405 protein-coding genes, 7 tRNA genes and 2 pseudogenes (1 of these 414 running past the window's edge) are annotated in these 449,544 nt (G+C 66.0%); 226 read left to right on the top strand and 188 right to left on the bottom strand.

The genetic code is table 11. From position 1 onward, the window contains the following. Positions 1-56: 56 nt before the first annotated feature. From N0K08_RS06430 to modA (N0K08_RS06405), 6 genes are all read right to left on the bottom strand, one after another. On the bottom strand, positions 57-998 hold the full coding sequence (locus N0K08_RS06430) for a hypothetical protein (RefSeq protein ID WP_261499258.1): 942 nt from the start codon (positions 996-998) through the stop codon (positions 57-59). A 213-nt stretch (positions 999-1,211) separates the two neighbouring features. Next, entirely contained in the window at positions 1,212-2,132 is a 921-nt protein-coding gene (gene fdhD / locus N0K08_RS06425) for a formate dehydrogenase accessory sulfurtransferase FdhD (RefSeq protein WP_261499257.1), read from the bottom strand. 101 nt (positions 2,133-2,233) lie between these two features. Beyond that, the gene (locus N0K08_RS06420; RefSeq protein ID WP_261499256.1) at positions 2,234-2,965 is read right to left on the bottom strand and encodes a TorF family putative porin; all 732 of its coding nucleotides are present in this window, start codon (positions 2,963-2,965) and stop codon (positions 2,234-2,236) included. 171 nt (positions 2,966-3,136) lie between these two features. Next, positions 3,137-4,228, bottom strand: coding sequence for a molybdenum ABC transporter ATP-binding protein (gene modC / locus N0K08_RS06415; RefSeq protein WP_261499255.1), 1,092 nt, complete (start codon positions 4,226-4,228; stop codon positions 3,137-3,139). Next, positions 4,225-4,902, bottom strand: a complete 678-nt coding sequence (gene modB, locus N0K08_RS06410; protein ID WP_261499253.1) for a molybdate ABC transporter permease subunit — start codon at positions 4,900-4,902, stop codon at positions 4,225-4,227. Before modB ends, modC begins: the two co-directional genes overlap by 4 nt. A gap of 70 nt (positions 4,903-4,972) precedes the next feature. Next, complete coding sequence (modA, locus tag N0K08_RS06405) at positions 4,973-5,746, bottom strand: molybdate ABC transporter substrate-binding protein (protein WP_261499252.1); 774 nt, start codon at positions 5,744-5,746, stop codon at positions 4,973-4,975. A 100-nt stretch (positions 5,747-5,846) separates the two neighbouring features. Between modA (N0K08_RS06405) and N0K08_RS06400 the strand changes: the two genes are divergently transcribed. Next, positions 5,847-6,611, top strand: a complete 765-nt coding sequence (locus N0K08_RS06400) for a TOBE domain-containing protein (protein WP_261499250.1) — start codon at positions 5,847-5,849, stop codon at positions 6,609-6,611. A gap of 129 nt (positions 6,612-6,740) precedes the next feature. On the opposite strand, the gene N0K08_RS06395 is transcribed toward N0K08_RS06400, so the two are convergent. Beyond that, a complete protein-coding gene (locus N0K08_RS06395) occupies positions 6,741-7,907 on the bottom strand; it encodes an MFS transporter (RefSeq protein WP_261499665.1) in 1,167 nt (388 codons plus the stop codon). 439 nt (positions 7,908-8,346) lie between these two features. On the opposite strand from N0K08_RS06395, the gene otnI reads away from it, so the two are divergent. Beyond that, a complete protein-coding gene (gene otnI, locus N0K08_RS06390) occupies positions 8,347-9,156 on the top strand; it encodes a 2-oxo-tetronate isomerase (RefSeq protein ID WP_261499249.1) in 810 nt (269 codons plus the stop codon). Between the two features lie 13 nt (positions 9,157-9,169). Here the strand turns inward: otnI and N0K08_RS06385 are convergent, their stop codons facing one another. Then, positions 9,170-10,090 (bottom strand): LysR family transcriptional regulator, encoded by a 921-nt coding sequence (locus N0K08_RS06385; protein ID WP_261499247.1) that lies wholly within the window; start codon positions 10,088-10,090, stop codon positions 9,170-9,172. A 51-nt stretch (positions 10,091-10,141) separates the two neighbouring features. After that, positions 10,142-11,152, bottom strand: coding sequence for a tripartite tricarboxylate transporter substrate binding protein (locus N0K08_RS06380; protein ID WP_261499246.1), 1,011 nt, complete (start codon positions 11,150-11,152; stop codon positions 10,142-10,144). Positions 11,153-11,250: 98 nt separating this feature from the next. On the opposite strand from N0K08_RS06380, the gene N0K08_RS06375 reads away from it, so the two are divergent. Together N0K08_RS06375 and N0K08_RS06370 are read left to right on the top strand one after the other, a co-directional pair. Then, positions 11,251-13,017: an IlvD/Edd family dehydratase gene (locus N0K08_RS06375; RefSeq protein ID WP_261499245.1), complete on the top strand. Its 1,767-nt coding sequence runs from the start codon at positions 11,251-11,253 to the stop codon at positions 13,015-13,017. Between the two features lie 6 nt (positions 13,018-13,023). After that, complete coding sequence (locus N0K08_RS06370; protein ID WP_261499244.1) at positions 13,024-13,764, top strand: GntR family transcriptional regulator; 741 nt, start codon at positions 13,024-13,026, stop codon at positions 13,762-13,764. Here N0K08_RS06370 and N0K08_RS06365 read toward each other — a convergent pair. The 8 genes from N0K08_RS06365 to N0K08_RS06330 all read right to left on the bottom strand — a co-directional run bounded on the left by N0K08_RS06365 (position 13,714) and on the right by N0K08_RS06330 (position 20,814). Beyond that, entirely contained in the window at positions 13,714-14,526 is an 813-nt protein-coding gene (locus N0K08_RS06365; protein ID WP_261499243.1) for a BKACE family enzyme, read from the bottom strand. The two genes, N0K08_RS06370 and N0K08_RS06365, sit on opposite strands and share 51 nt — an antisense overlap. A gap of 20 nt (positions 14,527-14,546) precedes the next feature. After that, entirely contained in the window at positions 14,547-15,536 is a 990-nt protein-coding gene (locus N0K08_RS06360; RefSeq protein WP_261499242.1) for a 3-hydroxyacyl-CoA dehydrogenase family protein, read from the bottom strand. A gap of 245 nt (positions 15,537-15,781) precedes the next feature. Next, a tRNA-Met gene (locus N0K08_RS06355) sits at positions 15,782-15,858 on the bottom strand. 141 nt (positions 15,859-15,999) lie between these two features. After that, a tRNA-Met gene (locus N0K08_RS06350) sits at positions 16,000-16,076 on the bottom strand. 73 nt (positions 16,077-16,149) lie between these two features. Then, positions 16,150-16,929, bottom strand: coding sequence for an enoyl-CoA hydratase (locus tag N0K08_RS06345; protein ID WP_261499241.1), 780 nt, complete (start codon positions 16,927-16,929; stop codon positions 16,150-16,152). A 38-nt stretch (positions 16,930-16,967) separates the two neighbouring features. Continuing rightward, the gene (locus N0K08_RS06340) at positions 16,968-18,821 is read right to left on the bottom strand and encodes a M61 family metallopeptidase (protein WP_261499240.1); all 1,854 of its coding nucleotides are present in this window, start codon (positions 18,819-18,821) and stop codon (positions 16,968-16,970) included. A 92-nt stretch (positions 18,822-18,913) separates the two neighbouring features. Next, a complete protein-coding gene (locus N0K08_RS06335) occupies positions 18,914-19,621 on the bottom strand; it encodes a DsbC family protein (protein WP_261499239.1) in 708 nt (235 codons plus the stop codon). A 65-nt stretch (positions 19,622-19,686) separates the two neighbouring features. Further along, positions 19,687-20,814 carry an FAD-dependent monooxygenase gene (locus N0K08_RS06330; RefSeq protein ID WP_261499238.1) on the bottom strand — a complete coding sequence of 376 codons (1,128 nt, stop codon included), beginning with the start codon at positions 20,812-20,814 and terminating at the stop codon, positions 19,687-19,689. Between the two features lie 503 nt (positions 20,815-21,317). On the opposite strand from N0K08_RS06330, the gene N0K08_RS06325 reads away from it, so the two are divergent. Beyond that, a complete protein-coding gene (locus N0K08_RS06325; RefSeq protein ID WP_261499237.1) occupies positions 21,318-22,301 on the top strand; it encodes a porin in 984 nt (327 codons plus the stop codon). Between the two features lie 105 nt (positions 22,302-22,406). Further along, a complete protein-coding gene (gene ychF, locus N0K08_RS06320; protein WP_261499235.1) occupies positions 22,407-23,501 on the top strand; it encodes a redox-regulated ATPase YchF in 1,095 nt (364 codons plus the stop codon). Positions 23,502-23,609: 108 nt separating this feature from the next. On the opposite strand, the gene N0K08_RS06315 is transcribed toward ychF, so the two are convergent. Continuing rightward, positions 23,610-25,385, bottom strand: a complete 1,776-nt coding sequence (locus tag N0K08_RS06315; protein ID WP_261499234.1) for a monovalent cation:proton antiporter-2 (CPA2) family protein — start codon at positions 25,383-25,385, stop codon at positions 23,610-23,612. 330 nt (positions 25,386-25,715) lie between these two features. On the opposite strand from N0K08_RS06315, the gene N0K08_RS06310 reads away from it, so the two are divergent. Genes N0K08_RS06310 through N0K08_RS06300 form a run of 3 tightly spaced genes read left to right on the top strand, consistent with a single transcriptional unit; the run spans position 25,716 to position 28,056 of the window. Next, complete coding sequence (locus N0K08_RS06310; protein WP_261499233.1) at positions 25,716-26,267, top strand: YfiR family protein; 552 nt, start codon at positions 25,716-25,718, stop codon at positions 26,265-26,267. Between the two features lie 5 nt (positions 26,268-26,272). Continuing rightward, positions 26,273-27,511 (top strand): diguanylate cyclase domain-containing protein, encoded by a 1,239-nt coding sequence (locus N0K08_RS06305; protein ID WP_261499232.1) that lies wholly within the window; start codon positions 26,273-26,275, stop codon positions 27,509-27,511. A 26-nt stretch (positions 27,512-27,537) separates the two neighbouring features. Beyond that, the gene (locus N0K08_RS06300; RefSeq protein WP_261499231.1) at positions 27,538-28,056 is read left to right on the top strand and encodes an OmpA family protein; all 519 of its coding nucleotides are present in this window, start codon (positions 27,538-27,540) and stop codon (positions 28,054-28,056) included. A gap of 10 nt (positions 28,057-28,066) precedes the next feature. On the opposite strand, the gene N0K08_RS06295 is transcribed toward N0K08_RS06300, so the two are convergent. The 3 genes from N0K08_RS06295 to hglS all read right to left on the bottom strand — a co-directional run bounded on the left by N0K08_RS06295 (position 28,067) and on the right by hglS (position 31,519). Then, a complete protein-coding gene (locus N0K08_RS06295; RefSeq protein ID WP_261499230.1) occupies positions 28,067-28,510 on the bottom strand; it encodes a VOC family protein in 444 nt (147 codons plus the stop codon). 163 nt (positions 28,511-28,673) lie between these two features. Further along, complete coding sequence (locus tag N0K08_RS06290) at positions 28,674-30,110, bottom strand: FAD-binding oxidoreductase (RefSeq protein WP_261499229.1); 1,437 nt, start codon at positions 30,108-30,110, stop codon at positions 28,674-28,676. After that, positions 30,107-31,519, bottom strand: coding sequence for a 2-oxoadipate dioxygenase/decarboxylase HglS (hglS, locus tag N0K08_RS06285; protein WP_261499228.1), 1,413 nt, complete (start codon positions 31,517-31,519; stop codon positions 30,107-30,109). Before hglS ends, N0K08_RS06290 begins: the two co-directional genes overlap by 4 nt. 194 nt (positions 31,520-31,713) lie before the next feature. On the opposite strand from hglS, the gene N0K08_RS06280 reads away from it, so the two are divergent. Further along, on the top strand, positions 31,714-32,634 hold the full coding sequence (locus tag N0K08_RS06280; protein ID WP_261499227.1) for a LysR family transcriptional regulator: 921 nt from the start codon (positions 31,714-31,716) through the stop codon (positions 32,632-32,634). A 92-nt stretch (positions 32,635-32,726) separates the two neighbouring features. Here N0K08_RS06280 and N0K08_RS06275 read toward each other — a convergent pair whose 3' ends face one another. Both N0K08_RS06275 and N0K08_RS06270 read right to left on the bottom strand, forming a co-directional pair. Continuing rightward, complete coding sequence (locus tag N0K08_RS06275; RefSeq protein ID WP_261499226.1) at positions 32,727-33,362, bottom strand: flavin reductase family protein; 636 nt, start codon at positions 33,360-33,362, stop codon at positions 32,727-32,729. 169 nt (positions 33,363-33,531) lie between these two features. Beyond that, positions 33,532-34,713, bottom strand: coding sequence for an MFS transporter (locus tag N0K08_RS06270; RefSeq protein WP_261499224.1), 1,182 nt, complete (start codon positions 34,711-34,713; stop codon positions 33,532-33,534). 82 nt (positions 34,714-34,795) lie between these two features. Here N0K08_RS06270 and N0K08_RS06265 point away from each other — a divergent pair, with 82 nt between their 5' ends. After that, the gene (locus N0K08_RS06265) at positions 34,796-35,599 is read left to right on the top strand and encodes an AraC family transcriptional regulator (RefSeq protein WP_261499223.1); all 804 of its coding nucleotides are present in this window, start codon (positions 34,796-34,798) and stop codon (positions 35,597-35,599) included. 54 nt (positions 35,600-35,653) lie between these two features. Continuing rightward, on the top strand, positions 35,654-36,664 hold the full coding sequence (locus tag N0K08_RS06260; protein WP_261499222.1) for an NADPH:quinone reductase: 1,011 nt from the start codon (positions 35,654-35,656) through the stop codon (positions 36,662-36,664). Between the two features lie 26 nt (positions 36,665-36,690). Here the strand turns inward: N0K08_RS06260 and N0K08_RS06255 are convergent, their stop codons facing one another. Continuing rightward, complete coding sequence (locus N0K08_RS06255) at positions 36,691-37,632, bottom strand: LysR family transcriptional regulator (protein WP_261499221.1); 942 nt, start codon at positions 37,630-37,632, stop codon at positions 36,691-36,693. Between the two features lie 112 nt (positions 37,633-37,744). Here N0K08_RS06255 and mdlC point away from each other — a divergent pair, with 112 nt between their 5' ends. Further along, entirely contained in the window at positions 37,745-39,367 is a 1,623-nt protein-coding gene (gene mdlC / locus N0K08_RS06250) for a benzoylformate decarboxylase (RefSeq protein WP_261499220.1), read from the top strand. Positions 39,368-39,420: 53 nt separating this feature from the next. Beyond that, positions 39,421-40,422 (top strand): Bug family tripartite tricarboxylate transporter substrate binding protein, encoded by a 1,002-nt coding sequence (locus tag N0K08_RS06245; RefSeq protein ID WP_261499219.1) that lies wholly within the window; start codon positions 39,421-39,423, stop codon positions 40,420-40,422. An 82-nt stretch (positions 40,423-40,504) separates the two neighbouring features. Here N0K08_RS06245 and N0K08_RS06240 read toward each other — a convergent pair whose 3' ends face one another. Beyond that, the gene (locus N0K08_RS06240) at positions 40,505-41,098 is read right to left on the bottom strand and encodes a ferritin-like domain-containing protein (protein ID WP_261499218.1); all 594 of its coding nucleotides are present in this window, start codon (positions 41,096-41,098) and stop codon (positions 40,505-40,507) included. 240 nt (positions 41,099-41,338) lie between these two features. Between N0K08_RS06240 and N0K08_RS06235 the strand changes: the two genes are divergently transcribed. Both N0K08_RS06235 and N0K08_RS06230 read left to right on the top strand, forming a co-directional pair. Further along, positions 41,339-41,914, top strand: a complete 576-nt coding sequence (locus N0K08_RS06235) for an RNA polymerase sigma factor (RefSeq protein ID WP_261499217.1) — start codon at positions 41,339-41,341, stop codon at positions 41,912-41,914. Between the two features lie 160 nt (positions 41,915-42,074). Then, positions 42,075-42,881, top strand: coding sequence for an anti-sigma factor (locus tag N0K08_RS06230; RefSeq protein WP_261499216.1), 807 nt, complete (start codon positions 42,075-42,077; stop codon positions 42,879-42,881). Between the two features lie 159 nt (positions 42,882-43,040). Here N0K08_RS06230 and N0K08_RS06225 read toward each other — a convergent pair whose 3' ends face one another. Beyond that, positions 43,041-43,571, bottom strand: coding sequence for a YqaA family protein (locus N0K08_RS06225; RefSeq protein WP_261499215.1), 531 nt, complete (start codon positions 43,569-43,571; stop codon positions 43,041-43,043). An 87-nt stretch (positions 43,572-43,658) separates the two neighbouring features. On the opposite strand from N0K08_RS06225, the gene N0K08_RS06220 reads away from it, so the two are divergent. From N0K08_RS06220 to N0K08_RS06185, 8 genes are all read left to right on the top strand, one after another. Beyond that, positions 43,659-44,213 (top strand): M15 family metallopeptidase domain-containing protein, encoded by a 555-nt coding sequence (locus tag N0K08_RS06220; protein WP_261499214.1) that lies wholly within the window; start codon positions 43,659-43,661, stop codon positions 44,211-44,213. Between the two features lie 106 nt (positions 44,214-44,319). Further along, positions 44,320-45,387, top strand: coding sequence for a tRNA dihydrouridine synthase DusB (gene dusB, locus N0K08_RS06215; protein WP_261499213.1), 1,068 nt, complete (start codon positions 44,320-44,322; stop codon positions 45,385-45,387). Continuing rightward, a complete protein-coding gene (locus tag N0K08_RS06210) occupies positions 45,384-45,626 on the top strand; it encodes a Fis family transcriptional regulator (protein WP_261499212.1) in 243 nt (80 codons plus the stop codon). The genes dusB and N0K08_RS06210 overlap by 4 nt, the downstream gene beginning before the upstream one ends. A gap of 84 nt (positions 45,627-45,710) precedes the next feature. Continuing rightward, positions 45,711-47,303: a bifunctional phosphoribosylaminoimidazolecarboxamide formyltransferase/IMP cyclohydrolase gene (purH, locus tag N0K08_RS06205; protein ID WP_261499211.1), complete on the top strand. Its 1,593-nt coding sequence runs from the start codon at positions 45,711-45,713 to the stop codon at positions 47,301-47,303. 181 nt (positions 47,304-47,484) lie between these two features. After that, positions 47,485-47,856, top strand: coding sequence for a c-type cytochrome (locus N0K08_RS06200; RefSeq protein WP_261499210.1), 372 nt, complete (start codon positions 47,485-47,487; stop codon positions 47,854-47,856). Between the two features lie 100 nt (positions 47,857-47,956). Continuing rightward, positions 47,957-49,441: an amino acid permease gene (locus N0K08_RS06195; RefSeq protein ID WP_261499209.1), complete on the top strand. Its 1,485-nt coding sequence runs from the start codon at positions 47,957-47,959 to the stop codon at positions 49,439-49,441. A 194-nt stretch (positions 49,442-49,635) separates the two neighbouring features. Then, on the top strand, positions 49,636-50,010 hold the full coding sequence (locus tag N0K08_RS06190; RefSeq protein WP_261499208.1) for an antitoxin Xre-like helix-turn-helix domain-containing protein: 375 nt from the start codon (positions 49,636-49,638) through the stop codon (positions 50,008-50,010). Next, positions 50,007-50,726, top strand: a complete 720-nt coding sequence (locus N0K08_RS06185) for an RES family NAD+ phosphorylase (RefSeq protein ID WP_261499207.1) — start codon at positions 50,007-50,009, stop codon at positions 50,724-50,726. Before N0K08_RS06190 ends, N0K08_RS06185 begins: the two co-directional genes overlap by 4 nt. A 79-nt stretch (positions 50,727-50,805) precedes the next feature. Here N0K08_RS06185 and hemL read toward each other — a convergent pair whose 3' ends face one another. Together hemL and thiD are read right to left on the bottom strand one after the other, a co-directional pair. Next, positions 50,806-52,110 carry a glutamate-1-semialdehyde 2,1-aminomutase gene (gene hemL / locus N0K08_RS06180; protein ID WP_261499206.1) on the bottom strand — a complete coding sequence of 435 codons (1,305 nt, stop codon included), beginning with the start codon at positions 52,108-52,110 and terminating at the stop codon, positions 50,806-50,808. Continuing rightward, complete coding sequence (gene thiD, locus N0K08_RS06175) at positions 52,094-53,092, bottom strand: bifunctional hydroxymethylpyrimidine kinase/phosphomethylpyrimidine kinase (protein WP_261499205.1); 999 nt, start codon at positions 53,090-53,092, stop codon at positions 52,094-52,096. The genes hemL and thiD overlap by 17 nt, the downstream gene beginning before the upstream one ends. A gap of 115 nt (positions 53,093-53,207) precedes the next feature. Between thiD and N0K08_RS06170 the strand changes: the two genes are divergently transcribed. Genes N0K08_RS06170 through N0K08_RS06145 form a run of 6 tightly spaced genes read left to right on the top strand, consistent with a single transcriptional unit; the run spans position 53,208 to position 63,082 of the window. Then, entirely contained in the window at positions 53,208-53,360 is a 153-nt protein-coding gene (locus N0K08_RS06170; RefSeq protein ID WP_261499204.1) for a rubredoxin, read from the top strand. Between the two features lie 44 nt (positions 53,361-53,404). Further along, a complete protein-coding gene (locus N0K08_RS06165) occupies positions 53,405-53,806 on the top strand; it encodes a response regulator (RefSeq protein ID WP_261499203.1) in 402 nt (133 codons plus the stop codon). Next, a complete protein-coding gene (locus N0K08_RS06160) occupies positions 53,806-54,171 on the top strand; it encodes a response regulator transcription factor (RefSeq protein ID WP_261499202.1) in 366 nt (121 codons plus the stop codon). Before N0K08_RS06165 ends, N0K08_RS06160 begins: the two co-directional genes overlap by 1 nt. Positions 54,172-54,186: 15 nt before the next feature. Beyond that, positions 54,187-54,714, top strand: a complete 528-nt coding sequence (locus tag N0K08_RS06155) for a chemotaxis protein CheW (protein ID WP_261499201.1) — start codon at positions 54,187-54,189, stop codon at positions 54,712-54,714. A 23-nt stretch (positions 54,715-54,737) separates the two neighbouring features. After that, positions 54,738-56,987 carry a methyl-accepting chemotaxis protein gene (locus tag N0K08_RS06150; protein ID WP_261499199.1) on the top strand — a complete coding sequence of 750 codons (2,250 nt, stop codon included), beginning with the start codon at positions 54,738-54,740 and terminating at the stop codon, positions 56,985-56,987. 44 nt (positions 56,988-57,031) lie between these two features. Beyond that, on the top strand, positions 57,032-63,082 hold the full coding sequence (locus N0K08_RS06145) for an Hpt domain-containing protein (RefSeq protein WP_261499197.1): 6,051 nt from the start codon (positions 57,032-57,034) through the stop codon (positions 63,080-63,082). Here the strand turns inward: N0K08_RS06145 and N0K08_RS06140 are convergent. Then, a complete protein-coding gene (locus N0K08_RS06140; protein ID WP_261499196.1) occupies positions 63,079-64,575 on the bottom strand; it encodes a cryptochrome/photolyase family protein in 1,497 nt (498 codons plus the stop codon). The genes N0K08_RS06145 and N0K08_RS06140 overlap by 4 nt on opposite strands. 22 nt (positions 64,576-64,597) lie before the next feature. On the opposite strand from N0K08_RS06140, the gene N0K08_RS06135 reads away from it, so the two are divergent. From N0K08_RS06135 to N0K08_RS06090, 10 genes are all read left to right on the top strand, one after another. Further along, a complete protein-coding gene (locus N0K08_RS06135; protein ID WP_261499195.1) occupies positions 64,598-65,197 on the top strand; it encodes a YqgE/AlgH family protein in 600 nt (199 codons plus the stop codon). Further along, entirely contained in the window at positions 65,194-65,667 is a 474-nt protein-coding gene (ruvX, locus tag N0K08_RS06130) for a Holliday junction resolvase RuvX (RefSeq protein WP_261499194.1), read from the top strand. Before N0K08_RS06135 ends, ruvX begins: the two co-directional genes overlap by 4 nt. Continuing rightward, positions 65,664-66,182: a bifunctional pyr operon transcriptional regulator/uracil phosphoribosyltransferase PyrR gene (gene pyrR / locus N0K08_RS06125; RefSeq protein ID WP_261499192.1), complete on the top strand. Its 519-nt coding sequence runs from the start codon at positions 65,664-65,666 to the stop codon at positions 66,180-66,182. Before ruvX ends, pyrR begins: the two co-directional genes overlap by 4 nt. Positions 66,183-66,184: 2 nt before the next feature. Further along, complete coding sequence (locus N0K08_RS06120; protein ID WP_261499191.1) at positions 66,185-67,147, top strand: aspartate carbamoyltransferase catalytic subunit; 963 nt, start codon at positions 66,185-66,187, stop codon at positions 67,145-67,147. A 4-nt stretch (positions 67,148-67,151) separates the two neighbouring features. Then, positions 67,152-68,447, top strand: coding sequence for a dihydroorotase (locus tag N0K08_RS06115; protein WP_261499190.1), 1,296 nt, complete (start codon positions 67,152-67,154; stop codon positions 68,445-68,447). Further along, positions 68,440-69,198 carry a lysophospholipid acyltransferase family protein gene (locus tag N0K08_RS06110; RefSeq protein ID WP_261499189.1) on the top strand — a complete coding sequence of 253 codons (759 nt, stop codon included), beginning with the start codon at positions 68,440-68,442 and terminating at the stop codon, positions 69,196-69,198. Before N0K08_RS06115 ends, N0K08_RS06110 begins: the two co-directional genes overlap by 8 nt. Positions 69,199-69,403: 205 nt before the next feature. Next, entirely contained in the window at positions 69,404-70,423 is a 1,020-nt protein-coding gene (locus N0K08_RS06105) for an amino acid ABC transporter substrate-binding protein (RefSeq protein WP_261499188.1), read from the top strand. Continuing rightward, entirely contained in the window at positions 70,420-71,460 is a 1,041-nt protein-coding gene (locus tag N0K08_RS06100; RefSeq protein WP_261499187.1) for an amino acid ABC transporter permease, read from the top strand. Before N0K08_RS06105 ends, N0K08_RS06100 begins: the two co-directional genes overlap by 4 nt. Then, positions 71,457-72,560: an amino acid ABC transporter permease gene (locus tag N0K08_RS06095; protein WP_261499185.1), complete on the top strand. Its 1,104-nt coding sequence runs from the start codon at positions 71,457-71,459 to the stop codon at positions 72,558-72,560. Before N0K08_RS06100 ends, N0K08_RS06095 begins: the two co-directional genes overlap by 4 nt. Positions 72,561-72,572: 12 nt before the next feature. Next, on the top strand, positions 72,573-73,334 hold the full coding sequence (locus N0K08_RS06090; protein ID WP_315967988.1) for an amino acid ABC transporter ATP-binding protein: 762 nt from the start codon (positions 72,573-72,575) through the stop codon (positions 73,332-73,334). Between the two features lie 145 nt (positions 73,335-73,479). On the opposite strand, the gene N0K08_RS06085 is transcribed toward N0K08_RS06090, so the two are convergent. Beyond that, positions 73,480-74,547 (bottom strand): ABC transporter ATP-binding protein, encoded by a 1,068-nt coding sequence (locus N0K08_RS06085; protein WP_261499184.1) that lies wholly within the window; start codon positions 74,545-74,547, stop codon positions 73,480-73,482. 23 nt (positions 74,548-74,570) lie between these two features. Here N0K08_RS06085 and N0K08_RS06080 point away from each other — a divergent pair, with 23 nt between their 5' ends. The 4 genes from N0K08_RS06080 (at position 74,571) to N0K08_RS06065 (ending at position 78,868) form a co-directional block, all read left to right on the top strand. Beyond that, entirely contained in the window at positions 74,571-76,322 is a 1,752-nt protein-coding gene (locus N0K08_RS06080) for an ABC transporter permease (protein WP_408642909.1), read from the top strand. A gap of 21 nt (positions 76,323-76,343) precedes the next feature. Beyond that, the gene (gene arsC / locus N0K08_RS06075) at positions 76,344-76,712 is read left to right on the top strand and encodes an arsenate reductase (glutaredoxin) (RefSeq protein WP_261499182.1); all 369 of its coding nucleotides are present in this window, start codon (positions 76,344-76,346) and stop codon (positions 76,710-76,712) included. After that, on the top strand, positions 76,709-77,392 hold the full coding sequence (locus N0K08_RS06070; RefSeq protein ID WP_261499181.1) for a prephenate dehydratase domain-containing protein: 684 nt from the start codon (positions 76,709-76,711) through the stop codon (positions 77,390-77,392). Before arsC ends, N0K08_RS06070 begins: the two co-directional genes overlap by 4 nt. Positions 77,393-77,461: 69 nt before the next feature. After that, the gene (locus N0K08_RS06065; protein ID WP_261499180.1) at positions 77,462-78,868 is read left to right on the top strand and encodes a phospholipase D-like domain-containing protein; all 1,407 of its coding nucleotides are present in this window, start codon (positions 77,462-77,464) and stop codon (positions 78,866-78,868) included. Between the two features lie 185 nt (positions 78,869-79,053). Here the strand turns inward: N0K08_RS06065 and N0K08_RS06060 are convergent, their stop codons facing one another. Then, positions 79,054-80,157, bottom strand: coding sequence for a YcjF family protein (locus N0K08_RS06060; RefSeq protein ID WP_261499179.1), 1,104 nt, complete (start codon positions 80,155-80,157; stop codon positions 79,054-79,056). Between the two features lie 98 nt (positions 80,158-80,255). Continuing rightward, positions 80,256-80,756 carry an OmpA family protein gene (locus N0K08_RS06055; RefSeq protein WP_261499178.1) on the bottom strand — a complete coding sequence of 167 codons (501 nt, stop codon included), beginning with the start codon at positions 80,754-80,756 and terminating at the stop codon, positions 80,256-80,258. 202 nt (positions 80,757-80,958) lie between these two features. Here N0K08_RS06055 and N0K08_RS06050 point away from each other — a divergent pair, with 202 nt between their 5' ends. Beyond that, positions 80,959-81,567, top strand: a complete 609-nt coding sequence (locus tag N0K08_RS06050) for a hypothetical protein (protein ID WP_261499177.1) — start codon at positions 80,959-80,961, stop codon at positions 81,565-81,567. Positions 81,568-81,710: 143 nt separating this feature from the next. Here N0K08_RS06050 and N0K08_RS06045 read toward each other — a convergent pair whose 3' ends face one another. Then, entirely contained in the window at positions 81,711-82,601 is an 891-nt protein-coding gene (locus N0K08_RS06045; RefSeq protein WP_261499176.1) for an ion transporter, read from the bottom strand. Between the two features lie 64 nt (positions 82,602-82,665). After that, positions 82,666-84,003, bottom strand: coding sequence for an aminotransferase-like domain-containing protein (locus tag N0K08_RS06040; protein ID WP_261499175.1), 1,338 nt, complete (start codon positions 84,001-84,003; stop codon positions 82,666-82,668). 95 nt (positions 84,004-84,098) lie between these two features. Here N0K08_RS06040 and N0K08_RS06035 point away from each other — a divergent pair, with 95 nt between their 5' ends. After that, positions 84,099-84,983: a DMT family transporter gene (locus N0K08_RS06035; RefSeq protein WP_261499174.1), complete on the top strand. Its 885-nt coding sequence runs from the start codon at positions 84,099-84,101 to the stop codon at positions 84,981-84,983. Here N0K08_RS06035 and N0K08_RS06030 read toward each other — a convergent pair whose 3' ends face one another. Both N0K08_RS06030 and N0K08_RS06025 read right to left on the bottom strand, forming a co-directional pair. Further along, positions 84,984-85,229 (bottom strand): hypothetical protein, encoded by a 246-nt coding sequence (locus tag N0K08_RS06030; RefSeq protein WP_261499173.1) that lies wholly within the window; start codon positions 85,227-85,229, stop codon positions 84,984-84,986. It lies immediately after the preceding gene. A gap of 213 nt (positions 85,230-85,442) precedes the next feature. Next, entirely contained in the window at positions 85,443-86,609 is a 1,167-nt protein-coding gene (locus N0K08_RS06025; RefSeq protein ID WP_261499172.1) for a DUF4382 domain-containing protein, read from the bottom strand. Positions 86,610-86,906: 297 nt separating this feature from the next. Between N0K08_RS06025 and N0K08_RS06020 the strand changes: the two genes are divergently transcribed. The 5 genes from N0K08_RS06020 to N0K08_RS06000 all read left to right on the top strand — a co-directional run bounded on the left by N0K08_RS06020 (position 86,907) and on the right by N0K08_RS06000 (position 90,892). Then, positions 86,907-87,536, top strand: coding sequence for a TetR/AcrR family transcriptional regulator (locus N0K08_RS06020; protein WP_261499171.1), 630 nt, complete (start codon positions 86,907-86,909; stop codon positions 87,534-87,536). 12 nt (positions 87,537-87,548) lie between these two features. Then, the gene (locus N0K08_RS06015) at positions 87,549-88,226 is read left to right on the top strand and encodes a type 1 glutamine amidotransferase domain-containing protein (RefSeq protein WP_261499170.1); all 678 of its coding nucleotides are present in this window, start codon (positions 87,549-87,551) and stop codon (positions 88,224-88,226) included. Positions 88,227-88,256: 30 nt separating this feature from the next. Further along, a complete protein-coding gene (locus N0K08_RS06010; RefSeq protein WP_261499169.1) occupies positions 88,257-89,234 on the top strand; it encodes a zinc-binding dehydrogenase in 978 nt (325 codons plus the stop codon). Between the two features lie 77 nt (positions 89,235-89,311). After that, positions 89,312-89,665, top strand: coding sequence for a DUF1304 domain-containing protein (locus tag N0K08_RS06005; protein WP_261499168.1), 354 nt, complete (start codon positions 89,312-89,314; stop codon positions 89,663-89,665). A gap of 228 nt (positions 89,666-89,893) precedes the next feature. Continuing rightward, complete coding sequence (locus tag N0K08_RS06000; protein WP_261499663.1) at positions 89,894-90,892, top strand: PDDEXK nuclease domain-containing protein; 999 nt, start codon at positions 89,894-89,896, stop codon at positions 90,890-90,892. Positions 90,893-91,018: 126 nt separating this feature from the next. Here N0K08_RS06000 and N0K08_RS05995 read toward each other — a convergent pair whose 3' ends face one another. Beyond that, entirely contained in the window at positions 91,019-92,602 is a 1,584-nt protein-coding gene (locus N0K08_RS05995; protein ID WP_261499167.1) for a Na+/H+ antiporter, read from the bottom strand. A gap of 165 nt (positions 92,603-92,767) precedes the next feature. Here N0K08_RS05995 and N0K08_RS05990 point away from each other — a divergent pair, with 165 nt between their 5' ends. Continuing rightward, positions 92,768-93,463, top strand: coding sequence for a pentapeptide repeat-containing protein (locus N0K08_RS05990; protein WP_261499166.1), 696 nt, complete (start codon positions 92,768-92,770; stop codon positions 93,461-93,463). Between the two features lie 14 nt (positions 93,464-93,477). Here the strand turns inward: N0K08_RS05990 and N0K08_RS05985 are convergent, their stop codons facing one another. The 9 genes from N0K08_RS05985 to N0K08_RS05945 form a co-directional block, all read right to left on the bottom strand. Next, positions 93,478-94,179 carry an ABC transporter ATP-binding protein gene (locus tag N0K08_RS05985; protein WP_261499165.1) on the bottom strand — a complete coding sequence of 234 codons (702 nt, stop codon included), beginning with the start codon at positions 94,177-94,179 and terminating at the stop codon, positions 93,478-93,480. Next, positions 94,176-94,928, bottom strand: coding sequence for an ABC transporter ATP-binding protein (locus N0K08_RS05980; protein WP_261499163.1), 753 nt, complete (start codon positions 94,926-94,928; stop codon positions 94,176-94,178). The genes N0K08_RS05985 and N0K08_RS05980 overlap by 4 nt, the downstream gene beginning before the upstream one ends. Further along, entirely contained in the window at positions 94,925-95,917 is a 993-nt protein-coding gene (locus N0K08_RS05975) for a branched-chain amino acid ABC transporter permease (RefSeq protein WP_261499162.1), read from the bottom strand. Before N0K08_RS05975 ends, N0K08_RS05980 begins: the two co-directional genes overlap by 4 nt. Further along, positions 95,914-96,786 (bottom strand): branched-chain amino acid ABC transporter permease, encoded by an 873-nt coding sequence (locus N0K08_RS05970; protein ID WP_261499161.1) that lies wholly within the window; start codon positions 96,784-96,786, stop codon positions 95,914-95,916. Before N0K08_RS05970 ends, N0K08_RS05975 begins: the two co-directional genes overlap by 4 nt. 88 nt (positions 96,787-96,874) lie before the next feature. After that, the gene (locus tag N0K08_RS05965; protein ID WP_261499662.1) at positions 96,875-98,035 is read right to left on the bottom strand and encodes an ABC transporter substrate-binding protein; all 1,161 of its coding nucleotides are present in this window, start codon (positions 98,033-98,035) and stop codon (positions 96,875-96,877) included. Positions 98,036-98,043: 8 nt separating this feature from the next. Further along, positions 98,044-98,835, bottom strand: a complete 792-nt coding sequence (locus N0K08_RS05960; RefSeq protein WP_261499160.1) for an alpha/beta fold hydrolase — start codon at positions 98,833-98,835, stop codon at positions 98,044-98,046. Beyond that, positions 98,832-100,400 carry a benzoate-CoA ligase family protein gene (locus N0K08_RS05955; RefSeq protein ID WP_261499159.1) on the bottom strand — a complete coding sequence of 523 codons (1,569 nt, stop codon included), beginning with the start codon at positions 100,398-100,400 and terminating at the stop codon, positions 98,832-98,834. The genes N0K08_RS05960 and N0K08_RS05955 overlap by 4 nt, the downstream gene beginning before the upstream one ends. 26 nt (positions 100,401-100,426) lie before the next feature. Further along, positions 100,427-101,977 (bottom strand): 3,4-dehydroadipyl-CoA semialdehyde dehydrogenase, encoded by a 1,551-nt coding sequence (locus N0K08_RS05950; RefSeq protein WP_261499158.1) that lies wholly within the window; start codon positions 101,975-101,977, stop codon positions 100,427-100,429. Further along, positions 101,974-102,453, bottom strand: a complete 480-nt coding sequence (locus tag N0K08_RS05945; RefSeq protein WP_261499157.1) for a DUF4863 family protein — start codon at positions 102,451-102,453, stop codon at positions 101,974-101,976. The genes N0K08_RS05950 and N0K08_RS05945 overlap by 4 nt, the downstream gene beginning before the upstream one ends. Positions 102,454-102,632: 179 nt before the next feature. Here N0K08_RS05945 and N0K08_RS05940 point away from each other — a divergent pair, with 179 nt between their 5' ends. The 4 genes from N0K08_RS05940 (at position 102,633) to boxA (ending at position 108,067) form a co-directional block, all read left to right on the top strand. Beyond that, positions 102,633-103,535 (top strand): helix-turn-helix transcriptional regulator, encoded by a 903-nt coding sequence (locus tag N0K08_RS05940; protein WP_261499156.1) that lies wholly within the window; start codon positions 102,633-102,635, stop codon positions 103,533-103,535. A gap of 146 nt (positions 103,536-103,681) precedes the next feature. Beyond that, a complete protein-coding gene (gene boxC, locus N0K08_RS05935) occupies positions 103,682-105,349 on the top strand; it encodes a 2,3-epoxybenzoyl-CoA dihydrolase (protein WP_261499155.1) in 1,668 nt (555 codons plus the stop codon). Positions 105,350-105,361: 12 nt separating this feature from the next. After that, a complete protein-coding gene (boxB, locus tag N0K08_RS05930) occupies positions 105,362-106,789 on the top strand; it encodes a benzoyl-CoA 2,3-epoxidase subunit BoxB (RefSeq protein WP_261499154.1) in 1,428 nt (475 codons plus the stop codon). Positions 106,790-106,825: 36 nt separating this feature from the next. Further along, the gene (boxA, locus tag N0K08_RS05925; protein ID WP_261499153.1) at positions 106,826-108,067 is read left to right on the top strand and encodes a benzoyl-CoA 2,3-epoxidase subunit BoxA; all 1,242 of its coding nucleotides are present in this window, start codon (positions 106,826-106,828) and stop codon (positions 108,065-108,067) included. A gap of 34 nt (positions 108,068-108,101) precedes the next feature. Here the strand turns inward: boxA and N0K08_RS05920 are convergent, their stop codons facing one another. From N0K08_RS05920 to N0K08_RS05880, 9 genes are all read right to left on the bottom strand, one after another. Next, complete coding sequence (locus N0K08_RS05920) at positions 108,102-108,494, bottom strand: RidA family protein (RefSeq protein WP_261499152.1); 393 nt, start codon at positions 108,492-108,494, stop codon at positions 108,102-108,104. A 53-nt stretch (positions 108,495-108,547) separates the two neighbouring features. Next, positions 108,548-108,991 (bottom strand): acyl-CoA thioesterase, encoded by a 444-nt coding sequence (locus N0K08_RS05915; RefSeq protein ID WP_261499151.1) that lies wholly within the window; start codon positions 108,989-108,991, stop codon positions 108,548-108,550. A 22-nt stretch (positions 108,992-109,013) separates the two neighbouring features. Beyond that, positions 109,014-110,633, bottom strand: coding sequence for an AMP-binding protein (locus N0K08_RS05910; RefSeq protein WP_261499150.1), 1,620 nt, complete (start codon positions 110,631-110,633; stop codon positions 109,014-109,016). Positions 110,634-110,694: 61 nt separating this feature from the next. Continuing rightward, positions 110,695-111,867, bottom strand: a complete 1,173-nt coding sequence (locus N0K08_RS05905) for an acyl-CoA dehydrogenase family protein (RefSeq protein ID WP_261499149.1) — start codon at positions 111,865-111,867, stop codon at positions 110,695-110,697. A gap of 25 nt (positions 111,868-111,892) precedes the next feature. Further along, a complete protein-coding gene (locus N0K08_RS05900) occupies positions 111,893-112,744 on the bottom strand; it encodes an enoyl-CoA hydratase family protein (protein WP_261499148.1) in 852 nt (283 codons plus the stop codon). Further along, entirely contained in the window at positions 112,737-113,318 is a 582-nt protein-coding gene (locus N0K08_RS05895; protein ID WP_261499147.1) for a MarR family winged helix-turn-helix transcriptional regulator, read from the bottom strand. Before N0K08_RS05895 ends, N0K08_RS05900 begins: the two co-directional genes overlap by 8 nt. A 1-nt stretch (position 113,319) precedes the next feature. Continuing rightward, positions 113,320-114,093, bottom strand: coding sequence for an SDR family NAD(P)-dependent oxidoreductase (locus N0K08_RS05890; protein ID WP_261499146.1), 774 nt, complete (start codon positions 114,091-114,093; stop codon positions 113,320-113,322). Between the two features lie 2 nt (positions 114,094-114,095). After that, positions 114,096-116,447, bottom strand: a complete 2,352-nt coding sequence (locus tag N0K08_RS05885) for a bifunctional salicylyl-CoA 5-hydroxylase/oxidoreductase (RefSeq protein ID WP_261499145.1) — start codon at positions 116,445-116,447, stop codon at positions 114,096-114,098. Positions 116,448-116,568: 121 nt separating this feature from the next. Beyond that, positions 116,569-116,892 (bottom strand): DUF805 domain-containing protein, encoded by a 324-nt coding sequence (locus tag N0K08_RS05880; RefSeq protein ID WP_261499144.1) that lies wholly within the window; start codon positions 116,890-116,892, stop codon positions 116,569-116,571. A gap of 319 nt (positions 116,893-117,211) precedes the next feature. Here N0K08_RS05880 and N0K08_RS05875 point away from each other — a divergent pair, with 319 nt between their 5' ends. From N0K08_RS05875 to N0K08_RS05830, 10 genes are all read left to right on the top strand, one after another. Beyond that, positions 117,212-118,417 (top strand): tyrosine-type recombinase/integrase, encoded by a 1,206-nt coding sequence (locus N0K08_RS05875; RefSeq protein WP_261499142.1) that lies wholly within the window; start codon positions 117,212-117,214, stop codon positions 118,415-118,417. Between the two features lie 1,585 nt (positions 118,418-120,002). Further along, complete coding sequence (locus N0K08_RS05870; RefSeq protein ID WP_261499141.1) at positions 120,003-121,640, top strand: DUF3696 domain-containing protein; 1,638 nt, start codon at positions 120,003-120,005, stop codon at positions 121,638-121,640. Next, complete coding sequence (locus N0K08_RS05865; RefSeq protein WP_261499140.1) at positions 121,630-122,724, top strand: hypothetical protein; 1,095 nt, start codon at positions 121,630-121,632, stop codon at positions 122,722-122,724. The genes N0K08_RS05870 and N0K08_RS05865 overlap by 11 nt, the downstream gene beginning before the upstream one ends. Positions 122,725-123,940: 1,216 nt before the next feature. Beyond that, entirely contained in the window at positions 123,941-124,147 is a 207-nt protein-coding gene (locus tag N0K08_RS05860; RefSeq protein WP_261499139.1) for a hypothetical protein, read from the top strand. A 3-nt stretch (positions 124,148-124,150) separates the two neighbouring features. Beyond that, positions 124,151-124,591 carry a hypothetical protein gene (locus N0K08_RS05855; RefSeq protein ID WP_261499137.1) on the top strand — a complete coding sequence of 147 codons (441 nt, stop codon included), beginning with the start codon at positions 124,151-124,153 and terminating at the stop codon, positions 124,589-124,591. Next, on the top strand, positions 124,581-124,841 hold the full coding sequence (locus N0K08_RS05850; protein ID WP_261499136.1) for a hypothetical protein: 261 nt from the start codon (positions 124,581-124,583) through the stop codon (positions 124,839-124,841). Before N0K08_RS05855 ends, N0K08_RS05850 begins: the two co-directional genes overlap by 11 nt. A 409-nt stretch (positions 124,842-125,250) precedes the next feature. Beyond that, on the top strand, positions 125,251-125,487 hold the full coding sequence (locus N0K08_RS05845) for a helix-turn-helix transcriptional regulator (protein ID WP_261499134.1): 237 nt from the start codon (positions 125,251-125,253) through the stop codon (positions 125,485-125,487). Further along, on the top strand, positions 125,480-125,992 hold the full coding sequence (locus tag N0K08_RS05840; protein ID WP_261499133.1) for a hypothetical protein: 513 nt from the start codon (positions 125,480-125,482) through the stop codon (positions 125,990-125,992). Before N0K08_RS05845 ends, N0K08_RS05840 begins: the two co-directional genes overlap by 8 nt. Then, positions 125,989-128,973: a DUF927 domain-containing protein gene (locus tag N0K08_RS05835; protein WP_261499132.1), complete on the top strand. Its 2,985-nt coding sequence runs from the start codon at positions 125,989-125,991 to the stop codon at positions 128,971-128,973. Before N0K08_RS05840 ends, N0K08_RS05835 begins: the two co-directional genes overlap by 4 nt. 301 nt (positions 128,974-129,274) lie before the next feature. Next, on the top strand, positions 129,275-129,532 hold the full coding sequence (locus N0K08_RS05830; RefSeq protein WP_261499131.1) for a hypothetical protein: 258 nt from the start codon (positions 129,275-129,277) through the stop codon (positions 129,530-129,532). 342 nt (positions 129,533-129,874) lie between these two features. Here the strand turns inward: N0K08_RS05830 and N0K08_RS05825 are convergent. The 7 genes from N0K08_RS05825 to N0K08_RS05795 form a co-directional block, all read right to left on the bottom strand. Then, positions 129,875-129,949 (bottom strand) — tRNA-Arg (locus tag N0K08_RS05825). A gap of 69 nt (positions 129,950-130,018) precedes the next feature. Beyond that, positions 130,019-134,089 carry a translocation/assembly module TamB domain-containing protein gene (locus tag N0K08_RS05820; RefSeq protein ID WP_408642908.1) on the bottom strand — a complete coding sequence of 1,357 codons (4,071 nt, stop codon included), beginning with the start codon at positions 134,087-134,089 and terminating at the stop codon, positions 130,019-130,021. 3 nt (positions 134,090-134,092) lie between these two features. Further along, a complete protein-coding gene (locus tag N0K08_RS05815) occupies positions 134,093-135,970 on the bottom strand; it encodes an autotransporter assembly complex protein TamA (RefSeq protein ID WP_261499129.1) in 1,878 nt (625 codons plus the stop codon). Positions 135,971-135,974: 4 nt separating this feature from the next. After that, entirely contained in the window at positions 135,975-137,162 is a 1,188-nt protein-coding gene (locus N0K08_RS05810) for a vWA domain-containing protein (protein ID WP_261499128.1), read from the bottom strand. Next, the gene (locus N0K08_RS05805) at positions 137,156-137,797 is read right to left on the bottom strand and encodes a GNAT family N-acetyltransferase (RefSeq protein ID WP_261499127.1); all 642 of its coding nucleotides are present in this window, start codon (positions 137,795-137,797) and stop codon (positions 137,156-137,158) included. The genes N0K08_RS05810 and N0K08_RS05805 overlap by 7 nt, the downstream gene beginning before the upstream one ends. Continuing rightward, positions 137,794-138,024, bottom strand: coding sequence for a hypothetical protein (locus tag N0K08_RS05800; protein WP_261499126.1), 231 nt, complete (start codon positions 138,022-138,024; stop codon positions 137,794-137,796). Before N0K08_RS05800 ends, N0K08_RS05805 begins: the two co-directional genes overlap by 4 nt. 20 nt (positions 138,025-138,044) lie before the next feature. After that, on the bottom strand, positions 138,045-138,887 hold the full coding sequence (locus tag N0K08_RS05795; RefSeq protein ID WP_261499124.1) for an AAA family ATPase: 843 nt from the start codon (positions 138,885-138,887) through the stop codon (positions 138,045-138,047). Positions 138,888-139,000: 113 nt separating this feature from the next. On the opposite strand from N0K08_RS05795, the gene N0K08_RS05790 reads away from it, so the two are divergent. Further along, positions 139,001-139,666, top strand: a complete 666-nt coding sequence (locus N0K08_RS05790) for a c-type cytochrome (protein WP_261499123.1) — start codon at positions 139,001-139,003, stop codon at positions 139,664-139,666. 136 nt (positions 139,667-139,802) lie between these two features. Here N0K08_RS05790 and N0K08_RS05785 read toward each other — a convergent pair whose 3' ends face one another. Further along, complete coding sequence (locus tag N0K08_RS05785) at positions 139,803-140,237, bottom strand: DUF1841 family protein (RefSeq protein WP_261499122.1); 435 nt, start codon at positions 140,235-140,237, stop codon at positions 139,803-139,805. A 132-nt stretch (positions 140,238-140,369) separates the two neighbouring features. On the opposite strand from N0K08_RS05785, the gene N0K08_RS05780 reads away from it, so the two are divergent. Beyond that, positions 140,370-141,005, top strand: coding sequence for a LysE family translocator (locus N0K08_RS05780; protein ID WP_261499121.1), 636 nt, complete (start codon positions 140,370-140,372; stop codon positions 141,003-141,005). 73 nt (positions 141,006-141,078) lie between these two features. Next, positions 141,079-141,543 (top strand): MaoC family dehydratase, encoded by a 465-nt coding sequence (locus tag N0K08_RS05775; protein ID WP_261499120.1) that lies wholly within the window; start codon positions 141,079-141,081, stop codon positions 141,541-141,543. Here N0K08_RS05775 and N0K08_RS05770 read toward each other — a convergent pair. Together N0K08_RS05770 and N0K08_RS05765 are read right to left on the bottom strand one after the other, a co-directional pair. Continuing rightward, entirely contained in the window at positions 141,525-142,028 is a 504-nt protein-coding gene (locus tag N0K08_RS05770) for a tRNA (cytidine(34)-2'-O)-methyltransferase (RefSeq protein WP_261499119.1), read from the bottom strand. The two genes, N0K08_RS05775 and N0K08_RS05770, sit on opposite strands and share 19 nt — an antisense overlap. A 12-nt stretch (positions 142,029-142,040) precedes the next feature. Further along, positions 142,041-142,778, bottom strand: a complete 738-nt coding sequence (locus N0K08_RS05765) for a ComF family protein (RefSeq protein WP_261499118.1) — start codon at positions 142,776-142,778, stop codon at positions 142,041-142,043. Positions 142,779-143,000: 222 nt separating this feature from the next. Here N0K08_RS05765 and N0K08_RS05760 point away from each other — a divergent pair, with 222 nt between their 5' ends. The 7 genes from N0K08_RS05760 (at position 143,001) to N0K08_RS05730 (ending at position 149,401) form a co-directional block, all read left to right on the top strand. Beyond that, complete coding sequence (locus N0K08_RS05760; protein WP_261499117.1) at positions 143,001-143,909, top strand: methyltransferase domain-containing protein; 909 nt, start codon at positions 143,001-143,003, stop codon at positions 143,907-143,909. A 563-nt stretch (positions 143,910-144,472) separates the two neighbouring features. Further along, positions 144,473-145,642: a cytochrome c oxidase subunit II gene (gene coxB, locus N0K08_RS05755; RefSeq protein WP_261499116.1), complete on the top strand. Its 1,170-nt coding sequence runs from the start codon at positions 144,473-144,475 to the stop codon at positions 145,640-145,642. Positions 145,643-145,671: 29 nt separating this feature from the next. Further along, a complete protein-coding gene (ctaD, locus tag N0K08_RS05750; protein WP_261499115.1) occupies positions 145,672-147,315 on the top strand; it encodes a cytochrome c oxidase subunit I in 1,644 nt (547 codons plus the stop codon). A 186-nt stretch (positions 147,316-147,501) separates the two neighbouring features. After that, positions 147,502-147,615 (top strand): cytochrome oxidase small assembly protein, encoded by a 114-nt coding sequence (locus N0K08_RS05745; protein ID WP_261499114.1) that lies wholly within the window; start codon positions 147,502-147,504, stop codon positions 147,613-147,615. Positions 147,616-147,631: 16 nt separating this feature from the next. Continuing rightward, complete coding sequence (locus N0K08_RS05740; RefSeq protein WP_261499113.1) at positions 147,632-148,261, top strand: cytochrome c oxidase assembly protein; 630 nt, start codon at positions 147,632-147,634, stop codon at positions 148,259-148,261. Then, on the top strand, positions 148,258-148,461 hold the full coding sequence (locus N0K08_RS05735; protein WP_261499112.1) for a DUF2970 domain-containing protein: 204 nt from the start codon (positions 148,258-148,260) through the stop codon (positions 148,459-148,461). The genes N0K08_RS05740 and N0K08_RS05735 overlap by 4 nt, the downstream gene beginning before the upstream one ends. Before the next feature lie 58 nt (positions 148,462-148,519). After that, positions 148,520-149,401, top strand: coding sequence for a cytochrome c oxidase subunit 3 (locus N0K08_RS05730; protein ID WP_261499111.1), 882 nt, complete (start codon positions 148,520-148,522; stop codon positions 149,399-149,401). A 204-nt stretch (positions 149,402-149,605) separates the two neighbouring features. Here the strand turns inward: N0K08_RS05730 and N0K08_RS05725 are convergent, their stop codons facing one another. Further along, positions 149,606-149,863: a twin transmembrane helix small protein gene (locus N0K08_RS05725; protein ID WP_261499110.1), complete on the bottom strand. Its 258-nt coding sequence runs from the start codon at positions 149,861-149,863 to the stop codon at positions 149,606-149,608. 84 nt (positions 149,864-149,947) lie between these two features. Here N0K08_RS05725 and N0K08_RS05720 point away from each other — a divergent pair, with 84 nt between their 5' ends. The 4 genes from N0K08_RS05720 to N0K08_RS05705 are packed head-to-tail and all read left to right on the top strand — an operon-like array spanning position 149,948 to position 152,924. Further along, positions 149,948-150,673 (top strand): SURF1 family protein, encoded by a 726-nt coding sequence (locus N0K08_RS05720; protein WP_261499109.1) that lies wholly within the window; start codon positions 149,948-149,950, stop codon positions 150,671-150,673. Then, positions 150,615-151,370: a hypothetical protein gene (locus N0K08_RS05715; RefSeq protein ID WP_261499108.1), complete on the top strand. Its 756-nt coding sequence runs from the start codon at positions 150,615-150,617 to the stop codon at positions 151,368-151,370. The genes N0K08_RS05720 and N0K08_RS05715 overlap by 59 nt, the downstream gene beginning before the upstream one ends. A gap of 36 nt (positions 151,371-151,406) precedes the next feature. Beyond that, positions 151,407-152,303, top strand: a complete 897-nt coding sequence (gene cyoE / locus N0K08_RS05710; protein WP_261499107.1) for a heme o synthase — start codon at positions 151,407-151,409, stop codon at positions 152,301-152,303. A gap of 6 nt (positions 152,304-152,309) precedes the next feature. Beyond that, entirely contained in the window at positions 152,310-152,924 is a 615-nt protein-coding gene (locus N0K08_RS05705) for an SCO family protein (RefSeq protein ID WP_261499106.1), read from the top strand. Between the two features lie 49 nt (positions 152,925-152,973). Here the strand turns inward: N0K08_RS05705 and N0K08_RS05700 are convergent, their stop codons facing one another. Together N0K08_RS05700 and rpoH are read right to left on the bottom strand one after the other, a co-directional pair. After that, positions 152,974-153,963: a Bug family tripartite tricarboxylate transporter substrate binding protein gene (locus N0K08_RS05700; RefSeq protein WP_261499105.1), complete on the bottom strand. Its 990-nt coding sequence runs from the start codon at positions 153,961-153,963 to the stop codon at positions 152,974-152,976. A gap of 102 nt (positions 153,964-154,065) precedes the next feature. Then, positions 154,066-155,010 carry an RNA polymerase sigma factor RpoH gene (rpoH, locus tag N0K08_RS05695; RefSeq protein ID WP_261499104.1) on the bottom strand — a complete coding sequence of 315 codons (945 nt, stop codon included), beginning with the start codon at positions 155,008-155,010 and terminating at the stop codon, positions 154,066-154,068. 272 nt (positions 155,011-155,282) lie between these two features. Here rpoH and N0K08_RS05690 point away from each other — a divergent pair, with 272 nt between their 5' ends. Beyond that, a complete protein-coding gene (locus N0K08_RS05690; RefSeq protein WP_261499102.1) occupies positions 155,283-155,741 on the top strand; it encodes a MarR family winged helix-turn-helix transcriptional regulator in 459 nt (152 codons plus the stop codon). Between the two features lie 72 nt (positions 155,742-155,813). Here N0K08_RS05690 and N0K08_RS05685 read toward each other — a convergent pair whose 3' ends face one another. The 4 genes from N0K08_RS05685 to N0K08_RS05670 form a co-directional block, all read right to left on the bottom strand. Continuing rightward, entirely contained in the window at positions 155,814-157,130 is a 1,317-nt protein-coding gene (locus N0K08_RS05685; protein ID WP_261499101.1) for an MFS transporter, read from the bottom strand. Positions 157,131-157,357: 227 nt separating this feature from the next. Continuing rightward, positions 157,358-160,225, bottom strand: coding sequence for a c-type cytochrome (locus N0K08_RS05680; RefSeq protein WP_261499100.1), 2,868 nt, complete (start codon positions 160,223-160,225; stop codon positions 157,358-157,360). Next, entirely contained in the window at positions 160,222-160,740 is a 519-nt protein-coding gene (locus tag N0K08_RS05675; protein WP_261499099.1) for a (2Fe-2S)-binding protein, read from the bottom strand. Before N0K08_RS05675 ends, N0K08_RS05680 begins: the two co-directional genes overlap by 4 nt. 82 nt (positions 160,741-160,822) lie before the next feature. Beyond that, positions 160,823-161,980, bottom strand: a complete 1,158-nt coding sequence (locus N0K08_RS05670; RefSeq protein WP_261499098.1) for an FAD-dependent monooxygenase — start codon at positions 161,978-161,980, stop codon at positions 160,823-160,825. Between the two features lie 342 nt (positions 161,981-162,322). Here N0K08_RS05670 and N0K08_RS05665 point away from each other — a divergent pair, with 342 nt between their 5' ends. From N0K08_RS05665 to cutA, 6 genes are read left to right on the top strand one after another with little or no spacing between them, the layout of a single operon-like run. Continuing rightward, positions 162,323-163,093 carry a maleate cis-trans isomerase family protein gene (locus tag N0K08_RS05665; RefSeq protein WP_315967987.1) on the top strand — a complete coding sequence of 257 codons (771 nt, stop codon included), beginning with the start codon at positions 162,323-162,325 and terminating at the stop codon, positions 163,091-163,093. 4 nt (positions 163,094-163,097) lie between these two features. Then, positions 163,098-163,928, top strand: a complete 831-nt coding sequence (locus N0K08_RS05660; RefSeq protein WP_261499097.1) for an alpha/beta fold hydrolase — start codon at positions 163,098-163,100, stop codon at positions 163,926-163,928. Positions 163,929-163,960: 32 nt separating this feature from the next. Then, on the top strand, positions 163,961-165,034 hold the full coding sequence (locus N0K08_RS05655) for a M29 family metallopeptidase (RefSeq protein ID WP_261499096.1): 1,074 nt from the start codon (positions 163,961-163,963) through the stop codon (positions 165,032-165,034). After that, positions 165,031-165,690 (top strand): N-carbamoylsarcosine amidohydrolase, encoded by a 660-nt coding sequence (locus N0K08_RS05650; protein WP_261499095.1) that lies wholly within the window; start codon positions 165,031-165,033, stop codon positions 165,688-165,690. The genes N0K08_RS05655 and N0K08_RS05650 overlap by 4 nt, the downstream gene beginning before the upstream one ends. Positions 165,691-165,733: 43 nt before the next feature. After that, positions 165,734-168,001, top strand: coding sequence for a xanthine dehydrogenase family protein molybdopterin-binding subunit (locus N0K08_RS05645; RefSeq protein ID WP_261499094.1), 2,268 nt, complete (start codon positions 165,734-165,736; stop codon positions 167,999-168,001). Positions 168,002-168,060: 59 nt separating this feature from the next. Continuing rightward, on the top strand, positions 168,061-168,393 hold the full coding sequence (cutA, locus tag N0K08_RS05640; protein WP_261499093.1) for a divalent-cation tolerance protein CutA: 333 nt from the start codon (positions 168,061-168,063) through the stop codon (positions 168,391-168,393). 12 nt (positions 168,394-168,405) lie between these two features. Here cutA and N0K08_RS05635 read toward each other — a convergent pair whose 3' ends face one another. Continuing rightward, a complete protein-coding gene (locus N0K08_RS05635) occupies positions 168,406-169,074 on the bottom strand; it encodes a molybdate ABC transporter permease subunit (RefSeq protein ID WP_261499091.1) in 669 nt (222 codons plus the stop codon). A gap of 15 nt (positions 169,075-169,089) precedes the next feature. After that, complete coding sequence (gene modA / locus N0K08_RS05630; RefSeq protein WP_261499089.1) at positions 169,090-169,809, bottom strand: molybdate ABC transporter substrate-binding protein; 720 nt, start codon at positions 169,807-169,809, stop codon at positions 169,090-169,092. Between the two features lie 238 nt (positions 169,810-170,047). Between modA (N0K08_RS05630) and tsaA the strand changes: the two genes are divergently transcribed. Next, entirely contained in the window at positions 170,048-170,548 is a 501-nt protein-coding gene (tsaA, locus tag N0K08_RS05625) for a tRNA (N6-threonylcarbamoyladenosine(37)-N6)-methyltransferase TrmO (protein WP_261499088.1), read from the top strand. Positions 170,549-170,584: 36 nt separating this feature from the next. Here tsaA and ftsY read toward each other — a convergent pair whose 3' ends face one another. Continuing rightward, complete coding sequence (gene ftsY, locus N0K08_RS05620; RefSeq protein WP_261499087.1) at positions 170,585-171,760, bottom strand: signal recognition particle-docking protein FtsY; 1,176 nt, start codon at positions 171,758-171,760, stop codon at positions 170,585-170,587. A 28-nt stretch (positions 171,761-171,788) separates the two neighbouring features. Here ftsY and N0K08_RS05615 point away from each other — a divergent pair, with 28 nt between their 5' ends. From N0K08_RS05615 to coaD, 4 genes are all read left to right on the top strand, one after another. Further along, a complete protein-coding gene (locus N0K08_RS05615; RefSeq protein WP_261499084.1) occupies positions 171,789-173,237 on the top strand; it encodes a M16 family metallopeptidase in 1,449 nt (482 codons plus the stop codon). A 22-nt stretch (positions 173,238-173,259) separates the two neighbouring features. Then, positions 173,260-174,630 carry a M16 family metallopeptidase gene (locus tag N0K08_RS05610; protein WP_261499083.1) on the top strand — a complete coding sequence of 457 codons (1,371 nt, stop codon included), beginning with the start codon at positions 173,260-173,262 and terminating at the stop codon, positions 174,628-174,630. A 32-nt stretch (positions 174,631-174,662) separates the two neighbouring features. Beyond that, positions 174,663-175,370 carry a 16S rRNA (guanine(966)-N(2))-methyltransferase RsmD gene (rsmD, locus tag N0K08_RS05605; protein WP_408642918.1) on the top strand — a complete coding sequence of 236 codons (708 nt, stop codon included), beginning with the start codon at positions 174,663-174,665 and terminating at the stop codon, positions 175,368-175,370. Between the two features lie 125 nt (positions 175,371-175,495). Further along, positions 175,496-175,996 (top strand): pantetheine-phosphate adenylyltransferase, encoded by a 501-nt coding sequence (coaD, locus tag N0K08_RS05600; protein WP_261499080.1) that lies wholly within the window; start codon positions 175,496-175,498, stop codon positions 175,994-175,996. 198 nt (positions 175,997-176,194) lie between these two features. On the opposite strand, the gene N0K08_RS05595 is transcribed toward coaD, so the two are convergent. From N0K08_RS05595 to N0K08_RS05580, 4 genes are all read right to left on the bottom strand, one after another. Further along, positions 176,195-176,512 (bottom strand): BON domain-containing protein, encoded by a 318-nt coding sequence (locus N0K08_RS05595; protein WP_261499078.1) that lies wholly within the window; start codon positions 176,510-176,512, stop codon positions 176,195-176,197. An 89-nt stretch (positions 176,513-176,601) separates the two neighbouring features. Further along, positions 176,602-176,991 (bottom strand): hypothetical protein, encoded by a 390-nt coding sequence (locus N0K08_RS05590; protein ID WP_261499077.1) that lies wholly within the window; start codon positions 176,989-176,991, stop codon positions 176,602-176,604. Between the two features lie 52 nt (positions 176,992-177,043). Further along, a complete protein-coding gene (locus tag N0K08_RS05585; RefSeq protein ID WP_261499075.1) occupies positions 177,044-177,208 on the bottom strand; it encodes a DUF1328 domain-containing protein in 165 nt (54 codons plus the stop codon). Between the two features lie 193 nt (positions 177,209-177,401). Beyond that, entirely contained in the window at positions 177,402-178,751 is a 1,350-nt protein-coding gene (locus N0K08_RS05580) for a CHASE3 domain-containing protein (RefSeq protein WP_261499073.1), read from the bottom strand. 147 nt (positions 178,752-178,898) lie between these two features. Between N0K08_RS05580 and N0K08_RS05575 the strand changes: the two genes are divergently transcribed. Next, complete coding sequence (locus N0K08_RS05575) at positions 178,899-179,531, top strand: response regulator (RefSeq protein WP_261499071.1); 633 nt, start codon at positions 178,899-178,901, stop codon at positions 179,529-179,531. On the opposite strand, the gene N0K08_RS05570 is transcribed toward N0K08_RS05575, so the two are convergent. The 4 genes from N0K08_RS05570 to gpmA form a co-directional block, all read right to left on the bottom strand. Beyond that, positions 179,509-179,919 carry a response regulator gene (locus tag N0K08_RS05570; RefSeq protein WP_261499070.1) on the bottom strand — a complete coding sequence of 137 codons (411 nt, stop codon included), beginning with the start codon at positions 179,917-179,919 and terminating at the stop codon, positions 179,509-179,511. The genes N0K08_RS05575 and N0K08_RS05570 overlap by 23 nt on opposite strands. Positions 179,920-180,051: 132 nt before the next feature. Next, positions 180,052-180,804: a HesA/MoeB/ThiF family protein gene (locus N0K08_RS05565; protein WP_261499069.1), complete on the bottom strand. Its 753-nt coding sequence runs from the start codon at positions 180,802-180,804 to the stop codon at positions 180,052-180,054. A gap of 71 nt (positions 180,805-180,875) precedes the next feature. Beyond that, a complete protein-coding gene (locus tag N0K08_RS05560) occupies positions 180,876-182,315 on the bottom strand; it encodes a S41 family peptidase (RefSeq protein WP_261499068.1) in 1,440 nt (479 codons plus the stop codon). A gap of 159 nt (positions 182,316-182,474) precedes the next feature. Beyond that, positions 182,475-183,218 carry a 2,3-diphosphoglycerate-dependent phosphoglycerate mutase gene (gene gpmA, locus N0K08_RS05555; protein ID WP_261499067.1) on the bottom strand — a complete coding sequence of 248 codons (744 nt, stop codon included), beginning with the start codon at positions 183,216-183,218 and terminating at the stop codon, positions 182,475-182,477. Between the two features lie 89 nt (positions 183,219-183,307). Here gpmA and N0K08_RS05550 point away from each other — a divergent pair, with 89 nt between their 5' ends. From N0K08_RS05550 to N0K08_RS05535, 4 genes are all read left to right on the top strand, one after another. Beyond that, positions 183,308-183,715, top strand: a complete 408-nt coding sequence (locus tag N0K08_RS05550) for a rhodanese-like domain-containing protein (RefSeq protein WP_261499066.1) — start codon at positions 183,308-183,310, stop codon at positions 183,713-183,715. A gap of 48 nt (positions 183,716-183,763) precedes the next feature. Continuing rightward, the gene (gene grxC / locus N0K08_RS05545; RefSeq protein WP_261499065.1) at positions 183,764-184,021 is read left to right on the top strand and encodes a glutaredoxin 3; all 258 of its coding nucleotides are present in this window, start codon (positions 183,764-183,766) and stop codon (positions 184,019-184,021) included. Between the two features lie 130 nt (positions 184,022-184,151). Continuing rightward, on the top strand, positions 184,152-184,616 hold the full coding sequence (secB, locus tag N0K08_RS05540; RefSeq protein ID WP_261499064.1) for a protein-export chaperone SecB: 465 nt from the start codon (positions 184,152-184,154) through the stop codon (positions 184,614-184,616). A 61-nt stretch (positions 184,617-184,677) separates the two neighbouring features. Then, positions 184,678-185,679: an NAD(P)H-dependent glycerol-3-phosphate dehydrogenase gene (locus N0K08_RS05535; protein WP_261499063.1), complete on the top strand. Its 1,002-nt coding sequence runs from the start codon at positions 184,678-184,680 to the stop codon at positions 185,677-185,679. 32 nt (positions 185,680-185,711) lie between these two features. Here the strand turns inward: N0K08_RS05535 and lysA are convergent, their stop codons facing one another. After that, positions 185,712-186,956, bottom strand: coding sequence for a diaminopimelate decarboxylase (gene lysA, locus N0K08_RS05530; RefSeq protein WP_261499062.1), 1,245 nt, complete (start codon positions 186,954-186,956; stop codon positions 185,712-185,714). A 138-nt stretch (positions 186,957-187,094) separates the two neighbouring features. On the opposite strand from lysA, the gene N0K08_RS05525 reads away from it, so the two are divergent. From N0K08_RS05525 to pabB, 4 genes are all read left to right on the top strand, one after another. Next, positions 187,095-188,024: a LysR family transcriptional regulator gene (locus N0K08_RS05525; RefSeq protein WP_261499061.1), complete on the top strand. Its 930-nt coding sequence runs from the start codon at positions 187,095-187,097 to the stop codon at positions 188,022-188,024. An 85-nt stretch (positions 188,025-188,109) separates the two neighbouring features. Continuing rightward, the gene (nadC, locus tag N0K08_RS05520) at positions 188,110-188,988 is read left to right on the top strand and encodes a carboxylating nicotinate-nucleotide diphosphorylase (RefSeq protein ID WP_261499060.1); all 879 of its coding nucleotides are present in this window, start codon (positions 188,110-188,112) and stop codon (positions 188,986-188,988) included. Further along, the gene (gene nadA / locus N0K08_RS05515; RefSeq protein ID WP_261499059.1) at positions 188,985-190,118 is read left to right on the top strand and encodes a quinolinate synthase NadA; all 1,134 of its coding nucleotides are present in this window, start codon (positions 188,985-188,987) and stop codon (positions 190,116-190,118) included. The genes nadC and nadA overlap by 4 nt, the downstream gene beginning before the upstream one ends. Before the next feature lie 56 nt (positions 190,119-190,174). Next, positions 190,175-191,950 (top strand): aminodeoxychorismate synthase component I, encoded by a 1,776-nt coding sequence (gene pabB / locus N0K08_RS05510; RefSeq protein WP_408642907.1) that lies wholly within the window; start codon positions 190,175-190,177, stop codon positions 191,948-191,950. Here pabB and N0K08_RS05505 read toward each other — a convergent pair. The 7 genes from N0K08_RS05505 to N0K08_RS05475 form a co-directional block, all read right to left on the bottom strand. Further along, positions 191,895-193,766, bottom strand: a complete 1,872-nt coding sequence (locus tag N0K08_RS05505; protein WP_261499057.1) for a hypothetical protein — start codon at positions 193,764-193,766, stop codon at positions 191,895-191,897. The two genes, pabB and N0K08_RS05505, sit on opposite strands and share 56 nt — an antisense overlap. A gap of 60 nt (positions 193,767-193,826) precedes the next feature. Beyond that, positions 193,827-194,471, bottom strand: coding sequence for a tRNA-uridine aminocarboxypropyltransferase (locus N0K08_RS05500; protein WP_261499056.1), 645 nt, complete (start codon positions 194,469-194,471; stop codon positions 193,827-193,829). Then, positions 194,468-195,703 (bottom strand): CynX/NimT family MFS transporter, encoded by a 1,236-nt coding sequence (locus N0K08_RS05495; protein WP_261499055.1) that lies wholly within the window; start codon positions 195,701-195,703, stop codon positions 194,468-194,470. The genes N0K08_RS05500 and N0K08_RS05495 overlap by 4 nt, the downstream gene beginning before the upstream one ends. Before the next feature lie 91 nt (positions 195,704-195,794). Then, the gene (locus N0K08_RS05490) at positions 195,795-196,154 is read right to left on the bottom strand and encodes a 5-carboxymethyl-2-hydroxymuconate Delta-isomerase (protein ID WP_261499054.1); all 360 of its coding nucleotides are present in this window, start codon (positions 196,152-196,154) and stop codon (positions 195,795-195,797) included. A gap of 121 nt (positions 196,155-196,275) precedes the next feature. Next, entirely contained in the window at positions 196,276-197,874 is a 1,599-nt protein-coding gene (gene nadB / locus N0K08_RS05485; protein ID WP_261499053.1) for an L-aspartate oxidase, read from the bottom strand. Positions 197,875-197,994: 120 nt separating this feature from the next. Continuing rightward, positions 197,995-198,861 (bottom strand): segregation and condensation protein A, encoded by an 867-nt coding sequence (locus tag N0K08_RS05480; RefSeq protein WP_261499052.1) that lies wholly within the window; start codon positions 198,859-198,861, stop codon positions 197,995-197,997. 34 nt (positions 198,862-198,895) lie between these two features. Continuing rightward, positions 198,896-199,099, bottom strand: coding sequence for a DUF3460 family protein (locus N0K08_RS05475; protein ID WP_261499051.1), 204 nt, complete (start codon positions 199,097-199,099; stop codon positions 198,896-198,898). A 47-nt stretch (positions 199,100-199,146) separates the two neighbouring features. On the opposite strand from N0K08_RS05475, the gene N0K08_RS05470 reads away from it, so the two are divergent. Next, positions 199,147-199,644: an outer membrane protein assembly factor BamE gene (locus N0K08_RS05470; protein ID WP_261499050.1), complete on the top strand. Its 498-nt coding sequence runs from the start codon at positions 199,147-199,149 to the stop codon at positions 199,642-199,644. A gap of 151 nt (positions 199,645-199,795) precedes the next feature. On the opposite strand, the gene N0K08_RS05465 is transcribed toward N0K08_RS05470, so the two are convergent. The 4 genes from N0K08_RS05465 to N0K08_RS05450 all read right to left on the bottom strand — a co-directional run bounded on the left by N0K08_RS05465 (position 199,796) and on the right by N0K08_RS05450 (position 204,292). Beyond that, positions 199,796-200,050 (bottom strand): hypothetical protein, encoded by a 255-nt coding sequence (locus N0K08_RS05465; protein ID WP_261499049.1) that lies wholly within the window; start codon positions 200,048-200,050, stop codon positions 199,796-199,798. After that, positions 200,050-202,119: a methionine--tRNA ligase gene (gene metG, locus N0K08_RS05460; protein ID WP_261499048.1), complete on the bottom strand. Its 2,070-nt coding sequence runs from the start codon at positions 202,117-202,119 to the stop codon at positions 200,050-200,052. The genes N0K08_RS05465 and metG overlap by 1 nt, the downstream gene beginning before the upstream one ends. Positions 202,120-202,151: 32 nt before the next feature. Next, a complete protein-coding gene (locus N0K08_RS05455) occupies positions 202,152-203,510 on the bottom strand; it encodes a patatin-like phospholipase family protein (RefSeq protein ID WP_408642906.1) in 1,359 nt (452 codons plus the stop codon). A gap of 224 nt (positions 203,511-203,734) precedes the next feature. Beyond that, positions 203,735-204,292: a restriction endonuclease gene (locus N0K08_RS05450; protein WP_261499047.1), complete on the bottom strand. Its 558-nt coding sequence runs from the start codon at positions 204,290-204,292 to the stop codon at positions 203,735-203,737. A gap of 127 nt (positions 204,293-204,419) precedes the next feature. Between N0K08_RS05450 and apbC the strand changes: the two genes are divergently transcribed. The 5 genes from apbC (at position 204,420) to N0K08_RS05425 (ending at position 210,394) form a co-directional block, all read left to right on the top strand. Continuing rightward, positions 204,420-205,511 (top strand): iron-sulfur cluster carrier protein ApbC, encoded by a 1,092-nt coding sequence (apbC, locus tag N0K08_RS05445; RefSeq protein WP_261499046.1) that lies wholly within the window; start codon positions 204,420-204,422, stop codon positions 205,509-205,511. 234 nt (positions 205,512-205,745) lie between these two features. Beyond that, the gene (locus N0K08_RS05440; RefSeq protein WP_261499045.1) at positions 205,746-208,268 is read left to right on the top strand and encodes an ABC transporter permease; all 2,523 of its coding nucleotides are present in this window, start codon (positions 205,746-205,748) and stop codon (positions 208,266-208,268) included. A gap of 39 nt (positions 208,269-208,307) precedes the next feature. Further along, a complete protein-coding gene (locus N0K08_RS05435) occupies positions 208,308-208,724 on the top strand; it encodes a group II truncated hemoglobin (RefSeq protein ID WP_261499044.1) in 417 nt (138 codons plus the stop codon). A gap of 74 nt (positions 208,725-208,798) precedes the next feature. Continuing rightward, positions 208,799-209,392 (top strand): LemA family protein, encoded by a 594-nt coding sequence (locus N0K08_RS05430; RefSeq protein WP_261499043.1) that lies wholly within the window; start codon positions 208,799-208,801, stop codon positions 209,390-209,392. Between the two features lie 18 nt (positions 209,393-209,410). Continuing rightward, on the top strand, positions 209,411-210,394 hold the full coding sequence (locus N0K08_RS05425; protein ID WP_261499042.1) for a M48 family metalloprotease: 984 nt from the start codon (positions 209,411-209,413) through the stop codon (positions 210,392-210,394). On the opposite strand, the gene N0K08_RS05420 is transcribed toward N0K08_RS05425, so the two are convergent. Beyond that, positions 210,391-211,038 carry a Smr/MutS family protein gene (locus N0K08_RS05420; RefSeq protein WP_261499041.1) on the bottom strand — a complete coding sequence of 216 codons (648 nt, stop codon included), beginning with the start codon at positions 211,036-211,038 and terminating at the stop codon, positions 210,391-210,393. The two genes, N0K08_RS05425 and N0K08_RS05420, sit on opposite strands and share 4 nt — an antisense overlap. Positions 211,039-211,110: 72 nt before the next feature. Next, entirely contained in the window at positions 211,111-211,800 is a 690-nt protein-coding gene (radC, locus tag N0K08_RS05415) for a RadC family protein (RefSeq protein WP_261499040.1), read from the bottom strand. Positions 211,801-211,922: 122 nt separating this feature from the next. Between radC and N0K08_RS05410 the strand changes: the two genes are divergently transcribed. Then, entirely contained in the window at positions 211,923-212,408 is a 486-nt protein-coding gene (locus N0K08_RS05410; RefSeq protein WP_261499039.1) for an FKBP-type peptidyl-prolyl cis-trans isomerase, read from the top strand. Between the two features lie 3 nt (positions 212,409-212,411). Further along, positions 212,412-213,407, top strand: a complete 996-nt coding sequence (ispH, locus tag N0K08_RS05405; RefSeq protein ID WP_261499038.1) for a 4-hydroxy-3-methylbut-2-enyl diphosphate reductase — start codon at positions 212,412-212,414, stop codon at positions 213,405-213,407. A gap of 159 nt (positions 213,408-213,566) precedes the next feature. Here the strand turns inward: ispH and N0K08_RS05400 are convergent, their stop codons facing one another. Beyond that, positions 213,567-214,232 (bottom strand): CBS domain-containing protein, encoded by a 666-nt coding sequence (locus N0K08_RS05400; RefSeq protein ID WP_261499037.1) that lies wholly within the window; start codon positions 214,230-214,232, stop codon positions 213,567-213,569. Between the two features lie 113 nt (positions 214,233-214,345). On the opposite strand from N0K08_RS05400, the gene serS reads away from it, so the two are divergent. From serS to N0K08_RS05385, 3 genes are all read left to right on the top strand, one after another. After that, entirely contained in the window at positions 214,346-215,662 is a 1,317-nt protein-coding gene (serS, locus tag N0K08_RS05395) for a serine--tRNA ligase (RefSeq protein WP_261499036.1), read from the top strand. Between the two features lie 32 nt (positions 215,663-215,694). Further along, a tRNA-Ser gene (locus N0K08_RS05390) sits at positions 215,695-215,782 on the top strand. 320 nt (positions 215,783-216,102) lie between these two features. After that, on the top strand, positions 216,103-217,383 hold the full coding sequence (locus N0K08_RS05385) for a M16 family metallopeptidase (RefSeq protein WP_261499035.1): 1,281 nt from the start codon (positions 216,103-216,105) through the stop codon (positions 217,381-217,383). 259 nt (positions 217,384-217,642) lie between these two features. Here N0K08_RS05385 and N0K08_RS05380 read toward each other — a convergent pair whose 3' ends face one another. The 5 genes from N0K08_RS05380 to N0K08_RS05360 are packed head-to-tail and all read right to left on the bottom strand — an operon-like array spanning position 217,643 to position 223,248. Next, a complete protein-coding gene (locus tag N0K08_RS05380) occupies positions 217,643-218,518 on the bottom strand; it encodes an HpcH/HpaI aldolase/citrate lyase family protein (RefSeq protein ID WP_261499034.1) in 876 nt (291 codons plus the stop codon). Between the two features lie 8 nt (positions 218,519-218,526). Beyond that, a complete protein-coding gene (locus N0K08_RS05375; protein WP_261499033.1) occupies positions 218,527-219,891 on the bottom strand; it encodes an MmgE/PrpD family protein in 1,365 nt (454 codons plus the stop codon). 25 nt (positions 219,892-219,916) lie between these two features. Further along, positions 219,917-221,107 carry a CaiB/BaiF CoA transferase family protein gene (locus N0K08_RS05370; protein ID WP_261499032.1) on the bottom strand — a complete coding sequence of 397 codons (1,191 nt, stop codon included), beginning with the start codon at positions 221,105-221,107 and terminating at the stop codon, positions 219,917-219,919. A gap of 32 nt (positions 221,108-221,139) precedes the next feature. Beyond that, entirely contained in the window at positions 221,140-222,306 is a 1,167-nt protein-coding gene (locus N0K08_RS05365) for an acyl-CoA dehydrogenase family protein (RefSeq protein ID WP_261499031.1), read from the bottom strand. A 57-nt stretch (positions 222,307-222,363) separates the two neighbouring features. After that, positions 222,364-223,248 (bottom strand): FAS1-like dehydratase domain-containing protein, encoded by an 885-nt coding sequence (locus N0K08_RS05360; RefSeq protein ID WP_261499030.1) that lies wholly within the window; start codon positions 223,246-223,248, stop codon positions 222,364-222,366. 272 nt (positions 223,249-223,520) lie between these two features. Between N0K08_RS05360 and N0K08_RS05355 the strand changes: the two genes are divergently transcribed. The 7 genes from N0K08_RS05355 (at position 223,521) to N0K08_RS05325 (ending at position 231,491) form a co-directional block, all read left to right on the top strand. Continuing rightward, the gene (locus tag N0K08_RS05355) at positions 223,521-224,426 is read left to right on the top strand and encodes an SDR family NAD(P)-dependent oxidoreductase (protein WP_261499658.1); all 906 of its coding nucleotides are present in this window, start codon (positions 223,521-223,523) and stop codon (positions 224,424-224,426) included. A gap of 12 nt (positions 224,427-224,438) precedes the next feature. Next, positions 224,439-225,332: a MaoC family dehydratase gene (locus N0K08_RS05350; protein WP_261499029.1), complete on the top strand. Its 894-nt coding sequence runs from the start codon at positions 224,439-224,441 to the stop codon at positions 225,330-225,332. A gap of 78 nt (positions 225,333-225,410) precedes the next feature. Continuing rightward, entirely contained in the window at positions 225,411-226,208 is a 798-nt protein-coding gene (locus N0K08_RS05345) for an enoyl-CoA hydratase/isomerase family protein (protein ID WP_261499028.1), read from the top strand. Then, positions 226,205-227,488, top strand: coding sequence for an acetyl-CoA hydrolase/transferase family protein (locus N0K08_RS05340; RefSeq protein WP_261499027.1), 1,284 nt, complete (start codon positions 226,205-226,207; stop codon positions 227,486-227,488). The genes N0K08_RS05345 and N0K08_RS05340 overlap by 4 nt, the downstream gene beginning before the upstream one ends. Positions 227,489-227,520: 32 nt before the next feature. Next, the gene (locus N0K08_RS05335; protein WP_261499026.1) at positions 227,521-228,729 is read left to right on the top strand and encodes an acetyl-CoA C-acetyltransferase; all 1,209 of its coding nucleotides are present in this window, start codon (positions 227,521-227,523) and stop codon (positions 228,727-228,729) included. Positions 228,730-228,985: 256 nt separating this feature from the next. After that, a complete protein-coding gene (locus N0K08_RS05330; RefSeq protein ID WP_261499025.1) occupies positions 228,986-229,972 on the top strand; it encodes a Bug family tripartite tricarboxylate transporter substrate binding protein in 987 nt (328 codons plus the stop codon). A 7-nt stretch (positions 229,973-229,979) separates the two neighbouring features. Beyond that, on the top strand, positions 229,980-231,491 hold the full coding sequence (locus N0K08_RS05325; RefSeq protein ID WP_261499024.1) for a class I adenylate-forming enzyme family protein: 1,512 nt from the start codon (positions 229,980-229,982) through the stop codon (positions 231,489-231,491). Between the two features lie 33 nt (positions 231,492-231,524). Here the strand turns inward: N0K08_RS05325 and N0K08_RS05320 are convergent, their stop codons facing one another. From N0K08_RS05320 to N0K08_RS05305, 4 genes are read right to left on the bottom strand one after another with little or no spacing between them, the layout of a single operon-like run. Then, on the bottom strand, positions 231,525-232,979 hold the full coding sequence (locus N0K08_RS05320) for an NAD-dependent succinate-semialdehyde dehydrogenase (protein ID WP_261499023.1): 1,455 nt from the start codon (positions 232,977-232,979) through the stop codon (positions 231,525-231,527). Then, positions 232,979-234,109, bottom strand: coding sequence for a zinc-dependent alcohol dehydrogenase family protein (locus N0K08_RS05315; RefSeq protein ID WP_261499022.1), 1,131 nt, complete (start codon positions 234,107-234,109; stop codon positions 232,979-232,981). Before N0K08_RS05315 ends, N0K08_RS05320 begins: the two co-directional genes overlap by 1 nt. Next, a complete protein-coding gene (locus N0K08_RS05310) occupies positions 234,106-235,332 on the bottom strand; it encodes an ABC transporter substrate-binding protein (protein ID WP_261499021.1) in 1,227 nt (408 codons plus the stop codon). The genes N0K08_RS05315 and N0K08_RS05310 overlap by 4 nt, the downstream gene beginning before the upstream one ends. A 42-nt stretch (positions 235,333-235,374) precedes the next feature. After that, complete coding sequence (locus N0K08_RS05305) at positions 235,375-236,370, bottom strand: tripartite tricarboxylate transporter substrate binding protein (protein WP_261499020.1); 996 nt, start codon at positions 236,368-236,370, stop codon at positions 235,375-235,377. 271 nt (positions 236,371-236,641) lie between these two features. Between N0K08_RS05305 and N0K08_RS05300 the strand changes: the two genes are divergently transcribed. Genes N0K08_RS05300 through N0K08_RS05285 form a run of 4 tightly spaced genes read left to right on the top strand, consistent with a single transcriptional unit; the run spans position 236,642 to position 239,864 of the window. After that, positions 236,642-237,028 (top strand): Zn-ribbon domain-containing OB-fold protein, encoded by a 387-nt coding sequence (locus tag N0K08_RS05300; RefSeq protein WP_261499019.1) that lies wholly within the window; start codon positions 236,642-236,644, stop codon positions 237,026-237,028. Beyond that, a complete protein-coding gene (locus N0K08_RS05295) occupies positions 237,025-238,242 on the top strand; it encodes a thiolase (protein WP_261499018.1) in 1,218 nt (405 codons plus the stop codon). The genes N0K08_RS05300 and N0K08_RS05295 overlap by 4 nt, the downstream gene beginning before the upstream one ends. Positions 238,243-238,263: 21 nt before the next feature. Beyond that, entirely contained in the window at positions 238,264-239,421 is a 1,158-nt protein-coding gene (locus N0K08_RS05290) for an acyl-CoA dehydrogenase family protein (RefSeq protein WP_261499017.1), read from the top strand. Then, positions 239,418-239,864: a PaaI family thioesterase gene (locus N0K08_RS05285; protein WP_261499016.1), complete on the top strand. Its 447-nt coding sequence runs from the start codon at positions 239,418-239,420 to the stop codon at positions 239,862-239,864. Before N0K08_RS05290 ends, N0K08_RS05285 begins: the two co-directional genes overlap by 4 nt. Positions 239,865-239,988: 124 nt before the next feature. Here N0K08_RS05285 and N0K08_RS05280 read toward each other — a convergent pair whose 3' ends face one another. Beyond that, on the bottom strand, positions 239,989-240,903 hold the full coding sequence (locus tag N0K08_RS05280; RefSeq protein ID WP_261499015.1) for a LysR family transcriptional regulator: 915 nt from the start codon (positions 240,901-240,903) through the stop codon (positions 239,989-239,991). 168 nt (positions 240,904-241,071) lie between these two features. On the opposite strand from N0K08_RS05280, the gene N0K08_RS05275 reads away from it, so the two are divergent. Both N0K08_RS05275 and N0K08_RS05270 read left to right on the top strand, forming a co-directional pair. Next, complete coding sequence (locus N0K08_RS05275; RefSeq protein ID WP_261499014.1) at positions 241,072-242,388, top strand: CaiB/BaiF CoA transferase family protein; 1,317 nt, start codon at positions 241,072-241,074, stop codon at positions 242,386-242,388. A 155-nt stretch (positions 242,389-242,543) separates the two neighbouring features. Continuing rightward, positions 242,544-242,620, top strand: a tRNA-Arg gene (locus N0K08_RS05270). Between the two features lie 111 nt (positions 242,621-242,731). Here N0K08_RS05270 and N0K08_RS05265 read toward each other — a convergent pair. From N0K08_RS05265 to N0K08_RS05255, 3 genes are read right to left on the bottom strand one after another with little or no spacing between them, the layout of a single operon-like run. Further along, positions 242,732-243,712, bottom strand: a complete 981-nt coding sequence (locus tag N0K08_RS05265; RefSeq protein WP_261499012.1) for a Bug family tripartite tricarboxylate transporter substrate binding protein — start codon at positions 243,710-243,712, stop codon at positions 242,732-242,734. Position 243,713: 1 nt separating this feature from the next. Beyond that, positions 243,714-244,910, bottom strand: a complete 1,197-nt coding sequence (locus N0K08_RS05260; RefSeq protein WP_261499011.1) for a CaiB/BaiF CoA transferase family protein — start codon at positions 244,908-244,910, stop codon at positions 243,714-243,716. A 28-nt stretch (positions 244,911-244,938) separates the two neighbouring features. Next, positions 244,939-245,898 carry a hydroxymethylglutaryl-CoA lyase gene (locus tag N0K08_RS05255; RefSeq protein WP_261499010.1) on the bottom strand — a complete coding sequence of 320 codons (960 nt, stop codon included), beginning with the start codon at positions 245,896-245,898 and terminating at the stop codon, positions 244,939-244,941. Between the two features lie 174 nt (positions 245,899-246,072). Between N0K08_RS05255 and N0K08_RS05250 the strand changes: the two genes are divergently transcribed. The 3 genes from N0K08_RS05250 (at position 246,073) to greB (ending at position 247,604) form a co-directional block, all read left to right on the top strand. Continuing rightward, positions 246,073-246,810 carry an IclR family transcriptional regulator gene (locus N0K08_RS05250; protein ID WP_261499009.1) on the top strand — a complete coding sequence of 246 codons (738 nt, stop codon included), beginning with the start codon at positions 246,073-246,075 and terminating at the stop codon, positions 246,808-246,810. A gap of 76 nt (positions 246,811-246,886) precedes the next feature. Further along, positions 246,887-246,963, top strand: a tRNA-Arg gene (locus N0K08_RS05245). Between the two features lie 77 nt (positions 246,964-247,040). Then, the gene (gene greB / locus N0K08_RS05240; RefSeq protein ID WP_261499008.1) at positions 247,041-247,604 is read left to right on the top strand and encodes a transcription elongation factor GreB; all 564 of its coding nucleotides are present in this window, start codon (positions 247,041-247,043) and stop codon (positions 247,602-247,604) included. Positions 247,605-247,757: 153 nt separating this feature from the next. Here greB and N0K08_RS05235 read toward each other — a convergent pair whose 3' ends face one another. The 4 genes from N0K08_RS05235 to N0K08_RS05220 form a co-directional block, all read right to left on the bottom strand. Further along, a complete protein-coding gene (locus tag N0K08_RS05235; protein WP_261499007.1) occupies positions 247,758-250,031 on the bottom strand; it encodes a RelA/SpoT family protein in 2,274 nt (757 codons plus the stop codon). Between the two features lie 94 nt (positions 250,032-250,125). Next, the gene (gene rpoZ, locus N0K08_RS05230; protein WP_261499006.1) at positions 250,126-250,329 is read right to left on the bottom strand and encodes a DNA-directed RNA polymerase subunit omega; all 204 of its coding nucleotides are present in this window, start codon (positions 250,327-250,329) and stop codon (positions 250,126-250,128) included. Positions 250,330-250,339: 10 nt separating this feature from the next. After that, complete coding sequence (gene gmk / locus N0K08_RS05225) at positions 250,340-250,960, bottom strand: guanylate kinase (protein WP_261499005.1); 621 nt, start codon at positions 250,958-250,960, stop codon at positions 250,340-250,342. 69 nt (positions 250,961-251,029) lie between these two features. Continuing rightward, complete coding sequence (locus N0K08_RS05220; RefSeq protein WP_315967986.1) at positions 251,030-251,926, bottom strand: YicC/YloC family endoribonuclease; 897 nt, start codon at positions 251,924-251,926, stop codon at positions 251,030-251,032. 89 nt (positions 251,927-252,015) lie between these two features. On the opposite strand from N0K08_RS05220, the gene N0K08_RS05215 reads away from it, so the two are divergent. Genes N0K08_RS05215 through hemW form a run of 4 tightly spaced genes read left to right on the top strand, consistent with a single transcriptional unit; the run spans position 252,016 to position 255,846 of the window. Beyond that, positions 252,016-253,032 carry a serine/threonine protein kinase gene (locus N0K08_RS05215; RefSeq protein WP_261499003.1) on the top strand — a complete coding sequence of 339 codons (1,017 nt, stop codon included), beginning with the start codon at positions 252,016-252,018 and terminating at the stop codon, positions 253,030-253,032. Beyond that, positions 253,029-253,931 (top strand): PP2C family protein-serine/threonine phosphatase, encoded by a 903-nt coding sequence (locus tag N0K08_RS05210; RefSeq protein WP_261499002.1) that lies wholly within the window; start codon positions 253,029-253,031, stop codon positions 253,929-253,931. Before N0K08_RS05215 ends, N0K08_RS05210 begins: the two co-directional genes overlap by 4 nt. Before the next feature lie 53 nt (positions 253,932-253,984). After that, on the top strand, positions 253,985-254,584 hold the full coding sequence (locus N0K08_RS05205) for a non-canonical purine NTP pyrophosphatase (protein ID WP_261499001.1): 600 nt from the start codon (positions 253,985-253,987) through the stop codon (positions 254,582-254,584). A 5-nt stretch (positions 254,585-254,589) separates the two neighbouring features. Further along, entirely contained in the window at positions 254,590-255,846 is a 1,257-nt protein-coding gene (gene hemW / locus N0K08_RS05200) for a radical SAM family heme chaperone HemW (RefSeq protein WP_408642917.1), read from the top strand. Positions 255,847-256,255: 409 nt separating this feature from the next. Here the strand turns inward: hemW and N0K08_RS05195 are convergent, their stop codons facing one another. Both N0K08_RS05195 and N0K08_RS05190 read right to left on the bottom strand, forming a co-directional pair. Further along, on the bottom strand, positions 256,256-256,582 hold the full coding sequence (locus tag N0K08_RS05195) for an I78 family peptidase inhibitor (RefSeq protein ID WP_261498999.1): 327 nt from the start codon (positions 256,580-256,582) through the stop codon (positions 256,256-256,258). A gap of 89 nt (positions 256,583-256,671) precedes the next feature. Beyond that, on the bottom strand, positions 256,672-257,415 hold the full coding sequence (locus N0K08_RS05190; protein WP_261498998.1) for a GntR family transcriptional regulator: 744 nt from the start codon (positions 257,413-257,415) through the stop codon (positions 256,672-256,674). A gap of 239 nt (positions 257,416-257,654) precedes the next feature. Between N0K08_RS05190 and N0K08_RS05185 the strand changes: the two genes are divergently transcribed. The 5 genes from N0K08_RS05185 (at position 257,655) to N0K08_RS05165 (ending at position 265,879) form a co-directional block, all read left to right on the top strand. Beyond that, positions 257,655-259,811 carry a hypothetical protein gene (locus N0K08_RS05185; protein ID WP_261498997.1) on the top strand — a complete coding sequence of 719 codons (2,157 nt, stop codon included), beginning with the start codon at positions 257,655-257,657 and terminating at the stop codon, positions 259,809-259,811. A gap of 361 nt (positions 259,812-260,172) precedes the next feature. After that, a complete protein-coding gene (locus N0K08_RS05180) occupies positions 260,173-260,736 on the top strand; it encodes a sorbitol dehydrogenase family protein (RefSeq protein ID WP_261498996.1) in 564 nt (187 codons plus the stop codon). Between the two features lie 29 nt (positions 260,737-260,765). Further along, positions 260,766-262,415 (top strand): GMC family oxidoreductase, encoded by a 1,650-nt coding sequence (locus N0K08_RS05175; RefSeq protein ID WP_261498995.1) that lies wholly within the window; start codon positions 260,766-260,768, stop codon positions 262,413-262,415. 11 nt (positions 262,416-262,426) lie between these two features. Continuing rightward, positions 262,427-263,839, top strand: a complete 1,413-nt coding sequence (locus tag N0K08_RS05170; RefSeq protein WP_261498994.1) for a cytochrome c — start codon at positions 262,427-262,429, stop codon at positions 263,837-263,839. A 315-nt stretch (positions 263,840-264,154) separates the two neighbouring features. Further along, entirely contained in the window at positions 264,155-265,879 is a 1,725-nt protein-coding gene (locus N0K08_RS05165; protein WP_261498993.1) for a methyl-accepting chemotaxis protein, read from the top strand. A gap of 94 nt (positions 265,880-265,973) precedes the next feature. On the opposite strand, the gene N0K08_RS05160 is transcribed toward N0K08_RS05165, so the two are convergent. Beyond that, a complete protein-coding gene (locus N0K08_RS05160; RefSeq protein ID WP_408642905.1) occupies positions 265,974-267,917 on the bottom strand; it encodes a B12-binding domain-containing radical SAM protein in 1,944 nt (647 codons plus the stop codon). 340 nt (positions 267,918-268,257) lie between these two features. Between N0K08_RS05160 and N0K08_RS05155 the strand changes: the two genes are divergently transcribed. The 10 genes from N0K08_RS05155 to N0K08_RS05110 all read left to right on the top strand — a co-directional run bounded on the left by N0K08_RS05155 (position 268,258) and on the right by N0K08_RS05110 (position 278,392). Beyond that, complete coding sequence (locus N0K08_RS05155; RefSeq protein WP_261498992.1) at positions 268,258-269,889, top strand: acyl-CoA synthetase; 1,632 nt, start codon at positions 268,258-268,260, stop codon at positions 269,887-269,889. Positions 269,890-270,234: 345 nt separating this feature from the next. Continuing rightward, positions 270,235-271,101 (top strand): 3-methyl-2-oxobutanoate hydroxymethyltransferase, encoded by an 867-nt coding sequence (gene panB / locus N0K08_RS05150; protein ID WP_261498991.1) that lies wholly within the window; start codon positions 270,235-270,237, stop codon positions 271,099-271,101. Positions 271,102-271,128: 27 nt separating this feature from the next. Continuing rightward, on the top strand, positions 271,129-271,974 hold the full coding sequence (gene panC, locus N0K08_RS05145) for a pantoate--beta-alanine ligase (protein ID WP_261498990.1): 846 nt from the start codon (positions 271,129-271,131) through the stop codon (positions 271,972-271,974). Positions 271,975-271,979: 5 nt separating this feature from the next. Continuing rightward, positions 271,980-272,366: an aspartate 1-decarboxylase gene (gene panD, locus N0K08_RS05140; RefSeq protein WP_261498989.1), complete on the top strand. Its 387-nt coding sequence runs from the start codon at positions 271,980-271,982 to the stop codon at positions 272,364-272,366. Between the two features lie 635 nt (positions 272,367-273,001). Further along, on the top strand, positions 273,002-273,754 hold the full coding sequence (locus N0K08_RS05135; RefSeq protein ID WP_261498988.1) for an energy-coupling factor ABC transporter ATP-binding protein: 753 nt from the start codon (positions 273,002-273,004) through the stop codon (positions 273,752-273,754). Positions 273,755-273,760: 6 nt separating this feature from the next. Then, a complete protein-coding gene (locus tag N0K08_RS05130) occupies positions 273,761-274,354 on the top strand; it encodes an energy-coupling factor transporter transmembrane component T family protein (protein WP_261498987.1) in 594 nt (197 codons plus the stop codon). 43 nt (positions 274,355-274,397) lie between these two features. Beyond that, positions 274,398-274,982, top strand: a complete 585-nt coding sequence (locus tag N0K08_RS05125; protein WP_261498986.1) for a biotin transporter BioY — start codon at positions 274,398-274,400, stop codon at positions 274,980-274,982. A 7-nt stretch (positions 274,983-274,989) separates the two neighbouring features. Then, the gene (locus N0K08_RS05120; protein ID WP_261498985.1) at positions 274,990-276,519 is read left to right on the top strand and encodes an AMP-binding protein; all 1,530 of its coding nucleotides are present in this window, start codon (positions 274,990-274,992) and stop codon (positions 276,517-276,519) included. Beyond that, complete coding sequence (locus N0K08_RS05115) at positions 276,516-277,679, top strand: thiolase family protein (RefSeq protein ID WP_261499655.1); 1,164 nt, start codon at positions 276,516-276,518, stop codon at positions 277,677-277,679. The genes N0K08_RS05120 and N0K08_RS05115 overlap by 4 nt, the downstream gene beginning before the upstream one ends. A 17-nt stretch (positions 277,680-277,696) precedes the next feature. Further along, a complete protein-coding gene (locus N0K08_RS05110) occupies positions 277,697-278,392 on the top strand; it encodes a nitroreductase (RefSeq protein WP_261498984.1) in 696 nt (231 codons plus the stop codon). A 21-nt stretch (positions 278,393-278,413) separates the two neighbouring features. Here N0K08_RS05110 and N0K08_RS05105 read toward each other — a convergent pair whose 3' ends face one another. Next, positions 278,414-280,003 carry an aldehyde dehydrogenase (NADP(+)) gene (locus tag N0K08_RS05105; RefSeq protein WP_261498983.1) on the bottom strand — a complete coding sequence of 530 codons (1,590 nt, stop codon included), beginning with the start codon at positions 280,001-280,003 and terminating at the stop codon, positions 278,414-278,416. 289 nt (positions 280,004-280,292) lie between these two features. Between N0K08_RS05105 and N0K08_RS05100 the strand changes: the two genes are divergently transcribed. Then, entirely contained in the window at positions 280,293-281,366 is a 1,074-nt protein-coding gene (locus N0K08_RS05100; RefSeq protein WP_261499653.1) for an Ldh family oxidoreductase, read from the top strand. A 136-nt stretch (positions 281,367-281,502) separates the two neighbouring features. After that, entirely contained in the window at positions 281,503-282,210 is a 708-nt protein-coding gene (locus tag N0K08_RS05095; RefSeq protein ID WP_408642904.1) for a GntR family transcriptional regulator, read from the top strand. 196 nt (positions 282,211-282,406) lie between these two features. Here N0K08_RS05095 and N0K08_RS05090 read toward each other — a convergent pair whose 3' ends face one another. The 6 genes from N0K08_RS05090 to N0K08_RS05065 form a co-directional block, all read right to left on the bottom strand. Continuing rightward, entirely contained in the window at positions 282,407-283,399 is a 993-nt protein-coding gene (locus tag N0K08_RS05090; protein ID WP_261498981.1) for a TRAP transporter substrate-binding protein, read from the bottom strand. Between the two features lie 43 nt (positions 283,400-283,442). Further along, the gene (locus N0K08_RS05085; protein ID WP_261498980.1) at positions 283,443-284,708 is read right to left on the bottom strand and encodes a TRAP transporter large permease; all 1,266 of its coding nucleotides are present in this window, start codon (positions 284,706-284,708) and stop codon (positions 283,443-283,445) included. 1 nt (position 284,709) lies between these two features. Beyond that, entirely contained in the window at positions 284,710-285,342 is a 633-nt protein-coding gene (locus N0K08_RS05080) for a TRAP transporter small permease (protein ID WP_261498979.1), read from the bottom strand. A 239-nt stretch (positions 285,343-285,581) separates the two neighbouring features. Beyond that, positions 285,582-286,526, bottom strand: coding sequence for a dihydrodipicolinate synthase family protein (locus N0K08_RS05075; RefSeq protein WP_261498978.1), 945 nt, complete (start codon positions 286,524-286,526; stop codon positions 285,582-285,584). A gap of 456 nt (positions 286,527-286,982) precedes the next feature. Further along, complete coding sequence (locus tag N0K08_RS05070; RefSeq protein WP_261498977.1) at positions 286,983-288,395, bottom strand: heavy metal sensor histidine kinase; 1,413 nt, start codon at positions 288,393-288,395, stop codon at positions 286,983-286,985. After that, a complete protein-coding gene (locus N0K08_RS05065; protein WP_261498976.1) occupies positions 288,392-289,066 on the bottom strand; it encodes a heavy metal response regulator transcription factor in 675 nt (224 codons plus the stop codon). The genes N0K08_RS05070 and N0K08_RS05065 overlap by 4 nt, the downstream gene beginning before the upstream one ends. A gap of 565 nt (positions 289,067-289,631) precedes the next feature. Here N0K08_RS05065 and N0K08_RS05060 point away from each other — a divergent pair. Then, positions 289,632-290,051 (top strand): DUF4148 domain-containing protein, encoded by a 420-nt coding sequence (locus N0K08_RS05060; RefSeq protein WP_261498975.1) that lies wholly within the window; start codon positions 289,632-289,634, stop codon positions 290,049-290,051. A 190-nt stretch (positions 290,052-290,241) separates the two neighbouring features. On the opposite strand, the gene N0K08_RS05055 is transcribed toward N0K08_RS05060, so the two are convergent. The 3 genes from N0K08_RS05055 to N0K08_RS05045 form a co-directional block, all read right to left on the bottom strand. After that, positions 290,242-291,207 carry a tripartite tricarboxylate transporter substrate binding protein BugE gene (locus N0K08_RS05055; protein WP_261498974.1) on the bottom strand — a complete coding sequence of 322 codons (966 nt, stop codon included), beginning with the start codon at positions 291,205-291,207 and terminating at the stop codon, positions 290,242-290,244. A 253-nt stretch (positions 291,208-291,460) separates the two neighbouring features. Further along, the gene (locus N0K08_RS05050) at positions 291,461-292,717 is read right to left on the bottom strand and encodes a CaiB/BaiF CoA transferase family protein (protein ID WP_261498973.1); all 1,257 of its coding nucleotides are present in this window, start codon (positions 292,715-292,717) and stop codon (positions 291,461-291,463) included. Between the two features lie 94 nt (positions 292,718-292,811). Next, a complete protein-coding gene (locus tag N0K08_RS05045) occupies positions 292,812-294,005 on the bottom strand; it encodes an acyl-CoA dehydrogenase (protein ID WP_261498972.1) in 1,194 nt (397 codons plus the stop codon). Between the two features lie 413 nt (positions 294,006-294,418). Here N0K08_RS05045 and N0K08_RS05040 point away from each other — a divergent pair, with 413 nt between their 5' ends. The 5 genes and pseudogenes from N0K08_RS05040 (at position 294,419) to N0K08_RS05020 (ending at position 301,864) form a co-directional block, all read left to right on the top strand. After that, positions 294,419-295,570 (top strand): efflux RND transporter periplasmic adaptor subunit, encoded by a 1,152-nt coding sequence (locus tag N0K08_RS05040; RefSeq protein WP_261498971.1) that lies wholly within the window; start codon positions 294,419-294,421, stop codon positions 295,568-295,570. Next, positions 295,564-297,524 (top strand): annotated as a pseudogene (locus N0K08_RS05035) (ABC transporter permease). Before N0K08_RS05040 ends, N0K08_RS05035 begins: the two are co-directional and overlap by 7 nt. A gap of 166 nt (positions 297,525-297,690) precedes the next feature. Continuing rightward, positions 297,691-298,194 carry a sigma-70 family RNA polymerase sigma factor gene (locus tag N0K08_RS05030; protein ID WP_261498970.1) on the top strand — a complete coding sequence of 168 codons (504 nt, stop codon included), beginning with the start codon at positions 297,691-297,693 and terminating at the stop codon, positions 298,192-298,194. A 15-nt stretch (positions 298,195-298,209) separates the two neighbouring features. Beyond that, positions 298,210-299,187 (top strand): FecR domain-containing protein, encoded by a 978-nt coding sequence (locus tag N0K08_RS05025; RefSeq protein ID WP_261498969.1) that lies wholly within the window; start codon positions 298,210-298,212, stop codon positions 299,185-299,187. A gap of 112 nt (positions 299,188-299,299) precedes the next feature. After that, a complete protein-coding gene (locus tag N0K08_RS05020) occupies positions 299,300-301,864 on the top strand; it encodes a TonB-dependent siderophore receptor (protein WP_261498968.1) in 2,565 nt (854 codons plus the stop codon). A gap of 160 nt (positions 301,865-302,024) precedes the next feature. Here the strand turns inward: N0K08_RS05020 and N0K08_RS05015 are convergent, their stop codons facing one another. Next, a complete protein-coding gene (locus N0K08_RS05015; protein ID WP_261498967.1) occupies positions 302,025-302,744 on the bottom strand; it encodes an ArsR/SmtB family transcription factor in 720 nt (239 codons plus the stop codon). A gap of 133 nt (positions 302,745-302,877) precedes the next feature. On the opposite strand from N0K08_RS05015, the gene N0K08_RS05010 reads away from it, so the two are divergent. Then, positions 302,878-304,200, top strand: coding sequence for an MFS transporter (locus N0K08_RS05010; RefSeq protein WP_261498966.1), 1,323 nt, complete (start codon positions 302,878-302,880; stop codon positions 304,198-304,200). Positions 304,201-304,318: 118 nt separating this feature from the next. Here N0K08_RS05010 and N0K08_RS05005 read toward each other — a convergent pair whose 3' ends face one another. Together N0K08_RS05005 and N0K08_RS05000 are read right to left on the bottom strand one after the other, a co-directional pair. Then, on the bottom strand, positions 304,319-306,598 hold the full coding sequence (locus N0K08_RS05005) for an ATP-dependent DNA helicase (protein ID WP_261498965.1): 2,280 nt from the start codon (positions 306,596-306,598) through the stop codon (positions 304,319-304,321). A 2-nt stretch (positions 306,599-306,600) separates the two neighbouring features. Next, a complete protein-coding gene (locus N0K08_RS05000) occupies positions 306,601-308,268 on the bottom strand; it encodes a VRR-NUC domain-containing protein (protein ID WP_261498964.1) in 1,668 nt (555 codons plus the stop codon). 510 nt (positions 308,269-308,778) lie between these two features. Between N0K08_RS05000 and N0K08_RS04995 the strand changes: the two genes are divergently transcribed. The 6 genes from N0K08_RS04995 to N0K08_RS04970 all read left to right on the top strand — a co-directional run bounded on the left by N0K08_RS04995 (position 308,779) and on the right by N0K08_RS04970 (position 316,473). Further along, the gene (locus tag N0K08_RS04995; protein ID WP_261498963.1) at positions 308,779-310,980 is read left to right on the top strand and encodes a TonB-dependent siderophore receptor; all 2,202 of its coding nucleotides are present in this window, start codon (positions 308,779-308,781) and stop codon (positions 310,978-310,980) included. 86 nt (positions 310,981-311,066) lie between these two features. Then, positions 311,067-311,345, top strand: a complete 279-nt coding sequence (locus tag N0K08_RS04990; RefSeq protein ID WP_261498962.1) for a hypothetical protein — start codon at positions 311,067-311,069, stop codon at positions 311,343-311,345. 1 nt (position 311,346) lies between these two features. After that, positions 311,347-313,011 carry a PepSY-associated TM helix domain-containing protein gene (locus N0K08_RS04985; protein ID WP_261498961.1) on the top strand — a complete coding sequence of 555 codons (1,665 nt, stop codon included), beginning with the start codon at positions 311,347-311,349 and terminating at the stop codon, positions 313,009-313,011. Beyond that, positions 313,008-313,367 carry a DUF3325 domain-containing protein gene (locus N0K08_RS04980; protein WP_261498959.1) on the top strand — a complete coding sequence of 120 codons (360 nt, stop codon included), beginning with the start codon at positions 313,008-313,010 and terminating at the stop codon, positions 313,365-313,367. Before N0K08_RS04985 ends, N0K08_RS04980 begins: the two co-directional genes overlap by 4 nt. Continuing rightward, positions 313,364-314,527 carry an efflux RND transporter periplasmic adaptor subunit gene (locus N0K08_RS04975; protein ID WP_261498958.1) on the top strand — a complete coding sequence of 388 codons (1,164 nt, stop codon included), beginning with the start codon at positions 313,364-313,366 and terminating at the stop codon, positions 314,525-314,527. Before N0K08_RS04980 ends, N0K08_RS04975 begins: the two co-directional genes overlap by 4 nt. Continuing rightward, on the top strand, positions 314,521-316,473 hold the full coding sequence (locus tag N0K08_RS04970) for a MacB family efflux pump subunit (RefSeq protein WP_261498957.1): 1,953 nt from the start codon (positions 314,521-314,523) through the stop codon (positions 316,471-316,473). The genes N0K08_RS04975 and N0K08_RS04970 overlap by 7 nt, the downstream gene beginning before the upstream one ends. A gap of 21 nt (positions 316,474-316,494) precedes the next feature. On the opposite strand, the gene N0K08_RS04965 is transcribed toward N0K08_RS04970, so the two are convergent. Further along, on the bottom strand, positions 316,495-317,400 hold the full coding sequence (locus tag N0K08_RS04965) for a LysR substrate-binding domain-containing protein (protein WP_261498956.1): 906 nt from the start codon (positions 317,398-317,400) through the stop codon (positions 316,495-316,497). A gap of 135 nt (positions 317,401-317,535) precedes the next feature. On the opposite strand from N0K08_RS04965, the gene N0K08_RS04960 reads away from it, so the two are divergent. The 4 genes from N0K08_RS04960 (at position 317,536) to N0K08_RS04945 (ending at position 320,906) form a co-directional block, all read left to right on the top strand. Further along, positions 317,536-318,705, top strand: coding sequence for a muconate cycloisomerase family protein (locus tag N0K08_RS04960; RefSeq protein ID WP_261498955.1), 1,170 nt, complete (start codon positions 317,536-317,538; stop codon positions 318,703-318,705). A gap of 55 nt (positions 318,706-318,760) precedes the next feature. Then, a complete protein-coding gene (gene catC / locus N0K08_RS04955) occupies positions 318,761-319,039 on the top strand; it encodes a muconolactone Delta-isomerase (protein ID WP_261498954.1) in 279 nt (92 codons plus the stop codon). Positions 319,040-319,089: 50 nt separating this feature from the next. Further along, complete coding sequence (locus tag N0K08_RS04950; RefSeq protein WP_261498953.1) at positions 319,090-320,076, top strand: Bug family tripartite tricarboxylate transporter substrate binding protein; 987 nt, start codon at positions 319,090-319,092, stop codon at positions 320,074-320,076. Between the two features lie 68 nt (positions 320,077-320,144). Next, on the top strand, positions 320,145-320,906 hold the full coding sequence (locus N0K08_RS04945; RefSeq protein ID WP_261498952.1) for an alpha/beta fold hydrolase: 762 nt from the start codon (positions 320,145-320,147) through the stop codon (positions 320,904-320,906). Here the strand turns inward: N0K08_RS04945 and N0K08_RS04940 are convergent. The 4 genes from N0K08_RS04940 to N0K08_RS04925 are packed head-to-tail and all read right to left on the bottom strand — an operon-like array spanning position 320,903 to position 325,033. Continuing rightward, on the bottom strand, positions 320,903-322,459 hold the full coding sequence (locus N0K08_RS04940) for an AMP-binding protein (protein ID WP_261498951.1): 1,557 nt from the start codon (positions 322,457-322,459) through the stop codon (positions 320,903-320,905). The two genes, N0K08_RS04945 and N0K08_RS04940, sit on opposite strands and share 4 nt — an antisense overlap. 43 nt (positions 322,460-322,502) lie before the next feature. Beyond that, complete coding sequence (locus N0K08_RS04935) at positions 322,503-323,447, bottom strand: Lrp/AsnC family transcriptional regulator (RefSeq protein ID WP_261498950.1); 945 nt, start codon at positions 323,445-323,447, stop codon at positions 322,503-322,505. 16 nt (positions 323,448-323,463) lie between these two features. Then, positions 323,464-324,615 carry a thiolase family protein gene (locus N0K08_RS04930; RefSeq protein ID WP_261498949.1) on the bottom strand — a complete coding sequence of 384 codons (1,152 nt, stop codon included), beginning with the start codon at positions 324,613-324,615 and terminating at the stop codon, positions 323,464-323,466. Position 324,616: 1 nt separating this feature from the next. Beyond that, a complete protein-coding gene (locus N0K08_RS04925) occupies positions 324,617-325,033 on the bottom strand; it encodes a Zn-ribbon domain-containing OB-fold protein (protein WP_261498947.1) in 417 nt (138 codons plus the stop codon). 333 nt (positions 325,034-325,366) lie between these two features. Here N0K08_RS04925 and N0K08_RS04920 point away from each other — a divergent pair, with 333 nt between their 5' ends. The 4 genes from N0K08_RS04920 (at position 325,367) to N0K08_RS04905 (ending at position 330,591) form a co-directional block, all read left to right on the top strand. Further along, positions 325,367-326,542 (top strand): porin, encoded by a 1,176-nt coding sequence (locus tag N0K08_RS04920; RefSeq protein ID WP_261498946.1) that lies wholly within the window; start codon positions 325,367-325,369, stop codon positions 326,540-326,542. Positions 326,543-326,587: 45 nt separating this feature from the next. After that, positions 326,588-327,886 (top strand): MFS transporter, encoded by a 1,299-nt coding sequence (locus tag N0K08_RS04915; RefSeq protein ID WP_261498945.1) that lies wholly within the window; start codon positions 326,588-326,590, stop codon positions 327,884-327,886. 84 nt (positions 327,887-327,970) lie between these two features. Continuing rightward, the gene (locus N0K08_RS04910) at positions 327,971-329,638 is read left to right on the top strand and encodes an amidohydrolase (RefSeq protein WP_261498944.1); all 1,668 of its coding nucleotides are present in this window, start codon (positions 327,971-327,973) and stop codon (positions 329,636-329,638) included. Continuing rightward, positions 329,635-330,591, top strand: coding sequence for a CobW family GTP-binding protein (locus tag N0K08_RS04905; RefSeq protein ID WP_261498943.1), 957 nt, complete (start codon positions 329,635-329,637; stop codon positions 330,589-330,591). Before N0K08_RS04910 ends, N0K08_RS04905 begins: the two co-directional genes overlap by 4 nt. A 21-nt stretch (positions 330,592-330,612) precedes the next feature. On the opposite strand, the gene N0K08_RS04900 is transcribed toward N0K08_RS04905, so the two are convergent. Together N0K08_RS04900 and N0K08_RS04895 are read right to left on the bottom strand one after the other, a co-directional pair. After that, complete coding sequence (locus tag N0K08_RS04900; protein ID WP_261498942.1) at positions 330,613-332,457, bottom strand: sensor histidine kinase; 1,845 nt, start codon at positions 332,455-332,457, stop codon at positions 330,613-330,615. An 8-nt stretch (positions 332,458-332,465) separates the two neighbouring features. Next, complete coding sequence (locus tag N0K08_RS04895) at positions 332,466-333,203, bottom strand: response regulator transcription factor (protein WP_261498941.1); 738 nt, start codon at positions 333,201-333,203, stop codon at positions 332,466-332,468. Between the two features lie 234 nt (positions 333,204-333,437). Between N0K08_RS04895 and N0K08_RS04890 the strand changes: the two genes are divergently transcribed. Next, complete coding sequence (locus N0K08_RS04890; protein WP_261498940.1) at positions 333,438-335,444, top strand: hypothetical protein; 2,007 nt, start codon at positions 333,438-333,440, stop codon at positions 335,442-335,444. Between the two features lie 112 nt (positions 335,445-335,556). On the opposite strand, the gene N0K08_RS04885 is transcribed toward N0K08_RS04890, so the two are convergent. Further along, positions 335,557-336,468, bottom strand: coding sequence for a LysR substrate-binding domain-containing protein (locus tag N0K08_RS04885; RefSeq protein ID WP_261498939.1), 912 nt, complete (start codon positions 336,466-336,468; stop codon positions 335,557-335,559). Between the two features lie 23 nt (positions 336,469-336,491). Here N0K08_RS04885 and N0K08_RS04880 point away from each other — a divergent pair, with 23 nt between their 5' ends. The 4 genes and pseudogenes from N0K08_RS04880 (at position 336,492) to N0K08_RS04870 (ending at position 339,134) form a co-directional block, all read left to right on the top strand. Beyond that, positions 336,492-336,689, top strand: a complete 198-nt coding sequence (locus tag N0K08_RS04880) for a hypothetical protein (RefSeq protein ID WP_261498938.1) — start codon at positions 336,492-336,494, stop codon at positions 336,687-336,689. Between the two features lie 43 nt (positions 336,690-336,732). Continuing rightward, positions 336,733-338,274: an acetolactate synthase large subunit gene (locus N0K08_RS04875; RefSeq protein ID WP_261498936.1), complete on the top strand. Its 1,542-nt coding sequence runs from the start codon at positions 336,733-336,735 to the stop codon at positions 338,272-338,274. Further along, positions 338,271-338,576: pseudogene (locus N0K08_RS23290) on the top strand (DUF4339 domain-containing protein); the annotation flags it as partial. The gene N0K08_RS04875 and the pseudogene N0K08_RS23290, both read left to right, overlap by 4 nt. Before the next feature lie 27 nt (positions 338,577-338,603). Further along, positions 338,604-339,134, top strand: a complete 531-nt coding sequence (locus tag N0K08_RS04870; RefSeq protein WP_261498935.1) for a hypothetical protein — start codon at positions 338,604-338,606, stop codon at positions 339,132-339,134. 43 nt (positions 339,135-339,177) lie between these two features. Here the strand turns inward: N0K08_RS04870 and N0K08_RS04865 are convergent, their stop codons facing one another. The 5 genes from N0K08_RS04865 to N0K08_RS04845 all read right to left on the bottom strand — a co-directional run bounded on the left by N0K08_RS04865 (position 339,178) and on the right by N0K08_RS04845 (position 345,603). Beyond that, positions 339,178-340,632, bottom strand: coding sequence for an FAD-binding oxidoreductase (locus tag N0K08_RS04865; protein WP_261498933.1), 1,455 nt, complete (start codon positions 340,630-340,632; stop codon positions 339,178-339,180). 2 nt (positions 340,633-340,634) lie between these two features. Beyond that, on the bottom strand, positions 340,635-341,444 hold the full coding sequence (gene hpaI, locus N0K08_RS04860) for a 4-hydroxy-2-oxoheptanedioate aldolase (RefSeq protein WP_261498932.1): 810 nt from the start codon (positions 341,442-341,444) through the stop codon (positions 340,635-340,637). 77 nt (positions 341,445-341,521) lie between these two features. Then, positions 341,522-342,988: an NAD-dependent succinate-semialdehyde dehydrogenase gene (locus N0K08_RS04855; RefSeq protein ID WP_261498931.1), complete on the bottom strand. Its 1,467-nt coding sequence runs from the start codon at positions 342,986-342,988 to the stop codon at positions 341,522-341,524. A gap of 38 nt (positions 342,989-343,026) precedes the next feature. Continuing rightward, complete coding sequence (locus N0K08_RS04850; RefSeq protein ID WP_261498930.1) at positions 343,027-344,550, bottom strand: UxaA family hydrolase; 1,524 nt, start codon at positions 344,548-344,550, stop codon at positions 343,027-343,029. Positions 344,551-344,607: 57 nt separating this feature from the next. Beyond that, positions 344,608-345,603: a tripartite tricarboxylate transporter substrate binding protein gene (locus tag N0K08_RS04845; protein ID WP_261498929.1), complete on the bottom strand. Its 996-nt coding sequence runs from the start codon at positions 345,601-345,603 to the stop codon at positions 344,608-344,610. Positions 345,604-345,734: 131 nt separating this feature from the next. Between N0K08_RS04845 and N0K08_RS04840 the strand changes: the two genes are divergently transcribed. From N0K08_RS04840 to ccmI, 15 genes are all read left to right on the top strand, one after another. After that, complete coding sequence (locus tag N0K08_RS04840; protein WP_261498928.1) at positions 345,735-346,667, top strand: LysR family transcriptional regulator; 933 nt, start codon at positions 345,735-345,737, stop codon at positions 346,665-346,667. 333 nt (positions 346,668-347,000) lie between these two features. Beyond that, a complete protein-coding gene (gene napE / locus N0K08_RS04835; RefSeq protein ID WP_261498927.1) occupies positions 347,001-347,159 on the top strand; it encodes a periplasmic nitrate reductase, NapE protein in 159 nt (52 codons plus the stop codon). After that, on the top strand, positions 347,152-347,460 hold the full coding sequence (locus tag N0K08_RS04830; RefSeq protein WP_261498926.1) for a chaperone NapD: 309 nt from the start codon (positions 347,152-347,154) through the stop codon (positions 347,458-347,460). The genes napE and N0K08_RS04830 overlap by 8 nt, the downstream gene beginning before the upstream one ends. After that, on the top strand, positions 347,441-349,933 hold the full coding sequence (gene napA / locus N0K08_RS04825) for a periplasmic nitrate reductase subunit alpha (RefSeq protein ID WP_261498925.1): 2,493 nt from the start codon (positions 347,441-347,443) through the stop codon (positions 349,931-349,933). Before N0K08_RS04830 ends, napA begins: the two co-directional genes overlap by 20 nt. 17 nt (positions 349,934-349,950) lie before the next feature. Beyond that, positions 349,951-350,451 carry a nitrate reductase cytochrome c-type subunit gene (locus tag N0K08_RS04820; RefSeq protein ID WP_261498924.1) on the top strand — a complete coding sequence of 167 codons (501 nt, stop codon included), beginning with the start codon at positions 349,951-349,953 and terminating at the stop codon, positions 350,449-350,451. A gap of 30 nt (positions 350,452-350,481) precedes the next feature. Beyond that, positions 350,482-351,126, top strand: coding sequence for a cytochrome c3 family protein (locus tag N0K08_RS04815; protein ID WP_261498923.1), 645 nt, complete (start codon positions 350,482-350,484; stop codon positions 351,124-351,126). A gap of 4 nt (positions 351,127-351,130) precedes the next feature. Then, a complete protein-coding gene (ccmA, locus tag N0K08_RS04810; RefSeq protein ID WP_261498922.1) occupies positions 351,131-351,793 on the top strand; it encodes a cytochrome c biogenesis heme-transporting ATPase CcmA in 663 nt (220 codons plus the stop codon). Then, positions 351,787-352,443, top strand: coding sequence for a heme exporter protein CcmB (gene ccmB / locus N0K08_RS04805; protein ID WP_261498921.1), 657 nt, complete (start codon positions 351,787-351,789; stop codon positions 352,441-352,443). The genes ccmA and ccmB overlap by 7 nt, the downstream gene beginning before the upstream one ends. A gap of 1 nt (position 352,444) precedes the next feature. Next, a complete protein-coding gene (gene ccmC / locus N0K08_RS04800; RefSeq protein ID WP_261498919.1) occupies positions 352,445-353,185 on the top strand; it encodes a heme ABC transporter permease CcmC in 741 nt (246 codons plus the stop codon). Beyond that, a complete protein-coding gene (gene ccmD / locus N0K08_RS04795; protein ID WP_261498918.1) occupies positions 353,185-353,316 on the top strand; it encodes a heme exporter protein CcmD in 132 nt (43 codons plus the stop codon). Before ccmC ends, ccmD begins: the two co-directional genes overlap by 1 nt. Beyond that, the gene (gene ccmE, locus N0K08_RS04790) at positions 353,313-353,744 is read left to right on the top strand and encodes a cytochrome c maturation protein CcmE (protein WP_261498916.1); all 432 of its coding nucleotides are present in this window, start codon (positions 353,313-353,315) and stop codon (positions 353,742-353,744) included. The genes ccmD and ccmE overlap by 4 nt, the downstream gene beginning before the upstream one ends. Next, positions 353,741-355,744 (top strand): heme lyase CcmF/NrfE family subunit, encoded by a 2,004-nt coding sequence (locus N0K08_RS04785; protein ID WP_261498915.1) that lies wholly within the window; start codon positions 353,741-353,743, stop codon positions 355,742-355,744. Before ccmE ends, N0K08_RS04785 begins: the two co-directional genes overlap by 4 nt. Beyond that, positions 355,744-356,262 (top strand): DsbE family thiol:disulfide interchange protein, encoded by a 519-nt coding sequence (locus N0K08_RS04780; RefSeq protein ID WP_261498913.1) that lies wholly within the window; start codon positions 355,744-355,746, stop codon positions 356,260-356,262. Before N0K08_RS04785 ends, N0K08_RS04780 begins: the two co-directional genes overlap by 1 nt. Next, positions 356,259-356,708, top strand: coding sequence for a cytochrome c-type biogenesis protein (locus tag N0K08_RS04775; protein WP_408642903.1), 450 nt, complete (start codon positions 356,259-356,261; stop codon positions 356,706-356,708). The genes N0K08_RS04780 and N0K08_RS04775 overlap by 4 nt, the downstream gene beginning before the upstream one ends. Further along, complete coding sequence (gene ccmI, locus N0K08_RS04770; RefSeq protein ID WP_261498912.1) at positions 356,705-357,949, top strand: c-type cytochrome biogenesis protein CcmI; 1,245 nt, start codon at positions 356,705-356,707, stop codon at positions 357,947-357,949. Before N0K08_RS04775 ends, ccmI begins: the two co-directional genes overlap by 4 nt. Positions 357,950-358,003: 54 nt before the next feature. On the opposite strand, the gene N0K08_RS04765 is transcribed toward ccmI, so the two are convergent. The 5 genes from N0K08_RS04765 to N0K08_RS04745 all read right to left on the bottom strand — a co-directional run bounded on the left by N0K08_RS04765 (position 358,004) and on the right by N0K08_RS04745 (position 363,223). Then, the gene (locus N0K08_RS04765) at positions 358,004-359,314 is read right to left on the bottom strand and encodes an amidase (protein ID WP_261498911.1); all 1,311 of its coding nucleotides are present in this window, start codon (positions 359,312-359,314) and stop codon (positions 358,004-358,006) included. Between the two features lie 14 nt (positions 359,315-359,328). Further along, a complete protein-coding gene (locus tag N0K08_RS04760) occupies positions 359,329-360,021 on the bottom strand; it encodes a DUF2848 domain-containing protein (RefSeq protein WP_261498910.1) in 693 nt (230 codons plus the stop codon). 186 nt (positions 360,022-360,207) lie between these two features. Further along, entirely contained in the window at positions 360,208-361,491 is a 1,284-nt protein-coding gene (locus tag N0K08_RS04755) for a TRAP transporter large permease (protein WP_261498909.1), read from the bottom strand. Further along, positions 361,488-362,114 carry a TRAP transporter small permease subunit gene (locus N0K08_RS04750; RefSeq protein ID WP_261498908.1) on the bottom strand — a complete coding sequence of 209 codons (627 nt, stop codon included), beginning with the start codon at positions 362,112-362,114 and terminating at the stop codon, positions 361,488-361,490. The genes N0K08_RS04755 and N0K08_RS04750 overlap by 4 nt, the downstream gene beginning before the upstream one ends. A gap of 65 nt (positions 362,115-362,179) precedes the next feature. Continuing rightward, positions 362,180-363,223, bottom strand: coding sequence for a TRAP transporter substrate-binding protein (locus tag N0K08_RS04745; RefSeq protein WP_261498907.1), 1,044 nt, complete (start codon positions 363,221-363,223; stop codon positions 362,180-362,182). A gap of 287 nt (positions 363,224-363,510) precedes the next feature. Here N0K08_RS04745 and N0K08_RS04740 point away from each other — a divergent pair, with 287 nt between their 5' ends. The 10 genes from N0K08_RS04740 (at position 363,511) to rrtA (ending at position 375,188) form a co-directional block, all read left to right on the top strand. Further along, the gene (locus N0K08_RS04740; RefSeq protein ID WP_261498906.1) at positions 363,511-364,149 is read left to right on the top strand and encodes a GntR family transcriptional regulator; all 639 of its coding nucleotides are present in this window, start codon (positions 363,511-363,513) and stop codon (positions 364,147-364,149) included. Between the two features lie 184 nt (positions 364,150-364,333). After that, entirely contained in the window at positions 364,334-364,852 is a 519-nt protein-coding gene (locus tag N0K08_RS04735; protein WP_261498904.1) for a sigma-70 family RNA polymerase sigma factor, read from the top strand. Continuing rightward, positions 364,849-365,835 carry a FecR domain-containing protein gene (locus N0K08_RS04730; protein ID WP_261498902.1) on the top strand — a complete coding sequence of 329 codons (987 nt, stop codon included), beginning with the start codon at positions 364,849-364,851 and terminating at the stop codon, positions 365,833-365,835. The genes N0K08_RS04735 and N0K08_RS04730 overlap by 4 nt, the downstream gene beginning before the upstream one ends. 128 nt (positions 365,836-365,963) lie before the next feature. Next, the gene (locus N0K08_RS04725; RefSeq protein WP_261498901.1) at positions 365,964-368,561 is read left to right on the top strand and encodes a TonB-dependent receptor; all 2,598 of its coding nucleotides are present in this window, start codon (positions 365,964-365,966) and stop codon (positions 368,559-368,561) included. 62 nt (positions 368,562-368,623) lie between these two features. Beyond that, positions 368,624-370,744 (top strand): choice-of-anchor tandem repeat GloVer-containing protein, encoded by a 2,121-nt coding sequence (locus N0K08_RS04720; RefSeq protein WP_261498900.1) that lies wholly within the window; start codon positions 368,624-368,626, stop codon positions 370,742-370,744. Between the two features lie 48 nt (positions 370,745-370,792). Continuing rightward, positions 370,793-372,667 carry a hypothetical protein gene (locus N0K08_RS04715; RefSeq protein WP_261498898.1) on the top strand — a complete coding sequence of 625 codons (1,875 nt, stop codon included), beginning with the start codon at positions 370,793-370,795 and terminating at the stop codon, positions 372,665-372,667. 24 nt (positions 372,668-372,691) lie between these two features. Further along, on the top strand, positions 372,692-373,291 hold the full coding sequence (locus N0K08_RS04710; protein ID WP_261498897.1) for a biliverdin-producing heme oxygenase: 600 nt from the start codon (positions 372,692-372,694) through the stop codon (positions 373,289-373,291). A 32-nt stretch (positions 373,292-373,323) separates the two neighbouring features. Beyond that, a complete protein-coding gene (gene gspN, locus N0K08_RS04705) occupies positions 373,324-374,166 on the top strand; it encodes a type II secretion system protein N (protein ID WP_261498896.1) in 843 nt (280 codons plus the stop codon). A gap of 3 nt (positions 374,167-374,169) precedes the next feature. Next, complete coding sequence (locus N0K08_RS04700) at positions 374,170-374,595, top strand: YbaN family protein (RefSeq protein ID WP_261498894.1); 426 nt, start codon at positions 374,170-374,172, stop codon at positions 374,593-374,595. After that, positions 374,592-375,188 (top strand): rhombosortase, encoded by a 597-nt coding sequence (rrtA, locus tag N0K08_RS04695; protein WP_261498893.1) that lies wholly within the window; start codon positions 374,592-374,594, stop codon positions 375,186-375,188. The genes N0K08_RS04700 and rrtA overlap by 4 nt, the downstream gene beginning before the upstream one ends. A gap of 4 nt (positions 375,189-375,192) precedes the next feature. Here the strand turns inward: rrtA and N0K08_RS04690 are convergent, their stop codons facing one another. The 4 genes from N0K08_RS04690 to N0K08_RS04675 all read right to left on the bottom strand — a co-directional run bounded on the left by N0K08_RS04690 (position 375,193) and on the right by N0K08_RS04675 (position 379,353). Then, positions 375,193-376,251 (bottom strand): purine-nucleoside phosphorylase, encoded by a 1,059-nt coding sequence (locus N0K08_RS04690; RefSeq protein ID WP_261498891.1) that lies wholly within the window; start codon positions 376,249-376,251, stop codon positions 375,193-375,195. A gap of 162 nt (positions 376,252-376,413) precedes the next feature. Next, complete coding sequence (locus N0K08_RS04685; protein WP_261498890.1) at positions 376,414-377,274, bottom strand: isocitrate lyase/PEP mutase family protein; 861 nt, start codon at positions 377,272-377,274, stop codon at positions 376,414-376,416. A 62-nt stretch (positions 377,275-377,336) separates the two neighbouring features. After that, the gene (locus N0K08_RS04680) at positions 377,337-378,326 is read right to left on the bottom strand and encodes a Bug family tripartite tricarboxylate transporter substrate binding protein (RefSeq protein ID WP_261498889.1); all 990 of its coding nucleotides are present in this window, start codon (positions 378,324-378,326) and stop codon (positions 377,337-377,339) included. Between the two features lie 37 nt (positions 378,327-378,363). Further along, positions 378,364-379,353, bottom strand: a complete 990-nt coding sequence (locus N0K08_RS04675; RefSeq protein WP_261498888.1) for a Bug family tripartite tricarboxylate transporter substrate binding protein — start codon at positions 379,351-379,353, stop codon at positions 378,364-378,366. Between the two features lie 179 nt (positions 379,354-379,532). Here N0K08_RS04675 and prpR point away from each other — a divergent pair, with 179 nt between their 5' ends. Further along, positions 379,533-381,575 (top strand): propionate catabolism operon regulatory protein PrpR, encoded by a 2,043-nt coding sequence (gene prpR / locus N0K08_RS04670; protein ID WP_261498887.1) that lies wholly within the window; start codon positions 379,533-379,535, stop codon positions 381,573-381,575. Between the two features lie 12 nt (positions 381,576-381,587). On the opposite strand, the gene prpF is transcribed toward prpR, so the two are convergent. Beyond that, a complete protein-coding gene (prpF, locus tag N0K08_RS04665) occupies positions 381,588-382,793 on the bottom strand; it encodes a 2-methylaconitate cis-trans isomerase PrpF (RefSeq protein ID WP_261498886.1) in 1,206 nt (401 codons plus the stop codon). 338 nt (positions 382,794-383,131) lie between these two features. Between prpF and N0K08_RS04660 the strand changes: the two genes are divergently transcribed. From N0K08_RS04660 to N0K08_RS04645, 4 genes are read left to right on the top strand one after another with little or no spacing between them, the layout of a single operon-like run. Next, the gene (locus N0K08_RS04660; RefSeq protein WP_315967991.1) at positions 383,132-383,506 is read left to right on the top strand and encodes a PaaI family thioesterase; all 375 of its coding nucleotides are present in this window, start codon (positions 383,132-383,134) and stop codon (positions 383,504-383,506) included. Between the two features lie 53 nt (positions 383,507-383,559). Next, entirely contained in the window at positions 383,560-386,874 is a 3,315-nt protein-coding gene (locus N0K08_RS04655) for an acetyl-CoA carboxylase family protein (RefSeq protein ID WP_261498884.1), read from the top strand. 29 nt (positions 386,875-386,903) lie between these two features. Beyond that, positions 386,904-389,357, top strand: a complete 2,454-nt coding sequence (locus tag N0K08_RS04650) for a CaiB/BaiF CoA-transferase family protein (protein ID WP_261498883.1) — start codon at positions 386,904-386,906, stop codon at positions 389,355-389,357. Positions 389,358-389,412: 55 nt separating this feature from the next. Further along, complete coding sequence (locus N0K08_RS04645) at positions 389,413-390,420, top strand: tripartite tricarboxylate transporter substrate binding protein (protein ID WP_261498881.1); 1,008 nt, start codon at positions 389,413-389,415, stop codon at positions 390,418-390,420. Between the two features lie 11 nt (positions 390,421-390,431). On the opposite strand, the gene N0K08_RS04640 is transcribed toward N0K08_RS04645, so the two are convergent. The 8 genes from N0K08_RS04640 to ureE form a co-directional block, all read right to left on the bottom strand. Beyond that, positions 390,432-391,367, bottom strand: coding sequence for a LysR family transcriptional regulator (locus N0K08_RS04640; RefSeq protein WP_261498880.1), 936 nt, complete (start codon positions 391,365-391,367; stop codon positions 390,432-390,434). A gap of 115 nt (positions 391,368-391,482) precedes the next feature. Further along, positions 391,483-392,508: a formylglycine-generating enzyme family protein gene (locus tag N0K08_RS04635; protein ID WP_408642902.1), complete on the bottom strand. Its 1,026-nt coding sequence runs from the start codon at positions 392,506-392,508 to the stop codon at positions 391,483-391,485. A gap of 118 nt (positions 392,509-392,626) precedes the next feature. Further along, positions 392,627-393,184 (bottom strand): ureidoglycolate lyase, encoded by a 558-nt coding sequence (locus tag N0K08_RS04630; protein WP_261498878.1) that lies wholly within the window; start codon positions 393,182-393,184, stop codon positions 392,627-392,629. Positions 393,185-393,251: 67 nt separating this feature from the next. Beyond that, a tRNA-Ser gene (locus N0K08_RS04625) sits at positions 393,252-393,339 on the bottom strand. A 245-nt stretch (positions 393,340-393,584) separates the two neighbouring features. After that, positions 393,585-394,709 (bottom strand): acyltransferase family protein, encoded by a 1,125-nt coding sequence (locus N0K08_RS04620; RefSeq protein ID WP_261498877.1) that lies wholly within the window; start codon positions 394,707-394,709, stop codon positions 393,585-393,587. 258 nt (positions 394,710-394,967) lie between these two features. Next, a complete protein-coding gene (ureG, locus tag N0K08_RS04615; RefSeq protein ID WP_261498876.1) occupies positions 394,968-395,627 on the bottom strand; it encodes an urease accessory protein UreG in 660 nt (219 codons plus the stop codon). After that, a complete protein-coding gene (locus N0K08_RS04610; protein ID WP_261498875.1) occupies positions 395,624-396,409 on the bottom strand; it encodes an urease accessory protein UreF in 786 nt (261 codons plus the stop codon). The genes ureG and N0K08_RS04610 overlap by 4 nt, the downstream gene beginning before the upstream one ends. 4 nt (positions 396,410-396,413) lie before the next feature. Beyond that, positions 396,414-396,974 carry an urease accessory protein UreE gene (gene ureE / locus N0K08_RS04605; protein ID WP_261498874.1) on the bottom strand — a complete coding sequence of 187 codons (561 nt, stop codon included), beginning with the start codon at positions 396,972-396,974 and terminating at the stop codon, positions 396,414-396,416. Positions 396,975-397,039: 65 nt separating this feature from the next. Between ureE and N0K08_RS04600 the strand changes: the two genes are divergently transcribed. Beyond that, positions 397,040-397,486 (top strand): gamma-glutamylcyclotransferase family protein, encoded by a 447-nt coding sequence (locus N0K08_RS04600; RefSeq protein WP_261498873.1) that lies wholly within the window; start codon positions 397,040-397,042, stop codon positions 397,484-397,486. Positions 397,487-397,507: 21 nt separating this feature from the next. Here N0K08_RS04600 and ureC read toward each other — a convergent pair whose 3' ends face one another. From ureC to N0K08_RS04580, 4 genes are read right to left on the bottom strand one after another with little or no spacing between them, the layout of a single operon-like run. After that, positions 397,508-399,226 (bottom strand): urease subunit alpha, encoded by a 1,719-nt coding sequence (gene ureC, locus N0K08_RS04595; RefSeq protein WP_261498872.1) that lies wholly within the window; start codon positions 399,224-399,226, stop codon positions 397,508-397,510. A 1-nt stretch (position 399,227) separates the two neighbouring features. Beyond that, positions 399,228-399,554, bottom strand: coding sequence for an urease subunit beta (locus tag N0K08_RS04590; protein WP_261498871.1), 327 nt, complete (start codon positions 399,552-399,554; stop codon positions 399,228-399,230). A gap of 12 nt (positions 399,555-399,566) precedes the next feature. Continuing rightward, a complete protein-coding gene (locus N0K08_RS04585; protein WP_261498870.1) occupies positions 399,567-400,175 on the bottom strand; it encodes a HupE/UreJ family protein in 609 nt (202 codons plus the stop codon). A gap of 22 nt (positions 400,176-400,197) precedes the next feature. Continuing rightward, a complete protein-coding gene (locus N0K08_RS04580) occupies positions 400,198-400,500 on the bottom strand; it encodes an urease subunit gamma (RefSeq protein WP_261498869.1) in 303 nt (100 codons plus the stop codon). Between the two features lie 224 nt (positions 400,501-400,724). On the opposite strand from N0K08_RS04580, the gene N0K08_RS04575 reads away from it, so the two are divergent. The 8 genes from N0K08_RS04575 to urtE all read left to right on the top strand — a co-directional run bounded on the left by N0K08_RS04575 (position 400,725) and on the right by urtE (position 411,862). Continuing rightward, on the top strand, positions 400,725-404,279 hold the full coding sequence (locus N0K08_RS04575; RefSeq protein WP_261498868.1) for a hybrid sensor histidine kinase/response regulator: 3,555 nt from the start codon (positions 400,725-400,727) through the stop codon (positions 404,277-404,279). Continuing rightward, positions 404,279-405,247 (top strand): response regulator, encoded by a 969-nt coding sequence (locus N0K08_RS04570; RefSeq protein WP_261498867.1) that lies wholly within the window; start codon positions 404,279-404,281, stop codon positions 405,245-405,247. The genes N0K08_RS04575 and N0K08_RS04570 overlap by 1 nt, the downstream gene beginning before the upstream one ends. Before the next feature lie 71 nt (positions 405,248-405,318). Next, complete coding sequence (locus tag N0K08_RS04565) at positions 405,319-405,852, top strand: ankyrin repeat domain-containing protein (protein ID WP_261498866.1); 534 nt, start codon at positions 405,319-405,321, stop codon at positions 405,850-405,852. Positions 405,853-406,058: 206 nt separating this feature from the next. Beyond that, positions 406,059-407,327 (top strand): urea ABC transporter substrate-binding protein, encoded by a 1,269-nt coding sequence (urtA, locus tag N0K08_RS04560; RefSeq protein ID WP_261498865.1) that lies wholly within the window; start codon positions 406,059-406,061, stop codon positions 407,325-407,327. A 201-nt stretch (positions 407,328-407,528) separates the two neighbouring features. Then, complete coding sequence (urtB, locus tag N0K08_RS04555) at positions 407,529-409,127, top strand: urea ABC transporter permease subunit UrtB (RefSeq protein WP_261498864.1); 1,599 nt, start codon at positions 407,529-407,531, stop codon at positions 409,125-409,127. 1 nt (position 409,128) lies between these two features. Continuing rightward, positions 409,129-410,277: an urea ABC transporter permease subunit UrtC gene (urtC, locus tag N0K08_RS04550; protein ID WP_261498863.1), complete on the top strand. Its 1,149-nt coding sequence runs from the start codon at positions 409,129-409,131 to the stop codon at positions 410,275-410,277. Further along, a complete protein-coding gene (gene urtD, locus N0K08_RS04545; protein WP_261498862.1) occupies positions 410,274-411,152 on the top strand; it encodes an urea ABC transporter ATP-binding protein UrtD in 879 nt (292 codons plus the stop codon). The genes urtC and urtD overlap by 4 nt, the downstream gene beginning before the upstream one ends. A gap of 17 nt (positions 411,153-411,169) precedes the next feature. Further along, a complete protein-coding gene (gene urtE, locus N0K08_RS04540) occupies positions 411,170-411,862 on the top strand; it encodes an urea ABC transporter ATP-binding subunit UrtE (protein WP_261498861.1) in 693 nt (230 codons plus the stop codon). Positions 411,863-411,997: 135 nt separating this feature from the next. Here urtE and N0K08_RS04535 read toward each other — a convergent pair whose 3' ends face one another. After that, on the bottom strand, positions 411,998-413,062 hold the full coding sequence (locus N0K08_RS04535; protein ID WP_261498860.1) for a 6-phosphofructokinase: 1,065 nt from the start codon (positions 413,060-413,062) through the stop codon (positions 411,998-412,000). A gap of 216 nt (positions 413,063-413,278) precedes the next feature. On the opposite strand from N0K08_RS04535, the gene N0K08_RS04530 reads away from it, so the two are divergent. Together N0K08_RS04530 and N0K08_RS04525 are read left to right on the top strand one after the other, a co-directional pair. Next, positions 413,279-413,731: a type III secretion system chaperone gene (locus N0K08_RS04530; protein ID WP_261498858.1), complete on the top strand. Its 453-nt coding sequence runs from the start codon at positions 413,279-413,281 to the stop codon at positions 413,729-413,731. An 11-nt stretch (positions 413,732-413,742) separates the two neighbouring features. Continuing rightward, entirely contained in the window at positions 413,743-414,306 is a 564-nt protein-coding gene (locus N0K08_RS04525) for a hypothetical protein (protein ID WP_261498857.1), read from the top strand. Positions 414,307-414,379: 73 nt separating this feature from the next. Here the strand turns inward: N0K08_RS04525 and N0K08_RS04520 are convergent, their stop codons facing one another. From N0K08_RS04520 to N0K08_RS04495, 6 genes are all read right to left on the bottom strand, one after another. After that, positions 414,380-415,210 carry an urease accessory protein UreD gene (locus N0K08_RS04520; protein WP_261498856.1) on the bottom strand — a complete coding sequence of 277 codons (831 nt, stop codon included), beginning with the start codon at positions 415,208-415,210 and terminating at the stop codon, positions 414,380-414,382. Between the two features lie 71 nt (positions 415,211-415,281). Beyond that, complete coding sequence (locus N0K08_RS04515) at positions 415,282-415,803, bottom strand: nucleoside deaminase (protein WP_261498855.1); 522 nt, start codon at positions 415,801-415,803, stop codon at positions 415,282-415,284. 48 nt (positions 415,804-415,851) lie between these two features. After that, on the bottom strand, positions 415,852-416,622 hold the full coding sequence (locus N0K08_RS04510; protein ID WP_261498854.1) for an ABC transporter permease: 771 nt from the start codon (positions 416,620-416,622) through the stop codon (positions 415,852-415,854). A 22-nt stretch (positions 416,623-416,644) separates the two neighbouring features. Then, positions 416,645-417,475, bottom strand: coding sequence for an ABC transporter ATP-binding protein (locus N0K08_RS04505; protein ID WP_261498853.1), 831 nt, complete (start codon positions 417,473-417,475; stop codon positions 416,645-416,647). A gap of 38 nt (positions 417,476-417,513) precedes the next feature. After that, entirely contained in the window at positions 417,514-418,548 is a 1,035-nt protein-coding gene (locus N0K08_RS04500) for an ABC transporter substrate-binding protein (RefSeq protein ID WP_261498852.1), read from the bottom strand. A gap of 34 nt (positions 418,549-418,582) precedes the next feature. Beyond that, entirely contained in the window at positions 418,583-419,608 is a 1,026-nt protein-coding gene (locus N0K08_RS04495; RefSeq protein WP_261498851.1) for an ABC transporter substrate-binding protein, read from the bottom strand. A gap of 268 nt (positions 419,609-419,876) precedes the next feature. Here N0K08_RS04495 and N0K08_RS04490 point away from each other — a divergent pair, with 268 nt between their 5' ends. Continuing rightward, positions 419,877-420,518, top strand: a complete 642-nt coding sequence (locus N0K08_RS04490) for a flavin reductase family protein (protein ID WP_261498850.1) — start codon at positions 419,877-419,879, stop codon at positions 420,516-420,518. A 69-nt stretch (positions 420,519-420,587) separates the two neighbouring features. Here N0K08_RS04490 and N0K08_RS04485 read toward each other — a convergent pair whose 3' ends face one another. The 6 genes from N0K08_RS04485 to N0K08_RS04460 form a co-directional block, all read right to left on the bottom strand. Then, the gene (locus N0K08_RS04485) at positions 420,588-422,885 is read right to left on the bottom strand and encodes an NADP-dependent malic enzyme (protein ID WP_261498849.1); all 2,298 of its coding nucleotides are present in this window, start codon (positions 422,883-422,885) and stop codon (positions 420,588-420,590) included. A 164-nt stretch (positions 422,886-423,049) separates the two neighbouring features. Continuing rightward, positions 423,050-424,537 (bottom strand): nucleobase:cation symporter-2 family protein, encoded by a 1,488-nt coding sequence (locus N0K08_RS04480; protein WP_261498848.1) that lies wholly within the window; start codon positions 424,535-424,537, stop codon positions 423,050-423,052. 182 nt (positions 424,538-424,719) lie between these two features. Continuing rightward, positions 424,720-425,988, bottom strand: a complete 1,269-nt coding sequence (locus tag N0K08_RS04475; RefSeq protein WP_261498847.1) for a M20 family metallopeptidase — start codon at positions 425,986-425,988, stop codon at positions 424,720-424,722. After that, positions 425,985-427,760 carry a 2-oxo-4-hydroxy-4-carboxy-5-ureidoimidazoline decarboxylase gene (gene uraD, locus N0K08_RS04470; protein ID WP_261498846.1) on the bottom strand — a complete coding sequence of 592 codons (1,776 nt, stop codon included), beginning with the start codon at positions 427,758-427,760 and terminating at the stop codon, positions 425,985-425,987. Before uraD ends, N0K08_RS04475 begins: the two co-directional genes overlap by 4 nt. A 5-nt stretch (positions 427,761-427,765) precedes the next feature. Beyond that, positions 427,766-428,722, bottom strand: a complete 957-nt coding sequence (puuE, locus tag N0K08_RS04465) for an allantoinase PuuE (RefSeq protein ID WP_261498845.1) — start codon at positions 428,720-428,722, stop codon at positions 427,766-427,768. Between the two features lie 8 nt (positions 428,723-428,730). Then, positions 428,731-429,408 (bottom strand): GntR family transcriptional regulator, encoded by a 678-nt coding sequence (locus tag N0K08_RS04460; RefSeq protein WP_261498844.1) that lies wholly within the window; start codon positions 429,406-429,408, stop codon positions 428,731-428,733. A gap of 92 nt (positions 429,409-429,500) precedes the next feature. On the opposite strand from N0K08_RS04460, the gene uraH reads away from it, so the two are divergent. Beyond that, on the top strand, positions 429,501-429,851 hold the full coding sequence (uraH, locus tag N0K08_RS04455; protein WP_261498843.1) for a hydroxyisourate hydrolase: 351 nt from the start codon (positions 429,501-429,503) through the stop codon (positions 429,849-429,851). Here the strand turns inward: uraH and N0K08_RS04450 are convergent. Both N0K08_RS04450 and N0K08_RS04445 read right to left on the bottom strand, forming a co-directional pair. Next, on the bottom strand, positions 429,836-431,053 hold the full coding sequence (locus N0K08_RS04450; protein WP_408642901.1) for an acyl-CoA dehydrogenase family protein: 1,218 nt from the start codon (positions 431,051-431,053) through the stop codon (positions 429,836-429,838). The two genes, uraH and N0K08_RS04450, sit on opposite strands and share 16 nt — an antisense overlap. Before the next feature lie 5 nt (positions 431,054-431,058). Then, positions 431,059-432,018 (bottom strand): tripartite tricarboxylate transporter substrate binding protein, encoded by a 960-nt coding sequence (locus tag N0K08_RS04445; RefSeq protein ID WP_261498841.1) that lies wholly within the window; start codon positions 432,016-432,018, stop codon positions 431,059-431,061. A gap of 208 nt (positions 432,019-432,226) precedes the next feature. On the opposite strand from N0K08_RS04445, the gene N0K08_RS04440 reads away from it, so the two are divergent. From N0K08_RS04440 to N0K08_RS04425, 4 genes are read left to right on the top strand one after another with little or no spacing between them, the layout of a single operon-like run. Continuing rightward, positions 432,227-432,946 carry an SDR family oxidoreductase gene (locus tag N0K08_RS04440; RefSeq protein WP_261498840.1) on the top strand — a complete coding sequence of 240 codons (720 nt, stop codon included), beginning with the start codon at positions 432,227-432,229 and terminating at the stop codon, positions 432,944-432,946. 48 nt (positions 432,947-432,994) lie between these two features. Next, entirely contained in the window at positions 432,995-434,041 is a 1,047-nt protein-coding gene (locus N0K08_RS04435; RefSeq protein WP_261498839.1) for a cyclase family protein, read from the top strand. Between the two features lie 16 nt (positions 434,042-434,057). Next, positions 434,058-435,650, top strand: coding sequence for an AMP-binding protein (locus N0K08_RS04430; RefSeq protein ID WP_261498838.1), 1,593 nt, complete (start codon positions 434,058-434,060; stop codon positions 435,648-435,650). 16 nt (positions 435,651-435,666) lie between these two features. Continuing rightward, the gene (locus N0K08_RS04425) at positions 435,667-436,440 is read left to right on the top strand and encodes a GntR family transcriptional regulator (protein ID WP_261498837.1); all 774 of its coding nucleotides are present in this window, start codon (positions 435,667-435,669) and stop codon (positions 436,438-436,440) included. A 23-nt stretch (positions 436,441-436,463) separates the two neighbouring features. On the opposite strand, the gene N0K08_RS04420 is transcribed toward N0K08_RS04425, so the two are convergent. After that, positions 436,464-436,985: a hypothetical protein gene (locus tag N0K08_RS04420; protein ID WP_261498836.1), complete on the bottom strand. Its 522-nt coding sequence runs from the start codon at positions 436,983-436,985 to the stop codon at positions 436,464-436,466. A 53-nt stretch (positions 436,986-437,038) separates the two neighbouring features. Here N0K08_RS04420 and xdhC point away from each other — a divergent pair, with 53 nt between their 5' ends. After that, entirely contained in the window at positions 437,039-437,938 is a 900-nt protein-coding gene (xdhC, locus tag N0K08_RS04415) for a xanthine dehydrogenase accessory protein XdhC (RefSeq protein ID WP_408642916.1), read from the top strand. 147 nt (positions 437,939-438,085) lie between these two features. Here xdhC and N0K08_RS04410 read toward each other — a convergent pair whose 3' ends face one another. The 5 genes from N0K08_RS04410 to N0K08_RS04390 are packed head-to-tail and all read right to left on the bottom strand — an operon-like array spanning position 438,086 to position 442,289. After that, positions 438,086-439,072, bottom strand: a complete 987-nt coding sequence (locus N0K08_RS04410; protein WP_261498834.1) for a Bug family tripartite tricarboxylate transporter substrate binding protein — start codon at positions 439,070-439,072, stop codon at positions 438,086-438,088. Positions 439,073-439,121: 49 nt separating this feature from the next. Further along, positions 439,122-439,799 (bottom strand): AroM family protein, encoded by a 678-nt coding sequence (locus N0K08_RS04405; RefSeq protein ID WP_261498832.1) that lies wholly within the window; start codon positions 439,797-439,799, stop codon positions 439,122-439,124. A 10-nt stretch (positions 439,800-439,809) separates the two neighbouring features. Continuing rightward, a complete protein-coding gene (locus N0K08_RS04400) occupies positions 439,810-440,736 on the bottom strand; it encodes a DUF1177 domain-containing protein (RefSeq protein WP_261498831.1) in 927 nt (308 codons plus the stop codon). Positions 440,737-440,748: 12 nt separating this feature from the next. After that, complete coding sequence (gene pepE / locus N0K08_RS04395; RefSeq protein ID WP_261498830.1) at positions 440,749-441,465, bottom strand: dipeptidase PepE; 717 nt, start codon at positions 441,463-441,465, stop codon at positions 440,749-440,751. Between the two features lie 11 nt (positions 441,466-441,476). Then, positions 441,477-442,289 carry an IclR family transcriptional regulator gene (locus N0K08_RS04390; protein WP_261498829.1) on the bottom strand — a complete coding sequence of 271 codons (813 nt, stop codon included), beginning with the start codon at positions 442,287-442,289 and terminating at the stop codon, positions 441,477-441,479. 448 nt (positions 442,290-442,737) lie between these two features. On the opposite strand from N0K08_RS04390, the gene N0K08_RS04385 reads away from it, so the two are divergent. The 3 genes from N0K08_RS04385 (at position 442,738) to N0K08_RS04375 (ending at position 447,771) form a co-directional block, all read left to right on the top strand. Beyond that, the gene (locus tag N0K08_RS04385) at positions 442,738-443,985 is read left to right on the top strand and encodes a urate hydroxylase PuuD (RefSeq protein ID WP_261498828.1); all 1,248 of its coding nucleotides are present in this window, start codon (positions 442,738-442,740) and stop codon (positions 443,983-443,985) included. 236 nt (positions 443,986-444,221) lie between these two features. After that, on the top strand, positions 444,222-445,565 hold the full coding sequence (locus N0K08_RS04380; RefSeq protein WP_261498827.1) for a glycerate kinase type-2 family protein: 1,344 nt from the start codon (positions 444,222-444,224) through the stop codon (positions 445,563-445,565). Positions 445,566-445,674: 109 nt separating this feature from the next. Further along, positions 445,675-447,771, top strand: a complete 2,097-nt coding sequence (locus N0K08_RS04375) for a sensor domain-containing diguanylate cyclase (RefSeq protein WP_261498826.1) — start codon at positions 445,675-445,677, stop codon at positions 447,769-447,771. Positions 447,772-448,237: 466 nt separating this feature from the next. On the opposite strand, the gene xdhB is transcribed toward N0K08_RS04375, so the two are convergent. Further along, positions 448,238-449,544, bottom strand: partial view of a xanthine dehydrogenase molybdopterin binding subunit gene (xdhB, locus tag N0K08_RS04370; protein ID WP_261498825.1) — the 3' portion only. Its footprint extends 1,051 nt past the window's final position; the window shows 1,307 of its 2,358 coding nt (coding positions 1,052-2,358); the start codon falls outside the window, past its right edge — the gene reads right to left on this strand; it ends in the stop codon at positions 448,238-448,240.

Below are 449,544 nucleotides of genomic sequence, written 5' to 3'. Positions count from 1 at the left end.
TCGCGGATTTTCCTGCGGGCGTGCCCGTCAACCCGCCATTTTTCGGGCGTTGCTTTTCAAAAAACGAGACTTGTCTCGGTGCCCATGTGGTCGCACTGTCCGAGAAGCTCGACGTGCGCGCCAGCCAAAGGGGCGTTGCCATGTGTGTCGACGGCATTCGGATTGGCGCCAGCTTTTGTCAGTGGGTTGAGAAGCTCATGGTCTTCCGGCCCATGTGCAGGAAAAAGACGGAGGTCCAATTCCTTGTCGATTTTTGAGGAAATCAGCTTGTTGATAGTGAGGTCGTATATGTGATCAAATGCCCCGCGAACCATGTATGAAGGTAATATTTTGAATAGGGATTCCTGGGGCAGTGCATTGATCATTTTTGCGCCATACATCGACATTGCACCAAAAATGCTGAATCTTGTGATGGTGCAGATGTGGCCGCAGTTTTTCTCTTGATAATCAGATGGCGTATGGTTATTCGAACTTGATTCGTCTGCTTGGTCGGCGGAGGCTGGCGGCGCAAGACGAATTTCCGGGTTCAAATAATATTTGATCTGGTAAAGAAGATGTACGGCCTTGTCTACTGTTGGAGAGAACAGTACATGTTCGACGATCTTGTTGTCCGCCCTCAGTGCGACTGTTGGGAATTCGTTGGTGAATACGGATTCAACCATGTTCCCTAGCTTGAACTCGTCGCTGAATTCTTTTCCGAAAACGGATGGAAGAATGGCTTTGAAAATTCCGGAGTGCATGCCTTTGATTGCGCCAGGGACTGTGTGGTATAGGACGCTATAAAAATTGGCATTTGCATGCAGGTTTGCGAATATGCCGGAAATTGCACCTGATAGCGCGCCTCTTGCCGTGCTGCTGGCGATGAGTGCCGATATGTTGGCAGCTGCTTCATAGGTTCCGGCGACATGGCCGGAAGCCGTGATGCTTGCATATTCCACCGATGAATATGAGCGGTATTCCATTGCGCCGGGTTGGTCTGCGTTGCGGTAGGTGGCCATTTTGATGCTGCTCAATGGGTTTCAATCTAAGAGATCCGGCCGGTGTGGGCGCAGTTCCTTGCTCCATCCAGCCCTGCGCGCCGGCGATGGCATGCAAAGCTCGTTAGATTGAGAAACACTATTTTGTCAAAATGTTCCATAGCAATTTGTTAAAAATTGCCGTCTATGGATGACCCAGCATGCCCGCATGGGGCCTTCGCCGCAGCGGGGCGTCTACACGTCGGGCGTCGCTACGTCGGGCGGCGCCACGCCGGGCGTCGCCACGCCGGGCGCGTAGAGCACGGCGCTGGGCGCGCGGCACAAGCCCCAGAAGCGCAGGCCCGTGAGTTCGGCCATGCGCACGCCCATGGCCGTGGGCGCGGAAATCGTCGCGAGCGCGCCTATGCCCAGCTTGGCGCATTTGCGCACCAGCTCATGGCTGCCGCGGCTGGACAGCACGACAAAACCGGGCTCGCCCAGCCGGCCGGTGCGCGCCAGCCGGCCCAGCAGCTTGTCCAGCGCATTGTGTCGGCCTACGTCTTCGACCACATCCTGCAGCGCGCCGTCGGCCAGCGCCCAGCCGGCCGCGTGGATCGCACCGGCTTCGGCATTGAGCAGTTGCTTGTCGCGCAGCGCATCCATCGCGCGCAGCACCTGCGGCAGTCCGATGGCGCCGACCCAGTCGCGCGCGGGCAGGGGCGCGAACGACAGATCCAGCGCCGCAAAGCTCTCGACGCCGCAGACGCCGCAGCCGGTGCGCCCGCTCATGCTGCGCCGGTGGTCCTTGAGGCGCGCAAAGCAGCGCGAGGAGATCTCGATCTGCACTTCCATGCCGTCCATGCCTGCGGGCAGGCCCGCGGCACTGGCCGCGACCGGCGCCACTTCCATGCCAAAGCAGTCGGCCGCGCTGTCGATCAGGCCTTCGCTGAGCGCAAAGCCCAGGGCAAAGTCTTCGAGGTCCTGGGGCGTGGCCAGCATCACCGCATGCGAGATGCCGTTGAAGACCAGGGCGATGGGTACTTCGCTGGCCAGCGTGCGTTCCTGCGCTTGCACCTGCACGGCGGGGTTATCCCCGGTCAGGCGGTGCAGCGCGACCGCGTGCTGGCTCAGGGCATCGATGTGGGGCAGGGCGGTGGGGGTGGCGGCGCAAGACATGGGGGCATTATCGGTCGCGTGGGTGGCGCAGCCCTTATCCCTGCTGCCAGGCGTTGGCGCGGCAGCCCTGTGCAGCGCGAAGCTGGCGGCGTCCGTGGGGTTTACTGATTCCTGGTGAGCGTGACGACGATGCGGGATTTGTTGACCGGGCCGAAGAACGCCTGCTTGTTGGCGCCCACCAGGGCCGCGCTCAGCGACAGGCCGTGAGCCAAGTGATAGACGCCGCCCACGCTGTAGTCCATGAAGTTGGGCGTTCCCGCGTTCCTGATGTCGCTGCTGAAGCGGGTGAAGCCCAGCGATGCCTCCACGGAGACGCTGGGCGCCACTTTCCGTGCGAAGCCGATGTTCAGATAGCCCGTGTTGCGGCCCGTCCGGCCGGAGCCCGATGTGGCGCCGGCAAAGTCGAAATAGTCCCTGGACAGGGTGTGGGAGTACTTGGCGCGGAAGGGGCCGTAGCTGGCCGCGCCATAGACCTCCGTGGTGTGGCCAGCGCTGTTGCCGGGGTAGAGATAGGTGATGGCTCCCATGTCCAGATCGACGCCGCCGGCCTTGAATTGGTAGCCGCCCGACAGATCGATTTCCAGGGAGTTGTGGGACAGCCAGTCCACGCTGGAGTTCCAGTTGCTGAGGTAGAAACCGGTGTTGCCGAAGTTGTAGTCAAAGCCCCCTTGGAGGGCGGGTTTGAGCGCCCGGGTCTTGCTGCTGTCCTGGTCCTGCCCCCGGACTTTGTAGTTGCTGGTCAGACTGATGTTGCTGCTGAGCTGTGCCTGGGCCAGCAGGGGAAGGGCTGCCAGGAGCGCGGTGGCGAGGGTTAGACGGGCTTGAAAATTCATAGGGTGCCACTGCGAAAGTAGAGAACAAGCATAGGACCCCTGCGGATGTAGTGCCTGAAGTGTGCGCGGCCTGGCGTGAATTTTCAATAAAGATCGCCAGGGCCTGCGCTTCGCTCCCTGCACCAAGGAGCTGCGCAGCATGGCGGACTTTCGCAGACGCGCGCCAGAGGGTCAATCGAGCAGCGCCACGCCTTTGACCTGGGCGAAGACTTCGCTGCCCGGGACCAGGTCCAGGTGGCGTGCCGAGCGCTGGGTAATGCGTGCCAGCAGCGGTGTCTCGCCGGCCTGCAGCGCCACCATGACCAGGCCCGGGCCGTCTTCGCGCAGGCCGATCACGCGCGCGGGCAGGCTGTTGAGAATGCTGCTGTCGGCAGGCGCGGCCAGCGCCAGGCTCACGCCGCTGGCCGGCACGCGCAGCCGCACGTCGGTGCCCACGGGGCGGGGCCGGGTCGTGACCAGCTGCAGCTGTCCGCCGGAGAACAGCACCGTGCTCAGGTGGTCGTCCGCGTCATGGCTGGCCACGGTGCCCGAGACCACGGCCGCCGCTGCCTCGCCATGGCTCAGCGGCAGGTCCAGGCGCGACAGCAGGATGTCGGTGGGCCCTTCGGCGCGCACCCGGCCGTCCTGCAGCAGCACCAGATGGTCGGCCAGTTGGGCGACTTCGTCCAGCGCATGGCTGACGTAGAGAATGGGCAGGTCCAGCGCGCGCTGCAGCCGGTCCAGATAAGGCAGGACTTCGGCCTTGCGCTGCGCATCCAGAGCCGCCAGGGGCTCGTCCATCAGCAGCAACTGGGGGCTGGATGCCAGCGCGCGCGCGATGGCCACGCGCTGGCGCTCGCCGCCCGACAGGCCCGACGGCATGCGCTGCATCAGCGGGCCTATGCCCAGCAGTTCCACGGCCTGGGGAATGGCCACGCGCTGGGCGTCCTGGCGCTTGGCGCCATAGGCGATGTTGGCCTGCACCGTGAGGTGGCTGAACAGGCTGGCTTCCTGGAATACATAGCCCAGCGTGCGGCGGTGGGTGGGCAGCCAGTGGCCGTGGGAGTCGTCCTGCCAGAGCTGGCCGTTGACGGCGACCCGGCCCTGGGCCCGCTCCAGCCCGGCGATGGCACGCAGGCAACTGGTCTTGCCGCAGCCCGAAGGCCCGAACAGCGCGGTCACGCCGCGGCCCGGCAGGTCCAGGTCCACATCCAGGGTAAAGGCCTGGCGCTGCCATCGCAGCTGGGCCAGGATGCGCGGTTCGGCGGAAGGGCTGGAGTTCATGCGTGGCGCTCCTTGGGCTGCAGCAGGTTCAGTGCCATCAGCACCAGGAAGGAAAAGATCACCATGCCGCCGGCCAACCAGTGGGCCTGGGTGTACTCCATGGCTTCGACATGGTCGTAAATCTGCACCGAGACCACGCGCGTCACGCCGGGAATATTGCCGCCCAGCATCAGCACCACGCCGAACTCACCCACGGTGTGGGCAAAGGTCAGCACGGCAGCGGTGATGAAGCCCGGGCGCGCCAGCGGCAGGGCCACGGTGAGGAAGCGGTCCAGCGGGCCCGCGCCCAGCGTGGCCGCGGCTTCCATGGGCCGGCGCCCCAGGTTCTCGAACGCGCGCTGCAGCGGCTGCACGGTAAAGGGCAGGGAGTAGACCAGCGAGCCGATCACCAGGCCGGGAAAGCTGAACGGCAGCTGGGGCAGGCCCAGCCAGCGCACGAACTGGCCCACGGCGCCGTGCGGGCCCATGGTGATCAGCAGGTAGAAACCGATCACCGTGGGCGGCAGCACCAGCGGCAGCGCCACCAGCGCGCCCACGGCGCCGCGCCAGCGCGAATGGGTATGGGCCAGCCACCAGGCCAGCGGCGTGCCCAGCAGCATCAGCAGCACGGTGGTCGTGGCGGCCAGCTCCAGCGTCAGGACGATGGCGGCCAGGTCTTCGGAAGAAAGCGGCATGGGCAGGGCAGAAACGTGGAACGGGCCTGGGTGCAGGGAGTGCAGCCAGGCCCTGGGGGTGACGGGAGGCTTAGAAACTGTAGCCGAAGGAGGTCATCACGGCCCGCGCCTTGTCGCCCTTGAGGTATTGCATCAAGGCCGCGGCCGCGGCATTGTCCTTGCCCTTGTTGAGCACCACCGCATCCTGGCGGATGGGGTCGTGCATGCTGGCCGGCACCTGCCAGGCCGAGCCGGCGCGCAGCTTGCCGTTTTCCAGCACCTGGGACAGCGCCACGAAACCGAGCTGGGCATTGCCGCTGGCGATGAACTGGTAGGTCTGGGCGATGTTCTCGCCCGTGACCATGCGCGGCACCACGCGGGCCATCAGGTTCATCTTGTCCAGCGTCTGCATGGCCGCCAGGCCGTAGGGCGCGAGCTTGGGGTTGGCGATGGAAATGTGCTTGAAGTCACCGGTCTTGAGCACGGCGCCCTTGTCGTCCACATAGCCGACCTGGGGGCTCCACAGCACCAACTGGCCGATGGCGTAGGTGAAGCGCGAGGCGGCCACGGCCTGGCCTTCGCCCACCAGCTTCTCGGGCGTGGTGTCATCGGCCGCGAGCAGCACTTCGAACGGTCCGCCGTTGATGATTTGCGCGTAGAACTTGCCCGTGGCGCCGAACGACAGCTGGGCCGTGTGGCCGGTGTCCTTGGCGAAGTCCTGGGCAATCTGCTTCATGGGCGCCGTGAAGTTCGAGGCCACGGCCACGGCGACTTCCCCCGCCTGGGCCGGCAGCCATGCGGCAAGGCAGGCGCCAGCCAATACAGCGAGACGCAGAACGGGACGGGCAATGTGCAAGGTAGTCATGGGATCGCTATTCCTTTGATGAATAACGAAGTGTAACGCGCAGGCCGCTGTCTGGCGAATTTTGCGTCGGGCCATGCTCCGTCCAAGGCATGATGGCGGCATGCAAGACCCGTCTTCCTCTTTGTCCGTGGCCGCCGCGCTGGACCATGGCCCGGCCGACAAACGTATCGCCATCCTGCGCCAGATCGGCGCCGGCGGCTCCATTTCGCAGGCCGCGCGTGCCGTGGGCGTGAGCTACAAGGCCGCCTGGCAGGCGCTGGATACCTTGACCAATCTGGCCGGCGTGCCGCTGGTCGAGCGTGTGGTCGGCGGCACGGGCGGTGGCGGTGCCATGCTCACGCCCGCCGGCCAGGCGCTGCTCGATGCGGCCCAGGCCATGGACGCTGCGCGCGCCGAAGTGCTGGCCCGCCTCAGCGGCCAGGCCCCGGCCGCGGCCCGGCTCGCGCTGCGCACCAGCATGCGCAATCAATGGCCTTGCGTGGTCGAGGCGCTGCAGGTCCAGGGGCCGCTGGTGCGGGTACTGCTGCGCGGCGCCGACGCTTCGGCCCAGACGCTGCGCCTGGCTTCTCGCATCACGCGTGAAAGCGCTGAACTGCTGGGATTGGTGCCGGGACTGCCGGTGCTGGCGCTGGCCAAGGCCACGGCGGTGCAGGTGCAGCGGCCCGGCGCCATCCAGGGCGAGAACTGCTGGCCCGCGCGCGTGACGCGCGTGGCCCGTGGCGAGGCCGGCGACGAGATCGCGGCGCAGCTCGACGCCGGCGTGCACATGGTGGGTTTTGCCGCGGCGGCCAGCGGGCTGCGCGTGCGCTCTCAGGTGCAGCTGAGCCTGCCCGAATCGGCGCTGGCGCTGGCTGTGGTGCATTGAAAGCACCCCCTGAGCCGCTTCGCGGCTTCCCCCTCTCAACCTTCGGTGGAGGGGGACGGCACCATCGCTGCGGGGCGGCCCTTGCTCGGTGCCCCCTTGTTGGGGCGCGCCAGTTTCAAGCCTCGCGACTTATTCGAGTTCCTTGCCCTTGAGCTCGGGAATCAGCCAGGCGGTGGCGATCATGTCCAGGATGTAGATGGCTGCGAGCAGCGCAATCGCCACCTGGAAGGAGTAGGCCATGGCCACGGCGCCGACCACGATGGGGCCCAGGCCGCCGATGGCGCGGCCGATGTTGAACAGTACGTTCTGCGCGGTGGCGCGGGCTTCGGTGGGATAGGCCTCGCTCATCACCGCGCCGTAGCCGCCCATCATGCCGTTGACGAACAGGCCCAGCAGCGCGCCGGCCCAGAGCATGGCCGTGGGGTCGCTCAGCTGCGAATAGGTCAGCAGCATGACCACCGCGCCTACTTGGAAGAGGATGAAGCTGGGCTTGCGGCCTATGCGGTCGGCGAGCTGGCCGAAGACCCAGATGCCGGCCATCATGCCCAGCACCGTCACGGCGGTCCACAGCGAGGACTTGGTGAGGTTGAAGCCCAGCTGTTTGGACAGGAAGCTGGGCATCCAGATCATGATGCCGTAGTAGCCGAAGTTCTGCACCGAGGTCAGCACGATCATGCCGATGCTGACGCGCGTCGTGGCCTTGTCGCGCATCAACAGCTTGAGCGCATGAAAGCGCGGCGCCTTCACCTTCTGCTTGCGCACGAACACTTCGGGCTCGTGCAGCTTGTTGCGGATCACCCAGGCGACCAGGGCCGGAATCACGCCCACCAGGAACATGCCGCGCCAGCCGATCATGGGCAGCAGCAGCGGCGTCAGCAGGGCCGCGGCCAGCACGCCGACCTGCCAGCCCAAGGCCACATACGAGGACACGCGTGCGCGGTGGCGCGCGGGCCAGGCTTCGGCGGCCAGGGCCATGCCGATGCCGAACTCGCCGCCCAGGCCGATGCCGGCAATCGTGCGGTAGACCAGCAGATCCCAGTAGCCCTGCGCGAACGCGCACAGGCCGGTGAAGACCGCGAACAGCACGATGGTCCAGGTCAGCACGCGGATGCGGCCGTAGCGGTCGCTCATGGCGCCGAAGAAGAAGCCGCCGATGACGGCGCCGATCAGCGTCCAGGTCACCAGCGAGCCGGCCTGGCCGGGCGTGAGGTTCAGGTCGGCGGAAATCGCCGACAGCATGAAGCCCAGGATCAGCAGGTCAAAGCCGTCCATGGCATAGCCCACGGCCGAGCCCATCAGGGCTTTCCAGCTGTAGCCATTGATCTCGTCGGGCGCAGCAGTCGCGGCTGCGGCGCCTGGGATGTGAGGGATGGAGGACACGTCGATTCCTTGGTCAAACAAAAGGCCCCGGCGCGCTGCGCCACCAAGGGGCCGCAGCTGCGCCCGCTGCAGGGCAGCAGTCTCCAGGCGCGGCTGCGCCCGGGGGCATGGGGGAGGCAAAAAACGGGGGATTCAGGCCGGTCGCGGATACGAGGGCTTCTGATAAAAGCGAAAGCCCGGCAAATGGGCAATTTGCAGGGCTTTGGACGTGACGCGGAGCGCGCAAGAGCGCTCGCTGAAGAGCTGGTCGCATTGTAGCGGCAAAGGAAAAATCGGGTGCGCCAGTGCGCGTATGCCCGCTGCGCGCGGTCGTCATAATCGGCTCGTCCCTGTTTCGCAACGCCGAGAAAGAGCCATGCCCCGCTTTGCCGCCAACCTGTCCATGCTGTACTGCGAAGTCGATTTTCTCGAGCGCTTTGCTGCGGCCGCCGCCGATGGTTTCGATGCCGTCGAATTCCTGTTTCCTTACGAGCATGCGCCCGAACAACTGGCCGCGCTGCTGCGCCAGCACGGCCTGCAGCAGGTGCTGTTCAACGCGCCCCCCGGCGATTGGGACGCGGGCGAACGCGGACTGGCCTGCATTCCGGGGCGCGAAGCGGAGTTTCATGCCGGCATGGAGCGCGCGCTGCATTACGCGCAGCAGCTCGACTGTCCGCGCATCCATGTGATGGCCGGTCGCGTACCGGCACAAGTGTCACCAGCGAACGCCCACGCCACCTATGTCGCCAACCTGCGCGCGGCCGCCGCGCTGGCCGCGCCGCTGGGCATACAGCTGCAGATCGAGCCCATCAACGGCCGCGACATGCCCGGCTATTTCCTGCAGCGCCAGGACCAGGCCCATGCGCTGCTCGATGCCATCGGCGCGGCCAATGTCCAGGTGCAGATGGACCTCTACCACTGCCAGATCAGCGAAGGCGACCTGGCCATGAAGCTGCGCCAGTACCTGGACGGCGGCCGGGTCGGGCATATGCAGATCGCCGGCGTGCCCGGGCGGCACGAGCCCGACATGGGCGAAATCCACTACCCCTATCTGTTCACGCTGATCGACCAACTGGGCTATGGCGGCTGGATAGGCTGCGAGTACCGGCCGGCACGTGGCGCGGCGGCTCAGGCCACGAGCGCGGGGCTGGGGTGGCTGCGGCCCTGGCTGGATCGCGCACAGTGAAACGGGCGGCTATTTAAACAGTGCCATGGCTTGCCGGCGCGCCAAAGTGCTCGACCAGCAGGGTCCGGAAGGCCTGCGCCGCGGGGCTCAACTGCGGGGATTTGCGGCGCACCAGGCCCAGCGGCCGCTGTATGCCGGGCGCGCTCAGAGGCCGCATGGCCAGGCCCCGGTGGGCAATCAGCTGGTAGGCGATTTCCGGCAGAACGCCCACGCCTAGCCCGGCCGACAGCAAGGCGCCGATGGTGGCAATGTGGTCCACCTCGAAAGCCGGGCAAAAGCGCAGATCCTGGCGCCCCAGGGCCTGGTCGACGTATTGGCGCACGCTGGCCGTGGGCGACATGGAAATATGCGGGTAGCCCAGGGTGGCTTCCAGCGCGATGGGGCCGCTCTCCCGCGCCAAAGGATGGTCGGGCGCGCACAGCAGCACAAAGTGGTCCTGGGTCAAAGGCTCGTAGACCAGGTCTTCCTGCTGGGGGTCGGCGGCGGTGAGGGCGAAGTCGACCTTGCCATCGCGCACCAGGGCAAAAGCATGGGCGGACAAGGTGTCGATGAGGGCCAGCCGGACCTGCGGGTGCGCGGCATGGAATCGGGCCAGCAGCGCGGGCACCAGCGACGCGGCCAGGGAGGGCAGGGCGGCCACCGAGACCTTGCCCTGGCGCAGCGCCATGGTGTCCTGGATGGCCTGGACGGCCTCCTGTGTCTGGCGCAGCAAGGAGGCCGCATGGACGGCAAACGCCTGGCCGGTGTCCGTCAGGGACACCGAGCGGGTGGTGCGGTCGAACAGCCGTGCGCCCAGCTGTTCTTCCAGCCGGGCAATCAGCGCCGACAGGGCCGACTGCGAAGTGTGGAGCTGCAGCGCGGTCTGGCCGAAATTGCGCGTCTGGCTCAAGGCCAGAAAGGCCCGGAGGTCTTTGGTTGAAAGGTTGGGTTCCACCGGCCCGAGTATAGGAGGCCGATCGCCGCCGAGCGGCAGCCTCTCAGCGCATCATTCGACCTGGATGTTGCCTTCCTGGATCACCTTGGCCCACTTGCTGTACTCCTGGGCGACAGCCTTGGAGGCATTGGCGGGCGAGGTATAGGTGGCGATCGCACCTTGGGCCAGCATCGATTCCCTGACTTCCGGCTTGAGCAGAATTTCCTTCAGCGCGGTGTTGAGCTTCTTGATGACCTCTGGCGGCGTGCCGGCCGGTGCTGCCAGGCCGAACATGGAGCTCACCTGGAAGTCGGGCAGTCCGGCTTCGGCCGCGGTGGGCGTGTCAGGCAGCGACGGCACACGTTGGGCCGTGGTCGTTGCCAGGGCGCGCAATTTGCCCGCCTTGATCTGCGCCTGGGCGGCCGGCACGGTATCGATCATGGCCGTCACCTGCCCGCCGAGCAGATCGGAGATGGCCGGGCCGCTGCCCTTGTAGGGCACGTGCATGACTTCGACCTGGGCTTGCCGTTGGAACATCTCGGTGGCCAGATGCTGGGGCGAACCGTTGCCCGCCGAAGCAAAGCTCAATTTGCCCGGCTGGCTTTTGGCCAGGGCGATCAATTCCTTGAGATCCCGTGCCGGCACGTTGGGGTTGACCACGAACACCAGGGGCACGGTGCCGACGATGGAGATGTGGGCAAAGCTCTTGCCGATGTCGAAAGGCACGACCTTGGGCATCAGCGCAGCGCTGATGGTGTGGCTGGTGAATGCGCCCAGCAGCAGGGTGTAGCCGTCAGCGGGCGATTTGGCGACCTGTCCGGCGCCCAGGCTGCCGCCCGCGCCGGCGCGGTTGTCGACGACAAACTGCTGGCCCAGGGCGTCCGACAGGTGCTTGGCCAGGACCCGGCCGATGACGTCGGTGGCGCCGCCGGGCGCATAGGGCACGACCAGCTTGACCGGCTTGTTGGGGTAGGCCGTCTGGGCCTGTGCCCAGACCGGGGCCAGGGCGATGCCGGCAGCCGCCAAGGCCAGGCCCAGGCTGGTGCGGCGTGTGCGTGATGGGGAAGTTGTGGTTTTTTTCATGCTTGTCTCCTAGTGGTTTTTACTGAGTTCTTGCAAATCAATGGCCGTTGAAGCTCTTCTTATGTTGATAATATTATTAATAATCTGAAGGACTGATCATGGTTAACCCCGAACGCTCGCAACCGGACGCCCACGCCATCAACCCCGAAGCCGCACACAGCGGCATCTCCAAAGGCCTGACCAATTACGGCGATCGGGGCTTTTCCCTGTTCTTGCGCAAAGCCTTCATCAAGGGCGCGGGCTACACCGACCAGGCCCTGGAGCGGCCCGTGATCGGCATCGCCAGCACCGGCAGTGCCTACAACCCCTGCCACGGCAACATGCCCCGGCTGCTTGAAGCCGTGAAGCGCGGCGTGCTGATGGCCGGCGGCCTGCCCATGGACTTTCCGACCATCTCCCTGCACGAAAGCTTTTCCCAGCCCACCAGCATGTATTTGCGCAACCTCATGTCCATGGACACCGAGGAGATGCTCAGGGCCCAGCCCATGGATGCCGTGGTGCTGATCGGCGGCTGCGACAAGACCGTGCCGGCCCAGCTCATGGGTGCGGCGTCGGCCGGCCTGCCCGCGGTGCAACTGGTGACCGGCTCCATGCTGACCGGCTCGCACCGCGGCGAGCGCGTGGGTGCCTGCACCGATTGCCGCCGCTACTGGGGGAAATTCCGGGCCGACGAGATCGGCGCCGAGGAAGTCGCGGACGTGAACACCCAGCTGGTGGCCAGCGTGGGCACCTGCTCGGTTGCCGGTACGGCCAGCACCATGGCCTGCATTGCCGAGGCGCTGGGCATGAGCGTGCCCGGCGGCGCGTCGCCGCCGGCCGTGACCGCGGACCGCATCCGCGTGGCCGAGCGCACCGGCACGGTGGCGGTGCAAATGGCCCGCACCGGTCTGACCATAGACAAGATCCTGACGCCCGAAGCTTTCGAGAACGCGGTGCGGGTGCTGCTGGCCATGGGCGGCTCGACCAATGCCATCGTGCACCTGGCGGCCATTGCCGGTCGCCTGGGCTACACGCTGGATCTGAAAGCACTGGATGCCATGAGCCGCGACACGCCGGTGCTGCTGGACCTCAAGCCTTCGGGCGACCACTACATGGAAGATTTCCACGCCGCGGGCGGCATGGCCACCTTGTTGCGCGAACTCAAGCCCTTGCTGCACCTGGACGCACTCACGGTCACCGGGCGCACCCTGGGCGAAGAATTGGAAGCGGCCGGTCCGGGCTTTGCGCAGCATGTGGTGCGCAGCCGCGACAACCCGATTTTTCCGCAGGGCGGCATCGCCGTGCTGTACGGCAACCTGGCCCCTGAAGGCGCCATCATCAAGCAATCGGCGGCGGACCAGCGCTTGATGGAACACGAAGGCCGGGCCGTGGTGTTCGAGAACGCCCAGGATCTGGCCGACCGCATCGATGCGCCCGACCTGGATGTGCAGGCCGACGACATCCTGGTGCTCAAAAACATTGGCCCCAAAGGCGCGGCCATGCCCGAAGCCGGTTATCTTCCCATTCCGAAGAAACTGGCGGCGCAAGGCGTCAAGGACATGGTGCGCATTTCCGACGGCCGCATGAGCGGCACGGCCTTTGGCACCATCGTGCTGCATGTCACGCCCGAAGCCGCCGTGGGCGGCCCGCTGGCCTGGGTGCAGAACGGTGACCGGATCCGCCTGTCGGTGCGCGAGCGCAGCATCGAATGGTTGGTGTCCCCGCAGGAGCTGCAGGCACGCCGCGAAGCCCGACCCGTGCAAGCGCCCACGGCCGCGCGCGGCTACCAGCACCTGTTTCTGAAAACCGTGACCCAGGCGGACAAGGGGGCGGACTTTGATTTTCTGGCTGCCGTTGAAAACAAGGGCAGCGTGCCACGGAGTTGAATAGTGATGCCTGACAAGAAGGCTGGTGCGACCGCCCCTGTGGCGGCGGTCGCCGAGCATATTGCCCATGTGCTGGAAGAAGACATCGTCCTGGGGGGCTTGCACCCCTGCCAGCGGCTGGTGGAAGACGAATTGATGGAGCGCTTTGCGGCGAAACGCCATGCCGTGCGCGACGCCCTGGCCCTGCTGGAGCGCATGGGTCTGGTGGAGCGCAAGCGCAATGTCGGCGCCCTGGTGCGCCATTTCAGCGCCCAGGAAGTCGTGGAACTCTACGAACTGCGCATCCTGCTGGAAGCGGCAGCGGCCCGGCGCATGCCCTTGCCCGCGGGCCGGAAAGCCGTGCAGCTGCTGCGATCCCTGCAGAAGGAGCACGACAAGGCGGTGCAGGCCGAGGACGTGCGCAGCGTTTTTCACAGCAACAAGGCGTTTCATGAAGCGTTCTTTGGCCTGTGCGGTAGCGCGGTGCTGGTCCAGGCGATTGGCGAATACGCGCGGCGCACCCATGCCATCCGTTTTGGCGCACTGTCCACGGCGGAGCAAAGAGAGCGTTCGCGCGCCGAGCACCACGCCATGATCCAGGCCGTGGAGGCGGGCGAGCGGCAGCAGTTGGTGCAGCTGTGTCGCCAGCACTTGCTGCCCTCGCGCAATGCCTACTTGCGCGCGCATGGGCATGCCATTCCTGCAGCGCTGCGCGACTCAGAGGAAGCGTGCGCGGATGTCGTCGGCGCTGGCCAGGCGCTGTCCTAGCACCTGCGCGCCTTGTGCCACCTGGTGGACCAGGGCCGCGTTGTCAGCGGCCACCTGGCCGTCCTTGAGATACAGGTTGTTTTCGAAGCCCACCCGCACATGGCCGCCCAGCGCGGCCGCGGCGATGGCGCAGGCGTTTTCCTGGGGGCCGAAAGCACACATGGCCCAGGGGTAGGCGCCGTCATCGGCGGCCAGGAAAGGCAGCAGATCATTGGGGCTGGAAGTCTGTCCGGCGGAGTAGCGTCCCAGGACAAACAGCACAAACCATGGGGCCTCGGGAATCACGCCGCTGGCGCGCAGCCGCTGCCAATGCGCGACGTCCACCGTGTCGTAGAGGATGACCTGGGTCATCACATCGTTGTCCACCAGCCATTGGAAAAAGCCGTGCAGCTCCTGCTCGGACACGCCGGGCTGCAGCAATTCGCGCAGACCCACCGACACGGCTTCGGGGCGCGCTTCGCGCACCACGGCCATCTGGTGCGGTGGTTGGTAGACCTGGGCCGCTTCGGTCGTGATCTGCACCACCAGCTGCCGGCCCACGGCGCGGCGCACGGCTGCGGTGGCTTGCTGGTAGGCGTGTGCGTCGAGCAGGTGGCGGCCGTCCGGGTGGCGCACATGCATGTGCAGCATGGCGGCGCCCGCATCCAGGCAGGCCTTGGCGGTGTCGGCCAGCGTGTCGGCCGTGATCGGCAGGGCCGGGTGCTGGGCGGGCAATTTGTAGGCCCCATTGGGGGCCACGGTCACGATCAGGGGGGTATCCATGGGCATAAGGCGTCCGGTTTTCAGGAGAGGGCAGCGTCTTGCACGGGGGGCAGCTCGGACGCCAGCAGCGTCAAGCCGGCCAGCAGCATGTTCTGGTAGCGCGTCTTTTCGCTGGCCATGGACTCTGGCGTCCACTGGAAGAAACCTTCGCCGCTCTTCATGCCGAACTTGCCTTGGGCCACCAGATCGGACAGGCATTGCGCCGGCTCCTTGTTGGCGGCCAGGGATGGGTACATGGTGGCGCCTGCCGCGCAGTGGACTTCCAGGCCGGCATGGTCCCGTTGCAGCACCGGGCCGGCGGCCAGGAAGCGGAAGCCGAAGCCAAAGCGCACGGCCGCATCCACATCCTCGGGCGTGGCGATGCCGGCATCGATCAGGGCGAAAGCTTCGCGTGCCAACGCATGCTGCAGCCGGTTGGCCAGAAAACCGGGCAAATCCTTTTTGACCCGCACCGGCACCATGCCGCATTGGCGCATGAAGCTGTAGAGGTTGTCCGCCGCTTCCTGCGCGGTGCCGGCGCCCGAGACGACTTCGACCAGCGGCGTCAGGTGGGCGGGCATGAAGAAGTGCAGGCCCACCATGCGTTCCTGGCTGGGCAGCCCCTGGGCGATGGCGGAAATCGGAAAGCTCGAGCTGTTGCTGCACAGCAGGGCGTCGGCGCGCGCGCACTGGGCCAGTTGCGCAAACAGCGCCTGCTTCCAGTCCAGGCGCTCGGGAATGCATTCGATGACCACGTCGACGTGCGTCCAATCCACGGCTTCCAGGCTGCTGGCGATGACCAGGTGGCGCGACTGTTCTGCGGCGTTCAGCTGGCGCAGGCCTTTTTCAACCTGCTGGCGCAGGGCGTCGTGGCGCGCGCCGGAAGTTTCCACCACCGTGGTCTGGCAGCCCGCGCGGGCCAGGACGACGGCGACATCGGCGCCCATGGTGCCGCCACCGACGACGACGGCCCGTGATTGGCTGGGACGGAAGAAATGGGCCGGGGCGGAAAAAGCGTGGGATTGGTTCATGGCGTTCAAAGCTGCAATACGTGCAATGCGAACGAGTTTGGACCGGCAATACCTATCTGTAAATCGCAATAAATCGATCAATTCATCGATTATTTGGGTCAATCGGCGCAGCCAGGGGGGGCCTGCAGATGCAGGCCAGCGGGAAAGGTGGGTGGGGGCCGGGCCCTGGCTGGCGCAGGTTGTCAGCGAAAGCGGGCGCGGAAAAAGCAAAAGCCCCAAGAGCTTGCGCGCTTGGGGCTTGAATTTGGTGGTCGTGGCGGGACTCGAACCTGCGACATCAGCATTATGAATGCTGCGCTCTAACCGACTGAGCTACACGACCGATAGCCAGATATTGTATAGGAAGAAATTGCCTCGGCAGCCAAGGTGGGAATTTTTGTCCGCAAGCCTAAGCGGCGCTTGAAAATTTCGCTGCGACAAAGAAAAAACCGCAGTGCTTTTACAAGCACTGCGGTTTCCTGTTTGGTGGTCGTAGCGGGACTCGAACCTGCGACATCAGCATTATGAATGCTGCGCTCTAACCAACTGAGCTATACGACCGAAGCCAGCTATTATATGCAAAAAATCGCGGCTTCACACTGTTCAAGGAATTTCTTGCAAAAAATCTTCTGCTTCACTGGTGCGTGAAGTTGGCGCGGCGCTTGTTCACGAACGCATCCATGCCTTCCTTCTGGTCCTGGGTGGCGAACAGCGCGTGGAACAGCCGGCGCTCGAACATCACGCCGTCGCTGAGACTGCTTTCGAAAGCGCGGTTGACCGATTCCTTGGCGGCCATCACGGCGATCTGCGAGAAGTCGCTGATCATCAAGGCCGCGCCCAGGGTTTCGTCCATGAGCTTGTCCAGGGGCACGACGCGGCTGACCAGACCGGAGCGTTCGGCTTCGGTGGCGTCCATCATGCGGCCGGTGAGGGCCATGTCCATGGCCTTGGCCTTGCCGACGGCGCGCGGCAGGCGCTGGGTGCCGCCGGCGCCGGGGATCACGCCCAGCTTGATTTCGGGCTGGCCGAAGCGGGCGTTGTCGGCGGCAATGATGAAGTCGCACATCATGGCCAGCTCACAGCCGCCGCCCAGCGCGAAGCCGGCCACGGCCGCGATCACGGGTTTGCGGATGCTGCGAATGGTTTCCCAGTTGCGCGTGATGTAGTCGCCCTTGTAGGCGTCCACAAAGCTGTAGTTCGCCATGGCACCGATGTCCGCGCCCGCGGCAAAGGATTTTTCGCTGCCGGTGATGATGATGCAGCCGATCTTCTCGTCCGCGTCGAAGGCTTTCAACACCGTGCCCAGCTCGGTCATGAGCTGTTCGTTCAAGGCATTGAGTTGCTTGGGGCGGTTGAGGGTGATGACACCGACTTTGTCTGCTTCGGTGCGAACTTCCAGCGTTTCGTAGGCCAAGGGGATATCTCCGGTCGTTGTTGTAGATGCCTGTGGAACTATACCGAAGCTGACGCGGCGTTGGCCGCGGCAGCCGGTGCCGCCGTGGCTTCGGCCGTCGCGCTGTCCAGCCAGCGCCGCGCGGCGGCGGCGTCGGTGATGGCCAGGCCGATATTGGCCGGGGCGTCGGTGTCGGGTGTTTTCAGGGCCAGCGGCAGGCGCAGCAACTGCTGGTCGCGTGCGATCAGGGCCGTGAGCTGCTCGGCCTGGCCGGCGTACAAGGCCAGGTCGTCGAGCTTGGTCAGGCGCCAGGCGGCGCCGCTGGCCAGTTCAATGCCCAGCCATTCGTCGCCGGCCATCAGGCCCGCGCGCTCGGCCAGGCCGCCGCGCAGCACGGACTTGATCTGCACGCTGTGGTTCTCCTGCACGCGCAGGCCCAGGCGCTGCGCGGGCTGGGGCGGCTCGGCCTGCAGGCGCACGCCGTGGGCGGCCAGCAGCTCGGCCAGCGGCAGGTCCTGCGTGCCGTGCACCCACTGGGCCAGCTCCGTGGCAAAGCTGCGGCCCGAAAGCGTATGCAGCACGGCCAGCACATCCTCCTCGGTCATGGGGCCGGCGGCGCAGCGCTGCCACAGCGCGCGCATCACGGCGTCCAGCGAAGCCGCGCTGTCGCGGCGCAGGGCCAGGTCCAGGCTCAGGGCCACCAGCGCGCCCTTGGTGTAGTAGCTGACGGTGCTGTTGGCGGTGTTCTCGTCCTGGCGGTAGTACTTGACCCAGGCATCGAAGCTGGACTGGGCCACGCTTTGCACGGCGCGGCCCGGCGTCTGCAGCACCTGGTTGATGGTCTTGGTGATGAGCTTGAGGTATCTGGCCTCGTCGATCAGGCCGGCGCGCAGCAGCAGCAAGTCGTCGTAGTAGCTGGTGAAGCCTTCGAAGAACCACAGCAGCTCGGTGTAGTTTTCCTGGTCGTAGTCGTAGCGCGCAAAGGCCGCGGGCCGCAGGCGCTTGACGTTCCAGGTGTGGAAGTACTCATGGCTGATCAGGCCCAGCAAGGTGGTGTAGCCGTCGCTGGTCTTGCTGTCGCCCAGGCGGGGCAGATCGCGGCGGCCGCAGATCAGCGCCGTGGAGTTGCGGTGTTCCAGGCCGCCGTAGTTGTCGTGGACCGCGTTGAGCATGAATACATAGCGGCCATGGGGCGGGAGGCTGGCGTCGTGGCCGTGCCAGAAGCCGATGGCGGCTTCGCAGATCTTGCGGCTGTCTTCCAGCAGCCGGGCGTGGTCGAAGGATTCAGTCGCCCCGGCCACGACGAACTGGTGGCGCACGCCGCCGGCGTCGAAGAAGCCGCTCCAGAAGCGCCCCATCTCGACCGGGCAGTCGACCAGTTCGTCGTAATCGGCGGCGCGGTACAGGCCGAAACCCTGGTCGTTGACATGGACCGGCTCCAGCCCGGTGGCGATGGACCAGTCGGCGGTGGCTGCCGTGGCGGCGACTTCCAGGCTGTGGGGCGCGTCTTCCTGGCCCAGCACGCGCAGGCACAGGCTGGTGCCGTTGAAGAAGCCGCGCTGCGCGTCCAGCCAGGCCGTGCGCACCGAGTTGTCGTAGGCGCAGACCTGGTAGCGCAGGGCCAGCGGCTGGCCGGCCGTGCAGTCGACTTCCCAGCGGTGCTTGTCGAGCTGGCGCAGGCCTACGGACTGGCCGGCCTGCGTGGCCTGCAGGCCTTGCAGGTTCTTGGCGAATTCGCGCACCAGATAGCTGCCCGGAATCCAGACCGGCAGCGCGAGCTGCTGCTGCGCTGCCGGCGCTTGCACGCTGAGCTCGATCTCGAACAAATGGGCGTGCAAGTCCAGCGCGCTGACGCGGTAGTGCACGTGGGCCGCGTCGGCGGGCAGGGAGTCAAAAACGGTGGAAGCAGGCATGGGCGCTCAAGGCAAGAGGCCTGGACGCGTGCAATGCCGTGCCCAGAGGCCGGGGAAAAGGAGTGCGCGCCCAGGGCTGGGCGCGCGCAGGGTCAGCGGGCGGTGGCGAGGTGCTTTTCCACGTCGGCGGCGCTGATGGCGCCGGGAACGCGGGTGTTGTTGGCAAAGATCAGGGTCGGCGTGCCGGTGATCTTGTACTTGCGCCCGAACGCCAGGTTGCGCTGCAGCGCGGCGGTGTCGCAGCTCGCGGGCGGCACGGCCTTGTCGCGCAGCATGAGGTCATGCCAGGCCAGGGCCTTGTCCTTGGCGCACCAGATGTTGCGCGATTTCTCGGTCGAGTCGGGGCTCAGGATGGGGTAGAGGAACAGGTAGACCGTGACGTTGTCGACGTTTTGCATGTCGCGCTCGAAGCGCTTGCAATAGCCGCAGTTCGGGTCTTCGAACACGGCCATCTTGCGCGCGCCGTTGCCGTGCACGATGGTGATGGCGTCCTTGAGCGGCAGGGCGGAGAAGTCCACCGAGGTCAGCTGGTTGATGCGGTCTTCGGTCAGGTTGCGCCTGGCCTTGGTGTCGATGAGCTCGCCCTGGATCAGGTAGTTGCCCTTGGCATCGGTGTAGAACAGGTCGGTGCCGATGCGCACTTCAAACAGGCCGGCCATGGGCGTGGGCCGCACTTCATCGATCTTGGCGAGCTGGGGAATGCGTTCGGACAGGTTCTTGCGCAGGCTGGCATCTTGTGCCTGGGCCGACACGCCGAAGGAGAAGAGTGCTGCAGCCAGCAAAGGGAAAAACAATTTCATGGCAAGAGGGTTCCGTTGTCGTTGAGGTGTCTGGCCGCGGTGCGGCACAGGCGCGTCTGGCGTATTCAAGTGTCCAGTCCCATGGCCTGGCGGGCCATCCAGTCCTTGAGCGGGCCGCTGTGCTCGAAGCCTTTCATGCCCCAGTTGCGCAAGGCCTGCAAAGGCGCTTCACGGCGGGTAAAGAGCTGCTGCAGCCCGTCCATGGCCAGGCCCATCGGGGCCAGCGCGGCCTTGCGTTCACGTTCGTAGCTGCGCAGCAGCCGGCGGTCGCCCGTGCTGCGCCAGGCGTCGCGTTGCTGGAGCACGCGCGCCAGGGCCTGCGCATCGCCCAGGCCCAGATTCAGTCCCTGGCCGGCCAGGGGATGGACGTTGTGGGCGGCGTCGCCGACCAGCGCCCAGCTGCGCGCCGTGGTGCCCGGGAGGGTGCCGCACCAGCGGTCGGCCATGGCCTGCTGCAGCGGCCAGGACAGGCGCTCGCTGGCCAGTTCCAGCCGGCCCAAGGTGCCCTGGCTGATGTCTTCGAGGCGCTGGGTAAAGGCTTCGGGGCTGGTATTCATCCAGGTGCTGGCGTTTTCCTGGGCCACGGACCAGACCACGGCCACGGTGTGGCCCTCGGGGCCGTCCAGCGGCAGCAGGGCCAGAATGCCTTCGGGCGACAGCCATTGGCGCGCGGCTTCGCCATGGGGCTTTTCGCAGCGCAGCCGGGTGGCAATCGCATGCTGGCCGTAAGGCGTGATGGAAAACTCCACGCCGAACTCGGCGCGCGTGCGGCTGGCGCGGCCTTCGCAGACGGCGGTGAGCGGCGCGTCCACGGGCGCATCGACCACTTCCACCAGCGGCTGGTAGCGCACGGCTTCACCCAGGCGGGCTTCGAGCGCCGGCACGTCGACAATCCAGGCCAGTGCATCCACTTGCTGGGCCGAGGCATCGAAATACACGCTGCCGTCGAGGTCGCCATGCACCTGCATTTGTCGCACGGCCGTGGCGTGCTGGGCATCGGGCCAGCTGCGCAGGGATTCGAGCAGTTGGCGCGAGGCCGCGTTCAGGGCGTAGGCCCGCACGTCATGGTGGCCAGCGGGCGGAGTCGGGGCTGCCACCAGCGCGACGCGCAGGCGTTCACGGGCCAGCAACAGGGCCAGGGTGCGGCCGACGATGCCGGCCCCACGAATACAGATATCAAAGGTTTGCGCCATGTTGGGGATTGTAGGAGGCTGTGCATTCCTCGGCGGCCGCGGCAGAATGCGCGCGGCATATGCCTGGAAAAAGCAGTTGCATGCTGGGTATAGACAGGCCTGAGCGCAGAACGTTCCCCTGAACTGCGCGAACGGCCTGGCGGGTTTTTCATCTAGGTGGCGGTGAGGCTGTGCATAGAATGTCCGCTGGCAGACGGCGACCGCTTCGCGGCCGGCATCTGTCTGACCAGGGCTTACGGGGCCTGGAATGGGTTTTGTTCCCATGTCCCTCTCGACGCTGCCGCGCTCGCCACTGTCATGCCCTTCTTGCAAGGCCTGGACAGGGTGAAAGGCAAGGCAGCTTTCTACCGGCTGGCGCTGCGCGCCCGGCCATCACCGAGGCAACTGCCTCGATTCCATTCGCTTTCACACGCCGACCCGGTCCCGGGGAGCGCTAGCTTCCGCCTTTGCAACAGGGGCCAGGACGGCGTCGCGTCAAGCGAAAGACCAAAGGAGAAATCATCATGCGCTGCAACCCACCCCGGCTTCTGGCCTGTGCAGTCCTTGGCACCCTGGCGGCATCCGTGCCCGCCTGGGCGCAATCCTCGGTATCCATCAACGGCCTGCTCGACGCCGGCATTTATCGCGGCTTCGATGGCGTCAATCAGCTGGGGACCATCCAGCGCAGCCATGTGGCGATTTCGGGATTTGAAGACCTGGGCGGCGGCCTCAAGGCGGTGTTCCGCCTGAGCACGCGCCTGGAACTCGATGCCGGCGATACCGAAGGCGCGGGCGTCAAGCCCTTCTGGCATGACGAATCCACCGTGGGTCTGCAAGGCAGCTGGGGCACGGTGCGCGTGGGGCGGGCGTTGACGGCGATGTGGGCGCAGGACTGGAAGTTCGATCCCTGGGCCAATTTCAACCGCATCGCCTCGCCGGCCTGGTACCAGTGGCATGCGCTGACGCCCAGCGATCCCTTCGGCAACAACGGCGGGGCCGAATACGGCCGGCTGAACAACGGCGTTTTCTACGACTCGCCCCGGATTGCCGGTTTCACGCTGCGCCTGAGCGCCTCGCCCGAACGCCAGACCGCGCTCGGTGCCACGGGCCGGCCGTATTCCGCGGTGCTCGAGTATGAACAGCAGGCGGTGGCCGCGATGGCGGCCGTGGAGCGCAACAGCCTGGGCGACAAGAACAGCTTTCTCGCCGGCAAATACCGCTTTGGCAGCGCGGCCGTGATGCTGGCGCATGACTTCAGCCGCAGCGCGGGCAATGTCGGCGAGTCCCGCGCCACCACGCTGGGCGGCACTTACCAGATGGGGTCGACCACGCTCAAGGCCGGCTATGGCCACCAGCGGCTGAACCAGGATACCAACCGCTTTGTCTCGGTCGGCGCCGATTACGCGCTGTCCAAGCGCACCACGCTGTACGCCAGCCTGGGCAACAAGCGCGATGCGCATGTGGCGTCGCGCACGGCTTTCGGCGTGGGAATGTCGCACGCATTCTGAGTGGATGGCCCGGTTGCGGGCGATGCCCAGCAGGCATGGCTGGCAAGGATATGCACCAAGCCCTAAAATGCCGGGTTTGTCCCCAGATTTCCAGAAAGCCCTGCCATGAGCCTGAAATGCGGCATCGTGGGCCTGCCCAATGTGGGCAAGTCCACCCTCTTCAATGCACTGACCAAGGCCGGCATTGCGGCCGAAAACTACCCCTTCTGCACCATCGAGCCGAATACCGGCGTGGTGGAAGTGCCCGATCCGCGTCTGAACCAGCTCGCCGAGATCATCCATCCCGAGCGCATTGTTCCGGCCATCGTCGAGTTCGTCGACATCGCCGGCCTGGTCGCGGGCGCGAGCAAGGGTGAAGGCCTGGGCAACCAGTTCCTGGCCCACATCCGCGAAACCGACGCCATCGTCAACGTCGTGCGTTGCTTCGAGGACGACAACGTGATCCACGTTGCCGGCCGCGTCGACCCGATCTCGGACATCGAAGTCATCCAGACCGAACTGTGCCTGGCCGACATGGCCACGGTCGAAAAGGCGCTCAACCGCCACAGCAAGGCTGCCAAGTCGGGCAACGACAAGGACGCCGCCAAGCTGGTGTCGCTGCTCACGCCCATTCTGGCGGCCTTGAACGAAGGCAAGCCCGCGCGCGTGGTGCCCGTGTCCAAGGAAGACGCGCCGCTGCTCAAGCAGTTCTGCCTGATCACCGCCAAGCCCGCGATGTTCGTCGGCAACGTCAGCGATGACGGCTTCGAGAACAACCCGCTGCTCGATCGCCTGAAGGAATACGCCGCTGCCCAGGGCGCGCCCGTGGTCGCCATCTGCGCCAAGATGGAAGCCGAGATGTCGGAAATGAGCGACGAAGACCGCGACATGTTCCTGGCCGAAATGGGCCAGGACGAGCCCGGCCTGAACCGCCTGATCCGCGCCGGCTTCAGCCTGCTGGGCCTGCAGACCTACTTCACCGCCGGTGTGAAGGAAGTGCGCGCCTGGACCGTTCCCGTCGGTGCCACCGCCCCCCAGGCGGCCGGCGTGATCCACGGCGACTTCGAGCGCGGCTTCATCCGCGCCCAGACCATTGCCTTTGACGACTTCATCGCCTACAAGGGCGAGCAAGGCGCCAAGGACGCGGGCAAGATGCGCGCCGAAGGCAAGGAATACGTGGTCAAGGATGGCGACGTGCTGAACTTCCTGTTCAACGTCTGATCCGGACCGCGGCCCCATGCATTTGCATGGGCTGCCAAGAAGCCCTGCAAGTCATGGATTTGCAGGGTTTTTTGTTGCTCGTTGGTTCCACCGCCCCGCGGGCGTGGCCTAGGGCGTGCTGGGCGGGGCCTGTTCCGCCGGCGCCATGTTGCCCAGCAGCAGCGCCCGGCCGGCGAACGGGCCGCCGGTCATTTCCAGGTCCAGCCGTTCGGCATCGCGCCGTCGCACCATGGCCATGATGTCGTCGGCTTCTTCCTCGCTGGCACCGGTGGCCAGCACGGCCTCCCGGCCGAGCAGCATGGCCGACTCGAACGTCTCGCGCACAAAGACGTCGGCGCCGGCCTTGGCCAGGGCCACCGCGTGCTCGCGGTCGAAGGCCCGCACCAGCAGCTTGGCCTGGGGACAGACGTCCTTGGCGATCTCGGCGATGTGCGTGGCCGCGGCCCTGTCGTTCAGGCAGACCATCACGGTGCAGGCCTCGTGGGCGCCGGCGGCACGCAGCACGTCGGGCCGGCTGCCATCGCCGTAGTAGACCTTGAAGCCGTAGGCCTGGGCGTCGCGGATCATCTGCGTGTCGTTGTCGATGATGGTCAGCGAGGCCCCGCGGGCCAGCACGCCCTGGCTGGCGATCTGGCCCACGCGCCCGAACCCGATGATGAGCACGCTGGCCCGCTGGTCGGCAACCGCTTCCACGCCGCTCATGTCCTGGTCGCTCTTGCGCGCCAGGCGCTTGTGCAGCTGCACGAGCAGCGGGGTCAGCGCCATCGACAGCACGATGATGGCCGTCATGTGGGCGTTGACCCGCGCGTCGATGACGCCGGCCGTCAGCGCGGCGGCAAACAGCACAAAGGCGAACTCGCCGCCCTGGGCCATCAGGACCGCCCGGTCCAGGGCCTCGGCATGCGAGCTGCGCGCCAACCGGGCAACACCGTAGATGCAAACGGCCTTGGTGAGCATCAGCGACACCACGCCGGCGATGATGAACAAGGCGTTGTGCGACACCACCGACAGGTCCAGTGACATGCCCACGCTGAGAAAGAACAGCCCCAGCAGCAGTCCGCGGAAGGGCTCGATGTCGGCTTCGAGCTGATGGCGGAAGGTCGACTCGGACAGCAGCACGCCGGCCAGGAAGGCGCCCAGCGCCATGGACAGGCCGCCCATCTGCATCAGCAAGGCCGAGCCCAGCACGACCAGCAGGGCGGCGGCCGTCATGACTTCGCGCGCCTTGGCACGCGCCAGCACGCCGAACAGCGGGTTCAGCAGCCACAGGCCTACGGCGACCAGCAGGCCCAGGGAGCCGGCGGCCAGCCCGACCACGGCCCAGCGCGTGTTGACGTGTTCCGCGGGGCCGCCGGCCTGCGGCGCAAGCACGGCGACCAGGGCCAGCAGGGGCACGATCAGCAGGTCTTCGAACAACAGGATGGCGACGATGCGTTGTCCGCGCGGAGCGCCCACATCGCCGCGCTCGCCCAGCAATTGCATGACGATGGCCGTGGAGGTCAAGACGAAGCCCATGGCGCTGATGAAAGCCACCGCCCAGGGGAAGCCGAACGCGATTCCCACCAAGGTCAGCAGGGCCCCGCAGACCACGACCTGCAGACTGCCCAGTCCTATGATGGCCTTGCGCAGGCTCCACAGATGCGAGGGCCGCATCTCCAGGCCGACGATGAACAGGAACATCACCACGCCGAGCTCGGCAATGTGCAGGATGGTCCCGGAGTCATTGAACCAGCCCAGCCCGAACGGGCCTATGGCCAGGCCCGCCGCCAGATAACCCAGAACCGAGCCCAGACCCAGGCGCTTGAACAGCGGCACTGCCACCACGGCTGCTCCCAGCAGCAGGACCACGGGCACCAGATCGACGCCACCACTTTCCACTGTCATCCGGGCACTCCTTGACGGATTTCTTGTAATGCGCAGGCGCCTGCCCAGAGGTCTGGTGCGGCCAACCTCCACCTGGGCGAAAGCATACCGCGCATTCCAGCCCCGTCGCCGGTGCTTGCCGGCCACACCTGCAAGCCTTGCCGGTGATTTTTTGTGGCGCGGTTGACTCATGCGGGCGGGGGTGACCGATATCTGCGGGGCCTGCCACCCTTTCTCCAATGGCTCGGCTTAATATCCGGGGGATGCGGTCGAAGGATCTGTGCCTGCACCTTTCCTTTGCGCAAAGTGCCTTTCGTCGCGTGCTGCCGCGGAAACTGGAAATACGTTCAGATGAACCTGCCACTTCATTGCCTGCGTGCGCTCATGCCCCGCTGGCTGACGATGCTGTCCCTTGTGTTGTGTGTCCAGGCGGGCGCCCAGGACATCGTGACCGACGAGCGCTCCCAGGGCGTGGCGCAAGCCGTCTTCGGCATCGTGAGCTATACGCGCTGGCCCGTGGAGCCCGCCACCATCCGCCTGTGCGTGGTCGGCCCCACCGAATACGCCGACGAAGTGCTCAAGGGCGGCCAGTTGCCGGGCGAGCGCAAGGTCATCGTGCGGCGCATCCGGCTCGATGATCCCGGGCTGACCACGGAATGCGAGGGCATCTATGTGGGTCTGCTGACCGACAGCGCCTGGCGGCTGCTGGTGGGCCGCCTGGTCGGGCAGCCTCTGCTGTCGATCAGTGAGCGCCAGGAGCTGTGCCAGATCGGCGGCATGTTCTGCCTGGATGTACGCCCGGCCCAAGTAACGTTTGAAGTGAACCTGGATTCGGTGGCGCGCAGCGGCGTGCGGGTCAATCCGCGCGTGCTGCGCCTGGGGCGGCGCAAGGGAGGCGGATGACAGGCATGCGCGATACGACGGCGCCGTCCACGCTGGGTGGGGTGGTACGCCGCGCATACCGGCGCATGGCGTGGGTTTCGGTGACGGTGGCCGGCACGCTGGTCCTGCTGGCCGGGGCGGTCGCGCTGCGGGTGTACATCGACAACAATCTGCGGCTGGTGGCCCGCTCGCTGGCCTACACGGTCGAGGCGGCCGTGGTGTTCGGCGACCGGGAGAACATCCGCCACACGCTGGACACCATGCTGGCGGGCGAAGGCGTGGCCCATGCGCGCGTGCTCGACTCCCGGGGCAACGTGCTCGCCCAGTGGCGCCATGGCGACCAGGGGCTGGCCGGGGAGGTGGGGGTGTGGCTGGGGCGGCACATGCTGTCCGACCCCGCGGTGGGTGTGATTCGCAACGACGGAGAGCTTGCGGGCCGGGTGGAGCTCAGTGGCGATGGCCGGGGCCTGCTGGAATTCCTGCTCTCCGGGATGGCGGTGCTGCTGGTGTGCATGGCCATCAGCGGCGCCGCCGGCGTGCTGCTGTCGCGGCGCATGCTCAGCGACATCGTGACGCCTTTGCAGTCGCTGGCCGAAGTGGCCCGCGCTGCGCGCCATGAGCGCGATCTGACGCTGCGCGTGCCGCCCGCACGCATCGTCGAGTTGCGTGCCCTGGGGGATGACGTCAACTCCCTGCTCGACGAGCTGCAGCAGCGCCAGGCCCATCTGCAATTGCAGAACACGGCCCTGACCCATCAGGCCAACCACGACAGCCTGACGGGTCTGCCGAATCGGGCGTTCTTTGAGCAGCGCCTGCAGGCCGTATTGCAGAAGGCGCAGCTGGAGGCAGGCATTTTTGCCGTGCTCTTTCTCGACAACGACCATTTCAAGCAGGTCAACGACACCTACGGCCACGAGGTAGGGGATGCCTTGCTGGTGGCCGTGGCCCAGCGCATTCGCAGCCAGTTGCGCGAATCCGACCTGGTGGCACGCCTGGGCGGCGACGAGTTTGCCGTGCTGCTGGCGCCGGTGCGCGGCGCCGACGATGCCACGCGCATTGCCGACAAGATCATTCACGCCATGGCGTCGCCGCTGGTGCTGGCCAGCGGCCTGCAACTGCTGCCTTCGGTCAGCATAGGCGTGGCGGTGTACCCGATCCACGGGCAGGACATGGTGGCGCTGTTGCGTGCGGCCGACGCGGCGATGTATCGTGCAAAAGCCCACTGCCGCGGAACGCGGCATGTGGCATGTGGCCGAGCTTGGTGAAGCGGAGAGCGAAAGCTGAAAAAAATATGAAAAAGATATGGACCTCATGCGTGCGCTGCGCTCCCTTGGCGATGGCCCTGGCCTTGGGGGCCTGCCAGTCGCCACCGCCCGCGGGGCCGGCCCAGGCCGCCGTGTCGTCGCTGTCGCCGCAGCAGGTGGCCGTGCTGCGCGAATATGGTTTCGAGCAGGTCGATGAGGGCTGGGAGCTGCAGATGGCGGGCAAGCTGCTGTTCGACTTCAACGCCGACAAGCTCGCGGCCGACCAGCGCGCCGCGGTGGAGCGCATGGCCCGGTCGCTGTTCAGCGTCGGCATCGAGCGCCTGCGCGTCGAGGGGCATACCGATGATCTTGGCGGCGATGCCTACAACGATCGCCTGTCACTGCGCCGCGCCCAGGCCGTGGCCCAGGTGCTGACGGAGGCGGGCATTCCGCAGGCCCATATCGCCGTGCACGGCTATGGCCGCAGCCGGCCTCTGCCCCCCAGCAGCATTCAGGGCAGCCGCAAGGAAAACCGGCGCGTCGCCATCATCGTGCCGGTGTCGTAGGGGCGCGCGCTCACTCCTGTGTGTTGAGCATCCAGGGCGTGCCGAAACGGTCGGTCACCATGCCAAAGCCCGGTGACCAGAAGGTCGCGGCATAGGGCATGGCCACTGTTCCCCCCTGTGCCAGGGCGTCAAAAATGCGCTGGCCTTCGGCCGCCGACTCGACGCCGATCGACACCCACAGGCCCTGCGGCTTGACGTAGCCGCCCCCGCAGTTTTCAGCCGCTCCCGGCGTCGAGGGCATGGCGTCCGAAGCCATCAGCGCCTGTTCGCCGATCTGCAAATGGGCGTGCATGATGCGGCTCTTGGCGGAGTCCGGCAGCGGGGGCATGTTTTCGCCAGCCGGCATTTCGCCAAAAGTCATCTGGTGCGCGACCTGCCCGCCAAACAGCTTGGCGTAAAACGCCATGGCTTCGGCGCAGTTGCCGTCAAAGTTCAGATAGGGGATGAATTGCATGCGTGTCTCCTGGGTGAGGGAACGGGGTATGTGGGCGCAGGGCCTGAGCGCGGGCCGTAGGCCAGCCGCATCCCGGGCGCCGCACTCTCACCCTGCATTGTGAGGACAGGCGCACTGTCCGCCATTGAAATCCCCCATGGCGGACAGTGTTGTGCAGGCCTGTTCAGGACTGCGGCGCCGAGCCGAAATCCACGCTGCCGCACAGCTGCCGCGGGTCCACCAGGCGCCGCAGGCCTTGCGCCAGCTGGAGCGCCGTCGGCGTGGTGTAGCGGTGGTAGTAGGCGCTGTTGTGCGGACCCACGCCGTGCTCGGCGCTGTAGCTGCCGGCGAATTGCTGCACCACCATGGCGTAGATGCGGTCGCGCAGCGCCTGCACGGCCGCCGCGTCATAGGGCTGGCTGGCGTCGTTGCGCCAGATGACGTTGAAGTGCACGCCGCCGTCGGCGATGTGGCCGAAGTCCACGACATGCAGGAACGGAAACTCGGCGGCCACCACGGCGCGCGCCGCGCGGCAAAACGCCATGATCTGCGAGCGCGGCACCGAGACGTCGAAGGCAATCGGCTTGCCCAGCGCACGCGCGCCTTCGCTGATGCTGTGGCGCAGGTGCCAGAGCTCGTGGCCGTTGCCGATCACCGCGTTCTCGATCGTCTGCTCGAACTGGTCTTGCAGGAAAGCATTCAGCGCTTCCTGCAGATCCAGCCCGGTGTAGGCCTTGCTGCTGGCCGCTTCCAGCTCGATCAGGATGGCGAAGTCCGGTGCGGGCTCGGGTGCGAAGGGGTTGCGCAGATTGGGCACATGGTCGATGGCCGCCTGCATGGCGTTGCCCGACAGGCCTTCGAAGGCGCTCAGATAGTCGCCCAGATCGCGCTCCAGCGCCTGCAGCAATTGCAGCACCGCGTCATCGGAGGTGGGTACGACCAGGGCCGTGGCCGACTGGCTGGGGCGCACATGCACTTCCAGCGTGGCGCGGGTCAGAACGGCGCCGGCGCCCGAGGTGCCGACAAACAGCTGCTTGAGGTCCGGTCCGGTGTTGTCCTTGCGCAGCGCGCGGCCCATGTCCAGCAGCTCGCCCGCGGGCTCCAGCAGCACGGCCTGCAAGGCCAGCAGGTTGTGGCGCACATCACCGTAGCGGATCAGGCGCGTGCCGCCGGTGTTGGCGGCCACCATGCCGCCCACCGTCGGATTGGCGCCCAGATCGATGGGAAACCACAGGCCGTGCGGCTCCAGCTGCTCATTGAGTTCCTGCAGCGTCACGCCGGCATCCACCGTCACGCTGCGGTTGGCCACATCCACTTCGCACAGGCCGCGCAGGCGGCTGGTGGACAGCACGATCTGGGTGCCGCTGGCGTCGGGCGTGCTGGCGCCCACCAGGCCGGTATTCGCGCCCTGGGGCACCAGATGCACGCCATGTTCCACGCACCAGCGCACCACTGCCTGCACTTCCTGCACGTCGGCCGGACGCACCACGCACAGCGCCTGGCCCGCACCATAGCGTGCGCCCTGCTCGTAGGCCGCCATGTCGGCACCCACCAGTAGACCGCGCTCGCCCACCAACGCGCCCAGGGCCTGGATGATGGCTTCGGGAGTCAAACCGCTCATGCCGCCACCTTGGCGGCCTGGTCGCGCAAGGCCGCGCGCAACTGGTCGATGGAGCGCTGCTGCGCGGCGGCGTACAAGGCGATCTCGTCGTGCACGGGCGCGCCCAGATCGGCTTCGAAAGCCTGCTGCGCGGCCTGGGCCTGGTATTGCTTTTGTTCCTCGCTGCCCAGGTTGGACTGGAAGATGCCGGCCGCGCTCACGGGCAGAAAATCTTCGTAGGTAATGGGCTCGGCCTGCACCAGGCCTTGCGCCAGCAGCGTCGCCAGATCGGCCTGGGCCAGCGCGACATCGGCCTCGGCTTCGCCTTGCGCCGTGAGGCTGTAGCGGTAAAAGGCCAGGTCCTGGGCGCGCAGCGCGTCGTGCGTTTCGGGGAATTGCTCGAACACCTGCGCCAGGCGCAGGCCATAGTCGGGCGCGGCGTTGCCGGCGTTGCCCATGTCGCGGACCTGGGCCAGCAACTCGTCGTACAGCGCCCGGCCCTTGCGGGTCAGGGCCACGCCGCGCTGCTCGATCTCGCCAAAGCGGGCGGTGTGCGCGCCCGTGCTGTCGGCCGCGTCATCGGTGAAGCGCACGGCCTCTTTCAGTGCCTTGAAGCTGGTCTGGCGCAGCAGGATGGGGCAGTCGCGTCGGGGCGGGCCTTCCACCACGTCCTTGGCATCCATGCCGCGCTCGGGCATGGCGGCCTGGGCCGCGTCGATGTCCAGCGTGCGTGGCGTCAGGTGGTTGATGTGCGGGCCCTTGAAGCAGACCACGTCGGCGATCAGGCGGTGGGCTTTTTGCAAGGCATCGTGGGTGGCCGCGTCCACGGTGGCTTCCTGGTGCCAGCGGAAGGTTTCCAGTGCTTCGTGCACGAATTCGTCGGCTTCGGCGGTGGTCAGTCCGCCGACGGCTTCGCTGTGGGCGATCAGCTCCAGCGCGCGCGGCGTGAAGATGTTGCGCTGGGCCAGGATGGCCGAGGCCTTGGCGCGCAGGGCTTGATCGGCGATCAGGTCCAGTCGCAGCAAGGAAGTGAACACGCGGAAAGGATTGGCCAGCAAGGCGCTGTCGCTGACCGGGCGGAAAGCCGTGGAATGCACTGGCACGCCAGCCACCGACAGGTCGTAATAGCCCACGGGCTCCATGCCCATGAGGGCGAACAGGCGGCGCAGCATGGCCAGCTCGGCGGCCGTGCCCACGCGGATCGCACCGTGGCGTTCCACACCCAGACGGGCGGCTTCGCCCGTGCGTTCCATCTGCGCGCGCAGCGCAGGCTGGGCCTGGAGCGTGCGGGCATTGATGTCGGTCACCAGTTCGACCAGCGTGCCGTACTGCGGCACTTCCTGGCGGTACATGGTGGACATGGCGCGCGAAAAGCGGCTGCGGATTTCGTCGGAGGAGACAAAGTGGGAGGAGTGGTGCGTATTGCTCATGACAAAGGCGGGCGTGGGGCGGGAAATGTGGGGGCTGGACCGTGGGGTGGCGCTGTCGTCGAGAAGACGTAGAGCCCCCTGCGGGCGGGTTTGCTGCGCATGGTAGGCGTGCGCGAGGAGGTGGGTCAAACGATAATTGCGTCAATAGGTCATTCCGAAATCGAATGACCAATGCCTTGCCCACGGAGCTTTCCATGCTGACCCGCCGATTCCTGCCCCCCATGTCCCTGCTGTGTGCGTTTGAAGCGGCCGCGCGCCACCAAAGCTTCACCGCGGCCGCGGCCGAGCTGCACCTGACGCAAAGCGCCGTCAGCCGACAGATTCGCGCGCTGGAGGAGCGACTGGGGGCGGAATTGTTTGTGCGCGAGCGCCAGACCGTGCGCCTGAGCCCGGCCGGGCAGACCTACGTGCAGGAAATTCGCGGCGCGCTGGTGCGCATCGCCAATGCCACGCTGGGCTTTCATTCCAACCCGCAGGGCGGCAGCCTGAACCTGGCCATCCTGCCCACGTTCGGCACCCGCTGGCTGGCGCCGCGCCTGCCGCAGTTCCTGGCGGCCCATCCGGGCATCACCATCCACCTGACCACGCAGCTGTCGCAGTTCGACTTCCAGCTCGAAAACGTGGACGCGGCCATCCACTTCGGCCTGCCGCACTGGCCCGGGGCGGGACTGGAATTGCTGATGGGCGAGGCCGTGGTGCCCGCCTGCAGCCCCGGCCTGCTGGCGCAGCACGGTTTTGTCCAGCCGCGGGACTTGCTGCGCGCGCCCCTGCTGCATCTGGCCTCGCGGCACGATGCCTGGCAGCGCTGGATGGCACGGCACGATGTTGCCGTGGGGGAGGTGCAGGGCATGGTCCTGGACCAGTTCGCCACGGCCGCCCAGGCCGCCATGGCCGGCGTGGGCGTGGCGCTGCTGCCGCGCTTTCTGATTGCGCGCGAATTGCAACAGGGCGACCTGGTGCCGGCCTTGCCGCAACTGCCCGATATGGAGAGCGCCGAGCGCTACTACCTGGCCTGGCCCACCAGCCGCGCCGACTACCCGCCGCTGCAGGCTCTGCGCACCTGGCTCAAGCAGGCGGCGCAGGAGTTCCTGCAGGGGGGCGAGGGCGCGCCATGAGTGTTCGCGGATGCGCCGCCTGAGGTTGGTGGGGCTGTGGGCCCCCCAGTGCGATCGCGTCGGAGGAATCCAGGGGGTTACCAGTCCATGGATTACCGGGGCCGGCGCATATCGAAATGCGCTTGTGCGTTGATGGTGAAATAGTCCCCAGCGCCGCCTGCGCGCAGCAAGGGGCGCGAGCGTGCGGTCTGGAAGATGCCGTTTTCCAGCAGCGCATGGTCGATATGCACCATCACCACTTCGCCGAGGATGAGCCAGGTCGGCACCTGCGCGCCGTCAGCGCCTTGCAGTTGGACGATTTGCGTGAGCTTGCACTCCATGGAGACCGGGCTTTCCAGCACCCGGGGCGGGGCCACCTGCACCGACGCCAGTGGCGTGAGGCCGGCGATGGCGAATTCATCGACGTCGGATGCCAGCGTGGCGCTGCTCTGGTTCATGGGCTGGGCCAGATCTTCCGTCGCCAGATTCCATACGAACTCACCCGTGGCTTCAATATTGTTCAGCGTGTCCTTGCGGCCCACACTGGAGAAACCAATGATGGGCGGCACGTAATTGAACGCGTTGAAGAAGCTGTAGGGGGCCAGGTTCAGTGTGCCGTCCGCCGCCCGGGTGGAGATCCAGCCGATGGGGCGGGGAGCGATGATGGCATTGAACGGGTCATGGGGCAGGCCATGGCCTTGCCGTGGTGCATACGAATGGATGGTCTGCTGGCGGTGATGCATCGTCATATCAGTTATCAAGGCGGTCAAGATCGAGGGAGTGCGGGGGGCCTGGGCGTTGTCGGCCATGTCGCGGCACGGCGAGCAGCGCTTTGCTGGCGTATGGGTGCTTGGTATTTTCCACCGAGATTGCGCTCGGCAATGTCGCCATGGATCCGCGCGCTGACTCTGCACGCCGTCACTGGGCGAGGGCGCGGTCTCGACCGGCCAGGAACCCCATCACGGCCGCAATCAGCGCCAGGACCGCGCAGATGCCCAGGGGGATGTGCCAACTTCCCTGCGCGTCGTGCAAGGCGCCCATCGCCATGGGCCCGGTGGCTGCCAGCAGGTAGCCGACGCTTTGCGACATGCCGGACAGCGCGGCGGCCTGGTGGGCGTTGTGGGTCCGCAGTCCGATGAAGGAGAGCCCCAGGATGATGCCGGCCCCGGTGCCCATGCCAAAGAGAATCGACCAGACCCACGCCAGTTGCGGCATCAGCATCAGGCCCAGCAGCGCAATCGCCGAGAGCAGGGCCACGGCGGCAGCCGGCAGGCGCTGGTCGCGCATGTGGCTGAGCAAGGGTCCGAGCACCAGGCCGGGCACGGCGGTGGCCAGTTGCAGCAGGCCATGCTGGGAGCCGGCTTGCGCGGGTGCAAAGCCTGCGTCGATCAGAATCGTCGGTAGCCAGCCAATGGCCACGTAGTAGATGGTGGAGTTCAGGCCCAGGAACAGCGTTACCTGCCAGGCCAGCGCCGAGTTCCAGACCTTGGCATCTGGCGCAGGCGTGGTGGCAGCTGCAGCCTGCGGGGCTTGGGCGCTGGCCTGTGTCATCCAGACCGCCAGTGCCGCCAGGGGCAGGATCGCCAAAGCCGCGAGAGCCCAGCGCCATCCCCAGGCATGGGCCATGGGCACGGCAGCGGTGGACGCCAGCGCGGCGGCGATGCCCATGGCCAGCGCGTAGCTGCCGGTCAAGGACGTGACATGGCGGGGGAAGTCGCGCTTGACCAGGCTGGGCAGCAGCACATTGCCCACGGCAATGCCCATGCCGATGATGGCGGTGCCGGCGTACAGGCACCACTCGAGGCCTGCGGAGCGCAGCCCTATGCCCAGCACAATGGCCAGCAAGGCCCCGAACAGGGATTTCTCCAGGCCGTATTGGCGTGCGAACCAGGCGCCGAACGGCGAGACCAGGGCGAACGCCAGAAGCGGCAGCGTGGTCAGCGCGCCAGCGGCCGTGGTGCTCAGGCCAAAATCCGCGCGCAGGGGGGCCAGTACCGGCGCTAAGGCCGTGATCGGTGCGCGCAGGTTGGCGGCGATCAAAAGAATGCCCACCAGAAGGGCTGCCCGACTGGCGGCCCGTGGAGTCTTCAGCGTATTCATTGTGTTCCTTCGGTGAATACCTTGACTCTAGACATCGCCAGCATTGATTAATATAGAAGAAAAGACTGTTAATCGCTAAAACATGACAACTGACGGCTCACTCATCCAGTCGCTGCGGCATTTCGATCCGGATGCGGTGGACCGTCCCGTGGCCGCCTGGCGTGTCGAGGTCCGCAATCACGGCAGCGAGCAGCCCGTCCATAGGCACCACAAGGGCCAGCTGGTGCTGGCCGTGCACGGTGGTGTGACCTGCGAAGTGCCCAAGGCCATGTGGATGGTGCCGCCGCAGCATGCGGTCTGGATTCCTGGCGGCATGCCGCACAGCAACCGCGCCACCGACAACGCCAGGATCTACTTTCTCTTCATAGCGCCCGATGCCGCGCAGATGCCGAGCGAGTGCTGCACCCTGTCCATCAGTCCTTTGCTGCGTGAACTCATACGCTATCTCGCCGACCAGGCGCCGGACTATCCGCGCCAGGGCGCGACGGCGCGTCTGGTGGCCGTGCTGCTGGAGCAGTTGGTGGCGGCACCCGTCGAGCAGCTGCATTTGCCCATTTCGGAGCACCCCAAGATCCGTTGCATCACCGAGGCCTTGTCGCAAGACGCCGCGGATCGCACGACGCTGGCCGACTGGGCGCAGCGCCTGGCCATGAGCGAGAGGTCGCTGGCCCGGCTGGTGAAGAAGGAGACGGGGCTGACTTTCGGCCGCTGGCGTCAGCAACTGCATTTGATCGTGGCCTTGCACCAGCTGGCATCGGGAACGTCGGTGCAGCAGGTGGCAGGCAAGCTGGGCTATGACTCGGTGACGGCGTTCATCACCATGTTCAAGAAAGCCCTGGGCCAGTCGCCGACCCACTATTTCGCCGCGCTGCGGCAGGTGGATTGAGGGCATGCGCAGCCCCAGAATTCGAAAAGCAAACGATGGAACGGAGATAGAGCAATGAAAGCAGTCTGGTACGAACGGCAGGGTCTGGCGCAGGAGGTGCTCATCTACGGTGAGATGGAGACGCCCCTGCCCGGGCCTGGCGAAGTCCGTGTGCGCCTGAGCGCCTCGGCGGTGAATCCGGCCGATGCGAACCGACGGTCCGGGCGCCTGCATGGAATGGAGTACGCGCGAATCATTCCCCACAGCGATGGCGCGGGCGTCGTCGACGCGGTGGGCGAGGGCGTGCGCGCAGAGCGCGTCGGCGAGCGTGTGTGGATTTATTTCGGCCAGCGGGGTCGGGCCTTCGGCACGGCGGCGCAGTACATCTGCCTGCCCGAGGAACTGGCGAGCGAACTGCCGGACCATGTCAGCGAGGTGGAAGGCGCCTGCCTGGGCATTCCCTGCATGACGGCTTGCTGCGCCTTGTTCGACGAGAAGCCCATCGCCGGCAGCGTGGTGCTGGTGACCGGCGGCGCCGGGGCGGTCGGCCACTACGCCGTGCAGCTCGCCAAATGGGGTGGCGCCAAAGTCATCGCCACCGTGAGCGGCCCGGAAAAAGCCGCGCATGCGCGCCGTGCCGGCGCCGATGCCGTTATCGACTACACCCAGGCCGATGCCTGGCAGCAGGTGCAAGGCGCCGCAGGCCCGCAAGGCGTGCAACGCGTCGTCGACGTCGATGCGGTGGCCAACAGCGAGCTGGTGCTCAAGGTGGTCAGCGATGGGGCGACCTGGGTGAGCTATGCGATCGGGCCGCAGGCCATGGCCGCGCTGCCCATGGCGCAGATCATCCGCAAGAACCTGACGCTGCGCGGCCTGTACCTGGCGGGCCTGTCGGCAGCGGTGCGGCGCGACGCGCAACTGGGGGTGCACCGCTGGATCCACGAGACGCCAGGCGCGATCCACAGCGTGGACCGCCGCTTTCCGCTGCACCAGACGGCGCAGGCCCATCTCGCGGTCGAAGCGAAGAACAAGCTCGGCACCGTCGTGGTGTTGTGCGATTCACCTGCCGAACCGAACAGTCCCTAGTCCAGCGGATCGGCCCAGCACCGAGATCAGTGCGGGGCAGAACCGGGCTTGGCGGCCTGGCCGACCGGCGCCTGCCGAAACAGCGCTTCTATGCACTGGCGCAGCCAGACCTTGGGCGGCTCCTGGGCGAAGCGCCGGCTCCAGTGCAACGAGACCGCGAAGCGGTGGTCGGGCAGCTCGGCGTCGAGCAGGGCGTAGCCGCCGTCGCGCGCAAAGCCCGCGGCCAGCTCGTGGGGCATGACCACGGCCAGATCGGTCTGGCTGACGATGGACGGCACGGCCAGGAAGTGGGCGGCCGACAGGCGGATGCGGTCGGTCAGCTCCAGTGCCTGCAGGATGCGCAGTGTTTCCGAGTGCGAGCGCACGGCGACGAATTCCAGCTGCCGCAGCTGGGCCAGCGCCAGTTTCGCGCCCCGACCGGTCTTGAGCAGCGGGTGCTGGCTGCGCAGCATCACGCTGTAATGGTCGTGCAACAGCACGCTGCTCTGGGTGCTGTGCACGCCGGGCAGAAAGCCTATGGCCGCATCCAGCGTGCCCCGGTCCAGGGCGTCGGCGATGTCGGCCAGCGGCAGGGGCAAGGTTTCGATGCGCACGCCTGGCGCCTGGGCATGCAGCGCCGACATCAGCGACGGCAAGAAGCGCGCTTCGCCGATATCGCTCAAGTGCAGGCGAAACACCTGTTGCGCCTGCAGAGGGTTGAAGGACTGGGCTTCACCCAGGCCGACTTCCAGCGCGGCCAGGGCGGCGCGCACTACCACGGCCAGGCGCTCGGCACGGGGCGTGGGGCGCATGCCGCCGTGGACCCGTTCGAACAAGGCATTGCCCAGCAGCAGCCGCAGGCGGGTCACGGCCTGGCTGGCCGCGGGCTGGGACAGGCCCAGTTCTTCGGCCGCGCGGCTGACGCTGCGATGGCGAAAGACGGCGTCGAACACGCGCAGCAGGTTGAGATCCAGAGTATTGATGTCCACGGTATATCCATTAAATGAATATCTCTTAGATGATTTATTCAATTGCTGGAAATTATCACCCCATGCACCATGCAGGCCATGCCATGCGCCGGGAAGGTCCGCGCGCAGACCGATGAGGAGCCCTGTTGTGCAAGAGACCCCCCCTGTGAATACCGCCGCCTATACGGTGCGCCATGCCGTGATCGACCTGTTGCGCCAGCTGGGCATGACCCATGTGTTTGGCAACCCGGGTTCGACCGAGCTGCCGCTGTTTCGCGATTTCCCTGAAGATTTTTCCTATGTGCTGGGCCTGCAGGAGGCGGTGGTGGTCGGCATGGCCGACGGCTACGCCCAGGCCACGCGCCGGGCGAGCTTTGTGAACCTGCATTCGGCCGCGGGCGTGGGCCATGCCATGGCCAACATCTTCACCGCGTTCAAGAACCGCACGCCGATGGTGATCACCGCCGGGCAGCAGGCGCGCTCCATCCTGCAGTTCGACCCTTTCCTGCATTCGAGCCAGGCGGCCGAGCTGCCCAAGCCCTATGTGAAGTGGAGTTGCGAGCCGGCCCGCGCCGAGGACGTGCCCCAGGCGCTGGCCCGGGCCTATTACATCGCCATGCAGGAGCCCCGGGGCCCGGTGCTGGTGTCGATTCCGGCCGACGACTGGGAGCACCCGGCCGAGCCGATCACGGTGCGCGACGTGGGCTTTGAAGCCTGCGCCGACCCGCGCGTGCTGGACATGATCGCCCAGGCCCTGGACGGTGCCCGGGCGCCGGCGCTGGTGGTGGGCGCGGCCGTGGACCGCGGCGCCGCCTGGGATGCGGTGGTGGCCCTGGCCGAACGCCACCAGGCCAGGGTGTATGTGGCGCCGATGTCGGGGCGCTGCAGCTTTCCCGAAGACCATCCGCTGTTCGCCGGTTTCCTGCCGGCGATGCGCGAACGCATCGTGCAGCTGCTCGGCGGCCATGACGTGGTGTTCGCCGTGGGCGCGGCGACGTTCACCTACCATGTGGAAGGCCAGGGGCCGCACATCCCCGCCGGCACGGCGCTGTACCAGCTGATCGAAGACCCGGCCATCGCCGCCTGGGCGCCCGTGGGTACGGCGGCCGTGGGCAATATCCGCCGGGGCGTGCAGGAACTGCTGGCACGGCCCGCGCCGGCAACGCGGGCCGCGCCCGCGCCGCGCCTGCCCGCGCCCCGGGCCCAGCCGCCCGAATCCGGTGAGCGCATGTCGGTGGCCTGGGCCATGCAGACGCTGGCCCAGGTGCGCGATCCACACAGCATCGTGGTCGAGGAAGCGCCGAGTTCGCGCTCCACCATCCAGGCCTATCTGCCGATTTTTCACTCCGGCACTTTCTACACCATGTGCAGCGGCGGCCTGGGGCACAGCATGCCGGCGGCCGTCGGCGTGGCCCTGGCCCAGCCCGAGAAAAAAGTGCTGGCGGTGCTGGGCGACGGTTCGAGCATGTATGCCATCCAGGCGCTGTGGAGCGCGGCCCAGCTGCGCCTGCCCATCACTTTCGTGATCCTGAAGAACCGCCGCTATGCCGCGTTGCAGGAGTTCGCCAAGGTCTTCGGCTACCGCGACGGCGAGAAAGTCGAAGGCACGGAGTTGCCCGACATCGATTTCGTGGGCCTCGCCAAGGCCCAGGGCTGCGACGGCGTGCATGTGGAAGATGCGCGGCAATTGCAGGCCGTGCTGACGGCGGCCCTCGCTTCGCCGCGGCCCATTCTGGTCGAAGTGGAAGTGGCCTGAGCCGGGGCGCGAGGCCCCTGGAAAACAAGACAACTACAAGGAGACAAGCGAACATGAAATCACAAAAGCAAGCCAACGCCGCGCGCCGCCAGGGCCTCAAGGCCTTGTCGGCGCTGGGCCTGTGTGCCATGGCCTGGACCACGCCTGTCATGGCCCAGTCCTGGCCGGAAAAGCCGGTGCGTCTGGTCGTGAATTTCGCGCCCGGCGGCGCGGCCGACGTGCTGGCGCGGGCCATCCTGCCCCAGCTGTCGCAGACCCTGGGCCAGCCGGTGGTGATAGAGAACAAGCCCGGCGCGGGCGGCAACATCGGCATCGCCGAGACCGTGCGGGCGAGCAAGGACGGTTACACGCTGCTGCTGAGTTCGGGCGGCGCGATCACGATCAACCCCATGATCTACGGCAAGCTGCCCTATGACCCGGCGCGCGACCTCACGCCCGTGGCGGCAATGGCGCGGATCCATGTCTACCTGGAGACCCACCCCAGCGTGCCGGCCAAGAACGTTGCCGAGTTCATCCAGTACCTCAAGGCCAATCCGGGCAAGATCAGCTACGGCTCGCCGGGCCAGGGCAGCTCGCCCCATCTGGCCGGCGAAATGTTCAAGCGCATGGCCGGCGTGGATGCCGTGCACGCGCCTTATCGCGGCGCGGCGCCCGCGCTCAACGACGTGGTCAGCGGTCAGTTGCAGTATTGGTTCGATCCGGGCCCGGGCCTCAAGCATGTGGATGCGGGCAAGCTGCGTCTGCTGGCCGTGGGCAGCCCCAAGCGCTCGCCCCAGTACCCGAATGTGCCCACGCTGGCGGAAAGCGGTCTGCCGGGGTTCGATGCCGACACCCTGTTCGGCATTTACGCGCCCACGGGCGTGCCGGATGCGGTGGTGGCCAAGGTGCGTGACGGCATCGCCCGGGCGCTGGAGCAAAAGGCCGTGCTCGACATCATTGCCAGCCTGGGCGCGACGCCGGCCGCAATGACGCGCAAGCAGTTCGTGGACCACCACGCCATCGAGCGCGAGCGCTTTGCCGATCTGGTCGCCAGCATCGGCCTGAAGGCTGAGTGAGCCAGCGGCCCAGGAGGTCGTCCGCTGAAGTTTTCAGACCCGCCCCGCCAGCCCAGCTGGCGGGGTTTTTTCATGCCGCGGCTCAGGCCCCGAACGACAGGGCGCTGGTCGGCAAGGGTTGGCCCAGCACCGAGATCAGCGCGGTGTAGTGCATGGTTTCGTCGGCGGCCAGTCGTCCGGCGACCTTGGCCAGGTCGCGGTTACCGAAGGCGGGAATCACGCCCAGGTAGGCATTGGTGGCACCCAGCTCCAGCCGTGCGGCGAGCATCAGCACGTCGTTCTGGTTCTTGAGGGTGCTGGCCTTGAGCGATTCGGCATAGACCTGCAGCGTGCGTTCCGCCACGGGCTTGCCGCCGAGCTTCTGGATGGTGGCGATCAAGGCGTCGCGGTGGGCTTTGTGTTGGCTCTGGAACAGCACGGCCACATCCAGCACGGGCTTTTGCAGCAGGCCGCTGCCGGCACCCAGCTGGTAGGCGTTGATGGCTTCATGCTCCAGACCCAGGGCGATGTTGAGGATGGAGACATCCTTGGAAGTGTCGCTGCCCATGCCTTGGGCCAAGGAGTCCTTGCCGGCCAGCATGGCCACGGCGACAGCGGACAAGGTACCCGTGGTGCCCAGAAATCCGCGGCGCGAGGCCAAGGGAGTTGAGCTGTCTGCAAAGAAGTTGGTGTTCATGATGGCTCCTGGTTGACGGTGGGGCTTGTCGGCACGGTTGCGTGCCTGACACTGGAAATACGCAGCCCTGGCGCCCCTGGATTCAGGTTCCTGAAAATATTTTCCAAGCCCTGCAGGCGCCAGGGTTGCATCCAATCGCCCGGAACCTGCGTACAGGAAGGTAGGCAAGACAAATTCGCAGGTCTTGGCAGCAATCCAACAGCACCGTTACAAACCGGTGCTTCTCAGCACAATGGCGGCATGAGCGCCAACACACCGGACAGCGAACTGATGGACCTTCTAGACCGCATCGCCGTACAGGACGAGGCTGCACTCAAGCACCTGTACGAGCACGCCGCCTCGCGCCTGTATGGCCTGGCGCTGCGCGTTGTCGGCAACAAGGAGTGGGCCGAGGATGTGCTGCAGGAGAGCTTCCTGGGCATCTGGCGCACGGCGGGGAGTTACCGCGCTTCGCTGAGTCCGCCCATGGCCTGGATGGGACTGGTGGTGCGCAGCCGGGGCCTGGATTTCCTGCGCCGCCGCCGCGTGCAGCGCCTGCATTTGAACGTTGCGTGGGACGACGATGAGTCCTCGCAACCGGCCAGCGAGGCCCAAGGCCCGATGCAGCTGGTCGAAGCCAGCGAGCAGGCCGTGGTGCTCCACCAGTGTCTGCAGCGGCTGGAGCAGCCCCAGCGCCAGGTGGTGAGCCTGGCCTATCTGCGCGACCTGAGCCACAGCGAACTGGCCAGCCAGCTGCAGTTGCCATTGGGCACCGTCAAGACGTGGATGCGCCGAAGCCTGGAGCAGCTGCGCAAATGCATGGCAAGGCATGTATGAGGCACCCCCTGAGCCGCTTCGCGTCTTCCCCCTCTCAACCTTCGGTGGAGGGGGACGGCAGCCTCGCTGCGCGACGGCGCTTGCTCGCTGCCCCTGGGTTGGGGCGCGCCAGTGGCATAGGCCACAGGTCGTGCGAGCGCTTTACTGAGAAGTTGCCATCATGAACCTGACCCAAAACCCCGAACTGCTGGACCGCCTGGCGGCGGCCTATGCGCTGGGCACGCTGCGCGGCGGCGCGCGCCGGCGCTTTGAACAGCTGGCGCGTGAGCAGGCGCAGGTGCGCGCCGCGGCCTTGCTATGGGAAGGCCGCTGGTCTGCCTTTTCAGAAGTGCAATCCCCGGTGCAGCCGGACGCCGCGGTGTGGCTGCGTATCGACAACCTGCTGCAGGCCGAAAAGCTGCGCGCCGCGCAGGCCCACCGTCGCCCGCCAACCGATGTCGCCCGCGTTCCCGCGCGCGCGCTTGCCTGGTGGCGCAACGCCGCCTGGGCCGGGGCCTTTGCCTCCGTGGCGGCCATCGCCGTGGGCCTGTGGTCCCACCAGGGGCTGCGGCAGGCCAGCCAGCAGCAACTGGCCTTGCTGCAAAGCCAGGTGCGGACCGCGCAGGCGGCGTTGCAGGCCACACCGCAAATCCAGTACGTGGCGGTGCTCGCCGACGGCCGGGCGGATCCCTCCATGCTGGTGACTTTCGACGCGCGCAACAACCGGCTGGTGCTGCAGCGCGTAGGCGACTTCCGCGAAGGCCCGAACCAGTCGCTGCAGCTGTGGGCCTTGCCGCCGCAGGGCCGGCCGCAATCCCTGGGCGTGCTGGGCCAGGGCAAGCTCGAGCAGCTCAAGGCGCAGGAAGCCCAGGTGCAGGCCGTGCCCACGCTGGCCATCAGCCTGGAGCCCAAGGGCGGCGTGCCCAGCGCCACCGGGCCCACGGGGCCGGTGCTGTTTACCGGCGCATTGATCCGGCGGGATTTGTAGGCGCCTTAACCCAGTTGTCCGCGACGATCGCAACCCACGCCACTGGCATGGCCCAGCAAGGGGCAGCGAGGAAGGGCCGCCCCGCACCGAGGCTGCCGTCCCCCTCCACCGAAGGATGAGAGGGGGAAGCGGCGTAAGCCGCTCAGGGGGTGCTCGATTTCACCCCGGCCAAACCCACAGCAGCGCGCTGGTCATCAGCAGGTAGCGCAGAAACTTGCCTATGGCCATGTAGAACAGGCAGGGCCAGAACGGCAGGCGCAGCCAGCCGGCGACGGCGCACAGCGGGTCGCCGACCAGCGGCAGCCAGCTGAGCAGGCAGGCTTTGGCGCCGAATCTGCGCAGCCAGGCGCGCGCTTGGAGGTGGTGGCGGGAGGGCTGGCGCTCTTCGGCTTCCCGCGGCAGGGAAGGATCGGCGGCCGCGCGCAGGCGACGGGCCCGGGCTTTTTCCCAGGCCTTTTGCGCGGCGCGGCCCATCCACCAGCTGATGCCGCCGCCCAGCGTGTTGCCGGCCGTGGCCACCAGGATGGCCGGCCAGAACAGGTCGGGGTTGAGCTGCAGCAGGCCGGCCACGGCCGGCTCGGAGCCCAGCGGCAGCAAGGTCGCCGAAATCAGTGCGATGAAGAACAGCGTGCTCAGCCCGAACTGCGGCAGCGACAACCATCCCAGCAACTCATGAATCCAGATTTCCATATCAGCGAAGTGTAGGCGCGGGCTGTCAAGCCTTTGGCCGGTCCGGGGTTATGGTGGAACTTTTACAAAACAAGGGGGAATGGCGCAATGTCCACAGTACAAATCATGGTGAAAGCCTGCCTGGGCGGCCTGGCGCTGGGCCTGGCCGGTTGCGGGGTGCTGCCTTCCTCGGGATCGGCGACGGCCGCGGTGTGGACGCCGGCGCTGGCCCAGGGCGCCTGCCGCGACATGGCGGGCGAGCAGGCGCGCCTGCAGGCGGTGCAGGCCGCGCTGGCCCGCCAGGGGCTGGCGCTGCGCGTGCTCGACTGTCCGCAGCTGACGCAGGCCGCCGGCGCGGGCAGGCAGGCCAGCGCGCAGGTGATCGCCGTGACGGTGATGGTGGTCGACGGCGAGCGCGCGGCCGAAGTGGTGCGCGGGCCGCTGGCCGATGGCGAAGCGGTGGACATGGGCAGTGCCGTGCCCGTGCCGGCGACGACCCCGAAGCAGGCCCAGGCCGTCAGCGCCAATCCTGCGGCCTTGGAGCCGTCTGCCGACGCGCTGTCGCCCGACGTGGTGCACAACCGGGCCTGGCTGCGTGCGGCCATGGCCGCCCAGGGGTTCAAACCCGTGGCCGGCTGCTGGTGGGCTTTTTTACCCAGGTAGTTGATGCGCCTTTGGTGGTTTTATGGCCGCTGCATGCTGCTGAAAAATTAAGCAGATACAATCTTGCCTCTTTTTCCCGTCTTCTTTTTCCCACCCGACCCCATCAATGGCACTGCTGCGCATAGGACACATTCCGCTGGAGAACCGGTTGTTTGTCGCCCCCATGGCGGGAGTGACCGACAGGCCGTTTCGCCAGCTCTGCAAGGCGCTGGGCGCCGGCTACGCCGTCAGCGAAATGGTGACTTCGCGCAAGGACTTGTGGAACAGCCTCAAGACTTCGCGCCGCGCCAACCATGACGGCGAGCCCGGGCCGATTGCCGTGCAGATCGCCGGCACCGACGCCGAGATGATGGCCGATGCCGCGCGCTACAACGTCGATCGCGGCGCGCAGATCATCGACATCAACATGGGCTGCCCGGCCAAGAAGGTCTGCAACAAGTGGGCCGGCTCGGCGCTGATGCAAAACGAGAAACTGGCCGTCGAGATTGCCCAGGCCGTGGTCGAGGCCTGCGCGAGCGCCAACGTACCGGTGACGCTGAAGATGCGCACCGGCTGGAGCGACGACCACAAGAACGCCGAAGCGCTGGCGCGGGCCTTCGAAGGCGTGGGCATTCAAATGCTCACCGTCCATGGCCGCACGCGCGAGCAGGGCTACAAGGGCTTCGCCGAGTACGACACCATTGCGGCCGTCAAGGCCGCGGTGCGGGTGCCGGTGGTGGCCAATGGCGACATCACTTCGCCGGAAAAGGCGCGCGACGTGCTGGCCTATACCGGCGCGGACGCCATCATGGTCGGCCGCGCGGCCCAGGGTCGGCCCTGGATTTTCCGCGAGATCGGCCATTTCCTGGCCACGGGCGAGCACCTGGCGCCACCGCGGGTCGCCGAGCTGCGCCACCTGCTGCTGGACCACCTGCTCGACCATTACCAGCTGTATGGCGAAGGCACGGGCGTGCGCAGCGCGCGCAAGCACATTGCCTGGTACCTGCGCAGCCTGCCCGGGGGAGAAGCATTGCGGCAACACATCAACACAATCGAGGACTGCGGCGTGCAGTGGCAGGCGGTGGCCGACTACCTGGAGCAGCTGGCCACGCAGATGGACCGGCTGCCGGTGGCGGCACCGGACGAAGCCCACGACGCCCAGCCTCAGGAAGAATCCGCAGGACAGACTGCATGAGCAACCCAAACAATCAGAACATCGAGCAATGCGTGCGCGAGAGCCTGGAGAGCTACTTTCGCGACCTGGATGGCGAGTCGCCCAACGGCATGTACGACATGCTGCTGCGACTGGTCGAGAAACCGCTGTTGGAAGTGGTCATGAACCAGGCCGACAACAACCAGTCACGGGCCGCCGAATGGCTGGGCCTGAACCGCAATACGCTGCGCAAGAAGCTGGTCGAGCACCAGATGCTCTGAGCTGCGCGCCCCCTTACAAAAGGCCGTCCTTTGCCTATCCCGCAGATGCGCCTTTCCCCGTTTTCTTTTAATTGAAATCGCACCATGTCCCTCACCGCACTCCTTTCCGTCTCCGACAAGACCGGCATCGTTGAATTCGCCCAGGCGCTGCACGCCATGGGTATTCGCCTGCTCTCGACCGGCGGCACCGCCAAGCTGCTGGCCGACAAGGGCCTGCCCGTGACCGAAGTGGCCGAAGTCACGCAGTTCCCCGAAATGCTCGACGGCCGCGTCAAGACCCTGCACCCCAAGGTGCACGGCGGCCTGCTGGCCCGTCGCGACGTTCCCGCCCACATGGCGGCGCTCAAGGAACACGGCATCGACACCATCGACCTGCTGGTGGTGAACCTCTACCCCTTCGAAGCCACCGTGGCCAAGCCCGGCTGCACGCTGGCCGATGCCATCGAGAACATCGACATCGGCGGCCCGGCCATGGTGCGTTCCGCCGCCAAGAACTGGGCCGACGTGGGCGTGGTGACCGATGCGTCGCAATACCCCGCCGTGCTGGCCGAACTGCAGGCCGCTGGCCGGCTGTCGAACAAGCTGCGCTTCGAGATGTCGGTGGCGGCGTTCAACCGCATCGCCCAGTACGACGGCGCGATCAGCGACTACCTGTCGAGCGTGAGCTTCGAAGAAGAAAAGCTGTCGGAAGAGTACGTGCCCACGCGCGCCACTTTCCCCGGCCAGGCCAACAGCCAGTTCATCAAGGTGCAAGACCTGCGCTACGGCGAAAACAGCCACCAGCAAGCCGCCTGGTACCGCGACCTGGCACCCGCTGCCGGCTCGCTGGCCACGGGCGTGCAGCTGCAAGGCAAGGAACTGTCGTACAACAACATCGCCGACGCCGATGCGGCCTGGGAATGCGTCAAGAGCTTTGAAGCGCCTGCCTGCGTGATCGTCAAGCATGCCAACCCCTGCGGCGTGGCCGTGGCCGGCAACGCCCACGACGCCTATGCCAAGGCTTTCCAGACCGACCCGACCAGCGCGTTCGGCGGCATCATTGCCTTCAACCGCACGGTCGATCTGGCCGCGGCCCAGGCCGTCGCCAAGCAGTTCACCGAAGTGCTGATGGCCCCCGACTTCACGGCCGAAGCGCTGGAAGTGTTCAAGTCCAAGGTCAACGTGCGCCTGATGAAGATCGCGCTGCCTGCCGACTACAACCAGGTGCGCAACGCCATCGAGACCAAGCGCGTGGGTTCGGGCATGCTGCTGCAGACCGCCGACAACCATGAGCTGCAACTGGCCGACCTGAAAGTCGTGACCATCAAGCAGCCCACCCAGGAAGAGCTGCAAGACCTGCTGTTCGCCTGGAAGGTCGCCAAGTACGTCAAGAGCAATGCCATCGTCTTCTGCAAGAACGGCATGACCATGGGCGTGGGCGCGGGCCAGATGAGCCGCCTGGATTCGGCGCGCATCGCCTCGATCAAGGCCGAAGCCGCCAAGCTGTCGTTGCAGCACACCGTGGTTGCCAGCGACGCTTTCTTCCCCTTCCGTGACGGCCTCGACGTGGTGGTGGATGCAGGTGCAACCTGCGTGGCCCAGCCCGGCGGCTCCATGCGCGACCAGGAAGTCATTGACGCCGCCAACGAGCGCGGCGTGGCCATGGTCTTCACCGGCGTGCGCCACTTCCGCCATTGAAATGAGGGGCACCCCCTGAGCCGCTTCGCGTCTTCCCCCTCTCAACCTTTGGTGGAGGGGGACGGCACCCTCGGTGCGGGGCGGCCCTTCCTCGGCGCCCCTGGACTGGAGCGCGCCAGTTTCATGGGCCATTGACTGGATGTTGACACCGTCTTCTTTTCCGTCTCGGCGCTGGCGCCGGATGGGGTTGGTCCTGGCCGCGGCCCTGGTGCTGGTCTTGCTGGTCTGGTTGGGTCAGCAAAGTCTGCGCGCACCGGCTGCGCCCGCCGGCCCGCCGCCCACGCAGCAGGCTGGCTGGACACTGGTGCAAGACCAGTACTGTCTGCGCTGCCACGGCATGGAGTTCACCCATGTCGGTCCTGGCTTTGCGCAGATCGCCCAGCGCTACCGCGGTGACCCGGCCGCGCTGGAGCGGCTTGCGCTCAAGATCCGTGAAGGCAGTGCCGGCGTCTGGGGGCGCAAGCTGATGCCGCGCAACCCCCGCATCAATGCCGAGGACGCCCAGGCCATGGCCGCCTGGGTGCTGAGCCAGCCGGATCCGCCGGCGCAATAGTTTTTGCCCGCTGACAAGCCATCGTCTTGAACGATGGCTTTCACTTTGCCGCGGATTGCCGCGCGAGAATGAACACTGCAGCCGTTCACCAAGGACTCGCATGCAGTGGCTCCAGACCAAATCCATAGAACAGGCGGTGGCCGACTCCGACGAGCCCGGTCGCCAGCTCAAGCGCAGCCTGGGTGTGTTCGACCTGATGATTCTGGGCGTGGCCGTCGCTGTGGGCGCGGGCATTTTCTCGGTGGGCGCGCGCGCCGCGGGCAGCTTTGCCGGCCCGGCCGTGATCTTCTCCTTCGTGCTCGCCGCGGCGACCTGCGCCCTGGCCATCATGTGCTACGCCGAGTTCGCATCCAGCATTCCGGTCACGGGCAGCGCCTACACCTATACCTACCTGACCATGGGCGAGGGCCTGGCCTGGATCATTGGCTGGAATCTGTTGCTGGAAATGGTCGCGGCCGCCGCCGTGGTGGCCAAGTACTGGGGCATCTACCTGAGCACGGTGTTCGGCCAGGCCGGGCTGGATGTGCCCAGTACCGTGCACCTCGGGCCGGTGGCGCTGGACTGGGGGCCGCTGCTGATCGTCGGCCTGTTCACGGCGCTGCTGATCGTCGGCACCCAGGTCTCGGCCCGGGTCAACAACGTCTTCACGCTGATCAAGGTGGCGATCGTGCTGTTCGTGATCGTGGTCGGCTTCAGCTACATGAAAACGGCCAATTTCTCGCCGTTTGTACCGCCTTCGCAGCCGGCGGTGGCGCTCGCCGGCAGTCAGGGGGGCGATGTCTGGGCCCAGTCGCTGCTGTCCTGGCTCAGCGGCGCCAGCCCCAGCCAATATGGCTGGACGGGCGTGGTCTCGGGGGCATCGCTGGTGTTCTTTGCCTTCATCGGCTTTGACGTGGTCGCCACTTCGGCCGAAGAGGTGCGCGATCCGCAGCGCAACCTGCCGCACGGCATTTTCGGCGGCCTGGCCCTGGTGACGCTGCTCTACATCCTGGTGGCCCTGGCGCTGACTGGCATGGTGCCCTATACCGAGCTGGCCAAGGCCGAGCACCCGTCGCTGGCCACGGCCTTCGTGCTGGTGGGCGCGGGCTGGGCGGCGCAGGTGATTGCCATCGGCGTGCTGCTGGGCCTGACCACGGTGGTGATGGTCTTGCTCATGGGCGCGTCGCGCGTGATGCTGGCGCTGTGCCGCGACGGCCTGCTGCCGCGCTCCTGGGGCACGACCTCGGTCCGGCGCAAGACGCCCGTGCGCCTGCAGCTGCTGTGCAGCGCCGTCGTGGCCTTTCTCGCCGGCTTCACCAATGTCGGCCTGCTCGAGGAGATGATCAACATCGGCACGCTGTCGGCCTTTGTGATGGTCAGCCTGGCGGTGCCGGTGCTGCGCGCAAAGCGCCCCGACCTGCAGCAGGTGCACAGCTTTCGCGTGTCTTGGGTGCCCTGGCTGCCGTGGCTGTCGGCCGCGCTGTGCCTGTACCTGATGCTCAACCTTGCCACCTTGACCTGGCTGCGCTTTGGCGTCTGGCTGGTGCTGGGCGTGGCGGTGTACCTGGCCTATGGCGCGCGCCATTCGCGGCTTAGAGGAAGATAAGCCCCCTGAGCCGCCCCGGCTTCCCCGGGGGGGCGGCACCCTTGCTGTGGCGCGGCCCCTGCGCAGTAATGCCCATGGATGTCAATCAATTGCAAGAAAAAAGCAAAATAATTGCATATGATGGAGGTGTCATTCGACATTGGGTATCATCGAACGCACAGAGCCACGCCCTTCAAGCCCGGCAGGAGAACGACATGATTGCAAGCCCTCGCCCCAGCCCCGACCCCGCCGTCGTGTTGACCAAGGCCACGCTGCGGGCCGCCGAACAACTGGGGCTGAGCAATGCCGATCTGGCGGCGGTGATTGGCGTCAGCGAGGCCACGGTTTCCCGCCTCAAGTCCAGCGGTCGGCCCATCGGTCCCAGTACCAAGGAAGGCGAGCTGGCGTTGATGCTGATTCGCGTGTTCCGCTCGCTGGACCCGTTGATCGGCGGTGATGACAACAAGCGCAAGAACTGGATGGGCAGCTACAACAAGGCCCTGCTCGGCAGCCCCAACCAGTTGATCCACAAGGCCGACGGCCTGGTCAGAACCCTTTCCTATCTGGATGGCATGCGCGCGGCATCATGAAGGCGCAGACCTGGGACCTGGCCTGGCTGGAAACGCATTGCGTCGACCTCGGCATGGAGAACGCATGGCGAGGCGTGGAAACGCAATACATCGCGGCTTCCATGAAGCTGGTGGACTCGCTGGAAGAGCAGGCCTTGCTGGAGCAGCTGCTCGAAAGCAGCAAACCGCCCGCCGCGCAAAGCGCCACGGCCCAGCATTACCTGCTGCTGAGCCCCTTTCGCTATTTTCCGCAGCACAGCTCACGCTTCCGACCCGCTCAGCAAAGCGGCCTGTGGTACGGCTCATCCACGCTGTCCGGGGCTTGTTCGGAAATTGCCTATTGGCGCATGCGCTTTATCCAGGATAGCGCGGGGCTGGTGGCGGGTGACGAACTGCTCACGGAACATACGTTCTATCAAGCCTGCGTACGTGGGCGCGCCATCAACTTGATGGCCGCTCCATGGGTGCAGCTGTCGCATTTGTGGAAGCACGCGTCCGACTACAGCGCGACCCATCAACTGGCCGCCGCGGCGACCGCGGCTTCCATCGACTGGATTCAATACGAGTCGGTGCGAGCGCCCAGCTGTGCCTTGGCTGCGGCCCTGACCCCTGATGCCTTGTTCGCCGACGATGCCGCGCTGGAGCAATCCAGGCAGGAGTGGATCTGCAAGGCGACCCGGGACAAGGTGATGATGATCAACAAGCGTGGCACTGAACGCTTTGAATGGGGCGAATAGCGCCGCCAAGGCCCCCGTGGCAAAAAAGCCCCGCAGGCGATGGCCTGCGGGGCTTTTTTGTGTGGACCGGAGCTGGCGCTTACAAGGTCTTGAATACCGCGCGCGCGGCTTCGACCGTGCGGTCGATGTCGTCGTCGGTATGGGCCGCGCTGACAAAGCCGGCTTCGTAGAGCGCGGGCGCGAAGTAGTGGCCGCGGTCCAGCATGCCGTGGTAGAACTTGTTGAAGCGTTGACCGTCGGTGCGCATCACTTCGGCGTAGGTGCTGGGCAGTTCGGGCAGGAAGAAGAAGCCGAACAGGCCGCCTTGCCAGTCGCCGCAGAAAGGCAGGCCGGCAGCGTGCGCGGCTTCGGTCAGGCCGGTGATGAGGCGGCCGGACTGGCGGTGCAGCTGGTCATGGAAGCCTGGCTGGCTGATCAGCTCCAGCGTCTTGAGGCCGCAGGCCGTGGCAATCGGGTTGCCCGACAGCGTGCCGGCCTGGTAGACCGGGCCCAGGGGCGAGAGCTTTTCCATGATCTCGCGGCGGGCACCGAAAGCGGCCATGGGCATGCCGCCGCCGATGACCTTGCCCAGCACCGTGATGTCGGGTGCAAAGTCGGGGATTTGCGCGGCGTAGACGCTCTGGGCACAGCCCAGGGCCACGCGGAAACCGGTCATGACTTCGTCGTAGACCAGCAGGGCGCCGTGCTGGGTGCACAGCTCGCGCAGGCGGCGCGTGAAGGCCACGCTGGCGCGCACGAAGTTCATGTTGCCGGCGATGGGTTCGATCATCACGCAGGCGAGCTGCTCGCCGTGCAGCTGGAAGGCTTCTTCGAGCTGGGCGATGTCGTTGTATTCGAGCACCAGCGTGTCCTGCACGGCTTCGGCCGTCACGCCGGCGCTGGTGGCATTGCCGAAGGTGGCCAGGCCCGAGCCGGCCTTGACCAGCAATGCGTCGGAGTGGCCGTGGTAGCAGCCGTTGAACTTGATGATCTTCTTGCGGCCCGTGAAGCCGCGCGCCAGGCGCATGGCGCTCATCGTGGCTTCGGTGCCCGAGCTGACCAGGCGCACCATTTCCATGGACGGCAGCAGCGCGATGATTTTTTCGGCCAGCGTGACTTCACGCTCGGTCGGCGCGCCGAAGCTGAAGCCGTCGAGCGCGGCTTCTTGCACGGCGGACAGCACTTCGGGGTGGCCGTGGCCCAGAATCATCGGGCCCCAGGAGCCGATGTAGTCGACGAACTGCTGGTCGTTGGCGTCCCAGAAATACGCGCCCAGGGCGCGTTTGACGAAGCGCGGCGTGCCGCCAACGGCATTGAAAGCGCGCACGGGCGAATTCACGCCGCCAGGGATCACGGCCTTGGCGCGTTCGAACAGGGGAAGATTGAGGTCAGTGTTTGGTGTCATGGGGTGGCATCACAAAGCCCTCGAGGGGCAGAGGTTCGTTTACCGAGCGGCTCAGAGGCAGGGAGGGCGCAGGGGCTGCTTCCTCTTCTTCGGTGTCGGCATCCAGTTCGTCGTCCTCGGGCTGGGCCCAGAACATGCGATCCGGCAGAAACTGGCCCATGCCTGGGCGAAAACCGTTGTCCAGGCTGTGGTCCAGATATTCCAGGGCTTCCTGCGTGGCGCTGACCAGGTCGTTGCCGCTGGCCACCAGGGCGGTGAGGGCGGCGGACAAGGTATCGCCCGCGCCGTTGAACGAGCCGTCGAACATTTCGAAGCGGTGGCTGGCCAGCACGGCCTGCGGCGTCGACAGCACGTTGTCGAGAAACTGATCGGGCAGGACCATGCCGGTCACCAGCACATAGGGCACGCCCAGCGCGTCGGCGGCCATGGCCAGGTCGCGGGCGCTGGGGCTGCGGCTCGCATCCCAGTCGGGCAGCAGCCAGCGCCACAGCGTGCTGTGGTTGCCGACCAGCACCGAAGTCTGCGGCAGGACCAGTTCGCGGAACGCGTCCAGGTACTGGTCCAGCAGATCGTCGCGCCACCACGACAGTTCGGGCATGTAGCTGATGATGGGCAGGTCGGGGTAGTCGGAAGAGATTTCGGCGATCACCGCCAGGTTTTCGGGGCTGCCCGCGAAGCCGACCTTGATCGCCCGCACGGGTATGTCCTGCAGCACGGCCCGGGCCTGCTCGTCCACGCAGTCGTCAGGGAAACTGTAATGTTCGAAGATACGACCGGTGTCGCGCGCATAGGCGCCCGTGACCACGCCCAGCGGGTGTCCGCCGACCGAGGCAATGGTGGTGATATCGGCCGTGAGACCGCCGGCGCCGCTGGCGTCGTTGGCATTGAAAACCAGCACGCAGACCGGTTGCGCGACGTCGAAGTCTTCGTCCGCTTCTGCGGCCGCTGCGGTGGGGGGAACGGGTATGGGCGAGGATGCCATGGTAGGCCTTAGTGTGCGCCGATGCGAATGCCAGCGCAGGCCAAGGAAATGACTAGATACAATCGTTGCATTCTATGTGAAGGCCCTTTAAGCTGTGACCAACCCTAAAACTTGGATGTGTTTGATCTGTGGCTGGCTCTATGACGAAGAGGCCGGTTGTCCCGAGCATGGCATTCCCTCGCAAACGCGTTGGGAGGATGTGCCGATGAACTGGACCTGCCCCGAATGCGCGGCCCGCAAGGAAGACTTCGAGATGGTCGAAATTTGAGCGCAGGCTGCACCTGCGCCGGCGTGTGATTGGGAGGCTCTCAAGTGACAACGACAGCGGATGCACCTTTGAAAGTGCTGGTGGTGGACGACAGCAACACCATCCGGCGCAGTGCGGAAATATTCTTGCGCCAGGGCGGGTACGACGTACTGCTGGCCGACGACGGCTATGACGCGCTGGCCAAGGTCAACGACTACCAGCCGCAGCTGATCTTCTGCGACATCCTGATGCCCAAGCTCGACGGCTACCAGACCTGCGCCATCATCAAGCGCAATCCGCTTTATGCGGATACGCCCGTGGTCATGCTCTCGTCCAAGGATGGCGTGTTCGACAAGGCCCGTGGCCGCATGGTCGGCTGCCAGGACTACCTGACCAAACCCTTTACCAAAGACCAACTGCTGCAGGCCGTGCGGCAGTTCGGCAAGATTCCCCTAGGAGCGATGTGATGCCTATTCACAAGGTGCTGGTCGTTGATGACTCCAAGACCGAGCTGATGTTCCTCACCGATTTGCTGCAAAAGCAAGGCATGCAGGTGCGCACGGCGGAAAACGCCGATGAAGCGTTTCGCTGCCTGGCCCAGGAAAAGCCCGATCTGATCCTGATGGACGTGGTGATGCCGGGCCAGAACGGCTTTCAGCTCACGCGCGCCATCACCCGCGATCCCCAATATGCCGACGTGCCCATCATCATGTGCACCAGCAAGAGCCAGGAGACCGACAAGGTCTGGGGCATGCGCCAGGGCGCGCGTGGCTACATCACCAAGCCGGTGGATCCGGCGGAGCTGCAGGCCAAGATTGCCGCGCTGAACTGAGCGACGCGCGCAGCCATGGCCAATCGCGAAGCGCTCAGAGAATTGCATGCGCGGCTTGCCGCGCGACTACAGGCGGCGCGCAGTGAAGGCGTGGCCGCGGCGAGCTGGCTGGCGGTGGAAGCCGGCGGCGGCAAATACCTGATGCCCCTGGCCCAGTCGGGGGAGATCTTTCCCTGGTCGGGCGTACTGCCCGTGCCCTATACCCAGCCCTGGTTCATGGGCGTGGCCAATCTGCGCGGCACCCTGGCCGCGGTGGTCGACTTTCCCGGGCTCATGGGCCACAGGGTGGCACGCACCGAAATGTCCTTGGGCGATGCCAGTCTGCTGGCGTTCAACGCGGCACTGGAAGTGAATGCCGCGCTGCTCGTGGACCGCTTGCTCGGCCTGCGCGGACCGCAGAATTTTGCGGGCATGCAGGATGCGCCTGCCGACGCCCCGGCTTACTGGGGTGCTACCTATTTCGACGAGGCGGGAGAGCCATGGCAGGAGATTCATCTGCAAAACCTCTCGCAAGATCCTGTATTCCTCAGCATCCGTGCCTGAGCTCTCTCCCGTGAGGCTGCGTTATGTCTTTTGCCCAAAAAATTGGAAAACTGTTTCAGCGTCGGTCTGCAAAGACGGGCGATGGCTCCGTCAGCGCGCCTGACGTTGCCGCGCCGCGCGATCCCTATGTGATCGACGCCGCGTCAGACCTGGCCGGCGATGCCGGGGTTTCCTCTTTTCTGGGCGAGGAGGTCGTGGCGGATGAAGAGCTGGTGGCGCTGCCGCTGCTGGGCCGTGCGCCGGCGCCGGTGCAACAGCGCCGCCTGCTGATCATGCTGGCGGTGGGCGTGATCGTGCTGGCCTTGATGGCGGGTTGGGTGCTGCAGCAGGCCGATCGCTCGGCCCAGCAGTTGGCGGCCAACGGCCAGGCGCTGATGCAATCGCAGCGGCTGGCCAAATCGGCGTCGCAGGCCATGACCGGCCAGGCCGCGGCGTTCGACGACGTGAAGGAAAGCGCGGATGTGCTGGCCCGCAGCGTGCGCGCCCTGGCCAGCGGCGATGCCGGCCTGGGCGTGCAGGCGCTGGGCCCGCAGTTTGGTGACGCCATGAAGGACATCGTGCCGCTGATGGAGCGCGCCGAAGCCGGCGCCCAGACCGTGATGTCACAAAAGCAGGTGTTGATGAAGGCTGGTGATGCGCTGCGCACGGTCAACCGCCAGTCTTCCGATCTGCTGGAAATCGCCGAGACGATTGCCTCGCTCAAGCTGCAGCAGGGCGCGACGCCAGCGGAAATCTCGGCCGCCGGTCAGTTGGTGATGCTGACCCAGCGCATCGGCAAGTCGGCCAACGAATTCCAGACCGCCGAAGGCGTGAGCCCGGAAGCGGTGTTCCTGCTGGGCAAGGATTTGAACTCGTTCAAGGAAATTGCCCAAAGCCTGCTCGACGGCAATGCCGAACTGCGCCTGCCCGCGACCCGCGATGCGCAGACGCGCGAACAATTGCAGGCGCTGATTGCGCTGTATGAGAAGACCCGCAGCGAAGCCAGTGCCATTTTGGGCAATCTGCAAGGCCTGGTGGCCGCGCGCGAAGGCCAGACCGCGATCAACACCGACAGCGAGCCGCTGCGCCGCCAGCTCGAAGCGCTGCAAGTGCAGCTGCGGGCCTCTTCCGGCCTGAGCGCAGGGCAGTTCGCCACGCTGGGACTGGTGGGCCTGTTCGTGCTGTTGTGCGGCGTGGGCATCTCCCGCGTGCAGCTGATGGACAGCCGCAACCGCCAGGGCGCGGCCGAGCAGCTGCAGCGCGACGCCAAGCGCCAGGAGCAGGACGCCAAGCGCATCAACGACGCCAACCAGGCGGCGATTTTGCGCCTGATGAACGAGTTGCAGTCGGTGGCCGAAGGCGATCTGACCCAGGAAGCGACGGTGACCGAAGACATCACCGGCGCCATCGCCGACTCGGTGAACTACACGGTGGAAGAACTGCGCGTACTGGTGGGCAGCGTGCAGAACACCGCCACCCGCGTGGCGCAGACCACGGCCGAAGTGGACAACACGTCGACCGAACTGCTGGCGGCATCGACCGAACAGCTGCGCGAGATCCGTGAAACCGGCCGCTCGGTGCTCGACATGGCGACCCGAATCAATGAGGTTTCGGCCCAGGCCCAGGAATCGGCCGCGGTGGCGCGCCAGTCGCTGCAGGCGGCGGATCAGGGCCTGAAAGCGGTGCAGAACACCATCGGCGGCATGAACTCCATCCGCGACCAGATCCAGGACACGTCCAAGCGCATCAAGCGCCTGGGCGAGTCGTCGCAGGAAATTGGTGAAATCACCGAGCTGATTTCCGACATTACCGAACAGACCAACGTGCTGGCGCTGAACGCCGCCATCCAGGCCGCATCGGCCGGCGAGGCGGGCCGGGGCTTCTCGGTGGTGGCCGAAGAAGTGCAGCGCCTGGCCGAGCGTTCGGCCGACGCGACGCGGCAGATCTCGGTGCTGGTAAAAGCCATTCAGACCGACACCCAGGATGCGGTCGCGGCCATGGAGCGCTCGACCCAGGGCGTGGTCGAAGGCGCGCAGCTGTCCGATACCGCCGGTACGGCGCTCAGCGAGATCGACAGCGTGTCGCGTCGCCTGGCCGAGCTGATCGAGCAGATTTCGCAGTCCACCTCGCGCGAAGCCGATCTGGCCAACGGCGTGGCCGACAGCATCCAGCACATTTTCGCGGTGACCGAACAAACCGGTGAAGGCACGCGCAGCACTGCCCAGCAGGTGCGCGAGTTGTCCCACATGGCTGAAGAACTGCGCCAGTCGGTGGCCCGATTCAAGATTGCCTGAAATCCTTTTTTACCCACTGGCCCTCAAACGCCAGGGAGTTCTGCATGTCTTCCACTGATGCCTTCTTTCCCGCTTCCTTTGCCGAAGGGGCGCAGGGCGAACAGGACCTGGGGCCCCTGGCGTGGGTCATTGATGAATTGCGCAAGTCGCTGGACGGCGCAGCCAAGGCCGTAGCCTGGTTTGTGCGCGAATCCGACCTGTCGCCCGAGGCGGACCTGGCGGCGCTCGATACCGCGCCTTTGCGCCAGGCCAAGCTGCTGCTGCACCAGGCGGGCGGAGCGCTGGCCATGGTCAACATGGCCGCGCCGGCGCGCATGTTGCACGCCATGGAAGCGGTCGCGCAGCGCCTGCTGCAGTCTCCCCGGCTGTGCACGCCGCAGGCGGCGGCGACCATGGAAAACGCGAGCTTCGCCCTGCTGGAATATCTGGAGACGGTGCTGGCGGGCAAGGCCGTGCCGGCCGTGGCGCTGTTTCCCCAGTACCGCGACGTGCAGGCCCTGGCGGGCAACGACAAGGTGCATCCGGCCGATCTGTGGCCGGCCGAGCGGCGCATGCGCGAGCCCGAATGGCAGGACGCTACCGCGGCCCTGGCCTACGGCCCGCAGGCGCGGGCCCTGCTGGACGCGGGCGTGCTGGGCATGGTCAAAAGCGGCGATGCCGCGGCCGCGGCCCAGATGCGTGCCGTCTGCCTGGGCTTTGTGGCCGGGCAGACCGAGCCCGGACCGCGCATGTTCTGGAAGATCGCCGCCGGCTTCTTCGACGCTTTCACCCACGGCCTGCTGCACACCGATGTCTACGTCAAGCGCGTGGCTTCGCGCGTGCTGCTGCAGTACGCGGCCATGGCCAAGGGCGACAACACACTGCCCGAACGGCTGACCCAGGATTTGCTGTTTTTCTGCGCGCAGGCGCGGCCGGCGGTGCAGGGCGTGGACGCAGCGGGCGCCGCTGCGTCGGTGCTGCGCGCCGTGCGCCAGTCGTTTGCGCTGGAGCGCCACCTGCCGGTGGACTACGACAAGCCGCGCTTCGGGCGCTTCGATCCGGCGCTGCTGGCGCAGGCGCGCAAGCGCATTGCCGCGGCGACCGAAGGCTGGTCGGCCCTGGCCGGCGGTGACCGCAGCAAGCTCAAGCCGGTGGTCGATCAGTTCAGCCAGGTCGGCGACGCGCTGGCCAAGCTGCACCCGGCCAGCACCGGTCTGGCCCGGGCGCTGATGCGCGTGGTCGAAGCCGTGGCGCGTGCGGGCGAGCCACCGGCTGCCGCCCTGGCCATGGAAGTCGCCACGGCCGTGCTGTATCTGCAGGCAGCCCTGGCTTCGCCGGAACTGGCCGACGAGGCCATGGCCGAGCATGCGGGCCGACTGGCGCAGCGCCTGGATGAGGCCCGCCAAGGCGCGCCCTCCCAGCCGCTTGAGCCCTGGATGGAAGAGCTCTATCGCCACGTCAGCGACAGCCAGACCATGGGCAGCGTGGTGGGCGAGTTGCGCGCGACCATGGGCGAAGCGGAAGCCCTGCTCGATCAGTTCTTCCGCAACCCGCAGCAGGTGGACCAGCTGGCCCAGGTCTCCGGCCATTTGCTGCAAATGCGCGGCGTGCTGTCGGTGCTGGGCCTGGACCAGGCCTGCCTGGCCATGGCGCGCATGCGCGAAACCGTCGAGCAGCTGATGCGGGACGACGTGCCCGCGGCCGAGCTGCCGGCGGTGTTCGAACGCCTGGGCAACAACCTGGGCGCCTTGGGCTTCCTGATCGACATGCTCAGCTACCAGCGCGCGATGGCGCGCAAGCTGTTTGTCTACGATGAGGCCCGCGGCGAGCTGCGCATCATCATGGGCCGCAACCGGGTGCGTGAAGGCGATGCGCCCCAGGTCCTGGAGCAGCGCGCCCAAGCCCCGGCCGAAGTGCAGTCCCACCTGCCGGTGGCGGTGGCGCTGCCGGCCGAGGTGGCGAGCGCGGTGCCAGTGGTCGAGCAGCCGCAGCCCGCTCCGGCCGAAGAGCCGGTGCAGGCAGCAGCGGCCCTGGCCGAACCGGTATTGGAAGTCGCTGCCGAGCCAGCGGTCGAGCCGGTGGCGGCCCCACTGAGTGTGGTCGACGAAGACACGGACGACGAATTGCTGGGCATCTTCCTGGAAGAGGCGCGCGAAGTCGTCGCCCAGGGCCTGGAGACCTTGGCGCAGCTGGACGCGGATGCGGGACAGCTGAGCGGTCAGGCCACGCTGCGCCGGGTGTTCCACACCCTCAAGGGCAGCGCGCGCATGGTCGGACTCGACGAATTTGGCGAAGCCGGCTGGGCCATGGAGCAAATGCTCAATGCCTGGCTGGCCGAGCAAAAGCCCATGCCCGCCGCCTGGCAGTCCCTGGCGCGCGAGGCCTTGCAGGCTTTTGGCGCCTGGGCGCAGGCCATAGAGGAGGGCCGGGCCGGCGACTGGTCGGCGACGCCTTTTTGCGCCGCAGCCGATGCCATGCGGCTCGATGGCCAGCGAGCGCCGGTGGCCTTGCAGCCGTCCGAGCGCCGCAGCCGGCGTGCGCAAGAGCAAGAGCAAGCGCAGGAAGTGCAAAATTTCCCGGCGGTGGACCTGCCCGGCGAAGTCGAGGAGATCGACTTTGCGGCGTTCGAAGCCGTCATGCAGGCCAGCGAGCAATTGCCCGCGCCACTGACCGAACTCGCGCCCGAGGCGGTCGCCGAGCCCGAGCCCGCAGCCGAGGGCGACGCGCTCGACACGCCGGACTGGGCCGATACGCAAATGCAGGCCTGGCCCGACGAGCAGGACAGCGCCCCGGCCGCGCAGCCGCCCCTCGCCGACTGGCACTGGGATGCCGACGCGCCCGCAGTGCCGCAGTCCGAATCTGTCGAGCTGCCGGCGTTCGCGCTGGAGATGCCCGCCGAAGTGCCTGCGCAAGCGCCTGCCGAAACCCCGGCCGAAAGCGCTGTGCCGCAGACGAGTGCCTTCGACCTGGACACCGATTTCCGCGACGACAACGTCAAGGTGATCGACGGTCTGCGCATCCACTTGCCGCTGTACAACGTCTACCTGAACGAAGCCGACGAGTGGTCGCGCTGCCTGGGTGTGGCTTTGCAGGAGTGGGCGCTGGAAATGCACCGTCCGCAGCCCGAAGCGGCCGTGGCCTGGGCCCATTCGCTGGCCGGCAGTTCGGCCACCGTGGGCTTCAAGGACCTGTCCCGCCTGGCCCGCGCGCTGGAGCACGCGCTGATGCATGTCCGGCCCCTGGGCTGCGGCGATGCGCAGCAGCTGGCGGTGTTCCAGGCCGCGTCCGATGACATTCGGCGCCTGTTGCACCAGTTTGCCGCGGGCTTTCTCAAGTCGCCGCAGCCGGCGGTGGAAGACGCACTGCAGCAGGTGCTGGCGGCCGAGATCCACAGCGGCATGGGCGAATTGCAGCAGGGCGTGGGCCTGGACGCTGAAGATGCGCTGTGGGCGCAGGAGCTGGCCCAGAGCGAGGCTGCGGAGGTCGATGCAGCGCTGCCGGATGAGGTGGCCGAAATCGCTGCACCGGCCGAACCGGTGGAGCTGGTCGAACCGGTGGAGCCGGCCGAGCCAGACGCAGCGGTGGCGCTGGTCGATACCGCCGAGCCTGTCGTCTCCGCCGAGGAAACCCGCGCGTCCATGGAAGCGCGCTGGGAAGAGCAGTCGCAGCAGCAAGTCCGCCTGGATGCCGCCATGGCGCAGGCCGTGGGCATGGACAGCGCCATCGATGACGACATCGATGTGCTCGATGCCATCGATCCCGATCTGTTCCCGATTTTCGAGGAAGAGGCCGCGGAGCTGCTGCCGCAACTGGGCACGGCGCTGCGCGACTGGGCAGCCCATCCGCAGCGGCTCGAAGCGCGCGATGCCAGCCTGCGCGCACTGCACACCTTGAAAGGCAGCGCCCGCCTGGCCGGCGCCATGCGCCTGGGTGAAATCGCCCACCGGCTGGAGTCGGCGATCGAGCAGGTCGACGTCGAAGCGCCGCAAGCCGCGCAGATCGAACCGCTGCTGGGCAGCTTCGACACGCTGCACGCCTATTTCGTGGTGCTGCGCACGCTGGGCGAAGACGCCGTGGACGCGTCGCAAGAGGCGCCGGCGGCACTCGCCGAGCCCGCCCCGGTCGCGGCGCTCAGCGATGACGCGCCCGCGGGCCGCCGGGCGCCGATCTTTACGCCCGCAACGCCGCTGGTCGGCGTGCGCGCGGCTTCGCAGCAGTCGGTGCGTGTGCGCGGCCAGCTGCTGGACCGCCTGATCAACCAGTCGGGCGAAGTGCTGATTGCGCGCTCGCGCATCGACGCCCGCCTGGTGCAGGCGCGCAGCTCGCTGCAGGACCTGAGCGGCAACCTCGAGCGCCTGCGCCATCAGTTGCGCGACATCGAAGTCCAGGCCGAAACCCAGATGCAGTCGCGCCTGGCTTTGTCCAAGGACTCGGCGGCCGGCTTCGATCCGCTGGAGTTCGACCGTTTCACGCGGGTGCAGGAGCTCACGCGCATGATGGCCGAGTCGGTGAATGACGTGGCTACGGTGCAGCGCAATCTGCAGCGCGACCTCGCGGCCGCCGAAGACGATCTGGTGGCCCAGGGCCGCCAGGCGCGGGACTTGCAGCGCGATCTGCTGCGCACGCGCATGGTCGAGTTCGACGCCATTTCCGAGCGCCTGTACGCCGTGGCGCGCCAGACGTCCAAGGAGATGGGCAAGCAGGTGCGGCTGAACATCGTGGGCGGCACCATCGAGATGGACCGCGGCGTGCTGGACCGCATGGCGCCGGCTTTCGAACATTTGCTGCGCAATTGCGTGGCCCACGGCATTGAAACCCCGGCCCGGCGCCTGGCCGCGGGCAAGGACGCGACGGGCACGATTGGCGTGACGCTGCAGCATGAAGGCAACGACGTGCTGGTGCGTTTCGAGGACGATGGCGCGGGCCTGGACCTGGAGCGCATCCGCGCGACGGCCGTGGCGCGCGGGCTGATCGCGGCCGATGCCTCGATCACGCCGCAGGAGGCGGGCCAGCTGATCTTCCGGCCCGGCTTCACCACGGCGACCGAAGTGACCGGCGTGTCCGGGCGCGGCATCGGCATGGACGTGGTGCGCGCCGAAGTCAACGCCTTGGGCGGGCGCATCGAAACCCACAGCACGCCGGGGGCGGGCGTGTCCTTCTCCCTGGTGCTGCCGCTGACCACGGCCGTGACGCAGGTGGTCATGCTGCGCGTGGGCAAGCTCGCCGTGGGCGTGCCCGCGAATCTGGTGGAAATCGTGCGCCGCGTGCCCGTGTCCACGCTGGAGCAGGCCTATGCCAGCGGCAGCCTGCACGAGGCGGGCAGCGACGACGCAGTGCCGTTCTTCTGGGCTGGAGCGCTGTGGCAGACGTCCGCGCAAAGCCAGGAAGGCGTGGGCAAGACCCGGGCCGTGGTGATTTTCCGCAGCGCGGCGCAGCGCCTGGCGCTGCATGTGGATGAAGTGCTGGGCAACCAGGAAGTGGTGGTCAAGCATCTGGGGCCGCAGCTGTCGCGCCTGCCGGGACTGACGGGCATGTCGGTGCTGGCTTCGGGGGCGGTGGTGCTGATCTACAACCCGGTGGCGCTGGCCACGGTCTACGGCGAGCAGGTGCGCGAGCAGGTGCGTGAACAGGCGCGCCTGGGAGCGACGGCAGTGTCTTCGCAGCGGGTGGGCGGCGATGGCGTGGCCACTGTCCAGCCCCAGGCCGCGGGTGCGGGCGAAGTGCCGCTGGTGCTGGTGGTGGATGACTCCATCACCGTGCGGCGTGTGACCCAGCGCCTGTTGCAGCGTGAAGGCTACCGCGTGGAAGTCGCGGCCGACGGTCTGCAGGCGCTGGAGCGCTTGCAGGGCGCGCGTCCGGCGGTGGTGCTGTCCGACATCGAAATGCCGCGCATGGACGGCTTCGATCTGGCGCGCCACATCCGTGCCGACAGCCGGCTCAGCGATCTGCCCATCATCATGATCACATCGCGCATCGCGCAAAAGCACCGCGAGCATGCGCGCGAGCTGGGCGTGAACCACTATCTGGGCAAGCCCTACTCCGACGAGGAACTGCTGAGCCTGGTGCAGCACTACGCGACCCAGGCCGCCGAGCAGTCGCTGCCAGAGTCGGCTTAGGCCTTGGCCTTGACCACCGCGTAGCGCGCCAGCGTGCGCTCGCGGGCTTGGGCATGGTCGACGAGCGGGCGCGGGTAGCTCGCTGGCCCCATGGCTTCTCCGGCCCCCACCAGCTCAAGCCCCGCCGCGGCCAGCTCCAGCGGCCCGGCCTTCCAGGGCGCGTGGATCAGCTTGTCCGGCAGAGCGGCCAGCTGCGGCAGGTAGCGGCGGATGAAGCGGCCCGCGGCGTCGAACTTCTCGCTCTGGCTGATGGGATTGAAGATGCGGAAGTAGGGCTGGGCATCGCAGCCCGTGGAGGCCGCCCATTGCCAGCCGCCATTGTTGGCCGCCAGGTCGAAGTCGTTGAGCTGTTCGGCGAAATACTGCTCGCCCCAGCGCCAATCGATTCCCAGGTCCTTGACCAGAAAGCTGGCCACCACCATGCGCAGGCGATTGTGCATATAGCCGGTCTGGTTGAGCTGGGCCATGGCCGCATCGACCAGCGGATAGCCCGTGCGGCCCTGGCACCAGGCGGCGAACAGGCGTTCGGCCTCGGCCCCCGACTCCCAGACGATGGCGTCGTAGGCGGGCTTGAAGCTCTGCCTGACCACATGCGGGTGGTGGGCCAGGATCTGGTGGTAGAAATCGCGCCAGATGAGCTCGCTGAGCCAGGTGGCCGCACCCGGGGAGTCGGGCTGCTGCGCCTGGGCCCAGGCCAGGCGCGCCAGTTCGCGGATGGACACCGTGCCAAAGCGCAGGTGCACGCTCAGATAGCTGGGGCCCTTGACGGCGGGAAAGTCGCGCGCCTGGTCGTATTGCGCCAGGCGCGGCGCAAAGTCGGCCAGCAGCCGGGCCGCGCCCTCGCTGCCCGTGGGCAGGGCCAGCTGGCGCAGGTTGGTGGGCGCGAAGCCGATGTCGGCCAGGCCGGGCGGGGGCCGGCATTCGCTTTCCGGCCGGGGGGCGAGATGCTGGGCGTAGCGCTCGACCGGATAGGCCGACAGATAAAAGGCGTTGAGCTTGCGCAGCCAGGCGTTCTTGTAGGGCGTGAACACGCTGAACGGCGCGCCCGAGAGCGTGAGCACTTCGTCGCGCTCGAAAATCACGTGGTCCTTGAAAGTGTGCAAGGCCACGCCGCCGGCCTGCAGGGCCGCGCGCACGCGGGCATCGCGCGCCAGGGATTGGGGCTCGTCGTCGTGGTTGGCGAACACCGCCGTGGCGCCCAGCTGCTGCGCCAGGCGTGGAATTTCTTCTTCCGCCAGCCCCTGGCGCACGATCAGGCCGGCCTGGGGGTGGCCGGCGAGCGCGCGCAAGGCCGTGTCCAGCGAGGCCAGACTGTCGCAGATGAACTCCACGCGCCGGTCGGCGCGCGGCAGCGGCGCGAGGATGGCCTGGTCGAAAAGAAAGATGCAATGCACCTGGGCGCAGCTGCGCAGGGCATGAAAAAGGGCGGCATGGTCGCAGGCGCGCAGATCGCGCCGCAGCCAGACCAAGCCCACAGGTCCGGAATGTGCCATGGTTCACCGTTAAAATCGAAGAATGCCCGCTGATTCTGCGCCTATCAACTTGACGCACCATTTTCTGATTGCCATGCCCGGCGTCGAAGATGAGTCCTTTTCGCGCAGCGTGGTGTACCTGTGCGAGCATAGTGAGCGTGGCGCTTTGGGCTTGATTATCAACAAGCCCATGTCATTGAGCCTTGAAGGCCTGCTCGACAAGATCGATCTTTCCCTCGGACGCGAAGACTTGCGCTCCGACGTGGTCTACCGGGGAGGCCCGGTGCAGACCGACCGTGGCTTTGTGCTGCACGACGCCTTTGTCGCTGAAGGCATTGCCACCGACGAATCCATTTATGCCTCGACGATGAGCATTCCCGGGGGGCTGGAAATGACCACCTCCAAGGATGTGCTCGAAGCCCTGTCCAACGGCGCCGGTCCGCGCCGGGTGTTTGTGTCGCTGGGTTATTCCTCGTGGGGCGAAGGCCAGCTCGAGTCCGAATTGTCGGAAAACGCCTGGCTCACGGTCGGGGCCGATGTCGCGCTGATCTTTGAAGCGCCCGTGGCCGAACGCTACGACCGCGCCCTGGGCCTGCTGGGCCTGCAGTCCTGGACGCTTTCGCCGGAAGTGGGGCACGCATGAGCACCGAACCGCTCAAGGACACGGCCGCGGCCAACGCGCATGGGGCAGCCGCGCCCGTGCGCGCGCCCGCCGTGGTGCCCGCGCATTTCCAGAGTTTTCTGGCTTTTGACTTCGGTACCAAGCGCACCGGCGTGGCCACCGGCAGCCGCATGATGGGCCTGACCACGCCCCAGCCGACGATCAAGGCCGAAGGCGCCGACGCGCGCATGCTGCAGGTCGCGGCCCGGATCAAGGAGTGGCAGCCCGACGCGCTGGTGATAGGCGTGCCCTACCATCCCGACGGCGCGGCCCACGAAAACACGGCCCGCGCGCTCAAGTTCGGGCGCCAGCTGCGCGGGCGCTTCGGCCTGCAGGTGTTCGAAGTCGACGAGCGCTACAGCACCACCGAAGCCATTGCCAGCGGCGCGCGCGACGCCGACGCTGCTTCGGCCTGCATCATTCTTGAACAGTTTTTGAGGAGTCTTCCATGAACGATCCCGTTGCCGGAGCTGGCAGCCTGGTGCTCGACGCCGAGGCGCTGTACCGTGAACTGCTGCGCGGCGTGCGCAGCCTCATGGGAGCCTCGACGCGCCTGGCAGGCATCACTTCGGGTGGTGCCTGGCTGGTCGAGCGCCTGCACAAGGACTTGAACTTGCCGGGTTCGCCCAGCGTGCTGTCGTCGGTGCTGCACCGCGATGACTTCGCGCAGCGCGGCATGGCCAGCAGCGCCCAGACCAGCATTGATTTCGACGTCAACGGCGCCGACATCCTGGTGCTCGACGACGTGCTCTACACCGGCCGGACCATACGCGCCGTGCTCAACGAGCTGTATGACTACGGCCGTCCGGGCTGCGTGCGCCTGGCCGTGCTGGTCGACCGCGGCGGGCGCGAGCTGCCCATTCAGGCCGACTTCGCGGCCGCCCGCATCGCGCTGCCGCCCACCCAGTCGCTGGCGCTGGCGCGCGACGACAACGGCATCTTCCACTTCCGCATCCAAGAGGCCTGACCGTGCTGTACAAGCGCAATCCCCAACTCAACAAGAACGGTGAGTTGATTCACCTGCTGTCCACCGAAGGCCTGTCCAAGGACATCCTGACGCACATCCTCGACACCGCCGCCAACTTCGTCAGCGTCAACGACCGCGAAGTCAAGAAAGTGCCATTGCTGCGCGGCAAGAGCGTGTTCAACCTGTTCTTCGAGAACAGCACGCGCACGCGCACCACTTTCGAGATCGCGGCCAAGCGCCTGTCGGCCGACGTGTTCAACCTCGACATCGCGCGCAGCTCGGCCAGCAAGGGCGAGTCGCTGCTCGACACCATCGCCAATCTGTCGGCCATGGCCGCGGACATCTTCGTCGTGCGCCACAGCGAGTCGGGCGCGCCCTATCTGGTGGCCCAGCATGTGGCCCCGCATGTGCACGTGGTGAACGCCGGTGACGGCCGCCATGCCCACCCCACCCAGGGGCTGCTGGACATGTACACCATCCGCCACTACAAGAAGGATTTCTCCAACTTGACGGTGGCCATCGTCGGCGACGTGCTGCATTCGCGCGTGGCGCGTTCGGACATCCATGCGCTCACCACCCTGGGTGCGGCCGAAGTGCGCGTGGTCGGCCCGCGCACGCTGGTGCCCACCGACCTGGCGCAAATGGGCGTGCGGGTGTTCCACACGCTGGAAGAAGGCATTCGCGACGCGGACGTGATCATCATGCTGCGCCTGCAGAACGAGCGCATGAATGGTGCGCTGCTGCCCTCCAGTCAGGAGTATTTCAAGGCTTTCGGCCTGACGGCCGAAAAGCTGCGCCTGGCCAAGCCCGACGCCATCGTGATGCACCCCGGGCCTATCAATCGCGGCGTGGAAATCGACTCCGAAGTGGTCGACGGCCCCCAGGCCGTGATCCTGTCGCAGGTCTCGTTCGGCATTGCCGTGCGCATGGCCGTGATGTCCATCGTCGCCGGCAATGAGGCTTGAAACCATGAAACTATTGATCCAGAACGGCCGCGTCATGGACCCGGTCCGGGGCTTTGACCAGATCTGCGACATCGCCGTTGCGGCGGGCTGCATCACCGCCATCGGCCCACAGCCCGTGGACTTCGCGCCCGATCGCGTGATCGACGCCCAGGGCTGCTGGGTGCTGCCCGGCCTGGTCGACCTGTCGGTGCGCCTGCGCGAGCCCGGCCATGAACACGAAGGCATGCTGCAAAGCGAAATGGCGGCCAGCGTGGCTGGTGGCGTGACCAGCCTGGTCTGCCCGCCCGACACCGACCCGGTGCTCGACGAGCAGGGCCTGGTGGAAATGCTCAAGTTCCGCGCCGAAAAGCTGCACCAGGCGCGGCTGTTCCCGCTGGGTGCGCTCACGCGCGGCCTGGCCGGTGAAATCCTCACCGAAATGAACGAGCTGACCGAGTCGGGCTGCGTGGGCTTCGGCCAGGCCGACGTGCCGCTGACCAGCACCCAGACCTTGCAGCGCGCGCTGCAATACGCCGCCACCTATGGCTACACGGTCTGGTTGCGTCCGCAGGAAATGCACCTGGGCAAGGGCGTGGCCGCCAGCGGTCCGCTGGCCACGCGCATGGGCCTGTCCGGCGTGCCCGTGGCGGCCGAAACCATTGCCCTGCACACGATTTTCGAGCTGATCCGCGGCACCGCGGCAAGCGTGCACCTGTGCCGCCTGTCGAGCGCCGCCGGTGTGGAGCTGGTGCGCCGCGCCAAGGCCGAAGGCCTGAGCGTGACGGCCGATGTGAGCATCAACTCGCTGCACCTGACCGACACCGACATCGGCTACTTCGACAGCAGCGCCCGCCTGAGCCCGCCGCTGCGCCAGCAGCGCGACCGCGATGCGCTGTCGGCCGCTCTGGCCGACGGCACCATCGACGCGCTGGTCTCCGACCACACGCCCGTCGATGACGACGCCAAGGTGTTGCCGTTCGCCGAAGCCGAACCCGGCGCCACGGGAGTCGAGCTGCTGCTGTCGCTGGCCGTGAAGTGGTCGCAGGCGCAGCAGGTGCCGCTGCTGCGCGCCATCGAAGTGATCACGTCCGCACCCGCGCGCGTGCTGGGCTCGGCGCTGGGCGAGCTCGAGCAGCAACTGGGCCGCTTGCAGGTAGGCGGTGTGGCCGACCTGTGCATCGTCGATCCCGCGGTCCACTGGAAAGTGGAGCCCACCGCCCTGGCCAGCCAGGGCAAGTGCACGCCGTTCAACGGCTATGAACTGCCGACCCGGGTGCGCTGCACGCTGGTCGCCGGCCATATCGCTTTCGAGCGTGGCTGATCCGCAAGCCGGCGGCGCGTGGGGGCGGGCCGGCTGGCGCCTGGTGCGCCTTGCAGGCCATCTGCTGCATGGCCTCTGGACCATTGTCTGGCGTTTTCCGCGCCTGTCGATGGAGCAGCGCAACGCCCTGGTCCAGGCCTGGGCCAGGGGGCTGCTGCCGCGTCTGGGCGTGCAACTGCAAGTGCAGGGCACGCCGCCGCTCAATGGCCCGGTGCTGCTGGTCGCCAACCATTTGTCGTGGCTCGATATTCCGGTGCTGCACGCCGCGCGCCATTGCCGCTTCATTTCCAAATCCGACGTCGCTTCCTGGCCGGTGGTGGCCATGCTGGCGCGTGCCGCGGGCACGCTGTTCATCGACCGCAACTCGCGCCGCGACACCTTGCGCATGGTGAAGACCATGGCCGATGCCCTGGCGCAGCGCGACGTGCTGGCCGTGTTTCCCGAAGGCACGACCAGTGATGGGGGCGAAATGCTGCCGTTTCGCCCGAATCTGATCGAAGCCGCGATACAGGCCGGAGCGCCGATCCAGCCCCTGGGCCTGCGCTTCATCGATGCGGCCAGCGGTGTGGACAGCACGGCCCCGGTCTATGCGGGGGACACCATGCTGCTGACTTCGGTGTGGCGCACGCTCAGTGCGCCAGCCCTGATCGCGCGCGTGACCTACGGCGCGCCGCAGACCGCGCAGGGCCGCGACCGCCGCACCTGGGCACGGGACTTGCAAGCCGAAGTCGAGCTGCTGCGGCATTCCTAGGGCTTGTTCTTAGTCGTTTTTCGCACATGGAGTGGGCCCCAAACCGCGTTAATCTAGCGGTTTGCGCGCTGGGCCGAATCCGTTCGCCCCGAGCCTGGCGGAGGGTACATGCGTTACCCTGCGCGCAGGCGGCGTACGCGCAGGCGGCATACGCGCAGGCGGCAGATTGCCCCCGGCTTTTCACATCACAGCTACAGGTGGACCCATGAAATTTTCCCGTTTTTCCCTGCTGGCCCTGGCTCTTGCCGCGGTGACTACGGCCCATGCGGGCAAGACGCTGGACACGATCAAGCAGCGTGACCAGATCACGGTGGGCATCAGCAGCGGCGTGCCGGGCTTCTCCGCGGCCGACAGCCAGGGCCAATGGAAGGGCCTGGACGTGGACGTGGGCAAGGCCATTGCCGCCGCGCTGCTGGGCGACGCGAAGAAAGTCAAATGGGTGCCATTGGCCTCGCAGCAGCGCTTCACCGCCCTGCAGTCGGGCGAAGTGGACGTGCTGTCGCGCAATACCTCGGTGACGCTGACGCGCGATGCGTCCATGGGCCTGGCGTTCACGGCCATCGTGTTCTATGACGGCCAGGGCTTCATGGTGCCGGCCAAGACCAAGGTGCAAAGCGCCAAGCAGCTCAAGGGCGCGACGGTGTGCGTGCAGTCGGGCACGACGTCGGAGAAGAACCTCACGGACTTCTCGCGCATCAACCAGCTCAACCTCAAGCCCCTGGTGTTCGACAAGTTCGATGCCGCCAACGCCGCCTACTTTGCGGGCCGCTGCCAGGCCTATACCACCGACGCTTCGGGCCTGGCCTCGGTGCGCGCCAAGGAGGCCAAGGACACCAAGCAGCATGTCATCCTGCCGGATCTGATCTCCAAGGAGCCGCTGGGCCCGCTGGTGCGCCGCGGCGACGACGAGTGGCTGGCCATCGTGCGCTGGGTGGTCTACGGCCTGATCGAAGCCGAGGAAAACGGCATCACCCAGGCCAACGTCGACAAGCTGAAGGCCGAGACCACCGACCCGGTGGTGGGCCGCCTGCTGGGCAAGACCGAAGACACGGGCAAGCTGCTGGGCCTGGACAAGGAATGGCTGGTGCGGGCCATCAAGGCGGTGGGCAACTACGGCGAAATGTACGAGCGCAACGTGGGTGAGAAGACCTCGGTCGATCTGCCGCGCGGCAAGAACAAGCTCTGGAACCAGGGCGGTCTGCTCTACGCCTTGCCGGTGCGATGAGCCTGCAGGCCCCGATTCCCGCGCGGCCCGCGCCGCCCAGGCCCCGGCCGGGCTGGTCCTGGCACCATCCGGCCACGCGTGCCCTGGTCTGGCAAGTGCTGGCCGTGCTGTGCATCGCCGCTGCTCTGGGCTGGCTGGTGCACAACACCCAGGCCAACATGGCCGCGCGCGGCATCCAGAGCGGCTGGGATTTCCTGGGCCAGACCGCGGGTTTCGACATTGGCGAGCAGCCGATTGCGTTTGAGTCCACCGATACCTACTGGCGCGCGTTTCTCGTCGGCCTGCTCAACACGCTGCGCGTGGCAGTGGCGGGCGTGGTGCTCAGCACCTTGCTGGGCGCGCTGGTGGGCCTGGGGCGTTTTTCGCGCAACCTGCCGGTGCGGGCGCTGAGCCGGGCCTATGTGGAGCTGTTCCGCAACGTGCCGCTGCTGGTGCAATTGCTGGTCTGGTATCTGCTGCTGGTGGAGTATCTGCCCGATGCGAGCGAAGCCTGGAACTGGCGGGAGATCGTTTTCCTGAGCAAATCCGGTCTGGTGCTGCCGTTTCCCGAGCATGGCGCGGGCGGCTGGCACTGGAGCGTGCCCGTGCCCGGCGGTTTTGCGATCGAAGGCGGCGCGGCGCTGTCGCCGGAGTTTCTGGCCGTGCTGGCCGGCCTGACCTTCTACACCGCAGCCTTCATTGCCGAAGTGGTGCGCGCCGGCATCGCCGCCGTGCCGCGCGGCCAGATCGAGGCCGCGCAAAGCATAGGCCTGAGCCGGCGCCAGACCCTGTGGCTGGTGATAGGCCCGCAGGCGCTGCGCACCATGGCGCCGCCGCTGACCAACCAGTACCTGAACCTGACCAAGAATTCCTCGCTGGCCGTGGCCGTGGGCTACCCCGATCTGGTGTCCATCGCCAACACCAGCCTGAACCAGACCGGCCGCGCGCTGGAATGCATTGCCATCGTCATGGCGGTCTACCTGTGCCTGTCGCTGATGACCGCCGGGCTGATGGCACTGCTGCATCGCAGTGAACTGGCCAGACGGGAGCCGGCATGAATACGGTGCATGCGCCGATTCCCGCGCGTGCGCCGCCGCAGCGCGCGGGTGGCGTGCGGGCCTGGGTGCGGCGTGAACTGTTTGGCAGCTGGATCAGTGCGCTGACCACGCTGGCCCTGCTGGCCTGGGCGCTGTGGGCATTGCCCGGGGCGCTGGACTGGCTGTTGTGGCGCGCCGTCTGGCATGCCGACGCCGACGCCTGCCAGGCCGCGCGCGGCATGGGCGCCTGCTGGGGCGTGGTGACCGAAAAGCACCGCCTCATTCTGTTCGGCCGCTACCCGCTGGAAGAGCAGTGGCGGCCCATGCTGGCCACGGGCCTGTTGCTGCTGCTGGTCGTGGCCAGCGGCATGCGGCGCTTCTGGAACCGCTGGTTGCTGCTGGCCTGGGTGCTGGTGTGGGCCGTGTTCTTTGCCTTGATGCTGGGCGGCGTGGCCGGCCTGACGCCCGTGCCTACCGAGCGCTGGGGCGGCCTGCCGCTGACGCTGATGCTCACCACCTTGTCCATCGTCCTGGCCTGCCCGCTGGCCGTGCTGCTGGCGCTGGGCCGGCGCTCGCGCATGCCGGCGATCCGCGTGCTCTGCGCGGTGGTGGTGGAGCTGGTGCGTGGCGTGCCCCTGATTTCCGTGTTGTTCATGGCCAGCTTTCTGTTCCCGCTGTTCCTGCCCGTGGGCGCGACGCCCGATGTGCTGCTGCGCGTGCTGCTGGGCATTTCCCTGTTCGCCGCCGCCTACCTGGCCGAGACCGTGCGCGCCGGCCTGCAGTCCGTGCCCCAGGGCCAGCTCGAAGCCGCGAACAGCATAGGCCTTTCGTGGTGGCAGACCCAGCGCCTGGTGGTCCTGCCCCAGGCCCTGGGCGCCGTGGTGCCGGGGCTGATGAACAGCTTCATCTCTATCTTCAAGGACAGCTCGCTGATCACCATCGTGAGCCTGTACGAGCTCACGGGCTCCCTGGGCCTGGCGCTCAGCGGTGACCCGGTCTGGCGTCCTTTCATGGTGGAGGGCTACCTCTTCATCACCGCGATTTATTTTGTGGTCTGTGCGGCCATGTCACGCTACAGCCTGTGGGTAGAGCAGCGGCATGCGCGCAGCCAGGCCCGTTGAAAGAAGACCTGCATGCCAGACACCTCCATGGTTCGCTTCGAACAACTGAACAAATGGTTCGGGCGTGAGTTTCATGTGCTGCGCGACATCGATCTCGACATCGCGCGCGGCGAACGCCTGGTGGTCTGCGGCCCTTCGGGGTCGGGCAAGTCCACGCTGATCCGCTGCATCAATGCGCTAGAGCCATTCCAGCAAGGGCGCCTGACCGTGGGCGACGTGGCCCTGGGCGTCGAAGGCCGCGAGGACGAGCGGGCCGTGCAGCAGGTGCGCCGCAGCGTGGGCATGGTGTTCCAGCAGTTCAATCTGTTTCCGCATCTGAGCGTGCTGGACAACCTGACGCTGGCGCCGCGCAACGTGGGCAAGATGGCGCGCGCCGAAGCCGAAGCCCAGGCCATGGTGCAGCTCGAACGCGTGCACATCGCCGAGCAGGCGCACAAGTTTCCGCTGCAGCTGTCGGGCGGCCAGCAGCAGCGCGTGGCGATCGCGCGCGCGCTGTGCCTGGCGCCGCAAATCATGCTGTTCGACGAGCCCACTTCGGCGCTCGACCCCGAGATGGTGCATGAAGTGCTGGACGTGATGGTCGAACTCGCGGGCCAGGGCATCACCATGGTCTGCGTGACCCACGAAATGGAATTCGCGCGCTCGGTCGCCGACCGCGTGGTGTTCATGGACCAGGGGCAGATCATCGAACAGGCTGCGCCCGAGGCTTTCTTCTCACGGCCTGAGAGTGAGCGGGCGCAGCAGTTTCTGGATAAGTTGCTGGGGCGGAAGTAGGGGCCCTCCGAAACGCGAGCAGAGGGCGCCGGTAGATCTGGCAGGGCGTGCGCTGAGGGAGAACCCCGCCGCCGCCGGGCCGCTCCAAGGCGGCGACGGCCCCCTTGGGGGGCAGCGACCCACACGAAGTGGGGGAGCGTGGGGGCTATTTCCCCCTTGGAAACGTCACCACATGCTCCACCTGCAGCGCCATCCCCACCCACTCGCCGATCTCGTGGTTGTGGTGGCTGGGCACATGGGCCATCACGGTCTGGCCGCTGGCCAGGCGCAGGGTGTAGAGAAACTCCGAGCCGCGGAAGGACTTGCGCACGATCTGCGCCTTGACCGGCGCGCCGTCGACATGGATCACGTCATCGGCGCGCAACAGCACGTCGCATTCGCCGTCGGGGTAGCTCGACGGCAGAGGGCATTCGTCCAGGTCGCTGAGGTCGCCCAGCGGCGTCTGGGCCACCACGCCGTTGTCACGCATCACCAGCTGTGCGGGCAGGAACACGCCGTGGCCGATGAAGTCGGCGACAAAGCGCGTGGCCGGCCGGTGGTAGAGGGTGTAGGCGTTGTCCCATTGGTGCAACCGGCCTTCGTTCATCACGCCGATCACGTCGCCGATGGCAAAGGCTTCGAGCTGATCGTGGGTGACGAACAGCGCCGTTGCGCCGGCAGCCTTGAGGATGCCGCGCACTTCGTGCGCCAGCCGCTCGCGCAGGTCGACGTCGAGGTTGGAAAACGGTTCGTCCAGCAGCATCAGCTGCGGGCGCGGCGCCAGCGCGCGCGCCAGGGCCACGCGCTGCTGCTGGCCGCCCGAGAGTTCGTGCGGATAGCGCTCGGCGCTGCCTTCGAGGCCCACCAACTCCAGCACTTCGGCCACGCGCGCCGCCTGCTCGCTCTTGCGCCATTGGTGTATGCCGAAAGCCACGTTGCCGCCCACGCTCAGGTGGGGGAACAGCGCGTAGTCCTGGAACACCATGCCTATGCGCCGCTGCTCGGGCGGCAAGGCCGTGTTGGCGCTGCTCACCACCTGGTCTTGCAAGCGGATTTCGCCGCTGCTCACGGGCTCCAGCCCGGCCACGGCGCGCAGCAAGGTCGTCTTGCCGCAGCCCGACGGGCCGATGAGCACGCCGATGTCACCGGCGTTCAAATTCAGTGAAACGCCTTGGACGGCGGCCTGTGGGCGGCCGGCATAGCGCACCCCGAGTTGGGAGACCTTGAGAAACATTCCTCGATTGTAGGGCGGTGCAAATGCTTAGAATTCGCATTTGCACGAAAGGCCCTTGTCGTCGCGTCCAAGGATGCGGCCACAGACCTGGGGCCTTCACGGCGTCTTTCTTCCTGCGCTTTCCCCTCCAGCCGAGCTCCATCTTGCGCCGCTTCACATCCGCCTTTCGTGCCTTTCCCCTGGTTTTCCTGGCGCTGGTACTCACTTTGCCCGTGCTTGCCGTCTTCGCCGCCTGGTTGCCCTGGGGCAGCGGGGATGCCGACGCGGGCGCGATCCTGCGCGAAATGGCGTCCACGGTGCTGCCCGGCTATGTCTGGACCACGGTCTGGCTGGGCCTGATGGTGGCTGTGGGCGCGGCGGTGGTCGGCACGGCCGCGGCGGCCACGGTGACGCTGTTCGATTTCCCCGGGCGGCGCACGCTGGAATGGGTGCTGCTGCTGCCGCTGGCCATGCCGGCCTATGTCACGGCCTATGCCTATACCGACTTCCTGCAGTTCAGCGGCCCCTTGCAGGTCTGGCTGCGCGAGACCTATGGACTCGAAGGCCGGCTGCTGCCCGAAGTGCGCAGCCTGGGCGGCGCGGTCTGGGTGTTTGTCTTTTCGCTCTATCCCTATATTTATCTGCTGGCGCGCACGGCCCTGGGCGAGCGCGCGGCCCATCTGATGGAGGCCGCCCGGCTGCTGGGCGCACCCCTGTCCCGGCGCATTGCCGCCGTGGCCCTGCCGCTGGCGCGCCCGGCCGTGGCCGCGGGCGTGGCCCTGGTGCTGATGGAAACCCTGGCTGACTTCGGCGTGGTCAGCTACTTCGGCATCCAGACCTTCACCACCGGCATCTACAAGGCCTGGCTGTCCATGGACAACCGCATCGCCGCGGCCCAGTTGGCCACCTTCTTGCTGGTGCTGGTGGTGCTGCTGCTGCAACTGGAAATCCGCGCCCAGCGCCGCATGCGCTTTGTCACCAACGGCGCGGGCCGCGCGAGTTCCGCCGAGGCCCAGCCTTTGCAGCTGCGCGGCTGGCGCAGCGTGGCGGCCTGGCTGGTCTGCGTGCTGCCGGTGCTGATGGGTTTTGTCGCGCCCGTGCTCTTCATGCTGCGTCCATTGGCGGCCGACTGGTCGGTGCTGCCCTGGTCGCGCTTCCTGGAGTGGGCGCTCAACAGCGTGCGCCTGGGGGGCATCACCGCCGTGCTGGCGGTGGTGATTGCGCTGGCGCTGGCGTTCGCCGTGCGTCGCCGCCCGGATGCGGTCACGCGTGGCGTGGTCCAGCTGGTCAGCCTGGGCTATGCCGTGCCCGGCGCGGTGATCGTCGTCGGCCTGCTGCTGCCCGTGGGCTGGTTGCAGGCGGCAGCGCCCGACTGGGGCCTGGCCTCGCTGATCACGGCCACGGCCGTGGGCATTGTCTGGGCCTATCTGGTGCGCTTCAGCGCCGTGGCGCTGCAGTCGGTGCAAAGCGGCTATGCGCGCATTCCCGTGAGCCTGGACGACTCCGCGCGCATGCTGGGCACGGGCAGCTGGGCGCTGATGTCGCGCGTGCACTGGCCGCTGCTCAAACGCTCGACGGCCGCGGCGGCGCTGCTGGTGTTCGTCGACGTGATGAAGGAGCTGCCCGCGACCATGGTGCTGCGCCCGTTCAACAGCGACACCCTGGCCGTGGTGGCCTACCAGCTGGCGCGCGACGAGCGCCTGGGCGAAGCCGCCTTGCCTTCGCTGGCGCTGGTGGCCGTGGGCCTGGTGCCGGTGATCATGCTCAGCCGCACTTTGCGCTCGCGCTCCCGTTGAGCCTGGGTACACTGCCATGCCATGAGCCAGACCCAATTCCCCGTCACCATTTATCACAACAGCCGCTGCAGCAATTCGCGCGGCGCGCTGGCGTTGATCCGCGAGCGCGGCATAGAGCCGCAGATCGTCGACTACATCGCTGAGCCGCTGGATGCAGCCGCGCTGACTGCGCTGGTCGGCCAGTTGGGCCTGCCGGTGCGCGAGCTGATGCGCAGCAAGGAGGCGGTCTATGCCGAACTGCAGCTGGACAATCCGGCGCTGAGCGATGCCGAACTGATCGCCGCCGTGGCTGCTCACCCCAGCTTGCTCAACCGCCCCATCGTGGTCACGCCGCGGGGCGCGGCCCTGTGTCGCCCGCCCGAGAAAGTGCTGGCGCTGCTGCCGGCATGAGCCTCTCGGCGCCTGGCGTGTATTCGCCCTGGCCCGAGCGGCTGCGCGGTGCCCGCCAGCGCCTGGCCTATCTGGGCCCGCCCGGCACCTGGACCCACCAGGCCTGCCTGCAATGGTTGCAAGCGGCAGGGTTGGAGCCGGGGCCTGAACTGCTGCCCCTGGCCGCGCCCGAAGCGCTGCAGGCCTTGCAGCAGGGCCAGGTCGATGCCGTCTGTCTGCCCGTGAGCACTTCCCTGGTCGGCGCCACGCCGTATCTGCCGCAGGTGTTGGCATTGCTGGCGCAGGGCCGGGACGCGACGCATGCGCTGCAAGTGGTCGGTGAATGCCGGCTGCAGATCGGCTACAGCCTGATGGCGCGCCCGGGCGTGGCGCTGGAGGCATTGCAGGCCGTCTGCGCCCACCCCGTGGCCTTGCAGGAAGCCCAGCCCTGGCTTGCGCAGCATCTGCCTGGCCTGCCGCAGCGGCCCTGCGATTCGGCCGGCGCGGCGGCGCAGCAGGTGGCTGCATCGCAGGATCAAGCCCTGGCCTGCCTGGGGCCGGCGCTGGCGGCTGCGCTGCATGGCTTGGCCGTGCTGCGGGGCGGCATAGAGCAGGGCCCGCACAACGAAACCCGCTGGTGGCTGCTCGCGTACGGCGCGCCGCAGGACTATGCCGACCCGGGGTTTTCGCTGTCGCATTGAGCGGCGCGACAGCGCAAGCCCATGGCGCTATGCTGGGAGCATGAACCTGCTGCCCAGAGAACCCGTTGCATGACCCGGCTTGCACTGCTTTCCGGCCTGGGCCACAGCATTGTGGTGATTGCCAGTCTGCTGGTCTATCTGGTGGCCACGCGCATCGGCCAGCAGCGCCGCCATCCATCCGCGGCCCTGGCCTGGGTGGTGGCGCTGATCGCCTTTCCCTACGGTGCGCTGCCGCTGTTTCTGCTGCTGGGCAGCCGCAAATTCTCGCGTCCTCTGCAGCGGCACGCTGCGAGCTTGCCGCTGCCGGCGCTGAGTGATCAGGGCGCGCCCGAATGGGTGACCCGCCTGCTGCGCGCGCTGGACCTGCCGGAGGCCATGCGCAATGCCAGTGCCGTTTTCCAGTCCAGCGGCCCGGAGTCGCTGGCGGCGCTGATCGCGACCATGGACAGTGCACGCCAGCAACTGGTGCTGAGCACCTACGTGCTGGGCGGCGATGCCACGGGCCAGCAGGTGGCGCAGGCCTTGCATCGCTGTGTGGCGCGCGGCGTGCGCGTGCGCGTGCTGATCGACGCCGTCGGCAGCCTGAAAACGCCGCGCACGCTGCTGCAGGACTTGCGCAGCGTGGGCATCGTCGTGCGCCATTTCATGCCCTTGCTGCACAACCCCTTGTATGGACGCAGCAACCTGCGCAACCACCGCAAGCTGGTGGTCGCCGATGGGCAGCGGCTGTGGAGCGGCGGGCGCAACCTGGCCGACGAGTACTTTGTCGGCAAGGCGGGCCAGCCCGCCTGGGTCGACTTGAGCTTTGTCGTCGAAGGCCCGCTGGCCGCCCAGGCGCTGGCCCAGTTCGATGCCGACTGGCGCGCCGCGCCCGGCAGCATCCGGCGCAGACGACGCCGGCTGGTGGCCTCGCCCGCGGCACTGCCGCCAGGCCCGGACCAGGCCTGGGCGCAATGGATTCCCAGCGGCCCCGACCACGCCGACGATACGGTGCATGCGCTGCTGCTGTCGGCCGCGTTCCAGGCCAGGGAAAGCATCATCGCGGTGACGCCGTACTTTGTGCCCGACGATGCCTTGCTCGCGGCCTGGAGCCTGGCCTGCCGGCGCGGCGTGCGCTTGCGGCTGCTGCTGCCGCGGCGCTCCAACCACCGGCTGGCCGACTGGGCGCGTGAGCGTGCCCTGCGCCAACTGGCCCAGGCCGGCGCCGAAATCCATCTGCTGCCGACCATGCTGCATGCCAAATGCGTGGTGGTCGACGGGGAATGGGCGCTGTGCGGCTCGCTGAACCTCGATGCGCGCAGCCTGTTCCTGAACTACGAGGCCATGACGGCGTTCTACGGCCAGTCCCAGGTGCGGTGGCTGCAGGACTGGCACGCGGCCCAGCTGGCCCTGGCCCAGCCCTATGTCAGCCGCCAGCCCTCCTGGCCGCGTGACATTTTCGAAGGCATGGTGCGCACCGTCGGTTTTCAACTCTAGGAATCGGGGCACCCCCTGAGCCGCTTCGCGCTAGGCGCGCCCCGTCTTCCCCCTGAGGGGGACGACCCCATCGCTGCGGGGCGGCCCTTGCTCGGTGTCCCTTTGCTGGGGTACGCCAGTTTCATGGGCTGTGGGTCGTGCACGCGCTGCAAGGAAATACCACCTGCGGCTTTGCCGCTTCGCCCTCAATCTTCCTTGTCGGCCGGCCCCTTGATCGCCTGCACGGCCGACTGCCACTGGTTGCGGGTGCCGCGTCGCACGGCGTCGGCCGCGTCCAGCGTGCTGTCGGCCGCGGCCAGGCCGGCTTGCTTCACCTGCTGCGCCGCAGAACGTGTGGCCTGGCCCAGGCCCTGGGCAGCGGACTTCACGCTGTCCACGGTGGCCTGGGCGGTCTGCTGCAGGGATTCCTTGATGCGGTTGTGCACGGCCTGGGTGATCTGCGTGCCGCAGTCGCGTGTGATCTGGCCCAGCATGGCCACGGCCTGGCGGGTCGCGCCCTGGCGCACGGCAGCCCGGTCCGGCGCGTGCAGCGGCGCGCAATAGGCTTGCGCCACCAGGCCTACGCGCAGCGTCAGAAAGGCATTTGCCGAGCCCGAGGCCAGGCTGTTGATCAGCAGATGGCCCAGGCCGCCGAGGCCGGGAATGCTGGCCAGCGCCGACGGCGTGGCGGCCTGGACGATGGGCGCGCTGAGTTCGGCAAAGTCCATGTCGTCGAGGCTGGAGGCAATCAGCATGCAGGCCCCGACCTGGCTGTAGAGGTAGCTGATCTGGCCGAGCGAAGGCCGCAGACCGTAGATGCGCGCCACGCGCCAGACCAGCCGGATCTGGCTGGCGAGCACGATCAGACCGTCGAGTCGGCCGTTTTGCAGCAGGGCCGTGCTGGCCAGCACGCTGGCGGCGACGTTGCGCACTTCCGCATCGGCCAGCTGCTTGAGCCGGGCCAGTGCTAGGGCCAGCGCAGCGTCATCGGTCAGGGGCAGGTCGGCCAGCAGCGGGTTGCGCTGCAGACTGGCTTGCAGGCGCTGCTGGTAGCGGGCCAGGACTTGCGGGTCGTCACTGTCGGGGTAGCGCAGTGCCGCGGGCAGTCGCAGCAGTTGCAGCGTGGGCCAGGCAACGAGCCCCGTCACCAGCGCCAGCAGGCTCCAGAACACCCATTGGCCCGCGCCCAGGTACAGCCGATCGGCGGCGTCGGCCAGCTGGGTGAGCATGGCCACGACCGACAGGCCCAGGTAGGCGAGAAACAGCAGGGAAAGGCCCAGCAGCAGGCGGGAAAAGGCGGAAGATGGCATGGCGTTCAGGTATCGAGCGGAAAGGTATTTTCAACCTGCACGGGCATAAAAAAACCGGCTGGCCTTTGCAGACCGCCGGTTATTTTGCGTGGGCTGGATCAGTCGATCAGAACCACTTCAACGCGCCGGGCTTCGGCATTGCTGCCGCTGGCCTGGGAGCTCTCGGGCTTCTTCAGCTCCACCATGTCCTTGTCCACGCCCAGCGCGAACAAGGTGGCCTGCACGGCCAGAGCGCGCTGCTTGGCCAGTTCGATGTTCGCCGCGGCATCGCCCGTGGCGTCATGGAAGCCGGAAATCCGGGCGTGCTTGCCGTTCATCACGCCGCGCACGACGTCGGCCAGGGCTTCATTGCCGCCGATGGCGACATCGGCCTTGCCGGTGGCGAAGAAGAACTTGACCACGCCGTTGTCCACGCGCACCAGGGCTTCGTCGATCACGATCACGCCTTGCACCGGCACTTCGATGATGGTGGCTTCGGGGCTCTTGATGCCGCGCTGGTAGACCACGACGCCGACCACGGTGGAAACCACCAGGGCAATCAAGGCAAACAAGAAACCGAGGGCAAAACGCTGCTGGCTGTCGTCGTCAGAGGTAGACATGTCAAGAACTCCCGTTGGAATGTGAAATGAAGAAAGGGCTGCGCGCCCAGGGCGCGCGATGGCCCGATTGTAGTGGGCCGGCCTGGCGCACTTCCAGTGGCAGCTGCCGGCTTGGCGACAGGGGGGGTGCCTACAGTGGCGTTCTGCCAACTGGATTCACCATGGGTTCTTCTTTTCATTCACCTTCGCAAAGGGAACCGCCATGGCCAAGCAAACGTATGACGAAGTGCAGCTCAAGGACTTGTTGCTGCAAATGCTGGAAACCGAACAGGCCGGAGCGAAGGTCTATCAAAAAGCCATCAACGTCGCCCGCAATCCCGACCTGAAAAAGGAGTGGCAGGAGTACCTGGCGCAAACCCAGAGCCACTACAACGTGCTGTTGACCCTGTGCGAGGACCTGGGGCTGAATTCCAGCGAACGCACGGCGTCCCGGGATGTGGTCCGGCACATCGGCCAGGCGCTGGTCCAGACCATAGAGCTGGCGACGACCGATGGCACGCCGGAAGCCGCCGAACTGGTGGCGTGTGAATGCGTGTTGCACGCCGAGACCAAGGACCATGCCAACTGGGAATTGCTGGGTCAGGTGGCAGCCGCCGCCAGTGGGCGTGAGGCCCAGTTGCTCGAGGAAGCGCACGCACGGGTGGAGCAGGACGAAGACCACCACCTGTACCACAGCAAGGGCTGGTATCGCGAGCTGGCCTTGCAGGGCCTGGGCCTGCCGGCCGTGCTGCCGCCGCCTGAAGAGCAGCGCCAGGTCGATACCGCGATCGGCGCCGCGCGCGCCGAGCAGCAGCGCGACACGATGCTGTAAGGCAGCCCCCCCTGAGCCGCTTTGCCCTAGGCGGGCCCCGTTTTTCCCCTCTCATCCTTCGGTGGAGGGGGGCGCCCGGCTAGGGGCGGCACCGTCGCTGCGGGGCGGCCCTCGCTGGGTGCCCCTGAGCTGGAGCGCGCCAGTTACGTGGATTGCAGCCTCGTGCCGCAGCGGCGGCAAAAACGTGCGTCGTCCTCGTGCCGGTTTTCGCCGCAGGTATCGCACTCCACGCCTTTCATGCGCGCCTTGGTGCCGTTGCGCGAGATTTCCGCGCCCACGATGCCCGTGGGAACGGCCACGATGCCCCAGCCCAACAGCATCATCACCGACGCGAAGAAGCGTCCCATCGGGGTGGCGGGCGTGACGTCGCCATAGCCGACGGTGGTGACGGTGGAGATCGCCCAGTAAATGCCCATGGGCACGCTGGTGAAGCCATGCTCCGGCCCTTCGATCACGAAGATCAGCGTGCCCATCACCAGCACGATCATCGCCACCACGCTGAGAAACACGAAGATCTTGCGGGCGCTGGCCTGCAGCGCGCGGGCCAGCATCAGGTACTCGCTGAGAAAGCCGTGCAGCGCGGGAAAGATGTGGAAGGTGCGCACCAGGCGCAGCGCGCGTATCGCGGCGAGGAATTGGGCGTCCGGAAAGAACACCGCCAGATAGGCCGGAATGATGGACAGCAGGTCGACGATGCCGTAGAAGCTCAGCGCGTAGCGCCAGGGTTTGCGCACCGAAATCAGCCGCAGTCCGTACTCCGCCGTGAAGGCCAGCGTGAAGATCCACTCCAGTCCGCGCAGCAGGTAGCCGCGCCAGCCTTCGGCCGTGCCCGGAATGCTGTGCACGACCACCACGCACAGGCTCAGCAAAATGGCCAGCGTCAGGTAGCGTTCAAACGTCTTGCCCAGCGGCGTGTTCGTTTCGAACACCGTGCGGTAAATGCTTTGCCGCCAGCGTGCCACGGGCACGCCCAGGCGTTCGGCGGACGGGTAGTTGTCGCGGAAAAAAGAGGGGAGAGAGGCAAACAGGCGCATGGAGTTCGGGGCAGGTGGTCACCGGAGGGCGGCTGCCTGCATTGTGCGGCCTCGGCCCCAGGGGCTAACAGTCCGTATGGTCTTCGATGGCCTTGCGCACCTTGGCCAGGGCCTGGCGCAGTGCGTCGGGCGCCACCGAACCCAGGGCCAGGCGGATGGCATGCGGCACATGCGAACCGGTGGCAAAGGGCTCGGCCGTGGAAACGGACACCTGCGCGCGCTCCAGCGCCATCGCCACCTGGTCGGCGCGCACCTCTTCGGCCAGCGGCAGCCAGACGAAATAGGATGCAGGGTGGCCTACGCGCCTGAGCGGCCCCAGCACCTGGGCCGCCAGCTGCTGGCGCTGCTTCGCGTCCCGGCGCTTTTCTTCTTCCAGCCGCGCCACCGTGCCGTCGTCAACCCAGTTGCTGACCAGGGCCGTCATCACGCCGGGTGTGTTCCAGATGGTGGCGCGAATGACGCGTTCCATTTTTCGCACCCAGGGCAGGGGGGCGGCGACAAAGCCCACACGCAGGCCCGCGGCCACGTTCTTGGAGAAGCCAGAAACGTAGACCGTGCACTCCGGCGCGAGCATGGCCAGCGGCGGCGGCGGATCTTCGACGAGAAAAGAATAGGCACCGTCTTCGATGATGACCACGCCATGCTTGCGCGCGATCGCCACGAGCGCCTGCCGGCGCTGCAGATCCATCACCCAGCCCAGCGGGTTGTTCAGCGTGGGCATGGTGTAGATGGCCCGCACATTGCGTTGCTGGCAGAGCTTCTCGAACGCATCGAGATCGGGGCCAGCGCCCGCGGCGGGAATGGGCGCGAGCTCCAGATGCTGGGTCTGCGCGACCAGCCGGAAGCCCGGGTAGGTGAGCGCATCGACGGCCACCACATCGCCGGGCTGCAGCAGCGCCATCAGCGTGGTTGCGAGGCCGTGCTGGGCGCCGTCGACCAGCAGCACCTGCTCGGCCGGCACGCTCAGGCCGCGGCGCAGCAGGTGGCGCGCCACCGTCATGCGGTCGTACATGCGGCCGGCGTGCGGCTGGTAGCGCAGCAAGGCCTCCAGATCGCCCGAAGTCGCCAGCTGGCGCAGGCCGGAGCGGAGCAACTCGGCCTGGCTGGGCAGGGAAGGGTAGTTGAAGCTCAGGTCGACCATGTCCGCGGCCGCGCTGTGCAGATCCAGGCTCTGGCCCGCGTGCAAGGCGGTCTCCTTGACGAACGTGCCCCGGCCCTGCTCGCCGCTGACCAGCCCCATGGCTTCGAGCTCGGCATAGACGCGCGTGGCCGTCACCAGCGCCAGGCCTTCGCGCGCTGCCAGCTGCCGGTGCGGGGGCAGGCGGGTGCCGGGCGGCAGACGGCCTGAGCGTATGTCTTCGGACAGCTGGTCAACCAGCAGCTTGTAGCGGGTGGGGGGCATAGCTCAGTGTATCCATGACAATTATTTGATTGTATTGATGTACCTCCCTAGCATCAACGCTTTCCAACCGGCCTTCCAAAGCGAGAAAGCACATCATGGGTAAAACATCGAGCGGATGGGGCAATGGCTTCATCGGCATGCTGATCTTCAGCGGCTCCATGCCCGCCACGCGCGTGGCGGTGATGGACCTCGACCCCTTGTTCCTCACCGGCGCGCGCGCCGGCATTGCCGGGCTGCTGGCGCTGTGCGCCTTGCTGCTGCTGCGCCAGCAATTCCCCACGCCCAGCCAGTGGCGTTCGCTGGCGGTGGTGGCCGTGGGCGTGGTGCTGGGCTTTCCGCTGCTCACGGCGCTAGCCTTGCAGCAGGTGACTTCGGCGCATTCGATGGTGTTTCTGGGCATGCTGCCGCTGTCCACGGCCATTTTTGGCGTGCTGCGCGACGGTGAACGGCCGCGGCCCTCGTTCTGGTTCTTCTCGCTGCTGGGCAGCGCCCTGGTCATGGGCTTTGCCGCGGCGCAAGGTCTGTCGGCCTCCTGGCGCGGCGATCTGCTGATGCTGCTGGCCATCGCCGTCTGCGGCATGGGTTACGCGGAAGGGGCCAAGCTCTCCCGGGCGCTGGGCGGCTGGCAGGTGATTTCGTGGGCGCTGGTGCTGTCGCTGCCGGCCATGCTGGTGCTCGCGGTGGTGCAATGGCCGGCGAATCTGGCCGCGGTCGGTGCTCCGGCCTGGCTGGGTCTGGCCTATGTCTCGCTGTTCAGCATGTTGATCGGCTTCATGTTCTGGTATCGCGGCCTGGCGCAAGGCGGCATTGCGGCCGTGGGCCAGCTGCAATTGCTGCAGCCTTTCTTCGGCCTGGCGCTGGCCGCCAGCCTGCTCCACGAAGCCGTCAGCCCGGGCATGGTGGGCGTGACGCTGGCCGTGATCCTGTGCGTCATCGGCGCGAAGAAATTCGCCCAGCCGGCGCTGGCGACCGCGCGCTGATCAGGTGATCTTGAATACCCAGCGCACGGGCTTTCCGCCCGACTTGCCTTCGTAGACCGCCCACTGCTTGATGCCTTTGACCAGCACTTTCTGGCTCACATCGCGCACGGTTTTCTTGGCCTTGAGTTGGGCCGTGAGCCAGTCCTGGATGTGGGCGAAGTGCGCGCCTTCCTCGCCCGTAGGGACGAGCAGTTCCTGGCCTGCGACTTTGCCGGCGGATGTTACGGTGATTTCGGTGGCGGGCATGGATGAAAAGAACGAAGAGTAAAGAGGGGGCCGAGCGGCAGCGCGCGGCTCCGATTGTGCCTGCGGAATGAGCGGGCGGCAGCCAGTTGCCTGCGTCGCAGGGGATATGCCGGATCGCTGTTTCGGCCAGTCAATGAAAAGGGGCCGCACATGGCGGCCCCTGGGCGGGAAGGCGCTGGCGCTGCCTTGCCCGTCAGCGCTGTGCGCCCGGCTTCACGGGAAGGTGAAATTCGTCGTGACGGAGCCGCCGGCGGTGAGCTGGGGCAGCGTGGCTTGCTTGTCGGTGAAGCCTGGCAGGCTGGCACGCAACGAGTACTGACCGGTGGCGGGGGCGTAGGGCGAGAACACCAGCGGTGCAGGCGCTGCGGCATAGGCGGCCACCAGCGGGGCGTTGACCGGCAGCGAGAAGGCGTATGCGCCAGTGACGCTGTTCACGTACTGGGCGTTGATCTCCACGGGGCCTGCAACGAGCGGCTGCAGGGCGCGCACCCAGGTGTCCGTCGGAGCCGTGCCCGTGGCGCTTGCGCTCGCCGATGCCGGCAGCAGGATGGGGGTGACAGCGCTGGTCAGCGATGTCACGGTTTCCGTCGCCACGGGGACGCCCGTGACCACGGCGGTGGTGCGCCCAGGGGTGCTCATGACCAGCGTGTAATTGCCGGGAGCCACGGGTTGCAGCAGGAACCGGCCCGTGATGTCAGGCACGGTGGCCTTGACGATCGTGCCATTGAGCTGCAGCGACACCTGGGTGACGCCGGCACCGGCCGAGGGATCGACATAACCTTGAATGCCGGAGATGTAGCGCGGAATGACCGTCACCACCGGCTTGAGCAGGTACTGGCCGGACGCGCCGGCCTGCACCACGGATTTGCAGGCATCGAAGTCCAGCACGAAATCGGCCATCTTGTTGGCGGCGATATCGATGTTGATATTGGTCTTGACGCCCGATTGCTGGCCGCTCGGCGTCTTCAGCGCCACTTCCTTGCCACCGGTGGGCATGACGGCATTGGCGAATGGCTGTCCCGCATCGTTGTCGGCCAGCACCAGACGCATCTGGGTGTACTTGCCCGGGGGCAGGGGGATTTGTCCCAGCTCCAGCAGCACGCCATTGGTCAGGCCCAGCAGATCGACCCTGCGCGCGGGGTTCAGCACGATCTCGGACCATCCGGCATCGGTGTCGCTGGCGCTGCTGCTTTGGTGGACCCGGACCTTGTTGACGGTCACATGGACGGAGTCATAGCCGCAGCTGGGCGCATCGGTCATTGCCAGGCGCAGCGTGCCGCTGTCCGCGGAGCTGCTGCCGCCGCCACCGCCGCCACAGGCAGCCAGGCCGGCCAGCAGGGCCGCGCCCATGGTGAATTTCAGAGGTTTAAGGATTTGCATGATGGATGTCTGTGGGGTAGGCACGCTGCTGGATCACAGCGCGCGGTTCTTGGTTTTTCTCAGCGGGAGGATAAGAGTCGCAAGCTCCCGACCAATGTAGGATGACGCCGATTGCGCGTCAGTTGGTGTAAGAGGCGTTACAGCTCTGCAAGCTCCCAATGCAAGCCCGCAGTGCAAGCCCGCAGTGCAACCCCGCAGTGCAACCCCTTGCGGCGTGCGTGCTGGGATACCCAATCCCTTTCAGGGGCATGGTGATACGCAACTATACGACTGGTCTATTTTGTATAAGATGCAGCCATGAAGTTGACCAAGAAAGCCGAAGCCACCCGCCAGCACATCCTGGATGCGGGCCATGCCCTGGTATTGCGCCAAGGTTTTGTCGGCGTCGGACTGCAAACGCTGCTGACGGCCTGCGGCGTGCCCAAAGGCTCGTTCTATCACTACTTCCCATCGAAGGAAGCCTTTGGCTGCGCGCTGCTGGAGCAGTACGTCGCCGATTACGGCCAGCGGCTCGACGCCTTGCTGGCCGTGGACACGGGCAGCGGCCACGAGCGCCTGATGCGCTACTGGCAGGCCTGGCTGGACGCGCCTGAATCTGGCGGCTGGGCCGAAGACTGCCTGGTCGTCAAGCTGGCCGCCGAAGTGGCCGACCTCTCCGAAGACATGCGCCGCGTCCTGGACGACGGCGTGACCGCGCTGGTGGCGCGCATCGCCGCCAGCGTGCGCGAAGGCCGCGCGGACGGCTCGCTGCCCCCCGGCGCCGAGCCGCAGGCGCTGGCCCAGGTGCTCTACCAGATGTGGTTGGGCGCGGCGTTGCTGGCCAAGCTCGGCCGCGACAAGACACCATTGCACCAGGCCCTGGCGGCGACCCGTCAGCTGCTGGCCTGCAACCCCCAGGCACCCGCCTCTTTGTCCCCCACCCCCTGAAAGGATTCGCTCATGCATGTTCTGATAGTGCTGACTTCACACGATCGCCTGGGTGATACCGGTCACAAGACCGGCTTCTGGCTCGAAGAGTTCGCGGCGCCGTATTACGTCTTCAAGGACGCAGGCGCGCGCATCACGCTGGCTTCGCCTCAAGGCGGCCAGCCGCCGCTCGATCCGAAAAGCGACGCGCCCGACGCCCAGACCGAGGCCACGCAGCGCTTTCGCCAGGACCTGGCGGCGCAGCAGCTTCTGGCCACCACCGTGCCGCTGGCCCAGGTGAATGCCGCCGATTTCGATGCGGTGTTCTATCCCGGCGGCCACGGGCCGTTGTGGGACCTGGCCAACGACGCCGCGTCCATCGCCTTGCTCGAAGCGTTTGCGCGTGCGGACAAGCCCGCAGGCCTGGTCTGCCACGCGCCGGGGGCATTGATCAAGGTGCGCGGCGCCGATGGCCAGCCGTGGATTGCCGGTCGCCGGGTCACGGGCTTTTCCAACAGCGAGGAAGAGGCCGTGGGCTTGACCGCGGTCGTGCCCTTCCTGATCGAAGATGAGTTCCAGCGCCTGGGCGGGCTCTACGAAAAAGGCCCCGACTGGCAGTCGCACGTCGTGACCGACGGCCGCCTGGTCACCGGCCAGAACCCGGGCAGTTCGGCAGCTTGCGCGCAGGCGCTGCTGCAACAGCTGGCCTGATCTCTTGCATTGAATTCCCAAGGAGCCACCATGCGCAGTGCCATCCACACCACTTTCGGCGAACCCGCCGACGTTCTTCACCTGGGCGAGAGCCCTGTGCCGCAGCCGGGCCCCGGCGAAGTGCGGATCAAGACCTTGCTGTCGCCCATCCACAACCACGACCTGTGGACGGTGCGCGGCCAGTACGGCTACAAGCCCACGTTGCCGGCCATAGGCGGCAGCGAAGCGGTGGGCCTGGTCGACGCGTTGGGCGCCGGCGTGCAGGGCGTGGCGCCGGGCCAGCGCGTCACCGTGGCCGGCGTGCACGGCAGCTGGGCCGAGTACTTCACCGCCCCGGCAGCGCTGCTGGTGCCGCTGCCCGCGGCCATCGCCGACGAGGCGGCCGCGCAACTGATCGCCATGCCGCTGAGCGCGCTGATGCTGCTGGAATTCCTGGAAGTGAAAAGCGGCGACTGGATCATCCAGAACACCGCCAACGGCGCCGTCGGCAAGACCCTGGCGATGCTGGCCGCCACACATGGCGTGCACACCGTGAATCTGGTGCGCCGTGACGCGGGCGTGGCGGAGCTGGCCGCCTTGGGCATAGAGCATGCCGTGTCCACGGAGCAGCCGGGCTGGCAGGAGAAAGTCCGCGCCATCGTCGGCAAGGCCAGCCTGCGTGCGGCCGTCGACTCCATCGGCGGCAAGGCCAGCGGTGAGCTGATGGCGCTGCTGGGCGAGGGCGGGCTGCTGGTGTCGTTCGGCTCCATGGCCGGCGAGCCCATGCAGATTGCTTCGGGCGACCTGATCTTCAAGCAGGCCCGGGTCAAGGGCTTCTGGGGCAGCAAGGTCAGTGAAGCCTTGTCGGGCGAGGACAAGCGCCGCCTGATCGGCGAGCTGCTGGGGCTGGTGGCCAGCGGCAAGCTGCAACTGCCGGTGCAGGCCATTTACGACCTGGCCGATGTGTCCCAGGCCGCCGCCGCGAGCCTGCAGCCGGGCCGCAAAGGCAAGGTCTTGCTGCGCCCCTGAAATGCACGCGGAGCGGCAGGGCACCGAGGCCGGTGCCCTGTGCGACATCGAGAAGCTGTCTTCACCGGAGGAAACCCATGATCGCCAACGTTCTCATTGCCCTCGTCGTCGCCATTCATGTCTACATCGTCGTGCTGGAAATGTTCCTCTGGCAAAAGCCGGCCGGCCTGCGCGCCTTCGGTCTGACCCCGGAGTTCGCCAGCCAGACCCGCGCCCTGGCCGCGAACCAGGGCTTGTACAACGGCTTTCTGGCGGCGGGTCTGCTCTGCGGCCTGGCCAGGGGCAGCGAAGGGCTGGACTTTCAGCTGTTCTTCCTGGCCTGCGTGCTGGTCGCGGGCATTTTCGGCGGGCTCACGGCCAGCCGGAAAATCCTGTGGGTGCAGGCGCTGCCTGCGGCGCTGGCGCTGCTGGCGCTGTGGGCGGGGATCTGAGGGCAGGAAAAAGCATGCTGCTGACCGTGGCATTGCCCATGGTTTGATCACCGCCGAAGTCTTGCGAATAATGTCTGGGGCCCATTTTTCGGACCCTTCCATGTTCGACGACATTGCGCCAACCCTCAGTGCCGCGGCTGGCGCTGCCATGGAGCAGCCCTCTGTAGCAAAGGCCCTGGCATGAGCCCCGTCCCATCCTCCCTGCTGCCCTAAGGCTACGGCGACTGGCTGGCACAACTCAAGGGCCAGATCGCCCAGGCCCGCCAACGCGCAGCGCTGGCCGTCAATGCCGAACTGGTGCAGCTGTACGGTCGCATCGGGCGCGAAATCTTGCAGCGCCAGCAGACCAAAGGCTGGGGTGCCAAGGTCGTAGATCGGCTGGCACGCGACCTCAAGGACGCGTTTCCGGACATGCGTGGCTTCTCGACCCGCAACTTGAAATACATGGCCTTTTTCGCCCAGCATTGCCCGGATGGCCTAATTGGGCAGCAGCCTGCTGCCCAATTGCCGTGGTTCCACATCGTGACGCTGCTGACCCAGCTGGGCAGCACTCCGGAGCGCGCCTGGTACGCCGCGCAGGCGGTGCAGCACGGCTGGTCGCGGACCACGCTGGTACAGCAGATCAAGCACCAGCTGCACCTGCGCCAGGGCGCGGCGGTGACGAACTTCGAGGCCCGCCTGCCCGCGCTCGACTCGGCGCTGGCGCGCGACATGCTCAAAGACCCCTACCTGTTCGACTTTCTGGGCCTGGGCGATGAAGCACAGGAGCGCGAGATCGAAAGCGGCCTGATCCGCCACATCACCCGCTTCCTGCTGGAGCTGGGCGCCGGGTTTGCCTTTGTCGGGCGGCAGTACCGGCTGGAAGTGGCGGGCGACGAGTTCTTCATCGATCTGCTTTTCTATCACACGCGTTTGAAGTGCTATGTGGTGGTGGAGTTGAAAGCCACGGCCTTCCAGCCCGAGCACGCGGGCCAGCTCAACTTCTACCTGGCGGCCGTCGATGCCCAGATCAAGGCGCCGGACGACAAGCCGACCATCGGCCTGCTGCTGTGCAAGCAGCAGAACCGGCTGGTGGCCGAGTACGCGCTGTCCGGCATCGACAAGCCCATGGGTGTGGCGGAATATCAGCTGCTGCGCGACCTGCCGGCGCGGCTGGAGCACAGCTTGCCGAGCATTGCGGACATCGAGGCCGAGCTGGCTGGCGAGAGGGGCGTTGAAGGGGTTTGAGGGGCCCGATGAGGGGGCGGGGGCGTGGATTGGGAGAGAGAAACTCGCGCTGGGCCAGAGAGCCTCTGAGTACGGCCAAGCTGGCGCTGTGGGCGGGGTCCGCAGCCTGCTGGCCCATAGGGGCGTTCACGACCGCAGTGCAATGGCGTTGAGCTCTTCCAGGTCCAGGTTTTTCTGCAGCGTCGCCATCATGTGTTCGTCGATGTCGCCCACGCGGTGCAGGCGCCGGAGCTCGGCGCGTGCCGCGCCTATGGCCGCCAGAACCAGATCGAAATGGGCGTGGATGCGGGGCGTCAACGCCTCCTCCTGGCCCGCGTAGTTGCAGTAGGCCGCGGCCTTGCGTGTGTACTGCTCCAGCAGCATGGGGTGGACCAGCTCACCGCTCGCATCGTAGGCCAGGGCCTGAATGACTTTGAGCTGGGCTTGCATCAGCGTGGCTTCGGCCTCGCTCATGCTCAGGCGGGCCTTGTCCGACTCCGGGGGCTGGAGCCCGGTCCAGCGAATCAGCAGGCCCAGGGTCGTTCCCTGGACCAGCACCGTGCACAGGATCACGGCGAAGGCCGTCACCAGGATGAAGTCGCGCGCCGGAAAGTTGGCGGGCAAGCTCAGGGCCAGCGCCAGCGTGACCACGCCGCGCACGCCCACCCAGCCCAGCACCACGGCACTGCGCGCGCCCAGCCGTCGGTAGCGGCGCATGCCCAGGCGTCGGCACAGCCAGATCACGGCGTCCGACAGAAAGATCCAGGCGAAGCGTGCCACCAGCAGCGCCAGCACAACCATCAGCGCCGGTCCGACCATCTGGTGCAGGACGAAGGAAAAGCCCCCCGCGCGGTCCACGACGCCGCGCAGGGACAGCCCGATCAGCATGAAGACGGCGGCTTCCATCAGGAAGATCACCATGGTCCAGAAGGACAGGGCCCGCATGCGTACCGCGGCCGAGAAGATCCGGTGCTGGTAGGTGCCGCAGATCATGCCCGCCGTGACGGTGGCGATCACGCCCGAGAAGTGAAAATGCTCCGCCAGAATGTAGGCCGCCCAGGACACCAGCAGCGTGGCGGCGATGACCAGGTAGTCGTCGTCGAGCCGGCGCGCGACGATCACCCAGCCCGCGCCGACGGCCGCGCCGACCGCGGCACCGCCGATGGCCAGCAGCACAAAGCTCTGCAATGCCTGCTCCGCGCTGAAAGTCCCGGTCACGCTGGCCGCGACGGCAAAACGGAAAAGCACCAGGCCGCTGGCATCGTTGAACAGGCTCTCGCCCTCCAGCAGCATCAGCAGCCGGCGTGGCAGCTTCACGCGCTGCAGCACGGCGCGCGCGGACACCGCGTCCGGTGGCGAGACGATGGCGCCCAGCGCCGCGCAAGCCGCCCAGGGCAGGTCGGGAAACAGCCAATGCGTCACCACCGCCACCACGATGGTGGTGAACAGCACCGCGCCCACGGCCAGCGAAGTGATGCCCAGCATGTGGCGCTGCAGGTGGCGCACCGAGATGTTCCAGGCGCCGTCCATCAGCAGCGGCGGCAGGAAGACCACCAGCATCAACTCCGGATCGGGCGAAAACGCCGGCAACTCCGGCAGGAAGGCCATGACGGCTCCTCCCATCAGCAATGACACGGCCGGAGGCAGCCCGAATCGCTGCGCAAGATAGTGCAGGGCAATGATGACCGGCAGCATGGCGATCATCAACTCAAAAAGATGCGAGGCGTTCATGCGTTTTCTCGGGGAGGAGACCGGTGGCCGATCGTTCGCGTGTCTGGGGTCGGGGTGTGCGCAATATAGCGGTTCCGTGCGCCATGGCGCTTACTGCCGGGCCTGGTCGGGCGCAGGGCGCCATCGACCCCTTTAGACTTCCCCTCTTATCGAGGCCACATTCCCATGGACAACACCGCAATTTCACCCGCCTCCATCGCGGACCAGACGGTTTCGCGCGCGCAAATGCAGGCCTTCCTCCAGTCCGGGACCCCACTGACCTTCGAGCGCTGTGATTTCGAGGGCGTCGACCTTTCCCGGCTCGACATGCGCGATTGCGCATTCAGCGCCTGCTCCTTCATCGAGGCCTCCTTGTACGCGGCCTCCATGACGCGAATGACCTGGCAAGGCTGCCGCGCGCGCCAGGCGGATTTCGAGTCCGCCGACCTGACGGACGCGCGCTTCCAGTCCTGCGACCTCAACAACACCCAATGGCGCCGCGCCAAACTGCCGGCAGCTTCCTTCAAGGGCTGCAAGCTCACGGGCGCCAAGTTCGAAGAAGTGGCGCATCTGGGATGGGTGCTCGAAGACTGCCTGCTGATCAGCGCCGACCTGCGCCGACTGTCGTTTCGCAAGCAGCAGCTGCAGGAGCTCGATTTCTCGGACGCCAACCTGTCGGGCTGCGATTTTCGCGAGGCCGTCTTCATCGGCGGCAGCCTGCGCGATGCCCACCTGACCCAGGCGCGGTTTGACGGCGCCGATCTGCGCGAGGCCGACATTGGCGGCTTGAAGCTGGAGGACGCAAGGCTGTTCCGCGGTGCCACCATTTCCCACCGTCAGGCGGCGGGGCTGCTGCGGGATCTGGGGATCGCGGTGGAGTGAGGGGCGCGGCCCCGCTATACGCCCAGCTTCTCGGTCAGCAAGCGGGTATCGGCCAGCAGCGCGGAAGAAGCCGCCTCCAGGACGATCTGGCCTTTCTCCATGACCAGCGCCTGGTCGGTGTGGGCCAGCACCTTGCGCCAGTCGCGGTCGACGATGAGCGTGGCGATGCCCGTCGTGCGGATTTGGGCGATGACGCGCCAGATCTCGGCGACGATCAGGGGCGCCAGGCCTTCGGTGGCTTCATCCAGGATCAGGAGGCGCGGATTCGTCATCAGCGCCCGCCCTATGGACAGCATCTGCTGCTCGCCGCCCGACAGCTGGTCGCCGCCGTTGCCCAGCCGCTCGGACAGGCGCGGAAAGGTCGCGAGAACGCGGTCGTAAGTCCAGTCATCGCGGCCGTCGGGCCCGCGCCGCGCGGCCATCACCAGGTTCTCGCGCACCGACAGATTGGGGAAGATGCCGCGTCCCTCGGGCACGTAGCCCAGGCCCATGCGGGCCATTTTTTCGGGGGCTAGGCGGGTCACGTCGCGGCCTTCGTATTGCACCCGGCCCTGGGCGGGGGCGACATAGCCCATGAGGCTGCGGATCAGCGTGGTCTTGCCCATGCCGTTGCGCCCCAGCAGCCCGACCGAGGTGGCGGCCGGAATCCGCGCCGAGACACCGCGCAGGATGTGGCTGTCGCCGTAATAGGTGTGCAGTTCCTCGATGTGGATCATGCCAGCTCCTCCTCGCCCAGGTAGGCGCTGCGTACTTGCGGGTCGTGGCGTATGGCGTGCGGGTTGCCGCTGGCGATGACGCTGCCGTTGACCATCACGGTGATGCGCTCGGCGATGCGAAACACCGCGTCCATGTCGTGCTCGACCAGCAGGACGGCATGCCTGGGCTTGAGGCGTTCGAGCAGGGTCAGCATGCGCTCGGTTTCCTCGGCGCCCATGCCGGCCAGCGGCTCGTCCAGCAGCAGCACGCGGGGCTGGGTCGCCAGGCACATCGCGACTTCGAGCTGGCGTTTGGCGCCGTGGCTCAGCGTGCCGGCGACGCGCGCGCTCAAGGCGCTCAGGCCGGTGGCCTCCAGGGCCGCGTCGGCGGCATCACCGCTGCGCTGGCAGGCCTGCGCGGTCTGCCAGAAGGCCCAGGGTCGGGGCGACGCGGCCTGCGCGGCCAGGCGGCAGTTTTCCCGCGCCGTGAACTCCGGGAAGATGGTCGTGCGCTGGTAGCTGCGCCCTATGCCGTCGAGTGCGCGGCGGGCCTGCGGGCGCTGGGTGATGTCGGCGCCCGCCAGCAGGATGCGGCCTTGCGAGGGCGCGATCTCGCCGGACAGCATATTGATCAGCGTCGATTTCCCCGCGCCATTGGTGCCTATCACCGCATGCACTTCACCCACGTTCAGTTCCAGCGAGACGTCGTTCACCGCCACCAGCCCGCCAAAGCGCCGTGTCAGTCCGTGGACTTGCATCAATCCGCTCATTGCTTCTCCTTGCGCCGCTGGGCGAGTCCTATCAGGCCTTTGGGCAGCAGCGCCACGAACAAGATGATGGCCAGGCCCAGCGTCAGCTGCCAGTGGTTGGCCAGCGGCCCGACGAAGGCCTGCGTGGCCAGCACTTCCTTGAGCAGGGTGAAGGCCACGGCCCCGAGCACGGCGCCGCGCAGATGCCCCATGCCGCCCAGGATGACCATCAGCAGGACTTCGCCCGAGATATGCCAGGACAGCATTTCGGGATTGACGAAGCCGTCGCGTGCCGCGACCAGAAAGCCGGCGAGTCCGGCCAGTGCGCCGGCGATGACAAAGGCCGCGAGCTTGTAGCCATAGGTCGAGAATCCGGCCGCGCGCATGCGCTGCTCATTGACGCGTATGCCGGCCAGCGCGGCGCCGAAGCGTGAACGCTGGATCAGGGCCAGCAGCCCATAGGTGAAGGCCAGCGCGGCCAGCACGACGTAATACACCACGCTGCGGTTTTCCATATCCAGCGGGCCGGCCGCGGGCCGCGCGTTCAGGTAGATGCCGTCGCTGCCCCCACCCAGCGATGTGTCGTGGAAGATGAAATAGGCCATTTGCGCAAAGGCCAGCGTGACCATGATGAAGTACACGCCGCGGGTGCGCAGGCTCAAGGCGCCCACGGCCAGGGCGTACAGCGCGGCCGCGCCCATGCTCAGCGCCAGCAGCACGAACAGGTTGCCGCCGGCCTCGCCCGAGGCCAGTACCGTGACATAGGCGCCGACACCGAAATACGCCGCATGGCCCAGGCTGACCAGGCCGGTCATGCCCACGAGCAGCTGCAAGCTCAGCGCAAAGATGGCCAGCACCATGATTTTCACCACCAGGTCGGCCGGGTAGCCTTGCAGCAGGAAGCCGGCCAGGGCCAGCGCCACCAGGACCAGCAGGGGCAGCCAGGCGATTGCGCCCCAGCGGTGCCGCGCGGCGGGTGTGGTTTGCACGGAAAGCGTGGTGGTGTTCATGCGCGTCGCCCCATCAGGCCTTCAGGCCGCCAGATCAGCACCAGGGCCATGAGCACGTAGATGCCCAGGCCCGCGAGGTCCGCAAAAAACACCTTGCCGAAAGTATCGACAAAGCCGACCAGCAGCGATGCCACCAGCGCGCCGGTGATCGAGCCTATGCCGCCGATGACCACGACCACGAAACAGATGATGAGCACACTGGCGCCCATGTTGGGGTAGACCGAGGCCATGGGCGCGGCAATCATGCCGGCCAGCGCCGCCAGTGCCACGCCGGCCGCAAAGACCACGCGGTACAGGCGCCGGATGTCAATGCCCAGGCCGCGCACCATGTCGCGGTTGCTCGCGCCCGCGCGGATCATCATGCCCAGCCGCGTGCGGTTGACCACCACGTACAAGGCCACCGCCAGCACGATGCAGGCCGCCGAGGCAAACAGCCGGTACCAGGGGTACTGCATGATTCCGCCCAGCGAAAAGCTGCCCGACAGCCAGGCGGGAATCGGCACGCCATGCACATCGTTGCCCACGAGCATGGAGCGCAGCTCCTCAAACACCAGAATCAGCCCGTAGGTCATCAACACCTGCTGCAGGTGGTCGCGCTGGTAGAGGTAGCTGAAGAACAGCCATTCGAGCGCATAGCCAAAGACCGCGGCCAGCACCATGCCGGTGAGCAGCATGCTGAGGAAATGGTTGCCGAACAGCGGCGAGAGCGCAAACGCCAGATACGCGCCGAGCATGTAGAAGCTGCCGTGTGCCAGGTTGATCACGCCCATGATCCCGAAGATCAGCGTCAGCCCGGAGGCCAGCAGAAAGAGCAGCAGGCCGTACTGGACGGCGTTGAGGCACTGCACAAGAAAGGTGGCAAGGTCCACGTAGTGGGGCTCCAGCGAGAGGAAAGAGGGCGTGGCGCCAGGCGCCACGCCGCGGACAGCGGACTATCAACGGACGTGTGGGTCGCTCTCAGAGCTTGCAGCCGCGCGCCGGGTCGGACAGCGACTTGGAGGCGATGCCGATTTTCTGGTTTTCCTTGCCCACGACCTTGCGCAGATAGACGTCCTGCACGGGGTTGTGCGCGCGCGACATGGTGAAGCCGCCGCGCGGGCTGTCGAACGTGGACTTTTGCACCGCCGCGGCGAATTCCGCCTTCTTGCTGACATCGCCCTTGACGGCGTCCAGCCCCACTTTCAGGATCTGCCCCGCGTCATAGCCCTGCACGGCATAGACATCCGGCTGCAGCTTGTAGTTGCGCGCATAGGCGGTACGGAACGCCTTGTCCTTGGGCAGCGACAAATCGTCGGCATAGTGCAGCGTGGTCAAGATGCCCTGCGCGGCATCGCCCTGGGCATCGAGCGTGCCGTCGGTCAGAAAGCCCGAGCCGTACAGCGGGATGGATTTGTTCAGCCCCGCGGCGGCGTAGTCCTTGACGAACTTCACGGCGCCGCCGCCCGCAAAGAAGGCAAACACGGCATCGGGCTTGGCGGCCGCGATTTCGGTCAGCAGGGCCTGGAACTCAACGTTGGGGAAGGGCACCGTGAGATGCTTCAGGATCTTGCCGCCGTCCTTCTCGAAGCCTTCCTTGAAGGCCGTGGTCATCTCCTCGCCGGCCGCGTATTTCCAGGTGATGGTCATCGCCGTCTTCTTCTTTTCCTGCTTGGCGGCCACCGTGCCCATGCCGTAGGAAGACTGCCAGTTGGAGAAGGAGCTGCGGAAGATGTTGGTCGCGCACATGGCGCCCGTGACGGCGTCCGCGCCCGCGTTGGGCACGATCAGCAGCGTGTTGCTTTCCTTGGCCGCGCGCGCCATGGCCATGGCCACGCCCGAGTGCACCGTCCCCACGATGACGTCCACCTTGTCGCGCCGGATCAGCTTGTTCACGTTCTCCGTGGCCTTGGCGGGATCGGATTCGTCGTCCACTTTCACGTACTCGATCTCGCGGCCCGCCAGCTTGCCGCCTTGTTCCTGCACGAAGAGCTTGAAGCCGTTTTCAATGGCCACGCCCAGCGCCGTATAGGTGCCGCTGAAAGGCAGCATCAGGCCGACCTTGAGCTTCTCGGTGCCTTGGGCCTGCACGCTGGCGGCCAGGGTCAGGGCGGTCAAGGCCACGGCGGTACGGCGATTCATGGGACGGTTCATACATGTCTCCTGTTGTGGATAAAGGCTTTTGTCGCGGCGATCACCTGCTCGGGCTGGTCGCGGTGGGCCGAGTGGCCGCACTCCGGCAGCTCGAGCAGTTGGGTGGCCGGCAGACGTTCGGCGATGCCGCGGATCTGGGCCAGCGTGCCGTACGCGTCGTCCAGCCCCTGTATCGCCAGCACCGGGCAGCGGATATCGACGAGTTCGTCGGTGATGTTCCAGCGCGCAAACGCAGGCTTGAGCCAGATGTGGTTCCAGCCCCAGAAAGCCAGGTCCGGATCGTCGTGATAGGGCGCAAGCCTGTCGCGCAGCGTGCCACTTTCGTAGCCGTTCTTGGCCTGGCGTATACCCGCGGTGGTGATGTCTTCCACGAAGATATGCGGGGCCAGAAGAATCAGGCCGGCCACGCGCGGCGCGAATCGCCCGGCATGCAGCAGCGCGATCGAGCCGCCATCGCTGTGGCCGAAAAGCCAGACCGGCTGGGCGATGTCCAGCGCGTCCAGCAGTGCGGGCAAGACCTCATAGGCCTGGCGGTGCATGTAGTCCACATCCAGCGGCTCGGCGGCCGCGCGCGCGCTGGAGCGGCCGTAACCGGGGCGCGAGAACACCAGGCCGCGCGCCCCCACGGCGCTGCACAGGCGCGCGGGGAAATCCTTCCACATCGCCAGCGAGCCCAGGCCTTCATGCAGGAACACCATGAGCGGGGCCTTGGGCCCGGCCGCGTTGAGCCAGGCGTACTCCACCTGCACCTGCCGGCCGGCCCAGGGGAGGGTGATGAATTCGCTCATTTGCCGGCTTCCCGTTCGCGCAGGCGAAAGCGCTGGATCTTGCCGGTGGCGGTCTTGGGCAGTTCGGCCAGGAATTCGATCTGGCGCGGGTACTTGTAGGCCGCGAGCCGCTCCTTGACAAAGGCTTTGAGGGACTCGTCGCTGGCTTGCTGCCCGTCCTTGAGCACCACGAACGCCTTGGTCTTGGTCAGCCCCTGGTCATCGGGCGTGCCTATCACCGCGGCCTCCAGCACGGCCGGGTGCTGCATCAGCGTGGATTCGACTTCAAACGGCGAGACGTAGATGCCGCTGACCTTGAGCATGTCGTCGCTGCGGCCCGCATAGGTGTAGTAGCCGTCGGCGTCGCGCTGGTACTTGTCGCCGCTCTTGGTCCAGCCGCCCTGGAAGGTCTCGCGCGACTTCTCGCGGTTGCCCCAGTACATCAAGGCGGCGCTGGGCCCGCGGATGAACAGATCGCCCACTTCGCCGTCCGCCACGGGGGCCCCGAGCTCGTCGCGCAGCTCGATCTCGTAGCCGGGCACGGGCTTGCCGGTCGTGCCGTAGCGCACGTCGTCCGGGCGGTTGGAGATGAAGACATGCAGCATCTCGGTCGAGCCTATGCCGTCGATGATGTCGCAGCCGAAATGCTGCTTGAAACGCTGGGCAATTTCCGCCGGCAGCGCCTCGCCCGCCGACGAGCACATGCGCAGCGCCACGGCGTCGCGCGCGGGCAGCCGGGGCGAGGCCAGCATGCCCGCGAACCCCGTGGGCGCGCCAAAGAACACGGTGGGCCGGCATTGCAGTTCGGTCCAGCGCTTGAACACGGCCTCGGGCGTCGGCCGCTCGGCCATCAACACCACGCAGGCGCCGACGGACAGCGGAAAGGTCAGCGCGTTGCCCAGCCCATAGGCGAAGTACAGCTTGGCGGCGGAGAAGCACACGTCGCGCTCGGTCAGGCCCAGCACCGGCTTGCCGAACAGTTCGGCGGTCCACCAGAGATTGAGCTGGGTGTGCACCGTGCCCTTGGGCTTGCCGGTCGAGCCCGAGGAGTACAGCCAGAAGCCCGGCTCGTCGCCGGCCGTGGCCGCGGGCTGGGGCAGGGGCTTGGCCGCGGCCAGCGCGGCTTCGAATTCGAGATCGCCCTGGGCCAGGGCCGCCACGGGCTGCGACACGATGGTGGCCCGCACTTCGTGGTGCGCGCTTTGCATGGCGGTCTGCAACGTGGGCAGCAGGGCGCCCGAGGCGATGACGATCTGGGCGCGGCTGTGCTCCAGCATGTAGGCGTAGTCGTCGGCGGTGAGCAGGGTGTTGACCGCGACCGGCACGATGCCCGCATAAAGGCAGCCCAGGAAGGTGACGGGCCAGTCGTGCGTGTCCAGCAGCAGCAGCAGCACCCGGTCTTCGCGCCGCACGCCCAGGCCTTGCAAGGCGCTGGCCAGTTGGCGCGCGCGCTGCTCGAGCTGGCCGTAGCTCAGCGGGCCGCGGTCATCGATATAGGCCAGGCGGTCGTCGCGCTGGCGGTGCAGCGCAAACAGATGCTCGGCAAAGTTGAAGGGGCCGGTCGGTGGCGCGGGCAAGGAGCTCATGGCTTTTCCAATCAAAATGCCGCGCTTCACAGGCCCAGGGCCTGGAGCACTTCGGGGCTAGCTTGCACCGCCGCGCGCTGGTGGTAGAAGTCCAGGGCGCGCAGGCCCCCGAGTTCGGCGCCGCCGCCGGCGCGGCCCGGGCCGCCATGCAGCGACATGGGCATCACGTTGCCGTGGCCGGTGTGCACCTGGGCCACGGCGGGCGTGACCACATGCACGCGGCCGTGGCTGCGTGCCAGGGCGCGTGCGCTGTCGGCCAGCATTTGCGCGTCATCGCCATAGAGCGACGCGACCAGCGATCCCTGACCGCGCTCGGCCAGGGCCTGGGCATGCGCCAGGTCGCGGTAGGGCAGCAGCGTGGCCACGGGGCCGAAGATTTCCAGGTCGTGCACGGCCTGTGCGCCATCGGCGTCGCGTGCGCCGAGCAGCACGGGAGCGTGGCAGGCGCTGATCGCGGGATCGGCGTCGATCAGCGGCTGCGCGCGGCCGTCATACAGCACTTGCGTGACCGTGCTCAGTGCCTGCAGGCCTTGCTGCACGGACTGGTACTGCTCCCGGCTGACCAGGGCGCCCATGCGCACAGCCTCGTTGCGCGGGTTGCCGGTGCTGATCTTGGCGAGCTTGGTCGCTATGGCATCGGCGGCGGCTCCGTAAACGGCCTGGGGCACGAAAATGCGCCGGATGGCCGTGCATTTCTGGCCCGATTTGACGCTCATCTCGCGCACCACTTCGCGCACCAGCAGATCGAAGGCGGGCGTGCCCGGCGCGGCGTCCGGCAGCAGCAGCGCGCTGTTGAGGCTGTCGGCCTCGATGTTGGCGCGCACCGACTGGCGCGCAATCGCGGGATGGCTGCGGATCAGGGCCGCGGTGTCGGCCGAGCCCGTGAACGACAGCACGTCGAACGGTTGCAGATTGTCGAGCAGGCCCGCGGCGCTGCCGCAGATGACCGACAGCGCGCCTGGCGGCAGGATGCCGGCATCGACCACGTCCTGCACCATGCGCTGCGTGAGCCAGGCGGTGGCGGTCGCGGGTTTGACGACCACGGCCATGCCCGACAGCAGCGCGGGCGCGGCCTTCTCCCACAGGCCCCAGGCGGGGAAATTGAAGGCATTGATGAACAGTGCCAGGCCGGTGCGCGGCACTTGCAGGTGCTGCGACTGGAACAGGCCGTCCTTGTCCAGCTTGACGGCGTCGCCGTCGCGCAAGGCGCGTGTCTCGCCGAGCGCGGCTCCCCAGCGGGCGTACTGGCCGAGCGTGAAAATCGCGCCATCGATGTCCACGGCCGAGTCGTTCCTGACGGTGCCGGAGTTGGCGGTCGCGATCTCGTAGTAGGCATCGCGGTGCTTTTGCAGGGTCTGCGCGATCTGGACCAGCAGCGCGGCGCGCGCGCCGTAGGTCATGGACTGCAGGGCCGCGCTGCCCTGGCGCCGCGCGAAATCAAAGCCCGCGGGCAGATCCAGCCCCGTGGCATCGACGCGCACCAGGGCCTGGCCCGACACCGGATCGTGCAGTGCGCTGCCCGCGCCAGTGCCGGTCTGCCAGCGGCCGCCGAGGTAGTTGGGAAGCAAAGTGGTCATGGCTGCGCTGCCTTGGTGAATTGGATTTGCCCCTGGGGCAGGAGGTAGAGCACCAGGGCGCGGCCCTGGGCCACGGTGGGTCGGTGCGCGCTGCCGGGCGGATAGACGCACCAGCCCGCGGGCCGGCCGTCGAAGGTCGCGGCATGGCCCGTCAGCGGCATGATCAGGTCGATCTCGCCGTTGGGATGAGAGTGGTGGGGGCCGGCGATATCCTGCATGTCGACGACGTCGACCGAAAAGCCATGCAGCGCCTCTTCTGGCGCAAACACCCGGCCGTAGCGCAGGTTGGGTGCGCCTCGCTCGCACAGCCAGCCCTGCGCCACGCCTTCTTCGCAGTGCGCCTGGAGCGTGCGGTAGCTGTCGCTGTCGGGGCCGTGGTGCTGGTTCAGCCATTGGTCCAGCGCGGCGTCCAAAGGGCGCTGCGCAATGGCTGCCGTCAGCGCGCTGAGATGACGGTGAAAATCATTTTTGCTCATGGTGGTGCGACGTCGGCAGGCCGATCAAAGAGGCCTAAACTCTAGGTTTTTCGAATATGCACTATCGTGCCTTCAGGGTTACGATAGGTGGTGGTGAAATTCGTGTCAAGCAATATAGTGCACGTTAAGTGTTTGTCCTAGTGGGGCATGACGGCATGGCACGTGGAAAGGCAATGGCCATGAACAAAAGAGCAGAAAAAGCGGAACTCCAGGAAGCCGCGCAAGAGCGCAACCCGGTGCTGGCGGCATTGGGGGATCGCGTGCGCAGCCTGCGGGCGCAGCGCGGACTCACGCGCAAGGCCATGGCGCAGGCCGCCCAGGTGTCCGAGCGGCACCTGGCCAATCTCGAATACGGCATAGGCAATGTGTCCATCCTGGTGCTGCAGCAGATGGCTGGCGCGCTGCACTGCTCCATGGCGGAGCTGCTGGGCGACGTCACCACGCGTTCGCCCGAATGGCTGATGATCCGCGAGATGCTCGAGTCCCGCCCGGAAGCCGACCTGCGCCGGGTGCGCATTGCCATCGGCGAGATGCTGGGCACGGGCGCGGCCGATCCGGGGCGCGGGCAGCGCATCGCCCTGATAGGCATGCGCGGCGCGGGCAAGTCGACGCTGGGCCATCTGCTGGCCGAGGCCTTGCAGCTGCCCTTCATCGAGCTGAGCCAGGAGATCGAAAAGCTCGCCGGCTGCAGCGTGCGCGAGATCCATGACCTTTACGGCACGAATGCCTACCGCCGCTACGAGCGCCGTGCGCTGGAAGAAGTGGTGCAGATCTACAGCGAGGCGGTGATCGCCACGCCCGGCGGCATCGTGTCCGACCCGGCGACCTTCAACGAATTGCTCGCCCATTGCACCACCGTCTGGCTGCAGGCCGCGCCCGAAGAGCACATGGGCCGCGTGGTTGCGCAGGGCGACATGCGTCCCATGGCCGCCAGTCGCGAAGCCATGGAAGACCTGCGGCGGATTCTGGATGGGCGCGCGGCGTTCTATTCCAAGGCCGACCTGCGCGTGGACACCAGCGGCAAGACGCTGGAGCAGGCGTTCGCGTCCCTGCGCGCCGCCGTCAGCGAAGCGGCGCCCTGAGGCCGCGTGGGCGCGCTGCGCCCAACAGGCACTCCAGTTCATAAAAACCAATCACGGGGATTGACGCATGCAATATCATGCAGCATGATGCAGGTCATCTTGAAGATCTGCACTATGTTGCAATTACCGCTCTGATTGGAGACTGCATGTCCGAGAAGCCTGAAGCCCCCCGCGTCGATTACCGCACCGCTCCCGACCAGTACCGCCACTGGACGCTCAGCACCGAAGGGGAGACGGCCCGGCTCACCCTGGACATCGCCGAGGACGGCGGCTTGCGCCCGGGCTACAAACTCAAGCTCAACAGCTATGACCTGGGCGTGGACATCGAGCTGTACGACGCCTTGAACCGCGTGCGCTTCGAGCACCCCCAGGTCAAGTCGGTGATCGTCACCAGCGGCAAGGAGCGGATCTTCTGCTCCGGCGCGAATATCTTCATGCTCGGCGTGTCCAGCCATGCCTGGAAAGTGAACTTCTGCAAGTTCACCAACGAGACGCGCAACGGCATCGAGGACTCCTCCAAGCACGAAGGCCTGAAATTCCTCGCCGCCGTCAACGGCGCCTGCGCTGGCGGCGGCTATGAACTGGCGCTGGCCTGCGACGAGATCGTGCTGGTCGATGACCGGTCGTCGGCGGTGTCGCTGCCCGAAGTGCCGCTGCTGGGCGTGCTGCCCGGCACCGGCGGTCTGACGCGCGTCACCGACAAGCGCAAGGTGCGCCATGACCTGGCCGATATCTTCTGCACCAGCGTCGAAGGCGTGCGCGGCCAGCGCGCCGTCGACTGGCGCCTGGTGGACGCCATCGCCAAGCCCGCGCAGTTCGAGGCCCAGGTGCAGGAGCGCGCGCGCCAGCTCGGTGACGCCGGCGGACGCTCGCTGGCCGCGCAAGGCATCGCGCTGACGCCGCTGCAGCGGCAAGATAGTGCCGATGGTTTTGCTTACGAACATGTGAGCGTGGCCATAGACCGTGCGCGGCGCACGGCCACGCTCACCGTCAAGGCCCCCACGACCGCGCAGCCCACGGACACCGCCGGCATGCAGGCCGCGGGCGCGCAATGGTGGCCGCTGGCCATGGGGCGCCAGCTCGATGACGCCATCCTGAATCTGCGCACCAGCGAACTCGAGATCGGCACCTGGCTGCTCAAGACCGAAGGCGATGCCGCCGCGGTGCTGGCCGTGGATGCCAGCCTCATCGCCCACAGCGATTACTGGCTTGTGCGCCAGACGCTGGGGCTGCTGCGGCGCACTTTCGCGCGGCTGGACGTTTCCTCGCGTTCGCTGTTCGCGCTGGTCGAGCCCGGCTCGTGCTTTGCCGGCATGCTGGCCGAACTGGCCTTCGCGGCCGACCGCACCTACATGCTGGCCCTGCCCGACGACGCCGAGCGCGCGCCGCGGCTCACGCTGGACGCGTTCAACTTCGGCCTGCTGCCCATGGTCACCGAACAAAGTCGGCTGCAGCGGCGCTTTTATGAAGAGGCCGGCCCGCTCGAAGCCGCGCGCGGCGCCATGGCACGTGCGCTGGACGCCGACGCGGCCCTGGCGCTGGGCCTGATCACGGCCGCGCCCGACGACATCGACTGGGACGATGAAATCCGCATGGCGCTCGAGGAGCGCGCGGCCATGTCGCCCGATGCACTGACCGGCCTGGAGGCCAACCTGCGCTTCGCGGGCAAGGAAAACATGGTCACGCGCGTGTTCGGCCGGCTGTCGGCCTGGCAGAACTGGATTTTCCAGCGCCCCAATGCCGTGGGCGAAAAGGGCGCGCTCAAGCTCTACGGCAAGGGCGAAAAAGTGGGCTTCGATTTCAACCGCGTTTAAGGAGAGACTCCCGTGAGCACGATCAACTACAGCGAAAAGATCCCGAACAACGTCAACCTGGGTGAAGACCGCACGCTGCAGCGCGCGCTGGAGGGCTGGCAGCCCAACTTCATCAACTGGTGGGACAGCGTCGGCCCCGAAGGCTCGATCAACCACGATGTCTATCTGCGCACCGCGATCAGCGTCGATCCGCAGGGCTGGGCCCAGTTCGGCCATGTGAAGATGCGCGACTACCGCTGGGGCATTTTCCTCAACCCCGGCGACGCCGAGCGCAAGGTCCATTTTGGCGACAACAAGGGTGAGAAAGTCTGGCAGGACGTGCCTGGCGAGTACCGCGCCAACCTGCGCCGCATCATCGTCACGCAGGGCGACACCGAGCCGGCCTCGGTCGAGCAGCAGCGCCACCTGGGCCTGACCGCGCCCAGCATGTACGACCTGCGCAATCTGTTCCAGATCAACGTGGAAGAGGGCCGCCACCTGTGGGCCATGGTCTACCTGCTGCACAAGCATTTCGGGCGCGACGGCCGCGAGGAAGCCGATGCGCTGCTGCAGCGCACTTCGGGCGACCAGGACAACCCGCGCATCCTGGGGGCGTTCAACGAGAAGACGCCGGACTGGCTGGCGTTCTTCATGTTCACCTATTTCACCGACCGAGACGGCAAGTTCCAGCTCGCCGCGCTGGCCGAAAGCGCGTTCGACCCGCTGGCGCGCACCACCAAGTTCATGCTGACCGAGGAAGCCCACCATATGTTCGTGGGCGAGAGCGGCGTGTCGCGCGTGCTGGCGCGCACGGCCGCCGTCATGAACGAGCTCAAGACCGACGATGCCTTGAAAGTGCGCGCGGCCGGCGCCATCGATCTGGGCACCATCCAGCGCTATTTGAACTTCCACTACAGCGTGACCATCGACCTGTTCGGCGCCGACCAGTCGAGCAATGCCGCGATCTTCTACAGCTCGGGTCTCAAGGGCCGCTATGAAGAAGGCAAGCGCGAAGACGACCACCAGCTCAAGGGCCAGACCTACAAGGTGCTGGAGGTCAAGGACGGACAGTTGCAGGAGAAGGAAGTGTCCATGCTCAACGCGCTCAACGAAGTGCTGCGCGATGATTTCATCAAGGACTCGGTGGCCGGCGTGAACCGCTGGAACAAGGTGCTGGAAAAGGCCGGCATCCCCACGCGCCTGACCGTGCCGCACAAGGCGTTCAACCGCCAGATCGGCGCGCTGGCGGGCATCAAGATGTCGCCCGACGGCCGTGTCGTGAACGCCATGGAATGGGAAGCGCGCAAGAGCGAGTGGCTGCCCACCTCCGACGACTTTGCCTTCGTCGCCTCGTTGATGGGCCGCGTGATCGAGCCCGGCAAGTTCGCGGGCTGGATTGCGCCGCCGGTGATGGGCATCAACCGCCAGCCCATTGATTTCGAGTACGTGCGGTTCGGCTGAGCGGCATCCCCAAGCCTTTCAAGAAAGAATGACGCGATGGAAACGGTCGAAGCCTTGGCGGTCATCAGGCAGCACCTGATAGACCCGGAAATCTGCATCCGCTGCAACACCTGCGAGGCGACCTGCCCGGTGGGCGCCATCACCCATGACGACCAGAATTACGTGGTCAAGGCGGAAGTGTGCAACGGCTGCATGGACTGCATTTCCCCCTGTCCTACGGGCTCCATCGACAACTGGCGCACGGTGCCTGTCGCGCGCGCCTATTCCTTGGAGGAGCAGTTCGGTTGGGAAGTGCTGCCGCCCGAGCTGGACGAGGCGGCGGGAGTGCAGGGCGCGGAAACCGCGGGCGTTGTTGCGCCGCCCGCGGCCGCGCCCGAGAGCGCCTCCGCCAGCGTCGGGGCCCAGCTGCCGCCGTGGTCGGCGGCCCATGCCTATACCAATCTCTACTCGGCGAAAAAGCCGCTGACGGCCACGGTGACCGGCAACATCAACTGCACCGAGGCGGGCTTCGACAGCGAGACGCACCACATCGTGCTGGATTTCGGCACGCTGCCGTTTCCCGTGCTGGAAGGGCAGTCCATAGGCATCGTGCCGCCGGGCACGGACGCGCTGGGCAAGACCCACCATGCGCGCCAGTACTCGGTCAGCAGCGCGCGCAACGGCGAGCGGCCGGGCTACAACAACCTGTCGCTGACCGTGAAGCGCGTCACCCAGGACCCGCAAGGCCAGGCGGTGCGGGGGCTGGCGTCCAACTATCTGTGCGAACTCGAGGTGGGCGATACGGTGACCGTGGTCGGCCCGTTCGGCAGCAGCTTCCTCATGCCCAACCACCCCAAGTCCAACATCGTCATGATCTGCACCGGAACGGGCAGTGCCCCGATGCGGGCCATGACCGAATGGCGCCGGCGCCTGCGCAAGAGCGAGAAATTCGAAGGCGGCAAGCTGATGCTGTTCTTCGGCGCGCGCACGCCGCAGGAGCTGCCGTATTTCGGGCCGCTGCAAAGCCTGCCCAAGGATTTCATCGACATCAACCTGGCGTTTTCGCGCAAGCCGGAGCAGCCGCGGCGCTATGTCCAGGACCTGCTGCGCGAGCGCGCGGCCGACCTCGCGCAGATGCTGGGCGACGGCCAGACCTGCTTCTATGTCTGCGGGCTCAAGAGCATGGAAGAGGGGGTGATCCTGGCGCTGCGCGACGTGGCCCAGGAGGCCGGTCTGGACTGGGGAACGCTGGCCGCGCGGCTGAAAAATGAGGGGCGACTGCACCTCGAGACCTACTGAACCCAGAAACCGCCGGGCCTGCCGGCGGCTGGGCTCAATCCGGAATGACGGCCGTGACTTCGATCTCGACTTTCGCTCGGTCCTCGATCAGGCCGGAGACTTCCACCGCGGTCATGGTCGCATTGAAGCTGCCGATGATTTCGCGGAAGGCCTTGCCGATTTCGGGATAGGCCGCCACGTAGGCCTTGCGATCGGTCACATACCAGGTCATGCGCACGATGTGTTCCGGCTTGGCGCCGCCTTCGGTCAGTACGGCCACGACGTTGAGCAGGGCCTGGCGCGCCTGTTCGGCCAGGTCGTCGGTGTGGAACACGCCATCGGCGTCCCAGCCAATCATGCCGGCCACGAACACCATGCGGCCACGCGCGGTCACGCCGTTGGCGTAGCCGCGAGGGCGGGGCCAGCCTGGGGGAAGAAGGGTTTTCATGTGAAGGTCTCCGGTAAAAAAAACGAGGTCAGGCGCCGCGGGCTGTCTTGCATCTAGGCCTGGGGCAGCTGCGCCAGCGCCGCGCGCATATCGTCTGGCAGGGCGCGGGCTTGATGGGTATCGAGATCGGTCGTGACCAGCACCTGGCGCGAGCGCATGCGCTCCTGCGTGCCGGCGCGGCAGTGCAAGGCCAGCGTGAGTGAGCTGCGGCCCACGCGCTCGACCGCCAGGCCCAGCGTCACGTCGTCGCCCATGCGGCTGATGGCGCGGAACTCGCAGTCCAGGCGCACGATGGGCAAGCCTATGCGCCGCGTGGTGAGCAGCTCGCTGTAGTTCACGCCCAGGCCGTCGGTGCACCAGTCTTCCACCAGGCCGTTGAGCATCACCAGATACTGGGGGAAGAAGACGATGCCCGCGGGATCGCAATGGGCAAAACGGATGCGCAGCGGCCGCTCGAACACGATGGGCTGGGTGCAGGCAGCAAAAGGAGTCGTCATGGGTAATTCTCTTTGCCCGGGCTCAGGAGCCGCCGCCCGGAGGCCGCAGGCGAAAGCGCTGCAGCTTGCTGGTTTCCGTGCGCGGCAGGGCCGGCAGGAATTCCACGGCCCGCGGGTATTTGTAGGGCGCCACCGTCTGTTTGACGAAGTCCTGCAGCGCCCGCGCAGTGTCGGGGCCGGCCTCCTGGCCTGGGCGCAGCACCACGAAGGCTTTCACGATCTGGCCGCGCTCCGCGTCGGGCACGCCTATCACCGCGCACTCGGCGACCGCGGGGTGCAGCAGCAAGGCCTCCTCCACTTCGCAGGCGGCGATGTTGTAGCCCGCCGAGATGATCATGTCGTCGGTGCGCGACTGGTAGTGGAAATAGCCGTCGTCGTCCACCAGGTAGGCGTCGCCCGTGAGGTTCCAGCCGTTTTGCACGTATTGCGCCTGGCGCGGATCGTCGAGGTAGCGGCAGCCCGTGGGGCCGCGCACGGCCAGATGGCCCACGGTGTTCGGCGGCAGCGGCCGGCCTTCGGCGTCGACCACGCGCGCCTGGTAGCCGGGCACGGGCTTGCCGGTGGCGCCAGGCCGGGACTGCGCCTCGTCGGCCGAGATGAAGATGTGCAGCATTTCGGTCGAACCTATGCCGTCGATCAGCACGATGCCGGTGGCTTCGTGCCACAGCGCGCGCGTGGCGGCGGGCAGCGCTTCGCCGGCCGAGACGCAGCGGCGCAGCGTGCCGGCGCGGAGGGCTTCGCCCTGCGCGGCCAGGGCGCGGTAGGACGTGGGCGCGGTGAAAAGCACGCTGGCGCCATGGTCGCGAATGCCTTCAAGCAGCTGCGCGGGCGAGGCTTTTTCCAGCAGCACGGTAGACGCGCCGAACTTCATAGGAAACAGCAGCAGGCCGCCGAGCCCGAAAGTGAACGCCATGGGCGGGCTGCCGATGAACACGTCGTCGGGCGAGGGGCGCAGCACATGGGCGGGCCAGCAGGCGCAGATTGCCATCACGTCGCGGTGGAAATGCATGGTGGCCTTGGGCACGCCGGTGGTGCCCGAAGTGAAGGCCAGAATGCAGGTGTCGTCGGCGGCGGTATCGATGTTGTCGAAGCGCGCGGACTGGCGCGCCATCGCGGCCTCCAGTCCGTCGTCGGACGGGTCATTGAAGCAATGCAGCTGGCGCAGCACCGGGCATTTCTGGGCGGCCAGCTGCAGTTCCTCGGCGAGCCGCAGATCGCACAGCGCGTGGCTGATCTGGGCTTTTTCGATGATGACCTGCAGCTCCTTGGCGCGCAGCATGGGCATGGTCGCCACCGCGATGCCGCCGGACTTGATCACCGCGAACCAGCAGGCCGCGAGCATGGGCGTATTGGGCGCGCGCAGCAGCACCCGGTTGCCCGGCACCAGACCCATGTCGTGCACCAGCACGTTGGCGATGCGATTGGCCTGGGCCTGCAGATCGGCATAGGTCCAGCGCAGGCCCGCGCCGCGAATGCACAGCCGGTTGCCCCAGCCGGCCGCGACCGCCTTGTCCAGCAGTTCGGTGGCGCAGTTCAGGCGCGGCGCAAACTGCAGTTCCGGCAGCTCGAAAAGGTAGTCGGGCTGGGCCTCTACCGGGGGCAGGTGGTCTCGGGCAAAAGTGTCTGTGTGTGCGCTGGCCATGCGGCAACCTCTTTTCGATAGAAACGGAAAATTGCTTCAGAAACAAGGCAGGGCCGCGGGGTCAAGCCGGCAGCGGTGCGGGTGTCTTCCATTCGCGCAACAGGTCGCGCGCGATGATCAATTGCTGGACTTCGCTGGCACCTTCGTAGATGCGCAGTGCGCGGATTTCGCGGTACAGGCGTTCGACCGGCTGCTCGCTCACCACGCCCAGTCCGCCCCACATCTGCACCGCTGCATCGATGACCATCTGGGCGTTCTCGGTGGCCGTCAGCTTCGCCATGGCCGCCTCGCGGGTGACGTTCTGGCCCTGGTCGCGCATCCATGCGGCGCGGTAGGTGAGCAGTGCCGCGCTGTCTATGGCCGTGGCCATGTCCGCCAGCTTGGCCTGGGTCAGCTGGAAATCGGCCAGCACGCCGCCGAACATGGGCCGGCTGGTGGCGCGCTGCAGCGCCTCGTCCAGCGCGCGCCGCGCAAAGCCCAGTGCAGCCGCTGCGACCGAGGTGCGAAAGACGTCCAGCGTGCGCATCGCCACCTTGAAACCTTCGCCGGGCGCGCCTATGCGCTGCGCGGCCGGGATGCGGCAGGCGGTGAATTCGAGCCGGGCCAGCGGGTGCGGCGCGATGACGTTGATGCGCTCGGCGATCGTCAAACCGGGCGTGTCGGCATCGACGATGAAGGCGCTGATGCCGCGTGCGCCTGGCGCCTCGCCGGTGCGGGCGAACACGACATAGAAGTCGGCGATGCCCCCATTGGAGATCCAGGTCTTCTGCCCGTCGAGGATGTAGTCATCGCCATCCTGGCGCGCGCTGCAGGCCATGGCGGCCACGTCCGAGCCGGCTTCGGGCTCCGACAGCGCGAAGGCGGCGATGGCCTCGCCACGCGCCACGCGGCCCAGGTAGCGGGCGCGCTGGTCGTCGTTGCCGTCCAGCGAGATGGCGCCCGAGCCCAGCCCCTGCATGGCGAAGGCGAAGTCCGCCAGACCGCAGTGGCGCGCCAGCGTTTCGCGGATCACGCAGATCGCGCGCGTATCGATGGCCTGGCCGGCCTCGGCCGCCACGGCGTGGTGCAGCCAGCCCGCCGCGCCCAGACTGCGCACCAGCGCCCGGCAGGCGGCGTCCACGTCGTGGCCGTGGGCCTGTTGCACATGCTCTGCCGCCCAGGCGTCCAGCGTGCGCGCCAGTTCGCGGTGCCGCGGTTCAAAAAAAGGCCAGTCGAGGTAGCGGGTGTCGCTCATGGAATGCTCCGAATGAAGTGCGGGTTCAGTTGCCTTCGAACACTGGCCGGCGCTTGTCCACGAAGGCGCGGTAGGCGCGTTCGAAATCGCCCGTGAGCATGCACAGCGCCTGGGCCTGGGCTTCGGCTTCGATGGCCTGGTCCACGGTCATCGCCCATTCCTGGTGCAGCATGGACTTGGTGATGCCGTTGGCGAAGGTCGGGCCTTCGGCGATGTCGTGCGCGAGCTTTTGCGCTTCGGCCAGCAGCGCATCGGGCTCGCACAGGCGGTTGAAAAAGCCCCAGCGCTCGGCTTCATCGCCGGGCAGCGAGCGGCCGGTGTAGAGCAGTTCCGAGGCGCGGCCCTGGCCCACGATGCGCGGCAGGATGGCGCAGGCGCCCATGTCGCAGCCCGCGAGGCCGACGCGGTTGAAGAGAAAGGCGGTCTTGCTGCGCGCCGTGCCCAGGCGCAGGTCCGAAGCCATGGCCATGATGGCGCCGGCGCCCGCACAGACACCGTCGATGGCCGCCACGATGGGCTGCGGGCAATGGCGCATCTCCGACACCAGCGCGCCCGTCATGCGGGTGAACATCAGCAGCTCGGGCGCCTTGAGCGCCACCAGCGGCCCGATGATTTCGTGCACGTCGCCGCCCGAGCAGAAATTGCCGCCCGCGCCGTGCAGCACGACCGCATGCACGTCGGTGGCGTGGCGCAGTCGGTGGAACAGGTCGCGCAGCTCGGCATAGGAGTCGAAGGTCAGCGGGTTCTTGCGCTCGGGCCGGTTGAGGGTGAGGGTGCCGACGCCATCCTTCACCTGCCAGAGAAAATGCGTGGCCACGTAATCGGCGGCGCGCAGGCGGTTGCCGGCAACCAGGGCGGGATCAATGCGTTCAGTCATGGGTGGATTTCCTGCGGGGGGATGGGGTGGTGATGGGAGCTGCGGCTTGCAAGGCGGCCTGGTTCTGCGCCAGCTGCACGCGCAGGCGGCCCAGCTGGTCGTAAAGCTGGTCCTTGTCGCCAGGGCCCAGTCCGTCGAACATGCCTGTGAGCCAGGCCTCGTGCTCGGCGGCCATGGCCATGAATTCGCTGTGGCCCTTGGGTGTGAGCGCCACGCGGAAGGAGCGGCGGTCTTCCGGGTCGGGCATGCGCGTCACCAGGCCTTCCTTGGTCAGCTGATCGGTGAGGCCGGTGATGTTGCCGCCCGTCACCATCAGGTAGCGCGACAGCGCGTTCATGCGCAGCCCGTCGGGGTGGCGCTCCAGCTGCGCCAGGTAGTCGAAGCGCGCCAGCGTGGTGGAGAAGCGCGCGCGCAGCAGCTGGTTGATCTGCTGCTGGATCTGCGTGCTGCAGGCCAGCAGGCGCAGCCAGATCTTCAAATCGATGTGGTCGTCGGCCACGGCTCGGGCCTCATGACCGATGCGCTCGTCGTCGAGCATGGGCAGGGGGGGGATCTTGGGGTTCTTTTTGGTCATGTCACATTACTTCGCCGCCGGAGACGGAAATCGATTGGCCGGTGACCGCGCCCGCGCCGTCTGAACACAGCCAGGCGACCGCATCGGCCACTTCGGCCGGCGTCACCAGGCGGCCCTGCGGATTGCCGCGCACGAACTCCGCACGCGCTTCGTCCTCGCTGCGGCCGGTCTTGGCTACGATGCGTGCCACGCTTTCGTGCACGATGTCGGTGTCGGTATAGCCGGGGCACACGGCGTTGACCGTGATGCCCTTGGCCGCCAGTTCGAGCGCCAGCGAGCGGGTCATGCCGATGACGCCATGCTTGGCCGCGGCGTAGGCCGCAACATAGGCATAGCCGCGCAGGCCCGCGGTGCTGGCCACATTGACGATGCGTCCGGCGCCCGCGGCCAGCAAGTCGGGCAGTGCGGCCTGGGTGCAGGTGAAAGTGCCGGTCAGGTTCACGTCGAGCATGCGCTGCCAGTGGGCCGCATCCATGCGGTGGAACGGTGCGCTCTCGGCCTGGCCCGCGTTGTTCACCAGGACGGAAACCGGCCCTGCCGCCGCCCGCGCCGCGGCGAAGGCCTGCGTCACGCTGTCGGCCGAAGTGATGTCGCAGGCCAGGGGCAGCGCCCGGGCGCTGGCCGGCAGTTGCGCGGCCAGCGCCTGCAGCGCCGCGAGATTGCGGCCCAGCAGCGTGAGCACGAAGCCCTCGCCGGCGAGCCGCTGCGCGATGGCCGCGCCTATGCCGCGCGCCGCGCCCGTGATGACCGCATGGCGGTGGTGCATGTCGGTCATGGTCAGTGGCCCTCCTGCGCGCGCTGCAGCGGCGACTGGCTCGCGGCCTGGGCGGCCAGGCCGCGCTCGCGTTCCAGGTTGCGCTCCAGCTGCACCTTGCCTGCGTGGTATTGCCTGGGCCAGGCCACGTCGTAATAGCCTATGCGCGCGGCCTCGTTGAGCGTCCAGGCCGGGTTGGCCAGGTGCGGGCGGGCGACGGCGCACAGGTCGGCCCGGCCCGCCGCGATGATGCTGTTGACGTGGTCGGCCTCGGAGATCGCGCCCACGGCAATGGTGGCAATGCCCGCTTCGTTGCGCACGCGGTCGGAGAACGGCGTCTGGAACATGCGGCCGTAGACCGGCTTTTCCTTCTTGCTGACCTGGCCCGACGAGCAGTCGATCATGTCCGCGCCGGCGGCCTTGAAGGCGCGCGCGATCAGTACGGCGTCGTCGGGCGTGATGCCGCCTTCGACCCAGTCGTGCGCGGAGATGCGCACCGACATAGGCTTGTGGTCGGGCCAGGCGGCGCGCATCGCGGCAAACACTTCCAGCGGATAGCGCAGGCGGTTGTCGAGCGAGCCGCCGTATTCGTCGGTGCGCTGGTTGGTCAGCGGCGAGATGAAGCTGCTGAACAGGTAGCCGTGCGCGCAGTGGAACTCCAGCCAGTCGAAGCCGGCCTCGTCGGCCCAGCGGGTGGCCTGCACGAACTCGTCCCGCACCCGGTCCATGTCGGCGCGCGTCATGGCATGCGACCAGTCGCTCACGCCGTCGAGGTATTGCTGCGGCGAGGCCGACAACAGGCGCCAGGCGCCTTGCTGCAGCGGCTGGTCGATTCCTTCCCAGGCCACCTGCGTGGCGCCCTTGGCGCCGGCATGGCCCAACTGCAAGCCCATCTTGGCGCTGCTTTGCGCATGCGCGAAGTCGACGATGCGCTTCCAGCCGTCGCGCTGCGCCGTGCTCCACAGGCCGGGGCAGCCCGGGGTGATGCGCGCATCGGGCGAAGGGCAGGTCATCTCGGCGAACACCAGGCCCGCGCCGCCCATGGCGCGCGCGCCCAGGTGCATCAGGTGGTAGTCGGCCGGCATGCCGTCGACGCAGGAGTACTGGGCCATGGGCGAGACCACGACGCGGTTCTTCAAGGTCACGCCGCGCAGCGTGAAAGGCGTGAACATCGGCGGCACGGCGCGTTGCTGCGGGCCGCGCTGCACGCCGGCGCGCTGGGCAATCCAGTCCTCGTAGCGCTCCACGTAGTCCTTGTCGCGCAGGCGCAGGTTTTCATGGCTGATGCGCTGGCTGCGCGTGAGCAGCGAATAGGCGAACTGCTCCGGCGGCAGGCCCGCGTAGCGCTCCACATGCTCGAACCATTCGGTGGAATTGCGCGCGGCGTTCTGGATGCGCAGCACTTCCACGCTGCGCACGGCTTCGTAGTCGGCCAGGGCGGCGGCGAGGTCGCCGGGCTGGCGGGCAATGCAGCGGGCCAGCTCGATGGAGTCTTCCAGGGCCAGCTTGGTGCCCGAGCCGATGGAGAAATGCGCCGTGTGGGCGGCATCGCCCATCAGCACCACCGGCGCATGGCCGTTGTGGTGCACCCAGCGTTCGCAGACCACGCGCGGAAAGCGTATCCACTGCGCCGAGCCGCGCAGGTGGCTGGCGTTGGAGATCAGGGCGTGGCCGTCGAGCTGCTTGGCAAACAATTGCTCGCAGAAGGCGATCGCGTCTTCCTTCTCCATGGTCTCCAGTCCTGCGGCACGCCATACGTCCTCGGGCGCTTCCACGATGAAGGTGGAGGTGGTGTCGTCGAAGCGGTAGGCGTGGGCCTGGAACCAGCCGAAGGGGGTTTTCTCGAAGGCAAAAGTGAAGGCGTCGAACAGCTTGTGCGTGCCCAGCCAGACAAAACGGCAGTGCCGCATGTCGATGTCGGGCCGGTAGGTGGCCGCGTACTTGGCGCGTATGCGGCTGTTGAGGCCGTCGGCGGCGATGACCAGATCGGCGTCGGCGTAGTCCTCATCGTTTTGCACGTCGGTTTCGAAGACCAGCTGCACGCCCAGATCCTCGCAGCGCTGCTGCAGGATGTTGAGCAGGCGCTTGCGCCCTATGCCGCAAAAACCGTGGCCGCCCGAGCGTATGGCCTTGCCGGCGATATGCACTTCGATGTCGTCCCAGTGGTTGAAGGCATCGAGGATCTGCGCCGCGGTGACCGGGTCGGCGGCCTGCAGATTGCCCAGGGTCTGATCGGAGAACACCACGCCCCAGCCAAAGGTGTCATAGGGGCGGTTGCGCTCCACCACGCGGATCTCGTGGGCCGGGTTTTGCAGCTTCATGAGCAGCGCGAAATACAGACCCGAAGGGCCGCCGCCGATGCAGACAATCTTCATGGCTCACCGCTTTTTTGAAGTACATACGGTGATTACTTTATTTGTGAATAGTTTAGATGTCAACTAATTTGACGGGCCTGCAGGCGGGCGGCGCACCGCGCAAGGCCCGCGGGAGGCGCGCTCAGGCCTGGGTCCAGGCGCTTTCGCTCTTGCTGTCCTGGGTCAGGAACACGAGCATCACAATCCATCCGATGACGGGTACGAAGTAGATCAACTGCCACCAGCCACTGCGGTTGGTGTCATGGAGCCGGCGCGCGGTGACGGCGATCGAGGGCACCAGCGTCGCCAGGGCAAAAAGTCCGCCGAGAACTTCGTGGACCATCGATGTGCCCAGGCTGGCCAGAAAAACGAACAGAAAGAACCACCAGTACTCGGAACGGCTTGCGCGGCCAGTGAAATCTGCGTACTTGGAAAAGCACACGAGGATGGATTCCTGGAACGTCATGTCTTCCTCCCATTGTTGACAGGCGAAAGGCGATCGCCTGAAAAACCATCGTAGCGTAACTTCTGTATCAGGGGTTGGGCTTGTTTGTAGGGGGGAGCGCATCACCTGCCAACCCGCCAGTCGCGCATGAACAACAAAAAACCCGCTATGCCAGGAAACATGCGGGTTCTGAAAAATTCTGGGGTGATCCAGGGGACCATCAATTGGTCCCTCAGTAGTACTCACATTCAGGCTGGAAACCCGCATGAATGCTTGATGGTCGCGGCGGTGTGTTGAAATATGCCCCCAAATGTGCCCCCAGACCGTCGAGGATACCCCCATGAAGCTCACCGATGCCAAGCTACGAACCCTTGCCAAGCCCGGCAAGCACTTTGACGGCGCGGGCCTGTATCTGGAGCTGACGCAGGCCGGTGGCCGCTACTGGCGGTTGAAGTATCGGATTGCCGGAAAAGAGAAGCGGCTGGCGCTGGGTGTGTATCCGGCCGTGGGCCTCAAGGATGCGCGGGAGCTGGCGGCTCAGGCCCGGCAGTCCATCCAGGCGGGCGACGACCCGGCAGAGCAGCGCAAGGCGGCCAAGGCCAGGGTGGCACACGACGCGGTGAACACCTTTCGGGCCGTGGCCAATGAATGGATGGAGCACCAGACGGCGCGCTGGGAGCCTCTCACCCTGGAGCGGATTCGTGCCTCTCTAGATTCGCACATGCTCAAGGCCCTTGGGGATCGACCGCTGGCCACCATCACACCTCTGGAGGTGATGAACGCGGTCAAGGCTGTCGAAGCGCGTGGCGCTGGCGAGCAGGCCGGGCGCGTGCTGCAGCGGGTGAAAGCAATTTTCCGCTGGGCTGTCATCCATGGACGGCTGGAGAGTAATCCCATGCTGGACCTTGTGCCGTCGGAGATTCTCAAGCCCCGTGAGGTCAAACACAGGGCCGCGCTCGATGCCAAGGACCTGCCCGCGTTCCTTGCCCAACTGGACGCATACGATGGTGACCCTCACACCGTCCATGCTCTGCGCCTGCTGATGCTGACTGCCACCCGCCCCGGCGAGGTGCGCGGCGCGCGCTGGGACGAGGTGGACATGGATGCCGCCCTGTGGACCATTCCAGCCGAGCGCATGAAGATGCGCCAGGAGCACCGCGTGCCCCTGTCCCGCCAGGCCCTGGCGCTGCTGCAGTCCATGCAGTCCCTGAGTGGCGGGCGTGAACTGATCTTCCCCAGCCCGTACTACCCCAGCAAGCCCTTGAGCGAGAACACGTTCAATTCGGCCATGGCCCGCATGGGCTACAAGAACCTGGCCACGGCCCACGGCTTCCGGGCGCTGTTCTCCACGGTGTGCAATGAAACCGGATGGCGCGCCGATGTGATCGAGCGCCAGCTAGCCCACAAGGAGCGCAATGAGGTGCGGGCCGCCTACCACCGCAGCACTTACATGGAAGAGCGCACCAAGTTGCTGCAGTGGTGGGCTGACTACCTGGACAGCCGCAAGACCGGGAAGGTGGTGCACCTGCATCAGCGTAGCGCCTGACTTGATCGGCAAGCCCACCTGCGCCCGCCAGCCGCCCGATGAGGCGGCTTTTTTGTGCCCGCGTGCTCAGTCGCAGGGCGCTGGCGATGCAATAAACCGGCGCAGGACATTGTTTTTCTTGGGAACATGGGAACACGCTGTTTTCTGAAAGCCGTAATGGCCAGAAAGTTTTGATAAATATAGTGTTTCTGCTATCAAATTGTTTGGGAACAAGTTGGGAACATTCTGGGAACAAAGTGGGAACAAATAAAGAATATTTCTTAATATGAAATATGTAGTGTGTTTCTCTCTTTTGTCTTGTTCCTTGTGTTGTTTCAGTGGTCAGGCGGGGGCGGTTGCGGCTCCAGGTGATGGCGGTGGCGGGGCTGGGTGTCTGGGTGCGTGCCGAGCCTTGGCGCTGGGATGGGCGAGCGTGTTGTCGTGCCCTGGCTGGCGCTGCGAAGTGTGGGCCGTGACGCACTGCGCTGGAAAACGGCGCGATGGGCGCTCCCTTGGCGCCCGCATCCTGCGGCCGGTCCGGATGCCTGCGGTGGGTATGCCGATGGGGTTAAGAGGGTGCAGTTGAGAGAGTGCGTTGGTGGGGTGGTCATACGGTGGGCCGACCCAGCAAAGCGCTTGACGGCGAGTGATGCAGTGCCTAGGCCGGCTCATGTTGGCTCAACACCGGGTCAGGGCACGTAGCGGAGGTTGCGATGGCTTCTACGGGTGCCCCATTTTTTGGGCTTGTCGGTGTGGCCGAGAGGCGGTGGTGGCCCAGTCATGCCGGGTAGCGTCAGATGAGCTCGCTCTGAAGTGGGGCCAGTGAAGGCGTACAACGCCAGCGCAATCAACCGGAGATGTGAGGCATGCGTGTGCAATATGTGGCTGGCGTCAGGTCGAGAGGTAAGAGTACTTGCACCGGCAACATTGATCATCTGAATCAAATGCTCGCGATTAGTGCGCCGACAGCATCAAACCAAGGATCTCCACTGTCGTGCTGGGGAGCCTGACGTTCTTGACCACCGAGTCCGGTCATGTGCCACCCACCTGGGTGTTCATTAGCCGCGTCTTGTTCTGCTCTTATCGGCCAGAAGCTGTCGGTCACTGCATCATCTTGGCTTACGGTTTCGGGTTGGTTGTAGCCGTTCGATCTTGGCGATCTGGTGAATGCTGGCGCCGATACTGAGTACAGCTCGGCTTCGCCTTTGGATTGGACTGTAGGGCAGGTCGACATACTCGGTGTAAGACCTGTGTACCTCTGGTCAAGCGCTGTAGTCCTGAACTGCAGTAACTACGCCGTGCACGCCACGCCGCCATGTGTCTGGCCCTGCACAAATGGCTGCAGCTGGAGCAAGCCGTGCAGCCTCCCCCGCGAGACTACTTCACTATGGCTCCGGCCCAAGCGGCGCAGCCAGAGCCACAGCGCGAAGATGTCACAACACCATGTGAACCAGATCGGGTCGGTCTTACTGAATGTGTTGTTCGAAGTTTCGCGCTAGCTTTGATGGGGCGAATTTTTTGAAGTATCAAGTAATTTTTGGAGAATCTTTGGAAGAGTCCGGAAAATAGTTCTTAGATATTTGCTTAGCCCCCTTTGGAGTGTGATATGTTGCGGGTTGAAACAAAATTTGGAGATGGAATGGCTATTCTTAAAAGTCTAGGTCTTAAAAATTTGCGTAGTTTGAAAAATATTGATTCAGCCCCAATATCCCCCATTACTGTCCTCATAGGTAAAAATAGTGTTGGGAAGAGCACATTTGCTAGAGTATTCCCATTAATAAGGCAGAGCGTAGAGAGAAAGAAAAAATCCCCAATTCTATGGTTTGGTGAATATGTTGACTTTGGATCTTTGTCTCAAGCTGTACATAGAGGAGAAAAAGAACTTTCATTTAAATTTAAATTAAATTTTGATGAAAGCGATCATGTAGGTGAAAAAAATGATCGTCCAGACTATTGGCTGAGTGATGGGAGTAGGCTCAACTATATTGTAAATGAAGCGACTGTTGAGCTTAGCCTATGCATTGGAGGTTCTGATAATTCAGCATATCCAAAATCCCTATTTATTGAAATTGAAGACTTCAATTTTAGAGTGATATTTTCAGAATCAAACGATGTTCTAGGTATTGAAAGTGTTTATGTAAATGATAAAAAAATCACTTTGCCTTCCGGGTATAAGGCCTTTCCCTGGCAAGGCGATGTCCTTCCTAATGTTTTCTTCGGGAAGCTGGAGCATAGAAATAATTCAAACGGAGAATCTGAGCCTTTCTATGTTGTGGCCAGAAATCCATGGAAATCTAGCATAGTTGGTAAAGTTAGTCATTGGGTTCATGGAAATGTGAGTAGTAATACAATTCGAAAAATCGCATCGCAAATAAGACTTGGATCTGTTGATAAAATTGCGAAATCAGTGGCAGAGATTGACGGGCCAAATTCATGGCGTGATCTGTCATATTATGGTGATTATAGTAAAGGGCTTTACTGTAAATCTTTTCAGAGTTCCATAATTGAAGGAGTTTTCCCTGAAATTATTGAAAAAATAGATGGCGCATTGAAAAGGTACTTTTCATCTGTTAGGTATATAAAACCATTGCGTGCAACTGCGGAGAGATATTACCGCCGTCAGGACTTGGCTATACATGAAATAGATCCGGAAGGCCGAAATCTTCCAGTATTTTTAGATAGTCTAAGTCATAAAGCACAGCTTAGTTTTCGTGAGTGGATATCAAGAAGCCTAAAAATTGATGTTTTTCCTGAGAGAGAGGGGGAGCAGATAAAGGTGATGGCCAAAGGTGAAAATGATGATAAGCCATTTAATATTACAGATATGGGTGTCGGAATATCCCAGGTTCTTCCTATTGCTGCTCAGCTTTGGGCAATCAATGGCCGCCATAAAGATTTAGGATCTTCATCTGCCGTGGTAATTGAGCAGCCTGAGCTACATCTTCATCCGGAGTATCAAGCTAGATTGGCTGATGTTTTTGTGGCTGCTGTTAAAAACAATAATGGCATTAATGGGAAAACATCTTTAATAATAGAAACGCATAGTCAGCATATAGTTAATAGGCTGGGAAGGCTCGTCGAAGAAAAGATGATCTCACCTGAAGACGTGACTATTCTTCTCTTTGAACCGAGCGAATCTGAGCAGAAGTCTACAAGTGTAAGAATATCGACTTTTGACGAGGAGGGTGTGCTGCAGAACTGGCCATTTGGCTTCTTTGAACCAGGGGAAACCAATGTGGCTTGAAATTGATGAATCCTTGGTTGATTTATATCCGACGGCAACCGCATCACAATGTGCTGCACTGGAAGCAATTGCTTTGTCAGTGTTTCATGGAAAAAATTCTCTCTACGCGAAAAAAAGAACTCTCGAGTGGATATGTGCGCAGCAACTTAGCCAGGCCGCTAAGTCGGTATGTTTGAGAATAAAAAACAGATTGTCTGAGTATGCCTCTTTGAGGGATTTTATAAAAATTAAGATAATTGTTGTCTCTAGTGATCGAGAGTTGTCTTTTAATGATGCTGGATTGTGGGAGCTGCCGCTTTCTGCTTTGGAGAATAATCCAATATCTACCTGTACTTTGTTGGCGGAGAACCTGTCTGATGCGGATATATATTTGATTGCGGCCGAGCATTATAGGCGGCATAATAAAATTAATGGGTTGATTACCAATTTGACGCCTATAGGTGGTGGTGGGAATCAAATATACCCTGCTTTCCTCAGGTTTGTAGATCGCAAGGAGACTTTTTGCTTATCTGTAACAGATACAGATAAGGATTATCCTTCTGCTGAATCTAATGATGCGAGTAAAAGCTGTAAGGCTTTGGCAGGTGAGCGAAGATGGATTGCAGACCATATCGACGTTCCTGCGCGTGAGTTGGAAAATATTCTTCCGGTAAATATTGTTGAAGACGCAATATTTAATGATGATGGATGTGTTGAATTGCATGAGAGATTTTCCAAAGTAAAGGGTGGTACTGAAAATAGTCCAGATGCGCTTCTTTATTGCGATTTGAAAAAAGGCACTAAATTTCTTTGGGCGGGAGATGCTCATGGGAATAAAGATAAGGCTAGATTCTGGACGGATTTCTTGGGGTCGAAAAATCCACCAATAAATGGATGCGGAAATGGCTGTAATGAGAAATGTGAATGCTTTATGATTGAATCTTTAGGCGAAAGAATTGCCGAAAAATTTCTAGAGCATTGCAGGAAAATAAGCGGGCAAAAACAATATGAAAGAATGAAAACGTCTGCAAATGCAGATCAATGGCTAGAGGTTGGGAAAGTAGTCTTCGATTGGGGGGTGGCAATACCTCGATCACGAACTTAGTTGCGTCTGGCGAGGTCGCGTTCTCCATGCCGGTAAGCGCGACTTTTTCTTGGAGGCCTGCAACGTAGTCGCACCCATATAAGAGCGGCTAAAATCACCCGAAAGATCTAAGATTTTCGGTTGAGACTAAGGCGAGCACACAGGCAGTGCGAATAGCATGACAAAGAAAAGCAATGAATGGTATTGGTCGCTCTAAATGATAATCTGCGCCATTTCGCTTTGTTGAGCGTGCTGTGCACGCATAGCCCCGTATTATGATGGGCAGTGTGGGGTATCCGAAAGCGTGGACTGGTCCGCCAATCCTGCGCGGTCACCATATTTGTTTGGCGGCCGTGATGATGGATGGATAATATTTTCCGTAGCCGCCTATCATGGCTATAATCGCCACTGATTCGACCGTGACTGCGCCCCGATCGTTCCATTCATGATGGTACGGTCACCAGTAGGTCACGCAGTTGGTGTGCGGGGCGGACAACACCAACTGGCGCTCCTGCACCCACTCGCTGCCATTATTTTTTTCGCACAATAAGGTTAAACAGCTAAGCCTAGCGACAGCTAGATGGTCGCTGTCGGTAAATACAAAATTGATTCTAGAGGGCAGAAGGCGCGCCACAGCGGTTATAGACAGTGTGATTTTTTAACGCCGCAACTAGTCGATTCCGATAGGCCGGGTTGCCTGGATGGGTAGTCGCGAAGCAATGGAAAGACTGGTCATAAGACCGGAATATGCACGCAGCCGACCTGATCACGATGATCGCTAGCAGTGATCCACTTCGATTGGATGCGTGTTAATTTTTCTGCGGCAAACGCAGACAGGTGGGAATTACCGACAGTGGTGGTCACCTAGCCAAGCCTAGCCTCCCGCTTGAGGTCTTCTGTCAGCCTGCACTTGGTGGAAACGGTGGGTGAGTTGAGGCGCAAAACCTGTCAAAACTTCACATTTGGCCAACTGCCGTGCTACAGTTCTCCCGTCGCGTCAGAAAAAGGCGTGAACGGGATTGGCGTCCCGACGAACCACTGCGAGACAAGCCGCAGTACACCCGCAGTACCTGCGGCTTTTGAATTCGTGCCTTCAGTTTATGGTGGCTCGGATGGGAGAGCGCAAGCTCTGCCGGTTCACGCAAGTGGTTCCCGGTACGCCAACCTATCCGAGCTGCCGCCTTCCATTGGCGTGGGAGGTGGTGGTTTTAGCAAACCGAACCACTTGGAGGCCACTATGGCTGCTACTCCTCGCGCACTTGCGCCCGCATTGCCCACTATGGGCACCCTCGGCCCGATACAACTGCATGCCGATGCGCACAACGCGCTGAATATGGCCTTGTTCTACCTGCGCCAGCCGCAGGCCAACACCGGTGCCGCACGCCGCAAGGCCGTCCAAGCCCTGGCCGCCTTGCGTGGTCTGCCGCTGGCGCAGGAGGGCTGAACCATGGCAATCAAGAAAAACACTGCCCGCGCGGTAGTGCAGGCGAAGCCTTGCCAAAAACAGGCTGGCCCCATTGCTTTGCCCACTTGGCGGCAGACCATGCAGACCGCTTTGGTCTTTGCCCAGGACTCACTGGAGCGACTAGATGGCGCAATCTTCAGTGACCCGGATTGGGGGCAATCCGACGTGGATGTGGATGTGAGCTTTGCCATGGAGCTGACCCTGGAGCGCATCAAGCGCATGCGCGCCAACCTTCCGGCTGAACGGGGTGCATTTGAGATTGAGTGGTACGCGGCCGCTTCAGTGGTCAATCTGAGCGTGCGTGTCTTCAGCCGTCCCGACTCCTACTATTTCCGCTGTCTGGAGTCCGTGCAGAAGTTGTTTGAAGTGCTCGCGCCGGCCGTGGAGTTTGTGGACTTGCAGGAGCGTCGCCATGGCCAATAAAGCGACCTTCTCCAGTGAGCAGCAGGCCGAGCGCCTGGGTGCAGCGTTGCGGTGCACCTATGAGGTTGAGTCCATTGCGATGCACCTGAATGACAACCTGCCGACGGAGCCGGAATACATGTTTCTGCGCTCCCTGGTGCTGCGCATCTTTGATCTGAACAGCGTAGCTATGTCGGCGCTGGACAAGGACCAGACCCGCACCACGGCTGACTTGTGGGGCGTCATCAATCGTGGTGGTGGTTGTGCGTGACCTGTGCAGATTCGTGTTGCCAGAAAAGTCTTATAGACGCTCAAAAAGTCTAGTTTGTTCCCTAGAAACTAGACAGGCTTCTGATGACCATGTGCGTATGCATCCAACGAAGTGCGCAGCAACGGATATGCACTGCAAACAGTCCCATTTCTTCCCTAGAAATGGGACAGCCTTATGCAGAACATGTGCGATTGCATCCAGTGACGTGCGCTGTCGTGCCCGTGCAATCCCAATAGTCCTGTTTCTTCCCTAGAAACAGGACTGCTTCCTGATGACCATGTGTGCATACATCCAAGGAAGTTCGCGGAATGCGCTACGCACGAAAGATCGTCTCAGTTTTCCTGGAAATGAGACAGCGCTTCTTGGATGCTCCTTTTATTTCCACTGAGACACATAGGAGTTCATGCACATGCAAACACGACAAGACCCCCACGGACGTGACCGTTTGATCCGCCTGCCGGAAGTGGAAAGCGCGACCGGCTGCAAAAAATCCACCATCTACAAGCTGTTGAAAGACGGTTCATTTCCGCGACCAGTACGGCTGTCCTCGCGCATGGTTGCATGGTCTGAGGTGGCTGTGCAGAGGTGGGTTCAAGACCGTATTCAGGGTGTCACGCGCGAGGGGGAGGGAAATTGCCATGCATGAGCCTTTGTCCCCGTCTGAAGCGTTGCCTGTAGGCAAAGCGAGGCACGCCGCAGCCGAGGCGGCGCAATCGCGGCTGCGTCGAGCAGCAGAGCATATGCAGGCGCATTGCACCGCGCCCGACGGCGTGATCTTTAGCAAGCGGTGGTGCAGGCCAGGCCAGCCCACCATGAACGTGCTTTTTGCTTGGCCTGGCGTGCTCATGTTGCAGGAGCCGCGAACGGGACGTGTTGTGAAGGAAGCGCGCGCTAGCTACATGGAGCAATCCATGCCGCATGAAACGGCATTCCTGCGGGGCGACCGTAAGGCTGCTTCGCTGTTGGCGCTGAGGTTCGTGCCGCCACAAAGCGCGCCATGCCGTTTGGTGTTCGACGCCTGGGGCGTGCTGACCATTTTTAATTTCAAGACAGGCGAAGTCCTGGCCAAGTCTCAGTCGGGCCGCCCGGCGTTGCTGCAGACGGACTTTTGCCCGTTGAATCGGCGTGACCTGGAGCCTCGTATTCAATGACACAGACCACCATTACCCCCGACCTGTTGCGCAATGCCTTGAGCTTTGTGCCGTCCAATCTGCCCCGTGATGAATGGGCGCGCGTGGGCATGGCCATCAAGAGCGAGTACCCCGACGACACGGGTCTGCAGCTTTTCAGTGACTGGAGTGCGGGCGGTGGTGGCACCTTCGATGCTGGCGCTGCGCGCAGTACCTGGCGCAGCATTCGGGAAGGTGGTGGAGTCGGCGTGTCCACTCTGCTGTATTTGGCGAAGCAGCATGGCTTCAAATTGCCCCGCCAGGGTGGTGCAGCCCATAAGCCTAGTGCGGCAGAGCTGCAACAGCAGGCCCAGCAACGCGCCCAGCGCCAGCAAGCGCAGCAGGTCGAACAGGTGCGTATCCAGGCCGAGCATGAGGCGGCGGCTGACGAAGCGGTGGCCCTTTGGGATAGGGCCAGCGACATGGGCGACTGCCCCTATCTGCACCGCAAGGGCGTGCAGGGGGTTGGCGTGCGTTACACGCCTGATGGCTGGCTACTGGTTCCGGTGCGTGACGGGGGCGGGCGGTTGTGGAACGTGCAGCGCATTGCGCCCGCCGCACCTGCGAGCGGTGGGGCGTCCAAGCTGTTCCTGAAGGGAGGGCGCAAGTCCGGGCTGTGGCATGTGCTGGGCAGCCTGGGTGGCGCTTCCCTGGTGCTGATTGCCGAGGGTTACGCCACGGCCGCCAGCCTGCACATGGCCATGGGTCTGCCGGTGGTTGTGGCCTTTGATGCGGGCAACCTGTTGGGCGTAGCCAAGGCTTTGCGCCAGTCGCTGCCCGCTGCGGTCCTGGTGGTGTGCGGCGATGATGATGCGGCCACGCAAGAGCGTACGGGCCGCAACCCCGGGCGCATCAAGGCCGAGGCTGCTGCGCATGCCGTGCAAGGTGCGGCGGTGTTCCCCTCTGCGCTGCCCGAGGGCTCCAGCGATTTCAATGACATGCACCAAGCCCACGGCCTGGATGCTGTGCGAACGTGCGTGCAGCAGGTCATTGCGGGGCTGCAAGCAGCGCCAGCCGAGGCCCTGCATGCCAAGGGGCCGGCGACGGATGCCGATACCGATGCGAGCAGCCCTGCTGGCGCTGGTGGCCCGCCTGCTGATAGTGCTGGTGGCCAGGGTGGCAGCGGTGACGGCAATGGGGGCGGGGGCCGCAGCAAGGGCAGCGCCAGCGGGCAGGATGACGTACCCGAATGGGATGACCCATTCACGTTGGATGACGGGGGCGTGTGGTTTCATGGCCGCGACCGCGATGGCAACCCGGCACGGCCGATGTGGTTGTGCTCGCCGCTGCAGGTCGAAGCGCTGACGCGCAACCAAGAGGGCGCGGGCTGGGGCTACCTACTGACCTTTGCCGATCCGCTGGGCGTGCCCAAGCAGTGGGCCATGCCGGCGCGCATGTTGAGCGGCGACGGCGGCGAGTACCGCGCCCTGCTGCTGAACATGGGCCTGCGCATTGCCACGGCGCCAGCGGCTCGCAACCGGCTGACCGAGTACATCCAGACGCGCAAGCCGCCTGAGTTTGCCAGTTGCACTGATCGTATTGGCTGGCATGGCAAGGCCTTCGTACTGCCCCATGAAACCATTGGCGACGATGCCGAGCGCATCGTGTTCCAGTCGGACAACCAAATGGAAAACACCTTCCGCATCAAGCGTGATGCGGATGAGTGGAGGGATCGCGTGGGCCGCCTGTGCGTTGGCAATAGCCGCCTGGTGTTCGCTGTAGCCAGCGCCTTTGCTGGGCCGCTGTTGCGGCCTGCAGGCATGGAGAGCGGCGGGTTTCATCTGCGGGGCGATAGTTCGAGCGGTAAGACCACGGCGCTGCGGTTGGCGGCCAGTGTGTACGGTGGTCCCAGCTTTATGCAGCGCTGGCGCACCACGGACAACGCCTTGGAGGCGATTGCGGCCCAGCACTGCGACAGCCTCCTGATTCTGGATGAGCTGGCGCAGGTTGAGGGCAAGGTGGCGGGCGAGTGCGCTTACATGCTCGCTAACGAACAGAGCAAGGCACGCGCTACCCGCAACGGTGCTGCACGGGCACGCCTGTCTTGGCGCTTGCTGTTCCTGAGTGCTGGGGAGCTGGGGCTGGCTGATCACATGGCCGAGGGCGGCAAGCGCACGCGTACCGGGCAAGAGGTGCGGATGGCAGACATCCCCGCCGATGCTGGCGCCGGCATGGGGGCGTTTGAGCGCCTGCATGGCTTGCCTGATGGCGCGGCTTTCTCGACCCATTTGGCGCGTGAGGCACAGCTTTGTCATGGGGCGGTAGGCCGGGCATTTCTGGAATGGGCGACGGCCAATGCCGATGCGCTGGCCAAGCGTGTGCGCAACGCAGTGGGCATTCTGGCCAGCACCTGGGTGCCGAATGGTGCTAGCGGTCAGGTGGCCCGCGTGGCGGCACGTTTTGCGCTGGTGGGCGTGGCCGGTGCGCTGGCGACTGAGGCGGGGCTGACGGGCTGGAATGAGGGCGAGAGTGAAGCAGGGGCTAAAGCCTGCTTTGACGCCTGGCTGGCAGCCCGTGGCGGTGCTGGTAATGGTGAGGTGGCGGCCATGCTGCGCCAGGTGCGCGGCTTCTTTGAGGCCCATGGGGAAGGGCGCTTCACTTGGTGGCACCGTGCAGCCGATGACCACAATGCCAAGACACTGCAGCGGGCCGGCTTCCGGCGCATGGTGGGCGAGGATGGCAAGCCCATCAAAAACGATGCAGAGCACCAGCGGGAGTATGGGGAGCGCATGCCGCCCACCGAAGGTGAGCGCGTGTGTCTGGAGTATTTTTTGCTGCCCGAAGTGTTCCGCACCGAGATATGCCGCGGCTTCGATCACAAGGCCGTTTGCAAAGTGTTGCTGGCCCATGGTTGCCTCAAGCCCAGTAAGGACCGAGAGTACGACGCAAAGCACCGATTACCTGGCCTTGGCCTCTCCTGGTGCTATCACATCACACCCGCCATCATGGAGCTGGATGTGTAGCCAGTCGCCCGATATGTGCCCCCATGGATGGGGGCACATGGGGAGACGCTGGGGGCATATTGCCACCCTCACCAAAGCCCAAGGTGTCAAAGCCCTGGGCTTTTTGCTGTCCGGCGTGTGATGGGGGTCTGTGTGGTCGTGCTTGCTATGGCTTGGCCCTGTCTAGCCCGTACAGCCCGTAGAAGGTTGACGGTGCGCGCCGGGAGGGGCGCGCGGCGGGAATATATTCCGCGCTGGCATAGTTGAGCTGTTTGTGCGCAAACTGTCGTAATGGATCGCAGCACCAAGAAAGCAGGGTGGCATGGCCGGCATTGCACTAGATTGTCTGAAACCTGAGCGTAAATCGACATTGCAGGCTGTTTTGTTCCCAATGTTCCCAAGAGAAAACGACTGTTCCCAAGGCGTTTTGGGAACAAAATTACTCAGTGGTGACAATAAGTTGCATGGCTTTTTGGGGTTTGTTCCCAATGTTTCCAAGAAAAAAGGTCAATACCCGAAAGAAGGTGCGCAGGGTGTCGGGCTGAGCTGGTGTCATGCTATGCCATTCTGGAATGGGTGATGCATGCGAGCACCGGGGTACCCCCCCCATGTCGGGTCCTCCTGAGGGGCCTTGAATGCGGGTAATTCGAGCGGCCTTGCCGCGCTGTTCTGCGGGCTCCCTAAGGGGGTTAAGTGAAGGTGGGCGAGGCAGCAGGGCAGGGGGCAGCGAGGCGAACCGAGGCTGTCCACAAGCCGGTTTTTTGCATGTGCCCCCACTTTTGAAATTTATGCCCCCTAATGTGCCCCCAGATGCCCCCGGATTGCGGCACACTTCAATGCACCTCTGTGGACTATCAAGCGAGCGTTTCAGAGGGGAAAAAGAAAAAGGCCGGAAGCATACGAACGCTTGCGGCCTTGAATATGGTCCCCTCAGCAGGAATCGAACCTGCATCTAGCGCTTAGGAGGCACTCGTTCTATCCATTGAACTATGAGGAGACGCGGCGTTATTGTAAGCGGGTGCAGCGCCGCGAAACCGACACAAGCCGGCATCCGGGCGCTGCGCGCTCAATCCTTGCGCACCGTGTAGATCAAGTCGATGGCGCTTTTCTCTCCCGTCTGGCCGCGCAGCGTGAGGCGGCGCGACAGGTCGTAGAAGATGTACAGCGTGCCCATGGCGCCCGACAGACTTTGTTCGTAGGTGACGTACAAGTCCTTGGACAGGCGCTTGCCCAGCGTCAGCGCGGCGCCTTCGGCGGTGCTGTCGCTGCTGCTCGGGCCCTTGAAGCCGATTTCGTCCAGGCCCACGCGGCCGGCGAAGTTCTCGCTGGAGCCGCCGCCGCTGAGCAGGGCCAGGGCGGCCTGCTGCAGCAGCGCGGCTTCGGCGCCGCCCGCGGACGGGTCGCGGCCCATCACCACCCAGGAGAGCTTTTCGGCGTCGGGCATTTCCGGGTCGGAGTACAGGCGCACGCGCGGGTCGCTGGCCGATCCCGTGACCTGCACGCCGGCGCGCACGGTGATGTTCGGGCGTATGGCCAGAATGTCCAGCGAGGGGTTGTCGTAGCTCCCGTTGAAACGCACGATGCCGGTTTCCACGTCCAGCGACTGGCCCCAGGCGCGGTAGCGGCCCTGCTCGGTGCGCACTTCGCCGGTGATGCGCGGCGGCCCGCCCGGCAGCAGGGGGCCGAGCACGTCGAGCTGGCCGACCAGCCGGGTGGTGATGCCGAAGCCTTGCAGGGCGAAGTCGCGGCCCAGGTCCAGGGTCACGGCGATGTCCGGCGGCTTGGCGGTCTGGGCCTGGGCGCTGGCCTGACGGGCCTGGGCTTCCTGCTGCGCCTTGCGCGATGCGGCCGAGCGCACGACCACGTCGGAGTCTAGTGACGGGGCCGAGTCTTCGGGCAGCAGGATGGCGGCGCGGTCGGTAACCAGCTTGCCGCGCAGCACCCACTGGCCCTGGTCGAGCTTGGCCTGCAGGTTGCCGGACACGCTGAGCTGGCGGTCGGCGCGCACCAGTACCTGCAGCTTGCGGGCTTCGGCGTCGAACTGCATGTGCAGGCCCGAGCCTTCGCCCTGGCCGGCCTTGTCCCAGCGGATGCTGCCCGTGCCCAGCAGTTCGCCGCCGTCGGTCGGAGCGGCCGTGAGGTTGCCGCTATAGCCCAGAATGCGCGCGCTGCTGCCTTGGCCGCCTTCGAATCTGAGCTCGGTGATGTTGAGCTGGTTGCCGCCGAAGCTGCCCTTGAGGTGGCCGTTTTTCAGATCCACGCCATCGAGCAGCGAAGTGATGCCCAGGTGGTTGGCTTGCAGCGTGCCTTGCCAGCGCGGATCGAGGCGGCTGCCCGACAGCGTGGCGTCGGCGTTGAAGTTGCCCGAGGCGCGCCAGCCTGGCGGTGCGAACAGCGACCAGATGCCGACGTCGGGCATCTGGGCCGTGATCTTGCCGGCCAGCGGCGCGTCTTCGGGCCAGGTCCAGCCGTCGTCGCTGCGTGCCATGCGGCTGCTGAGCTGGGCCCGGGCGCTGCCCGCGCGTTCGCTGTCCCAGTCGAGCTGGGCCACGACTTCGTCGCCCTGGGCTTGCAGGCGCAGCTGGGCCTGCTTGATGCGGGCGCGCATGCCGGCGCTGCGCGCGGTCAGGGCGCGGGGGCGAGGGGCGCCGTCGGCCTTGTCGGCCGAAGGGCCGCTGCTGCGCACGATGGTGGTGGTGTTGCCGTCATCGATGGCGATGCGGATGTCGCCGTCGGCGCGTTCCAGCGTGGCGCTGGCCTGCAGCTTGGGGCCGGTGGTGTCCAGGTTCCAGTCGCCGTTGAGCCGCAGGTCGCCGCCTATGCCGGCCTTGGTCAATGGCCCGTCCTGGCCTTTGACGCCCAGGGCATCGACCCAGGCCAGGGGCACGGACAGCAGCTTGCCCTGGGTCTGCAGGCCCCATTGGCCCTTGGGCAGGGCGCGCGCGGTGGTGGCCTGCCATTCGATGCGGGCCTGGCCCTGGTAGGGCGCGGGCGGTGTCACGGTCAAGGCGCTGGCGCCGGCCTGGAACTGCGTGCTGCGCACGGTCTGGCCGGGGCTGCTCTGGCCCAGCGTCAGGGGCGACTGCAGTTGCAGCGCCCAGGGGCCGGGGAATTGCTTGCCCAGTTCGATCTGGGCCTGCAGGCTGGCGATGCGTGCCTGCCAGTCGGTGGCGGCGCCGCTGCGCAGCGTGGACAGGCCGGCCTGCAGGGCGGTGTTCAGCTGCAGGCTTTGCTCGCCTTGCTGGCCCTTGCCCTGGAGCTGGATCTGCGCCTGCTCGGGCGTGCCCTTGAGCTGGAGATTGAGCCCTTGCAGCGACAGGGCGCTGGCCGTGTCGCCCTGGGGCAGATAGCGCAGGGTGGGTACGGTCAGCTGGGCCTGGAGTTGCAGGCCCGAGGCGGCGGCGGGCAATTGCCCCGCGGGCGCCTGCAAGCGCTGCAGCAACCGGCCCCAGCCGCCTTGCCATTGCAGCGCGAGCTGGCCCTGGCCTTCGAGGCTGGCGCCGGGCAGTGGGTCGGCCATGGCGGGCAGGCTGCGCAGCCATTGCAGCAGGGCCGGGGCCGAGGCGATGGACAGATCGGCCTTGCCCGCGCCTTCGTCGCGGCCCAGTCGGCCGTCGACATCGAGCTTGCCGCCAGGCACCTGGGCCTGGGCACGGGCCGTGACCAGCATGGTTTTGGTGTCGACTTCCAGCCGGTTGCTGCGCAGGCTGGCTTGCAGCGCCTGGACATTGAGCTCGCTCAAGCGCAGCCAGGGCGCCTGCCACTCGCCCTTGGCGGCCAGGCTTTGCAGGCCCAGCGGTGCGGGCTTGCCGGCCGTGCGGCGCGCGGCCTGCAGTGCGGCGACAAAAGCCACGCGCTGGTCTTCGCCGGCCGTGGCCTGCAGATGGCCGCTCAGCGGGGCGGCGTCCAGCGTGCTGAACAGGTCGGCCGGGTTGAGCTGTTCCACGTCGGCGCGGCCTTCCACGGTCTGGGTCGCGGGCGTGAAGCGGCCTTGCACGGCCAGATGGCCAGCGCCTACGTCGATGCGGGAGTCGCGCAGTTCCCAGATGCCTTCGGCATAGCGGGCCTGGGCCTGGAGCTTGTCCACGGGCAGGTGCTGCTGGTCCCAGGGGCCGGGCTGGGCGTTTTGCAGCTGGGTTTGCAGGGCCCAGCTGCCGTCGGCTTCGGGGCCGGCCTGCAGGCTGCCGGCGAGCAGGGTGCGAGGTCCTTGGGGCCAGAAGCTGGCCACGTCGAATTGCTGGAACGTGGCCTGGGCCGATTCCAGCGGCTGCGCCAGCCAGGGCCGAACGACGGCCGTGGCATGGGCGCTGGGGGCCTGGGCGGAGCTGTCGCTGGGGGCCTTGGCGTCGGCCGTGATTTCCAGGCGGGCCGCTTCGGTGGCCAGCGTGCCCTTGATCTGGACTTCGGCCTCCACGGTCTGGCGGCGCTCCTGGCCGGGAATGGGTGCTTCCAGGCGGCCGGACAGCTGGGCCTGCAGTGCCATGGGCGCGTCGCCCTGCAGTTGCAGCTTGGCGCGGTAACTGCCGTCGGCCCAGTTCAGGCGGTCCACGTCGAGGTGGTGCTGGCTGCCGTCGTAGCGGTAGCTGCCCTGGAGCTGCTGGATCTCGGCGCGCGGCGTGCCGTTCCAGACCAGTTGGTCGATCTGGAAGGGCAACTGGATGCGCAGCGGCAGACGCAGCTGTTGCAAGGGCTCGGTCGGGGTCTCGTCAGGATTGGGCGTACTGGTGATTTCCAGGCGCTGGGCATGCAGCTCGCCCACCTGCACTTCGCGGCGCAGCAGCGGCTGCAGGCGCCAGGCGATGTCGGTTTTTTCGACTTCCACCGTGAGCGTGGGGCCGCGCCAGCGCAGCCAGCCGATGTGGCCGCCCTGGCGCAGCGTGCCGGACACGTCGCGCGCTTCCAGCGACTGTCCTTCGGGCAGCCAGCGGGCGACGCGGGTGATCAGCGTGGCCAGCGAGTCGGCCTGGCCGGCCCACCACCAGGCGCCGCCCAGTGCGACAACGAGCACCAGCAGCAAGCTGAGCAGCAGGCCGGCCAGCGCGCGCCAGGCGCGCCGCCAGCGGCTGCGTTGGGTCCGGGCCGCAGGAGTAGAGGCAGGCACGGGAGAGGGGGAAGGGGATGCAGTCGGCTCGGCCATGGATCAGAAAGTAAAGCCCAGGCGCAAGTGCAGGCGCAGGCGGTGGGTTTGAACGCCATAGGCGAGATCGGCCTGGACCGGGCCGACGGGGCTGCGCCAGCGAATGCCGGTGCCTACGCCCGCGCGCACGGTCAGCGCGTCGGTGTGGTCGGTGACCGTACCGGCGTCGAGGAACAGCGTGTTTTCCCAGTCGCTGGTGTTGCCGCGCACGGTGATGGGGCGCTGCCATTCGACGCTGCCCGAAGCCATGTAGCGCCCGCCCGTGACCTGGCCGTTGTTGGTGCGCGCACCGATGGATTGGTAGCTGTAGCCGCGCACCGTGGTGTCGCCGCCGGTGAGGAACAGCTGGGTGACGGGAATCTCCACGTCCTGGCGGGCGATCACGGCGCCGCCCGCGGCACGCAGTGCCAGCCGGCCGCGGCGGTGGGTGATGGCGTCGCGCTCGCCCAGCCCGATCAGCGTGAGCCAACGGGCCGAGACCCGGCCGAAGGGCTCGCGCTCCGGCGTCAGCGTCGTGCCGGCGCCGACTTCCCAGGCAAAGCCGAAGCCGGATGTGGGTGTCGTCGGGTTGTCGAAGTAGCGGCCGGTCCAGCCGTAGTTGGCGGTGATGGCCGAGGCCGACGGCGGGGCATCCGTGCCTTGCTGGCGCGCGTAGTCGTACTGCAGGTAGTAGTTGCGGTCGATGTGGTCTTCGCTGCGGATGCGGCCCGTGCGCAGTCGCAGGCTGGTGGTGTCGAAGTCGCCGGTCTGCTCGCGCTCGGCCTTGGCGCCGGCAAACCAGGCCCAGCCGGATTCCGCGGGCAAGGCGGTCCAGTTGGACGACAGCAGCGGGTTCTTGCTGTCGACATGGAGCTTGGTGACCGCGCGCCAGCCGATGCCGGGCAGGCGGTTGTTGATGTGGTCCACGCTCAGGCGAGGGCCGGTGTCGGTGCTCGCGCCCACGCCCAGCACCCATTTTTGCAACTGCGCTTCGCGCACCTGGGCGATCACCGGCGCGGTGATGTGGGTGTCGCCGGACCGGGCGGCGCTGGTGTCCAGCGTGAGGAAGACCGAGTCGTAGTAGCCGCTGCTGGCCAGTCGCTGCTGGGCATCGAGCAAATCCTGCTGGGCGTATTCCCGGCCTTCGGGCAGGCGCGCGATGCGGCTCGTGCCCTGCGTGTCGTAGCGTTTGCCGCCGTCTATGCGCAGCGGGCCGAAGGTATAGGCCGGGCCGGGCGCATAGGTCACCTCCAGCTCGGCGGTCTGCGTGTCGGCGTCGATGTCGGCCTGGCTGTGGGCGATGGCCGCCGTGGGGTAGCGGTGGGCGTGCAGGTTGCGCAGCCCCTGGCTCTTGGCGCTGCCCCAGGCGGCCTGGGTAAAGCGTTGGCCGGGCGCGAGCGGCCACTGCTGCTGTATCTGGGCGCGCTGCGCCGCGCCTGCGGCATCGTCGGCCGTGGGGCCGGAAAACGTCACCTGCGACCGTTCCACGTGGGCCGGCGGGCCGGGATCGACGTGCACGATCACGGTGTAGGGCACTGGCGCGTCTTCGGCAGCGTCCTGAATTTCCAGCGAAATCGTCGGGCTGAAATAGCCCAGGGTGCCGATCAGGTTGCGGATGTTGCCGTCGGCGGCGCCCAGCAGGCGTGACAGCTCGCGGCGCTTGAGGTCGGGCAGCTGGCGAAAGCGCTGCAGCTCCATGTGCTTTTCCAGCAGTTCGCGCACGTCATCGGGCGCCTGGACTTCCAGGGCGAAGCTGGCGACGCCGGAAGCGCTGCTGGCGGCCAGGGCATCCTGGGATTTTTCTTTGGACGGCAGCAGACTGCAACCGGACAGCAACATCGTCGTGGTCAAAAAAAACGCCGACCAGAGGGCCGGCGCTTGTGCGGGTGAGGGCTGGGGCATGGGCCTATTTTGACAGCAGCCGGATGGTGTCTTCCAGGCCTTTGAGTGATAAAGGGTACATGCGGTCGCTCATCAACTGCTGGATCACGCTGATGCTCTGGCGGTATTGCCACACGCCTTGCGGTTCGGGGTTGATCCAGGCGAAGCGCGGAAAGGCGTGGGTCAGGCGCTGCAGCCACTCGGCTCCAGCCTCCTCGTTGTTGTATTCCACGCTGCCGCCGGGCTGCAGGATCTCGTAGGGGCTCATGGTCGCGTCGCCCACGAAGATCAGCTTGTAGTCCTTGTTGTACTTGCGGATGATGTCCCAGGTGTCGAACTTCTCGGCGAAGCGGCGGCGGTTGTTCTTCCACATGTAGTCATAGACGCAGTTGTGGAAGTAGTAGAACTCCAGGTGCTTGAACTCGCTTTTCACGGCCGAGAACAGCTCTTCGACGCGCTTGATGTGCTCGTCCATGGTGCCGCCCACGTCCATCAGCAGCAGCACCTTGACGTTGTTGTGCCGCTCCGGAACCATCTTGATGTCCAGGTAGCCGGCATTGGCGGCGGTGCTGCGGATGGTGTCCGGCAGATCGAGCTCGAGTTCGTTGCCCAGGCGCGCGAACTTGCGCAGGCGGCGCAGCGCCACCTTGATGTTGCGCGTGCCCAGTTCCTGCTGGTCGTCGTAGTCGCGATAGGCGCGCTGCTCCCAGACCTTGACCGCGCTCTTGTTGCGCCCCGGCCCGCCGATGCGCACGCCGGCCGGGTTGTGGCCGCCATGGCCGAAGGGGCTGGTGCCGCCCGTGCCGATCCACTTGCTGCCGCCTTCGTGGCGCTCTTTCTGCTCTTCCAGGCGCTTCTTGAGCGTCTCCATCAGCTCGTCCCAGCCCATGGCTTCGATGGCCGCCTTTTCCTCGGGGCTGAGCTCGCGTTCGAGCAGCTTGCGCAGCCATTCCTGGGGCAGTTCCTTGGTCAGGTCGGCGACCATTTCCACGCCCTTGAAATAGGCGGCGAAGGCGCGGTCGAACTTGTCGTAGTGCTTCTCGTCCTTGACCAGCACGCAGCGGCTCAGGTGGTAGAAGTCGTCCAGGCTCCAGCCGTCCTCGCTTTTGGGCCCGACCACGCCGGCCTGCAAGGCTTCGAGCAGGCTCAGGTATTCCTTGACCGAGACCGGCAGCTTGGCCGCGCGCAAAGTGTAGAAAAAGTCAATCAGCATGGCATGGTTCTCTGGCCTGTGGGGCCGGGGGAGGAGGGCTGCTGCAGCCGTTCAAGCAGGCGGGCGCGCACGGGCGGCCACTCGGCGGCGAGCAGGCTGTACATCACGGTGTCGCGCACGCTGCCGTCGCGGCGCAGGGCATGGCCGCGCAGCACGCCGTCCTTGTGCGCGCCCAGGCGCTCGATGGCGCGCTGGCTGGCAGTGTTGAGATGGTCGGTGCGCCAGCCCACGACCTGGCAGCCCAGGGTGTCGAACGCATGCTGCATCAGCAGCAGCTTGGCGGCGGTGTTCACATGGCTGCGCTGCACGCTGCGCGCATACCAGGTCCAGCCGATCTCCAGGCGCCGCACGGCGGGCAGGATGTCGTGGTAGCTGGTGCAGCCGAGCACGCTGCCGCTGGTTGCGTCGACCACGGCCCAGGGCAGGCGCTCGCCGCGGGCCTGCATCTCCAGCGCATGGGCGATATAGGCCGCGGTGTCTTCGGGGCGAGGCACCGAAGTGATGCGCAGGTTCCACAGCTCGCCGTCGGCCGCGGCCGCGCGCAGCCCGGCTTCATGCTCCATGCCCAGGGGTTCGAGCCGCACGCCATGGGCTTGCAGCACGACGGACGCGGTGAAGGCGGCGGCGCTGGTCATGGTTCGTGTTTTTTGTTGCGCTCGCTGCGCCACAGGCGAGCGGCCTGCAGACCGGCGCCGCCGAGCAGACCGATCAGCACAATGGCGGCGAGCGTGGTCGGCCCGTAGCCGGAAGCGAACAGGTCCAGGCCCAGCAGTTTGCCCAGCCCGAAGCCGAGCAGGGCGCCGGCCACGAAGCCGGCGGCATCGGACAGGCCTTCCACCAGCAGTTGTCGTGCAGTCGCCATGTGTGTCTTTCGTGCCAATGTCAGCGGTTGCGCTGGTTCATGCTGACCAGCTTTTCAAACAGGCTCACGTCCTGTTCGTTCTTGAGCAGGGCGCCCACCAGCGGCGGCACCGAGATCTTGTTGTCGGCGCTTTGCAGCGCATCCAGCGGGATGTCTTCGGCCACCAGCAGCTTGAGCCAGTCGATGAGTTCGCTGGTCGAGGGCTTTTTCTTCAGGCCGGGCAGGTTGCGCACGTCGTAGAAGGTCTTCATGGCCGCGCCCAGCAGTTCGCCATGCAGCGTGGGGAAGTGCACGGCCACGATCTGGCGCATGGTGTCGGCGTCGGGGAACTTGATGTAGTGGAAGAAGCAGCGGCGCAGGAAAGCGTCGGGCAGCTCTTTTTCATTGTTCGACGTAATGAAAACCAGGGGGCGGTGCTTCGCCTTGATCATTTCCCGGGTTTCGTAGCAGTAAAACTCCATCCGGTCGATTTCGCGCAGCAAATCGTTGGGGAATTCAATATCGGCTTTATCGATTTCGTCAATCAGTAATGCCACGGGGTGGTCGGAAGTAAATGCCTGCCACAACACACCCTTAATGATGTAGTTATGAATATCCTTTACCCGTTCATCGCCCAACTGGCTGTCGCGCAGGCGGCTCACGGCGTCGTATTCATACAGGCCTTGCTGGGCCTTGGTGGTGGATTTGATGTGCCACTGCAACAGTGGCAGGTTCAGCGCCTGCGCCACTTCCTCGGCCAGCATGGTCTTGCCGGTGCCGGGCTCGCCCTTGACCAGCAGGGGGCGTTGCAGGGTGGAAGCCGCATTCACCGCCAGCATCAGATCCGGCGTTGCTACGTAATTTTGTGAACCTTGAAATTTCATGGCGGTATATCAGCGTAAGTATTGATGGGGAGGCCAGGTGGTTGCTGCCTATAATCATTTCGCTCCACAAGGCAAAGCACCTGCCGGAACTTCCAAAGGATTGTGCTCGCAAAATGAATCAGACTTTGACCACGATATTCGCCTTGGCTGTCGCCTGTGTGACCGGCACGGCCCAGGCTCAGGCCGTACAGGGTGACGCAAAAGCAGGAGCAGCCAAAGTTGCCATGTGCATTGGTTGCCACGGTATCGAAGGCTACCAGGCCAGTTTTCCCGAAGTGCACAAGGTGCCCAAGATCTCTGGTCAGGGCGCGGCCTATATGGCCGCTGCACTGCAAGCCTACCAAAAAGGCGAGCGCAAGCACCCGACCATGCGCAGCATTTCCGATTCGCTGACGGAGCAGGACATTGCCGATGTCGCGGCTTACTACGCGACCCACGTCAAGACGGGCAGCGCAGCCGCTCCCGCCAAGCCGACGCGCGAGCCCAGCGTGCAAGTGGCCGAGCTGCTCAAGCGTGGTGCCTGCGTCTCCTGCCATGGCGACAATTTCTCCAAGCCCATCGATGCCAGCTACCCCAAGATCGCGGGCCAGCATTCCGACTATCTGTACGTGGCGCTCAAGTCCTACACGATCGACAAGAACCCCCAGGTGGGACGCAGCAACGGCGTGATGGCCGGCATCGCCAAGCAGTTCAACCACCAGGAACTCAAGGCGCTCGCCGGCTACATCGGCAGCCTGGACGGCGAACTGCAGACCGTGCCGCAATCGAAGTTCCGCTGACACCCCCTGAGCCGCTTCGCGCTAGGCGCGCCCCGTCTTCCCCCTCTCAACCGACGGTGGAGGGGGATGGCAGCCTCGGTGCGGGGCGGCCCTTCCTCGCTGCCCCCTTGCTGGGGCGCGCCAGTTTCAAAGAAGCTCAGTCAGTCGTTGCTCTGCGCTGCACGCAGGCGATGTAGCCATCGCCATCGGGCGGGCGCCCGGCGCGCTGGCTTTCCCAGAGCATCTGCCCCAGGCATTCCATGGCCGCGTGGTGGGCCTCGTGCAGCGAGTCAAGGCGGCGGGTGAGCAACTCCACGGCCTGGCGTATGCCGCGCGGCTGGTCGATGCTGCACTGCTCGCTGATCGACAGGTGCATGGACAGGTGCAAGAAGGGATTGGTCTTGTCTGGCGTCTCGTCGTAATTGCGTGCGACGGCCGCGTCGGCATCGGCCAGGTCGGCAAAATACTCGGGGTGCTCGGCAATCCAGAGGCTGGCCAGGGTTTCGATGGCTTCCATGGGTGCCTGCGCGAGCATCTTGGCGCGCACACCGCAGAAAAAGCGCCGGACATCGGCTTGGGACGGGTTGAACATAATGGCGCGCAGCGTATCACGGGCGGCACGACCCGCGTGCGAGCAGGCCCGGCCCGGTTAGGCCCGGCCCGGCACTGGTTGGCGCGCAGACTTTAAAATTACCGATTCTGCGCACTCACACCCCTTTGCCTCATGGATCTGAATACCTGGCTGGCCTTTTTTTTCGCGGCATGGATCATCGCGGTGTCGCCCGGCTCCGGTGCGGTGCTGTCCATGAGCCACGGCCTGCTGTACGGCCTGCGCCAGGCGAGTCCGACCATATGGGGCCTGCAGCTGGGCCTGCTGCTGGTGCTGGTGGTCGCCGGCGTCGGCGTGGGTTCGCTGCTCGCGGCATCTCCGTGGGCGTTCAACGTGGTCAAGGTGGTGGGCGCGGTCTACCTGATCTATCTGGGCTGGTCGCAGTGGCGTTCCAGCACCGGCCCGGTGACCGAAGACAGTGCGCCGGCCACCGCTTTGAGCCTGCGCAGGCGCGTGCTGACCGGCTTTCTGACCAATGCCACCAACCCCAAGGGCATCATCTTCATGGTGGCGGTGCTGCCGCAGTTCATGACGCCCAGCCGCCCGCTGTGGCCGCAGCTGCTGATCCTGGCCGCGACCATGCTGGCCATAGACACCACCGTGATGCACGGCTACGCCGCCAGTGCCAGCGCCTTGCGCCGCCTGATGCGCAGCCCGCGGGCCCTGCGCATCCAGAACCGGGTATTCGGCGGCTTGCTGATGGCCGTGGGCTGCGGCCTGTTCTTCGTGCAGCGCGCTGCGCCCGTATAGCGCGGACTGGGGTCATCCCGAGCCTGTCGCGCGCCAGACAAGCGCGCCGGCCCCGGCCCCCTACAGTGGGCTGATGCGTACTTTTCAATCCTATTCCGAAGTGCTGTCCTGCCTTGGTCAGGAAGTGGCCGTGACCGACTGGCTCACGATCACCCAGCAACAGATCAACCTGTTCGCCGAAGCCACGGGGGACCACCAATGGATCCATGTGGACGAGAAGCGCGCGGCCGAAGGGCCGTTTGGCACGCCTATCGCCCACGGCTTCCTGACGCTGTCCCTGCTGCCGAAGTTCTTTGAAAGCGCTTTCAAGATTGCCGGCACGCGCATGGGCGTGAACTATGGCCTCAACCGGGTGCGCTTCACCGCGCCCGTACCCGTGGGCAGCCGCCTGCGCGCGCACATGACGCTGCAGGAAGCCGAGCGTGTGGAGCCCGACGGTCTGCAGATGACTTGGCTTGTGAGCATTGAGCGCGAAGGCAGCGACCGGCCGGTATGCGTGGCCGAGTCCGTGACCAGGAGTTATGGGGCAGCGCCCTGATCCGTCGGGTTGGTGTCGAGCGCTCCAGCGAAACCTGACTGGCGCCAGGCTTCGAAGACGCTCACGGCCACGGCGTTCGATAGGTTGAGGCTGCGCTGGCCGGGCAACATGGGCAGGCGCAGGCGCTGTGCGGGCGCGAAGCTTTCGCGCAAGGCCAAGGGCAGGCCGCGCGTTTCCGAGCCGAAGACCAGCCAGTCGCCGGGCTGGAATACGTTCGAATGCAAGGGGCTGCTGCCGTGCGACGTCATGGCAAACATGCGGCCGGGGTCCGGCTGCTCGTCGCGCAGGAAAACCGTCCAGCCTGCGTGGCGTTTGACCTGGGTGTACTCGTGATAGTCCAGGCCGGCGCGGCGCATGAGCCGGTCTTCCATGGAAAAGCCCAGCGGCTCTATCAGGTGTAGCGTGCAGCCGGTATTTGCGGCCAGGCGGATGACATTGCCCGTGTTCGGGGGGATCTCGGGTTCGACCAGAACGATGTGAAACATATCTTCCTATTGTCATGGCACGCGCAGCGTGCGCGCGACAACCATGGCGCAGATATGGATGGCGCCGGCCTGGCGCAGGGCTTGGGCAGCGGCATCCAGCGTGGCGCCGGTGGTCAGGATGTCGTCCACCAGTATCACCTTTTGCCCCAGAACTTGCGACCGGCGTTGCGCCGGAACCTCGAAAACCCCGCGCAGATTGCCCAGCCGCTGGGCCCGTTGCAGGCCGCTTTGTGCCGGTGTGTGGCGTGTGCGCTGCAGCAGCTCGGTGGCGCAGGCCGGAGCCCCCTGGTGCCGGGCCAGGGCCCGCGCCAGCAGCGCGGCCTGGTTGAAACCCCTTTCGCGCAGGCGCTCGCGTGACAGTGGAACCGGCACGATCAGCGTGGCCGCGGCCAGCGCCGCTGCCGCGCCGGGCGTGCGGGCCAGCAATTGCGCCAGCGCATGGGCGGCGCCCGGGTCCTGCTGGAACTTGAACTGCATCAGCAGTGCCGACCAGGGATAGCCGTAGTCCACCGCGGCCAGGGCGGCGTCGAAAGCCGGCGGCGCGCGCAGGCAGGCGCCGCATTCGAGCGCATCGCCCGTCAGCGGCAGGGCGCAGTGCCGGCAACGGGCCTGCGCGCCGGCCCAGCGGGCGGCGCAGTCGTGGCAAATGCGCTGGCTGGGCCAGCTGTGGCAGATGCTGCACTGGCTGGGCAAGGCCTGCCGTGCCTGCGCCAAAGTCTGTTCCAGCCAGAAACCAGGGCGGAAAAACATGGCCAGCACTATACGTCGGACTCCGTGCGCCCGGCGCGTTTTTTCGCGCTGTGGCCCAATGTGCGCTGCTTAGAACGTGTTCAAGGTCTTTTCCGGGGTTGCGCATGCAGTCCACGGCGCGTCCTTCTAGGCGCACGCTGCAGCCCATACGTCAGTATGGGCAAAGTGGGCACGTTCTTGCTGGAATGTTCCGTCCTGTTGTTTGCCTTGCTGGCTGTTTGTATGTCCGATCTGCTTCCTCCCACCATCGATCCCGTGGCCGCCGCGCGCTGGCATGCTGCCGCGCCGGCCTTGTCGCCCTGGCTGCACGAAGAGGTCGCGCGGCGCATGGAAGAGCGCCTGGAGTGGATCGTGCAGGCGCCCAAGAACTGGTGCCACTGGGAGCCGGTGCGCGGCGGGCTGCAGGCCCACCGCCTGTTGGCCACGCGCTACCCCCAGGCCGGAGTGCAAGTCCATGAGGACGCGCCGCGGCGTGCTGCCGTGGCCCGGGAACAGCTGGGTCAGCGCTGGTGGCAGCCGGCGCGCTGGATGGGCGGAGCGGTGCAATTCGGCGCGCCCCAGCCCGCCAGCGTCGACATGCTGTGGGCCAATATGGCGCTGCACACGGCGGCCGATCCGCAGCAGCTCATCGGCCAATGGCACCGCGCCCTGGCCGTGGACGGCTATGTGATGTTCTCCTGCCTGGGTCCCGACACCCTGCGCGAGCTGCACGCGGTCTATGCCGATCTGGGCTGGCCGCCCGCAGGCCATGCGTTCACCGACATGCATGACTGGGGCGACATGCTGGTACAGGCGGGATTCTCCGAGCCGGTGATGGACATGGAGCACATCACCTTGACCTTCGCCAGCCCCAAGCGCCTGCTGCAGGAGCTGCGCGAGCTGGGCTGCAACCTGCATCCGGCCCGCTTTGCCGGTCTGCGTGGGCGCGGCTGGCAGCAAAAGCTCGAAGACGCGCTGCAGCAGCGGCTGGCGTCGCCGGCGCACGGCGGCCAGCTGGCGCTGACGTTCGAAATCGTCTATGGCCACGCCTACAAGCCCACGCCCAAGCTGCGTGTGAGCGAAAGCAGCGCCGTGTCCCTGGAAGACATGCGCGCGATGTTGCGCGGCGGGCGCAACCCGGGTTTGCGCTAGTCTGAATGTCGCTTTCTGGTCATTGATTTGGCTCAACGCCGACATACAATTTTTGTACTGAATATAAAGAGCTTTCCCTGCGCACCTCACTTTTCGGCAGGGAAGGCACCCTCGGCCTTGCTGCCGCGATGGGAGACAAAAATTGGTGTTTCGCTTTGCCATGGGGTTGGGCCAGCGGGTTGAATGGCGGCTGGTTCGCGAGTTTGATTTACACCGTCCGATACGGGCTGGCGCCGCTGCCGTCGTTGCGCTGCTTTGGGCCGCGGCATGGAGCCGTTGCTTTTCTTTTCAGGCGATCCGTTCTGGGTCGCCGTTTTTTCTTCCCCTGAGCGTTGCTGCCCCCGATTGGCGGGCGCTGACGCGCCATGCTTTTGAAGCCGGGCGCGCGCTGTTTTCTGTTCCTGCCCTGGCTGCGCGCGGAGGGCGCGCAGTGGGTGCTGGCCGGTCTGCCCTGGCCAGCGGGCGCTGCTGACCGGGTGCGCGCACCCGGGTCGGGCTGGCGTGCTGCCCAGGCGCCGGTCCCGTCGATTGGATAACTTGAGGCTTAGACGTAAGTGAGAACTATGAAAAGCATTTCCTCCAAGCTGGCATCTCTTGTCACCATGGCCGGCGTTTGGGTGGCCACGGCAGCCCATGCCGTTCAGGACCTGCCGGGCGGCCCGGCCGTGAACCAGCTCAATCTGCACCCCGCGGTGACGCGCATCGCGCAGGAACAGCAGTACCTGCACTGGATGATGCTGATCATCTGCACGGTGATCTTTCTCGGCGTGTTCGGGGTGATGTTCTATTCCATCTGGAAGCACCGCAAATCGCGCGGCCACAAGGCGGCGAACTTCCACGAATCGGTCACGGTCGAAGTGCTGTGGACCATCGTCCCCTTCATCATCGTGATCCTGATTGCCCTGCCGGCGACCAAGGTGCTGGTGGCGCAGAAAGACACGACCAACGCCGACCTGACGATCAAGGTCACGGGCTACCAGTGGAAGTGGGGCTATGACTACATCAACGGCGAAGGCGAAGGCATCGGCTTCGTCTCCACGCTCGACAGCAGCCACCGCGCGATGTCGGACAGCGGCAATGTGACCGACGCCCCGGCCGACTACCTGCTCAAGGTCGACCACCCGATGGTGGTGCCGGTCGGCAAGAAAGTGCGCGTGATCACCACCGCCAACGACGTGATCCATTCCTTCATGGTGCCGGCCTTCGGCATCAAGCAGGACGCGATTCCGGGCTTTGTGCGCGACACCTGGTTTCGCGCCGACAAGGCCGGCGACTACTACGGCCAATGCGTGGAGCTGTGCGGCAAGGAGCACGCCTACATGCCCATCCACGTGAAAGTCGTGGAGGCCGCGGAATACAGCAAATGGGTGGACGGGCAGCGCAAGCTGGCCGCTGCCAAGCTCGACGATCCGACCAAGGTCTGGGACCTGGCCGACATCGTCAAGCGCGGTGAAAAAGTCTATGCCGCCAACTGCGCGGCCTGCCACCAGGCCAACGGCAAGGGCGCGGGTCCGATCAAGCCACTGGACGGCTCGGCCGTGGTGCTGAACACCGACCACAGCCAGCAGCTCCACATCCTGCTCGCGGGCGCGGCCGGCGGTGCCATGCCTTCCTGGAAGCAGCTCAGCGATACCGACCTGGCCGCAGTCGCCAGCTACACCAAGAATGCCTGGTCCAACCAGACCGGACAGCTGGTGCAGCCGTCTGAAGTCGTCGCTGAACGCAAGAAGTAAGCCGGCCCCAACGTACCGAGGAATCGAAGATGAGCGCAGTTATTGATACACATGGGCCGGCAGCAGGCCATTCGGACCACGCGGGCCACGACGACCACCACCATGCGCCGCCTACGGGCTGGCGCCGCTGGATGTATGCGACCAACCACAAGGACATCGGCACGCTGTACCTGTTGTTCTCGTTCACCATGCTGATGGTGGGTGGCGTGTTGGCCATGCTGATCCGAGCCGAGCTGTTCCAGCCCGGCCTGCAGCTGGTCAACCCCGAGCTATTCAACCAGCTGACCACCATGCACGGCCTGATCATGGTCTTCGGGGCCATCATGCCGGCCTTCGTGGGCTTTGCGAACTGGATGATTCCGCTGCAGATCGGCGCGTCCGACATGGCCTTCGCGCGCATGAACAACTTCAGCTTCTGGCTGATGGTGCCGGCCGGCATCATGCTGGTGGGCTCGTTCTTCATGCCTGGCGGCGCTCCGGCCGCGGGCTGGACGCTGTATGCGCCGCTCACGCTGCAAATGGGCCCGTCCATGGACACCAGCATCTTCGCGATGCACGTGCTCGGCGCCTCGTCCATCATGGGCTCGATCAACATCATCGTCACCATCCTCAACATGCGCGCACCCGGCATGACCTTGATGAAGATGCCGATGTTCGCCTGGACCTGGCTGATCACGGCCTACCTGCTGATCGCCGTGATGCCCGTGCTTGCCGGCGCCATCACCATGACGCTGACCGACCGCCATTTCGGCACCAGCTTCTTCAACCCCGCTGGCGGCGGCGACCCGGTGATGTACCAGCACATCTTCTGGTTCTTCGGCCACCCCGAGGTCTACATCATGATCTTGCCGGCCTTCGGCATCGTCAGCCAGATCGTGCCGGCGTTTGCGCGCAAGCCGCTGTTCGGCTACGCCTCCATGGTCTACGCCACGGCGTCCATCGCCATCCTGTCCTTCATCGTCTGGGCGCACCACATGTTCACCACCGGCATGCCGGTGACGGGCCAGCTGTTCTTCATGTACGCGACCATGCTGATCTCGGTGCCCACGGCCGTGAAAGTGTTCAACTGGACGGCGACCATGTGGCGCGGCTCCATGACCTTCGAGACGCCCATGCTGTTCTCGGTGGGTTTCATCTTCGTGTTCACCATGGGCGGTTTCACCGGCCTGATCCTGGCCATGGCGCCCATCGACATCCAGCTGCAGGACACCTATTACGTGGTGGCCCACTTCCACTACGTGCTGGTGGCGGGCTCGCTGTTCTCGATGTTTGCCGCCTACTACTACTGGAGCCCGAAGTGGACCGGTGTGATGTATTCCGAAACGCGCGGTCGCATCCACTTCTGGGGCTCGCTGGTGACTTTCAACATCACCTTCTTCCCCATGCACTTCCTGGGCCTGGCCGGCATGCCGCGCCGCTATGCCGACTATCCGATGCAGTTCGCCGACTTCAACATGCTGGCTTCCATCGGTGCTTTCGGCTTCGGTCTGATGCAGGTCTACTTCTTCCTCTTCGTGGTCGTGCCAGCCATGCGCGGCAAGGGTCCCAAGGCGCCCCAGCGCCCATGGGAAGGCGCCCAGGGCCTGGAATGGGAAGTGCCGTCGCCCGCGCCTTTCCACACCTTTGAAACGCCGCCCAAGCTCGATGCCACGGCCACGCGCGTGATCGGCTGAAATGAAGCACCCCCTGAGCCGCTTCGCCGGATGGCCGGCCCCGGCTTCCCCCTCTCAACCTTCGGTGGAGGGGGACGGCACCATCGCTGCGGGGCGGCCCTTGCTCGGCGCCCCTGAGTTGGGTCGCGTCGGTTTCAAGGGCTGTGGACGAGGCAAGGTCATCATGGATAACTGGGGGAATTGGTAATGTCACCTGATCAACGTAAAAGCAACCTGCGCCTGGCACTGATCCTGGCTTCGATTTCCGCCGTTTTCCTGGCGGGTTTCGTGGCCAAGATCCTGTGGCTGGGCTCGCAGTGAACATCGGAGGTTCGCCGTGGGTGTGCGCCAGGAAAATCTGAAGATGGTGGGCAAGCTGGCGGTGATTGCCGTCGGCATGTTCGCGTTCGGCTATGCGCTGATTCCCATCTACAAGCATGTCTGCGAGGCGCTGGGCATCAATATCCTGGCCTTGTCCGAGCGCCAGGTGCCGGGTAACGGCCAGGCCGGCCCGAACGTGCGGCTGCCTGGCAACAGCCAGGTCGACCTGAGTCGCACCATCACCGTGGAGTTCGATGCGAACGCGCGCGGCCCCTGGGACTTCAAGCCTATGCAGCGGTCCGTGCAAGTGCATCCGGGCGAGCTGGCCGTGGTGCAGTACGAGTTCACCAACGTGCAGAACCGGCGCATGGCCGCGCAGGCCATTCCCAGTTATGCCCCGCACCAGGCCGCGGCCCATTTCACCAAGCTCGAATGCTTTTGCTTCACCCAGCACACGCTGGAGCCGGGCGAGAAAAAGGAGTGGCCCGTGGCCTTTGTGATCGACCCGCGGATTTCCAAGGATGTGAAGACCATTACGCTGTCCTACACCTTCTTTGAAGTCGGTGGCAAGACACCGGCGGCCCCGGCCGGCACGGTGGCGCATCAGGCGGCGCCGGCACTGCCAGCAAAGGACGCGGCCTTATGACGGAACCTGAATCGGAAAAAAAGGGCTCGGTGCTGCGCACGGCGCGGGCCTTGCTGTGGGCGCTGCTGGGTGTGCGCAAAGGCAGCGACTACCAAAAAGACGTTGAAAACATCACTCCGCTGCAAGTGGTAGTGGGGGGGCTGGTGGCCATTTTCATACTGGTGGCCGGCCTGATCTTGATCGTGAACTGGATCGTTTGAGCGCCCCGGAGACAGGGCTGCAGACGGACACAAGGACCTAGAGAGTCAGGAGCTGGAAATGAGTGGAACTACCCAAGGCGCAACACCGTACTACTACGTGCCCGGCGAGTCGCGCCATCCCATCATGGGAGCGGCCGGCCTGTTCTTTATGATCCTCGGCGCAGGCTTCTGGATCAATGGCCACGAATGGGGCAAGTGGAGCCTGTGCTTCGGTCTGGCCTGGTGGCTGGTCGTGCTCTACCAATGGTTTCGCGACGCCATCCATGAAAGCGAAAGCGGGCTGTACGGCCGCAAGATCGACCAGTCCTTCCGCTGGAGCATGAGCTGGTTCATCTTTTCGGAAGTGATGCTGTTCGGCGCCTTCTTCACCGCGCTGTGGTGGGGGCGGGTGCACTCGGTGCCGGCCTTGGGCGGACTCGAGAATGCCTTGCTCTGGCCTGACTTCAAGGCGATCTGGCCCAGCGTGGCCGCAGGCATCACGGCCTCGCCCACCAACACTGTGGAGCCGTTCCAGACGGTGGGTCCTTTCTGGCTGCCGACCATCAACACCGCCTTGCTGTTGACCTCGGGCGTGACGCTGACCATTGCCCACCACGCCCTGCGTGAAAACCAGCGCAGCCGCACGATTGGCTTCATGTGGGCCACGGTGGCGCTGGGCTTCACTTTCCTGTGCGTGCAGATCTACGAGTACTACCACCTCTACACGGCCCTGAACCTCAAGCTGTCCTCGGGCATCTTCGGCTCGACCTTCTACATGCTCACGGGCTTTCACGGCTTCCACGTGTTCGTCGGCATGCTGATGCTGTTCTTCATCACGCTGCGCCTGCAAAAAGGCCACTTCACGGCCGACAAGCACTTCGGCTTCGAAGGCGCGGCCTGGTACTGGCACTTTGTGGACGTGGTCTGGCTGGGCTTGTACGTGCTGGTCTATTGGATGTGAACTTAAGGCACCCCCTGAGCCGCTTCGCGTCTTCCCCCTCTCAACCTTCGGTGGAGGGGGACGGCAGCCTCGGTGCGGGGCGGCCCTTCCTCGCTGCCTCCTTGATGGGCTGCGCCGGTTTCAAATGCCGTGACCTGTGCCAAAGGCCGTTCGCCCTTAGCCTGTCGAAGGGGGGATGGCAGGTCGGGGAAAGTGGATAAGCTCTCAGCGTGTAATTGGTAGGCCAGTGGGCTGTATGTAGCCCAGCTTCCAGCTGACGAGCAGGCAGACGAACAGCAGCACCGAGATCAGCACGCGCAGCGCGAGCGCGCGGGCCATCTGGCGGCTGCGGCGGCGGTTGTCTTCGGGGCTGATTTCGCCCGCTTGCTCGGTACTGCCGCTAGGGCGGCGCATCATGAAGAACAAGGCGCTGCCCAGGCTGGCGAGAATTGCCAGGAAGGCCAGGACGATAAGGATTTTCATGGAGACCATTATCTGGTGACTACAGGTACAAGACCAGCGGGTCGACCAGGAGGGTGGCGTTTTTGGCTCATCACCTGCGCAGCCGTGGCAGGCATTGCCGGCACTGCGGCACTGGGCCGTTGGCAGCTCGATCGTGCGGCCCAGAAAGAGGCCCTGGCCGCCGCCATCGAAGCCCGTGGCGCGCAGGCGCCGCTCGCCGGCCCGGCCCTGTTGCAGGCCTTGACGGCTCCCGCGTCCGATCTGGTGCATAGGCCCGTGGTGCTGCAAGGCCGCTGGCTGGCGCAGCACACGCTCTACCTGGACAACCGGCAAATGCACGGGCGTCCCGGATTTTTCGTATTCACGCCGCTGGAGTTGGCGCTGCCGGCCCTGGCGGGCCGCGCGCCGGTGGTGCTGGTGCAGCGCGGCTGGATTCCGCGCAACTTCCAGGACCGCACGGCGCTGTTGCCGGTGGACAGCCCCGCGGGCGTGGTGGAGGTGTCCGGGCGGCTGGCCTTGTCGCCCCCTCGGCTGTATGAATTGGCACCCGGGGCAGACCCTGTTTCACAAACGTCGCGTATCCGACAGAATCTGGACATGGGCCACTTGCGGGCCGAAACCGGCTTGCCGCTGCTCGACGTGAGCGTGGTGCAGACGGGGGCGGACAGCGAAGGCCTGCAGCGCGACTGGCCCCGCGTGGAGGCTGGCGTGGACAAGCACTACGGCTATGCATTTCAATGGTTTGGACTCAGTGTCCTGATGGCGGTTCTCTATGTCTGGTTTCAATTCGTCCGACGCTTCCTTGGCCAGCGCAAGCCGCCCGCCGTCTGAGGGCGCCGCGCCCCAGCCGCTGGGCCTGAGCGTGCACGGTCTTCCGCCCGCGGGCGAAGCCTTGCAGGCCGTGCAGCGCACGCGCTCCGGCCGCTGGCAGATGATGACCTTGCTGCTGGTCTGCGCGGCTCCGGTGATCGCTTCCTACTTCACCTATTACGTGATCCGTCCCGAGGGGCGGCGCAATTTCGGCGAGCTGATACAGCCGCAGAAACCGTTGCCAGAAATTTCGGCGCAAACGCTGGACGGCAAGACCGTGCCCTTGGCGTCGCTCAAGGGCCAGTGGTTGCTGGTCAGCGCGTCCGGCAGCCAATGCGATACCCGCTGTCAGGAGCACCTGTACCTGCAGCGCCAGTTGCGCGAGAGCCTGGGCCGTGAAAAGGACAGGCTGGACTGGGTCTGGCTGGTCACCGATACGGCTGCGCCGCCTGCGGCGCTGGCGTCAGCGCTGGCCCAGGCCCAGGTGCTGCGGGTCGATGCGCAGGCGCTGGCCGCCTGGCTGGAGCCGGCGGCCGGTCAGCGCCTGGAAGACCACCTGTATGTGGTCGATCCCTTGGGTCATTGGATGATGCGCATGCCGGCATCGCTGGACAAGGCCAGCGCCGCCAAGGCCAAGAGCGACCTGGAGCGGCTGCTGCGCGCCTCCGCGTCCTGGGACCAGGCCGGCCGGCCTGACCCCGCCCCGCCGCTGCGCTAGTCCGCTTTTCCAGGTTGTTTTGAACCGAGTCCCCGCATGAGCCTAGCTGTCCCCCTTTCCGCGCCATCGCGCATGGCCCAGTTTTACGCGCTGACCAAGCCGCGCGTGGTGCAACTGATTGTTTTCTGCGCGCTGATCGGCATGGTGCTGGCCGTGCCGGCCTGGCCCTCGATGGCCGAACTGGGGCGCATGGCCGTGGCCTGTGCCGGCATCTGGCTGGTGGCCGGTGCCGCCGCCGCTTTCAACTGCCTGGTCGAGACGGGCATCGATGCCAAGATGAAGCGCACGGCCTGGCGGCCCACGGCCAAGGGTGAGCTGTCGCACGTGCAGGCGCTGGTGTTCTCCGCGCTGCTGTGCGCCGCGGGCTCGGCGCTGCTGTATGTCTGGGTCAATCCGCTGACCATGTGGCTCACGCTGGCCACCTTTGTCGGCTATGCCGTGGTCTATACGGTGATCCTCAAGCCGCTGACGCCGCAGAACATCGTCATCGGTGGAGCGTCAGGGGCCATGCCGCCGGTGCTGGGCTGGGCGGCCATGACCGGTCAGGTTGGGCCCGAAGCGCTGATCCTGTTCTTGATCATCTTCCTCTGGACGCCGCCGCATTTCTGGGCCCTGGCCCTGTACCGGGTGGAAGAATACCGCCAGGCCGGCCTGCCCATGCTGCCCGTGACGCACGGCAATGAATTCACCCGCTTGCAAGTGTTTCTCTATACGCTGGTATTGTTTGCCGGGTGCCTCATGCCGTTCATCTTCGGCATGAGCTCCTGGTTGTATCTGGCCGCGGCCGTGGTGTTGGGTCTGGGTTTTTGCGCCTATGGCTTTCGCCTGTGGCGCAATTACTCGGATGCACTGGCCCGCAAGACCTTTCGCTTTTCCCTGATCCACTTGAGCCTGCTGTTCACGGCCTTGCTCGCGGATCACTATATTTATTGAATGACTATGGACAAACGACGTGTACTGAAGCTGATGCTGGCCACGACCCTGGGCACGGGCGCCGTTGGCTGGCTGGCCGGCTGCTCCCGGGAAGAAAAAGTGAGCTTTCAAGGGGTGGATGTGACCGGCGCCGAATATGCGCGCGACTTCTCTTTGCCCGACGCCAACGGTCAGCTGCGGACCCTCAAGGACTTTGCGGGCAAGGTGGTGGTGGTTTTCTTCGGCTACACCCAGTGCCCCGATGTCTGCCCCACGACGCTGCAGGAGCTGGCCGAAGTCAAGCAACTGCTGGGCGCCGATGGTGAGCGCCTGCAGGCGATCTTCGTCTCGCTCGACCCCGAGCGCGACACGCCGGAGATGCTCAAGGCCTACATGGGCAACTTCGATCCCAGCTTTGTGGCCTTGCGCGGCACGCCCGAGCAGACCGCGGCGATCGCCAAGGACTTCAAGATCTTCTACAAGAAGGTCGAAGGCCAGACGCCGCAAACCTATACCCTGGACCATTCGGCCGGCAGCTACGTGTACGACCCCGCAGGCCGTCTGCGGGTCTATGAACGCTACGGCAGCGGCCCGCAGGTCGTGGTGTCCGACGTGCGCACTTTGCTTTCCGAGAAGAGCTGAGTCCGGATCAGCTGTTACCTCACATGAATGGGCCCTTTGGGGCCCATTTTCATTGGGCGGAGATGTTCTGGCTGCGGATGATGTCGCCCATCACCTTCACATCCGTGCGGATGCGGTTGGCCAGGCCTTCGGACGAGGTGCCGGCGATTTGCCAGCCTTGGGCAAACAGCTTGGCGCGAACGTCGGGGCTGCGCGCGATTTCGCTGAGCAGCGTTTCCAGGCGCCGGACCACGGGCTGGGGCAGCGAGCGCGGCGCCGCCACGGCGTTCCAGATTTCCATCTGGTAGTTGGCAATGCCGGCTTCGGCCAGGCTGGGGTACTCGGGCACCAGCGTGGAACGGCTGGTGGACGTCACGCCGATCACGCGCAGCTTGCCCGCACGCGCCTGGGCCGCGGCCATGGCCGGGGGCAGCAAAGCCATCTGGATTTGCCCGCCAATGATGGCGTTGATCACCTGCGGATTGCCGGGGTAGGGAACGTGCACTGGAGCGATGCCGGCACGCGCCTTGAGCAGCTCCATGCCGATGTGGGCGACGGTGCCTATGCCCGGGCTGCCATAGCTCCACTGGTCGCCGCTGGCGCGCGCGGCCGCGAAGAATTCGGCGGCCGTGTGGCCTGGCGTATGGATGGAGGCGGCCAGCACCAGCGGTGCGGTGGCAATCAGGCTGACCGGCTGCAAGTCCTTGAGCGGGTCGTAGCTGGTTTTGGGATTGATCAGCTTGGCGATGGTCATGTTGCCATTGATCATCAGTCCCAGCGTATGGTCATCGGTGGCACGGGCGACCGCATCGGCGCCGATGTTGCCGCCGGCACCGACCTTGTTTTCGACCACCACGGGCTGGCCCAGCAGCTTGGCCAGCGGCTCGGCCAGAGTGCGCGCGACCAGATCGGGGGACGATCCGCCGGGAAAGCCGACCACCAGCTTGACGGGGCGGCTCGGCCAGGCGGCGGGGCCGGCAGCCTGTGTCGGCATGGCTGCGGCACCTGTCACGGCGGCCGCCCAGGTGAGCACCGTGCGGCGGCTTGGCGTGGAAATCATGGAGAACTCCTCTGGTAACTGATCATGGGGGCGGCCCGGCGATGAAAAAAGCGCACAGCCTGTAAAGGCGGTGCGCTGATTATCCCCGGCGGGCAGGGCAGGTCAGGCGTATTCGGCCAGCGTCTTCTTCATCTTCTTCATGGCGGCCGATTCGATCTGGCGGATGCGCTCGGCGCTGACGCCATAGACCGCGGCGAGTTCGTGCAGTGTCATGCCGCCCGAGCCGTCGTCGTTGACTTTGAGCCAGCGCTCTTCGACGATGCGCCGGCTGCGCTCGTCCAGGCCGTTCAGCGCCAGGCTGATGCCGTCGGTGGCCAGCGCGTCGCGCTCGCGCGACTCGATCATGGCCGTGGGCTCGTGCGCGCCATCGGCCAGGTAGGCGATGGGGCCAAAAGCGTTCTCGCCGTCATCCGAAGGCGACGGATCCAGCAGTACATCGCCACCCGACATGCGGGTTTCCATTTCGATGACTTCTTCGCGCTTGACGTTGAGTTTTTGCGCGACGGTGTCGATCTCGAGGGCGCTGAGCGTGTCGCGGTTCGTGTTTCCATCGAGCGCAGCGGCATCGGCCTTGAGGCCTTGCTTCATCGAGCGCAGGTTGAAAAACAGCTTGCGCTGGGCCTTGGTCGTGGCCAGCTTGACCATGCGCCAGTTCTTGAGGATGTACTCGTGGATCTCGGCCTTGATCCAGTGCATGGCGTAGCTCACCAGGCGCACGCCCTGTTCGGGGTCGAAACGCTTGACGGCTTTCATCAGGCCGACGTTGCCTTCCTGGATCAGGTCGCCGTGGGGCAGGCCATAACCCAGGTATTGGCGGGAAATGGCCACGACCAGACGCAGGTGAGACATCACCAGGCGGCCGGCAGCGTCCAGATCGCTGTTGTTCTTGAGGCGGTGGGCGTAGTCCTGCTCTTCTTCCAGCGTGAGCATGGGAAGGCGGTTGACGGCCGTGATATAGGCGTCAAGGTTGCCCAGCGGGGGTACCAAAGCCCAGGGGTTGGTGGGCGTCAGAGTGGTCGTCGCAATGTTTCCGGATGTGGAGGTCATTGAAGTCCTTTCTTCCATACCTTCATGTTAGCAGTCTATTGGACAGAGTGCTAAGCCAGAAGTTCCTTAACCATGGACAGTCTGTGTCCACCGGGTCCACCCCCCGCCTCGCGGCGCCTGTGGGCCGTGCCATCGGCTTTCTTGCGGTGAGTCCACGGCATGACACTTTGATCTTGGTAAAGAAGGGGGGTGAAAAATGAAATTTTATGAGGCGGTGTGGCGGAATGGAAGTGAGACCATCCAAGCAGGAAAAATATTCATAAAATACAAAAATGAAGAACAGCCCTGAATTCCCGCCGCAAGAATATATTTTTTCAGACCAGATAGGGCATTTTCTGCGCCGTGCCTACCAGCGGCATACTGCGCTTTTCCAGCAATACATTCCAGATTCACAGCTGACGGCCGCCCAGTTCGTGGTGCTGAGTTCCATTCGTACCAATGACGGCAGTTCATTGGCGGATGTGGTCAAGGCGACGGTGATTGACCAGGCCACCATCCGTGGCGTGGTGGATAGATTGAAACAACGGGAGCTGGTCAGCGTGGACCACGATCGCATGGACAGGCGCAAGGTCGTGATCAAGCTGACGCAGGCCGGGCACGATCTGGTGACCGAGATGGAGCCTTTTGCGCAGCAGATCACCGAAAGCACTTATGGCAATCTCAATCCCGCCGAACGGCTGGCCTTGAATTTCCTGCTGCGCAAGATGCTGGAGGGCGGCGACGCCGCTTGATGGGTGCGCCGCACCACAAAAAAGAGCCGCCAGGGCATGCCCTGGCGGCTCTTTTTCAGTCAGTAGCCGGTCTCAATCCAGCACGCGGTTGCGCGATTCCACATCCACGGACCAGATCGCGATCGCACCCGCCACCAGCATGCTCGAGAGCACGGCCAGGGCCAGCGTGAAATGGGTGGCCATGATGGGGGCGATGATGGCGGGAGCGAACAGTCCGCCGAAGCGCGCGGTCGCGCCGGCCATGCCCATGCCGCTGGCACGCAGGTCGGTGGGATAGACCTCGGGCGTGAAGGCGTACAGCGCGCCCCAGGTGCCCAGCAGCGAGAAGCTCATGAGCAGGGTCGAGCCCACCACCACGATCGTCGAAGTGCCCAGGCTGTACAGCATGCAACCCACGGCGCTGAGCAGCAGGAAGCCGATCAGCGTGGGCTTGCGGCCCCAGCGCTCGACACCATAGGCCGACAGGGCAAAGCCCGGCAACTGCACCAGGGCCAGCACCACCAGGAATTCCTGGCCGCGCATGAAGCCGAAGCCGGAGCTGGCGAGCTTGATGGGCAGGTAGACGAACACGCCGTAGTAGGCAATCGAGATCAAGGCCCAGGCCATCAGCAAGCCTATGCTGCGGCGGCGCAGTTCCGAGGAGAACAGGGCAAAGATCGACTTGCGCTCCTGCAGTTCGGGTTGCAGCATGGGAATCTTGACATCCTTGCCGTTGACCTTGGCCACGCGTTCCAGCACCCGGCGCGCTTCTTCCGATTTGCCGTTGCGGTTGAGGAACATCGGCGATTCAGGAATGTAAAAACGCAGCACCACACCGATCAGCGCCGGGATTCCGGTCACAAAGAAGATCAGGCGCCAGGCATCGTCACCCCAGGCGACCGCGATCAGCGACAGCACCGCGAGGCAGATCGTGCCCACGGCCCAGAACGACTCGAGCAGCACCAGCCAGCGGCCACGCTTGTTGCTGGGCAGGAACTCGGCCATCATGGTGTAGTCGACGGGCAGCGTGCCGCCCACGCCGATACCGGTGACGAAGCGCAGGGCCAGCAGCCAGACCAGATCGGGTGCGAAAGCCGACGCGACGCCCGCGCAGGCGTCGATGACCACGGCCATCATCAGCACCGGGCGGCGACCGATGCGGTCCGCCAGCCGGCCGAACGCGAAGGCGCCGATCAGCATGCCGATGAAGAAGAAGGTGCCGGTGCTCAAGGCCTCGGGCATGGTGATGCCGAAAGTCTTGGCGATCGAGGGGGCGCTGAAGCCGATGGACAGCACTTGCATGGCATCCGCCAGCCATACCAGACCGAAAATCACAAAAAGCCGATATTGAAATTTTCCGACACCAGCTGTCTGGATGCCTTTCTCAACCGATATTAATGAAGATGACATGTAATATTTCCTTTGTGGGTCATTGCAATACTGTTGAACCGATATCCTGCAAGGCGGAAATTGAATGGCGTTGGCCTGTATTCGCGCCTTGATTTTTCATGGCGTCCGAATAATCCATTAATCGGATTTATGGAGCGCAGTCGTCAAGAAATGAGTGGTAGTGCGGATTGAATGCGTGGAGCCGATCTCAGAGGGACATATTCCGACTTTCATTCGCGTCACCGAGATCAATGCGGTAGGGCATGTGATGCGGCGCGCAGTTTGCTGATTGCCTTCGTTTCATGGGGCCAAGCGGGTTCCTCCGGTGCAAATCGTTCGCGCAAATAAGTCGTCAAATCCAGGATCTGGTTGTCGTCCAGGCTGTCCCTAAAGCCCGGCATATGGCCCAGCGCGTCATTGGCCGGCGTCTGGATGCCGTTCAGGATGATCTGGACCAGGTTGTCGGGACTGCTCGCATGCAGATTGGTGTTGAGCGCCAGCAGGGGCTTCACGCCAAACAGCGTCGGGCCGCTGCCGGCCTCGTGGCAGACGGCGCAGGCGTTCTGGTAGATGCGCTCGCCGTTGACATGGGGGCTGTAGGCGGGCGGGGCTGCCACGGCGGCGGCCTGCGGCGCTGGCTGGGCCTGTGTCGCGGGGGCGGTCGTCGATCCCGGCAGTTCCAGCAGATAGGTGCTGATGGCGCGCAGATCGCTGTCGGGCAGTGCGCCCAGGCCATGGATCACCGGGGCCATCGGTCCCGCGGCCACGCCGTGGCGCGAGGAGAAACCGGTGCGCAGGTATTGGTAGAGCTCATCGCGACTCCAGGGCAGCTTGCCGCCGGCGAGCTGGTTCAGCGCCGGAGTGCTCCAGCCTTCGGCTTCGCCGCCGGCCAGGTAGTGGATGCCGGTCTTTTCGGCGCCCAGGGCATTGCGCGGCGAATGGCAAGCAGCGCAATGGCCCGCGCCTTCGACCAGATAGGCCCCGCGGTTCCATTCGGGGCTGCGCGCCGGGTCGGCCTTGAAGGGCGTGGCATCGTGGAACAGCGCATTCCAACCGGCCATGGCCGGGCGCAGGTTGTAGGGGAAAGCCAGCTGCGTCTGCGGCGCCTGCGCTTTGACGGGCGTTTGCGACATCAGGTAGCCATAAAGCGCTTGCAGGTCACCATCGCTGAGCTTGGCAAAGGCCGTGTACGGAAACGCCGGATAGAGCTGGCGGCCGTCCTGGTGAATGCCTTGGCGCATCGCGCGCTCGAACGCGGCGAACGACCAGCGGCCGATGCCGGTTTCGTTGTCGGGCGTGATGTTGGTCGAGTAAATGGTGCCGAACGGTGTTTCCAGGCCCAGGCCGCCGGCATTGGCCGCGCCGCCGGGCGCCGTATGGCAGACCACGCAGTCGCCCGCGGCGGCGACGAGGCGGCCGCGCTCCAGCGCCTGCGGCGAGTACAGCGACACATCGGGGCCGGTGGTCAGCGGCAGCGCGGGCTTGAGCGGCCAGGCCATGGCGGCCAGTCCGGCTGCGCCGACCGCGCCCGCGGCCAGCCAGCCCCAGGGGCGTTGCCGCATCGCGCCTGGGCGCTCGGAGCCACTGCCGCCCAAGGCGAGGCGCAGCTGCTCTGCCTGGAACGGCACTTCGCGCAGGCGCACGCCAGTCGCCTGCTGGATGGCGTTGGCAATGGCGGCGGCCGCGGGCAGGGTGGTGACACCATCGAGGTCGAGTCGGCCCTGCCGGATCAGCCTGCCGTCGGGCGATGCAGGGTGGGTCAGTCCGGTCTGGTGTGGCAGCAGGCTGCCGGGCTGCGGGCTGTTCCAGTCGTCGAAGGCGGGTGCGCTGCCCAGCAACTGGCGGGCATCGGCCAGCAGTTGCGGGTCTTGCAGCCGGATTTCCGGGTGCAGCGTGGCGCTTTGCGCCGCATGCAATTGCTGGCTGTCGTGGCCGGCGGCGACGCGCGTGACTTCGATCTGGCCGGTTTGCGGGTGCACGGCGACTTCGGCCACCCAGGCGCTCCAGACCAGGCGGTCGGCGCCATCGGCGTCCAGCGTCTGCACCTGGGCGGTGGCAAAGCCGCGTCCGCGCAGGCGGCCGTCGGCATCTTCCGATGCCGGCCACTGGGCGCGCTCGGCGACCTGTTGGGCGAGATCGCGGCCCGGGCCCGCGGGCAGGTGTTGCAGGCGCCAGGCCAGCGGGTCCTGACCCTGGGCCAGGGCTTGTTCATGCCACAGGCTTTCATGGGCGAAGACCTGGGCGGCGTTCAAATCATGAACGCCTGCATGTTGCGGGCCGCTGCTGCTTTTGAGGCCTTGTACCGTGCCTGCGCCGCGCACGCTGGCATGGGCCGACGCGCGCGCCAGACCGGGCTGGCTCAGCAGGCGTGCGAGGCTGGGGCGCACGGCCCAGGGCGCGTGCGACAGCAGCGTGGCGGATGCCGTCGAGCCCGTGCCGTGGTGCGCCTGAATCTCTGTCGACGGGGAGGGCGATGCCATGGGCATGTGCAGCACCAGCTGGTCGTCGGCGCTGCAGGCCTGGCAGGCCACGCTCACGGGACGGCCCACGGCCTGGGACAGCAAGGCGGCATCGGCGGCGGCATCGAGCAGGTCCAGAAGGTGTAGCGGGGCGGTGTCGGCCAGGGCGGCGGTGCGCAGGTGCAGCGCCGCTTCGGGCAGTTGCAGCAGCGCGGCCAGTTCGCTGCGCACCAGGCGCTGCGTTTCGGGTTCGCAGGGGGGCAGCCAGATGCTGGCGTGGTCATTGAGGCACCAGACCAGGACTTGGGCTGCCGTGGGCACGGGCGTGCGCGGCAGCTGCCAGACAAAGCGCGTCTGCTGTTCGGGGGCGGCCGGCATGTCCGGCGTATCGGGGCTGTGCCAGACGGGCGCCAGGCTGCTGGCGGCCTGCAGGGCATGGATCGGCGCCACGGCGACCACGCCGACGAAATGGCTCAGCTGTACGGCGGCCACGACACCCGCCATGGCGCGCGCCTCGTCCAGCCGGACGCTGACCAGTTCGCTGCCCTGGTAGCGCAGGCCGTTCCAGTGGGCCGCCGGGGGGCGCAGCGCCAGGCCGTACAACAGATCGGCGGGCAGCGCGGGGGTGGCCGCGGAGGCCGGAATGGACAGGTTCATCGCGCCGCCTCGGACGCGCAAGCCGCGCGCAAGTGCACGGCCTGCAGGGCCGCCTGCATGATTTCCACATGCGTGCCGCAGCGGCACAGGTTGTGATGGAGCTCATTGCGCAGCTCCTGCTCACTGGGATGGGGATTGCGGCGCAGCAAGGCCTCGACGGTCATGATCATGCCGTTGAGGCAGTAGCCGCACTGCGCTGCCTGACAGTTGATGAAGGCCTGTTGCGTGGGGCCGGGTTGCTGGCGCGTGCCCAGGCCTTCCAGCGTGGTGACTTCGCGGCCCTGGGCCGAACGCACAGGAATCACGCAGGAACGCGCTGCCACGCCATCGATCAGCACCGTGCAGGCACCGCACTCGCCCAGGCCGCAGCCGTACTTGGGGCCGTTGAGCTCCAGGTCATTGCGCAGCACATGAAGCAGTGCTGTTTCGGGCGCGGCCGCAACCTCGCACGGGCGTGCGTTGACGCACAGGCGCAAGGGAGCGGAGGGGCTGCTGGGATGGCGGGTGGTTTCCATGCAAAAGGGCTGCGGTTCTAAAGGTCGTCTGGGGTCGCCGGACCAGCGGGGTGAGCCGCTGGTCCGGCGCGTGGCGCGGAGATCAGGCCGCGATTTTGACCTTGGGCTCCACCAGTGGCGTGTTGAACACGTCGTAGCCGAAGCACCACGAAGGATCTTCGTTCGTGCGCAGCCAGGTGTTGTCGTGCGAAATGCGCTGGACCTTGGTGGCGCGTTCGCTGCGGTTGGCTTCGTACAGGGCGAAGGCCAGCTCGTGATTGTGTGCGCCGACTTCCTTGAGGCAGCGCGCCAGCATGGCACCGTCTTCGATGGCCATGGCAGCGCCCTGGGCCATATGCGGCTTCATGGGATGGCAGGCATCGCCCAGCAGCACCAGACGGCCGCGGCTCCACAGGGGCAGGGGATCGCGCTCGAGCAGCGACCACTTGGTGACTTCGACGGTGGCATCGATCAGTGCCTGCACCGTGGGGTGCCAGCCGTCGAAGGTGGCGCGCATTTCTTCCTTGCTGCTTTCCAGCCAGCGGTCGTTGAGGTCCCACTTTTCGACGGGAACGCCGGTCACGTAGTAGAGCTCGTCGGCCTTGCCCGTGACGAAGTAAGTCATCATGTGGCGGTCTTCGCTCCACCATTTCACGCAGGCGTCGAAGGGCAGCATGCCGGCCTTGACGGCGGGCGTGGGGAACACCGCGCGGTGGGCCAGGTAGCCCGCGTACTTGGGTGGCTCGACGCCCAGCAGCTCTTCGCGGATGCGCGAGTTCACGCCGTCCGCGCCGATGACGATGTCGGCTTCTTCGGTCGTGCCGTCGGCAAAGTGCATCACCACCACGTCACCGCGGTCCTCGACCCGGGTCAGGCTCTTGTTGTAGGCCATGACATTGTCGGGCAGGGTGTCGACCAGCAGCGCATGGAAGTCACCGCGGTGCACTGTCAGGTAGGAGGCGCCGTAGTTCTTGACGGCGTAGTCGCCCAGCGGGATCTGCGCCATCACGTCGCCGGTCTGCCAGTGGCGGCTGTACCAGTAATCGGGGTGCGAGCCTTGCGCGTTGAGCGCGTCTTCGATGCCGATGCGGCGCAGGATCTTCATCACGTTGGGGCCGACGTGGATACCCGCTCCCAGGCGCGAGAAGCTCGGCGACTGTTCATAAACGCGGACATTGAAGCCCTCCTGAAGCAGCAGCTTTGCGGCGGCAGCGCCGCCGAGGCCGGCGCCGACCACGGCGATACGGGGGGATTGAGACACTTGATAACTCCTTGCGGGAATGTTGAAAGGAAATGGGGCGTTCAAAGGGCCGTTGTTGACCTCTTTGAGCAGCTTTCATGCCAGCTTTTTAAAAGACTGATTTGAATGTGTACGCTCTATTTTTCGTCGCAAGGGTTGATTGAAAACAGAGGACTTCTACCTAGTTCTGTTTCTTCTTTCGCACTTTTCTGGCGTTGAACGTGCATTTGTGGTGCATTCATGCACCAAATTGGAAGAAATTTGACGGTTGAAGCCTTGGAAGTGTGGGCACGGGTTTTGCACTATTGAGCGTGTACGCTTATTTGAGTAGTATTTATCTACCCATTTCCTGAAAGTCTTCACATGACCAAAACATTCCGTATCGGGCAGATCGTTCCCAGCTCCAACACCACCATGGAAACCGAAGTGCCGGCCATGCTGCAGGCGCATTCCGTGGTGCGCCCCAATGACCGTTTCACCTTCCATTCGAGCCGCATGCGCATGAAGAAGGTGGTCAAGGAAGAACTGGCGGCCATGGACGCGGAAAGCGATCGCTGCGCGCTGGAGCTCAGCGATGCGCGCGTCGACGTGCTCGGCTACGCCTGCCTGGTGGCCATCATGGCCATGGGCCACGGCTACCACCGCGTTTCGCAGCAACGCCTGACCGAGCGCACGGTCTCGAATGGCGCGACCGCGCCCGTCATCACCAGCGCGGGCGCGCTGGTCGAGGCGCTCAAGGTCATGAAGGCCAAGAAGATCGCGCTGGTCGCGCCCTACATGATTCCGCTGACCGAACTGGTCAAGGACTACATCGCGGCCGAAGGCTTTGAAGTGGTCGACTGGCGCGCGCTGGAAATTCCCGACAACCTCGACGTGGGTCGCCACGATCCCGCCAAGCTGCCGGCCATCGTCGCCGGCATGAACTACGCCGATGCCGACGTCATCGTGTTGTCGGCCTGCGTGCAAATGCCTTCGCTGCCGGCCGTGGCCCAGGTCGAAGCGATGACCGGCAAGCCGGTGCTGACGGCATCGATCGCCACGACCTACGCCATCCTCAAGGAGCTGGGTCTGGACCCGGTGGTGCCGGGCGCCGGCGCCTTGCTGTCGGGCGCTTTCCCCTATGACAAGGCCTGAGAACATGAGCGCCAGCACTTTCCTCTACGGCGGCAATGTCCATGCCAACGGCATTCGCCAGCACTATCTGCGCTACGGCGGCGTGGAAGGCGCGCGCGCCGAGCGCGATGCCGTCATCCTCATTCCCGGCATCACCAGCCCGGCTGTGACCTGGGGCTTTGTCGCCGAGCACCTGGGCCGCGAATTCGACACCTATGTGCTGGATGTGCGCGGCCGCGGCCTGAGCTCCTCGGGCCCGGGCCTGGACTATGGGCTCGACGCCCAGGCTGCCGACGTGAACGCTTTCGCCCAGGCCCTGGGTCTGACGCGTTTTGCGCTGATGGGGCATTCGATGGGCGGGCGCATTGCCGTGCGCGCGGCACGCAGCCAGCCCGCGGGATTGACGCGGCTGGTCATCGTCGACCCGCCGGTGTCCGGCCCGGGCCGCCGCGCCTATCCGGCGGCGCTGCCCTGGTATGTGGACTCGATCCGCCAGGCCACGCTGGGCATGAGTGCCGAAGACATGCGCGCTTTCTGCCCCACCTGGACCGAGGAGCAGCGCCAGCTGCGCGCCCAGTGGCTGCACACCTGCCACGAGCCGGCCATCGTTCAGAGCTTCGAGGACTTTGGCCGTGACGACATCCATGCCGACCTGCCGCACCTGGCCCAGCCCCTGCTGCTGTTGACGGCCGAGCGCGGCGATGTGGTGCGCGACGCGGATGTGGCCGAATGGCAGGGCCTGGCCGCGCAGACGCTGCATGTGCGCGTGCCGAACGCCGGCCACATGATTCCCTGGGACAACGAAGCCGGTTTCTACGCCGCGCTGGGCGACTTCATCGGCGCCCGCGTAGCCTGAGCCCGTCACTTCCTCCACTCTCGAAAGACAAGATGGCTGTAAGCGATATTGATCTGATCCACGCCTGGAAACAGGTGCTCACGCTGTCCCGGCTGGAAGCCGGCCAGATCGTCACGGTGCTCACCGGCGCCGACACCCACCCCCAGACCCTGCGCTGCGCGATTGCCGCGTCCAGCGAGATGGGCGCGCGTGTCAACCGCCTCGATCTGCCGCCGGTCAACGCCGAGAAATCCCTGAGCCGCGATGCGCTGGCCTACCTCGGCACCACGCCGCTGACGGGCAATGCCGCGGCCATCGCGGCGCTCAAGGCCAGCGACCTGGTGCTCGATCTGATGACGCTGCTGTTCTCTCCCGAACAGCACGACATCCTGCAATCGGGCACCAAGATCCTGCTGGCCATAGAGCCGCCCGAAGTGCTGTGCCGCCTGGTGCCCACAGCGGCCGACCGCACGCGCGTGCAGGCCGCGGCCAAGCGTATCGCTGGCGCGCGCCAGATGCATATCACCTCCAAGGCGGGCACGGATCTGCGCTGCCCGTTGGGCGCCTTCCCGGCGATCAGCGAGTACGGCTTTGTCGACGAACCCGGACGCTGGGACCACTGGCCCAGCGGTTTCGTGCTGACCTGGCCCAACGAGGGCGAGAGCCACGGCCGCGTGGTGCTGGACCGCGGCGACATCCTGCTGCCGATGAAGGACTACGTGACCGAGCCCATCGAGCTGATCATAGAAAAAGGCTTCGTCACGCGCATCAGCGGCGGGCTGCAGGCCGAAATTCTCAAGGACTACATGGCCTCGTACGAGGACCCCGAAGCCTATGCGGTCTCGCATGTGGGCTGGGGTCTGCAGCCGCGCGCCAGCTGGTCCATGCTGGGCCAGTACAACAAGGAAAGCCATATCGGCATGGACGCGCGTGCCTTCGAGGGCAACTTCCTCTGGTCCATGGGGCCGAACAACGAGGCCGGCGGCAGCCGCACCACGGCCTGCCATATCGACATTCCCATGCGCCACTGCAGCGTGGCGCTGGACGGCCAGCCCATGGTCGTGAACGGCGTGGTGCAGGACGAACAAGGACTGGCACGCGCCGCGCGCCGCAAGGACATTGCATGAACACCCAGACCATTTCCACCGCCGGCACCAGCGGCGACATCTCGGCCTACGTCCGCCAGGGCTTTGGCACGTCGCTGCCGCTCAAGGCGCCCTTCGGCCTGCTGCTCATCGACTTCGTCAACGGCTTTGCCGACCCGGCGGTGTTCGGTGGCGGCAACATCCCCGAAGCGATTGCGCAGTCGCGCGCGCTGCTGGCCCATGCGCGGGCCAAGGGTTGGCCCGTGGCGCACAGCCGCATCGTGTTCTCGGATGATGACGCCGACAGCAACATCTTTTGCCTCAAGGTGCCTGGCATGCTCACGCTCAAGGAGGACAGTCCGGCCAGCGCCATCGTGCCCGAGCTGGCCCCGGCGGCCGGTGAGTACGTGGTGCGCAAGAGCACGCCGTCGGCCTTCTTCGGCACCATGCTCGCCCCCTGGCTGGCGCAACGCGGCGTGCAGACCCTGCTGGTCGCGGGCTGCGTGACCAGCGGCTGCGTGCGCGCCAGCGTGGTGGATGCGATGCAGTCGGGCTTTCGCCCGCTGGTGGTCTCCGACTGCTGCGGCGACCGCGCGCTGGGCCCGCACGAAGCCAATCTGTTCGACATGGCGCAGAAATATGCGGCCGTGATGCCCATGGCCCAGGCGATCTCCGATACTGACGCGCTGTTGCGCTGACAGCCTCCGGCATGCATGCCATGCCTTTTTTTCTCCTCGCCCCATGAACCTGCCCCAGCCCGTCGATCTGCACGATCCCTTGCTTGCCCGTCCCGGCACCTTGCTGGTCGTGCGTGCCCCGGTCGCACCGCCCAGGCCCGTGCCCGGCCAGCCTGGCGTGGCCTCGGACTATGTCCAGTCCACGCCCGAGATCTTCGTCGCCGTGCTCGCTGAATCCGGCGGCTGGCGGGCCATGGCCTTCAACGGCCATGTGGACCTGGGCACGGGCATACGCACGGCACTGGCCCAGATCGTCGCCGAAGAACTCGAAGCGCCGCTGGCGCGGCTGGACATGGTGCTGGGCCATACGGCGGCCACGCCCAACCAGGGGCCGACCATCGCCAGTGCCAGCATCCAGATCTCGGCCGTTCCGCTGCGTCGGGCCGCGGCCCAGGCGCGCGAGCAGCTGCTGGCCCTGGCCGCGCAGCAATGGGGTGTGGAGGCCGAGCGGCTGCAGGTGCGCGATGGGGTGGTGGGCTTTGCGCAGGGCGATGACCCGCGCCAGCTCGATTACGGCCAGCTGCTGCAAGGCCGGCAGATCCAGTTGACGCTGGCGCCGCCCGAGCAGCCGGTCAAGCTCAAGCCGGCCCAGGACTACCGTCTTGTGGGCCGCAGCACGGTGCGTGTCGATATTCCCGCCAAGGCCACGGGCGAGTTGAGCTTTGTGCACGATGTGCGCCTGCCCGGCATGCGCCACGGCCGCGTGGTGCGCCCGCCCCATCCGGGGCGCGATGGCGGTGATTTCATAGGCCATTGCCTGATGGCGGTGGACCGTGCGTCCGTCGCCCATCTGCCGGGTCGGGTGCAGGTGGTCGTCGAGGGCGACTTCGTCGGCGTGGTGGCCGACCGCGAGGAACAGGCGATTGCTGCCATGCGCGCGCTGCGCGTGCAGTGGAAGCCGGTGCCGCCCGCGCCCGATCTCAGCGACGTGGCCGCGGCCATCCGCGCCAACCCGTCGCAGCGCCGGGCCCTGGTCGACCAGGGCGACGTGGACGCGAGCTGCGCCAGCGCCGCCATCCATTTGCAGCGCAGCTATGTCTGGCCCTACCAGATGCATGCATCCATAGGCCCGTCCTGCGCCGTGGCCGATTTCCAGGGCGGCCAGCTCACCGTCTGGGCCGGCACGCAGAACCCGCACATGCTGCGCACCGATCTCGACAAGCTGTTCCAGCTGGGCGAGGCCTGCATTGACATCGTGCGCCTCGAAGCCGCGGGTTGCTACGGCCGCAATTGCGCCGACGATGTCTGTGCCGATGCGGCCCTGCTGGCCATGGCCGTGGGCGCGCCGGTGCGCGTGCAGCTCACGCGCGAGCAGGAACACCAGTGGGAGCCCAAGGGCACGGGCCAGCTCATGGATGTGGGCGCGGCCATGGCGGCCGACGGGGAGCTGCTGGCCTACGACTTCGCGGTGCGCTACCCCTCGAACGACGCGCCGCTGCTGGCCGGGCTGCTCATGGGGCGACTGCCGAGCCAGCCGCGTACGCTGGAAATGGGCGATCGCACGGCCGTGCCGCCCTACCGCTACCCGGCCCAGCGCATCGCCAGCCACGACATGGCGCCGCTGGTGCGTTCCTCCTGGTTGCGCGGCGTTTCGGCGCTGCCCAATTCGTTCGCCCACGACTGCATGATCGATGAGCTGGCCCATGCGGCCGGCGCCGATCCCGTGGACTTTCGCCTGCGCCATCTTGAGGATTCGCGGGCGATAGCGCTGCTGCAGGCCACGGCGGCCCACGCCAGCTGGCAGCGCGGCGCCCAGGGCAGCCGCGGACGTCCCGGCGCCGACGGCTGGCTGCAGGGCCGGGGCGTGGCCTATGCGCGCTATGTGCACAGCCGCTTCCCGGGCTTTGGCGCGGCCTGGGCCGCCTGGGTCATCGACCTGCGCGTGGAGCCGCTGAGCGGCCGCATCGAGGTCACGCGCCTGGTGGTCGGGCAGGACACGGGCATGATGGTCAATCCTGACGGCGTGCGCCACCAGATCCATGGCAACGTCATCCAGACACTGAGCCGCAGCCTGCTGGAAAAAGTGGCCTTCAACGCGGCCGGCGTCGCCAGCCGGGAGTGGGGCAGCTACCCCATCATCGGCTTCAAGGCCTTGCCGCCCATCGAGGTCCTGCTGATGCCGCGCCAGGACGAGCCGCCCATGGGCGCCGGCGAATCGGCTTCCGTGCCAGGGCCGGCGGCCATAGCGAATGCGCTGTTCGACGCCACAGGCCGGCGGTTTTACGAAGCGCCTTTCACGCCAGACGTAGTGCGTGCCGTGATGCACGCTTGATGCAGCACTGGGCGACCTTGCAGCGAAAGGGGGGGAGGGCCTTGTTCTAGACTGGCCGCATGTCTTCAGATCAAGCTTGGGTCGCGCTATGCGTCGTGACCACCACGGTACCGAGCGAAGCCATCGCCCGGCAATTGGCCCGCTCCCTGGTGCAGTCCCGACTGGCCGCCTGTGCCCAGACCGAACCCATCAGCTCCCACTACCACTGGCAGGATGCGCTGCACGAGGAGCCGGAATGGCGCGTCGTGTTCAAGACCCTGCCCGATGCCTTGCCGCGGCTGTCCCAGCGCCTGCGCGCCGAGCACCCTTATGCCGTGCCGCAGATGCTGATGCGCACCGAGCAGTGCGCGGCCGACTACGCGCAGTGGGTGCGCGCCGGCGTCGACGACTGAGCGGCGCCTGGCTTACAGCGATCCGAGACGGCGCAGCAGAAGAAACGCCGGGATGGCGAGAAAACACAGCAGCAGCGACAGCTGGTTGGCGCAATCCAGGTTGCCATCGAGCACCTGATTGAAGATGGCCAGCGACAGGGTCTCGGTACGGCCGACGATGTTGCCGCCGAGCATCAGCGACAGCCCGACCTCTCCGAGCGCACGGCCTCCGGCCAGGACCAGTCCGGCGGCCAGTCCGCGTCGGGCCAGCGGCAGGTCTACCCGCCAGAAAGTCTGCCAGGGCGAGTATCCCAGCGTGGCGGAGGCGTCACGCAGGCCCTGGGGCGTGGTCGCGAAGGCGTTCTGCGTGGGTTTGAGCATCAGCGGCAGGCCCGCCACAAAAGCAGCGATCACCAGGCCGGCAGGGGTGAAGATGATGTCCGGCAGCCAGGGCGCAGGCAGCCACTGCGCGACCCAGCCATTGCGTCCCAGCAGCAACAAGATGCCATAGCCCAGCACGATCGGCGGAAAGACCAGGGGCAGGGTGACCAGCGCATCCAGCAGCTGGTAGCCGGGACCGCTACGGTGTGCGAGCAGCCACGCCAGGCAACCGCCTATGGTCAATTGCAGCAGCAAGCTCCAGCCTATGACCTGGGCCGTCAGCCATAGGGGCGCACTGGCGCAAAGAAAAGGCGACTCCACGGGTCTCGCGCCGAATCAGAGTCCGTGGCGCTGCATGACCTGGCGTGCCTGGGGGCTGGCAATGAAGGCCACAAATGCCTGCGTGGCAGCGTTGGGCTCCCGGTCCAGGAGAACGGCCAGGCTCAGCTCTATGGGGTCATGGCAGTCGGCGGCGATTTCCACGCGATCCCCGACCTTGTCCTTCAGCGCCAGTGCTTCCGTGGCGTTGATGAAGCCTGCATCCACTTCTCCGGTGACCAGATAGGTGGTCACCTGCGGTACCGTGGCCACTTCGATCAGTTTGCTGGCCAAGGCCGCGTCCAGGCCGCTGCGCTGGATGCAGGTGAAGGCCGCCTTGCCGTAGACGGCCTTGCTGCGGTCGGGCACGGCAATGCGCTTGAACTGCGGCTGGGCCAGGTCCGCGATGGTTTTCAAGCCATGGGCCTTGGACGCCACCAGCACCAGGCGGCCCGTGCCCAGAGGCTCGAAGCGCTGGGCCAGTTGCATGGGCTGAAGAAAGGCCTTGTCGCCCACCAGCAGGCGGATTTCGGGGTTCTGCCTGGCTTGTACCTCCACCTGTTTCATATTGCCGAAGCTGGCCTCGGCTTTGAACGGGGTGGCACTGGTGAAAGCTTGCAGCAACTCCAGAACCGGCTTGCGATAACCCGCACCGGCCGCGATCAGCAGGCCATCACCGGCCCAGCTGGGGGCGGCGAGCATGACTGCAACGCAGCCCAGGAGAAGAGGTCGAAACATGGCGCTCCATTGCCGGGTGAGGCATTCAATCAAGGAAACAAGGGGAATCGGTGGGGGCGGCAGCCGCACAGGCCTGGCCCAGGATCCGGAAACCCATGGGGCGCGGCAGGCAATAATGCAGCAGCGCTATTCTAAATAGGAATAGCGATGGGCCTGCGACCGGGCCGCATTTTTCCTCTTTGTCCTTCTGCCGCCCGCGGCCAGTGGCCTTCCAGAAGGGCATGACTTCATTTTTGCCATGACCGAGATATCCAACGCCTCCACCCGAATCGAGTTGCAAGCCATTGGTTTCATCCACAGCCCGTTTCATTCGGTCAAGGGCATGCCCATCCAGACCGTGGCGGCCGCGGAGGTCGAAGGACGGCTCCAGGTGCTGCCCCCGTTCCAGCCCGGTCTGCGCGACATCGAAGGCTTCGAATACCTGATTTTCATCACCAGCCTGCACCAGGCCGTCGAAAAGCTGGAGGTGGTGCCCTTCATGGATGACCGCAGCCACGGGGTGTTTGCCACCCGTTCACCGGCACGGCCCAATCGCCTCGGGCTGTCTATCGTGCAACTGATCCGGGTGGGCGATGGCTGTCTGTACTTCAAGGGCAATGACATGCTCGACGGCACGCCGGTGCTGGACATCAAGCCCTATGTGCCCACGCTGGATGTGCGCCACACCGAGCGCATCGGCTGGTTCCAGCAAGGACTGCAGCGGCTGCCGACGGCGCAGTCGGACGAGCGCATGCAGTGATTCAGACGGGCCGCGGGGCGCGGCCCTTGAGCGGCTTCAGTTCAGCAGTGCCTGGGCGAATTCCTGGGCGCTGAAAGTTTCCAGGTCTTCGAGTTTTTCGCCCACGCCGATGAAGTACACCGGGATGGGGCGCTCCTGGGCGATGGCCGCGAGCACGCCGCCCTTGGCCGTGCCGTCGAGCTTGGTCACGATCAGGCCGGTCAGTTGCAGCGCATCGTCGAACGCCCGCACCTGGGCCAGCGCGTTCTGGCCGGTGTTGCCGTCGATCACCAGCAGCACTTCGTGCGGCGCGGTGGCGTCGGCCTTGGTGACCACGCGGCGGATCTTCTTGAGCTCTTCCATCAGGTGCAGCTGCGTAGGCAGGCGCCCGGCGGTGTCGACCAGGACCACATCCTTCTTGCGTGCGCGCCCGGCCGTCACGGCATCGAAGCTGACGGCGGCGGGGTCGCCGCCTTCCTGGCTGACGATGTCCACGGTATTGCGCGTGGCCCATACACCGAGCTGTTCGCGGGCGGCGGCGCGGTAGGTATCGGCCGCGGCCAGCAGCACGCTGGCGCCGGCCTCGGCCAGGTGCTTGGTCAGCTTGCCTATCGACGTGGTCTTGCCGGCGCCATTGACGCCTGCGACCATGATGACGGTGGGGGTGAACTGGCCTATGACCAGCGGCTTTTCCAGTGGGTTGAGCAAATCGGTCAGCGCCTGGATCAGCAATTCCTTGACGGCCGCCGGGTCGGTGGCCTTTTGTTCCTTGACGCGCCGCTTGAGGTCGTCGAGCAGGTGCTGGGTGGCCTTGACGCCGGTATCGGCCATGAGCAGCGCATCTTCGAGCTCTTCGTACAAGGCCTCGTCGATCTTGGTGCCCGTGAATACCGTGGCAATGTTGGAGCTGGTCTTGCGCAGCCCGGCCTTGAGCCGGCCCAGCCAGCTGGCGCGCTCGGCGGATGGGGCGTCTTCAGCGGTGGGCGCCGCAGCGGCCGCAGGCACGGGTGCCGGAGCGGGGGACTCGGCTGGTGCATCAGGCGTTGCCGGTTTGCCGGCACCGAACATCTGGCGCAGGCGACCCATGGCGCCAGGCGCCTGCGGGGCGTCGGGTGCGGGCGCTGTTTCCAGGGGCGCAGGTGCCGAAATGATCGCGGGTGCGGGCGTCTTCACCGGCTCTGGGGCAGGTGGTACGGCGGAGGGTGGTGGGGATTTTTTGAAAAAACTGAACATTGGCAGGTTCTTAGAATATAACCATTCTATGAAACGTGCTCTTACCCTCCTGGGCCTCGTGGCCTGTCTGAGCGCCGGGGCTGAAAATTCGGTCCCTGCCGCCTCCACTTCCTCCGCTGTTTCCCGTGCGCCGATCAGCGTTCCGGTGGCTTCCGGGGTTCAGCAATTTACTTTGGCCAACGGCATGCAGCTGATCATCCAGCCAGACCGGCGCGCGCCTACGGCCGTGCACATGCTCTGGGTGCGCGTGGGCTCCATGGACGAGGTCAGCGGCACCACGGGCGTGGCCCATGTGCTGGAACACATGATGTTCAAGGGCTCCAAAAGCTTGGCGGCCGGTGAATTCTCGCGCCGCGTGGCGGCTCTGGGCGGGCGTGACAATGCGTTCACCAGCCGCGACTACACCGGCTATTACCAGCAGATTCCCTCCCAGCGCCTGGAAGATGTGATGCGGCTGGAGTCCGACCGCTTCGCCAACAACAGCTGGCCTGACGAAGAATTCCGCAAGGAACTGGAAGTGGTCAAGGAAGAGCGGCGCATGCGCACCGATGACCAGCCGCGCGCGGCCCTGTTCGAGCAGCTGTACGCCGCGGCCTATGTCGCGTCGCCTTATCGCCAGCCTGTCGTCGGCTGGATGAGCGATCTCGACTCCCTGGAACCCGGCGACGCGCGCAGCTTCTACCGCAAGTGGTATGTGCCTGCGAACGCGGCCGTGGTCGTTGCCGGCGATGTGGACGTGGCCCAGGTCCGCACCTGGGCCGAAAAATACTATGGCCGCATTCCCGTCAAGGCCACGCCAACCCGCAAGCCGCAGACCGAGCCGTTGCAAAAAGGCCTGCGCCGGATTGCCGTCAAGTTGCCGGCCGAGCAGGCCTATGTGGCGCTGGGCTTCAAGGTGCCCGGCATTTCGCAGCTGGAAACGCTGGGAGCGCAGGACAAGGATGGGCTGGCTTTGCTGGTGCTGTCGGCCGTGCTCAGCGGCTACGACGGCGCGCGCCTGGAGCGGGCCCTGGAGCAAGGTCCGCAGCGCGTGGCCGATGCGGCCGGCAGCTCGGCTTCGGTGCTGGGGCGCGGCCCGAGCATGTTCATGCTGACCGGCGTGCCGGCGGCGGGCAAGACCACCGCCGAGGTGGAAGCCGCCTTGCGCGAGCAGGTGCAGCGTGTGGCTCGTGACGGGGTGGACGCCACGGAACTCGAGCGTGTGAAAACGCAGTGGATTGCCGGCAACATCTATGAGCGCGATTCGGTCTTCAGCCAGGCCCAGGGACTGGGCAGCTACTGGACCATGAAAATGCCGGTGAATGCCGAGGAATTGTTGCTGCAGCACCTGAAACAGGTCACCTCGGCACAGGTCCAGGATGTGGCCGCACGCTATTTTGGCGACGACCAACTGACCATTGCCACGCTGGTGCCGCAGCCGCTGGACCCGAACCAGCCTCGGCGTCCCGCCCCGGCCACCGGTGGGCTTTTGCATTGAATATGCTATTGATTGATTACTGATGAAAAAATTACCAACCAAAGCCGCCAGCCTGGCGCTGGCGCTCGGCGGCGGCCTGTTGGCCGCGCAGCCGGCCTGGGCCTTGCTGCCCATCCAGCATTGGACCCAGCCCAGCGGCGCGCAGGTCTGGCTGGTGGACAGCCCGACGATTCCCATGGTGGACGTGCAGGTGGCGTTCGACGCCGGCAGCCGCCGCGACCCGGCGCCGCAAGCCGGCCTGGCCACGGCCGTGGCGCTGATGGCTTCCAAGGGCATCCTGGCCAGCGGTGGCGCACCGGCCCAGGATGAAAATGCGCTGGGCGAAGCCTGGGCCGATCTGGGCGCGAGCTTTGGCGCGGACGCCGATGACGACAGCTTCAGCTACGCGCTGCGTTCGCTCACCGATCCCGCCTTGCTGGAACGGGCCACGCGCCTGGCTTCGCGCCAGATCGCGGATCCCAGTCTGCCGCAGGACATCTGGCAGCGCGAACGCGCGCGCTGGAGCGCGGCCATCAAGGAAGCGGACACCCGCCCGGGAACCGTCGCCGCCAAGGCTTTTGCCAAGGCCGTCTATGGCAGCCACCCTTACGGCCAGCAGGCCACCGAAGCCACTTTGGCGCGCATTGATGTGAGCGCCATGCAGGCCTTTCACCGGCGCCTGATCAACGCTTGCAGTGCCCGCGTGAGCATCGTGGGGGCGCTCAGCCGCACCCAGGCCGACCAGCTGGTCAGTCAGTTGCTCGCACCGCTGCAGGCCAGCGATGCGGCCCGCCTGGCGCCAGGCGCCTGCCCGCAGGCCCCGGCCGTGCCTGAAGTGGCGCCGTTGACGGCAGCCCAGGTGATCGATGTTCCATTCGCGTCCGCCCAGGCCCATGTGCTGATCGGTCAGCCGGGCATTACCCGGCGCGACCCGGACTTTCTGGCGGTGATGGTGGGCAACCACATCCTGGGCGGCGGAGGTTTCACTTCGCGCCTGATGGAGCAGGTGCGTGAAAAGCGCGGCCTGAGCTACAGCGTCTACAGCTCGTTCTCGCCCGGCCTCAATGCCGGCGCCTTTGTGGTCGGTCTGCAGACCCGCCCCGACCAGGCCGCTGAAGCGGTCAAGGTGTCGGATCAGGTCGTGGCCGACTTCGTCGCCAATGGCCCCACGGCGGCCGAGCTGCGTGCGGCCAAGGACAATCTGGTGGGCGGTTTCGCGCTGCGCATCGACAGCAACCGCAAGCTGCTGTCGAACGTGGCCAATATCGCCTGGAACGGCTTGCCGCTTAATTATCTGGACCAATGGACGCAGCGCGTGGAGGCCTTGACGGCCAGCCAGGTGCGCGATGCCATGGCCCGCATGGTCCATCCTGAACGCATGGTGACCGTGGTTGTTGGAGGGAGCAAGCCATGAGCCGCTCACGTATTCATATCGATGTCCAGTCCATGGCCGTGGCCGACGCCATTGCCGCACTGGAGAAAAAGACCCGCGTACGCACCCGACCCGAGCCTGAGCCCGAGGTGGTGGTGGCCGCCAAACCCGCCAAGAAGGGTGTTGTCGGCAAGTCGGACAAGCCCGCTGGCGGCGCTGGCGAGATTCGCATCATTGGCGGCCAATGGCGGCGCACGCGCCTGCCCGTGGCCAAGCGCCCGGGTCTGCGGCCCACGCCCGACCGGGTGCGCGAAACCCTGTTCAACTGGCTGGGTCAGGACTTGACGGGCTGGCGCTGCATGGATGCCTTTGCTGGCACTGGCGCGCTGGGACTGGAAGCCGCGTCGCGCGGCGCCAAGGACGTCTGGATGATCGAGCAGGACGGGGCCCTGGTGGCGCAGCTGAGCACCCTCAAGCAGCGTCTGTCGGCCCAGGCGGTCAAAGTGCAGCGTGGTGATGCCGTCAACGCGCTGCAGCAGGCGGCGCCCGACAGCCTGGACCTGATCTTTCTCGATCCGCCGTTCACCGAGGACGCACTGTTCCTGTCCTCCCTGCAGGCGGCGCAGCGCGCGGTGACGGCCGATGGCTGGATTTACCTGGAAGCGCCGAGCGAGTGGGACGATGCGACCTTGGCGGAGTCGGGGCTGGTGCGCCAGCGCTACCTCAAGGCCGGGGCGGTGCACGCCCATTTGCTGCGCAAGCTGCCCGCCACGGCGGCCTGAAACCGGCTGCCACTGCCGCGCGCGCCAGGGGCTGGCGCGCGGCGGTGCTCCGGCATAATGCCCGCAAAGTGCGCGCCCGCCCGGGGCCGTCTTGTCATCCACGCTACTTTGGAGAACCCCCCGCCATGGCCGAGAATGTGCTTGCCGTTTATCCCGGCACTTTCGATCCCATCACCCTCGGGCATGAGGACGTGGTGCGCCGTGCGACCCAGTTGTTCGGCCGAGTGATCGTGGCCGTGGCGGCTGGCCACCACAAGAAGACCTTGTTCAGCCTGGAAGAGCGCATCGCGATGGTGCGCCAGGCGGTGGCACCCTATCCCCAGGTGACGGTGGAGAGCTTCTCCGGTCTGCTGCGCGACTTTGTCGTGGCCCGTGGCGGCAAGGCCATGGTGCGTGGCCTGCGCGCGGTCACGGACTTCGATTACGAGTTCCAGCTGGCGGGCATGAACCGCACGCTGATGCCGGACGTGGAGACGGTGTTTCTCACGCCCAGCGACAAATACCAGTTCATCAGCAGCACCTTTGTGCGCGAGATCGCGACTTTGGGCGGCGAAGTCGACAAGTTCGTCTCGGCCGATGTCTATGCACGCCTGCAGCAGAAGGTCGCGGGCCCGGTCGCGGGCTGATTCTTCACACGACCACAGACGAAAAAAGGCCGGAATTTCTTCCGGCCTTTTTCTTGCCATCGTTTACAGACTCTGAAACCGGCGTGCCCCAGCAAGGGGACACCGAGCAAGGGCCGCCCCGCAGCGATGGCGCCGTCCCCCTCCACCGAAGGATGAGAGGGGGAAGCCGCGTCAGCGGCTCAGGGGGTGAGCGTTATTTCACGGCCGAACCACGATGCTGTTGCGCACTTCACGCACATGGTTGGTGGAGCGTGCAATTTGTTCCGCGCGGTTCTTTTCAGTTTGCGACTTGGCAAAGCCGGACAGCTGCACCGTGCCGTTGAGCGTTTCCACGCTGATCGACGTGGCGGAAACCGACTTGTCTTCGGCCATCTTGGCCTTCACGGCCGTCGTGATGCCGGCATCGTCGACATACGAGCCAACCGTCTGTTGGTCACGGAAGACGGAGCAGCCGGTCATGGCCACAAGGGAGGCGCCGGTAACGACAGCGAAAGCGATGGCACGTGTGAATTTCATGGGGATTCCTTTGAACAGTAGCAACGAGCGGTGGCCTTGACGGCACCAACGCCTGGATGGGGATGGCGGCGCAGGCGCCGCCGTATAGATCAGCGGCGCGAGCGTGCGCCCCAGAGCAGGGCGGTAGCGACTGCGGCACCGGCAGCGGCGGCCAGCATCAGCGACTTGCCGGGCTGGTCGACGACGTAGCGTGTCGTGGCTTCGGCCGCGCTCTGGATCTGGCGGCGTGCGCGCTCGGAGTTGTCAGCGCAGAAGTGGATGCTGCGGTTGGCGAGCTCCTGGGCGCGTGCGGCCAGGTCGTCAATCACCGGGTTGATCTGTTTTTCCGCTGCTGCCAGACTTTCCTGGGCTTTTTCCGCAGCGTCGGCAGCGGCTTTGCGGGTGGCGGTCACGCTTTCCTTGGCTGCGTCGGCGGCATGGGTGACCAGGTCCTTGGCGGCATCAGCGGCTTTTTGGGTGTTGTCAGCGGAATTACTCATTGTGTCTTTCTCCGGATAGGGGGACGGGGTTGCGGGGGGCGCCAGGACAGGCCTAGCGTTTCTTCAGCAAACTCATCACAAACGTCACGATGGCCATGATCACGAAGACGAAGAACAGGATCTTGGCGATACCCACGGCTCCGGCAGCGATGCCACCAAAGCCAAAAATGGCAGCGATCAGGGCGATGACCAGAAAAACGACGGCGTAATGCAGCATGCAAATCTCCTCTAAAGCGAGCGTGAGCAAGTCTGAAAATACATACTTGCTGCAAGCGGTGCTGTTACAACCACTTTAGGAGCTTGGCGCTGCCAGTGATGCAGGTGCGCGGCGGGGCGGTCTGTAAGGGTTTTGGTGGATCAGTGGGTGGTCCTGATCCTACGTCGCGCTGCAGCCCGCAGCGCGCGCCAGGTCACGCGGATGCCGGGGTCAGCGGAATCACGGCGGAAATCGTCGTGCCCTTGCCGACTTCAGAAGACACGGTCAACCGCCCGCCTGCGGCCTCGACCCGGTGCCGCATGCCGGCCAGGCCGTGGGAGTTCAAGCGCACCGTGGCGGTGTCGAAACCTTCGCCGTCGTCCTGGATCTGCACGGCAACATAGGTCGGATAGTTGTGCACCGTGACGACAGCATGGCTGGCCTTGGCGTATTTGCCGATGTTGGTCAGCGACTCCTGGACTATCCGGTAGACCGTGAGCTGTGTCGTCTCCGGCAGCTCGACGGGCTCGAGGTTGGCTTCGACTTCCATGTTGCTGCGCTGGGCAAACTCGCGGGTCAGGATTTCCAGCGAAGTGATCAGGCCCAGGTTGGACAGGGACGAAGGGCGCAGGTCTTCGATGATGCGGCGCTTGAGGGCGATACCGCTGTTGAGGGCTTCGACGAGGTGCTGCACGCGCTCGGCAATTTCCGGCGAAGTCATGTCTATGCGCGACTTCAGGCGCGCGACGTCCAGCTTGGCGGCCGTGAGCAGGGCGCCGAGCTCGTCGTGCAGCTCGCGTGCCAGATGACCGCGCTCGTCTTCACGCACCTGCTGCAGGTGGTTGGCGAGTTCGGTCAGCGTGGCCGTGCGTTCGCGCACCAGCTCTTCCAGACGCTTGCGCTCGTCGCGCTGCAATTCCTGCTCGCGTTCATGCGATACCTGCAAGGTGTGGGCCTGGCGCAGGTACATGTAAAACGCCAGCAGGCCGATGACGGTGACCGTGGCGATGCCGATGCGTGAAAGCAACAGTGACTGCTCGATGTCGGACTGGCTTTTGCGGCTGCGCTCGGCGCTGCTTTCCATCAAGGTGCGGCTATAGGCCCGGATGGCATCCATGTTCTCCTTGCCCAGGTCGGTGAACATCACGAAGCGCCAGGCTTCCTCGTTGCCCTGGCGGTACAGGCGCAGGCTCAATTCCATTTCCGAGAGCTTGCGTGCGACCTGGCGCGACAGGGGGGTGACGGTGTCCAGATCCTGCGGCGAACTCATGAAAATATCGCGCAGGCTGTCCATGTTGCCGTTGACAGAAGCTACGGCTTTCTCGTAGGGTTCAAGGTAGCGCTCGTCATTGGTGAGCAGATAGCCGCGCAAACCGGTTTCGGCATCCAGCATGTGTTGCAGCAGCAAGCTGATGGATGTGCGGGCATTGTGGATGTGTGACAAATCATCCAGAGCATCGCGTGAACGCTTGTAGCCAGCTTCGTTGATGCCCACGAGCAGAACGGCAGCCAGGATGGCAAGCGGTAGGCTGATGGCGAGCCTGCGTAATTGGGACCAGCGCATGAAATTCCTCCTGCTGAGGAGTTTCAGCGAGTTATTCTGCATAATCAAGCCATGTTGATAAATTTCAACTATCGGTAGCGTATTATGATTAAGCGTTGGCTTATGGTAACTGAAGGGCAGTCGCCCGCTTAGGGGAGAAAGACTTCAATGATCAAGATAGGCATTGTGGACGACCACGCGATCGTCCGTTCAGGACTGCGTCAGTTCTTGTCGGAACACGTGGATTTGCGCGTTGTGGGGGAGGCGTCGAACGGCCGCGAGGCGATTGACCTGGTGCGCGAGCAGGAAATCGATGTGCTGCTCATGGACTTGTCCATGCCCGGCCAAAGCGGTCTGGATGCGTTGGCCATGCTGCGCGCGAAAGCGCCGGAAATGGGCATTCTGATACTCAGCGGCTACCCGGAAGAGCATTACGCGATCAATCTGATTCGCCAGGGCGCCAGCGGCTACCTCAACAAGGAGTGTGAGCCGCAGGAGATTGCCGAAGCGATTCGCACCATCGCCCTGGGGCGGCGCTATCTGACGCCGGCCGTGGCCGACCTGTTGGCGCAGCAGCTCAACCGCAAGGATGATGCGCCGGCCCACGAGCAGCTGTCGGAGCGTGAGTTCCAGGTGTTTCTCAAGCTCGCGCGCGGCGAGACGGCGGGTGACATCGCCAAATCCTTGTCGCTGAGCGTCAAGACCGTGAGCACCTACCGCACGCGGCTGATGGAAAAAATGGCCTTGTCGTCGAACAGCGACCTGACCTACTACGCGCTCAAGAACCGGCTGATCGATTGAGTTTGGTGCTTTTGCGCTCGGCGCTGAAGTCGATGCAATAGTCCACCAGCGCGTCGATTTCGTTGGACTTGTCAAACACTGCGTCCACCCCGAGTTGTGCACAGCGCGTGCGCACATCGGGCGTGGCGTAGTTGCTCAGCACGACAATCTTCTGGTGCGGCAGGCGCTGGCTGCACGCCGCGAGCACGCCCAGGCCACTGCCTTGGCGCAAAAACAGATCGACGATGGCGATGTCCCATTGCGTTGTGTGACGGGTCAGCCAGTCCGTGCCTTCGAATTCTGTTTCAGCGATCCCTACCGACTCGACTTCGGCGAGTTCCTCGAGGGCCGCAATCAAATTCTCTCTGATCGTGGCATTGTCTTCGACAATATACGTACGCAATTTCACTGTGGTGTCCAAGTTGAGGGCGGCTGGCGCAGCCCCTTGAGAGCATTGCGGCAGACATGGCAGCCCAGTCTTCGCATGGACGCCCACCGGGCATTTTGCCAGCGTCAGTGGCTGGCAAAAGTAGTCGCTTTCCTACATGCCGTTACTGCAGACCGGGCAGCTGCCATTCTTTTCCACCCGCATGCTCGACCAGTCCATGCGGCGGCTGTCGAACATCATCAGCCTTCCCGTGGCCGCCTGGCCGAAGCCGGCGATCAACTTGAGTGCTTCGGCGGCCTGCAGGCTGCCCATGGTGCCGACCAGGGGAGCGAACACGCCCATGGTGGCGCACTGCTCTTCCGCAAACTCGGCATCGGGCGCAAACACACAGGCATAGCAGGGCGCTTGCGCATCTTCGGGGTTGATGACCATGAGTTGCCCGTCGAAGCGCAGCGCAGCCGCGGCCACCAGCGGTTTCCTGTGGCGCACGCAGGCGGCATTGACCAGGTGGCGGGTACGGTAGTTGTCGCAGCAGTCGAGCACGATGCTTGCGGTCGGCAGCAACTGGTCGAGCAGCGCATCGTCGGCGCGCTGCTGCAGTGCCGTGATGCGTACGCCGGGGTTGATGGCATGCACGGCGGCGCGCAGGGAGTCCACCTTGGGGCTGCCCACGCGGTCGGTGGTATGGGCGATCTGGCGCTGGAGGTTGGTGAGGTCCACCGTGTCGTCGTCGATCACGGTGATGTGGCCCACGCCCGCGGCGCCCAGGTACAGGGCGGCGGGTGAGCCCAGACCGCCGGCGCCGATGATCACGGCATGGGCGGCAAGAATGCGTTCCTGGCCTTCGATGCCGATCTCATCGAGCATGATGTGGCGCGAGTAGCGCAGAAGCTGGTCATCGGTCATGGCAGTGGAAGAACGGTTTCAATGAAAAAGGCCGGGCAGGGCCCGGCCGATGAGCAATTGCCTGGGGAGGCTTATTCCTCTTTTTTCTCGGCTTCGCGCTCGGTCAGGGTCTTGCTGACCTGAACGGGTTCGCCCTTGAGCTGGCGCAGTGCCTGCTGCAGGCGGAAGTCTTCGCTCGAGCCGTACTCGGGCATCTTGCGATCCGCGGCGGGCTTCTTGGACTCGATTTCCAGGCGCTTGCGGGCTTCCTCACGGGCTTTTTCGCGTGCGGCTTCGGCGGCCTTTTCATCGCCCTGGCCGCTGCCCAGGTGCTTGTCGAGGTCGGATTCGCGCATGCGCAGGGCGGCGAACAGGTCGCCTTCGGTGGTTTCATCGACCATCACATCGGGAACGATGCCCTTGGCCTGGATGGATTTGCCGCTGGGCGTGTAGTAGCGGGCCGTCGTCAGCTTGATGCCGGTGTCCGGACCCAGGGGGCGCACGGTCTGCACCGAGCCCTTGCCGAAGGTCTGGCTGCCCAGCAGCGTGGCGCGCTTGTGGTCTTGCAGTGCGCCGGCGACGATTTCGCTGGCCGAGGCCGAGCCTTCGTTGACCAGCACCACCACGGGCACCTTCTTCAAGGCGGCAGGCAGGCGCTGCAAGGGGTCACCCTGGCCGCGGCGCAGATAGTACTCTGGCAAGGCCTTGTAGGTGGCCTTGCTTTCGGCCAGTTGACCATTGGTCGAGACCACCGTCGCGCCTTCGGGCAGGAAGGCCGCGGAGATGGCTACGGCGGCATCCAGCAGGCCGCCCGGATCGTTGCGCAGGTCCAGCACCAAGCCCTTGAGCTTGGGGTCCTGGGCGTAGATCTCTTCGACCTTGCGTGCAAAGTCGTCGACCGTGCGTTCCTGGAACTGGCTCAGGCGAATCCAGGCGTAGCCGGGCTCGATCATCTTGCCTTTGACCGACTGGGTCTTGATTTCCTCGCGCGTGATCGTCACCGGGAAGCTGCGGCTTTCGTCCTTGCGCAGAATCGTCAGCATGACCTTGGTGTTGGGCTCGCCACGCATGCGTTTGACGGCATCGTTGAGCGACAGGCCTTTCACGGCCGTGTCGTCGATCTTGGTGATCAAGTCGTTGGTCTTGAGGCCGGCGCGAAAGGCGGGTGAGCCTTCAATGGGCGAGACAATCTTGATCAGGCCGTCTTCCTGCGTGATCTCGATGCCGACGCCAACGAACCGTCCGGAAGTACCTTCCTTGAATTCCTTGAAGGACTTCTGGTCGAAATACTGGGAATGGGGGTCGAGGCTCGCCACCATGCCGGAGATGGCATCGGTGATGAGCTTCTTGTCGTCGACAGGTTCGACGTAGTCGGTCTTGATCAGACCGAATACCGCCGAGAGCTGCTGGATTTCTTCCAGGGGAAGAGGGGCCATGGCGCCACGGGCCATGGTTTGCAGGGATACCGTGGTCAATGCGCCGGCGAGCACGCCCACGGAGACCCATCCAGCAATTTTGAGTTTTTGGCCCATAAAACACCTTTACCGCTTCAATATACACCCCGGTGGGTGCCTGCCCCGCGCGGTTTCACCGGGGCAGCTGGTTCCTGGACACCGGGCGCTCGCGCGCCGGGTGCTCCATTGTGCCGTCATGTGCGACGTCTTGTCAGCCGCCGCGTGCAACGTCCGGTATCAGGCCTTGCCTTGGGAGGCCACTGCAGCCGCCGCGGCGGCCACTGCCTGGGCGTCGCCCAGGTAGTAATGGCGCAGGGGTTTGAGGTTGGCGTCGAGCTCATAGACCAGCGGAATGCCGTTGGGCACATTCACGCCGACGATGTCGTCGTCCGAAATGTTGTCCAGGTACTTGATCAGCGCGCGGATGGAATTGCCGTGGGCGGCGACCAAGACGCGCTTGCCGGCCTTGATGGCTGGCGCCATGGATTCGTTCCAGAATGGCAGAACGCGCGCGACCGTGTCCTTGAGGCACTCGGTCAACGGGATTTGTTCCGGCTGCAGCTTGGCGTAGCGCAGGTCGCCGCGCTCGCTGCGCGGGTCGGTGGGCGCCAGCGCTGGCGGCGGCACGTCGTAGCTGCGGCGCCATTGCAGGACCTGGGCTTCGCCGTACTGCTTGGCCATGTCGGCCTTGTTGAGGCCTTGCAGGTCGCCGTAGTGGCGTTCGTTGAGGCGCCAGCTGTGGACCACGGGCAGCCAGGTGCGGTCCATTTCGTCCAGGGTATGCCACAGAGTGCGGGTGGCGCGCTTGAGCACGCTGGTGTAGGCCAGGTCGAAGTCATAGCCTTCGGCCTTGAGCAGGCGACCGGCGTTCTTGGCCTGTTCCACGCCCGTGGGCGTCAAATCCACATCGGTCCAGCCGGTGAAGCGGTTTTCCAGGTTCCAGGTGGATTCACCGTGGCGGATCAGAACGAGCTTGTACATGGGGTCCCTTAAAACGACAAAGCAGGTGATGACGGGAGGTCAAAGCCTGCCATTCTAAAATTGTCGGGTTTGCCAACCCAAGGAATGACGTGAAATTCATCATCGATAACTGGTATTTAATTTTGCTTGCACTGGTTGCCGGCTCCATGCTGCTGATGCCCCTGGTCAAGGGCGGCATGGGCGGCACGCTGTCGCCCGCAGGCGCGGTGCAGCTGATCAACCGCGAAAAAGCCGTGGTGATCGACGTGTGCGAACCCGAGGAATTTGCCCTGGGCCATGTGAACGGCGCCAAGAATATCCCTCTGGGCCAGTTGGAAGAGCGCTTGCCCAGCGTGGTGAAGAACAAGGCCCTGCCGCTGGTGCTGGTTTGCGCCAAGGGCCCACGCGCCGTGCGCGCCGAAGGCATGGCCAAGAAGCTGGGCTACGACAAGGCCCAGGCCCTGGCGGGCGGCCTCAAGGCCTGGCGCGAAGCCAATCTGCCGGTTGAAAAAGGCTGAACTGCCTTTATCTGACCGTATTGACCGATTTTCAAGAAAGACCGCTCCATGCAAGCCGTGAAGATGTACACCACCGCTTTCTGCCCTTATTGCACCCGTGCCAAGCAGATTTTGAAGTCCAAGGGTGTGGAACAGATCGAGGAAATCCGCATCGACACCGACGCCGCCGCGCGTGACCACATGATGCAGACCACGGGCCGCCGCACGGTGCCCCAGATCTTCGTCGGTGAGACCCATGTGGGCGGTTGCGATGATTTGATGGCGCTTGACGCCAAGGGCGGCCTGCTGCCCTTGCTGGCGGGCTGATCGACCGCGGACACGGCCAGAGGGCCTGTCCGCGGCTGCATAATGCACTCCAAGTGCCCGCTGCGGGAGCGTCTCCCGGGCGGGCTTTGTTTTGATTCCGGTTTGTTTTTTAGTGAGAAAGACTGACGCCATGGCCGACCAAGAAAATCCCGTATTCCAGATCCAGCGCGTTTACCTCAAGGATTTGTCGCTGGAGCAGCCCAATTCGCCCGCCATCCTGCTCGAGCAAGAGCAGCCCAGCGTGGACATCCAATTGGGCGTCGAAGCCACGCCCGTGGCCGAAGGTGTCTACGAAGTCGCCGTGACTGCCACGGTGCAGACCAAGATCAATGACAAGACCGTGTTCCTGGTGGAAGCCAAGCAGGCCGGCATCTTCGAAATCCGCAATCTGCCGGAAGACCAGATGGGCGCCGTGATCGGCATCGCCTGCCCGCAAATCATTTACCCCTACCTGCGCGGCAACGTCGCCGACATCGTGACCCGCGCCGGCTTCCCGCCCGTGCACCTGGCGGAAATCAACTTCCAGGCCATGTACGAGCAGCAGCAGGCCCAGGCCGCCCTGGCCGCCGAAGCCGACACGTCCCTGCCACAGTAAGTGACTTTCAAGGGCGCGCGGCCTCTGGTCGCGCGCCCTTTTGCATGGAGAAAGCGCAGCCATGAAAATTGTTGTGATTGGTGCTGGAGCCTGGGGCACGGCGCTGGCCATGGGCGCGGCCGCTCACCCCGCGGGCCACACGGTGCAGCTGTGGGCGCGCGATGCGGCGCAGGCGCAGGCCATGCGCACGGCGCGCGAAAACACGCGTTATCTGGGCGGAATTGCTTTTCCGCCCCGGCTGGTCGTCATTGACGGCGATGTCATGCCGGCCGTGGCACAGGCCGATCTGGTCATTGTGGCCACGCCCATGGCCGCCTTGCGCGAGTGGCTGCAGCGCCTGGCCCAGAGCACCGCGCCCGTGGCCTGGCTGAGCAAGGGTTTTGAAGCGGCCACCGCACCCGGCCTGCCTGGACTGATGGCCCATGAAGTGTGCGCGGCCGTGGCCCCGCAACTGCGCGCCGGCGTCTTCAGCGGCCCGAGCTTTGCGCTCGAGGTCGCGCGCCAGCAGCCCACGGCGCTGGTCGCGGCGAGCAGCCATGCGGCCGTCAGCGAAGCGCTGGTCGCGGCCTTTCACAGCAGCCATGTGCGCGTCTATGCCAGCTCCGACATCGTCGGCGTGGAAGTCGGCGGCGCCGTGAAGAACGTGCTGGCGATTGCCACCGGCCTGTGCGACGGCCTGCAGCTGGGGCTCAACGCCCGGGCAGCGCTGATCACGCGCGGTCTGGCCGAAATGACGCGGCTGGGCATGGCGCTGGGCGCCCAGGGAAAGACGTTCATGGGCCTGTCGGGCCTGGGTGACCTGGTGCTGACGGCTACTGGTGACCTGTCGCGCAACCGCAAGGTCGGTCTGCTGCTGGCCCAGGGCCAGACGCTGGACCAGGCCGTGCAATCGCTGGGCCATGTGGCCGAAGGCGTGTACAGCGCGCGCACCGTCTGGCAGCGCGCGCAGTTGCTGGGCGTGGAAATGCCCATCAGCGAAACCGTGGTGGCGTTGCTGGATGGGCGGCTGCATGTCAGCGAGGCCGTCCGCCACCTCATGGAGCGGGATCCTAAAGGCGAGTAAAAACGGCCTGAGCTTCGCTCAGACCGCTTGTCTTACAGCCCCAGTTCCAGTGCCAGCAGCTCTTCCACCGTCTGACGGCGGCGGATGAGTTGCATGCGCTCGCCGTCGACCAGCACCTCGGCGGCCAGGGGGCGGGTGTTGTAGTTGCTCGACATGGACGCGCCATAGGCGCCGGTGTCGTGGATCACCAGCAGGTCGCCCACGGTGGCGCCGGCCAGCGGACGCGGCAGCACCACGCCGCCGTCGCCCTGGGTGAACACGTCGCCCGATTCGCACAGCGGGCCGGCGACCACGCTGTCGCGCGTGGGCAAGCTGGTGCCGTCGCGGCGCTCGATGTGCATGGCATGGAAGCTGCCGTACATCGAGGGGCGCATGAGTTCGTTGAAGCCGGTGTCGACCAGAACGAAGTGGTTGTTGCCCGAGTTCTTGGTGGCGCGCACCGTACCCAGCAACACGCCGGATTCGGCGACCAGAAAGCGTCCGGGCTCGATTTCCAGGCCCAGGGCGTGGCCGACGATGGCTTCGGCCTGCTTGCGCGCGGCGTCCCACAGGCCGTGGTAATGCGCGGTGTCGATCACCGGGTCGCCATCACGGTAGGGGATGGACAGGCCGCCGCCGGCCGAAATGGCCTGCAGGTCGTGGCCGGCGTCCTTGGTGGTCTGCACCAGCTGGACCATGGCGCCGCAGACTTCCGACAGATGGCCGTAGTCCACGCCCGAGCCGATGTGCATGTGCAGGCCGGCCAGGTGCAGGCCGCCGCCGCGGATGGCGTCCAGGGCGGCCTGCAGGTCGGTATGCCAGATGCCGTGCTTGCTGTGCTCGCCGCCGGTATTGGTCTTGTTGCTGTGGCCGTGGCCGAAGCCGGGGTTGATGCGCAGCCAGACATGGTGGCCCGGCGAGGCCGCGGCCAGCTGGTGCAGCATGTCGATGGAGCCGGCGTTGACGGGCACCTGGTGCTGGACCACGGTGGCCAGCGTGGCTTCGTCCATCACGTCGGCGGTGAAGACGATTTCGGCGGGCTCGCTGCCGGGACGGTAGCCCGCGGCCAGGGCGCGCTCGATTTCACCGCGCGACACCGCATCGACTTTCACGCCCTGCTCGCGCATCAGCTTGAGGATGTGGATGTTGGAGCAGGCTTTTTGCGCGAAGCGGATGGTCTCGAAACGCGACAGGTCGGCGATGCGCGCACGGATGGTGGCGGCGTCATAGGCCCACAGGGGCGTGCCGTACTGGTCGGCCAAGGACCACAGTTGGGCGGGGGAGAAGGGGCAGGTCATGGCGGGTGGGGCCGGAGGCGTTGGTAGGGATGGCCGGGGCGTGCCGCTCCGGAAAGTGGCAGCCATCATGCGCTGCTCTTGTTATGCCGTCCAATGCTTTGTTTTTCCCATGTCATTCAATTTGGATATGCTTTGGCCATGACTCTGCCTGCTGCACGCATTACCCATCGCCATATCGAAGTCTTTCGCGCGGTCATGACCACGGGCAGCGCCACGGGCGCGGCGACGCTGCTGGCCAGCTCCCAGCCCACGGTGAGCCGGGAGCTCGCGCGCCTGGAGCAACTGCTGGGCTATGCGCTGTTTGCGCGCAGCCAGGGCCGGCTGCGGCCGAATGCGCGCGCGCTGGCGCTGTGGGACGAAGTCCAGCGCTCCTGGCAGGGGCTGGAGCGGGTGGTGGACAAGGCCTTGGCGCTGGGGCGGGCCGAGGAGGCGCAGATCAGCGTGCTGTGCCTGCCGGCGCTGAGCCATGCGCTGCTGCCCGGGGCGGCGGCGCGGCTGCTGACCCAGTACCCCCAGGCGCGGCTGGCGGTCACGCCGCAGGAGTCGCCGCTGCTCGAGGAGTGGATGGCGGCCCAGCGCTTCGACCTGGGCCTGAGCGAACACGATGCCGCGCCCGCGGGCTGCCAGGCGCTGCCGCTGCTGACCATGGACGAAGTCTGCGTGCTGCCGGCCGGCCACCCTCTGGCCGCGCGCTCCGTGCTGCGGGTGGAGGACTTCGCCGACCAGCCGTTTGCGAGCCTGTCGCTGGACGATCCCTACCGGCGCCAGATCGACGCGGTGTTCGCCCAGGCCGGCGTGGCGCGCCAGATGCGCGTGCAAACGCACAATGCGGTGGCCGTCTGCGCCATGGTCCAGCAGGGGCTGGGCCTGGCCATCGTCAACCCGCTGACGGCACTGGCCTGCGCCGGCCCGCAACTGCTGTGGCGGCCGCTGGCGTTTTCCATTCCGTTTCGCGTCCAGGCCTTGCTGCCGCTGCACCGTCCGGCCCTGCCCGAAGTCCAGCCCTTGCTGCAGGCTTTGCGGGATGAAGCCGCAATGCTGGCAGGGCGATTGGCGCGCGCAGCCTGACGCAGCGTTGCGGCCGGCCCACTGGCACGGCGAGAGCGCAAAAATCCTCGGCACGCAGGCCGGGGAGCGTCTAGACTCCGCCCCTATGAATTACTGGACCGAGCATTCTTCCCCACAGGAACAAGAGGCCATTCGCGCACTGGCCCTCCGAGACGTAGCCCTGGCGCTGCAAGAAGACGTAGGCGCAGGCGACCTGACGGCGGGGCTGATCGCTCCGACACGGCGCGCACGGGCCCGCGTCATCGTGCGCGAAAGCGCCGTCATCTGCGGCGCGCCCTGGGTCGAAGCCGCCTTGCGTGCGATGGACCCCGAGGTGCGCATCACCTGGCATGCGCGCGAAGGCCAGCGGCTGGCGGCTGACGCCGTGGTGTTCGAGGCCGAAGGCCAGGCCCGCGCCTTGCTGTCGGCCGAGCGCACGGCCTTGAACTTCATGCAGCTGCTGTCGGGCGTGGCCAGCAAGACGGCGGAGTACGTGGCCGTGGTGCAAGGCACGCGGGCGCAGATCGTGGACACGCGCAAGACCGTGCCCGGCCTGCGACTGGCGCAGAAATACGCGGTGCGCACGGGCGGCGGCACCAACCACCGCATAGGCTTGCACGACGCCGTGCTGATCAAGGAAAATCACATTGCAGCCGCTGGCGGCATCACGGCCGTGCTGCAGGCCGCGGCGGCCGTGGCCAGCACGGCAGCCTTCATCGAAATCGAAGTCGAAACGCTGGCGCAGCTGCATGAAGCGCTGGATGTGGGCGCACGCATGGTGCTGCTGGACAACATGCCCCTGCCCATGCTACGCGAAGCGGTGGCCATCAACGCCGGGCGCGCGGTGCTGGAGATTTCGGGCGGCGTGACGCTGGATGGACTGCGTGCGCTGGCCGAAACCGGCGTGGACCGCATTTCCATCGGCGGCCTGACCAAGGATGTGCGGGCCACCGACTTCTCCATGCGCATGGAGGAATTGCCATGAGCGAGTTTGCAAGCATTCCTGTCGTGAATGTGGACTACGAGCAGCCGCTGAGCGAAGCCGAAGGCGGCCTGTGCGCCACGCGCCACGCCTGGGCACGCGTGCCGGCCGAGCCGACGCCGACCGAGCGCGCGGCCCTCAAGGACCGCATCCGCGCGCTGCTCAAGGAAAAGAACGCCGTCATGGTCTCGCACTTCTACGTGCACCCGGACCTGCAGGACCTGGCCGAGGAGACCGGCGGCCTGGTCAGCGACTCGCTGGAAATGGCGCGCTTTGGCCGCGACCATGCGGCGCAGACGCTGGTGGTGTCGGGCGTGAAGTTCATGGGCGAGACCTCCAAGATCCTGTCGCCGCACAAGACCGTGCTCATGCCCGATCTGGACGCGACCTGCTCGCTGGACCTGGGCTGCCCGGTGGACGAATTCAGCGCTTTCTGCGACCAGCATCCCGACCGCACGGTGGTGGTCTATGCCAACACCAGCGCCGCCGTGAAAGCCCGGGCCGACTGGGTCGTGACTTCGAGCTGCGCCCTGGACATCGTGCGCGCGCTCAAGGCCGACGGCCAGAAGATCCTCTGGGCGCCCGACCGCCACCTGGGCGGCTACATCCAGCGCGAGACCGGCGCCGACATGGTGATGTGGAACGGTGCCTGCATCGTGCACGACGAATTCAAGGCTTTCGAGCTCGAAGCCCTGAAGCGTGAACACCCGCTGGCCAAGGTGCTGGTGCATCCCGAAAGCCCGGCCGATGTGGTGGCCCTGGCCGACGCCGTGGGCTCGACCTCGGGCATCTTGAATGCCGCGCGCGACATGGATGCGAGCGAATTCATCGTCGCCACCGACAACGGCATGCTGCACAAGCTGCGCACGCTGTTCCCGCACAAGCGCTTCATCGAAGCGCCCACGGCGGGCAACAGCGCCACTTGCAAGAGCTGCGCCCACTGCCCCTGGATGGCGATGAACGGCCTGGCCGGTCTGGCCCAGGTGCTGGAAAGCGGCAGCAACGCCATCCACGTCGATCCGGCCTTGATTCCGCGCGCGCGCCAGCCCATAGATCGCATGCTGGCGTTCACGGCAGCGCTGAAAAGCGGCGCGCCGACGGCCGCCTTGGTGCCGCACCTCGGCGCAGCCTGAACCTGCAGTCGCCAGGCACAGCCCTGGCCTGCAGCGGGATGCACCCGGGCGGGATAATGTCGAGCATGGAAACTCGCATTGATTTCACCCAGCCCCAGGGCCTGCCTGGCGAGCGCCTGCGCCGGCGTTTCGGTGCGCCGCGCGAGATTTTCGCGGCCCATGCGCTGAATGAAGTGCGGGCCGTGCTCGAAGCCGTCGAGGCGGCGGCGCGCGCCGGCCAGTGGTGTCTGGGCTTTGTGCGCTACGAGGCCGCGGCGGCTTTCGATCCGGCCCTGCCCACCCATGCCGCCGACGGCCCGCTGGCCTGGTTTGCCGCTTATGACCAGGCCTTGCCCTGGGCGGACGGCGAGGACGCTGCGCAGGAGGCGCCGGCCCATGTCGTCTGGCGCAGCAGCCTCACGCGCGACGCGTTCGATCAGGCCATGGCGCAGATCCACGAGGCCATCGCCAGCGGCGCTTTCTACCAGGTCAACTACACGGCGCCGCTGCGCGGCACGCTGCAGGGCAGCCCCCAGGCCTTGTTCGATGCACTGCTGCGCGCCCAGCCCGGCGGCTACGCGGCCTGCATGGACACGGGCGAGGAGCAGATTCTGTCGGTCTCGCCCGAACTGTTCTTCGACTGGGACGGCAAGCACATCCTGGCCCGGCCGATGAAAGGCACGGCCCCGCGCGGCGCCACGCCCGAGGAAGACGCGGCGCTGGCCCAGGAACTGCGCAGCGCGCCCAAGGAGCGGGCCGAGAACGTGATGATTGTCGATCTGCTGCGCAATGACTTGTCGCGCATTGCCGAACCGTTCAGCGTGAAGGTGCCGCGGCTGTTCCACACCCAGGCCCTGCCCAGCGTCTGGCAGATGACGTCCGACGTGCAGGCCACGACCCGGCCCGGAACGCGCCTGGTGGATGTGTTCGCCGCGCTGTTTCCCTGCGGCTCGATCACGGGCGCGCCCAAGGTGGCGGCCATGCGCATGATCCAGGCGCTCGAACCCAGTCCGCGCGGCGTGTACTGCGGTGCCGTCGGTGTGGTGCGGCCCGGCGCCGATGGCGGCATTCAGGCCACGTTCAATGTGCCGATACGCACGGTGGCGCTGCGTGGCGCGCAGGCCGTCTGCGGCATCGGCAGCGGCATCACCTCGGGCGCCTTGGTCGAGAGCGAATGGCGCGAATGGCAGCACAAGAGCGCTTTCGTCGAGCGCGCCAGCCAGCCTTTTCACCTGTTGGAAACGCTGGCGCTGGAAGACGGCGCATGGCGCCACCTGCCCGAGCACCTGCAGCGCCTGCAGGACGCGGCCGCGCATTTTTCCACCCCCTGGTCGTCGCAGGTGACGCAGTGCCTGGACGCCTTGGCGGCGGAACATGCGACCGGCCTGTGGCGGGTGCGCCTGCTGCTCGATGCCCGGGGCCGGGCCAGTGCCGAGGCCTTTGCCTGCGCGCCCACGGCGCTGCCCGTGCGCCTGCAGCTGGCCGATCAGCCCCTGTCCGACCGCTGGGCGCATGGCGAGTTCGTGCGCTACAAGACCACGCGGCGCGCGCACTATGACGCGTTTGCGCCCACCGACCCCGCTTTTTTCGATACCTTGCTGTTCAATGAGCAGGGCGAGATCACCGAGTGCACGCGTGGCAACATCGCGGCGCTGGTCGACGGCCGCTGGATCACGCCACCGCTGGCCTGCGGCCTGTTGCCCGGCGTGGGCCGGGCCATCGCCTTGCGTGAAGCGCGTGTGAGCGAAGCCGTGCTGCGCCTTGCGGACCTGCCGCGCGTGCAGGCCTGGGCCTTCGTCAACAGCCTGCGTGGCTGGCTGGCGGCGGAGTTGAAGCTGCCGGCGCAGTCCTGAAGACCTGCAGGGTCGTCCCCGCCAGGCGCAGCGTGATGCCAGACCGCGCGCAGACGCTGCGCAGGGCGCCCAGCGCATGGGCGTCGAGATCGGCGGGGCCATAAATCTCGCGGATCACGGATGGTGGCTGTATGCCGTGCTGGCCCAGCTGGGCGATCACGGCCTGGTGCAGCATCTGCAGGTCCTGGTGGGCGTCAAGCAGCTGTTTGCCCAGTAGCGCGTCGGCGCCCTGGAGGAGTTCGTTGCCCAGCTGTTCCAGGGTGAAGACCAGCGCACATGACACGGGCTGGTCCATGGCGGTTCTGAGCGCGAGCAAGGTGGAGCGGTCCCATTGCTGGACGGTCGTGTGCATGCGTTTTTCACGGCTGGCCGTGGGCTGACCGGGGGATGCCAACTGCCGATAAATCCCCGCGGCTTGCTCGCAGCGGTCGGCGGCTTCGGCCAGGCGGTCGAGCGCGGCGGTGAAATCGCGATCGCGCAGGGCTTCGGCGAGCGCGTGCATCGCGCGGGCATAGGGGGTGTCGGCGGCGGCCTGGCGCTGGCGGATGGCGTGTGCCACGCGTTGCGCCGTGCCTTCCATCTTCATGCGTGTCATGGACAGGCCGAGTTCGCGCAAGCTGCGGTTGTCCAAGGCGGCCAGCGGCAGGTGCGTGGGCTGGAGTAGGGTGGCTTCTATCTGTGGGAAGACCGTGTTGAGCATCTCGCTGAGCATGGGGTCCAGGCGCTCGCCACGTGCGCTGAAGTAAGCGCACAACTGGTTGAGTGCGGTTTCGAGGCGCACGACCTGTTCGGTCAGGGCGCTGCCCGTCAAGGCCGGCCTGGCCTGGAGTGCCTGATAGGCCTGGTACAGGCGTTGCTGCATGTCCTGCAGCAATTGTTGAGTGGCTTGCTGCAAGGCCCGCAGGAAGAGCGTAGGCGGCGTGTGCAGGATTTGCCGCGTAATCTGTCCCAGCTGTACCTGCCGCTCGACCGGCAAGGTCTGGAGCAGGGCGCTGAGCTGCTCGTTGGTGATGGCTGCGTTGTGCACGGCCTGGCTGCAAAACGCCTGCACCAGCTCGCGTTGCATCGCGCGACGGTCATCGGGGGCATATTGGGCATAGCCCTGCTGCCGCAGCAGTTCACGGGCCATGCCCCACAGCATGGTGAATGACTGGGCCGCCGCGCCGGGATGCGCGGCTTCGCGGGGCAGTTGGGCCAGGGCTTGCTGCAGCGCGGGCAGCAGGCTTGCGTCAGCGCGGGTCAGCAGGGTCTGCGCATGTGCGGCCAGTGCCCGGCCCACCACATCGCGGACCACGGCCAACTGCTGGATTTCATCTTGCTGGCTGATGTCCGGTGACTGCCTGACGCATGCCAGGCCATCGCGCAGCGTCAGCAACTGGCTGGCCGTCATATGCAAGACATGCACTTCGACCCGGTGGCGCAGCACGCCCGACAGCTGCACGCCCTGGCGGGTCAGGGGCGCCGCGGTGGTGGCGAGCCGATGCAGCAACTTCTTGGTGGCCAGGCCTGCGCTCATGTACCGTGGCGCATCGCAGACCTTGCCCAGCAACTGGGCGACCAGCATGCTGCTGTCGGTGAGCGCTTCCAGGATCCTGGCGTGCTGGCGCGCGTTGGGCGGGCTGAGCATATTGAGCAGGCGTGACCCCAGGGCGCAGCCCGGCACCCGGGGCCTGTCGGTCGCATCCGCGAGGCGAGGTGCTTCCGTCGGCACCGCCTGCACGGACCGTTTTCCGAAATCACCCAGGGGGGCATGGCCAAAATCCGCATTCAGTGGAATGGGAAGCGGGCTGCCGGTGAGCGTGATGGGAAGGTACATGGGCTAGGGTCAAATGGGATATGCAGTAAGTAACGTGGATATCCCCGAGGTTCCCAGCACCTAGGGTGTGTTTGTTGTAGGTCGACACCGCCATTGTGACTGGCGCAGCACCAGTGTGTCCATGGCCTGCAGCAGGCGTTCCAGGTCCTGATTGGCTGGCTCGAGCTGGGCCAGCGCGCAGCAGGTGGCTTCCAGCGTGGAGAGTTGGCCGGCGCGGTGGGCGCGCCGGATGGCATAGCGCGACGCGGGTAGGTCGCGCAGGCCCAGGCGCGGCAACTGCTGCAGCAGCGGGTTCAGGTAGAGCATCTTGCGGCTCTTGCGCCAGGTGCCGTCGATCACCACCAGCCGCAGGGGTTGGGGGCTCTCCAGCCACGCGGGCGGCAGCGGCGGCGCAGGCAGCAGGGGCAGGGCCGGGTCGTGCGCAGACTCGGGGTACAGTAACACGGTGCGCGGCGACATGGCCGGATTGCCGTGCCAGTCCTCGGTCAGCCAGGATTGCAGCACATCGCTGGCAAACTGCTCTCCCACTTCCAGCCGGCTGCGCTGCAGGCACAGGTGCAGCAGCCGCGCCGTGCCTTTGGCCTCGCGCACTTCCAGCGGGTGCTGCAGGATCAGCACTTCGGTCGCATGCCCCACGGCCTGGACCAGATCGCAGATGCAGTTGCGATCTGGTCGCTTGCAGGCCGTGCAGACCTGCCGACTCATGCCGTGCGAGCCTGGGGCTGGACCAGCAGGTTGCGGCCCGCACCCCAGCCGCTCCAGGCCAGGGCGATCGCCAGCACCAGGATCAGCCAGGCGCTCGACGTGAAACTGCCGGTCCACTCGCGCAGCAGACCGGCGAGCAGCGGCCCCCAGGCCGCGAGCAGATAGCCCCAGCCCTGGGCCATGGCCGACAGCTGGGCCGTGACATGGGCATTGCCGCTGCGCAGCACGATCAGGCTCAGCGCCAGCGCAAAAATGCCCCCCTGGCTGAATCCCAGCAGCAGGGCCCAGATCCAGGCGGTGGACAGGGGCGCGAACAGCAGCGCCATCAGCGCGGTAAACATCACGGCCGTCATTCCCACGGCCAGGCCGCGCTGGTCACGGCAACGCGCGGCCACCGTGGGAATGACCAGGCTGGTGGCCAGTTGGGCCAGGGTGGACAGGGCGACGACGTAGCCGGCCATCTCGCTGTCGATGCCGCGCTCGCGCAGTATCGGCGCGAGCCAGCCGATGACGATATAGGCCAGGGCCGACTGCAGGCCCATGAAGCAGGTCACCTGCCAGGCCAGCTTGTCACGCCGGAGGCTGCCCACATGGGCTGCGGGGTCGATGGGCAGGGGGCGGGCACGCAGCGCCTGAGGCAGCCAGAGCATGAACACCAGCAGCGCGGGTGCTCCCCAGACCGCCATCGCATGGGCCCAGGAGCCGTCGAAATAATGGATTTCCAGCGGTACGGTCGATGCCGTGGCAATGGTTGCACCGATGCCGATCGCCAAGGTGTACAGCCCGGTCATCAGTGCGGCGCGGTGGGCGAAATGGCGCTTGACCAGGCCAGGCAGCAGCACATTGCCCATGGCAATGCCGGCTCCGGCCAGGATCGACGAGGCAAACAGCAGCGGCAGGGTGCCGGCGGCGCGCAGCAGCGTGCCGCTGCCTATGAGCAGCAGGGCCAGCAGCAGCACGCGCTCGGCGCCAAAGCGGCGCGACAGCCAGGGCGTGGGCGCGGAAAACAGGCCCAGGCAGAGGATGGGCAGGGTGGTCAGCAGGCTCGCACCGGCAGCGCTCAGGCCGGTGTCGCGCATGATTTCGGGCAGCACCACCGACAGGCTGCCGAACACCGGGCGCAGATTGCTGGCAATGAGGAGCAGGCTCAGGCCCAACAGCCATTGAACGGGACGCTGGGAGGTGTTCGCGTGGGACGCGGGTGAAGAAGACGGGGAAGTGGAAAGCGACATAGGTCGCTCGACTGTAGCGGCAATCGCGCCGCCTGGCAGGGCGCCCGGTGCGAAACCAAAATCGCAGCAGGGCGCCGTGCGGCTCAGCGCTTCAGAGTCGGCCCTTGTAGTAGCTGCCGCGGTCCATGTCGACAACATCCACGCTCAGTTGCACCAGCATGCCCGCGGGCTGGGGCGTGAGGCGGCGCAACACCTCGGCGATGCGGTCCGACAGCTCTTTCTTGACTTCGGGCGTGCGGCCCGACAGCAGGTGCAGATGGGCATGGACGAAGCCATTGAGGCCGGGCGTCGTGCCGATGGCGAACTGCTGCACGGCGGCAATGCGCGACTTGACGTCGAGCGGGTCGACGACGGTGGGGTGGCCGCAGACGGCGGCATTGAGTTCGGTCAGCAGTTGGCGCTCGGGGAACTCTGCCAGGTTGGCGCTGTACTCGACGTAAAGATGGGGCATGGAAGTCTCCTCTGATGAAAAAAATAGGCCCCCACGCTTGCTCGCTGCGCGTAGCCGCTGCCCCCCATGGGGGCGTTTTTGCCTTGGGGCGGCCCGGCGGCAAAAATGGGGCAAGCGGCCCTCAGTGGGCGCGGGGTGCGGGCGGCACCAGGATGGTCGGGGCGCTGGGGGCGGCCAGGGCCGGGTAGTCGCGGCTGAAATGCAGGCCCCGGCTTTCGTGGCGCATCTGCGCCGAACGCACGATGAGCTCGGCCACCTGCACCAGGTTGCGCAGCTCCAGCAGATCGCGCGAAACATGGAAGTGGGCGTAGAACTCGTTGATTTCGGCGGTGAGCAGGGCGATGCGCCGGGCCGCGCGCTCCAGCCGCTTGTTGCTGCGCACGATGCCTACATAGTTCCACATGAAGCGGCGCAGCTCGTCCCAGTTGTGGGCGATCACCACGGCTTCGTCGGCGTCCGTGACCTGGCTGTCGTCCCAGTCGGGCAGGGCGCAAGCGGTCTGGGGCGCGGCTTCGCGGATGGCCCGGGTCGCGCTTTGCGCAAACACCATGCACTCGAGCAGGGAGTTGCTGGCCAGCCGGTTGGCGCCGTGCAGGCCCGTGCAGGCCGTCTCGCCAATCGCCATCAGACCCTGGATGTCGGTGCGTCCGGCCAGGTCGGTGAGCACGCCGCCACAGGTGTAGTGGGCGGCGGGCACGACGGGAATCGGCTCGCGCGTGATGTCTATGCCCAGCTCCAGGCATTTGGCCTGGATGTTGGGGAAGTGGGCTTGCAGGAATTCCGGGCTCTGGTGCGAGATGTCGAGGTAGACGCAGTCCAGGCCGTGCTTCTTCATTTCGAAGTCAATGGCCCGGGCCACGATGTCGCGCGGCGCGAGTTCGGCGCGTTCGTCGTGCGCGTCCATGAAGCGCGCGCCGCCCAGCGCGGCCGGCAGCTTGAGTTGGCCGCCTTCGCCGCGCACGGCTTCGCTGATCAGAAAGGACTTGGCATGCGGGTGGTACAGACAGGTCGGGTGGAACTGGATGAACTCCAGGTTGGCCACGCGGCAGCCCGCGCGCCAGGCCGCGGCAATGCCGTCACCGGTGGCGGTGTCGGGGTTGGTGGTGTAGAGGTAGACCTTGCCGGCGCCGCCCGTGGCCAGGATGGTGTGGGGCGCGCGGAAGGTATCGACCTGGTCGGTGCTGCCGTTGAGTGCATACAGGCCCAGGCAGCGGGGCGCGCCTGGCTGGCCCAGCTTGGTCGACGTGATCACGTCGACCAGGGTGTGGTTTTCCAGCACGGTGATGCCCGGCGTCTTGCGCACGGTGTCTATCAGCTGGCGCTGGACGGCGGCGCCGGTGGCATCGGTGGCGTGCACGATGCGCCGCGCGCTGTGTCCGCCTTCGCGCGTCAGGTGCAACTGGCCGTCCTCTTCGGAAAACGGCACGCCCAGCGACTGCAGCCAGGCGATGGCGGCGGGCGCGTTCTCGACCACCTGGCGCGTGGCCGGCAGATCGCTGAGGCCGGCGCCGGCGATCAGCGTGTCGTTGATATGGGCGTCGAAGCTGTCGTCCTCGGCCAGCACGGCGGCAATGCCGCCCTGGGCCTGGTTGCTCGCGCCGTCGTCCAGTCCGCGCTTGGTCAGTACCGCCACGCGGTGCGTGGCCGCCAGTTGCAGCGCAGCCGTGAGTCCGGCCAGGCCGCTGCCCACTATGAGTACATCGAAATCGTGCAATGCCATGGCAATACCTGAGAGAAAGCTTGCCCGGACCGGCCGGGGCTGGGTAGGACCCCCAGCCGTGCGCACTACCCATGTTCTGCCCATGGCAGCACAGGGTGCGTCAAGGCAGAGGGTGGAAATTTAAAGTGGTGTGTAGGCCAATCTGACGTAGATCGGGGCAAAGGCCTCGGCCTGGGTGATCTCGATCAGCGTCTCCTTGGCCAGCTCCAGCAGGGCGATGAAGGTCACCACCAGCACCGTCGAGCCTTTGGCGGGCTCGAACAGGGTTTCGAAAGTGACGAAGCGCTTGCCCTGCAGCGTCCTGAGAATCTGGCTCATGTACTCGCGCACGCTCAATTCTTCGCGCGTGATGCGGTGGTGCTGGACCAGGGTGGCGCGCTTGAGGATGTCGTTCCAGGCCTGTTGCAGTTCGCCCGGCAGCAGGTCCGGAAAGCGCGGCTGCAGGCTTTGCTCTATGTGCACCTGGGCCTTGAGGAAATCGCGGCCATGCTGGGGCAGTTGGCCCAGCCGGGCGGCCGACAGCTTGATCTGCTCGTATTCCAGCAGCCGGCGCACCAGTTCGGCGCGCGGATCCTCGACTTCCAGGGCATCGGCCGACTTTTTCGGCGGCAGCAGCATGCGCGACTTGATCTCGATCAGCATCGCCGCCATCAGCAGGTACTCGGCGGCCAGCTCCAGATTGCGGCTGCGGATTTCATCCACATAGCGCAGGTACTGGCGCGTCACGCTCAGCATGGGAATGTCGAGGATGTTGAAATTCTGCTTGCGGATCAGGTAGAGCAGCAAGTCCAGCGGGCCTTCGAAAGCTTCGAGGAAGATTTCCAGCGCATCGGGCGGGATGTAGAGGTCGTTGGGCAGGGCGAACAGGGGCTCGCCATACAGGCGTGCCAAAGCCACCCGATCCACGGCGTCGGGCAGGCCGTCGGGGGCCAGGGCCGCTTCCGGGGCGAGCGCCAGCACCAGCGCGTCGTCGATCGGGCTGTTCATGGATTAGCCAACGGCCGCATCCAGGCGGCGCAGCTCAGGCCTTGGTCTGGTAGACGTAGGGCTGCTGGGGGATCTCTGCAGCGTTGTATTCCTGCCAGATCTCGCTGTCCACGTTCTTGTCCCACAGCAGGGCGCGACCGGCAAGCTGCTTGGCTTCGAGGTCGGGCTTTTGCGTGCGCAACTGCTCGATGAACTGGGTGGTGTCGGACTTGTAATCAGGGCGGGCGAAAAATGACATGGACTGTTAACCTCTTTGGATTCCATGATTTTACCGGGACGCCGTCTATGAAACCAGTTACCCGTTGGCTTACGGCTGTTACTGCGGCCTTTGGCCTGCTGAGCTTGGTCGGTTGCGACGAGCAGCGCATCCGTGAATTGGAAGAGGATGTATCGACCGAAGTCGAAGTCCGCGACCGCTTTGGCGTGCCGGAAAACATCTGGCAGGAAGCCGATGGCTCGCACACGCTGGAGTACAACCGCCAGCCCGCTGGCTACCAGAACTACATGATCACCATCGCGCCCAACGGCACGATGAAGGCGCTGCGCCAGGTGGTCGCGCCGCATGTCTTCGAGCAGGTACAGCCGGGCATGGACCAGCAGCAGGTGCGGCGCATGCTGGGCAAGCCGGCCAAGCGCATGACTTATGAGCGCAAGCAGGAAACCGACTGGGACTGGCGCTACATCGATCCGCCGGCCACCGAAATGCTGTTCACCGTCACTTTTGGCGCCGACGGCCGGGTGCTGCGCACGGGGCGCAGCGTGGTGATGCGGGACGGGGGGTGAGCCTACGCACCCCCTGAGCCGCTTCGCGGCTTCCCCCTCTCAATCTTCGGTGGAGGGGGGCGGCAGCCTCGCTGCGCGGCGGCGCTTGCTCGCTGCCCCCTTGCTGGAGCACGCCAGTTGTTAGGCCATGCCCTGTGCCATACAGAGCTGGTCAGGGCGCGGAGGTGATGTTTTCTTTGATGTATATGCCGCTGTTGTCAGCGGGCACATCGTCATCCATCATGGCATCCGCGGCCTTGCCTATGCCTTTGCCGGCAATGCGCACCGTGCCTACGGCGGCATCGGCCGCGAGGCCGACCACGCCGGCCGTGACGCTCACGGCCGCCGAAGTCACCGCGACCACGGCGCAGCCGCTGAGCAGGCTCAGGGCGCTGCCGGCGAGCAGCCAGCGCAGGGTCGCCGTCATCAATGAATCCGCATTCCGGGCTGGGCGCCGGCCACGGGTTCGAGGATGTAGATGCCGGGCTGGGCTTTTTCATCGGCGTGGCTGGCGGCCATGACCATGCCTTCGGAAATGCCGAACTTCATCTTGCGCGGCGCCAGATTGGCCACCAGCACCGTCAGCTTGCCGATCAGGTCGGCGGGCTGGTAGTGGCTGGCGATGCCGCTGAAGACGTTGCGCATGCGGCCTTCGCCGGCATCCAGCGTCAGGCGCAGCAGCTTGGTCGAGCCCTCGACGGCTTCGCAGTTCACGATCTTGGCGATCCGCAGGTCGATCTTGGCGAAATCGTCGATGGTGATGGTATCGGCGATTTCTTCGCCGCCGGGCAGGATTTTTTCAACGACGGGTGCGGCCGGCGGCTCGAACAAGGCGTCGAGCTGCTGGATGTCCACGCGTTGCAGCAGGTGTTCGTACTTGCCGATCACATGGCCGGCACCCAGCAGGGTCTGGGCGTCGGCAAAGGCCAGCGGCTGCACGTTGAGGAAGGTCTCGACCTGTTGCACCACGGCCGGCAGCACGGGCTTGAGGTAGACGGCCAGCAGGCGGAAAGCTTCGATGCAGGTCGAACAGACTTCCTGCAGGCGCGCGTCCATGCCTTCCTGCTTGGCCAGTTCCCAGGGCTTGTTGGCGTCGACGTATGCGTTGACGCGGTCGCACAGCAGCATGGTTTCGCGCACGGCGCGCGCGGTGTCGCGCTTTTCGAAAGCGTCGGCAATGGCCGGTGCCTGGGCGCGCATCTGCGCGAGCAGGGCCTGGCCTTCGGTGCCCAGGGGCGCGAGCTGGCCTGCAAAGCGCTTGGACAGGAAGCCCGCGGCGCGCGAAGCGATGTTGACGAACTTGCCGACCAGGTCGCTGTTGACGCGGGCCATGAAGTCTTCGGCGTTGAAGTCGATGTCTTCATTGCGGCCGTTGAGCTTGGCGGCGAGGTAGTAGCGCAGCCATTCGGGGTTCATGGCCAGGCTCAGGTACTTGAGCGGGTCCAGGCCGGTGCCGCGGCTCTTGCTCATCTTCTCGCCGTTGTTCACGGTGAGGAAGCCGTGCACGAAGATCTGCGTGGGCGTCTTGCGGCCGCTGAACTTCAGCATCGCGGGCCAGAACAGCGTGTGGAACGTGACGATGTCCTTGCCGATGAAGTGGTACTGCTCGAGCTTTTCATCGGCCATGTAGGCCGCATAGTCTTCGCCGCGGCGGTCGAGCAGGTTCTTGAGCGAAGCCAGGTAGCCCACGGGCGCATCGAGCCAGACGTAGAAGTACTTGCCCGGTGCGTCGGGGATTTCAATGCCGAAGTAGGGCGCGTCGCGCGAAATGTCCCAGTCGCCCAGGCCTTCGCTGGTCGTGCCGTCGGCGTTGGTGCGAACGCTGAACCATTCCTTGACCTTGTTGGCCACTTCGGGCTGCACGTGCTTGCCGTTTTGCGTCCATTCCTGCAGGAACTCCACGCAACGCGGGTCCGACAGGCTGAAGAAGAAATGTTCCGAGCTCTTGAGCACGGGCTGGGCGCCGCTCAGTGCCGAGTAGGGCTTGATCAGGTCGGTGGGCGCATAGACGGCGCTGCAGACTTCGCAGTTGTCGCCGTACTGGTCCTTGGCGTGGCACTTGGGGCACTCGCCCTTGATGAAGCGATCAGGCAGGAACATGTTCTTCTCGGGATCGAAGAACTGCTCGATGACCTTGGTGCTGATGAAACCGGCCTTTTTCAGGTCCAGGTAGATCTGCTTGGCGAGAACGTGGTTCTCTTCGCCGTCGGTGTTGTGCCAGTTGTCGAACTGGATGTGAAAGCCGTCGAGGTACTGCTTGCGTCCGGCAGCGATGTTGGCCACGAACTGCTGGGGCGTCACGCCGGCCTTTTCGGCGGCAATCATGATGGGCGCGCCGTGGGCGTCGTCGGCGCCGACGAAGTTCACGTCATGGCCGTGCATTCGCTGAAAACGGACCCAGATGTCGGCCTGGATGTACTCCATGATGTGGCCGATGTGAAAGTTGCCGTTGGCGTAGGGCAGGGCAGTGGTTGCGAAGATCTTGCGTACAGACATCGAAGCGGCTTTCTCTAGGGGAACCCGCGATTTTAGTGGCTGGCGTCGCTTGTGGCTGGCGTGGGGTTGGTGGCGGGGTTTTTACGGCCGTTGCCGCGCGTGCGCCGGGCGGGTGCTGACGCGCGCGTGGACGCGGCGCTGGCGTGCCAGCCAAAGAACTGAATCACTTCCTCGCGTCGGGCAAAAGTGTCGCGCCGCCCCAGCGCCATCAGCGCGCGGGTGTATTCGGGCTCGAACAGCAGGTAGCTGGCCAGGGCCGCGCCGCGGGTGTCGCTGGCGTCGGTGGTCACGCCCAAGGTGCGCAGCAGAGTGCGCATGCTGCGCGGCAGGCCGGCCATATGCCGCGCCGCGATGGCGTCCAGCGGCTGGGACGGGGAGATCACCAGCAGTTCCAGCGTGCGCAGATTGCTGCGCGCGCGGGCTTCGGGCGGGATCAGGGTCAGGGTGGCATTGACGCGCTGGGCGCGCTCGATGTCGAGCGCCAGCGCATCGAGAAAAATATTCGACAGCGTATGGCCGGCGATCTGCGCCAGCGTCGGATAGGTGGCTGGCGCGAGGGGCGCGGCGTTTTCCGCCGGACCCTGCATGCGCCCGGCGCCAATCACCAGCACCCGGTCGGCGCCCAGGTGGATGGCCGGGGCCAGCGGCGCGGTCTGGCGCATGGAGCCGTCGCCGAAATATTCGGTATGGCCATCAATGTCCAGGGGCGAGGCGGGAAAGATGAAGGGAATCGCCGAGGACGCCAGCAGATGGGCATGGCTGATGTGGCCGCTGACCGCGCGCCGCTGGGAGCGCACCCAAGGCTGGAGCTGGGCGTGGGTTTCGTAAAAGCTCACATGCTCGCCCGTGCTGTAGCTCGATGCGGTCACCGACAGCGCACGCAAATGCCCCTGGGCGACCAGCGTGGGCAGGCGCGCCAGCGGCACCAGTTCGCTTTGCAGCAGCGTGGCCAGCGGGGCGTTGTCCAGCAGGGAGCGCGGGTGCACGCTGCGCCAACGGGTCAGGGCCCAGCCCAGTGACAGCATGCTCAGCCAGCGCGCGCCGCTGCGCAGCATGCTCAAGGCATCGGCGTGGTAGACGTTTTCGGCATGCAAATGGCTCCAGACGCGGGCCAATTTCCGCACGGCGTGGTCGAATTGGTCGGCGCCACAGGCCAGGGCCGCGGCGTTGATGGCGCCCGCCGACGTGCCGGTGAGGATGGGAAAGGGGTTGGCTCCATGGCTTTGGCCGCAGTCGCGGCGGATCTGGGCAATGGCTTCGAGCACGCCCACCTGATAAGCGGCGCGGGCCCCGCCGCCGGTGAGCAGCAGGCCCATGGTCGGGGCAATGACGGGCAAAGGCGCGCCGGGCAGGGCGCTGCTGTCGGGCGAGGGCGGGAAAGTGTCGGTCATGGACGCCATCAGTGTGCCGTGGGAGGATAGCGCCGAAACCTGGGCAAACCCGTAATTTTTACTTCTGTCAGTGATCAAGGCGCTCGCGATACCCATAGCCCATGCAACTGGCTTGTCCCAACTCACGGGCGCCGAGCAAGCGCCGTCGCGCAGCGAGGGTGCCGTCCCCCTCCACCGAAGGATGAGAGTGGGAAGCGACGAAGTCGCTCAGGGGGTGCTTCAGTTCAGGCTTTGGCCAGCAGCGTTGCGAGGTCCATGCCGCTGAGCACCACCATTTGCTGGTCGCGTGCATAGAGGGCGGCGTTTTCACCCAGTGGCTGCAGGGCCACATACACGGCCTTGGCGGCCGATTCCCGCGTGCGGACGGCTTCGAGTTCACGCAAGGGCTCGACACCGTGGTGCGCGGCTTTCCAGCGCCGGGCGCTGACCAGCGTGGTCTGGCCGGCGCGTTCCAGGCGGAAATCGACCGGCCCCTGGTTCACGGCCTGTACGGCATAGCCTTCGGCGCGCCAGGCGCTTTCCAGCTGCTGGGCCAGGCTGCGCCAGGGCAGGCCGGCGCATTCGGCCAGTTGGCGCTCGACCTGGGCCGGGCTGAGCGCGCGCAGCTGGCGCCAGGCGGCGATGCAGCCCACAACCCACAGCGGCGTGGCCGAGAGGGCGGCAAACGGAGCAACGTGCGCGGGCAGCGCCAGCACGCACAGCAGCGTCACGACGCTGGCCAGCGCAAAGCTGATCCACCAGCGCGAACGCAGCAGCATTGCAAACAGGGAATTTTGGGCCATCTGGAATTTCACGGGAACCTCGGATCGGTGCAGAGCAGGAAAAAAGCCAAGCCTGCATTGTCCTGCTTCTGGTGCGGACTGCGTACCTTCGATAGACTTCCTGCTCCCCCATAGGAGTGAATCGAGAATGGCAGTCACAGAACAAGAGCTTTTGGCGGCGCTCAGCACCGTGCTGGATCCGCATACCGGCAAGGACTTCGTCAGCGCGCGCGCCGTGCGCAATCTGCAGATCAGCGCGGGGGATGTGGCATTCGATGTCGAGCTCGGTTACCCGGCCAAAAGCCTGGTGCCTCAGCTGCGCAGCCAGTTCGTTGCCGCGGCCAAGACCGTGGCTGGTGTGGACAACGTCTCGGTGGGCATTGCCAGCAAGGTCGTGGCCCATTCGGTGCAGCGCGGCGTGGAGCTGCTGGCCGGCGTGAAGAACATCATTGCCATCTCTTCGGGCAAGGGCGGTGTGGGCAAGAGCACCACGGCCGCCAATCTGGCATTGGCGCTGGCTGCCGAAGGCGCGCGCGTAGGCCTGCTGGATGCCGACATCTACGGCCCCAGCCAGCCCATGATGATGGGCCTCAAGGGCAAGCCCGAGAGCACCGACGGCAAGACCATGGAGCCCCTGGAGAACTACGGCGTGCAGGTCATGTCCATCGGTTTCCTGGTGAACCAGGACGAAGCCATGATCTGGCGCGGCCCCATGGCCACCCAGGCGCTGGAGCAGATGCTGCGCCAGACCAACTGGAAAGACCTTGATTACCTGCTGGTCGACATGCCCCCAGGCACGGGCGACATCCAGCTGACGCTGGCCCAGCGCGTGCCCATGACGGGCGCCATCGTGGTCACCACGCCCCAGGACATCGCGCTGATCGACGCCCGCAAAGGCATCAAGATGTTCGAGAAGGTGGGCGTGCCCATCCTGGGCATCGTCGAGAACATGGCCTCCCATGTCTGCACCCAGTGCGGCCATGTCGAGCACATTTTCGGCGCCGATGGCGGCAGGAAGATGGCCGCTGAATTCGGCATGGACTATCTGGGCGCCTTGCCCCTGTCCTTGCAGATCCGCGAGCAGGCCGACAGCGGCAAGCCCACGGTGGTTGCCGAGCCGGACAGCGAAGCCGCGCAGATCTACAAGCGCGTGGCCCGCGACATGGCCGTGAAGATTGCGCTCAAGGCCAAGGACTTCAGCTCCAAGTTCCCGACCATCACGGTCAGCAAGAATACTTGAAGAACACCCCCTGAGCCGCTTCGCGTCTTCCCCCTCTCATCCTTCGGTGGAGGGGGACGGCAGCCTCGGTGCGGGGCGGCCCTTCCTCGCTGCCCCTTGCTGGGGCACCAGTTGCGTAGGCTGTGGGTCTGTCCTGACCCATAGTTTCGCATCCAGCCGCCACGGTTCGCCCTGGCGGCTTTTTTTCGGGCTTTCCACGGTTGCCGTGCGGTGCGATCCGCTATGGTGGAGCCCATGAATGGATCTTCTGTATGGGCTTTGGGCTGGCGCACTCTGTGGCGCGATCTGCGCGCGGGTGAGTTGCGCCTGCTGATCGTGGCCGTGACGCTGGCGGTGGCGGCGTTGACGGCCGTGGGTTTCTTTGCCGATCGCCTGCAGGGCGGGCTGGAGCGCGACGCGCGCCAGTTGCTCGGCGGCGATGTGGTGGTGGTCAGCGACAACCCGCCGCCGGCCGTGTTCGCCGAGCGCGCGCAGCAATTGGGGCTGCAGAGCGTGGTCACCGCGAGCTTTCCGACCATGGGCCGGGCGCAGGATGCGCAGGGCGGCGCCAGCCGGCTGGTGGCGCTCAAGAGCGTGCCCGTGGGCTACCCCCTGCGCGGCACGCTGCGCGTGGCCAGCGCGCCGGGCGCGGCCGATGCGCCCACGCGCGAGATTCCAGCGTCCGGTGAAGTCTGGGTTGACGCGCCGCTGCTCGAATCCCTGGGCCTGAAGGTGGGCGATTCCCTGCTGCTGGGCGACAGCGCGCTGCGCATAGGCCGCATCCTGGTGCTCGAACCGGACCGCGGCTCGGGCTTCATGAGTTTTGCGCCGCGGGTGATGCTCAATACCACCGACCTGCCGGCGACGGGGCTGGTGCAGCCGGCCAGCCGCCTGACCTACCGCCTGGCCGTAGCCGGCGCCGAAGGCGCGGTGCGGCAATTCCAGAGCTGGGCCGAGAAGGCCGCCACGGCCCGCGAAATGCATGGCGTGCGCATCGAGTCGCTGGAAAGCGGCCGCCCGGAAATGCGCCAGACCCTGGAGCGGGCCGAGAAGTTCCTGAGCCTGGTGGCCCTGCTGGCCGCGCTGCTGTCGGCCGTGGCCGTGGCGCTGGCGGCGCGTGGCTTTGCCAACAACCACCTCGACGCGTCGGCCATGCTGCGCGTGCTGGGCCAGAGCCAGCGGCGCATCGCCGGCGCCTATACCGTGGAATTCGCGCTGGTCGGCCTGTTCGCCAGCGTCCTGGGCGTGGCCATAGGCTATGGCGTGCACCATGTATTCGTGCAACTGCTGGCGGGCCTGGTCGATTCCGCCCTGCCGGCGCCCAGCTTCTGGCCCGTGGTGTTCGGCCTGGGCATGGGCCTGACGCTGTTGTTCACTTTCGGCCTGCCGCCCGTGCTGCAGCTGGCCCAGGTGCCGCCGCTGCGCGTCATGCGCCGCGACCTGGGCGCGATCAAGCCGGCCTCGTGGCTGGTGCTGACGCTGGGCGTGACCGGTTTCGCGGCCCTGCTGCTGGCCGTGGCCCGTGACGTGAAGCTGGGCCTGATCGCCGTGGGCGGCTTTGGCGGCGCGGTGCTGCTGTTCGCCGGCCTGGCCTGGTTGGCCGTCAAGCTGTTGCGGCGCCTGGTCAATGAATCCACGGCGCCGCGCTGGCTGGTGCTGGCCACGCGCCAGATCTCGGCGCGACCGGCATATGCCGTGGTGCAGGTCAGCAGCCTGGCCGTGGGCCTGCTGGCGCTGGTGCTGCTGGTGCTGCTGCGCACCGATCTGATCAGCAGCTGGCGCGCGGCATCCCCGCCGGATGCGCCCAACCGCTTCGTCATCAACATCCAGCCCGACCAGACCCAGGATTTCCAGAAGGTGCTGGGGGACGCGGGCATACAGCGCTACGACTGGTACCCCATGATTCGCGGCCGGCTGGTGCAGGTCAACGGCCAGGATGTCCACCCCGACGACTACAGCGAGGACCGCGCCAAGCGCATGGTGGATCGCGAATTCAATCTGTCCACGGCCGAGCAGGCCCCGGCCCACAACGAGGTGGTCGCCGGCCATTGGACGCCGGGCGAGAAGGGGGCGCTGAGCGTCGAGGAAGGCATTGCCAAGACCCTGGGCCTGAAGCTGGGCGACAAGCTGACGTTCGACATCGCCGGCGTGCAAAACGAAGCCCGTATCACCAGCCTGCGCAAGGTGGACTGGGGCTCCATGCACGCCAACTTCTTCGTGATGTACCCGGTCGACCACCTGGAAGACGTGGCCGTGACCTATCTGGCCGCCTACCGCGCGCCCGAAGCCGCGGGCTTCGACAACGCGCTGGTGCGTCAATTCCCCAACATCACCAATGTCGACATGGGCAGCACCTTGGCGCAGGTGCAGCAGGTGCTGGACCAGGTGATTCGCGCGGTGGAGTTCCTGTTCATCTTCACGCTGGCCGCGGGCCTGGTGGTGCTGTTCGCCGCCGTCACGGCCACGCGCGAAGAGCGCGCCCGTGAATACGCCATCATGCGGGCCGTGGGCGCGCGCGCCAGCCTGCTGCGCCAGGTGCAGCGCGCGGAACTCGCCGGCGTGGGCCTGCTGGCCGGTTTTCTGGCCAGTTGCGTGGCCATGGTCATAGGCTGGGCGCTGGCGCGCTATGCCTTCGACTTTGTCTGGACCGCATCGCTGTGGGTGCCACTGGTCGGCGCGCTGGCTGGCGCCGTGCTGGCCTGGCTGGCGGGCTGGTGGGGTCTGCGCGAAGTGCTGCGCCGGCCGGTGATGACCACTTTGCGGGATGCGGCGCAGTGAGCGCGACAATGCCGCATCTTTTGATTTTTCCGGATTGCCATGCAGATTGAAGAAAAGCCACCGTTTGACACCCCCTTTGAGTGGATTGGCGGCGAAGCCCCCATTCAGCGGATGGTGGACCGCTTTTACGACCTGATGGAGCTCGAGCCGGCCTACACCGAGCTGCGTGCGGCCCATGGGCCTGAGCTGGCGAATGCCCGCCAGAAGCTGTTCTGGTTTCTCTGCGGCTGGATGGGCGGCCCCGACTATTACCAGGAGCGCTTCGGCCATCCGCGGCTGAAGATGCGCCACATGCCATTCGCCATCGGCGTGCGCGAGCGCGACCAGTGGGTGGCCTGCATGGACCAGTCCATGCGCGAGACCGGCGTACCCGAAGTGCTGCGCGAGCGCCTGACCAAGAGCTTCATGGGCACGGCCGACTGGATGAGGAATCAGAACGGCTGCCCAGGCGCTTGACCTGTTTGCGATCCGACGCGGCTTGGTTACCATGACGGTCTAACCACTTGATACAAGTCGTGTGAAAGGTTTTTATGGGCGGATTCGGCTGGGCAGTATTGGCGGTGGCAGTGGGGATCGTGGCCTGGGCGGTCACGGCCTATAACCGTCTGGTGGTGGCGCGCAACCGCATCGCCAATGCGTTTGGGCAAATCGATGTGCAGCTCAAGCGCCGCCACGATCTGGTGCCCAATCTGGTCGAAGTGGCGCGCGGCTATATGGCGCATGAAGCCAATACGCTGGAAGCCGTGATCCAGGCGCGCAACGCGGCCAGCAGCGCGGCCAGCCAGGCCCGGGTCAAGCCCGCCGATGCGGCGGCCATAGGCATGCTGTCGCAGGCCGAGTCGGCGCTGGGCGCGCAGCTGGGGCGGCTGATGGTGCTCAGTGAAGCCTATCCCGAACTCAAGGCCGATGCCCACATGCTGCGGCTGGCCGAGGAAATCACCAGCACCGAGAACCGCATCGGCTTCGCACGCCAGGCCTACAACGACCAGGTGCTGGAGTTCAACAACCTGGCCAGCCAGTTCCCCGACCTGCTGCTGGCGCGCAGCCTGGGATTTCCCGAGGCGGCCATGCTCGCTTCCACCACCAGCGCCGCCGAGCGCGCCGTGCCGCAACTGCGCTTCTGATCGCCGGGTTTTGCCGTCATGAAATTCTGGCGCCATCAGGATGAGGCGCGCAGCGCCACCGGTCGCCTGCTCTGGGGCTTTGCCCTGGCCGTGCTGCTGCTGGTGGCCGCCGTGCATGGCGGTCTGGTACTGGCCTGGTTGAGCCTGTCCTGGCTGCTGGGCGGCGACTGGCCGTTTCCCGCCGGTTTCGCTGCCGTGAACATCGGCATGACCTTGTTTCTGGTGCTGGGCGGCTGGTGGGTGGAAACCGACCAGTTGCGCGCTGGCGGGCTGCGCCTGGCCGAACGCATAGGCGCGCGCGAAGTGCGCACCGAGCGCAACCTGGCCGAGCAGACGTTTGCCAACGTGGTGCAGGAGCTGTCCGTGGCGGCCCAGATGCGCGCGCCCACCGCCATGGTGCTGCCGCGCACCGACGCCATCAACGCCTTTGCCGCCGGCTGGGACGAGGACGATGCCATCGTCGCCGTGACCCAGGGCGCGCTCGACCATTTGAATCGCGAGGAGTTGCAAGGCATGGTGGCCCATGAGCTGAGCCATCTGCACGAAGGCGACACGCGGCTGAAGATGCAGCTCGCCGGCATGGTCTACGGGCTGGAGCTGGTCTACCAGCTGGGCGAGAGCATGTGCGAGCGCGGCGGCCTGATGTGGTGGTTTGGCTGGGTGATCAAGGCCGCGGGCTTCGCGGGCTGGCTGGCCGGTCGCTGGCTCAAGGCGGCGGTGTCGCGCCAGCGCGAATACCTGGCCGACGCGCGTGCCGTGCAGTGGACGCGCAGCAAGGACGGCCTGGGCGGCGTGCTGCGCAAGGTCATGGGCCAGCGCCAGGCCGCGGGCTACGACGTGCGCGGCAGCCAGTACGCGCTGGGCCACCATGCGGTGCAGCACATGCTGCTGGTCGACGTGCAAGGCAGCAGCCACTGGGCCGAGCGCCTGGCCACCCATCCGGCCCTGGCCGACCGGGTACAGCGCATTTACGGCCGGCCCATGCCTCCGCTGAGCCTTTAGCCGGGCTGAGACTCCAGCAGTACCACCAGGGCGCCCGCGCCGCCGTCGGCGGGCCGTGCCTGGACAAAGGCCAGGACTTCCTGTTTCTGCACCAGCCAGCTGTGCAGCCGGCCCTTGAGCACCGGCGTGCGTCCGGGCGAACTCAGGCCTTTGCCATGCACCACGCGCACGCAGCGCGCACCTTCATCCTGGGCGTGGCGGATGAATTGCCCCACGGCGTCGCGTGCTTCGTCGGTGCGCAGACCGTGCAGGTCGAGCTGGCGCTGGATGCGCCAATGCCCGGCCCGCAGCCGGTGCGTGACGTCGCTGCCTATGCCGGGACGGCGGTAGCTGAGCTGGCCGTCACTGTGCAGCAGGCTGCTGGCGGCGTCGAATGCGTCGCTGATGGCTTCGCCTAGCAGCACGGGCTCGTCCAGGGGCTGCGCAATGGGCAGGGGCAGGGCGCTGGTGCGCAAGGGCTCCAGGCGGCCTGCGCCATGGCGCAGCGGCAGCACGGCGCCTACGGCCTGCAGGAACAGTGCGTGGTCCGAAGCCGGGCGCAGCGCCTGGCGGCGCGCTTCCTCGGCGGCGAGCGCCGCCTGTCTGGCCGCATGCGCCAGGGCATTGCGTACAGGTTTGAGGTCTTGGAGGGATTTCACGCGCATGGGGCGTTTTTATCTCAAGATGGGCGGGCTGGAGGCCCGAGCCCTGCATACCCCGCCAATCGCTCTGCGTTTTTACAGCAATCCCTGCTCGGCCATCGACAGGCTGGCGCCGGGCGCGACGATGATGTGGTCCAGCACCCGCACGTCGACCAAGGCCAGGGCGCTGCGCAGCGTCTGGGTCAGCGCCAGGTCGGCCGGGCTGGCCTGGACGGTGCCGCTGGGATGGTTGTGGGCTAGCACCACGGCCGCGGCCTGGTGGCGCAGCGCGTGCAGCACCACTTCACGCGGGTAGACGCTGGTTTGCGTCAGCGTGCCGCGAAACATCTCCTCCATGGTGATCAGCCGGTGCTGGCTGTCCAGAAACAGCACGGCGAAGACTTCATGGCCTTTGGCGGCCAGGTGCAGCTGCAGGTAGTGCTTGACGGCCTGCGGGCTGTCGAACAGATCGCGCTCGCGCAGGCGCTGGGCCAGCGCGCGCTGCGCCAGCTCCAGCACGGCCAGCAATTGCGCGCGCTTGGCCGGCCCCAGGCCTTTGATGCGCGCCAGATCGGCGTTCCGGGCCTGCAGCAGGCCGGCGACGCCGCCAAAGCCACCGTCCGTGGGGGGATCGAGCAGCTCCTGCGCCAGCTGCAGCACGCTTTTGCCGGCGATGCCGGTGCGCAACACAATCGCCAGCAGTTCGGCATCGGCCAGGGCGGCGGGGCCGCGGGCCAGCAGCTTTTCGCGCGGCCGGGCATCGCGCGGCAGGTCTTTGAGGGGCATGGCACACGCTCCTGCCATGCGGGTGGCGGTGGCTTGGGGGTGCGAATTGCAGGCCATCGACAAGCCACTGCGTGGGGACATGGCCGGGTTTCTACAATAGACACCAGTTTACCGAGACTCTCATGACCACTAGCGCACACCCCACTCAGGATTCGCAGGCCACCGTCCCCACGGTGCAGGCGGGATCGTTCTTGACTCTGCACTACCGTCTGGCCGGCCCGGCTGGCACGGTGATCAACACTTTTGATGCCAAACCCGCGACCCTGTCGCTGGGCGCGGGCGAACTGACGCCCGCAGTCGAGCAGCGCCTGATCGGCCTGGAAGAAGGCGTGCGCACCACGTTCGAGCTGCCCGCGGGCGAAGCCTTCGGTGAGCGCAATCCCGAAATGCAGCAGTGGGTGGCACGCAAGCTCATGAACGAGCTGGGCGACCCCTACGAAAAGTACACCGCCGGCGACGTGGTGCAGTTCCCCACGCCCGACGGCCTGGGCAGCTATGCCGGCGCCGTGGTGCAGGTGCGTGAGGACGGCGCGGTGCTGTTCGATTTCAACCACCCGCTGGCCGGCCAGCCTGTCACCTTCGAAGTGCAAATCATCGGAGTGCTGTAAGCCATGTCCAAGCCCCAGGAAATCGTGCTCGCCGAGCCGCGCGGCTTTTGTGCTGGCGTGGACCGGGCCATCGAAATCGTCGAACGCGCCATCACCAAGTTTGGCGCCCCGATTTATGTGCGCCATGAAATCGTGCACAACACCTTCGTGGTCAACGACCTCAAGTCCCGGGGCGCGATCTTCATTGAAGAACTCGACGATGTGCCGCCCGGCGCGACGCTGGTGTTTTCCGCCCACGGCGTGAGCCAGGCCGTGCAGCTGGAGGCCAAGCGCCGGGGTTTTCAGATCTTCGATGCCACCTGCCCGCTGGTGACCAAGGTGCACGTGGAAGTGGCCAAGCTCGCTAAGGAAGGCTACGAATTCATCATGATCGGCCACAAGGGCCATCCTGAAGTCGAAGGCACCATGGGCCAGCTCGACCATGGTATCCACCTGGTCGAAGACGTGGCCGATGTGGCCCGCGTGCAGCCTGCGCAGACCGCGCTGCTGGCCGTGGTCACGCAGACCACGCTGAGCGTGGACGATGCCGCGGCCATCATGAACGCCGTGCGCGAGCGTTTTCCGCAGGTGCGCGAGCCCAAGCAGCAGGACATCTGCTACGCCACGCAAAACCGCCAGGACGCGATCAAGGTGCTGAGCCCACAGGTCGATGTGGTGATCGTGGTCGGCAGCCCGACCAGCTCCAACAGCAACCGGCTGCGCGAGCTGGCCGCGCGCCTGGGCACGCGGGCCTACATGGTGGACAACGCCGGTGAACTTCAGTCGGCCTGGTTCGATGGCGTGGCCCGCGTGGGCCTCACCGCCGGCGCTTCGGCACCCGAAGTGCTGGTGCGTGAAGTCATAGACCGCATCAAGGCCCTGGGCGCGACTTCGGTGCGCAGCATGAACGGCATCGAGGAGACCGTGAAGTTCCCGCTGCCCAAGGGCCTCAAGCTTGATGCTGCCACGGGTCTCGAGATCGAAGTACGCAAGGCACCTGAAACGGGACCCACCCCCTGAGCGGCTGCGCCGCTTCCCCCTCTCATCCTTCGGTGGAGGGGGACGGCAGCCTCGGTGCGGGGCGGCCCTTCCTCGCTGCCCCCTTGCTGGGCCGCGCCAGTTTCATCGGCAGCGGGCGTTGCCAGCGCTCTTCATCACTCAGTCCATAGAGGTTGGTACTCAGCTCCAGAGGTCCAGCGGCGGATCGGCCGCGACGGCGCGCAGGATGTCGGTGCGCGAGACGAAGCCGACCAGGTGGCCCCATTCGTCGGTCACCGGCAGCCCGGGCAGGCCGGTGTCCAGCAGCACGCCGGCCAGCCGGCGCAGCGCGGTATCGGCGGCCACGGCCGGCACGGGGCTGATCATCACTTCGTGCACGGGCCGCTTCGCCAGATCGATCGCGGCCTGCACCGCGCCCGGCGTGGGCAGCAGGTCCAGCGGCGCCATGTCGGCGCGCAGCAACAGTCCTATCACCTGACCCCGGGCATTGAGCACCGGCGCCTGCGCCACGCGGTGCTCGGCCAGGATTTGCCAGGCATCGTTGACGCGCATCTCGGCCGGCACCGTGAGCGCTCCCGTGGTCATCACATCGCGCACCCATTCCAGCGGCTGACGCTCCAGGACCGGGCCTTTTTCCGTGGCGGCATAGGCGTCGAGCGCGTTCTGCGTGGGCAGCGGCAGCGCGGTCGGCTCGGACGAGAGCGGCACGTAGGGCGGCGCGGGCGCATCTTCGCTGCGCGTGCGCAGCGCCTGCGGGCGCTGCACCCGGCGCACGGGAGCGATCTGGCCCAGCGGGGCGGGGCCGCCGCGGTAGATGGGGCCGTCGGGGCCCAGGACATAGAACATGGGTGGGTCTCTCGGGAAAGTTCGTGGGCGCTGCAGCTATCTTGCCATTGCCCTGCATCAGTCTCTGGCTTGCTGGCTGCCATTGTGGCCGCAGGCTACTAGAATTGCGCCCTATGCTAGACATCCTCCTCCTTCGCAAAGACCTCGACACCGCCATCGCGCGGCTGGAAACCCGCAAAAAGCCCCAGGCTTTCCTGAACGTGGAGGTATTCCAGTCCCTCGAGTCCGAACGCAAGGGCTTGCAAACGCGCACCGAGGAGCTGCAATCGCAGCGCAATCAGCTGTCCAAGCAGATCGGCATGCTGATGGGCAAAGGCGAAAAAGACGCGGCCGAAGCGGCCAAGGCCCAGGTTGCGGCCATCAAGACCGAGTTCGAAACTTCGGCAGCACGCCTGGAGCAGATCCAGTCCGAGCTGCAGACCATGCTGCTGGCCGTGCCCAATCTGCCGCACGAAAGCGTGCCCGTGGGCAGCGACGAGTCGGGCAACGTGGAAGTGCGCCGTTGGGGCACGCCCAAGGAACTGGGCTTCGAAGCCAAGGACCATGTCGACGTGGGCACGCCGCTGGGCCTGGACTTCGACATGGGCGTCAAGCTCTCGGGTTCGCGCTTCACCGTGATGAAGGGCCCGATCGCCCGTATGCACCGGGCGCTGGCGCAGTTCATGATTGACCTGCAGACCGAAGAGCACGGCTACACCGAATGCTACGTGCCTTACGCCGTCAATGCCGACTCGCTCAAGGGCACGGGCCAGCTGCCCAAGTTCGAAGGCGATCTGTTCGCCGCGAAGAAGGGCGGCCAGGACGGCGAGCCCGCGCCTGACCATTCGGCCCTGTACCTGATTCCCACGGCCGAAGTGCCGCTGACCAACTTCGTGCGCGACCAGGTCGTGGCCGAAGCCGACCTGCCGATCAAGCTCACGGCCCACAGCCCCTGCTTCCGTTCCGAAGCCGGCAGCTACGGCCGCGACACCCGCGGCATGATCCGCCAGCACCAGTTCGACAAGGTCGAGATGGTGCAGATCGTGCACCCGGAAAAGAGCTACGCAGCGCTGGAAGAAATGACCGGCCACGCCGAAGCCGTGCTGCAAAAGCTGGGCCTGCCTTACCGCGTGATGAGCCTGTGCACGGGCGACATGGGCTTTGGCGCGGCCAAGACCTATGACCTCGAAGTCTGGCTGCCCGGTCAGAGCAACTACCGCGAGATCAGCTCGGTGTCGAACTGCGAAGCTTTCCAGTCCCGCCGTCTGCAGGCGCGTTTCAAGAACGCCCAGGGCAAGAACGAGTTGCTGCACACCTTGAACGGTTCCGGCCTGGCCGTGGGCCGCTGCCTGGTGGCCGTGCTGGAGAACTACCAGAACGCCGACGGCTCGGTGACCGTGCCCGAAGTTCTGCAGCCGTACATGGGCGGTTTGACTTTGCTCAAACCCTGAAAAAATAGTGCTATAATCGATGCTTGATCACAGGAGAGGTGGCAGAGTGGTCGAATGTACCTGACTCGAAATCAGGCGTACCGCAAGGTACCGTGGGTTCGAATCCCACCCTCTCCGCCATAAATGCAAACCCCAGAGCGAGAAATCACTCTGGGGTTTTTGCTTTTTGCAGGTTCTTCAGTTCGCCACATGAACGCGCTACCAGTGAGCAGCGCAGACCTGCGGATTTTCATGCCACGCTTGGCTCCCTACCTGCAACGCAGGGGATGCGGGTTCTCCTGCAGAATTTCCGTCCCGTCTGATCTTCGCCACCTGATTGGCGCGCGCGAGTGCACCAAGGCCTTGTCTGGACTGGCCTGTCTGCCTTTGATGGGGTACTGCGACAATGCCATATGAGTCAAAAACAGCCGTCGACGGCATTCGAAGTTGAGCGCCCAACCATGATCCAGCACACGCTCCCGAATGGTGTGCGTCTGCTGGCCATCCCCATGCCCCACGTGCAAAGCGCCAGCGTGGGCATCTTCCTGCGCGTAGGCTCCCGGGACGAGACGCCGGCCACGAATGGCATCAGCCATGTTCTCGAACACATGGCGTTCAAAGGCACCGACACCCGCACCGTGCAGGCGATCAACCTGGATGCGGAGCGATTGGGAGCGGAGGTCAACGCTTTCACCGGGAAGGACACTACCGGCTACTTCATGACCGGCCTCGGTCGGCACACGCAGCAGTTGCTGCGCATGACGGCCGATATCGTCCTGAACAGCACGTTTCCCGCGCATGAATTGCAGCGGGAACTGGAGGTGATCCGCCAGGAGGCCATCGAGTACGAAGAGGATCCGGAGGACAGCGCCAACGACCTTCTCGACCGCGCCATCTGGGGTGACGACGCCATGGGCATGCCGGTGATTGGCACCGTCGCCAATATCGAGGGATTCACCCGGCAGGACCTGGTCCGCCACGTGCAATGCCACTATGTCGCGGAAAAGACGATCGTGGTCGGGGCGGGCAACTTCGATGTCGATGCCTGGATGACGCTTGCCGCAGAACTGTTTGCAGACATGCGTGCGTCGACCGATCTGCCCGTGGTGCAACAGCCCGCGAAGTACGTCGGTCATGCTCTGGCCCGGCGTTTTACGCAGGTCTCTCAGGTGTTCGTGAACATCGCTTACCCCCTGGGGCCCGTGGAGCAGGAGGAGCTGCCTCAGCGGCGCTGGCGCCTTGCGGCTTCGCTGGCAGCCCATCTGTTCGGGGAAGGGATGTCCTCGCCCCTGGTCGACACCGTGCGCGAGCAGCTTGGCTTGGCCTATACGACCTATGCGACGATGGAAAGTGGGGACGTCTGGGCCAACTTCATCGTGCACGCGGTCACGACCCCGGACAAGCTCGACGCACTGCTGGCCGCCACCGGCCGTTTGCTGCGTGCACAGGCGGCCTGCATTGACCCGGTGCACCTGGAACGGGCCAAGAACCAGCTGACCGTATCCCGGGTTCGTGCTGGAGAGCGACCCTACGCCATGATGGAGCAGGCGGTGGAAGAACTCTTCGCCAGCGACACTCTGACGCCGATGGCTGAAACTTTGGCGATGATCGATGACATTGGGTCGGAAGAGGTTCGGATGGTCTTCGAGCGGATGTTGGCCAACCCTCCGGCGCTGGCCATCACTGGCAAGGGCGCCAGTGCAAAAACCGCGCGGCAACTCGCAGCCCGTCTGGAAGCCTGAGCCGATCCTGCTCGCAGCTCATCGTCCACCATATGGTCGATGCCATTTGCAGGGCCTGAGGGCACAGGGCTGGAGTCATCTCAGCCAGACGCAGGTTTGTGCAACAAGGCCAGTTGGCGTTACAGGCTTTCAAAGCTAAAACTCCTGCGTCCACTTGGACAGTCAGTGCATGAGTCCAAGGGCGGTGCTTCGAGCAATGCTGCGTTTTCCCTCAGTCATTGGCGCTCAATACAGGGCGATGGCATCGCCCTGTGGCGGATCACCCACCGGCAACCCGCCCCTGCGCCCAGGCATGGCGGGCGAGCGTCTGCAAGGCCTGCTGCAGCACGGGCGCATCGACCATGCGGCCGTCGAGCACGCAGACGCCGCCGCCGGCTTCCTCCAAGGCCTGTTGCACGCGGTGGGCCTGGGCCACGGCCGCGGCGTCGGGATCGAAGGCCGCGTGCAGCACCGCCACCTGCGCGGGATGTATGCACAGCTTGCCGCCAAAACCCATGCGCCGGGCGCGGGCCGCGTCGCGGGCCATGCGTTCGGGATTGCGCGTGTCCACGGTCACGCCGTCCACTGGCGCGCTCAAGCCCGCGCGGCGCGAAGCCAGCACCAGGGCCATGCGAATCGGCAGCAGCTCGTCTTCCGTGCCTTCGCTGTCACAGGCCATGCCGGCATCGACCTGAAAATCCAGATGGCCGAAGGCCAGGCGCACCACTTGCGGTGCGTTTGCCAGGGCATTGGCGGCATCGAGTCCGGCCACGCTTTCCACCAAGGGAAGCAACGCCGCCTGCGCGCCCGCGGCCTGGGCCACGGCATGCAGGGTCTGGGCGCGCTCGGCCTTGGAGACCACGGCGCCGGCCACGCCCTGGGACACCAGGGCGGCCAGCGCGGTCAGATCGTCCCCGTGCCAGGGCGTGCCTTCGGCGTTGATGCGCACCAGAATGCGCGCGCGCGCCGGGGCGGGCAGGGCGGCCACGGCCTGGGCCAAGGCGTCGCGGGCAGCGGCCTTGTCGGCCGGCGCCACGGCGTCTTCCCAGTCGGCGATGACCATGTCGCAGCCGCTGTCCAGCGCCTTGGCCAGGCGCTCGGGGCGGGTGGCGGGCACGAACAGAAAGGACGTGGCCTGGCGGGCGAGATCGTGCATGGCGTGCATCACTTCAGCAGTTTTTCTACCTTGGGCCACTGTGCGACCTGCCACAGGTGCTGCACGGACTGCTCGGCTTGCGCGGAGGATACGGCGCCGCCGTAGGCCGCCAGGCGCAGGGCCTTGCCGGTGATCTCTTCGCGGGTCAGCGTGTTGCCGGGGTCGCCCTTGGGGTCGTCGACACGGCCTTGCAGCGTGCGGCCGTCCAGCGTCTGCACGGTGACCTTGCCTATCCAGCGCTGTGGGTAGGCGGTGTCGACTTCGGTGTCCAGCACCATGCTGACTTTTTCGCGCAGGGCGACGGTTTCGGGGGCCAGGAAGTTTTCGTCGAACTCGGTCAAGCCCGCGTGGCCGAAGCGCGCGGCCAGGCCCAGCACCGTGCCCATGGAGAACTTGGACTGGTGCACGGTCGCGGGAGCGACCACGGCGCCCAGCACGTCGATCGCGCCCTGGTGCACATGGCAGGTGACCTGCGCCAGATCCTTGGGCTGCAGCTGGTTCTGCTGCATGACTTGCAGCAGCGCGTCGGCCGCGGGATGGGTGTGGCGGCAGGAGGCATGCCATTTGAAGCTGGTCTCGGCCGTGGCCCAGCGGGTGCCCAGGCCGTCGGTGAGGCGGGAAGGATCGGCGTCCGTCGACATGCCGGCGGCCAGTCCCTGCGCTCCGGTGAAGATGTCCTGCGCGCCGGTGAAGCCGTCCTTGGCCAGGTAGGCGGCCATCAGGCCGGCCGCCGAAGCGTGGGCCGTGTGCAGCTGCTTGCTGTCGGCCGCGGTGCGCAGGAATTCCCACAGGCCGGCCGACTGCGTGCCGGCCGAGCCGAAGGCATGCTGCATTTGCGCGGGCGTGAGTTCCAGCAGGCGGCCCACGGCGGCGGCGGCGGCCAGGGTGCCGGCCGTGGCCGTGGTGTGGAAGATGCGGTAGTGGCTGCGTCCCAGGAATTCGCCGACGCGAATGCCGACTTCATAGCCGGCCACGCAGGCGGCCATGAGTTGCGCGCCAGTGGCGCCAATGGTTTGCGCCACGGCCACGGCGGGGGCGAACACCACGGCGGCGGGGTGGAACACCGAGCCGTTGTGCACGTCGTCCTGCTCGGCGACATGGGAGGCGGCGGCATTGGCCAGCGCTGCCATCATGGGCGAGGTGGTGGCGCTGTGGCCTACGACTTCGCAGGGGCCTGCGGACGGGCCTTGCGAGAGCGCAAAGCGCGTGAGGCTTTGCACGGGGCGCGCGCTCTGGCCGGCCAGCACCGAGCCGAACCAGTCCACCCACAGGTCTTCGGCGCGGCGCTGCACGGCGGGGGGAACGTCCTCCCAGCGCAGCTCGGCGGCGAACAGGGCCAGGGGATGGATGCTGATGGAGTTTTCTTGTTTCATGGGAGGCCTCTGGTGGGGGCAGGAATTACGCTGCCTGCTCACTGTTTTGGGGTTGCAGGGACTGGATTTGCGCGGGCGTCCAGCCCAGTGCGGTCAGGATGGCGCGGTTGTGCTGGCCCACGGCGGGCACGGCGTCCATGCGGTAGTCGAAAGCGCTGTTCACGCCGGGCGGCAGCAGCGCGGGAACGTCGCCCACGGGCGTGGCCACGGTGTGCCAGCGATTGCGGGCCTGCAGTTGCGGGTGGGCCCACAGCTGGGCCATGTCGTTGACCTGGGCGTTGGCAATGCCGGCTTCGTCCAGGCGCTGCACCACCTGCGCGGCAGTCAGGTGACTGAAGATGCGCAGGATTTCCGCTTTCAAGGCCTCGCGGTTTTCGTTGCGCAGCGCATTGCGGTCAAAGCGCGGATCGACGGCGAGTTCGGGCGCGCGCAGCACCAGAGCGCAGAACGCCGTCCATTCACGCTCGTTCTGCAGGCCCAGCATCACGGTGTTGCCATCGCCGGCCGCAAACGGGCCGTAGGGGTAGATGCTGGCGTGCGAGGCGCCGGTGCGCGGCGGCGGCGCAGCGCCTTCGTAGGCGTAGTACAGCGGGTAGTTCATCCACTCGGCCATGGCTTCGAGCATGGACACGTCGATGTGGCTGCCCTGGCCGGTCTTGCCGCGCAGCAGCAGCGCCGACAGGATGTTGGTGTAGGCGTACATTCCGGCCGCGATGTCGGCCACCGAGATGCCGGATTTGCTGGGCGTTTCGGGCGTACCGGTGACGGACAGGAAGCCCGCTTCACTCTGGATCAGCAGGTCGTAGGCCTTCTTGTCACGGTAAGGGCCGTCGGCGCCGTAGCCGCTGATGTCGCAGACGATGAGCTTGGGGTTGTGGGCCTTGAGCGTTTCGTAGGACAGGCCCATGCGCGCCGCTGCGCCGGGCGCGAGGTTTTGCACCAGCACATCGGCGGTTTCCAGCAGCTGCAGCAGCGCGGACAGGGCCTGCGGCTGCTTGACGTCCAGTGCCAGGCTTTCCTTGTTGCGGTTGAGCCAGGTGAAATGCGAGGACTGGCCGTTGACGCGCTGGTCGTAGCCGCGCGCGAAGTCCCCGCTGCCGGGGCGCTCGATCTTGATGACGCGCGCTCCCAGATCGGCCAGCTGGCGGGTGCAGAACGGCGCGGCCACCGCATGTTCCAGCGAGACGACGGTGATGCCATCCAAGGGTCGGGTCATGGGAGTTTCCAGTGGGGTGGGCGGGTTGCGGCTCAGAACGAGCGCGGCAGGCCCAGCACGTGCTCGGCCACGAACGAATAGATCAAGTTGGTGGAGATGGGCGCGACCTGGTACAGGCGCGTTTCACGGAACTTGCGCTCGATGTCGTATTCGCAGGCAAAGCCGAAGCCGCCGTGGAACTGCAGGCAGGCGTTGGCCGCTTCCCAGCTGGCCTTGGCCGCCAGGTACTTGGCCATGTTGGCCTGGGCGCCGCAGGCCTGGTGGGCGTCGAACATCTCGCAGGCTTTCCAGCGCATCAGGTTGGCGGCTTCGACTTCGATGAAGGCGTCGGCGATGGGGAACTGCACGCCCTGGTTCTGGCCGATGGGGCGACCGAAGACCTGGCGGTCCTTGACGTACTGGGTCACGCGGTCGATGAACCAGTAGCCGTCGCCGATGCACTCGGCGGCGATCAGCGTGCGCTCGGCGTTCAGGCCGTCGAGGATGTACTTGAAGCCCTTGCCTTCTTCGCCGATCAGGTTTTCCTCGGGGATTTCCAGGTTCTCGAAGAACAGCTCATTGGTCTCGTGGTTGACCATGTTGAGAATGGGGCGCACGGTCATGCCCTTTTTCTCGGCCTCGCGCAGGTCCACCATGAAGATGGACATGCCTTCGCTCTTCTTGGTCACTTCGGCCAGCGGCGTGGTGCGCGCCAGCAGGATCATGAAGTCGCTGTGCTGCACGCGGCTGATCCAGACTTTCTGGCCGTTGATCACGTAGCGGCCGTCTTTCTTGACGGCGCTGGTCTTGATCTTGGTGGTGTCGGTGCCGGTGGTGGGCTCGGTCACGCCCATGGACTGCAGGCGCCACTCGCCGCTGGCGATGCGCGGCAGGTACTTTTCCTTTTGCGCCTTGGAGCCGTGGCGCAGCAGCGTGTTCATGTTGTACATCTGGCCGTGGCAGGCGCCGGAGTTGCCGCCCGCACGGTTGATTTCTTCCATCACCACGCTGGCTTCGGTCAGGCCCAGGCCCGAGCCGCCGTATTCCTGCGGAATCAGCGCGGCCATCCAGCCGGCCTGGGTCAGCGCGTTGACGAAGGCTTCGGGGTAGCCGCGTTGCTCGTCGATCTTGCGGAAATACTCATCGGGAAACTCGGCGCACAGCGCGCGCACGGCGTCGCGGATGTCGTGGAAATTGTTGGAGCTGGTTTGTTCGATCATGATGGGTCTTGAAGCAATCGGCGGGTATGGGGGGTGAAGCGCGGAGAGCGGCTGGCGTCAGAGAATCTTGGCCGTGGCCTGCATGGTCAGCCAGCCTTCGTGGTCGTGGGCCCACAGCGTGATGGTCTTGCCGTCGGGCGAGGGCTGACCGAGCACGGTGAACGGGTGGAGGTCGTAGGTGGGGCGCACGGCCTTGAAGGCGAAATCCGTCACCACCGCGCCGGGGGCGTTGCGGCGCAGCAGGTCGATGAGCAGCGTGGCGATCAGCGGGCCGTGCACGACCAGGCCGGGATAGCCTTCTTCCTGCGTGGCGTAGCTGCGGTCGTAATGGATGCGGTGGCCGTTGAACGTCAGCGCCGAGTAGCGAAACAGCAGCACTGGATCGGGCGTGATCCGGCGCACCCAGGCGGCGCTTTGCTCGGCCGCCGTGGGAGCGGGCGCGGGCTCGCCGGGCTGCGCCGCGGCGCGGTAGACGATGTCCTGCTCTTCGGTCACCGAGACGCCGCGGGCATTGCCCGATTCATGGCGCAGCTGCACGAACAGCAGCTCACCCGAGCGGCCCTTCTTGTGGTCGACGGACAGGATGCGCGAGACGCGCTGTACGGCTTCGCCCACGCGCAGCGGGTTGTCCTGGTTCCACTGCACGCGGCTGCCGGCCCACATGCGGCGCGGCAGCGGCACGGGCGGTAGAAAGCCGCCGCGCGCCGGGTGGCCGTCGGCGCCCAGCTGGCTTTGCGGCGCCACGGCCACGAAGTTCATCCAGTGCCACAGCGGCGGCAGCGCGTCTCCGGGCTGCGGCTGGGGATCGTCGCGATCGAGCGTGGCGCTGAACGCGCCCACGGCATGGCCCCAGATCTGGTCGCTGAGGGTTTCGATCCTGCCCGTCCAGGACTGCAGGTGAGCGATCTGCTCGGGCGAGAGGGGGAGGTTTTCAGATGGCATGGCTGGATGCTCGCTGGCAATGCCGGCGCACGCAATCTGAGAAATCGAAACGTATCCTTTGGCTTCGGTGAAGGCCTGGCCAGGCTGCCAGGGTTAACCCTGTGAATTCGGGCCGCTGCGCCTGCGCCCCCAGGGGACAGGCGGGGGAACTTCCACGTTCCCAAACACCATCCTTGCGAATCCCGAATTGGCGATCCCGGCCGCTGGCGGCATGCTTGCCAGCAATGACCCGGAATCACCCGGGCACAACCGCAAGGACTGACATGAGCAAGATGCTAGAAGGCAAAGTAGTTGTAGTCACCGGCGCAGGCGGCGGCATTGGCCGCGACATGGCGCTGTCCATGGCCAGCGAAGGCGCCAAGGTCGTGGTCAACGACATCGGTACCTCGACGACGGGCGAAGGCACGGATGTCGGCCCCGCGCAAAAAGTGGTTGAAGAGATCAAGGCCCTGGGCGGCCAGGCCGTGGCCAACACGGACAGCGTGTCCGAAGCCGCCAGCGCCGCGCGCATCATTGCCTGCGCCGTGGACACTTTCGGCCGCATCGACGGCGTGGTGAACAACGCCGGCATCCTGCGTGACCGCTTCTTCCACAAGATGAGCCTGGACGAGTGGGACGCCGTGATCAAGGTCCACCTGTACGGCAGCTACTACATGAGCCGCGCCGCCGCCAACCACTTCAAGGAGCAGGAAAGCGGTGCCATGGTGCACATGACGTCCACTTCGGGTCTGATCGGCAACCTGGGCCAGGCCAATTACAGCGCCGCCAAGCTGGCGCTGGTGGCCCTGTCCAAGTCCATCGCCCTGGACATGCAGAAGTTCAACGTGCGCTCCAATTGCATCGCGCCGTTTGCCTGGAGCCGCATGATCGGCTCCATCCCCACCGACACGCCCGAGCAGCAGGCGCGCGTGGCCAAGATCCAGCAGATGACGCCCAACAAGATCGCACCGCTGGCCGTGTACCTGCTGTCCGACCAGGCCAAGGAAGTCAACGCCCAGGTCTTCGCCGTGCGCAACAACGAGATCTTCCTGATGAGCCAGCCGCGCCCCGTGCGCTCGGTGCACCGCAGCGAAGGCTGGACGGCCCAGGGCATCGCCGAGCACGGCATGCCTGCGCTGCAGCGTTCGTTCGTGCCCATGGAGCGCTCGGGCGACGTGTTCAGCTGGGATCCCATCTAAAGCGCGGCGCCCATGGCCATCTCCTACGAGCACCTCAAGCAGCGCGTCTTCGCGCCCGTGCGCCAGCAGTACAGCGAGCGCGACACCATGCTTTACGCGCTCAGCCTCGGGCTGGGCAACGACCCGCTGGACGACAAGGCCCAGTCTTTCGTCTACGAAGGCGCGCCGGGCGGTCTGCAGGCCTTGCCTTCGCAGGCCGTGGTGCTGGGCTTTCCTGGCTTCTGGGCGCGTGAACCCGACACCGGCATCGACTGGGTCAAGCTGCTGCACGGCGAGCAGCGCATGCGACTGCACCGCCCCCTGCCGGCCGCGGCCGAAGTGGTGGGCTACAACCGCATCACCCACCTGACCGACAAGGGCGAGGGCAAGGGCGCCATCATGGTGACCGAGCGCCGGCTGGAAACCACGGGCGGTGAACTGCTGGCCACGGTGCAGCAGGTGACTTTTCTGCGCGGTGACGGCGGCTACAGCCAGCAAGGCGGCGGCCAGCCCAGCGATGCTCCGCTGCCCGCGCTGCAGCCCACGCCCGCGGAGCGCGCGCCGGATTTGACCGACACCCAGGTCATACGCCCCGAGGCCGCTCTGCTGTACCGCCTGATGGGCGACTACAACCCGCTGCACGCCGATCCGGCCGTGGCACGCAAGGCGGGCTTCGAGCGCCCCATCCTGCACGGCCTGGCCAGCTACGGCCTGGTAGCGCATGCGGTGCTGCGCCAATGCTGCGACCACAATCCCGCGCGCCTCAAGGCGCTGGACATCCGCTTTGCCGCACCGGTCTACCCGGGCGAGACGCTGGTCACCGAGATCTGGCGCACGCCGGGCCAGCCTTTGCAGCTGCAATTGCGCGCCCGCGTGCTGGAGCGCGACAAGGTCGTGCTGAGCCACGGTTTTGCCGAGCTCGCGTAAATCCTCCCTGCACGGGCAGCGCTTCACCATGAAGCGCTGTTCTTGCATGGGGTCCTCAATATTTCAATGGAGTCCGCCATGAGCGCATCCCCCGTGTTGACCTCCGTGCAGGATGGCATCGGTACCATCACCTTGAACCGCCCCGAGGCACGCAATGCGCTGAACCAGGCCATGCGCCCGGCCCTGGCCGCGGCCATCGCGCAGATGCGTGACGACGCCCAGGTCCACACCGTCATCCTCACGGGCGCGGGCGGCGCTTTCTGCTCGGGCGGCGACATCGCGCAGATGCAGGAATCGTCCCAGGCGGGCCTGCCCTGGCGCGAGCGCATTCGCAGCCTGCACCAGTGGTTCCCCGAGCTGGTTAACATGGAAAAACCCGTGATCGCCGCCGTGGACGGCCCGGCCTTCGGCGCGGGCCTGAGCCTGGCGCTGGCGGCCGACTTCGTGCTGGCCACGCGCCGCGCGAAATTTTGCGCCGTGTTCGGCCGCATCGGCCTGATTCCCGATCTGGGCGCCATGCAACTGCTGCCGCGCATCGTGGGCCAGCAAAAAGCCAAGGAACTGGTGTTCACCGCGCGCACGGTGGGGGCCGAGGAAGCCAAGCAGCTGGGCATGGTCTACGAGATCGTCGAAGACGGTGCCGCCCTGCAGGAAGCGGCGCAGGCCCTGGCACGGCGTTTTGGCGAAGCCTCGACGGCCGCCATCGGCATGGCCAAGACCATCATGAACCAGGCGTTCGAGCTGGACGCGCGCGCCATGGCCGAAATGGAAGCCTATGCCCAGACCATGTGCCGGGGCTCGGACTACCACCAGGACGCGGTGCGCCGCTTTGGCGACAAGGAGCCGCTGCGCTTCGACTGGGATCGCAAGGCGTGAGCACGGACAGCCTGGTCCAAGGCCTGCAGGCCCTGCTGCGGCCTGGCGACACCCTCTGGTGGGGTCAGGCCACGGCCGAGCCGCTGACGCTCACGCGCGCCCTGGTCGACAACCGCCATGCCCTGGCCCAGGGCGGGCGGCTGCGCGTGTTCGTGGGCATTGGCGTGTCGGACACGCTGCGCCCCGAACAGGCCGATGTGATCGACTTCTTCGGCTATTCCGCCGGCGGCCCGCACCGCAAGCTGGCCCAGGCGGGCGTGCTGGACATCGTGCCCTGCCATTACTCGCATTTGCCCGGCCTGATTGAAGAAGGCCTGCTGCCGGCCGACGTAGTGCTGCTGCAGGTTTCGCCGCCCGATGCGCAAGGCCGCTACAGCCTGGGCCTGGTGCACGAATACCTGCCGGCCGCGCTGCGCAAGGCGCGCGTGGTGATCGCCGAAGTGAACCCCGAGATTCCCTGGACGCATGGCAGCGTCTACCTGAGCGCCGATGATTTTGCCTTGCTGGTCGATGCCCAGCATCCGCCGCTGAGCCTGGAGCGCAGCGCGCCCGGCCCCGTGGAGCTGGCCATTGCCGGCCATATCGCGGCCCTGGTCGAGGACGGCGCAACCCTGCAGGTGGGCATAGGCAATTTGCCCGAAGCCGTGCTGTCGGCCCTGCACGGCCACCGCGATCTGGGACTGCACAGCGGCGCCGTCGGCGATGGCATTGCCGCGCTGGCCGAGGCCGGCGTGCTGACCAATGCGCGCAAGAGCCTGGATGCCGGCGTGGGCATTGGCGGCATTCTGATGGGCAGCGAGCGCCTGCGGAAATGGGCCCATGGCAACCCCGGCTTTGCGCTGCGCGAGACCGCCTACACCCACGATGCGCAGGTGCTGGCGTGCAGCCACAAGCTGGCCGCGATCAACTCCGCCATCGAAGTCGACCTCACGGGACAGATCAATGCCGAAGTGGTCGGCGGCGTCTATGTGGGCGCGGTCGGTGGTGCGCTGGACTTCCTGCGGGGCGCGGCGCGCAGCCGCGGCGGCCTGCCCATCGTCGCCTTGCCCGCCACGGCCAAGGGAGCCACGCGCATCGTCGCCCAGCTGTCCGGCCCCGTGAGCACGCCGCGCAGCGATGCCGGCCTGATCGTCACCGAATACGGCGTTGCCGATCTGCGCGGCCAGCCCTTGTCGCGCCGCGTGCGCCGTCTGATCGACATTGCCGCCCCCGAACACCGCGCCGAACTGGAGCGCCAGGGCCATGCCCTGCTGCGCCAGTGCGGTGCCAGTTTTCACTGAATTCTTCGAACCTTCCATTGCAGGAGCCAACCATGCGCAGAGCCGCCATCGTCACCCCCCTTAGAACCCCTGTCGGCACTTTCGGCGGCAGCCTGCGGCCCGTCTCTGTCGAGGAACTGGCCGCCACCACCGTGCGTGCCGTGGTCGAGAAAAGCGGCATCGACCCCGCACGCATCGACGATGTGGTGTTTGCCCAGTCCTACGCCAGCAGCGAGACGCCTTGCGTGGGTCGCTGGGCGGCGCTGCAGGCCGGCCTGCCCGTCGAAGTGCCGGGCATGCAGCTGGACCGGCGCTGCGGCGGCGGCCTGCAGGCCGTGGTGACGGCCGCGATGATGGTGCAAAGCGGCGCGGCCGACGTGGTGATCGCCGGTGGCGTCGAGAGCATGAGCAACATCGAGTACTACTCCACCGACATGCGCTGGGGCGCGCGCTCGGGCAATGTGCGCTTTTTTGACCGCCTGGACCGGGGCCGTGAGCGCTCCCAGCCCGTGGAGCGCTTCGGCAAGATCTCGGGAATGATCGAAACCGCCGAGAACCTGGCGCGCGACTACGGCATCACGCGCGATCAGGCCGATGCCTTCGCGCTGCGCAGCCACCAGCGTGCCGCCGCGGCCTGGGCCGCAGGCCGCTTCGATGACGAGACGATTGCGGTGAACGTGCCCCAGCGCAAGGGCGACCCGCTGCGCTTTGCGCGCGATGAAGGCTTTCGCACCGATATCTCTACCGAAAGCCTGGGCAAGCTGCGCACGCTGATCGCGGGCGGCACGGTCACGGCCGGCAACGCCAGTCAGCAAAACGACGCCAGCGCGGCCTGCCTGATCGTGGCCGAGGACAAGCTGGAAGAACTGGGCCTCACGCCCATGGCCACCCTGGTGGGCTGGGCCGCCGCGGGCTGCGAGCCTTCGCATATGGGCATCGGCCCGGTGCCGGCCGTCAAGAAGCTGCTGTCGCGCCTGAACCTCAAGCTCGACCAGATGGATCTGGTGGAACTCAACGAGGCCTTTGCCTGCCAGGTGCTGTCCGTGCTCAAGGGCTGGGACTGGAACGACAGGGATGCGATCGAGCACAAGCTCAATGTCAACGGCTCGGGCATCTCGCTGGGCCACCCCATTGGCGCGACCGGCGTGCGCATTCTGGCCACGCTGCTGCATGAGCTCGAGCGCCGCAAGGGCCGCTACGGCCTGGAAACCATGTGCATCGGCGGCGGCCAGGGCATTGCGGCAGTGTTTGAACGCTACTGACCCGCTGAGCGCTTTGCTGCGCTGATCTCTGCCTGAGCGGATGCGCTCAGTCCGCGCCGGTTGGCGCGGGCCTGGCTGCGCGCTTGCCGCCACCGCTCAGGGCAAACCCTCGCTAAGGGCTGGTGAACACCGGCTTTGCCAAAAGCAGATTCCCACGGCGCAGCGCGCGCCGCACCATGTGTCCCTTGCTCAGCGGCCCACAGGCCTACCCGTCCTGTGCTGTGCCGCGCCTAAAAACACCATTGCAGGAGACAACATGCCCCATTCCCTACGCCGACTGGCCGCCACCCTGATCCTGGCCCCGATCACCCTGGCCACGCTCGCGGCCTTTCCCGCTGCCGCACAGGAGGGCCAACCCATTCGCCTGATGGTGGGCTATTCCGCCGGAGGCCCCGTGGACCAGGGCGCGCGCCTGTTCAGCGTGGCGCTGACCAAGGAACTGGGCACATCGGTCATCGTGGAAAACAAGCCCGGTGCCAATGCCACCCTGGCCGGCAGCGAAGTCGTGCGCGCCAAGACCGACGGCCTGACGCTGTGGTTTGCCGCCAGCCCGACCATCACCATCAGCCCCAACGTGATGAGCAAGATGTCCTTCGATCCGGCCAAGGACCTCACGCCCGTAGCGCCTATCCTGAGCTACTACAACGTGCTGGTGGTCAACACCAAGGAGCCCTTCAAGACCACGCAGGAACTGGTGGCCAACGGCAAGGCCAACCCGCAAAAGCTCAACTACGGCTCGGCCGGCGTGGGTGGCTCCAACCACCTGGGCGCGCTGCTGTTCGCCAAGCGCAGCGGCATAGAGATGAACCACATCCCCTACAAGGGCAACGCGCCCGCGATGACCGATGTGATCGGCGGCCAGCTGAACATGATGCTGGACATCATCAGCACCGCCAGCCCCTACATCCACAGCGGCAAGGTGCGCGCCATCGCCGTCACTTCGCCACAGCGCAACGCCTCCCTGCCCGATGTGCCCACCTTTGCCGAATCGGGCATCGAAGGCCTCAAGGGCTTCGACGTGGGCGGCTGGTACGGCGTCTACGGCCCCAAGGGCATGTCGCCCGAACTGGTGGTGAAGCTGAACAAGGCCATGAACGCGGCCCTGGCCCAGCCGGAGCTGCGCAAGCGCTTCAAGGAGCTGGGCTACGAAGAGTGGACCGGCGCGCCCAAGAAGCTGGCCGAGCGCGGCGCCAAGGAACGCGCCATGTGGGCCACGGTGACCCAGGGCATCGTGGTGGACTGAGTGCGGCATGAGTGAACGCATCCACCACCTGCTAGACCGCTGGCTGCGCGAAGCGCCCCAGCGTCCCTTCATCCATCTGCCGGACGGCCGCAGCCTGAGTTTTGCCGACCTCGGCGCGCTCACCGACACCGCCGAAGCCGAGCTGCGCCGCCTGGATGTGCGCGCCGGCGACCGCGTGCTGGTCGTGGCCGAGAACTGCCCCGAGCATGCGGCGCTGATTCTGGCCTGCAGCCGCGTCGGCGCCTGGTCCTGCGGCGTGAACGCGCGCATGGCGCCCGGCGAAATCGACGCCTTCGCTGCCAAGGCCGATGCGCGCCTGGTGTATTTCACCGCCTCGGGCTCGGACAGCGCGGCTGCCCACGCCCGGCGTTTTGCCGCGCAGGACTCGGCCTTGCCGGGCATGCAGCACAGCCCCGTGCGCCAGGACGCGCTGGCCGAGACCGGCCCGCTGCAAGGTGAAGTCGCGGCGCTGATCTTCACTTCGGGCACCACCGGAACGCCCAAGGGCGTGATGGTCGGCCATGGCGCGCTGGCCCATTTCGCGCGCGTTTCCGCCGCATCGCGCGCGCTGGGCCCCGAGGACCGCAGCTACGCCTTCGTGCCGATGACGCATATCTTCGGCCTGGGCACGGTGCTGCTGGCCTCGCTGCATGCCGGCGCCCAGATGGTGATGCGCCCGCAGTTCGATCCGGCGGAATTGCTCGACGCACTGGCCCACCAGGGCGTGTCGCAGCTGCAGGGCCCGCCCGCGCTGTACGCGCGCCTGCTGTCCTATCTGCAGGAGCAGGGCATTGCGCGCCCCGCGGCCCCGGCGCTGCGCTATGTCTACACCGGAGCCGGTCCGCTGGACCTGACGCTCAAGAAGCGCGTGGAAGAGGCCTTCGGCCAGGCGCTGCACCACGGCTACGGCCTGTCGGAATACGCGGGCTCGGTGCACTTGACGCGCCAGGGCGAGCAGCGCGGCGACACCAGCGCGGGCTATGTGGTCGACGGCGCTGAAGTGCGCGTCACCGACCCCGCCACGGGCCAGGCTATGGCGACAGGCGAGCGCGGCGAGCTGTGGATTCGCGGGCTCGGCCTGATGCCCGGCTACTTCCGCGACAGCGAGGCCACGGCCGGCGTGATGCGCGCAGGTGGCTGGTATGCCAGCGGCGATCTGGGCGAGCTGCATGCCGACGGCGCGCTGTTCGTGGTCGGACGGCTCAAGGAAATGATCATCCGCTCGGGCTTCAACGTCTATCCGGCCGAAGTCGAACTGGCGCTGGGCGAGCTGCCCGGCATACAGCGCAGCGCCGTGGTCGGCCGCCCCGAGAAGGACGGCAACGAGGAAGTGATCGCCTTTGTCGAACTGTGTCCCGGCGCCACGCTGGACCAGTCCGCGGCGCGCGCCCATCTGCGCAGCCGCCTCGCGCCCTACAAGCTGCCCTCGCACATCGTGGTGGTCGCCGAGCTGCCCACCAGCCCCAACGGCAAGGTACTCAAGCGCCTGCTGCAGGAGCAGGCGCTGCAGGCCGGCTGAACTGGAAAGGCCCCGCTTCCGGGGCCTTTTTTCTCAGTCCTCACTGATTAGCTTGATGTCGCAGTAGGCCTGCAGGCCTTCGATGCCGCACTCCGAGCCCCAGCCGCTTTCCTTGACGCCGCCAAAAGGCGCTTCGGACATGGACACGTTGAGGCTGTTGATGCCCAGCATGCCGGTCTGCAATCCGCGCGTCAGCTGCATGCGCGTGGGGCTGTGCTGGGTGAAGGCGTAGCTGGCCAGGCCGTAGGGCAGGCGGTTGGAGCGCTCTATGGCTTCCTCCACGCTGTCCACGCGGTTGATCAGCGCCAGGGGGCCGAACGGCTCCTCGTTCATCAGGCGCGCATGTTCGGGCACATCGGTCAGCACCGTGGGCTGCCAGAAGAAGCCTGGACCCTCCAAGGCCTGGCCGCCGCACTCCACGCGCGCGCCGTGCTGCACGGCATCGTCTATCAGGCTGCGCATGGCCTGCTGCCGGCGCGGGTTGGCCAGCGGCCCCAGGTGGCTGCTCTCCTTGAGTCCGTTGCCGGGCTGGAGCTTGCGCGTGCGCTCGACAAAGGCCTGCACAAAAGCGTCGTAGACCTGGGCATGCACGTAGAAGCGCGTGGGCGCGATGCAGATCTGTCCGGCATTGCGGAACTTGCCCGCGACCAGCATGTCGGCCGCCTGGTTCACATCGGCGTCGGCGCAGATGATGGCCGGCGCATGGCCGCCCAGTTCCATGGTGGCGCGCTTGAGTCCCTTGGCCGCCTGCTGGGCCAGCAGCTTGCCGACGGCGGTGGAGCCGGTGAACGAGAACTTGGCCACCACGGGGCTGTCCAGCAGATAGGAGGAGACTTCGCCGGGCACGCCGAACACGGCATTGAGCACGCCGGGCGGCAGACCCGCATCGTGCAGCGCGCGCACCAGGGCCAGGCCGGAGGCCGGCGTTTCCTCGGCCAGCTTGAGGATCAGCGTGCAGCCCGCGGCCAGCGCGCCGGCGATCTTGCGCGCGGGCGTGACGGCCGGGAAGTTCCAGGGCGTGAAAGCCGCGCACACGCCCACGGGCTCGTGCAGGACGGTGATGCGCTGCGTCAGCGTGCGCCCCGGCACCACGCGGCCGTAGTTGCGCCGGCCTTCCTCGGCATACCAGTCGAAAGTGTCGGCGCTGGCCAGCACTTCCAGCCGCGCTTCGCGCAGCGGCTTGCCCTGCTCCAGCGTCATGCTCAGGGCGATGGTGTCGGCGCGCTCGCGCACCAGCGTGGCGGCGGCGCGCAGTATGCGCGAACGCTCCAGCGGCGCGGCCGCGCGCCAGCCGGCAAAGGCCTGCTGCGCGGCCTGCAGCGCGGCGTCCAGATCGGCGCGCGTGGCATGGGGCAGCTGGGCCAGCACCTGGCCGGTGGCGGGATTGAGCACGTCTTCGGTGCGGCGGTCTTGGGCCTCCAGCCAGCGGCCGGCGATGTACAGCTGCGGCTGGGCGTAGCTCAGGGTGGTGGTGGATTCGTATTGCATCAGGCCTCCATGCGAATGATCTGGCGTATGGCCTCGCCGCGCGCGAGCCGGTCAAAACCTTCGTTGATCTGGTCCAGCGTCAGATGGCCGGTCACCAGCTTGTCCACCGGCAGCTTGCCGGCGGCGTGCAGCGCCAGGTAGCGCCCAATGTCGCGGCGCGGAATGCAGCTGCCCATGTAGCTGCCCTTGAGCGTGCGTTCCTCGGCCACCAGATGCCATACCGGCAGGCTGATGGCCTGGGCATTGGCCGGCAGGCCGGCGGTGATGGTCTGTCCGCCGCGGCGCGTGACGCGGTAGGCCATCTCCAGCGCCTTGGCCGAGCCCACCATCTCGAAAGCGTGGTCCACGCCGCCGCCCGTGAGATCGCGCACCTGCTGCACCGCATCGGCGTCGCCGGCGTTGACGGTGTCGGTGGCGCCGAATTCGCGCGCCATGGCCAGCTTGTCCGCGTTGAGGTCGATGGCCACCACGCGGGCCGCGCCTGCGGCGGCGGCGCCCATCACCGAGGACAGGCCTACGCCGCCCAGTCCCACCACGGCCACGCTCTGGCCGGGGCTGACCTTGGCGGTATTGGCCACGGCGCCCACGCCCGTCATCACGGCGCAGCCGAACAGCGCCGCCAGTTCCAGCGGCACGGACTTGTCTATCTTGTGCACGCCCCGGCGCGACAGCACGGCATGTTCGGCAAAGGCCGAGACGCCCATGAAGTGCGCGATGGGCTGGCCGTCCTGGGACAGGCGTTTGGCGCCCGACAGCAAGGTGCCGGCCACGCCGGCCTGGGCCGCGGGCTCGCACAGCACGGGCCGGCCTTCGGCGCAGGGCATGCAGCTGCCGCAGCCGGGCACGAACAGCAGCACCACGTGGTCGCCGATGGCGAGATCGGTCACGCCTTCGCCCAGGCCCGCGATGATGCCCGCGGCCTCATGGCCGAGCACGATGGGCGTGTCGCGCGGGCGGTCGCCGTTGATGATGGACAGGTCGGAGTGGCAGATGCCGGCGGCGACCACTTTCACCAGGACTTCGCCAGGGCCGGGCGGTGCGAGGTCGACTTCGCGGATTTCCAGCGGACGGCTGTCGGCATAGGGCGCGCTGGCGCCCGTGCGTGTGAGTACGGCGGCGCGTGTCTTCATGATGCCTTCACCAGTTTGCAAGAGCTTTTGGACAGGGGACGGAAAGCCTGGTCCCCGGGAATGGTGCTGAGCACCTTGTAGTAGTCCCAGGGGTACTTGGACTCCTCGGGCTTCTTGATCTGCACCAGGTACATGTCGTGCACCATGCGGCCGTCTTCACGCACCTTCCCGTTTTGCGAGAAGAAGTCCTCGATGGGCACCTGCTTGAGCTGGCGCGCCACGGTGGCGCCGTCGTCGCTCTTGGTGGCCTGCACGGCCTTGAGGTAGTTGGTCACGGCCGAATAGGCGCCGGCGTGGATCATCGACGGCATCTTCTTCATCTTCTCGAAGAAGCGCCGCGACCAGGCGCGCGTGGCGTCGGTGCGGTCCCAGTAAAAGCCCGTGGTCAGCACCATGCCCTGGCCGTGGCGCAGGCCCAGCGCATGGACGTCGTTGATGAACATCAGATTGGGCACCAGCATCTGCTTGGGCGTGATGTTGAATTCGCGCGCGGCCTTGATGGTGTTGACCGTGTCGCTGGTCGCATTGGCCAGGTTGATCACCGAAGCCTTGGAGGCCTGGGCCTGCAGCAGGAAGGACGAGAAATCGCTGGCGTTGAGCGGATGGAAGGTCGTGCCCACCACCTTGCCGCCGCCTTCCTTGAGGAACTCGGTCACGTTGGCCGTCATGGCCTTGCCGAAAGCGTAGTCCACTCCCAGGATGAACCAGTCCTTCTTGCCCTGGGCCAGGATGCCGCGCACCGCGCCATTGGCCATCGCATAGGTGTCGTAGGTGTAGTGGATGGCCGTGGGCGCGCAGTGCTCGTTGGAGAGAATGTCCGAGGCCCCGCCCGTGTTGATCACCATCTTGTTGCGCTCGCGCGCCAGATTGTTCACGGCCACCGCCACGGCGGTGTTGTTGATGTCGATGATCAGGTCCACGCCGTCGCGGTCGAACCAGGTGCGCGCATGGGTGGCGCCCACATCGGCCTTGTTCTGGTGGTCGGCCGAGACCACTTCGATCTTCTTGCCCAGCACCTGGCCACCGAAGTCCGCCACGGCCATCTTCGCGGCCTCCACCGAGCCGCGACCGGCCGTGTCGGCATACAGGCCCGACATGTCGCTGAGCACGCCTATGCGCACCACCTCATCCGAGATCTGCTGCGCCTGTACGGCGGCACTGCACAGCAGGCCCGCGCCCAGGGCGCAGCGAACGGCGCGGTGCCGCTCTAGAAAACGTCGCATGTCATCTCCTTGTAGTTGGACGGGGTGGTGTGGCGGCGGGTCTCAATCGGGCCGGATGCCGGCCGTCTTGACGACCTGGGCCCACTTGCGCAATTCGCTTTGCAGGCGCTCGCGCATTTGCTGCGGCGTGCCCGGATCGGCTTCGGCACCGGCCGTCAGCAGGCGCTGGCGCACGCCGGCATCGCGCAGCGCGGTGTTGAAGTCGGTGTTGATTTTTTCCAGCACGGCGGCCGGCGTGCGGGCCGGCGCGAACAGGGCCGCCCAGGAATAGGCTTCGTAATCGGGCAGGCCCGACTCCGCGATGGTGGGCACTTCGGGCAGCATGGTCGAGCGCTGGCGGCTGGCCACGCCCAGCACCTTGATGCGGCCCGACTTGATGTGCTGCAGCGCACTGGGCGCGTCGGCGAACATCAGTTGCACCTGCCCGCCCAGCAAGTCGTTCATGGCCGGCGCGCTGCCCTTGTAGGGAATGTGCTGCAGGCGGATGCCGGCATGCATGTTGAACAGCTCACCGGCCAGGTGGGTGCCGCCGCCGTTGCCCGAGGAGCCATAGCTCAGGCTGCTGCCGGGCTGCTTGGCCAGCGCGATCAGCTCGCGCACATTGCTGGCCGGCACCGAAGGGTGGGCCACGAGAAACACCGGAAACATCGCGGCAAAGCTCACGGGCACGAAGTCGCGCTCGATGTCATAGCTCAGCTTGGCGTGCAGTGCCGGGTTCACCGAGTGGTGAATCGAGCCCACGAACAGCGTGTAGCCGTCGGCCGGCTCCTTGGCCGCAGCCGCCGCACCGACCATGCCGCCGGCACCGGCGCGGTTGTCGATCACCGTCGGCTGGTGCCAGATGTCGCCCAGCTTCTGGCTGAAGGCGCGCGCCGTGGTGTCCACCGGACCGCCGGGCGGAAAAGGCACGATGAAGCGCACCGGGCGCGAAGGCCAGGCGTCGGCGGCATGGGCCGTGGGAAGCAGGCTGCTGGCGGCCAGGGCGCTGCCGGCGGCCAGCACCTGGCGGCGCCGGGGCGAAAAGGAAAACGGGGGCATCAGGATTCTCCGAAGGTGTCGGCCATATGCGGCCTAACCCATTCTGGTCACGTCACCCGATGGCGTGCTTTGTGAATGCGAAAGGTGCGCTTTCAGCGCTCTCAAGCGGGAAAAACCCTTGCTGATTGCGCTCCACCGCCCGCGTGAAGTCCGCCTTCCAGATTGGCGAATTGAAGCCGCGCCGAGATGCAGGCATGCTGGCGGTACGCCGCTGCGTCTGGCATCGTTTGCCGGGCGCCTCGCCAAGAACCAGACCACGAAAGCCCTGTCCATGCACATGAGCGTACAGACCCACTACCAGGCCGAACTCGATGCCGGCCGCTTTTGCCTGCAGCAATGTCCGCAGTGCCAACGGCATGTCTTCACCCCGCGCGAGCTGTGCCCGCATTGCGGCGCCAGCCCGCTGCGCTGGGTGCGCGCCAGCGGTCTGGGGACCGTCTATTCCACCAGCACCATCTCGCGCAAGCAGGACGCCGGCGGCAACTACAACGTGGCGCTGATCGACCTGGATGAAGGCGTGCGCATGATGAGCCGCGTCGAGGGCCTGGCCCCCGAAGCGGTGCATATCGGCCTGCGCGTGCAGGCCCAAGTGGTCCAGAAGGAAGGACGCGGCCTGGTGTTGTTCCAGCCTGCGCAGGAACAAGGAGCTGCAGCATGAACGCCCGATCGAACATCCCCCGCTCGGCATTCGATGCCGCTGCCGTGAATCGCCCGCTGCGCGGACGCGCGGCCATCGTCGGCGCCGCCACCTATGGCTGCGGCGAGGCGCCCGGCATGGACGACATGACGTTGCTGGTGCGCGCCGCGCACGCCGCTGTGGCCGATGCCGGCCTGACCATGCAGGACATCGACGGCCTGGCCACCTGCAGCGTCAACGCCAGCATGTGGACCATGCCGGTGATCGAGCACCTGGGCATCAACCCGACCTATGTGGACGGCACGATGATTGGCGGCAGCAGCTTCATTGCCCATTTGCTGCCCGCGATCCGCGCCCTCGAAGCCGGCCAGTGCAAGGCCGTGCTCGTGTGCTACGGCAGCGCCCAGCGCTCGGCCACGTTCGGGCGCAAGGAAGGCCAGGCCGCGCGCCGCTTCCTCGACCCCCAGCCTTACGAGTTTCCCTTCGAGCCCGTGCTGCCCGTCACCGCCTATGCGCTGGCGGCCGCGCGCCACATGCATGAATTCGGCACCACGCGCGAGCAACTGGCCGAAGTCGCCGTGGCCGCGCGTGCCTGGGCCCAGCTCAACCCCGAAGCTTTCATGCGCGATCCGCTGAGCATTGCGGACGTGCTGTCGGCGCGCCCCATCGCCAGCCCGCTGGGCGTGCGTGACTGCTGCCTGGTGACGGACGGCGGCGGCGCCATCGTGCTGGTGCGCTCCGATCGCGCCAAGGACCTGTCCCAGCCTCCGGTCTACGTGCTGGGCAATGCCACGGCCATCTGGAACCGTCAGATCTCCTGCATGCCCGACCTGACAACGACGTCGGCGGCGCAGTCCGGCGCCCAGGCCTTTGCGATGGCCGGCCTGACAGCAGCCGACATGGACATGGCCCAGCTCTACGATGCCTTCACCATCAACACCTTGCTGTTCCTGGAAGACCTGGGCTTTTGCGCCAAGGGCGAGGCCGGCGCTTTTGTGCAGGGCGGCGGCATCGCTCCCGGCGGCCGTCTGGCCGTCAACACCAATGGCGGCGGCCTGTCCTGCGTACACCCGGGCATGTACGGCATCTTCGCGCTGATCGAAGCCGTGCGCCAGCTGCGCGGCCAGGCCGGCCAGCGCCAGCTGGGACGCCACCGCACGGCCGTGGTCCATGGCAACGGCGGCACGCTGTCGAGCCAGTCCACTGCCATCCTGGGAACGGCCGAAGCGCTGTAAAAAACAAGAAAGATTGAGACCATGATCCGCGATCAAGAAACCCTGGAAGCCCTGCTCGACAGCGTGCGCCGCTTTGTGCGCGAGCGCCTGGTGCCGGCCGAGAACGAAGTGGCCGAGACCGACGAGATTCCCGAAGCCATCGTGCAGGAGATGCGCGATCTGGGCCTGTTCGGCATGACCATTCCCGAACATTTCGGCGGCCTCGAGCTGACGATGGAAGAGGAAGTGCGCGTGCTGTTCGAGCTGTGCCAGACTTCGCCGGCCTTCCGCTCGGTGATAGGCACGACGGTGGGCATCGGCTCGCAAGGCATTCTGATGGACGGCACGCCCGAGCAGCAGGCGGCCTGGCTGCCCAAGCTGGCGACGGGCGAGATCATGGCCTCGTTCGCGCTGACCGAGCCCGAGGCCGGCTCGGACGCGGCCTCGCTGCGCACCACCGCCACCAAGGACGGCGACCACTACGTGGTCAATGGCAACAAGCGCTTCATCACCAATGCGCCCCATGCCGGCATGTTCACGCTGATGGCCCGCACCGACGCGGCCAACAAGGGCGCGGGCGGCGTTTCGGCCTTCATCGTCGACGCCAAGAGCCCCGGCATCAGCTTCGGCAAGAACGACGTCAAGATGGGCCAGAAGGGGGCCCATACCTGCGACGTGTTCTTCGACAACGTGCGCGTGCCCGCGGCCAACCTGATCGGTCTGAAGGAAGGCCAGGGCTTCAAGACGGCCATGAAGGTGCTGGACAAGGGCCGCATCCACATCGCCGCCGTCAGCGTGGGCGTGGCCCAGCGCATTCTGCGCGACGCGCTGGCCTATGCGCTGGACCGCAAGCAGTTCGGCCAGCCCATCTGCGAGTTCCAGCTGGTGCAGGCCATGCTGGCCGACAGCCAGGCCGAACTGTATGCGGCCGAGTGCATGGTCATCGACGCCGCGCGCCGTCGCGACGCGGGCCAGAACGTCTCGACCGAAGCTTCGTGCTGCAAGATGTTCGCCACCGAAATGGTGGGCCGCGTGGCCGACCGCGCGGTGCAGATTCTGGGCGGCTCGGGCTATCTGTCGGAGTTCGGCATCGAGCGCTTCTACCGCGACGTGCGCCTGTTCCGCCTGTACGAAGGCACGACGCAGATCCAGCAGATCATCATTGCGCGCAACATGATCCGTGAGGCCCGCAACGCATGAGCGCTACGTTGGAGGCCCGCCAGCCGGGCACCGAAGGCCTGCCCGACCGCAGCTCCTTCATGCGCCTCATCGGTGCGGCCCAGGTGCCCGCACCGGCCGGCAAAGTGCATATCCGCCTGCCGCACATGCGCGAGGAGCTGCTCAACCAGCTGCCCGCCGCGCATGGCGGCGTGCTGATGACGCTGCTCGATTCGGTGATGTCGCGTGCCGCGAGCGAACTGCCCGACGCGCCCTCGCAGACAGCCGTGACGGTGGAGATGAGCAGCCGCTTTCACCGCCCCGGCCGCGGCGTGCTGCTGGCCGAAGGCTGGGTGGTGCACGCCAGCCGCAGCCTGTGCAGTTGCGCGGCACAACTGACCGACGAAGACGGTCGCCTGGTGGCCACGGCCCACGGCACGTTCAAGTACTGGCTGGCACCCACGACGTTGAACAGTCCCCCCTGAGCCGCTGCCGCGGCTTCCCCCGAGGGGGACGACACCGTCGCTGCGGGGCGGCCCTTGCTTGGTGTCCCCTTGCTGGGGTATGCCAGTTTTTAGGCTGTGCGTTATGGAAAACTAGCCAGCCCCCTCAATCGAACTTCAGCCGTCCCTGGGCGTCGGCCACCAGCAGCTCCACCAGTTCCTGCGCGAACGAGGGCAGGGCTTCCAGGCTGCGCACGCAGATCTTCATCTCGCGCACCGACCAGGCATCCGACAACGGCACGAGGGCGATCTCCATGGATTGCGCATGGCGGCTGGCCGCGGATTCGGGCAGCACGCCCACGCCCACGCCGGACTCGATCATGCGGCAGGCGGTCTCGAAATTGCCGACCTGGATGCGCTGCTTGATGGGACGGTGCAACTGGTCGCTGGCATGGCGCAGGAACGCGTGGATGGCGGTGGATTCCTGCAGGCCGACATAGTCCAGATCCAGGGTGTCGGCGAAGTCGATCTGCATCTGGCCGTCCAGCGGGTGGCCGCGCGGCACGACCAGCACCAGCCGGTCGCGGCGGTAGGGCAGGGTCTCCAGGTTCTCGGTGCGCACCAGGCCGGCGACGATGCCGATGTCGGTCTGGCCTTCGGTGACGGCGCGCACGATGTCATGCGATGGGCGTTCGCGCAGGTCGATGTTCACGTCCGGATTGCGGCGCAGGTAGTGGCGCAGCACGGGCGGCAGGAACTCGCCCAGAGAGGTGGTGTTGGCAAACACCCGCACATGGCCTTTGACGCCCAGCACATATTCCTGCATGTCACCGCGCAGGTGCTCGATCTGACTTTGCACCATGCGCGCATGGGTCACGAAGGCCTGGCCCGGCGGCGTCAGCGTGACGCCCTGGCTGGTGCGGTACAGCAGCTTGGTGCCTATGCTCTCCTCCAGATTCTTGATGCGCGTGCTGGCCGCGGGCAGGGAAATGAAGGAAAACTCCGCGCCGCGTGTCATGCTGTTGGCATCGGCGATGTGCACCATCAGGCGCAGATCCACAAGATCAAAGTGCATAGTCATGGCAGGCATTTTAGGACGTGTCATCCGTTTTTTCCCTGCCTTTTTTGCCAGCGCCATGAAGCGTCGCGAATGCAGCCTTCCACAAATGCGAAGCCGTGCCCGCAAGGCTGGTCTTAGGATGTTCGGGCACAGCCCGCTGCGGCTTTTCCCTGACATCGGACCATCCACATGAGCGCCCTAGCACCTGATTCCGTCTCTCCCGCAGCCGCCCCGCTCGCGTCCTCCTCCCCCGCCACCCGCCCGGGCGCGCTCGGCCACCTGCGCGTGCTCGACCTCTCGCGCGTGCTGGCCGGACCCTGGTGTACCCAGAACCTGGCTGACCTGGGGGCCGACGTCATCAAGATCGAGAAACCTGGCGAAGGCGACGACACGCGCCACTGGGGTCCTCCCTTCTTTCCCGACGCCGAAGGCGAGCCCACGGCGAACGCCTGCTACTTTGCCGCCTGCAACCGCAACAAGCGTTCGGTCACCGTGGACATGGCCACGCCAGAAGGCCAGCAACTGATCCGCGAGCTGGCCATGCAAAGCGATGTGGTGGTGGAGAACTTCAAGACCGGCGGTCTCAAGCGCTACGGCCTGGACTACGCCAGCCTCAGCGCGCTCAACCCGCGCCTGATCTACTGCTCGGTCACGGGCTTTGGCCAGACAGGTCCATACGCGCCGCGCGCCGGCTACGACCTGCTGGTGCAGGCCATGAGCGGGATGATGAGCATCACGGGCCGCGCCGACAGCGAACCCGGCGGCGGCCCCATGCGCGTGGGCGTGGCCGTGATCGACCTGTTCACCGGCATGTATGCCACCACGGCCATCCTCGCCGCGGTCGAGGCCCGCCACAGCACCGGCCGCGGCCAGCACATAGATATGGCGCTGCTGGACGTGGCCATGGCCGTGCTGGGCAACCAGGGCACGGGCTATCTGAACACCGGCCATGTGCCCGGCCGCCAGGGCAACACCCACCCCAGCGTCGTGCCCTACCAGGACTTTCCCACGCAGGATGGCAGCGTGCTGCTGGCCATTGGCAACGACGGGCAGTTCGCGCGTTTTTGCGAGGCGGTCGGTGTGGACTGGGCGCGCGACGAGCGCTTTGCGGCCAATGCCGGGCGCGTCATCCATCGCGAAGTACTGGTCCCGATGATGGCCGAGCTCACGCGCAGCCGCACCACGGCGGCCTGGGTGGCGCTGCTGGAGGACAAGGCCGTGCCTTGCGGGCCGATCAATCACATCGGCCAGGCTTTCGACGACCCGCAGGTGCTGGCCCGCGGTCTGCGGGTGGAGCAGGAGCGCTATCCCGGTGCCCAGCCGCCCGCGGGGCAGACCATCAACCGCGTGGTCACCACGGCCAGCCCGCTGCGCCTGTCGGACACCCCGACCACGCTGCGCCACGCCCCGCCGGCCCTGGGCCAGCATACCGACGAAGTGCTGGGCGATTACCTGGGCCTCGATGCGGCCGCCCTGCAGGCCTTGCGCGGCAAGAAGGTGGTGTGAACGCCTGGCGCAGCGAAATAATGACCAACTTGATTTGCCGGTCAAATTTCACTGTTATGATTCGCGCTATCGAATTCTTGAGCACAAGCACTTCCGAGTGATTGCTGCAAAAAAGGGTTCCGGTTTGCGGTGGTTTTCCACCGCTTTCCTCCAAAGCGGCTGTAGCTCAGCTGGATAGAGTACTTGGCTACGAACCAAGGGGTCGTGGGTTCGATTCCTGCCAGCCGCACCAAACGTCAAACCCCAGAACAGCAATGTTCTGGGGTTTTTTCGTTTCCGCTCGTATGCGCCGGCCCGGCGGCCGGCGATGCGCCCGTCCAGCGCATCACCCACGGGTCCTGCCTTACTCGATACTGATCTTCGCGTCGGCGATCAGCTTGGCCCATTTGCTCTGCTCGGCCCGGATGTAGGCTTGGGCCTCGGCGGGCGAGCCGCCCAGGGCCTTGCTGCCTTCCTGTGCCAGCAGATCGCTGGTTTCCTTCTTGCCCAGCACGCTGAGCGTGGCCTTGTTGAGCCCGTTGACGATGGCGGCCGGCGTGTTGGCCGGCGCCACGATGACTTTCCAGTCCACGGCTTCAAAGCCCGGGAAGCCGGATTCGGCCACGGTAGGCGTCTCGGGCAGGATGGACAGCCGCTCCTTGGACGTCACGGCCAGCGCCCGCAGGCGCTTGCCCTTGATCATCTCGATGATGGACTGGGGCGTCGACAGCATGAAATCCGTGCTGCCGCCCAGCAGGTCGGTGAGGGCTGGCGCGGCGCCCTTGTAGGGGACGTTGAGGACCTTGAACTGCGCCTGATGGGCCAGCAGCTCTCCGGCCAGATGGCCGACCGTGCCCGTGCCCGCCAAGGCCTGCTTGAGGTCGCCAGGCCTGGACTTCGCGGCCGCGATCACGTCGGCCAGCGTCTTGAACGGCGAATCATGGCGCACCACCATGACCATGGGCAGCGAGGCCACCAGCACCACGGGAATGAAGTCCTTGCGGGCATCAAAGGGCATCTTGGGCATCAGCGCGGGGTTGATGGCCAGGTTGGCCGTCTGTCCCAGGCCGATGAGCAAGCCGTCGGGCTTGGACTTGGCCACGGAATCCATGCCGATGTTGCCGCCCGCGCCGGGGCGGTTCTCTATGACCATGCTCCATTGGGTTTCGTTGGCAATCTTGCTGCCGATGAAACGGGCCACGGCGTCGGTCCCGCCGCCAGGGGTGTAGGGAACGATCAGCTTGATGGGCCTGCCGCCGGGATAGGCGGCCGTGTTGGCGAACGAAGGCAGGGCCATGGCGGCCAGGCTGGCGGCGATGAGGGTTCTGCGGGTGAGGGTGGTCATGTCATGCTCCTTGCGTTATTGATTTACTGATGAGGTCCGCGATCTCGGCGTCGCTGTAGCCCGCCTCGCGCAGCAGCTCGCTGGAGTGCTCGCCGGCCAGGGGCGGCTGCATGCGCAGTCCCAGGCGCGAGCCATCCAGCGTGAACGGCAAGAGAGGGACCAGCGATTCCTTGCCATCGCCCAGGCGAATGGGGGCCAGGCCGCCGGTCTGGAGCAGGTGCGGATCGTTGAAAAGCTCTTCGGGCTTGGTGATCGGGGCGAAGGGCAAGCCTGCGGCCTCGAAGATCCGGGCCAGTTCCTGCGCGGGGTAGTCGGCCAGGAATTCGCGCAGGATGGGCATCAGCCAGCTGCGGGCCGTGACGCGGTCGTTGTTCGTGACCAGGCGCGGGTCCGATGCCAGATGCGTGAGATCGAACGCCTGGCAGAAGATGGCCCATTGCTTGTCGCTCACCACGGCCAGGAAGATCTGCGCGTTGTCCCTGACCGTGAAGACGTCGTAGATGGCCCAGGCGGACACGCGCGCGGGCATGGGGTTGACGCTGCGTCCGGTGACGGCCGACTGCAGCATGTGCTGGCCGACCAGAAAAACGTTGTTCTCGAACAGCGAAGCCTGGACTTCCGAGCCTTCCCCCGTCTGTTCGCGCCTGGCCAGGGCCGCCATGGCTCCGATGGCGCCGAACATGCCGCCCATGATGTCGTTGACGCTGGTGCCGGCGCGCAAGGGGTCGCCGGCGCGGCCGGTCATATAGGCCAGGCCGCCCATCATCTGCACCACTTCATCCAGGGCCGGGCGGTTGTCATAGGGGCCGGGCAGAAAGCCTTTGTGGCTCACATAGATCAGCCGGGGGTGGCTGGCCTTGAGTGATGCGTAGTCCAGGCCCAGCTTTTTCATGACGCCGGATTTGAAGTTCTCGCTGACGATGTCGGCGCTGGCAATGAGCTTTCTGGCAGCCGCTATGCCTTCGGGCGTCTTGAGGTCCAGCACGATGCTTTTCTTGTTCCGATTGAACATCGGAAAAAAGCCGCTGCCCGAGCCCAGCAGCTGGCGCGTGGTGTCGCCGCCCACGGGCTCGACCTTGATGACTTCGGCGCCCAGATCGGCGAGCAGCATGCCGCAGGTCGGGCCCATCACCATGTGGGTGAATTCGATGACGCGAATGCCTGCGTAGGGCAGCGTGCTTTTGGGGGAATCAGGCATGTTCATTCCATGAAGGTGTTGCATGGGCTCAGGCGCTGAGCGCCGCATGCTGTGACTGCCCCTGGACAAAACCCTTGGGCAAGCCGGCTTGGGGCGTCATGCCGTAAATGGGTTCGTGGGGCAGGCCGGCCATCAGCGGCTCGCGCGCCGCCATGATCAAGTCGAGGTGGATGCCCGTGCGAACGCCCATGGCCTCGAACATGAACACCAGGTCTTCGGTCACGACGTTGCCCGAAGCGCCGGGCGCGTAGGGGCAACCGCCCAGGCCGCCCAGCGAGCTGTCAAAAGTGCGCACGCCTTCCTCGAAGGCGGCCAGGCAGTTGGCCAGGCCCAGTCCGCGGGTGTTGTGCATGTGCGCCGCGCCCGCGTGGCTGCCCAGCTCCGCGATCAGCCGCTTGAAGAGGCGCCGGGTCTGTGCGGGATTGGCATAGCCCACGGTATCGGACAGACCGGACTCATCCGCCCCGGCCGCAATGCACTGGACGGCGAGCGCAATGACTTCATCCTCCGGCACCAGGCCTTGCAGGGTGCAGCCGAAGGCCGTGGAAATGCCGGCCTCGAGCTTCACATGGGGCGCGAGTTCGTCCCGCAGCCGGGCGATACCGCGCACTTCTTCGACCATTTCCAGCGGCGTCTTGCGCACGTTGGCCAGGCTGTGGGCGGTGCTTGCCGAGACCGGCAGGGTCAGCTTCTGCACGCCGGCCTTGAGCGCGTTCTCGGCGCCGCGGCGGTTGGGCACCAGGGCCATCACCGTCACGCCTGGGTGGCGCAAGGCGTGCTGCACCACTTCGGCCGCATCGCCCATCTGGGGCAGCAAGGAGCGCGGCACGAACGACGCCACTTCAATTTCGCGCACCCCGGCGGCCACCAGGGCATCGATCCAGCGGCATTTGTCCGCGGTGGACATGATGGATGGGACCGATTGCAGCCCATCGCGCGGGCCGACTTCGCTGATCAGGATCTCTGGTGCCAATGGCTTGGTGTTCATGCTGTGCCTCGTTTATAGTTCTGTCTGACAGAACGTTGTTTCATCTAATAGAATGATTGCAGACGGCGGAGTCTGCTGTCAAGCGACTAAACTGAGGGACGCTGAGCAGGCCCGTTGCGCGCCACCGGGCTCGGCGGCGTCTTTCGCAACCCCACACAGACAGGTATTTGAAGAATGGCCACTAAAGCCAGCGCTGAGGCGGAGTCCGATCACGGCGGCGTCGCTGCCGTGGACAGGGCCTTGGGTTTATTGAAGGCATTCCGCCTGGGTGATGAATCCCTGGGCCTGGCGCAGCTGGCGGAGCGCACGGGCTTGTACAAAAGCACCATCCTGCGATTGCTCGAGTCGCTGGAGCACGCCCACATGGTTGAGCGGCTGGAAGACGGCCGCTATGCCTTGGGCCATGAAGTCGGCCGCTTGCACCTGATTTATCAAGCTTCCTATTCGTTGGAGCGGGTCGTGATGCCCGTGCTCAAGCAACTGGTCAAGGAGACGGGGGAGAGCGCCGCACTCCATGTGCGCCGGGGTGACAGCCGACTGTGCTATTTCCGCGTCGACTCCCCGCATCCGATTCGCGACCACATCCAGGCGGGCGATTTGTTGCCCTTGAACCGCGGAACGGGCGGGCGTGTTCTGACCGCGTATGACCCGGTCGCCGGCAAGGCCGTGGGCCCTGACAAGGTCTTGTATGCCTCCATCCGCGCCAATGGCTTTTACGCGGCCGTCGGCGATCGCCTGGCCGAAGTGGCCGGGGTCTCGGCGCCTGTCTTCGGCCGGGACGGCCGCATCGCGGCTGCCTTGACGCTGACCTGTCCGGCACACCGCTACCAGGAGCAGTTCATCGCGGCGGTGCTTGCCGCCTCGCGACTGCTCACAGGCCAGATCGACGCCTTGAGCGGTTCCCTGGAATGATCGGCAGCGCGGTTGCGTGCAAAAAGTTTGGTATTTACCCTGAAGGGTTAATTTCCTAGCTATAATCGATAGCTTAGCGGCTGTAGCTCAGCTGGATAGAGTACTTGGCTACGAACCAAGGGGTCGTGGGTTCGATTCCTGCCAGCCGCACCAAAACGACAATCCTCAGAACTGAAAGGTTCTGGGGATTTTTCGTTTGCGCCATCACACTTTGGTGTGAAGATCAGGGCATGAGCAAGGCTTTCACCAAAGAATCAGACGCCGGGGACGATGACGACGAACTGGGCGCGCTGCCGCCGATTCCCGCGGGCAGCAAGAACTACATCACCCCCCAGGGCTACCAGCGCCTGCGCGACGAACTGCTCGCGCTGATCGACACCGAGCGGCCGCAAATCGTCGAAATCGTCCACTGGGCCGCGAGCAACGGCGACCGCTCGGAAAATGGCGACTACCTCTACGGCAAGAAGCGTCTGCGTGAAATCGACCGCCGCATCCGCTTTCTGACCAAGCGCCTGGAAATCGCCGAAGTGGTCGATCCACGCGTGCATGCGGGCAGCGACCAGGTGTTCTTTGGCGCCACCGTGACCTATGTCGAGGACGACGGCACGCAGCGCACGGTGACCATCATGGGCATAGACGAAGCCAATAGCGCCCAGGGCGAAGTCAGCTGGATCTCCCCGGTAGCCAGGGCCTTGCTCAAGTCCCGCGTAGGCGATGAAGTCGCATTGCAGACGCCCGGCGGCGTGCGCATGCTGGACGTGCTGGAAGTGCGCTACCCCGACGCACAGTCCTAGCCGTGTTACTCATGGTGCTTGCACGATCTGCAGCCCATGAACCTGGCGCGCCCCAGCAAAGGGGCAGCGAGCAAGCGCCGCCGCGCAGCGAGGCTGCCGCCCCCCTCCACCGAAGGATGAGAGGGGGGAGCCGCGTCAGCGGCTCAGGGGGTGCTAGTCCGCCGAGGGCATGATCCGCGCCGCCTTGATCACCGCCGGCGCGCGGCGCAGATTGCGCAGTGCGGCTTCGACCTGCTGCTGGTCCTTGACCGACACCACGAAACGCAGATCGGTCGTGCCAATGGGTGCTTCGTCGACCATTTCCAGGCGCTGGATGTCGACTTCGGCGTCCGATAGTTCGGACGCCACGCGGGCCAGCACGCCTTTGCCGTTCTTGACCGTGACCACGATGCCGCTGTCGAACAAATGGGTCAGGCCTTCACCCCATTCGACGGAAATGAAGCGGTCCGGGTCTCTGTCCTGCAGGCGTTTGACGACCGCGCAGTGGGCGTGGTGCACCATCAGGCCTTCACCGCGGCCCAGGTAGCCCAGGATGGGGTCGCCGGGCACGGGGCGGCAGCAGGGCGCGTAGCGTATCGAGGCATTGACGCTGCCGTCGAGCGTGACCGTGCCCTGGGAAATATTGTTGTGCGCCGTGTAGCGCTCCTGGGTCAGCAGCAGCGCGTTGGGGCGCTGGCCGTGGTCGCCCAGCAGCACCATGATGCGGGACGCGACCAGGCTGGCAATGCGCCGGCCCATGCCTATGTCGGTCAGCAGTTCGCCGCGGCTGCGGTTGCCTGTGTCCTGCAGCAGCCGGTCCCACAGCGCCTTGTTGGCCTCGTCCAGCGGCGGCAGGCTTTCTATGCCTTCGGAGCGCAGGGCCTGTGTCAGCAGCTTTTCCCCCAGATCCGCGGATTCGCTTTGCGCCGAAGTCTTGAGGTAGTGGCGGATCTTGGAGCGTGCGCGCGCGGTCTTCACAAAGCCCAGCCAAGCCGGATTGGGCGTGGCGTTTTCGGCGGTGATGATTTCGATCACATCGCCGCTCTTGAGCTCGGTGCGCAGCGGCACGTCCTCGTTGTTGATTCTGGCGGCCGTGGTGTGGTTGCCGATCTTGCTGTGGATGGCATAGGCAAAGTCGACGACGGTGGCGCCGCGCGGCATGGCCATGATTTCGCTCTTGGGCGTGAACACATAGACCGCGTCGGGGAACAGGTCGACCTTGACATGGTCCCAGAATTCGGTGGCGTCGCGCGTTTCGTTCTGGATGTCGAGCAGCGACTGCAGCCACTGGGTACTCATCTTCTCGGCATCGCCGGGGCGCTGCTGCGCCTGGTAGAGCCAGTGCGCGGCCACGCCAGCTTCGGCCACGATGTGCATTTCCTCGGTGCGCATCTGGAACTCTATGCTCACGCCCGAAGGGCCGACCAGCGTGGTGTGCAGCGACTGGTAGCCATTGCTCTTGGGAATGGCGATGTGGTCCTTGAACTTGCCCGGCACGGGCTTGTACATCTGGTGCAGCACGCCCAGGGCCGTGTAGCAGTCGGTGACCGTGGGCACGATGACGCGGAAACCGTAGATGTCCGTCACCTTGGCGAAGCTCTGGTGGTTTCTCTCCATTCGCTGGTAGAGCGAATACAGCGTGCTTTCGCGGCCGGCGAGCCGGGCCTTGATGCCCTGGCGCGCGAACTGGGCGTCGACTTCGGTCTGCACGCGCTGCACCAGGTCGCGCCGGCGCGTGCGCGACTTGGCAATCGCCTTGGCCAGGGTGGCGTAGCGCCAGGGGTGCAGGTGGCGAAACGACAGGTCCTGCAGTTCGCGGTAGGTCTGGTTCAGGCCCAGGCGGTGGGCGATGGGCGCATAGATTTCCAGCGTCTCGGAGGCAATGCGGCCCCATTTGCTGCGCGGCATGTCCGACAGCGTGCGCATATTGTGCGTGCGGTCGGCCAGCTTGATGAGGATGACGCGCACATCGCGGGCCATGGCCAGCAGCATCTTGCGAAACGATTCGGCCTGGTTTTCTTCGCGGGTATTGAACTGCAGCTTGTCCAGCTTGGTCAGGCCGTCGACCAGCTCGGCCACCGGCATGCCGAAGCGCTCGGCCAGGTCTTCCTTGGTGACGCCGCAGTCTTCCATGGCATCGTGCATCAGCGCCGCCATCAGCGCGGGCGCATCCAGCTTCCATGACGCGCACAGCGAGGTCACGGCAATCGGATGGGTGATGTAAGGGTCGCCGCTGCTGCGCCACTGGCCCGTGTGGGCCTTGTCGGCGAACAGATAGGCTTGGCGTACCTGTTCAATGCTCTCGCTGTCCAGGTAGCCCAGGTTGTCCAGCAGCGCCGCAAATGCCGCTGCTGAAACGGCGGCTGCGTTCACTTGGCTCGCTGGTACCGAGGGGGCGGCTGGCAGAGAGGCGTCGGGGGCTGGTTGCTGGGGCTGGACCGCTGTCATACCTTTAATGTAGCGCGCAAGCACTCGAGTTTTGCATTGCACAAAAAAAAGCACCGCAAAGCGGTGCCAGTCTTGCCATTTTGGCGTGGTCAGGTCAGCCCGGAACCTTCTTGAGCATCTCCAGGCCGACCTTGCCGGCTGCGATTTCGCGCAGTGCGGTGACGGCTGGCTTGTTCTTGCTTTCAATCTTGGGCGTGTGGCCTTGGCTCAGCATGCGGGCGCGGTAAGTCGCGGCCAGAACGAGCTGGAAGCGGTTGGGGATTTGCTCCAGGCAATCTTCAACGGTGATGCGTGCCATCAGGATACTTTCAGGTGATATTGAGCGACGCAAAAGTATCGGCCCGCGCACTTCGCTGGGCCGCATACTTGAGTCGCTGGGCGTGAATGATCGCTTTCAGGTCAAAAAGCGCAGTCTCGAACAATTCGTTGATTATAACGAAGTCGAATTTTCCCACCTGCGCCATTTCCTCGGAAGCGTTCTTGAGCCGCAGCTCGATCACTTCCGGGCTGTCCTCGCCGCGGTTTTCCAGGCGTGCGCGCAGCTCTTCCCAGCTCGGCGGCAGGATGAAGATCAGCACGGCTTCGGGGAAGGCCTGCTTGACCTGCAACGCGCCCTGGTAGTCGATTTCCAGCAGCACATCGGCGCCGCCGGCCAGGCGATCGGCGAGCGCGCGCTTGGAAGTGCCATAGCGCTTGCCATGGACATTGGCCCATTCGACGAAGGCGTTGTTGGCGACCATGGCGTCGAATTCCTGCTCGGAAGCAAAGAAGTATTCGCGCCCGTGCTTTTCCTGGCCGCGGGGCGCACGCGTAGTGTGCGAGACCGAGGGGGAGACATGGGCGTCCAGCTCGCGCAAGGCCTTGACCAGGCTGGACTTGCCGGCCCCACTGGGGGCGGCCACGACAAAGAGATTTCCGGGATGTTGCATAAGCCAATTGGTGCGCCCGGGTAGGGGCGTCTTGCAAAAAGGGCGCTTGCGCGCCCTGTGAATGATGGTTTATTCGATGTTTTGCACCTGCTCGCGCATCTGCTCGATCAGGACCTTCATGTCGACGCTGATGCGGGTGAGCTCCAGCGCGGCGGACTTGGAGCCAAGTGTATTGGCCTCGCGGTGCAGCTCCTGGATGAGGAAATCCAGGCGCTTGCCGATTTCGCCGCCTTTTTTCAGCAGGCGCTCGATTTCATCGAGGTGCGAATCCATGCGCGTGACTTCCTCGGCCACGTCGATGCGAATCGCAAAGGCCGTGGCTTCGGTCAGCGCGCGGTCCTGGGCGGCTTCGGGCGCGACCGAACCTTCGGCCAGCGCCATGGCTTCTTTCCAGCGTTCGACAAAACGCTGGCGTTGCTGTTCGACGAGCAGGGGAATCAGCGGAGTGGCGGTCTGGGCCAGGGTGCGCAGCTGCTGCAGGCGGTCGTGCAGCATGGTCGCCAGGCGTTCGCCTTCACGGGCCCGGGCCTTGAGCAGCTCGTCCAGGGCTTGCGCGGCCAGCTCGGGCAGCACGGCACTCCAGTCGATGTTGCGGTCGGCGTCGTTGGCGCTGCACAGGCGCAGTGCGTCGGAAACGCTCAGGGGCCGGGCGTCGGGCAGCCAGGCCTGGATGGTGTCCTGGGCCGAGACCAGGCGCTGCAGCAGCAGGGGCGAAGGCTGGGGCAGGGCGTTGCTGTCTTCGGATTCGATGGCGGCGCGTACTTCGACCTTGCCGCGCTTGAGGCGTGCGGTGAGCAGGGCGCGCAGCGCGGGCTCGTGGGCGCGCAATTCGTCGGGCAGTCGGAACGACAGGTCGAGAAAGCGGCTGTTCACCGAGCGGATTTCCAGGCCTAGCCGTCGGTTGCCCACGGGCGCCTCAGCACCCTCGGCAGACGCGCCGTGCTGGGCGCTGGCGTATCCGGTCATGCTGTAAACTGACATTGGACTTTTGATGGTTGCTTGCAATCCGTTGATTATCCGGGTTCCGCCCCATTCACGAGGTTTACCCGTAAAAAATGTCTTCCAAGATCAAGCCTGCCCCCCTTCCTCCCGATAGCGTGATAGGGGGCTACCGCATTTTGCGCCGCTTGTCTGCCGGCGGCTTTGGCGTGGTCTACCTGGCGCTGGACGGCGAGGGCCAGCAGGTGGCGATCAAGGAATACCTGCCGGCTTCGCTGGCCTTGCGCGACCCGGGCGAGCTCCAGCCACGGGTCCTGCCCGAGAAGCTGTCGCTGTACCGGCTGGGCCTCAAGAGCTTTTTCGAAGAGGGCCGTGCGCTGGCCCAGCTGTCCCACCCTTCGGTGGTCAGCGTGCTGAACTTCTTTCGCGAGAACGAGACCGTCTACATGGTCATGAACTACCTGGAGGGGGCCAACCTGCAGGATTTCATTCTCACGGCGCGGGGCATCAAGACCGACAAGGTGTTGCGCGAATCGACCATTCGCTCGCTGTTCGACGAAGTGCTGCGCGGCCTGCGCATCGTGCACCAGCACAAGATGCTGCACCTGGACATCAAGCCGGCGAATATCTTCATCACCGACGACGACAAGGCCGTGCTGATCGATTTCGGTGCCGCGCGCGAAGTGCTGTCCAAGGAAGGCAGTTTCATCCGGCCGATGTACACGCCCGGTTTTGCCGCGCCCGAGATGTACCGCCGTGACGAGTCCATGGGGCCGTGGACGGACATCTACGCCATCGGCGCCTGCATGTATGCCTGCATGCAGGGCTTTCCGCCCTACGCCGCGCCCCAGCGCCTGGAGAAGGACCGCCTGGGCCAGACCCTGTCCAAGCTGCGCGGCGTGTACTCCGACAAGCTGATCGAAGTCGTGGAGTGGTGCATGGCGACCGATCCGCTGTCGCGGCCGCAATCCGTGTTCGCGCTGCAAAAAGAGCTCAATCGCGAAGTCGCGCGCCGCCACACCCGGCTCAGCGTGGCCGAGAAAATGCGCCAGCAAATCGGCGCGCTGGTCAGCGACACGCGCAAGAGCGTGCAGAAAATCAGCGGCCAGACCAGCAAGGGCCCATTGCCATGAAGTTTTCGGTATTCCAGCTCAGCCGCCGCGGCGGGCGCGAGAAGAACGAAGACCGCATGGGTTATTGCTATACGCGCGCCGCCTGCCTGCTGGTGCTGGCCGACGGCATGGGCGGGCACGCCGAAGGTGAAGTGGCGGCGCAGATCGCGCTGCACACCGTCTCGGCGCTGTTTCAGCGCGAAGCCACGCCCTTGCTCGCCGATCCCCAGGTCTTTCTGGCCCAGGCCTTGCTGCAAGCCCACCGCCAGATCCTGCGCTATGCCAGTGAGCGCGGCATGCGCGACACGCCGCGCACCACGCTGGTCGTGGCCTTGTTGCAGCAGGGCCAGGTCCACTGGATTCACTGCGGCGACTCACGCCTGTACCTGGCGCGCCAGGGCGCACTGCTGGCCCGCACACGCGACCACTCCTATAGCGAAATGGGCCAGCGCGTGGATCCGCCGCAGGCCAGCACCAACCGCAATCTGCTGTTCACCTGCCTGGGATCGCCTTCGCGCCCCATCTATGACCTGGCCGGTCCCTACCCGCTGGCCCAGGGCGATCGCCTGCTGCTGTGCTCGGACGGGCTCTGGGACAGTCTGGACGATGCCGAGCTGCTGGGCGCGCTGGCGCGTGAGCCAGTATCCTTGTCCGTTCCACGGCTGGTGGACACGGCGCTGCGCCGTGGGGGCAGCAGCAGCGACAATGTCACTGCGATTGGGCTGGAATGGGAGACGCCGGGTCCCGAGGCCTCGCCCGAAGGCATTTCGACCGACGAGCTGGAAGACGATATGTTCCAGTCGACCATACAGCCAGGCCCGCTGGCGGAGTTCGAAGACGAACTCAGCGATGCGGCCATCGAGCGCTCGATTGCCGAAATCAACGCAGCCATTCGCCGCTCTGCCGAGCGCAAGCGCTGAGAACCTAGTTAGTTAGCCGGATGCGCGCCCAGCGCGACCATCCCATTTGATCCATGAAAATTGTTTTAGCCTCCAACAACCGCGGCAAGCTCGCCGAACTGCAAGCCATGTTTGCCCCGCTGGGCGTGGAACTCGTGCGCCAGGGCGATCTGTTCGACGACGAAGCGCCCGAGCCGCATTGCACTTTTGTGGAAAATGCCTTGAGCAAGGCCCGCTTCGCGGCCGAACGCACGGGCCTGCCGGCGATCGCCGACGATGCCGGCATGTGCGTGGACCACTTTGGCGGCCTGCCAGGGGTGGACACCGCCTATTACTGCACCCAGTTCGGCTACGAGAAAAGCGATGCCAACAATGTGCGCGCGCTGCTCGAGCAGCTGCAGGGCGTGGAAAACCGCCGCGCGGCCATGGTCAGCACGCTGGTCGGCGTGCGCAGCGCCAAGGACCCCGAGCCGCTGATCGCTGTCGGCCGGGTCCAGTGCCAGATCGCGACCGAGTGCCGCGGCAGCAACGGCTTCGGCTTCGACCCCGTGATCTTCCTGCCCGAGCTGGGCCAGACCTTTGCCGAAATGGCCCCTGAGCTCAAGCACGCCCACAGCCACCGCGGCCGCGCCACGCAGCTGATGCTGGCCATGGTGCGCGAACGCTGGATGTGACCATGATCATTCCCATAGAACCGGTGGCTTCGGGCCCGGCCGCGGACAACGGGCCGGCGGTGCAGCGCGACATCCAGCACTACATGCGTCCGGGCACGCTGCAACTGGGCAGCCTGCCGCCGCTGTCGCTGTACATCCACCTGCCCTGGTGCCTGAAGAAGTGCCCTTACTGCGATTTCAATTCGCATGAGTGGCGCAGCGGTGACGCCCAGTCGGGCCTGCCCGAGGAGCGCTATATCGACGCGCTGGTGGCCGACCTCGAAGCGGCGCTGCCGCTGATCTGGGGCCGCACGGTGCACAGCATCTTCATGGGCGGCGGCACGCCCAGCCTGTTTTCGCCTGCCGCCATCGACCGCTTGATCGCCGCCGTGCGCGCGCGTGTGCGGCTGGAAGCGGATTGCGAAATCACGCTCGAAGCCAACCCCGGCACGTTCGAGAAAGACCGTTTCCGCGCCTACCGCGCGGCCGGCGTGACGCGGCTGTCCATCGGCGTGCAAAGCTTTGACGACCGCTTCCTGCGTGCGCTGGGCCGGGTGCATGACGGCGATCAGGCGCGGGCGGCCGTGGCCGAGGCCGCTCAGGCCTTCGAGACGTTCAACCTCGACATCATGTATGCCTTGCCGGGCCAGACGTTGGACGATCTGGACCGCGACCTGCGCACGGCGCTGTCCTTTTCGCCGCCGCACATCTCGATCTACCACCTGACCATCGAGCCCAACACCTATTTCGCCAAGTTCCCGCCGGCCATTCCCGAGGACGACACGGCTTACGCCATGCTCGACCGCATCAGCGAAACCACGGGCTGCGCCGGCATGCAGCGCTACGAGATTTCCGCCTACGCCCAGCCCGGTCATGCGTGCTTCCACAACACCAATTACTGGCAGTTTGGCGACTATCTGGGCATTGGCGCGGGCGCGCACAGCAAGCTGAGCTTTGCCCACCGCGTGGTGCGCCAGGTGCGTTTTCGCGATCCCGCGCGCTACATGGACCAGGCGCTGGCCGGCCATGCACTGGCCCAGGACAACGAAGTGCGCCGCGCCGAGCTGCCGTTCGAGTACATGCTCAACGCGCTGCGCCTGCGCGAAGGTTTTGCGCTGCAGGACTACATGGAGCGCACGGGCCTGCCGCTGAGCACCATCGCCAAGGGCCTGGAGATGGCCGAGCGCAAGGGCTTGATCACGCGCGATCTGGGGCGCGTGGTGCCGACGGAGCTGGGGTTTGATTTCCTCAGCGATCTGCAGGAGCTGTTTCTCGCTGATTGAGGTGTAGGTTCTAAGCGTGAAGGCATTTTTGAATGCCTTCTTGGCAAGATGGATGCCGTTGACGCCTTAAAGAAGCTATCCCGTTCCCCAGCCCTTGTGGATGCTCCTGCCGCGCACAGGGCTCGGGCTGGCCGTAGTGCCGAAGGACACGAAGGCTTCGTGATCTGACTCACCGCGATTGTTCGAGCGGAGCGCCGCAGGCGCGAAGCGAGTTTCGCGGTGCAGCCCGTGACCGAGCACGGCAGGTTGCCCTGAGCGCCAGCGAAGGGACGCAGGAAGCAGGGTCGCCTTTCTTTTGGGTACTTTTCTTTGGCGAAGCAAAGAAAAGTACCTCGGCTGCCGGGCCGAGACCCGGCCCCTGCCCGTGGCAACGGCATGTCGCTAAATCAGAGAAAAAACCGTAAAAACTTCAACCGCAGCGCACGGCGATGATGCGGCCGGTCGCATCCACTTCCAGGTTCAGCCGTTCGGCATTGAATTCGCGCGTCGTGATCTGGCCTGGGTGCAGCACGCGGGCCATGGCCGCGCCCGAGCGCTGGCGTGCCTGTTCGAGGTTCTGGGCGGTGTTGGTGCGGCCGATGAAGGCTTGCGCGGGCTGGGCGTTGCAGATCTGCGGGGCCTGCGGACGCGCAGCGCCGGGACGGCTGCTGCCCCAGGGGGCGTTCATGTTGCCGCAGCCCGCCAAAGTGAGCAGGGCGATGGCGGAAACGGACAAAGAGGCAATGCGCAGTGACATGGAAATTCCTGTGAAAGTGGTAGCTTGCCTGCACCATAGCCCAATCCCGCGAGGGTGAACGTCACAGACGGTAACTCAGCGACCCGCTTTCAGCCGAGCAGGTCCATTTCGATGTGCGCGTACTCGCTCAGAAAGCTCAACTGGGCCCAGTGCACGATCTGGCCCTTGCGGTCTTCGGCCCAGCGCAGCGTCTGCATCAGCGGCGTGCCCAGTGGCACGCCCAGATGGGCCTGGATCAGCTCGTCGGCCGGGGCCACGCTCAGACGCTGGCGTGCCGTGGCCAGGGGGCGCGGCCCACGGGTCAGGGCTTCGACCACGGACATCTGCGGCAGCTGGGGCGCAATCCGCTGGAACAGGCTTTGTTCCACATACATCTGGCTCAAACAAAACGGCTGATCGCCGCAGCAATGCAAACCCAGCAGGCGCTGGTATGCGGGGGCCAGCGTGCCTTGCACCGTGGTCATGCCCGAGGGAATCACCGGCAGGCAATCGGCTTCGCTGGCCAGCGTGCGGTAACCGGTGTTGCTGTGAAAAACCACCAGATCTTTCCAGCTCGACGGCAGCAGGAACGAAGGCGGGCGCTGGGGTGCGGCCATGACCTGGGTGCCGCCGCGCTTGCGCGTCTTGAGCAAGCCCTGGGCCACCAGGCAGCCCAGCGCCATGCGCACGGTGGTGCGTGAAGCGCTGTGCAGCGCTTCGAGCTGTTCCACGGTGGGGATGGAGCTGCCTACGGGCCACTGGCCGGTGACGATCTTGTTGCGAAACAAACCAGCGAGCTGGAGGTAGCGCTTTTCCTGGGGGACGCGGGCGCTGGGGGAGATCTCGGAGGGCATGGCCGGCCTTGGCTATCAATATTGTGCTTATTTTGGGTTTTAACTGGCAAAGCAGCTTTGGGGGAAACCCGTGACCCCAGGGGGCACTCCCAATGAAATGTCAGGGATGGTGACAGAGGGCCGAGAAATCAATGGGCTTTTCATTCCTGCTCTTGTAGGACTTTTACACTCCCTGTTTTTGCGGCCGTTCGCGCGGTCGGTGGCTGATACGGGCGCAATGCCCGGGAAGATGGGATGGGATGCAGCAATACGCATGGCAGTTTTTCCGTGCCGGAGGGGTGGATCAGGTTTCCATTCGCACCGGACAAGACATCGCTCACATCGGTGAGCTGGACCAGAAGCTGTGGGTGGCGCTGGCCTGCCCGACGCGGGGCATAGAGTTCGACAGCGCCACGCTGGACCTGATCGATCTGGACAAGGACGGACGCATTCGCGCGCCCGAGCTGGTGCAGGCCTGCCAATGGGCCGTGGCCCAGGTGGTGGACCCCGAGGTGCTGGCCAGCGGCAGCGATGTGCTGCAGATGGCCAGTCTGCGCAGCGACACCGAAGAGGGCGCGGCGCTGCTGGCCGAGGCCGGCCGCATCCTGCGTCTGGCCGGGCGCGCGGGCGAAACGGCGGTGACGCTGGCGGACGTGCAGCAGCGCCTGGCGTCGCTGCATGCCATGCCTTTCAATGGCGACGGCCTGATCAACCCCTTGACCCTGCCCGACGCGCCCGCGCTGTCGGCCCTGGTCAGCCGCATCATGGCGCTGTACGGCAGCGCCCCAGGCAGCGATGGCCAGCCCGGCATGGGCCGCCCCGCGCTGGATGCGTTCTTTGCCGATGTGCGCGCCATCCAGGCCTGGCACGAGCAGGGCCAGGAGCACCGCTGCGTGCTCACGCAGCGCGAGCAGGCCGTGGCCGCTGCCCAGGCCTTGAATGCCGTGCAGGCAAAGGTCGAGGATTTCTTTGCGCGCACGCGCCTGGCCGCATTCGACGCCAAGGCGCTGGTGCCGCTGAGTCCCAGTGTCGAAGGTTATGCGGCGCTGGGGCAGGGCCTGCTCGGCAGCGACAGTGCTGCGGCGCTGCCGCTGGCGTCGATTGTCGCGGGCGGCGATCTGCCGCTGACGCAAGGCCTGAACCCGGCCTGGACCCAGGCCATGCAGGCGTTTCGCAGCCAGGCCGTGGCCCCGTTGCTGGGCGCGGATACGCACACGCTGAGCGCCGCGCAATGGGACGCGCTGCAGGCCCAGCTCGCGCCTTGCCAGGCCTGGCTCGCGGCCTATCCGGCGTCCCAACTGGGCGACATGCCGCTGGCCGAAGTGCAGGCCTTGCTGGAGAGCGGCGCCGAGGCGCAGCTGCAGCAGCTGATTGCGCACGATGAAGACGAAATACAGCACAGCCTGCATGCCGTGCGCCTGGAAAAGCTGATCCGCTTCCAGCGCGACCTGCTCAAGCTGCTGCACAACTTTGTGTCCTTCTCGGACTTCTACCGCCGCGAAGGCGCGGCCTTTCAGGCCGGCACCCTGTTCCTCGACGGCCGCAGCTGCGAGCTGACGGTGGACGTGGGCGATGCCGCCAGCCACGCCACGCTGGCCGGTCTGGCCAAGGTCTACCTGGCCTATTGCGACTGCCGGCGCAACGGCCAAAAGCGCAGCATCGTCGCGGCCTTCACCGCGGGCGACGTGGATTTCCTGCTGGTGGGGCGCAATGGCGTGTTCTACGACCGCCAGGGCAATGACTGGGACGCGACCATCAGCAAGATCATCGAGAACCCGACCAGCATCGGCCAGGCGTTTTCCGCGCCGTACAAGAAGTTTCTGCGCATGATCGAAGAGCAGGTGGCCAAGCGCGCGGCGGCCCAGGATGCGGGCGTGACGGCGGGTCTGGCCACCCAGGCCCAGACGCTGGTCAACACGCCGGCGGCGGCCGTGGCGGCCGTGCCGGCGCGCAAGACCGATGTCGGCACCGTGGCGGCGATCGGCGTGGCCCTGGGCAGCCTGAGTGCCGTGGCGGTCGGCATCTTCGGCAAGTTCATCGAACTCGGCCCCTGGATTCCGATCGCGCTGCTCGGTCTGGTGCTGGCCATCTCCGGCCCCAGCATGCTGATTGCCTGGCTCAAGCTGCGCCAGCGCAGTCTCGGTCCCATCCTCGACGCCAGCGGCTGGGCCATCAATGGGCGCATGAACATCAATCTGCGCCTGGGGCGCTCGCTGTCGCAAACCGCCAAGGTACCGGCCAAGGCAGCGCGCATGCTCGCCGATCCCTATGCCGACCCGCGCTCGGGGCGCTGGATCGCCGGGGCGCTGGCCCTGGTTCTGCTGCTGGCGCTGGCCTGGCGCCTGCACTGGGTGGATGGCCTGCTGCCCACGGCCTGGCAGCATATGGCCCCGGTTTCCGCCGCCACCGCGCCGTAAATCGGCGACTATCGCGGATTCTGCAAAGTGCTTTTGCGGAATCCGCGATAGTCAAAAGCATGTTGATTTTGTTGAAGTTTTCGTAAAAAGAGAAACCCAGTCCTTGCCCATGGACTCGGGATTTCCCTTATACCCTCAACCTACTCGTACTTTCCTTCTGGCTTCCAAGCTGGGCCGCTGCATTGCGCAGTGTCCCAGGGCCGCAGGAACGCGGGCGACACAGGGCGGTTGAGGGCGGCGTTGTGGTTTTTTCAAAGCAGCGGCGCATGTGCGGCCGCGGTTCGAGAAAAGCCAGCCAGGCCCTTGGCGCGGCCGCATGTCGCGCAGGCCTTGGTACGGGCGCTTTTCTTTCAAACCACATATGCACTCCACACCTTTGTTTCCCGCCTTCGGCCTGAGCCGTCGGCGCATTCTTGGCGGCGCGCTGGTTGCTGGCGCTGCCGGCCTCGTGCCCTGGGCCCTGGCCCAGGCGCCGGCTTCCGCCACGGCTTCCCAGGCGTCGGTCGACGCTTTCATGGGCCTGTCCAAGCACCTCACGGAGCTCGGCGATCTGGACGCCGGCATGGGCGCGCGCCTGCTGGCCGCGCATCTGCAGCTCGACTCCAGCTGGGGCGAGCGCATGCAGGCGCTCTGGGCCTGGGTGCAGGCCGAGAAAGTGGGCCTGGCCCAGCTCAACGAGGCCTTGAAAGCCCAGCCCGCGGACTGGGCCAAGCTGCCCGCGCAGCTGATGCAGGGCTGGTACCTGGGCATCGTCGGCGATGGCAAGAACACCCGCGTGGTGGCCTATGAATTCGCGCTCAACGCGCGCACGGTGTCGGACCAGCTCAAGCCGCCGACCTACGCCTACGGCGGCTACGGCAGCTGGACGGTCAACCCGGCTTCGGTGCGCCTCAAGCCCATGCTGCCCCGGGCGTCCCGCGCCTGAGCCTCCCGACAACATTAAAAAAATACCCCATGGCTGAACAAAATCTCTCCGCCGACTACGTGGTCGTAGGCTCCGGCATCATCGGCGCCATGCTGGCGCGCAAGCTGGCACTCACCGGCGCTTCCGTGCTGATGCTCGAAGCCGGCGACGACGCCAAGCGCGGCGACATCGTTGCGCGCTTTCGCAATTCGCCGCGTCGCAGCGACTGGATGTCGCCCTATCCGTCGCCCGAGTGGGCGCCGCACCCCATCTATCGCCCTGAAGACAACGGCCACCTGGTCCAGGCCGGTCCCTATCCCTACAAGGCCGAGTACATCCGCCAGCTCGGCGGCACCAGCTGGCACTGGGCAGCGCATGCCTGGCGCAACGTGCCCAATGACTTCCACACCAAGTCGCTGTACGGCGTGGGCGTGGACTGGCCTTTCGACTACGACGATCTCGAGCCCTACTACCAGGAAGCCGAGGAGATCATGGGTGTCTGCGGCTCGACCGAAACCGGCTCGCCGCGCAGCAAGCCTTTCCCCATGGACCCCGTGGCCGAACCCTATGCCATGCAGCGCGTGCGCGAACGCCTGGCAGGCGTCTATCCCGTGGTGGCCAACACCGTGGCGCGCAACAGCCGCACTTTCGACGGCCGTCCTCCCTGCTGCGGCAACAACAGCTGCCAGCCGGTCTGCCCCATCGACGCCCAGTACCACGGCGGCATTGCCGTGGCCCAGGCCGTGGCGGCCGGCGTCAAGCTGGTGTTGCGCGCCAATGTGTTCAATCTGGAGCATGACGCCAAGGGGCGCATCCAGTCCGTGCATTACTACGATCCCGAAAAGAACGTGCACAAGGTCACGGCCAAGACCTTCATCGTCGCAGCCAACGGCATCGAGTCGCCGCGCCTGCTGCTGCTGTCCAAGAGCGATACTTTCAAGAACGGCGTGGCCAACGCGCGCGACATGGTCGGCCGCCACCTGATGGACCACCCCAGCACGTCGCTGACGTTCGACGCCGACGAGGACGTCTGGCTGGGCCGCGGCCCGCAAAGCCCGAGCTCTATCAACACCATGCGCGACGGCGCGTTCCGCTCCGAGCACTCGCCTTACCGCCTGGACTTCACCAACATCTCGCGCGTCGACGGCGCCACCACGTCGCTGCTCAAGGAAGGCGTTTACGGCAAGGAATTCGCCGACCGCCTGCGCCATTCGGCCGCGCGTGAAATGAACGTCAAGAGCGTGCTGGAAGTGCTGCCGGTGCTGGAAAACCGCATCACCCTGGCCGATTCCAAGGACGTCATGGGCCTGCCACGTCCTCAGGCGCATTACCAGATCGACGCCTACACCGCCGCCGGCCATCAGCGCGCCAAGCAGGATTTCGCGCGCATTGCCCAGCTCATGGGCGGCACCAATCTGCGCCCCAGCAAGGAAGGCGACTACGCCAACAACCAGCACATCTGCGGCACGCTGAGCATGGGCACGGACCCGAATGTCTCGGTCTGCGACGAGTTCGGTCGCGCCTGGGACCACGAAAACCTGTACTTTGCATCGACCGGCCTGTTGCCGACTTCGTCGACCTGCAATTCCACGCTCAACGGCATTGCCGTGGCCCTGCGCACCGGCGCCCACCTGATCGCCGCCAACGGCGGCCCCGCGATGCTGCCCCGCAGCAACACGCTGGGCAAGAACGCTGTCTGAGGAGGTACGACATGCACAAGACTTCGCTTTCGTTCTCCTTCCTCGCGGCAGCCCTGCTGTCGGCTGTGGCGGCCCTGCCCATGGCCGCCAGCGCTGCAACCGGTGCCGCGCCCGTGGACGCCAATGCTTCCTCGGAAGTCGAGCGCGGCCGCTACCTGGCCACGGCCGGCGACTGCATCGCCTGCCACACGGCTGTCGGTGGCGAGTCCATGGCCGGCGGCCTGGCCATGGCCAGCCCCATGGGCCCTATCTACTCGACCAACATCACGCCGTCCAAGACGCATGGCATAGGCAACTACACGCTGGAGCAGTTCGCGAACGCGCTGCGCCACGGCAAGCGCGCCGACGGTGCCAACCTCTACCCGGCCATGCCTTACACCTCGTACGCCAAGACGACGGACGAGGACATCGCCGCCATGTACGCCTACTTCATGCAAGGCGTGCCGGCGGTGGACAAGGCCGCGCCGGCCACCAGCCTGCCGTTTCCGTTCAATATTCGCCTGAGCATGAGCGTCTGGAACGGCCTGTTCCATGACGCCACGCCATACAAGGCCGATCTGTCGCAGACGCCGGAATGGAACCGCGGCGCCTACCTGTCCGAAGGCCTGGCGCACTGCACCACCTGCCATACGCCGCGCAATGCGATGATGGCCGAAGACCATGCGCGCTCGTTGGGCGGGGCCGAACTGGGTGCCTGGTATGCGCCCAATATCACCTCCGACAAGACCAGTGGCGTCGGCGGATGGACGCAGGCCGAGCTGGTGCAGTACATGCGCGGCGAGCCGGTGGCCGGCAAGGGACCGGCTTCGGGCCCCATGGCCGAAGCCATTGACCACAGCCTCAAGCACCTGAGCAGCGAGGACTTGAACGCCATCGCGGTCTACATCCAGTCGGTGAAGCCCGTGAGCGACAGCCAGGTGAAGAAGTCGGCCGACCAGTTCGGCGCGGCCAGCGACCAGCTCGAGACGCTGCGCGGCACGGAACTGCCCAAGGATTTCAACGCCATGACCGGCGCGCAAATCTATGACGCCAACTGCGCCAGCTGTCACCAGGCACAGGGTCAGGGCAGCGAGGACGGCAAGCTGCCGGCGCTGTTCCACAACACCAGCCTGGGTCACAACAACAGCAACAACATGGTGATGGCCATCCTGCATGGCGTGCACCGTGTGGGCGTGGATTCGGTGATGCCGCCGTTTGCGCACGAGCTCAGCGACCAGCAGGTCACCAGCTTGAGCAACTACCTGCTCACGCAGTACGGCAACCCCGACACCCAGGTGACGCAGGCCCAGGTGGCCATGCTGCGCGATCCGGCGACGGCTGGCGGCAGCGGCCTGGTGCAACTGGCCCGTTGGGCCATGGGCCTGGGCGCGGTCATCGTGCTGGCCTTGATAGGCTGGCTGCTGGCGCGCCGCCGCAAGGCCTGAGGCGGTCATACGCTTTTGCATCGGCGTGACGCCGGTGCCAGCGCCTGAACAGGCCCCGTCCTTTCGCGAGAGAGGCGGGGCTTTTTTGCGTCGACGGGGGAATTTCAGCGCTGTGGATTTCGCGCTTTTTCTCGCCTGTTGCGCGGCACCGAGGTCGACGCCGTTGGGGTTTCTAACGGCATTTGTGTCGTTATGTAAATGCTACCATTCACGAAAAATTACCTCCGCTGCGCGGCGGCAGTGGGCCTTCCCGTTGTTTGCGACAGTCTCGCGGAGGTCCGAAAACCATCACCTCACCCCCTTTGGATATTCTCAATGAAGTTGGATAACGTGCGCCTGACCCCCAAGCTCGGAGGCTCCATCGTGGGCTTGCTCGGCGCCATGCTGCTGGTGTCGGTCTGGGCGCAGCACCGGGTGGCTCAGGTAATGGACCAGTCCATGACCACCATGGCCGCTTACGAGCACCGCATCACGCTCGCCGGGCAATGGAAAGGCGCGACCGAAGCCACCGGTGAAAAAGTGCTGGCCAGCAATGCCACGCCCGACCCGGAGCTGACGACACTGTTCGATGCCCGGGTGAAGGCCGGCATAGGCGTCATCTCGGCGCTCCAGGCCCAGGTGGTCAAGCTCGCCACCAGCCCCGCGGACAAGGCCGCGCTGGAGCGCGTGGCCGCCGAACGCGCCAAGGTGCTGGGCCTGAACAAGCAGGCCCGCGAGATCAAGCTGGGCGGTGACGGCGCCGCCTTCAAAACCTTCATCGAAAGCACTTACCTGCCTGGCATCAGCCACTATGTGGACAGCCTGGAAAGCTTTGTGCAACTGCAGCATAGCCAGCGCGATGTGGCCGCCCAGGAGGCGCAGGTCGCCCGCAACCAGGCGAGCCTGGTGGCCTGGCTGGTCGAGGGCGCGGTGTTCGCCCTGGGGCTGGTACTGGCCTTCCTGCTTGTGCGCTCCATCACGCGCCCGCTGAACCGCGTCGTGGAACTCGCAGATGCGATTGCCGGCGGCAACCTCACGGTGTCGGCGCATGACGACCGCAAGGACGAATTCGGCCACCTGCTGCGCTCGGTCTCGGAGATGGCGGCGCGCCTGCGCGGGCTGGTCTCCGAAGTCCGCGGCGGCGTGGATTCGATGTCCAATGCTTCGGTGGAAATCGCCACGGGCAACCAGGACCTGTCGTCGCGTACCGAGCAGACGGCTGCCAACCTCGAAGAAACCGCGGCCAGCATGGAAGAGCTGACCGCCACGGTCACCCAGTCCGCCGACACGGCGCGGCAGGCCAACCAGTTGGTCGCGACAGCGGCGCAGGCCGCCACGCGCGGTGGCGATGTGGTGGAGCAGGTGGTGCAAAGCATGCAGCACATCACTGACAGCTCGCGCAAGATCGCCGACATCATCGGCGTGATCGACTCCATCGCCTTCCAGACCAATATCCTGGCGCTGAACGCCGCCGTGGAAGCGGCGCGCGCCGGCGAGCAGGGCCGGGGCTTTGCCGTGGTGGCCAGCGAGGTGCGCAGCCTGGCGGGTCGCAGCGCCGAGGCCGCCAAGGAGATCAAGGGCCTGATCAATGCCTCGGTGGAGAGCGTGGAAACCGGCTCCATCCAGGTGGCGCAGGCCGGGGAGTCCATGGGCGAGATCGTCGCCAGCGTGCGCCGGGTGTCCGACCTGATCGGCGAGATCACTGCCTCCTCCACCGAGCAGCGCGACGGCATCGGCCAGGTCAACCAGGCCATCAGCAACCTCGACCAGATGACCCAGCAGAACGCCGCGCTGGTGGAAGAGTCGGCGGCTGCCGCCGCATCGCTGCGCGACCAGGCCCAGCACCTGGCCGAAGTGGTGGCGGTCTTCAATGTGGGGCATAACTATGCCCCGGCACCGCGGGCGGCCGCGCCCAAGGCGGTGGCAGCACCTGCCCGGCCGGTCCGCGTCGCGGCGCCGGTGGCTGCGGCCCGGGTGCTCAAAGCGCCCCAGCCGGCCAAGGCCAAGCCTGCTGTCGAAACCAGCCGCGCCGGCGCGAGCGACGACTGGGAATCCTTCTGAAGCCAGGGCCGGGCAGGAACTGCTCTGGCCCCCGGTTCATTGCCGATCTGAGCCCCGCTTCCTCTTTCGAGGGAGCGGGGCTTTTTCATGGCGGCTAGCCCTTGGCCTTCAGGGCTTTCTCGATCTTGTTGCGTGGCACCGTGGTCTTGGGCACCTTGAAGGGGAACCAGCTGCGCACGTCTTCTTCCACGCCGATACCGTGCATGTAGTTGTAGATGGCTTTCTTGAGCACGGCACCCAGGGCGTCGTGGTCCACGCCGCTGGGGTCGTGAAAGCCGATGTCGTTCTTGGCAAAACTCACGGGCGGCATGGGCGTGAGCGTGATGCCGTATTCCTCGGGGTTGAGGCCCACGGGCGAGTGCACGGTGCAGCTGAAGCGGTGGAAAAATCCGCTTTGTATGCAGCCGTGCTCGAACAGCTGGCGCACGTATTCGAGCGCGTCCACCGTGTCCTGCACGGTCTGCGTGGGAAAGCCGTACATCAGGTAGGCATGGACCAGAATGCCGGCCTCGGAAAAGGCCTTGGTCACGCGCGCCACCTGGTCGACCGAGACGCCTTTTTTCATCAGCGAGAGCAGGCGGTCCGAAGCCACTTCCAGCCCGCCCGAGACGGCGATGCAGCCGCTGTCGGCCAGCAGATTGCACAGCTCGGGGCTGAAAGTCTTCTCGAAGCGGATATTGCCCCACCAGCTGATGTCGCTGCCGCGCGCGAGCAGCTCCTGGGCCAGGGTCTTGAGCGCCTTGGGCGGCGCGGCTTCGTCGACGAAATGAAAGCCGGTCTGGCCGGTTTCGGCGACGATGGCTTCGATGCGGTCGGCCAGCACGGCGGCGCTCGCGCCTTCATAGCGGCCGATGTAGTCCAGGCTCACGTCGCAGAAGCTGCACTTCTTCCAGTAGCAGCCATGGGCCACCGTCAGCTTGTTCCAGCGGCCGTCGCTCCACATCCGGTGCATGGGGTTGAGCATGTCGAGCAGCGACAGGTAGTCGTGCAGCGGCAGGCCGTCCCAGGTGGGCGTGCCGACTTCGGCGAAAGCCACGTCGGCTTCCATCATGTTGACGTAGCGCACCGTGCCGTCGGCATCGCGCACATAGGTGCGCACCAGGCGCGAGGCGCCGCGCTGGCCTTGGACATGTTCCAGCAGGGCCAGCAGCGGGCGCTCGCCCGCGTCCAGCGTGACGAAGTCGAAATAGTCGAAGACGCGCGGCTCGGTGAGTTCGCGCAGTTCGGTGTTGACGAAGCCGCCGCCGAGCACCAGCTTGGTGCCTGGCGCATGGGCCTTGATGGTCTGGGCGATGCGAAAGGCCGCGTAGACCGAGCCCGGGAAGGGCACGGACAGCAGCACCACGTCGGGCTGGTGGCGTTCCAGGGCTTCGAGCGTGAGCTGGTGCAGGGCTTCGTCGACCAGCGTCATGGGCGCGGCCAGGGCCTGGGCCAGCGGCTCGAAGCTGGCCTGGCTGCCGGCCAGCGACTCGGCGTAGCGCACGAATTCAAAGCGCTCGTCGGCCGCGTCGCGCAGCACGTCGGCCACATCGTTGAGATAGAGCGTGGCCAGGTGCTTGGCGCGGTCGTGCTGGCCCAGGGCGCCGAAGGCCCAGCCCAGGGGATCGCCGCTGCCGTCGTCGATGTAGCCTTCGAGCGCGTCAAAGCGCGGGCCTTCGGGCAGGTACTGGCGGCTGACGATGCGGTGCGACAAGGTGCTGTCGCGGCCCTGCAGGAAAGTGATCACGCGCGCGATGGTGGCCAGGTAGCGGTCGCGCTGGCCCATGAAGGATTGCACCGCGGGGCTGAAAGGGCGGTCGGGATTTTCCGCGTGCTGGGCCTCGACCAGATCGACCACCTGCTGCAGGCCGGTGGTCGACAGCAGGCGCAGCACCAGGGCCAGCGCCAGGTCTTCCTGGACGGCCTGCATGCCGCGCGAGCGCAGAAAACCGGTGAGATAGGCCGTGGACGGGTAGGGCGTGTTGAGCTGCGTCATCGGCGGGATGACGGAGAGGATGCGGCAGGAAGGCGCGGTCGGGGCAGTGGGCAAGGCAGGCATGGCGGGCGACACAGGGGCGCGGAAGGTGAAAGGGCGGGGTCCCTGGGCCTGGTCGTCCGGCGTCCGCGCGTCAGGGCCAGCTACAGGCAAAAGCCCGTAAGTATAGAAAGATTGGTGAAAACAGCGGGAGCCAAAGGTCGCTGGCCGGCATGTGCCACTCATATCAAAGCATGTGCGAAGTGTGTGTACTCACTATTTTTCGGGGCTGATAGTTGCATACCGGTTTCCCATCTTCCGTTCAGTCAACCGCCCGGGTAGAGTATTTGCCATGCAGCGCGTAGGACTCAGGAGCCCAGGCGCTGCCGCGCTTGACCATTTGTTGCCTGCAAGGACCCTCGCCGTGACTTCCATTTTCGACAGCAACCTTCCCCGCAACGCCGCCAACTTTGCGTCCATCTCTCCCTTGGGCTTCATTGCGCGCACCGCCGAGGTCTACCCGCAGCGCCTGGCCATCGTGCACGGCGACCTGCGCCAGACCTGGGGCCAGACCTATGCGCGCTGCCGCCAGCTGGCCAGCGGCCTGCAGCGCCTGGGCGTAGGCAAGAACGACACCGTGGCCGTGCTGCTGCCCAATACGCCGCCCATGGTCGAAGCGCATTTCGGCGTGCCCATGGCCGGTGCCGTGCTCAATGCCATGAACACGCGGCTCGACCCGCAGGCGATTGCCTACATGCTCGACCACGGCGAGGCCCGGGTGGTGATCGTCGACCCGGAATTCACCGGCCTGCTGGCCAAGGCCCTGACCCTGCGCCAGTCTTCGGCACCGCTGCAGGTGGTGGAAGTCCAGGACGCGGTCTACGGCCCTGCGAGCCAGTCCTTGGGCGGCATGGACTATGAAGCGCTGCTGGCCAGCGGCGATGCGCAGTTCGACTGGGCGCCGCCGGCCGACGAGTGGGATGCGATTGCGCTGAACTACACCAGCGGCACCACAGGAAACCCCAAGGGCGTGGTCTACCACCACCGCGGCGCGGCCTCGAATGCCATCAGCAATGTGCTCGAGTGGGACATGCCCAAGCATGCGGTCTATCTCTGGACCCTGCCCATGTTCCATTGCAATGGCTGGTGCTTCCCCTGGACCGTGGCGCTGCGCGCGGGCGTCAACGTCTGTCTGCGACGGGTGGACCCGCAAAGCGTGTTCGATGCCATTCGCCAGCATGGCGTGACGCATTACTGCGGCGCGCCCATCGTCCACGGCATGCTGGTCAACGCGCCGGAAGCGATGAAGCAGGGGCTGCCCGCGGGCGTGAAAGCCATGGTCGCAGGCGCCGCGCCGCCGGCCTCGATGATCGAAGGCATGGAGCGCATGGGCTTTGACCTGACCCATGTCTACGGTCTGACCGAGACCTATGGGCCGGCAGCCGTCTGCGCCCAGCATGACGACTGGGCGCAGCTGGACATAGGCGAGCGCGCCCGCCTCAACGCCCGCCAGGGCGTGCGTTTTCACCTGCAGGGCGACGTGCGCGTGCTCGATCCCGAAACCATGCAGCCCGTGCCCCAGGACGGCGAGACCATGGGCGAGATCATGTTCAAGGGCAACATCGCCATGAAAGGCTATCTCAAGAACCCCAAGGCGACGGACGAGGCCTTCGCGGGCGGCTGGTTCCACAGCGGCGACCTGGCCGTGCAGTACCCCGACGGCTACATCAAGATCAAGGACCGCAGCAAGGACATCATCATTTCGGGCGGCGAGAACATCTCGTCCATCGAAGTCGAGGATGTGCTGTACCGCCACCCCGCCGTGCTGGCCGCGGCCGTGGTTGCCAAGCCCGACGCCAAGTGGGGCGAGACGCCATGCGCCTTTGTCGAGCTGAAAGATGGGGCGAGTGTCACGGCCGAGGACATCATTGCCCATTGCCGCCAGCACCTGGCGGGCTTCAAGCTGCCGCGCGCCGTGGTGTTCGGCGAGCTGCCCAAGACCAGCACCGGCAAGATCCAGAAGTTCGAGTTGCGCAAGTTGGCTGCTGAAAGTTAAAGCACCCCCTGAGCGATTTCGCGGCAGGGGCCGTCCCCCGCTTCCCCCTCTCAACCTTCGGTGGAGGGGGGCGCCCGGCCAGGGACGGCACCGTCGCTGCGGGGCTGCCCTTCCTCGCTGCCCCCTTGCTGGGGTGCGCCAGTGGCGTGGGCTGGGGATGCTGCGCTGCAGCATGAGCGCAGCGCTGCGGCGGCGTTGCAGGCGCAACAACCCTTGTTGTGCGAGATGAATGCGGGGAGTGGTGATCGAAACGGCTGTGGTATGGTCGGCGCGCAAAAATAACAACCCCCAGGGGCAGCGCCCAGGTGCTTGCGCGGCCAGGTCCTGGACTCCAGAGACAACCACATGAAATCCACCACCGAATTTCAGAAGTTCAAGCGCGACAAGCGCAAGATCGTCATGGTCACGGCCTATGACTATCCCGGAGCCCGCTATGCCGAAGCGGCCGGAGCCGACACCATTTTGGTGGGCGACTCTCTGGGCATGGTGGTGCTGGGCTATGACTCCACGGTGCCCGTCACCGTGGACGACATGGTGCACCACGCCAAGGCCGTGCGCCGCGGCGCGCCTGGCACCTGCATCGTGCTGGACATGCCGTTCGGCAGCTACCACGCGAGTCTGGAAGTCACGACGCGTTGCGCCGTCGACATGCTGCAGCGCAGCGGTGCCGATGCACTCAAGGTCGAAGGCGCGGGCGAAGTGATCGACGTGATCCGGCGCCTGACGCAGGTCGGCATTCCGGTGGTGGCCCATCTGGGATTGACGCCGCAGTCGGCCGCCGTGCTCGGCGGCTATGTGGTCCAGGGCAAGGATTTCGAAGCCGCGCAGCAGATCCTGCGCGATGCCCAGGCCTGTGAAGCGGCCGGTGCCTGCGCGCTGGTGCTCGAATGCGTGCCCCAGCAGCTCGCGGCCCACATCACGGCGCAGCTGGGCATTCCCACCATAGGCATTGGCGCGGGCCCGGCCACCGACGGCCAGGTGCTGGTCTTTCACGACCTGCTGGGCTACGGCAACCACCGCGTGCCCAAGTTCGTGCAGCAGTTCGCGCAAGTGGGAGAGCAGGTGCAGGGCGGCCTGACGGCCTATGCCCAGGCCGTGCGCAGCGGGAAGTTCCCGGGCGCCGTGCACAGCTTCAATCTCAGCGACAGCGAGCTGGGACGCCTGTACGGCGGCGCGGTGCATACCGGCGCGGCGCCCGCCGCCGCCGAATGAATTCGTGATTTCCGGAGCTTGTTTCCCATGCAACGCCTGACCCGTATTGCCGACCTGCGCGACTGGCTGGCCCAGCAGCGCCGCCTGGGCAAAACCATCGCCCTGGTGCCCACCATGGGCGCGCTGCACGAAGGCCACATGGCCTTGGTCGAAAGCGCGCGCCAGTCCTGTGACCTGGTGGTGATGAGCATCTTCGTGAACCCGCGCCAGTTCGGCCCGAACGAGGATTTCGATGCCTATCCGCGCGACCTGGACGGCGACTGCGCCCTGGCCCAGGCGCATGGCGTGGATGCCGTCTTCGCACCCGCCACCGAAGAGATGTACCCGCACGCCGCAGGCCCGCTGATCCTGGCCGGGCGCCAGGCGAACATGCTGTGCGGCGCCTCGCGCCCCGGCCACTTCGACGGCGTGGTGCAGGTGGTGTGCAAGCTGTTCAACCTGGTGCAGCCCGACCGCGCTTTCTTCGGCCAGAAGGATGCGCAGCAGGTGGCCATCATCCAGACCTTTGTGCGCGACTACAACCTGCCGCTGGAAATCTGCGTGATTCCCGTGGTGCGCGAGGCCGACGGCCTGGCCAAGTCTTCACGCAACGTCTACCTGAGCGCGCAAGAGCGCGTCCAGGCGCCCGCCATCCACCAGGCCTTGCAGCTGTGCCGTGATCGGCTGCAAGCCGGTCAGACGCCCGAAGCAGCGCTGCAGGCCGCGCGCGCACACATCGCCCGCGAGATTCCCGGCAGCCGCATCGACTACCTGGAGCTGCTGGCCTGGCCCGACCTGCTGGCGCTGCAGGACAGCGACCGCAGCTGCATCGCCCTGGCCGCCGTGTACCTGGGCCGTACCCGTTTGATAGACAACATCACTTTCCAGAGGTAAGCCCCATGTTCCGCATGTTGATGAACAGCAAAATCCACCGTGCCCAGGTCACCCAGGCCGATCTCAATTACGTGGGCTCGATCACCATCGACCAGGACTTGATGGACGCCGTGGGCATAGTTGCCAACGAAAAAGTGCACGTGGTCAACAACAACAACGGCGCACGCTTCGAAACCTATGTGATCGCCGGCGAGCGCGCCAGCGGGGTGATCTGCGTCAACGGCGCGGCCGCGCGCCTGGTGCAAAAGGGCGATATCGTGATCATCATTGCCTACGCCTATGTCAATGCCGAGGAACTCGCGGCCCATGTGCCCCGGGTCGCGATCATGGGGCCGGACAACCGGATCTCCCAGCTGCTGGCCCATGAGCCCGCGCTGACGGTAATGAATTGAGCACCCCCTGAGCGGCTTCGCCGCTTCCCCCTCTCAACCTTCGGTGGAGGGGGACGGCAGCCTCGGTGCGGGGCGGCCCTTCCTCGCTGCCCCCTTGCTGGGGCGCGCCAGTTGCATGGGCGGTGAGCGATGCGAGCGCTGAGAAACGCCCCCCTGAACCGCTTTGCGGCATGGGCCGCCCCGGCTTCCCCCTTTCTCCCCCTATTTCCCCGTTTTTCGTCCGTCACGCCTTCCAGGCGCGCTGCCGCATGGGCGTTTGCTGGGCCCTGCAGCCGGCGGGTGGTGCTTCGGTCGGCTTTGGCCGGGGATCGTCGCCCATCTCCGGACCAGGGGGCGGCGAAGCAGCGGTTTTTTGCCGGCAGATGGCCGTCCGTAGACCGGCGAAGCGTGAAAACCCTGCAAACATACGGCAACGGCCCGCTATGTTTCGTCTTTTTTGGCAGAATATGCGGGCGCGAAAATAGCCCCGGAAATTACAAGAAGTTGTAGGAAGAAGACGTTCTTTTGGTGGCAAGATGAGCGAAATTTGATTTTCAAGACGGCTTGCATCCAACGCTTTTGGGCGCTGCGGGCCGGTCGAATGCCACCCTTTATTCCACTGTCCTATGCCTGTCCTTTGCGCACAGACTGAGTCCATGAACTGTCTGAGCACGCCACCCCCCTGTATCGAGCTGTCCCATGTCCGGCTGGTGCGCGGCAATACGCCGGTGCTCGAGGATTTGAGCCTGCAATGGGCCCAGCCCCGCATCGGCCTGATAGGCCACAACGGCGCGGGCAAGACCAGCCTGTTCCGTCTGCTGTGCGGCCTGGATGCACCCGCCGCAGGCCAGGTGCTGTTCGACGGCCACAACCTGCATGAGGCGGGCCGGGAGCGCACGCGCTGGGTGGGCATGATGTTCCAGAACCCGGACGACCAGATCATCTTCCCCACGGTGGAGGAGGAGTTGGCGCTGGGCCTGCAATCCCGCAGTGCTTCCAAGCGCGAGGCCAAGGCGCAGGCGCGGCAGTTTCTCGCCCAGCGCGGCCTGGGGCACTGGGCCGAGCGCGCGATCAGCAGCCTGAGCCAGGGCCAGCGCCAGATGGTGTGCTGGCTGGCGCTGCTGATCACGGCGCCGCGCACGGTGCTGCTGGACGAGCCCTATGCCAGCCTGGATCTGCCAGGCCAGGCGCAATTGGCGGACGACATCGCCGCGGCCCCGCAGCAGGTCATCGTCTCCACCCATGTGCTGTCCCATGTGCGCGACTATGCGCGCGTGGTCTGGCTGGACCAGGGGCAGGTGCGTGGCGACGGCCCGGGCGAGGAAGTCTGCGCGGCCTATGAAGCGGCCGTGGCGACCGAAGTCGCGGCCCGGCGTGCGCGCCGGTCCGTGCTGTCCAGCGGGAGTTGATACGCCATGGGAAGCCTTTACAGCGATATCCCCACCTGGCTGCACCGCTATGGGGCCGGCTTCAAGCTGGTCTGCATGGGGCTGCTGGGGACGCTGCTTTTTCTGATCACCAGCCCCTGGGTGCTGGCCGGCTGCGCCGCTGTCTGCGCCGTCCTGTGGTTCAGTCTGGGGCAGGCCACCCGCGTGGCTCGGCGCTTGATCCTGTCGGTGCTGATCGGCGCCTTGCTGGTCGCAGCCTTTCACGTCTGGATGGGCCGCCCGGCCCTGGCCGCGGTGAGCGCGCTGCGCCTGGCCTGCGCCTGCACGCTGGGCGTGGCGCTGACGGTGACCACCCGCCCCATGGACCTGCTCGAAGTGCTGGACCGCTGGCTGGCGCCGCTGGCGCGCGTGGGCCTGCAGCCCGAGCGCATTTCGCTGCAGCTGGGCTTGATGCTGCGCTTTACCGAACACTTCTTCGTGCAATGGCAAAAGCTCGATGACGCTTACCGCCTGCGCACCGGCCAGGCCGGAGGCCTGCGCCTGATTGCTCCCCTCACCGTGCAGATGCTGCAGGCCGCGCGGCGTGTGGCCGATGCGCTGTATGCCCGCCTGGGCGGTTAGTTCCGCCTTTGATTTCCTGATTGATCCAACCTGAGTCTGAATGATGAAAACTGCTATTACCCGTCGCCAGTCCGAGTCCATGGCCTTGGTAGGCCTGTTTGCCGCCTTGATCGCGGTCATGGGCCTGATCCCCAAGATCGACCTGCCTATCGGCGTGCCGATCACGCTGCAGACGCTGGGCGTGATGATGGCCGGCTGCCTGCTCGGGCCCAAGCGCGGCCTGCAAGCCGTCCTGCTGTTCCTGGTCGCCGTCGCCGCGGGCCTGCCTTTACTCGCTGGTGGGCGTGGTGGCCTGGGCGTGTTCATGTCGCCGACGGCCGGCTATCTGGTCGGCTTTGCCGCTGCGGCCTTTGCCACCGGCCTGCTGATGGCCATGCTGCCCAAGGCCACGCCGCTGCGCGCGGCCTGGAGCGCGCTGATTGCGTCCGTGGTCGGCGGCGTGCTGGTGCTGCACAGCTTCGGCATTGCAGGTCTGGTGCTGGTTGCCAAGCTCTCGCTGGCCCAGGCTTTCTGGGGTGACCTGATGTTCGTGCCCGGCGACCTGATCAAGTGCGTGCTCTGTGCCCTGGTCGTGCACACCGTGGCCAAGGCGCTGCCTGACTGGCGCTTCGGCGGCCGCGACGCCTGAGCGGTCGATGCCGATGCCCTCCGCGTTGTCGCAGGCCGTGCCTCATCTGATCGCGCCTTTGCCCGAGTCGTTCGAGCTGGTGCACGGACCGCTTGCGCATTGGAGCCAGGTGCAGCCCGAGGCTGTCGCGCTGTCCAATGGGCTTGAGCAGTTGAGCTTTGCGCAGCTGCAGGCGCGCGTTGCGTCGCAGGCCGAGGCGCTGCGCGTGCGCGCCGCGCCGGCCACCGTGCTGCTCGACGGCAGCGGTTCGGGCCTGGAGCGGATTGTCGATTTTCTCGCGGTGGTCGCCAGCGGCCGTTGCGCGGCCGTCGCCGACCCCGAATGGCCGGCGGCGGTGCAGGCGCAGATTGCCGCGCAGTTCGCGCAGTTGCCGCCGGCCGAGGTGCCCGCGCCCGGTCCCGAGACGCCTTTCTATATCGGTTTCACTTCGGGCAGCAGCGGCCTGCCCAAGGGTTTTCGCCGCCACCACCGCTCATGGACGGAGAGCTTTCGGGTCTCGGTCCAGGACTTGGGGCCGGATGCCTGCGGGCGCGTTTTTGCGCCCGGTCGCCTGTCGCATTCGCTGTTCCTGTTCGCGGCCCTGTGGGGCCTGTGGAGCGGTGCGGGCGTGGAGATACAGGAGCGGTTTTCCGCGCCCAAGGCGCTGGCCAGTCTGCAGGCGGGCGAATGCCCCTTGTTCGTGGCCGTGCCCAGCCAATTGCAGCTGATGCTGGAGTGGGCGCAACGCCGCCATACGCCGCCTATCCATGGCGTGGCGCTGCTGCTGATCAGCGGCGCGCGCTGGATGCGCGAGCGCACGCCGGCGCTGCAGGCGCTGTTCCCCCAGGCCCGCATCGTGGAGTTCTACGGCGCGTCCGAAGCCAGCTACATCGCCTGGATGGATGCCGACCCCCAAGCCCCGGCCCAGGCCGTGGGCCGTCCGTTCAGCAATGTGGCGCTGCACATCGGCCCCGACCCGCTGGCGCCGGGAGCGGGCGGCAACGCTGGCGATACCGGCCTTGCGCGGCCCGGACTTATCTGGATACGCAGCCCCATGCTGTTCATGGACTATGTGGGCGCGGTCGATGGCTCGGCGGCGCTGCGGCGCGGGCCCTGGCTGTCGGTGCGCGATATGGGCCATATCGATGAGCAGGGGCTGCTGCACCTGCTGGGCCGTGAAAGCCGGATGCTCGTCACCCAGGGCAAGAACCTGTTTCCCGAGGAAGTGGAAGCGCGGCTGCTGGCCCATCCGCAACTGGCCCAGGCTTCGCTGCAAGGCGTGGCGGACAGTCTGCGCGGCAATGTCGTGCATGCGGTGCTGCAGGCCGTGGATGCTGATCTTCCCGATGCCCTGGCCCTGGGCCAGTGGTGCCGCGCGGCGCTGGAGAGTTACAAGGCCCCGCGGCATTGGTGGCAGTGGCAGGGCCCATGGCCTCTGACGGCCAGCGGCAAGACCGACCATGGCGCCATTGCGCGCGCACTGGCGCGGCGCCTGCGGGCGGACAGCAGCGCCGGGGCCGAGCTTGCGGCGGATTGTTTGCAGCCATGGCCGTTATGAACTCGCTGGCGATACCCGTCCTGGCCTGGGCGCGCAGCCCGGTGGCGCCCGTGGGCGGCGCGCTGTCGCAGCTGCAGCCGCATGAACTGGGGGCGCCGCTGGTGCAGGCGCTGCTGGCCCGCGCCGGGCTGCCGGCCCAGGCTGTCGATGCCGTGGTGCTGGGCAATGCCCTGGGCGCGGGCGGCAATCCGGCGCGCATGCTGGCGCTGGCCGCGGGCCTGCGCGAGAGCAGCGCCGCCTATACCGTGGACACGCAATGCTGCGCGGGCCTGGATGCCATCACCCTGGCCTGCGGCTTGCTGGCTGCGGGACAGGCGGGCATCGTGATCGCCGGCGGCGTCGAAGCCTGGAGCCGCGCGCCGATTCGCCAGCACCGGCCTTTGCAGCCGGGCGCCGAAGCCGTGGCCTATGAGCGGCCGGCCTTCGCGCCCTGGCCCGAACGCGACCCCGACATGCTGCAGGCTGCGGCCGACTACGCACAAAGCATCCACTGCCTGCGCGTGGCGCAGGACGCCTATGCGCTGGCCAGCCACGCCAAGGCCCTTGCGGCGCGGCACGCGCTGGCCGCGGAAATCGTCGCGCTGCAAGGCCTGGACCACGATGCCTATCCGCGCGTCCTGCGCGCCGAGCGCGTGGCGCGCATGCCGGTGGCCGCCGCAGCGAGCGGCCCGGATGGGGCGGAGTGTGCCGTCAGCACGGTGGCGATTTCCGCCAAGGCGGACGGCGCGGCCTTGCTGCTGCTGGCCACGCCCGCGGCCTGCCGCCAATGGGGCCTGCAGCCCCAAGCCCTGTGGCGCGGCGGCGTGAGCGTGGGCGGTGCGCCCGAAACACCCATGCTCAGCGCCGCCACCGCCGCGCGCCAGCTGCTGGGCCGGCTGGCGCTGGACCTCCCCGATATCGACGTCTGGGAATTGCACGATGCGTTTGCCGTGCAAGGCCTGGACTTCTGCGCGGCCCTGGGCCTGGCGCCCGAGCGCATCAACGCCCAGGGCGGCGGGCTGGCGCGCGGCCACCCCATAGGCGCTTCGGGCGCCGTGGCGGCCGTGCGCGTGCTGGCCCAATTGCAGGCGCAGGGCCCGGGCGCGCAACTGGGCTTGGCCTGCATCGCCGGCGCCGGCGGCCTGGGCGCGGCCGCTGTTTTTGAAAGCCTGCCGGCCTGACCGCGCGGGACTCCTCCATGCTTTTCTCTTCCTCGGATTCCTTGCCCATGAACTACGCCGACCTGGCCCGCAGCCGCCGCTCCATCCGCGGCTTCCTGCCCGAGCCGGTGCCGCAGGCCCTGCTCGAAGGCCTGCTGGAGACGGCGCGCGAGGCGCCCAGCGGCGCCAACCTCCAGCCCGGGCGCTTCTGGGCGCTGCAGGGCGAGGTGCGCACGCGCCTGAGCGATGCCCTGTGCGAAGCCGTGCGCCAGCAGGTGCCGCCGCGCGAGGAGTACGGCTACTTTCCCCAGCCCATGCCCATGCAGCTGCGCAAGCGCCAGGTGGCCGCGGCCCAGGCGCTGTATCGCAGCCTGGGCGTGGCGCGCGGCGATGCGGCTGCGCGCCAGGTGCAGTTCGAGCGCAACTACCGCTTCTTCGATGCGCCCGTGGCGCTGGTGGTGACGCTGGACCGTGAGTTCGGCAGCGGTGGCTTCATGGATCTGGGCATGTGCCTGCACGGCCTGCTGATGGCCGCCCATGCCCAGGGCTTGGGGGCCTGCGCCATCGGCGCGCTCGCGTCCTATCCGGAGATCGTGCGCCGCGAGCTGGGCCTGCAGGACAGTGAAGTCGTGGTCTGCGGCGTGGCCCTGGGCTGGGCCGATCCGCTGGCGCCCGACAACCAGACGCAGACCGAGCGCGAGCCTCTGGCGCAGTATTTCCAGGTGCTGTCCTAGAACGTTTTGCCGGAGAGCCGCTCAGCCCAGCGTCTGCAGTGCGCCATCGACGACTCTGGGCAGGCGCAGCGGATTGGCTTCCTGCACGGCCGCCGGCAGCAGTTCGTCGGGCAGGTCCTGATAGCACACCGGGCGCAGGAATCGATCGATGGCGGTGGCTCCCACGGAGGTGAACATGGCGTTCGACGTCGAGGGGAAGGGGCCGCCGTGCACCATGGCATGGCATACCTCGACGCCGGTGGGGAAGCCGTTGGCCAGGATGCGACCCGCCTTGCGCTCGAGCACGGGGATGAGGCGTCGCGCGTCGGCATAGTCCGCGGGATCGATCTGCAGCGTCACCGTGAGCTGGCCTTCAAGGTGCTCGGCGAGTTGCAGGACTTCATCGAAGTCCTTGGCGCGGATGACGATGGAGGCCGGGCCGAACATTTCTTCCGCCAATACCGGCGATGACAGCAGGCGTTGCGCGTCCGTGACGTAGAGGGCGGCCTGCGCTGCATTGGGCTGTTCCCCCGCGGCCAGGCCTTGCGCCACTTTCTCGACGCCTTCGACGCCATCGACCTTGGCGGTGCCGGCGCGAAAGGCCTGGTGGATGCCCGGGGTCAGCATGGTCTGGGCCGACTTGGCGGCCAGCGCCTGGCTTGCGGCCGCGATGAAGCGCTGCACGTTGTCGTCGCCGATCGCCACCACCATGCCTGGATTGGTGCAGAACTGTCCCGCGCCCATGGTCAGCGAATCGGCGAAGCCGCTGCCTATGGATTCGGCACGCGCGGCCAGGGCGGCGGGCATCAGGAAGACCGGGTTGATGCTGCTCATCTCCGCGTAGACGGGAATGGGTTCGGCGCGGGCGTTGGCGGTGCGCACCAGCGCCAGACCGCCCTGGCGCGAGCCGGTGAAACCCACGGCCTTGATGGCCGGGTGGGCCACCAGCGCCTCGCCCAGCTTGCGCCCTGCGCCGACCAGCAGCGAGAAGACACCTTCGGGCAGGCCCAGGTCCTTGACCGCTTTCTGGATCGCACGGCCGACCAGCTCGGACGTGCCCAGATGCGCGCTGTGGGCCTTGACGACCACCGGGGCGCCCGCGGCCAGCGCCGAAGCGGTATCGCCGCCCGCCACCGAGAACGCCAGCGGGAAGTTGCTGGCACCGAAGACGGCTACCGGGCCCAAGGGCATCTTGGCCAGGCGCAGGTCGGCGCGCGGCAGCGGTGCGCGTGCGGGCTGGGCCGGGTCTATGGTGGCGCTCAGGAAGCGGCCGTCGCGCACGACCTTGGCGAACAGCCGCAGTTGGCCCACGGTACGGCCGCGCTCTCCCTGCAGGCGTGCCAGCGGCAGGCCGGATTCGGCCTGGGCGCGTTCGATCAGCGTGTCGCCCAGGGCCACGATGTTGTCGGCAATCGCTTCGAGGAACTCGGCGCGCAGGGCGAGCGGCAAGTTGCGATAGGGGTCGAAGGCCGCTGCCGCGAGCTGGGCCGCGCGGTCGACTTCGGCCTGTCCGCCCATGCCGAACGTCGGCGTGGCGATGGGCTGGTCGGTGGCGGGATTGAACGCCTGTTGCTGGCCTTCGGTGCCGCGAACGAAACTCGCGCCTATGAGCATTTCGCCGGTGATTTGCATGGGGCTCTCCTGGTGTGATCGATGGTGGTGAACGGCGGGTCTTCAGGCTGGGGCGTGCGACGCGGATTCCCGGGGCACTGCGCCAGCAGAAGATACTGTAAATATATTGTAGGTATCTTTATTGTCTTCGGGGGCAGTGCTTTCCAGCATGCCAGGCCGAAAACGCAAGACCTCGCAAGTGCTGCATTCCCCACTCGCATGCTATAAGTATGTTGATAATATATTTATTTTGTGTAAGGCGTTCTCCGGTCCGAGAGCGCCTTGGAGAGAGGAGAACACCGTGAACTTCATGACAGACACCGACTTCAAGCGCCTCGGTGACAGTGCCGAAACGGCGACTTCGTCCGATGCCTGCGTGGCGCTGACCCTGGAGGAAGTGCATGCGTTTGCATACCGTGTGCTGACACACCATGGTCTGTCGGCGGCGCAGGCCCAGGCCATCGCCCGCGTCATCACGGCGGGGGAGCGCGACGAGTGCCACTCTCACGGCATTTACCGGCTGCTGTCGTGCACCAAGACGCTGCAGCATGGTGGCGTGGTCCGCGATGCAAGGCCGGTCGTCAGCGACCGCGGGCTCGGCGTCGTCGCCGTGGATGCGCAGTTCGGCTTTTCGCAGCTGGCTTTCGAGGTGGGCAGCCAGTTGCTGCTTGAAAAAGTCCGCAAGACGGGCATTGCCGCGCTGGTCATCAACAACTGCTATCACTTCTCGGCCTTGTGGCCCGAGGTCGAGGCCTTGGTGGCGCATGGTGTGGCCGCGCTGGCCATGACGCCCAGCCATTCCTGGGTCGCGCCCGCTGGCGGCTGCCGGCCCGTGTTCGGCACGAATCCGATCGCATTTGGCTGGCCGCGTGTGGGCGAGCTTCCCTACGTCTTCGACTTTGCGACGAGTGCCGTGGCGCGCGGTGAGATCGAACTCTATCGAAGGAGCGGACGCGCGCTTCCCGAGGGCTGGGGCATGGACGCCGAAGGTGAGCCGAGCTGCGACGCCGCCACCGTGCTGGATCAGGGCGCGATGCTGACTTTCGGCGGCTACAAAGGCTCGGCCTTGGCGACGATGATCGAATTGCTGGCGGGGCCGCTGATCGGCGACATGACCAGCGTCGAATCGCGCATCGTCGACGGCGGCGCGGGCGCCGCGCCTTGCCACGGTGAACTGGTCCTGGCGTTCGACCCCCGGTTCTTCAGCCAGGGCGACTTCCGCGCAGACCGCCTGCGGGCCGAAAAACTCTTCGACGGCATCACGGACCAGGGTGCGCGCCTGCCTTCCCAGCGCCGCTTCAACGCCAGAAGTCGCAGTCTGTCCGCAGGCTGCGTCCAGATTCCCGCGGCCTTGTTGCGGGACCTGCTGCAACTGCTGCGCTGAGCGGCTTGGGACGCAAGGCTTTTGCGCACCGGACTTACAGAGAAAACCCGGTGATGTACCCTCAGTATTTCGTCAATATAATTGAACCAACCATTTTGGCTTTTGCAGCACAAAAGCCGAAAAGAACCTTCATCTGATGTCTACTCCACAAAAATCCACAGCTTCGCGCGTGAAGACCTCCACTGCCAAGGTCAAGGCGGCGCTTCCGGCCAAACGCCGTGCTGCGGATCTTGCCTACGACGCCATCGAAACGATGATGTCGACCATGCAGCTCGAGCCCGGCAGTCCCATTGTGGAAGCCGAGCTTGCCGAGCGCACGGGCATGGGCAGAACACCGGTGCGCGAAGCCTTGCTGCGCATGATCTCCATCGGCCTGATCGTTCAGCAGCCGCGCCGCGGCCTGCTCGTTTCGAACATCGACCTGGCGGAACACCTTGACGTCATCCAGACGCGCAGGGTGCTGGAGAACCTGGTTGCGGCCTGCGCGGCGCGCCGCGCGTCGGCCGCGCAGCGCAAGGAAATTGTCCAATGCGCCGAGAAGATGGTGGCGGCTGCCGAGCGCGGCAATCTGGACGAATACATGCGCTGGGATCATGAGCTGGATGTCGTCATCCACACGGCGAGCCGCAACCGTTCGGCGGTGAAGTGCGTGACGCCGCTGATCGTTCAATGCCGTCGATTCTGGTATGCCTACCAGCACGCCGGCGAGATCTCCGAAGGCGCGCGCGCCCACCTGGAACTGGCCCAGGGAATCGCCACGGGCGATGAAGCGGCGGCGATCACCGGCGCCAACCGCCTCATGGACTACCTCGAAGATTTCGCCAAGCGCATCATCGAAAGCTGAAAGCCCCAGCCCTGACCCCTCCATCGCAGGTCGAGAGGGCAGGGGGCGCTTTTTCAAGGCTAGCAACGCCCACGGCCTACGCAACTGGCGCGCCCCAGCAAGGGGACACCGAGCAAGGGCCGCCCCGCAGCGACGGTGTCGCCCCCCTCCACCGAAGGTTGAGAGGGGGGAGCCGCGTCAGCGGCTCAGGGGGTGTTTAAAGTTTAGCGCCGACGGCCCGCAGTTCCGCGATCTGCGGCGCCTTGGGCAGCCAGATCTTGTCGAATGCGTCGATGGCCGGCTTGTTGTCGAAGTTGGAAAGATCGCGCATGACGATGGATTCCTTCTTGAACTTCTCCAGCAGACCGGCTTCGGTGGTGACGATGTCGTTGATCTGGATGTCCAGGGCCTGGGCCGTGAGCTGGCGAATCAGGTCGCGGTCCTTGCTGTCCAGGGTGTTCCAGACGCGGCCGGAGAACAGCGGGGCAAAAGGCATGAACAGCGCGTTCATCGGCATCATGACCTTGGACACCTTGTCGAAGCGCTGATTCCAGGAGAACTCCACGTCGGCTTCAAGGCCGTCGACCTGGCCGTTGGTCATGGCATCGAACACCGCGGGCGTGGGGATGGGGGTCGGAGCCGCGCCGAAGTATTGGTAGAAGTCGCGGTAGACCGGCGTGGGGTTGATACGGATCTTGAGGCCCTTGAGGTCGTTGGGCGTCTTGATCTCCTTGGTCGCGAACACCACCCGCATGCCGGTGATGCCCCAGCCCAGGCCGATGCAACCAGTCTCGCGCGGCAAGACATCCAGCAGCTTCAGGGCGGCGGGCGTCTTGACCAGCTTCGCCACGGCCGGCGTAGAGCGCACCAGATACGGCGCGTTGATCGAGGCCACGCTAGCGACGCGCGTGCCCAGCTCCGCGGCCTGGATCCAGCCCATGTCGAGGGCGCCGGACTGCAGCTGCTGCATCATGACCGATTCGTTGCCCAGCTGGCCGGAATGGAAAACGGTCACCGTGAGTCGGCCGTTGGTCGCCTTGGCCAGCGCCTCGCCGAACTGCAGCGCGGCGCGGTTCCACGAGTGGCCCGCGGGCGTGATGATGCCCAGACGCAACTCCTTGGCCGCGGCCGCGCGCGAAGGGGTCACGAAAGCCAGCGGAGCGGCGGCAATGGCCGAAGTCTGAAGAAAGTGGCGACGGTTCAGGGTCATGAAAAACTCCTTGGAGAGGGATGGCGGCAGAACAGGGAAGCGGTTATTTCAGCAGGCCCAGCGACAGGCTGGGGAACAGCGAAAGCATGATGAGTGCGATGACGCTGATGATGAAGAAGGGCAGGGTGACGATGAACATGCGCCCTGGCTTGGCCCCCGTGACCGCGGCGGCCACGAAGAAGCTCAGTCCCACCGGCGGTGTCATCAGTCCGAGCACCAGATTGATCACGATCACCACACCAAAATGGCGCGGGTCGATGTGGTAGATCTCGGTGGCGATAGGCAGAAGAATGGGGGCGGTCATGATCAGGCCCGGGATGCCGTCGATCACGGTGCCGATGATCAGCAGGATCACGTTGACCAGCAGCAGGAAGGTGATGGGATCGTGAGCCACGGTCTGGATCCAGGCGGCGACCATCTGGGGAATCTTGCCGTAGATCAGCAGCCACGAGAACACCGAGGCCGCGGCGACCAGGAACAGCACGATGGCCGAATAGATGGCCGAGCGCAGCATGATCGCGCTCAGATCCGAGTACTTGAATTCGCGCGTGACATAGCGGCCCACGAGCACCGCGCTGACCGCGCCCACGGCCGCAGCTTCGGTAGGGTTGGCCAGTCCGGTGAGGATGGAGCCGACGATGACCAGCGGAATCAGCAGCGTGGGGCTGGAGGTCAGCACCGTCATGGCGCGCTCGCGCAGCGTGCGCTTGGCGCTGCGCGGGTAGTTGTAGATCAGGCCCATGCAGGCGATCACGCCGAAGAACAGCAGCGTCAGCAGAATGCCCGGCAGGATGCCGGCGATCAGCATGTCGCCCACGGCCACCTGGGCCAGCACGCTGTAGACCACGAACATCACCGACGGCGGAATGATGGGGCCCAGCATGCCGCCGTAGACCGTGAGGCCGGCGGCGAAGGTCTTGTCGTAGCCCTGCTTTTCCATTTCCGGCACCATTACCTGCGACATGATGGCGACCTGCGCCGTGGCCGAGCCGATGATGGACGAGACCAGCATGTTCGCCAGGATGTTCACGTAGGCCAGCCCGCCCTTGATGGAGCCGACAAACGCCATCGACAGGTCGACCAGCCGGCGGGTGATGCCGCCGCTGTTCATGATTTCACCGATCAGGATGAACAGCGGGATGGCAATCAGGCCATAGCTGTCCACGCCGGCGAACATCTGGGTGGGGAAGGACTGCAGCAGCACCGGGTTGTCGGTGTTGTAGATGTAGAAGATCCCCGAGAGGCAAAGGCACAGGCCGATGGGCACGCCCACCAGCATGATCGCGATGAAGAAGATGGAGGTCAGCATGTCAGTTCACCGCTTCGGGATGGGTTGCCTGGAAGGCAGGGTGTTTGCGTTGGGGTGCGAGCTGCAGGTCTTCCAGCAGGTTGGCCAGTGCATGCAGACTCATGCAGACCGCGAAGATCGGCATGATCAGTTGCAGCACCCACACCGGCCATTCGAGCGTCTGCGTGCGCTCGGTGTAGAGAAAATTGAACGACTCCGCCGCGTATTCCCGGGCGTCGAAGCCCTTGCGGGCGATGCCGACCGGATCCATCCAGATCCAGCACATGGCCAGCAGTGCCAAGGCGAAGATCAGCACGCCTGAGGTGGCCATCACCTTGGCGATCTGCGCCTTGCGTGGGCCCAGCTTTTCGGTGAGCATGGTGACCGCGAAGTCCAGTCGCAGGCGCGTCATGGCCGAGGCGCCGACGAAGGTGAGCCAGACCACGGTGTACACAGAGGCTTCATCCACCCAGTAGAGCGGCATGCCGCCGTAGCGCGTGACCACATTGAGCAGGATCAGCGCCGTCAACAGGCTCATCAGGAAGGTGAGCAGCCAACGCTCCAGGCGCAGCAGGGCGTCCGAGGCGTCGAGCACCCAGCGCACGATAGGCGGTGGTGGTTTGTGGGCAGTGGAGGAGTTGGCGATATCGTCCATGAAGCGTCTTCTGCGTTTTTGAAAATGAATTAAAACAAACTGCCCACAACCCAAACATATGTCAAATATATTAAGCGTCCACGGAGATCGCGCCAATAGGTGTTTGCCTGGGATAGCCGGGCATGGCTGCCGGCAGCGACGTGGAACCCTGTCTTGATAGCAAGAAGAAGGCCAGCTTGAGAAGTCATGCCGCTGTGCATTCAAAAAAGGCTCCCATGGGGGAGCCTTTCAGAGCGTTATCAGCGGCCCAGGTCCTTGGACCAGACGGCGTACCAGTCGCGGAAGAGCTGGTATTGCGCCTCCGTGTAGCGGCGCTGCGAGTCGGTCAGCGCGTCGCTCGCGTTGAAGTGCAAGGCGTATTCCTTCTGACCGTTGAGCACCAGCAGGTACTTGTAGTACAGGACCAGATCGCAGCCTTCATCGAAGGACGACAGCACGCCCAACGCAGACTCCAGCTCCTGCGCATGACGGCGCGCGGCGACATCGCCCTTCGCGGCCTTCTTGCACAGCTCGACCAGGTGCAGGACTTCCTTGGGAAGCGCGTTGCCTATGCCCGTGATGGAGCCCGTGGCGCCGCAGTTCACGAAGCCGTGGAATACCTGGGTGTCGACGCCCACCATCAAGGTGACGGCATCGTCCTTGGAAGTGATGTGCTCCGCGGCATAGCGCAGGTCGGTCGCGCCGCCGAATTCCTTGAAGCCGATCAGGTTCGAGTACTTGGCGCGCAGTTCGAAGAACAGATCGGCCCGCGTCGCGAAGCCGTAGTAGGGGCTGTTGTAGATCACGGCCGGCAGGTTCGGCGCGGCTTCGAGAATGGCGGAGAAATGGGCTTTCTGCGCGGTCGCCGATGCGCCGCGCGACATGACGCGCGGAATCACCATGAGGCCTTGCGCGCCGACTTGCGCGGCGTGGGCTGCGTGGGCCACGGCGGCCTTGGAATTGACGGCGCCGGTACCGACGATCACCGGGATGCCCGCGGCGACCAGGCGGGCCACGCCCTCCTGGCGTTGCGCATCCGTCAGCAGCGGCCAGTCGCCCATGGAGCCGCAGTAGACGACAGCGCTCATGCCGGCGGCGATGAGCTCCTTGCCCTTGGCGACCAGCGCGTCGTAGTCGGGCAGGCGGTCTGGGGTGCACGGCGTCATGAGTGCAGGGATGGTGCCGGTGAAGATGTTCGTGTTCATGAAAACTCCCTTGGTAAAAAAGTCGCGGGTGGGGCTGTCGGCTTTCCCCTGGAAGCTCGCCGGTTGGTTCGACCGGCAGGCTGCAAGAGGAAGGGCTAAGGACTCGGGTTTAAATAGACTGTAAATATATTAGCAATATTCCAGGCACCGAGAATAGTCGATGCTTGCGGCCTGCGCAACTAGGGTTGACGCGCATGTGTTCGATAGGGGCAAAAATTGTTCGGCCCGGGGCCCGCAGCCAGGGTGTGGCCGTGTCGTGCAGGCGTTCCCGGCCTTTCGGCGCGGCTTGCCCCAAAGCGGGGCGGGCGCAGGCTGGTTCAGGTAGGGCGCATGGGCCGCGGCGCGGCGATGCTCTTCATGCGGCCTTGTGGCCGCGGGATGGACCGACGCAGGGGAAGCAATCAGCGCACCCGGGAAGCAGGCGCAGGCCGAGCGCGAGCCTCTGGCGCCGTGCTTTCAGCAGCTGGTGTGGCAGTCCGCGCTGGCTGGCGGCGTCGTCACCGACTCGAGGCCGAAACGCAGAATGAAGCGGGTCTCGTGCGGCTGGCTGTCGACCAGCACCTGGCCTTTGTGCATTTGCATGATGGACTGGACGATGGCCAGTCCCAGGCCGCCCGAGTCGCCCGGTTGCGCGCGCGAGGGGTCGCAGCGGTAGAAGCGGTCGAACAGCCGAGGCAGATGCTGGGCGGCTATGGGTTCGCCCTGGTTGGCCACTTCGATGTCCAGGCCTTGCGCATGCACCCGGCTGCGCAGCGTGACCTCGCTGCCGGCCGAGCCGTAGCGCAAGGCATTGGAGATCAGATTGGCCAAGGCGCGGACCAGCAGGGAGGTGTCGGCGATCAGCCCGCCTTGCGCGAGGTTGCGCATCTGCATCTGGCGCTCCTCGGCCATGCCTTCGAAATACTCGCACAGCCGGTCGCCCAGCTTGGACAGGTCCAGCGGTTTGAGCTGCAGCATGGCTTCGGGCTTTTCCGCCCGTGCCAGGAACAGCATGTTGTCGATCATGCGGGCCATGCGCTCGTATTCCTCCTGGTTGGATACCAGCAGGTTTTCATATTCTTCCGCGCTGCGCGGCTGGTTCAGCGCCAACTGGTTCTGGCCCATGAGGTTGTTGAGCGGGGTGCGCATTTCATGCGCCAGGTCCTCGGAAAAACGCGACAGCCGCGAATAGCCTTCTTCCAGCCGTTCGAGCATGAGGTTCAAGGCGTTGCTCAGGCCTTGCAGTTCCTGCGGTTGCTGGTCAGCGTCCAGCCGCAGCCCCAGTTGCTGGGGGTGAATGGCCGCGGCCTGCAGGCTCAGGCGGCGCAGGGGCAGCAGGCCGCGGCGCACCACTTCCCAGCCCAGGACAAAGGCCAGCAGCACGCCCGCCAACCAGGCCAGCCCCAGATTGGCGCTGAAGGCGGCGAGTATGTGCGCGCGCTCGGACAGCAGCTTGCCGGTGATCACGTCCAGGCTTTCGTTCGCCGTGACCACATGCATCCAGGCCAGCCGTGCGGCTTCGGGGCCGGGGCTGTTAAACAGCATGGGCGAGTTGGGTGCGGGCAGGGGCGGGCGGCGCATGCCTATGGGATTGATTTCAATCAGCACTTCGCCCTTGTCGTTCATGACCCAGAGGACATTTTCCTTGCTGCCCAGGATATTGGCATACAGCTGGGGGTTCTTTCTCAAGGCTTCGACATGCTCCGGGTCTCCGGCGACGATGCGCACGCGCTCAATGCGGGCGAGCAATGATTCGTCGTCGCGCGTGCTGATTTCAGTTTTCAGGGCGCTGTAGACACATATTCCCATGACGCCAAACAAAATCGCGCTCACGGCTGAAAACATCAGCGCCAGGCGCAGGCGCAAACTGATTTGGTGAAGGCGTTTCATGTCGCGCTGGCCTCGATGCGGTAACCCATGCCGCGCACGGTCTGGATGAGCTTGGTGTCGTAGGCATCGTCGATCTTGGCGCGCAGCCGGCGTATGGCCACATCGACCACATTCGTGTCGCTGTCGAAGTTCATGTCCCAGACCTGGGAGGCGATGCGGGTGCGCGACATCACTTCGCCCTGGTGCTGCAGCAGCAACTGCAGCAGGGCGAACTCCTTGTTGGTCAGGTCGATGCGCTGGCCTTGGCGCGTGACGCGTCGGCGCATCACATCCATCTCCAGGTCGGCCAGGCGAAAGATCTCCGGATCACGCACTGGCGTGCGGCGCAGAAGTGTGCGCACACGTGCGAGCAGCTCGGCATAGGAAAACGGTTTGACGAGGTAATCGTCGGCGCCCAGTTCCAGCCCCTTGACCCGGTCTTCAATGGCGTCGCGGGCGGTCAGGAAAAGCACGGGCGTCTGGCGGGTTTCACGAAACTTGCGAATGAAACTCCAGCCATCCATTCCGGGCAGCATCACGTCCAAAATCAACAAATCAAAATCGGAATTCTGGGCCAGATGCAATCCATCCACGCCGTTGTAGGCGACTTCCACTTGATAGCCGGATTCCATCAATCCCTTTTGCAGGTAATCCGCGGATTTCACCTCGTCTTCAATAATTAATATGCGCATGGAATTGACATCAAGTCTCTAGGAAGAAGGGAATGGTAGAGGGAAATACCCGATTGCACATGACAAAAACGTAATGTCTTTGCAATCTTCATGTCAGTGCGCACGCTGCAGAATTGCCTCATTCGCTTCACAGCATCGATGGAAAGGGGATGGAAATGCACTTGCGTACAAGCCAGTCAGCAGCGGGCCCCGTGCCAGCCATGTCGGCCGGTGCATGGGCTTTTTCTTCAGTGTCCCAGACCACGGCCAACGCCCTGGTCGACGCCTTGGTCGAGGCTGCGTCTCGTCCACAGGCCAGGGCCATCGTGGACGGGCTGTTGCGAATGCAAGGCGTTGACTCCCGTGGTCGGGAGGCCACCGAGCCGGTTACCCGGCACGGTGATTCGCCACCTCCCGATTGTCTTGCGAGTTCCTTCCTGCCGCCTGTCTAGCCAAGACGGCAAGGGATGGCTCCCTGAAAAGCTCCTGGCCTGATCGGCGGCAAGGCCACAACGAATGCCGCCATGACTGCGCTGTCGCCGCTCGCCGGCTTGCACAGCCATTTTTGAAAATTGTGAGAAATCTTATGAAATCCATTCGTCAAAGCGCTTCGATTCTGATCTTGTCCCTGACTGCCGCAGTCGCTGGCCATGCCCTGGCCGCCGAACCCACCACGGGTCTGAGCCGTGCCCAGGTCCTGGCCGATCTGGCCGAAGCCCAGCGCACCGGCAACATCGTCGACGGCGAAAGCAGCATGCCGCGCAATGCGCTCCATCCCCAGCAGTACCCAGCCCAGCCCCAAGCACAGGGCAAGACCCGTGCCCAGGTGATCGCTGAACTGGAGCAGGCCCGCGCCAATGGCGAGATGGTGTATCTGGAAGACACCGGCATGCAGATGAAGTCGCTGCCCAACAGCCAAGGCAAGCCGCTGACCCGCGCCGAAGTGGTGGCCGATATGGAGAAGGCCCGCGCGGCAGGTCAGATGCAGCTCGGCGAAGGCAGCTGATACTTCCTGTAGGCGCCTGAACGAAAAAATCCCCGCAATTGCGGGGATTTTTTTCGCCCTCTCGGGGGCAGCGGCGCTAGCCGAGCAAGCGAGGGGGCAACCCCGCTGGCGCCGGGCCGCCCCAAGCCAGCGGACGGCCCCCCTGGGGGGCAGCGCAGCCACACGCAGTGGGCAAGCGTGGGGGCTACATTCACTCCATGGTCAGCTTCTGCTTGACGACCACGTCCTTGTAGACCGCCAGCTCTTCCTTCATCTGCTGGGCGAACTTCTCGGGCGTGCCAGCCTGGATGATGGAGCCGGTTTCCTCGATGCGCTTGCGGATCGCGGGGTCCTGCAGCACCTTGCGCGTGGCGGCGTTGATCTTGTCGACGATGTCCTTGGGCAGGTTCTTGGGACCGATGATGCCGTAGTAGGCCATGCGGTTGACAGGCTCCAGGCCGACTTCCTTGAAGGTCGGCACGTCCGGCATCGCGGCCACGCGTTCGGGGGCGGCGACGGCCAGGGCGACCAGGCGCTTTTCCTTGATGAAGGGCAGGGCCGAAGGCAGGTTGTCGAAAATCAGCGGCACCTGGCCGGCGACGGCGTCATTCAGTGCCGGGCCCGATCCACGGTAGGGCACGTGGATCATGTCCGTGCCGGTGGACAGCTTGAACATTTCCATCATCAAGTGGGTGATGGAGCCCGTGCCTGGCGATGCGTAGGAGTACTTGCCGGGGTGCTTCTTCACTTCGTCAAGGAACTGGGCGTAGTTCTTGCCCGCGAACTTGGGGTTGGCCGCGATCACATTGGGCGTGGCCGCAATGTTGATGATGGGCGTGAAGTCGGTGGCGACGTTGTACGGGATCTTGGGATTGATGGCCGGGTTGGTCGCCGTGGTGGACACGGTGGCAATGCCCAGGTTGTAGCCGTCGGGATGGGCGCGTGCGGTTTCGGCGGCGCCGATGCTGCCGCCGCCACCGCCGCGGTTCTCGACGATCACGGGCTGGCCCAGCTCACGACCCAGGGGGTCGGCGATCACGCGGGCGATCAGGTCGGTGGTGCCGCCGGCGGCAAAAGGCACTAGCAGCTTGATGGGCTTGGTGGGATAAGCGGACTGGGCGGCCGCGCCGCCAAAAAGGGAAAAGATGCCCAACGCGATGAGGCTGAAACGAACCATTGAAATGTCTCCTGTCTGTGCTCTTAATCGATCACTCATGCTAGTGGATAGTTTTTGCTTCTCGCAGCGAAACGCATCGAAATCGGTTCGGTGTTTTCCCTTGGTTTTCAGAGGAGAAATGGCGTGATTTCGCCTGCATAAAATCGCGCGGATTTTTCGCATGTTCAACGCGGAATCCGGGCATTTCTGATGCCTGTTTCCGCAGCCTGGCAGCAGCGGCCGGGTAGGCCGTTACTGCCGTGACGCGCCGCGCCTAAATGGCCTGGGCCGTGCGCAGCGCGGTGATGCGCGCGGCGTCCAGCCCCATCTCCTGCAGCACTTCCTCGGTGTGCTGGCCCAGCGCCGGCGGCGCGCGGTGGTAGACCACGGGCGTGCCCGACAGACGCATGGGGTTGGCCACGCCGGCCACGGGGGGCAGTCGGTCGCCGTCGGTGCGCGGCCATTCAATGCGCAGGCCCCGGGCCTGGACCTGGGGGTCGTCGAAAGCCTGGGCCACGGTGTTGATCGGGCCGCAGGGCACGGCCTTGTCCTCGAACAGTGCGATCCAGGCCGCGGTGCTGCGGGTCTTGAGCAGGGGCTCCATGCGGGCGAGCAGTTCGCCGCGGTGCTGCACGCGCGCCGTATTGCTCGCAAAGCGCGCATCCTGCGCCCATTGCGGCTGGTCAATGGCGGCGCAAAAGCGCGCGAACTGGCCGTCGTTGCCTATCGCCAGCAGCACGTTGCCGTCCAGCGTGACGAAGTCCTGGTAGGGCGCGAGGCTGGGGTGCACATTGCCCGCGCGGCCCGGCGTCTGGCCGGTGGACAGAAAGCCCGCGGCCTGGTTGGCCAGCACGGCCATGCCCACGTCCAGCAGCGCCATGTCGATGTACTGGCCCTGGCCCGTGCTGTGGCGCGCGTTCAGCGCCGCCAGGATGGCATTGCTGGCGTACAGCCCGGTGAACACGTCGATCACAGCCACTCCGGCCTTGAGCGGCCCGCCGCCGGGTTCGCCGTCGGCATGACCGGTGACGCTCATCAGGCCGCACATGGCCTGGACCATGAGGTCGTAGCCCGCGCGCTCGGCGTAGGGGCCGTCCTGGCCGAAGCCGGTGATGGAGCAGTAGACCAGGCGCGGATTGAGGGCGATGAGGCTGTCGTAGTCGAGGCCGTACTGGCGCAGCCCGCCGACCTTGAAGTTCTCCACCACCACGTCGGCTTGCGCGGCCATGCTGCGCAGCAGGGCCTGGCCTTCGGGGTGGGCCATGTCGACGGTGATGGAGCGCTTGTTGCGGTTGCAGGCCGTGAAGTAGGCGGCTTCGCGCGTGTCCTGGCCGGCGTCGTCCTGGCGGAAGGGCGGGCCCCAGTGGCGGGTGTCGTCGCCGGCGACGGGGCGCTCGACCTTGATGACGTCGGCGCCCAGGTCGGCCAGCATCTGGGTGCACCAGGGACCGGCGAGCACGCGCGACAAATCGAGCACCTTGATGCCGGCCAGGGCCGCAGGCTTGGAAGCGGAGGGGGAGTCGTGGTTCATGGCGGTTGGCCGTGAGTGGCCCGGTGAAAACAAAAAAAGGAGCGGCTAGCGCTCCTTCCCTGGGAGCAAAAGCTCCCCAGCCCGTGGGCCGCGATCAGTTGCAGAAAGCAGCGATGCCGGTCTGCGCACGGCCCAGGATCAGGGCGTGCACGTCGTGCGTGCCTTCGTAGGTGTTGACCACTTCCAGGTTCACCAGGTGGCGGGCCACGCCGAATTCGTCGCTGATGCCGTTGCCGCCCAGCATGTCACGCGCCAGGCGTGCAATGTCCAGGGCCTTGCCGCAGTTGTTGCGCTTGATCAGCGACGTGACTTCGACCACGTTCTGGTGCTCGTCCTTCATGCGGCCCACGCGCAGGGCAGCTTGCAGGCCCAGCGTGATTTCGGTCTGCATGTCGGCCAGCTTCTTCTGCACCAGCTGGTTGGCGGCCAGGGGGCGGCCAAACTGTTTGCGGTCCAGCGTGTACTGGCGGGCCGTGTGCCAGCAGGCTTCGGCCGCACCCATGGCGCCCCAGGCGATGCCGAAGCGCGCGCTGTTGAGGCAGGTGAACGGGCCCTTGAGGCCGCGCACTTCAGGGAAAGCGTTTTCTTCGGGGACGAACACGTCTTCCATCACGATTTCACCGGTGATGGAGGCGCGCAGGCCGACCTTGCCGTGGATGGCAGGAGCCGACAGACCCTTCCAGCCCTTTTCCAGGATGAAGCCGCGGATCTGGCCTACGGCGCCGCTTTCCGAGACTTCCTTGGCCCAGACGACGAACACGTCAGCCACGGGGCTGTTGGTGATCCACATCTTGCTGCCCTTGAGCTTGTAGCCGCCGTCGACCTTGTAGGCGCGGGTGGCCATGGAGCCTGGGTCGGAGCCGTGGTCGGGTTCGGTCAGGCCGAAGCAGCCGATGAACTGGCCGCTGGCCAGCTTGGGCAGGTACTTCTGCTTTTGTTCTTCGGAGCCGAATTCGTTGATGGGCACCATCACCAGCGAGCTTTGCACGCTGGCCATGGAGCGGTAGCCCGAGTCCACGCGTTCGATTTCGCGTGCCACCAGGCCGTAGCTTACGTAGTTCAGGCCGGCGCCGCCGTAGGCCGTGGGAATGGTGGGGCCCAACAGGCCCAATTCGCCCATCTCGCGGAAGATGGTCAGGTCGGTCTTCTCATGGCGGAACATGTCCAGCACGCGCGGTGCCAGCTTGTCCTGGCAGTAGTCGCGGGCTGCGTCGCGCACCATGCGCTCGTCTTCCGTCAACTGCTGGTCGAGATGGAAGGGATCGTCCCACTGGAATTGGTTGGCCATGTCGGTCTCCTGGAATACTGTTGGTGGTGGTTTTGCGTCCACCTCACTGCGTTGTGTGCATGGTTGGCAGATGCTGGAGGCCATCGTAGGCAGAGTTCATAGTGGGAGCAAACGATTTGTTCGCATCCAGGTATGAGCTTTATGCATGTTTACGCAGTTCGGGCCACCGAGCCGAGCGCCACGCACCATGTTGCCGCCGCGATCCGATGCAGTGCTCTATCTCGCCAATCGCTGGAACCATTCCTCGCTAGCAGTTACATAGTTTTGAGTAATCGATTTGTTGTTTTCTATTGCTTTTCTGCTGGTTTTGGGCTGCGTGCCCCGGGCGTATGACTTTGTTGTGGAGGGCGGGCGATGAGGTATTGGTTTCTGTTGGCAGCCGGATGGCCCGTGGTGGCGCATCGGGGCCGGTCATGACACGCTGGTCGTCATATGGGATGCGGGCCGGTGCGCTGGTGCTGGCGGCGGCAGGGCTTGCCGCGCTGTGGACGGCGACCGCCACGCGGGTGGTCTATGCCACCCAGCCCGTAGTGCGCGCCGAGCTCATGTCCACGGTCAACGCGATCGGCCAACTGCAGCCGAACACTTATGTCGACGTGGGGGCACAGGTGTCCGGCCAGATCCTGCGCATCAAGGTGGAGGCCGGTGACACCGTGAAAAAAGGCGATCTGCTGGTGGAGATAGAACCCAGTGTGCAGCGCGCCGCGGTGGACGCTGGAAATGCCCAGCTGGCCGCATTGCGCGCCCAGCGGGAGGAGCTGGAAGCCCGGCACCGCCTGGCGGTCCAGCAGCGAGCGCGCCAGGCGGTGCTCGTCGCCCATGGTGCGTCGGCGCAGCAGGAAATGCAGATCGCCGAGTCCGAATGGGCCGCCACGGCGGCGCGCATCCGCCAGGTCATGGCGCAGATCGACCAGATCCAGGCCACGCTCCAGGCGGACAGCGCGCGCCTCGGGTACACGCGCATTTATGCGCCCATGGCCGGCACCGTGGTGGCGGTCGAGGCGCGCGCGGGCCAGACCTTGAATGCGGCCTATCAGACGCCCAATATCCTGCGCATCGCCGATCTGTCGGTCATGACTGTCTGGACCGAAGTGTCGGAAGCCGATGTGCGCCAGATCTCGCCAGGCATGCCGGTGCATTTCACCACCCTCGGCCGTGGCCGGGACCATGCCGTCCGGCGCTGGCAGGGGCGCGTGCGGCAGGTGTTACCGGGGGGCAGTGCCAGCTCGGGCCAGGCCACCAAGGCCGTGACTTACACGGCCCTGTTTGATGTCGACAACGCCGATCGCGAACTGCTGCCGCAGATGACGGCGCAGGTGGTTTTTGTCACCGCCCAGGTCGACAACGCCGTGGTCGTGCCGCTGTCGGCCCTGGCGCCTGACAGTGGGCCGGAGGGTCCGAGCGTGCGTGTGCTGGCGGCGAGCGGCCAGCCCGAAGTGCGCAGCCTGCGCCTGGGCGTGCGCAGTCGCAGCGAGGCCCAGGTGCTCGACGGCCTGCAGGTGGGCGAGGCGCTGATCACCGGCGAGTCGCGCGTCGGCGGCACACCCCGGTGGCTGCAATGGTGAGTGGCCCCCCCGCGTTGCTGGAGCTGAGCGGCATACGCCGGCATTACGCCGGCCCGCCGGGCGAACCCGAGGTCGAAGTGCTGCGCGGCCTGGATCTGCGCATCCACGCCGGCGAGTTCGTCGCCATCGTCGGAGCCTCGGGCTCGGGCAAGTCGACGCTGATGCATCTCCTGGGTTGCCTGGACCAGGCCAGCAGCGGGACCTACCGCTTCAAGGGTCAGGATGTGGCCCAGCTCACGGCCAACGAACGGGCGGTGCTGCGCAGCGCGCACTTCGGCTTTGTGTTCCAGGCTTACCACTTGATCCCGACCGAGTCGGCGAGCGAGAACGTGCAGGTGCCAGCCCTGTATACGGGCCTGGGCCAGGCACAACGCACCGAGCGGGCCATGGCCTTGCTGGGCCGGCTGGGCCTGGGCGACAAGGGGAATTTGCGCCCGCACCAGCTGTCGGGTGGGCAGCAGCAGCGGGTATCGATCGCGCGCGCCTTGATGAACGGTGGGCAGATCCTGCTGGCGGACGAACCCACGGGAGCGCTGGACAGCGAAAGCGGCAAGCAAGTGATGGCGCTGCTGCACGCGCTTTCACAGGCGGGCCAGACCATCGTGCTGATCACGCACGACCGGGCGTTGGCCGCGCAGGCGAGCCGGGTGATAGAAATACAGGACGGGCGCATTGTCGTGGACAGCGGGCGGCCGGCTGCGCAGGTCGCGTCAGCCGTGCCCGCGCTGTCAGATGCCCCGGCGGGCGCCGCCGACCGGCGCGTGGGCTGGAGCGATCTGCGCGAAGCGGTGCGCACCGCGTGGCGCGGCATGCGGGCGAGCCGTACGCGCACGGCACTGACCCTGCTGGGCATCGTGATCGGCGTGGCGGCGGTGATGGTGATGTCGGCCATAGGCGAAGGCACGCGTCGCCAGGTCATGGAGCGCATGGGCAGCATGGGGACGGTCAACCTCTATCTGGCCAGCCAGTCGCCGGACGGCGGCGGTCCTTTCGGTTTGCTGACCGAGCAGGACCTGGACGCGGTGCGCGCCCTGCCGCAGATCCGCCGCGTGAAGCCGATGATCTCGGAGTACGTCACCGTGCGCCACGGCAACGTCAGCAAGCAGGTGGTGGTGGTTGCGACCAGCGCGGAAATGCCGGCAGCGCACCATTGGCCGCTCGAGAAGGGGCGCTATTACACCGGCACCGAAGACCGTGAACTCGCCCCTTGGCGGTGCTGGGCCACAAGGCGCGCAAGCACTATTTTCCCGATACGCCCGATCCTTCGGGCCGCCAGTTGCTGGTGGGCAATGCGCTGTTTGAAGTCATAGGCGTGATGGCCGAGCGCGGCACCCTCACCGGGGTGCAGGATTTCGACGAGATGGTATTCATCCCTTACCAGTCTGGGCGTGCGCGGCTGTACCAGAGCCATGTCCAGCCCCAGTACGTGACCGTGCAGGCGTTGTCGGCGGCTCAGGTACCGCAGGCCTTGGCGGCGCTCAAGGGTTTGCTGCTCGCCAGGCATGGGCGGGAGGATTTCAACATCGTGAACGCCGCTGCCGCCATAGCAACCGAAGCCGCGACCCAGCGCAACCTGTCGCGGATGCTGGGGTTGATCGCGGCGGTCTCGCTGGTCGTGGGCGGCGTCGGCATCATGAATGTGATGCTGATGTCGGTGCAGGAGCGCACCCGGGAAATCGGCATCCGCGTGGCGACGGGCGCGCGCCAGCGTGACATCCTGTGCCAGTTCATGACGGAAGCGGTCTTGCTGACGCTGGTCGGTGGCGTGATCGGCATCCTCGCCGGGCTGGCACTGTGCGCCGCGCTGCTGCTGGCGGGCGAGCCGCTGCTGATCTCGGTGTCGGCCATGGTGGCTGCGTTTGCCTGCGCCGTCGCGACGGGCCTGCTGTTCGGCTACATGCCCGCGAGGACGGCCGCGCGGCTCGATCCGGTGGTGGCGCTGGCCGGCGAGTAAGGCAGGGCCGGGCGCTGACCACGCTGCGCGTGTGCGGCTTTCCACGGCCGACAGACGCGCGAGTGTCCGGTGTCGGCGAAGCCGATAGGCGTTTGGCTACAATTGAATAAGAATGATTCTTGTTTAATTGTGGGCTTTCGTCCCACAGAGGAATCGGGAAACGCCCATGCCTGCCGTTCAGAGACCTGCCCACTGTGAAATCGCCACGCTCTACACCGACCACCACGGCTGGCTGCAGGGCTGGTTGCGCAAGAAGGTGGGCAATGCCTTTGACGCGGCCGACCTGGCGCAAAGCACTTTCCTGAAGCTGCTGTGCAGCCAGGGCGTTGGCACGCTGCAGGAGCCGCGCGCCTACCTGGTGACCGTGGCGCGCAACCTGCTGATCAACCAGGTGCGCCGGCGTGCCATCGAGCAGGCCTATCTGGACGCGCTGGCCGCCTTGCCCGAGCCCGTCACGCCGCCGCCCGAGGCGCGGTTGATGGTGCTGGAGACGCTGATGGAAATCGACCGTCGGCTGGGCTCCCTGCCCGCGCTGGCCAAGCAGGCTTTTCTGCTGGCGCAGCTCGAAGGCCTGGGGCAGGCCCAGATCGCGGCCGAGCTGGGGATTTCGGTGTCGACCGTCAAACGGCATCTGGCCAAGGCGGCGCTGCGCTGCTTTTTCCCCGAGTAGGCCGGTATGGAGGCGATGCCCGAATCGTGCGCTGACGGCGCTGGTGCTGTCGCGCTGGAAGTGGCCCGGCAGGCCGTGGATTGGTGGATGAAGCTGCGCGATGCGCCGGTGGCGGCGCGCCAGCAGGTGCAGGCGGACTTGCAGCGCTGGCGCGCGGCCAATCCCGCGCACGAGGCGGCCTGGCAGCGCATCGAATCCGTGGGCCAGCAGATGGCCGGCATTTCCCTGCCGCTGGCCCGGGCGGCGCTGGCCGGCCCGGATCAGGTGCGCAGGCGTCGCAGCGTGCAGCTGCTGGCGGGCCTGGTCGTGGCCGGCGGCAGCGTCGCGCTGCTGCGGCAATCGCCCGCCTGGCGCGCCTGGTCGGCCGACGCCGTGGCGGGCGTGGGTGAGCAGCGCCGGCTGTCCTTGCCCGACGGCGGCAGCGTGGTGCTCAACACCGCCAGCGCCATCAACATCCGCTACGACGGCGCGCAACGCGTGGTGCAACTGGTGCGCGGCGAGGTGCTGGTGCAGACCGCCGCCGATGCGCGGCAGCGGCCGTTCATCGTGCAGACCGCCCTGGGCGCGGTGCGCGCCATCGGCACGCGCTTCACGGTGCGCGCGCGCGACGCCGAGGTGAAGGTCGAAGTGCTGCAGGGCGCGGTGCTGCTGCAGCCCGACCAGGCGCCCGATGCGCGCCAGCTGTTGCAAGCGGGCGAAGAGGGCCGATTCACGCAGACACAGGCCCAGGTCCAGGGCCCGATCGGCGACGCCGCGGGCGCCTGGGCCGACGGCATGCTGGTGGTTTCGCGCATGCGGCTCGATGCTTTCCTGGCCGAGCTGGGCCGTTACCGGCGCGGGCATCTGGGCTGCGACCCGGTCGTGGCCCATTGGCTGGTGTCCGGCGCCTACCCGCTGGCCGACACCGACCGCGTGCTGGCGGCGCTGACTTCCTCGCTGGCGGTGCAAGTGCATTTCCTGTCGCGCTACTGGGTGACGGTGCGGCCGGCCTAGGCCCGCCGCGCAAATAAATGAACTGTTTTGGCGCGGTGGCTTGTCATCCAGACAAGGGGCGCACTGGCGTGCGCCGACCGCTTCATCACCATCCCCTTTCGCAAGGCTTTTTATGCGCTCCCAGACCGTGCAGCCGATTCCTTTGGCTTTTTCCTCCTATCCTGTGCCTGCGCGCCCCGGTCTTGCGCGACCCGGTCTTGCGCGACCCGGCCCGGTGGCCCTGGCGCTGCGGGTGCTGTGCGTGGGCACGCTGGCCAGCATGGCCGTGGCGGCCGTGCTGGCGCCGAACACGGTCTGGGCCCAGGCCGGCACTGCGCAAACTGCCGCGCAGCGCGCTTGGGCCATCCCGGCCGGCCCGCTGGAAACGGTGCTCAACCGCCTGGGACGTGAGGCGGGTGTGCTGCTGACGTTTGGCTCATCGGTCACCGACGGGCTGCGCAGCGGCGGCGTCAACGGCCAGTACACGGTGGCGCAGGCGCTGGAGCAGGCGCTGCAGGGGACGGAGCTGATGGCCGTGCCATCGGCCGGCGGCGGTTATGCGCTGCGCACCATGCCCACGGCCGCGCCTGCGCCGGGCGGCCCGGCGACCCTGGCTGCGGTGACCGTGACGGCCGCGGCGCACAGCGATGCGCGCACCGACGGCACGGGCACGTACACGGCCGGGCCGTCGGCATCGGCCACGGGGCTGAACCTGGCGCTGCGCGAGACGCCGCAGACGGTCACGGTGGTTTCCCGCCAGCAAATGGACGATCAGGGCAGCACCAGCGTGCGGGACGTGATGCAGCAGGCGGCGGGCATCACGGTGCAGAACTACGACAGCGAGCGCTGGGGCTTCAACGCGCGCGGCTTCGCACTCACCAACTTCCAGTACGACGGCATCACCAAGGACTACGACGGTGTCTACGATTGGGGCGCGACCAACAGCGACATGGCGATTTTCGACCGCGTCGAAATCGTCAAGGGCGCGACCGGACTGATGGGCGGCACGGGCGATCCGTCGGCCACGGTCAATTTCGTGCGCAAGCGGCCCACCGACCATTTCCAGGGCTCGGTCACGGCCAGCGCCGGATCGTGGAACAGCGCGCGCACCGAGCTCGATCTGTCGAGCCCGCTCAACGCCAGCGGCAGCGTGCGCGGCCGCTTCGTGGGCGCCTACCAGGACCGTGAATCCTTTCTCGACCACTACCGGCAAAAGAAGAGCGTGCTGTACGGCGTGGTCGAAGCCGACCTGACGCGCGACACGCGCCTGACCGTGGGCGCGGACTACCAGAACACCGATCCGCGCGGCTCGACCTGGACGGGTTTCCCCATGTTCTTCAGCGACGGCACGCGCACCGACTTCGACCGCTCGTTCAACCCCGCGACCACCTGGAGCCAGCGCAAGCTCGAGTCGCGCAACCTGTTTGCCACGCTGGAACAGCGCCTGGCGAACGACTGGAATTTCAAGCTCACCGCGAACAGCGAAAGCAGCAAGCACCGCTCGCTGCTGGGTTCGGCCAGCGGCGGCAACCCGGATGCGGTCACGGGAGAAGGCATGTTCTTCTTCATGGGCGACTTCCGCGGCAACCGCACGCAGAACACGCTCAACGCCAGCCTGTCCGGCCCTTACGAGCTGCTGGGCCGCAAGCACGAAGCCATGTTGGGCGCGAGCTGGTCGGACACGCAGACCGACGGCCCCTGGTCCGAATCCCTGTACCCCATGCTGCCCGGCAGCATCTTCGGCTGGACGGGCAATTACACCCAGCCGGCCTTTCCCCCGATCGCCGCGTATGACGAGAAGCGCCGCCAATCGGGCGTGTACGGCGCCACGCGCCTGCGGCCCACGGATGCGCTGTCGGTGATCGTGGGCGCGCGCGTCAGCCGCGTCGATGCCAGCGACTCCCGCGTCTACAGCGACGGCGTGACGCCTGCGCTCACCAGCAGCATGCGCTCACGCGGCGAGGTCACGCCCTACGCCGGCGTGGTCTACGACCTCAATGACAGCTATTCGGTCTACGGCAGCTACACCAGCATTTTTTCGCCGCAGACATCGCGCGACGCCAACCGGCAGTTCCTGCCTGAAGTCCAGGGCCGCAGCATCGAGGCCGGCATCAAGGGCGAGTTCCTCGATGGCCGCGTCAACGCCAGTCTGGCCGCTTTCCGCATCCAGCAGGACAACGTCGCCGAGTACGTTGATTTCGTCGACGGCGAATCGATCTACCGGGCCGTCAAGGGCGTGAGCAGCAAGGGCATAGAAGCCGAAGTCAGCGGTGAGCTGGCCGCGGGCTGGAACCTGCAGGCCGGCTATGCCTATGCCCATGTGCGCAACGCCGAGGGCAAAACTGTCTATGGCTCGACCCAGATGATGAGCCAGCCCGCGCACACGCTGCGGCTGTCGACGAGCTATCGCCTGCGCGGCGACTGGAACCCACTGACCGTGGGCGGCGGCGTTGCCTGGCAAAGCGCCACCGACGGCCGGGTCTGGAACCCGGTGGCGGGCGACTACGCGACCATCCGCCAGAAAGGCTACGCACTCGTGAGTCTGATGGCCCGCTACCAGTTCAGCAAGCAGCTGTCGGCAGCCATCCACGTCAAGAACCTGCTCGACACCAAGTACTACTCCGGCCTGGGCCTGTTCGAGACGGGCTTTTATGGCGAGCCGCGCAGCGTGACGCTGACCGCACGCTACACGTTCTGAGAACGCAGGGGGTCTCGGCGCTGACAGGAAACGATGCAGCTCGGGAGCGTAGCCCTTTGCCAGAGGGCTGCGGAACCGACAAGCATTGTTCGAATTTTGTCGTCGATCGGAAACCCCAAAGGCCTGGACGAGCCAGCATGTCTTGAGATGGAAAGTGCTGTCAGGCGATGTCCGTCACGCGATGCCAAACTTCCAGACCCAGGAGATTGCGGAAAGTGGTGGCTCCGACAGCCGAGATCGCCAAGGCCCGGCTTCCGGTCTTTCTGGTCAACCAGCCCTGGTCCAGGCAGTGGGTGCAGATCATCGCGCCGAGCCGGCCTGCAAGATGCGCCTTGCGCTCACTCCAGTCCAGACAGGGGCGGCAGCAAGGACGGCCACGCGTGGGCTGCTGCTGCGCTGCCTCAAGTGGGAGTCCCCAGCGCCCAAGAACCTCTGCGGCCCGGTCCGTGACCAGCCCGGCTTCGCCATCGAACACAATTGCCCGGTCCGCCAACAAGCTTTCGGCAATGGCCAGCCCGAGACGGCCGGCGATGTGGTCATAACAGATGCGGGCCATGCGCATGGTTTCATCTCGCGGGCCGGTCACGACCATGCGCGGGGCAGGCCGTTGCCCTGCGATCTGCATGATGCCTTCCAGCACCTTGGCGACCTCGCCCGATGCCAGCCGGTGGTATCTGTGCCGCCCCCGCTGTTCCACGCACATCAGTCCTGATTCCACCATTTGAGCCAGGTGGCGACTGCCTGTTTGGGGGGACACGTTCCCGGCCCTGGCCAGTTCCGTGGCCGTCAGCATGCGCCCGTCCATCAGCTGCAGCAGCATTGCGGCGCGCGTGGGTTCACCCACCAGGGATGCAATTCGGGCGATGTGGTTGGTATTCATGGGCTTGCCTTTGGTCCTAGGGTACGGCATACGGCCGAGCCAACGCTTCGTCCCACAGCGAAGTATCCAGGCAGGCCAGGCCTATAGCATCGAGCGCATCGCGGCACCCGTCGCCTTCAGAGCCCCTTGCGCCATGCCATCCTTAGTTGCCACGCAATCCTCCCGCTTCTACGGCAACAACGTCATTCGCGCCGCGTTTGTTCTTGCGCTGTTTGGTTGGGGGGTAGGGTTCTACGGCCCTCCGATCTTCCTGCATGCCGTTCTTGCGCGCACGGGGTGGCCGCTGCCACTGGTTTCTGCCGCTGTCACCTTCCACTTCCTGTTCGGTGCCGCTGTCGTTGCCTGCCTTCCCCGGATACACAGGCGCTGTGGAATCCCGGCGACAACCCTGATCGGCGCCATCCTGCTGGCCGCCGGGGTGCTCGGTTGGGCCGCGGCCGTGGAACCGTGGCAGCTGTTCGTCGCCGCCATGTTCACCGGTGGCGGTTGGGTGCCGCTGGGTGCGGCCGGCATCAATGCCATCATCTCGCCCTGGTTTGTCCAAAAGCGCCCGCTTGCCTTGGCCAAGGCCTACAACGGCGCCAGTGTCGGGGGCATGCTCTTCTCGCCGCTTTGGGCCGTCGCGATCGACCGCATGGGCTTTCCCGCCACGGCCATGATGGTGGGGCTGACGATGATCGCCGTGGTGCTGAGCATCGCCTGCCGTGAACTCGCCGGGACACCCGCTGGCGAAGGTCAAGCCGCAGATGGCCTGGCACAGGCTTGCGGCTCGGCCCCTGCAGTTCCTGCGGGCGCGGATGCCCAGGTCTGCCCGACGCTCTGGAAGGACCGCAGATTCCTGACCTTGGCCGCCGCGATGTCGCTGGGCCTGTTCGCTCAGATCGGATTGATCACCCAGCTCTTTTCCTTGATGGTGCCCAGCATGGGTCCCCGGCTGGCGGGTGGGATCATGGCACTGGCGACAGGCTGTGGCATGGGCGGGCGCTTGCTCATGGGGTGGCTGCTGGGCCGGTACGCCGACAGGCGCCGCGCCGCAGCCGCCAGTTACTCGGTACAGGCCGCAGGAACGCTTGCCTTGCTGATCGCCGGGCCTGAGCATTTCGCACTTCTTGTGCTGGGCGTCGTGCTTTTTGGGCTGGGTATCGGCAATGCCACGTCGCTGCCGCCGCTCATCGCGCAGGCGGACTTTGCGCCAGTCGATACGCCGCGCGTGGTGGCGCGGAGTGTGGCGCTGTCTCAAGCGCTCTATGCATTTGCACCCGCCGTGCTGGCAGGTTTGATGGTCGGTACTGCGCACGCAGCGCCATCGTTGGGCGCCACCACCGACGCCTATTTCATCGTGATCTTCTTGCTCCAGGCCTTGGCCGCGGCATGTGTGCTGAGCGGGAGTCGGCCAAGGGCCTTGCATTTGGCCAAGGCGGCCGGCGATGTGGCGGTAACTACCCGACGCGTCTGAACTTCCGGGTAGACAGTCAATGTGTTGACTCCACCGATTGCACCCGCAGCCCTCAGGGGAAGCGGGCTCTTTGCCGATGCCGGCATTCGGTGGTCGTGGCCTGCGCCCTTACAACCCCTCACCGCCACCAGGCGGGCATCAGGCTGGCGACTTCTTCGCGTGCGAAGCGGTCATCCATCAGGAACAAGGTGCCCGTGTCCTGTTCCGAACGGATGACCCGGCCCGCGGCTTGCACCACCTTGCGCAGGCCTGGAAAAAGGTAGGTGTAGTCGTAGCCCTTGCGGTGGCCGAAGCGCTGCTGCATGCAGCGTTTCATGCTTTCGTTGACGGGGTTGACCTGGGGCAGGCCCAGCGTGGCGATGAAGGCCCCGATCAGACGGTCGCCGGGCAGGTCTATGCCTTCGCCAAAGGCGCCGCCGAGCACGGCAAAGCCAATGCCCTGGCCGCCTTCGCGAAAGCGTTCGATGTACGCCTGGCGGCTGTCATCTCCCATGGCTCGCACCTGCCGCCAGACCGGCAGCGTGCCATCCTGCGCGCACAGCGCATCGGCCACACGTTCGAGGTAGTCGAAGCTGCTGAAGAAGCACAGGTAGTTGCCGGGGCGCCGGCGGAACTGCGCCGAGACCAACTGCACGATGCGCGCCACCGATGCTTCGCGGTCGTGGTAGCGCGTGGAAACGTCGCGCACGATATGCACCGCGAGCTGCTGGGCCTTGAACGGTGCCGGCACGTCGATCCAGGGCGTGTCCTCGGGCAGGCCCAGCGTGTCGCGGTAGAAGGCCGCGGGTCCCAGCGTGCCGGAAAACAGCACCGTCGCATGGGCCGCCGCATGGCGCGCTTGCAGGTGCGGCGCGGGAATCACATTGCGAATGCACAGCGTCGACGTGGGCCGCTTTCTGCCTTGCGGCGCGGTGAGCGTGACGTCGAACAAGGCATGTTCATCGAGTTTTTCCTCGAGCACGGAAAACTGCAGGGCGGCGAGATAAAAGCCCAGCACCGGGTCACCGGGCAGCATGGGGTTGTCGGCGTTGGCCTCGGCGATCAGGGACAGCGCTTTTTGCAGCGCGGCCATGAAGTCCAGCGGCACCTGGGCATGGCATTGGTAGGGCGCCTCCTGGCCCTCATGCAAGGCATTCCAGGCGCGGTTCAGGTTGTCCAGCGATTTGCGGATCCTGGTCTTGGCGTGCTTGCGCGCGGCCGCCAGCGCAGGCTGGGTCAGCTCGGCGGTGTACATGCTGCGCGCGCGGTCGACCAGGTTGTGCGCCTCGTCGACCAGAATGCCGACCTTCCACTGGTGGGCCTGGGTCAATGCATGCAGCATGGCCGCGCCGTCGTAGAAGTAGTTGTAGTCGCCAATGACGACATCGCTCCAGCGCGCCATCTCCTGCGTCAGGTAGTAGGGACAGACCGCATGCGCGAGCGCGATTTCGCGCAGGCGCGCACTGTCCCAGACGGTTTTCACGTTGAGCATCGCGGCGCGCGCCTGGGGCAGGCGGTCGTAAAAGCCCCGGGCCAGCGGGCAGGAATCGCCATGGCAGGCCTTGTCGCGGTGTTCGCAGCTTTTGTCGCGCGCCTGCAGCGTGAGCGCGCGCAGCGGTGCGGCGTCCGTGGCCTGCAGTTGCTGGTTGATCTGGCCCAGGGCCTGTGTCGCGAGGCCATGGCCTGTGCCCTTGGCCGTGAGAAAGAAAATCTTGTCCAGTCCTTGGTCGGGGCAGGCCTTGAGCATGGGGAACAGCGTGCCCATGGTCTTGCCTATGCCCGTCGGCGCCTGGGCCAGCAGACAGCTGCCGCCGGCAGGCGCGCGCGCCGTGCGGTAGACCGCGACGGACAGCTCGCGCTGGCCCGCACGGAAGGTCCCCAGCGGAAAGGCCAGCGCGGCCAGCGCCTGGTCGCGCGCGCGGCGGTGCGCATCCTCGCTGCGCGCCCAGTCGAGAAAGCGGGCGCATTGCGTGTCGAAGAAGCCCTGGAGGTCCGCGGCGTCGAGGGTCTCGACCAGAACGTCTTCCTTGTGGGTGCCGATGTGAAAGTAGACCAGCGCAATTTTCAGGCGCGGCAGCGCGCGTTGCGCGCACAGAAGATGCCCATAGATCTTGGCCTGGGCCCAGTGCAGGGCCCGGTGGTTGGCGCGGATCGCGCCCAGCTCGCCGCGGTAGGTCTTGATCTCTTCGAGCTGCTGGGCCACGGGGTCGTAGCCGTCCGCGCGTCCGCGCACCTGCAGCGTCTGGTAGACGCCTTGCAGGCTGATTTCCGCTTCGTACTCGGGGCCGCGGCGCGAGCGCACCAGCCCATGGCCTTCCATGCCTTGCAAGGCCGTGGGCGCGGGCGTGAAACGCAGGTCCAGATCGCCCTGCCTGGCGGTGAACTCGCACAGGGTGCGCACGGAGACGGTGCAGTCCATGGCTAGCCTGGCTCCGCGCTCTCGCGCCATTGCACATGGCATACGCTGACGGGAATGCCGTGGTCGCTGCAGTATTGCAGCCAGCGGATCTGGTTGTCCTGCAGCTTGTCGCCCGGCCCCTTGACTTCGACGAAGGCGTAGCGCTTTTCCGCGGGCCAGAACCGCACCAGGTCGGGAAGGCCGCTGCGGTTGGTCTTGACATCGGCGAGCAGGCGCTGGAACAGCCGTTTCAGATGCTCGGCCGGAATGCACTCCAGCGCCAGCGTGAGCAGTTCCGCGGACAGCATCTGCCAGAACACGAACGGCGACTGCACTCCCTGCTTGTCGGCATAGCGCTGCAGGATGGTGTGGCGGTAGCTGTCTGTATCGAGCTCGGCCAGGCAGGTGGCGAACTGCGCTTGCCTGCGGTCTGCGAAATCGGGCGCGCTCAGGTCGGCGGGCCCGCTCTGGAACGGGTGGAAGAACGCGCCTTGCAGCGGCGCGAAGACCGCGGGCCAGCACAGCAGGCCGAACAGCGAATTGACCAACGCGTTCTCGACGTAGAACACGGGGCTGGCGTCGCTGTGCCAATGCTGGCGCAGCGCAAACTCCACGCTCATGGCCGCCACCGGGCCTTCCAGCGCGATATCCGAGCGCATCTGCAGCAGCGCCTGGCCTGGGGGCGAACGCTTGCCGGCCTTGGTCTGCCCCGCATTGCGCAGCAGGCGCGGCAGCATGCGCTGCAGCTTTTGCGCTTCTTCATCGCTCTCGGGCGCCTGCCGCGCCAGCAAGGCCTGGTCCAGCGCTTCCTGGTGGCGCTCCAGGCGTTCCAGCACCCGGATCCGCCGGTGGCGCGCGCCCGGGTAAGTGCACAGCGCATAGGCCTGCAGCGCATCGGCCCAGTGCTGCTGGCGCTCGCAGGCATTGCCCAGGCGCAGCAGCAGCTTGGCCCGGCGTTTTTCGAGCCAGGCGTTGCTGCTCTGGCAGCCCGCGATCGCCTCCAGCATGGCGGCCGCATCCGCGCCCTCGTCCATCGCCTGGCGGCAGGCGTGCTGCGCGAGGTAGGCAGCGATGTCGCCGCGCGCCTGGAATGCGCGCGACGACGCATCGAACGCCACCGGCTCGTACTTGAACACTCCGAGGTCTGAGAGCACGAATTCCGACCAGTCCTGGTGGAGGTTGCCGAAGAACATCAGCCGCAGCCGCTCTATGCGTTCGGCGGCCATCACGCGCCAGACGGGCTCGGATGCCTGCGGATTCCATGCGGCGTAGGGCTGGGGCTGGGGCTGGGCATGCGTGCTGCCCAGCGTCTGCAGCCAGTCCGATTTGCGCGCGCCTTGGCTGCCGAGCGGGCCCGTAAACAATGCGGCCAGCTCAGCCTTGGTGTGCAGGTCGAACAGCTCGGCCAGCGACATGCTCGCCTGCGTGTTGAGCCAGCCCAAGGCCGTCAGGGCTTGCGCGGCGGCGCCGACGTCGGGGATTTCCGCATAGACCAGCTTCGAGGCCCGGAACCACGGGCCGCGGCGCATCAGCATGCGCACCAGCAGCGCCCGGGAAGGCGTGGGCAGGGCGGCGAACTGCACCAGAAATTGCTGCTCTTCGCTGTCCAGCAGGTCGCTGTAGCGCTGCGCGATCCAGGCGAGCGCGCGCTCGAAGTTGTGCAGATAGTAAAGGGGGTGGATGGCTGCCATGCTTCAAACATTCCATGCGAAGGCCTGCTCCGGGCGCGGCACGGCTGCGCTCGCGCAGGCAATGGCAAAACCTTGGGCCTCAAGCAGTGTGGACATGGCGATACTGTACATAAATACATATTTCCTCCGCGCGGGAGAATCCATGGACCTGGCTTTGCTACTTTGTCTGTAGCTGCGCGCGCCAGCGGACGCAGTGCCGGCCGTTTGGGAGCCCCGATGCGCTGCGCATCCATGTGACATTTCCGCTACAGCTGGAACAGAGCGCGGTGGTGCCTATAGAATTGCCTCTCACATGAGAATAGTATTAATTCCTATTCTCATGTAGTCTGCCAGCTACATACGGTTACCGCCGTTCAGCCACAGCATTCCTTGCCGCCCAGTCGGGTGTGCCGGGCCTGGCGGCTGCATGCCGTGGATGGCAGTGCGTCTTCGCAGGGCGCATCGCTGCACCCCAGGTCCCGCATGCCTTCGGTCGGGCGCTTTTCATGCTCCCTGCTCCCGAATTGCTTTATGCACCACCGTCCCCGTTTCTCCGGCAGCGCCACTGCCGCGGCTGCCTGCCTGGCATGCGTACTGCCCGGCATCACCTGGGCGCAAGACGCGCCCGCTTCCACCACGCTCGATGAAGTGCGCGTGACCGAAAAGGCCGCGCCCAACATCTACAGCGAGGCCAGCGACGCTTACGTTCCCCGGGGCGTGGAAGTGGGCAAGACGGCGCAGTCGCTGCGCGAAATTGCCCAGTCGGTCACCGTGATCACGCGCCAGCGCATGGACGACCAGGCGCTGCGTACGCTCGACGATGTGATGAACCAGACCACGGGCGTGACGCGCGAGGAGGGCTGGCTGGACACCACCTACCTGTCGCGTGGTCTGGCCATCACCAACATCCGCTATGACGGCGGCGCGGCCAGTTCCACGCGCTCGGGCAGCCGCAGTCAGGACATGGCCCAGTTCGACAGCGTGGCCTTGCTGCGCGGCGCCGACGGCCTGTTCGGCGCGGGCGAGGCTGGCGGCGTCATCAATTTCACCTACAAGCGCCCGCTGGCCAAGCGCCAGACCCAGGTGCTGCTGTCGGGCGGCAGTATGGCGAACTACCGCGCCGAGCTCGACACCACGGGCGCGCTCACCGCCGATGGCAGCATCCGCGGCCGGCTGGTGGCCGTGACCCACGACCGCAAGGAAATGGCCGAGCCTTCCCGGCTCAAGCGCCAGCTGCTGTACGGCACGCTGGAGTTCGATCTCGGTCCCGATACGCTGCTGACGCTGGGCTCGAGCTACCAGACCGATCGCAACACCGGCTTCAACGCCAGCCTGCCGCGCTATGCCGATGGCAGCGACATCGGCCTGCCGCGCAGCGCCAATATGGGCGCGCCCTGGAACTGGATAGAGCGCGAGAACACGGCGCTGTTCGCCAAGCTCGAACACCAGCTGTCGTCGGGCTGGCAGCTCAAGGCGCAGTTGCGCCAGACGCGGTTCAATGAAGGCGTCAACGGCGCCGAAATCGAAGGCGCGCCCGCGCCCGGCACCCTGGTCGGCACCGACTGGTGGATCAACCAGCGCAAGAACAAGGCGCGCGAAACCAGCCTGGACCTGAACGCCCAGGGCGGCTTCGATGCATTCGGCCGGCGCCACGATGTGATCGTTGGCGCCGACCTGCAGCGCACGCGCGATGTCAGTCGCAGCCTCTGGCCGCGCATCGGCCCCGCCAACGTGTTCGATCGCACGCCACCGGCCGATCCCGGCTATCCGCTCGGCGACTGGACTGACGGTGCGCAGACGAACACGCAGAAATCCGGCCTCTACGGCTCGGTGCGCCTGCGTCCGGCCGAGGACTGGGCGGTGATCCTGGGCGGCCGTTATACGCTGCAGGACCGCAGCACCACCAACGACATGGACGGCAGCCTGACGGCGAAAAGTCGCGAAGGCCATGTCTTCGTGCCCTATATCGGCCTGGTCCACGATCTGTCTCCCAGTACCAGCATCTACGCCAGCACGGCCGAGATCTACCAGTCGCAGGCCGGCAAGTTCTCCGCGCCGCTGCCGGGCACGCCGCTGGACCCGGTGCGCGGGCGCACCTACGAGCTGGGCATCAAGGGCGAATGGAGCCGCGACCTGCTGGCCAGCGCGGCGCTGTTCCGCACCGAGAAGAAGGGGGCTGCGGCCTTCGATCCGGCCTATCCCCAGACCGACTGGCGCGGCGGCTGCTGCTACTTCCGTGACGGTTACCAGCGCAGCCAGGGCCTGGACCTGGAACTGACGGGGCGCCTGACGCCCCAGCTGCAGGTGGCCATGGGCTACACCTTCAATGACAACGTGGACAAGCGCCAGGACGACGCGCGCTTCAGCAGCGTGACCCCGCGCCATCTGTTCAAGGCCTGGGGCGACTACCGCTTCGATGGCGATCTGCGCGGCTGGAGCCTGGGCGCTGGGGTGGTCGCGCAGGCTTCGCACTTCCGCGCTTCGGGCGTCAATGCCTACAACCCGGCGACGGGCCGCTATGACGGCGCCTGGACGGCCTACCAGTTCACTTCACCGGGCCACGCCGTCTGGTCGGCGCGCCTGGGCTATGCCATCGACAAGGACTGGAAGGTGGCGGTCAATGTCAGCAACCTGTTCGACAAGACCTACTACAGCACCGTGGGCTACGCGGGCTACGGCAATTTCTACGGGGAAAAGCGCGCGGTGGTGGTGACGCTCCAAGGGAGGTTCTGAGCACCTGGCCCTTTTTCCGTTTTCGATTGTCATACAGGGCAGGGGATGCCATTCCCTGCCTGCTTTCCTTTTTCTGTGGCCTTTGCATGAATCCTTTTTTCACCCATCACCCGGGCCTGGCGCTGCTGTCCCGCGTGCTTGCCGCCGTGCTGGGCGGCTACTTGCTGGCCAGCGCCTGGGCTGTTTTCTGCGGCCTGGTCTTTCCTGGTGGCGTCGAGGCGGTGCTGGCCGGCGTGCAGCTGTCCTTCGCCTGGTATGTGGCGGCCGTGGTCTGGGCTTTTTCTCCCGTGCCACTGGGCCGGGTCTGGCGCGGGCTGCTGGTTCCGGCGGTCGCCTTGCTCGCGCTGGCGCGCTGGGGAGGCTGAGATGGGCAAGGCAAAAAACACTTACGGCGCAGGGCAGGGCGGTTTTCGCCAAGCCCAGGCCTGGCTGCATACCTGGTGCGGACTGTGGTTCTCCTGGCTGTTGTTCGCGGTGTTCCTCACGGGCACGCTGGCCGTGTTCGAGGAGCCCATCACCCATTGGATGACACCCGAGCACCATGCCGAGGAGGCGGCCGAAGCCGCGGCCCAGGCCGGGCCTTCGGCGCCGCTGGCGCAGCGTCTGGCCTGGGGCGCGGCCTACATGGCAAAGCACCATCCCGATGCCGGCATGTGGGAGCTGTGGCCCGCGGATGCGCAGGGCGCGGGCACTCTGCGCGCCTATTGGTTCGACAGCCAGCGGCAATACGCTTCGGCCGACCTCGACACGACCACGGGCGAGCCCCTGGCCGCGGGGCGCGAGACGCCTGCGCGCCAGACCGAAGGCGGCCACCATTTCGTCGACTTCCACTACGAACTGCATGCCGGCCAGGTGGGGCTGTGGATTGTCGGCATCGCCGCCCTGGCCATGCTGGTGGCGCTGGTCAGCGGCGTGATCACGCACCGGCGCATCTTCAAGGATTTCTTCACTTTCCGCCCCCGCAAGGGCCAGCGCAGCTGGCTGGATGCGCACAACGCGGTGGCGGTGCTGACCCTGCCGTTCCAGTTCATGATCGCCTACACCGGCATCGTGATTTCGGGCCTGACCTTCATGCCCGCGGGCGTGGTCGCGCAGTTCGGCGCAGGCAGCGCAGGCGCGGCGGCTTTCCAGGCTGCGCTTAACGAGCCCGGCAAGCCCCAGCCCAGCGGGCGCAGCATGGCCGTTCCCGATCTGGCGCCGTTCGCCTTGCGCGGCCAGCAGTTGATGGGGCAGCCGGTGCGCGCCGTGGTGGTCGATCACCCGGGCGATGCCGCGGCGCGCATCGGCGTCTATGGCTGGAACGACGACGCCAGCGCCCAGCAGCGCCTGAGCCCGACCAGCGGCATGGCCATGTTCTCCGCGGCCACGGGCGAAGTGCTGCAGGTGCGCATGCCGGGCGGCGTGGATGGCGGCAAGGCGTCGCTGGCGCAATCGGTCATGGGCGGATTGCACATGGCGAAGTTTGGTGGGCTGGCGATGAAGTGGTTGTACTTTCTGTGCGGCCTCGCGGGCAGCGCCATGATGGCCACGGGCGCCATGCTGTTCATCGTCAAGCGCCGGCCCAGGCACCTGGGCGAGTTCGGCGCCGCCACGGCGCGGGTCTACGGGCTGATCGAGGCGGCGAACGTAGCAGCCATCGCCGGCCTGGGCCTGGCCTGCATCGGTTACCTCTGGGGCAATCGCCTGGTGCCCTTGGGAATTGCACACCGTGACGACTGGGAGCTGGCGGTGTTTTTCGGCGTCTGGGGACTGGCCCTGGTGCACGCGCTCGCGCGCCCACCGGCCTGCGCGTGGAAGGAGCAACTGGCGCTGCTCGCGGCGTTGTGCCTGCTGCTGCCGTTGCTCAACGGACTGACCACGGGCGACCATTGGCTCGCGCAACTGCTGCGCGGCGACTGGGAAAGTCTGGGCGTGGAACTGTTCGTCGTGGCGACCGGCTGCGCCGCGGCCTGGGGTCTGCGCTGGATGTCCCGGCGCAAGCCGGCCAGACGCCACCTGGCGCCGGCCCCGACAACACAGGTGCAACCATGAGTGCCTGGCATGCATCCCTGTTGTCGCTGGCGCTGGCTTTCGCCGGCATGGCCGCGCTGGCCTTCGCGATGGAGCGCCACTACGCGCAGCTCACGGGCGCGCATGAATTGCCGTCAGCGCGTGCCCGGCAGTTGCGCTGCCTGGCCCTGCCCTTGCTGATGGCCGCGCTCTTCCCCTGCGTCTGGGCCTGGGGCGCGACGGTGGGCAGCGTGGCCTGGCTGGGGTTTCTGTCGGCCGGCGCCCTGGGCTGCGCGGCCATGATCAGCGCCACGCCCCGCTGGGCGGCGCGTACCGCGTCGGTCGCCGGACCCGTCGCCGTGCTCGCGCTGGCGTGGACTGTCGGGAGTTGGCGATGAACGCCGCACGCTGGAAAGGCCTGGCGGTGCTGGTCTTGCTGGCCGCGGCGGTGGCGGCGCTGTGGTGGATCACGCGCCCGCGCATGGTCTACGCCACCGAGCCGATCGAACGCACCGATGTCGAGGCCGCGGTCACGGCCATCGGTGTTCTGCAGCCACGGCGTTACGTGGATGTGGGCGCCCAGGTCTCGGGCCAGATCACGCGACTCAAGGTCGCGCCCGGCGATACGGTGGAAAAAGGCGATCTGCTGGTGGAAATCGACCCCAGCGTGCAGCGCGCGACGGTGGATGCCGGCCATGCCCAGCTCGCGGGACTGCGCGCCCAGATGGCCGAGCAGCAGGCCCACCACCGCCTCGCGGGACAACAGCTGGCGCGCCACAAGCCGCTGGCCGCGGCCGGAGCGACGCGCCAGGAAGATCTGGAAAAAGCCGAAGCCGAGTTTGCCGCCACGGCGGCGCGCATCGCCCACCTCAAGGCGCAGAGCGACCAGACCCAGGCGACGCTGCAAGCGGACGTGGCACGGCTGGGCTACACCCGCATCTATGCACCGATGGCGGGCACCGTGGTGGCGGTCGAGGCGCGCGAAGGCCAGACGCTGAACGCTGCTTACCAGACGCCCGACATTCTGCGCATCGCCGACCTGTCGGGCATGACGGTGTGGACCGAAGTCTCCGAAGCCGACGTGCGCCGCGTCAAGCCCGGCATGCCGGTGTACTTCACCACGCTGGGCGGCAACGATGCGGCGGCCGCGCCGGCCGGTCCCCGGCGCTGGCAGGGCCGTGTGCGCCAGGTTCTGCCCGCGCCCGCGCAGTCGGCCAGGAACGCCGGTGCAGCGCCCGTGCCGGTCGTCAAGGCCGTGACCTATACGGCGCTGTTCGATGTGGACAACGCCGACGGCGAGCTGATGCCGCAGATGACGGCCCAGGTGGTCTTTGTCACGGCCAGAGCTGAAGGTGCCGTGGCTGTGCCGCTGTCGGCGCTGTCGGCGGGCAATACGGCACGCGTGTTGGCCCCGGACGGCCGGCCCGAAGTGCGCAGCCTGCGTCTGGGTGCGCGCAGCCGCCACCAGGTGGAAGTGCTTGAAGGCCTGCAGGCGGGCGAGCGGCTGATCACGGGCGAGCAGCAGGTCGGCGGCGGCCCCGCATGGTTGCAATGGTGATGGCCCCGATGATCGAACTGCGCGGCATACGCCGCCAGTACGGCGGGCAGGGCGGCCAGCCCGCGGTCGAAGTGCTGCGCGGCATCGACCTGAACATTCACGCGGGCGAGTTCGTCGCCATCGTCGGCCAGTCGGGATCGGGCAAATCCACGTTGATGCATCTTCTGGGTTGCCTGGACCGGCCCAGCAGCGGCAGCTACCGTTTCAACGGCCGGGATGTGGCCCATCTGGCGGCCGACGAACTGGCGGCCTTGCGCCGCGAAGCCTTTGGCTTCGTGTTCCAGGGCTACCACCTGATTGCGACCGAGTCGGCCGGTGAGAACGTCGAAGTGCCGGCCTTGTACGCCGGCCTGCGAGCGCCCGAGCGCGCGCAGCGGGCCGCGGCCCTGCTGGGCCGGCTGGGCCTGGCCGACAAGCTGCACCTGCGTCCGAATCAGCTGTCGGGCGGCCAGCAGCAGCGCGTATCGATTGCGCGGGCCTTGATGAACGGCGGGCAGATCATTCTCGCGGACGAGCCCACGGGAGCGCTGGACAGCCGCAGTGGTGCCGAAGTCATGGCCCTGTTGCATGAGCTGGCCGACGCCGGCCACACTATCATCCTGATCACGCACGATCGCGAGGTGGCCGCCCAGGCGCGCCGCGTGATCGAGATCCGCGACGGGTGCATCGTCGCCGACAGCGGCACGCAGGCATCGCCCGCTTCCAGGCCTGCGCCGGGCGCGAGGCTGGGCCAGGGCGCAGCCGGCGCCCTGTTCTGGAACGACTTGCGCGAAGCCGCGCGCACCGCCTGGCGCGGCATGCGGCTGAACCGCGCGCGCACGGCGCTCACGTTGCTGGGCATCGTCATCGGCGTGGCGTCGGTGATCGTGATGCTGGCCATAGGCGAAGGCGCGCGCCGCCAGGTGATGGAACGCATGGGCACCATGGGCACGGCCATTCTCTACCTCGGCAGCAAGCCTCCGGCCGCGGGCGGTCCCACGGGCCAGCTGACCGAGGACGACCTGCAGGCGCTGCGCGAACTGCCCGAGATCCACCGCGTTCTGCCGGTGATCGGCGACCCGGTCACCGTGCGCCATGGCCGCGCCGACAAGCAGCTCTATGTGTTCGCGGCCAGCGAGGAAATGCCGGCCGTCCACCATTGGCCTCTGGCGCAGGGGCGTTACTACAGCGCTGCCGAGGACCGGGATCTGGCCCCCCTGGTGGTGCTGGGCCACAAGGCCTGGCAGCATTTCTTTCCCGATGTGGCCAGGCCCCTGGGGCGGCAGCTGCTGATCGGCAACTCGCCGTTCGAAGTCATCGGCGTGATGGCCGAGCGCGGCGCGGACTCGGGCGCCCAGGACTATGACGACATGGTCTTCATCCCTTACCAGTCGGCGCGCGCCCGGGTCTACCAGGCCCAGACGCAGCCTGACTATGTGGTGGTGCAGGCCCGGTCTTCGCAACAGGTACACGCGGCCGAGCAAGCCATGCAGCGCCTGCTGCTGGCCCGGCATGGGCGCGAGGATTTCGGCATCGGCAATGCCGCCGCGCGCATCCAGGCCGAAGCCGCGACCCGGCGCAGCATGACGGTGATGCTGGGCCTGATCGCCGCCGTGTCGCTGCTGGTGGGCGGCATCGGTGTGATGAATGTGATGCTCATGACGGTCAAGGAGCGCACGCGCGAAATCGGCATCCGCGTGGCCACGGGTGCGCGCCAGCGCGACATCCTGCGCCAGTTCATGACCGAAGCCGTGCTCGTGACCTGGGTGGGCGGCGCTGTGGGCGTGCTCGCGGGCCTGCTGGTCGGGGCGGCGCTGATCGCCGCGGGCGTGCCGGTGGTGTTCTCGGTGAGCGCGATGGCCGGCGCATTCGCCTGCGCGGTCGCGACGGGACTGGTGTTCGGCTACATGCCCGCGCGGTCGGCCGCGCGGCTCGATCCCGTGGTGGCCCTGGCCGGCAATCCCTGAGGCCGCCGTGCGGAGCGCCCCTCAGCGGGGCGGCGGTGGCGTCCCGGTCTCTTTCACGCTGTCGATCAGCAGGCTGGCAAAGGCCTGGGCTGCCGCGCTGCGCGACGTGCGGGCGTTCCACAGCAGGCTGGCGGTGCGCACCAGCGGCGGCTGCAGCCCTATGGCGCACATGCCGCTGCCGTGCAGGGCGGCGGCACGCTCGGGAACAATGCAGGCCAGTTGCGGCCCCCAGCGGCAGGCTTCGATCAGCGCGTGCACCGATTCCATTTCCACGCGCACCAGCGGCTGCACGCCGGCGGCGCGCAAATGCTCCTCGAGCAGACGGCGCGTCGCGAAACGCCGTGACAGCAGCACCAGCGGCACGTCCTGGAGCTGGGACAACTGCAGCTGCGCCTGTCCTGCCAGCGGGTGCGAGGCATGGGCGACGAACTGCATGTGCTCTTCAAATACGGGCTCGGAGTCCACGCCGTCGACGCCCGCGGGATGGAAGGCCAGGCCCAGGTCCAGGTCGCCGCCCAGCAGCAGGGTTTCGATTTCCGGCGCCAGCAGCTCGCGCAGCACGACGTGGATCTTGGGGTAGCGCGCATTGAAGGCCGCCACGGCCGCGGGCACCATGGTGTGCAGGAACGTCGGGATGACGCCGACTGTGAGGCGCCCGGCCTGCAGGCTGGCCAGGTCGGCCAGGGCCATGCGCCCGGCTTCGAGCTCCTGCAGCGCGCGCGCCGCATAGTCCTTGAACACCAGCCCCGCCTGCGACAGCTTCAGGCCCCGGCCCACGCGCTCGAAAAGCTGCACGCCCAGCTCCTCTTCGATCTGGCGCAGGCCGTGCGAGAGCGTGGACTGGGTGACGAACAGCTGCTTGGCCGAGGTGGTGAGGTGCTCGGTCCGGGCGATGTCCAGAAAGTAGCGCAGCTGGCGAATTTCCATGGGGCAGGCTGTGGGTTGAACGTTCGAAATTATCGAACGTATTTAATGAAATAAATCATTGGATTGCTTGAATAACCGATATTAAGCTGTATCCAAGCGGCTCATCCTTCCTACCTGCCGCAGCAAAGAGACAGCATGAGCAACGAATTCACCATCGAGCGCATCCAGGTGCGCATTCTGGACATTCCCACCATTCGCCCGCACAAGCTGTCGTTTGGCTCCATCCAGCGCCAGAGCCCGGTCATTGTGCAGCTGTGGCTGCGCAACGGCGCCTGCGGCTTTGGCGAAGCGGCGACCATCGGCGGCCCTTCGTGGAACGAAGAGTCGCCCGAGAGCATCGCCCATGCGATTGAACACTATCTGGCACCCGCCGTGCTGGAGCAGAAAGCCAGCGGCATAGAGCACTTGCTGGCGCGCATGGACATGGCTTGCAAGGGCAATGCCTTTGCCAAGTCGGCCTTGGAAATGGCGCTGATCGACGCCCTGGCCCGCACCCTGAACATTCCCGCCTGGCAACTGCTGGGCGGCAAGCTGCACGAAAGCCTGCCCCTGGCATGGACGCTGGCCAGCGGCGATGTGGAGCGCGATCTGCAGGAAGCCCAGCTGCGCCTGGAGCAGGGCCGCCACCGCATCTTCAAGATGAAGATCGGTGCGCGCGCGCCGCAGGATGACGTGGCCCATGTGAGCCGCATCGCGCGCGGCCTGCCCGATACCGCCACGCTGACGGTGGACGTGAACCAGGCTTGGGACGGCAATACGGCCCGGCGCTACCTGCCCCAGCTGATCGAAGCCGGCGTCACGCTGATCGAGCAACCCGTGGCCAAGTGGAACGTGCCCGCGCTGCGCCAGCTGACGCAGGAGCTCAAGGGCGCGCTGATCATGGCCGATGAGACCGTGTGCACGCCGCAGGACGCGATGATGCTGGCGCGCGAGCAGGCCTCGCATGTGTTCTCGCTCAAGGTGGCCAAGCACGGCGGCCTGCTGCGCACGCGCAAGGTGGCGGCCGTGGCCGAAGCGGCCGATATCGGCTGGTACGGCGGCACCATGCTGGAGACTTCCATCGGCAGCGCGGCTTCGGCCCATGTCTTCTCGACCCTGCCCGGCGCCCACCATGGCTGCGAGCTGTTCGGTCCGCAACTGCTGGTGGACGACATCGTCGAGCAGCAAATGCCCATCCGCGATTTCGCGCTGCAACTGCCCGACGGCCCGGGCTACGGCCTCACGGTTTCGCTCAGTCAGCTCGACCGCTTCGACCGCGCCCTGGCCGGCCGGCAGCCGCTGCACGTGGACCTGGGCAAGGCCTGACATTTTCTGGCCGCACGCCCAAGGCGTGCGCCATCACCACTCTCTGGAGATCTTCATGCTATTTCTTGTCCGTATGGATGTGCGCATCCCCCATGATCTGCCCGCCGAGCAGGTCAACGACATCAAAGTCCGCGAAAAAGCCTACTCGCAGGAACTGCAGCGCGACGGCCGCTGGCAATCGATCTGGCGCGTGGTGGGCGAGTACGCCAACTACAGCGTCTTCGATGTGGCGTCGAACGACGAACTGCACGACCTGCTGCAAGGCCTGCCCCTGTTCCCCTACATGGACATCCAGGTGACTCCGCTGGCCCGCCACCCTTCGGCTATTGCCTGAGCGGCACAGCGTCCACCCCATAAACAAAATACTCCCAAGGAGACAAAAAAATGAAACGTACATTCCTGCTGCAAGCCCTGGCCGGCGTCGCACTGGCCGCCTGCGCCGTCCCCAGCTTTGCCCAAGGTGCTGTCGGCAACTGGCCCGACAAGCCCGTCAAATGGATCGTGCCCTTCCCACCGGGCGGCGCCATGGATGCCATCGCCCGCACGCTGGGTGAAGTGGCCGGGCGCAAGCTGGGCCAGCCTTTCGTCATCGAGAACAAGCCCGGTGCCGGCGGCAACATTGGCTCGGACTATGTGGCCAAGCAGCCGGCCGACGGCTATACGCTGATGATCACGTCCATCGGCATGGCCACCAATGGCGCGCTGTACAACAAGCTCAGCTATGACCCGATCAAGGACTTCGCGCCCGTGAGCCTGCTGGCCGTGGTGCCCAACATCCTGGTCGCCGGCCCCAAGCAGGCCGATGTGAAGACCGTCAAGGACTTGATCGCCAAGGCCAAGCAGCACCCCGACGTGCTGACCTATGCGTCGGCGGGCAATGGCACGTCGATTCACCTGGCCGGCGCCAGCTTCACAGCCCTCACCGGCGTGAAGATGCTGCACGTGCCTTACCGCGGCAGCGGCCCGGCCGTGACCGATCTGCTGGGCGGACAGGTGGACTTCATGTTCGACAGCATCACTTCCGCACGCCCGCACATCCAGGCCGGCAAGCTGCGCGCCATCGCGATCACCACCAAGACGCGTTCGCCGTCCATGCCCGATGTGCCCACGGTGGCCGAAGCCGGCGTGCCCGGCTACGAAGTCTCGCCTTGGTTCGCGACCTTCATGCCCGCGGGCACGCCCGCACCCATCGTTGCCAAGCTGGGCCAGACGCTCAACGAAGCCATGAACGACCCCGAAGTCAAGAAGCGCCTGAGCGCCATCGGCGCCGAGCCCATCGGCAGCACGCCGCAGGCCCTCGGAACCCATCTGAAGACCGAAACCGATCGCTGGACCAAGCTGATCAAAGAGTCGAACATCAAGGTGGATTGACCTTATCCTTACCGGGCCTGCTTGCAGGCCTTTTCTTATCTGGCAACCCACTTCTTACTCTGCTGCCCATGCCCGCATTGCATTCCATCGTCCAGGGCCAAGGCCCCGTCATCGTTCTGAGCCACGCGCTGGGCTGCGACCTGCACATGTGGGACGAAGTCACGGCCTTGCTGCAGGACCGCTACACCATCGTGCGCTACGACCAGCGCGGCCATGGCCGCTCGCCGGCCAGCGCCACCGACTTCAACATGCACGACCTGGCCCAGGACGCCGCCGAGCTGATCGCCGGCCTGGGGCGTGGAGCCGTGCATTTCGCCGGCGTTTCCATGGGCGGCATGACGGCCCAGGCCCTGGCCGCGCTGCATCCGGACATGGTGCGCAGCATCACCATCGCCAACTCGGCGGCGCGCTACGACGACGCCGCCCAGCAAGGCTGGCAGGCGCGCATTGACACCGTGCGGGCGCAGGGCGTGGCCTCGATTGCCGATGGTGCCTTGCAGCGCTGGCTGTCGCCGGAATTTGTGGCGAGCCATGCCGCACGCGTGGCCCGCATGCGGGACAGCCTGGTGGCCATAGACCCCCAGCCTTACGCCCAGGCCTGCCAGGCGGTGGCCGGGATTGCGCTGCACGAGACGAACGCCGCCATCCGCTGCCCGGCCCTGGTGATTGCCGGCACGCTGGACGCGGCCACGCCGCTGGCGATGTCGCAGGAAATCGCCGACGGCATTGCCGGTGCCGAGCTGGCCACCATAGACGCCGCGCACATCAGCTGCGTGGAGCAGCCCGAGCGCTTTGCCGCGCTGCTCGACGGCTTCATCCAGCGGGTTTAAATCACCCGTTCCGCGCCAGCCCAGTAGGGCGCGCGAATGTCTTTCTTCAGCACCTTGCCGTTGGGGCTGCGCGGCAGGCGCGCGACGAAGTCTATGCTCTTGGGCGCCTGCACGCTGCCCAGGCGGCTCTTGCACTGGGCGATCAGTTCGTCGGCCTCGACGGTATGGCCGGGCTTGAGCTCGACCACAGCTTTCACCGCTTCGCCCCATTTCGCGTCGGGCACGCCGATCACGGCGCAGTCCTGTACGGCGGGGTGGGCCCAGAGCACCTGCTCGACTTCGCTGGGATAGACGTTGAAGCCGCCGGTGATGATCATGTCCTTCTTGCGGTCGGTGATGTGCAGGAAGCCATCGGTGTCGAGGTGGCCGATGTCGCCCGTGTGCAGCCAGCCGTCGATGATGGTCTCGGCCGTCTTCTCGGGCGCTTTGTAGTAGCCCTTCATTAGCAGGTCGCCCGTGACGCAGATCTCGCCAGACACGCCGGTCGCGCAGGGCTTTCGGTTGTCATCCAGGATGGCCAGGCGCACCAGCGGCGAAACCCGCCCGCAGGACGACAGGCGCAGGTCGTCGGCCACCTGGCCGTTCACGAAATGCTCTTCGGGCCGCATGATGGAAATCGTGCCCAGGCATTCCGTCTGGCCGTAGAACTCGGTCATCACCGGGCCGAAGACGGAAATCGCTTCGCGCAATTTCTCGACCGACATGGGTGAGGCGCCGTAGAGGAAGTAGCGCAGCGAGGAGAAGTCGCGCGTGCGGATATCGGGCAGGCTCAGCAGGGCGTAGATTACCGTGGGCGGCAGGAAGATTTCGGTCACGCGGTGGCGGGCGATGGCGTCGCACAGGCCTGCGGGGTCTATCTGCTGGAGGATCACCGTGGTGCCGCCGCGCGCGGTGCAGGGCAGTGAAGCCAGTCCGGCCGAATGCGTCATGGGCGCGGCCGCGAGGAACACGGGCCTGTCACCAGCCCCGTAGTGGCAGGCCAGCATGGTGTGGGCCACCAGGGTCTGCATGCTGCGGTGCGTGTTCATCACGCCCTTGGGCGCGCCGGTCGTGCCGCCCGTGGGCTGTACGGCGACCACATCGTCCATGGCGTAATCGATGGCTGGCGGGGTTTTGGACTGGCCCGCAATCCAGGTTTCCAGGTGGATCGCCGACCCGGCCTCGCCGTCGATGCACACCAGCAGCTTCAGCTGGGGCAGGCGGGGAAGAATGGATTCAATCGCCGGCCAGAACGCCTGCTGGAAGAACAGCACTTCGCAGTCGAAGGCATCGAGCAGCTGCGCATTGTCGGGCAGCGAACTGCGCGGGTTGATCGGCACCCAGGCCAGGCCTGCGCGCCAGGCTCCAAGCACGCAGGTCCAGGCCACGGGATCGTTCAGCGACCAGACGGCAGTCTTGGTTTCGCGCGCCAGGCCTTGGGCCAGCAGGGCATTCGCAATCTGGCAGGACAGGGTGCCGGTCTGCTGAAAAGTGAATTTGCGCTCATCCATGGCGTAGGCCACGCCGTTGGGGTTGAGTTGCCAGCCGCGATCGAAGAAGTCGATGATTGCCATTCTTATGTCTCCGTTGTTGTAGGAATAAATGCCGGTTGTGCGATCAGCCCGGGGTCTCGACCAGGCTGATCAGGTCGGCGCGGTGCTTGACGGTCTGGGTGACCAGGCTCACCGAGGTCTCGATCACGCCGGGGACGGTCTCGAGCTTGAGGCGCACGATGTCGAACAAGTGCTCAAGGCTGCGTGCGGCGAAGATCACGTAGAGGTTGGCCGCGCCGCTGATGGCGCTGACCTGGCCTATCTCCTTGTGGGCCATCAGATGCACAAGCGCCTGCTTGATCAGGCGAGGGTCCACCTGGAGGTAGGCCACGGCGGCCACTTCGAAGCCTATCCTGCGGTAGTCGCACACCGCGCCGATATGGATCTGCTTGCTTGCGAGCATGCGGTTGACGCGCTCGCGAATGGTGCTGGCCGACACGTCCAGCACCCGCCCGATCTCCCGGTTGCTGATGCGGCCGTCGAGCTGCAGCTGATGGATGATGGCATCGTCCAGTGGATCGCCCTGCGGCTCGCCCAGCGACAGGGCCGGGCTCAGGCTCACCACGTCGTAGCGGTACTTGTAGGCCTTGAGCGTCACGCTGGCATCCAGGCGTGCGACGCCCTTCACCTGCGCTATATGGTCTTGCAGCAGGGCCAGCAGGCCGTCGTTGTCCTCGACCAGCGCCGTGACGTGGATCTCGGGGCTGCCCATCATCAGCATCACCGAGCCCGCGCCCGCAAAGGCCGCGATGTCGTTGGCCACGGCCTGCGCCGCACGGTCGCGAATCCAGACCCGGATGAAGCAGAACAGCCGCGTGCGGAGGTGCGCAACGTTGCGCTGGGCCATGACCCGCATGACGCTGGCCTCGCTCAGCGCGTTGATGCGCGCAGTCACCGTCGCTTCGGTGATGCCCAGCGCCAGGGCAATCGTTTTCGCGGGACGCCGGCCGTCCTCGCGCAGCTGCCGGATGATGTCAAAGTCCAGGCCGTCGGGCCGATGATTCTCCAAGGTGCTCTCCTCGCCTCTAGGTTTCGTTGCGAAGAATATGTACCACACAGACGGCGCCGGCCCCGAGCATCTGGGCCATGGCGGTGCGCGCGCCCGGGTGCTGGCGGCCTTCGGCTTCGCCACGCAACTGGCGGGTGATTTCGCAGATCTGTCCGAGGCCGGTCGGGCCCAGAGGGTGGCCCATGGCCAGCAGTCCGCCCGAGGGGCTCACAGCAACCCGCCCGCCGATGTCGAAGGCGCCGGCGCGCAGCTCGGCCGCGGCCGTGCCCGGTGCGCACAGTCCCATCTGCTCGACGTACAGCAGCTCTTCGACCGTGAAGGCATCGTGCATTTCGACGATGTCGAGCTGGTCCGGCGTGACGTCGGCTTCGGCGTAGGCCTGCAGCACGGTTTCCTTGGTCAGCGCGGCGTCCCAGCCGGTTTCATCGGGGTACAGGCGCTCGCTGCGCGCCGTGGAATTGAGTACGCGCGGTGCCCGGGGCGGTTCAATGCCGTAGCGGCGCAAGGCCTGCTCCGAGGCCACCAGCACGGCCGCCGCGCCTTCGCCCACGGGGCAGCATTGCAACGGGGTCAAAAAGCCTGCCACCGGATCGCCACCCATGATCTCTTCCAGGCTGTAGGCCTGCTGGCGGTGCGCCCAGGGGTTGCGCGCGCCATTGCTCAGGTTCTTCACCGCCACCCGGGCGAAATCGGCGGCCGTGGCGCCGGACTCGGCCGCGTATTTTTCGGCCAGCAGCGCGAAATGCGTGAAGGGCGACACGCGGTCGCGCTCCAGCGAATCCAGTCCGTTGTGCATCTGCCCGAGGGTGAGGGAGCGGGGCTTGTCCACGCCCACGGCCAGGGAAATCTCGCTCATTCCCGCAGCGACATCCATCACGGCATTGCGAAAAGCGGTGGAGCCTGAAGCCGAGGCATTTTCGACCTGCTGCATGGGAATGCCCGTGCAGCCGAGGTGGCGCAGCATGGGGCGGGCCGGCGACATGTCGAGCTGCGTGCTGGCGAAGTAGGCGGATTCCACGGCGGGCCAGGCGATGCCGGCATCGGCCAGCGCGGCGCGCACGGCGGTGAGGCCCAGCTCCACATAAGAGGTTTGCGAGCGACGCTGGTAGCGGTGGTTGCCGACGCCGATCACATAGACCGGCCGAAGGGCGGAGAGTGCATTGCGCATATCAGACCCCTTCCGGCGCAAAGCGCAGTTCGAGCGCAGCGCCTGGCGGCTTGCCGGCGACCAGCGTGCCGCACAGGCGCGCGCCGATTTGGAGTCCGTCCGCGCGCTGCGGTGCCAGCGTGCCGCGCAGCAGCAGTCCGCTGTCCAGGCGGATTTCCGCCATGACGAAGGGGGTGTCGATATCGGTGCCGTGGTGGCGGTGCACTTCCGCGAAGGAAATCAGCTCGCCGGTGGCCGGCAGCGCCACATCGGTCAGCGCTTCGCCATGCGCGCCGCAGGCTTCGCAGCCATAGGTCTGCCGGGGAAAGCCGATCCGGTTGCATTGGCTGCAGCGTCCGGCGAAGACCAGCGGTGCGCCGCCCGGGGCAACGCCGTACAGGGTCGGGTGCGCCAGCGGCGCCTCGGATCTCTCAATCATTGTCATCTCCTACAGGGGTGGGGCAGCTGCCTTGCTGGCAGGCTTTTTCCGGCGAATTCATGGATGAAAACAAAAGCTCAATACGCCTTCTGTTTTTAATAGTACAACATGATTGCGCGGAAAAATAGACTGTTAAAAGTCCAAAACATGTAATTTTCATTTTTATGTTTATGTTTTGCTTGCAAAAAATGAAGGCCCATGCCTAGAATTCTTCACAGGAAAAGAGGCCGCAAAAGCAGGCCGCTGACCTGGCGATGGAGACAAGCGGGCCCCCCGGTCCGCACCACCGTGTAAACCCTGTGAAATCGATAAAAAAGTGATTCAAGGAGACATATGGGACACATCAAACGAGCCGCCCTCGCAGCCGCCTTCAGCGCTGCATTGATGCCGGCCTGGGCGGACGGCAATTCAATGCGCGACATCATGGGCTTGAAGGCCGTTGGCGGCGGGCCGGGCGTCTTCGGCGTCATGCCGGGCAAAAGCATGGTCTCGCTTTACGGGACCGTGGATGCAGGGGTGGACTACACCCGAGGCAATGGCAAAAGCCTGCTGCGCCTGGAGAGCGGCAATGTCTTCGCGTCCAAGTGGGGGATTTATGGCCAGGAAGATCTGGGTGGCCAGCTGACGGCCTACTTCCGTCTGGAAAGCGCGTTCAATGCCGACAACGGCATGCCCCAAAGCCAGACTTCGTTCTTCAACCGTGCCTCCTATATCGGGCTGACAAGCCCGTACTGGGGCAATCTGTCCCTGGGCCGGCAGTTGAGCGGAGAGGGCGCGATGGCCATCGGCTCGGACGTGTTTCTGGCCAGCAACCACCACTCGATCTTTACCTACCTGGCGGGATATGCGGATTTGGGCTACGGCTCCCATGTCGATCTGGCGCGGGTCAACAATTCCATCAGCTACACGACGCCCCAGTTCGGGCCTTTCAGCGCGAATGCCTTCTATGCGTTCAAGAGCAACCAGACGGTAGGGCCCAAGACCAAGAACGCATCGCTCACGGTCAGCTATCGCGACAGCATGAACATCGCGACGGCCTCCTATTCGCAAACCTACTGCGAAGCCAGTGCCAGTTCCTCGACGCCCTGCATGCGTGACGCCACGCAGGAGCCGACGGTGCGCACGGACAACGCCCTGCTGACCTATCTGCACGATTTCGGCAGCTTCACCGGCGCCGCCGCCTATCTGTGGAATCGGCCGCGCTTTCCTGGCAACTTCTCATCGCAGATGGTGACGCTGGGCGCGGAAAAACGCATTGACCGCCATCTGCTGCGCGCCAGCATTGGTTACCGCGACACCACCCAGCCGGGCAACCATGCCTGGGGCATGACGCTGGGCGAAGACTATTACCTCTCCAGGCGCACGTCGCTGTACGCGCGTGTCGGCTTTCTCAAGAACGGGCCGAAATCAGCGCAAACCTACAACTTCGATGCAGCGAATGCATTTCCATTGCCAGCCGTGAGTCGCTCCGTGGTCTCAACGACCGTTGGCATTACTCACCATTTCTAATCTTCGGGACCGGGCCTCGGCCTGGTCCCAAGCGAGTGATTCACCATGACCATGTCCATCGAAGCCACCATGGATGCGCCTGCGGCCCCAGCGCCCGCGCAAAAATCCAATTTCAAGCTGATCCTGTCGACCTCGCTGGGCAGCGGCCTGGAGGTCTATGACAACACGATCTTCAGCTATTTCGCCATCGTCATCGGCCAGCAGTTCTTTGCGCCGGCAGGCGACTACGGCGCCTTGATGCTGTCGGTGGCAGTCTTTGCCGTCGGCTTTCTGATCCGGCCGCTGGGCAGTCTGTATTTCGGCAGCATGGCCGACCGCCACGGCCGCAAGAAAACGCTGTTCGTGACCATCATGCTGATGGCGCTGGGCGTGCTGCTGATCACCATTTGCCCGCCCTACAGCCAGATCGGCATTGCCGCGCCCATCATCTTGCTGGTGGGCCGGCTGCTTCAGGGCTTCTCGCTGGGCGGCGAGTTCGGCGCCGCGGCCACGCTGGCCATGGAGTCCAGCGCCAAGGGCTCGCGCGGTCATGTGGTGAGCTGGCAGACGGCCTGCCAGGGCGCTGCGACGCTCGCCGGTGCGCTGGTTGCCTTCCTGCTCACCAAGTACATCCCGCCCGAGCAGTTCCAGTCCTGGGGCTGGCGCATCGGCTTTGCCATCGGCCTGAGCATTGCGCCCGTGGGCCTGTACATCCGCGCGCAGATGTCGGAGACGCTGGACACCACCCGCAGTGCCGCCGCAACGCCGTTGACCGATCTGTGGCGGGACTATCGCCGCCCGGTGGTGCTGGGCATCCTGATGATGCTGCTCAACTCGTCGCTGCTGTACATCGTGGTGCTGTACATGCCGACCTACCTGATGCAGCAACTGCATTTCCCCAGCGCCACCTCCTACCTGGCCAGCATGGTTGCCAGTGCGGTGCTGCTGATCGTCGTGCCGTTCTCGGGAATGCTGGCCGACCGCATGCCGCGGCGCAAGCCCATTCTGCTGGTCACCATGCTGCTGCCGCCGCTGCTGGTCTACCCGTTGTTCAGCATGCTCTCGAACACGCAGGCGCTGTGGGAAGCCTTGCTGCTGCTGGGCGGCATGATGGCCATCGCCTCGATTGGCAGCGGCGCCTTCCTGCTGCTGCTGCTGGAAGCTTTCCCCGTGAAAGTGCGGGCCAGTGCGCTGAGCATCATCTACAGCTTTGGTGTGTCGGTGGTCGGCGGCTGTGCCCAGTTGCTGGTCACCTGGCTGATCCGCGTCAGCGGCGACCCGCTGGCGCCGGCCTGGTTCCTGATGGTCTGCGGTGCGATCTCGTATTCGGCGCTGCTGCTGTTTCGCGAAAACAAATCCGCCTGAAGTTCCGGCCTGCGCCCACGGGCGCCGGACCCAGGGCTGGCGCCGTCTGTCGCCAGCCTTTTTTCACACCGCAGAGGTCTTCCCATGCAAGCCAGCACCGTCATTTTCAGTGCCAAGAAAATCATCACCATGAACCGCAGTCGCCCTGAGGCGACCCATGTCGCCGTGCGCGACGGCCGCATTCTGGCGGTCGGCAGCCATGACGAAGTCAGCGGCTGGGGGCCGGCGACGATGGACGACACCTTCGCCGACAAGGTGCTGATGCCGGGATTCGTCGAAGGCCACGCCCATTTGCTCGAAGGCAGCATGTGGGACCACATCTATGTCGGCTACTTCGACCGCCGCGACCCCAGCGGCAAGGTCTGGCCGGGTCTGCAATCCATTGATGCGGTGGTGGCGCGGCTGCGCGAGGCTCAGGCGGAACTGGACGATCCGCTGCGACCGTTGATCGGCTGGGGTTTCGATCCCATTTTCTTCGGCGACGGCCCGCGCATGACGGCCCGGGACCTGGACCGTGTGTCGCGTGAGCGCCCGGTGGTAGTGATGCACATGAGCAACCACCTGCTCAACGTCAATCGGGCCACGCTCGCCGCCGTGGGCATGGGCCGTCACACGGCCATCGAAGGCGTGCCCAAGGACGAGAGCGGCGATCCGACCGGTGAGCTGCAGGAGTTCGCCGCCATGTTTCCCGTGCTCCAGCTGCTGAGTGAGAAAGCGGGTTTCAGCCTGGGCGAGAACAAGAACACGGCCTGGAACTTCGCGCACATCGCGCGGCGGGTCGGCATCACGACGTCGACCGACCTGGCCAATCCCTTGACCGAAGCCGGTGTGGCCAATCTGCGCGCGGCGACCGACGACCCGGCTTTCCCCATCCGCCTGATGCCGGCCTTCGCGCCTCTGCTGTTCAAGGGCGAGGAGGGGCCGGCCCACCTCAAGGCGGCCTGCGCGCACAACACGGACAAGCTGCGCTTTGGCCTGGTGAAGCTGGTGCTCGACGGCTCCATCCAGGGCTTCACCGCGCGCCTGCGCTGGCCGCATTACTACCGCAACCCGGGCAACACCGGCACCAGCGGCAACGGCCTGTGGCTGCTGCCGCCGTCCCAGGTCGCCAGCCAGATCGCGAGCTACCACCGCGAAGGCTTCCAGGTGCATATGCACACCAATGGCGACGAAGCCTCGGAAGTGGCGATTGACGCGGTCTCGCAGGTGCTGGCCATGCACCCGCGCCAAGGCCATCGGCATACGCTGCAGCACGCCCAGATGGTCGATGCAGCGATGCTGGCGCGCATGGCCGAGCTGGGCCTGTGCGCCAACTTCTTCAGCAACCATATCTATTACTGGGGCGACGCCCACTATGCCAAGACCATGGGGCCGGAGCGGGCGCAGCGCATGAATCCCGCGGCGACTGCCTTGCGCTGTGGCGTGCCGTTCGGCATGCACTCGGATGCGCCGGTGACGCCGCTGGGCCCCTTGTTCACCGCCTGGTGCGCGACCAACCGGCTGACCCTGTCGGGGCGTGTGCTGGGCGAGAGCGAGCGCATTGGCGTCGCGGATGCCTTGCATGCCATCACGCTGGGCACGGCCTGGACGCTCAAGATGGACCACGAAATCGGCAGCATCGAATGCGGCAAGTTCGCGGATTTCGCGGTGCTGGAAGACGATCCGCTGGCCGTGGCGCCCGAGCAGCTCAAGGACGTGCGGGTCTGGGGCACGGTACTGGGCGGGCGCGTCATGCCCGCGCACCAGGCATGACGGCCGCGCTACCTCCCACACAGCTGACAGTGATCGGCGGCTTTCTGGGCGCGGGCAAGACCACGCTGCTCAACCACCTGCTGGCCAGCGGTCTGAGCGAGCGCACCACGCTGCTGATCAACGACTTCGGCAGCGTGAACATCGATGCGGACGCGATCGCCTGGCGCTCAGGCGAAGTCATCCAGTTGACCAACGGCTGCATGTGTTGCAGCGTGGGCGGCGATTTCTCCCAGGCGCTGCTGCGCGTCATGGCACAGAGCGAGCCGCCCGAGCGCATCATCATCGAGGCCAGCGGTGTCTCCGACCCCTGGAAGATCGCCCAGGTCGGTCTGACCGGCCAGCGCCTTCGCCTGGACGCGGTGATCGTGCTGGCCGATGCCGCCATGGTGCGCGAACATGCGCGCGACCGCTACGTAGCCGACGTCGTGTTGAGCCAGCTGCGCGCAGCCGACATGCTGGTGCTGAACAAGACCGATTTGATCAGCCCGGGCCAAGGCCTGGAACTACGCGCCTGGCTGGCCGAAACCGCACCCCGCGCGCCCATTCTGGACGCCGTGAACGGTGTGGTTCCGCTGGATGTGCTGCTCAATGTGCCGCGTGAGGTGGGGCGCGGGCGCGGCCAGTCCTTCGGCCAGTCCGGAACCTGGCAGGTTGCGCGCCATGAAACGGCATTCGCTCGCTGGGAATGCATGGACCAGGGGCTGCTGGATGCACAACGCCTGCATGCGCTGCTGGACACCTTGCCCGCAGCAGTCCTGCGCATGAAAGGCTTTGTGCGGCTGTCTGGTGCCCCGGACCAGTGGCAGATGCTGCAGTGGGCCGGTCGGCGCTGGCAGTTGACCCCGGCACCCGAACACCGCGCCGCCAGCGGTGCGCAGATGGTGGCCATAGGCATACCTGCGGATTTCGACCACCAGGCGCTGGACCAGGCGTTTGCGCGGGTGCGGGCGTAGCCAGGGCAGGTGCAGTGAATATCAGTCCAGCGTGATTTCCACTTCCGTTTGCCCCGCCCGGCTGTGGATGGCCAAGGCCGCGTGGATGGCGCGGGCACGCTCGTGCAGGGCCAGCAGCCCCTTGCGCATGGGCCGGGCCGTTTCAAAGCCCACGCCGTTGTCGACGATGCGGATCACCACGATGTGCCCATGGGCCTTGGCCACTATGCGCAGCTGGCTCGCATGGGCGTGCTGCAGCACATTCGACAGCGCTTCGAACACCATGAACTGCAGGTGCCGCATTCCCGCCGCATCCAGGCGCTTGACGGGCTCGATCTGGTCCACATCCCAGGACAGTGCGATATCGGCCGCCGACAGCTTGGGCTCAAGCCGGTAGCGCAGGTTGGCCAGCAGGCCCGTCACATCGCCTGCGGGCAGGTGCATGACGTCGATCGACAGCTTGATCTGCTCCAGGGAGTCGCGCAGCGTCTGCAGCACCTCATGGTTGCTGGACTTGCCCGATTGCAGCTGGCGGATGGCGGTGCTGATATAGGCGCCGACACCGTCGTGCAGGTCCCGCAGAATGCGCGTGCGCTCGTTGACCCGCTCCTGTTCGCGCGCCAGCAGCTCCAGCTGCGCGTAACTGGTTTGCAGCGCCCGCTCCTTGCTGGCCACCTGCGCTTCCATGGTGGACAGAAGGTGGAACACCTGTGCGTTGGCTTCTCGAAAGCGCCGCAGGACGATGTACAGCAGCAGAAAGCCGAAAACCAGCGAGGAGTAGCGCATCAGCGTGTTGCCTCCCAGGGTCATCTGCATGCGGAACACCGCCCAGTCCCGTATGCCCACGCACATGTTGAGAATCAGGGTTGCCGCAATCCAGCGGTGCAGCGCGGACCCCTGGCGCACCGCGGCCCAGCAGTACTCCACCACGAAGGCCAGCGCCACCAGTCCCAGGCTGGTATACCAGGCGGTCAGCATCCACAAGGAGCCCCATTGGGCCCCGACAGCGCAAGGGATTCCGCTGAGCAGCAAGGCCTGCAGGGCCCGCTCCAGGTACGGCCCGCTGAAGCGCCCGCGCCAGTCCACCGCCATGGCGCTGAACATCAGCATGGCCGCAACCCAGACGCCGATCGCTTCGATCGACAGGATGTCCCACCAGAATCTTGGCACGGGCGGCGACGCCAGCAAGGTGCCGCCCACGCGCAGGCTCCAGGCATATTCCGCGACGGCCGCGAAGAGGTACAGAGGCTCTCTGCGTTTGCCGGGCGACGTCGGATCCACCTGGGTCCACCACAGCGCCAGGGCCACGCTGCCCATCAGCAGGCCGACGATGACCACCACGCGCGTGCCCGTGACCCGCTGCAGGTATTCCGCGTCGTACAGGGGCATGACTTCATCGCGCGTGCCTACCCAGGGGGCGGCCACGCCGGCACGCCGGGCGTGGTCGGCGCGTATCCGCACCTGGAGCTGGTTGTCGTGCTCGAGCACGCCTGCGGGAATGCTCATGATGCGCGGAATCTGGGCGAAGTCGTCGCCGTCGAACTGGTGAAGGTCTCCGCGGCGGTCGAGCAGGTTGCCGTTGAGCCGCACTTCATAGGCGTTGCCCAGGCGCACAAAGTACAGCAGCACGGGCTCATCGGGCACGTCGGCCAGCGGCAGGGACATCTCGAAAACCGCATGCCCCTGGGCGCCCTTGTGCCAGATGTCCCACACATAGGGCAGGGTGGCGTCGACCGACTGGACGTTGCCGCCGATCTCTATGCTGGCCCGCGCCTGGGTCAGCTGCAGGGGCTCGGCCTGCGCGCTGCCCGCCACGCCCAGCCACAGCAGCAGCCAGCAGCACCATCCGCGCAGCCAGAGCGGCGGCATGCGAAACACCATGTACATGCCCCCTGTCAGCCCTGCGAAGGGATGGAGTAGCCGGGCAGCAAGCCCATCTTGGCGGCCTCGAACACGGCTTCGTTCTTGGAGTGCACCGCCAGCTTGCCGTAAAGACTCTTGATGTGCGAGCGCACCGTGTGCACGCTCACGCTTTGCAGGCGGGCGGTCTCCGCATAGGAAAACCCGCGCGCGATCAGCTCCAGAACCTCTTGCTCCTTGCCCGACAGCACCACCTGCACCGGCGGCTGAGTGGCCACCAGTGCGCTTTCCTTGGCGGGTGCGGTGGACGGCCCCTTGGCGGCGGGCTCCGGTGAGCGCGTGGCGTGCAGGCTCAGGTACTTGGACAGGACGCGCCTGGCAATCATGGGCGAAATGGGCGATGCGCCCAGCTTCATTTCCACAATCGAGTCCGCCACATTCTCCGGTGTGGAGTCCTTGTGGATGTAGCCCAGTGCACCGGCCTCGATGCTGGCCAGCACGTTGTCCTCGTCGCCAAACATGGAAATCACCAAGGGCTCGCATTGGGGGTACAGCTGGCGCGCATAGCGGATCACTTCCAGCCCGCTGCCATCGGGCAGGCCCAGGTCCACCAACAGGACATCCACGCCGTGCCCTGCATCTTGCAGCCAGGCGCGTGCTTCGGCCACGCTGCCCAGGCTACCGACCAGGGCCAGCTGCTCGCAACGGGACACGCTGTCCGCAAAAAACTCGCGCGTCTGCGAGTCGTCTTCCACTATCAGCACACGCCACATTGCTGTCCCCTTGCCCCAAAAACGGTGTATTTGTGTAACTCATAGGCAGCATAAGCGCAGCCCGCGAAATTGCCCAGCGCGGCGCACCGCATGAATGGGGGAGGTGCAGCCGTGAGGGCCTGGCCCCCCATATTCATGGGATGCAATTTGTCACATTTGACCGCCCAATCGGCGCATGCGGAATAGGGCGCAAAGCTCTCGCACCGCTGGTAGTAACCCCATGGAGAAAAACATATGACGATCCAACTCAGCAAACTGGCTTTCGCGCTGGCCGGCGCGGCCATGCTTACCGTCGCCGGATGCGGCGGCGACAGTGACAGCAGCAGCGGCAGCGCGGGCGGCGGCGGCGGCGGCGGCGGCGGCGTGCCCCCCGTCACCATGGCCAGCGTGTCCGCGACCGTGGTCGATGGTGCGATCGAGAAAGCCGTGGTCTGCCTGGATACCAACCTCAACGGCCTTTGCGACACGGGTGAACCCTCGGGCAAGACGGACGCCGCAGGCAAGGTCACACTGCAGATTCCGGCCGCCGACGTGGGCAAGTATCCGCTGATCGCCATGGTGGGCACCGATGCCAATGACGCCGACACCGGCCCCGTGAAAACCGCCTATATGCTCAAGGCACCCGCCGACCAGGCGCTGGTCATCAGCCCGCTGACCACCATGGTACAGGCCTACCTGGACAGCATCGGGGGCAGCAGTGCCGACGCAGCGGCGGCCGTGCAGGCGCAATTGGGTCTGAGCACATCGGCGTTCGCCGATTTCACCCAGGATGCAAGCGACAGCGGCAAGCTGGCCGGCACGCTGGCACGCCTGATCGTGGTGACTACGCAGGCCCAGCTGGATGCCACCAAGGACGCCAAGGGCTTGGACCTGCAGCCGTTGACACCGATCCAGATCAGCGCCGCCATCAATTCGCGCCTGATCGAACTCCTGCCTTCGCTGGCCCTCAACGTGCGCGACGATCCCACGCTGAGCGACACCTCGCTTTCCATGGCCCAGAAGCAGGCGCAGATGGTCGTCGCGGCCGGCGTGCTGGCCTCTGCATCGGGCCTGACCAAGGACAACGTCGGCACCGTCGTTGCCAGCCAGGACAAGAATGCGCCAGCCGCTCCGACCGACGAAAAAGCTGTCGACACCGTGAGCCTGCGTTGGTTCAACTTCGCCGACTTGCAAAACTACCTGATCCGCGCCTTCGAGGCCACGGCCGCGCAGAACACGCCCGACGCGAACGGCAAGACCCACTACACCGAAATACGCGAGCGTCAGATTGCTGGTGTGTTGCAGGAATGGGGCATGGGCCTCGAGAACTGGGCACGTCCCCAGATCTACTGGACCGGTTCCGAGTGGTTCGACTGCCCGACCACTTTCGTGCACGAATCCACCCGGCCCAATGCCGCTGGCGAGTCCGAGTCCCTTTATTGCAACGCGATGAAGAGCCGCTCCACGCGCAGCAACCGGGACATCTCCGGCCAGAAGATGATCGATGTGGTGCGCCAAATCCGCGCCTATCCCTTCTTCGACTCGGTGGGCGGCAGCTTTGCGAACTGGGGTCCTAATCCAGACCTGTCCGCGACACAGACCAAGCTGGGCGCGACGGTGTTTCCCGCAGGTTCGACGCTGAGCTACCGGTCGGTGGTCGACCTCGGCGGCACCGAATACTACGACCGCACCAGGCGGGCGCGGATTCCGCAGGCCAACGATGCAAGCAACCCTGATTCGTCCACATGGCGCAGCGTGCCACTTGCGACCTTCGTTGGCTGGAACACGGGCGACTTCGCCAGCGGCGTGACGGAAGTGCATGGCAACAACGCCTTTGTGCTGCTCAACCGTGACTACAGCAAGCTCAACGGCGATGGCACGACCACGGCGGCCTACAAGCGCTACATGGTGGGCTTCGAGGCAGCCACCCAGAAAGCCCGTTTCTACCAATGCGAAGGCGATATGGCCAAGCGCGCCCTGGTGCCGCCGCAAAACGGCACCTTGTTCATCAATGGCCAATCCACTTGCGCACCCATTCTCGACACCACCTTCACCATCGCCACCCAGGGCGATGGCAAGGTGCTGCGCTTCGCCGCGGAGCCCGCGCAGATCAGCGACGCCAACTTCCAGAACAGCCGCCTGTTTGTCGAGCGCAGTGGCGTGACCTTTGTCGGCTACAAGGACAAGCCGCTGACCAGCAAGCAGCAGCGCCTGAACGGCCCGGCGGCGGAAGCACTGCTCGCGCAGCTGGGACTCGACTGACAGCGTCGGCGGCCTTCTGAAGCAGGGTAAAGCCACACAGGCCAGGGCCTGTGTGGCTTTTTTCATGCGGCGTGCCGCGCGTATGCCCCGGGAGCGCATCGCCAGAGCTGCGTCAACGCATTGCACCCTGTTCGAACTTCCGGGCCTGGGCCAGAATCCATTCCCGGAATGCCTCCAGCGGGGCGCTATGGCGCAGGTTGTTGGGATAGACCAGGTAGTAGGCGTCCGCGGAGCGGATGGACAGCGGGTGCGCGCGCACCACCCCGGATTGCCAGGCGCTGTCGCGGACAAAGAACTCCGGCACCAGCGCAATTCCCAGGCCCGATTCGGCGGCGCGGATGCACATGGAATGCAGCTCGAAACCGACCGCATGCACGGGGGCGGAGTCACGCGGCAAGCCCGCGGCCTCGAACCACTGTTTCCAGGAATCCGGGCGCGCGGTGCAGTGCAGCAGCGGGAAATGGAGCAGGTCCGCGGCCGTCTTGATGCGGTCGCCGATCAAGTCCTGGCGCGCAATGAGAACCATGTTTTCGCCGAACAGCAGCTCTGACGTGGCCCTGGGCCAGACGGGGCGGCCGTGGTGGATGGCGGCTTCAAAGTGCTCTTGCTCGAAGGAGAAGGGCTCAGAGCGCACGCCCATGTTCACCCGGATCTGCGGATGCTCTGCATAGAAGCTGGTGAGCCGGGGAATCAGCCATTCGGTGGAGAAGGTGGGCAGCACCGCAATCTCGAGACGCCCATCCCCGCTGCCGTGCGCGGCCATGGTGCGTGTGTCGCGTTCGATGGCGCCCAAGGAGGCCCGGATCTGCTCGCTATAGAGGCGCCCGGCCTTGGTCAGCACCACGCGTTGCTTGACCCGCACGAAAAGGCGGATGTCCAGCGTGGACTCGAGGTTGTTGATCTGCCGGGATATGGCGCTGTCGGTCAGGCACAGCTCCTTGGCCGCCAGCGTGAAGCTTTCGTGCCGGGCGGCGGCTTCGAAGGCCGACAAGGCGGACAGGGGCGGAATCCGCATGCGCTGCATGTTAGTTCCAAAAAGTCATCACCTTGAAATTTTATATTGCTTTACGGCAAGGTCTTTCATGGGAAAAATGCAATCAATATAAGACCATTGCGCCAGTGATCGTTGCGCTGGCTTTTGCGGTAGATGAGTTTTTTGCAAAACATGCCGAAAAACTCAGGCAGCGCAGCACCAGAGGCCAACCGCATCCATGGCCTGCGCCGCAGAATTTTCCCCTCCAGTAATGGACTTTTCGCTCTACAGATTTGAGTTTTGGAGTACTGAGAAATGAATGGTGCAAAGAGTCTGGTTCAGACACTGCTTGCCGCGGGCATAGATACCTGTTTTGCCAACCCTGGAACCAGCGAGATGCACTTCGTGGCCGCGCTGGACCAGGTGCCCGGCATGAAATGCGTTCTCGGTTTGCAGGAGAACGTCGTGACCGGCATGGCGGATGGCTACTACCGCATAGCCCGCAAGCCTGCCTGCACGCTGCTGCACTGCGGGCCCGGTCTGGCCAACGGCATGGCCAACCTGCACAACGCGCGCCGCGCGCGCAGCGGCATCGTGAACATCGTGGGGGACCAGGCCACTTACCACCGCCCCTACGATGCGCCCTTGACGGCGGATACGACGGGCATGGCCCAAACGGTCTCGGCCTGGGTGCGCACCAGCACCGATACCGCGCAGCTGGGGCGTGACGCCGTGGAAGCCGTGCGCGCGGCGCGCACTTTCCCGGGCCAGGTCGCGACCTTGATCCTGCCCGCCGATGTGTCATGGGGCGAGGGCGGCGTGGTGGGCGTGCCCGTGGGCCTGCCGCTGCCGCCGGCGATCGACGGCACGGCCATCGAAGGCGCGGCGCGCATCCTGCGCAACCACAGCGACGTCTTGATCCTGCTGGCCGGGCACGGCGTGCTGAGCGAAGCCCAGACGCTGGCCTGGCGCGTGGCGAGCGCGACGGGGGCCAAGGTCCTGGCCAGCTATGTGACTTCCCACATGGCACGCGGTCGTGGCCGCATGCAGCTCGACCGCGTGCCCTACGGCATGGACCAGGCCATCAAGACGCTGGAGCCGTTCAAGCACATCATTTTGGTGAACGCCCAGCCGCCCGTCGGCTTCTTCGGCTATCCCGGCATGCCTTCGGTCCAGTACAACCCCGAGGCCCAGTTCCATGTGCTGTCACGCCCGGACCAAGACCCGGTCGAAGCGCTCCAGGAGCTGGTGAAGGCGCTGGGCGCACCGGAAGTGGCCATGCCCGACCCGGGTCCGCGCCTGGGCCCCGTGAGCGGCGCGCCCACGCCGGAAGGCCTGGCGCAGACGCTGGCGGCGCTGATGCCCGAGAACGCCATCATTTCGGACGAAAGCATCTCTTACGGTCGCGGCTTCTACCAATTCACCCACAGCGCTCCCGCGCACGACTGGCTGCATCTGGCGGGCGGCGCCATCGGCGACGGCATGCCCGTGGCCACGGGCGCCGCACTGGGGGCTGGAAAGCAGCGCCGGGTGATCAATCTGCAGGCGGACGGATCTGCGATGTACTCGCTGCAATCGCTGTGGACGCAGGCGCGCGAGCAGTTGCCGGTGACCACCATCATCTTGAACAACAGCAAGTACAACATTCTCATCGGTGAGTACGCCAACGTCGGCGCCACGCCGGGCGATACGGCGATGAGCATGCTGGATCTGGGCAATCCTGGCATCAGCTGGGTCAAGCTGGCCAACGGCATGGGCGTGGAAGCCGCGCGCGCCACGACGCTGGACGAATGCGCTGACTTGATGAAGAGCAGCTTCGGCAGGACCGGGCCCTTCCTCATCGAACTGATGATATGAGCGCCGCTGGCGCTGAATGTAGGAAATCTACTTCTGCCGTCAGCGCGTTAACCGTCTTGACCTGCGAGACCAGAGTTCGGACACTGGGGTCCCAGGTGTCGCCATGTTTTGGCACATCTGTTACCCGGTCTGTACATAACTTTCAAGAAGTAGAAAGGCGGTCTTGCATGAAGTTTCACGTCAATCGCGACGGCACAGGATTTGGTCCTTACGAGGAGAGTGAGGCCAGATCGCTTTATGCGCAGGGCAATATCGTCGCGACGGATCTGGTCTGGCATGAAGGAATGGCGCAGTGGAAAACGGCCCGGGAAGTCCTCGGAGAGCCGCCTATGGCCGCTTCCGCGATGCCCCCGCCGGTGCCGCAGGCCCATCCGCCCAGCCCCATGCCTGGCTGGGTTGCGCCTTTGCCGCGTGACGCAGCCGCCATGCAGGGGCAGCCCTTGCCGCCCAAGCTGCACTGGGGATTGGTCGTGCTGTTCTCGCTGCTGAGCTTCGGTATTTTTGCCATCGTCTGGATGTTCCTCCAGTCGTCATGGGTGCGCAAGATCGATCCCCAATCGAATGCGACCAAGTACCTGATCGGCTACGTGGTGCTGGCCGTGATCGGCGGCGCCATGGGCGAGTCGGAAGCCGTGGGGACCAAGGGAATGGGCGTCTTTCTGCAACTGCTGTCGTTCGTGTTCTTCTATTGCGGCTACTACTCCATGCGGCGCTCCATGCTCAACTACTACAACAGCGTCGAGCCGATCGCGTTGAGGCTGTCGAACGCCATGGTCTTCTTCTTCAGCATGCCTTATCTGCAGTACCACATGACGCGCATAGCCAAATGGAAGATGGGCGGCGTTCTGCGGCCGCAGTAAAAGCAGCCGCCCGCGAATGTCGGTTCGCGAGCGGTGCGCAGCCTTATGGCGCTGGGGTGGGCAAAGGCAGTACCTTGGCTGGATTGAGCAGATTCGTCGGGTCCAGTGCCCGCTTGATCTGCCACATCAGCTCCAGCTCCACGGGCGACTTGCACAGCAGCAGGTCGTCGCGCTTGGCCACGCCGATGCCGTGCTCGGCCGAGATCGAGCCGTTCTGCCGCGTCGCGAGGCCGTCCACCGTGTGCGAGACACGCGCGTAGTTTTCCGCGAGGAACGCCGCCGCGGGCGCACCCTTGGGTCGCAATGGGTTGAAGTGCACGTTGCCGTCGCCCATGTGGCCGTAGATCACCATGCGCGCGTCGGGCGCCAGGGCCAGCACCTGCTTTGACGCTTCGGCGATGAAATCCGCGATCTTCGACAGGGGAATGGAGATGTCGCACTTGATGCTGCCGCCTTCGCGCGTCTGGGCATCCGAGATCTCTTCGCGCAGCTGCCAGAAGGCGCGTGCATCGGCAAGGCTGGCGGCGATGGCCGCGTCGGTGACCAGGCCGCGTTCCATGCCTTGCTCGAGGATGCTCATCAGCGTCGCGTCCAGGCCTTCGGCATCGCCGCCCGAGGTCAGCTCGATCAGCACCATCCAGTCATGCGCGCTGGGCAGGGGCGCGCTCCACTGCGGCATGGATTCCAGTACCAGGGCCAGCGCCGGTCCAGAGATCAGTTCGAACGCCGTGACGGCCTGGCCGGCAGCGCGTTTGGCTTCGGTCAGCAGTTCGACGGCCGCGTGCGGGTCCTTGACGGCAATCCACGCTACCGCGCTGGCGCTGGGCAGCGGCATCAGCTTGAGTACGGCGGCGGTGATGATGCCCAGCGTGCCTTCCGAGCCAATGAACAGCTGCTTGAGGTCGTAGCCCGTGTTGTCCTTGCGCAGACCGCGCAGCGAGGAGTAGATGCGGCCGTCGGGCAGCACGGCCTCGATGCCCAGCGTCAGGTCGCGCATATTGCCGTAGCGCAGCACGGCCGTGCCGCCGGCATTGGTCGAGAGATTGCCGCCGATCTGGCACGAGCCTTCCGAGCCAATGCGCAGCGGGAACAGGCGCCCGGCTTCTTCGGCCGCGGCGCGTGCGGCCTGCAGCGTCACACCGGCCTGCAGCGTCATGGTGTCGTTGATGACGTCGATTTCCTGCACCTGGTTCATGCGGCGCAGATTGAGCACCACGGCGTCGCCGGCGGCGTCGGGCACGGCCCCGCCCATCAGCGAAGTGTTGCCGCCCTGGGGCACGACGGGCACGTTGTGCGCAAAGCACAGGGCCAGCACGGCGCTGACCTGCTCGGTGGAGGCCGGCAGCACGACGGCCAGCGCCTTGCCGTGGTAGAGCTTGCGGTAGTCGGTGGTGAAGGGCTGCATGTCGCTGGCGACTTCAATGCAGGCTTTCTCGCCAACGATGGCGCGCAGGCCTTCGAGCAACAGCGTGGGGGAGATCTTGGAAACTTCGTTCATGTTCAGTAGGCTCCGCGTGCCTCGGCAGAAATAGGGGTGGTGGTCGGCGTGCCCAGGAAGTCGGCCGCCAGTTGGCGTGCGGCATTGGCGTAGAGCAGTACATCGACGCCGACCGCGACGAAAGTGCAGCCGAGTTCGAGGTAGCGCCGGGCCAGTGCACGGTCCGAAGTGAGTGTACCGGCGGCTTTGCCGGACGCGACGATGGTGCGCATCGCGGCTTCGATGGCCGCCTGCACTTCGGGGTGGCCGGGCCGTCCGCGAAAGCCCATGGACGCGGCGAGATCGGCCGGGCCGATGAAGACGCCGTGCACGCCGTCGACCGCGCAGATTTCCTCGAGATGGGCCAGCGCCGTCACGGTCTCCACCTGCACCAGCAGGCAGACTTCGTCATCGGCGACATCGAGATAGTCGCTGCGTGCGCTCCATTGCGAGGCGCGCGCCACCGCGCTGCCCACGCCGCGGATGCCCAGCGGCGGGTAGCGCGTGGCCGACACCAGGCGCTGGGCCTGCTCTGCGGTATCGACCATGGGCACCAGCAAGGTCTTGGCGCCGATGTCGAGCAATTGCTTGATCAGCGCCGTGTCGCCTTGCACCGCCCGCACCACGGGCTGGGCCTTGCGGGGTGCGACGGCCTGCAGTGCGGCCAGCGTGGAGTGCAAGTCGTTGGGCGCGTGCTCGCCGTCGATCAGCAGCCAGTCGAAGCCCGTGCTGGCGCTGACTTCGGCCATGTAGGCATCGGCCATGGAGAGCCAGAGCCCGACCTGCGGTTGCTTGGCGGCCAGTGCGGCCTTGAAAGGGTTGTGAGAAGGCATGGGATGTTTTCCTATGGGTGGGGCGTACAGGCAAGGCATGAAACTGGCGCGCCCCAGCTCAGGGGCACCGAGGGGCATCAATCCAGCTGGCCCTGGCACACATACTTGGTGTGCAGGTAGTCGTCCAGCCCGTGCACCGAGCCTTCGCGGCCGTAGCCCGAGTCCTTGACGCCGCCAAAGGGCGCGGCTTCCGCGGCCAGCGCGCCTTCGTTGATGCCGACAATGCCGGCTTCCAGCGCATCGGCCAGGCGCCAGATGCGGCGCACGTCGCGCGAGTAGAAGTAGGCGGCCAGACCGAACGGGGTGTCGTTGGCCTGGGCGATGACTTCGGCTTCGTCCGAGAAGCGCGTCAGCGGCGCGACCGGGCCGAAAGTCTCTTCGAGCGCGCAGGCCATGGTTGCATCGGCGCCGGCCAGCACCGTGGGCGCGAAATAGTTGGCGCCCAGCGCGGGCAGGCGCGTGCCGCCGGTGAGCACCACGGCGCCGCGCGCCACGGCATCCTGCACATGGCGCTCGATCTTCTCGACGGCGCGCGCATTGATCATGGGGCCGATCTGCGAGGCCGGATCGCTGGCCGGGCCGACCTGCAGCGCGGCCACGCGGGCCACGAGCAATGCCGCAAAGCGGTCGTGCACGGCTGCGTGCACGAACACGCGGTTGGGGCAGACACAGGTCTGGCCGCCGTTGCGGAACTTGGCCGCCATCAGGCCTTCGACCGCGGCTTCAAGGTCCGCGTCCTCGAAGACGATGAAGGGCGCATTGCCGCCGAGTTCCAGCGAGAGTTTTTTCAGCGTGTCGGCCGAGCGGCGCGCCAGGTGCTTGCCCACGGGCGTAGAGCCGGTGAAGGTGATCTTGCGCACGCGCGCATCGTCCAGCCAGGCGTCGACGACTTCGGGCGTGCGTTCGCGCGACGCAGTCACGATGTTGAGCACGCCAGGCGGTACACCGGCCTCCTGGGCCAGCGCCACCAGGGCCAGCGAAGTCAGCGGCGTGTCTTCGGCGGGCTTGCAGACCACGGTGCAACCCGCGGCGAGTGCCGGGGCGATCTTGCGCGCGATCATCGCGGCGGGGAAGTTCCAGGGCGTGATGGCGGCAACCACGCCCACGGGCTCCTTGAGCGCGAACATGCGCCGGCCGGGCACAGGTGCTGGAATCACCTCGCCATTGGCGCGCGTGGCCTCTTCGGCAAACCACTCGATGTAGCTGGCCGCGTAGCTGACTTCGCCGCGGCCTTCGGCCAGGGGCTTGCCTTGCTCGCGCGAGATCAGCCGGCCCAGGTCTTCCTGGTGGGCGAGCACGAGATCGTTCCAGCGCTTGAGAATCTGCGCGCGCTGCTTGGCCGGCGTCTTGCGCCATGCGGGAAAGGCCGCATGCGCGGCATCGACGGCGGCGCGTGCGGCCTGGCTGTCGCCGTCAGGCACTTGCGCGATCACGGCGCCGGTGGCCGGGTCGGTCACGTCGAAAGTGGGGCCGAGATTTTGCCATTCGCCGGCGATGAAATGGGCTGTGCGTTGCAGGTCGGGGCGCGAAAGAGTCAAGGGCATGGCTTGGGGGCAATCAAAATAATGGAAAGAGGAGGCGATCAGCTCACGATACCCAGGTGCCATGGCACGAACTCGTGGTCGCCCAGGCCCAGCAGCTCGCTCTTGGTCGGCTCGCCCGAGGCATGCCACAGGATCTGCTCGAAAATGCGCTGACCCAGTTCGGGCACGGACAGCTCGCCGTCGATCACCACGCCGCAGTTGATGTCCATGTCTTCTTCCAGGCGGCGGAACATGGGGGTGTTGCTCGCCAGCTTGATCGTCGGCGCGGGCTTGCTGCCGAACATCGAGCCGCGCCCGGTGGTAAAGCAGATCAGCTGCGCGCCGCTGGCGATCTGCCCGGTCACGGCCACGGGGTCGTAGCCCGGCGAGTCCATGAAGACGAAGCCGGGCTCGGTGATGGGTTCGGCGTACTCGTAGACGGCGCGCAGCGGCGTGGTGCCGCCTTTCATCGCCGAGCCCAGCGATTTCTCGAAGATGTTGGCCAGGCCGCCGGCCTGGTTGCCGTGGCCCACCACGCCATTGAACTGCGCGTTCTGGCCGGCCGCATAGCGCTCCCACCAGGCCAGGCGATCGAGCAGCTTCTGGCCGATTTCCGGCGTCGCGGCGCGGCGCGTGAGCATGAATTCCACGCCGTGGATTTCCGGCGTCTCGGACAGGATGGCCGTGCCGCCGTGGCGCACCAGAATGTCCATCGCGGCGCCGAGCGCGGGGTTGGCGGTGATGCCCGAGAAGCCGTCGGAGCCGCCGCATTCGAGGCCGATCTTGAGGTGCGCGGCGCTGACGCGCGTGCGCTTTGCTGCATTCGCTTCGGGCAGCATTTCCTCGATGGCGCGGATGCCGGCCGCTATGGTCTGGCGCGTGCCGCCCACGTCCTGCATCACCAGGGTGCGCATCAGGCGACCGGCTTCCAGGCCTTGCGAATCGACCAGGGCTGCGACCTGGTTGCGCTCGCAGCCCAGGCCCACGATGAGCACGCCGGCCAGATTGGGGTGGCGCGCATAGCCCGCCAGCGTGCGGCGCAGCACGTCGAAATGTTCGCTGGGCGACGACATGCCGCAGCCGCTGGTCTGCGCGAAGGCGGCCACGCCGTCGACGTTGGGAAACGCGGCCAGGCGCTCGGGCGTGAAGTGCGCGGCGATGCGCGTGATCACCGTGGACGAGCAGTTCACCGACGACAGGATGCCGATGAAGTTGCGCGTGCCCACGCCGCCGCCGGGGCGCTCGAAGCCCATGAAAGTCGCGCGTTCGGCTTCCGGCACAAAGTCCACCGGGCGCACATCCTCGCAGAAGGCCGGATCGCGGTAGCTGTCGACCAGGGTGAGGTTGTGGCTGTGCACATAGTCGCCGGCCTGCAGGTCGCGCGAGGCCACGCCAATCATGGTGTCGTACTTCAGCACTTGCTCGCCGGCCGCGATGGCGCGTGCCGCGATCTTGTGGCCCGCGGGAATCTGCGCCCTGGCGCGCACGCCGAATTCGGCGATCACCTCGCCCAAGGCAATGACGGTCTTGGCGACGAGAACGTTGTCGTTCGGGTGCAGGCGAAGCAGGGAGCTGTGGTTCATGACAAATGGGGAAGCGGCAAGCGAAGGGGTAGAGGCCAGGTCCGATGAAGAAGGGCTTCAGCCCTTCGCCATCAGTTCCTTGAGGTTGAGCTTGCGTATCAGTTCGGTCTCTTGCTGGTAGACGGTCTGGATGTACTTCTGGTAGTCGGGGCCGTCCTGGTACATGACGGGCGCATCGATGCTTTCGGCCACCTTGCGGAATTCCTCGCTGTTGACGGCCGCGCGGAAGGCATCGCGCAGGCGCTTTTCGACGGCGGGCGGCAGGCCCTTGGGTGCACCGATGCCGTTGGGCGCTTCCACCACCACGTCGAAGCCCAGTTCCTTGAGCGTGGGCGTGTCCTTGAAGCGCGGCGTGCGCGCCTCGCCCCAGGTGGCCAGCAACTGCATCTTGCCGGCTTCGACATGCGGCGCCCAGGAGCTGCTGTCGGCCAGCAGATCGACCTGTCCGCCCAGCACGTCCTGCAGCGCCGCCGAGCCGCCCTTGTAGGCGATGGCGTTGAACTTCACGCCCGCGGCCTGTGCGAACTGCTCCATGCCCACGTGGGTGGCGCCGCCGATGCCGGCGTGCGCATAGGTGACGACGCCGGGCTGGGCCTTGGCCTTGGCCACCACGTCGCGCAGCGACTTGAAGGGCGAGCGTGCGGGCACGGCAATGCCGAAGGTCTGGCCCGAAGTCCGGGCGAGGTAGGTGAAGTCCTTGAGCGGGTCGAGCTGCACCGTGCCCAGTTGCGCAAAGCGCGTCACCGAGATCGGGATCTGGCCTATGGTGTAGCCGTCGGGACGGGCCGAGGACAAGGCCTTGGTGCCGATCATGCCGGAGGCGCCGGCGCGGTTTTCGAGCGCAATGGGCTGACCCAGTTCGCGCGCCGCGATCTGGCAAATGATGCGCATGGAGCGATCGGCCGTGCCGCCCGCGGGCCACGGACAGATGAAGGTGATGGGGCGCTCGGGGTACTCGGCGGCGAACACGCGCGCTGGCGCAGCGGTCAGGGCAGCGGCACTGAGGCCGCCAAGCACGATTTGGCGCCGTGCCATGGAACGGGGTGTCTTCATCGTTGTCTCCGATTGATTGTTGTTGGGTCAGCCCCGCGGATTATTCTGAAGATAATGATTGCATTCCAATGAAATAGCGGACTCTCTTCATAACTTCCAAGTTATGAAGTGAAAAGCCGTGCCTGCCGCCCATGAGCCAGATCGATCGCGTTCTTCGTTCCAACCTGAAGCTGCGCCACCTGCAATTGCTGGTGGCGCTGGACGAGTTCCGCCACCTCGGGCGGGTGTCGGAGTTTCTGTCCATCACGCAGCCCGCGGTGTCCAAGATGCTGGCGGAGATCGAGAAGATGTTCGCGTTGCAGCTGTTCGTGCGCTCCACGCGCGGCACCGAGCCTACGCCCAGCGGCGTCACCGTGGTGCGCTTTGCCCGTTCGGTGCTCGCCGACTACCAGCGCACGCGCGACGAGATCGATGCGACGGCCAGCGGCGGCGTCGGCCGGACCAGCGTGGGCGCGATGGTGGTGGCCCTGCCCAGCCTGCTGATGCCGGCCATCCTGCGGGTCAAGCAGCGATCTCCGCTGACCACGGTGATGGTGGAGGAGGGCGATCTCACGCGGCTGCTGCCCCGGCTGCGCGTGGGCGAGCTGGACTTGATCGTGGCTCGGCTGGAGCCCGGCTACGCGTCGCCGGACCTCGAGACCGAGTCGCTCTACGCCGAGCCCATGTGCATCGTGGTGAGTCCCGAGCACCCCCTGGCCGGGGCCGCCAGACCCAGCTGGACCATGCTCGCCGGCCTGCCCTGGGTCGTGCCTCCGCCATGGGCTTCCTCGCGTTCCAAGCTGGCCCAGATGTTCTACAAGCACCACCTGGTGCCGCCGGTGGACATCATCGAAACCTCGTCCTTTCTGGTCACGCTGTCGAGCATGCAGCAGCGGCCCGCGATCGGCTTTCTCGCGCGCAGCGTCGCGGAGCACTTCGAGCGCCAAGGACTGCTGTGCATCCTCAAGCTCAAGGTGCCGATCGAGCTGCCGCATGTGGGCATCATCACGCTGCGCGGGCGGGCGAAAACGCCGGCCAGTCAGCTGCTGGTGGACAGCTTGCGCGAAACGGCGGCGGCAGCTTAGTCCTGGGGGGCGTTCTCCGGCGGGCCGGTTTCAGTCACAACATTCGCAATGAGAATCAGTCCTGAATCGTTCCGGGAATGAGTGCTTGCAAGGCTGCCGGATGCTGGGGTTAAATGTGTCTGAATGCGTACGGCCTTTGCCATTTCGCGTGCGCATGGCCTGGAGTTGATCCAGGTCAATGACTGGGAGCTACCCCGGTCTTAGCATCCTGGTATCTCGCAATATCAGCTGCGACATGGTGCATGGAACGTCGCAGTGGAGCAGCCACTCGGCGGCGTGGCAACCATCTGCAGCGCTACAGGGGCTTGTCCAGGCCCCGGAAACGGTGGATCCATGTCTGATCGTCAGTTCCCATCGAGCGCCAAGCAGGAGTTGCGCAGCTTTGCGTTCCTGGCCATCGTGGTGGCGCCTGTCCTGGCCGTGGGCATCATCGCCGCCTACGGTTTTCTCGTCTGGTTTTATCAGATGTTTTCCGGTCCTCCGCATGTCTGAAGCAGCACATGCCAAGCCGGATGACATCCATATCGCCAGTCTGGTGGTCCATGTGATGCCGCAGGCGCTGTCCAGCGTGGAGCAAAGCCTGCGGGGCGTGGAGGATGCGCAGGTGCACGGCACCCATCCCGACGGCAAGCTGGTGGTGACCCTCGAAGGCCCCAGCGGCGGCGCCATCCTGGACAAGGTGGCGCAGATACAGCAGATAGATGGCGTACTCAACGTCTCTCTCGTCTATCAACACGCCGAGCCTCGGCACTTTCTGAACCAGGAGGTCGTCAATGACCAGCACTCGGCGTGATTTTGTTCGTCAATCCGCGGCCGCGGCCGCAGGGGCCGTGGCAGGGATTCCCATTCAGGCGATGTCCCAGCAGGTGGCAGGCAGCGCGAATGCCCAGCTGACCTGGTCCAAGGCACCTTGCCGTTTCTGCGGTACGGGCTGCGGCGTGATGGTGGCCGTCAAGGACAACCGCGTGGTGGCCACGCAAGGCGATGCCGAAGCCGAAGTGAACCGCGGTCTCAATTGCGTCAAGGGCTATTTCCTGTCCAAGATCATGTACGGCGAAGACCGTCTGACCAAGCCCATGCTGCGCATGAAGAACGGCAAGTACGCCAAGGACGGTGACTTCCAGCATGTGTCCTGGGACATGGCTTTCGACGTCATGGCCGAGCAGTTCAAGAAGGCGCTCAAGGACAAGGGCCCGACGGCCGTGGGCATGTTCGGCTCGGGCCAGTGGACGGTGTGGGAAGGCTATGCCGCCTCCAAGCTGTTCAAGGCGGGCTTTCGCTCGAACAACATCGACCCCAATGCACGCCATTGCATGGCGTCGGCGGTGACGGGTTTCATGCGCACTTTCGGCATGGACGAGCCCATGGGCTGCTATGACGACATCGAAGCCACCGATACCTTCGTGCTGTGGGGCTCGAACATGGCGGAGATGCACCCGGTGCTCTGGACCCGCGTGACGGACCGCCGCTTGAGCGCGCCCAACGTGAAGGTGGCCGTGCTGTCCACGTTCGAGCACCGCTCGTACGAACTGGCCGATCTGGAACTGACTTTCAAGCCCCAGAGCGACCTGGTGATCCTGAACTACATCGCCAACCACATCATCAAGACAGGACGGGTCAACAAGGACTTCGTCTCCAAGCACTGCAATTTCAAGATAGGTAATACCGACATCGGCTACGGATTGCGCCCCGAGCACCCGCTGCAGCAGGCGGCCAAGAACGCCGGCGATCCCAACGGTGCCAAGCCCGCGACGTTCGAGGAGTACGCCCAATTCGTCTCGACCTACACGCTGGAGCACACGGCGGAAATGACCGGCGTGCCGGCCAATCGCCTGCTGGCCTTGGCGGAGCTGTACGCGGACCCGAATCGCAAGGTCATGTCGTTCTGGACCATGGGTTTCAATCAGCACACCCGCGGCACCTGGGCCAACAATCTGGTCTACAACATCCATTTGTTGACCGGCAAGATCTCCACGCCGGGCAACAGCCCGTTCTCTCTGACGGGTCAGCCCTCGGCCTGCGGTACGGCGCGCGAGGTGGGTACTTTCTCGCACCGCCTGCCCGCGGACATGGTGGTCACCAACCCCGAGCACCGCAAGACCGCCGAGAAGCTGTGGAAGCTGCCCGAAGGCACCATTCCCGCAAAGCCGGGCTATCACGCCGTGCAGCAGAACCGCATGCTCAAGGACGGCAAGCTCAATGCCTACTGGGTGATGGTGAACAACAACATGCAGGCCGGCGCCAACCTGGCGCAGGAAGGTTATCCGGGCTATCGCAACCCCGAGAACTTCATCGTGGTGTCCGATGCCTACCCGACGGTGACCGCCGTGGCGGCCGATCTGATCCTGCCGACGGCCATGTGGGTGGAGAAGGAAGGCGCCTACGGCAATGCCGAGCGCCGCACCCACTTCTGGCACCAGCTGGTCAAGGCGCCGGACGAAGCACGCTCTGATCTGTGGCAGCTGATGGAGTTTTCCAAGCGCTTCAAGATCGAGGAAGTCTGGCCCGAGGAATTGCTGGCCAAGAGCCCCCAGCTGCGGGGCAAGACCTTGTTCGATGTGCTGTACCGCAACGGCCAGGTCGACAAGTTCCCGGCATCGCAGACCGACCCCGCCTACGAGAATGACGAAGCCAAGCACTTCGGCTTCTATGTGCAAAAAGGCCTGTTCGAAGAGTACGCCGCTTTTGGTCGGGGGCACGGCCACGACCTGGCGCCGTTCGACGAGTACCACAAGGTGCGCGGCCTGCGCTGGCCCGTGGTCAACGGCAAGGAAACGCGCTGGCGCTACCGCGAAGGCACGGACCCGTACGTGAAGGCGGGCACGGGCTTTCAGTTCTACGGCCACAGCGACGGCAAGGCCGTGGTCTTTGCGCTGCCCTATGAGCCGCCGGCGGAAGCCCCTGACAAGGAGTTTCCGTTCTGGCTGTCCACGGGCCGTGTGCTGGAGCACTGGCACTCGGGGTCCATGACCCGGCGCGTGCCAGAGCTGCACCGCGCCGTGCCGCATGCGCTGTGCTACATGCACCCTGAAGACGCGAAGGCTCTGGGTCTGCGCCGTGGCAGCGAAGTGGAGATTGCCTCGCGGCGTGGCGCGATGCGCTCGCGGGTGGAAACCCGGGGCCGCAACAAACCGCCCCGCGGTCTGGTCTATGTGCCCTGGTTCGATGCGAGCCAACTGATCAACAAGGTCACGCTGGATGCCACCGATCCGATTTCATTGCAGACGGACTTCAAGAAGTGCGCAGTGAAACTGACCAAGGTCTAGCCATAGGAGTGTGGATCATGCAATTCATTCGTACTTTGGGCCTGTTGCTGCTGCTCGGCGTGGGTGCCGCGTCGGCACAACCGGTGAGCCAGCATTTCTATGACAAGGCCCGCGGCCCCACGCCTATCCTGGAGTCCGCCAAGCCTCCGGTGCTGGGCAATGCCATCAACGACGACGTGCGCCGCACGCGCAACTACGCGATGCAGCCGCCCATCATTCCGCACCGGGTCGACGGCTACCAGGTGGACAAGAATTTCAACAAATGCCTGGATTGCCATGCACGCAGCAAGGCGGAAATCTACCAGGCCGTGCCGGTGTCGATCACGCACTACATGACCCGCGATGGGGACATGCTGGCGCAGGTCTCGACGCGGCGGTATTTCTGCATGCAGTGCCATGTGAGCCAGGAGCCGGTGCGGCCCCTGGTCAACAACACCTTCATGGACGTGGACGCGCTGATGCTCCAGTCCGCGCGCAACTCCTCGCCTGGCAATGGCAAGCCACAGAAGAAAAACTGACGCGGCCCGTTGCTGCAAAAGGTTCGCACCATGATGACTCTTCTCAAGCGCTACTGGGCGGTGATCCGCCGCCCCAGCGTGCACTTCAGCCTGGGCTTTCTGACCATAGGCGGCTTCATTGGCGGCATTCTTTTCTGGGGTGCCTTCAATACGGCCATGGAGCTCACCAACACCGAGAAGTTCTGCACGGGTTGCCATGAAATGCGCGACAACGTGTTTGCCGAACTGCAAAGCACCATCCACTACACCAACCGCTCGGGCGTGCGTGCCGTGTGTTCGGACTGCCATGTGCCGCACAACTGGACCGACAAGATCGCCCGCAAGATGCAGGCGTCGAAGGAAGTCTGGGGGAAGATCTTCGGCACCATCAGCACGCCGGAAAAATTCCAGGCCAAGCGCCTGGAACTGGCCCAGCATGAATGGTCGCGGCTGAAGGCCAACGACTCGCTGGAATGCCGCAATTGCCACAACTACGACTCCATGGACTTCACGCGCCAGAGCCTGCGGGCGCAGAACATGCATGCGACTTATCTGGCGAACAAGGAAAAGACCTGCATCGACTGCCACAAGGGCATTGCCCACAGGCTGCCGCATATCCCGCCGGGGCAGGGCCCCAGTGACAGTCCGGGCCAGATGGTGCCCGCGCCCGTGGCGTCCGCGGCTGGCAAGCAATAACTGCATGGGAGGCGTCGCTTTTTCTTCTCTCCATCTTGCGGTTTCCGGCTGGGGCTGTGTGCGCAACGGCCGCGTGCTGTTTCGCCAGCTTGCGTTTGAACTGGCTTCAGGCCAGGCCTTGGTCCTCAAGGGACGCAATGGCGCGGGCAAGAGCACGCTGCTGCGCAGCCTGGCTGGATTGTTGCCGTGGCGTGCCGGGGCGCTTTCCTGGGGCGGCCAGTCCGTGCGCACCAGCGACGCTGCGTACCAGCAGCAACTGGCCTATCTGGGACACCAGGCGGGCATGTCGGATGCCTTGACGGGGCTGGAGAACCTGCAGTTCGCGCTGGCCATGGGCGGCATTGCCTGGAACCCCGCGCAGGCGGCGCCGGTCTTGCGCGCCTTGGCCTTGAACGAAGTGGCGTCACGCCCGCTGGGACGCCTGTCGCAAGGACAGCGGCGGCGCCTGGGGCTGGCCAGGGTGGTGTTGAGCGAACGCCCGGTCTGGCTGCTCGATGAGCCCGACAGCTCCCTGGATGACGCAGGCGGCGCGTGTCTGGGACAGGTCCTGACCGCGCATCTGGCCGCGGGCGGGATGGCTGTCGTGGCCACCCACCATGGCCTGGCGCTGCCACAGGCCCTCACGCGCACGCTGGATTTGTCGGCGCCGCGGGAGACGACATGCTGAAGGCCGTGTGCCTGCGTGAAATACGGCTGGCGGCGCGGCGGCCCGCGGATGCGCTCAGCGGACTGGTGTTCTTCGTCATGGTCGGCAGCCTGTTTCCACTGGCCTTGGGGCCGGACTCGGCCTTGCTGCGGCAGATCGCTCCGGGGGTGATGTGGGTGGCGGCCCTGCTGGCCGTGCTGCTGGGCCAGCACCGGCTGTTTGAAAGCGACTGGGCCGACGGCTCCCTGGAGCAGTGGGTGCTGGCGCAGGCCGCCTTGCCGCTGCTGGTGGGCATCAAAGTCGCGGCCCAGTGGCTGATCGCCGTGCTGCCGCTGCTGATTGCCGCGCCGCTGCTGGGCTGGCAGTATGGGATGGACAACGCGAGCATTGCGGTCTTGCTCGCGGCCCTGGCCCTGGGTACGCCCAGCCTCAGCCTGCTGGCGGCGCTGGGCGCGGCCTTGACCCTGGGCTTGCGCGGCCAGCTGCTGCTGACCCTGGTGGTGCTGCCGCTGAGCATTCCGATTCTGATTTTTGGCAGCCATGCGGTGACCCAGGCGCAGCTGGGTCTGGCTGCGGAGCCGGCCCTGAGTCTGCTGGGCGCCTGTCTGTGCCTGGCGCTGCTCGTGACCCCTTGGGCCATTGCGCAGGCCTTGCGCCTGGCGCTGGAATGATATGAACAAGCCCTTGACCGATTTTTCACGCGCATTGCGCTGGCGCCAGCTCGCTTCCCCGCCGGTCTTCTACCAATGGGCGGGCCGGGTCTGGCCCTGGCTGGCCGGTCTGGCCTTGCTGCTGGCCGCCGCCGGCCTGTGGGTGGGCTTCGTGCTCGCGCCTACCGATCACCAGCAGGGCGAGGTCTACCGCATCATCTTCCTGCATGTGCCCGCGGCCTGGATGTCGATGTTCATCTACCTGGTGGCCGCCTTGCATGCCGGCCTGGGCCTGGTCTACAAGACCCGGCTGTCGCCCTTGCTGGCGCGCGCGCTGGCGCCCACGGGCGCGGTCTTCACGGTGATTGCACTGTGGACGGGCGCGGCCTGGGGCAAGCCGACCTGGGGCGCGTGGTGGGTCTGGGATGCGCGGCTGACATCCGAGCTGATCTTGCTGTTCCTGTACCTGGGCTATCTGGGCGTGGTGTCGGCCATTGAGGACAGCCAGCGCGCCGACAGCGCCGGCGCCATCGTGCTGCTGGCCGGCGTGGTGAATATTCCCATCATCTATTTCTCCGTGCAGTGGTGGAGCACCTTGCACCAGGGGGCGACGATCCGCTGGGATGCCGCGCCCAGCATGACCCACAGCATGCTGGCGGGCATGCTGCTGATGGCCTTGGCCTGCTGGGCCTACAGCCTGGCCGTGGCCTTGGTGCGTACGCGCTGCCTGATCCTGGAGCGCGCGCAAGAGGAGCGTCTGTAATGCAAAACCATGCTTTTTTCATCGCCCTGGCCTACGGGTTGGGGGCCTTGGCGCTGGTCGCCGAAATGCTGTGGCTGTGGCGGCGCAGCCGCAGCGCGCAGGCCCGTGCGCAAGAGGGGGGCCGGCCATGAAGCCGCGTCAACGGCGTTTGCTGTGGGTGCTGGCGGGCGTGGTGCTGTGTGCCACGGCCATCATGCTGACCTTGCGGGCGCTGAATGCCAATGTGATGTTTTTCTACAGCCCCAGCCAGGTCCATGCGGGCGAGGCGCCGCAGGGCGCGGCTTTTCGCCTGGGCGGGCTGGTGGAGGCGGGCTCGGTGCAGCGCAGTGCCGAAGGGGTGCAGGTGCGGTTCATGGTGACCGACCAGGTGCAGCGCGTGGCCGTGCACTACCAGGGCTTGCTGCCCGACCTGTTTCGCGAAGGCAAGGGCGTGGTGGTGGCGGGCAAGCTGCAGTCGCCGGGCGTTTTCCGCGCCACGGAAGTCCTGGCCAAACACGATGAGAACTACATGCCTCCGGAGGCCGCGAAGGCACTCGAAGACGCAAAGGCCAAGCCATGATTGCTGAACTGGGCGTTTTTTCCATGGTGCTGTCGCTGATCGTGGCGGTGGTGCTGGCCTGTCTGCCCCTGGCCGGCGCGCACTGGGGCATACGCAGCTGGGTGGCGCTGGCGCGGCCGGCGGCGGCGCTGCACTGCCTGCTGTCCCTGCTGTCCATTGCCTTGCTGACCTGGTGCTTCTGGGCCGGGGATTTCTCGGTGCTGTATGTGGCGGCGAACTCGCACAGCGAGTTGCCCATGGTCTACAAGCTCACGGCCGTCTGGGGCGGGCATGAAGGCTCGATGCTGCTGTGGCAGGTGATGCTGTCGTGCTGGACCCTGGCCGTGGCCTGGCGCAGCCGCGCCTTGCCGCCGGCCTTCGTGGCGCGCGTGCTGGCGGTGATGGGCTGGATCAGCGTGGGCCTGCTGCTGTTCCTGCTGTTTCTGTCCAACCCGTTTCTGCGCCTGGTGCCCGCGGCCCTGGAAGGCAAGGACCTCAACCCCTTGCTGCAGGATCCGGGCATGGTGTTCCACCCGCCGCTGCTGTACATGGGCTATGTGGGCTTTGTCGTGCCGTTTGCGTTTGCGCTGGCGGCGCTGATTTCGGGCGAGCTGGGCGCCGCCTGGGCGCGCTGGTCGCGCTCCTGGACGCTGGCCGCCTGGGGCTTTCTGACCCTGGGCATTCTGCTGGGCAGCGCCTGGGCCTATTACGTCCTGGGCTGGGGCGGCTGGTGGTTCTGGGACCCGGTGGAGAACGCGTCCTTCATGCCCTGGCTGCTGGGCACGGCGCTGCTGCATTCGCTGATCGTGACCGACCAGCGCGGGGCGTTTCGCAGCTGGTCGGCGCTGCTGGCCATCTGCGCGTTCTCGCTGTGCCTGCTGGGCACGTTCCTGGTGCGCTCGGGCGTGCTGACGTCGGTGCACGCGTTCGCGGTCGACCCGGGACGCGGGCTGTTCATTCTGTGCTTCATCGTCGCCGTGGTGGGCACTTCGCTGTGGCTGTTCGCCTGGCGCGCTCAAACGCTGGGCCAGGGCGGCGGGCAGTTCTCGGCGCTGTCGCGCGAAACCCTGCTGCTGGTCAACAACGTGCTGTTCAGCGCCGCCGCGCTGGCGGTGCTGATAGGCACGCTGTACCCGCTGGCGCTGGATGTGCTGCGCAGCGAGAAGATTTCGGTCGGACCGCCTTATTTCAAGGCCGTGTTCCTGCCGCTGGTGCTGCCCGCCGTGGCCTTGATGGGGCTGGGCGCGGTGGCGCGCTGGAAGCACAGTCCGGCGGTCGAGATCTGGCGCCGCCTGCGCGCCGCGCTCGCCTGGACGGTGGTCTGCGTCGTGGTGCTGGTGCTGTCCAACGGCGCTCTGGGCCCAAGGATTTCACCGGCGACCCTGTTGGGCATGGCGCTGGGTCTGTGGTGCATCTTCAGCACCCTGGCCCATGCCTGGCAACGCCTGGCGCCGGGCTGGCGCCAAGGCCAGGGCTGGCAGCGCCTGTCGCGCCAGCCGTGGGGCTGGTGGGGCATGTTGAGCGCGCATGCCGGGGTGGGGATTTTCGTCGTGGCCGTGAGCCTGGCCGATGGGCTGGAGAGCAAGCACGAGACCAGCGTGAGCCAGGGCGAGACGGTGGAGCTTGCAGGCTATCAATTTCGCTTCGACAGCCTGGCGCCCGTGGAAGGACCGAACTACGACGCGCAGCGCGCGCAGTTCAGCGTGCGCCATGGCGACCAGGAGTGGCTGATGTTCCCCGAAAAGCGCCTGTACCGCGCGCAGACCATGGGGCTGAGCCAGGCGGCCATTGACAGCGGCTGGACGCGCGATGTGTTTGTCGCGCTCGGCGACCCGCTGGATGAAAAAGGGCTGACCTGGACGGTGCGCCTGCAGATCAAGCCCTTCATGGACTGGATCTGGCTGGGCACCTTGATGATGGCCTTGGGCGCGGGCCTGAGCCTGCTGGACCGGCGTTTTCGCGTGGCCAGCCAGCGTGCCGCCAAGCCGGCCCCATCGCCTGTTCTGGAAAGTGCCGCCTGATGCGTTTTGTCCTGCCACTGGCGATTTTTCTCGGTCTGGCCGTCATGCTGGGCCTGGGATTGCAGCGCGACCCGCGCGCCCTGGAAACCGCGCTGCTCAACCAGCCCGTGCCGGCGATCGCGCGCCCTTTGCTCGAAGACCCGCAGCGGCAGTTCGATCTGGAGGCCTTGAAGGGCAAGGTCTGGCTGCTCAATGTCTGGGCCTCGTGGTGCGCGCCCTGCCGCCAGGAGCTGCCCCTGCTGGCGGCGTTTTCGCGCCAGGACCATATCCCGGTCTATGGCCTGAACTACAAGGACCAGCCGGAAAAGGCCAAGGCCTTGCTGCGCATCGCTGGCAACCCCTATGTGGCTTCCGCTGTCGATGCCGACGGACGCGTGGGCATGGACTTCGGCATTCAGGGCGTGCCCGAGACTTTTGTCATCGATGCGCAGGGGCGTGTGCGCTACCGCCATCTGGGGCCGGTGACGGCCGAGGTCTGGCGGGACAAGCTGCTGCCCGTCGTGAGGGCTGTGCAATGAAGATCCGCCAATGCATGCTGCTGCTTGCCTGGGCCACCCTGGCGCTGCAGGCCCAGGCCGCCGACAGCCTGGAGTCGCGCGAAGGCGCACTGGCCGCGAAGCTGCGCTGCGTGGTCTGCCAGAACCAGACCGTGGCCGAATCGCAGGCGCCCATCGCCAAGGACATGCGCCACGAGATCCGGGCGCAATTGGCCCAGGGCCGCAGCGATGACGAAGTGGTGGCCTTCTTCGAGCAGCGCTATGGCAGCTTCGTGCGCTACACACCGCCGTGGCGGGCTTCGACCTGGCTGCTGTGGTGCGGGCCTTTTCTGGCCGTACTGGCCGGCTTTGTGCTGCTGCGAAAAACCCTGAAACAACGCGCGTCCAGCCCCGCGCCCCTGACGCCGGCCGAGCGCGCGCGCGCCAAGGACTGGCTGGATCAGGCAGATGAGGAGAACCGTCCATGACCCCCATGCATTGGCTTTGGCTGGGCGCGCTGGCGCTGATTGTGCTGAGCCTCGCCGTGCTGCTGCCGCCGCTGCTGAGCGACCAGGCGGCTGCCAGCGAAAGCCGCAATGACGCCGTGCTCAGACGCCTGTACCAGGCGCAATGGGACGAGCTGGCGCGCGAGCACCAAGCCGGTCATCTGAGCGCGCCCGATCGTGCCCAGGCCGAAGACGAATTGCAACGCCGCCTGCTCGCGGAACTGGAAAGCCGGCCCGCGCAAAAGCGCTGGCGGCACTGGCCCTGGCTGCCGCGTGCCAGCGCCCTCGGCGTGGCGGTGCTGCTGCCGGTGGCGGCGTTTGCGCTGTACCTGCAGACAGGCAACCCCGAGGCGGCCGCGCGCTTGGCGCAGGCCGATGACGTGGGCCATGGCGCGGCCGATGCGCAGGTCGAAGCCATGGTCGAGGGACTGGCCCAGCGCCTGCGCGCCGAGCCGGAGAATGTGCAGGGCTGGGTGATGCTGGCGCGCTCGTATGAGACGCTGGAGCGCTTCGCCGATGCGGGGCAGGCCTATTCCCAGGCCCTGCTCGCCGCGCGGCGCGTCCAGCTCGATGCCAGCGTGCAAGCCCAGCTGCTGGCGGACCAGGCGGACGCCCTGGGCTCGGCGCAGGGCGGGGATTTGCAAGGCCCGGCGGGCGAAGCCATTGCCGAAGCCCTGCGCCTGGACCCGCACCAGCACAAGGCCCTGGCCCTGGCCGGCAGCGCCGCCGTGCGCCAGGGCGACTTCGCGCTGGCCGCGACCCATTGGCGCGCGCTGCTGGCCCAGCTGGAGCCGGGCTCCGACATCGCCTTGCGCGTGCAGGATGACTTGCTGAAGCTGGAGACGCTGGATGCGCCCCCGGCAAGGCCCCCGGCCGCCGTGGCCACCAACCACCTGTCGGGCGAGATCCTCTGGCCGGCGTCCGTGCAGGCCATGGCTTTGCCGCCCGAGGCCAAAGTGTTTGTGATCGTGCGCGCCCCGGGCCAGGCACAGCCCGTGGCCGTGCTGCGCCTGCCCGCCAAGGGGCTGCCGACCCGGTTCACGCTGGACGCTGCCCACCTGCTGAACCCGGCCGTGGCCTTGACGGATTTCGCTGCGCTGCAGGTGTCTGCTCGCCTGTCGCCCAGTGGCGCGGCGCTGCCCACGCCGCAGGATGTGCGCAGCAACGTCCTGAGCGCCAAGCCTGGGGCTGGCCAGCTGCGGCTGGAGATGGGCGGCAGCTGAGCCAGAAATGAAAAGGCACCCCTTGGGGTGCCTAGTAAATGCGCGTTGAAAAGCTCAGCCCTGGGCTTGCAGCAACTGCTCCAGCGCCGTGGCCACCGCGAGCAGCTCGCGGTCGCCGTTGCGCTTGCCCACCAGCATCAGGCCCACGGGCATTGCGCCGGCCTGGCGCGGCAAGGGCAGGGACACGGCGGGCAGGTCGTAGAAGTTGAACACCGAAGGGTTGCGCAGCACCAGCATGTTGGTGCGGTGGAACGTATCCTCGTCATCCAGGCTGGCAATCGACGGCGCAACCACCGGCACCGTGGGCAGGGCCAGGATGTCGAAGTCGGCGATGGCCGCATCCAGCTGGGGCTGCAGTTGCGCACGCGCCTGCTGCACGGCCACGTAGTGTGGGGCGGCAATCGTTTCGCCGCGGCGAAGACGCGACAGCACCAGCGCATCCAACTCGTTTTCCTTGCCCGCGGCCAGCAGCGCGCCGTGGACATGCGCGGCCTCGGCGGCGATCAGCGTGCCTTTTTCCTGGAGGCGGAAAGGCGCGCTCAGCAGATCGTCCAGCGCCGCATCGCTGACGCGCGCCTGGGCGCTCTGCAGCGCGGCGACGGCCTGCTCGAAGGCCGCCAGCACCTGCTCGTCCACTTGCGTGAACAGCAGGCCACGCGGCACGCCAATGCGCAGTCCGGCCACCGCGCGCTGGGCCAGCGGTTGCCAGGTCTGGCCCGACAGCACGGCGTCGGTCTGGGCGCAGTCGAGCACATCCTTGGCCAGGGGGCCCACGGTGTCGAGGGAGAAGGACAGCGGGAAAGCGCCTTCGCGGCTCACGCGGGCCTGGGTCGGCTTGAAGCCGGTCACGCCATTGAAGGCCGAAGGGATGCGGATGGAGCCACCGGTGTCGGAGCCGATGGCGATCTCGCACATGCCGCGCGCCACGGCCACGCCGGCGCCGGCCGACGAGCCTCCGGGAATGCGCGTGACGTCCTGGGCATTGCCTGGCGTGCCGTAGTGGGGATTGATGCCTATGCCCGAGAAGGCGAACTCGGTCATGTTGGTCTTGCCGATGAGGATGGCGCCCGCGGCACGCAGGCGCTGAACGATCACGGCGTCTTTTTCGGCGGGCGGCGCATCGCGCAACACCTTGGAGCCGGCCGTGGTGGCTTCGCCGGCCACGTCGAACAAGTCCTTGATGGAGACGATGCGGCCGTCCAGCGGGCCCAGGGTGATGCCGGCCGCAGCCCGGGCATCCGCCGCTGCCGCTGCCGCCAGCGCCGAGGCGGTGTAGACCTGGGTGAAGATGCGTGCGCCTTCAGCGCCGGAATCGGCGATGGCGCGCAAGGCCTTGTCGGTACGTTCTGTGGAAGTCATGTGCATGGACTGAGACTCTATCAGGCGATTTCGGGCAGTACTTCGACTTCGTAGCGGTGGCGCAGGGAACGGCCCAGAACGGGGTCGTGCAGCTCCATCTCGAAGACGCTGGAAGGACGGATGCCGCCGATGGCGCCCACGGTGCCGCAGGTCATGACGTTGCCTTCAGCGAAGGCGGCCGTACCCGTGGAGGCCAGATAGCCGGCGATCAGGTTCTCGGGCGTGCGCAGCGTGGCCATGGGGCCGTCCTGGTAGGCCTTGCGCTCGCCGTCCTCGACGATCCAGGAGCGCAGCACCAGCGCGTCTATGTGTTCGGCCACATCGGCGTACAGCCAGGCGTCCTTGGCCGCGGGCTTGGCGCAGACCTGCTTGGACAGCGCCACGCTGTGCGCTTCGAGCTTGCGGTCGGTGTGGTCCGAGGCAATGCTCAGGCACAACTGGCCATCGGCCTGGAAGACCAGGGCTTCGATTTCGCCGGAGGAGTGGGGGCCGACGACCTGGATCACGGCTTCCTGGGTGAACTGGTTCTGGCCGATGCGGTAGTACAGCGGCACGCTGGAGGGCCGCGGAACGCCCAGCTCCGCCAGCTCTTCGATGTGGTGCTCGATGGCAGCCAGGTCGCGCCCGGCCCAGCCGGCCACGATCAAGTGGTTCAACGCAACGTCCACGCTGCGTGTCTGGCCCTTGGATTCGATGTTGAAGGTAGCTTTCATTGTCTGCTTTCGTATGTAAAGGTGTCAGTGAGGCGTGGCGCTGCGCGCCAGCCACAGCCCTCGCAACTGGCGTGGCCCAGCAAGGGGCACCGAGCAAGGGCCGCCCCGCAGCGACGGTGCCGTCCCCCTCGAGAGTGGGAAGCGGGGGCCGCCTAGGCCGAAGGCGCTCAGGGGGTGTTTTCTAGTTCACCCGAAGGTGTTCGGCATCCACATGGCGATGCCAGGGAATATGGCCAGCAGCAGCAACATCAGGGCCATGGCGGCCACGAAGGGCAGGGAGCCGATGATCACGGCGTTCATGGAGCCGGACTTGCGCAGGCTCTGGACGACGAACAGGTTCATGCCGACCGGCGGAGTGATCAGCGCGGCTTCGACCAGGATGATGATCATGATGCCCAGCCAGACCGGATCGAAGCCCAGGCCGATCATCACGGGCGCGACGATGGGAATGGTCGTGATCATCATGGACAGGGTCTCCATGAAGCAGCCCAGCACCAGGTAGAAGACCACCAGCACCAGCAGCATCATGGAAGGCGACAGGCCCAGGCCACCGATGAAGTCGGTGATGGCATTGGTCAGGCCGGTCGCGGACATCACGAAGTTCAGGAAGCTGGCCGCGATCACGATCAGCATGATCATGGCGGTGGAGCGCATGGTGCCTTCGATGGCTTCGCGCAGCATGTTCCAGGTCAGGCGGCGGTAGAACGCAGCCAGCACCAGGGCGCCGAACACGCCCAGGGCCGCGGCCTCGGTGGGTGTGGCCAGGCCGGCATAGATCGAGCCCACCACCAGGAAGAAGATGCCCAGCGGCGGCAGCAGGTTCACCAGGCTGCGCATGCGCTCGCCCCAGGAGGCGTGGATCTTCTTGCCGCCCCATTGCGGCTTGATCATGCAGGCGATGATGATGGTGAGAATGAACAGGCCGGCCAGCATGAAGCCGGGAATGATGCCGGCGAGGTAGAGCTTGGGCACCGACGAATTGGTCAGCACGCCGTAGAGCACCAGATTGATCGAGGGCGGAATCAGAATCCCCAGCGTGCCGCCCGCGGCCAGACTGCCCAGGAACAGCGACTCGTTGTAGCCGTGCTTCTTGATCTGGGGAATGGCCACGGTGCCCACGGTCGCGGATGTCGCCACGCTGGAGCCGGAAGTGGCCGAGAACAGCGTCGAGGCGCCGATGTTGGCGTGCATCAGGCCGCCTGGCAGCCAGGACAACCACAGGCTCATCGACTGGTACATCTTCTCGGCCAGACCGGCGCGCAGCAGGATCTCGCCGAGCATGATGAACAGCGGAATGGCCACCAGCAGGAATTCGTTGTTGGCGCTCCAGGAAATCTCGCCCAGCGCACGCGACAAGGGCAGCATGGAGAACATGGGGTCCAGGGTCAGGCCCAGAACACCGAGCGCGGCGCCGACGGGAATACTCAGCCCGATCAGCACCATCAAGAGGGTCAATGCGGTGGCGATCATGCGACTACCTTTTCTCGTTCAGACTGGATCAAACGCTCGCCATTGGCGGCTTCTTCCTCGGCTTCTTCCTGCGCCGAGCGCACGCCGCACAGGTCTTGCAGCGCGGTGAGGTCGCCCGTCACCAGCAGATAGGAGGAACGCACCAGCATCAGCGTCATCACGATGCACATCCACAGCAGACCGAGGAACCACAGGCCCTGGGGAATCCACAGCGGCGTGGCCATCGTCGAGTTGGCGGCGGAGTCTTGAATCCAGGACGCGGACAGCACGTCCTTGGCATACCAGGTCAGGAAGACCATGAACACGCCCAGGGCCACCACGGAGAGCCAGTCGAGCAAGGCCGCGACTTTCACCGGCAGCAGCTGGTAGAGCACGTCCACGCGCACGTTGGCGCGCTGCAAGGTGGCAAAGGCCAGGGCCCAGCTGGTGCTGATGGCGAAGGCGAAGCTCGAGAGCTCGTCCGCGCCACCGGTGTTGAAACCCCAGAATTTGCGGGCAATGACGTCAAAGCAAATCAGCAAGACGCTGGCGATGATGAGAGCGCCTGCTGCCCAGACCGCGTACTGCGAAAGTACGTTGGCATAGTGCAGCGGAGCCCATGTTTTTTTGGCGGCGGAGTTCATGACTCTGTCCTTTTAAAAATTGGCGGACGCGCCGCCAAATCCCTGACCCAGCAGCGAGCAGCTGCTTACTTCTTGGCCGTCATGCCGACGACCTTGCCCACGGTGGCATTGAAGTCGGAGACGCATTGCGCGTTGCAGCGAGCGGCCCACTTGGGCAGCACGGAGTCGGCCAGCAGCTTCTTGAGCAGGGCGTGGTCGGCTTCGGTGGGCTTGACCAGAACCATCTTGCCCTTCACCGGCTGCGTGCAGGCGGCGGCGCCGGTGTTGCAGTCATAGCCTTCCTGGGTCTGCTTGCCAGCGGCCACCCAGATGTCGTTGACCAGGGTCTTGAACTGTGTGGTGATCAGCTGTTGCACGCCGGGGTTGAGCTTGTCCCATGCCTTCTTGTTGACGGCGTGGATCTGCTGGTTCCAGTTGATGGGCAGGGCGTACAGGTGGGTCGACACTTCGTACCACTTGGCCGAGTAGCCGGACAGCGAGCCGGTGATGGCGCAATCGACCACCTTGTTCTGCATCGCGGGAACGACTTCGCCGAAAGCCATGGTCACGCTGGAGCCGCCCAGGGCTTCCACGAACTCGGCTTGCGTGCGGCTGGAGGTGCGTACCTTCTTGCCCTTGATGGACGTCAGATCCTTGATCTCCGCATTGCAGAACAGCACCTGGGCCGGGTAGGTGGACATGCCCAGCACCTTGATGCCCGAGTTGCCGTAGAACTTCTCATAGGCGGGCTGGAAGGATTCCGTCACAGCGCGGGCGGTCGTCACGTCGGGCGCGAGGCCGGCGAGGTCGATGGCTTCGTTGATGGGGTTGTCGGCGGCGAAGTAGGCCAGCGTCGACGTACCGAATTCGATGACGCCGGAGCTCATCAGGCGGATCAGCTCAGGGCCTTTGAGGCCCATTTCGTTGAAACCCTTGATGTCGGCCGTGACCTTGCCGCCCGACGCCGCGGGGATGGTCTTCGTCCAGAACGGCTTTTCAAACTCGTTGTACAGGCTCAGGTTGCTCAAGCCGCCCACCACCTTGAGTTGTGTCGCAGGCAATGGCTGAGCCTGTGCTGTGGAGACGAATGCTGCTGCAGCCAAGGCCACGATGGGAAGTACACGTTGCATGATGAAGTCCTAGCAGAAGAAAGGGCGGGAAAGTTCAGCGTGGTGCATCGCTGCACCAAACTGGCGATATAGTGAAATTTCAGTAAAACTTTAAGTGCATAGCCACAGGAAGGAGTCTGGGGTTTTCCCTGGATTCCTGAAAATAAAGTGAAATTTCACATGGTTGTCGATAACATCATGCGAAAAGCGTGCCAAATCAGCGTCGTGGTGCTGGGCACCGGGTGAAATGAAAGAAAAGTACCGTGGAGACTGTTGTGAAGCCTCGAGAAGTTGGAAGTCAAGAACCGGTGGCCCTCTCGCAAAACGAGCAGGCCTATGCGCTGCTGCATGATCTGTTGACCACGCTGGCCTACAAGCCCGGCGAGTACCTCAATACCGCGAGCCTGATGGAAGACCTGGCCATGGGGCGCACGCCCATCAACCATGCGCTGCACCGTCTGAACACCGAAGGTCTGGTGCAGATCATTCCGCGCAAGGGCGTGGTGGTGTCGCCGCTGTCCATCGACGATGCGTTGCACATGATAGAAGTGCGCCTGGCCAATGAAACCCTGTGCGCCCGACTCGCCGCCAAGCACATCACGCCCGAGGAGATTGCGCAGCTGCGCTCCGTGGCGTTCGCCTTCAACCAGGCGGTGGCCAACCGCAAGGTGCCGGAGATGATGCAGATGGACAGGACTTTCCACGAAGTGATCGCCAACGCCTCGCGCAATCCGGTGCTGGTCGATGTGCTGCGGGTGCTGCATGGCAAGTCACAGCGCTTCTGGGCGATCTCGCTGTCCACCCATGGCCATGTGCCGGAAGTCCAGGACGAGCACGAGCAAATCCTCGAAGCCCTGGCCGCAGGCGATGCCGACGCGGCCGAGCAATGCGTCAAGGCCCATGTGCTGTCGTTCAGGGATGCGCTGCTGAGCCGAGATCGGCTGTAGACCGGCTGGCTGGCGCTGCAGGCCCGCTCTCGGAGAGCGCGCTCGCGGACCGGCCGCAGCCCGCAGGACTTTCCCAGCGTTTCCGCAGGACTTTGCAAGATCGTTGTATCAAGTGCAATTGATTGAATACAATTGAGAATGATTCTCAGTAATCTTGCTGAAAGTTCTACGGAAATAACGAGCAATGGCCGGCGCGCAACCTCACTCCTCTTCGCATTTACACACGCTTTATAGCGACCACCACGGGTGGCTGGTGCACTGGTTGCACAGGAGGGTGCATTGCGTGCAGGAGGCGGCGGACCTGGCGCAGGACACGTTCGTGCGCCTGCTCAAGCAGTGCCCGGCAGAGCTGCAGGAGCCCCGGGCCTTCCTGGCCACCGTGGCACGCAGCGTGCTGATCGACCACTGCCGGCGCATGTCGCTGGAGCGTGCCTATCTGCAGACCCTGATGCTGATGCCTGAGCCGGTGAGCCCGTCGCCCGAGGAAAGGGCCGTCGTGCTGCAGGCGCTGGAGCAGATCGATCGCATGCTGGACGGTCTGGGCGCGCGTGCGCGCAGCGCCTTCTTGCTGGCCCAGCTCGATGGACTGACGTACAAGGAAATTGCCCAGCGTCTGGGCGTGTCCTTGAGCTCGGTCGAGAAATACATGGCAGCCGCCTTGACCCATTGCTACCGCATCGTCTACCAGGACGCCGCGGCATGAGCGCTGCGGCCCGGGGTGCGGCAGCGGAGCCTTCGCCGGCGGTGGTGCAGCAGGCCATTGCCTGGCTGGTGCGTCTGCAGTCGGGCAGTGCTTCGCCCGCTGGCTGGGATGAGTGCCGCCGCTGGCGCGAGGCCGCGCCCGAGCACGCCCTGGCCTGGGAACGGCTGCAAGGCATACAAGGCCGGTTTGCCAGCATGCCGCCCATGCCTTCGTCCCTGGCGCAGCGCACCCTGGATGTGGCCCGCAAGGATGTAGGGCGGCGCAAGGCCATGCTGGCTGTGGCACTCGGCGTGGGCGGCACGGCGCTGCTGGTGCGCCAGCCCTGGTCGGACAGCGCCTTGCTGGCCGATTTGCGTACCGGTGTGGGCGAGATACGCAGCCTGGTGCTGGCCGACGGGTCGGTGCTGCTCATGGATACCTCCACGGCGGTGGATGTGCATTTCGACGCCGATGAGCGGCGCCTGCGCCTGCTTCAGGGGCGCATCGTCCTGACCTCGGGTGCGGACAGCCAGGCGCCGCGTTATCGGCCTTTGAGCGTGCAGACGACGCACGGCCTGGTGCGTGCGCTGGGCACGCGCTTCCAGACCCATTTGCACGCAGACCGCACACAGGTGCAGGTGCTCAGCGACGCGGTGGAGCTCCGGCCGCAAGACGCCGCTGAAGTCCAGGTGCTGCGGCGTGGCGAGCAGGCATGGTTCGACCACCAAGGCATCCATGGGCTGCAGGCCAGCGACTGCGACGCCGACGCCTGGACCGATGGGGTGCTCGTGGCGCGGAATATGCCGCTGTCGGTTTTTGTGGCGCAACTCGGTCGCTACCGGCCCGGCTATCTCGCTTGCGACGAGCGCGTGGCCCAACTGCGCATCTCGGGCGTCTTCAGTCTGAAGGACACCGAGCGCAGCCTGGATCTGGTGCAAAAGACCTGGCCCGTAGCGCTGCGCCGGCGCACGCGCTATTGGGTCACCCTGGTACCGCGAGACTGAATTCACACTTTTTTTCGCAAAGCATTACGGGTTTGGCGACTTGGGCCGTCCTGATTAACAGTAGCGCCCCAAGACTGACTTGCCGATTCGGTGAATCGGGTGTGGCGGCTTTCATGAAAGGACTCTCCATGCCCCCCCGTCGCCTGCCGCAGATGCCCGCTCCGGCCCCCTGGCGCTTCAGTGCGCTCGCCATGGCAGCCGCTGTCAGCGTGGTTTCGGGCGCGTTGGCGCCGCCGGCCGCGCTTGCCCAGCCTGCCGCCAAAGTGGTGGACAAGGCCTTGCGTTCGTTCTCGATTCCCGCGGCCCCCATGGATACGGCGCTGAACCAGCTGGCGCGCGAGGCGCAGGTGATGATCGCCTTTGACCCGGGGCTGGTGCACGGCATGCAAAGCCGTGGCTTCCAGGGCATGGCCACACTGCAAGGCGTGCTCGATGCCTTGCTCGAAAGCCATGGCTTGCAGGCACAAAGCGAAGGGCTGGGGGCATGGCGCATTCGTTCGGCGCCCGTGCGGGGCCCGGGCCATGGCGCACGCGTCAGCGGGCAGGAAAGCCGTCTGGGTGAAGTGACGGTGGCGGCCAGGAAGGATGCTCGCCAGCAGGTGTTCGAGACCGCCGGTTCCGTGGCCGTGGTGACTCGCGAGGAAATCGACCGCCTGCCGCCGCGCAATACCGCCGACGTCCTGGCCGACGTGCCCGGGGTCTACACCTCGCAAGGCCGGACCGACCCGGGCGTGTCGGTGAACATCCGCGGCATGCAGGACTTCGGCCGCGTGAACGTGATGATCGACGGCACGCGCCAGAACTTCCAGCAAAGCGGGCACGGCTCCAATGGCTCGGTCTATCTGGACCCGGAAATGCTGGGCGGCGTGGACATCGCCAAAGGACCCACGTCCACGGTGGGGGGCGCGGGGATGATTGCCGGCGTCGTCAACTTCCGCACGCTGGAAGCGGACGACCTGGTGAAGGAAGGCGAGACCCGCGGCGCACGCATCAACACCTCCAGCGGCAGCAATGGCTACCACTATGCGGGCAGCGCGGCCCTGGGCTTCAAGCCCAGCGAAGACGTCGATGTGGTGATGCTGGTCAGCCGGAAAAAAATCGGCGAATTCGAAACCGGCGACCGTGGCTCGATCACCGTTGACAACCATGCCAGCGTGCATGGCGTGAGCCAGCTCACTTCCCAGGACCAGACTTCGGTCCTGCTCAAGAGCACCTGGCGCTTCGCACCCGAGCAGCAGCTCAAGTTCAGCTACATCGGCATGGATGCGAAGTTCGGCGAGAAGCCCCACGAGGCCAGCGGCGGCGGCATTCTCAACCATGTGCGCACCGATACCCTGCTGGCCAACTACGCCTGGAACCCATCGGCAACGCCGCTGGTGGACCTGAAATCCAGCCTCTACTACACCCGCACGCGCAACCAGGCCCACCGCTACGCGGGCGGCACGCTGGACCCGTTCGCCTACGATCTGCAGTACCAGACCAGCACGCTGGGCGGCACGCTGGAAAACACTTCGCGCCTGCAATGGGGCCCCAAGGATGCGGTCTTGCTCAAGACCGGCGCGGAGTTCTTCCACGACTGGACCGACCCGCAGGCGCAGGCGCTGTCGGTCGGTGCCGATGCCGGCACGACGGCCCTGTTTTCAGGCTCGACGCCCAAGGGCAAGCGCACCGTGGCCAGCCTGTTCGGCGAAGCCAACTGGATGCACAGCGACTGGCTGGAGCTGACCGGCGGCCTGCGCTACGACTGGTATGGCATGCAGGGCGACGGGCGCATGCGCGTGGGCTCCTTGCTCAACCCGCCGGGCGTGCGTCCCCCGGCCACGACCTTGTACACGCGCTTTGCGGCCGACCGCCACGATGGTGCTTTCGCGCCGCGCCTGGCGATTGCCGTGAAGCCCGTGGAACCCATACAGCTGTTTGCCAGCGTGGGCCGCGGCATGCGTCCGCCGGCCTTGACGGAAGCGCTGATGTGGGGCCAGCACACGGGCAGCCTGTTCCCTTACTACCCCAATCCGGACCTGCGGGCCGAGCGCTCGCGCAACTGGGAAGTGGGCGCGAACGGCATGTGGGACGACGTGCTGGGCCGTGGCGACAAGCTGCGGGTCAAGGCCGCCTGGTTCAACAACAAGGTGCATGACTATGTGACCCTGGCACGCATCATGTCGCCCATCGATACCGGCGGTGGCGGCATCCTGGGCCCCTATGCCTATGTGAACCTGCAGGATCCGTTTCGCAGCAAGGGGCTGGAGCTGCAGGCCGACTACGACAACGGCGTCGTCTTCGGCGGTCTCAACTACACCCACATGCTGGTCAACACCGGCAAAGGCGGCTACGACTCCTTTCCCCTGGGCAGCCTGACGGGCTACCCGAACAACAACCTGGGCGAGCCGGGCGACGCCAACATCTGGTACGTGCTGCCGCCGAGGAAGACCGCCAGCCTGAGCGGCGGCGTGCGCTTGCTGGACAAGGCGCTGACGCTGGGCGCCCGGGTGCGCTTTCAGTCGCCCAGCGTCAACACCAGCGCCTGGACGCAGCAGGGCGAACGCTACAACCAGAAGTCCTGGCGGCTGTTCGATCTGTGGGCCAGCTACGAGATATCCCCCCATGCCGTGCTGCGCGTCGCCATCAACAACTTGCGCGACCTGAACTATTCAGAGATGCAGGGCGGCAGCTATTTCATGGGCCCGGGCCGCACGGCCTCCGCCACCTTGTCCATCCAGTTCTGAGCCGTGGCCGGCGCAGGGCCTCGGTCCACACCCCTCCCGTTTCTTCTTGCCAAGAGGTCCGCATGATGTCCTTTTCTGTTTCCCGCGCTGCGCCGTGGCGTGCCGCTGCATGGCTTGCGGCCAGCACCCTGTGCGCGGCTGCGCCCGCGATGGCCCAAACCAAGGTCAGCGACGTCCAGCTGACCATGATCACCTCGCTGCGTCCCGCCGGGGATGACGTCACCACGCCCGACGGCACGATAGGCTGGTCCGGCGCGCGCTATCCCACTTCGCCGCCCTTGTATGCGGTGCGCCCGGGATCGAGTGCCGGCTATCTGTATGGCGGCTTCAACGGCGGCGGCCCCACGGCGTTAGCCACCGACATGTACACCGCGCTGGGCATGTACAGCATGCGTGCCGGTATTTCGGTCTACGAGCGCGTGGCCTACAACGCGGCGAATGACTTGCACGGCCGCATTTCCGGCACGCCCGTGAAGTCTGCCGACGGCAGCCTGTATTCCGTGATGACAAGCATCAACGGCGAGAAGTACGCCAACAAGACATACGCCAGCGATATCTCGTATTCGCCGGCGGTGGGGCAGGGCGTGATCATCCGCAGCGACTATGACGGCGCCAATCCCAGCCTGGTGGCGGGCACGCGCGGGCAGCTGTATTCGCCCAACGGCGCGCTGCTGATCGACGCCAAGAACAATCTCTACGGCGTGGACAAGGGGCCCAAGGGGCAGGGGCGCATCTTCAAGCTGGACATCGCCACGGGCAGCGTGACGACGGTGCATGAATTCACCGCCGGGCCGTCGGGCATGAAGCAGGTGGCGAACGACCTGACCCTGGGCAAGGACGGCGTGCTGTATGGCGTGACCGCATACAACCGCGGCCTGCCGCTGGCACCTTCGACGCCCACGGCTGTCACCACGCCCACGGGCACGCTGTACCGCATCCAGCCGGACGGGACCGGTTTTGCCGTGCTGCATACCTTCATCCTGGCGGAGGGCGAGATCAACGTCCACGACAACGCCAGCAGCGAGGGCTTTGTGCGCTTTCCCAGCGGCATTCCCTACGAGCCCGGCGTGACGGCCGGGGGCGATGTGACCAACCGGACCCTGGGTGCGGGGCAGGAGCACAGCCTGTCTTCGCTGCTCGACGGCGGCGATGGCTATCTGTACGGCGGCACCTCGGTGGGCGACTGCTATGTGCACGTGACCAGCACCATCACCGGCACCATCATCAAAAGCATCACGCGCGACAACCCGGCCTGCGGTGCCCGCAAATGGGCGCCCAGCGCGACCCTCAGCTACGCGGTCAAGGGCCTGCCCTATTACGACGGTCCCAAGCCCTATGGCGCCCTGTACCGCATCGCCAAGGCGGGCGGGCCGTTGCAGATCCTGCATACCTTCAGCGAAGCGGACGGCGCAACGCCGCGCGGCCCCATGGCGCTGGGCGCCGATGGCGCCATCTACGGCACGACCATGGCCGGCGGCGGCAACGTCTGCACGCCGTCAAGCGCGGCGGCCAACTCCGAAGTCAGCTGCGGCGCGGTCTATCGCATCAAGCCGGCCGGCATTGTGGTCAACGGCAACGGTGAAGTGGCCCAAGGCGGCTTCGAGCTGGTGCACGCCTTCTCGGGCCGCGACGGCCGCAAGCCCGTGGGCCTGAGGGCCGGCGCCGATGGGCGGCTGTATGGCGTGACCGCGATGGGCGGCCACTACCTGAACAGCGCGGGTCAGCCCGTGGCGACCGACTACGGCACGGTTTTCCAGCTGGCCGTGGATTCGGACGGCACGCCCCGTGCCGATGCCAGCCTGGTGGCCAGCGCCGGTGAGATCAAGACCGGTGAAGTCGTCTCGCTGACCTGGATCACCAGCCGTGCCAAGCAGTGTTCCGCGGCATCGACGGCCAAGGATTGGACGGGTGCCGTGGCGACCCAAGGCAGCGTGGAGCTGCGATTGACCGCGGGCACCTACCGCTACACCTTGACCTGTGAGGTGGACGGAGGCGTGGCCGGCGCCCAGGTCTCCGCCACCACGGTGGTCTACGTCAGCACCCCGGCAACGGCCGAAGACGGCAACGAGGTGTCGTTCGGCAATGGCGGCGGCGGCCCTCTGTCCCTGTGGCTGCTGGCTCCCCTGGGCGTACTGGTGGCCTGGCGCCGCCGTGTGGCACGCAGTCCCAAGACGCTCGACTGAGCGCTGTCCTTCTCTCTTCGTTTTTTCACACCTGGAAAGCACATGGCAATGAACTCAATCCCCCCCGCGCTGCGGCGTGTTGCTCGACGCGCGGTTCCCGCATTGGCCTTGGCCGCTCTGGGCCTGCCCCTGACTCCCGCCACGGCGCAGACCGCCGCGTTCAAACCGACGGTGCTGCACAAATTCGGCGGCCAGGACAAGGGCGGCGGCAAGCCCATGGTGCCACCCATGCTGGGCGGCGATGGGCGCCTGCATGGCCACACGCTCATTGGCGGGACGGCGGCGGCCGGGTCATTCTGGGGCCAGGCCGCGCAGTACGACTTGAATGCCGTGACGGGCGACTACCGTCACCAGCTGCTGAGCGGCATTGCCTCGGCCACGACACCTTTGGTGCCCACGCCCCAGGGCGGCTTCCTGGTCGCGGGCAAGGGCATAGACCCCGTGGATCCGGGATATTGGGGCACGGTTCCCGTGGTCTTCAACATGGCGTCGGGCAGTGCTGCCTGGCTGCAGTCGCCCAAGATCCAGCCTTTTGGCAGCATGGCCCTGGACGGCGCCGGCAACCTGTACATGGGCTCCGGCGAGTCGGCATCGGCGTGTAACAAGTCCACCACGGCCAACACCCTGTGGCGCATGAACGCCGACCAGAGCTATTCCAAGGTGGTCGATTTCTGCCAGTACCAGGAAGTGCAGGGCAGCAAGCGCTTGCACCCCAAGGGCGGTGCGCCTGTGGCCAGCGTGTGGAGCAGCAAGGACCAGGCGCTGTATGTGCTGACCGGGGTGTCGGCCGATGGCGTGGTGGACAGCGCGCTGACCACGGACAACCAGGGGCGTTCGATGGGAACGCTGGTCAAGATCAGCCAGGCGGCGATCAACACCGGCGTGGCGCAGAACGGCACGCTGGATGCCGGGCAGGTCGAGCTGCTGCACACCTTCATGCGCGCGCGTGACGGCGAGCCCACGGCCAAGGGCGCGCGCATCGTCGGCATGATCGAGGCCGGTGACTGGTTGTATGGCACGACGCAATTCAACGCACCTTCCGCAGGCTCGGACATGGACCTGCGCTACGGCGGGACGATCTGGCGCGTGAAGAAGTCCGACCCATCGAGCTTCGCCGTCGTGCACTATTTCCGCGGCGCCACCACGGCGTCTCTGGACGGCACGGCCCAGGCCGATGGCAGCGCACCCACGGGTCCGCTGGTGCTGGCCGCGGACGGCAATATCTACGGCACGACTGCCCGCGATGGCTCGACCATGAGCGTGCCGAAAACGGGGCCGGCCACGCCCGTGGGCGCAGGCACGCTGTTCCGCATCAAGCTCGGCTCGGCCGCGGACCGCGCGGATGACCGCTATGAAGTCCTGCACCGCTTTGATCTGGGCACGGAAGGCGGCATGCCCGCCGGCCTGAGCCTGGGAGCGGTGGCTGGCGGGGTGCAGAAAATCTACGGCGCGGCCGCATCGGGGGGTGACGGACAGGTCGTTTCCAGCGCGGTGCTGGACAGCTCCGGCAATGGCACGGTGTTCTCGTTTGACGTTCCGCTGCCCCTCGCAACTTTCAATGCAGCGCTGAGCTCCTCGGTCGCCACGGCGGCCGTGGGCTCCACGATCCACCTGAGCTGGGCCACCAGCCAGGCCAGCAGTTGCACGGCCAGCGGCAGCTGGAGCGGTGCGCAGCAGACCAGCGGTAGCAAGCTGCCCGTGGTGTTGGCCAAGGCCGGTGAGAACACCTACAGCTTGACCTGCCGCAGCGCCAACGATGGTCAGCCCGTGACCAGCACCGTGACCGTACAGGGCACGGCGGTGACGCAGCCCGGTACGGGAGGCGACAGCGATAGCGGCGGCGGCGGTCCTCTGAGCGCCTGGCTGCTGGCGCCGCTGGCCGCCCTGGTCTGGACGCGCCGCCGTCGCGCGTCGTCGCACTGATTTGAATCTCGCAAAGGAAATGAAATGAACCACCACAACGCACCTCCACTGTCCCAGCGGCTCAAGGCCGAAACCGCCGAGCAGCATGAACGCATGCACGCCTTGATGGCTCAGGGCAATCCCTTTGCCGATCGCGAAAGCTATGCCCACTTTGTGTCGGCGCAGTACCTGTTCCAGCGCGATGTCGAGAATCTGTTCCGCGATCCCGCCGTGAAGGCGGCCGTGCCCGATCTGGAAGCGCGCGGGCGTGAAGACGCTTCGCTGGCCGATCTGGCGGACCTGGGCGCGCCCGCGCCGCAGCAGGCGCTGGTCACCGACGGCGTGAGCATGCCCGCGGCCCTGGGATGGCTGTATGTCTCCGAAGGCTCGACCCTGGGCGCGGCCTTCTTGTTCAAGGAAGCCAAGGAGCGCCTGGGCTTGTCGGAGACCTTTGGTGCCCGCAATCTGGCGGCCTACCCGCAGGGCCGGGCACTGGCCTGGCGCGCCTTCGTGGCCTCCATGGACGCGCCGGCCTTGGCGGACCCGGCCGTGCAGGACCAGGTCATCGCGGGTGCGAATGCAGCCTATGACCGCTTCGGCAGTTTGCTGGAGCAGCATTTCTCTCTCACGGCTGCGTCGACCTGATGGGCAGGGGTCCCGCGGGACCCCTGGATTGCATGCGCGACCGCACAGCGAGAAACTCCCAAGCCCAGACGCCCGGTGCGTCCTGGGGCTGGGCGCTGGCGGGCGCCTTGGTCGGGGGGCTGCTGTGCCTGCTGGCTTTTGTGCCCGCGCGCTGGGCCGGCCACGCCGTGGCGCTGGCAAGCGGCCAGCAGGTCTTGCTGCAGGATGTGCGTGGGTCGGTCTGGAACGGCTCTGCGCTGCTGGTGTTGGCGGGCGGGTCCGGCAGCCGCGATGCCAGGGCGCTGCCGGGGCGGCTGAGCTGGCAACTGCGTCCCCGCTGGAGCGCGCAGCTGGACGGCATGGGTGTGAGTGCTCGCCTGCGGCATGCCTCTTGTCAGCAGGCGGCTCAGCTGTTGTGGCAGCCTTTGCCGAACCGGTTCGAGCTGTCCGGCCTGGACTGCCAATTGCCGGCGCAGATCCTGGCGGGCCTGGGCACGCCGTGGAATACCTTGGGCCTGGAGGGCAGTGCGAAGTTCTCGTCTTCCTGGCTTCAATGGCCTGGGCGGGCGGGTGCCGGACCGGTGCGCGGGGCGCTGGAGTTGCAGGTGCTGTCGCTGTCTTCGCGGCTCTCCACCTTGCGTCCCTTGGGCGATTACCGCGTGGTCTTGCGTGGCCCGCAGGCACCATCTGCTCCAGACCTGGAGCTGGAACTGGCCACGCTGCGGGGCGCGCTGCAGCTTCGCGGCCAAGGCCAGCAGCGCGCGGGCCATTGGCGCTTTCAAGGCCAGGCCCAGGCCGAGCCGGGCCAGGATGCCGTGCTGGCAAATATATTGAACTTGATAGGCAATCGCGGCGGAGATATCGCCTGGAGCGTTGTGCGCTCGCCTCTTTCCTGACCTATGACCGATTCCTCTTCTTCCGCCGACGACCGGGCCGCTGGCCGCCGTGCCCTGTCCCTGCCCGTGCGCTGGCTTCTGATGGCCTTCGCAGCGCTGTGCGTGCTGCTGGGCATGATTGGCGCCGTCGTGCCCGGCATGCCCACCACGGTTTTCATCCTGATGGCGGCCTGGGCGGCCATGCGCAGCTCGCCCCGATTCCATGCCTGGCTCTATGCCCACGCCATGTTCGGCCCCATGCTGCGCAACTGGGATGAGGGCGGGCGCGTGGCGCGCCGCGTCAAATGGATGGCGACTGCCAGCATGGCGGTCAGCAGTGCCGTGTTGGTCTATTTTTCGGCGCGCCGCCCCTGGCTCGCGGGCCTGGCGCTGGCCAGCATGGCCTGTGTGCTCGTCTGGCTGTGGCTGCGGCCCGAGCCCGGCGCATGAAGTCCGAACGGGTTTTTGCTGGCAACTGGTGGTGCGTGCTGGCGCTGCTCGTCGCCATGGCGGCATTGCAGGCCTTGCCCGCGTCCGTGCGCGCACTGCTGCGCTACGCGCCGCAGGCCTTGGAGCAGGGCCAATGGTGGCGGCTGCTCACGGCGCATGCGATACATCTGGGCTGGATGCATGCGGCGCTCAACGCGGCGGGCCTGGTGCTGTGCTGCGCCTTGGCCGATGCCTCGTGGACGCCGCGCCGCCTGCTGGCGCGCATGGCCTTCCTGGCCGTCACGGTGTCGCTGCTGCTGTGGATTTTTTCACCCGAGACGCCGGACTATGTGGGCCTGTCCGGCGTGCTGTACGGCCTGATCGTCTGGATACTGCTGCCCGCGATACTGGCGCGCCGCGATGTGGCGGCCGCCATCGCCCTGGCCAGCGTATTTGCCTGGCTGGGCTGGCAGTCCTGGGCAGGACCAGCGCCGCGTGAAGAGGCCTTGATAGGCGGGTACATCGTGACCCAGGCGCACTGGTTTGGTGTGCTGGGCGGCCTGATGGGGGCCTTGAGTCGCCTGGGCGTGGCAGGCGCCGTGCCCAGGCGCTGACTGCTTAGCGTGCGGGCACGCCTTCGCGCCACTGCGGCCAGTGGCTGACCACATGGTCGACAAAGCGGGAGCCGACATTGGAGATGTTTTCCACCGTCTCGGCAAAACCGCCGGCCGTCTCGCCGGGAGCCGGGTCCAGGTGCTGCAGCGTGGTTTCCTTGGGGTTGCCCTGGTCGAAGTTCACGGCGCCGCGCAAGCTCATCACGCGGTCCGTGGGGTGGCTGCGGCGGATCACCAGGGTGATGGCCGCGGCTTCCATTTCGGTGCTCACATAGTCATCGGCGCCATACAGCTTGGCGATGTATTGCGCCTGCTTGGACATGCCGGGGCCGTGGAAGAAGGTGTCTCCCGTCACATGCGTGCCGGTGTAGACGGAAGGCGCACGGCGGGCCGCTGCATCGGGGTAGCGCAGGCGGTAGTTGCGCGCGCCTTCCGAATCCTTGAGCGGGGTGTTGGCCGACAGCTGCATGGCCCAGCCGACCAGCGCGGGGTTGATCTGGAAGCGGCGGTATTCCTCGTAGCCCTTGCGCGGCATGAAGGTCGGTGCGCCGGGCGTGTTTTCCTCGGGGGCCCAGCGGTGGCCCAGGTCGAAGTCGACCAGCCAGGTGGCCCAGCTCACATCACCGATGGTGCCGCGCTGGGGTGGCGTGCCGCCCACGCCGGAAATCACGTAATAGGCCTTGGAGAAGTCAAAGGCCGGGTTGAGCAGGATGGCCTGCATGGACGACGAGGAGTTGACCTTGCCCATGCCCAGCACCGAGCCGCAGACGCCGTCGGTATTGCAGAACACCGGGTTCAAGGCACCGGGCACCGTCACGGGCTTGGCGTCTTTCCAGTAGCGTTCGTACCAGTTCTGGAACTCGCCCGCGCGGTCGCCGGTGTTCTTGCCGATTTCGAACATCGCACCCACAAACACCTTGACCTCGATAGGCGCTGCCGCGGCAGTCGTCGTGCCGGCAGGGCTGCTGGCGCCGCCGGAAGTGACTGCGCAACCGCTGAGGGCAAGGGCCAAGGCCGCGGCGCAAAGCGCGCGCGACCGGGTCAGGGGGAAGAAGCGTGTCATTGGAATCCGTAAAGCAAAAATCAGCCAAGCAAAAAATCGTGCCGTGCTGCGGCTTGGGCGCATGGCAGGGCAGGCGGCGATTTTAGGGGGCGGTCTGCCAGATCGCAGCGCGCTGGCGCTAAAGCCTCATTCTTGCAGTTGGCGGATTTTTGGCAACGGGTCTTACTGGTACTTCTGCTCCAGCCCATCCCAGAAGTCCTTGTTCACCAGGCGCTGGCGCTCGAGGAACGGGGCGACGATGGCCGGGTCTTCGTCCACCTTGTGTTCGTCGCGCAGCAGCGTCAGGCACTTTTGCATGCCGGCCACGGCGCCTTGCAGGGCCGCGTTGGCATACAGCACAAAGCCAAAGCCCAGCTGGCCCAGCGCGTCGGCGTCAAAGATGGGGGTCTTGCCGCCAATCACCATGTTCATCAGTTGCGGGCGGTCCAGCAGCTTGGGCAGGGCGCGGACTTCGTCTTCCTGGGTGACGGCTTCGACAAACAGGATGTCGGCGCCGGCTTCGGCAAAGGCATGGGCGCGGTCGACGGCGGCGTTGAAGCCATGGATGGCCGCGGCGTCGGTGCGGGCCATGATGAGGGTGCCGCTGTCGCGGCGGGCGTCCACCGCGGCGCGGATCTTGCCCAGCATCTCGCTGGTGTCGATCACGCTCTTGCCGTTGAAATGGCCGCAGCGCTTGGGCGAGACCTGGTCTTCGAGTTGGATGCAGTCGGCGCCCGCGCGCTCCAGCGTGCGCACGGCGTGGTAGGTGTTGACGGCGTTGCCAAAACCCGTGTCGGCATCCACCAGCAAGGGCAGATCGACGGCATCGCGGATGCGGGCCGTGTGGTCGGCGATATCGGTCAGGCCCATGAAGCCCTGGTCTGGCATGCCGTACCACATGTTGGTCACGCCGGCGCCGGTCACATAAATGGCTTCGAAGCCGAGGTCGGCCACCAGCCGGGCCGACAAGGCGTTGAATGCGCCGGGAACGATGACGCCACGGCGGGCATCGGCCAGGGCTCTGAGTTTTTGCTTGGGGTTCATGGTGTTCTTCAGGGAAAGGGGGGACGGCGCGAGGGCGCTGGAAAGCAGGGCGGTGCGGGGCATCAATCCAGGGAAATATTGGCGTTCCTGATCACCGGGCCCCACTTGGCGCGCTCGGCTTCGATGAACTGGCCGTAGGCGGCGGGCGTGCCGCCGACGATCATTCCGCCGCTGCCTTCAATCATCTGGCGCAGCGCGGCATCGTTTTTCAGGGCGTTGTTCACGGCCTGGTTGAGCTTGGCGACCACGGCGTCGGGCGCGCTGGCCGGGGCCACCATGCCCAGCCAGTTGTAGGCTTCGAATCCCTTGACGCCGGCTTCATCCAGCGTGGGCACGTTGGGCAGCACGCTCAGGCGATTCTTGCTCGACACGGCCAGCGCATTGATCTTGTTGGCCTTGATGGACGGCAGGGCCGAGTAGCCCATTTCGAACATCATGACCAGGTGGCCGCCCATCAGGTCGGTGGCCGCCAGCGATCCGCCCTTGTAGGGCACGTGGGTCATCTTCGTCTGGGTCTGGTAGGCCAGCAATTCGCCCGACAGATGGTGGGCGCCGCCCACGCCGGAGGAGCCAAAGGTCACGTCGCCGGGCTTGGCCTTGGCGTAGGCCAGCAGCTCCTGCAGGCTCTTGAAGGGCTGGTTGGGCGCCGTGGTCAGGAACAGCGGGGCCTGCTCGATGAGGATGATGGGCTTGAACGCCGTCTTGGCGTCGTAAGGCATCTTCTTCATCAGCATGGGGTTGGTGACCAGCGGGCCGGGCGAGCCGAAGCCGAAAGTGTGGCCGTCCGTGGCCTTGGCGATCACGTCCGTGCCCGTCACGCCACCCGCGCCGGCGCGGTTGTCAATGACGACGGGCTGGCCCAGCGCCTTGCCCAGTGCCTCGGCGATCAGGCGGGCGCGCGTATCGGCGTAGCCGCCGGCGGCGTAAGGCACGACCAGCTTCACGGCGCGGGTCGGCCAGGCACTGTCGCTGGACTGGGCGCTGGCGGTGTGGAGGGTGCCCAGCAAGGCAAGGGCTGCGGCGGCTTGAATGGCGGTACGGCGGGAAATCATGGATGGGTCGCTGTGGGTGTGTGGAGAGGGGGCTGGCTTACTTCTCTTGCATGTGGGCGGCCTTGACGATTTCGCCCAGGCGCTTGCGTTCCGCATCGACGAATTTCACGAACTCGGGGCGCGTTCCACCCACGGGCTCGATGCCCAGGCCCTTGAGCTTTTCCGCGGTGGCCGGGTCCTTCATGGCCTTGTCCACGGCGGCAGCCAGCTTGTCCAGAATGGCGGTCGGCGTGCCCTTGGGGGCGTGAATGCCGGCCCAGTGCGCGATCTGCAGATCGGCAAAGCCCTGTTCCACGGCCGTGGAGAGCTGGGGATAGGCCGAGATGCGTTGCGTCCAGGTGGTGGCCAGGGGCTTGAACTTGCCTTCATTCAGGATGTGGGGCAAGGCGATGATGCTGGCTTCGGACGTGCCTTCCACCTGGCCGCCGAGCACGGCGGTCGTGCTTTCGGAGCCGCTCTTGTAGGGCACGGGCTGCAGCTGGGCGCCGTACTTCACGTTCAGCATTTCGGCCACGAAGTGGGGTGTGCTGCCTGTGCCGGCCGTGGCGAAGTTGAAGCCCTGGCCCTTCTTGGAGGCTTCCACGAAGTCGCGCAGGTTGTTGTAGGGCGCCGTCTTGGGCACCACGATCACCGAAGGCGCGAGGCCGATCATCACCACGGGTTGCAGCGCGTCATCCTTGAAGGGCATGCTCTTCTTGATCATGCTGTTGGAGATCACGCCGGCAGCGCTGACCAACAGCGTATAGCCGTCCGGTGCGGCCTTGGCGACGATGTCGGCGCCCACGGTGCCGCCCGCGCCGGCGCGGTTGTCGATGATCACCGGCTGGCCCAGGATCTTGGACGCGCCTTCAGCGGCCGAACGGGCCATGAGGTCGTTGGCGCCGCCAGCGGCAAACGGCACGACCAGGCGGATGGGGCGGGCAGGCCAGTGGTCCGCGGCGTTGGCCTGGCCGCAAAGGCCGGCCAAAGGGGCGATCACGGACAGTGCGGCGGCATGGGCAACAAGATGGCGGCGGTTCAAAAACATCAAAATCTCCTGGATCTCAATAGGTATGCCGCCTAGCAGCGCAAACCGCGTGCCAGCCCATCCTGGTGAAAACCCTTAATCCACTAAGTCGTTGAATTGATTGGTTTTTCCGGGAGTTGCGCGGCCTGGTGGGGGTGAGGATGATTCAATCATGTTTCATTGATGAAATAATGAATTGCATGAATGAATCATTTGAGCCGCATCTGTTGACGGCGCGCGCCGCGGCCGCCGTCAACGGTTTGGCCGCCGACGGCAGCCAGCTTCCGCACATCGTGACCGTGGGACGCTACCGCATCGGCCGGGTGCTGCAGCGTCTGTCTCCGCTGTGGTCGGGCCAGGCGCGCTTCACGCATATCGCCGCGTCGTTCGACGATGCCGTGGCGCAGGTGCATGCGCTCCATCGCCGCGATCCCATCGACGCGCTGGTCGCGGCGGGTGCCAGCGGCGCCTGGATGCGCGAGCGGGTGGATATTCCCGTGGGCATGGTGGAAGTGCGCGGGCTGGATTTGCTGCAGGCCCTGCGCCAGGCCAAGCTGCAAGTCAGCGACGACGCTCCCAACGTGGGCCTGGTGACTTTCGAGGCGCCTTCGCCCGTCGTGGCCCAGTTCGATGCCTTGTTCGGACTGGGCCTGGTGCAGGTCGGCTATCTGGGGCCGCAAGACGCCGCGGACTGCATCCAAGAGCTCAAGGCGCAGCGCGTCGGCGCCGTGGTCGCGCCCGGGCTGGTGGCGGATCTGGCCGAGCAGTCCGGCATGGCCAGCGTACTGCTGTACTCGGACAGCTCCGTGCGCCAGGCGCTCAGCGACGCCATGCTGCTGGCCCGCCACCGGCTGGCCGAGCGTGATCGCCACCAGCGGCTGGAAACCGTGCTGGGCCAGCTGCAGGACGGCGTGGTGGCCGTCGACGAGCAGGGCCGCATTCGCGCCCTGAACCCGCACATGGCCGCGCTGCTGGGCGCGTCGGTGTCGGCCCTGCACGGCCGCCTGCTCGACGAAGTGGCCCCGGCCCTGGGCACGGCGCAGGTGCTGGCCGGTGGCGAGGGCGGTGAAGAGGTGGTGCAACTGGCCTTGCGCACCCTGGTCGTGCGCCGTGCACCGATGGTGGAAAACGGCAAGCTGACGGGGGCGCTGCTGGTCTGCCGCGACCCGGCCGTGATCCAGCGGGCCGACCGCCATTTGCGGGCCGACCAGCGCCAGCGTGGCGCCGCGGTGCGCTGGCGCATAGCGGACTATCTGGGCAGCAGCCCCGCGGCCCAGCGCGTGCGCGCGCTGGCCCGCCAGTTCGCGGCCAGCGAGGCCACGGTGCTGATCCTGGGTGAAAGCGGCACCGGCAAGGAACTCGTGGCCCAGGGCATACACCGCGCCGGCCGGCGCGCTTCCCAGCCGTTTCTGGCGGTGAACTGCGCCGCGCTCAGCGAAAGCCTGCTGGAGAGCGAACTCTTTGGCTACGAGGACGGCGCCTTCACCGGCGCGCGCCGGGGCGGTAAGACGGGCCTGATCGAAGCCGCCCATACCGGCACGCTGTTCCTGGACGAGATCGGCGATATGCCGCTGGCCTTGCAGTCGCGCCTGCTGCGCGTGCTGCAGGAGCGCGAAGTGCTGCGCGTGGGCTCCACCACGCCGATTCCCGTCGATGTGCGCGTCATCGCCGCCACCCATGCGGACCTGGCGGCCCAGGTGGAGCGCCAGCAGTTTCGCCGTGACCTGTATTACCGCCTGGCGGTGTTGCGCCTGACAACGCCCACGCTGGAGGCGCGCGGCGCCGCGGATGTGGCCGAACTCGCCCTGGCCATGCTGGCGAAGCGTCTGGGCTTGCCGGACGCCAAGGCCTTGGCTGCATCGCGCCATGCCGCGCTGGCCGGCTTGCTGGAGGCCGTGCTGCTGCATGCGGGCGAGCACCGCTGGCCCGGCAATGTGCGCGAGCTGGACAACTGGGTGGAGCGCCTGGTGGCCTGCCAGGACTATCTGTGCGTGGCGGGCGCAGGCCGGCCCCCGGCGCTGGATGCCGCGCGTCTGCTGGAAATCTTCCCCGAGTGCAGCGCAGGAGTGGCGCTGGCCGTCCCGCAGGCCGCGCGCAAGTCCCGGCTCAGGGACGCCAGCCGACTGGCCGAGCGCGAACGCGTGCGCGAAGTGCTGGAGCGCGTCCAGGGCGACCAGGGCCGAGCTTGCGAGGAGCTGGGGATCAGCCGGGCGACGCTGTGGCGAAGAATGAAAGAGGCCTGAGCCCGCGCTAGCTCAGGCCCGCAAGACGTCCCCTGGGACACGGATGAAGCCTTCCATGAGAATGCGCGCGCTGCGGCTCATGAGGGCCTTGGTGACCACCCATTCGCCATCGACCAGGCGGGCCTGCGCGCCCACGCGCAGCGTTCCGCTGGGATGGCCAAAGCGCACGGCGCTGCGTTCACCGCCGCCGGCCGCGAGGTTCACCAGGGTGCCGGGAATCGCGGCCGCCGTGCCTATGGCCACGGCGGCGGTGCCCATCATGGCGTGGTGCAGCTTGCCCATGGACAGGGCGCGCACGACGAGGTCTATGTCCTGGGCCGCGATGCGCGTGCCGCTGGACGCGGTGTAGCTGGCGGGCGGGGCCACGAAAGCGATTTTCGGCGTGTGCTGGCGCGTGGCGGCCTCGGCCAGATCCTGGATCAGCCCCATGCGCAGCGCGCCGTGGGCGCGTATGGCTTCGAACCGGGCCAGTGCCTGGTCGTCGTTGTTGATCGCGTCCTGCAGCTCGACGCCGGTATAGCCCAGGTCCTGGGCGTTGAGGAAGATGGTGGGAATGCCGGCATTGATCAAGGTGGCGGGCAGGCGGCCCAGGCCGGGCACATCGAGCTGGTCCACCAGATGGCCGGTGGGGAACATCGCGCCGCCGCCATCACCGCCTTCGGCCGGGTCCAGAAATTCCAGCGGCACTTCGGCGGCGGGGAAGGTCACGCCATCGAGTTCGAAGTCGCCGGTTTCCTGCACTGCGCCATCGGTGATGGTGACGTGGTTGAGAATGGTTTTCCGGATGTTGGCCTGCCAGATGCGCAGGGTGAAGACGCCGTTGCGCGGCAGCCGGGCCGGGTCGATCAAGCCCATGTGGATGGCGCAGGGGCCGACGGCCGCGGAGAGGTTGCCGCAGTTGCCGCTCCAGTCCACAAAAGGCTTGTCTATGGCCACCTGGCCGAACAGGTAGTCCACGTCATGGCCTGGTTGCGCACTGCGTGACAGGATCACGCCCTTGCTGGTGCTCGACGAAGCATTGCCCATGCCGTCGATCTGCTTGCCATAAGGGTCCGGGCTGCCCAGGGCGCGCAGAAAAATGGCGTCGCGCACGGCGCCGGCCTGTCGGGCCGCCTCGGGCAGGTCCAGCAGATGAAAAAACACCCCTTTGCTGGTGCCGCCGCGCATATAGGTGGCGGCGATACGGATTTGCGGCAGGTGTGGCTTTGTCTCGGTCATCTCGAAAATCTCGTTCTTTGGCTGGAAGGGATGCACAGGCAAGGCCCGGGTGCATTTTCCGGCGGTATTTTGCGCCCAGCGCGGCAAGCCAGGGCCGGGGTGATCTGGGCAGCGCTGTGCAGGTCTATGCCGAACCGCTATGGCTCTCCAAGAAAGATGTGAATTGTCTCGCGCAGACGGGAAATCTACTATGCCTTCAACTGAGGGCTGGGGCCCAGGGATCACGCCAGTGCCTGCATTTTTTTGGAAAGCAGCAATTGAATACCTTGACCAACAATGGATTGAACGTCGGTGCCGATGCGGCGCCCCTGGGCCATTTCGGGCTCGACGTGCCCTTCATGAACCATATCGGCCTCGAAAGCATCGGCCTCGACGGCGACCGCTGCCACACCCGTCTGAAGCTGCAAGGCGCGCTGGTCAACAGCCGCGGCGACATCCACGGTGGCGCCTTGATGGGCGCCCTGGACTTCACGTTGAGCGTGGTGGCGCGCGCCCACGACCCGCTCAACGTGGGCGCGGCGACCATCGACATGAGCACCCATTTCTATGAGCCCGCGGCATCCGATGTGGACGTGTTTGCGGTCTGCACGCGCCGCGGCAAGCGCATCGCCTTCTGCGAGGGCGAGGTCAAGGACGCGCAGGGCAATGTGCTGGCCGTCGCGCGGGCCGTCTTCAAGCTGGTGCCGCGTGCGCCCCGGGCCGTGAGCGCCTAGCCATCCACTCGCTTTGCGCAGCGACATCTTCGAGACAAGAATCAGGAAAAAAAATGAAAAGAATTTTGGTTGCAAACCGTGGTGAGATCGCCATCCGGGTCCTGCGTGCAGCGCGTGACATGGGCATTCAAAGCGTTGCCGTCTATTCCAGCGACGACGCGAACTCCCAGCACCGCATCCTGGCCGATGCGGCCGTGGCGTTGGCTGGCTCAGGTCCCGCGGCCTACATCGATATCGACGCCATCATCGCTGCGGCGAAGAGCCAGGATTGCGACGCGATCCATCCGGGCTACGGCTTTCTCAGCGAACGCTCGGATTTCGCCCAGGCCTGCGCGCAAGCCGGGATGGTGTTCATCGGTCCGGCGATTGAAAACCTGGCCTTGTTCGGCGACAAGGGTGCGGCGCTGCAACTCGCCAGGGAGTGCGAAGTTCCGGTCATGCCCGCGACGCACGGTGGCGCAACGCTGGCCGAGATCAGCCGGTTCTTCGACGACCAGGGTGGCGTGGGGATCGTCATCAAGGCGGTGGGCGGCGGCGGTGGACGCGGCATGCGCGTGGTCAAGACCCAGGCCGAGATCCCGGAGCTTTTCGCGCGCTGCCGTTCGGAGGCCATGTCGGCCTTTGGCGTGGATGCGCTGTATGCCGAGCGGCTGGTCAACCGTGCGCGCCATATCGAGGTGCAGATTGCCGGTGACGGCACCCACGTGGTCGCACTCGGCGATCGGGATTGCACGCTCCAGCGCCGTTTTCAGAAAGTGGTCGAGATCGCCCCCAGCCCCGTGCTCACGGCGGATCTGCGCACGCGCATTCTGGCCGCGGCGAAAAAGCTGGCTTCCCGGGTGAAGTACCAAAGCCTGGGCACGTTCGAATTCCTGGTCGAGGAAGACGAGCAGGGCGTGCAGACCGACTTTGTCTTCATCGAGGCGAATCCGCGCCTGCAGGTCGAACACACGATTACCGAGCAGGTCACGGGCATAGACCTGGTCGCCTTGCAAATCGGGCTGGCCCAGGGGCGCAGCCTCGAAAGCCTGGGCATAGACCCGCGCAATCCGCCGCAGTTGAAAGGCTATGCCATCCAGGTGCGCGTCACGGCCGAATCCACGGACGCGGCGGGAATGGCGCGCCCCGCGCATGGGCGCCTGGAGCGTTTCGATCCACCGGCCGGCCCGGATGTCCGGGTCGATACGCACGCCTACAGCGGGTATTCTCCGGCGCCGGCCTTCGATACCCTGCTGGCCAAATTGATTGTCTCCAGCCCCAGCGCCGACTTCGCCAGCGTGGTCCGGCGCCTGCGCCGCAGCCTGGCCGAATTCAGAATCACCGGCGTTCCGACCAATATCCATCTGCTGCGGGCACTCGTGGGCCGCGATGACTTCGAACAGCAGCGCAACCATACGCGCTACCTGGAAACGATTCTTCCCGAGCTGGTGTCCGCTGCCGCGCTGCTCCAGCAGCAGCAGGAAGCAAAGGACGCGTTGGTCGGCGAGATGGGCCGGCAGGCGAGCGCGCCCGCCGCCAGGGAGGTCGTGCGCGAGCAACTGGACGAGGGGCAGATCGCGAGCCATGCGCCGCTGAGCGGGCGCATCGTCGAAGTGTCCGTGGCCGTGAGCGAATCCGTGCGCCAAGGCCAGCCCATCGCCGTGATCGAGGCCATGAAGATGGAGCACTCCATCGTCGCGGACTGCAACGGGCGCGTGCTGGAAATCCGCGTCACCAAGGGCGAGCAGACGGCGGAAGGCGACGTTCTGGTCGTGCTGGAGCCCGAGGGCAGCAACGCCAGTGCGGCCAGCGAAACCCTGGCCGTGGATCTGGATGTCGTGCGCCCAGACCTGCAAGCGGTGCTGGACCGCCATGCCTTCCTGTATGACGCGGCAAGGCCTGACGCCGTGGCGAAGCGGCGCTCCCGCGGGCAGCGCACCGCCCGGGAAAACCTGGCCGACCTGTGCGACGACGACACTTTCGTCGAGTACGGCGCCCTGGTGGTCGCGGCCCAGGCCAGCCGCCGCACCAAGGAGGACTTGATTGCGAACACTCCGGCGGACGGCATCGTGACCGGGATTGGCAACATCAATGGCGCTGAATTCGGCTACGAGCGCTCGCTCAGCGCCGTCATGGCCTACGACGCCACCGTGCTGGCGGGGACGCAGGGCAAGCGCAACCACATCAAGACGGACCGCTTGGTCGAGCGTGCGCGCCGGGATGAGCTGCCGCTGGTGCTTTTTGCCGAAGGCGGCGGCGGCCGGCCGGGCGATGTGGACTTCCCCTTCGTCTCCGGCCTCTACCAGCCCTCGTTTGCCGCGCTGGCCGAACTCAGCGGCGAAGTCCCTCTGGTGGGCGTCGTCTCGGGGCGCTGCTTTGCCGGCAATGCCGCCTTCCTGGGCGTGTGCGACGTCATCATCGCGGACAAGAGTTCCAACATCGGCATGGCCGGCCCGGCGATGATCGAAGGCGGCGGCCTGGGCATCTTCAAGCCTGAGGAAGTCGGGCCGGCGCCGGTGCAGTTCGCCAATGGCGTGATCGACATCCTGGTCGAGAACGAGGCGCAGGCCGTGGTGGCCGCAAAGCACTACCTCTCCATGTTTCAGGGGCGGGTGAAGGACTGGTCGGCGCCGAACCCGCTGGCACTGCGCCATGTGGTGCCGGAAAACCGCCTGCGCGTCTACGACAGCCGCAAGGCCATCGAGGGCATTGCCGACGTCGGCAGTGTCTTGATGCTGCGCTCCGGTTTCGGCCACGGCATGCACACGGCGCTGGCGCGCGTCGAAGGCCAGCCCGTGGGCATCATCGCCAACAACCCCCAGCACCTGGGCGGCGCCATCGATGCCGATGCGGCGGACAAGGCGGCGCGCTTCATGAATCTCTGCGATGTCCACGGCCTGCCCATCATTTCCCTGATCGATACCCCGGGCTTCATGGTCGGGCCCGACGAGGAAGCCAAGGCCCAGGTGCGTCACGTCTCGCGAATGTTCGTGACCGCGGCCAAACTCCGGGTCGCCATCCTGGCGATTGCCCTGCGCAAAGGCTATGGCCTGGGCGCCATGGCCATGGCGGGCGGGGGCTTCCGTTCGTCGAGCTGCGCCGTGTCCTGGCCCACGGGCGAGTTCGGCCCCATGGGGCTGGAGGGTTCTATCCAGCTGGGCTTCAAGAAGGAGCTGGAGAGCGTTCCCGACGGTCCGCAGCGGCGCGCCCTCTACGACCAGCTGGTGGCAAGAGCCTATGAGCGCGGCCATGCCATCAATGTGGCCTCCACCACGGAAATCGACGCGGTCATCGACCCGGCCGAGACCCGGACCTGGATACGCCAGGGCATCGCCTCCGCATCGCTGCGCGCCGGCCGGGCCCGCCGCTCCTTCGTCGACACCTGGTGAGCCCTCCAGACAACCAAGGGGATACGACTGTGACCAAGCTTGAACCATCGGGCCCGCTTGCCCTGGCTGGAATACGGGTGCTGGAAGTCGGCACGGGGTCGGCCCTGGCCTATGCGGGCAAACTCTTTGCCGACTTCGGTGCCGAAGTCATCAAGGTGGAGGACGGCGCGGGCGATGCACTGCGCCATCTACCCCCCTTGCTGGCCGCTGCCGGCCAGGCGCCGCAGAGCGCGCTCAACGCCTGGCTCAGCACCAACAAGCGCAGTGTCACGCTGCGCGGTCAGAGCATCGAGGAGCTTGCGTGGCTGTCGCGTCTGGCCATGAGCTGCGACGTGGTGCTCGATGCGCGGGCGCTGCGCCAGGGTGTTGAAATCCTGGCGCATCCGGTCTGCCGCCGCAGCGCGGACATACAAAGCGCGAAAGCCCCCATCGAGGTGTATCTCACCTGGTTCGGGGAAAGCGGCCCCTACAGCCAGTTCACGGGCTCGGACGCCGTTTGCCGGGCGCTGGCCGGTGCGGTCCACGGCAGCGGCGCGGTGGCGGGGCCGCCGCATCTGCCGCACGACATGCAAACCGGAATCGTCGCCGGTCTCGGGGCATTTTCCAGTGCGGTCGCCGCTTTGCTCGGAGCATCCGACGGCAGCCGGCGCTATGTGCTGAGCATCCATGAGGCGGCGTTCACGGTTGTCGAGATGGAAGCCGGCATGGTCCAGGACGGCCGCCATCCGCAGGCCAGGCTGGGCGTCAATCGCTTCTGCACCACCCATCCAGGAGGCATCTACCCCACCAAGGAGGGGTGGATAGGCCTTTTCGCGCACACCTTGCCCCAGTGGTCCGCACTGTGCGTGGCCATAGGCCGCCCGGAATTGGCCCATGACGCGCGCTTCGTCAGCGGCCCGACACGGATCACCTACGCCGACGAGATCGACGCATTCCTGCAGCCGGCGCTGTTGACCAGAACGGCCGGAGAATGGTTCGAGCTGCTGGGCAGCAGCAAATTTCCGGCGGTGCTCGTTCCCACCATGGACGAGTTGCTGGCGCAGAAAGTGCATCGCGAACGCGCGGCCTTCGTGCCCGTCGCATCCGGCGCCACGCGTTTCGAAGGGGTCGGCGTTCCTTTTCCCCTGGGTGACGCGGGACCGCTGCGCGGCGGCGTCGCGGCACACAAGGGCGCGCACGACAATGCCTACCGCACGGAAGAAGCCTTGGCTGGCGCGGCCGGCCGCACCAGGGCGGCCGAGGGCTTGCCGCCGCTTCGCAAGCTGCGGGTCATCGACCTCACGATGGGCTGGGCCGGCCCCTTGGCCGCGCGCACACTGGCGGACTTCGGCGCCGAAGTCATCAAGGTGGAGGGCACGCAGTACCCCGATTGGTGGCGAGGCACCCATTTCACCGAGGAGTTCTACCAGCAGCGGCTCTATGAGAAGAACTCCAACTTCGCCTTGATGAACCGGAACAAGCTGGGTGTGACGCTGGATCTGGCCCACCCCGAGGGGCGCGAAGCCTTCCTCGCCTTGGTCAAAACCGCCGACATGGTCATAGAGAACTATTCGACCGAAGTTCTGCCCAAGCTGGGCCTGGACTACGCCTCCCTTTGCCAGGTGAACGAGCGGCTGGTGATGGTGTCCATGCCGGCATTCGGCATAGGCAATGAATGGAGCCGCGTGCGCGCCTATGGCGGCACGCTGGAGCAGGCGAGCGGCTTGCCGCACCACACCGGCTTTGCGCACAACCCGCCGTCGCTCACCTCCTATGCCTATGGCGATCCCATCGGGGGCTGGAACGCCGGCGCGGCGGCGTTGCTGGCCTTGCTGGTGCAGGCGCGCACGGGCAAGGGGCGGCATGTCAATCTTTCGCAGGTGGAGTGCATGCTGCCCTTGGCCGCGCCTTTTCTGATCGAGCAATCGCTGTGTGGCAAGACAAGCCCCCGGCAGGGAAACGCGCACCCGGTTTTTGCGCCGCACAACATTTATCCCTGCGCGGGCGAGGACGCGTGGATGGTGGTCAGCGTGGCCGACGACGCCCAGTGGGATGCCCTGCTGGACGTCTTGCAGGCGCCTGAACTCCGTCTGGATCCGGCGTTGTCGGTGGTGGCGGGGCGCCGTGCCCAACGGGAAAAGATAGACGCCGTGATCGCTGCCTGGACGCGCCAGCGGCCCGCGGACGATGCCATGCATCTGCTGCAGCGCGCCGGGGTCGGTGCGGGCGTCGTCAAGCCCATCGGGAGTGTGCTGGAAGACCCGCATTTGCGAAGCCGCGGCTTCTTTCAGAAGGTGCAGCGCGAGCACCTGGGAGAGTATCTGGCGACCACGCCATGGTTTCGCGAAAGCCAGCAGCCGCTGGAAATCTCCCGCGTGGCCCCGACGCTGGGCGAGCACAGCCGCGAAGTTTTCTCGCGGGTGATCGGGTTGACGCAAGAGCAGGTGAATGCGCTGGAAAAAAGCGGGATCACGGGGACGATGGCCGCGAGGAAGCGCGCCTAGCGATCCAATGGTTTTTTGATGCAGTTTGAAGCCCATAAATCTTAAGGAGACAAACATGAACAAGTTCAGTTCGCGCCGTGAATTTCTGGTCGCTTCCGCCGGTGTTGCCGGGGCAGCGGTACTGCCCTTTGCATCGTCCACGGCCTTTGCCCAGGACGCCAAGTGGCCCGCCAAAGTCATTCGCATCGTCGTTCCCTTCCCCGCCGGTTCCATCACCGATACCATGGCCAGAATGCTGGCCAACGGGATGGCCAAGTCATTGGGCCAGCCGGTGATCATCGACAACAAGGGGGGCGCCAACGGCTCGATTGGCGTTGCCGAGGTCGCGCGTGCCGCACCCGACGGCTACACGCTGCTCGCCACGAACAGCAGCAGCATTACCGTGAATCCATTGATTTACAAGAACTCCCCGTACAAGGCCAACAGCCTCGCGCCCATCACGGTGGTGCTGGATGCGCCCTTCATTCTCAACGTGAATGCCGACTGGGCGAAAAGCAACGCCATCAACTCCGTGCAGGACTTGATTGCCTATGCCAAACGCAAGCCGTCGGAGCTGACCTACGGCTCGGCCGGGCCGGGCAATCTGGCCCACCTGGCCTATGCCATGCTGAGCAACAGCGCGAAGATCCAGACCACCCACGTCCCCTACAAGGCCGCATCCCAGGCGAGCATGGCCGTCATGGCCGGCGAGGTGAACAGTTCGTTCGACACGCTGGCCAGCGTTCCGCAGATTCTCTCGGGGAAACTGAAAGCGCTGGCCGTCACGTCGAACGAGCGGCTGGCGCAAATGCCCGACGTGCCCACGATGGCCCAAGCCGGATTTCCGGATCTCAGCGTGAAATTCTGGCTGGGCCTGCTGGCACCCGCCGGCACATCACCCGTGATCATCGACGAGCTCTACGCGCATGCCAAGACGGCCATGGCCGTGCCGGCCGCTCACGCTGCCTTGAGCGCCCAGGGCGTGGTGGTGATGCAAAACCCGAAAGATTTTGCGAATCGCATTGCCGCAGAGACAAAGCAGTTGGTGGAAGTGATCAAGCGAGAAAAGATCTCGCTCGATTGATGTTCCAGCGGCTAGGCGTCCTTGGCCAGCCACTCCACGCCAGCATCCGCGAAGCCCAGAACAATGGGCTTGAGCAGGCCCACCAGCTCCGCGTGCAGGGCTTTGACCGTATGCGGGTTGCGATTGATCACGGGGCTGCAGACGATGACCGTACGGCGCAGAGGCGGCGTGATGATGGGCGCGCCCACCAGGCGCTTTGCCTTGAGCATGGGAGTGATGGGCATGACGGGCAAGATGGTGAATCCCACGCCACGCTCCACCAGTTCCACGAGAACGGCCGTGTTGTCCGACTCCGCAACGAGATTCAGATCGACGCCGATGATGGTGCAGGCGCGGTCGATCACATTGCGCAGGCTTTCGGCTTCCGGCACTACCAGGGGCATCTTGGCGACGTCCGCCAAGTCCACGGGCGTGGCCGGAGACAGGCCTGAGCTGGGCAAGCCAACGACGTACAGGGGCTCGCGAAACACGGGGGAGGTGTGCAGCAGCTCCGACTGCAGGTAGTCGCCCATGAGGCAGATGTCGAGCTTGCCGTGCTCGAGGCTGTCCTGCAGAAAATCCGTGAAGCCCGTGGCGATGCGCACTTTCAGATCCGGGTACTGGCGTCTCAGCGATAGCACCAGGGGCCCGGCCAGCCGGGTGGCCAGGCCGGGCAGCATGCCGATCGACACGGACCCCATCAAGTTCGCCGTGGCAGCGCCGATGTCCGCCTTGGCTTGATAAAGCCCTTGCAGTGAAAGCCTGACCTGATCGACGAAGCGACGACCGGGCACCGTGAGCACCATTCCCAATCGATTGCGCTCGAACAAGGGCGTGCCCAATTCCTCTTCGAGTTGCCGCAGCTGTCTCGAGAGGGCCGGCTGCACCACATGCAGAAGTTCCGCCGCCCGCGTCAGGCTGCCGGTTTCGGCGATGGCCAGAATGGTCCGCAACTGTCGTATATCCACTGTCACCCCACTTCGGTCTTTGCCGGGCTGCTGTCACTGTCCAGGAACGTTGTGGATTGTGGCGCAGAAGCGGGGAATCCACTAAGCCGCGCTCCGGCCTGGTCGCTGCCCCGGCTCAGCGTTGCCCGATTTCGCGCAGCAGCCGCATGCCCACCAGGGTGTAGCGCGTTTCGGGGCTGTTCCAGTTGCGGTAGCTGCAGCGGGCATAAAACGCCCAGGTGTGCCAGGAGCCGCCCCGGCGCACCCGCACGCTGCCATCGGCCGGGCCGGGTGGGTTGCTGCTGGGCGAATGGGCATAGTAGTTCTCGCCATGCCAGTCGGAGACCCACTCCCAGGCGTTGCCCAGCATGTCGTGCAGCCCGAAAGCGTTGGGCGCCAAGCTGCCCACGGGTGCCGTGAAGGCATGGCCGTCGTTGCCGGCAATGGCATGCTGCTGCCAGCGCGGCCAATAGGGGGCGGCGGCCTGGTCGAACACATTGGCCTCACGCTCCAGCCCCGCGGGCGCGTCGCCGTGGGGATAGCGGGTGGTGGTGCCGGCGCGGCAAGCGTATTCCCACTCGGCTTCGGTGGGCAGGCGGTAGCGGTGGCCTTCGGTGCGGCTGAGCCAGGAAGCCAGCGCCTGGGCGTCGTTCCAGGTCACGTTGAGCACGGGGTGGTCGTCCGTCTGCGCAAAACCCGGATTGCGCCAGGAGTAGCGCGGATCGCGCCCCTCGAAGGCATCGCCGCGCGCGGTGGTGGCGGGATCGTATTGGGGGTTGTAGCCGTAGCCGCCCGTGCCGTCGGCTTCGGACTCGGGACGGTAGCCCGAGGCTTCGATGAAGCGGCGAAACTGCCCCACGGTCACTTCGTGCTGGCCCAGGTAGAAGGCCTGGCTGATCTGCACCGTGTGCACCGGCGCTTCATCGGCCAGCAGTTCAAAGCGCCGGCGCTCCAGCAATGGAAAGGCCTCCGCCAGACGTTCGGGGGATTCGTCGCTGCCCATGGCAAAGCTGCCGGCGGGAATGTGCACAAAGGCCATGCCCAGGCTGTTGCGCCAGACGCTGGTGCCGGCCTGCGAGGAGGGGGTTGCGCTTTCCTGCGCGGTGGCGATGGATGCGAGCAGCGCCGTGGCGCAGATCAGGGCGGGCGCGAAATGGGGCATGGCGATCTTTGGCTGGCACGGTCGGTGTGACCCTCCACCGCAATGTATGCCGGGATTGCTGTGCTTTGCCTCGGGGTTTGTCCCCGCTGGCTGGGGCTAAGCCCCCTGCCGATCCTATCTATGCAGCAACGCCGTCCATTGCGAGTTCATGTCGTGGGATATCCACGATGGCGCTTTCCTGCGCAGCGGCAGCGCCGTGGAGATGGCTGATCAAATCCAGCGTGGTGGAGCCTCGGGTCAGCATGAGGCAGGTGACTTCAGGCGCCAGTGAGCGGGTGGCATGCCATGCATGGGGGCGCATGCATATGCCCTGACCCGGTGGAATGCAGAAGGCCGCAGCCGTGGACAGGTCCACACTGCCGTCCGCATGGCTGCCGGCCATCACCTGGATGATGCTGCCCGTGAGCGGGGTGATGACCTGCTCCGTCAGCAGGTGCTTTTCGAGGCTGGTGACGAAGCCATCCGTGTTTCTGTAGTTGACCCAGAGGATCTCCGCCCCATCCTGCGCGCCGGTCTGGAAGGCGTGCTGATGCCAGAAATCGGTAGCCGGATTGGTGAACGCGGACGCGCTCTTTTCCGCCGGATAGGCGCGACCCAGCATCCATCCAAATGGTGCGAACGACTCGGGAGTGAGCGCTTGAACCGTCAGTGTGCGCTTGCCAATGGTCTCGAGCATGGAGTGTTTCCGGGCGGATTGAGGGGCAAGAAAAAAGCGCCTCTAGAGGCGCTTGTTTTCTGATCTTTGGCGGAGGCTGTGAGATTCGAACTCACGGACAGTTACCCGTCGGCAGTTTTCAAGACTGCTGGTTTAAACCACTCACCCAAACCTCCGCAAGCGCCCGATTCTACACACAGAATGCCGGCCCTCAGGCCTTGAGCAGGCCCTGGGTTTCGATGAAGGCGATGTCGGCATCGGGGAGCTGGGCTGGCGGCCTCACGATGGATGGCAGGGGCTTCGCGGATGGCCGCTCGCAGGAACAGGCGCCGGCTGTCCTGTCGCTGGCCCGCACTGGGTTTGCGCCGTCCGCCGGAGGTTGGCCAGTTGCCCTACCTCTGATCAGGCGGTGTTTTCTTGTTTACAGCGGCGCTGTTTGAAGCACAGCCGTCGATCTGGTGGCATAAGCATTTTTGATTCTGCGTCGTGCAGGCTCTTCAATCAGGTAGTAGCCAATGGCTGATATGAGCACAAGAATGAATAGCGCGAAAAGCAGGAAAAGCTTGTTGTTCGCAAGCGCGGGCAGGCGGACCAGAATTTGATCGTGATAGCTGATCAAGAACATGATCACGAGAGCCTGGAACGAATAGAAGGAGTAACTGATTTTTCCAAGCCAGACAAGGAATGATCCCGAAAGGGATGACGCAAGAATGCCTTTGCCGTTGGATAGCGTAAAAATCATGAAGGCTATAAACGGAACAGCAATCCAGTTGTGCCCCACATAATTTGGAATGCTGGGTCCAAAGAATCCAAGATAGGTGGTGGTGGTCACAAGAAATGCCACCTGGTGAATCGGCTTGAATTTTTCGCCCCATCCGTTGCGAAATGCCAGGTAGCAGCATACGCCAATCACAAACTCCGGCAGTCGGTAGATTGGCATCGAGTAATAAACCCCCCGAGGTGCGTCAGGGAAGATGAATCCAACAAGTCCCGGCAGCGTCGCAAGAGCGTAGCAGGCGATGGCTACAAGCAACAATCGTTTGGGAGGCAGGCGAGTCAGCGTCGGCAGCAGGAACGGAAGAAGAACATAACAGAAAGCCTCCACCGAAATGGACCAGCTGCCGCCATTGTTCCAGTAGTCAAAGAACTGAGGGAACCAGGCCTGCACAAGAAAAATATTGGCAATGACGAGAAGAAACCCTTGCGTGATTGCTTTGCCCATCTCGGCGGCTGAACCGTCGCCCATGGAAATGCCTATCCAAGGCAGCGTAACCAGGGCCGCGGCAGCGTAGATTGGGTAGATTCGGGAGAATCGATTAATGAGGTATGCCCGAAGTGGTGTTTTCCCGTCGGCATAGCGGTATGCCAAAACGAATCCTGAAAGAATGAAAAAGAGGCTCATCCCGATGGCCCCTTGTCCCAGGATATTGCCCAGGAATTTTGCGTCAGTGACAGGCCAGCGGATATGAATGTGGAAGACGAATACGTAGAAGGCGGCCACGAATCGCAGGCCCGTAAGCGCGAGTATTTCTTTGTCGTCTTTCACTGGCATCCTTTGTGGCTCATGGCACTCACTGACTTATTGCGTACCGCGCGCTGGCGCTGGTTGCGCCCTGTATGGGGGCTGTTACAGGGGCTGCTGCCTTGGCATCAGGCATATGCGCTTATTTGTGATGCTTGCAGGCAAAGGCCCAGGAAGGTAAATCCTGGATGCCTTTGGGGGGACTGATTTTCAAGAGTGCTGGGTTAAAGCACGCAGAAAAATCTTCGAGAGCTTTTGATTCTACACACAGAAGTCCGGGCCTCAGGCCTTGAGCAGGCCCTGGGTTTCGATGAAGGCGACCACCTGGGCCAGGCCTTCCAGGGTCTTGAGGTTGGTCATCACGAAAGGCTTGATGCCCTTGGGCGTGGCGCGCATGCGCTCGGTGTCGGCGCGCATCACGTCGAGGTTGGCGCCCACATGCGGGGCCAGGTCGGTCTTGTTGATGATGAACAGGTCGCTCTTGGTGATGCCCGGGCCGCCCTTGCGCGGAATCTTTTCACCGGCGGCGACGTCGATGACGTAAATCGTCAAATCCGACAGCTCGGGGCTGAAAGTCGCGGCCAGGTTGTCGCCGCCCGATTCGATGAAGACGATGTCGGCATCGGGAAACTGGACCAGCATGCGGTCAATGGCTTCGAGGTTGATCGAAGCGTCTTCGCGGATCGCCGTGTGCGGGCAGCCGCCGGTTTCCACGCCCAGGATGCGCTCGGCGGGCAGGGCGCCGCTGACGGTCAGCAGGCGCTGGTCTTCCTTGGTGTAGATGTCGTTGGTGATGGCGACCAGGTCGTATTGCGCGCGCATGGCCTTGCAGAGCATTTCCAGCAAGGTGGTCTTGCCCGAGCCCACGGGACCGCCTATGCCCACGCGCAGGGGAGGCAGCTTCTTGCTGCGGTTGGCGATGTGGTGGAGAGGGGAAGTCATGATCTGAACAGTCGTGAGTACTGGTTTTCATGCTGGGCCGAAAGAATGGCCAGCATGGGCGAAAAGGCCTGGCGCTGCGCGTCGGGCAGGGCCAGGGCATGGTCTACGGCGGCCGGAATGGCGGCGGTGAGCTGGGCCAGAATGCGCTGGCCCGCGTTCTGGCCCAGGGGCACGGCCTTGATCGCGGCCTGGACCATGTTTTCGGCCCAGCCGAAGGTATAGGCCAGCAGCACAGGGCGCGCGGATGCGCCGCTGCAATGCGCGGCCAGGGAAAAGGCCAGCGGGTAGCTGGCATCCTGCGCTGCCAGCCAGTCGATGGCCGGCCGGTGCTTGGCATCGGGGCCATGCTGGTTGCGCAGCCAGGCGATGAGCGAGCGCCCCATTTGCTCGGTCTGCAGGCGCAGCTCGCTGCTTTCGCGGGTCTGGCGCACCCAGTCGTTGAGTGCGGCCAGGCGCACGCGGTCGTCCTGCTCCCAGGCCGTCAGGGCCTGGGCGATGGCCGCCATGTCGCCGCGCGCCTGGGTCAGCTGCAATTGCTGCGTGAGCCAGGCCGCGGCATCGGCTTCGCCGTGCACCCAACCGCTGCTGATCGCCGCCTCCAGCCCTTCGGAGTACGAGAAGCCGCCTATGGGCAGGGCAGGCGAGGCCAGCCACAGCAGCTGCAACAGGCTTTGCGGTGCGACGGCAGGCGCGGCCTGGGCCTGGGCGGACGCTGCCTGGCGTCGGCGCCAGGCCGAGGGCGGGCGCGCGGCGGGCAGGGGGCGGGCCAGGACGGTGGGCATGGGGTCAGTGGGCGTGGCCGCAGCCCGGGCCGTGGACATGGCCGTGATCGTGGCTGTGATCAGGGGCCGCAGGGGCATGCGCATGGTGACTGTGGCCGTCGTTGGTCACGTGGCCGCCGTAGGCGCCGCCTTCGGGCTCGAAGGGCATGTCGGCGGCCGTGACGGTGAGGTGCATGCTGCGCAGCATGTCGGCCAGCACATGGTCGGGCTCGATTTTCAGGTGGTCGGGCTGCAGCTCTATGGGTACGTGGCGGTTGCCCAGGTGGTAGGCCGCGCGCATCAGATTGAACGCCGCGCCAGGGCCGGTGCCGGCCGTGATGTGCAGCACTTTTTGCGGCGCGGCGATCACGCGCACCAGCGAACCGTCTTCGGCCACCAGCACATCGCCACCGCGCACGGCCTGGCCGCGGGGCAGGAAGATGGCCAGCGCGCGGCCTTGCGAGTCCGTGGCCGCGAAGCGGCTTTTCTGGCGTACGTCCCAGTCGAGCTCCAGGCTCGTGGCGCGCTGCAGCAGCACGCGGGCCAGGCCCTGGCCTTGGGAAATCAGTTTGTGGATGGACAGCATGGATGTGACAAAAAAGCGATGAAAGGGACTGGAGCACCGCGCGGCTTAGGCGCTAGCATGGGTGCATGACTGTTTCTGATCCTCTGCGCCATCTGCCCTGCGGTTGTGGTCAGGTGGCCGTGTACGGCAGCTTGCGCCAGGGCGGGCGCAACGACATCCGGCGCTGGCAGGCGGACCTGGCCTGCCTGGGACGAACCTGGCTGCACGGGCAACTGTACGACCTGGGCGGCTACCCCGGTCTGGTACTCGATGGCACCAGGCCGGTGCTGGCCGAAGTCTATGCCCTGACGCCCGCGCTGGAGTGCTGGCTGGACGAGCTGGAAGGGGTCTGGCCCCAGGCCAGCGGCGAGTATGTCAAACGCATCGTGGACGTGCTGGTCATTCCGCCGGACGGCGGGCATTTGCGCTTCATGCCGGTCCTGGTCTACGAAGTCCAGCCCGCCGTGGTGCGCGACCTCACGCCGATAGACGCCAGCGACTGGCAGGCCTGGCTGGCGCACCGGCTGCATTGAGGAGGCCATGGCGCGCGTTGCTCAGAACAGAAAATACCGCTGGGCCAGGGGCAGCGACACGGCGGGCTCGCAGGTCAGCAACTGACCGTCGGCGCGCACGCTGTAGGTCTGCGGATCGACTTCCATGACTGGCGTGTAGTCGTTGAGCCGCATATGGCGCTTGCCGCGGCCGCGGATGTCTTTCACGGCCGACAGCGTCTTGGCCAGGCCGAAGCGCTCGCCGATGCCCTGGGCCAGCCCTGCCTGTGAGACAAAGGTCAGCGAAGTCCTGGCGATGGCGCCGCCGAAGGCGCCGAACATGGGGCGGTAGTGCACGGGCTGGGGCGTGGGGATGGAGGCGTTGGGGTCGCCCATGGGGGCCATGGCGATGCAGCCGCCTTTGAGGATCAGGGCGGGCTTGACGCCGAAGAAGGCCGGCTTCCAGACCACGATATCGGCCCATTTGCCCACTTCCAGGCTGCCGACCTCGTGGCTGATGCCATGGGCAATCGCCGGGTTGATGGTGTATTTGGCGATGTAGCGCTTGATGCGGAAGTTGTCGTTGCGCGCCGAGTCGCCGGGCAGGGCGCCGCGCTGCAGCTTCATCTTGTGGGCCGTCTGCCAAGTGCGCAGAATCACTTCGCCGACGCGGCCCATGGCCTGGCTGTCGGAGCTGAACATGCTGATCGCGCCCAGGTCGTGCAGTATGTCTTCGGCGGCGATGGTTTCCTTGCGGATGCGGCTTTCGGCGAAGGCCAGGTCTTCGGCGATCGACGGGTCCAGGTGGTGGCAGACCATCAGCATGTCGACATGCTCGTCCAGCGTGTTGATGGTGTAGGGCCGGGTCGGGTTGGTCGAGCTGGGCAGCACGTTTTCCAGGCCCACCACTTTCAGGATGTCGGGCGCATGCCCGCCGCCCGCGCCTTCGGTGTGGAAGGTATGGATGGTGCGGCCCTTGAAGGCGGCGACCGTGTCTTCGACAAAGCCGCTTTCATTGAGCGTGTCGGTGTGGATCGCTACCTGGATGTCGGTGGCTTCGGCCACGTTCAGGCAGTTGTCGATGGCCGCGGGCGTGCTGCCCCAGTCTTCGTGCAGCTTGAGGCCGATGGCGCCGGCGTTGATCTGCTCGTACAGGCCCGCGGGCAGGCTGGTATTGCCCTTGCCCATGAAACCCAGGTTCATGGGGAAGGCATCGGCGGCCTGCAGCATGCGCTCCATGTGCCAGGGGCCGGGCGTGCAGGTGGTGGCGAAGGTGCCCGTGGCCGGGCCTGTGCCGCCGCCGAGCATGGTGGTGACGCCGCTGGTCAGCGCTTCCTCGATCTGCTGGGGCGCGATGAAGTGGATATGGGTATCCACGCCGCCGGCCGTGACGATGGAGCCTTCACAGCTGATGATTTCCGTGCCCGGGCCGATGATGATGTCCACGCCGGGCTGGGTGTCGGGGTTGCCGGCCTTGCCGATGGCGACGATGCGGCCGCTTTTCAGGCCGATGTCGGCCTTGACGATGCCCCAGTGGTCGACGATCAGTGCATTGGTCAGCACCGTGTCCATCGCGCCTTCAGCGCGGCTTCTCTGGCTTTGCGCCATGCCGTCGCGTATGGTCTTGCCCCCGCCGAATTTCACTTCCTCGCCGTAGCTGCCCGCGGCCAGCGTGTAGTCGCGCTCGACCTCGAGCAGCAGTGCGGTGTCGGCCAGGCGCACGCGGTCGCCCGTTGTCGGACCAAAGGTTTCCGCATAGGCGCGGCGTTCCATCGTGGCCATCTCAGTGCTCTCCTGGCAGTTTGTCGAGCGGTCCCTGGACCAGGCCGCGAAAGCCATGGACCACGCGATCGCCCGCGTAGTCCACCAGTTCCACCGTGCGTTGCTGGCCGGGCTCGAAGCGCACGGCCATGCCGCTGGCAATGTTCAGGCGCATGCCGCGCGCGGTATCGCGGTCGAAGCTCAGGCCGGCATTGGTTTCGGCGAAGTGGTAGTGCGAACCGACCTGTATGGGCCGGTCGCTGGCATTGCGCACCAGCAGCGTGGTGGTGCGCCGGCCTGTGTTGAGGGCGTGTTCGCCTGTGTCGAGAATCAGTTCACCGGGGACCATGGGGGCGCTCCTTCAGGCCAGGCGGATCAACATGAATGCGCCCAGCGTGGCCGTGGCCGCGCCGCCCAGGCTGGCGAGCAGGCGGTGGCGCTGCAGCAGGCCGTGGCCCAGCAGCATGCCGGCGAGGTGCAGCAGCGCCGAGCCCAGGGCCATGCCGGCCAGCGCGGCGACGGCCGCCAGGCCGGTGTCACCGGCGAGCTCCATGCCATGCGCCGCGCCATGGAAGAAGGCGAACACGCCGGCCAGCGTGGCCGCGGCGCCCCAGGGCATTTTCTTCTGCAGGGCCAGCAGCAGACCCAGCACCAGCACCGAGGCCGCGATCATCGGCTCCACACCGGGCAATTGCAGGCCCGCGAAGCCGGCGAGCGCGCCGGCCACCAGCAGCGCCACGAAGGCAGCGGGCGCGCGCCAGGCCGGGCGCACCGTGAGCGCACTCCAGGCGCCTACGGCGACCATGGCCGCGAGGTGGTCGGCACCCGTGAAGGGGTGGGCAAAGGCATGCAGGGCCGCGTCGAGGGCGTGGTGATGGGCGCCGGCATCCGCGGACGGATGGGCGAGCGCGGCCAGCGGCAGGGCGGCCAGGGCGGCGGTGGCGGAAGCGATCAGGGGTTTGGCTTGCATGGCAGTCGGTGCTCGGGAGAAATCAGACGATGGGGTCGTGCACGGTGACGAGCTTGGTCCCGTCGGGAAAAGTGGCTTCGACCTGGATGTCGGGAATCATCTCGGCGATGCCGTCCATGACGTCGGCCCGGGTCAGTACCTGGCGGCCTTCGCTCATCATCTGGGCCACGGTCTTGCCGTCGCGCGCGCCTTCCATGACGGTCGCGCTGATCAAGGCAATGGCTTCGGGGTAGTTGAGCTTGAGTCCCCGGGCCTTGCGGCGTTCGGCCAGCAAGGCGGCGGTGAACAGGAGCAACTTGTCTTTTTCACGCGGCGTGAGTTCCATGGCGTCAAGGCGGGCGCGGGGCCCGCGAGGCTATGCAGATAGCAAGCATGCAGCAAGGTACGTGCCATGGGAAAGGAGGGGGCCCACACAACACTTGATGCGTCGCTACTTTTCCTTGTCGCGCGCCCGTTCCAGCGATCTGCCGGGCGGCTGCAAAACCAAGGGTATTCCCTGGTTTATGGCTTGGCGGCGCAGCGTGGCACAGAAGCTGCACGCAGATCGCCATGGACCACAGCAGCCAGGAGTCGAAGATCGCGGACGCGCAGCGTGCCCCGGGTGGGGCTGCGCCCGAAGGCGCCGGGCCGGCCGCGGTGCAGCAGGTGGTCAAGGTGCGGCGCGACTACAACCGCTGGGTGGCGACCGAGACGCTGGAGGACTACGCGCTGCGCTACACCCCGCAGCGCGCGCGCCGCTGGTCGGAGTGGGGCGTGGCCCATACCGCGTTCGGCGCGGCCTCGTTCCTGGTGCTTGAAGCCGTGGGTGCGACCTTGCTGGTGCAGTACGGTTTCATCAACGCGTTCTGGGCCATTGTCTGCACGGGCCTGATCATTTTTTCCGCCGGCCTGCCCATCAGCATCTACGCGGCGCGCCATGGCGTAGATATGGACTTGCTGACCCGTGGCGCGGGCTTCGGCTACATAGGCTCGAGCATCACTTCGCTGATCTACGCGAGTTTCACTTTCATTTTCTTTGCGCTCGAAGCGGCCGTGATGGCCTATGCGCTCGAACTCGCGCTGGACATTCCGCCGCGCTGGGGCTATCTGGTCTGCGCTTTGGTGGTCATTCCCTTGGTGACCCACGGCGTGTCGGCCATCAGCCGGCTGCAGGTCTGGACGCAGCCGCTGTGGCTGCTGATGCTGGTCGTGCCTTTTGTCTATGTGCTGGCGCACCAGCCTGGGGTGTTTTCCGATGTCTTGCACTATCCGGGGGCGCAGGCACAGCGCGAAGGCCAGGTGGCGGGCTTCAGTCTGCCTCTTTTTGGTGCAGGCCTGACCATGGGCATTGCACTCATCACCCAGATGGGCGAGCAGGCCGACTACCTGCGCTTCATGCCGGTGCGCACCCAGGCCAATCGCTGGCGCTGGTGGGGCGCGGTGATGCTGGGCGGGCCGGGCTGGGTGCTGCTGGGCGTGGCCAAGATGCTGGGCGGCGCCTTGCTCGCCTATCTGGCGATCTCGCATGCCGTTCCGCCGGACCATGCGGTCGACCCGAACCAGATGTACCTGGCGGCCTACAACTATGTATTCACCGACTACGGCTGGGCGGTGGCGGCGACGGCGCTGTTCGTGGTGTTGTCGCAGCTCAAGATCAACGTGACCAATGCCTACGCCGGTTCGCTGGCCTGGAGCAATTTCTTCTCGCGCCTCACGCACAGCCACCCCGGGCGCGTGGTGTGGGTGGTGTTCAACACGCTGATCGCCTTCATGCTGATGGAAATGCATGTGTTCCGTGCGCTGGGCGAAGTGCTGGGCCTGTACTCGAATCTGGCCATCGCCTGGATCATGGCGGTAGTGGCCGATCTGGTGATCAACAAGCCGCTGGGCCTGTCGCCGCGCGGCATAGAGTTCAAGCGCGCGCGCCTGTACGACATCAATCCGGTGGGCGTCGGGGCGATGGCCTTGTCGTCGCTGCTGTCGGTGGCCGCGCACCTGGGCGCTTTCGGGCCGCTGGCCCAGGCGTTTTCCGCGTTGATCGCCATGGGCGTGGCGCTGGTTGCCTCGCCGCTGATCGCCTGGTGGACCAAAGGGCGTTACTACCTGGTGCCTGCTGCTCCCGCTGCGCCGCCCGCCTGCGCCGGCTGCACTGCCCAGGTCGCGGGCCCGCCGCGCCTGCAGCGCTGCGTGGTCTGTGAGCGCGACTACGAAGTGCCCGACATGGTGCACTGCCCGGCCTACCAGGGATCCATCTGCTCGCTGTGCTGCACGTTGGACGCGCGCTGCGGCGACCTGTGCCGGCCCCAGGCCCATCTGGCCGTGCAGTGGCGCGCGGCGCTGCGGCGGCTGCTGCCGCGGCGCATGTGGAGCCTGCTGGACAAGGGCTTGCTGCACTTCGTGCTGCTGATGCTGCTGATCGTTCCGGCGCTCGCGGCCCTGATAGCGCTGCTATACCTGCTGGAGCTGCAAACGCTGGCGCGCAGCCTGCCGGCCGTCGCCGCGGCCAGTGCGCAGACCGTGCTGCAGACGGCCTTGCTCAAGGTCGGCGTGGGCTTGCTGCTGATCTCGGGCCTGGTCGTCTGGTGGCTGGTGCTGGCCCAGCACAGCCGCAAGGTGGCGCAGCAGGAGTCGCAGCGCCAGACGGGGCTGCTGGTGCGCGAGATTGCCTTGCACCGCGCCACCGACGGGCAGCTGCAGCAGGCGCGGCGCGCGGCCGAGGAGGCGCGCGCCGTGGCCGAAGCCGCCCGCCAGGCGGCCGACCTGGCGAACCAGGCCAAGAGCCGCTACATCAGTGCCATCAGCCACGAGCTGCGCACGCCGCTCAACAGCATCCTGGGCTATGCCCAGCTCATGGGCGAAGACCCCGACGTGCCGGCGCACCGGCGCCAGGCCGTGGCCGTGATCCGCCGTGGGGGCGAGCACCTGCTGTCGCTGATCGAAGGCACGCTGGACATTGCGCGCATCGAATCGGGCAAGCTGGCCTTGCAGGTGCAGCCCATGGAGTTTGCCGCGGGCCTGCAACAGATGGCCGGCATGTTCGAGCTGCAGGCCGAGGCCAAGGGCCTGGCCTTCCACTACGAACCCGAGGGCGCGCTGCCCGCCTGGGTGCGCACCGATGAAAAGCGGCTGCGCCAGATCCTCTTCAACCTGCTGGGCAATGCCATCAAGTTCACGGCGCGCGGCGCGGTGACGCTGCGCGTGCGCCATACCCGGCAAATGGCCTATGTGTCGGTGCTCGATACCGGCCCGGGCCTGAGCGAAGCCGAGCAGGCCCAGGTGTTCGAGCCGTTTGCGCGGGGCTCGGGCGCCCAGTCCAGCGCGGGCGCGGGCCTGGGCCTGACCATGGCCAAGATGCTGACCGAGCTCATGGGCGGGGCCTTGAGCGTGAGCAGCCAGCCGGGGCAGGGCGCGGCCTTCCATATCCGCCTGTTCCTGCCGTCGCTGGAGCAGGGTCCGGCCGCGCTGCCGGCCCCGCGGCGTGCGGTCGGCTATCTGGGCGCCACGCGCCGCCTGCTGGTGGTCGACAACGAGGAGGCCGACCGCGAGCTGCTGGCGCAGTTGCTGGTGCCCCTGGGCTTTGCCGTGCAGCACGCGGCCAACGGCCAGGAGGCGCTGGCGCTGCTGGCCGCGGGCTACCGTCCGCAGGCGATCTTCATGGACCTGGCCATGCCGGGAATGGACGGCTGGGAATGCCTGCGCCGGCTGCGGCAGATGCCGCTGGGCGACGTCGCCTGCGCGATTGTCTCGGCCAACGCTTTCGACCGTGAAATGCCCAATGACGTGGGCATACGGCCGCAGGATTTCCTGGTCAAGCCGGTGCGCCACAGCGAATTGCTGCAGTGGCTGGAAGACCGGCTGGAACTGGTCTGGCGCAGCGCGCCGCAGTTGCCGGTCGACGCCGCGGGCGGCCTGGACGGCGTGCCCGCGGCGGCGCTCACGGTATTGCGCCAGGCCATTGCCTGGGGCTATGCGCGCGGCGTGGTGCAGGCGCTCGCCCAGCTCGCGCAGGACTACCCGCAGGCCGCAGCTGTCTGGCGCCGGCTCCAGGCCCAGGCCCAGCAATTCCAGTTCGAGGCCATGGCCGCGCAATTGCCCGTGCCAGACACCGAGGAGACAAAGCTCTGATGATGGATTTCCCCCCTGTTCCCGCACGCGACGCCAGGCTGGTGCTGATCGTCGACGATGTGCCCGACAACTTGGCGATGCTGCACGATGCGCTCGACGCCGCGGGCTATATGGTGCTGGTCGCGACCAACGGCGAAGCCGCGCTGGCATGCGCCGCGCAAGCGCTGCCCGACATCGTGCTGCTCGACGCCATGATGCCCGGCATGGATGGTTTCGAAGTCACGCGCCGGCTCAAGGCCGATGCCCGCACGGCGCCTATTCCCATCATCTTCATGACCGGTCTGACCGAGACCGAGCACCTGATCGCCGCGCTGGCGGCCGGGGGCGTGGACTATGTGACCAAGCCCATCAAGCCCGCGGAAGTGCTGGCGCGCATGGGCGTGCACCTGGGCACGGCGCGGCGCGCGCGCGCGCAGCAGCAGCAGGCCGTGCAGGCGCGCAGCGCGCTCGATGCCTTCGGTCATGCAAGCCTCACGGTGCGCATTGCCGATGGGCGCGTGCTGTGGCAAACGCCGCTGGCACGCGAGCTGCTGCGCCGCCACTTCGGCATCGACGGCCTGCGCGCCGTGCTGCCCGCCGACGTGCTGGCCTGGGTGCAACGCCAGCAGGCCACGCTGGCCTTGCACGCCGAGCCGCCGCGCTGGACCCTGGACCAGGGGCAAGGCAGCCTGGTGCTGCGCCTGCACCCGCCTTCGCCCGAGGCCGACGAAGGCGAACTGCTGCTGGTGATGCGCGAGGAGTCGGACTTGGCGGTGCGCGAGACCCTGCGCCAGGGCTTTGGCATCACCGGCAAGGAGGCCGAAGTGCTGTACTGGCTGGCCCAGGGCAAGATCAACCGTGATATCGCCGACATCGTCAGCTGCAGCCCGGCGACGGTGAAAAAGCACCTGGAACGCATTTACGCCAAGCTGGGCGTGGAAACGCGCACCGCGGCCGCCGCCATGGCCATGGCGCGTCTGCCGGCCTGATGAGGATTGGCAATCTGCGCCATGCAGATTTCCAACCCTGCGCGGGTGCAGCGCTGTCTACACTGGACGGCATGACGCTTGAAAATTCCACCTCCCCAGCGCCCCAGGGCCTCGATGACGCGACCCTGGCCTTTGCCGACAAGGTGTTCGACGCCGCACGCACGGGCGACGATGGCAGCCTCGCGCAATGGCTGGCCGCGGGCCTGCCCCCCGATCTGCGCAATGCCAAGGGCGACAGCCTGCTGATGCTGGCCAGCTACCACGGCCATGCGGCAGCTGCGGCCCTGCTGTTGCAGCACGGCGCCGGCGCGGCCCTGGCCAATCTGCGCGGCCAGACGCCGCTGGCCGGCGTGGCCTTCAAGGGCGATCTGGCCATGGCCGAACTGCTGCTGGATCATGGCGCCGGCGTCGACAGCCCGTCGCCCGACGGCCGCACGCCGCTGATGTTCGCGGCCATGTTCAACCGGCTGGACATCATGCGGCTGCTGATCGCGCGCGGCGCGCAGGTGGATGCCACCGATGCACAAGGCACGACGCCACTGGGCTGCGCGCTGGCCATGGGGGCCCAGGAGGCGGCGGCGATGCTGCGCGGGCAGGCCGGGTAGGGCTAGAAGCCCTCCATTCTTCGTTGTTTGCTGGCCCTGCGCCAGGGTGCCCTGCGCCAAGCTCAAGGCGGGCGGCAAGCGGCCCCGCATACGCCATCCGGCGTATATCCCATTCGGCACCCGCTCCCTAGCATGGACTCCATGGTGCCGGGCGAAGCCGCTGGTTTTCGCAGCACCTGTTCATCCACCCACAGGAGCCGCTGACCATGCAACGTCGTTTCACCCTTCAATCCCTTGCTGCCGCGGCAGCCGTCGCCGGTCTGGGTTTTGGCGCCATGCCGGCCTGGGCGGCGGACACCATCAAGGTCGGCGTGCTGCACAGCCTGTCGGGCACCATGGCGATTTCCGAGACCGTGCTCAAGGACACGGTGCTGATGGCCATCGACGAGATCAATGCTTCGGGCGGTGTGCTGGGCAAGAAGCTCGAGCCCGTGGTCGTCGATCCGGCCTCGAACTGGCCGCTGTTCGCCGAGAAGGCCAAGCAGTTGCTGGGCCAGGACAAGGTGGCGGTGATCTTCGGCGGCTGGACCAGCGTGAGCCGCAAGTCCGTGCTGCCCGTGGTCGAGGAAATGAACGGCCTGCTGTTCTACCCCGTGCAGTACGAAGGCGAGGAGCTGTCCAAGAACGTGTTCTACACCGGCGCGGCGCCCAACCAGCAGGCGATTCCCGCGGTCGATTACCTGATGAGCAAGGACGGCGGCGGCGCCAAGCGCTGGGTGCTGCTGGGCACCGACTACGTCTACCCGCGCACCACCAACAAGATCCTGCGCGCCTACCTCAAGACCAAGGGCGTGAAGGACAGCGACATCGACGAGAAGTACACGCCCTTCGGTCACAGCGACTACCAGACCATCGTCGCCGACATCAAGAAGTTCAGCCAGGGCGGCAAGACGGCTGTGGTGTCGACCATCAACGGCGACTCCAACGTGCCGTTCTACAAGGAGCTGGGCAATGCCGGCCTCAAGGCCACGGACGTGCCGGTGGTGGCGTTCTCGGTGGGTGAGGAAGAGCTGCGCGGCGTGGACACCAAGCCGCTGGTCGGTCACCTCGCGGCCTGGAACTACTTCATGACGCTGAAGAACCCCGAGAACACGGCCTTCATCAAGAAGTGGAGCGACTACGCCAAGGCCAAGAACATCGCCGGGCACAAGGACAAGCCGCTGACCAACGACCCGATGGAGGCCACCTATATCGGCATCCACATGTGGAAGCAGGCCGTGGAGAAGGCCAAGTCCACCGACGTGAACAAGGTCATCGCCGCAATGGCCGGGCAGACCTTCAAGGCCCCGAGCGGCATCGTCAGCAAGATGGACGAGAAGAACCACCATCTGCACAAGAACGTGTTCATCGGCGAGATCCGCGCCGACGGCCAGCTCAACGTGGTCTGGAAGACGCCCGCGCCGATCAAGGCCAAGCCCTGGAGCCCCTACATCCCGGGCAACGACAAGAAGAAAGACGAACCCGAGAAAAAGTAAGGCACCCCCTGAGCCGCTCACGCCGGATGGCCGGCCCCGGCTTCCCCCTCTCAACCTTTGGTGGAGGGGGGCGCCCGGCTAGGGACGGCAGCCTCGCTGCGGGGCGGCCCTTGCTCGCTGCCCCCTTGCTGGGGCACGCCAGTTTCAAAGGCCGATGGCAGAGCAGACGCCATGGATAACTTACTTTTGAATCGGCACACCATGCTTGGATACTCAATCACCACCACGCTGCTGCGCCGCGTTGCGCTGGCCTGTGCGCTGCTGGGCGCCACGGCGGCCCAGGCGCTCACGCCCGGGCAGGCGCTGGCCATGGCGCAGGGCGACTCGGAGGCGCGCATTGCCGCCATCCAGTCGGCGCTGCAGCAACCCGACGCCACCCTGGCCCCTTACCTGCGCGCGCTCGCCGATGACGCCGTGGTCGTGGCCGACGGCCGCGCGCTGGTGGTGCGCAACGCCCAGGCCAGCGACCCGGTGACGGGCCAGCCCGCAAAGCTGCCCGAAGGCGCCGAAGAAGTCATGAACAACAACCGGCTGCGCGGCGAAATTTCCGCCGCGCTGGCCGCGCTCAATCTGTTCTCGCCCGACACCGCGGTGCGCCGCGAAGCCGCGCAGGCCATGCTCAAGCAGTCGTCGCCCGCGGCCATCCCGTTGCTCGAACGCGCGCTGGCCGACGAGAAAGACAGCGCCGTGCGCCAGTCGCTGGAACTGGCACGCGCCGCCGCGCTGCTGGGCAGCGACGATCCGGCCTTGCGCAAGAAGGCGGCCTGGTCGCTGGGCGAAAGCGGCGCGCCCCAGGCGCGGCTGCTGCTGCAGACCCAGCTGGCCGAGGAGCGTGACGAGGCGGTGCAGGTGCAGTTGCGCCGCTCGCTGGCCCAGGTCGATGATCGCCTGGCCTGGGGCGAGCGCCTGGGCGTGGTGTTCACTGGCATCAGCCTGGGCTCCATCCTGCTGCTGGTCGCTCTGGGCCTGGCGATCACCTATGGCTTGATGGGCGTGATCAACATGGCCCACGGCGAGCTGATGATGATCGGCGCCTATGCGACCTACCTGGTGCAGAACCTGTTCCAGGCCTGGTGGCCCGGGGCCTTCGACTGGTATCTGCTGGCGGCCGTGCCGCTGTCCTTTCTGGCCGCGGCCCTGGTCGGAGCGCTGGTGGAGCGCACGGTGCTGCGCTTTCTCTACGGCCGCCCGCTGGAAACACTGCTGGCCACCTGGGGCATCAGCCTGGTGCTGATGCAGCTGGTGCGCAGCATTTTTGGCGCCCAGAACGTGGGCGTGGAAAACCCGGTGTGGATGAGCGGCGGCTGGCAGCTGCTGCCCAATCTCACGCTGCCGCTGAACCGTCTGGTGATCATCGTTTTCGCCGCCGCCGTGCTGCTGGCCATGGCCTGGACCATAGGCCGCACGCGCCTGGGACTGTTCGTGCGCGGCGTGACGCAGAACCGGGCCATGGCCTCCTGCATGGGCGTGAACACGGCGCGCGTCGACACCCTGGCCTTTGCGCTGGGCTCGGGCGTGGCGGGGCTCGCGGGCTGTGCGCTGAGCCAGGTCGGCAACGTGGGCCCGGACCTGGGCCAGAGCTACATCGTCGACGCCTTCATGGTGGTGGTGCTGGGCGGCGTGGGCCAGTTGCTGGGCACGGTCTATGCGGCGCTGGGCCTGGGCATCCTGGGTAAATTTCTCGAGGGCTGGACCGGAGCGGTACTGGCCAAGATCGCGGTGCTGATCTTCATCATCGTCTTCATCCAGAAGCGCCCCCAAGGCATCTTCGCGATGAAGGGCCGCAGCGCGGAGGCATGAAATGCAGCTGAACTCTTCTTTTCCCCCTCTGGATTTGCCGGGCCGGCAGCCGCTGCTCACGCGCCGCGGCTGGGCGGTGTTCCTGGTGGCGCTGGTCACCATCTGCGCTATCGCGCCGCTGCTCAATCTCTGGGTGCCCGCGGGCAGCGCCTTGCACATGTCCGACTACGCGGTCTCGCTGGTCGGCAAGATCATGTGCTACGCCATCTGCGCGCTGGCCATGGACTTGATCTGGGGCTACACCGGCATTCTGAGCCTGGGCCACGGCCTGTTCTTCGCGCTGGGCGGCTATGTGATGGGCATGTATTTGATGCGCCAGATCGGCAGCGACGGCAACTCGGGCAGCATGCTGCCCGACTTCATGGTGTTCCTGGACTGGAAGGAGCTGCCCTGGCATTGGCAGCTCAGCGACAGCTTTGTCGCCACCATCTTCCTGGTGCTGGCCGTGCCCGGCTTGGTGGCCTTTGTGTTCGGCTACTTTGCCTTCCGTTCGCGCATCAAGGGCGTGTATTTCTCCATCATCACCCAGGCGCTGACCTATGCGGCCATGCTGCTGTTCTTCCGCAACGAGACCGGCCTGGGCGGCAACAATGGCTTCACCGATTTCAAGCGCATCCTGGGCGTGGCGATCGCGACGCCCGAAATGCGCATGTTCCTGTTCGTGCTCACGGGCTGCGTGCTGCTGGGCTGCTATCTGTTCGCGCGCTGGCTGGTGCAAAGCAAGTTCGGCCGCGTGCTGCAGGCGATTCGCGACGCCGAGACGCGGGTGATGTTCTCGGGCTATTCGCCGCTGCCCTACAAGCTCACCATCTGGTGCATCAGCGCCATGATGTGCGGCGTCGCGGGCGCGCTCTACGTGCCCCAGGTGGGCATCATCAACCCCGGTGAAATGAGCGCCGCGAACTCCATCGAGATGGCGGTCTGGGCGGCTGTCGGCGGGCGCGCCAGCCTGATAGGTCCGATCGTCGGCGCCTTCATCGTCAATGGCGCCAAGAGCTGGCTCACGGTGAGCGCGCCCGAGTTCTGGCTGTATTTTCTGGGCGCGCTGTTCATCGCCGTGACCCTGTTCCTGCCCCAGGGCGTGGTGGGCTGGGTGCGGCAGATACGCGGGAATCGACGCAGCAAGCCGGGCAAAGGAGGTGAGGAATGACCCCCGATCAAATGGACGCAGGCGCCGAGCGCCTGGAGGCCTTGGCCCAGCGCAAGGCGGCCGAGGACCACGGTGACTCGGGCGGGCGCACGGCCAGCTATGCGCGCACGGCCGTGCCCGGCGAAGTCGACGTGACCCACGGGCGCATCCTGTACCTCGAGGACGTGCATGTGAGCTTCGACGGCTTCAAGGCCATCAACGGTCTGAACCTGGACATCGCGCCGGGCGAGCTGCGCTGCATCATCGGCCCCAACGGCGCGGGCAAGACGACGATGATGGACATCATCACCGGCAAGACCCGTCCCGACCGCGGCACGGTGTTCTTCGGCTCGACCATCGATCTGCTGCGCCACAACGAGCCCGAGATCGCCCAGCTGGGCATTGGCCGCAAGTTCCAGAAACCGACGGTGTTCGAGAACCTCACGGTGTTCGAGAACCTCGAACTCGCGCTCAAGACGCACAAGGGCGTGCGCCATTCGATGTTCTTTCGCCTCGACAGCGCGCAAAAGGACAGGCTGGCCGAAGTGCTGCACACCATTCACCTCGCCGATGCAGTGCGGCGCCTGGCCGGCGTGCTGAGCCACGGTCAGAAGCAGTGGCTGGAGATCGGCATGCTGCTGATGCAGGAGCCCAAGCTGCTGCTGCTCGACGAGCCCGTCGCCGGCATGACCGACGAGGAAACCGTGCGCACCGCCGAACTGTTTTTGCGCCTCAAGGGGCAGCATTCGCTGATGGTGGTCGAGCACGACATGTCCTTCATCGCCGCCATCTCCGAGACCGTCACGGTGCTGTGCGACGGCGCGGTGCTGGCCCAGGGCCCATTGGCCCAGGTGCAGGCCGACCAGCGCGTGGTCGAGGTCTATCTGGGGCGCTGAGCCCGTCTGTACACATCATGCTCAAAGTCCAGAACCTTCACCAATACTACGGCGGCTCGCACATCCTGCGCGATGTCAGCCTGACCGCCGAGCCGGGCCAGATCACCGTGCTGCTGGGGCGCAATGGCGTGGGCAAGACCACGCTGCTCAAAAGCCTGATGGGCCTGGTGCCGATACGCAGCGGCAGCATCGAATGGCAGGGCCGGCAGATCGCGGGCCTCACGCCTTACGAGCGCGCGCGCGCCGGCATAGGCTTCGTACCCCAGGGCCGCGAGATTTTCGGGCGCCTGACGGTGCAGGACAACCTGCGCATGGGCCTGGCCTATTGCAGCGCGGCTACGCCCATCCCGCCCGATCTGTTCGAGCTGTTTCCGGTGCTGGCGCAGATGCTGCAGCGCCGTGGCGGCGATCTGTCGGGCGGCCAGCAGCAGCAGCTGGCGATTGCGCGGGCCCTGGCGCCCGGCCCGAAATTGCTGATCCTCGACGAACCCACCGAAGGCATTCAGCCGAGCATCATCAAGGACATTGGCCGCGTGATCCGCATGCTGGCCCGCGAGCGCGGCATGGCCGTGCTGCTGTGCGAGCAGTACTACGACTTCGCCGAAGAGCTGGCCGATCAGTACCTGGTGATGCAGCGCGGCGCGGTGATCGCCCAGGGTCCGGGCAGCGAAATGCAGGAAAAAGGCATACGCCAGCTGGTGGCGATCTGACGTTTCCGCTAACCATGGCCCGAGGCGCGTGAAACCTGCGTGCTCTAGCGCGGGGGCGCCGAGCAAGGGCCGCCCCGCAGCGATGGTGCCGTCCCCCTCCACCGAAGGATGAGAGGGGGAAGCGGCGTAAGCCGCTCAGGGGGGGAGCCTTTCCCCCAGCGAAATGCCGATGTCGCGCGCCATCACCAGCAGGCTGTGGTCCAGCGCAATCGTGCGCTGCACGTTCGCCACCTGGGAGATCTCCACGCTGGTGATCTCGCCGCCCTGCAGCGTGACCATGCGCCCGAACTGGCCGCGCATCACCAGTTGCGCCGCGTGGTGGCCGAAGCGCGTGGCCAGTACGCGGTCGAACGGCGTGGGGTCGCCGCCGCGCTGCACATGGCCCAGCACCGTGGTACGGACTTCGCTTTTCAGGTGCGGCTGCAGGCGCTCGCGCAGCACATGGCCCACGCCGCCCAGGCGTACCGGGTCGGGGCTGTTCTCCACCCGCTCGCGCACCGTCTGGCTGGCGCCGCTTTCCTTGGCGCCTTCGCCTATGCAGATGATGGTGTAGCGCTGGCGCTCCTCGCGTGCGCGGCAGACATCGATCACGGCCTGCAGGTCGTAGTCGATTTCGGGCAGCAGGATGATGTCGGCCGCGCCCGCGATGCCGGCTTCCAGGGCCAGCCAGCCCGCATGCCGGCCCATGGTCTCGACGATCATCACCCGGTGGTGGCTCATGGCCGTGCTCTCTATGCGTCGCAGCCCTTCGGTCACGGTGGCCACGGCGGTGTCGAAGCCGAAGCTGCGCTCGCAGTTGGCAATGTCGTTGTCTATGGTCTTGGGCACGCCCACGCATTGCAGGCCGACTTGCGCCAGTCCGTGGGCCAGGCTCATGGTGCCGTCGCCGCCGATGGCCACGACCACATCCAGGCCCAGCGCCTGGATATTCTTGCCGGTCTGTTCCAGCGTGGCCGCGTCGCGCAGCGGGTTGGCGCTGTTGCTGGTGCCCAGGATGGTGCCGCCCTGGTGCAGGATGCCCGACACCTCGTCCCAGGTCAGCGGCTTGACGCGCGGGTTCTCGCCCATCAGGCCTTCGAAGCCGTCGGCAATGCCCAGTACTTCGGCGTTGCCGTGGCGGATCAGGGATTTGGTGACGGCACGGATGACTGCATTGAGTCCGGGGCAGTCACCGCCTCCGGTAAGTATGGCTACGCGCATGGCAGTTTCTTGTTCGTTGGAGGCAGGCCGGGTTGGGGCACATGTGATCAATGCATTCTGCCCCAGACCGCGGCGGCTGGCGCCGGTGCCAAGGCTTCGCCAGTCCGCCCGGGTGCCTGCAGGCCAGGGGAATGGGCGGCGAATGGGAACTCAAAGGCGCGGGGAGTTACATACTGCCAAGGCGCTTTCTTCCACACTGATTTTTGAGGACCTACCATGCACGATGGCATCAACCGCTTGTTGACTGATTTCGGCAATGCCCTGGGCCTGGACGGGCTGTCACTGGATGACAGCGGCTACTGCTGCCTGAGTTTTGACGATGTACTGGTGAACATAGAGTCCGTGGGCGACAGCTCGCAGGTGCTGCTCTACAGCAGCCTGGGCGCTTTGCCCGAGGATGCGGGGCCTGCAGTCTGCCGGCAACTGCTCGAAGCCAACTATTTCTTCCTGGGTACGGCGGGCGCCACGATAGGCCTGGACGGCACCACAGGCGCCGTGGCCATCACCCGGGTGGTGGATGTCGCGGGCATGGAAGTACTGGATTGGGAGGCGGTGATCAAGGCCTTTGTCGATGCGGCCGAAAGCTGCTCAGAGTTGTTCGATGCCGCTCCCGCCGCGGATGCACCCGTGGCGCCGCCTTCCAGGTTTGAACAGTTCATCCGCGGATAAAGGAGACTGCCATGTCCAGCATTCAATCTCCCGGGTTGAGCCTCGGCAGCTTTCAGGCGCTGGCGAAAACCGGCGAAGCGGTCGCATTGAAAGGTGGCGCGCTGCAGTCCACCGCCTCCGCCAAACAGGGATTCTTTACCCGCGTGATGAATTGGTTGCGCGGGGAGTCCTCGTCCAAGATCAACAGCGCAACCAAAAATGCATTCACGGCGGCCATTGGCCAAGGCCTGACCCAGCAAGGCCTTGACACCGTTCTACGGCGGGGCGGTTTTGACGCCGGCAGCCGCAAGCCGTTGTCGAGCCGCGAAATCAACCATGTGGCGAGTGCGAAGAATCAGCTGATGGGTGAAACCAAACAGCTCAACAAGCTGCTTGCAGAATTGACAGGGGTCCAAGCCGACATCAAGGCGAAGAAAGCGGTGTTCGAGGAAAAATCCAGAGCGACCCAGCAGTCGCCGTCCGAGCATACCTATAGAGCCTCGAAAGCTGCGGGGGAGGAGTTGCGGGCTGCCCGCACGCAGGGGCTGGCGCTGGCGGACAAAATCCAGGCGCAGGTAAAGCTGATGAACGCGTGATGGGATCCGCCGGGCTGCAAGACCGCATGAACCGGCGGGCCTGACGCACGGGCACAGGGACGCGGCACTGCGCCTACATGGCCCAGATCCGCGGCGCCACGCCGGGCAGGTCCCAGAAATGCCCGCGCCACAGCTGCCAGACCTGCCGCCACAGCTGCATCACCGGCTCGACCATGGGGGCCAGGGCGCGCAGAACTATGACCCGGTCATGCGGGCTGGTGACGCCGCAGCGTGCGGCCAGCGCGTGGCCTTCGATCAGCGTGCGCGTCAAGTCCAGCGCGGCGTCGCGGCGCTCGCGGGCCAGCGGGCTGCCGGTGACGAAGAACAGCGAAGCCAGGCAGCGCTGGCCGGCCAGGCCCAGCGGGCCGTCCATCAGCAGCGCATCGTCGGCGGCCAGCGTGCCGTGCTCCAGCCACTGGCCGGGCAGCTCCAGGTGCTGGGTGTAGCGCCCGGCGACAAACGGCGCCTGGGCATGGGGCAGGCCCAGCGCGGTGACGTCCCAGCCGATCAGCTCGGCGCCGGGGGCCAGTTCCAGCTGCAGCCGATTCAGCGCATCGCAGCCGCTGTAGGCAATGGTTTCCAGCGGCAGCCATTCCATGCGGGCACCGGCTGCCAGCGTCAGGTGAGTGTCCTGCAGCGCGGGCGCGCCGTTGCTGCGGTAAAAGCGCGTCGCCCCGGGCGTGGTGACCAGCGCATGGGCGCCGGCCTGCACGCGGGCGCGGATGTCCAGCGTGTCGCCGCCGACCAGGCCGCCGGGCGGATGCACCAGCACGTTGTGGCAGATGGCGTCGCCTTCGGGGTAGAGGCTGCGCAGCACGCGCAGCGGCCCCTGGTGGCGGTGGTGCACCACGCTGCGGCCGTGCGAGACGGCATAGTCGAGTTCAAGTTGCGCAAGCCAGGGCATGGGGAAATCCAAACAGGTCCAGATGATGCCCGATGACAAGCAAGAAGCGCGCCCTGCGCACTGTTGTGGTGCTAGTTGCCCCAGTAGCCCATGTGGGGTTCCAGTGCCTCTTCGGTCAGCATGGGCCCTATGCAGGCGATGGGCTGGGGCGCGAGCGCGAGCAGCTCGGCCGCGGCCATGCTGCTGCGAAAGCTGTCGATGCGCTGGCCGCAGAGCTGGCGCAGATGGTCGTTGGCCAGGCCAAAGACCACGCGGCGAATGCCGCTGCACAGAATCGCACCCGCGCACATCATGCAGGGTTCGGCCGATGCGTAGAGCGTGGCCTGGGCCAGGCTTTCGAGCTGGGCCGGCGTGCGCAGCTGGCGCAGCGCATTGATTTCGGCGTGGCCCGTACAGTCGCCGCTTTCGCTGATGTTGCAGAAGGCCTCGGCCAGCAGCTGTCCGTCAGCCGCGACGATGACCGCCCCGAAAGGCCGGTTGCCGCGTGCGCGTGCCGTCGCCGCCCATTGCAAAGCCAGCCGCAGCGATGCATGGTCCCGGTCCTGCTGCGCCGACAGCGAAAGTTGCGGCGGGTGGGGGGCAGGCAGGGTCAAGGCATGTCTCCGGTGGGGGCGGCATGGAGTGGCGACGGTTTGCCGGGCTCAGTGGTTGTTCGAGCCGCGGTGGGCCCAGGCGGTGGTGCGCTTTTCGACCCAACTGAACAGCTCGTACATCACCATGGCCATGGCGCCGACGACCAGCAGGCCCGCAAAAGCCAGGCCCATCTGCATCGAGGAGCCGGCCGAAATCAGCAGATAGCCAATGCCTTCGTTGGCAGCCGTCATTTCCGACACCGTGGTGCCGACAAAGGCCAGGGTGATGGCCACTTTGAGCGAGCCGTAGAAGTAGGGCAGCGAGCGCGGCAGGCCGACCTTGGTCAGCACGTCCCAGCGCTTGGCGCCGAGCACGCGCAGCACGTCCTCGAGTTCGGGCTCCAGCGTGGCCAGGCCGGTGGCGATATTGACCATGATGGGAAAGAAGCTGATCAGGAACGCGGTCAGGATGGCCGGGCCCGCGCCAATGCCGAACCAGACCACGAGAATCGGCACGAACGCCGCCTTGGGCAGGGCGTTGAACGCCGTCATCAGCGGGTACAGCGCGGCATAGGCCAGGCGCGAGCTGCCGATCAGAAAGCCCAGCAGCACGCCGACGACGATGGCCAGGCCGAAGCCGGCCATGGTCACCCAGTAGGTGCGCCAGGCATGCATGGCGATCACGCCGCTGAATTCGACGAACTGCGTGAGGATCAGCCAGGGGCTGGGGAAAATGAATTCGGACACCTGGAAGCCCGAGCAGATGACCTGCCACAGGATGACGATGGCCAGCATCAGCAGCCAAGGGGACCAGCGTTCGACGCGGGGGGAGATTTTCATGGTGTGACTTTCTTGCGGCGTCTCAAACGCTGGCAGCGGTGCTGGGGGCTGCGTGGCGCATGGCCCCGATGTGACCGCGCAGCTCGTGCACGATGTCGCTGAATTCCTTGGTGTAGGTCAGCTCGAGGTCGCGCGGGCGCGGCAGCTCGATTTCGCGCTTGACGACGAAACGCCCCGGGCTCTTGCTCATCACATAGACCGTGTCGGCGAGGAACACCGATTCGCGCAGGTCGTGGGTCACCAGGATCACGTTGAATTTCTGTTCGGTCCAGAGATCGCGCAGGATGCACCACAGCTCCTCGCGCGTGAACGCGTCGAGCGCGCCGAACGGCTCGTCGAGCAACAGCAGCTTGGGTTCATGGATCAGCGCGCGGCAGATGCTGGCGCGCTGCTGCATGCCGCCCGACAACTGCCAGGGGAACTTGTCCTCGTAGCCGGCCAGACCCACTTTCTGCAGCAGGCGGCGCGCGCGCTCTTCGTACTCGGCGCGGCGCGCTTTGAACTGGCTGCGGTGGGGCTCGACGATTTCCAGCGGCAGCAGCACGTTCTCGACCGTGGTGCGCCAGGGCAGCAGCGAGGGCGCCTGAAAGGCCATGCCCGAGATCTTCAGCGGCCCGGTCACGGGCTGGCCGTCGATCAGGATGCGGCCTATCGAGGGCATGCGCAGGCCCGTGGCAAGCTTCATGAAGGTGGACTTGCCGCAGCCCGAAGGCCCGACGATGGCAATGAATTCGCCTTGCTGCAGTTGCAGGTCGATGGCTTCGACGGCGAAGTGGTTCTGCGCGCGCAGTTCTTCGTTGTAGGCGAGCCAGACATTGCGGAAGTCGACAAAAGGAGGTGCGGAGTCCGTCATGCGGTTCTTTTCTTTGGTGGGATGTCAGCCCGCGGGCATCATTTCTTCGGCAGCACGTCGAGCGCGGCCGCCGTGGGCAGGAAGCTGCGGTTCCAGACCGCATTGGCCGGCACCGGGTTCTTGGTGCCGTAGGCCTTGGCGACCTGTTCGGCCATCAGTTGCAGTCGCGGCAGGCGCAGCTGGCCGAAGCCTTCCTCGCGCGCGCCGGGGCCGTCAATGGCGGTGTCTATGGTCAGCTGCAGGCGCTTGATCTCGACGTCGGTGTTGACCAGGCCGTCCTTGGCCTTGAGCGAGGCGATCGCGGCCGCGGGCTGGGCGATCACTTCCTTGGCGCCCTTGGCAAACGCCGCCAGGAAGGCCTTGAGCGCTTCGGGCTTCTCGGCGATCAGCTTGGGGCTGGCGATGATCACGTTGCCGTAGAGCTTCACGCCGTGGCTGGCATAGGGCAGCACGACGATGTCCTCGCGCTTGACGCCGCGCGCCTCGAGGTTGAGCAGGCTGGTGAAGGTGTAGCCCGTGACCGCATCGACGTCGCCGCGCACCAGCATGGTTTCGCGCAGCGGCGGATCCATGGTGGTCCACTGCACTTCGCCGACATGGTTGGCCTGGGCGAACAGCGGGAAAGTGCGCCGGCCGGCGTCGAAGATGGGCGCGCCCAGCTTCTTGCCGCTTAGATCGGCGGCCGTCTTGATGCCGCTTTTCTTCAGCGCCATCACCGAGGCCGGGGTGGTGTTGTAGATCACCATCACGGCCACGGGCTTGATTGGCGCATCGGGGTTGTTGGCGTGGAATTCCATCAGCGCCGACAGGTCGGCAAAGCCCAGGTCATGCGTGCCCGAGGCCACGCGCTGGATCGCGCCCGCGCCGCTGGCCGCTTCCACCGTCACGTCCAGGCCGCTGTCCTTGTAGTAGCCCTTGGCGCCGGGGTGCACGAAGAACGCCGCCGGACCTTCGAAGCGCCAGTCGAGCTGGAACTTGAGGGGCGTGAGCGCGGGCGCGGCGGCGATGCTCCAGGCGGAGGCGGTCAAGGTGGCCACGGCCACGGCGGTTTGGAGAAAAGTGCGTTTGTTCACGGGCAGTCCTAGAGAGAGTGTGAGGAGGTGGGCCTTACTTGCGCGGCAGGATGTCGAGGGCGGCGGCCGTGGGCAGGAAGCTGCCGTTCCAGACCGTGGTCGTGGGCACTCGCTGCTTGGTCGCGTAGACGTCGGAGACCTGCGAGGCCATCAGCGCCATGCGCGCGGCATTGATCTGGCCGAAGCCTTCGGCGCGCGCGTCGGGGCTGTTGACGACGGTGTCTATGGCCAGTTGCAGGCGGCGCGTTTCCAGCGGCACGTTGACGATGCCGTCGCGCGCCTTGACGGCGGCGATCGCCTCGGCGGGCTTGGCCATGACTTCCTTCGCGCCCTGGGTGAAGCCGCGCAGGAACTTGCGCACCGCTTCGGGGTTCTCCTGGATCAGCTTGCTGCTGGCGATGATCACGTTGCCGTACATCTTCACGCCGTGGTCGGCGTACTGCATGACGACCACGTCCTGGGCCTTGACGCCGCGCGCTTCGAGGTTGAGCAGCGAAGTGAAGGTAAAGCCGGCGATGGCGTCGATGTCACCGCGCACCAGCATGGTTTCGCGCAGCGGTGGGTCCATCGTCGTCCAGGCCACGTTGCCGACCTTGTTGGCGGCGGCAAAGAGGGGGAAGGCCTTGCGCCCGGCATCGAACACGGGCGCGCCCAGCTTCTTGCCCGAGAGGTCGGCGGCCGTCTTGATGCCGCTTTTCTTCAGCGCCATGATGGACGAAGGCGTGTTGTTGTAGACCACCATCACGGCCACGGGCTTGTTGGCGGCATCGGGGTTGTTGGCATGGAATTCCATCACCGCGGCCAGGTCGGCAAAGCCCATGTCATAGGTGCCCGAAGCCACGCGCTGTACCGCTCCGCCCGAACCGCTGCCCGCATCGACCTGCACGTCCAGGCCTTGGGCCTTGAAGTAGCCCTTGGCCACCGGCTGCAGGAAGAACGCGGCCGGGCCTTCAAAGCGCCAGTCGAGCTGGAACTTGATGGGCGTATCGGCCGCATGGGCAGCGGCGCAGGACAGTGCCAGGGCGGCCGCGCTGGCCTTGAGGAAGAAACGCTTGTGCATGGGAGTCCTTGATGAGGTGAAACCAGGAAGTACCCATGACTGCGCAAAAACAATGCCAGCTTGCAGAGCGCTGTTGCGACCATCGCGGCGCGCGCGCTGCACCGATGGGGTGCCGGGCGGTCCTGCGCCCGGCCGCCGTGGTCCGAAATGGTGCGCCCGGGTGCCGTGGCGTGCGGCAAGATGCGGCATGCTTATTGCGAAAAACAGGCATGCCGCCCCGCTGGGGTGCTTCCGACCTGTTGATCCCCTGTATCCCGAGACCTGTGCCATGACCGAAATCGACTTCACCCAGATAGACAGCTACGCCCGCTACAAGCTGATGGCTAGCCTGATCGTGCCCCGCCCGATTGCGCTGATCACCACGCTGGCCGAGGACGGCACGGTCAACGCCGCGCCGTTCAGCATGTTCAACATGGTGGGCGAGGACCCGCCCATCGTGATGGTGAGCATCAACAAGCTCAGCGACGGCCACCTCAAGGACACGGCGGCCCATATCCTGCGCACGGGCGAGTTCGTGGTGCATATCGCCGACGAGGCGATTGCCCGGGCCATGCACCGCTGCGGCGACCGTCTGCCGGTGACGCACAGCGAGCTCGAGCATGTGGGCCTGGACGCCGTGCCTTCGCACAGCGTCAAGCCGCCGCGCATCGCCCAGGCGCCCGTGGCGTTCGAGTGCCGACTGCACGAAGTGATGGAAACCGACAGCCGCTATGTCTTCATCGGCCGCGTGGTCTGGCTGGCGGTGCGCGACGGCCTGGTGGACACCGAGAAGTGGCGCGTGTCGCTGCAGGACTATTTCCCCGTGGGGCGCTTTGGCGCGAGCTTCTACGTCACCTGCCGCGACCGTTTTGCGATCACCGAGGACGCGGATCAGCAGGCGCAGGCCAGCACGGCGATCGACGAGATATAGAGAGGCAAAAAAAAGCACGCCCTAAGGCGTGCTTTTCATCGCGTGCAGTGACCAGGCACTGCGGGGCTATCAGGCCTTGCGGGCCTGGGCCTGGGCGGCGGCCAGGGCGGTCATGTTGACCACGCGGCGCACCGTGCTCGAAGGCGTCAGCACGTGGGCCGAAGCGGCGCTGCCCAGCAGGATGGGGCCGATGGTCGTGCCGTGGGCTGCCGTGGTCTTGAGCACGTTGAACAGGATGTTCGCGGCGTCGAGGTTGGGGCAGATCAGCACATTGGCTTCGCCGTGCAGCGAGCTGTCGAGCAGCGCGCGGTTGCGCACTTCGGGCGACAGGGCAGCATCGCCGTGCATTTCGCCATCGCACTCGATGTGCGGCGCGTTCTTGGCGAACAGATCGCGGGCTTCGCGCATCTTCAGCGCCGACACGCGGCTGGACGAGCCGTAGTTGGAGTGCGACAGGAAAGCCACCTTGGGCGGCAGACCGAAACGCTGGACTTCTTCGGCAGCCATTTGCGCGATGCTGGCGAGCAGCGTGGCGTCAGGGCTGTCGTTGATGTAGGTGTCGGCGATGAACAGCGTGCGGCCTTCGAGCATCAAGGCGTTGACGGTGGCAAAGCCGGGCGCGCCGTCCTTGAGGCCGAGCACGTTCTCGATGTGTTCCAGGTGGCTGTCGAAACGGCCGACCAGACCGCTGAGCATGGCGTCGGCATCACCCAGGTGCACCATCAGCGCGGCGATCAAGGTGTTGGAGCGGCGCACGGCAGCCTTGGCGTTCTCCGGCGTCACGCCGTGGCGGCCCATCAGCTTGTGGTAGGTCTCCCAGTACTGGCGGAAACGCGGGTCGTCTTCGGGGTTGCAGACTTCCACGTCCTTGCCGGGCTGGATGCGCAGGCCGGCCTTGGCGATGCGCGCCTCGATCACGGCCGGACGGCCGATCAGGATGGGCTTGGCCAGGCCGTCGTCCACGGCCACTTGCACGGCACGCAGAACGCGATCGTCTTCGCCTTCGGCATAGGCCACGCGCTGCAGGTTCTGCTTGGCGGCGGCAAACACCGGACGCATGAACATGCTGGTCTGGTAAACGAAGCGCGTGAGGCTTTCGCGGTAGGCGTCGTAGTCGGCGATGGGGCGCGTGGCGACACCGGACTCTTCGGCGGCACGGGCCACGGCGGGGGCGATGCGCAGGATCAAGCGCACGTCAAACGGCGTGGGGATCAGGTAGTCGGGGCCGAAGGACAGTTCCTGGCCCTGGTAGGCGGCAGCCACTTCGTCGCTCATCTCGGCCTTGGCCAGGTTGGCGATTTCGCGCACGCAGGCCAGCTTCATGGCTTCGGTGATCTTGGTGGCGCCGCAATCGAGGGCGCCACGGAAGATGTAGGGGAAGCACAGCACGTTGTTCACCTGGTTCGGGTAGTCCGAACGGCCGGTGGCAATGATGCAGTCGGGGCGAACGGCCTTGGCCAGTTCGGGGCGGATTTCCGGCTCGGGGTTGGCTAGGGCCAGGATGATGGGCTGGCGGGCCATGGTCTTGACCATCTCCACCGTCAGCACGCCAGGTGCCGAGCAGCCGAGGAACACGTCGGCGCCGTTGACCGCGTCGGCCAGCGTGCGTTCGTCGGTCTTCTGGGCGTACTGGGCCTTGGACTCGTCGTAACCGCCGGGGCGGCCTTCATAGATCAGGCCCTTGGAGTCGCACATGAAGATGTTTTCACGCTTCACGCCCAGTCCGACCATCACGCCCACGCAGGCGATGGCGGCAGCGCCGGCACCCGAGACGGCGATCTTGACCTTGTCGATGTCCTTGCCGACCAGTTCCAGGCCGTTGAGCAGGGCGGCGCTGGAGATGATGGCCGTGCCGTGCTGGTCGTCATGGAACACCGGAATGTTCATGCGCTTGGACAGCTCGCGCTCGATGTAGAAGCACTCGGGGGCCTTGATGTCTTCCAGGTTGATGCCGCCCAGCGTGGGCTCGAGCGCGGCAATGATGTCGATCAGCTTGTCCGGATCGCGCTCGGCGAGTTCGATGTCGAACACGTCAACGCCGGCGAACTTCTTGAAAAGGCAGCCCTTGCCTTCCATCACCGGCTTGCTGGCCAGCGGTCCGATGTCGCCCAGGCCCAGCACGGCCGTGCCGTTGGTGACCACGCCGACCAGGTTGCCGCGGGCGGTGTACTCGAAAGCCAGCGAAGGATCGGCTTCGATGTCCAGGCAGGGATAAGCCACGCCAGGCGAGTAGGCCAGCGACAGATCGCGCTGGTTGGACAGCGGCTTGGTCGGGGTGACGGAAATCTTGCCCTTGTTGGGGCTGCGGTGGTATTCGCGCGCAGCATCGCGCAGGGCTTGCTCGGCGTTTGACAGGTTCTGGGTCATACGAAAATTCTCGACAAATGGCTCGGTGTGAGCTTACCTGATGGCGGTGCGGAACACGGCCTGGAGTGCCATGTCCCACTGGCTGGGAAAACAAATCCCCCGAGCCTTGCGGCAGGGGGGAGGGGCCGGCGGTAGCCGGGGGGAGCTGCGGGCCTGCGCGGCGCTCAGTGGGCGTCGGCTTGGCGGGCAGCTCGCACAACGTCGGCAGTGTCGCCGCGCGTTCCGTTAAAGAAAATATTCAATGCCACAGCGGCAAGTGAGGCCAGGAGGATACCGGATTCAATAAGGGGATGGATGGCATGCGGCATCCATTGGCGAAAATTCGGGGCCACCAGAGGCACCATGCCTACGCCGATGGACACGGCCACAATCATGGCATTGTTGCGGTTTTTCTGGAAATCCACATTGCTCAGAATGCGAATGCCGGTGGCGGCGACCATGCCGAACATCACCAGGCCCGCGCCGCCCAGCACCACCGTGGGCAGGGATTCGATCAGCGCCGCCATCTTGGGCAGCAGGCCTAGCACCACCAGAATCACGCCGCCGGCGACGCAGACCCAGCGGCTCTTGACACCGGTGACGGCCACCAGGCCGACGTTCTGCGAGAAGCTGGTGTAGGGGAAAGTGTTGAAAATGCCGCCGATCACGGTGCCCAGGCCGTCGGTGCGCAGGCCGCGGGTCAGGTCGTCCTGGCTGATCTTGCGCCCGGTCATCTCGCCCAGGGCCAGGAACATGCCCGTGGACTCGATCATCACCACGATCATCACCAGGGACATGGTCAGGATCAGCATGGGGTCGAACAGGGGCGTGGCGATCTCGAACGGCAGCACGAGGTTGAACCACTGGGCTTCGGTCACCTTGTGGAAGTCCATTAAGCCCATGGAGGCCGTGGCGATGCCGCCGATCACAATGCCCAGCAGCACCGAGATATTGGCGATGAAGCCTTTGCCAAAGCGCGAGATCAGCAGAATAGACAGCAGCACCAGGGCGGAAATACCGACGCCGGTCAGGTCGCCATAGCGCGGATTGGGCAGGGTGGGAACGACGGAGAAGCCCTTGGGCACGGGCTGCAGGCCGCTGCCCGGCGCGCCGGCGGCGGCCTGGGCATCGGCCAGCCATTTGATGTGTTCGGGATTAGGCACGCTGGGCGCGGTCGGACCCACGGGGTTGCCGAAAATCCAGTTGATGCCCACGCGCATCAGACTGATGCCGATGACCAGAATGATGGTGCCGGTCACCACCGGCGGGAAAAAGCGCAGCATGCGGCTGATGGCCGGGGCCAGCAGCAGGGACACCACGCCCGCGCCTATCACCGAGCCGAAGATCAGCCCGGCCCCGGCCGGCCCCGACGTGCTCTGGGCCATGGAGACCATGGGGGCGACGCTGGCGAACGTCACGCCCATCATTACCGGCAGCTTGATGCCGAACCACTGCGTGGCGCCCATGGCCTGGATCAGCGTGATCAGGCCGCAGCAGAACAGGTCGGCCGAAATCAGCATCGCCACCTGTTCGGCCGGCAGGTTCAGGGCGCGGCCGACGATCAGCGGCACGGCCACGGCGCCGGCATACATCACCAGCACATGCTGCAGACCTAGGGCCGTGAGGCGTCCCATGGGCAGCTTTTCATCAACGGGGTGGATCGCAGTTTCCATGGGGTTCCTTTGCGCGGCCAGCGGTGGAGGCTGTCCGTACGGTTCGATTTCCATACAAAATTTGTATACACATTGAAGCGCAAGACCCCGGGAATTTGCAGGGCGATTACCCTAACTGGCGCAAGTCCGGCACAAAAAAGGCCCTGTTAAAACAGGGCCTGGGAAGGGGAGCGCAGGGCGGATCAGGTCAGAAGGTCGTGCAGGCTGCGCGCAATGACTTTGGTGGCGCGGCGCAGGTCTTCGAGCTCCAGGCGCTCGTCGGCGCGCTTGGCATGGGATTCGAGCACCGAGCGCGGACCCGCGCCGTAGATCACGCCGGGGATGCCTTGCTCCGCATACAGGCGCACATCGGTGTACAGCGGCGTGCCCACGGCCGGCGGCTTCTCGCCGAACACGGCTTCGCCGTGCTGCTGGATGGCATCGACCAGGGGCTGGTTGCCGGCCAGCGGCGTCATCGCCCGGGCCAGCAGGATGCGCTTGATGTCCATGCGCACCGCATCCTCGCCTTCAAGGCCGTGCAACTGGTTGAAGTCGGCCGCGGACTGGGCGATGACGGCGCGGATGCTGGCTTCGACGGCCACCGGGTTTTCCTCGGGAATCATGCGCCGGTCGAGCTTGAGCAGCACCTTGCCGGGGACGACATTGGTGTTGGTGCCGCCTTCGATGCGACCGATGTTGAGGTAAGGGTGGCTGATGCCCGGCACGGCGGAAGTGATCTGCTTGTACTTGGCGTTCTCGGCGTACAAGGCATTCATCAGCGCCACGGTGGCCTGTAGCGCGTCGACGCCGGTGTGCGGCACGGCCGCGTGGGCCATCTTGCCGTGCACGGTGATTTCCATCTGCAGGCAGCCGTTGTGGGCCGTGACCACTTCGTAGCTGAAGCCCGCGGCAATCATCAGGTCGGGTTTGGTCAGCTGCTTCTTGAGCAGCCAGCCCGGGCCGAGTTCGCCGCCGAATTCCTCATCGTAGGTGAAGTGCAGCTCGACAGCCCCCTTGGACGGGCGGGCCACGGCTTCCAGCGCGCGCACGGCGTAGGTGAAGCTGGCGAAATCGCTTTTGCTCACCGCCGAGGCCCGGCCGTAGAGCCTGCCTTCCTCAATCTCGGCGCCGTAGGGGTCGCGGCTCCACCCTTCGCCCGGCGGCACCACGTCGCCATGGGCGTTGAGCGCAATCGTGCGCCCCGAGCCCGCGGGGCCGTAGGGGCGGCGCACGATCAGGTTGGTAATGGACTGCATGCCGTAGGCCTGCACCTCCTCGGTGGGCACGGCGTGCTTTTCGGCCTGCATGCCGAATTCCTGCAGCAGCGCGGCCGTGCGCTCGGCGTGGGGCGCGTTGTTGCCCGGTGGCGTGTCGGTAGGCACTTGCACCAGGGCCTGCAGGAAGCGCACTTCCTCATCGAAATGCTGGTCTACCCAGGCGTCCAGTGCCGCGTAGGGGGTGGTTTGGCTCATGGGGTTTCCTGGCTCAGTTGGTTCAGAACATGGGAGAAGGCGTCGACGGCAAGCTGCATGTCGTCGGCGGTGGTGCTTTCCAGCGGGTTGTGGCTGATTCCGCCATTGAGGCCGCGCACGAACAGCATGGCCTGGGGCATGACTTCGTGCAGCTTCATGGCGTCGTGGCCCGCGCCGCTGGGCAGGCGGTAAATCGGCACGCCCAGCGCGGCTACCGCTGTTTCCCAGCGCTGCTGCAAGCGCGGATCGCTGGGCGCGGCGGCCACGGTCATCGCCAGATCGGTCTGGTAACGCAGGCCCCGGCGCTCGGCGATGGCGGCAAGTTCGGCCAGGATGTCGGCCACCAGGGCGTCGCGCTGGGCATCGGTGGGCGCGCGCATGTCCAGGCTGAACAGACAGCGCCCGGGCACGACGTTGATCGAGCCATTGGGCACCTGCCACTGGCCTATGGTGGCCACCGAGTCGCCGTCGCGCACGGCGCGTTGCTCGACGAACAGCGCCAGTTCGGCCACGGCCACGGCCGCGTCGCGCCGGCGGTCCATGGGCGTGGTGCCCGCATGGCTGGCCATGCCTGTCATCTCGCACAGGTAGCGCACGCCGCCGTTGATCGACGTGACGATGCCCAGCGGAATGTCCAGCTCATTGAGCATGGGGCCTTGTTCGATGTGGACTTCGACAAAGCCCAGGTAGTGGCGTGGATCGCGGCGCAGCTTGGGAATGTCGTCCAGGCACAGGCCGGCGTGCGCCATGGCCTGGCGCATGCTGATGCCGTCGGCGTCGACCTGATCCAGCCATTCGGGCCGGAAGTCGCCGATCAGCGCGCCCGAGCCCAGGAAGGTGGCCTTGTAGCGCTGGCCTTCTTCTTCGGCAAAGGCCACGACTTCCAGGCCCAGGGGCAGGCGTTTGCCCTGGCGGTGCAGTTCGCGCACGGCGGCCATGGGCACGAAGATGCCCAGGCGGCCGTCGTACTTGCCGCCGTTGCGCACGGTGTCGTAGTGGCTGCCGGTCAGCAGATAGCGGCCGCCGGCCTGGGCCGGATGGTAGCGGCCCACGACGTTGCCCACGGCGTCGATCTCGACTTCGTCAAAACCGCAGTCGCGCATCCAGTGGCTGATGCGCTGGGCGCAGGCGCGGTGGGCATCGGTGAGGTAGGTGACGGTGAGTTGGCCGAGCTCGGCAAAGCCCGGGTCGGAATGCTGGGCCAGTTTTTCCTGCCAGTCCCAGACATCGTTGCCCAGCAGGGGCTGGTAGCCGAACTTGTCGTTGAGGCGGATCTCGGCAATGCGGTGGATGTTGCGCAGGGCTTCGGCGCGTTCGAAATCGGGGTGGTGCTGCAGGCGCCGCGCGAAGGTGGCGATGATTTCCTGCTTGGGCAGGCCCAGGCCGCGCGGGCCGCGCACGGCCAGGATGAAGGGGAAGCCAAAGCGCGCGTTGTAGTCGGCGTTGAGCTGCTGGATGCGCGCGAATTCCTCGGGCGTGCAGGCAGTGAGCCCGGCCGTGTTTTGCTCGTTGGTCGATTCGGCCGTGAGGCTGCGCGCGACCATGGCCTTGCCCGCGAGTTCGGGGTGGGCGCGGATCAGGTCCAGCTGGGCCTGCTGCGGTGCGGCGGCCAGCACCTGGACCATGGCGTGCTTGAGGTGGGCGAGCGAGCGAAACGGCCGCTGCGCGAGCGCGGCTTCGGCGATCCAGGGCGAATGCTCGTACAGGCCGTCGAGCAGGGCCAGGGCTTGGGCGGCGTCCGCGGCGTTGAGTTGTTCCAGCGTCATGGGCATGGTGGTCAATCCTGGCAAGGGTGGGTCAGCGCCCAATGGCGCGCGATGTCGATGCGTCGGCACACCCAGACGGCTTCGTGCTGCTGGATGTGGTCGAGAAAGCGTTGCAGGGCGGTGATGCGGCCGGGCTTGCCCAGCAGCCGGCAGTGCATGCCTATGCTCATCATCTTGGGCGCGTTGTCGCCCGCGGGGTCGCCTTCGGCATAGAGCACGTCGAAGGTGTCCTTCAGATACTGGAAGAAGGGATCGGCGTGCGAGAAGCCCTGGGGCAGGGCAAAGCGCATGTCGTTGCAGTCCAGCGTATAGGGCACGATCAGCTGGCGCGCATGGCTGCCGTCGCTTTTCGCGACTTTCATCCAGAACGGCAGATCGTCGCCGTAGTAATCGCTGTCGTAGGCGAAGCCGCCGAAATCGGCGACCAGGCGGTGGGTGTGGGGGCTGTCGCGCCCGGTGTACCAGCCCAGGCCGTGCTCCTTGCGGTCACCGAACAGTTGCTGGAAGATGTCCATGGCCTGCTGCATGTGGGCGCGCTCGACTTCCTCGGCCACGCCCTGGTAGCTGATCCACTTGAGGCCGTGGCAGGCGATTTCATGGCCCAGCTCGACGAATGCCTGGGTCACGTCGGGGTGGCGCTGCAGCGCCGTCGCCACGCCGAACACCGTCAGCGGCAGGTCGCGCTTCTCGAACTCGCGCAGCAGGCGCCAGACGCCGGCGCGCGAGCCGTATTCGTAAATGCCTTCCATGCTCATGTGGCGCTCGGGATAGGCCGCGGGGTTGAACATTTCGGACAGGAATTGTTCGCTGGCCGGGTCGCCGTGCAGCACGGCGTTTTCGCCGCCTTCCTCGTAGTTGAGCACGAACTGCACGGCAATCCGGGCCTGGCCCGGCCATTGGGCGTGGGGTGGCTTGCGGCCGTAGCCGACCAGGTCACGGGGGTAGGGGGCGGTGGCGTCGTACAGCATGCTTGGGCTCACAAGGAGAGGGAGGAAAGGGCGGCGGACAGGTCGTCGCCGGGCAGTTCGCGCTCGAAGCTCAGTGCTTCCTCGACATGCTGCAGATGCTCCTGCATCAGGCGCACGGCCAGGTCGGCGTCCTTGGCGGCCAGGGCGTCGACGATGCGCGCATGCTCTTCGTGCGAGTGCTCGGCGGCCATGGCCGACTGGTACATCAGCATGATCAGCGAGCAGCGCGATATCAGGTCGCCCAGCAGCTGGGCCAGGACCTCGTTGCCCATCAGCTCGGCCATGCGCACGTGGAAGTCGCCCAGCAGCTCGGTGCGCTGGCCCGCGTCGGCGCGGACCATGGCGGCCTTTTCCGCGGCCACGTGGGTGCGCAAGGCCTTGATCTTGGCCGGGGTGACGCCGGCGACAAAAGCCCGCGTCATTTCGGTTTCCAGCATGCGGCGCACGGCGAACACCTGGCGCGCCTCCTGCACCGAAGGCGTGGAGACAAAGGCGCCGCGTGCGGGCTCCAGCGTGACAAGGCGGTTCTGCGTGAGCTGGAACAGCGCCTGGCGCACCAGCGTGCGGGACACCCCGAAGTGGTCGGCGAGCTTTTGCTCGGCCAGCTTGGTGCCAGGCCGCAGTTTGTGTTCGACGATGGCGCGGGTCAGCGCATCGGCAATGGTTCGTGTGGCTGAGGATTCCATGCGACGATAATAGCGGACATAGACAAAAAGTGTATACACTTTTGGTCTACAGGCCGCCATCCGGAACGGCTGTTGCACACAGGAGATTCCCTATGGGCCTGAGCACCCACGTTCTCGACACCATGCACGGCTGCCCGGCGGCCGGCATGCAGGTGGCTTTCTATCGCACCGAAGGCGATCAGGCCACGTTGCTGGCGCAACTGGTGCTCAACGCCGACGGCCGCACCGATGCGCCGCTGTTCGACCACGCCAGCCTGCGCACCGGCACCTACCGCCTGACGTTTGATGTGGCCGCGTACTTCAAGGCCCGCGGCGTGCAACTGCCCGAGCCGAATTTCCTGAACCGCGTGAGCCTGGACTTCGGCGTGGCCCACGCCGACCAGCATTACCACGTGCCGCTGCTGGTCAGCCCCTGGAGCTATTCGACCTATAGGGGCTCGTAAGCCTGGGCTAGGTCCTTTGACATCAGCTGCCGGCTGATGATGAGTTTCTGCACTTCGGTGGCGCCTTCGTAGATGCGCAGCGAACGGATATCCCGGTATAGGCGTTCCAGGATATGCCCGTGCACCACGCCCTTGCCGCCGAACATCTGCAGTGCGCGGTCTATCACCTGCTGCGCCGATTCGGTGGCCGCCATCTTGGCCATGGCCGTCTCGCCGGTGGAGGGCCGCTTTTGCACGTCGCGCACCCATGCCGCGCGGTAGGTGAGCAAGGCACTCTGGTCGATGGCCGTGGCCATGTCGCCAAACGCTGCTTGCGTGAGCTGGAAGTCGGCCAGCGTCTGGCCGAACATCTTGCGCTGCCGGGCGTGCACCAGCCCTTCCTGCATGGCGCGGCGCGCAAAGCCTATGGAGGCGGCCGCCACGGAACAGCGGAAGATGTCCAGCGTGCGCATCGCCAGCTTGAAGCCCTGGTTGAGCTCCCCCAGCATCTGGCTCTTGTGGATGCGGCAGTTGTCGAATCGCAGCGAGGCCAGGGGGTGCGGCGACATCACATCGATCACTTCGTCGATGACCAGGCCGGGCGTTTGTGCGTCCACGATGAAGGCGGTAATGCCGCGCGATCCCGCGTCGGCCTGCGTGCGCGCAAAGACGCAGTAGAAGTCGGCCAAGCCTCCATTGGAAATCCAGGTCTTGACGCCGTTGAGTGCGTAGGTCTCTCCGTCGGCCAGCAACTGGGCCGAGCAACTCAGCGCCCCCACGTCAGAGCCCGCTTCCGGCTCCGACAGTGCGAAAGCCGCGATCTTGCGGCCCTCGGCCACGGCCGGCAGATAGGCGGCTTTTTGCGCGTCGCTTCCGGCCAGGGAAATGGCGCCGCTGCCCAGGCCCTGCATGGCAAACACGAAGTCGGCCAGCGCGCCATGGCGGGCCAGCGTCTCGCGGATGATGCACAGGCTGCGCGAGTCCAGTTCGGGGTGCTGTCCGCCAAACTCGGCCTGCTCCCCGGATGTGACGCAGTAGCGGAGCCAGCCGCCCTGGCCCAGGCGCGCCACCAGTTCGCGGCAGGCGGCGTAGAGGTCTTTTTCCTGCAGGTCATGCAGATGGCGCTGGCACCACGCGTCCAGCTCCAGCGCCAGCCGGCGGTGGGCGTCATTCAGGAAAGGCCACTCCAGCCAGGTGAAGTCGGTTGCGGTATGGCTTGCCATCGTGCTCATTCCTTGTTGGCGAACTGTTTGAGAAGCGGCGTCCATTGGCTCAACGTGTCTTTCACGTAAGCGCCAAAGGTGGCTGAATCCTTGAAATCGGACTTCAGGCCGAACTGGTTGGCGCAGTTGTCGAACTCCGCGGTCTTGCTGGCTTTCAGAAAGACGTCCTGCAGCTTTTTGACGATGTCGGGATGCATCCTGGCCGGTCCGACGATGCCCAGAATGCTGGGCGCGACCAGGTCATAGCCCAGCTCCTTGAGCGTGGGCGCGTCAAAGCCTTTCATGCGCTCCTCGGTATAGACCGACAGCAGGCGCAGGCGCCCGTCACGCACGTACGGCGCCCACTCCGCGGTCTGCGCCATGAAGTCCACGTCTCCACGCAGCAAGGCGGTGATGGCCTCGGGGCCGCTCTTGTAGGGCGCGTGTACCCATTCCACGGCCACTTCCTTGGCCAGGCGCTCGGAAGTCAGATGCTGTGGCGTGCCGATGCCGGCCGTGCTGTACGACAGCGGCCGTTTTGCGCTCTTGGAGGCGGCCAGCAGATCCGCCATGGTCTTGAACTTGGAGTCGGCCTTGACCAGTACGCCGGCCTGGTACTGGGCCACCATGGCGATGGGGGTCAGGTCCTTGTTGACGTCGTAGGTGACGCTGGGCGACAGCACCTGGTTGAGTACGCTGCCGGTCGACAGCGAGGCAATGGTGTAGCCGTCAGGGCGCTGGCGCGTGGTGTAGCTCACTGACAGCGAAGACCCCGCGCCGGGTTTGTTGTCCACGATCATGGTCTGGCCGAGCTGCTTGCTCGCGCTCAAGGCCAGCACGCGATTGCAGACGTCGGTGCCGCCGCCCGCGCCATAACCGACCACCAGCGTCACCGGGCTGTGCGGATAGTCCGCCGCCAGTACCGGCCAGGCCAGCGTGGGCGCCAGGGACAGAAAAATCAATGACTTGCGCAAGTGGGTGTTCATGGCGATTTGTCTCCAGTAGGTGGGTCACGGTGCGGACCCTTGTGGTTGGAGCGTTGATTTTGCATATCCAAAAGTCTAGATGTATGAACGTTTGTACTAATGGATTAAAAAAACCGCCTGCCTATGATTTGAAGCCATGAGACAGGGGCCGGACCGCGTGCAATGGGCGCGGTCCGGCCCGCAAACCACCACTACACAGGGGCAAGGCATGAGAGCAAAGCGAGTACTGGTCACAGGCGCCAGCAAGGGAATCGGCAAGGCCATCTGCGAACGACTGCAGGCCGACGGCTACCAGGTGATCGGTGTGGCGCGCACCCGGCCGGAGCAACTGCCGCCCGGGGCCGAATTCCATGCGCTGGACCTGACGGACAACGCGGCCATCAGCGCCTTTCTGGCCGGCCCGGTCATGGCCCAGCCGTTCTACGGCCTGGTCAACAACGTGGGCATGGTGCCCAGCGGGGACTTGCAGCAGGTGCAGCACGACGAGATCTACCGGGCGGTGCAACTGAACATCGAAGTGGCCATCCGCTTCACGCAGGCCCTGGCGCCCGGCATGGCGGCGGCGGGCACGGGCCGGGTGCTGAACATTGCCTCACGCGCCGCGCTGGGCAAGCAGTCGCGCACCGTCTACAGCATGACCAAGGCCGGAATGATTGGCATGACGCGCACCTGGGCCCTGGAGCTCGCCGCCCAGGGCGTGACCGTCAACGCGATTGCCCCGGGCCCGATCGCCACCGATTTCTTTGCCAGCGTGAACGATGCCAATGACACGCGCACGCAATCCCTGCTGGCCGGCATTCCCCTGGGCCGCGCGGGCCGCCCCGAAGAAGTGGCCCATGCCGCCGCCTACTTCATGGATGAGCGCTGCGGCTTCGTCACCGGGCAGACGCACTACGTGTGCGGCGGCCTCACCATCGGCGCCGCGTAGGCGCTGGCCAGACATTCAGCCACCGACAACATTGCACAGGAGAAACACATGAAACGCTGGGAAAAAAGGCCGGAAGGCTCGAACTGGGGTGATTTTGGCGCAGACGACCAGTTGGGCCGCGTCAACCTGCTGACGCGGGAGCAGGTGCTCAAGGGCGTGCGCGAAGTACAGCTGGGCCAGACCTTTTGCCTGTCGCTGCCCTTGGACCTGCCGGGCGGCATGGCCTTGAATCCGCGCCGCAAGCCACCGCAGCTCAGCGGCACGCAGCGCGATGGCGTCAGCTACATGAATTTCCCCATGGAGAATCTCGACCCCAGCTCCATCGACGTGCTGAGCGACGACCAGGTCCTGATGTCGCTGCAGTACTCCACGCAGTGGGATGCGCTGGCCCATGTGGGCGCCTATTTCGACGTGGACGGCAGCGGCACGGCGCAAAAGGTCTACTACAACGGTTACGCCGCCGGCCGGGATATCCTGGGTCCCGACAACATCCCTGATCACGATGACGGCTGCTGCGGCAGCGGCGGCCATGCCATGGGCGCGCTCAAGCTGGGCGTGGAGAATTTTGCCGTCAAGGGCATGCAGGGGCGCGGCGTTCTCGTCGACTTCACGCGCCACTTCGGGCGCAGCCGCCAATTGGTGGGCTACCAGGAACTGGCGGCGGTGCTGGAAAAGGACAAGGTCCAGGTGGAGGCCGGAGACATGCTGGTGCTGCGCACCGGTTTTGCCGAGGTGGTGACGGAAATGGCCGGCCAGCCCGATGCGCAGGAGTTGCACCGCGTCTGCAGCGTGCTCGATGGTGCCGATGAGCAACTGCTCAACTGGATCACCGACAGCGGGATCGCGACGATCTGCGCCGACAACTACGCCGTCGAAGCCTACCCGGCACGCGAGCGCGAGGGCCGCAAATCGCTGCTGCCGCTGCACCACCATTGCCTGTTCAAGCTCGGGCTGCCGCTGGCCGAGCTGTGGTACCTCAAGGACCTGGCCGAAGCCCTGCATGCGCAGGGGCGCAACCGCTTCCTGCTGACGGCACCACCCTTGCGCCTGCCAGGCGCCGTGGGCTCGCCCGTCACTCCCATCGCCACCATCTGAACGCACAGGTCTGCCCATGAACTTCGACACCTTGCTGGCCCAGCACGCCCGCCAAGCCCCCGAACGCACGGCCTTCCAGGACCAGGACCATGCCATTACCTACGCGGCGCTTGCGGCCGAGGTGGACCGCTTGGCCGCCGTGATGCATGCCGCCGGCGCGCGGCGCGGCGAGCGCCTGGCGCTGTGGATGCCCAATTGCATCGAATGGCTGGTGACCTTCCTGGCCTGCGCCAAGCTGGGCATCACCGTGGTGGCCGTCAACACCCGCTTCAAGGAGCATGAAGTCAGCCAGCTCGTGCAGCGCGGGCGTTGCACCTGGCTGGCCATGTGGCCGGCGTTCAAGGGGCTGCCGTTCGTTGAGATTCTGTCGCGCGTCGACCCCGTTGCGCTCGGCGGACTGCGCGGCGTCGTCGGCGTGGGCGACTGCGCCCAGGTGCAGTCCGTGCTGCCCGCCGCCCAACTGCTGCCCTTCACCGTCATTCCCACGCAGCCGCTTCCCGCCACGGTGGATCTGGGGCAGGAAGAGGATGGCGCACTGGTCTACACCACGTCGGGCACCACCTCCGCCCCCAAGCTGGTGCTGCACCGCCAGGCCGGGCTGATTGCCCATGGCGTGCTGGCGGCCGCCGCTTACGGCGTCAGCGCGGCTTCCGTGGTGCTGCTGGCCGCGCCGATGTGCGGCGCCTTCGGTTTTTCCACCGCCATCACGGGGCTCGCCGTGGGGGCCAGCCTGGTGTCACTGCCGGTGTTTGACGCGGCGCGCACCGTGCACCAGATCCGCGCGCATGGCGTGACCCATACGTTCGCCAACAACGAGCTGCTGGACCTGCTGCTGCGCATGGTGCCGGGCGAGACGCATCCCTTCCCGTCGCTGCAATACGTTGGCTTTGCGAGCTTTGCGCCCAGCCTGGACGATCTGCCCGAGCGCGCCCTGCAGGCGCACATTCCCATCGCCGGCCTGTACGGCTCCAGCGAGCTGCAGGCCCTGGTCGCCGGCCACACGTTGACAGCCCCGTGGCAGCACCGGCGCATGGCCGGGGGCAGCGTCATTGCGCCCGACGGGCGCGTGCGCGCCATCGATGCCGACACGGGCGCAGTCCTTGAGGACGGGCAGGTGGGGCATATCGAGATCAAGGCGCCCAGCATCATGGCGGAGTACCTGGAGAACCCCGAGGCCATGCGCCAGGCCTTCACTGCCGACGGCTACTTTCGCACGGGCGACTTCGGCTACACGGTGGGCCCGCGCATGTTCGTCTACCAGGGGCGTAGCGGCGACCATCTGCGGCTGGGCGGCTTTCTGGTCAGCCCGCGCGAGATCGAATCCTTCATCGAAGGCGTCGACGGAGTGCGTTCGGCCCAGGTGATAAGCTCGCAAACGAACGGAAAACTGGTGCCCGTGGCGTTTGTCATCCGCAGCGAAAACAGCGCCGTGGACGAAGCGGCGATCATCCAGGCCTGCACGCAAGGAATGGCAAAATTCAAGGTTCCCGAGCGTGTGGTTTTTGTTGACGCATTCCCCTACGTGCAAAGCGCCAACTCCAACAAGATCCAAAGACATGTCTTGGAAAAAATGGCGCAAGACCTACTGAAAGTCAGCGAAGTCAGTTGATGGCTTCGCTTTGTTGATGTCCACAAGATCCTCTGAAAAATCCCTGTCGGCGCAAGCGTCCGAAGTGCTGTCACGCAGCAAGCAGCCCATTTATCTGCAGCTCGTGGCGGAATTTCGGCGCAATATCGCCTCGGGCGTGTGGGTGCCTGGCAAGCAGATTCCATCGCTGGAAAACCTGATGGAGCAGTACCAGGTGGCCCGCATGACGATCCGCAACGCCCTGGGCGTTCTGGAAAGCGAGGGCTACATCCGGCGGGGCCGGGGGATAGGCACTTTTGTGCAGGCCAAGATCCCGCATGTGCAGGAATTGAAGCTTCCGACCAGCTGGGCTGAAACCGTGGCGCTGAGCGACGTGCTGGGCACGCAGTCGATCTTCGAGAGCGAGCAGACCATCACCACGCTGCCGGAACTGGGCATGGATTTTTCAGGCAGCTATGCCGCTGAGTACGTGCACCTGTGCCGCGTGCACGTCAAGGATGACGTGCCTTACTGCTATAGCGAAGTCTATCTGTCGTCCGAGCTGTTCAACGGCCACAAGGCGGACTTCCGCAAATCCGCCGCAGCTTCCGTGATGGCGCGTATTCCCGGTTTGACCCTGAGCGCCGCGCGCCAGAAGATCAACATCGGCGGTGCCGGCTTTCTGTCTGCCCGGTCCTTGAACCTGAATGTGGGCGACAGCGTGGCCGAGGTGCGGCGCTATGCCTGCGCGCAGGACCAGCTGATTTACTTTGCGCGCCTGGAGTTTCCCACCCAGTTCGTCAAACTCGAGTTCGATCTGCTGGCCCATTGACGGCACCCGGCGCGGACAGGCGGCTAGCGCTGGCCTTCGGTCAGCGTGTCGAGCTGGAAGCTGCCGGATTTGTCCCAGAGCCAGGTGTCGGTATAGGTGACCTTGCCCATGCGCGCGGGAGCCGGGTAGGGCGCTGCGCTGCGCACCGTGCGCTCGATCTCGGCGATCACTTCGGGCGCATGCTTGGGCGCGCGCATCCAGTTCAGGCGCACAACGCGGCCGTTGCGGTCGATGTCGACTTCGAGCACGCCGATCGCATACAGCAGCGGCGGCAACTTGCCCGCATAAATGCGCTGGGTGTTGTGCGTATACAGGTGCTGGGCCGCATCCTGGCGGTAGGCGCGGGGCGTGTTGGCGCCCGAAACCTGGGGCGCTATGGCTGCCTGGCCCGGGGCTGCGCCGGTGGGCGTTTGCGGCGGCTGGGGCGGCGACTTGCAGGCCGAGACCAGCGAGGCCACGGCTGCCATCAGGCTGGCCCATAGCCAGGGACGCTGGCGGCTGGCGCTGGCGGACGAAGAGGAAGAAGATGAACGCTTTTCAGGCATTGCCCGAGGTTATCCTGAAAGCTGGCGTGGCCGGCGGTTCGCGGGCCAAAACCATGCGCGACCACCGACGATCCTGGGAGGTTTTTCGTTTGAATACATTGCAAACAGCCTGTGACACACTCGCCGCCGTGTCGGCCTGCTGGGTCGAAGTGCTCAAGGCCCAGGGCTCGGTGCCGCGCGGGGCCGGCACCTGGATGCTGGTGTCGGCCGACGCCCTGGTGGGCACGATTGGCGGCGGCCATCTCGAATTCCAGGCCATGGACCAGGCCCGGGCACTGCTGGCCACGGCCGATGCCCCGGCGCTGGAGCAGCGCTACGCCCTGGGCCCGAGCCTTGGGCAGTGCTGCGGCGGCGTGGTGTGGCTGCGGTTCACGCCGCTGGCCCGGGGCGATCAGGCCGCGCTGCGCGCGCTGGCCGAGGGAAGCCGAGCCCGTTTGGCGCCGCCCATGCAGGTGGCCTTGTTTGGCGCCGGCCATGTGGGCCATGCGCTGGTGCGGCTGCTGGCGACGCTGCCCTGCCGGTTGATGTGGGTCGACAGCCGCGACGCGGTGTTTGCGCCGCAGTGGCTAGCTGCGCCGGACGTGGTCTGCGAGCACTCGGCGCCCGTGGAGGCCGCGGTGGCCGACCTGGCGCCGCACTCGCAGGTGCTGATCATGAGCTTCAGCCATGCCGAAGACCTGGAAGTGGTCGCGGCCTGCCTGAAGCGCCAGCGCCAGCGCGGCGACCTGGACTTCATCGGCCTGATAGGCAGCGCCACCAAATGGGCGGTGTTTCGCCGCCGCCTGGAGCAGCGCGGCTTTTCGGCCCAGGAGCTGGACCAGGTGACCTGCCCCATAGGCCTGCCGGGCATCACCGGCAAGGAGCCCGAAGTGATCGCCGTCTCCGTGACCGCGCAATTGCTGCAGCGTGCAGAGGCCGAAAAAAGGCCCCCGCAAGCGGGGGCTGGCAGCTGACGAGGTAGTTTCTTCCCATGGCGCGGCCCTTGAAACTGGCGTGACCCAGCTCAGGGGCACCGAGCAAGGGCCGCCCCGCAGCGATGGTGCCGCCCCCCTCCACCGAAGGTTGAGAGGGGGGAGCCGCGTGAGCGGCTCAGGGGGTGCTTACTGCGTCTGAATGTTCGCAGCCTTGATGGTCTCGGCCCACTGTTGGCGGTCCTTGGCCAGGTACTTCACGAAGTCGGCCGACGACACGCCGACCACGGGCTCGGAACCCAGATGCGCCATCTTTTCACGCGTGGCCGGGTCATTGAGCACTTCCTGCACTGCCTGGAAGTAGGTCTTCATCACGTCGGCAGGCAGGCCTGCGGGCGCGAACAGGCCTTGCCAGGTGGGCATGTCGAAGTTCTTGATGCCCTGCTCCTGCAGGGTGGGCACGTCGGGCAGCTGGGGCGCGCGCTTGGCGGTGGTCACGGCCAGGGCCTTGACCTTGCCTTCCTTGGCCAGCGCGGCGGCGGTGGTGATGTTGTCCACGGTCATCATGATGTGGCCGCCGAGCAGGTCGGTGATCACGGGCGCGGCGCCCTTGTAGGCCACGGCTTCCATCTTCACGCCCAGGCGGCTGAGCATGGATTCGGCGATCAGGTGGTTGGAAATGCCGATGCCGGCGATGCCGTAGCTGGCCTGCGGGTTCTTCTGGATGTAGCTCTTGAGGCCCTGGATGTTGGACGCGGGCATGCTGTTGTTGACGATGACCACGTTCGGCTGGCTGGCCAGCAGGGTCACGGGCGCGAAGCTCTCGGGCCGGTACTTGGTGGCCTTGGGGCTCATGTGGAAAGCCACCGACATGGAGCCGGCTGCGCCCATGCCCAGGGTGTAGCCGTCCGCCGGGGAGGTGGACAGGCGCTGGGCCATGATGTTGCCGCCGGCGCCGGGCACGTTCTCCACGATCACCGGCTGGCCCAGCTTCTGGCCCAGCGGCTCGGCGATCAGGCGGGCCAGGGTGTCAGCGGAGCCGCCGGGCGCAAAGCCCACCATCAGCTTGACGGGGCGCTCGGGCTTCCACTGGGCCATGGCGGCGGTGGAACCCAGGGCAGCGGCGCCCAATGTCAGAGCACAGACACCGGCGTGGATCAACGGACGTATAGACATGGAAGTTTTTCCTCAAGGCAAGAAGTGAAAAAAACAGGGCTGTGGCGCATCAGGCCAGCAGCTGGGCGAGGGCGTCGGCCACCATGCGGTTGGACAGCAGGGTGGGGCGGCCGCTGGCCAGGGCCACGCGCGCGCGCATGGCCTGGCTGTATCCCATGCAGTGCATGACGATCAGGTCGCAGCCCGCAAGCTGGCGGCCGGCCGCGTCCAGCGCCGCGGCGGCTGCCTGGGGATTGGATTCATAGGGCGAGGCATGGACCGTCTGCACGGCGCAGGCTACGGGCTGGGCCAGGTGGAAAGTCTCGACCTGGGTTGCCAGCGGCACGATCAGGCCCAGCGTGCGGCAGTGCGCCGACAGCGCCGCGATATGGTGGTCGACCACCTGCTGGGGCTCGACCACCAGGCTGCGCATGCGCGGGATCAGCGTGCCGGTGCACAGCGGCACCAGCGCGTCATAGCCTTGGTCGTCGGCCTGCTGCATCAGGGCCGCGAGGCGCGCTTCGGTGGCGACATGGTCGAGCTCGATCTGCGCGCCGCTGCGCAGGCGCGTGGCGAAACGGTGGGCGCCGGGCTTGGGCGCCAGCGCCGCGCGCTGCTCGGCGTCCAGGCCGTCAAGTGCGCCGAATTCATCGATCTGCACGTCCTGGCCCAGGCACAAGGCCATTTCGGGCACGACGTCGGAGCGGGGCGATTCGCCAATGGTGAAAAACGCGATGCGGCGGGCCATGGCGCTGTCCTCAGGCGTTGGCGGGCGCGTTGCCCACGGTCTGCAAATGGGCCAGCGAGCCGTAGCGTGCCTGCAGCTGGGCCCAGTGCTCGGCGTGCACGAAGGCCAGCTTGCCCGCGCCGAACATCTTGGCCACTTCCACGCAAAAGCGCATGGCGACGTCGGTGTCCCAGGCATTGGTCACGCCCGTGGCGCAGCCCGGCACCGTGGTCTGGGCGGTCAGCGCCACACCGACCACGGGGGCGTCGGTGGCAATCGTCGGCTGCATGATGGAGTTGACGTGGGGCAGGCCGTTTTCGTAGGGAGTGATGTCCTGCGTGGTGAGCGGCAGCGTCAGCGGCAGCTGGCCGCTGACCCAGCCCATGAGGTCGAGCATCAGGTCGGGAATGGGCAGCAGATAGCCCTGCTTGGCCACGGGCGTCAGCGCCACGCCGCGCTGGTTCACCAGGCGGTTGCCGCGCGTGGTGTCCACGGCCAGGATGGCGTCCATGCGCTGGCTGACTTCGTAGCGCATCATTTCGCGCATGGCGAACGGCGACTTCATCATCGGCACCGGGTGCTGCGGGCGGGTGCCGGCGTGCGGGCAGATGTGGGTGTGGATGACCACGCTGCCTTCGAGCACGTCGCCGCGGCTGTGCATTTCCATCAGCTGGGCGGCGGCGGCCAGGGCCACCACGGCGCCGTCGCTGTCCGACACCAGGCCGGTCACGCTGGGGCGCGCGCCCACGCCGCCCAGGCGCCCGACGATGCCCAGGCGGGGCGCCTCGGGGTTGCTGCCGGGAATTTCAATCGCGATGAAGTCGGTCGACAGGCCGTCCTGGCTGACCGGCGTGACGGTGATGCTGCCGACGCCGAAGCCGCGCAGGTAGTTGGCGATGCTGGCGCCGCTCACGCGGGGGCTGGACAAAAGGTCGATGAGGTGGGTGACGTGTTTCATGGGGTCAGAACTTCAGAGTTTCCAGGGGCCCATGGGCAGGATTGCCGGGGCATCGGGGCCGGTGAACCAGCGGGCCGGGGTTTGCGGGTCGCCCAGCAGCGTGTGCTGCGCGCCATCGACGCGCAGGCCCGTGCCTTCGGGCAGGCCCAGCACCGGCACGCCGGGATTGAGCAGGGCGAATTCGCGCAGCCGCTGCTGGCGGGTTTCGCCACGGTGGCCTTCGGGGTGGGCTTCGGTGTAGTGGGGGTTGATCTGGAACGGCACCAGTCCCAGCGTGTCGAAGCCCTGCGGGTCGACGATGGGCATGTCGTTGCTGGTGTACAGGCCCGGGCAGGCCAGGTTGGCGCCGGCGCTCCAGCCCAGATAGCGCGCGCCGCCCGAGCGCACGCGCTCGGCGATGGCGGCGAGCTGGCCGGTCTGGCGCAGCTGGCGCACCAGCGCAAAGGTGTTGCCGCCGCCGACCACGATGTGGCTGGCGCGGGCAATGGCTTCCAGGGCGTCGTCGGGATCGGCTTCGTCGTGCAGCGAGCGCAGGCGCAGGCCCGTGGGGCGCAGCGCGTCGGCGACCAGGGCCGCATAGTCATCCCAGCCGCGCGTGACGCCGGCGTAGGGCACGAACAGCAGGTCTGCGCCTTCGGCCGGGGCCTGGGCCCATTCGGTGATCGCTGGCAGCGCGTGGGTCAGAAAGCCCTGGGGGCTGCTGGAGTTGCTCAGGAGGAGGAGTTGCATGGGTGAAAAGCTCACAGGGAGGGAGACCACTGCGCGACTGGCAGGGCGGGTTCGGTCCAGTAGCGGTCGTTGACCCGGCGGCCCAGGGCGCCGACTTCGTCGAGCATCAGCTGGCGGTAGTGGTTGACGGAGGCGGCATCCATGGGCGAATGGACGCCGGCCACGAACGACACGCAAAAGCCGCGCAGTTCGCCGCTGGAAGGGTGGCGCACGGCCGCAGCCACCGCGCCCACGCCCGGCAATGCGGCGTCGATCAGCACCGCGTGCTGCTGGCGGGCCGCGGTAGCCACTTCCTGGGCCAGCGCGCCGACGTTGGCCAGCCGCGCCTGGCTGGGCGGCTCCAGCGGGAGCTGGGCATCGCTGCCGTACAAGGCGTGGAACTCGGCCAGGTCCAGGCGCGCGAGCATGGCCCGGCCCATGGCGGTGTCGCAGGCCGGGCGCAGCGCACCCGGCGACGACACCACCTGCACCGGCGAGCGTCCGTCCAGGCGTTGGATGACCATGGTCTGCGCGCCGTTGAGCGTGGAAAGGTAAGCCGTGAGGCCCGTGCGTTCGGACAGCTGTTCCAGCACCTGCCAGCACTGCTCATCCCAGGAATTGTTGTGGTGCTGGGAATGCACGGCCTGCGCGAGCAGCGTGCTGGTGCGGTAGCGCCGTGTCTTGGGGTTTTGTTCCAGCAGGCCGAAGCGGTGCATCTGGTGCAGCAAATGGGACGCCGAGCTTTTGGGCAGGGCCAGTTGCTCGGCCACTTCGGTGAAGCTCAGGTCGGTGACCCCTTGTGCGTACACCGTCAGCAGGCGCTGTACGTTTTCCAGAATGCTCATGGCGTAAGTGTCTTTGTTCGAATTTTTGGAACTGTGTTCGGTATTTCAGTTCATCATAAATCATGTCGATACGATGTGATACCGGGTCGCAGGGCAATTGCATCAATCGTGTTCTGCAGCATTCATAGCGCAGAGCTATCCGTAGCTTGTAATGCATTCATGATGTGAGCGCTTGCAAACTCTACGGGCTTTTGCCGTCAAGTACCGCCGCGCCGCGCACCAGCCTGGGGAAGGCTGCTGCACTGCAACAGTGCGGGAAAACAGGGGGTGGTGCAGCGCGGAAACGGCGCAACTTTTGTATACACTCGCGCCAACAGACAGGTCGCAGCGGTGCCCGAGTCGGTGGTTCGGCCACCGCAGGTGCGCGACACTTTCTTCTGCTCAGAGCGCCCGCAGTGGTGAGCAGGTGGATCTTTACGGCAGCTTCGCGCTGCCAAGGTTGAGCGCTATGGAAAGTTATTTTCTCGACTGGGCCAATCTGCTGCTCAGGTGGCTGCACGTCATCACCGCGATCGCCTGGGTCGGCTCGTCGTTCTACTTCGTGTTCCTCGACAGCAGCCTCACGCCGCCGCAGGACGAGGACTTGAAGAAGCAGGGCGTGAGCGGCGAGCTGTGGGCCGTGCACGGCGGCGGCTTCTACCACCCGGTCAAGTTCGCGGTGTCCCCGCCCAAGCTGCCCGACCACCTGCACTGGTTTTATTGGGAAAGCTATACGACCTGGCTCAGCGGCTTTGCCCTGCTGACGGTGTCCTATCTGTGGAACGCCAACATCTATCTGGTCGATCCGTCCAACCCCCAGGCCTTGCACCCGCATGCGGCCATCGCCGCGGCGCTGGGCTTCCTGGTGGTGTTCTGGCTGCTGTATGACGGCATCTGCCGCGTCTTCGGCAACAAGCCACGCGGCGATGCCATCGTCGGCGCCCTGGTACTGGTGCTGGTCGGCTTCGCGGCCTGGCTGGCCTGCCATATCTTTCCCGGCCAGGCGGCCTTTTTGCTGATGGGCGCGATGCTGGCCACGTCCATGAGCGCCAACGTGTTCTTCTGGATCATTCCCGGCCAGCGCACGGTGGTCAAGGATTTGAAGGAAGGCCGGCCGGTCGATCCCATCCACGGCAAGCGCGGCAAGCAGCGCAGCGTGCACAACACCTATTTCACGCTGCCGGTGCTGTTTGCCATGCTGTCCAACCACTATGGCTGGCTGTACAGCCATGCGCAGAACTGGCTGGTGCTGATCCTGATGATGTTCGCCGGCGCGGCCATTCGCCAGTTCTTCGTCCTGCGCCATGGTTACAAGCTCGGTCGCAACGGCCATCCCTGGCCGTATGCCTTGGTGGGCGTGCTGGTGCTGGTGGGAACGGCCGTATGGCTCAAGCCTGCGCCGAGCGCGGCCACACCTGCTGCTACGACTCCCGCTGCGGCTGCTCCCGCTGCCGCCGTGGCGGCATCCGGCGTTCCGGGCTACGAGCAGCTGGGCCCGTTCTTCACGCAGCACTGCGTGGTCTGCCACAGCAGCGCGACCCTGGCCCAGAAGAACGTCAAGCTCGACGCGCCCGATGAGGTCAAGAGCCATGCCGCGCAGATCTACCAGCAGGTCGTGGTGCTGCGCAAGATGCCGTTCGGCAACCCCGGCGCCTTGACGGCCGAGGACCGCGATCTGGTCAAGCGCTGGTATGAGGGCGGGGCAAGGGTGAATTAAGGCCCCCCCTGAGCCGCTTCGCGGCATGGGCCGCCCCGTCTTCCCCCTGAGGGGGACGGCAACCTCGCTGCGGGGCGGCCCTTGCTCGTTGCCCCTGAGTTGAGGCTCGGCAGTGGCGTAGGCAATGGGCGTTGCGAATGTTGCATAGACACACGGGATGCATGTGGCGCCAACGCGATGTAACCATGGCTTGAGCTGTTTTGTGGCAGCGTGCTGTCCATGCACAATGGCGAGCCATGACTACAACCACTATTTCCGAGACAAGCGCGCTGCCCGATCCCCAGGAGCAGCCGCGCGAATTCCTGTTGGCGCTGTTTGACACGGCCGTGCGCAGTGCCCTGCCGGTGCATGCCATGGCCAGCCACCTGCCGTCGCCGCCACGCGGGCGGACGGTGGTGATAGGCGCGGGCAAGGCGGGCGCTTCCATGGCCCAGGCCGTCGAAGCCCTGTGGCCCGCGGATGCGCCGCTGTCCGGCCTGGTCGTGACCCGTTACGAGCATATTCCACAGCGCCCACCGGGCCTGGCCGAGCGCATCGAAGTGGTGGAAGCGGCCCACCCCGTGCCCGACGCGGCCGGCATGCAGGCCGCCGAGCGCATTCTGGCGCTGGTCCAGGGCCTGACGGCCGATGACCTGGTGCTGTGCCTGATCTCGGGCGGCGGCTCGTCGCTGCTGACCCTGCCCGCCGACGGCCTGTCGCTGGAAGACAAGCAGCGCATCAACCGCGCGCTGCTCGAAAGCGGCGCCGACATCGCGGAAATGAATTGCGTGCGCAAGCACCTGTCGCGCATCAAGGGCGGCCGCCTGGCCGCCGCCTGCGCGCCGGCGCGCGTGGTCACGCTGACCATCAGCGACGTGCCGGGTGACGACCCCGCGACCATCGCCAGCGGCCCCACGGTGGCCGATGCCGGTACCTGCGCCCAGGCGCTGGCCATCATCGACCGGCTGAAGATCGCCTTGCCCGATGCCGTGCGCGCGGCGCTGCAAAGCGGCGCGCTGGAGACGCCCAAGCCCGGCGATGCCTGTTTCGCAGGCCACGAGCTGGCGGTGATTTCCGCCCCGCGCCAGGCCCTGGAAGCGGCCGCGGCCCGGGCCCGGGCCGCAGGCATGGATGCCTGGGTGCTGAGCGATGAAATCGAAGGCGAATCGCGCGAAGTGGGCCGCGTGCATGCGGCGCTGGCGCGCGCCGTGGCCCGCCACGGCCAGCCGTTCAAGGCGCCTTGCGTGCTGCTCAGCGGCGGAGAGACCACGGTCACGGTGCGCCCACGGCTGCCGGGTGCCGCCAAGGGGCGGGGCGGACGCGCGGGCGAATTCTGTCTGGGTCTGGCCCAGGCCTTGCAGGGCCAGCCCGGCGTCTGGGCCCTGGCCGCCGACACCGACGGCATCGACGGCGTGGAAAGCAACGCTGGCGCGCTGGTGGCGCCCGAGACGCTGGCGCGCGCCCGTGCGCTGGGCATGCCGGTACAGGACCACCTGGACCGCAATGACGCCTGGACCTACTTCCACCAGCTGGATGATCTGGTGGTGACCGGCCCTACGTTCACCAATGTGAACGATTTCCGCGCGCTGCTGATTCTGTAACCAGACGTTTAGCTCCCCAGGTCACTGTGGCTGGCTATGAGGGTTCAACCCGTAGGGCCGCGGGCAGTCGCTGCTTATATTGGCTGTACCTTGGATTTGCGGGACCCTCATGGCTTTTGATGCCGACCTTGCCCGAGCCGCAGGCCTCTCCGATGAAGGGCGCCTGCCGGAGCCGCGTGCGCGTGCCGGCCCCATGCTGCGCAGCTTGCTGCTGATCATGGTGCTGGCGGTGTTGCTGGCGGGCGCGGGCAGCGCCTGGTATGTCCATGGCGGCGTGACCGAGGCACTGCAGACGCGCGCCGCCGAGCAGCAGACGGAAGAGGTGGAAATGGTGGCGCGCCTGCTCGCCAGCCGCGTGGAACTGCAGCAGAAAGTGCTGCTGACCCTGGCCGACTCGATTCCCATGGAGCGCCTGCGCGACAGCGCCAGCCTGGGGCAGGCCTTGCGGGACGAGATTCCGCTGGCCGAGTGGTTTGACTCGCTGAGCGTGGCGCTGGTCGACGGCAACCTGGTGGCCTATGTGCGCGGCGGCAAGGACCGTCCGCTGGAGTCGCTGGATGTCAACGAACGCGATCTCTTGCGGCGCACCCTGTCGGGCGGAAAGCCCATGGTGGGCACCTTGGTACAGCCGGGCAGCGACGACTTGCGCATGCTCTACACCGCGCCGCTGCGCAGCAGTGCGGGCGAGGTGGTCGGCGTGATGGCCGGCGGGCTGACCCTGTCGTCCCAGTCCTTGCTGCCGCCAGCGGCTTCCGACAACTGGTCGGCCAGCCGCCTGATGCTGGTCGCCACGGACGGCCGCATTGTGGCGCATTCCAATCCCGCGCGCTGGCTGGGCCATGTGCGCGACGAGACGGGTCTGGGCACGCCCTTCATCAAGACCTTGCTGCAGCAGTTGCCGGTGCAGATTCGCAGCGCCAGCGAAACCCATGGTGACTATGTGTACACCCTGGCCGGCATGCCCTTGCCGCAGTGGTTTCTGGTGCGCGTGACGCGGCTTTCGTCACCGCCGCTGTGGGGCCTGTCGGGCTGGGGCAGCCTGGCCTTGCTGGGAGCGGCGGTGCTGGCCTTGCTGGCCGCCATGGCCATGGTCACGGCGGCCTATCCCTGGATGGAGCTGTCCGGGCGCGCCGTGCAGATGCTGCAGCGGCCCGTGCCGGGCCGCGCGCAGCGGATTGCCCGCCTGCCGCCCATGCCCAATGCCTGGGGCGAAGTCGCGGTGCTGTGGCGCGTGCTGCACGCCTTGTCGCGCCAGCGCGATGTCCAGGCCCGCCGGGCAGCCCATTACCAGGCCCAGACCGCGACCATTCTGGAGCAGGCCCCGGCGGCCATTGTGGTCACCCGCCACGGCCGGCTGGAGCTGCTGGGCGCGCAGGCCGCGCGCATGGTGGGCTATCTCCCCCAGGAGCTGCAGGGCTATCCCATGCGCCAGTTGTGTGCGTCGGATGCCGATTACCGGCGCGTGGTCGAGCGTATTCGCTGGGAAATGCGGGCCTATGGCCAGTTCGATGATGAAGTCTGTCTGATGCACAAGAATGGCAGCCCGGTGTGGCTGCGCATGCAGGGGCGGCGCATAGAGGGCGATGCCGGCGTGGCCATGGTCTGGATGGTCGACGATGTGACCGATCAGCGCCAGGCGCGCGCCCATCCCGAGTGGCTGGCCACGCACGATGCGCTGACCCAGCTGCCCAACCGCGAAGCGTTGACCCAGCGTCTGCAACAGTGGCTGGAGGGGCGCAGCAAGGCAGCGGCGGAGGCGATGGCCATGGCGCCGGGCGACGGCGGCGTACTGCTGTTCCTCGATCTCGACCACTTCGCATCGGTCAACGCCATGGCCGGCCATGATGCAGGCGATGCAGTGTTGCGCCACTTCGCGCGGCTGCTGGAAACACTGGTGCGCCAGCCGGGCTGGGTGGCGCGCCTGGGGGGTGACGAGTTCGCCGTACTCCTGCCCGAAGCCACGCAGCGCCAGGGCCGAACCCTGGCGGACCAGCTGTGCGAAGCCATCAGCGCCTGGGAGGCGTCCTACCAGGGCCAGCGCTTCTGGCTGGGCGTGAGCATAGGCATGGTGGTGCTCAACGCCCGCCAGCCCAGCGTGGCGGCCGTGCTGCACGCGGCCGACATGGCTTGCTATGACGCCAAGCGCCAGGGCAGGGGGCGGGTGCAGGAGCATTCGGCGGCGCTGGTGGAGGCGGAGAACCCGTGAGCTGCGCGGAGCCCCATGGGTTGTAGCTGCCGGCTGTTTTGAGGAATTCTGGAATTCTCTCTTGGCAAGGCTCACGCCGTTGATGACCCAAGGAAGCTATCCCGCTTCCTAGCCCTTGTGGATGCGCCTGCGGCGCGCAGGGCGCGGGCTGGTCGGTGTGCCGAAGGACACACCGACTTCGTTAACTGACTCGCCGCGGTTGTTCGAGCGGAGCGCTGGGGGCGCCCAGCCCCCGGCGCGTAGCGAGTTCCGCGGCGCAGCCCGTGACCGAGCACCGCAGGTTGCCCTGAGCGTCAGCGAAGGGACGCAGGAAGTAGGGCCGCATTCTTTTGCTTCCGTTTTCTTGTGCGAGCAAGAAAATGAAGTCGGCTGCCGGGCCGAGACCCGGCCCCTGCCCGTGGCAACGGCATGTCGTGAAAATCGAAGACACACCTTTTCCGACGGGCATCGCCTGGGTGACAGGACATCACGCGTCGTCGTGCACCCTCCCCAGCGCCCGCAACAGATTCTCCGCCGTAGCCGGCGCCGTCAGTTCCAGTGGCTGGGTGCCGCCGCGGCTCGCGGCCACGGCGTTGCGCAGGGCTTCGTAGACGCTGATGGCCAGCATGAACGGCGGCTCGCCCACGGCCTTGCTGCCGCCGACGTTGTCTTCGCGGTTGGCTTCTGGCCACAGGTCGATCTGAAAGTGGGCCGGAATATCGCCCGCCGTGGGGATCTTGTAGGTGCTGGGCGCGTGCGTCGTCAGCAGGCCCTTGTCGTTCCAGACCAGCTGCTCGTTGGTCAGCCAGCCCATGCCCTGCACGAAGCCGCCCTCGATCTGGCCGATGTCGATGGCCGGGTTGATGCTGTGGCCCACGTCGTGCAGTATGTCCACGCGCAGCACGCGGCTCTCGCCGGTCAGCGTGTCGAGCGCGACTTCGCTGCAGGCCGCGCCGTAGGCAAAGTAATAGAAGGGCCGGCCGGTGAGGGTGGTCTTGTCGTAATGGATCTTGGGCGTGCGGTAGAAACCGTCGCTCCACAGCTGGATGCGGTTGGCGAAGGCTTCGCCGACCACATCTTCCCAGCGGCGCTCGCTTTTCGGCGTGCGCACCAGGCCGCCGGAGAAATCCACCGCGCCCGCGCCGCAGCCGTCGAGTCCGGAGACAAAGGCCGCGAGGTTGTTGCGCACGGTGCGCGCCGCGTATTGCGCGGCCCGGCCGTTGAGGTCGGTGCCGCTGGATGCGGCCGTGGCGCTGGCGTTGGGAATCTTGCTGGTATCGCTGGCCGTGACCAGCACGCGCTCCAGGGGCACGCCCAGCTCGTCGGCGACGATTTGCGCCACTTTGGTGTTCAGCCCCTGGCCCATCTCCGTGCCGCCGTGGTTCACCTGCACGCTGCCGTCGGTGTAGACATGGACCAGCGCGCCGGCCTGGTTGAACAGCGTGGCCGTGAAGCTGATGCCGAACTTGACGGGGGTGAGCGCCAGGCCGCGCTTGATCACCGGCTGGCCGGCGTTCCACTCGGCGATCTCGGCCTGCCGCTGGCGGTACTGCGCGGACGCTGCCAGCGCGGGCATCAAGGCGTGCAGGATGTTGTCCTCGACCCGCATCTGGTAGTGGGTCAGGCTGCGCGGGCCCTGCGGGTTCTTGTCGTAGAGGTTGCGCAGGCGCACGTCGAACGCGTCCAGGCCCAGCTGGCGCGCGATGTCGCCGATGATGGCTTCGATGACGATCACGCCCTGGGGACCGCCAAAACCGCGGAACGCCGTGTGGCTCTGGGTGTTGGTCTTGCAGC

This window comes from Acidovorax bellezanensis (assembly GCF_025421555.1).
In the GTDB taxonomy this organism is placed as follows: domain Bacteria; phylum Pseudomonadota; class Gammaproteobacteria; order Burkholderiales; family Burkholderiaceae_C; genus Comamonas; species Comamonas bellezanensis.
Note: the sequence above shows the minus strand (reverse complement) of the source record. Positions and strands in the feature narration are given on the sequence as shown.

Excerpts from the sequence above, each read along its gene's own strand:
- N0K08_RS06430 (WP_261499258.1), bottom strand. The coding sequence starts at position 998 with ATGGCCACCTACCGCAACGCAGACCAACCCGGCGCAATGGAATACCGC.
- fdhD (WP_261499257.1), bottom strand. The coding sequence starts at position 2,132 with ATGTCTTGCGCCGCCACCCCCACCGCCCTGCCCCACATCGATGCCCTG.
- N0K08_RS06420 (WP_261499256.1), bottom strand. The coding sequence starts at position 2,965 with ATGAATTTTCAAGCCCGTCTAACCCTCGCCACCGCGCTCCTGGCAGCC.
- modC (WP_261499255.1), bottom strand. The coding sequence starts at position 4,228 with ATGAACTCCAGCCCTTCCGCCGAACCGCGCATCCTGGCCCAGCTGCGA.
- modB (WP_261499253.1), bottom strand. The coding sequence starts at position 4,902 with ATGCCGCTTTCTTCCGAAGACCTGGCCGCCATCGTCCTGACGCTGGAG.
- modA (WP_261499252.1), bottom strand. The coding sequence starts at position 5,746 with ATGACTACCTTGCACATTGCCCGTCCCGTTCTGCGTCTCGCTGTATTG.
- N0K08_RS06400 (WP_261499250.1), top strand. The coding sequence starts at position 5,847 with ATGCAAGACCCGTCTTCCTCTTTGTCCGTGGCCGCCGCGCTGGACCAT.
- N0K08_RS06395 (WP_261499665.1), bottom strand. The coding sequence starts at position 7,907 with ATGGGCTCGGCCGTGGGCTATGCCATGGACGGCTTTGACCTGCTGATC.
- otnI (WP_261499249.1), top strand. The coding sequence starts at position 8,347 with ATGCCCCGCTTTGCCGCCAACCTGTCCATGCTGTACTGCGAAGTCGAT.
- N0K08_RS06380 (WP_261499246.1), bottom strand. The coding sequence starts at position 11,152 with ATGAAAAAAACCACAACTTCCCCATCACGCACACGCCGCACCAGCCTG.
- N0K08_RS06375 (WP_261499245.1), top strand. The coding sequence starts at position 11,251 with ATGGTTAACCCCGAACGCTCGCAACCGGACGCCCACGCCATCAACCCC.
- N0K08_RS06370 (WP_261499244.1), top strand. The coding sequence starts at position 13,024 with ATGCCTGACAAGAAGGCTGGTGCGACCGCCCCTGTGGCGGCGGTCGCC.
- N0K08_RS06365 (WP_261499243.1), bottom strand. The coding sequence starts at position 14,526 with ATGGATACCCCCCTGATCGTGACCGTGGCCCCCAATGGGGCCTACAAA.
- N0K08_RS06360 (WP_261499242.1), bottom strand. The coding sequence starts at position 15,536 with ATGAACCAATCCCACGCTTTTTCCGCCCCGGCCCATTTCTTCCGTCCC.
- N0K08_RS06340 (WP_261499240.1), bottom strand. The coding sequence starts at position 18,821 with ATGCCTGCTTCCACCGTTTTTGACTCCCTGCCCGCCGACGCGGCCCAC.
- N0K08_RS06335 (WP_261499239.1), bottom strand. The coding sequence starts at position 19,621 with ATGAAATTGTTTTTCCCTTTGCTGGCTGCAGCACTCTTCTCCTTCGGC.
- N0K08_RS06330 (WP_261499238.1), bottom strand. The coding sequence starts at position 20,814 with ATGGCGCAAACCTTTGATATCTGTATTCGTGGGGCCGGCATCGTCGGC.
- N0K08_RS06325 (WP_261499237.1), top strand. The coding sequence starts at position 21,318 with ATGCGCTGCAACCCACCCCGGCTTCTGGCCTGTGCAGTCCTTGGCACC.
- ychF (WP_261499235.1), top strand. The coding sequence starts at position 22,407 with ATGAGCCTGAAATGCGGCATCGTGGGCCTGCCCAATGTGGGCAAGTCC.
- N0K08_RS06315 (WP_261499234.1), bottom strand. The coding sequence starts at position 25,385 with ATGACAGTGGAAAGTGGTGGCGTCGATCTGGTGCCCGTGGTCCTGCTG.
- N0K08_RS06310 (WP_261499233.1), top strand. The coding sequence starts at position 25,716 with ATGAACCTGCCACTTCATTGCCTGCGTGCGCTCATGCCCCGCTGGCTG.
- N0K08_RS06305 (WP_261499232.1), top strand. The coding sequence starts at position 26,273 with ATGCGCGATACGACGGCGCCGTCCACGCTGGGTGGGGTGGTACGCCGC.
- N0K08_RS06300 (WP_261499231.1), top strand. The coding sequence starts at position 27,538 with ATGAAAAAGATATGGACCTCATGCGTGCGCTGCGCTCCCTTGGCGATG.
- N0K08_RS06295 (WP_261499230.1), bottom strand. The coding sequence starts at position 28,510 with ATGCAATTCATCCCCTATCTGAACTTTGACGGCAACTGCGCCGAAGCC.
- N0K08_RS06290 (WP_261499229.1), bottom strand. The coding sequence starts at position 30,110 with ATGAGCGGTTTGACTCCCGAAGCCATCATCCAGGCCCTGGGCGCGTTG.
- hglS (WP_261499228.1), bottom strand. The coding sequence starts at position 31,519 with ATGAGCAATACGCACCACTCCTCCCACTTTGTCTCCTCCGACGAAATC.
- N0K08_RS06280 (WP_261499227.1), top strand. The coding sequence starts at position 31,714 with ATGCTGACCCGCCGATTCCTGCCCCCCATGTCCCTGCTGTGTGCGTTT.
- N0K08_RS06275 (WP_261499226.1), bottom strand. The coding sequence starts at position 33,362 with ATGACGATGCATCACCGCCAGCAGACCATCCATTCGTATGCACCACGG.
- N0K08_RS06270 (WP_261499224.1), bottom strand. The coding sequence starts at position 34,713 with ATGAATACGCTGAAGACTCCACGGGCCGCCAGTCGGGCAGCCCTTCTG.
- N0K08_RS06265 (WP_261499223.1), top strand. The coding sequence starts at position 34,796 with ATGACAACTGACGGCTCACTCATCCAGTCGCTGCGGCATTTCGATCCG.
- N0K08_RS06260 (WP_261499222.1), top strand. The coding sequence starts at position 35,654 with ATGAAAGCAGTCTGGTACGAACGGCAGGGTCTGGCGCAGGAGGTGCTC.
- mdlC (WP_261499220.1), top strand. The coding sequence starts at position 37,745 with ATGAGGAGCCCTGTTGTGCAAGAGACCCCCCCTGTGAATACCGCCGCC.
- N0K08_RS06245 (WP_261499219.1), top strand. The coding sequence starts at position 39,421 with ATGAAATCACAAAAGCAAGCCAACGCCGCGCGCCGCCAGGGCCTCAAG.
- N0K08_RS06240 (WP_261499218.1), bottom strand. The coding sequence starts at position 41,098 with ATGAACACCAACTTCTTTGCAGACAGCTCAACTCCCTTGGCCTCGCGC.
- N0K08_RS06235 (WP_261499217.1), top strand. The coding sequence starts at position 41,339 with ATGAGCGCCAACACACCGGACAGCGAACTGATGGACCTTCTAGACCGC.
- N0K08_RS06230 (WP_261499216.1), top strand. The coding sequence starts at position 42,075 with ATGAACCTGACCCAAAACCCCGAACTGCTGGACCGCCTGGCGGCGGCC.
- N0K08_RS06225 (WP_261499215.1), bottom strand. The coding sequence starts at position 43,571 with ATGGAAATCTGGATTCATGAGTTGCTGGGATGGTTGTCGCTGCCGCAG.
- N0K08_RS06220 (WP_261499214.1), top strand. The coding sequence starts at position 43,659 with ATGTCCACAGTACAAATCATGGTGAAAGCCTGCCTGGGCGGCCTGGCG.
- dusB (WP_261499213.1), top strand. The coding sequence starts at position 44,320 with ATGGCACTGCTGCGCATAGGACACATTCCGCTGGAGAACCGGTTGTTT.
- N0K08_RS06210 (WP_261499212.1), top strand. The coding sequence starts at position 45,384 with ATGAGCAACCCAAACAATCAGAACATCGAGCAATGCGTGCGCGAGAGC.
- purH (WP_261499211.1), top strand. The coding sequence starts at position 45,711 with ATGTCCCTCACCGCACTCCTTTCCGTCTCCGACAAGACCGGCATCGTT.
- N0K08_RS06200 (WP_261499210.1), top strand. The coding sequence starts at position 47,485 with ATGGGGTTGGTCCTGGCCGCGGCCCTGGTGCTGGTCTTGCTGGTCTGG.
- N0K08_RS06195 (WP_261499209.1), top strand. The coding sequence starts at position 47,957 with ATGCAGTGGCTCCAGACCAAATCCATAGAACAGGCGGTGGCCGACTCC.
- N0K08_RS06190 (WP_261499208.1), top strand. The coding sequence starts at position 49,636 with ATGATTGCAAGCCCTCGCCCCAGCCCCGACCCCGCCGTCGTGTTGACC.
- N0K08_RS06185 (WP_261499207.1), top strand. The coding sequence starts at position 50,007 with ATGAAGGCGCAGACCTGGGACCTGGCCTGGCTGGAAACGCATTGCGTC.
- hemL (WP_261499206.1), bottom strand. The coding sequence starts at position 52,110 with ATGACACCAAACACTGACCTCAATCTTCCCCTGTTCGAACGCGCCAAG.
- thiD (WP_261499205.1), bottom strand. The coding sequence starts at position 53,092 with ATGGCATCCTCGCCCATACCCGTTCCCCCCACCGCAGCGGCCGCAGAA.
- N0K08_RS06170 (WP_261499204.1), top strand. The coding sequence starts at position 53,208 with ATGTGTTTGATCTGTGGCTGGCTCTATGACGAAGAGGCCGGTTGTCCC.
- N0K08_RS06160 (WP_261499202.1), top strand. The coding sequence starts at position 53,806 with ATGCCTATTCACAAGGTGCTGGTCGTTGATGACTCCAAGACCGAGCTG.
- N0K08_RS06155 (WP_261499201.1), top strand. The coding sequence starts at position 54,187 with ATGGCCAATCGCGAAGCGCTCAGAGAATTGCATGCGCGGCTTGCCGCG.
- N0K08_RS06150 (WP_261499199.1), top strand. The coding sequence starts at position 54,738 with ATGTCTTTTGCCCAAAAAATTGGAAAACTGTTTCAGCGTCGGTCTGCA.
- N0K08_RS06145 (WP_261499197.1), top strand. The coding sequence starts at position 57,032 with ATGTCTTCCACTGATGCCTTCTTTCCCGCTTCCTTTGCCGAAGGGGCG.
- N0K08_RS06140 (WP_261499196.1), bottom strand. The coding sequence starts at position 64,575 with ATGGCACATTCCGGACCTGTGGGCTTGGTCTGGCTGCGGCGCGATCTG.
- N0K08_RS06135 (WP_261499195.1), top strand. The coding sequence starts at position 64,598 with ATGCCCGCTGATTCTGCGCCTATCAACTTGACGCACCATTTTCTGATT.
- ruvX (WP_261499194.1), top strand. The coding sequence starts at position 65,194 with ATGAGCACCGAACCGCTCAAGGACACGGCCGCGGCCAACGCGCATGGG.
- pyrR (WP_261499192.1), top strand. The coding sequence starts at position 65,664 with ATGAACGATCCCGTTGCCGGAGCTGGCAGCCTGGTGCTCGACGCCGAG.
- N0K08_RS06115 (WP_261499190.1), top strand. The coding sequence starts at position 67,152 with ATGAAACTATTGATCCAGAACGGCCGCGTCATGGACCCGGTCCGGGGC.
- N0K08_RS06105 (WP_261499188.1), top strand. The coding sequence starts at position 69,404 with ATGAAATTTTCCCGTTTTTCCCTGCTGGCCCTGGCTCTTGCCGCGGTG.
- N0K08_RS06100 (WP_261499187.1), top strand. The coding sequence starts at position 70,420 with ATGAGCCTGCAGGCCCCGATTCCCGCGCGGCCCGCGCCGCCCAGGCCC.
- N0K08_RS06095 (WP_261499185.1), top strand. The coding sequence starts at position 71,457 with ATGAATACGGTGCATGCGCCGATTCCCGCGCGTGCGCCGCCGCAGCGC.
- N0K08_RS06090 (WP_315967988.1), top strand. The coding sequence starts at position 72,573 with ATGCCAGACACCTCCATGGTTCGCTTCGAACAACTGAACAAATGGTTC.
- N0K08_RS06085 (WP_261499184.1), bottom strand. The coding sequence starts at position 74,547 with ATGTTTCTCAAGGTCTCCCAACTCGGGGTGCGCTATGCCGGCCGCCCA.
- N0K08_RS06080 (WP_408642909.1), top strand. The coding sequence starts at position 74,571 with ATGCTTAGAATTCGCATTTGCACGAAAGGCCCTTGTCGTCGCGTCCAA.
- arsC (WP_261499182.1), top strand. The coding sequence starts at position 76,344 with ATGAGCCAGACCCAATTCCCCGTCACCATTTATCACAACAGCCGCTGC.
- N0K08_RS06070 (WP_261499181.1), top strand. The coding sequence starts at position 76,709 with ATGAGCCTCTCGGCGCCTGGCGTGTATTCGCCCTGGCCCGAGCGGCTG.
- N0K08_RS06065 (WP_261499180.1), top strand. The coding sequence starts at position 77,462 with ATGACCCGGCTTGCACTGCTTTCCGGCCTGGGCCACAGCATTGTGGTG.
- N0K08_RS06060 (WP_261499179.1), bottom strand. The coding sequence starts at position 80,157 with ATGCCATCTTCCGCCTTTTCCCGCCTGCTGCTGGGCCTTTCCCTGCTG.
- N0K08_RS06055 (WP_261499178.1), bottom strand. The coding sequence starts at position 80,756 with ATGTCTACCTCTGACGACGACAGCCAGCAGCGTTTTGCCCTCGGTTTC.
- N0K08_RS06050 (WP_261499177.1), top strand. The coding sequence starts at position 80,959 with ATGGCCAAGCAAACGTATGACGAAGTGCAGCTCAAGGACTTGTTGCTG.
- N0K08_RS06045 (WP_261499176.1), bottom strand. The coding sequence starts at position 82,601 with ATGCGCCTGTTTGCCTCTCTCCCCTCTTTTTTCCGCGACAACTACCCG.
- N0K08_RS06040 (WP_261499175.1), bottom strand. The coding sequence starts at position 84,003 with ATGCCCCCCACCCGCTACAAGCTGCTGGTTGACCAGCTGTCCGAAGAC.
- N0K08_RS06035 (WP_261499174.1), top strand. The coding sequence starts at position 84,099 with ATGGGTAAAACATCGAGCGGATGGGGCAATGGCTTCATCGGCATGCTG.
- N0K08_RS06030 (WP_261499173.1), bottom strand. The coding sequence starts at position 85,229 with ATGCCCGCCACCGAAATCACCGTAACATCCGCCGGCAAAGTCGCAGGC.
- N0K08_RS06025 (WP_261499172.1), bottom strand. The coding sequence starts at position 86,609 with ATGCAAATCCTTAAACCTCTGAAATTCACCATGGGCGCGGCCCTGCTG.
- N0K08_RS06020 (WP_261499171.1), top strand. The coding sequence starts at position 86,907 with ATGAAGTTGACCAAGAAAGCCGAAGCCACCCGCCAGCACATCCTGGAT.
- N0K08_RS06015 (WP_261499170.1), top strand. The coding sequence starts at position 87,549 with ATGCATGTTCTGATAGTGCTGACTTCACACGATCGCCTGGGTGATACC.
- N0K08_RS06010 (WP_261499169.1), top strand. The coding sequence starts at position 88,257 with ATGCGCAGTGCCATCCACACCACTTTCGGCGAACCCGCCGACGTTCTT.
- N0K08_RS06005 (WP_261499168.1), top strand. The coding sequence starts at position 89,312 with ATGATCGCCAACGTTCTCATTGCCCTCGTCGTCGCCATTCATGTCTAC.
- N0K08_RS05995 (WP_261499167.1), bottom strand. The coding sequence starts at position 92,602 with ATGAACGCCTCGCATCTTTTTGAGTTGATGATCGCCATGCTGCCGGTC.
- N0K08_RS05990 (WP_261499166.1), top strand. The coding sequence starts at position 92,768 with ATGGACAACACCGCAATTTCACCCGCCTCCATCGCGGACCAGACGGTT.
- N0K08_RS05985 (WP_261499165.1), bottom strand. The coding sequence starts at position 94,179 with ATGATCCACATCGAGGAACTGCACACCTATTACGGCGACAGCCACATC.
- N0K08_RS05980 (WP_261499163.1), bottom strand. The coding sequence starts at position 94,928 with ATGAGCGGATTGATGCAAGTCCACGGACTGACACGGCGCTTTGGCGGG.
- N0K08_RS05975 (WP_261499162.1), bottom strand. The coding sequence starts at position 95,917 with ATGAACACCACCACGCTTTCCGTGCAAACCACACCCGCCGCGCGGCAC.
- N0K08_RS05965 (WP_261499662.1), bottom strand. The coding sequence starts at position 98,035 with ATGAATCGCCGTACCGCCGTGGCCTTGACCGCCCTGACCCTGGCCGCC.
- N0K08_RS05960 (WP_261499160.1), bottom strand. The coding sequence starts at position 98,835 with ATGAGCGAATTCATCACCCTCCCCTGGGCCGGCCGGCAGGTGCAGGTG.
- N0K08_RS05955 (WP_261499159.1), bottom strand. The coding sequence starts at position 100,400 with ATGAGCTCCTTGCCCGCGCCACCGACCGGCCCCTTCAACTTTGCCGAG.
- N0K08_RS05950 (WP_261499158.1), bottom strand. The coding sequence starts at position 101,977 with ATGACCACTTTGCTTCCCAACTACCTCGGCGGCCGCTGGCAGACCGGC.
- N0K08_RS05945 (WP_261499157.1), bottom strand. The coding sequence starts at position 102,453 with ATGAGCAAAAATGATTTTCACCGTCATCTCAGCGCGCTGACGGCAGCC.
- N0K08_RS05940 (WP_261499156.1), top strand. The coding sequence starts at position 102,633 with ATGAACAAAAGAGCAGAAAAAGCGGAACTCCAGGAAGCCGCGCAAGAG.
- boxC (WP_261499155.1), top strand. The coding sequence starts at position 103,682 with ATGTCCGAGAAGCCTGAAGCCCCCCGCGTCGATTACCGCACCGCTCCC.
- boxA (WP_261499153.1), top strand. The coding sequence starts at position 106,826 with ATGGAAACGGTCGAAGCCTTGGCGGTCATCAGGCAGCACCTGATAGAC.
- N0K08_RS05920 (WP_261499152.1), bottom strand. The coding sequence starts at position 108,494 with ATGAAAACCCTTCTTCCCCCAGGCTGGCCCCGCCCTCGCGGCTACGCC.
- N0K08_RS05915 (WP_261499151.1), bottom strand. The coding sequence starts at position 108,991 with ATGACGACTCCTTTTGCTGCCTGCACCCAGCCCATCGTGTTCGAGCGG.
- N0K08_RS05910 (WP_261499150.1), bottom strand. The coding sequence starts at position 110,633 with ATGGCCAGCGCACACACAGACACTTTTGCCCGAGACCACCTGCCCCCG.
- N0K08_RS05905 (WP_261499149.1), bottom strand. The coding sequence starts at position 111,867 with ATGAGCGACACCCGCTACCTCGACTGGCCTTTTTTTGAACCGCGGCAC.
- N0K08_RS05900 (WP_261499148.1), bottom strand. The coding sequence starts at position 112,744 with ATGACTGAACGCATTGATCCCGCCCTGGTTGCCGGCAACCGCCTGCGC.
- N0K08_RS05895 (WP_261499147.1), bottom strand. The coding sequence starts at position 113,318 with ATGACCAAAAAGAACCCCAAGATCCCCCCCCTGCCCATGCTCGACGAC.
- N0K08_RS05890 (WP_261499146.1), bottom strand. The coding sequence starts at position 114,093 with ATGACCGACATGCACCACCGCCATGCGGTCATCACGGGCGCGGCGCGC.
- N0K08_RS05885 (WP_261499145.1), bottom strand. The coding sequence starts at position 116,447 with ATGAAGATTGTCTGCATCGGCGGCGGCCCTTCGGGTCTGTATTTCGCG.
- N0K08_RS05880 (WP_261499144.1), bottom strand. The coding sequence starts at position 116,892 with ATGACGTTCCAGGAATCCATCCTCGTGTGCTTTTCCAAGTACGCAGAT.
- N0K08_RS05875 (WP_261499142.1), top strand. The coding sequence starts at position 117,212 with ATGAAGCTCACCGATGCCAAGCTACGAACCCTTGCCAAGCCCGGCAAG.
- N0K08_RS05870 (WP_261499141.1), top strand. The coding sequence starts at position 120,003 with ATGTTGCGGGTTGAAACAAAATTTGGAGATGGAATGGCTATTCTTAAA.
- N0K08_RS05865 (WP_261499140.1), top strand. The coding sequence starts at position 121,630 with ATGTGGCTTGAAATTGATGAATCCTTGGTTGATTTATATCCGACGGCA.
- N0K08_RS05860 (WP_261499139.1), top strand. The coding sequence starts at position 123,941 with ATGGCTGCTACTCCTCGCGCACTTGCGCCCGCATTGCCCACTATGGGC.
- N0K08_RS05855 (WP_261499137.1), top strand. The coding sequence starts at position 124,151 with ATGGCAATCAAGAAAAACACTGCCCGCGCGGTAGTGCAGGCGAAGCCT.
- N0K08_RS05850 (WP_261499136.1), top strand. The coding sequence starts at position 124,581 with ATGGCCAATAAAGCGACCTTCTCCAGTGAGCAGCAGGCCGAGCGCCTG.
- N0K08_RS05845 (WP_261499134.1), top strand. The coding sequence starts at position 125,251 with ATGCAAACACGACAAGACCCCCACGGACGTGACCGTTTGATCCGCCTG.
- N0K08_RS05840 (WP_261499133.1), top strand. The coding sequence starts at position 125,480 with ATGCATGAGCCTTTGTCCCCGTCTGAAGCGTTGCCTGTAGGCAAAGCG.
- N0K08_RS05835 (WP_261499132.1), top strand. The coding sequence starts at position 125,989 with ATGACACAGACCACCATTACCCCCGACCTGTTGCGCAATGCCTTGAGC.
- N0K08_RS05830 (WP_261499131.1), top strand. The coding sequence starts at position 129,275 with ATGGCCGGCATTGCACTAGATTGTCTGAAACCTGAGCGTAAATCGACA.
- N0K08_RS05820 (WP_408642908.1), bottom strand. The coding sequence starts at position 134,089 with ATGGCCGAGCCGACTGCATCCCCTTCCCCCTCTCCCGTGCCTGCCTCT.
- N0K08_RS05815 (WP_261499129.1), bottom strand. The coding sequence starts at position 135,970 with ATGCCCCAGCCCTCACCCGCACAAGCGCCGGCCCTCTGGTCGGCGTTT.
- N0K08_RS05810 (WP_261499128.1), bottom strand. The coding sequence starts at position 137,162 with ATGCTGATTGACTTTTTCTACACTTTGCGCGCGGCCAAGCTGCCGGTC.
- N0K08_RS05805 (WP_261499127.1), bottom strand. The coding sequence starts at position 137,797 with ATGACCAGCGCCGCCGCCTTCACCGCGTCCGTCGTGCTGCAAGCCCAT.
- N0K08_RS05800 (WP_261499126.1), bottom strand. The coding sequence starts at position 138,024 with ATGGCGACTGCACGACAACTGCTGGTGGAAGGCCTGTCCGATGCCGCC.
- N0K08_RS05795 (WP_261499124.1), bottom strand. The coding sequence starts at position 138,887 with ATGAAATTTCAAGGTTCACAAAATTACGTAGCAACGCCGGATCTGATG.
- N0K08_RS05790 (WP_261499123.1), top strand. The coding sequence starts at position 139,001 with ATGAATCAGACTTTGACCACGATATTCGCCTTGGCTGTCGCCTGTGTG.
- N0K08_RS05785 (WP_261499122.1), bottom strand. The coding sequence starts at position 140,237 with ATGTTCAACCCGTCCCAAGCCGATGTCCGGCGCTTTTTCTGCGGTGTG.
- N0K08_RS05780 (WP_261499121.1), top strand. The coding sequence starts at position 140,370 with ATGGATCTGAATACCTGGCTGGCCTTTTTTTTCGCGGCATGGATCATC.
- N0K08_RS05775 (WP_261499120.1), top strand. The coding sequence starts at position 141,079 with ATGCGTACTTTTCAATCCTATTCCGAAGTGCTGTCCTGCCTTGGTCAG.
- N0K08_RS05770 (WP_261499119.1), bottom strand. The coding sequence starts at position 142,028 with ATGTTTCACATCGTTCTGGTCGAACCCGAGATCCCCCCGAACACGGGC.
- N0K08_RS05765 (WP_261499118.1), bottom strand. The coding sequence starts at position 142,778 with ATGTTTTTCCGCCCTGGTTTCTGGCTGGAACAGACTTTGGCGCAGGCA.
- N0K08_RS05760 (WP_261499117.1), top strand. The coding sequence starts at position 143,001 with ATGTCCGATCTGCTTCCTCCCACCATCGATCCCGTGGCCGCCGCGCGC.
- coxB (WP_261499116.1), top strand. The coding sequence starts at position 144,473 with ATGAAAAGCATTTCCTCCAAGCTGGCATCTCTTGTCACCATGGCCGGC.
- ctaD (WP_261499115.1), top strand. The coding sequence starts at position 145,672 with ATGAGCGCAGTTATTGATACACATGGGCCGGCAGCAGGCCATTCGGAC.
- N0K08_RS05745 (WP_261499114.1), top strand. The coding sequence starts at position 147,502 with ATGTCACCTGATCAACGTAAAAGCAACCTGCGCCTGGCACTGATCCTG.
- N0K08_RS05735 (WP_261499112.1), top strand. The coding sequence starts at position 148,258 with ATGACGGAACCTGAATCGGAAAAAAAGGGCTCGGTGCTGCGCACGGCG.
- N0K08_RS05730 (WP_261499111.1), top strand. The coding sequence starts at position 148,520 with ATGAGTGGAACTACCCAAGGCGCAACACCGTACTACTACGTGCCCGGC.
- N0K08_RS05725 (WP_261499110.1), bottom strand. The coding sequence starts at position 149,863 with ATGAAAATCCTTATCGTCCTGGCCTTCCTGGCAATTCTCGCCAGCCTG.
- N0K08_RS05715 (WP_261499108.1), top strand. The coding sequence starts at position 150,615 with ATGTCTGGTTTCAATTCGTCCGACGCTTCCTTGGCCAGCGCAAGCCGC.
- cyoE (WP_261499107.1), top strand. The coding sequence starts at position 151,407 with ATGAGCCTAGCTGTCCCCCTTTCCGCGCCATCGCGCATGGCCCAGTTT.
- N0K08_RS05705 (WP_261499106.1), top strand. The coding sequence starts at position 152,310 with ATGGACAAACGACGTGTACTGAAGCTGATGCTGGCCACGACCCTGGGC.
- N0K08_RS05700 (WP_261499105.1), bottom strand. The coding sequence starts at position 153,963 with ATGATTTCCACGCCAAGCCGCCGCACGGTGCTCACCTGGGCGGCCGCC.
- rpoH (WP_261499104.1), bottom strand. The coding sequence starts at position 155,010 with ATGACCTCCACATCCGGAAACATTGCGACGACCACTCTGACGCCCACC.
- N0K08_RS05690 (WP_261499102.1), top strand. The coding sequence starts at position 155,283 with ATGAAGAACAGCCCTGAATTCCCGCCGCAAGAATATATTTTTTCAGAC.
- N0K08_RS05685 (WP_261499101.1), bottom strand. The coding sequence starts at position 157,130 with ATGTCATCTTCATTAATATCGGTTGAGAAAGGCATCCAGACAGCTGGT.
- N0K08_RS05680 (WP_261499100.1), bottom strand. The coding sequence starts at position 160,225 with ATGAACCTGTCCATTCCGGCCTCCGCGGCCACCCCCGCGCTGCCCGCC.
- N0K08_RS05675 (WP_261499099.1), bottom strand. The coding sequence starts at position 160,740 with ATGGAAACCACCCGCCATCCCAGCAGCCCCTCCGCTCCCTTGCGCCTG.
- N0K08_RS05665 (WP_315967987.1), top strand. The coding sequence starts at position 162,323 with ATGACCAAAACATTCCGTATCGGGCAGATCGTTCCCAGCTCCAACACC.
- N0K08_RS05660 (WP_261499097.1), top strand. The coding sequence starts at position 163,098 with ATGAGCGCCAGCACTTTCCTCTACGGCGGCAATGTCCATGCCAACGGC.
- N0K08_RS05655 (WP_261499096.1), top strand. The coding sequence starts at position 163,961 with ATGGCTGTAAGCGATATTGATCTGATCCACGCCTGGAAACAGGTGCTC.
- N0K08_RS05650 (WP_261499095.1), top strand. The coding sequence starts at position 165,031 with ATGAACACCCAGACCATTTCCACCGCCGGCACCAGCGGCGACATCTCG.
- N0K08_RS05645 (WP_261499094.1), top strand. The coding sequence starts at position 165,734 with ATGAACCTGCCCCAGCCCGTCGATCTGCACGATCCCTTGCTTGCCCGT.
- cutA (WP_261499093.1), top strand. The coding sequence starts at position 168,061 with ATGTCTTCAGATCAAGCTTGGGTCGCGCTATGCGTCGTGACCACCACG.
- modA (WP_261499089.1), bottom strand. The coding sequence starts at position 169,809 with ATGTTTCGACCTCTTCTCCTGGGCTGCGTTGCAGTCATGCTCGCCGCC.
- tsaA (WP_261499088.1), top strand. The coding sequence starts at position 170,048 with ATGACCGAGATATCCAACGCCTCCACCCGAATCGAGTTGCAAGCCATT.
- ftsY (WP_261499087.1), bottom strand. The coding sequence starts at position 171,760 with ATGTTCAGTTTTTTCAAAAAATCCCCACCACCCTCCGCCGTACCACCT.
- N0K08_RS05615 (WP_261499084.1), top strand. The coding sequence starts at position 171,789 with ATGAAACGTGCTCTTACCCTCCTGGGCCTCGTGGCCTGTCTGAGCGCC.
- N0K08_RS05610 (WP_261499083.1), top strand. The coding sequence starts at position 173,260 with ATGAAAAAATTACCAACCAAAGCCGCCAGCCTGGCGCTGGCGCTCGGC.
- rsmD (WP_408642918.1), top strand. The coding sequence starts at position 174,663 with ATGGCCGTGGCCGACGCCATTGCCGCACTGGAGAAAAAGACCCGCGTA.
- coaD (WP_261499080.1), top strand. The coding sequence starts at position 175,496 with ATGGCCGAGAATGTGCTTGCCGTTTATCCCGGCACTTTCGATCCCATC.
- N0K08_RS05595 (WP_261499078.1), bottom strand. The coding sequence starts at position 176,512 with ATGAAATTCACACGTGCCATCGCTTTCGCTGTCGTTACCGGCGCCTCC.
- N0K08_RS05590 (WP_261499077.1), bottom strand. The coding sequence starts at position 176,991 with ATGAGTAATTCCGCTGACAACACCCAAAAAGCCGCTGATGCCGCCAAG.
- N0K08_RS05585 (WP_261499075.1), bottom strand. The coding sequence starts at position 177,208 with ATGCTGCATTACGCCGTCGTTTTTCTGGTCATCGCCCTGATCGCTGCC.
- N0K08_RS05580 (WP_261499073.1), bottom strand. The coding sequence starts at position 178,751 with ATGCGCTGGTCCCAATTACGCAGGCTCGCCATCAGCCTACCGCTTGCC.
- N0K08_RS05575 (WP_261499071.1), top strand. The coding sequence starts at position 178,899 with ATGATCAAGATAGGCATTGTGGACGACCACGCGATCGTCCGTTCAGGA.
- N0K08_RS05565 (WP_261499069.1), bottom strand. The coding sequence starts at position 180,804 with ATGACCGATGACCAGCTTCTGCGCTACTCGCGCCACATCATGCTCGAT.
- N0K08_RS05560 (WP_261499068.1), bottom strand. The coding sequence starts at position 182,315 with ATGGGCCAAAAACTCAAAATTGCTGGATGGGTCTCCGTGGGCGTGCTC.
- gpmA (WP_261499067.1), bottom strand. The coding sequence starts at position 183,218 with ATGTACAAGCTCGTTCTGATCCGCCACGGTGAATCCACCTGGAACCTG.
- grxC (WP_261499065.1), top strand. The coding sequence starts at position 183,764 with ATGCAAGCCGTGAAGATGTACACCACCGCTTTCTGCCCTTATTGCACC.
- secB (WP_261499064.1), top strand. The coding sequence starts at position 184,152 with ATGGCCGACCAAGAAAATCCCGTATTCCAGATCCAGCGCGTTTACCTC.
- N0K08_RS05535 (WP_261499063.1), top strand. The coding sequence starts at position 184,678 with ATGAAAATTGTTGTGATTGGTGCTGGAGCCTGGGGCACGGCGCTGGCC.
- lysA (WP_261499062.1), bottom strand. The coding sequence starts at position 186,956 with ATGACCTGCCCCTTCTCCCCCGCCCAACTGTGGTCCTTGGCCGACCAG.
- N0K08_RS05525 (WP_261499061.1), top strand. The coding sequence starts at position 187,095 with ATGACTCTGCCTGCTGCACGCATTACCCATCGCCATATCGAAGTCTTT.
- nadC (WP_261499060.1), top strand. The coding sequence starts at position 188,110 with ATGAATTACTGGACCGAGCATTCTTCCCCACAGGAACAAGAGGCCATT.
- nadA (WP_261499059.1), top strand. The coding sequence starts at position 188,985 with ATGAGCGAGTTTGCAAGCATTCCTGTCGTGAATGTGGACTACGAGCAG.
- pabB (WP_408642907.1), top strand. The coding sequence starts at position 190,175 with ATGTCGAGCATGGAAACTCGCATTGATTTCACCCAGCCCCAGGGCCTG.
- N0K08_RS05505 (WP_261499057.1), bottom strand. The coding sequence starts at position 193,766 with ATGTACCTTCCCATCACGCTCACCGGCAGCCCGCTTCCCATTCCACTG.
- N0K08_RS05500 (WP_261499056.1), bottom strand. The coding sequence starts at position 194,471 with ATGAGTCGGCAGGTCTGCACGGCCTGCAAGCGACCAGATCGCAACTGC.
- N0K08_RS05495 (WP_261499055.1), bottom strand. The coding sequence starts at position 195,703 with ATGTCGCTTTCCACTTCCCCGTCTTCTTCACCCGCGTCCCACGCGAAC.
- N0K08_RS05490 (WP_261499054.1), bottom strand. The coding sequence starts at position 196,154 with ATGCCCCATCTTTACGTCGAGTACAGCGCCAACCTGGCAGAGTTCCCC.
- nadB (WP_261499053.1), bottom strand. The coding sequence starts at position 197,874 with ATGGCATTGCACGATTTCGATGTACTCATAGTGGGCAGCGGCCTGGCC.
- N0K08_RS05480 (WP_261499052.1), bottom strand. The coding sequence starts at position 198,861 with ATGAACAGCCCGATCGACGACGCGCTGGTGCTGGCGCTCGCCCCGGAA.
- N0K08_RS05475 (WP_261499051.1), bottom strand. The coding sequence starts at position 199,099 with ATGTCATTTTTCGCCCGCCCTGATTACAAGTCCGACACCACCCAGTTC.
- N0K08_RS05470 (WP_261499050.1), top strand. The coding sequence starts at position 199,147 with ATGAAACCAGTTACCCGTTGGCTTACGGCTGTTACTGCGGCCTTTGGC.
- N0K08_RS05465 (WP_261499049.1), bottom strand. The coding sequence starts at position 200,050 with ATGACGGCGACCCTGCGCTGGCTGCTCGCCGGCAGCGCCCTGAGCCTG.
- metG (WP_261499048.1), bottom strand. The coding sequence starts at position 202,119 with ATGTCTGTACGCAAGATCTTCGCAACCACTGCCCTGCCCTACGCCAAC.
- N0K08_RS05455 (WP_408642906.1), bottom strand. The coding sequence starts at position 203,510 with ATGACCGACACTTTCCCGCCCTCGCCCGACAGCAGCGCCCTGCCCGGC.
- N0K08_RS05450 (WP_261499047.1), bottom strand. The coding sequence starts at position 204,292 with ATGGCCCAAAATTCCCTGTTTGCAATGCTGCTGCGTTCGCGCTGGTGG.
- apbC (WP_261499046.1), top strand. The coding sequence starts at position 204,420 with ATGGCAGTCACAGAACAAGAGCTTTTGGCGGCGCTCAGCACCGTGCTG.
- N0K08_RS05440 (WP_261499045.1), top strand. The coding sequence starts at position 205,746 with ATGAATGGATCTTCTGTATGGGCTTTGGGCTGGCGCACTCTGTGGCGC.
- N0K08_RS05435 (WP_261499044.1), top strand. The coding sequence starts at position 208,308 with ATGCAGATTGAAGAAAAGCCACCGTTTGACACCCCCTTTGAGTGGATT.
- N0K08_RS05430 (WP_261499043.1), top strand. The coding sequence starts at position 208,799 with ATGGGCGGATTCGGCTGGGCAGTATTGGCGGTGGCAGTGGGGATCGTG.
- N0K08_RS05425 (WP_261499042.1), top strand. The coding sequence starts at position 209,411 with ATGAAATTCTGGCGCCATCAGGATGAGGCGCGCAGCGCCACCGGTCGC.
- N0K08_RS05420 (WP_261499041.1), bottom strand. The coding sequence starts at position 211,038 with ATGCGCGTGAAATCCCTCCAAGACCTCAAACCTGTACGCAATGCCCTG.
- radC (WP_261499040.1), bottom strand. The coding sequence starts at position 211,800 with ATGCCCCTCAAAGACCTGCCGCGCGATGCCCGGCCGCGCGAAAAGCTG.
- N0K08_RS05410 (WP_261499039.1), top strand. The coding sequence starts at position 211,923 with ATGACCACTAGCGCACACCCCACTCAGGATTCGCAGGCCACCGTCCCC.
- ispH (WP_261499038.1), top strand. The coding sequence starts at position 212,412 with ATGTCCAAGCCCCAGGAAATCGTGCTCGCCGAGCCGCGCGGCTTTTGT.
- N0K08_RS05400 (WP_261499037.1), bottom strand. The coding sequence starts at position 214,232 with ATGTTCTATGTCCTGGGCCCCGACGGCCCCATCTACCGCGGCGGCCCC.
- serS (WP_261499036.1), top strand. The coding sequence starts at position 214,346 with ATGCTAGACATCCTCCTCCTTCGCAAAGACCTCGACACCGCCATCGCG.
- N0K08_RS05385 (WP_261499035.1), top strand. The coding sequence starts at position 216,103 with ATGATCCAGCACACGCTCCCGAATGGTGTGCGTCTGCTGGCCATCCCC.
- N0K08_RS05380 (WP_261499034.1), bottom strand. The coding sequence starts at position 218,518 with ATGCACGATCTCGCCCGCCAGGCCACGTCCTTTCTGTTCGTGCCCGCC.
- N0K08_RS05375 (WP_261499033.1), bottom strand. The coding sequence starts at position 219,891 with ATGAAACAAGAAAACTCCATCAGCATCCATCCCCTGGCCCTGTTCGCC.
- N0K08_RS05370 (WP_261499032.1), bottom strand. The coding sequence starts at position 221,107 with ATGACCCGACCCTTGGATGGCATCACCGTCGTCTCGCTGGAACATGCG.
- N0K08_RS05365 (WP_261499031.1), bottom strand. The coding sequence starts at position 222,306 with ATGATCGAACAAACCAGCTCCAACAATTTCCACGACATCCGCGACGCC.
- N0K08_RS05360 (WP_261499030.1), bottom strand. The coding sequence starts at position 223,248 with ATGCCATCTGAAAACCTCCCCCTCTCGCCCGAGCAGATCGCTCACCTG.
- N0K08_RS05355 (WP_261499658.1), top strand. The coding sequence starts at position 223,521 with ATGCTAGAAGGCAAAGTAGTTGTAGTCACCGGCGCAGGCGGCGGCATT.
- N0K08_RS05350 (WP_261499029.1), top strand. The coding sequence starts at position 224,439 with ATGGCCATCTCCTACGAGCACCTCAAGCAGCGCGTCTTCGCGCCCGTG.
- N0K08_RS05345 (WP_261499028.1), top strand. The coding sequence starts at position 225,411 with ATGAGCGCATCCCCCGTGTTGACCTCCGTGCAGGATGGCATCGGTACC.
- N0K08_RS05335 (WP_261499026.1), top strand. The coding sequence starts at position 227,521 with ATGCGCAGAGCCGCCATCGTCACCCCCCTTAGAACCCCTGTCGGCACT.
- N0K08_RS05330 (WP_261499025.1), top strand. The coding sequence starts at position 228,986 with ATGCCCCATTCCCTACGCCGACTGGCCGCCACCCTGATCCTGGCCCCG.
- N0K08_RS05325 (WP_261499024.1), top strand. The coding sequence starts at position 229,980 with ATGAGTGAACGCATCCACCACCTGCTAGACCGCTGGCTGCGCGAAGCG.
- N0K08_RS05320 (WP_261499023.1), bottom strand. The coding sequence starts at position 232,979 with ATGCAATACGAATCCACCACCACCCTGAGCTACGCCCAGCCGCAGCTG.
- N0K08_RS05315 (WP_261499022.1), bottom strand. The coding sequence starts at position 234,109 with ATGAAGACACGCGCCGCCGTACTCACACGCACGGGCGCCAGCGCGCCC.
- N0K08_RS05310 (WP_261499021.1), bottom strand. The coding sequence starts at position 235,332 with ATGCGACGTTTTCTAGAGCGGCACCGCGCCGTTCGCTGCGCCCTGGGC.
- N0K08_RS05305 (WP_261499020.1), bottom strand. The coding sequence starts at position 236,370 with ATGCCCCCGTTTTCCTTTTCGCCCCGGCGCCGCCAGGTGCTGGCCGCC.
- N0K08_RS05300 (WP_261499019.1), top strand. The coding sequence starts at position 236,642 with ATGCACATGAGCGTACAGACCCACTACCAGGCCGAACTCGATGCCGGC.
- N0K08_RS05295 (WP_261499018.1), top strand. The coding sequence starts at position 237,025 with ATGAACGCCCGATCGAACATCCCCCGCTCGGCATTCGATGCCGCTGCC.
- N0K08_RS05290 (WP_261499017.1), top strand. The coding sequence starts at position 238,264 with ATGATCCGCGATCAAGAAACCCTGGAAGCCCTGCTCGACAGCGTGCGC.
- N0K08_RS05285 (WP_261499016.1), top strand. The coding sequence starts at position 239,418 with ATGAGCGCTACGTTGGAGGCCCGCCAGCCGGGCACCGAAGGCCTGCCC.
- N0K08_RS05280 (WP_261499015.1), bottom strand. The coding sequence starts at position 240,903 with ATGACTATGCACTTTGATCTTGTGGATCTGCGCCTGATGGTGCACATC.
- N0K08_RS05275 (WP_261499014.1), top strand. The coding sequence starts at position 241,072 with ATGAGCGCCCTAGCACCTGATTCCGTCTCTCCCGCAGCCGCCCCGCTC.
- N0K08_RS05265 (WP_261499012.1), bottom strand. The coding sequence starts at position 243,712 with ATGACCACCCTCACCCGCAGAACCCTCATCGCCGCCAGCCTGGCCGCC.
- N0K08_RS05260 (WP_261499011.1), bottom strand. The coding sequence starts at position 244,910 with ATGCCTGATTCCCCCAAAAGCACGCTGCCCTACGCAGGCATTCGCGTC.
- N0K08_RS05255 (WP_261499010.1), bottom strand. The coding sequence starts at position 245,898 with ATGAACACCAAGCCATTGGCACCAGAGATCCTGATCAGCGAAGTCGGC.
- N0K08_RS05250 (WP_261499009.1), top strand. The coding sequence starts at position 246,073 with ATGGCCACTAAAGCCAGCGCTGAGGCGGAGTCCGATCACGGCGGCGTC.
- greB (WP_261499008.1), top strand. The coding sequence starts at position 247,041 with ATGAGCAAGGCTTTCACCAAAGAATCAGACGCCGGGGACGATGACGAC.
- N0K08_RS05235 (WP_261499007.1), bottom strand. The coding sequence starts at position 250,031 with ATGACAGCGGTCCAGCCCCAGCAACCAGCCCCCGACGCCTCTCTGCCA.
- rpoZ (WP_261499006.1), bottom strand. The coding sequence starts at position 250,329 with ATGGCACGCATCACCGTTGAAGATTGCCTGGAGCAAATCCCCAACCGC.
- gmk (WP_261499005.1), bottom strand. The coding sequence starts at position 250,960 with ATGCAACATCCCGGAAATCTCTTTGTCGTGGCCGCCCCCAGTGGGGCC.
- N0K08_RS05220 (WP_315967986.1), bottom strand. The coding sequence starts at position 251,926 with ATGACCGGATACGCCAGCGCCCAGCACGGCGCGTCTGCCGAGGGTGCT.
- N0K08_RS05215 (WP_261499003.1), top strand. The coding sequence starts at position 252,016 with ATGTCTTCCAAGATCAAGCCTGCCCCCCTTCCTCCCGATAGCGTGATA.
- N0K08_RS05210 (WP_261499002.1), top strand. The coding sequence starts at position 253,029 with ATGAAGTTTTCGGTATTCCAGCTCAGCCGCCGCGGCGGGCGCGAGAAG.
- N0K08_RS05205 (WP_261499001.1), top strand. The coding sequence starts at position 253,985 with ATGAAAATTGTTTTAGCCTCCAACAACCGCGGCAAGCTCGCCGAACTG.
- N0K08_RS05195 (WP_261498999.1), bottom strand. The coding sequence starts at position 256,582 with ATGTCACTGCGCATTGCCTCTTTGTCCGTTTCCGCCATCGCCCTGCTC.
- N0K08_RS05190 (WP_261498998.1), bottom strand. The coding sequence starts at position 257,415 with ATGCCCTCCGAGATCTCCCCCAGCGCCCGCGTCCCCCAGGAAAAGCGC.
- N0K08_RS05185 (WP_261498997.1), top strand. The coding sequence starts at position 257,655 with ATGCAGCAATACGCATGGCAGTTTTTCCGTGCCGGAGGGGTGGATCAG.
- N0K08_RS05180 (WP_261498996.1), top strand. The coding sequence starts at position 260,173 with ATGCACTCCACACCTTTGTTTCCCGCCTTCGGCCTGAGCCGTCGGCGC.
- N0K08_RS05175 (WP_261498995.1), top strand. The coding sequence starts at position 260,766 with ATGGCTGAACAAAATCTCTCCGCCGACTACGTGGTCGTAGGCTCCGGC.
- N0K08_RS05170 (WP_261498994.1), top strand. The coding sequence starts at position 262,427 with ATGCACAAGACTTCGCTTTCGTTCTCCTTCCTCGCGGCAGCCCTGCTG.
- N0K08_RS05165 (WP_261498993.1), top strand. The coding sequence starts at position 264,155 with ATGAAGTTGGATAACGTGCGCCTGACCCCCAAGCTCGGAGGCTCCATC.
- N0K08_RS05160 (WP_408642905.1), bottom strand. The coding sequence starts at position 267,917 with ATGCCTGCCTTGCCCACTGCCCCGACCGCGCCTTCCTGCCGCATCCTC.
- panB (WP_261498991.1), top strand. The coding sequence starts at position 270,235 with ATGAAATCCACCACCGAATTTCAGAAGTTCAAGCGCGACAAGCGCAAG.
- panC (WP_261498990.1), top strand. The coding sequence starts at position 271,129 with ATGCAACGCCTGACCCGTATTGCCGACCTGCGCGACTGGCTGGCCCAG.
- panD (WP_261498989.1), top strand. The coding sequence starts at position 271,980 with ATGTTCCGCATGTTGATGAACAGCAAAATCCACCGTGCCCAGGTCACC.
- N0K08_RS05135 (WP_261498988.1), top strand. The coding sequence starts at position 273,002 with ATGAACTGTCTGAGCACGCCACCCCCCTGTATCGAGCTGTCCCATGTC.
- N0K08_RS05130 (WP_261498987.1), top strand. The coding sequence starts at position 273,761 with ATGGGAAGCCTTTACAGCGATATCCCCACCTGGCTGCACCGCTATGGG.
- N0K08_RS05125 (WP_261498986.1), top strand. The coding sequence starts at position 274,398 with ATGAAAACTGCTATTACCCGTCGCCAGTCCGAGTCCATGGCCTTGGTA.
- N0K08_RS05120 (WP_261498985.1), top strand. The coding sequence starts at position 274,990 with ATGCCGATGCCCTCCGCGTTGTCGCAGGCCGTGCCTCATCTGATCGCG.
- N0K08_RS05115 (WP_261499655.1), top strand. The coding sequence starts at position 276,516 with ATGAACTCGCTGGCGATACCCGTCCTGGCCTGGGCGCGCAGCCCGGTG.
- N0K08_RS05110 (WP_261498984.1), top strand. The coding sequence starts at position 277,697 with ATGCTTTTCTCTTCCTCGGATTCCTTGCCCATGAACTACGCCGACCTG.
- N0K08_RS05105 (WP_261498983.1), bottom strand. The coding sequence starts at position 280,003 with ATGCAAATCACCGGCGAAATGCTCATAGGCGCGAGTTTCGTTCGCGGC.
- N0K08_RS05100 (WP_261499653.1), top strand. The coding sequence starts at position 280,293 with ATGACAGACACCGACTTCAAGCGCCTCGGTGACAGTGCCGAAACGGCG.
- N0K08_RS05095 (WP_408642904.1), top strand. The coding sequence starts at position 281,503 with ATGTCTACTCCACAAAAATCCACAGCTTCGCGCGTGAAGACCTCCACT.
- N0K08_RS05090 (WP_261498981.1), bottom strand. The coding sequence starts at position 283,399 with ATGACCCTGAACCGTCGCCACTTTCTTCAGACTTCGGCCATTGCCGCC.
- N0K08_RS05085 (WP_261498980.1), bottom strand. The coding sequence starts at position 284,708 with ATGCTGACCTCCATCTTCTTCATCGCGATCATGCTGGTGGGCGTGCCC.
- N0K08_RS05080 (WP_261498979.1), bottom strand. The coding sequence starts at position 285,342 with ATGGACGATATCGCCAACTCCTCCACTGCCCACAAACCACCACCGCCT.
- N0K08_RS05075 (WP_261498978.1), bottom strand. The coding sequence starts at position 286,526 with ATGAACACGAACATCTTCACCGGCACCATCCCTGCACTCATGACGCCG.
- N0K08_RS05070 (WP_261498977.1), bottom strand. The coding sequence starts at position 288,395 with ATGAAACGCCTTCACCAAATCAGTTTGCGCCTGCGCCTGGCGCTGATG.
- N0K08_RS05065 (WP_261498976.1), bottom strand. The coding sequence starts at position 289,066 with ATGCGCATATTAATTATTGAAGACGAGGTGAAATCCGCGGATTACCTG.
- N0K08_RS05060 (WP_261498975.1), top strand. The coding sequence starts at position 289,632 with ATGAAATCCATTCGTCAAAGCGCTTCGATTCTGATCTTGTCCCTGACT.
- N0K08_RS05055 (WP_261498974.1), bottom strand. The coding sequence starts at position 291,207 with ATGGTTCGTTTCAGCCTCATCGCGTTGGGCATCTTTTCCCTTTTTGGC.
- N0K08_RS05050 (WP_261498973.1), bottom strand. The coding sequence starts at position 292,717 with ATGAACCACGACTCCCCCTCCGCTTCCAAGCCTGCGGCCCTGGCCGGC.
- N0K08_RS05045 (WP_261498972.1), bottom strand. The coding sequence starts at position 294,005 with ATGGCCAACCAATTCCAGTGGGACGATCCCTTCCATCTCGACCAGCAG.
- N0K08_RS05040 (WP_261498971.1), top strand. The coding sequence starts at position 294,419 with ATGACACGCTGGTCGTCATATGGGATGCGGGCCGGTGCGCTGGTGCTG.
- N0K08_RS05030 (WP_261498970.1), top strand. The coding sequence starts at position 297,691 with ATGCCTGCCGTTCAGAGACCTGCCCACTGTGAAATCGCCACGCTCTAC.
- N0K08_RS05025 (WP_261498969.1), top strand. The coding sequence starts at position 298,210 with ATGCCCGAATCGTGCGCTGACGGCGCTGGTGCTGTCGCGCTGGAAGTG.
- N0K08_RS05020 (WP_261498968.1), top strand. The coding sequence starts at position 299,300 with ATGCGCTCCCAGACCGTGCAGCCGATTCCTTTGGCTTTTTCCTCCTAT.
- N0K08_RS05015 (WP_261498967.1), bottom strand. The coding sequence starts at position 302,744 with ATGAATACCAACCACATCGCCCGAATTGCATCCCTGGTGGGTGAACCC.
- N0K08_RS05010 (WP_261498966.1), top strand. The coding sequence starts at position 302,878 with ATGCCATCCTTAGTTGCCACGCAATCCTCCCGCTTCTACGGCAACAAC.
- N0K08_RS05005 (WP_261498965.1), bottom strand. The coding sequence starts at position 306,598 with ATGGACTGCACCGTCTCCGTGCGCACCCTGTGCGAGTTCACCGCCAGG.
- N0K08_RS05000 (WP_261498964.1), bottom strand. The coding sequence starts at position 308,268 with ATGGCAGCCATCCACCCCCTTTACTATCTGCACAACTTCGAGCGCGCG.
- N0K08_RS04995 (WP_261498963.1), top strand. The coding sequence starts at position 308,779 with ATGCACCACCGTCCCCGTTTCTCCGGCAGCGCCACTGCCGCGGCTGCC.
- N0K08_RS04990 (WP_261498962.1), top strand. The coding sequence starts at position 311,067 with ATGAATCCTTTTTTCACCCATCACCCGGGCCTGGCGCTGCTGTCCCGC.
- N0K08_RS04985 (WP_261498961.1), top strand. The coding sequence starts at position 311,347 with ATGGGCAAGGCAAAAAACACTTACGGCGCAGGGCAGGGCGGTTTTCGC.
- N0K08_RS04980 (WP_261498959.1), top strand. The coding sequence starts at position 313,008 with ATGAGTGCCTGGCATGCATCCCTGTTGTCGCTGGCGCTGGCTTTCGCC.
- N0K08_RS04975 (WP_261498958.1), top strand. The coding sequence starts at position 313,364 with ATGAACGCCGCACGCTGGAAAGGCCTGGCGGTGCTGGTCTTGCTGGCC.
- N0K08_RS04970 (WP_261498957.1), top strand. The coding sequence starts at position 314,521 with ATGGTGATGGCCCCGATGATCGAACTGCGCGGCATACGCCGCCAGTAC.
- N0K08_RS04965 (WP_261498956.1), bottom strand. The coding sequence starts at position 317,400 with ATGGAAATTCGCCAGCTGCGCTACTTTCTGGACATCGCCCGGACCGAG.
- N0K08_RS04960 (WP_261498955.1), top strand. The coding sequence starts at position 317,536 with ATGAGCAACGAATTCACCATCGAGCGCATCCAGGTGCGCATTCTGGAC.
- catC (WP_261498954.1), top strand. The coding sequence starts at position 318,761 with ATGCTATTTCTTGTCCGTATGGATGTGCGCATCCCCCATGATCTGCCC.
- N0K08_RS04950 (WP_261498953.1), top strand. The coding sequence starts at position 319,090 with ATGAAACGTACATTCCTGCTGCAAGCCCTGGCCGGCGTCGCACTGGCC.
- N0K08_RS04945 (WP_261498952.1), top strand. The coding sequence starts at position 320,145 with ATGCCCGCATTGCATTCCATCGTCCAGGGCCAAGGCCCCGTCATCGTT.
- N0K08_RS04940 (WP_261498951.1), bottom strand. The coding sequence starts at position 322,459 with ATGGCAATCATCGACTTCTTCGATCGCGGCTGGCAACTCAACCCCAAC.
- N0K08_RS04930 (WP_261498949.1), bottom strand. The coding sequence starts at position 324,615 with ATGCGCAATGCACTCTCCGCCCTTCGGCCGGTCTATGTGATCGGCGTC.
- N0K08_RS04925 (WP_261498947.1), bottom strand. The coding sequence starts at position 325,033 with ATGATTGAGAGATCCGAGGCGCCGCTGGCGCACCCGACCCTGTACGGC.
- N0K08_RS04920 (WP_261498946.1), top strand. The coding sequence starts at position 325,367 with ATGGGACACATCAAACGAGCCGCCCTCGCAGCCGCCTTCAGCGCTGCA.
- N0K08_RS04915 (WP_261498945.1), top strand. The coding sequence starts at position 326,588 with ATGACCATGTCCATCGAAGCCACCATGGATGCGCCTGCGGCCCCAGCG.
- N0K08_RS04910 (WP_261498944.1), top strand. The coding sequence starts at position 327,971 with ATGCAAGCCAGCACCGTCATTTTCAGTGCCAAGAAAATCATCACCATG.
- N0K08_RS04905 (WP_261498943.1), top strand. The coding sequence starts at position 329,635 with ATGACGGCCGCGCTACCTCCCACACAGCTGACAGTGATCGGCGGCTTT.
- N0K08_RS04900 (WP_261498942.1), bottom strand. The coding sequence starts at position 332,457 with ATGTACATGGTGTTTCGCATGCCGCCGCTCTGGCTGCGCGGATGGTGC.
- N0K08_RS04895 (WP_261498941.1), bottom strand. The coding sequence starts at position 333,203 with ATGTGGCGTGTGCTGATAGTGGAAGACGACTCGCAGACGCGCGAGTTT.
- N0K08_RS04890 (WP_261498940.1), top strand. The coding sequence starts at position 333,438 with ATGACGATCCAACTCAGCAAACTGGCTTTCGCGCTGGCCGGCGCGGCC.
- N0K08_RS04885 (WP_261498939.1), bottom strand. The coding sequence starts at position 336,468 with ATGCAGCGCATGCGGATTCCGCCCCTGTCCGCCTTGTCGGCCTTCGAA.
- N0K08_RS04875 (WP_261498936.1), top strand. The coding sequence starts at position 336,733 with ATGAATGGTGCAAAGAGTCTGGTTCAGACACTGCTTGCCGCGGGCATA.
- N0K08_RS04870 (WP_261498935.1), top strand. The coding sequence starts at position 338,604 with ATGGCCGCTTCCGCGATGCCCCCGCCGGTGCCGCAGGCCCATCCGCCC.
- N0K08_RS04865 (WP_261498933.1), bottom strand. The coding sequence starts at position 340,632 with ATGAACGAAGTTTCCAAGATCTCCCCCACGCTGTTGCTCGAAGGCCTG.
- hpaI (WP_261498932.1), bottom strand. The coding sequence starts at position 341,444 with ATGCCTTCTCACAACCCTTTCAAGGCCGCACTGGCCGCCAAGCAACCG.
- N0K08_RS04855 (WP_261498931.1), bottom strand. The coding sequence starts at position 342,988 with ATGCCCTTGACTCTTTCGCGCCCCGACCTGCAACGCACAGCCCATTTC.
- N0K08_RS04850 (WP_261498930.1), bottom strand. The coding sequence starts at position 344,550 with ATGAACCACAGCTCCCTGCTTCGCCTGCACCCGAACGACAACGTTCTC.
- N0K08_RS04845 (WP_261498929.1), bottom strand. The coding sequence starts at position 345,603 with ATGAAGACACCCCGTTCCATGGCACGGCGCCAAATCGTGCTTGGCGGC.
- N0K08_RS04840 (WP_261498928.1), top strand. The coding sequence starts at position 345,735 with ATGAGCCAGATCGATCGCGTTCTTCGTTCCAACCTGAAGCTGCGCCAC.
- napE (WP_261498927.1), top strand. The coding sequence starts at position 347,001 with ATGTCTGATCGTCAGTTCCCATCGAGCGCCAAGCAGGAGTTGCGCAGC.
- N0K08_RS04830 (WP_261498926.1), top strand. The coding sequence starts at position 347,152 with ATGTCTGAAGCAGCACATGCCAAGCCGGATGACATCCATATCGCCAGT.
- napA (WP_261498925.1), top strand. The coding sequence starts at position 347,441 with ATGACCAGCACTCGGCGTGATTTTGTTCGTCAATCCGCGGCCGCGGCC.
- N0K08_RS04820 (WP_261498924.1), top strand. The coding sequence starts at position 349,951 with ATGCAATTCATTCGTACTTTGGGCCTGTTGCTGCTGCTCGGCGTGGGT.
- N0K08_RS04815 (WP_261498923.1), top strand. The coding sequence starts at position 350,482 with ATGATGACTCTTCTCAAGCGCTACTGGGCGGTGATCCGCCGCCCCAGC.
- ccmA (WP_261498922.1), top strand. The coding sequence starts at position 351,131 with ATGGGAGGCGTCGCTTTTTCTTCTCTCCATCTTGCGGTTTCCGGCTGG.
- ccmB (WP_261498921.1), top strand. The coding sequence starts at position 351,787 with ATGCTGAAGGCCGTGTGCCTGCGTGAAATACGGCTGGCGGCGCGGCGG.
- ccmC (WP_261498919.1), top strand. The coding sequence starts at position 352,445 with ATGAACAAGCCCTTGACCGATTTTTCACGCGCATTGCGCTGGCGCCAG.
- ccmD (WP_261498918.1), top strand. The coding sequence starts at position 353,185 with ATGCAAAACCATGCTTTTTTCATCGCCCTGGCCTACGGGTTGGGGGCC.
- ccmE (WP_261498916.1), top strand. The coding sequence starts at position 353,313 with ATGAAGCCGCGTCAACGGCGTTTGCTGTGGGTGCTGGCGGGCGTGGTG.
- N0K08_RS04785 (WP_261498915.1), top strand. The coding sequence starts at position 353,741 with ATGATTGCTGAACTGGGCGTTTTTTCCATGGTGCTGTCGCTGATCGTG.
- N0K08_RS04780 (WP_261498913.1), top strand. The coding sequence starts at position 355,744 with ATGCGTTTTGTCCTGCCACTGGCGATTTTTCTCGGTCTGGCCGTCATG.
- N0K08_RS04775 (WP_408642903.1), top strand. The coding sequence starts at position 356,259 with ATGAAGATCCGCCAATGCATGCTGCTGCTTGCCTGGGCCACCCTGGCG.
- ccmI (WP_261498912.1), top strand. The coding sequence starts at position 356,705 with ATGACCCCCATGCATTGGCTTTGGCTGGGCGCGCTGGCGCTGATTGTG.
- N0K08_RS04765 (WP_261498911.1), bottom strand. The coding sequence starts at position 359,314 with ATGCACATGACTTCCACAGAACGTACCGACAAGGCCTTGCGCGCCATC.
- N0K08_RS04760 (WP_261498910.1), bottom strand. The coding sequence starts at position 360,021 with ATGAAAGCTACCTTCAACATCGAATCCAAGGGCCAGACACGCAGCGTG.
- N0K08_RS04755 (WP_261498909.1), bottom strand. The coding sequence starts at position 361,491 with ATGATCGCCACCGCATTGACCCTCTTGATGGTGCTGATCGGGCTGAGT.
- N0K08_RS04750 (WP_261498908.1), bottom strand. The coding sequence starts at position 362,114 with ATGAACTCCGCCGCCAAAAAAACATGGGCTCCGCTGCACTATGCCAAC.
- N0K08_RS04745 (WP_261498907.1), bottom strand. The coding sequence starts at position 363,223 with ATGCAACGTGTACTTCCCATCGTGGCCTTGGCTGCAGCAGCATTCGTC.
- N0K08_RS04735 (WP_261498904.1), top strand. The coding sequence starts at position 364,334 with ATGGCCGGCGCGCAACCTCACTCCTCTTCGCATTTACACACGCTTTAT.
- N0K08_RS04730 (WP_261498902.1), top strand. The coding sequence starts at position 364,849 with ATGAGCGCTGCGGCCCGGGGTGCGGCAGCGGAGCCTTCGCCGGCGGTG.
- N0K08_RS04725 (WP_261498901.1), top strand. The coding sequence starts at position 365,964 with ATGCCCCCCCGTCGCCTGCCGCAGATGCCCGCTCCGGCCCCCTGGCGC.
- N0K08_RS04720 (WP_261498900.1), top strand. The coding sequence starts at position 368,624 with ATGATGTCCTTTTCTGTTTCCCGCGCTGCGCCGTGGCGTGCCGCTGCA.
- N0K08_RS04715 (WP_261498898.1), top strand. The coding sequence starts at position 370,793 with ATGAACTCAATCCCCCCCGCGCTGCGGCGTGTTGCTCGACGCGCGGTT.
- N0K08_RS04710 (WP_261498897.1), top strand. The coding sequence starts at position 372,692 with ATGAACCACCACAACGCACCTCCACTGTCCCAGCGGCTCAAGGCCGAA.
- gspN (WP_261498896.1), top strand. The coding sequence starts at position 373,324 with ATGCGCGACCGCACAGCGAGAAACTCCCAAGCCCAGACGCCCGGTGCG.
- N0K08_RS04700 (WP_261498894.1), top strand. The coding sequence starts at position 374,170 with ATGACCGATTCCTCTTCTTCCGCCGACGACCGGGCCGCTGGCCGCCGT.
- rrtA (WP_261498893.1), top strand. The coding sequence starts at position 374,592 with ATGAAGTCCGAACGGGTTTTTGCTGGCAACTGGTGGTGCGTGCTGGCG.
- N0K08_RS04690 (WP_261498891.1), bottom strand. The coding sequence starts at position 376,251 with ATGACACGCTTCTTCCCCCTGACCCGGTCGCGCGCGCTTTGCGCCGCG.
- N0K08_RS04685 (WP_261498890.1), bottom strand. The coding sequence starts at position 377,274 with ATGAACCCCAAGCAAAAACTCAGAGCCCTGGCCGATGCCCGCCGTGGC.
- N0K08_RS04680 (WP_261498889.1), bottom strand. The coding sequence starts at position 378,326 with ATGATTTCCCGCCGTACCGCCATTCAAGCCGCCGCAGCCCTTGCCTTG.
- N0K08_RS04675 (WP_261498888.1), bottom strand. The coding sequence starts at position 379,353 with ATGTTTTTGAACCGCCGCCATCTTGTTGCCCATGCCGCCGCACTGTCC.
- prpR (WP_261498887.1), top strand. The coding sequence starts at position 379,533 with ATGAATGAATCATTTGAGCCGCATCTGTTGACGGCGCGCGCCGCGGCC.
- prpF (WP_261498886.1), bottom strand. The coding sequence starts at position 382,793 with ATGACCGAGACAAAGCCACACCTGCCGCAAATCCGTATCGCCGCCACC.
- N0K08_RS04660 (WP_315967991.1), top strand. The coding sequence starts at position 383,132 with ATGAACCATATCGGCCTCGAAAGCATCGGCCTCGACGGCGACCGCTGC.
- N0K08_RS04655 (WP_261498884.1), top strand. The coding sequence starts at position 383,560 with ATGAAAAGAATTTTGGTTGCAAACCGTGGTGAGATCGCCATCCGGGTC.
- N0K08_RS04645 (WP_261498881.1), top strand. The coding sequence starts at position 389,413 with ATGAACAAGTTCAGTTCGCGCCGTGAATTTCTGGTCGCTTCCGCCGGT.
- N0K08_RS04635 (WP_408642902.1), bottom strand. The coding sequence starts at position 392,508 with ATGCCCCATTTCGCGCCCGCCCTGATCTGCGCCACGGCGCTGCTCGCA.
- N0K08_RS04630 (WP_261498878.1), bottom strand. The coding sequence starts at position 393,184 with ATGCTCGAGACCATTGGCAAGCGCACACTGACGGTTCAAGCGCTCACT.
- ureG (WP_261498876.1), bottom strand. The coding sequence starts at position 395,627 with ATGACTTCCCCTCTCCACCACATCGCCAACCGCAGCAAGAAGCTGCCT.
- N0K08_RS04610 (WP_261498875.1), bottom strand. The coding sequence starts at position 396,409 with ATGCCCACCGTCCTGGCCCGCCCCCTGCCCGCCGCGCGCCCGCCCTCG.
- ureE (WP_261498874.1), bottom strand. The coding sequence starts at position 396,974 with ATGCTGTCCATCCACAAACTGATTTCCCAAGGCCAGGGCCTGGCCCGC.
- N0K08_RS04600 (WP_261498873.1), top strand. The coding sequence starts at position 397,040 with ATGACTGTTTCTGATCCTCTGCGCCATCTGCCCTGCGGTTGTGGTCAG.
- ureC (WP_261498872.1), bottom strand. The coding sequence starts at position 399,226 with ATGGCCACGATGGAACGCCGCGCCTATGCGGAAACCTTTGGTCCGACA.
- N0K08_RS04590 (WP_261498871.1), bottom strand. The coding sequence starts at position 399,554 with ATGGTCCCCGGTGAACTGATTCTCGACACAGGCGAACACGCCCTCAAC.
- N0K08_RS04585 (WP_261498870.1), bottom strand. The coding sequence starts at position 400,175 with ATGCAAGCCAAACCCCTGATCGCTTCCGCCACCGCCGCCCTGGCCGCC.
- N0K08_RS04580 (WP_261498869.1), bottom strand. The coding sequence starts at position 400,500 with ATGGAACTCACGCCGCGTGAAAAAGACAAGTTGCTCCTGTTCACCGCC.
- N0K08_RS04575 (WP_261498868.1), top strand. The coding sequence starts at position 400,725 with ATGGACCACAGCAGCCAGGAGTCGAAGATCGCGGACGCGCAGCGTGCC.
- N0K08_RS04570 (WP_261498867.1), top strand. The coding sequence starts at position 404,279 with ATGATGGATTTCCCCCCTGTTCCCGCACGCGACGCCAGGCTGGTGCTG.
- N0K08_RS04565 (WP_261498866.1), top strand. The coding sequence starts at position 405,319 with ATGACGCTTGAAAATTCCACCTCCCCAGCGCCCCAGGGCCTCGATGAC.
- urtA (WP_261498865.1), top strand. The coding sequence starts at position 406,059 with ATGCAACGTCGTTTCACCCTTCAATCCCTTGCTGCCGCGGCAGCCGTC.
- urtB (WP_261498864.1), top strand. The coding sequence starts at position 407,529 with ATGCTTGGATACTCAATCACCACCACGCTGCTGCGCCGCGTTGCGCTG.
- urtC (WP_261498863.1), top strand. The coding sequence starts at position 409,129 with ATGCAGCTGAACTCTTCTTTTCCCCCTCTGGATTTGCCGGGCCGGCAG.
- urtD (WP_261498862.1), top strand. The coding sequence starts at position 410,274 with ATGACCCCCGATCAAATGGACGCAGGCGCCGAGCGCCTGGAGGCCTTG.
- urtE (WP_261498861.1), top strand. The coding sequence starts at position 411,170 with ATGCTCAAAGTCCAGAACCTTCACCAATACTACGGCGGCTCGCACATC.
- N0K08_RS04535 (WP_261498860.1), bottom strand. The coding sequence starts at position 413,062 with ATGCGCGTAGCCATACTTACCGGAGGCGGTGACTGCCCCGGACTCAAT.
- N0K08_RS04530 (WP_261498858.1), top strand. The coding sequence starts at position 413,279 with ATGCACGATGGCATCAACCGCTTGTTGACTGATTTCGGCAATGCCCTG.
- N0K08_RS04525 (WP_261498857.1), top strand. The coding sequence starts at position 413,743 with ATGTCCAGCATTCAATCTCCCGGGTTGAGCCTCGGCAGCTTTCAGGCG.
- N0K08_RS04520 (WP_261498856.1), bottom strand. The coding sequence starts at position 415,210 with ATGCCCTGGCTTGCGCAACTTGAACTCGACTATGCCGTCTCGCACGGC.
- N0K08_RS04510 (WP_261498854.1), bottom strand. The coding sequence starts at position 416,622 with ATGAAAATCTCCCCCCGCGTCGAACGCTGGTCCCCTTGGCTGCTGATG.
- N0K08_RS04505 (WP_261498853.1), bottom strand. The coding sequence starts at position 417,475 with ATGACGGACTCCGCACCTCCTTTTGTCGACTTCCGCAATGTCTGGCTC.
- N0K08_RS04495 (WP_261498851.1), bottom strand. The coding sequence starts at position 419,608 with ATGCACAAGCGTTTCTTCCTCAAGGCCAGCGCGGCCGCCCTGGCACTG.
- N0K08_RS04490 (WP_261498850.1), top strand. The coding sequence starts at position 419,877 with ATGACCGAAATCGACTTCACCCAGATAGACAGCTACGCCCGCTACAAG.
- N0K08_RS04485 (WP_261498849.1), bottom strand. The coding sequence starts at position 422,885 with ATGACCCAGAACCTGTCAAACGCCGAGCAAGCCCTGCGCGATGCTGCG.
- N0K08_RS04480 (WP_261498848.1), bottom strand. The coding sequence starts at position 424,537 with ATGGAAACTGCGATCCACCCCGTTGATGAAAAGCTGCCCATGGGACGC.
- N0K08_RS04475 (WP_261498847.1), bottom strand. The coding sequence starts at position 425,988 with ATGAGCCAAACCACCCCCTACGCGGCACTGGACGCCTGGGTAGACCAG.
- uraD (WP_261498846.1), bottom strand. The coding sequence starts at position 427,760 with ATGCCCATGACGCTGGAACAACTCAACGCCGCGGACGCCGCCCAAGCC.
- puuE (WP_261498845.1), bottom strand. The coding sequence starts at position 428,722 with ATGCTGTACGACGCCACCGCCCCCTACCCCCGTGACCTGGTCGGCTAC.
- N0K08_RS04460 (WP_261498844.1), bottom strand. The coding sequence starts at position 429,408 with ATGGAATCCTCAGCCACACGAACCATTGCCGATGCGCTGACCCGCGCC.
- uraH (WP_261498843.1), top strand. The coding sequence starts at position 429,501 with ATGGGCCTGAGCACCCACGTTCTCGACACCATGCACGGCTGCCCGGCG.
- N0K08_RS04450 (WP_408642901.1), bottom strand. The coding sequence starts at position 431,053 with ATGGCAAGCCATACCGCAACCGACTTCACCTGGCTGGAGTGGCCTTTC.
- N0K08_RS04445 (WP_261498841.1), bottom strand. The coding sequence starts at position 432,018 with ATGAACACCCACTTGCGCAAGTCATTGATTTTTCTGTCCCTGGCGCCC.
- N0K08_RS04440 (WP_261498840.1), top strand. The coding sequence starts at position 432,227 with ATGAGAGCAAAGCGAGTACTGGTCACAGGCGCCAGCAAGGGAATCGGC.
- N0K08_RS04435 (WP_261498839.1), top strand. The coding sequence starts at position 432,995 with ATGAAACGCTGGGAAAAAAGGCCGGAAGGCTCGAACTGGGGTGATTTT.
- N0K08_RS04430 (WP_261498838.1), top strand. The coding sequence starts at position 434,058 with ATGAACTTCGACACCTTGCTGGCCCAGCACGCCCGCCAAGCCCCCGAA.
- N0K08_RS04425 (WP_261498837.1), top strand. The coding sequence starts at position 435,667 with ATGTCCACAAGATCCTCTGAAAAATCCCTGTCGGCGCAAGCGTCCGAA.
- N0K08_RS04420 (WP_261498836.1), bottom strand. The coding sequence starts at position 436,985 with ATGCCTGAAAAGCGTTCATCTTCTTCCTCTTCGTCCGCCAGCGCCAGC.
- xdhC (WP_408642916.1), top strand. The coding sequence starts at position 437,039 with ATGCGCGACCACCGACGATCCTGGGAGGTTTTTCGTTTGAATACATTG.
- N0K08_RS04410 (WP_261498834.1), bottom strand. The coding sequence starts at position 439,072 with ATGTCTATACGTCCGTTGATCCACGCCGGTGTCTGTGCTCTGACATTG.
- N0K08_RS04405 (WP_261498832.1), bottom strand. The coding sequence starts at position 439,799 with ATGGCCCGCCGCATCGCGTTTTTCACCATTGGCGAATCGCCCCGCTCC.
- N0K08_RS04400 (WP_261498831.1), bottom strand. The coding sequence starts at position 440,736 with ATGAAACACGTCACCCACCTCATCGACCTTTTGTCCAGCCCCCGCGTG.
- pepE (WP_261498830.1), bottom strand. The coding sequence starts at position 441,465 with ATGCAACTCCTCCTCCTGAGCAACTCCAGCAGCCCCCAGGGCTTTCTG.
- N0K08_RS04390 (WP_261498829.1), bottom strand. The coding sequence starts at position 442,289 with ATGAGCATTCTGGAAAACGTACAGCGCCTGCTGACGGTGTACGCACAA.
- N0K08_RS04385 (WP_261498828.1), top strand. The coding sequence starts at position 442,738 with ATGGAAAGTTATTTTCTCGACTGGGCCAATCTGCTGCTCAGGTGGCTG.
- N0K08_RS04380 (WP_261498827.1), top strand. The coding sequence starts at position 444,222 with ATGACTACAACCACTATTTCCGAGACAAGCGCGCTGCCCGATCCCCAG.
- N0K08_RS04375 (WP_261498826.1), top strand. The coding sequence starts at position 445,675 with ATGGCTTTTGATGCCGACCTTGCCCGAGCCGCAGGCCTCTCCGATGAA.